The sequence below is a fragment of the Nocardioides sp. genome (assembly GCF_044226765.1).
GTDB lineage: Bacteria > Actinomycetota > Actinomycetes > Propionibacteriales > Nocardioidaceae > Nocardioides.
Genome location: NZ_JBGAGJ010000001.1, coordinates 1 through 454,923 on the forward strand (window position 1 = coordinate 1; position 454,923 = coordinate 454,923).

The 454,923-nt window shown below is 72.2% G+C and carries 420 protein-coding genes and 6 tRNA genes (1 of these 426 only partly in view); 205 read left to right on the plus strand and 221 right to left on the minus strand.

The genetic code is table 11. The features are described from left to right. Positions 1-104: 104 nt before the first annotated feature. Positions 105-641, plus strand: a complete 537-nt coding sequence (locus ACILRH_RS00005) for a GntR family transcriptional regulator (protein ID WP_395690076.1) — start codon at positions 105-107, stop codon at positions 639-641. 26 nt (positions 642-667) lie between these two features. Here the strand turns inward: ACILRH_RS00005 and ppsA are convergent, their stop codons facing one another. The 11 genes from ppsA to ACILRH_RS00060 all read right to left on the minus strand — a co-directional run bounded on the left by ppsA (position 668) and on the right by ACILRH_RS00060 (position 11,456). After that, on the minus strand, positions 668-3,133 hold the full coding sequence (gene ppsA, locus ACILRH_RS00010; protein WP_395690077.1) for a phosphoenolpyruvate synthase: 2,466 nt from the start codon (positions 3,131-3,133) through the stop codon (positions 668-670). 45 nt (positions 3,134-3,178) lie between these two features. After that, positions 3,179-3,778 (minus strand): lactate utilization protein C, encoded by a 600-nt coding sequence (locus ACILRH_RS00015; RefSeq protein ID WP_395690078.1) that lies wholly within the window; start codon positions 3,776-3,778, stop codon positions 3,179-3,181. Then, on the minus strand, positions 3,765-5,258 hold the full coding sequence (locus ACILRH_RS00020) for a lactate utilization protein B (RefSeq protein ID WP_395690079.1): 1,494 nt from the start codon (positions 5,256-5,258) through the stop codon (positions 3,765-3,767). The genes ACILRH_RS00015 and ACILRH_RS00020 overlap by 14 nt, the downstream gene beginning before the upstream one ends. Then, on the minus strand, positions 5,255-6,007 hold the full coding sequence (locus tag ACILRH_RS00025; RefSeq protein WP_395690080.1) for a (Fe-S)-binding protein: 753 nt from the start codon (positions 6,005-6,007) through the stop codon (positions 5,255-5,257). Before ACILRH_RS00025 ends, ACILRH_RS00020 begins: the two co-directional genes overlap by 4 nt. 35 nt (positions 6,008-6,042) lie before the next feature. Next, positions 6,043-6,336, minus strand: coding sequence for a YciI family protein (locus ACILRH_RS00030; protein WP_395690081.1), 294 nt, complete (start codon positions 6,334-6,336; stop codon positions 6,043-6,045). After that, the gene (locus ACILRH_RS00035; RefSeq protein WP_395690082.1) at positions 6,336-7,229 is read right to left on the minus strand and encodes an amidohydrolase family protein; all 894 of its coding nucleotides are present in this window, start codon (positions 7,227-7,229) and stop codon (positions 6,336-6,338) included. The genes ACILRH_RS00030 and ACILRH_RS00035 overlap by 1 nt, the downstream gene beginning before the upstream one ends. Next, positions 7,226-8,230 carry a Gfo/Idh/MocA family protein gene (locus tag ACILRH_RS00040; RefSeq protein ID WP_395690083.1) on the minus strand — a complete coding sequence of 335 codons (1,005 nt, stop codon included), beginning with the start codon at positions 8,228-8,230 and terminating at the stop codon, positions 7,226-7,228. Before ACILRH_RS00040 ends, ACILRH_RS00035 begins: the two co-directional genes overlap by 4 nt. Continuing rightward, entirely contained in the window at positions 8,227-9,108 is an 882-nt protein-coding gene (locus ACILRH_RS00045; RefSeq protein WP_395690084.1) for an NAD-binding protein, read from the minus strand. Before ACILRH_RS00045 ends, ACILRH_RS00040 begins: the two co-directional genes overlap by 4 nt. Continuing rightward, a complete protein-coding gene (locus ACILRH_RS00050; protein ID WP_395690085.1) occupies positions 9,101-10,273 on the minus strand; it encodes an LLM class flavin-dependent oxidoreductase in 1,173 nt (390 codons plus the stop codon). The genes ACILRH_RS00045 and ACILRH_RS00050 overlap by 8 nt, the downstream gene beginning before the upstream one ends. After that, on the minus strand, positions 10,266-10,829 hold the full coding sequence (locus tag ACILRH_RS00055; RefSeq protein WP_395691190.1) for an NADPH-dependent FMN reductase: 564 nt from the start codon (positions 10,827-10,829) through the stop codon (positions 10,266-10,268). The genes ACILRH_RS00050 and ACILRH_RS00055 overlap by 8 nt, the downstream gene beginning before the upstream one ends. 111 nt (positions 10,830-10,940) lie before the next feature. Next, positions 10,941-11,456: a flavin reductase family protein gene (locus tag ACILRH_RS00060; RefSeq protein WP_395690086.1), complete on the minus strand. Its 516-nt coding sequence runs from the start codon at positions 11,454-11,456 to the stop codon at positions 10,941-10,943. Positions 11,457-11,855: 399 nt separating this feature from the next. On the opposite strand from ACILRH_RS00060, the gene ACILRH_RS00065 reads away from it, so the two are divergent. Beyond that, positions 11,856-12,470 (plus strand): TetR/AcrR family transcriptional regulator, encoded by a 615-nt coding sequence (locus ACILRH_RS00065; RefSeq protein WP_395690087.1) that lies wholly within the window; start codon positions 11,856-11,858, stop codon positions 12,468-12,470. Between the two features lie 178 nt (positions 12,471-12,648). Here ACILRH_RS00065 and ACILRH_RS00070 read toward each other — a convergent pair whose 3' ends face one another. Further along, complete coding sequence (locus ACILRH_RS00070) at positions 12,649-13,368, minus strand: SDR family oxidoreductase (RefSeq protein ID WP_395691192.1); 720 nt, start codon at positions 13,366-13,368, stop codon at positions 12,649-12,651. A 140-nt stretch (positions 13,369-13,508) separates the two neighbouring features. Here ACILRH_RS00070 and ACILRH_RS00075 point away from each other — a divergent pair, with 140 nt between their 5' ends. The 6 genes from ACILRH_RS00075 (at position 13,509) to ACILRH_RS00100 (ending at position 20,768) form a co-directional block, all read left to right on the plus strand. Next, positions 13,509-14,459, plus strand: coding sequence for an AraC family transcriptional regulator (locus ACILRH_RS00075; protein ID WP_395690088.1), 951 nt, complete (start codon positions 13,509-13,511; stop codon positions 14,457-14,459). 86 nt (positions 14,460-14,545) lie between these two features. Then, positions 14,546-15,091: a nuclear transport factor 2 family protein gene (locus tag ACILRH_RS00080; protein ID WP_395690089.1), complete on the plus strand. Its 546-nt coding sequence runs from the start codon at positions 14,546-14,548 to the stop codon at positions 15,089-15,091. A gap of 944 nt (positions 15,092-16,035) precedes the next feature. Then, positions 16,036-17,265, plus strand: a complete 1,230-nt coding sequence (locus ACILRH_RS00085; RefSeq protein ID WP_395690090.1) for an IS256 family transposase — start codon at positions 16,036-16,038, stop codon at positions 17,263-17,265. 458 nt (positions 17,266-17,723) lie between these two features. Beyond that, positions 17,724-18,881: an ImmA/IrrE family metallo-endopeptidase gene (locus ACILRH_RS00090; RefSeq protein WP_395690091.1), complete on the plus strand. Its 1,158-nt coding sequence runs from the start codon at positions 17,724-17,726 to the stop codon at positions 18,879-18,881. Further along, on the plus strand, positions 18,878-19,372 hold the full coding sequence (locus tag ACILRH_RS00095; protein WP_395690092.1) for a DUF4411 family protein: 495 nt from the start codon (positions 18,878-18,880) through the stop codon (positions 19,370-19,372). Before ACILRH_RS00090 ends, ACILRH_RS00095 begins: the two co-directional genes overlap by 4 nt. Positions 19,373-19,514: 142 nt before the next feature. Beyond that, positions 19,515-20,768: an RNA-binding domain-containing protein gene (locus ACILRH_RS00100; protein WP_395690093.1), complete on the plus strand. Its 1,254-nt coding sequence runs from the start codon at positions 19,515-19,517 to the stop codon at positions 20,766-20,768. A 178-nt stretch (positions 20,769-20,946) separates the two neighbouring features. Here ACILRH_RS00100 and ACILRH_RS00105 read toward each other — a convergent pair whose 3' ends face one another. From ACILRH_RS00105 to ACILRH_RS00125, 5 genes are all read right to left on the minus strand, one after another. Next, positions 20,947-21,918 carry an FRG domain-containing protein gene (locus ACILRH_RS00105; RefSeq protein WP_395690094.1) on the minus strand — a complete coding sequence of 324 codons (972 nt, stop codon included), beginning with the start codon at positions 21,916-21,918 and terminating at the stop codon, positions 20,947-20,949. A 523-nt stretch (positions 21,919-22,441) separates the two neighbouring features. Beyond that, positions 22,442-22,795 (minus strand): helix-turn-helix domain-containing protein, encoded by a 354-nt coding sequence (locus ACILRH_RS00110; protein ID WP_395690095.1) that lies wholly within the window; start codon positions 22,793-22,795, stop codon positions 22,442-22,444. A gap of 453 nt (positions 22,796-23,248) precedes the next feature. Then, positions 23,249-24,406, minus strand: a complete 1,158-nt coding sequence (locus ACILRH_RS00115) for a tyrosine-type recombinase/integrase (protein ID WP_395690096.1) — start codon at positions 24,404-24,406, stop codon at positions 23,249-23,251. A gap of 141 nt (positions 24,407-24,547) precedes the next feature. Next, positions 24,548-24,937, minus strand: a complete 390-nt coding sequence (locus tag ACILRH_RS00120) for a hypothetical protein (protein WP_395690097.1) — start codon at positions 24,935-24,937, stop codon at positions 24,548-24,550. 856 nt (positions 24,938-25,793) lie between these two features. After that, positions 25,794-25,866, minus strand: a tRNA-Arg gene (locus tag ACILRH_RS00125). Positions 25,867-26,208: 342 nt separating this feature from the next. Here ACILRH_RS00125 and ACILRH_RS00130 point away from each other — a divergent pair. Together ACILRH_RS00130 and ACILRH_RS00135 are read left to right on the plus strand one after the other, a co-directional pair. Further along, positions 26,209-28,026: a phosphoenolpyruvate carboxykinase (GTP) gene (locus ACILRH_RS00130; protein ID WP_395690098.1), complete on the plus strand. Its 1,818-nt coding sequence runs from the start codon at positions 26,209-26,211 to the stop codon at positions 28,024-28,026. An 81-nt stretch (positions 28,027-28,107) separates the two neighbouring features. Further along, a complete protein-coding gene (locus ACILRH_RS00135; protein WP_395690099.1) occupies positions 28,108-29,142 on the plus strand; it encodes a LuxR family transcriptional regulator in 1,035 nt (344 codons plus the stop codon). 470 nt (positions 29,143-29,612) lie between these two features. On the opposite strand, the gene ACILRH_RS00140 is transcribed toward ACILRH_RS00135, so the two are convergent. After that, positions 29,613-29,705: transfer RNA gene (locus tag ACILRH_RS00140), tRNA-Ser, on the minus strand. Positions 29,706-29,788: 83 nt separating this feature from the next. Next, a complete protein-coding gene (locus ACILRH_RS00145; protein ID WP_395690100.1) occupies positions 29,789-30,259 on the minus strand; it encodes a hypothetical protein in 471 nt (156 codons plus the stop codon). A 111-nt stretch (positions 30,260-30,370) separates the two neighbouring features. Between ACILRH_RS00145 and ACILRH_RS00150 the strand changes: the two genes are divergently transcribed. Continuing rightward, positions 30,371-30,754, plus strand: a complete 384-nt coding sequence (locus ACILRH_RS00150) for a hypothetical protein (protein WP_395690101.1) — start codon at positions 30,371-30,373, stop codon at positions 30,752-30,754. Positions 30,755-30,812: 58 nt separating this feature from the next. Continuing rightward, positions 30,813-30,897, plus strand: a tRNA-Ser gene (locus tag ACILRH_RS00155). A gap of 154 nt (positions 30,898-31,051) precedes the next feature. On the opposite strand, the gene ACILRH_RS00160 is transcribed toward ACILRH_RS00155, so the two are convergent. Genes ACILRH_RS00160 through ACILRH_RS00170 form a run of 3 tightly spaced genes read right to left on the minus strand, consistent with a single transcriptional unit; the run spans position 31,052 to position 33,186 of the window. After that, on the minus strand, positions 31,052-31,282 hold the full coding sequence (locus ACILRH_RS00160; RefSeq protein WP_395690102.1) for a biotin/lipoyl-binding carrier protein: 231 nt from the start codon (positions 31,280-31,282) through the stop codon (positions 31,052-31,054). A gap of 57 nt (positions 31,283-31,339) precedes the next feature. Beyond that, positions 31,340-32,410 carry a hypothetical protein gene (locus ACILRH_RS00165; RefSeq protein ID WP_395690103.1) on the minus strand — a complete coding sequence of 357 codons (1,071 nt, stop codon included), beginning with the start codon at positions 32,408-32,410 and terminating at the stop codon, positions 31,340-31,342. Between the two features lie 11 nt (positions 32,411-32,421). Beyond that, positions 32,422-33,186, minus strand: a complete 765-nt coding sequence (locus tag ACILRH_RS00170; RefSeq protein ID WP_395690104.1) for a carbon-nitrogen hydrolase family protein — start codon at positions 33,184-33,186, stop codon at positions 32,422-32,424. Between the two features lie 18 nt (positions 33,187-33,204). Between ACILRH_RS00170 and ACILRH_RS00175 the strand changes: the two genes are divergently transcribed. From ACILRH_RS00175 to ACILRH_RS00190, 4 genes are all read left to right on the plus strand, one after another. After that, on the plus strand, positions 33,205-33,783 hold the full coding sequence (locus ACILRH_RS00175) for a molybdenum cofactor guanylyltransferase (RefSeq protein ID WP_395690105.1): 579 nt from the start codon (positions 33,205-33,207) through the stop codon (positions 33,781-33,783). A gap of 62 nt (positions 33,784-33,845) precedes the next feature. Beyond that, positions 33,846-34,172 carry a DUF6457 domain-containing protein gene (locus ACILRH_RS00180; protein ID WP_395690106.1) on the plus strand — a complete coding sequence of 109 codons (327 nt, stop codon included), beginning with the start codon at positions 33,846-33,848 and terminating at the stop codon, positions 34,170-34,172. A 30-nt stretch (positions 34,173-34,202) separates the two neighbouring features. Beyond that, complete coding sequence (locus ACILRH_RS00185; RefSeq protein ID WP_395690107.1) at positions 34,203-35,180, plus strand: NAD(P)H-quinone oxidoreductase; 978 nt, start codon at positions 34,203-34,205, stop codon at positions 35,178-35,180. A 26-nt stretch (positions 35,181-35,206) separates the two neighbouring features. Beyond that, entirely contained in the window at positions 35,207-35,812 is a 606-nt protein-coding gene (locus tag ACILRH_RS00190) for a bacterial proteasome activator family protein (RefSeq protein ID WP_395690108.1), read from the plus strand. A 307-nt stretch (positions 35,813-36,119) separates the two neighbouring features. Here the strand turns inward: ACILRH_RS00190 and ACILRH_RS00195 are convergent, their stop codons facing one another. From ACILRH_RS00195 to serS, 7 genes are all read right to left on the minus strand, one after another. Next, on the minus strand, positions 36,120-36,983 hold the full coding sequence (locus ACILRH_RS00195) for a transposase (protein ID WP_395690109.1): 864 nt from the start codon (positions 36,981-36,983) through the stop codon (positions 36,120-36,122). Next, positions 36,919-37,350: a transposase gene (locus tag ACILRH_RS00200; protein ID WP_395690110.1), complete on the minus strand. Its 432-nt coding sequence runs from the start codon at positions 37,348-37,350 to the stop codon at positions 36,919-36,921. The genes ACILRH_RS00195 and ACILRH_RS00200 overlap by 65 nt, the downstream gene beginning before the upstream one ends. A gap of 331 nt (positions 37,351-37,681) precedes the next feature. Then, the gene (locus ACILRH_RS00205; RefSeq protein WP_395690111.1) at positions 37,682-38,275 is read right to left on the minus strand and encodes a hypothetical protein; all 594 of its coding nucleotides are present in this window, start codon (positions 38,273-38,275) and stop codon (positions 37,682-37,684) included. A 21-nt stretch (positions 38,276-38,296) separates the two neighbouring features. Further along, the gene (locus ACILRH_RS00210) at positions 38,297-39,109 is read right to left on the minus strand and encodes a Cof-type HAD-IIB family hydrolase (protein ID WP_395690112.1); all 813 of its coding nucleotides are present in this window, start codon (positions 39,107-39,109) and stop codon (positions 38,297-38,299) included. 29 nt (positions 39,110-39,138) lie between these two features. Then, on the minus strand, positions 39,139-39,630 hold the full coding sequence (locus ACILRH_RS00215; protein WP_395690113.1) for a GNAT family N-acetyltransferase: 492 nt from the start codon (positions 39,628-39,630) through the stop codon (positions 39,139-39,141). After that, positions 39,627-40,469, minus strand: coding sequence for an HAD family hydrolase (locus ACILRH_RS00220; protein ID WP_395690114.1), 843 nt, complete (start codon positions 40,467-40,469; stop codon positions 39,627-39,629). Before ACILRH_RS00220 ends, ACILRH_RS00215 begins: the two co-directional genes overlap by 4 nt. Continuing rightward, positions 40,462-41,739, minus strand: coding sequence for a serine--tRNA ligase (gene serS / locus ACILRH_RS00225; RefSeq protein ID WP_395690115.1), 1,278 nt, complete (start codon positions 41,737-41,739; stop codon positions 40,462-40,464). The genes ACILRH_RS00220 and serS overlap by 8 nt, the downstream gene beginning before the upstream one ends. 103 nt (positions 41,740-41,842) lie before the next feature. On the opposite strand from serS, the gene ACILRH_RS00230 reads away from it, so the two are divergent. From ACILRH_RS00230 to ACILRH_RS00265, 8 genes are all read left to right on the plus strand, one after another. Continuing rightward, positions 41,843-43,417, plus strand: a complete 1,575-nt coding sequence (locus ACILRH_RS00230) for a diacylglycerol kinase family protein (RefSeq protein ID WP_395690116.1) — start codon at positions 41,843-41,845, stop codon at positions 43,415-43,417. A gap of 104 nt (positions 43,418-43,521) precedes the next feature. Continuing rightward, the gene (locus tag ACILRH_RS00235; protein ID WP_395690117.1) at positions 43,522-45,474 is read left to right on the plus strand and encodes an amino acid transporter; all 1,953 of its coding nucleotides are present in this window, start codon (positions 43,522-43,524) and stop codon (positions 45,472-45,474) included. A gap of 140 nt (positions 45,475-45,614) precedes the next feature. Continuing rightward, positions 45,615-45,761: a hypothetical protein gene (locus ACILRH_RS00240; protein ID WP_395690118.1), complete on the plus strand. Its 147-nt coding sequence runs from the start codon at positions 45,615-45,617 to the stop codon at positions 45,759-45,761. Then, positions 45,758-47,422 carry a potassium-transporting ATPase subunit KdpA gene (gene kdpA / locus ACILRH_RS00245; RefSeq protein ID WP_395690119.1) on the plus strand — a complete coding sequence of 555 codons (1,665 nt, stop codon included), beginning with the start codon at positions 45,758-45,760 and terminating at the stop codon, positions 47,420-47,422. Before ACILRH_RS00240 ends, kdpA begins: the two co-directional genes overlap by 4 nt. Beyond that, the gene (gene kdpB, locus ACILRH_RS00250; protein ID WP_395690120.1) at positions 47,419-49,461 is read left to right on the plus strand and encodes a potassium-transporting ATPase subunit KdpB; all 2,043 of its coding nucleotides are present in this window, start codon (positions 47,419-47,421) and stop codon (positions 49,459-49,461) included. The genes kdpA and kdpB overlap by 4 nt, the downstream gene beginning before the upstream one ends. Before the next feature lie 2 nt (positions 49,462-49,463). Continuing rightward, positions 49,464-50,081, plus strand: coding sequence for a potassium-transporting ATPase subunit KdpC (kdpC, locus tag ACILRH_RS00255; protein ID WP_395690121.1), 618 nt, complete (start codon positions 49,464-49,466; stop codon positions 50,079-50,081). Between the two features lie 16 nt (positions 50,082-50,097). Further along, a complete protein-coding gene (locus ACILRH_RS00260; protein ID WP_395690122.1) occupies positions 50,098-52,587 on the plus strand; it encodes a DUF4118 domain-containing protein in 2,490 nt (829 codons plus the stop codon). After that, entirely contained in the window at positions 52,584-53,279 is a 696-nt protein-coding gene (locus ACILRH_RS00265) for a response regulator (RefSeq protein WP_395690123.1), read from the plus strand. The genes ACILRH_RS00260 and ACILRH_RS00265 overlap by 4 nt, the downstream gene beginning before the upstream one ends. Positions 53,280-53,440: 161 nt before the next feature. On the opposite strand, the gene ACILRH_RS00270 is transcribed toward ACILRH_RS00265, so the two are convergent. From ACILRH_RS00270 to ACILRH_RS00290, 5 genes are all read right to left on the minus strand, one after another. Then, complete coding sequence (locus ACILRH_RS00270) at positions 53,441-53,908, minus strand: nitroreductase family deazaflavin-dependent oxidoreductase (protein WP_395690124.1); 468 nt, start codon at positions 53,906-53,908, stop codon at positions 53,441-53,443. A gap of 34 nt (positions 53,909-53,942) precedes the next feature. Then, on the minus strand, positions 53,943-54,557 hold the full coding sequence (locus ACILRH_RS00275; RefSeq protein WP_395690125.1) for an Hcp family type VI secretion system effector: 615 nt from the start codon (positions 54,555-54,557) through the stop codon (positions 53,943-53,945). Positions 54,558-54,685: 128 nt separating this feature from the next. After that, on the minus strand, positions 54,686-55,069 hold the full coding sequence (locus tag ACILRH_RS00280) for a DUF4446 family protein (protein WP_395690126.1): 384 nt from the start codon (positions 55,067-55,069) through the stop codon (positions 54,686-54,688). A 25-nt stretch (positions 55,070-55,094) separates the two neighbouring features. Continuing rightward, positions 55,095-55,724 (minus strand): HAD family hydrolase, encoded by a 630-nt coding sequence (locus ACILRH_RS00285; protein WP_395690127.1) that lies wholly within the window; start codon positions 55,722-55,724, stop codon positions 55,095-55,097. A gap of 53 nt (positions 55,725-55,777) precedes the next feature. After that, positions 55,778-56,404 (minus strand): Hcp family type VI secretion system effector, encoded by a 627-nt coding sequence (locus ACILRH_RS00290; protein WP_395690128.1) that lies wholly within the window; start codon positions 56,402-56,404, stop codon positions 55,778-55,780. 141 nt (positions 56,405-56,545) lie between these two features. Between ACILRH_RS00290 and ACILRH_RS00295 the strand changes: the two genes are divergently transcribed. From ACILRH_RS00295 to ACILRH_RS00320, 6 genes are all read left to right on the plus strand, one after another. Then, positions 56,546-57,391, plus strand: coding sequence for a prephenate dehydratase (locus ACILRH_RS00295; RefSeq protein WP_395690129.1), 846 nt, complete (start codon positions 56,546-56,548; stop codon positions 57,389-57,391). 191 nt (positions 57,392-57,582) lie between these two features. Further along, positions 57,583-58,269: a nickel pincer cofactor biosynthesis protein LarB gene (gene larB, locus ACILRH_RS00300; RefSeq protein ID WP_395690130.1), complete on the plus strand. Its 687-nt coding sequence runs from the start codon at positions 57,583-57,585 to the stop codon at positions 58,267-58,269. Next, positions 58,266-59,471, plus strand: coding sequence for a nickel pincer cofactor biosynthesis protein LarC (gene larC / locus ACILRH_RS00305; protein ID WP_395690131.1), 1,206 nt, complete (start codon positions 58,266-58,268; stop codon positions 59,469-59,471). The genes larB and larC overlap by 4 nt, the downstream gene beginning before the upstream one ends. Next, entirely contained in the window at positions 59,471-60,055 is a 585-nt protein-coding gene (locus tag ACILRH_RS00310; protein ID WP_395690132.1) for a TMEM165/GDT1 family protein, read from the plus strand. Before larC ends, ACILRH_RS00310 begins: the two co-directional genes overlap by 1 nt. A gap of 33 nt (positions 60,056-60,088) precedes the next feature. Then, positions 60,089-61,309, plus strand: coding sequence for an arginine deiminase (locus ACILRH_RS00315; protein ID WP_395690133.1), 1,221 nt, complete (start codon positions 60,089-60,091; stop codon positions 61,307-61,309). 100 nt (positions 61,310-61,409) lie between these two features. Beyond that, complete coding sequence (locus ACILRH_RS00320; protein WP_395690134.1) at positions 61,410-62,660, plus strand: IS30 family transposase; 1,251 nt, start codon at positions 61,410-61,412, stop codon at positions 62,658-62,660. Between the two features lie 63 nt (positions 62,661-62,723). Here ACILRH_RS00320 and ACILRH_RS00325 read toward each other — a convergent pair whose 3' ends face one another. Then, positions 62,724-64,145 (minus strand): DHA2 family efflux MFS transporter permease subunit, encoded by a 1,422-nt coding sequence (locus tag ACILRH_RS00325; RefSeq protein WP_395690135.1) that lies wholly within the window; start codon positions 64,143-64,145, stop codon positions 62,724-62,726. A 170-nt stretch (positions 64,146-64,315) separates the two neighbouring features. Here ACILRH_RS00325 and ACILRH_RS00330 point away from each other — a divergent pair, with 170 nt between their 5' ends. Genes ACILRH_RS00330 through ACILRH_RS00345 form a run of 4 tightly spaced genes read left to right on the plus strand, consistent with a single transcriptional unit; the run spans position 64,316 to position 66,534 of the window. Further along, entirely contained in the window at positions 64,316-64,651 is a 336-nt protein-coding gene (locus ACILRH_RS00330; protein WP_395690136.1) for a PadR family transcriptional regulator, read from the plus strand. After that, positions 64,648-65,013: a DUF1048 domain-containing protein gene (locus tag ACILRH_RS00335; RefSeq protein WP_395690137.1), complete on the plus strand. Its 366-nt coding sequence runs from the start codon at positions 64,648-64,650 to the stop codon at positions 65,011-65,013. Before ACILRH_RS00330 ends, ACILRH_RS00335 begins: the two co-directional genes overlap by 4 nt. A gap of 14 nt (positions 65,014-65,027) precedes the next feature. Next, positions 65,028-65,753 (plus strand): ABC transporter ATP-binding protein, encoded by a 726-nt coding sequence (locus ACILRH_RS00340; protein ID WP_395690138.1) that lies wholly within the window; start codon positions 65,028-65,030, stop codon positions 65,751-65,753. A gap of 19 nt (positions 65,754-65,772) precedes the next feature. Beyond that, the gene (locus ACILRH_RS00345; RefSeq protein WP_395690139.1) at positions 65,773-66,534 is read left to right on the plus strand and encodes an ABC transporter permease; all 762 of its coding nucleotides are present in this window, start codon (positions 65,773-65,775) and stop codon (positions 66,532-66,534) included. Positions 66,535-66,542: 8 nt separating this feature from the next. On the opposite strand, the gene paaN is transcribed toward ACILRH_RS00345, so the two are convergent. After that, positions 66,543-68,213 carry a phenylacetic acid degradation protein PaaN gene (paaN, locus tag ACILRH_RS00350; protein ID WP_395690140.1) on the minus strand — a complete coding sequence of 557 codons (1,671 nt, stop codon included), beginning with the start codon at positions 68,211-68,213 and terminating at the stop codon, positions 66,543-66,545. A gap of 126 nt (positions 68,214-68,339) precedes the next feature. On the opposite strand from paaN, the gene ACILRH_RS00355 reads away from it, so the two are divergent. Next, positions 68,340-68,984: a hypothetical protein gene (locus ACILRH_RS00355; RefSeq protein WP_395690141.1), complete on the plus strand. Its 645-nt coding sequence runs from the start codon at positions 68,340-68,342 to the stop codon at positions 68,982-68,984. A gap of 54 nt (positions 68,985-69,038) precedes the next feature. Further along, entirely contained in the window at positions 69,039-70,460 is a 1,422-nt protein-coding gene (locus ACILRH_RS00360; RefSeq protein ID WP_395690142.1) for a sugar porter family MFS transporter, read from the plus strand. A gap of 218 nt (positions 70,461-70,678) precedes the next feature. On the opposite strand, the gene ACILRH_RS00365 is transcribed toward ACILRH_RS00360, so the two are convergent. Then, entirely contained in the window at positions 70,679-72,151 is a 1,473-nt protein-coding gene (locus tag ACILRH_RS00365; protein WP_395691194.1) for a serine/threonine-protein kinase, read from the minus strand. Between the two features lie 136 nt (positions 72,152-72,287). On the opposite strand from ACILRH_RS00365, the gene ACILRH_RS00370 reads away from it, so the two are divergent. From ACILRH_RS00370 to ACILRH_RS00410, 9 genes are all read left to right on the plus strand, one after another. Further along, a complete protein-coding gene (locus ACILRH_RS00370; protein ID WP_395690143.1) occupies positions 72,288-73,232 on the plus strand; it encodes an ABC transporter ATP-binding protein in 945 nt (314 codons plus the stop codon). After that, a complete protein-coding gene (locus tag ACILRH_RS00375) occupies positions 73,229-74,041 on the plus strand; it encodes an ABC transporter permease (RefSeq protein ID WP_395690144.1) in 813 nt (270 codons plus the stop codon). Before ACILRH_RS00370 ends, ACILRH_RS00375 begins: the two co-directional genes overlap by 4 nt. A 64-nt stretch (positions 74,042-74,105) precedes the next feature. Then, positions 74,106-74,672 carry an RNA polymerase sigma factor gene (locus tag ACILRH_RS00380; RefSeq protein WP_395690145.1) on the plus strand — a complete coding sequence of 189 codons (567 nt, stop codon included), beginning with the start codon at positions 74,106-74,108 and terminating at the stop codon, positions 74,670-74,672. Then, complete coding sequence (locus tag ACILRH_RS00385; protein ID WP_395690146.1) at positions 74,669-76,087, plus strand: M1 family metallopeptidase; 1,419 nt, start codon at positions 74,669-74,671, stop codon at positions 76,085-76,087. Before ACILRH_RS00380 ends, ACILRH_RS00385 begins: the two co-directional genes overlap by 4 nt. A 10-nt stretch (positions 76,088-76,097) precedes the next feature. Continuing rightward, positions 76,098-77,162 (plus strand): hypothetical protein, encoded by a 1,065-nt coding sequence (locus tag ACILRH_RS00390; RefSeq protein WP_395690147.1) that lies wholly within the window; start codon positions 76,098-76,100, stop codon positions 77,160-77,162. A 171-nt stretch (positions 77,163-77,333) separates the two neighbouring features. After that, positions 77,334-78,629 (plus strand): ISL3 family transposase, encoded by a 1,296-nt coding sequence (locus ACILRH_RS00395; protein WP_395690148.1) that lies wholly within the window; start codon positions 77,334-77,336, stop codon positions 78,627-78,629. A 161-nt stretch (positions 78,630-78,790) separates the two neighbouring features. Then, complete coding sequence (locus ACILRH_RS00400) at positions 78,791-79,777, plus strand: NAD-dependent epimerase/dehydratase family protein (protein WP_395690149.1); 987 nt, start codon at positions 78,791-78,793, stop codon at positions 79,775-79,777. Continuing rightward, positions 79,774-81,246 carry a carboxyl transferase domain-containing protein gene (locus ACILRH_RS00405; RefSeq protein WP_395690150.1) on the plus strand — a complete coding sequence of 491 codons (1,473 nt, stop codon included), beginning with the start codon at positions 79,774-79,776 and terminating at the stop codon, positions 81,244-81,246. Before ACILRH_RS00400 ends, ACILRH_RS00405 begins: the two co-directional genes overlap by 4 nt. Positions 81,247-81,352: 106 nt before the next feature. After that, the gene (locus ACILRH_RS00410) at positions 81,353-82,165 is read left to right on the plus strand and encodes an SDR family oxidoreductase (protein WP_395690151.1); all 813 of its coding nucleotides are present in this window, start codon (positions 81,353-81,355) and stop codon (positions 82,163-82,165) included. Between the two features lie 219 nt (positions 82,166-82,384). On the opposite strand, the gene ACILRH_RS00415 is transcribed toward ACILRH_RS00410, so the two are convergent. Further along, on the minus strand, positions 82,385-83,539 hold the full coding sequence (locus ACILRH_RS00415; protein ID WP_395690152.1) for a serine/threonine-protein kinase: 1,155 nt from the start codon (positions 83,537-83,539) through the stop codon (positions 82,385-82,387). Positions 83,540-83,574: 35 nt separating this feature from the next. Here ACILRH_RS00415 and ACILRH_RS00420 point away from each other — a divergent pair, with 35 nt between their 5' ends. Beyond that, positions 83,575-84,459 (plus strand): patatin-like phospholipase family protein, encoded by an 885-nt coding sequence (locus tag ACILRH_RS00420; RefSeq protein WP_395690153.1) that lies wholly within the window; start codon positions 83,575-83,577, stop codon positions 84,457-84,459. 51 nt (positions 84,460-84,510) lie between these two features. Here ACILRH_RS00420 and ACILRH_RS00425 read toward each other — a convergent pair whose 3' ends face one another. From ACILRH_RS00425 to pdhA, 4 genes are all read right to left on the minus strand, one after another. Continuing rightward, positions 84,511-85,467, minus strand: a complete 957-nt coding sequence (locus ACILRH_RS00425; RefSeq protein WP_395690154.1) for a DUF2804 domain-containing protein — start codon at positions 85,465-85,467, stop codon at positions 84,511-84,513. Between the two features lie 115 nt (positions 85,468-85,582). Then, positions 85,583-86,974 carry a dihydrolipoamide acetyltransferase family protein gene (locus ACILRH_RS00430; RefSeq protein WP_395690155.1) on the minus strand — a complete coding sequence of 464 codons (1,392 nt, stop codon included), beginning with the start codon at positions 86,972-86,974 and terminating at the stop codon, positions 85,583-85,585. Positions 86,975-86,992: 18 nt separating this feature from the next. Then, on the minus strand, positions 86,993-87,976 hold the full coding sequence (locus ACILRH_RS00435) for an alpha-ketoacid dehydrogenase subunit beta (RefSeq protein WP_395690156.1): 984 nt from the start codon (positions 87,974-87,976) through the stop codon (positions 86,993-86,995). Continuing rightward, positions 87,976-89,166, minus strand: coding sequence for a pyruvate dehydrogenase (acetyl-transferring) E1 component subunit alpha (pdhA, locus tag ACILRH_RS00440; RefSeq protein WP_395690157.1), 1,191 nt, complete (start codon positions 89,164-89,166; stop codon positions 87,976-87,978). The genes ACILRH_RS00435 and pdhA overlap by 1 nt, the downstream gene beginning before the upstream one ends. A gap of 227 nt (positions 89,167-89,393) precedes the next feature. On the opposite strand from pdhA, the gene ACILRH_RS00445 reads away from it, so the two are divergent. Further along, positions 89,394-89,840 carry an SRPBCC family protein gene (locus tag ACILRH_RS00445; protein ID WP_395690158.1) on the plus strand — a complete coding sequence of 149 codons (447 nt, stop codon included), beginning with the start codon at positions 89,394-89,396 and terminating at the stop codon, positions 89,838-89,840. 5 nt (positions 89,841-89,845) lie between these two features. On the opposite strand, the gene ACILRH_RS00450 is transcribed toward ACILRH_RS00445, so the two are convergent. Together ACILRH_RS00450 and ACILRH_RS00455 are read right to left on the minus strand one after the other, a co-directional pair. Beyond that, positions 89,846-90,571: a hypothetical protein gene (locus ACILRH_RS00450; RefSeq protein ID WP_395690159.1), complete on the minus strand. Its 726-nt coding sequence runs from the start codon at positions 90,569-90,571 to the stop codon at positions 89,846-89,848. After that, positions 90,568-91,317: a hypothetical protein gene (locus ACILRH_RS00455; RefSeq protein ID WP_395690160.1), complete on the minus strand. Its 750-nt coding sequence runs from the start codon at positions 91,315-91,317 to the stop codon at positions 90,568-90,570. Before ACILRH_RS00455 ends, ACILRH_RS00450 begins: the two co-directional genes overlap by 4 nt. A gap of 119 nt (positions 91,318-91,436) precedes the next feature. Here ACILRH_RS00455 and ACILRH_RS00460 point away from each other — a divergent pair, with 119 nt between their 5' ends. Next, positions 91,437-91,718, plus strand: coding sequence for a DUF1905 domain-containing protein (locus ACILRH_RS00460; RefSeq protein ID WP_395691196.1), 282 nt, complete (start codon positions 91,437-91,439; stop codon positions 91,716-91,718). Positions 91,719-91,827: 109 nt separating this feature from the next. Here the strand turns inward: ACILRH_RS00460 and ACILRH_RS00465 are convergent, their stop codons facing one another. The 5 genes from ACILRH_RS00465 to ACILRH_RS00485 all read right to left on the minus strand — a co-directional run bounded on the left by ACILRH_RS00465 (position 91,828) and on the right by ACILRH_RS00485 (position 96,423). Next, the gene (locus tag ACILRH_RS00465) at positions 91,828-92,775 is read right to left on the minus strand and encodes a glutathione S-transferase family protein (RefSeq protein ID WP_395690161.1); all 948 of its coding nucleotides are present in this window, start codon (positions 92,773-92,775) and stop codon (positions 91,828-91,830) included. Between the two features lie 88 nt (positions 92,776-92,863). Beyond that, on the minus strand, positions 92,864-93,589 hold the full coding sequence (locus tag ACILRH_RS00470; RefSeq protein ID WP_395690162.1) for a hypothetical protein: 726 nt from the start codon (positions 93,587-93,589) through the stop codon (positions 92,864-92,866). A gap of 28 nt (positions 93,590-93,617) precedes the next feature. Then, positions 93,618-94,634, minus strand: coding sequence for a hypothetical protein (locus tag ACILRH_RS00475; protein WP_395690163.1), 1,017 nt, complete (start codon positions 94,632-94,634; stop codon positions 93,618-93,620). A 14-nt stretch (positions 94,635-94,648) separates the two neighbouring features. Then, positions 94,649-95,380 (minus strand): hypothetical protein, encoded by a 732-nt coding sequence (locus tag ACILRH_RS00480; RefSeq protein ID WP_395690164.1) that lies wholly within the window; start codon positions 95,378-95,380, stop codon positions 94,649-94,651. 23 nt (positions 95,381-95,403) lie between these two features. Next, positions 95,404-96,423, minus strand: a complete 1,020-nt coding sequence (locus ACILRH_RS00485; RefSeq protein ID WP_395690165.1) for a hypothetical protein — start codon at positions 96,421-96,423, stop codon at positions 95,404-95,406. A 172-nt stretch (positions 96,424-96,595) separates the two neighbouring features. Between ACILRH_RS00485 and ACILRH_RS00490 the strand changes: the two genes are divergently transcribed. After that, positions 96,596-97,168, plus strand: a complete 573-nt coding sequence (locus tag ACILRH_RS00490) for a helix-turn-helix domain-containing protein (protein ID WP_395690166.1) — start codon at positions 96,596-96,598, stop codon at positions 97,166-97,168. After that, the gene (locus ACILRH_RS00495) at positions 97,168-98,433 is read left to right on the plus strand and encodes an MFS transporter (RefSeq protein ID WP_395690167.1); all 1,266 of its coding nucleotides are present in this window, start codon (positions 97,168-97,170) and stop codon (positions 98,431-98,433) included. Before ACILRH_RS00490 ends, ACILRH_RS00495 begins: the two co-directional genes overlap by 1 nt. Here ACILRH_RS00495 and hisC read toward each other — a convergent pair. Both hisC and ACILRH_RS00505 read right to left on the minus strand, forming a co-directional pair. Beyond that, positions 98,423-99,493 (minus strand): histidinol-phosphate transaminase, encoded by a 1,071-nt coding sequence (gene hisC / locus ACILRH_RS00500; RefSeq protein WP_395690168.1) that lies wholly within the window; start codon positions 99,491-99,493, stop codon positions 98,423-98,425. The genes ACILRH_RS00495 and hisC overlap by 11 nt on opposite strands. 4 nt (positions 99,494-99,497) lie before the next feature. Next, positions 99,498-100,058 (minus strand): VanZ family protein, encoded by a 561-nt coding sequence (locus tag ACILRH_RS00505; protein ID WP_395690169.1) that lies wholly within the window; start codon positions 100,056-100,058, stop codon positions 99,498-99,500. A gap of 45 nt (positions 100,059-100,103) precedes the next feature. On the opposite strand from ACILRH_RS00505, the gene ACILRH_RS00510 reads away from it, so the two are divergent. Continuing rightward, positions 100,104-101,438 (plus strand): carotenoid oxygenase family protein, encoded by a 1,335-nt coding sequence (locus tag ACILRH_RS00510; protein ID WP_395690170.1) that lies wholly within the window; start codon positions 100,104-100,106, stop codon positions 101,436-101,438. Between the two features lie 21 nt (positions 101,439-101,459). Here ACILRH_RS00510 and ACILRH_RS00515 read toward each other — a convergent pair whose 3' ends face one another. After that, complete coding sequence (locus tag ACILRH_RS00515) at positions 101,460-102,368, minus strand: dimethylarginine dimethylaminohydrolase family protein (protein WP_395690171.1); 909 nt, start codon at positions 102,366-102,368, stop codon at positions 101,460-101,462. Positions 102,369-102,452: 84 nt separating this feature from the next. Here ACILRH_RS00515 and ACILRH_RS00520 point away from each other — a divergent pair, with 84 nt between their 5' ends. From ACILRH_RS00520 to ACILRH_RS00565, 10 genes are all read left to right on the plus strand, one after another. After that, entirely contained in the window at positions 102,453-103,133 is a 681-nt protein-coding gene (locus ACILRH_RS00520; protein ID WP_395690172.1) for a GntR family transcriptional regulator, read from the plus strand. Positions 103,134-103,169: 36 nt separating this feature from the next. After that, positions 103,170-103,568, plus strand: coding sequence for a phage holin family protein (locus ACILRH_RS00525; RefSeq protein ID WP_395690173.1), 399 nt, complete (start codon positions 103,170-103,172; stop codon positions 103,566-103,568). Further along, positions 103,565-104,110, plus strand: a complete 546-nt coding sequence (locus ACILRH_RS00530; protein ID WP_395690174.1) for a low molecular weight protein-tyrosine-phosphatase — start codon at positions 103,565-103,567, stop codon at positions 104,108-104,110. The genes ACILRH_RS00525 and ACILRH_RS00530 overlap by 4 nt, the downstream gene beginning before the upstream one ends. Beyond that, on the plus strand, positions 104,107-104,973 hold the full coding sequence (locus ACILRH_RS00535) for a fructosamine kinase family protein (RefSeq protein WP_395690175.1): 867 nt from the start codon (positions 104,107-104,109) through the stop codon (positions 104,971-104,973). Before ACILRH_RS00530 ends, ACILRH_RS00535 begins: the two co-directional genes overlap by 4 nt. 114 nt (positions 104,974-105,087) lie before the next feature. After that, on the plus strand, positions 105,088-105,792 hold the full coding sequence (locus ACILRH_RS00540) for a response regulator transcription factor (RefSeq protein ID WP_395690176.1): 705 nt from the start codon (positions 105,088-105,090) through the stop codon (positions 105,790-105,792). After that, positions 105,789-107,189 (plus strand): sensor histidine kinase, encoded by a 1,401-nt coding sequence (locus ACILRH_RS00545; protein ID WP_395690177.1) that lies wholly within the window; start codon positions 105,789-105,791, stop codon positions 107,187-107,189. The genes ACILRH_RS00540 and ACILRH_RS00545 overlap by 4 nt, the downstream gene beginning before the upstream one ends. After that, on the plus strand, positions 107,186-107,728 hold the full coding sequence (locus ACILRH_RS00550) for a DUF3558 family protein (RefSeq protein WP_395690178.1): 543 nt from the start codon (positions 107,186-107,188) through the stop codon (positions 107,726-107,728). Before ACILRH_RS00545 ends, ACILRH_RS00550 begins: the two co-directional genes overlap by 4 nt. A gap of 22 nt (positions 107,729-107,750) precedes the next feature. Continuing rightward, positions 107,751-108,596 carry an acyl-CoA thioesterase domain-containing protein gene (locus ACILRH_RS00555; RefSeq protein ID WP_395690179.1) on the plus strand — a complete coding sequence of 282 codons (846 nt, stop codon included), beginning with the start codon at positions 107,751-107,753 and terminating at the stop codon, positions 108,594-108,596. An 89-nt stretch (positions 108,597-108,685) separates the two neighbouring features. Further along, positions 108,686-109,099: a YciI family protein gene (locus ACILRH_RS00560; protein ID WP_395690180.1), complete on the plus strand. Its 414-nt coding sequence runs from the start codon at positions 108,686-108,688 to the stop codon at positions 109,097-109,099. A gap of 2 nt (positions 109,100-109,101) precedes the next feature. After that, a complete protein-coding gene (locus ACILRH_RS00565; RefSeq protein ID WP_395690181.1) occupies positions 109,102-110,265 on the plus strand; it encodes an RNA polymerase sigma factor in 1,164 nt (387 codons plus the stop codon). A 199-nt stretch (positions 110,266-110,464) separates the two neighbouring features. On the opposite strand, the gene zwf (ACILRH_RS00570) is transcribed toward ACILRH_RS00565, so the two are convergent. The 8 genes from zwf (ACILRH_RS00570) to ACILRH_RS00605 form a co-directional block, all read right to left on the minus strand. Then, complete coding sequence (zwf, locus tag ACILRH_RS00570; protein WP_395690182.1) at positions 110,465-111,910, minus strand: glucose-6-phosphate dehydrogenase; 1,446 nt, start codon at positions 111,908-111,910, stop codon at positions 110,465-110,467. A 46-nt stretch (positions 111,911-111,956) separates the two neighbouring features. Continuing rightward, complete coding sequence (locus ACILRH_RS00575; RefSeq protein ID WP_395690183.1) at positions 111,957-113,135, minus strand: low temperature requirement protein A; 1,179 nt, start codon at positions 113,133-113,135, stop codon at positions 111,957-111,959. Next, positions 113,132-114,436, minus strand: a complete 1,305-nt coding sequence (locus tag ACILRH_RS00580; RefSeq protein ID WP_395690184.1) for an anthranilate synthase component I family protein — start codon at positions 114,434-114,436, stop codon at positions 113,132-113,134. The genes ACILRH_RS00575 and ACILRH_RS00580 overlap by 4 nt, the downstream gene beginning before the upstream one ends. After that, positions 114,433-115,014 (minus strand): anthranilate synthase component II, encoded by a 582-nt coding sequence (locus tag ACILRH_RS00585; protein WP_395690185.1) that lies wholly within the window; start codon positions 115,012-115,014, stop codon positions 114,433-114,435. The genes ACILRH_RS00580 and ACILRH_RS00585 overlap by 4 nt, the downstream gene beginning before the upstream one ends. 117 nt (positions 115,015-115,131) lie before the next feature. Further along, positions 115,132-117,090 (minus strand): anthranilate synthase family protein, encoded by a 1,959-nt coding sequence (locus tag ACILRH_RS00590; protein ID WP_395690186.1) that lies wholly within the window; start codon positions 117,088-117,090, stop codon positions 115,132-115,134. A gap of 63 nt (positions 117,091-117,153) precedes the next feature. Continuing rightward, on the minus strand, positions 117,154-118,701 hold the full coding sequence (locus ACILRH_RS00595; protein ID WP_395690187.1) for a glycoside hydrolase family 5 protein: 1,548 nt from the start codon (positions 118,699-118,701) through the stop codon (positions 117,154-117,156). Positions 118,702-118,775: 74 nt separating this feature from the next. Further along, positions 118,776-120,953, minus strand: coding sequence for a HelD family protein (locus ACILRH_RS00600; protein WP_395690188.1), 2,178 nt, complete (start codon positions 120,951-120,953; stop codon positions 118,776-118,778). A 68-nt stretch (positions 120,954-121,021) separates the two neighbouring features. Continuing rightward, positions 121,022-121,777: an enoyl-CoA hydratase-related protein gene (locus tag ACILRH_RS00605; protein WP_395690189.1), complete on the minus strand. Its 756-nt coding sequence runs from the start codon at positions 121,775-121,777 to the stop codon at positions 121,022-121,024. A gap of 48 nt (positions 121,778-121,825) precedes the next feature. Between ACILRH_RS00605 and ACILRH_RS00610 the strand changes: the two genes are divergently transcribed. The 8 genes from ACILRH_RS00610 (at position 121,826) to ACILRH_RS00645 (ending at position 131,362) form a co-directional block, all read left to right on the plus strand. Continuing rightward, the gene (locus tag ACILRH_RS00610) at positions 121,826-123,346 is read left to right on the plus strand and encodes a molybdopterin-dependent oxidoreductase (protein ID WP_395690190.1); all 1,521 of its coding nucleotides are present in this window, start codon (positions 121,826-121,828) and stop codon (positions 123,344-123,346) included. A gap of 729 nt (positions 123,347-124,075) precedes the next feature. After that, positions 124,076-124,738: a fasciclin domain-containing protein gene (locus tag ACILRH_RS00615; RefSeq protein WP_395690191.1), complete on the plus strand. Its 663-nt coding sequence runs from the start codon at positions 124,076-124,078 to the stop codon at positions 124,736-124,738. A gap of 40 nt (positions 124,739-124,778) precedes the next feature. Then, positions 124,779-125,381 carry an ECF RNA polymerase sigma factor SigK gene (gene sigK / locus ACILRH_RS00620; RefSeq protein ID WP_395690192.1) on the plus strand — a complete coding sequence of 201 codons (603 nt, stop codon included), beginning with the start codon at positions 124,779-124,781 and terminating at the stop codon, positions 125,379-125,381. Continuing rightward, entirely contained in the window at positions 125,378-126,130 is a 753-nt protein-coding gene (locus tag ACILRH_RS00625) for an anti-sigma factor domain-containing protein (RefSeq protein ID WP_395690193.1), read from the plus strand. Before sigK ends, ACILRH_RS00625 begins: the two co-directional genes overlap by 4 nt. Further along, a complete protein-coding gene (locus ACILRH_RS00630) occupies positions 126,127-128,097 on the plus strand; it encodes an FAD-dependent oxidoreductase (protein ID WP_395690194.1) in 1,971 nt (656 codons plus the stop codon). The genes ACILRH_RS00625 and ACILRH_RS00630 overlap by 4 nt, the downstream gene beginning before the upstream one ends. Continuing rightward, positions 128,094-129,365, plus strand: a complete 1,272-nt coding sequence (locus tag ACILRH_RS00635) for a class I SAM-dependent methyltransferase (protein WP_395690195.1) — start codon at positions 128,094-128,096, stop codon at positions 129,363-129,365. The genes ACILRH_RS00630 and ACILRH_RS00635 overlap by 4 nt, the downstream gene beginning before the upstream one ends. Continuing rightward, the gene (locus tag ACILRH_RS00640) at positions 129,366-130,583 is read left to right on the plus strand and encodes a class I SAM-dependent methyltransferase (RefSeq protein ID WP_395690196.1); all 1,218 of its coding nucleotides are present in this window, start codon (positions 129,366-129,368) and stop codon (positions 130,581-130,583) included. Beyond that, complete coding sequence (locus tag ACILRH_RS00645; RefSeq protein WP_395690197.1) at positions 130,580-131,362, plus strand: DUF1295 domain-containing protein; 783 nt, start codon at positions 130,580-130,582, stop codon at positions 131,360-131,362. The genes ACILRH_RS00640 and ACILRH_RS00645 overlap by 4 nt, the downstream gene beginning before the upstream one ends. Here ACILRH_RS00645 and ACILRH_RS00650 read toward each other — a convergent pair. Beyond that, positions 131,302-131,982 carry a hypothetical protein gene (locus tag ACILRH_RS00650; RefSeq protein ID WP_395690198.1) on the minus strand — a complete coding sequence of 227 codons (681 nt, stop codon included), beginning with the start codon at positions 131,980-131,982 and terminating at the stop codon, positions 131,302-131,304. The genes ACILRH_RS00645 and ACILRH_RS00650 overlap by 61 nt on opposite strands. 57 nt (positions 131,983-132,039) lie before the next feature. On the opposite strand from ACILRH_RS00650, the gene ACILRH_RS00655 reads away from it, so the two are divergent. Both ACILRH_RS00655 and ACILRH_RS00660 read left to right on the plus strand, forming a co-directional pair. Continuing rightward, entirely contained in the window at positions 132,040-132,570 is a 531-nt protein-coding gene (locus ACILRH_RS00655) for a GNAT family N-acetyltransferase (protein WP_395690199.1), read from the plus strand. Positions 132,571-132,803: 233 nt separating this feature from the next. Then, positions 132,804-133,364: a protein-L-isoaspartate O-methyltransferase gene (locus tag ACILRH_RS00660; RefSeq protein WP_395690200.1), complete on the plus strand. Its 561-nt coding sequence runs from the start codon at positions 132,804-132,806 to the stop codon at positions 133,362-133,364. 108 nt (positions 133,365-133,472) lie between these two features. Here the strand turns inward: ACILRH_RS00660 and ACILRH_RS00665 are convergent, their stop codons facing one another. Further along, a complete protein-coding gene (locus tag ACILRH_RS00665) occupies positions 133,473-134,438 on the minus strand; it encodes a hypothetical protein (RefSeq protein ID WP_395690201.1) in 966 nt (321 codons plus the stop codon). Between the two features lie 135 nt (positions 134,439-134,573). On the opposite strand from ACILRH_RS00665, the gene ACILRH_RS00670 reads away from it, so the two are divergent. Together ACILRH_RS00670 and ACILRH_RS00675 are read left to right on the plus strand one after the other, a co-directional pair. Further along, positions 134,574-135,341: a tyrosine-protein phosphatase gene (locus ACILRH_RS00670; RefSeq protein ID WP_395690202.1), complete on the plus strand. Its 768-nt coding sequence runs from the start codon at positions 134,574-134,576 to the stop codon at positions 135,339-135,341. Then, positions 135,338-136,804, plus strand: coding sequence for a glycosyltransferase family 39 protein (locus tag ACILRH_RS00675; RefSeq protein ID WP_395690203.1), 1,467 nt, complete (start codon positions 135,338-135,340; stop codon positions 136,802-136,804). Before ACILRH_RS00670 ends, ACILRH_RS00675 begins: the two co-directional genes overlap by 4 nt. On the opposite strand, the gene ACILRH_RS00680 is transcribed toward ACILRH_RS00675, so the two are convergent. Genes ACILRH_RS00680 through ACILRH_RS00695 form a run of 4 tightly spaced genes read right to left on the minus strand, consistent with a single transcriptional unit; the run spans position 136,792 to position 142,269 of the window. Continuing rightward, the gene (locus ACILRH_RS00680) at positions 136,792-138,318 is read right to left on the minus strand and encodes a bifunctional 3-(3-hydroxy-phenyl)propionate/3-hydroxycinnamic acid hydroxylase (protein ID WP_395690204.1); all 1,527 of its coding nucleotides are present in this window, start codon (positions 138,316-138,318) and stop codon (positions 136,792-136,794) included. The two genes, ACILRH_RS00675 and ACILRH_RS00680, sit on opposite strands and share 13 nt — an antisense overlap. After that, positions 138,315-140,186 carry an acyl-CoA synthetase gene (locus tag ACILRH_RS00685; RefSeq protein ID WP_395690205.1) on the minus strand — a complete coding sequence of 624 codons (1,872 nt, stop codon included), beginning with the start codon at positions 140,184-140,186 and terminating at the stop codon, positions 138,315-138,317. Before ACILRH_RS00685 ends, ACILRH_RS00680 begins: the two co-directional genes overlap by 4 nt. Next, on the minus strand, positions 140,183-141,124 hold the full coding sequence (locus tag ACILRH_RS00690; protein WP_395690206.1) for a fumarylacetoacetate hydrolase family protein: 942 nt from the start codon (positions 141,122-141,124) through the stop codon (positions 140,183-140,185). Before ACILRH_RS00690 ends, ACILRH_RS00685 begins: the two co-directional genes overlap by 4 nt. Beyond that, on the minus strand, positions 141,121-142,269 hold the full coding sequence (locus ACILRH_RS00695) for a VOC family protein (protein WP_395690207.1): 1,149 nt from the start codon (positions 142,267-142,269) through the stop codon (positions 141,121-141,123). Before ACILRH_RS00695 ends, ACILRH_RS00690 begins: the two co-directional genes overlap by 4 nt. 89 nt (positions 142,270-142,358) lie before the next feature. On the opposite strand from ACILRH_RS00695, the gene ACILRH_RS00700 reads away from it, so the two are divergent. From ACILRH_RS00700 to ACILRH_RS00710, 3 genes are all read left to right on the plus strand, one after another. Continuing rightward, positions 142,359-143,024, plus strand: coding sequence for a TetR/AcrR family transcriptional regulator (locus ACILRH_RS00700; protein ID WP_395690208.1), 666 nt, complete (start codon positions 142,359-142,361; stop codon positions 143,022-143,024). A gap of 155 nt (positions 143,025-143,179) precedes the next feature. After that, positions 143,180-145,414: an MMPL family transporter gene (locus ACILRH_RS00705; protein WP_395690209.1), complete on the plus strand. Its 2,235-nt coding sequence runs from the start codon at positions 143,180-143,182 to the stop codon at positions 145,412-145,414. 7 nt (positions 145,415-145,421) lie between these two features. After that, positions 145,422-146,183, plus strand: a complete 762-nt coding sequence (locus ACILRH_RS00710) for a DUF4118 domain-containing protein (protein WP_395690210.1) — start codon at positions 145,422-145,424, stop codon at positions 146,181-146,183. 20 nt (positions 146,184-146,203) lie between these two features. Here the strand turns inward: ACILRH_RS00710 and ACILRH_RS00715 are convergent, their stop codons facing one another. The 6 genes from ACILRH_RS00715 to arsM form a co-directional block, all read right to left on the minus strand. After that, a complete protein-coding gene (locus ACILRH_RS00715) occupies positions 146,204-147,235 on the minus strand; it encodes a YihY/virulence factor BrkB family protein (protein WP_395690211.1) in 1,032 nt (343 codons plus the stop codon). Positions 147,236-147,244: 9 nt separating this feature from the next. After that, positions 147,245-148,492: a DNA polymerase IV gene (gene dinB / locus ACILRH_RS00720; RefSeq protein WP_395690212.1), complete on the minus strand. Its 1,248-nt coding sequence runs from the start codon at positions 148,490-148,492 to the stop codon at positions 147,245-147,247. Positions 148,493-148,564: 72 nt separating this feature from the next. Further along, positions 148,565-148,942 carry a hypothetical protein gene (locus tag ACILRH_RS00725; protein ID WP_395690213.1) on the minus strand — a complete coding sequence of 126 codons (378 nt, stop codon included), beginning with the start codon at positions 148,940-148,942 and terminating at the stop codon, positions 148,565-148,567. A 118-nt stretch (positions 148,943-149,060) separates the two neighbouring features. Further along, positions 149,061-149,516 (minus strand): low molecular weight phosphatase family protein, encoded by a 456-nt coding sequence (locus ACILRH_RS00730; RefSeq protein ID WP_395690214.1) that lies wholly within the window; start codon positions 149,514-149,516, stop codon positions 149,061-149,063. After that, complete coding sequence (arsB, locus tag ACILRH_RS00735; protein WP_395690215.1) at positions 149,513-150,628, minus strand: ACR3 family arsenite efflux transporter; 1,116 nt, start codon at positions 150,626-150,628, stop codon at positions 149,513-149,515. Before arsB ends, ACILRH_RS00730 begins: the two co-directional genes overlap by 4 nt. Further along, positions 150,625-151,407, minus strand: coding sequence for an arsenite methyltransferase (arsM, locus tag ACILRH_RS00740; RefSeq protein ID WP_395690216.1), 783 nt, complete (start codon positions 151,405-151,407; stop codon positions 150,625-150,627). Before arsM ends, arsB begins: the two co-directional genes overlap by 4 nt. A gap of 93 nt (positions 151,408-151,500) precedes the next feature. Between arsM and ACILRH_RS00745 the strand changes: the two genes are divergently transcribed. Further along, complete coding sequence (locus ACILRH_RS00745; RefSeq protein ID WP_395690217.1) at positions 151,501-151,857, plus strand: ArsR/SmtB family transcription factor; 357 nt, start codon at positions 151,501-151,503, stop codon at positions 151,855-151,857. A 40-nt stretch (positions 151,858-151,897) separates the two neighbouring features. Here the strand turns inward: ACILRH_RS00745 and ACILRH_RS00750 are convergent, their stop codons facing one another. The 9 genes from ACILRH_RS00750 to ACILRH_RS00790 all read right to left on the minus strand — a co-directional run bounded on the left by ACILRH_RS00750 (position 151,898) and on the right by ACILRH_RS00790 (position 162,141). Then, positions 151,898-153,061: an acyl-CoA dehydrogenase family protein gene (locus tag ACILRH_RS00750; protein ID WP_395690218.1), complete on the minus strand. Its 1,164-nt coding sequence runs from the start codon at positions 153,059-153,061 to the stop codon at positions 151,898-151,900. Then, on the minus strand, positions 153,058-155,013 hold the full coding sequence (locus tag ACILRH_RS00755) for an acetyl/propionyl/methylcrotonyl-CoA carboxylase subunit alpha (RefSeq protein ID WP_395690219.1): 1,956 nt from the start codon (positions 155,011-155,013) through the stop codon (positions 153,058-153,060). Before ACILRH_RS00755 ends, ACILRH_RS00750 begins: the two co-directional genes overlap by 4 nt. A gap of 8 nt (positions 155,014-155,021) precedes the next feature. Beyond that, positions 155,022-156,593, minus strand: a complete 1,572-nt coding sequence (locus ACILRH_RS00760) for an acyl-CoA carboxylase subunit beta (protein WP_395690220.1) — start codon at positions 156,591-156,593, stop codon at positions 155,022-155,024. Beyond that, the gene (locus tag ACILRH_RS00765) at positions 156,590-157,063 is read right to left on the minus strand and encodes an SRPBCC family protein (RefSeq protein ID WP_395690221.1); all 474 of its coding nucleotides are present in this window, start codon (positions 157,061-157,063) and stop codon (positions 156,590-156,592) included. The genes ACILRH_RS00760 and ACILRH_RS00765 overlap by 4 nt, the downstream gene beginning before the upstream one ends. Beyond that, a complete protein-coding gene (locus ACILRH_RS00770) occupies positions 157,060-158,178 on the minus strand; it encodes an acyl-CoA dehydrogenase family protein (RefSeq protein ID WP_395690222.1) in 1,119 nt (372 codons plus the stop codon). The genes ACILRH_RS00765 and ACILRH_RS00770 overlap by 4 nt, the downstream gene beginning before the upstream one ends. After that, positions 158,175-159,884 carry an acyclic terpene utilization AtuA family protein gene (locus ACILRH_RS00775; protein WP_395690223.1) on the minus strand — a complete coding sequence of 570 codons (1,710 nt, stop codon included), beginning with the start codon at positions 159,882-159,884 and terminating at the stop codon, positions 158,175-158,177. The genes ACILRH_RS00770 and ACILRH_RS00775 overlap by 4 nt, the downstream gene beginning before the upstream one ends. Further along, positions 159,877-160,692, minus strand: a complete 816-nt coding sequence (locus tag ACILRH_RS00780) for a TIGR03084 family metal-binding protein (protein WP_395690224.1) — start codon at positions 160,690-160,692, stop codon at positions 159,877-159,879. Before ACILRH_RS00780 ends, ACILRH_RS00775 begins: the two co-directional genes overlap by 8 nt. Continuing rightward, a complete protein-coding gene (locus ACILRH_RS00785; protein WP_395690225.1) occupies positions 160,689-161,297 on the minus strand; it encodes a TetR/AcrR family transcriptional regulator in 609 nt (202 codons plus the stop codon). Before ACILRH_RS00785 ends, ACILRH_RS00780 begins: the two co-directional genes overlap by 4 nt. A gap of 190 nt (positions 161,298-161,487) precedes the next feature. Continuing rightward, the gene (locus tag ACILRH_RS00790; RefSeq protein ID WP_395690226.1) at positions 161,488-162,141 is read right to left on the minus strand and encodes a histidine phosphatase family protein; all 654 of its coding nucleotides are present in this window, start codon (positions 162,139-162,141) and stop codon (positions 161,488-161,490) included. 100 nt (positions 162,142-162,241) lie between these two features. Between ACILRH_RS00790 and ACILRH_RS00795 the strand changes: the two genes are divergently transcribed. Further along, positions 162,242-162,835 carry a hypothetical protein gene (locus ACILRH_RS00795; RefSeq protein WP_395690227.1) on the plus strand — a complete coding sequence of 198 codons (594 nt, stop codon included), beginning with the start codon at positions 162,242-162,244 and terminating at the stop codon, positions 162,833-162,835. A gap of 117 nt (positions 162,836-162,952) precedes the next feature. On the opposite strand, the gene ACILRH_RS00800 is transcribed toward ACILRH_RS00795, so the two are convergent. Together ACILRH_RS00800 and ACILRH_RS00805 are read right to left on the minus strand one after the other, a co-directional pair. Further along, positions 162,953-165,178, minus strand: coding sequence for a 3-hydroxyacyl-CoA dehydrogenase NAD-binding domain-containing protein (locus ACILRH_RS00800; protein WP_395690228.1), 2,226 nt, complete (start codon positions 165,176-165,178; stop codon positions 162,953-162,955). 95 nt (positions 165,179-165,273) lie between these two features. Further along, a complete protein-coding gene (locus ACILRH_RS00805) occupies positions 165,274-166,485 on the minus strand; it encodes an acetyl-CoA C-acetyltransferase (protein WP_395690229.1) in 1,212 nt (403 codons plus the stop codon). A gap of 90 nt (positions 166,486-166,575) precedes the next feature. On the opposite strand from ACILRH_RS00805, the gene ACILRH_RS00810 reads away from it, so the two are divergent. Then, complete coding sequence (locus ACILRH_RS00810) at positions 166,576-167,298, plus strand: MerR family transcriptional regulator (protein ID WP_395690230.1); 723 nt, start codon at positions 166,576-166,578, stop codon at positions 167,296-167,298. Here ACILRH_RS00810 and ACILRH_RS00815 read toward each other — a convergent pair. Next, entirely contained in the window at positions 167,295-167,795 is a 501-nt protein-coding gene (locus tag ACILRH_RS00815; protein ID WP_395690231.1) for a pyridoxamine 5'-phosphate oxidase family protein, read from the minus strand. The genes ACILRH_RS00810 and ACILRH_RS00815 overlap by 4 nt on opposite strands. Positions 167,796-167,813: 18 nt before the next feature. Between ACILRH_RS00815 and ACILRH_RS00820 the strand changes: the two genes are divergently transcribed. Further along, positions 167,814-168,722 (plus strand): NAD(P)H-binding protein, encoded by a 909-nt coding sequence (locus ACILRH_RS00820; protein WP_395690232.1) that lies wholly within the window; start codon positions 167,814-167,816, stop codon positions 168,720-168,722. Between the two features lie 138 nt (positions 168,723-168,860). Here ACILRH_RS00820 and ACILRH_RS00825 read toward each other — a convergent pair whose 3' ends face one another. From ACILRH_RS00825 to ACILRH_RS00865, 9 genes are all read right to left on the minus strand, one after another. Then, on the minus strand, positions 168,861-169,553 hold the full coding sequence (locus ACILRH_RS00825) for a CPBP family intramembrane glutamic endopeptidase (RefSeq protein ID WP_395690233.1): 693 nt from the start codon (positions 169,551-169,553) through the stop codon (positions 168,861-168,863). Beyond that, complete coding sequence (locus ACILRH_RS00830; protein ID WP_395690234.1) at positions 169,550-170,908, minus strand: DEAD/DEAH box helicase; 1,359 nt, start codon at positions 170,906-170,908, stop codon at positions 169,550-169,552. The genes ACILRH_RS00825 and ACILRH_RS00830 overlap by 4 nt, the downstream gene beginning before the upstream one ends. A gap of 150 nt (positions 170,909-171,058) precedes the next feature. Next, positions 171,059-171,253, minus strand: coding sequence for a CsbD family protein (locus ACILRH_RS00835; protein ID WP_395690235.1), 195 nt, complete (start codon positions 171,251-171,253; stop codon positions 171,059-171,061). A gap of 47 nt (positions 171,254-171,300) precedes the next feature. After that, positions 171,301-172,752: a flavin-containing monooxygenase gene (locus ACILRH_RS00840; RefSeq protein WP_395690236.1), complete on the minus strand. Its 1,452-nt coding sequence runs from the start codon at positions 172,750-172,752 to the stop codon at positions 171,301-171,303. 45 nt (positions 172,753-172,797) lie between these two features. Continuing rightward, positions 172,798-173,532, minus strand: coding sequence for a glutamine amidotransferase (locus tag ACILRH_RS00845; RefSeq protein ID WP_395690237.1), 735 nt, complete (start codon positions 173,530-173,532; stop codon positions 172,798-172,800). 43 nt (positions 173,533-173,575) lie between these two features. Further along, on the minus strand, positions 173,576-174,730 hold the full coding sequence (locus ACILRH_RS00850; protein ID WP_395690238.1) for a CaiB/BaiF CoA transferase family protein: 1,155 nt from the start codon (positions 174,728-174,730) through the stop codon (positions 173,576-173,578). A 1,220-nt stretch (positions 174,731-175,950) separates the two neighbouring features. After that, the gene (locus tag ACILRH_RS00855; protein WP_395690239.1) at positions 175,951-176,685 is read right to left on the minus strand and encodes an amino acid ABC transporter ATP-binding protein; all 735 of its coding nucleotides are present in this window, start codon (positions 176,683-176,685) and stop codon (positions 175,951-175,953) included. Beyond that, positions 176,682-177,545 carry an amino acid ABC transporter permease gene (locus ACILRH_RS00860; RefSeq protein WP_395690240.1) on the minus strand — a complete coding sequence of 288 codons (864 nt, stop codon included), beginning with the start codon at positions 177,543-177,545 and terminating at the stop codon, positions 176,682-176,684. The genes ACILRH_RS00855 and ACILRH_RS00860 overlap by 4 nt, the downstream gene beginning before the upstream one ends. Positions 177,546-177,552: 7 nt before the next feature. Beyond that, a complete protein-coding gene (locus ACILRH_RS00865) occupies positions 177,553-178,437 on the minus strand; it encodes an ABC transporter substrate-binding protein (RefSeq protein ID WP_395690241.1) in 885 nt (294 codons plus the stop codon). A gap of 72 nt (positions 178,438-178,509) precedes the next feature. On the opposite strand from ACILRH_RS00865, the gene ACILRH_RS00870 reads away from it, so the two are divergent. Further along, positions 178,510-179,631: a MalY/PatB family protein gene (locus ACILRH_RS00870; RefSeq protein WP_395690242.1), complete on the plus strand. Its 1,122-nt coding sequence runs from the start codon at positions 178,510-178,512 to the stop codon at positions 179,629-179,631. 22 nt (positions 179,632-179,653) lie between these two features. Continuing rightward, positions 179,654-180,967 carry a UDP-glucose dehydrogenase family protein gene (locus ACILRH_RS00875; RefSeq protein ID WP_395690243.1) on the plus strand — a complete coding sequence of 438 codons (1,314 nt, stop codon included), beginning with the start codon at positions 179,654-179,656 and terminating at the stop codon, positions 180,965-180,967. A gap of 20 nt (positions 180,968-180,987) precedes the next feature. Here the strand turns inward: ACILRH_RS00875 and ACILRH_RS00880 are convergent, their stop codons facing one another. Next, the gene (locus ACILRH_RS00880; protein ID WP_395690244.1) at positions 180,988-182,328 is read right to left on the minus strand and encodes a GH1 family beta-glucosidase; all 1,341 of its coding nucleotides are present in this window, start codon (positions 182,326-182,328) and stop codon (positions 180,988-180,990) included. Between the two features lie 16 nt (positions 182,329-182,344). Here ACILRH_RS00880 and ACILRH_RS00885 point away from each other — a divergent pair, with 16 nt between their 5' ends. Then, positions 182,345-183,013 (plus strand): pirin family protein, encoded by a 669-nt coding sequence (locus tag ACILRH_RS00885; RefSeq protein WP_395690245.1) that lies wholly within the window; start codon positions 182,345-182,347, stop codon positions 183,011-183,013. Between the two features lie 113 nt (positions 183,014-183,126). Here the strand turns inward: ACILRH_RS00885 and ACILRH_RS00890 are convergent, their stop codons facing one another. Both ACILRH_RS00890 and ACILRH_RS00895 read right to left on the minus strand, forming a co-directional pair. Continuing rightward, a complete protein-coding gene (locus ACILRH_RS00890; protein ID WP_395690246.1) occupies positions 183,127-184,050 on the minus strand; it encodes a diacylglycerol/lipid kinase family protein in 924 nt (307 codons plus the stop codon). Next, positions 184,047-185,651 (minus strand): FAD-binding oxidoreductase, encoded by a 1,605-nt coding sequence (locus ACILRH_RS00895; RefSeq protein WP_395690247.1) that lies wholly within the window; start codon positions 185,649-185,651, stop codon positions 184,047-184,049. Before ACILRH_RS00895 ends, ACILRH_RS00890 begins: the two co-directional genes overlap by 4 nt. Before the next feature lie 17 nt (positions 185,652-185,668). Between ACILRH_RS00895 and ACILRH_RS00900 the strand changes: the two genes are divergently transcribed. The 5 genes from ACILRH_RS00900 to ACILRH_RS00920 all read left to right on the plus strand — a co-directional run bounded on the left by ACILRH_RS00900 (position 185,669) and on the right by ACILRH_RS00920 (position 190,642). Then, a complete protein-coding gene (locus tag ACILRH_RS00900) occupies positions 185,669-186,283 on the plus strand; it encodes a TetR/AcrR family transcriptional regulator (RefSeq protein WP_395690248.1) in 615 nt (204 codons plus the stop codon). Then, positions 186,280-187,869: a glycerol-3-phosphate dehydrogenase/oxidase gene (locus ACILRH_RS00905; protein ID WP_395690249.1), complete on the plus strand. Its 1,590-nt coding sequence runs from the start codon at positions 186,280-186,282 to the stop codon at positions 187,867-187,869. The genes ACILRH_RS00900 and ACILRH_RS00905 overlap by 4 nt, the downstream gene beginning before the upstream one ends. A gap of 72 nt (positions 187,870-187,941) precedes the next feature. Beyond that, on the plus strand, positions 187,942-188,931 hold the full coding sequence (locus ACILRH_RS00910; protein ID WP_395690250.1) for a sigma-70 family RNA polymerase sigma factor: 990 nt from the start codon (positions 187,942-187,944) through the stop codon (positions 188,929-188,931). Positions 188,932-188,938: 7 nt separating this feature from the next. Next, positions 188,939-189,514 (plus strand): TIGR03086 family metal-binding protein, encoded by a 576-nt coding sequence (locus ACILRH_RS00915; RefSeq protein WP_395690251.1) that lies wholly within the window; start codon positions 188,939-188,941, stop codon positions 189,512-189,514. Between the two features lie 117 nt (positions 189,515-189,631). Continuing rightward, positions 189,632-190,642 carry a LuxR C-terminal-related transcriptional regulator gene (locus ACILRH_RS00920; RefSeq protein ID WP_395690252.1) on the plus strand — a complete coding sequence of 337 codons (1,011 nt, stop codon included), beginning with the start codon at positions 189,632-189,634 and terminating at the stop codon, positions 190,640-190,642. Positions 190,643-190,649: 7 nt separating this feature from the next. Here ACILRH_RS00920 and ACILRH_RS00925 read toward each other — a convergent pair whose 3' ends face one another. After that, positions 190,650-191,630 carry a DUF2332 domain-containing protein gene (locus tag ACILRH_RS00925; RefSeq protein ID WP_395690253.1) on the minus strand — a complete coding sequence of 327 codons (981 nt, stop codon included), beginning with the start codon at positions 191,628-191,630 and terminating at the stop codon, positions 190,650-190,652. A 105-nt stretch (positions 191,631-191,735) separates the two neighbouring features. On the opposite strand from ACILRH_RS00925, the gene ACILRH_RS00930 reads away from it, so the two are divergent. Next, positions 191,736-192,695, plus strand: coding sequence for a hypothetical protein (locus tag ACILRH_RS00930; RefSeq protein ID WP_395690254.1), 960 nt, complete (start codon positions 191,736-191,738; stop codon positions 192,693-192,695). Between the two features lie 127 nt (positions 192,696-192,822). Here the strand turns inward: ACILRH_RS00930 and ACILRH_RS00935 are convergent, their stop codons facing one another. After that, complete coding sequence (locus ACILRH_RS00935; protein ID WP_395690255.1) at positions 192,823-194,280, minus strand: NAD-dependent succinate-semialdehyde dehydrogenase; 1,458 nt, start codon at positions 194,278-194,280, stop codon at positions 192,823-192,825. A gap of 377 nt (positions 194,281-194,657) precedes the next feature. Here ACILRH_RS00935 and ACILRH_RS00940 point away from each other — a divergent pair, with 377 nt between their 5' ends. Continuing rightward, entirely contained in the window at positions 194,658-196,757 is a 2,100-nt protein-coding gene (locus ACILRH_RS00940; RefSeq protein ID WP_395690256.1) for an elongation factor G-like protein EF-G2, read from the plus strand. 132 nt (positions 196,758-196,889) lie between these two features. On the opposite strand, the gene ACILRH_RS00945 is transcribed toward ACILRH_RS00940, so the two are convergent. The 4 genes from ACILRH_RS00945 to ACILRH_RS00960 form a co-directional block, all read right to left on the minus strand. After that, positions 196,890-198,776 (minus strand): penicillin-binding transpeptidase domain-containing protein, encoded by a 1,887-nt coding sequence (locus tag ACILRH_RS00945; RefSeq protein ID WP_395690257.1) that lies wholly within the window; start codon positions 198,774-198,776, stop codon positions 196,890-196,892. Positions 198,777-198,821: 45 nt separating this feature from the next. After that, the gene (locus ACILRH_RS00950; protein ID WP_395690258.1) at positions 198,822-200,537 is read right to left on the minus strand and encodes a DEAD/DEAH box helicase; all 1,716 of its coding nucleotides are present in this window, start codon (positions 200,535-200,537) and stop codon (positions 198,822-198,824) included. A gap of 63 nt (positions 200,538-200,600) precedes the next feature. Then, positions 200,601-202,430, minus strand: coding sequence for a glutamine--fructose-6-phosphate transaminase (isomerizing) (gene glmS, locus ACILRH_RS00955; protein WP_395690259.1), 1,830 nt, complete (start codon positions 202,428-202,430; stop codon positions 200,601-200,603). A 54-nt stretch (positions 202,431-202,484) separates the two neighbouring features. Further along, a complete protein-coding gene (locus tag ACILRH_RS00960; protein WP_395690260.1) occupies positions 202,485-202,754 on the minus strand; it encodes a hypothetical protein in 270 nt (89 codons plus the stop codon). 271 nt (positions 202,755-203,025) lie between these two features. Between ACILRH_RS00960 and ACILRH_RS00965 the strand changes: the two genes are divergently transcribed. From ACILRH_RS00965 to ACILRH_RS00975, 3 genes are all read left to right on the plus strand, one after another. Continuing rightward, on the plus strand, positions 203,026-203,160 hold the full coding sequence (locus ACILRH_RS00965; protein ID WP_395690261.1) for a hypothetical protein: 135 nt from the start codon (positions 203,026-203,028) through the stop codon (positions 203,158-203,160). Between the two features lie 154 nt (positions 203,161-203,314). Then, positions 203,315-203,899, plus strand: a complete 585-nt coding sequence (locus ACILRH_RS00970) for a YceI family protein (protein WP_395690262.1) — start codon at positions 203,315-203,317, stop codon at positions 203,897-203,899. Between the two features lie 88 nt (positions 203,900-203,987). Beyond that, a complete protein-coding gene (locus tag ACILRH_RS00975; RefSeq protein ID WP_395690263.1) occupies positions 203,988-204,890 on the plus strand; it encodes a GNAT family N-acetyltransferase in 903 nt (300 codons plus the stop codon). Between the two features lie 303 nt (positions 204,891-205,193). Here the strand turns inward: ACILRH_RS00975 and ACILRH_RS00980 are convergent, their stop codons facing one another. Next, positions 205,194-205,775 (minus strand): hypothetical protein, encoded by a 582-nt coding sequence (locus ACILRH_RS00980; RefSeq protein ID WP_395690264.1) that lies wholly within the window; start codon positions 205,773-205,775, stop codon positions 205,194-205,196. Positions 205,776-205,803: 28 nt separating this feature from the next. Between ACILRH_RS00980 and ACILRH_RS00985 the strand changes: the two genes are divergently transcribed. Then, positions 205,804-206,316 carry a hypothetical protein gene (locus ACILRH_RS00985; RefSeq protein ID WP_395690265.1) on the plus strand — a complete coding sequence of 171 codons (513 nt, stop codon included), beginning with the start codon at positions 205,804-205,806 and terminating at the stop codon, positions 206,314-206,316. A gap of 10 nt (positions 206,317-206,326) precedes the next feature. Here ACILRH_RS00985 and ACILRH_RS00990 read toward each other — a convergent pair whose 3' ends face one another. The 4 genes from ACILRH_RS00990 to ACILRH_RS01005 form a co-directional block, all read right to left on the minus strand. Further along, entirely contained in the window at positions 206,327-208,177 is a 1,851-nt protein-coding gene (locus ACILRH_RS00990; protein WP_395690266.1) for a YhgE/Pip family protein, read from the minus strand. Next, positions 208,174-208,788 carry an ATP-binding cassette domain-containing protein gene (locus tag ACILRH_RS00995; protein ID WP_395690267.1) on the minus strand — a complete coding sequence of 205 codons (615 nt, stop codon included), beginning with the start codon at positions 208,786-208,788 and terminating at the stop codon, positions 208,174-208,176. The genes ACILRH_RS00990 and ACILRH_RS00995 overlap by 4 nt, the downstream gene beginning before the upstream one ends. Before the next feature lie 37 nt (positions 208,789-208,825). Further along, positions 208,826-210,166 carry a hypothetical protein gene (locus ACILRH_RS01000; protein WP_395690268.1) on the minus strand — a complete coding sequence of 447 codons (1,341 nt, stop codon included), beginning with the start codon at positions 210,164-210,166 and terminating at the stop codon, positions 208,826-208,828. 70 nt (positions 210,167-210,236) lie between these two features. Beyond that, positions 210,237-211,448, minus strand: a complete 1,212-nt coding sequence (locus ACILRH_RS01005) for an acyl-CoA dehydrogenase family protein (RefSeq protein ID WP_395690269.1) — start codon at positions 211,446-211,448, stop codon at positions 210,237-210,239. A 57-nt stretch (positions 211,449-211,505) separates the two neighbouring features. On the opposite strand from ACILRH_RS01005, the gene ACILRH_RS01010 reads away from it, so the two are divergent. Then, entirely contained in the window at positions 211,506-212,852 is a 1,347-nt protein-coding gene (locus ACILRH_RS01010) for a cytochrome P450 (protein ID WP_395690270.1), read from the plus strand. Between the two features lie 15 nt (positions 212,853-212,867). Here the strand turns inward: ACILRH_RS01010 and mctP (ACILRH_RS01015) are convergent, their stop codons facing one another. From mctP (ACILRH_RS01015) to ACILRH_RS01030, 4 genes are all read right to left on the minus strand, one after another. Next, positions 212,868-214,511, minus strand: coding sequence for a monocarboxylate uptake permease MctP (gene mctP / locus ACILRH_RS01015; protein WP_395690271.1), 1,644 nt, complete (start codon positions 214,509-214,511; stop codon positions 212,868-212,870). Positions 214,512-214,514: 3 nt separating this feature from the next. Then, complete coding sequence (locus ACILRH_RS01020) at positions 214,515-214,766, minus strand: DUF3311 domain-containing protein (RefSeq protein ID WP_395690272.1); 252 nt, start codon at positions 214,764-214,766, stop codon at positions 214,515-214,517. A 132-nt stretch (positions 214,767-214,898) separates the two neighbouring features. Continuing rightward, a complete protein-coding gene (gene mctP / locus ACILRH_RS01025) occupies positions 214,899-216,542 on the minus strand; it encodes a monocarboxylate uptake permease MctP (protein WP_395690273.1) in 1,644 nt (547 codons plus the stop codon). A gap of 4 nt (positions 216,543-216,546) precedes the next feature. Beyond that, positions 216,547-216,813: a DUF3311 domain-containing protein gene (locus tag ACILRH_RS01030; protein WP_395690274.1), complete on the minus strand. Its 267-nt coding sequence runs from the start codon at positions 216,811-216,813 to the stop codon at positions 216,547-216,549. Between the two features lie 61 nt (positions 216,814-216,874). Between ACILRH_RS01030 and ACILRH_RS01035 the strand changes: the two genes are divergently transcribed. Beyond that, the gene (locus tag ACILRH_RS01035) at positions 216,875-217,651 is read left to right on the plus strand and encodes a hypothetical protein (protein WP_395690275.1); all 777 of its coding nucleotides are present in this window, start codon (positions 216,875-216,877) and stop codon (positions 217,649-217,651) included. Positions 217,652-217,704: 53 nt separating this feature from the next. Here ACILRH_RS01035 and ACILRH_RS01040 read toward each other — a convergent pair whose 3' ends face one another. The 6 genes from ACILRH_RS01040 to ACILRH_RS01065 all read right to left on the minus strand — a co-directional run bounded on the left by ACILRH_RS01040 (position 217,705) and on the right by ACILRH_RS01065 (position 223,817). Continuing rightward, entirely contained in the window at positions 217,705-218,757 is a 1,053-nt protein-coding gene (locus tag ACILRH_RS01040) for a hypothetical protein (protein ID WP_395690276.1), read from the minus strand. Positions 218,758-218,895: 138 nt separating this feature from the next. Beyond that, complete coding sequence (locus ACILRH_RS01045; protein WP_395690277.1) at positions 218,896-219,327, minus strand: DUF1707 domain-containing protein; 432 nt, start codon at positions 219,325-219,327, stop codon at positions 218,896-218,898. A gap of 10 nt (positions 219,328-219,337) precedes the next feature. Continuing rightward, the gene (locus ACILRH_RS01050) at positions 219,338-220,099 is read right to left on the minus strand and encodes a PadR family transcriptional regulator (protein WP_395690278.1); all 762 of its coding nucleotides are present in this window, start codon (positions 220,097-220,099) and stop codon (positions 219,338-219,340) included. Between the two features lie 225 nt (positions 220,100-220,324). After that, positions 220,325-222,244 (minus strand): M3 family metallopeptidase, encoded by a 1,920-nt coding sequence (locus ACILRH_RS01055; protein ID WP_395690279.1) that lies wholly within the window; start codon positions 222,242-222,244, stop codon positions 220,325-220,327. After that, positions 222,241-223,470, minus strand: a complete 1,230-nt coding sequence (locus ACILRH_RS01060; protein ID WP_395690280.1) for an RNA polymerase sigma factor — start codon at positions 223,468-223,470, stop codon at positions 222,241-222,243. The genes ACILRH_RS01055 and ACILRH_RS01060 overlap by 4 nt, the downstream gene beginning before the upstream one ends. Beyond that, complete coding sequence (locus tag ACILRH_RS01065) at positions 223,467-223,817, minus strand: YciI family protein (RefSeq protein WP_395690281.1); 351 nt, start codon at positions 223,815-223,817, stop codon at positions 223,467-223,469. The genes ACILRH_RS01060 and ACILRH_RS01065 overlap by 4 nt, the downstream gene beginning before the upstream one ends. Positions 223,818-223,936: 119 nt before the next feature. On the opposite strand from ACILRH_RS01065, the gene ACILRH_RS01070 reads away from it, so the two are divergent. From ACILRH_RS01070 to ACILRH_RS01080, 3 genes are all read left to right on the plus strand, one after another. Then, positions 223,937-224,569, plus strand: coding sequence for a maleylpyruvate isomerase N-terminal domain-containing protein (locus ACILRH_RS01070; RefSeq protein WP_395690282.1), 633 nt, complete (start codon positions 223,937-223,939; stop codon positions 224,567-224,569). Positions 224,570-224,830: 261 nt separating this feature from the next. Beyond that, the gene (locus tag ACILRH_RS01075; protein ID WP_395690283.1) at positions 224,831-225,682 is read left to right on the plus strand and encodes a glycoside hydrolase family 6 protein; all 852 of its coding nucleotides are present in this window, start codon (positions 224,831-224,833) and stop codon (positions 225,680-225,682) included. Positions 225,683-225,713: 31 nt separating this feature from the next. Further along, complete coding sequence (locus ACILRH_RS01080; protein ID WP_395690284.1) at positions 225,714-225,896, plus strand: hypothetical protein; 183 nt, start codon at positions 225,714-225,716, stop codon at positions 225,894-225,896. 13 nt (positions 225,897-225,909) lie between these two features. On the opposite strand, the gene ACILRH_RS01085 is transcribed toward ACILRH_RS01080, so the two are convergent. After that, on the minus strand, positions 225,910-226,401 hold the full coding sequence (locus ACILRH_RS01085; RefSeq protein ID WP_395690285.1) for a DUF427 domain-containing protein: 492 nt from the start codon (positions 226,399-226,401) through the stop codon (positions 225,910-225,912). Between the two features lie 55 nt (positions 226,402-226,456). Between ACILRH_RS01085 and ACILRH_RS01090 the strand changes: the two genes are divergently transcribed. Further along, on the plus strand, positions 226,457-227,761 hold the full coding sequence (locus ACILRH_RS01090) for an MFS transporter (protein ID WP_395690286.1): 1,305 nt from the start codon (positions 226,457-226,459) through the stop codon (positions 227,759-227,761). Positions 227,762-227,765: 4 nt separating this feature from the next. Here the strand turns inward: ACILRH_RS01090 and ACILRH_RS01095 are convergent, their stop codons facing one another. After that, positions 227,766-228,269 (minus strand): mycothiol transferase, encoded by a 504-nt coding sequence (locus ACILRH_RS01095; RefSeq protein WP_395690287.1) that lies wholly within the window; start codon positions 228,267-228,269, stop codon positions 227,766-227,768. 42 nt (positions 228,270-228,311) lie between these two features. Between ACILRH_RS01095 and ACILRH_RS01100 the strand changes: the two genes are divergently transcribed. Then, the gene (locus ACILRH_RS01100; RefSeq protein WP_395690288.1) at positions 228,312-229,304 is read left to right on the plus strand and encodes an LLM class F420-dependent oxidoreductase; all 993 of its coding nucleotides are present in this window, start codon (positions 228,312-228,314) and stop codon (positions 229,302-229,304) included. 37 nt (positions 229,305-229,341) lie between these two features. Here ACILRH_RS01100 and ACILRH_RS01105 read toward each other — a convergent pair whose 3' ends face one another. The 5 genes from ACILRH_RS01105 to ACILRH_RS01125 form a co-directional block, all read right to left on the minus strand. After that, positions 229,342-231,615, minus strand: a complete 2,274-nt coding sequence (locus ACILRH_RS01105) for a CocE/NonD family hydrolase (RefSeq protein WP_395690289.1) — start codon at positions 231,613-231,615, stop codon at positions 229,342-229,344. Positions 231,616-231,677: 62 nt separating this feature from the next. Beyond that, positions 231,678-233,339 (minus strand): DUF429 domain-containing protein, encoded by a 1,662-nt coding sequence (locus ACILRH_RS01110; RefSeq protein WP_395690290.1) that lies wholly within the window; start codon positions 233,337-233,339, stop codon positions 231,678-231,680. Between the two features lie 34 nt (positions 233,340-233,373). Continuing rightward, the gene (locus tag ACILRH_RS01115) at positions 233,374-234,555 is read right to left on the minus strand and encodes a cytochrome P450 (RefSeq protein ID WP_395690291.1); all 1,182 of its coding nucleotides are present in this window, start codon (positions 234,553-234,555) and stop codon (positions 233,374-233,376) included. A gap of 112 nt (positions 234,556-234,667) precedes the next feature. Then, positions 234,668-235,600: a pseudouridine-5'-phosphate glycosidase gene (locus ACILRH_RS01120; RefSeq protein ID WP_395690292.1), complete on the minus strand. Its 933-nt coding sequence runs from the start codon at positions 235,598-235,600 to the stop codon at positions 234,668-234,670. Next, entirely contained in the window at positions 235,597-236,685 is a 1,089-nt protein-coding gene (locus tag ACILRH_RS01125; RefSeq protein ID WP_395690293.1) for a PfkB family carbohydrate kinase, read from the minus strand. Before ACILRH_RS01125 ends, ACILRH_RS01120 begins: the two co-directional genes overlap by 4 nt. A gap of 83 nt (positions 236,686-236,768) precedes the next feature. On the opposite strand from ACILRH_RS01125, the gene ACILRH_RS01130 reads away from it, so the two are divergent. After that, positions 236,769-237,221 carry a hypothetical protein gene (locus ACILRH_RS01130; RefSeq protein ID WP_395690294.1) on the plus strand — a complete coding sequence of 151 codons (453 nt, stop codon included), beginning with the start codon at positions 236,769-236,771 and terminating at the stop codon, positions 237,219-237,221. Here ACILRH_RS01130 and ACILRH_RS01135 read toward each other — a convergent pair. Beyond that, complete coding sequence (locus ACILRH_RS01135; RefSeq protein ID WP_395690295.1) at positions 237,175-238,038, minus strand: GNAT family N-acetyltransferase; 864 nt, start codon at positions 238,036-238,038, stop codon at positions 237,175-237,177. The two genes, ACILRH_RS01130 and ACILRH_RS01135, sit on opposite strands and share 47 nt — an antisense overlap. A 60-nt stretch (positions 238,039-238,098) precedes the next feature. Between ACILRH_RS01135 and ACILRH_RS01140 the strand changes: the two genes are divergently transcribed. Beyond that, a complete protein-coding gene (locus ACILRH_RS01140) occupies positions 238,099-238,740 on the plus strand; it encodes a LysE family translocator (protein WP_395690296.1) in 642 nt (213 codons plus the stop codon). 102 nt (positions 238,741-238,842) lie between these two features. Here ACILRH_RS01140 and ACILRH_RS01145 read toward each other — a convergent pair whose 3' ends face one another. Continuing rightward, entirely contained in the window at positions 238,843-240,375 is a 1,533-nt protein-coding gene (locus tag ACILRH_RS01145) for a PucR family transcriptional regulator (RefSeq protein ID WP_395690297.1), read from the minus strand. Between the two features lie 82 nt (positions 240,376-240,457). Here ACILRH_RS01145 and ACILRH_RS01150 point away from each other — a divergent pair, with 82 nt between their 5' ends. From ACILRH_RS01150 to ACILRH_RS01180, 7 genes are all read left to right on the plus strand, one after another. Then, positions 240,458-241,963, plus strand: coding sequence for a CoA-acylating methylmalonate-semialdehyde dehydrogenase (locus tag ACILRH_RS01150; protein WP_395690298.1), 1,506 nt, complete (start codon positions 240,458-240,460; stop codon positions 241,961-241,963). 22 nt (positions 241,964-241,985) lie between these two features. Beyond that, a complete protein-coding gene (locus tag ACILRH_RS01155; RefSeq protein WP_395690299.1) occupies positions 241,986-243,293 on the plus strand; it encodes an aspartate aminotransferase family protein in 1,308 nt (435 codons plus the stop codon). After that, positions 243,280-244,683, plus strand: a complete 1,404-nt coding sequence (locus tag ACILRH_RS01160; protein ID WP_395690300.1) for an NAD(P)/FAD-dependent oxidoreductase — start codon at positions 243,280-243,282, stop codon at positions 244,681-244,683. Before ACILRH_RS01155 ends, ACILRH_RS01160 begins: the two co-directional genes overlap by 14 nt. Then, positions 244,680-244,988: a cupin domain-containing protein gene (locus tag ACILRH_RS01165; protein WP_395690301.1), complete on the plus strand. Its 309-nt coding sequence runs from the start codon at positions 244,680-244,682 to the stop codon at positions 244,986-244,988. The genes ACILRH_RS01160 and ACILRH_RS01165 overlap by 4 nt, the downstream gene beginning before the upstream one ends. Before the next feature lie 25 nt (positions 244,989-245,013). After that, positions 245,014-245,589 carry a GNAT family N-acetyltransferase gene (locus ACILRH_RS01170; RefSeq protein WP_395690302.1) on the plus strand — a complete coding sequence of 192 codons (576 nt, stop codon included), beginning with the start codon at positions 245,014-245,016 and terminating at the stop codon, positions 245,587-245,589. 63 nt (positions 245,590-245,652) lie between these two features. Next, the gene (locus ACILRH_RS01175; protein ID WP_395690303.1) at positions 245,653-246,402 is read left to right on the plus strand and encodes a DinB family protein; all 750 of its coding nucleotides are present in this window, start codon (positions 245,653-245,655) and stop codon (positions 246,400-246,402) included. A gap of 10 nt (positions 246,403-246,412) precedes the next feature. Further along, positions 246,413-246,808, plus strand: a complete 396-nt coding sequence (locus ACILRH_RS01180) for a hypothetical protein (RefSeq protein WP_395690304.1) — start codon at positions 246,413-246,415, stop codon at positions 246,806-246,808. Positions 246,809-246,884: 76 nt separating this feature from the next. Here the strand turns inward: ACILRH_RS01180 and ACILRH_RS01185 are convergent, their stop codons facing one another. The 3 genes from ACILRH_RS01185 to ACILRH_RS01195 all read right to left on the minus strand — a co-directional run bounded on the left by ACILRH_RS01185 (position 246,885) and on the right by ACILRH_RS01195 (position 249,533). Continuing rightward, positions 246,885-247,514 (minus strand): hypothetical protein, encoded by a 630-nt coding sequence (locus ACILRH_RS01185; RefSeq protein WP_395690305.1) that lies wholly within the window; start codon positions 247,512-247,514, stop codon positions 246,885-246,887. A gap of 63 nt (positions 247,515-247,577) precedes the next feature. Next, the gene (locus ACILRH_RS01190; protein ID WP_395690306.1) at positions 247,578-248,855 is read right to left on the minus strand and encodes a cation:proton antiporter; all 1,278 of its coding nucleotides are present in this window, start codon (positions 248,853-248,855) and stop codon (positions 247,578-247,580) included. Positions 248,856-248,864: 9 nt separating this feature from the next. Further along, the gene (locus tag ACILRH_RS01195; RefSeq protein WP_395690307.1) at positions 248,865-249,533 is read right to left on the minus strand and encodes a lysoplasmalogenase; all 669 of its coding nucleotides are present in this window, start codon (positions 249,531-249,533) and stop codon (positions 248,865-248,867) included. Between the two features lie 139 nt (positions 249,534-249,672). On the opposite strand from ACILRH_RS01195, the gene ACILRH_RS01200 reads away from it, so the two are divergent. After that, positions 249,673-250,329, plus strand: a complete 657-nt coding sequence (locus ACILRH_RS01200) for a hypothetical protein (RefSeq protein WP_395690308.1) — start codon at positions 249,673-249,675, stop codon at positions 250,327-250,329. Positions 250,330-251,006: 677 nt separating this feature from the next. On the opposite strand, the gene dnaB is transcribed toward ACILRH_RS01200, so the two are convergent. Beyond that, the gene (gene dnaB, locus ACILRH_RS01205; protein WP_395691197.1) at positions 251,007-253,352 is read right to left on the minus strand and encodes a replicative DNA helicase; all 2,346 of its coding nucleotides are present in this window, start codon (positions 253,350-253,352) and stop codon (positions 251,007-251,009) included. Positions 253,353-253,956: 604 nt separating this feature from the next. On the opposite strand from dnaB, the gene ACILRH_RS01210 reads away from it, so the two are divergent. Next, a complete protein-coding gene (locus ACILRH_RS01210) occupies positions 253,957-255,300 on the plus strand; it encodes an MATE family efflux transporter (RefSeq protein ID WP_395690309.1) in 1,344 nt (447 codons plus the stop codon). 172 nt (positions 255,301-255,472) lie between these two features. On the opposite strand, the gene rplI is transcribed toward ACILRH_RS01210, so the two are convergent. The 4 genes from rplI to rpsF form a co-directional block, all read right to left on the minus strand. Further along, on the minus strand, positions 255,473-255,919 hold the full coding sequence (gene rplI, locus ACILRH_RS01215) for a 50S ribosomal protein L9 (RefSeq protein WP_395690310.1): 447 nt from the start codon (positions 255,917-255,919) through the stop codon (positions 255,473-255,475). 14 nt (positions 255,920-255,933) lie between these two features. Beyond that, complete coding sequence (gene rpsR / locus ACILRH_RS01220) at positions 255,934-256,170, minus strand: 30S ribosomal protein S18 (protein WP_395690311.1); 237 nt, start codon at positions 256,168-256,170, stop codon at positions 255,934-255,936. A 101-nt stretch (positions 256,171-256,271) separates the two neighbouring features. After that, positions 256,272-256,844, minus strand: a complete 573-nt coding sequence (locus ACILRH_RS01225) for a single-stranded DNA-binding protein (RefSeq protein ID WP_395690312.1) — start codon at positions 256,842-256,844, stop codon at positions 256,272-256,274. 119 nt (positions 256,845-256,963) lie between these two features. Then, complete coding sequence (rpsF, locus tag ACILRH_RS01230; protein ID WP_395690313.1) at positions 256,964-257,254, minus strand: 30S ribosomal protein S6; 291 nt, start codon at positions 257,252-257,254, stop codon at positions 256,964-256,966. 342 nt (positions 257,255-257,596) lie between these two features. Here rpsF and ACILRH_RS01235 point away from each other — a divergent pair, with 342 nt between their 5' ends. The 3 genes from ACILRH_RS01235 to ACILRH_RS01245 all read left to right on the plus strand — a co-directional run bounded on the left by ACILRH_RS01235 (position 257,597) and on the right by ACILRH_RS01245 (position 261,974). Then, on the plus strand, positions 257,597-258,400 hold the full coding sequence (locus ACILRH_RS01235; protein WP_395690314.1) for a deoxyribonuclease IV: 804 nt from the start codon (positions 257,597-257,599) through the stop codon (positions 258,398-258,400). Positions 258,401-258,633: 233 nt separating this feature from the next. Beyond that, positions 258,634-260,745, plus strand: coding sequence for an ArnT family glycosyltransferase (locus ACILRH_RS01240; RefSeq protein ID WP_395690315.1), 2,112 nt, complete (start codon positions 258,634-258,636; stop codon positions 260,743-260,745). Beyond that, entirely contained in the window at positions 260,742-261,974 is a 1,233-nt protein-coding gene (locus tag ACILRH_RS01245; protein WP_395690316.1) for a glycosyltransferase, read from the plus strand. The genes ACILRH_RS01240 and ACILRH_RS01245 overlap by 4 nt, the downstream gene beginning before the upstream one ends. Here ACILRH_RS01245 and ACILRH_RS01250 read toward each other — a convergent pair. The 5 genes from ACILRH_RS01250 to ACILRH_RS01270 are packed head-to-tail and all read right to left on the minus strand — an operon-like array spanning position 261,936 to position 267,412. After that, entirely contained in the window at positions 261,936-262,232 is a 297-nt protein-coding gene (locus ACILRH_RS01250; RefSeq protein ID WP_395690317.1) for a hypothetical protein, read from the minus strand. The genes ACILRH_RS01245 and ACILRH_RS01250 overlap by 39 nt on opposite strands. A gap of 52 nt (positions 262,233-262,284) precedes the next feature. Continuing rightward, positions 262,285-264,729 (minus strand): CHAT domain-containing protein, encoded by a 2,445-nt coding sequence (locus ACILRH_RS01255; RefSeq protein WP_395690318.1) that lies wholly within the window; start codon positions 264,727-264,729, stop codon positions 262,285-262,287. 4 nt (positions 264,730-264,733) lie between these two features. After that, positions 264,734-266,317 (minus strand): S8 family peptidase, encoded by a 1,584-nt coding sequence (locus ACILRH_RS01260; RefSeq protein WP_395690319.1) that lies wholly within the window; start codon positions 266,315-266,317, stop codon positions 264,734-264,736. Between the two features lie 8 nt (positions 266,318-266,325). Beyond that, the gene (locus ACILRH_RS01265) at positions 266,326-266,787 is read right to left on the minus strand and encodes a hypothetical protein (RefSeq protein ID WP_395690320.1); all 462 of its coding nucleotides are present in this window, start codon (positions 266,785-266,787) and stop codon (positions 266,326-266,328) included. Between the two features lies 1 nt (position 266,788). Beyond that, the gene (locus ACILRH_RS01270) at positions 266,789-267,412 is read right to left on the minus strand and encodes an RNA polymerase sigma factor (RefSeq protein ID WP_395690321.1); all 624 of its coding nucleotides are present in this window, start codon (positions 267,410-267,412) and stop codon (positions 266,789-266,791) included. Between the two features lie 261 nt (positions 267,413-267,673). Between ACILRH_RS01270 and ACILRH_RS01275 the strand changes: the two genes are divergently transcribed. Both ACILRH_RS01275 and ACILRH_RS01280 read left to right on the plus strand, forming a co-directional pair. Beyond that, positions 267,674-268,813, plus strand: coding sequence for a lipid II:glycine glycyltransferase FemX (locus ACILRH_RS01275; protein WP_395690322.1), 1,140 nt, complete (start codon positions 267,674-267,676; stop codon positions 268,811-268,813). Beyond that, entirely contained in the window at positions 268,810-269,880 is a 1,071-nt protein-coding gene (locus tag ACILRH_RS01280) for an alanine racemase (RefSeq protein ID WP_395690323.1), read from the plus strand. The genes ACILRH_RS01275 and ACILRH_RS01280 overlap by 4 nt, the downstream gene beginning before the upstream one ends. On the opposite strand, the gene ACILRH_RS01285 is transcribed toward ACILRH_RS01280, so the two are convergent. Continuing rightward, positions 269,841-271,298: a glycosyltransferase family 87 protein gene (locus ACILRH_RS01285; protein WP_395690324.1), complete on the minus strand. Its 1,458-nt coding sequence runs from the start codon at positions 271,296-271,298 to the stop codon at positions 269,841-269,843. The two genes, ACILRH_RS01280 and ACILRH_RS01285, sit on opposite strands and share 40 nt — an antisense overlap. Next, positions 271,298-273,628: a transglycosylase domain-containing protein gene (locus ACILRH_RS01290; protein ID WP_395690325.1), complete on the minus strand. Its 2,331-nt coding sequence runs from the start codon at positions 273,626-273,628 to the stop codon at positions 271,298-271,300. The genes ACILRH_RS01285 and ACILRH_RS01290 overlap by 1 nt, the downstream gene beginning before the upstream one ends. 154 nt (positions 273,629-273,782) lie before the next feature. On the opposite strand from ACILRH_RS01290, the gene ACILRH_RS01295 reads away from it, so the two are divergent. Both ACILRH_RS01295 and ACILRH_RS01300 read left to right on the plus strand, forming a co-directional pair. After that, positions 273,783-274,415, plus strand: coding sequence for a PadR family transcriptional regulator (locus ACILRH_RS01295; protein ID WP_395690326.1), 633 nt, complete (start codon positions 273,783-273,785; stop codon positions 274,413-274,415). Positions 274,416-274,432: 17 nt separating this feature from the next. Beyond that, entirely contained in the window at positions 274,433-275,518 is a 1,086-nt protein-coding gene (locus ACILRH_RS01300) for an inositol-3-phosphate synthase (protein ID WP_395690327.1), read from the plus strand. A gap of 222 nt (positions 275,519-275,740) precedes the next feature. Here ACILRH_RS01300 and ACILRH_RS01305 read toward each other — a convergent pair whose 3' ends face one another. Beyond that, the gene (locus ACILRH_RS01305) at positions 275,741-276,664 is read right to left on the minus strand and encodes a hypothetical protein (protein WP_395690328.1); all 924 of its coding nucleotides are present in this window, start codon (positions 276,662-276,664) and stop codon (positions 275,741-275,743) included. 171 nt (positions 276,665-276,835) lie between these two features. Next, positions 276,836-278,257, minus strand: coding sequence for a CCA tRNA nucleotidyltransferase (locus ACILRH_RS01310; protein ID WP_395691198.1), 1,422 nt, complete (start codon positions 278,255-278,257; stop codon positions 276,836-276,838). A gap of 100 nt (positions 278,258-278,357) precedes the next feature. Between ACILRH_RS01310 and ACILRH_RS01315 the strand changes: the two genes are divergently transcribed. The 7 genes from ACILRH_RS01315 (at position 278,358) to trxA (ACILRH_RS01345) (ending at position 287,351) form a co-directional block, all read left to right on the plus strand. Next, entirely contained in the window at positions 278,358-280,499 is a 2,142-nt protein-coding gene (locus ACILRH_RS01315; protein WP_395690329.1) for a DUF6049 family protein, read from the plus strand. Beyond that, positions 280,496-282,202, plus strand: a complete 1,707-nt coding sequence (gene murJ / locus ACILRH_RS01320) for a murein biosynthesis integral membrane protein MurJ (protein ID WP_395690330.1) — start codon at positions 280,496-280,498, stop codon at positions 282,200-282,202. Before ACILRH_RS01315 ends, murJ begins: the two co-directional genes overlap by 4 nt. An 83-nt stretch (positions 282,203-282,285) precedes the next feature. Then, positions 282,286-284,226: a protein kinase family protein gene (locus ACILRH_RS01325; RefSeq protein ID WP_395690331.1), complete on the plus strand. Its 1,941-nt coding sequence runs from the start codon at positions 282,286-282,288 to the stop codon at positions 284,224-284,226. 67 nt (positions 284,227-284,293) lie between these two features. Further along, positions 284,294-284,983 (plus strand): RNA polymerase sigma factor SigM, encoded by a 690-nt coding sequence (gene sigM / locus ACILRH_RS01330; protein ID WP_395690332.1) that lies wholly within the window; start codon positions 284,294-284,296, stop codon positions 284,981-284,983. Between the two features lie 58 nt (positions 284,984-285,041). After that, the gene (locus tag ACILRH_RS01335; protein ID WP_395690333.1) at positions 285,042-285,683 is read left to right on the plus strand and encodes a hypothetical protein; all 642 of its coding nucleotides are present in this window, start codon (positions 285,042-285,044) and stop codon (positions 285,681-285,683) included. A gap of 120 nt (positions 285,684-285,803) precedes the next feature. After that, positions 285,804-286,829, plus strand: coding sequence for a thioredoxin-disulfide reductase (gene trxB, locus ACILRH_RS01340; protein WP_395690334.1), 1,026 nt, complete (start codon positions 285,804-285,806; stop codon positions 286,827-286,829). A gap of 198 nt (positions 286,830-287,027) precedes the next feature. Next, the gene (trxA, locus tag ACILRH_RS01345) at positions 287,028-287,351 is read left to right on the plus strand and encodes a thioredoxin (RefSeq protein WP_395690335.1); all 324 of its coding nucleotides are present in this window, start codon (positions 287,028-287,030) and stop codon (positions 287,349-287,351) included. Positions 287,352-287,361: 10 nt separating this feature from the next. Here trxA (ACILRH_RS01345) and ACILRH_RS01350 read toward each other — a convergent pair whose 3' ends face one another. Beyond that, on the minus strand, positions 287,362-288,006 hold the full coding sequence (locus ACILRH_RS01350) for a GNAT family N-acetyltransferase (RefSeq protein WP_395690336.1): 645 nt from the start codon (positions 288,004-288,006) through the stop codon (positions 287,362-287,364). A 60-nt stretch (positions 288,007-288,066) separates the two neighbouring features. Here ACILRH_RS01350 and ACILRH_RS01355 point away from each other — a divergent pair, with 60 nt between their 5' ends. Together ACILRH_RS01355 and ACILRH_RS01360 are read left to right on the plus strand one after the other, a co-directional pair. Continuing rightward, on the plus strand, positions 288,067-289,281 hold the full coding sequence (locus tag ACILRH_RS01355) for a pyridoxal phosphate-dependent aminotransferase (RefSeq protein WP_395690337.1): 1,215 nt from the start codon (positions 288,067-288,069) through the stop codon (positions 289,279-289,281). A gap of 4 nt (positions 289,282-289,285) precedes the next feature. Beyond that, complete coding sequence (locus tag ACILRH_RS01360) at positions 289,286-290,050, plus strand: lysophospholipid acyltransferase family protein (protein ID WP_395690338.1); 765 nt, start codon at positions 289,286-289,288, stop codon at positions 290,048-290,050. A 52-nt stretch (positions 290,051-290,102) separates the two neighbouring features. On the opposite strand, the gene ACILRH_RS01365 is transcribed toward ACILRH_RS01360, so the two are convergent. Genes ACILRH_RS01365 through rpmH form a run of 8 tightly spaced genes read right to left on the minus strand, consistent with a single transcriptional unit; the run spans position 290,103 to position 295,359 of the window. Continuing rightward, a complete protein-coding gene (locus ACILRH_RS01365; RefSeq protein ID WP_395690339.1) occupies positions 290,103-291,074 on the minus strand; it encodes a ParB/RepB/Spo0J family partition protein in 972 nt (323 codons plus the stop codon). 13 nt (positions 291,075-291,087) lie between these two features. Further along, positions 291,088-292,173 carry a ParA family protein gene (locus tag ACILRH_RS01370; RefSeq protein WP_395690340.1) on the minus strand — a complete coding sequence of 362 codons (1,086 nt, stop codon included), beginning with the start codon at positions 292,171-292,173 and terminating at the stop codon, positions 291,088-291,090. After that, the gene (gene rsmG / locus ACILRH_RS01375; protein WP_395690341.1) at positions 292,170-292,952 is read right to left on the minus strand and encodes a 16S rRNA (guanine(527)-N(7))-methyltransferase RsmG; all 783 of its coding nucleotides are present in this window, start codon (positions 292,950-292,952) and stop codon (positions 292,170-292,172) included. Before rsmG ends, ACILRH_RS01370 begins: the two co-directional genes overlap by 4 nt. 53 nt (positions 292,953-293,005) lie before the next feature. Next, complete coding sequence (locus tag ACILRH_RS01380; protein WP_395690342.1) at positions 293,006-293,536, minus strand: protein jag; 531 nt, start codon at positions 293,534-293,536, stop codon at positions 293,006-293,008. Continuing rightward, complete coding sequence (gene yidC, locus ACILRH_RS01385) at positions 293,533-294,504, minus strand: membrane protein insertase YidC (protein ID WP_395691199.1); 972 nt, start codon at positions 294,502-294,504, stop codon at positions 293,533-293,535. The genes ACILRH_RS01380 and yidC overlap by 4 nt, the downstream gene beginning before the upstream one ends. Before the next feature lie 36 nt (positions 294,505-294,540). Then, complete coding sequence (yidD, locus tag ACILRH_RS01390; protein ID WP_395690343.1) at positions 294,541-294,834, minus strand: membrane protein insertion efficiency factor YidD; 294 nt, start codon at positions 294,832-294,834, stop codon at positions 294,541-294,543. Next, the gene (rnpA, locus tag ACILRH_RS01395; RefSeq protein ID WP_395690344.1) at positions 294,831-295,190 is read right to left on the minus strand and encodes a ribonuclease P protein component; all 360 of its coding nucleotides are present in this window, start codon (positions 295,188-295,190) and stop codon (positions 294,831-294,833) included. Before rnpA ends, yidD begins: the two co-directional genes overlap by 4 nt. A gap of 31 nt (positions 295,191-295,221) precedes the next feature. Next, positions 295,222-295,359 (minus strand): 50S ribosomal protein L34, encoded by a 138-nt coding sequence (gene rpmH, locus ACILRH_RS01400; protein WP_056156542.1) that lies wholly within the window; start codon positions 295,357-295,359, stop codon positions 295,222-295,224. Positions 295,360-295,886: 527 nt separating this feature from the next. Here rpmH and dnaA point away from each other — a divergent pair. The 14 genes from dnaA (at position 295,887) to ACILRH_RS01470 (ending at position 313,151) form a co-directional block, all read left to right on the plus strand. Beyond that, the gene (gene dnaA, locus ACILRH_RS01405) at positions 295,887-297,341 is read left to right on the plus strand and encodes a chromosomal replication initiator protein DnaA (protein WP_395690345.1); all 1,455 of its coding nucleotides are present in this window, start codon (positions 295,887-295,889) and stop codon (positions 297,339-297,341) included. 394 nt (positions 297,342-297,735) lie between these two features. Continuing rightward, positions 297,736-298,869 carry a DNA polymerase III subunit beta gene (gene dnaN / locus ACILRH_RS01410; RefSeq protein WP_395690346.1) on the plus strand — a complete coding sequence of 378 codons (1,134 nt, stop codon included), beginning with the start codon at positions 297,736-297,738 and terminating at the stop codon, positions 298,867-298,869. Positions 298,870-299,118: 249 nt separating this feature from the next. Continuing rightward, positions 299,119-300,021 (plus strand): phosphogluconate dehydrogenase (NAD(+)-dependent, decarboxylating), encoded by a 903-nt coding sequence (gnd, locus tag ACILRH_RS01415; protein ID WP_395690347.1) that lies wholly within the window; start codon positions 299,119-299,121, stop codon positions 300,019-300,021. A gap of 27 nt (positions 300,022-300,048) precedes the next feature. After that, the gene (gene recF / locus ACILRH_RS01420; protein ID WP_395690348.1) at positions 300,049-301,203 is read left to right on the plus strand and encodes a DNA replication/repair protein RecF; all 1,155 of its coding nucleotides are present in this window, start codon (positions 300,049-300,051) and stop codon (positions 301,201-301,203) included. Next, positions 301,193-301,738 carry a DUF721 domain-containing protein gene (locus tag ACILRH_RS01425; RefSeq protein WP_395690349.1) on the plus strand — a complete coding sequence of 182 codons (546 nt, stop codon included), beginning with the start codon at positions 301,193-301,195 and terminating at the stop codon, positions 301,736-301,738. The genes recF and ACILRH_RS01425 overlap by 11 nt, the downstream gene beginning before the upstream one ends. A gap of 257 nt (positions 301,739-301,995) precedes the next feature. Next, on the plus strand, positions 301,996-304,104 hold the full coding sequence (gyrB, locus tag ACILRH_RS01430; protein WP_395690350.1) for a DNA topoisomerase (ATP-hydrolyzing) subunit B: 2,109 nt from the start codon (positions 301,996-301,998) through the stop codon (positions 304,102-304,104). Between the two features lie 138 nt (positions 304,105-304,242). Beyond that, the gene (gene gyrA, locus ACILRH_RS01435) at positions 304,243-306,864 is read left to right on the plus strand and encodes a DNA gyrase subunit A (RefSeq protein WP_395691200.1); all 2,622 of its coding nucleotides are present in this window, start codon (positions 304,243-304,245) and stop codon (positions 306,862-306,864) included. Beyond that, positions 306,864-307,382 (plus strand): DUF3566 domain-containing protein, encoded by a 519-nt coding sequence (locus ACILRH_RS01440; RefSeq protein ID WP_395690351.1) that lies wholly within the window; start codon positions 306,864-306,866, stop codon positions 307,380-307,382. Before gyrA ends, ACILRH_RS01440 begins: the two co-directional genes overlap by 1 nt. Positions 307,383-307,453: 71 nt before the next feature. Then, positions 307,454-307,527: transfer RNA gene (locus ACILRH_RS01445), tRNA-Ile, on the plus strand. Between the two features lie 58 nt (positions 307,528-307,585). After that, entirely contained in the window at positions 307,586-307,711 is a 126-nt protein-coding gene (locus ACILRH_RS01450) for a DLW-39 family protein (RefSeq protein ID WP_395690352.1), read from the plus strand. Positions 307,712-307,768: 57 nt separating this feature from the next. Next, positions 307,769-307,841, plus strand: a tRNA-Ala gene (locus tag ACILRH_RS01455). 140 nt (positions 307,842-307,981) lie between these two features. Next, positions 307,982-309,400 (plus strand): tyrosine-type recombinase/integrase, encoded by a 1,419-nt coding sequence (locus ACILRH_RS01460; protein ID WP_395690353.1) that lies wholly within the window; start codon positions 307,982-307,984, stop codon positions 309,398-309,400. A 369-nt stretch (positions 309,401-309,769) separates the two neighbouring features. Next, positions 309,770-311,134 (plus strand): tyrosine-type recombinase/integrase, encoded by a 1,365-nt coding sequence (locus ACILRH_RS01465; protein ID WP_395690354.1) that lies wholly within the window; start codon positions 309,770-309,772, stop codon positions 311,132-311,134. Positions 311,135-311,573: 439 nt separating this feature from the next. Beyond that, on the plus strand, positions 311,574-313,151 hold the full coding sequence (locus tag ACILRH_RS01470) for a hypothetical protein (protein ID WP_395690355.1): 1,578 nt from the start codon (positions 311,574-311,576) through the stop codon (positions 313,149-313,151). A 1,131-nt stretch (positions 313,152-314,282) separates the two neighbouring features. On the opposite strand, the gene ACILRH_RS01475 is transcribed toward ACILRH_RS01470, so the two are convergent. The 3 genes from ACILRH_RS01475 to ACILRH_RS01485 all read right to left on the minus strand — a co-directional run bounded on the left by ACILRH_RS01475 (position 314,283) and on the right by ACILRH_RS01485 (position 319,536). Next, positions 314,283-314,618 carry a hypothetical protein gene (locus ACILRH_RS01475; protein ID WP_395690356.1) on the minus strand — a complete coding sequence of 112 codons (336 nt, stop codon included), beginning with the start codon at positions 314,616-314,618 and terminating at the stop codon, positions 314,283-314,285. 436 nt (positions 314,619-315,054) lie between these two features. Further along, a complete protein-coding gene (locus tag ACILRH_RS01480; protein WP_395690357.1) occupies positions 315,055-315,291 on the minus strand; it encodes a helix-turn-helix domain-containing protein in 237 nt (78 codons plus the stop codon). A 1,152-nt stretch (positions 315,292-316,443) separates the two neighbouring features. Next, positions 316,444-319,536, minus strand: a complete 3,093-nt coding sequence (locus ACILRH_RS01485) for a DUF3427 domain-containing protein (protein WP_395690358.1) — start codon at positions 319,534-319,536, stop codon at positions 316,444-316,446. A gap of 207 nt (positions 319,537-319,743) precedes the next feature. Here ACILRH_RS01485 and ACILRH_RS01490 point away from each other — a divergent pair, with 207 nt between their 5' ends. From ACILRH_RS01490 to ACILRH_RS01505, 4 genes are all read left to right on the plus strand, one after another. Then, positions 319,744-320,187: a helix-turn-helix domain-containing protein gene (locus ACILRH_RS01490; protein ID WP_395690359.1), complete on the plus strand. Its 444-nt coding sequence runs from the start codon at positions 319,744-319,746 to the stop codon at positions 320,185-320,187. Beyond that, the gene (locus ACILRH_RS01495; RefSeq protein ID WP_395690360.1) at positions 320,184-320,537 is read left to right on the plus strand and encodes a DUF86 domain-containing protein; all 354 of its coding nucleotides are present in this window, start codon (positions 320,184-320,186) and stop codon (positions 320,535-320,537) included. Before ACILRH_RS01490 ends, ACILRH_RS01495 begins: the two co-directional genes overlap by 4 nt. 72 nt (positions 320,538-320,609) lie before the next feature. Then, positions 320,610-322,067 (plus strand): plasmid pRiA4b ORF-3 family protein, encoded by a 1,458-nt coding sequence (locus ACILRH_RS01500; RefSeq protein WP_395690361.1) that lies wholly within the window; start codon positions 320,610-320,612, stop codon positions 322,065-322,067. A gap of 249 nt (positions 322,068-322,316) precedes the next feature. Next, the gene (locus tag ACILRH_RS01505) at positions 322,317-322,529 is read left to right on the plus strand and encodes a hypothetical protein (RefSeq protein ID WP_395690362.1); all 213 of its coding nucleotides are present in this window, start codon (positions 322,317-322,319) and stop codon (positions 322,527-322,529) included. A gap of 3 nt (positions 322,530-322,532) precedes the next feature. On the opposite strand, the gene ACILRH_RS01510 is transcribed toward ACILRH_RS01505, so the two are convergent. The 3 genes from ACILRH_RS01510 to ACILRH_RS01520 are packed head-to-tail and all read right to left on the minus strand — an operon-like array spanning position 322,533 to position 324,771. Beyond that, positions 322,533-323,309 carry an MBL fold metallo-hydrolase gene (locus ACILRH_RS01510; RefSeq protein ID WP_395690363.1) on the minus strand — a complete coding sequence of 259 codons (777 nt, stop codon included), beginning with the start codon at positions 323,307-323,309 and terminating at the stop codon, positions 322,533-322,535. 17 nt (positions 323,310-323,326) lie between these two features. Further along, positions 323,327-324,040, minus strand: a complete 714-nt coding sequence (locus ACILRH_RS01515; RefSeq protein WP_395690364.1) for a sterol desaturase family protein — start codon at positions 324,038-324,040, stop codon at positions 323,327-323,329. Further along, complete coding sequence (locus ACILRH_RS01520; protein ID WP_395690365.1) at positions 324,037-324,771, minus strand: FadR/GntR family transcriptional regulator; 735 nt, start codon at positions 324,769-324,771, stop codon at positions 324,037-324,039. The genes ACILRH_RS01515 and ACILRH_RS01520 overlap by 4 nt, the downstream gene beginning before the upstream one ends. Positions 324,772-324,845: 74 nt before the next feature. Here ACILRH_RS01520 and ACILRH_RS01525 point away from each other — a divergent pair, with 74 nt between their 5' ends. From ACILRH_RS01525 to ACILRH_RS01540, 4 genes are read left to right on the plus strand one after another with little or no spacing between them, the layout of a single operon-like run. Then, positions 324,846-325,604 (plus strand): SURF1 family protein, encoded by a 759-nt coding sequence (locus ACILRH_RS01525; protein WP_395690366.1) that lies wholly within the window; start codon positions 324,846-324,848, stop codon positions 325,602-325,604. A 5-nt stretch (positions 325,605-325,609) separates the two neighbouring features. Further along, positions 325,610-325,954 carry a DUF3817 domain-containing protein gene (locus tag ACILRH_RS01530; protein WP_395690367.1) on the plus strand — a complete coding sequence of 115 codons (345 nt, stop codon included), beginning with the start codon at positions 325,610-325,612 and terminating at the stop codon, positions 325,952-325,954. A gap of 43 nt (positions 325,955-325,997) precedes the next feature. Next, on the plus strand, positions 325,998-326,825 hold the full coding sequence (locus ACILRH_RS01535) for a patatin-like phospholipase family protein (protein WP_395690368.1): 828 nt from the start codon (positions 325,998-326,000) through the stop codon (positions 326,823-326,825). Next, a complete protein-coding gene (locus ACILRH_RS01540) occupies positions 326,822-327,835 on the plus strand; it encodes a 1-acyl-sn-glycerol-3-phosphate acyltransferase (protein WP_395690369.1) in 1,014 nt (337 codons plus the stop codon). Before ACILRH_RS01535 ends, ACILRH_RS01540 begins: the two co-directional genes overlap by 4 nt. Before the next feature lie 13 nt (positions 327,836-327,848). Here ACILRH_RS01540 and ACILRH_RS01545 read toward each other — a convergent pair whose 3' ends face one another. After that, a complete protein-coding gene (locus ACILRH_RS01545) occupies positions 327,849-328,442 on the minus strand; it encodes a hypothetical protein (protein ID WP_395690370.1) in 594 nt (197 codons plus the stop codon). Positions 328,443-328,630: 188 nt separating this feature from the next. Between ACILRH_RS01545 and ACILRH_RS01550 the strand changes: the two genes are divergently transcribed. Both ACILRH_RS01550 and ACILRH_RS01555 read left to right on the plus strand, forming a co-directional pair. After that, positions 328,631-329,143 carry a peptidylprolyl isomerase gene (locus ACILRH_RS01550; RefSeq protein WP_395690371.1) on the plus strand — a complete coding sequence of 171 codons (513 nt, stop codon included), beginning with the start codon at positions 328,631-328,633 and terminating at the stop codon, positions 329,141-329,143. A 22-nt stretch (positions 329,144-329,165) separates the two neighbouring features. Continuing rightward, the gene (locus ACILRH_RS01555) at positions 329,166-330,095 is read left to right on the plus strand and encodes a rhomboid family intramembrane serine protease (RefSeq protein ID WP_395690372.1); all 930 of its coding nucleotides are present in this window, start codon (positions 329,166-329,168) and stop codon (positions 330,093-330,095) included. Positions 330,096-330,417: 322 nt separating this feature from the next. Here ACILRH_RS01555 and ACILRH_RS01560 read toward each other — a convergent pair whose 3' ends face one another. Further along, complete coding sequence (locus tag ACILRH_RS01560) at positions 330,418-330,858, minus strand: cell division protein CrgA (protein WP_395690373.1); 441 nt, start codon at positions 330,856-330,858, stop codon at positions 330,418-330,420. 51 nt (positions 330,859-330,909) lie between these two features. Here ACILRH_RS01560 and ACILRH_RS01565 point away from each other — a divergent pair, with 51 nt between their 5' ends. Then, positions 330,910-331,764 carry a DUF881 domain-containing protein gene (locus ACILRH_RS01565; RefSeq protein ID WP_395690374.1) on the plus strand — a complete coding sequence of 285 codons (855 nt, stop codon included), beginning with the start codon at positions 330,910-330,912 and terminating at the stop codon, positions 331,762-331,764. Here the strand turns inward: ACILRH_RS01565 and pknB are convergent. The 7 genes from pknB to ACILRH_RS01600 are packed head-to-tail and all read right to left on the minus strand — an operon-like array spanning position 331,724 to position 340,365. Beyond that, positions 331,724-333,517 (minus strand): Stk1 family PASTA domain-containing Ser/Thr kinase, encoded by a 1,794-nt coding sequence (pknB, locus tag ACILRH_RS01570; RefSeq protein ID WP_395690375.1) that lies wholly within the window; start codon positions 333,515-333,517, stop codon positions 331,724-331,726. The two genes, ACILRH_RS01565 and pknB, sit on opposite strands and share 41 nt — an antisense overlap. A gap of 6 nt (positions 333,518-333,523) precedes the next feature. Next, on the minus strand, positions 333,524-334,924 hold the full coding sequence (locus ACILRH_RS01575) for a serine/threonine-protein kinase (protein WP_395690376.1): 1,401 nt from the start codon (positions 334,922-334,924) through the stop codon (positions 333,524-333,526). Further along, positions 334,921-336,396 carry a peptidoglycan D,D-transpeptidase FtsI family protein gene (locus ACILRH_RS01580; protein ID WP_395690377.1) on the minus strand — a complete coding sequence of 492 codons (1,476 nt, stop codon included), beginning with the start codon at positions 336,394-336,396 and terminating at the stop codon, positions 334,921-334,923. The genes ACILRH_RS01575 and ACILRH_RS01580 overlap by 4 nt, the downstream gene beginning before the upstream one ends. A gap of 7 nt (positions 336,397-336,403) precedes the next feature. Beyond that, positions 336,404-337,810, minus strand: coding sequence for an FtsW/RodA/SpoVE family cell cycle protein (locus ACILRH_RS01585; RefSeq protein ID WP_395690378.1), 1,407 nt, complete (start codon positions 337,808-337,810; stop codon positions 336,404-336,406). Next, the gene (locus ACILRH_RS01590; RefSeq protein ID WP_395690379.1) at positions 337,810-339,162 is read right to left on the minus strand and encodes a protein phosphatase 2C domain-containing protein; all 1,353 of its coding nucleotides are present in this window, start codon (positions 339,160-339,162) and stop codon (positions 337,810-337,812) included. The genes ACILRH_RS01585 and ACILRH_RS01590 overlap by 1 nt, the downstream gene beginning before the upstream one ends. 7 nt (positions 339,163-339,169) lie before the next feature. After that, positions 339,170-339,652, minus strand: a complete 483-nt coding sequence (locus ACILRH_RS01595; protein ID WP_395690380.1) for an FHA domain-containing protein — start codon at positions 339,650-339,652, stop codon at positions 339,170-339,172. A gap of 2 nt (positions 339,653-339,654) precedes the next feature. After that, positions 339,655-340,365: an FhaA domain-containing protein gene (locus ACILRH_RS01600; RefSeq protein WP_395690381.1), complete on the minus strand. Its 711-nt coding sequence runs from the start codon at positions 340,363-340,365 to the stop codon at positions 339,655-339,657. A gap of 201 nt (positions 340,366-340,566) precedes the next feature. On the opposite strand from ACILRH_RS01600, the gene ACILRH_RS01605 reads away from it, so the two are divergent. Next, positions 340,567-340,650, plus strand: a tRNA-Leu gene (locus ACILRH_RS01605). 604 nt (positions 340,651-341,254) lie between these two features. Further along, the gene (locus ACILRH_RS01610; protein ID WP_395690382.1) at positions 341,255-342,364 is read left to right on the plus strand and encodes a hypothetical protein; all 1,110 of its coding nucleotides are present in this window, start codon (positions 341,255-341,257) and stop codon (positions 342,362-342,364) included. Between the two features lie 16 nt (positions 342,365-342,380). On the opposite strand, the gene ACILRH_RS01615 is transcribed toward ACILRH_RS01610, so the two are convergent. Further along, a complete protein-coding gene (locus ACILRH_RS01615; RefSeq protein ID WP_395690383.1) occupies positions 342,381-343,895 on the minus strand; it encodes a choice-of-anchor Q domain-containing protein in 1,515 nt (504 codons plus the stop codon). Positions 343,896-343,985: 90 nt separating this feature from the next. Next, the gene (locus tag ACILRH_RS01620; protein ID WP_395690384.1) at positions 343,986-344,468 is read right to left on the minus strand and encodes a hypothetical protein; all 483 of its coding nucleotides are present in this window, start codon (positions 344,466-344,468) and stop codon (positions 343,986-343,988) included. A gap of 146 nt (positions 344,469-344,614) precedes the next feature. Here ACILRH_RS01620 and zwf (ACILRH_RS01625) point away from each other — a divergent pair, with 146 nt between their 5' ends. Together zwf (ACILRH_RS01625) and ACILRH_RS01630 are read left to right on the plus strand one after the other, a co-directional pair. Further along, complete coding sequence (gene zwf / locus ACILRH_RS01625) at positions 344,615-346,024, plus strand: glucose-6-phosphate dehydrogenase (protein WP_395690385.1); 1,410 nt, start codon at positions 344,615-344,617, stop codon at positions 346,022-346,024. A gap of 10 nt (positions 346,025-346,034) precedes the next feature. Then, positions 346,035-347,897: a glycoside hydrolase family 15 protein gene (locus tag ACILRH_RS01630; RefSeq protein WP_395690386.1), complete on the plus strand. Its 1,863-nt coding sequence runs from the start codon at positions 346,035-346,037 to the stop codon at positions 347,895-347,897. A 240-nt stretch (positions 347,898-348,137) separates the two neighbouring features. On the opposite strand, the gene ACILRH_RS01635 is transcribed toward ACILRH_RS01630, so the two are convergent. Both ACILRH_RS01635 and ACILRH_RS01640 read right to left on the minus strand, forming a co-directional pair. After that, complete coding sequence (locus ACILRH_RS01635; RefSeq protein ID WP_395690387.1) at positions 348,138-348,587, minus strand: PTS sugar transporter subunit IIA; 450 nt, start codon at positions 348,585-348,587, stop codon at positions 348,138-348,140. A gap of 4 nt (positions 348,588-348,591) precedes the next feature. Next, positions 348,592-348,966 (minus strand): hypothetical protein, encoded by a 375-nt coding sequence (locus ACILRH_RS01640; RefSeq protein WP_395690388.1) that lies wholly within the window; start codon positions 348,964-348,966, stop codon positions 348,592-348,594. A 109-nt stretch (positions 348,967-349,075) separates the two neighbouring features. Here ACILRH_RS01640 and ACILRH_RS01645 point away from each other — a divergent pair, with 109 nt between their 5' ends. Continuing rightward, positions 349,076-349,987, plus strand: coding sequence for an SUMF1/EgtB/PvdO family nonheme iron enzyme (locus ACILRH_RS01645; protein ID WP_395690389.1), 912 nt, complete (start codon positions 349,076-349,078; stop codon positions 349,985-349,987). Here the strand turns inward: ACILRH_RS01645 and ACILRH_RS01650 are convergent. Then, the gene (locus ACILRH_RS01650; protein WP_395690390.1) at positions 349,942-350,514 is read right to left on the minus strand and encodes a potassium channel family protein; all 573 of its coding nucleotides are present in this window, start codon (positions 350,512-350,514) and stop codon (positions 349,942-349,944) included. The genes ACILRH_RS01645 and ACILRH_RS01650 overlap by 46 nt on opposite strands. Positions 350,515-350,625: 111 nt before the next feature. Between ACILRH_RS01650 and ACILRH_RS01655 the strand changes: the two genes are divergently transcribed. Further along, entirely contained in the window at positions 350,626-351,549 is a 924-nt protein-coding gene (locus tag ACILRH_RS01655; protein WP_395690391.1) for a YhjD/YihY/BrkB family envelope integrity protein, read from the plus strand. On the opposite strand, the gene ACILRH_RS01660 is transcribed toward ACILRH_RS01655, so the two are convergent. From ACILRH_RS01660 to ACILRH_RS01685, 6 genes are all read right to left on the minus strand, one after another. Then, positions 351,473-352,969 (minus strand): hypothetical protein, encoded by a 1,497-nt coding sequence (locus tag ACILRH_RS01660; RefSeq protein ID WP_395690392.1) that lies wholly within the window; start codon positions 352,967-352,969, stop codon positions 351,473-351,475. The two genes, ACILRH_RS01655 and ACILRH_RS01660, sit on opposite strands and share 77 nt — an antisense overlap. Positions 352,970-352,976: 7 nt before the next feature. Further along, positions 352,977-353,561, minus strand: a complete 585-nt coding sequence (locus tag ACILRH_RS01665) for an HdeD family acid-resistance protein (protein WP_395690393.1) — start codon at positions 353,559-353,561, stop codon at positions 352,977-352,979. A 318-nt stretch (positions 353,562-353,879) separates the two neighbouring features. Next, entirely contained in the window at positions 353,880-356,366 is a 2,487-nt protein-coding gene (locus ACILRH_RS01670) for a LuxR C-terminal-related transcriptional regulator (RefSeq protein WP_395690394.1), read from the minus strand. Positions 356,367-356,563: 197 nt separating this feature from the next. Beyond that, the gene (locus ACILRH_RS01675; protein ID WP_395690395.1) at positions 356,564-356,977 is read right to left on the minus strand and encodes a hypothetical protein; all 414 of its coding nucleotides are present in this window, start codon (positions 356,975-356,977) and stop codon (positions 356,564-356,566) included. 68 nt (positions 356,978-357,045) lie between these two features. Continuing rightward, positions 357,046-357,555: a DUF1269 domain-containing protein gene (locus ACILRH_RS01680; RefSeq protein WP_395690396.1), complete on the minus strand. Its 510-nt coding sequence runs from the start codon at positions 357,553-357,555 to the stop codon at positions 357,046-357,048. Between the two features lie 27 nt (positions 357,556-357,582). Further along, positions 357,583-358,071: a DUF1269 domain-containing protein gene (locus ACILRH_RS01685; protein ID WP_395690397.1), complete on the minus strand. Its 489-nt coding sequence runs from the start codon at positions 358,069-358,071 to the stop codon at positions 357,583-357,585. A gap of 166 nt (positions 358,072-358,237) precedes the next feature. Between ACILRH_RS01685 and ACILRH_RS01690 the strand changes: the two genes are divergently transcribed. Continuing rightward, positions 358,238-358,438: a hypothetical protein gene (locus tag ACILRH_RS01690; RefSeq protein ID WP_395690398.1), complete on the plus strand. Its 201-nt coding sequence runs from the start codon at positions 358,238-358,240 to the stop codon at positions 358,436-358,438. Here ACILRH_RS01690 and ACILRH_RS01695 read toward each other — a convergent pair. Next, positions 358,422-359,567: an AI-2E family transporter gene (locus ACILRH_RS01695; RefSeq protein ID WP_395690399.1), complete on the minus strand. Its 1,146-nt coding sequence runs from the start codon at positions 359,565-359,567 to the stop codon at positions 358,422-358,424. The genes ACILRH_RS01690 and ACILRH_RS01695 overlap by 17 nt on opposite strands. Positions 359,568-359,655: 88 nt before the next feature. On the opposite strand from ACILRH_RS01695, the gene cls reads away from it, so the two are divergent. After that, positions 359,656-361,146, plus strand: coding sequence for a cardiolipin synthase (cls, locus tag ACILRH_RS01700; protein ID WP_395690400.1), 1,491 nt, complete (start codon positions 359,656-359,658; stop codon positions 361,144-361,146). A gap of 49 nt (positions 361,147-361,195) precedes the next feature. Continuing rightward, on the plus strand, positions 361,196-361,843 hold the full coding sequence (locus ACILRH_RS01705) for a hypothetical protein (protein ID WP_395690401.1): 648 nt from the start codon (positions 361,196-361,198) through the stop codon (positions 361,841-361,843). On the opposite strand, the gene ACILRH_RS01710 is transcribed toward ACILRH_RS01705, so the two are convergent. Next, positions 361,833-361,994, minus strand: coding sequence for a hypothetical protein (locus ACILRH_RS01710; protein ID WP_395690402.1), 162 nt, complete (start codon positions 361,992-361,994; stop codon positions 361,833-361,835). The two genes, ACILRH_RS01705 and ACILRH_RS01710, sit on opposite strands and share 11 nt — an antisense overlap. A gap of 127 nt (positions 361,995-362,121) precedes the next feature. Here ACILRH_RS01710 and ACILRH_RS01715 point away from each other — a divergent pair, with 127 nt between their 5' ends. Next, positions 362,122-362,598 (plus strand): SRPBCC family protein, encoded by a 477-nt coding sequence (locus ACILRH_RS01715; RefSeq protein ID WP_395690403.1) that lies wholly within the window; start codon positions 362,122-362,124, stop codon positions 362,596-362,598. A 203-nt stretch (positions 362,599-362,801) separates the two neighbouring features. Here the strand turns inward: ACILRH_RS01715 and ACILRH_RS01720 are convergent, their stop codons facing one another. Both ACILRH_RS01720 and ACILRH_RS01725 read right to left on the minus strand, forming a co-directional pair. After that, the gene (locus ACILRH_RS01720) at positions 362,802-368,966 is read right to left on the minus strand and encodes an isopeptide-forming domain-containing fimbrial protein (RefSeq protein ID WP_395690404.1); all 6,165 of its coding nucleotides are present in this window, start codon (positions 368,964-368,966) and stop codon (positions 362,802-362,804) included. Between the two features lie 165 nt (positions 368,967-369,131). After that, positions 369,132-371,165 carry an MMPL family transporter gene (locus tag ACILRH_RS01725; protein WP_395690405.1) on the minus strand — a complete coding sequence of 678 codons (2,034 nt, stop codon included), beginning with the start codon at positions 371,163-371,165 and terminating at the stop codon, positions 369,132-369,134. A 64-nt stretch (positions 371,166-371,229) separates the two neighbouring features. On the opposite strand from ACILRH_RS01725, the gene ACILRH_RS01730 reads away from it, so the two are divergent. Continuing rightward, the gene (locus ACILRH_RS01730) at positions 371,230-371,724 is read left to right on the plus strand and encodes a MarR family winged helix-turn-helix transcriptional regulator (RefSeq protein ID WP_395690406.1); all 495 of its coding nucleotides are present in this window, start codon (positions 371,230-371,232) and stop codon (positions 371,722-371,724) included. Between the two features lie 196 nt (positions 371,725-371,920). On the opposite strand, the gene ppgK is transcribed toward ACILRH_RS01730, so the two are convergent. Further along, positions 371,921-372,685 (minus strand): polyphosphate--glucose phosphotransferase, encoded by a 765-nt coding sequence (gene ppgK, locus ACILRH_RS01735; protein ID WP_395690407.1) that lies wholly within the window; start codon positions 372,683-372,685, stop codon positions 371,921-371,923. Positions 372,686-372,707: 22 nt separating this feature from the next. Here ppgK and ACILRH_RS01740 point away from each other — a divergent pair, with 22 nt between their 5' ends. Further along, the gene (locus tag ACILRH_RS01740) at positions 372,708-373,331 is read left to right on the plus strand and encodes a PadR family transcriptional regulator (protein WP_395690408.1); all 624 of its coding nucleotides are present in this window, start codon (positions 372,708-372,710) and stop codon (positions 373,329-373,331) included. Positions 373,332-373,365: 34 nt separating this feature from the next. Here the strand turns inward: ACILRH_RS01740 and ACILRH_RS01745 are convergent, their stop codons facing one another. Next, on the minus strand, positions 373,366-374,160 hold the full coding sequence (locus ACILRH_RS01745) for an NYN domain-containing protein (RefSeq protein ID WP_395690409.1): 795 nt from the start codon (positions 374,158-374,160) through the stop codon (positions 373,366-373,368). 148 nt (positions 374,161-374,308) lie between these two features. On the opposite strand from ACILRH_RS01745, the gene ACILRH_RS01750 reads away from it, so the two are divergent. The 4 genes from ACILRH_RS01750 to ACILRH_RS01765 all read left to right on the plus strand — a co-directional run bounded on the left by ACILRH_RS01750 (position 374,309) and on the right by ACILRH_RS01765 (position 378,211). Then, on the plus strand, positions 374,309-375,316 hold the full coding sequence (locus ACILRH_RS01750) for an ATP-binding cassette domain-containing protein (protein WP_395690410.1): 1,008 nt from the start codon (positions 374,309-374,311) through the stop codon (positions 375,314-375,316). Then, positions 375,316-376,077, plus strand: a complete 762-nt coding sequence (locus ACILRH_RS01755; RefSeq protein ID WP_395690411.1) for an ABC transporter permease — start codon at positions 375,316-375,318, stop codon at positions 376,075-376,077. The genes ACILRH_RS01750 and ACILRH_RS01755 overlap by 1 nt, the downstream gene beginning before the upstream one ends. A gap of 124 nt (positions 376,078-376,201) precedes the next feature. Next, positions 376,202-377,632 carry a fatty acid desaturase gene (locus ACILRH_RS01760; protein WP_395690412.1) on the plus strand — a complete coding sequence of 477 codons (1,431 nt, stop codon included), beginning with the start codon at positions 376,202-376,204 and terminating at the stop codon, positions 377,630-377,632. Positions 377,633-377,650: 18 nt separating this feature from the next. After that, positions 377,651-378,211, plus strand: coding sequence for a TetR family transcriptional regulator (locus ACILRH_RS01765; RefSeq protein ID WP_395690413.1), 561 nt, complete (start codon positions 377,651-377,653; stop codon positions 378,209-378,211). A gap of 382 nt (positions 378,212-378,593) precedes the next feature. On the opposite strand, the gene ACILRH_RS01770 is transcribed toward ACILRH_RS01765, so the two are convergent. Next, positions 378,594-379,484 (minus strand): GTP-binding protein LepA, encoded by an 891-nt coding sequence (locus tag ACILRH_RS01770; RefSeq protein WP_395690414.1) that lies wholly within the window; start codon positions 379,482-379,484, stop codon positions 378,594-378,596. Positions 379,485-379,566: 82 nt separating this feature from the next. Here ACILRH_RS01770 and ACILRH_RS01775 point away from each other — a divergent pair, with 82 nt between their 5' ends. Beyond that, positions 379,567-380,988, plus strand: coding sequence for an MFS transporter (locus ACILRH_RS01775; RefSeq protein ID WP_395690415.1), 1,422 nt, complete (start codon positions 379,567-379,569; stop codon positions 380,986-380,988). Here the strand turns inward: ACILRH_RS01775 and ACILRH_RS01780 are convergent. Genes ACILRH_RS01780 through ACILRH_RS01790 form a run of 3 tightly spaced genes read right to left on the minus strand, consistent with a single transcriptional unit; the run spans position 380,957 to position 382,540 of the window. Continuing rightward, positions 380,957-381,601: a pyridoxamine 5'-phosphate oxidase family protein gene (locus ACILRH_RS01780; RefSeq protein WP_395690416.1), complete on the minus strand. Its 645-nt coding sequence runs from the start codon at positions 381,599-381,601 to the stop codon at positions 380,957-380,959. The two genes, ACILRH_RS01775 and ACILRH_RS01780, sit on opposite strands and share 32 nt — an antisense overlap. Further along, positions 381,598-382,077, minus strand: coding sequence for a GNAT family N-acetyltransferase (locus tag ACILRH_RS01785; protein WP_395690417.1), 480 nt, complete (start codon positions 382,075-382,077; stop codon positions 381,598-381,600). The genes ACILRH_RS01780 and ACILRH_RS01785 overlap by 4 nt, the downstream gene beginning before the upstream one ends. A gap of 10 nt (positions 382,078-382,087) precedes the next feature. Then, entirely contained in the window at positions 382,088-382,540 is a 453-nt protein-coding gene (locus ACILRH_RS01790; RefSeq protein ID WP_395690418.1) for a VOC family protein, read from the minus strand. Positions 382,541-382,860: 320 nt separating this feature from the next. Between ACILRH_RS01790 and ACILRH_RS01795 the strand changes: the two genes are divergently transcribed. Beyond that, complete coding sequence (locus ACILRH_RS01795; RefSeq protein WP_395690419.1) at positions 382,861-383,040, plus strand: hypothetical protein; 180 nt, start codon at positions 382,861-382,863, stop codon at positions 383,038-383,040. Between the two features lie 51 nt (positions 383,041-383,091). Here the strand turns inward: ACILRH_RS01795 and purU are convergent, their stop codons facing one another. After that, entirely contained in the window at positions 383,092-383,946 is an 855-nt protein-coding gene (gene purU / locus ACILRH_RS01800) for a formyltetrahydrofolate deformylase (protein WP_395690420.1), read from the minus strand. 74 nt (positions 383,947-384,020) lie between these two features. Between purU and ACILRH_RS01805 the strand changes: the two genes are divergently transcribed. Beyond that, complete coding sequence (locus ACILRH_RS01805) at positions 384,021-385,247, plus strand: M15 family metallopeptidase (protein ID WP_395690421.1); 1,227 nt, start codon at positions 384,021-384,023, stop codon at positions 385,245-385,247. Positions 385,248-385,271: 24 nt separating this feature from the next. After that, the gene (locus tag ACILRH_RS01810) at positions 385,272-386,237 is read left to right on the plus strand and encodes an NADPH:quinone oxidoreductase family protein (protein ID WP_395690422.1); all 966 of its coding nucleotides are present in this window, start codon (positions 385,272-385,274) and stop codon (positions 386,235-386,237) included. A 170-nt stretch (positions 386,238-386,407) separates the two neighbouring features. On the opposite strand, the gene ACILRH_RS01815 is transcribed toward ACILRH_RS01810, so the two are convergent. From ACILRH_RS01815 to ACILRH_RS01825, 3 genes are all read right to left on the minus strand, one after another. Continuing rightward, complete coding sequence (locus tag ACILRH_RS01815) at positions 386,408-387,565, minus strand: hypothetical protein (RefSeq protein WP_395690423.1); 1,158 nt, start codon at positions 387,563-387,565, stop codon at positions 386,408-386,410. A gap of 65 nt (positions 387,566-387,630) precedes the next feature. After that, positions 387,631-387,858, minus strand: coding sequence for a hypothetical protein (locus ACILRH_RS01820; protein WP_395690424.1), 228 nt, complete (start codon positions 387,856-387,858; stop codon positions 387,631-387,633). Between the two features lie 14 nt (positions 387,859-387,872). Further along, the gene (locus ACILRH_RS01825) at positions 387,873-388,193 is read right to left on the minus strand and encodes a putative quinol monooxygenase (protein WP_395690425.1); all 321 of its coding nucleotides are present in this window, start codon (positions 388,191-388,193) and stop codon (positions 387,873-387,875) included. A gap of 73 nt (positions 388,194-388,266) precedes the next feature. Between ACILRH_RS01825 and ACILRH_RS01830 the strand changes: the two genes are divergently transcribed. Further along, positions 388,267-390,228, plus strand: coding sequence for a M13 family metallopeptidase (locus ACILRH_RS01830; protein ID WP_395690426.1), 1,962 nt, complete (start codon positions 388,267-388,269; stop codon positions 390,226-390,228). Between the two features lie 124 nt (positions 390,229-390,352). Here ACILRH_RS01830 and ACILRH_RS01835 read toward each other — a convergent pair whose 3' ends face one another. Beyond that, positions 390,353-390,820: a hypothetical protein gene (locus tag ACILRH_RS01835; RefSeq protein ID WP_395690427.1), complete on the minus strand. Its 468-nt coding sequence runs from the start codon at positions 390,818-390,820 to the stop codon at positions 390,353-390,355. A gap of 191 nt (positions 390,821-391,011) precedes the next feature. Here ACILRH_RS01835 and ACILRH_RS01840 point away from each other — a divergent pair, with 191 nt between their 5' ends. Next, a complete protein-coding gene (locus tag ACILRH_RS01840; RefSeq protein WP_395690428.1) occupies positions 391,012-393,120 on the plus strand; it encodes a RecQ family ATP-dependent DNA helicase in 2,109 nt (702 codons plus the stop codon). Positions 393,121-393,142: 22 nt separating this feature from the next. Here the strand turns inward: ACILRH_RS01840 and ACILRH_RS01845 are convergent, their stop codons facing one another. Beyond that, positions 393,143-393,358 carry a hypothetical protein gene (locus ACILRH_RS01845; protein ID WP_395690429.1) on the minus strand — a complete coding sequence of 72 codons (216 nt, stop codon included), beginning with the start codon at positions 393,356-393,358 and terminating at the stop codon, positions 393,143-393,145. Positions 393,359-393,494: 136 nt separating this feature from the next. Between ACILRH_RS01845 and ACILRH_RS01850 the strand changes: the two genes are divergently transcribed. Beyond that, complete coding sequence (locus tag ACILRH_RS01850; protein ID WP_395690430.1) at positions 393,495-394,538, plus strand: hypothetical protein; 1,044 nt, start codon at positions 393,495-393,497, stop codon at positions 394,536-394,538. 37 nt (positions 394,539-394,575) lie between these two features. Here the strand turns inward: ACILRH_RS01850 and ACILRH_RS01855 are convergent, their stop codons facing one another. After that, positions 394,576-394,791 (minus strand): amphi-Trp domain-containing protein, encoded by a 216-nt coding sequence (locus ACILRH_RS01855; RefSeq protein WP_395690431.1) that lies wholly within the window; start codon positions 394,789-394,791, stop codon positions 394,576-394,578. Between the two features lie 87 nt (positions 394,792-394,878). After that, complete coding sequence (locus ACILRH_RS01860; protein ID WP_395690432.1) at positions 394,879-395,367, minus strand: glutathione peroxidase; 489 nt, start codon at positions 395,365-395,367, stop codon at positions 394,879-394,881. 94 nt (positions 395,368-395,461) lie between these two features. On the opposite strand from ACILRH_RS01860, the gene ACILRH_RS01865 reads away from it, so the two are divergent. Continuing rightward, a complete protein-coding gene (locus tag ACILRH_RS01865) occupies positions 395,462-398,110 on the plus strand; it encodes a DEAD/DEAH box helicase (RefSeq protein ID WP_395690433.1) in 2,649 nt (882 codons plus the stop codon). Next, positions 398,110-398,829: an SWIM zinc finger family protein gene (locus ACILRH_RS01870; protein WP_395690434.1), complete on the plus strand. Its 720-nt coding sequence runs from the start codon at positions 398,110-398,112 to the stop codon at positions 398,827-398,829. Before ACILRH_RS01865 ends, ACILRH_RS01870 begins: the two co-directional genes overlap by 1 nt. On the opposite strand, the gene ACILRH_RS01875 is transcribed toward ACILRH_RS01870, so the two are convergent. After that, on the minus strand, positions 398,768-399,352 hold the full coding sequence (locus ACILRH_RS01875; RefSeq protein WP_395690435.1) for a TetR/AcrR family transcriptional regulator: 585 nt from the start codon (positions 399,350-399,352) through the stop codon (positions 398,768-398,770). The genes ACILRH_RS01870 and ACILRH_RS01875 overlap by 62 nt on opposite strands. 215 nt (positions 399,353-399,567) lie before the next feature. On the opposite strand from ACILRH_RS01875, the gene ACILRH_RS01880 reads away from it, so the two are divergent. Continuing rightward, the gene (locus tag ACILRH_RS01880; RefSeq protein WP_395690436.1) at positions 399,568-401,073 is read left to right on the plus strand and encodes an HYR domain-containing protein; all 1,506 of its coding nucleotides are present in this window, start codon (positions 399,568-399,570) and stop codon (positions 401,071-401,073) included. Between the two features lie 72 nt (positions 401,074-401,145). Here the strand turns inward: ACILRH_RS01880 and ACILRH_RS01885 are convergent, their stop codons facing one another. From ACILRH_RS01885 to trxA (ACILRH_RS01895), 3 genes are read right to left on the minus strand one after another with little or no spacing between them, the layout of a single operon-like run. Beyond that, on the minus strand, positions 401,146-401,409 hold the full coding sequence (locus ACILRH_RS01885; protein ID WP_395690437.1) for a metal-sensitive transcriptional regulator: 264 nt from the start codon (positions 401,407-401,409) through the stop codon (positions 401,146-401,148). 2 nt (positions 401,410-401,411) lie between these two features. Next, a complete protein-coding gene (locus ACILRH_RS01890) occupies positions 401,412-401,810 on the minus strand; it encodes a DUF302 domain-containing protein (protein ID WP_395690438.1) in 399 nt (132 codons plus the stop codon). Continuing rightward, positions 401,810-402,196, minus strand: a complete 387-nt coding sequence (gene trxA / locus ACILRH_RS01895; RefSeq protein ID WP_395690439.1) for a thioredoxin — start codon at positions 402,194-402,196, stop codon at positions 401,810-401,812. Before trxA (ACILRH_RS01895) ends, ACILRH_RS01890 begins: the two co-directional genes overlap by 1 nt. Before the next feature lie 109 nt (positions 402,197-402,305). Between trxA (ACILRH_RS01895) and ACILRH_RS01900 the strand changes: the two genes are divergently transcribed. From ACILRH_RS01900 to ACILRH_RS01940, 9 genes are all read left to right on the plus strand, one after another. Beyond that, on the plus strand, positions 402,306-404,465 hold the full coding sequence (locus ACILRH_RS01900; RefSeq protein ID WP_395690440.1) for an MMPL family transporter: 2,160 nt from the start codon (positions 402,306-402,308) through the stop codon (positions 404,463-404,465). Between the two features lie 51 nt (positions 404,466-404,516). Then, complete coding sequence (locus tag ACILRH_RS01905; RefSeq protein WP_395690441.1) at positions 404,517-404,681, plus strand: hypothetical protein; 165 nt, start codon at positions 404,517-404,519, stop codon at positions 404,679-404,681. A gap of 10 nt (positions 404,682-404,691) precedes the next feature. Then, positions 404,692-404,895 carry a DUF2892 domain-containing protein gene (locus tag ACILRH_RS01910; RefSeq protein WP_395690442.1) on the plus strand — a complete coding sequence of 68 codons (204 nt, stop codon included), beginning with the start codon at positions 404,692-404,694 and terminating at the stop codon, positions 404,893-404,895. Between the two features lie 79 nt (positions 404,896-404,974). Next, the gene (locus tag ACILRH_RS01915) at positions 404,975-406,501 is read left to right on the plus strand and encodes a carboxyl transferase domain-containing protein (RefSeq protein ID WP_395691202.1); all 1,527 of its coding nucleotides are present in this window, start codon (positions 404,975-404,977) and stop codon (positions 406,499-406,501) included. Positions 406,502-406,628: 127 nt separating this feature from the next. Further along, on the plus strand, positions 406,629-408,494 hold the full coding sequence (locus tag ACILRH_RS01920; protein ID WP_395690443.1) for an acetyl/propionyl/methylcrotonyl-CoA carboxylase subunit alpha: 1,866 nt from the start codon (positions 406,629-406,631) through the stop codon (positions 408,492-408,494). After that, complete coding sequence (locus tag ACILRH_RS01925) at positions 408,487-409,422, plus strand: hydroxymethylglutaryl-CoA lyase (RefSeq protein WP_395690444.1); 936 nt, start codon at positions 408,487-408,489, stop codon at positions 409,420-409,422. The genes ACILRH_RS01920 and ACILRH_RS01925 overlap by 8 nt, the downstream gene beginning before the upstream one ends. Next, positions 409,419-410,513, plus strand: coding sequence for a hypothetical protein (locus tag ACILRH_RS01930; protein WP_395690445.1), 1,095 nt, complete (start codon positions 409,419-409,421; stop codon positions 410,511-410,513). The genes ACILRH_RS01925 and ACILRH_RS01930 overlap by 4 nt, the downstream gene beginning before the upstream one ends. Before the next feature lie 11 nt (positions 410,514-410,524). Further along, positions 410,525-411,625 carry a hypothetical protein gene (locus tag ACILRH_RS01935; RefSeq protein WP_395690446.1) on the plus strand — a complete coding sequence of 367 codons (1,101 nt, stop codon included), beginning with the start codon at positions 410,525-410,527 and terminating at the stop codon, positions 411,623-411,625. Continuing rightward, the gene (locus ACILRH_RS01940; protein ID WP_395690447.1) at positions 411,622-412,836 is read left to right on the plus strand and encodes a hypothetical protein; all 1,215 of its coding nucleotides are present in this window, start codon (positions 411,622-411,624) and stop codon (positions 412,834-412,836) included. The genes ACILRH_RS01935 and ACILRH_RS01940 overlap by 4 nt, the downstream gene beginning before the upstream one ends. Here the strand turns inward: ACILRH_RS01940 and ACILRH_RS01945 are convergent. Continuing rightward, a complete protein-coding gene (locus ACILRH_RS01945) occupies positions 412,797-413,489 on the minus strand; it encodes an EcsC family protein (protein WP_395690448.1) in 693 nt (230 codons plus the stop codon). The genes ACILRH_RS01940 and ACILRH_RS01945 overlap by 40 nt on opposite strands. Positions 413,490-413,522: 33 nt before the next feature. Between ACILRH_RS01945 and aat the strand changes: the two genes are divergently transcribed. Together aat and ACILRH_RS01955 are read left to right on the plus strand one after the other, a co-directional pair. Continuing rightward, entirely contained in the window at positions 413,523-414,224 is a 702-nt protein-coding gene (gene aat / locus ACILRH_RS01950; RefSeq protein WP_395690449.1) for a leucyl/phenylalanyl-tRNA--protein transferase, read from the plus strand. 14 nt (positions 414,225-414,238) lie between these two features. After that, a complete protein-coding gene (locus tag ACILRH_RS01955) occupies positions 414,239-414,679 on the plus strand; it encodes a hypothetical protein (RefSeq protein WP_395690450.1) in 441 nt (146 codons plus the stop codon). A gap of 37 nt (positions 414,680-414,716) precedes the next feature. On the opposite strand, the gene ACILRH_RS01960 is transcribed toward ACILRH_RS01955, so the two are convergent. Together ACILRH_RS01960 and ACILRH_RS01965 are read right to left on the minus strand one after the other, a co-directional pair. After that, the gene (locus tag ACILRH_RS01960; RefSeq protein WP_395690451.1) at positions 414,717-415,046 is read right to left on the minus strand and encodes a rhodanese-like domain-containing protein; all 330 of its coding nucleotides are present in this window, start codon (positions 415,044-415,046) and stop codon (positions 414,717-414,719) included. Beyond that, the gene (locus ACILRH_RS01965) at positions 415,043-415,909 is read right to left on the minus strand and encodes an Fpg/Nei family DNA glycosylase (protein ID WP_395690452.1); all 867 of its coding nucleotides are present in this window, start codon (positions 415,907-415,909) and stop codon (positions 415,043-415,045) included. The genes ACILRH_RS01960 and ACILRH_RS01965 overlap by 4 nt, the downstream gene beginning before the upstream one ends. A 190-nt stretch (positions 415,910-416,099) precedes the next feature. Between ACILRH_RS01965 and ACILRH_RS01970 the strand changes: the two genes are divergently transcribed. The 4 genes from ACILRH_RS01970 to ACILRH_RS01985 all read left to right on the plus strand — a co-directional run bounded on the left by ACILRH_RS01970 (position 416,100) and on the right by ACILRH_RS01985 (position 419,566). Next, positions 416,100-416,366 carry a hypothetical protein gene (locus ACILRH_RS01970; RefSeq protein ID WP_395690453.1) on the plus strand — a complete coding sequence of 89 codons (267 nt, stop codon included), beginning with the start codon at positions 416,100-416,102 and terminating at the stop codon, positions 416,364-416,366. Between the two features lie 198 nt (positions 416,367-416,564). Continuing rightward, positions 416,565-417,767 (plus strand): AAA family ATPase, encoded by a 1,203-nt coding sequence (locus tag ACILRH_RS01975; RefSeq protein ID WP_395690454.1) that lies wholly within the window; start codon positions 416,565-416,567, stop codon positions 417,765-417,767. Between the two features lie 29 nt (positions 417,768-417,796). Next, a complete protein-coding gene (locus ACILRH_RS01980) occupies positions 417,797-418,585 on the plus strand; it encodes a glycerophosphodiester phosphodiesterase (protein WP_395690455.1) in 789 nt (262 codons plus the stop codon). An 18-nt stretch (positions 418,586-418,603) separates the two neighbouring features. Beyond that, positions 418,604-419,566: a DUF5926 family protein gene (locus ACILRH_RS01985; protein WP_395690456.1), complete on the plus strand. Its 963-nt coding sequence runs from the start codon at positions 418,604-418,606 to the stop codon at positions 419,564-419,566. Between the two features lie 126 nt (positions 419,567-419,692). Here ACILRH_RS01985 and ACILRH_RS01990 read toward each other — a convergent pair whose 3' ends face one another. Further along, positions 419,693-420,067 carry a Crp/Fnr family transcriptional regulator gene (locus ACILRH_RS01990; protein ID WP_395690457.1) on the minus strand — a complete coding sequence of 125 codons (375 nt, stop codon included), beginning with the start codon at positions 420,065-420,067 and terminating at the stop codon, positions 419,693-419,695. A gap of 97 nt (positions 420,068-420,164) precedes the next feature. On the opposite strand from ACILRH_RS01990, the gene ACILRH_RS01995 reads away from it, so the two are divergent. Further along, complete coding sequence (locus tag ACILRH_RS01995; protein WP_395690458.1) at positions 420,165-421,679, plus strand: amidohydrolase; 1,515 nt, start codon at positions 420,165-420,167, stop codon at positions 421,677-421,679. Between the two features lie 10 nt (positions 421,680-421,689). Here ACILRH_RS01995 and ACILRH_RS02000 read toward each other — a convergent pair whose 3' ends face one another. Both ACILRH_RS02000 and ACILRH_RS02005 read right to left on the minus strand, forming a co-directional pair. Further along, a complete protein-coding gene (locus tag ACILRH_RS02000; RefSeq protein WP_395690459.1) occupies positions 421,690-422,556 on the minus strand; it encodes an SGNH/GDSL hydrolase family protein in 867 nt (288 codons plus the stop codon). 49 nt (positions 422,557-422,605) lie between these two features. After that, entirely contained in the window at positions 422,606-423,499 is an 894-nt protein-coding gene (locus ACILRH_RS02005) for an SGNH/GDSL hydrolase family protein (RefSeq protein WP_395690460.1), read from the minus strand. A 211-nt stretch (positions 423,500-423,710) separates the two neighbouring features. Between ACILRH_RS02005 and ACILRH_RS02010 the strand changes: the two genes are divergently transcribed. The 3 genes from ACILRH_RS02010 to ACILRH_RS02020 are packed head-to-tail and all read left to right on the plus strand — an operon-like array spanning position 423,711 to position 432,788. Beyond that, the gene (locus tag ACILRH_RS02010) at positions 423,711-425,126 is read left to right on the plus strand and encodes a hypothetical protein (protein WP_395690461.1); all 1,416 of its coding nucleotides are present in this window, start codon (positions 423,711-423,713) and stop codon (positions 425,124-425,126) included. A gap of 1 nt (position 425,127) precedes the next feature. Next, positions 425,128-431,805 carry a DUF5979 domain-containing protein gene (locus ACILRH_RS02015; RefSeq protein ID WP_395690462.1) on the plus strand — a complete coding sequence of 2,226 codons (6,678 nt, stop codon included), beginning with the start codon at positions 425,128-425,130 and terminating at the stop codon, positions 431,803-431,805. Positions 431,806-431,828: 23 nt separating this feature from the next. Continuing rightward, positions 431,829-432,788, plus strand: a complete 960-nt coding sequence (locus ACILRH_RS02020) for a cation diffusion facilitator family transporter (RefSeq protein ID WP_395690463.1) — start codon at positions 431,829-431,831, stop codon at positions 432,786-432,788. A gap of 147 nt (positions 432,789-432,935) precedes the next feature. Here the strand turns inward: ACILRH_RS02020 and ACILRH_RS02025 are convergent, their stop codons facing one another. The 3 genes from ACILRH_RS02025 to ACILRH_RS02035 form a co-directional block, all read right to left on the minus strand. After that, entirely contained in the window at positions 432,936-433,181 is a 246-nt protein-coding gene (locus tag ACILRH_RS02025; RefSeq protein ID WP_395690464.1) for a DUF3072 domain-containing protein, read from the minus strand. A 98-nt stretch (positions 433,182-433,279) separates the two neighbouring features. Next, positions 433,280-433,927 (minus strand): fasciclin domain-containing protein, encoded by a 648-nt coding sequence (locus tag ACILRH_RS02030; protein WP_395690465.1) that lies wholly within the window; start codon positions 433,925-433,927, stop codon positions 433,280-433,282. A 127-nt stretch (positions 433,928-434,054) separates the two neighbouring features. Then, positions 434,055-435,221, minus strand: coding sequence for a PucR family transcriptional regulator (locus ACILRH_RS02035; protein WP_395690466.1), 1,167 nt, complete (start codon positions 435,219-435,221; stop codon positions 434,055-434,057). Positions 435,222-435,304: 83 nt separating this feature from the next. Between ACILRH_RS02035 and ACILRH_RS02040 the strand changes: the two genes are divergently transcribed. After that, entirely contained in the window at positions 435,305-436,423 is a 1,119-nt protein-coding gene (locus ACILRH_RS02040) for a ferredoxin reductase (RefSeq protein WP_395690467.1), read from the plus strand. 15 nt (positions 436,424-436,438) lie between these two features. Then, positions 436,439-437,683 carry a fatty acid desaturase family protein gene (locus tag ACILRH_RS02045; RefSeq protein WP_395690468.1) on the plus strand — a complete coding sequence of 415 codons (1,245 nt, stop codon included), beginning with the start codon at positions 436,439-436,441 and terminating at the stop codon, positions 437,681-437,683. 132 nt (positions 437,684-437,815) lie between these two features. Here ACILRH_RS02045 and ACILRH_RS02050 read toward each other — a convergent pair whose 3' ends face one another. The 4 genes from ACILRH_RS02050 to ACILRH_RS02065 are packed head-to-tail and all read right to left on the minus strand — an operon-like array spanning position 437,816 to position 441,293. Continuing rightward, on the minus strand, positions 437,816-438,541 hold the full coding sequence (locus tag ACILRH_RS02050; RefSeq protein ID WP_395690469.1) for an ABC transporter permease: 726 nt from the start codon (positions 438,539-438,541) through the stop codon (positions 437,816-437,818). Beyond that, positions 438,538-439,452, minus strand: a complete 915-nt coding sequence (locus tag ACILRH_RS02055) for an ABC transporter ATP-binding protein (RefSeq protein ID WP_395690470.1) — start codon at positions 439,450-439,452, stop codon at positions 438,538-438,540. Before ACILRH_RS02055 ends, ACILRH_RS02050 begins: the two co-directional genes overlap by 4 nt. Before the next feature lie 10 nt (positions 439,453-439,462). After that, a complete protein-coding gene (locus ACILRH_RS02060; protein ID WP_395690471.1) occupies positions 439,463-440,377 on the minus strand; it encodes an ABC transporter permease in 915 nt (304 codons plus the stop codon). Then, entirely contained in the window at positions 440,361-441,293 is a 933-nt protein-coding gene (locus ACILRH_RS02065) for an ABC transporter ATP-binding protein (protein ID WP_395690472.1), read from the minus strand. Before ACILRH_RS02065 ends, ACILRH_RS02060 begins: the two co-directional genes overlap by 17 nt. Positions 441,294-441,334: 41 nt before the next feature. Between ACILRH_RS02065 and ACILRH_RS02070 the strand changes: the two genes are divergently transcribed. Continuing rightward, positions 441,335-441,730 (plus strand): hypothetical protein, encoded by a 396-nt coding sequence (locus ACILRH_RS02070; RefSeq protein WP_395690473.1) that lies wholly within the window; start codon positions 441,335-441,337, stop codon positions 441,728-441,730. A 111-nt stretch (positions 441,731-441,841) separates the two neighbouring features. Here ACILRH_RS02070 and pgm read toward each other — a convergent pair whose 3' ends face one another. Further along, positions 441,842-443,482 carry a phosphoglucomutase (alpha-D-glucose-1,6-bisphosphate-dependent) gene (gene pgm / locus ACILRH_RS02075; RefSeq protein WP_395690474.1) on the minus strand — a complete coding sequence of 547 codons (1,641 nt, stop codon included), beginning with the start codon at positions 443,480-443,482 and terminating at the stop codon, positions 441,842-441,844. 90 nt (positions 443,483-443,572) lie between these two features. Between pgm and ACILRH_RS02080 the strand changes: the two genes are divergently transcribed. After that, positions 443,573-444,280, plus strand: a complete 708-nt coding sequence (locus ACILRH_RS02080) for a VC0807 family protein (protein WP_395690475.1) — start codon at positions 443,573-443,575, stop codon at positions 444,278-444,280. Here the strand turns inward: ACILRH_RS02080 and ACILRH_RS02085 are convergent. Continuing rightward, on the minus strand, positions 444,230-445,054 hold the full coding sequence (locus tag ACILRH_RS02085; RefSeq protein WP_395690476.1) for an oxidoreductase: 825 nt from the start codon (positions 445,052-445,054) through the stop codon (positions 444,230-444,232). The genes ACILRH_RS02080 and ACILRH_RS02085 overlap by 51 nt on opposite strands. A 77-nt stretch (positions 445,055-445,131) precedes the next feature. Here ACILRH_RS02085 and ACILRH_RS02090 point away from each other — a divergent pair, with 77 nt between their 5' ends. Then, entirely contained in the window at positions 445,132-446,526 is a 1,395-nt protein-coding gene (locus ACILRH_RS02090) for a hypothetical protein (protein WP_395690477.1), read from the plus strand. Positions 446,527-446,534: 8 nt separating this feature from the next. Here ACILRH_RS02090 and ACILRH_RS02095 read toward each other — a convergent pair whose 3' ends face one another. The 3 genes from ACILRH_RS02095 to ACILRH_RS02105 all read right to left on the minus strand — a co-directional run bounded on the left by ACILRH_RS02095 (position 446,535) and on the right by ACILRH_RS02105 (position 448,988). Next, complete coding sequence (locus tag ACILRH_RS02095) at positions 446,535-447,479, minus strand: oxidoreductase (RefSeq protein ID WP_395690478.1); 945 nt, start codon at positions 447,477-447,479, stop codon at positions 446,535-446,537. Positions 447,480-447,486: 7 nt separating this feature from the next. Then, positions 447,487-448,302 (minus strand): maleylpyruvate isomerase family mycothiol-dependent enzyme, encoded by an 816-nt coding sequence (locus tag ACILRH_RS02100; RefSeq protein WP_395690479.1) that lies wholly within the window; start codon positions 448,300-448,302, stop codon positions 447,487-447,489. An 80-nt stretch (positions 448,303-448,382) separates the two neighbouring features. Continuing rightward, complete coding sequence (locus tag ACILRH_RS02105) at positions 448,383-448,988, minus strand: LysE/ArgO family amino acid transporter (RefSeq protein WP_395690480.1); 606 nt, start codon at positions 448,986-448,988, stop codon at positions 448,383-448,385. 70 nt (positions 448,989-449,058) lie between these two features. Between ACILRH_RS02105 and ACILRH_RS02110 the strand changes: the two genes are divergently transcribed. Continuing rightward, on the plus strand, positions 449,059-449,931 hold the full coding sequence (locus tag ACILRH_RS02110) for a LysR family transcriptional regulator ArgP (protein ID WP_395690481.1): 873 nt from the start codon (positions 449,059-449,061) through the stop codon (positions 449,929-449,931). A gap of 23 nt (positions 449,932-449,954) precedes the next feature. Here the strand turns inward: ACILRH_RS02110 and ACILRH_RS02115 are convergent, their stop codons facing one another. The 3 genes from ACILRH_RS02115 to ACILRH_RS02125 all read right to left on the minus strand — a co-directional run bounded on the left by ACILRH_RS02115 (position 449,955) and on the right by ACILRH_RS02125 (position 454,651). Continuing rightward, on the minus strand, positions 449,955-451,535 hold the full coding sequence (locus ACILRH_RS02115; RefSeq protein WP_395690482.1) for a CocE/NonD family hydrolase: 1,581 nt from the start codon (positions 451,533-451,535) through the stop codon (positions 449,955-449,957). A gap of 506 nt (positions 451,536-452,041) precedes the next feature. Next, the gene (locus ACILRH_RS02120) at positions 452,042-453,898 is read right to left on the minus strand and encodes an acyl-CoA dehydrogenase (protein ID WP_395690483.1); all 1,857 of its coding nucleotides are present in this window, start codon (positions 453,896-453,898) and stop codon (positions 452,042-452,044) included. A gap of 174 nt (positions 453,899-454,072) precedes the next feature. Then, positions 454,073-454,651 (minus strand): DUF2231 domain-containing protein, encoded by a 579-nt coding sequence (locus ACILRH_RS02125; protein ID WP_395690484.1) that lies wholly within the window; start codon positions 454,649-454,651, stop codon positions 454,073-454,075. Positions 454,652-454,814: 163 nt separating this feature from the next. On the opposite strand from ACILRH_RS02125, the gene ACILRH_RS02130 reads away from it, so the two are divergent. Further along, a protein-coding gene (locus tag ACILRH_RS02130; protein WP_395690485.1) for a sulfite exporter TauE/SafE family protein crosses the window boundary here: on the plus strand, positions 454,815-454,923 show its 5' portion. The gene runs 833 nt beyond the window's last position; only the first 109 of its 942 coding nucleotides appear in the window; the start codon lies at positions 454,815-454,817; the stop codon falls past the right edge of the window.

The window sequence follows — 454,923 nt, forward strand, 5'->3', positions numbered from 1 at the left end:
CTCGTCGCGCTCGTCCGTGCCGGAGCGACCTTCAACAAGGGCGTCCTGGTCGAACGAGACGACGACCAACCGAGCCAGGAATCAGGAGGCGATCAACAAGTCGCGTGACACGCCCATCCACAGGTCTTGACTATTGCTCATCTCGCATCGCCGGAACCAGCCCTGTCGACCTCGACGATCTGTACGGCTCTCGCATCATGGTGGAGTCCTTAGCGATCGCCGTGAGCACCCAGCGAGCCTCGGCTGAGGACTTGGTCAGGCTTCGCGAGCTGCTCGTCGAGATGGACAGGGTCGCGCTGACCCAGGACGTCGCGGCGTGGGAGGTCCCCCATGGTGAGTTCCACGATCTGTTGATCCGGCACGTCGGGGACCGGTTACGACGGACCGCGGCCGACCTTCGAGACCATGGCCGGCGATACCGAGCGCAGCTCCTCACCCTGCCGCTGGCATGGGAGCAGGGTGCGCGGGAGCATACGGACATCGTGGACGCAGTCGCGGCCAGAGACTCCACCCGGGCGGCGGAGCTTCTCGCCCTGCACTATGCGCGGACTGCCCTTACCCTCATCACTCGCCTGGCGCCTCAACATCAAGCGTCGTCGGTCACGACGGCCTTGCAATTTGTGCAGTGTCATCGGCCATGACCTCCGCACGCGAGGGCGGTGGCCGGTCATAGAGGACTCTTGACGTCGCCATCCGCAACGCCGGCCGATGCGAGGGCGAGCCACGTGTCGATGACAGTGTCAGGGTTCAGTGAGATCGAGTCGACCCGTTGCTCGACGAGCCAAGCAGCGAGCTCGGGGTGGTCAGAGGGACCTTGCCCGCAGATCCCGACATACTTGCCTCGTCCCCTACAGGCCCGGATCGCCATCTCGATCATGCGAAGGACCGCAGGATCCCGTTCGTCGAACGCCCGGGCGACGATCTCAGAGTCACGGTCCAGACCCAGGGTCAGCTGAGTCAAGTCATTCGACCCGATCGAGAAACCATCGAAACGATCGAGGAACTGATCAGCAAGCACCGCGTTCGCCGGAAGCTCACACATCATGATGATCTCGAGGCCCCCGTGCCCCCGTCGCAACCCGTGCTCCGCGAGCAATTCGATGACGCCGTCGGCCTCCGCGAGGGTCCGCACGAACGGCACCATGACCTTGACGTTGGTGAGACCCATCTCGTTGCGTACGTACCGGATTGCTTCACATTCCATGACGAAACAGTCGACGAAGTCAGCGGAGAGATAGCGAGAAGCGCCTCGGTAGCCGAGCATCGGATTTTCCTCATGCGGTTCGTACATCGGTCCCCCGACGAGTCGGGCATACTCATTTGTCTTGAAGTCGCTCATCCGGACCACCACTGGATCTGGAGCGAACGCGGCTGCGAGCGTGGCGACCCCCTCGACCACACGCTGCACGAAGAAGTCGCGCGGGGACGGGTAGGCAGCGGTCATCCGCTGAATCCGGGCTCGCAAGGATGCCTCGAGGACCTCTGGATTTGCTTCCATGTCGAGAAGCGCACGTGGGTGGATGCCGATTTGCCGGTTGATGATGAACTCCAGCCGAGCCAGTCCCACACCAGAGTTCGGCAGTCGAGCGAACGTGAACGCTTGGTCCGGATTCCCGACGTTCATCATGATCTGTACCGGAACATCCGGCATCTCATCGAGGGCGACGTGTTGCACATCGAAATCAACGGTGCCATCGAGAACGACACCCAGCTCGCCCTCAGCACAGGAGACAGTTACTTCGTCGCCGTCCTCGAGGTCGCGTGTGGCCGAACCGGTTCCGACCACGGCCGGGATCCCGAGCTCTCTGGCAATGATTGCCGCGTGGCATGTGCGACCACCCCGGTTCGTGACGATGGCCGCAGCTCGCTTCATGATCGGCTCCCAGTCCGGGTCGGTCATGTCGGCGACCAGCACCTCGCCAGCCCGGAAGTCGTGCATGTCTGCTGGCGAGTTGAGGACGCGGACCCGACCTGCACCGATCTTCTGCCCGACGGCACGGCCGACCGCCCGGACCGTCGCCCGTCGACGGTCCGGCTCTGACATTACGAAGCGCTCCAGGGTTGCTGGGCGCCGTGACTGCACTGTCTCAGGCCTGGCCTGCAGAATGTTGATCTCACCCGTCACGCCATCCTTTGCCCACTCAATGTCCATCGGGCGGCCGTAGTGCTGCTCGATCGTCAGTGCCTGCCGCGCCAGCTCGATTACTTCGTCATCGGTGATGCTGAACTGGATCCGGTCGCGAGGCGTGACTTCTGTGAACTCGGTCGTGTGACCGACGCTCGGTTGAATGGCATAGACCATCTTGGTCGCCTTGTCCCCTACCGTCCGCCTCAGGATCGCTGGCCGGCCGTTGTTCACCGCTGGCTTGTAGACATGAAATTCGTCGGGATTGACTGCTCCTTGGACTACGCCCTCCCCCAAGCCGTAGGCGGAGGTGATCAGCACGGTGTCGGTAAATCCCGACTCCGTGTCCACGGTGAACATGACGCCAGCTGAACCGATGTCGGACCGAACCATGTGCTGCACGCCTGCCGACATCGCGACTGATTCGTGCGGGAACTGGTGGTGAGTTCGGTAGGCGATAGCACGATCGTTGTATAGAGATGCAAAGACCTCACGGATCGCAATCAGCACGTCGTCGATCCCTTGGACATTGAGCATGGTCTCCTGTTGTCCAGCGAAGGAGGCGTCCGGAAGGTCTTCCGCTGTTGCAGAGGATCTGACGGCGAAGGTCGGCTCGTCGCTCGGGTGCGCGTCAGATGTGAGTGACTGAAATGCGACGCGGATGGCTGCCTCGACCTCCGATGGGAACGGGTGGTTGGCAATCAGTGAACGAATTTGGCTACCGACCGACGACAGCTGCGCTAGATCGTCGATGTCAAGGTCTCGCAGGAGCTGGGCGATCCGGCCAGCCAATCCGTCCTTCTGGCCCACTCCCATGAACAGATGAAATGCGTTGGTGGTTGTGGCGAAGCCGTCCGGCACCGTGATGCCCAGCCCCGCGAGGTTGGACAGCATCTCTCCGAGGGACGCATTCTTCCCACCGACAACTGGGATGTCCCCGGCGCCCAGGTCGACGAAGTTTCGGACGTACAGGGCTTCTTGCTCAGAGTTCTGATGGGCGTTCGACATGAACGGTCCTCTCGTCACGCGATGGGTGCTGCCGGGCGGGGAGGTTCACGTCTCGACGAGCAAGACATGGAGGGTGCGCGGGCCGTGAACGCCTTCGACACGGTCAAGTTCGATATCGCTGGTGGCGGAGGGTCCGCTGATCCACGTGAGCGGTCGAGCCGGGTCGAGGAGATTCATGGCGTCGAGGACGTCGGTGACGATCTGATCGTCTCGTACTACGCACACGTGGATATCTGGGATCAGTGAGATGGCGCGGCGGCCCTGGCCCGTGCCGTGGTCGAGGACGATGGTTCCGGTCTCGGCGATGCCGACGCGGGCCCCGGTCACGACGGCGTCGAAGCTGTCGAGCTCGACGGGGCTGATCCCGTCGTCCACGGTGGCGCCCGCCACGTCGATGCCGAGGCCGTACGGGAGAATCACCCGAGCCCCATCGGGTATGGCTTCCGCGACGCGGAGAGCGACGTCGGTTGCCGCGCATCGCTCGACGGTGGCGCGGTAGTCCGCCACTCGCTCCGCGAACCTGTCCACCAGGTCCTCGGGGGCGATGGGCGGAGCGCTTTGGGGCGCTGGTGGGATGTCGGCCCTGGGTCCAACCCCGACCAGCGCCCGTCGTACGCGGGCTAGCACCTCTTCACGCGCGGTCATGGCCGCCCGTCCTGGCCTCTGCCACCCGTTCAGTGCGCGTCCACCATGTCCGGAACGACTCATGAGGCGATGGAGGCAGGTCGCGTGAGGCGGTCCACCGGCTGATTCCAGGGAGTGCACCGGCACGCCGGACTACGCGCAGGGCGACGTCGGTGAATCGTGCGGCGAAGCGCAGTCGTCGCGCATCGGACAGAGCAAACACGGCACCCTTCATGGCGACGGTCTCGACGACGTGCCCACGCGCTGGGAGCGCGCCGCGGTGGGCATCCACCACATTGGCACGCTGATCGACCAGGATCGAGGGGATGTCAATACGGACGGGGCAGACCTCGAAGCATGCCCCACACAGCGTGGAGGCGTAGGGCAGAGAGTCGGTCAGCGGGTCTGCGCCGGCCCCTTTGAGCAGCGGATTGAGAACCGCGCCAATCGGCCCGGGATAGACCGACCCGTAGGCGTGCCCGCCGACGCGCTCGTAGACCGGGCACACGTTGAGGCAGGCCGAGCACCGGATGCACCGCAATGCTTGACGCCCAACCTCGTCCGCCAGTGCACGGCTGCGTCCATTGTCCAGCAGCACCACATGTACCTCTTGCGGCCCGTCACCGGGAGTCACGCCGGACCACATCGAGGTGTAAGGGTTCATCCGCTCCCCGGTCGAGGACCTCGGCAACAGCCGCAGCAACGGGTCGAGCCCCGTCCAGGTAGGCACCACCTTCTCGATGCCTACCACCGAGATCAGCACCTGCGGCAGGGTCAGACACATCCGCCCGTTGCCCTCGGACTCGACCACCACCAAGGTCCCCGTCTCGGCGATCGCGAAGTTCGCCCCCGAGATCGCGACCTTTGCGCGCAGGAACTTCTCACGCAGGTGCGCCCGTGCCGCGGCCGCCAGGACGGTCGGCTCATCGGTGAGGTCTGCAGGAGCCGGGCGACCGGCAGCGGCCATCTTCGCCAGGAAGATCTCACGGATCTCGGCGCGGTTGCGATGGATCGCTGGGACCAGGATGTGAGAGGGCAGGTCATCACCCAGCTGAACGATGAGCTCCGCCAGATCGGTCTCCCACGCAGCGATCCCCTCAGCGGCCAGCGCTTCGTTCAAACCGATCTCGGCGGTAGCCATCGACTTGACCTTCACGACCTCCTCAGCGCCGTGACGTTTGACGACCGACGCGACGATCGCATTTGCCTCGGCCGCATCGTTGGCCCAGTGCACCGTCGCGCCGTTTGCCGTCAGTGTCTCCTCCAGCCGCTCCAAGTGCGTTGCGAGATCGAGTAGCGCCGACTCCTTCACCCCCGCACCAGCCAGCCGCAGCGCCTCCCATTCCTCGACCTCGGCCACCACTCGCGCCCGCTTGGCGCGAATCGTGCCGGTGGCGTGCGCCAAGTTGTGCCGCAGCTGGGAATCCGCAAGCGCATCGCGAGCCGCAACAGGGAACGGGCCGCTGGGGAACTTCGGCATCCCGACGAACGTGCCGCTCATCGCTGGCTCCTCCACGGCACATCCTCGGTGGACGCCAGCACCTCAGCCAGATGCACCGTGCGCACCCCGGATCGCTGACGCGACAACAGGCCACCGACATGAGTCAGGCAGGAGCTGTCGCCCGCGACGAGGACCTCCGCACCTGTCGCGCGCACGTGACGGGCCTTGTCCGAGCCCATCGCTACCGACGTGTCGGGGTTCTTGACCGCGAACGTTCCCCCAAAGCCACAACACTGCTCGGCTTCGGGAAGCTCCCTCAACGTCAGTCCCCGCGCTGCCTGCAGCAGCCGCCGCGGCCGGTCCCCCACACCCAGCATGCGCAACGAGTGGCAGGTCGGGTGGTACGTCACCTCATGGGGGAAGTACGCCCCGACGTCAGTGACGCCGAGCACGTCGACCAGGAACTCCGACAGCTCGTAGACCTTGCAGGACGTGTCCGTCACCGCCGTCACCAGGTCCGCATCACCGGCCCGTCGTGCGACGAGCGCGTGCTGGTGCCGGGCACATCCCGCACACGAGCCCGACGGTGTGACGACGGCGTCATAGCCGGCGAACGCGCCAACGAAGTTCCGCACCAACGGCATCGCTTCGTCGAGGTATCCGGTGTTCACCATCGGCTGTCCACAGCACGTCTGCTGCTGCGGGAACTCGACGTCGACACCGAGCCGGCGCAACAGCACCACGACCGCGCGCCCCACATCTGGAAATAGGGCATCGTTGATGCAGGTGACCATGAGCGCGACCCGCATCTCCGAGCCAGACCTCGTCTTCCTGTGGTCAGCCACTATGGCGCGCTGGGGCCGAATCCGCCGAAAGGCTTCAGCGGGATGACCTGCACGACGCTCACCATGCCAGCCTGGATCATGGGGAGAGTTGCCAAGACCGCACGGGCTTGGTTCTCGTCCTCAGCCTCGAGGAGAAGGATTCCGCCGGGCACGTCGCCTCGGTGCCATACCTGGCGGAGGACGTTGTCGGCATAGATCTCTCGAACGCGGGCAACCTCATCGGGCACGCGCGCGGCGATCGCGTCTGCCTCGAAGGCGTCGACGTTTCGCTCGTTGATGGCAAGGAACTGCATCAGAACTCCTCGTTGATTCGGTAGGTCGAGTCGGCGGTGGTGCCCAAGATGGCGGCGCGCTCGTCGAGCGAGTAGCCGGCGATCGACTGCGTGAAGACGTCGATCAGCGTCGCGTAGTCGGTCCAGATCTTCTCGATCGGGAAGTTGCTCCCGAACATGCAGCGGGTTGGACCGAACTCCTCGATGGTCTGCTCGATGACGGGCTTCCAGTCGGGGACTGTGCAGCGTCGGACGAAGGTGCCTAGTCCCGACAGCTTGACGAGCAGATTGGGTCTGCGCGCAGCTTCATGGAGGGCGGACCGCCACGTCGTCCACCCGTCCTCGCTGCGATCCTCGAGCATGCCCGCGTGAAGCAAGACGAAGGTCAGGTCCGGTCGTTCGTCGATGATCCGCAGCATGTCCGGCATCTGCTGAGGGAAGACCTGAACTTCGAACAACAGGTCGCGTTTCGCCAGCTGACCTAGACCTCGGCGCCATCGGGGATCGAGCATCTGCGTTGGTGACGCGGCGAATCGGTAGGCAGGTGTGGGGTGCCAGTGAAGCTGTTGCCTGATTCCTCGGACGCCCCCCAGAGCCTGGATCTGGTCCAGTTCCGCATCCAGGGTCGGCGATCTGAGGTCAGCCTGGGCGACGACGGCTTGAATGAGGCCTTGGGTGCGGCCGGCCGCACGCACCGCCTCCACCTCCCAAGCTGCCTGCTCCGGCGGGAGATTGATCTGCACGTAGACGGATTTGGTGACGCCGTTCGGGGCGACGTCGGTGTTGTACTCGTCGATCGAATAGTCGCGGCGAATGCTTTGGTACTCACCGAAGATCTTCGGAGCCATCGGGCCGTTGAGCCAGGGGGTCATCTGTTTCCACCAGATGTGGTGGTGCGCGTCGGTGATGTTCACGGACTGACCTCCAGGTCGGGCGAGATCCGAATGGCGCCGCCGGTTTCGATCGACCGCACTGCTGCTTCGAGCGAGGCAGTGGTGTGAAGCATTGACGTGGTGGTGACCGGGAATGACGAGCCGGTCGCCAGGCCCTCCGCGAACCGCTGCAGGAGCTCGCCTGCGCGAAGGTCTCCGGGAAAGGTCGTCCACGACGTGGGGGAACCCGACTCGGAGACTCTCAGCACCCCGAAGCCCAGGACCTCAGCCCATCCTTTCGTTCCGTAGACGGCAATACGGAAGTAGTCAGGAACGCCTCGCACGCTTGAGAGCGAGCCCGTGACCCGGGAACTCAGTTGTAGGTCGATGCGAAGGGTGTCGACGACGCCAGGAAGATCGGGATGGGTTAGGAGCTGTGCGCGTACCGACTCTGGCGGACCGACCAGGCTCACGACGGCGTCGAGTACATGGAGTGCCGGTCCCGTGAGCGCTCCTCCGGGAGCCTCTCGCGGATCGTTTCTCCATGATCCGCTCAAGCCACCCGACATGTTGTCGTTCGAGTAGTTCGCCTCCACGTGCAGGACCCGCCCCAGAGTCCCATCGCGTACCAGGCGGGTCAGCGCCTCGACGGAGGGCAAGAATCGTTTATCGGTACCGATGCCCAGAGTCACTCCAGCGCGGTTGCACGCTTCTATGGCAGCCCGAGCGGCATTGACGGTGAGGGCAAGTGGCTTCTCCGTGTAGACGGCTACGCCACGCTCGGCGCAGGTCGTGACCTGTGAGGCATGCATCGAATGCGGCGTTGCCAGGACGACGGCTTCGACTTCACCCCGGTCGAGTAGGTCATCGAGGGTGGCGAAGTGTGAGAGACCGGCGATCGTTGCGACCTCTTTGTCCGCAGCTGAAGGTCCCGCTGCGGCGGTGAACTTGTAGGTGTCTGGATGATCCAGAGCTGACTTGAGGAGGACTTGCCCCCACCAACCCAGGCCAACGAGGCCGAGTTTGGTCGGACCAAAGGTCATGCCGGCCGCCCCTCCAGGCTGAGGAGCACGGCACTGCTGTCGTCGTCGGCAAAACCGTCGGCAACAGCATCTTCGAGGAGCGCCCCTACTGCCCGGGTGACTGGGAGAACCTGCCCTGCATTGTCAGCGAACGTCAGCATCGCCTGGACGTCCTTCAAGCTCTGGGCCAGACGAGATTCAGGACCGAAGTCTCGGGAGACGAACTTGGGTCCCTTGGAGATCGCTACGGAGGAGGCCGCCGTCGACGATGCCACCAGGGACAGGAAGGTGGCCGCGCGGATTCCCCCCAGCGATGCGAAGCGGAAGCCCTCCGCAAGAACGGCGCGGTTTCCTTCGACCACGAGGTTCAAGGCCAGCTTGGCAACAGAAGCAGGCTGAGAGCCGACGTTGAGCGATCGGCCAATCGCTTCTTCGATCACGGCGAGGTAGGGCTCTAAGGCCTCGCTCGACTCCACGTCATAGATGACCAGTGCATCGCCGGCCTGGATCTGACCACTGGTCCCGCTCACAGGGATGACGCCCAGGCGCAGACCCGCACGGCGCATGGCGTTAGCCTGCTGCTCCTCAGCCGGCGTCAGCGTGGTCATGAGTCCGAGGACCACGTGTGGGACGAACTGGCTTCGGCTGAGGTGGGCCAAGAGGTCCAGTGCTTGGGAGCCGGTCCGGACGCAAATGAGGACCAGGTCGCTCTCAGAGAGGAGATCGTCGATGTCGCCGGCCAGCGCAGTTCCGTCTTCAACCGCCAGCGATCGTCGCTCGTCTGAGTTCTCAAAGGTCGTGACGTCTATCCCCGCCTGAGCCGTCAGTCGGCTGGCAACTGCACGGCCGACTAGACCGTAGCCGACGATCCCTACGTTGATGACGGCGCGATCAGGCATCAGCCGGGGAGTAGGGCTGCCGAAGGTTCGCCTGCTCCAACATGGGAAGGACTATCCGGTTGAAGCGGTCCATGCCGTCCAAGTAGTCCACCCAGTGCAGAGCAACTCCGTCGATGCCCGCATCCGAGAGAGCCTGAAGCTTGGCGGCAATGTCGTCGGCTGTGCCGACCAGGCCTAATCCGCCGTAACCGGCCTTGAGGTGAACCTTGAAGGCGTTCCACGCATCCTCGCTCATGATCTCCGAGTTGACTCCTAGGAAGTGAGCAGCAGCATCACCAGCAACGTCGTTGCCGTATTCGACTGCGATCCGATTCAGATAGGCCTCAGCTTCTGCACGGGTGTCTCGCTGGATGACATAGGCATGGGTCCAGACCTGCACTTCGCGACCGTACGAGGCGGCACGGTCGCGATAGCTCTGGACGAGGGCGGCAGCCTTACCCATGTCGTTGTGATCGGAGAGGACGACGTAGCCGATATCGGCGTTCTGGGCAATGAAGTCCTGGCCCTTGCCCGACCCGCCTGCGTTGATAACGGCCGGGTGCGGCGTTTGGAGAGGCTTTGGTAGGGAGTACGCGCCCTGCACCCGGTGGTAGGAGCCCTCATAATCGAACTCCTCGTCCTCGGTCCAGGCCCTCTTGATGATGTCGAACCACTCCTGGGCATAGTCGTAGCGGTCGTCGTGAGCGAGGAACGGTGCGCCGTACATCTCGAGCTCGGGGTGGAACCACCCAGTGACGATGTTGAGGCAGTAGCGGCCGCCGCTGATGTGGTCGATCGTGGCCGCCTGCTTTGCAGCAAACAGCGGATGGGTGGTCTGAACATGCGAGGTCGTCGTCAGAGTGATCTGCTTGGTCACACTCGCAAGGCCCGCTGCCCAGGTGTAGGTCTCGAAGTTCCGGCCATTGAAGTCGGTGGCGCCGCCAAGCCCCTTCCAGCGCGCCACTGGCACGAGGATTTCGTAGCCAGCATTGTCGGCGGTCTGAGCAATCGCTTTGGTGGCATCCCACGTCAGGTGCAACCGCTCAGGCACGGTCGTCATAGCACAGCCGCTGTCGCAGTTGATGCCGAACAGGCCTAGCTTGAGCTTGTTGCTGCCGAACACGGCGTTTGTACGGCGGCGGTCTGCCTTCTCGTACGAGGCCGGCGAGCGATTGTCCTCAGTCATTGTTGTGCCTTTCTTTGCTAAGCCGCAGCGCCAGGCTGCCGCTTGGGGATGTCGTGAGCCGACGTGACAGCTGGGCGACGTACGCAGCGGTCGCGTCGTCCACATCGTCTTGGCGGATCGCGAGCGCCGGCAGGACTAACGCAGCCCCGAGTTCTCCGAGTGTGGTGTGAAGTGATCCGAGCACTACGTCGCGGTGGTGATCCGCTTGGTAGACCGCGAGCGGCAGCACCATTGCGTTCTCGAGAGCGCTACGGGGTAGTTCGTCGAGGAGGCACTTGAGGATGCCGGTGTAGGACCCCCGATAGGTCGGCGAGCCGATGACGACACAGTCGGAGACCGAAATGGTTTCGATGGCCCAGGTCATGGCCGGGTCGCTCGGGTCGAGCACGGCCTGACCCAGCACCGCGCAATCGACCATGCTCGTCGCGCACTGAATTCCTAGAGCCACGAGAGTCGGTTTCAACGCGGTGATGACAGCATCCACCGCACGCGAGGTCGTCGACCCGAGCCGCGGGCTGCCGCTGACGCCGCAGATGGCGACAGATCCGCCAGTCACTGGGCGCGCCAGGGAACGATTGTTGCGTCCCAGCGACGCTCGCAAGCACGGCGGCGCATCCCCGTGGCCATACTTATGAACCAGCGTCGCGTCGACTTCTGTCGACCTACCTCATTCACCGCCAGCGACCTGCCAACCACTGTGGGTTCCGAAGGTCTGCTGGTGGTAGATCAATGGGGGCGCCGGCCGGAGGTCGCCGTTGAGTACCCGACCTAACACGACGATGTGGTCACCGGCTTCGATCGTGTGCTCCACGCTGCAGGCGACCCAGGACATCGCGTCAGTCAGCCTGGGAAGGCCGCCGTCTTCACTCCACGCAACTCCCTCGAACTTGTTCAGACCTTTGCGCGCAAAGCTCAACGCAAGGTCGCTTTGTGCTTCCTGGAGCAGATTGACCCCAAACGCCTGAGTAGCGTTGACGATCTTGAGGAGGTCTGACGAGCGGTCCAGCATCACAGCGATCAAGGGGGGCTCCAGTGACACAGAGCAGAATGCGCTGACGGTGGTGCCGTGCGGGGTTCCGTCGTCGGTGGTTGCGGTGACCACCGTGACCGGCGCTGGAACAGCGCCCATCAGGGCCCGGAATTGACCCGGTGCGATGCCTTCGGGACGACTGATCACGGTCACGTCCTCACACCTTCCTTGAGCTGGACCCCGGTCAAGACGTAGTTACTGCTTCGACACCTCGCGCTGCCGGCTAACGAAGATCGCCTGGCAGCATCCGACGCATGTCGACCCGCAGACTGATGAGCCGCGGGACTGCGCGGTGCGCGGCAACCGGGTCGGGAGTCAACTTCGGACGCAGTCACCGTTGTGAGGAACATGCCGCTCGATACCCTTCTAGTAACGAGACTAGTGGTCTCGATTCGAACTGTATACAGTTCTGCGAAACGGCGTCAAGGCACTCGACCGTTCAGGCTGCACCCGGGAGCGGCTGGCCGCGCCGCAGGAGCCTGCGACACAAGCTGTACGCAGATCGGACACCGGACACGGCGCGAGGAGGCGTTGATCTCTATGATCAGCTCGATGTCACCCGGACAATCCGAGAAGTCAGCTGCAGGTCGCAAGCGCGACGCAGACGCCCACGATCGCCTCCTCAGTGCCGCATTTGACCTCACCAGTGCACGTTCGTCGACGAACGTGTCTGTCAACGAGATCGCACGTGAGGCCAGGGTAGGCAAACAGACGATCTATCGATGGTGGCCCTCCAAGTCAGAGCTCATCCTCGACGCTCTGCTTCAACGGACGCTGGAGCAGACGCCGTTTCCGCATACCTCGGATGCGAGGTCTGACTTTGCAAAGCACCTAGCCGAGATCATCGACATGTTCAACTCGCCGGCTGGGGCCGTCATCAAGGAACTCGTAGCCGGCGCCCAGAATGAACCGGGTCTGACCGAGCAGTTCGTTCGACGATTCTGGACGCCACGGCGCTCGCTCAGCCGCGAGCGGCTAGAGCAGGCCATCGCAGACCGGCAGGTGAGGTCGGACCTCGACCCGGAGACTGTGCTGGATGCCATGTACGGGGTTCTCTGGACTCGTCTCGTCCTTGGCCACCTTCCACTACGGCGCGAAGATGTGGACGACCTGGTCACCGTCGTGTGGAAGGGGATCGGGGGGCCGGAGCCGGATCCGGTCGGATAACTTCAGGACTCGGGGTCGGCGCATCGCAAATCCGCTCCGCTCTGACCCTGCAGTGAACGAGACGGGCCCCTTCAGAGCCGGACGACACCGAACTGAAGGGGCCTCGCCTTTAGCTCGTCGCAGATCGTCGACCGAGTCCCACCGACGCGAGCCGAGAGCTCGGGAAGATCGGCCGAGGTCAGCCAGCGAGCAATCGCTCGAGCGCGACGGGATCCGACAGGTACACCGCGCCTGCACCGGCCGAAGCGTCGTCAGGGAACACGAGGCTTTCTCCGTCGTTGAGCGCTGCGATGATGCGAGACGCGACCACTGCAGGCGCTGCCTTGTCGGCGTCGACTCCCGCCAGCATGTCCGTGTCGATACCGCCGGGATAGGCGCCTAGGACCTCGATTCCCCTAGTCGCGACTGCCGCCCGAAGCGCCTGAGTCATCGAGTGGGCAGCAGCCTTCGATGCGCAATAGCCGGCCATAGGAGCCACCGGCGCAAGGGCGATCAGGGTGAGAACGTTCGCAATTGCGCCGGGACCGTTCCGCTCGAGCAATGGAACGAACGCGCGGCACATGTTGAGCGTGCCGAAGTAGTTCGTAGCCATGTCGCGCTGAAAGCCCTCCACATCACCGGTCAGGACGTCTCCGAATGCAAGCACGCCGGCGTTGTTGACGAGGACTGTCACGTCGGGCGCCGCCTGCACGGCTGCCGCAACACTTTCCGGATCGACGACATCGAGGTCGAGCGCCACCACTCGAGAGTCCGCTCGGGCAACCTCGGCGAGGGTACGTGCGTCCCTGGCGGTGGCATACAACTTCAGAACCCCGGCGGCCAGCAACTCCTGGACTAGGTGCGCCCCCAGCCCCCGGTTCGCGCCAGTGACGAGGGCGGTCTGTCCTTGCAGTTTCATCACTTTCCAATCGAGCGAAGAATCGATGACGTCATGACGCTAGGCACCACGCTCCATCATTTCCATGCGCAAAATTGGCATTCCTTTGTCTCAGATAGTCGATGTAACCGCAGAACTGACGATTTCAGTACAGTCTGGGCATGGACCCTCTGACGGATGTTCTGACGATGGCATCGGTGAGAGGTTCGATCGCGGCCAGCCTTGCGGCCGGCGAACCGTGGGGCCTCGAGCTTCCACTCGTGCCGCGAGCCGCCTTCCACGCAGTCACGGCGGGAACGATGTGGCTGCGAGTGGCGGACGGGCCGACGATTCACCTGCAACCCGGAGACCTCGTCCTCTTGCCACGGGGCACCGCACATACGATCGCGAGCGGCGCCAGCTCTCCGACCGAGCTCTTCGACCACGCCTCCGCCGAGGAAGCGCTCAACGCGGGGTTGGAGTTGCGGGCCGGGGCGGGACCAACGACCACGCGCGTGCTGTGCGCCTCCTACCAACACGACGGTCCGCAGCGACTATCGCCATTCGCTCTACTTCCAGAGGTGCTTCACGTGCCGGGCGCGGTCGCCACCTCGAGCCTGTCCGCGACCGTCCGGATGCTCGGAGATGAGATGGCGATGCCGGCCGCCGGTAGACGTGTCGTCTTGGATAGGACGGTGGACATCCTGCTGATCCATCTGCTTCGAGCTCATCTGAGCAATGTCGACCCCGCGAAGGAGCCTCCTTCCTGGTTTCGAGGCCTTCGGGACGCCACGACCTCGGCAGCTCTAACCGAGCTCCATAGGGATCCGAGCCATGGGTGGACGACTGCTGAGCTGTCGCGTCGTGTCGGTGTGTCGTCGGCGACCCTTGCCCGGCGCTTCAAGTCCGAGGTCGGCCAGACGCCAGCGGGGTACTTGGCTGGATGGCGCATGACCGTGGCCGCGCAGCGACTTCGGTCGGAGAGATGTTCAGTGGGGGCGGTGGCGCGATCTGTCGGTTATACCTCGGAGTTCGCCTTCAACCGCGCCTTCTCGCGAGCCTATGGCGTTCCTCCCGGCCGCTATCGAACGGCGCAGACGACTGATTCCGATGGATCGATTCGGTCCGAATGAGCAAAGATCTGCACAAATCTGGCATTCCCGGCTTCAGAGCGGCCCTCTAGCGTCGTTTCGCCGACGTCACAGAAGAGGATCGCGCCGTGGACACTGAAGACCGATGCTCAGATCGCTTCGAGATCAGCGAGATGCTGCACAGGTACGCCGAGGCCGTTGACACGATCGGCTCGGCTCCGAGCGAGCCCCAAGCGAACGATCCGGCCGTTCAGCGTGCGACTGAGCTGTTCAACGAATGCATGACGCCGACAGCGCAGGTCACCCTGTACTTCGACGGCCCGGATAGCGAGGCGACGCATGCGCCTTCCGAGGGGCCCCTGGCATTTGCCCGGTGGGTTCGAGCGTACTTTCATCAGTACGGCTACGTCGGCACCTACCATCTCGTGGGCAATATCAGGCCGCGTTTCGTCGATCGTGACGCGGCCATCGTCACTAGTTACATCAACTCGACTCACTGGCTGGCGGACGGGCGCATGCTCCTCGCTCCGATCGAGTACACCGACTCAGCCCAGCGTTCCCGCGATGGCAATTGGAGGATCACGACTCGCAAGTTGATCGTGCTGCGTTGGTGGGTCACGGACGGATACTTCGCGGCACCTGGCGACCCCACACTGTCGCGGCCTGCGGGATGAGTTCGAGTACTTGGCATTGAGCCTTGCATCCTCCGCGGACGAGCAGCACAGCCCCAAGAGATGCCCGAAGATCGATTGCGTGTCGGGAGCAAGCGCGATCCTCTGCGGAGGCTGACTAGCCCCGGGGGGGTAGGTGGTACGGCCCGGACGTCGGGCGGACAACCTCCAGTCAAGCCGCAACCTCGCGGGACAGCGTCAGTGCCGAACGCCTACGCCGCACCTACGGCGAGTAACCACCCGTCACTAGGCCGGACGCTAGGAAGCCGTCGGGTAGGTCTGCCGGTGTGGCGTGCGTCGCTTACTCGCCGGTCACCGCGGAGGAAGCCTCTAGTGTTCGGGCGCTGCCGGTGGGCGTTCGACTCCACATCCTTCGCCCACCGGCAGAGCCAACCAGTCAGGCCGGTCTCGTTACCGGTCACTCGTCTGCCACCCACACGGGACATCAACCGAAGACGTGACGCATGGCCAGCCAGCCCGACCTCACGGGCGACGTCTCCGCCCCGCAGAGCGGTCCACGAGACCGTACGCGCGCTTCAAACTCCCACGGAAATGCGGAATTCGGGGAGCCGCCGCGCGGGCACCAGCGAGCGGCAACGTGCTGGCGCCGGCTCGCGACCGGCCGAACGCGGCAGTGGGCCGGTCGTCAAGCGTCGTGTGCCCGCACTCATCGATGTGACCGCATTTGCAGGCTGGCCCCACCCCGGCTCGAGACCGCGGCTGAAGAGTCGTTTGCGACAGCTTGGCAAGGACGGCATGCCCTTAGTGGGCGACTTTCAAGGCGTTCCCACCTTAACCCGTCGGGCGCATCGGCAGACAAGGTCGAAGGTGAGCGTCCCGTGGTGTGGTGGGGTTTGGGGTGGATCGGCGGGGCTCCGGGAGTAGAGGGGCCATCGGCGAGATCTTCGGTGTGAACGGCCAAGCACACATCGAAGAGGAGTCCACCGATGGCCCTACCCCAGTCTGCCCTGTCTGAGTTGCTCGAGGCGTTCCGTGCCGGTGATGGCGTGGATCTGATCCGTGACTCGGTCCGCGTCGCGTTGCAGGAGATGATCGAGCTCGAAGCCACCGAGCGGATCGGCGCCGCACCGTATGAGCGCACCCCGGAGCGTGCCGCCGAGCGCAACGGGCACCGTCCCCGGCTGCTCACGACGAAGGCCGGTGATGTCGAGCTGAGGATCCCCAAGCTCCGCAAGGGCTCGTTCTTCCCGGTCATCCTCGAACCCCGCCGCCGCATCGACCAGGCGCTGTACGCGGTGGTGATGGAGGCCTACGTCCACGGCGTCAGCACTCGCTCGGTCGATGATCTGGTCGAGGCGATGGGCGCCGATGCCGGGATCTCCAAGTCCGAGGTCTCCCGGATCTGCGCCGCGCTCGACGAGCAGGTTGGTGCGTTCCGCACCCGGACCCTGGAGCACACCGAGTTCCCCTACGTCTACCTCGACGCGACCTACCTCAACGTCCGCAACGCCACCGGCCAGGTGACCTCGATGGCCGTGGTCGTGGCGACCGGGATCGCCGCGGACGGCTCCCGGGAGGTCCTCGGCGTCGACGTCGGCGACAGCGAGGACGAGACGTTCTGGCGCGGCTTCCTCACCGCTCTGAAGCAGCGCGGCCTGCACGGGGTGCGACTGGTCATCAGCGATCAGCACGCCGGCCTCGTCAAGGCATTGAAGCGGTCCTTCCAGGGCGCCGGGCACCAGCGCTGCCGGGTGCACTTCGCCCGCAACCTCCTCGCCCACGTCCCCAAGTCGCACGGCGACATGGTCGCCGCGGTGTTCCGCACGATCTTCGCCCAACCCGACGCCGCCGCGGTCAGTGCGACCTGGGACGAGGTCCGCGACCAGCTCGCCAAGAGCTTCCCCAAGATCGGACCGCTGATGGACGACGCGAAGGCCGAGGTCACCGCCTTCACCGCGTTCCCGCGGGCGCACTGGCAGAAGATCTGGTCGACCAACCCCCTCGAGCGGGTCAACAAGGAGATCAAGCGCCGCTCACGGGTGGTCGGGATCTTCCCCAACCCCGCCGCCGTGATCCGGCTCGTCGGGGCTGTCCTGGCCGACATGCACGACGAGTGGCAAGCCGGCGATCGCCGCTATCTCTCCGAAGGATCCATGGCGCTGCTCTACCCCGACAGCGATACTGGACCCATCGCCGCGATCGACAGCGGCGAGTAGGCACCGAGGATCACCTCAAAGCCCACCACTCAGCGGGGCGCCGCCAGGTCGAAGGGTTTGTAGGTCCGAGGGAGTGGCTAGACCCTTCTGCGATCCATTCACAGCTGGCCAGACTTCTATCCCCGCGGGAGGTAGCAATCCGTTAGCAGCAGCGCGTAGGGGGCCGCCTGGCAAGCGCCAAGATCTCGCGTGACCTTCCGATTGCTACAAAGGCGGTCGACTGGCCGCACCACACCCCGGACCCATCCACCCCATGCCGCCCACTATGACGCTCATACAGGAGGCGCCAGACGAACGGGACCCGACTCGAGCGAGCACTCGCGTCCACTCCCGGCGTCCGCATTCGGTGTCTCGAGCGCGGTGTCGAGAAGGGTCGGGGGGTTGCGTTCAGCAACGCCCGAGCTTGGGGGATGGCGCAGCTAAGATCCTTTCGTCTGTTCACAGAGAGGGAGAGCGCGGTGGTTGCGACCGTCCATGTCCCCATCTCTCCCGCCGTGCTTGATTGGCTGGTTGACCGCTCCGGCAAGGACCCCGCCGAGTTCAGCAACAGGTACGCTCGGTGGGGCGCTTGGCTAAGCGGCGAGGCCGCACCAACGATGCGCCAAGCCCAGCAGCTTGCCCGAACCGCTGGTGTCCCATTTGGCTACTTGCTGCTCGAACGGCCTCCCGCGCTTGAACTGCCGGTGCCGGACTTCCGGGAGGGGCACGCAGGTGATCTTCAAGACCCGTCTTCTGACCTGTTAGCAGTTGTCCACCAGAGCATCCGGCGGCAGGACTGGTACCGCGACTACGCAAAGGACACCGGCCTTCGTGAGGTTGATGTGGTCGGCTCCGCCCGGGACCTCACGCCTGACCGGGCTGCCGCCGATATGCGGCAGCAACTCGAATTCGAAGTCAGTGACAGACGAGGAACCTGGAACGACGTTCGCAAGCACCTGCTGCGAGCCTTTGAGGGTCTCGGTGGTCTAACCGTCGCCACCAGCATGGTGGAGAACAACACCCATCGGCTGCTGGATCCCGACGAATTTCGCGGATTCTGCCTCGTCGACGAGGTCGCCCCGTTGGTGTTCGTCAACACTAATCAGACACTTAACGGACAGATTTTCACGCTCGGACACGAGTTCGCACACGTCTGGCTTGGGCGCAGCGGCATCAGCCTTGAGGACCCAAAGTGGGAGCCTCAAGGGGAGATCGAGCGCTGGTGCAATGCTGTCGCGTCCGAATTCCTCGTGCCCGGATCCGACATCGTCACGCAAGCGAGTCGGGTCGCAGACCGTCCGCTGCCGGAGCAGCTCGACGCGCTCGCTTCGCGCTACCGCTGCGGCACTCTCGTCGTGCTCCAAGCGCTGCGCCGTCATGACCTGCGGAGGTTCCGCGACTTCGACGTCACCTACGACCAGGAGGTGAAGCGGCTCCGCGAGTTGGCTGATGAACGCACAAGCGGAGGTGGTGACTTCTACGCCAACCAGCCGTTCCGCATCGGCGAGAGGTTTTCTCGGGCCATCGTTAGCGACGCCCTAAGTGGACGGACTCCGCTCAGCGACGCGATCCGTCTCACGTCCCTACGATCCCTGAGCAGCTTTGATGCCTACGCGACCCGGATGGGCATCGCATGACCTACCTCTTCGACAGCAACACCTTTATGGAGGCAGCCCGCCTTTACTACCACCCTGAGGTGGCGCCGGGCTTCTGGGCATGGCTGATTGGAGACCCCATGCGCGATCGCATCGCCTCGGTGCCGGCCGTTCAAGAGGAGATCGCCAACGGCGAAGGCGAACTCGTGGACTGGGCCAGGAACACGGTGCCCGACTGCTTCTGGCGACCAGTTACGCCAGACACCCTGCGTGCAGCCGCAGAACTGTCGACCTGGGCCACAGACCCGGCACGCGCGTACAAGCAGGCAGCCATCGATGAGTTTCTCGACAGCTGCGACTACTGGCTCATCGCCGAGGCTCACGCAGCCGGCCTCACCGTTGTGACACGTGAAGTCTCTGCACCAGAAAGCCGCAGCAGGATCAAGATCCCCGATGTGTGCCGAGCATTCGGCATCGACTGCGCCCAGCCCTTCCCCGTCTATCAGCGGCTCGGCCTCAGGCTTCAGCAGTAGAGCGTCTCGAAGGCAAGCGTCGAAACTGCGCCTCGGTCGGACTGACGTCGCTCTAAGCACGGTGTCTTGTCCTGCGCCGACCACGGCCTACCGGAATCGCCTGGGTCCAGTACCCAAGATCACACGCGGCTACGGTTCCTCCATGTACTTCACGGCCCTTCACCAGGCTCTGGGACGCGATCGCTCACACATCACCGACGAGTTGGTGGACGAGGCAGTAGATGCAGGGGTCGCCGAGTCGGACCATCTGGACTGGAAGTCAGCGCTCCCTCCCGAGAAGGAGTTGAAGAACAGCGACTTTCCGAAGGACGTCGCCGCAATGGCAAACTCGGGGGGCGGTGTCATCGTGTATGGCGTCGAGGAGCAGCAGCGGGTTGCGACTGAGCGTGTCGACGCCGGCGACTTCGGCGAGAACTATGAGCGGACGTTGCGAAAGGTCGCCTCGAGCAGCATCCAGCCGCCTGTCCTCGGGCTCGGAGTCCACCAAGTCGGAGACCCCATGTGTCGTGCGCTCGTTGTTGTCGTGCCGCTAAGCGTGGATGGACCGCACCTGATTTGGAAGAACGACGCGTTTCTAGCTCCCTACCGCAACCACGCCGACACCGAATGGATGGGCGAGCGACAACTGGAGGCGGCGTACCGCGCCCGATTCGACGAACGACGGACGGCCGAACACGCGCTTGTCAATCTGTACGACGAGATCTCCGCCGGGCCGGCGTCGTCGGACAGGGCTTGGATGTACGGCGTCGCACGACCGCGTTTGACGGCCACCTACGAACGGATGGGGCGCGGCGAAGCTCGAAAGATCCTGCAGAACGCGCGACAGCACGCCCCGGCGCATTGCGCCACCGGCGGCGTACACCCTCTTGAGAGTATGGACCTCCACAACCCCCGTCCGGGACTTCGGCGCTGGGTCGCACCGAGCGACGTTGCGCATGATTCCGCCGAGGTCTGGAAGTCGGCATGGGCGACCGTGCACGACGACGGCTCCATAAGTCTTGCTTCCGCGATGGGTGCGACGCGGGGCGTCAATTCAAGTGATCCAGCGTGGCAGGTGCTGTCGCGGAGGCTTGAGTACTCCATCGGCGACTTCATGGCCTTGTTGCGCCAGGCGAGCACTCACTTCGGAGGGGGCGACTACGACGTGCGTGTTGGGATCGAGTGGGCCGGTGCGCTTCTGCAACCCCTAGTGATCGCTGCGACTGACTCCTCCGGCTATCCCACGACGGATCGCTCGATTCCGCTGTACCGATACTCGCCGGTCGTGACGACGGTCCGCACTGATGTCGACTTTGACGGATTTCAAGAACAGGTCTGGACGCTTGCCCAGGATGTCGTGAATCAGGGTGGCGTCGAGGACCTGGTAGCGATTCACCCTCCAGCCACAAGCGAGTGAGGGACGGTCTTCGCTCGGTCACTGATACCCCTAACTCCCGCGAGGCGGTTGACCCAGTCGGCCGCGAAATCGCTGCAACGGCAGTCGGTAGTGGTGGGCGCCGACTTGCGCCGACTAGTGCCGAGCCCGAGACGCCACGACAACTCGGCCGACTACGGCGCAGCCGTGCAACGGGAAGCTAGTAGCCAGGTCCCATCGCCACAACCCGTCCCAACGTGGGTGAGATGTTGTACTCGGCGCTGGCGCGAAGCAACTTGCGATAGCCGACGTCGACCGTGGCTGGGGGGAACAGGCCGTAATCGCTGAGGAGGAGGCTATCGCCAAGCCATTCGAGTGCTTGGCGAAGCCGAATCTTGATTGGAACCACGGTCAGGTTTGACGCGTCGTCGTCGAACGGATGCACGAGCAAACCATGCTGTGCGTGCGGACGCAGGTAGAAGGATGGGACTGCGCGTCTCAGATCTACGACGGTGCCCGCGGCCGCGGACCGAAAGAGGCCGGGCTGAACTTCTGGCGCCGCGTCCATAAGCAGTACGACCAAGAGGTACGCGAAGCGGTCCTCTTCGGCCTCTGCTTCGGGCACCCTTCGCACAACATGCTGGAACGTCTCCTCGACTGTCACGAAGCGATGGCACGCGAACCAGAGGGCTACCCAGAGGTTGTCGACGACATCCAGCCAGCGCGTCCGGATTCCGTAGTGCTGAAGAAGCGGTTCAACGGCGTAACGAGGGGTTCCTGAGGCGATCAGCTGCACTTCGCTTCGTCGTGGTTGAGCCACCTTCTCCGGGCACATCGCTGCGCGATGATGCCTGTGATCGCAGGTCCAAGTTGCGGATCGTGCCACGAGCGATCCAATGATCCGGGCTCGGTTCTTGCGGTTCATATTCGGAGACCTGGGGTCCGGACGAAACAAGCTCGGGCTGAGCCTTGGGTACAACGACGTCTGCCCGCGTAGCAAAACGTTGCCAATCGAGTACTTGTACTTGAGATATCCGACGAGCTGAATGAGTGCTGGAAGAGATTCGACGACTGCATACCTGAGGTCATGCACAAGTCCGTCTAGATCCTGCCGCGCGACCTTCGGTGCGACGTCACGGTTCTCAACCAATGCGAACTCGTCGTCAGGCAATTGCTTCGGCACGTCCAGCACGACGCCATCTTATGAGCCATGCGGCGCACTCCGAATCTCCATACCACGGGACTCTGGCACGCGACCGAACCAACGCTTCATCGGAGATAGCCGCCTTCTTGGGAAGCCTTCGCCGGCCGTACCAGGCGCTCGACTCCACGAGCGAAACGGGTTCGACTCCCTAGCAACTGGCTCAGGGCCGAGGCGTCCCTTCGCCGCGACAGCGGCCAGTGTCCTGCCGCGCAATGGTCCGCGACCAAATCACTCTGCGCCCTCGCAACGCTGATCGAACAGACTCCACCCGCGGCGGGCGAGCCGGAAACACGCGCTGAAGGACTCAGCGATCTCCCACAGATCTCCGCCAGAGGTGTACTCAGCCATGCGGTTGGGATATCCGGCAACTCGTCCCGCGGGCCTGGCCCGCGTCGACGAGCGGGTGAACATAGGCCAAGGGAGCCCGTGAGCGTCACCGCTATGCGTCCGCCACATGCCTTTGATGGAATCCCGCTGGAGCGTGTCTTGGAAGACCACCTCGGCTGCTGTGTCAACGATGTCCGTCTCCGTTGGAGCCTGGGACGCCGTCAGATCCGACGAAGCTGACCAAAGTCGGCGGAAGCAGCCAACCCTTCTCGACCAGTTCGTCCAGGGCCGCGTCCACCGTGCGAACCGACTTCCCAATGTCCGCGGCCAGAGTTGCGCGCTTGGGAACGCCACTGTTTCGATGGCTGCCTCGCTTGGAGAGCGCGAGGTACATCACGACAGCGCGATCGGAGACTGCTGACGTGGGATCTCCCGTCACGCCGCTCTTCGGGCCGCCCAACCAGAGCGCATGGGGGATCTGCTCGAAATTCCTCCGTTCGACCTCGATGGAGTCCCCCGCGTCGTCAGATCCACTCACGGGTGCACTGGGCCAACCCCCGGGTGGATCAGGGACAGGTGCGAGATGTCCTCGCCGTCCTTGGCTCGTCATGACTGTTCTCCTTCCACCAGCGAGGCACCTCCCCACCGGCGCAGATCGGTATACCTCTCCAGGTACTTCAACGTCGCGGGCTGAACCGCTCCGGACCTCCGCGAGGCAGAAGAGCCACCGACGACGACGTCCGACACCGAAAACTGCTTTTCGGAGGCTCACCGTTTCAACCCCAGTCGCCCTCCACCCGAGCGCGCAGTCTGGGCGGACTCCGGGGCACGGGCGAGCACCCCGAAGGTCGAGAGCGACACGGAGACGGCCAGTCAGCGGGCAACCTGGCCACGCTGGCAACGCACACGCGCGCGAAAGGCGACCACAGAAAACACAGGATCGTCCGTCGGGTCGCCTCTGGCCTGCTTCGCTCGACCCGACCCTGGGTGTCTAGCCATGGCTGCCCATCGCTGACGCGAAGACATCGCCGAGACCGTTGGCTCGATCACGAAGGACCTTCGCGTAGACCTTCAAGGTGATCGTGGCGTCCGCGTGGCCGAGCCTGTCGGCGACCTCGTGGACCGGCACACCAGCTGAGAGCAGGATTGTGGCGTGGGTGTGGCGGAGGTCGTGAAATCTGATTCGGGGGACTGCGGCGGCCTCGCACCGCTCGCGCATCAACCTAGACGGGGTATCGGGGTGGATCGGTAAGCCGAGGACGGTGCGGAACACGTAGTCACCGTCCTCGCGCCAGGCGGGCCCTGCTCGCAGCCGATCCTCGGCCTGGCGGGCGCGGTGGTCCCGGAGGACAGCCACGGTTGCGGCGTCGATGCTGACGGTGCGAGACCGACCGCCCTTGGGAGTGCCTTCGACGATGTGGGCCCCCGCGGTGGTGCGCGATCCGTAGATGTGGATGCGCCCGCGTTCGAGGTCGATGTCCTCCCACCGGAGATGGAGTAGCTCGCCGCGCCGCGCACCGGTGTAGGCAGCTAGCCAGTACAGACCGCTCAGCCGGTGCCCGGCCGCGCTCGACAGGAACTGGCTCAATTGGCTGGGGGTGAGTACGCGCAGCTCCTCGTCGGTACGTTCCCGCCGCGTTGTAGCGCGCGGGCGAGGCGGAAGCTGGGCTCGTTCGGCTGGATTGGTGTAGATCAGCTGGAGCCGGGCGGCTGTCGCGAGGGCGCTGCTGAGCGTGCGATGCACGGCCTGAACCGATCCGAACCCGAGCTCGTTCCCGTCCCGGCCACCAGTCGCTCGGAGGTCGCTGTAGAAGCGGGTGAGCGTCACCGGACGCAGATCCTGGATCATCAGACCACCGATCCGCGGGACGATGTAGTGATCCACGTTGTAGGCGTAGCTCGCCTTGGTCTTGGGCTTGACGTCTAGCTGGTCCAACCAGTGGTGGAGGTAGTCGGTCAGCGTCTGACGGGCGCCGCCGACGGACTCGCCGCGGCGAGCAGCCACGCGCGCCTCATCGCGAGCGGTCGCCGCTTCGGCATGAGTCTTGAACCCGCCCTTCCACCGCTGCCGGGATCGTCCGGTGGACGGATCCAGCTCACGGACGACGTACGAATACGTCGATCCGCGCTTGATGATCCCGTTCCTCATCGCGCTATTGCCGGCCACAACTACCTCCCCTCGCGGTGCACTTCCACCGGGCATGAGGCAGTAGAAGGGGTGCAGCCTGAGAAGGGAAGGATTTTCGTCGCAGGCCTCGGCGTGAGTCCTGCGTGACCGCAACTCCGAACATCACAGAAGGTGCCCATGCGGTTCGTCCTGGCTGCAGACCAGCAGCTCGCCCGGAGAAGTACTTGGGAGCGACCGAATGGTGATCGCAGCATCGATCGGGCCGCTCCACCGGTAAGCGATCCCGCGGGCTTTCACCACCCCGCCCTCGACAGGTTGCATCAGCCAGTCCCGCCAGAAGCCGTGGCTCGAGTGGACTAGGCGCCCGCCGTTGCGCTCGAGGTAAGCCTGAGCGCCTGGCCAGAGAGCTTCCGGGGAGGCCGGGCGGTTCCTCAGGATCAACTTCAGGCCATAGTCGATCGTTGGTTGACCCTGGCCGGCGACAATTGCGAAAGCATCCTTGACGTGCACTTGGAAGCCCGCGCCACTCTTGACTGCCACCTCGCTGAGCACTCCGGTCCTCAGTCGAGTCCCGCGCCACCACACGTGACAGTGGGACCTGCCCGAATCACCTGGGTTGGGCTCGATGTGATAGGCCCACGCCCCGGAGTATCCGCGGCGAACGAGGCGGCGCCGGATGTCAGCCATGATTCGCCGCACCTCGCCGTCGTGTTCGGGGAGGCCCGTCACGGCGAGCGCTTGGGTCGGCTGCGCCATCGCGATCGCTTCACCAGTCTGGATAGCAACCGGGACCACGCAGGCATAGCAATTCACGCGGTCGCACCGCGCCGGCACCCGCAGGCCACTCCGCAACACGATCCAGCCAGAGTGCCTAAGACACCGGGGCCACCCAGGCTGGCGGTCGTGTCCAAATGACGAGTTGCCCGGTACAGAACAAGTGCTGACCGATTCGTCACCGGTTAGGGACGCACACGGCTGCGCGATCAATGACATGCCGGCAGGGTCTCGGCCCCCACTGACACCGCCCCCTCCCGATCGGCGCAGGAAGACCCGTCAAGGACCGATCGTCGTCAGACACCAAGGCTACGAGCGATGCCAATTAGCCCCTGACCTGCGCAAACAGACGTCCAAGGGAATTCGCAGTGATTTCCACGACCGATCGCTCCGGCAGGAGGTCCTGGCGGCCCGGGGCCCGCTCCGAAGGAGATCGGCGCCGCGTCCAGGGGACGGCACCAGCCGCTGGCTGTGGGGAAAAGCACCGCGCGGACCCCCGAGACCGTCCGGACGGTGTAGGTCGGGGCGCCGCGGACGGGCTCCGTTAGCAATTCGTTAGCAAGGCGTGCGTCGAGCGAAAGAGTTACGGGCCGGTGATCCTGCGTTCCTGCAGGTCACCGGCCCGGTTGTCTTGCGCGCCTGTAGGGATTCGAACCCCAAACCTTCTGATCCGTAGTCAGATGCTCTATCCGTTGAGCTACAGGCGCCCGTCGACCTCGCGGACGACTGCACGAGGATAGCCGACCTGTCGGGCCGTGCCGAATCCGGAGTCGGGCGGCGAGGTCCCGGTCGGCACGACGGCGTGGAGTTAGGACCCTGAAGGACCGAAGCAAGCACGCCGGAGGACGCCGAATCCCGCTCAACAGAGCGGATGTGACGCACCGCACCGACCGTTGATCGTTCCAATGTGTCACCCGGCGCTCGGCCGGTTACTGTCGCCGCACCCACGGGGTCGGGCCGGTCGTGCCGCTCCGCGGGGCACACCCAGAGTCGCCGCCGACGACGCCGAGCGATGCCACCGCGACCGCGCGCGAGAAGGAACCACGCCCATGAGCACCACTCAGGCCGTCACGGCTGCCCCCACCACCCACCGCGGCATCCTCGACTTCGTCGCCGAGGTCGCCGAGCTCACCCAGCCCGACCGCATCCACTGGTGCACCGGGTCCGACGAGGAGTGGGCCGAGCTGACCGACGCGCTCGTGGCGACCGGGACGTTCACCCGGCTGAACCCGGCGATCAAGCCGAACTCCTTCTACGCCGCGTCCGACCCGATCGACGTCGCTCGCGTCGAGGACCGCACCTACATCTGCTCCCTCGACGAGCGCGACGCGGGCCCCACCAACAACTGGATGGACCCCGAGCAGATGAAGGTCCTCATGCGTGACCTCTACCGGGGGTCGATGCGGGGCCGGACGATGTACGTGATCCCGTTCGTGATGGGACACCTGGACGCCGAGAAGCCGATGTTCGGGATCGAGCTGACAGACTCGGCGTACGTCACCGCGTCGATGCGGGTGATGGCGCGGATGGGCACCGCGGTGCTGGAGCGGATGACCGAGCTCGAGGCGGACTTCGTGCCGTGCATCCATTCGGTCGGGCACCCGCTCGAGCCGGGCCAGGCCGACGTGGCGTGGCCGTGCAACGACACCAAGTACATCGTGCAGTTCCCCGAGGAGCGGGCCATCTGGTCCTACGGCTCGGGCTACGGCGGCAACGCGCTCCTGGGCAAGAAGTGCTACGCCCTGCGCATCGCGTCGGTGATGGCCCGCGACGAGGGCTGGCTGGCCGAGCACATGCTGATCCTCAAGCTCACCTCGCCCGAGGGCACGGTCAAGTACGTCGCCGCGGCGTTCCCCAGCGCCTGCGGCAAGACCAACCTCGCGATGCTCCAGCCCACGATCCCGGGCTGGACGGTCGAGACCCTCGGTGACGACATCGCCTGGATGCGCATCGGCGAGGACGGCCGGCTCTGGGCGGTCAACCCGGAGTACGGCTTCTTCGGCGTGGCGCCCGGCACCAACGAGCACACCAACCCCAACGCGATGCGCACCATCAACAAGGGCAACTCGGTCTTCACCAACGTCGCGCTCACCGAGGACGGCGACATCTGGTGGGAGGGCCTGGAGAACCCGCCGGCCCGGGCGACCTCCTGGAAGGGCGAGGAGTGGACGCCGCAGAGCGACTTCCTCTCCAGCCACCCGAACTCGCGCTACTGCACCCCGATCAAGCAGTGCGACATCCTCGCGGCGGAGTACGACGACCCGCGCGGTGTCCCGATCGACGCGATCCTCTTCGGCGGCCGCCGCAAGACGACGGTCCCGCTGGTCTTCGAGGCCCGGGACTGGGCGCACGGGACCTTCCTGGGCGCGACGCTCTCCTCGGAGACGACCGCAGCCGCGGTCGGGGCGGTCGGCGTCGTGCGCCGCGACCCGATGGCGATGCTGCCGTTCATCGGCTACAACGCCGGCGACTACTTCAACCACTGGATCACCGTCGGCAAGGACAACGACGAGGCGAAGCTGCCCCGGATCTTCTACGTCAACTGGTTCCGCCGGGACGACCAGGGCGACTTCCTCTGGCCCGGCTTCGGCGAGAACAGCCGGGTGCTGAAGTGGGTCGTCGAGCGGATCGACGGCCAGGCCGCGGCCGTCGAGACGCCGATCGGGCACGTCCCGGCGCCGGGGGCCCTGGACACCGACGGCCTCGACCTGAGCGAGGAGGCGCTGGCCGCCGCCCTCGCCGTCGACGTCGACGAGTGGCGCGCGGAGCTGCCGCAGATCCAGGACTGGTTCGACAAGTTCGGTGACGACCTGCCGGCCGTGCTGTGGACCGAGCTCGACGGGCTGCGGGCCCGTCTCGGCGGCTGACCCCGAGCGACGCCGTACCTGTGGGATCATCGGCCCCACAGGTTCGGCTCTGACGGGGGGACAGTCGGAAGGGGAACGCGCGTGGAGGCCCTGGGTCCGCAGGATCGAGCCCTCTTCGAGTCCGCCAGCACCCAGCTCTACGAGGAGATCGTCGGGTCCGGGGGCCTCGCCGACGGTGACGCGCGCATCCTCCCCGGCGGTGAGCTCCACGCCGCCCTCGAGCAGCTGCGCGCGATGGGCCTGGTCCAGCACGACAACGACACCAACACCTGGGTGGCCGAGGACCCGCACACCGTCCAGGCACGGGTGATCTCGCCGCTGAGCACCGAGGGCAGCAAGCTGCTCGAGGAGTCGTCGCAGTGGGCCGAGGCGTTCGGCGTGCTCAACCACGCCTGGCGGCGGGCGCCGCAGCCTTCGTCGCACGGCCCGTTCACCTACCTCCACGAGCACGCGATCGCCCCGTTCATCGCCGGGCTCGTCTCCGAGTGCGAGGACGAGATGCTGACGGCCCAGCCGCAGTCGGGGCGCAACCCCCGGCTGCTCTCCGACGGGGTGCTGCGCGACACGGCCCTGCTCGAGCGGGGCGCCCGGATGCGCACCCTCTACCAGCACAGCGCCCGCCGGAACTCCACGACCCGCGAGTACGTCGCCGCGGTCACCGAGCGCGGCGCCGAGGTGCGCACGCTCGACGAGTTCTTCAACCGGATGATCGTCATCGACCGCCGCGTGGCGGTGATCCCGAGCCCCAACGACCTCAAGGTCGCCATCGCGGTGCGCGAGCCCTCGGTGGTCGCCTACCTCGTCGACGTCTTCGAGCGCTCCTGGGAGCGTGCCCGGCCGTTCACCAGCCGGGAGGCGGCCGTCATGAAGGACATCGCCGCCGAGCAGCGGCTGATGACCCTGCGGATGCTCATCGAGGGCCACTCCGACCCGGTGTCGGCCAAGCGCCTCGGCGTCAGCCCCCGCACGTACGCGGGCTACATTGCCGACCTCAAGGAGGAGTTCGAGGCGGAGACCCGGTTCCAGCTCGGCTACACCATCGGGCGGCTCGGCATCTCCGGGACCGAGCAGGTCGACCACGACGACGCCGGCGAGGCCGGCGCCGACGGGGCCTGACCGACCCCGGACACGCCACGAGGGCAGTGACTGGATGTCACTGCCCTCGTTGCGGTGGTCGAGCCAGGCCGGGGGGATGGCGCTGGGACCGAACAAGTGGGGGGTTGAGTTGGGTCCCCGGCTCGACCGAGCCTTGTGTGGTGGTCAGCGCGTCGAGCGCCACCCCCACGAGCTGTCTGCATGTGCTGGAGCCGAGATCCCCAGGAGTCCGACGCTCATCGTCGCGGTCACGAGTGCGATCGCGACCTTTCGTGCAACGTTCATCTCCCTCTCCAAATCCACTCATCGGGCCCCACGGAAGACCCGGTGACCCCAGTTTGAGCGAGCAGGACCGACTAGTACGAACGGATGGATGCCTCAGAAATGTGCATTGCACATTTCTGCAACCGCTGCATGTTCATGCAGATGGGGTCCTACGGCCGGGAGCGTGGCGCGGCCCCCTCGTCACGTTCGTCGAGGGGGCCGCGCGCTGGCGGAGGCGGCGGGATTTGAACCCGCGAGAGGGGTTTGCCCTCAACCCGCTTAGCAGGCGGGCGCCATAGACCGGACTAGGCGACGCCTCCCGACAGCCAGCACAGGCTACAAGGACCCCGTCGGCGACAGCCAATCAGGGCACGGCCCTGCGCGGAGGGCTCAGAGCCAGGGCTCAGAGCCGGCGCAGGCCGTGGCCGTGCTGCAGGTGGGCCTGGAGGTCCCGCACGAAGTCCTCCCGGTCGGCCGCCAGGGCCTGGACGGCGATCGTCGTGGTGCGCCCGTCGGCGAGCTTGAGCACCACCACCGGCGTGCCGGACGGCGCCGCGGTCACCGCTTCGCGGACGTCGGTCCACGAGGCCCGGTCGACCCCGACGCCGCGCAGCAGCCGGACCCGGTAGCCGTCGTCGCCGAGGTGGACGACCACGGTCCGGCGCAGCAGGTACGCCGACACCAGCACCACGAGCACGCCGAGCGCCGCCACGGCGACGAGCGCGCCGACCGGCAGGTCGAGCAGGGCGACCAGGACCGTGAGCACGGCGAGCAGGAGCGCCAGCAGCACCAGGCCGGCGCCGGCGAACCGGACGGCGAGGACCGGCGCGAGCCGATAGTCGGACACCGGCGGGCCGGGGACGGGCTGGGACATGGGTTGATTGAACAAGACACCGGATTGACGCCCGTCACCGGGTTGTGGCGGCGCTGGGGCGGGTTCACACTCGAGGTACCCCCCATCACTCCGGGCCCCCGGGAGGTCAGCATGACCATCGCCTCCGCAGGAACGAACGCCGCGATGCAGGGCCTCGCGCAGGTCCTCGAGACCTCCCGCCGGCTCGGAGTCCCTCCCGCCAGCTGGCGCTGGACGGCACGCCAGCGGCTCGCCGCCCTCCGCGACGCGCTGCTCGCCGAGGTCCACCCGGGCACCGAGGGCTGGTTCGCCGCCCGCGGCGGCAGCCTGCTGCGCGAGCGCACCCTGCTGCTCACCCGGCTCAGCGAGCTCGGGCCCCGGGTGCTCGAGCACCCCGACCTCGAGGCCGTCAGCGCCGAGCTGCACCGGCTGCTGGCCGACATCGGCCACCACGTGCAGCGCCTGCACGACCTGGCCTACGACGAGGTCGAGCTCGAGCTCGGCGGGTCGGAGTAGCCGCACCGGTCCCGCACCCGCCTCCTAGACTGCTCGCGTGTCCCGGCACGCCGGGCACGGAGGGGTGCCGGAGTGGCCGATCGGAACCGCCTTGAAAGCGGTCGTAGGGAGACCTACCGCGGGTTCGAATCCCGCCCCCTCTGCAGCTGCCGCCCGCGGTCCGAGGGTGGATGAATCCCCGGCTGACCGGGGATCCATCCGGGGTTGTCAGGGGATTCATGACGTTGTCAGGGGTTGCAACCCCTGACAACGTCAGGAAGTCCCTGACCGGCCCTGTCGGGAGCCGGCCGGGGCGAGTCAGCCCACGACCTCCACCAGCGGGTCGCCCTCCTGGACGACGTCGCCGGGGGCGACCTTGACCGCGCGGACGGTGCCGGGGACGTCCACCAGCACCGGGATCTCCATCTTCATCGACTCCAGCAGCACGACCGCGTCCCCGGCCGCGACGGTGTCACCGGGAGCGACCGCCACGGTCAGCACGTTGGCGACCATCTCCGCCACCACCACGGTCACCTGCTCACGAGCCATGCCGTCGAACCTAGCCGTTACCGGCAGGTACTCCAGATCGGTGCGGTCGGCACCGGCTCAGAGCAGCGGCCGGGTCCGCGGCGGCTCGGGCCGCAGCGCGGTCGCCTCCTCCGCCCGCCGGCCCCGGCTGCCCTTGCTGCCCGAGGGCGCGGTGAGGGCCAGGTCGAGGCGCACCACGACGAACCCGAGCACCAGGCCCACCACGACGCCGTACGCCGTGGCCAGGCCCGCCTCCTGCAGCGAGACCACCGGGTTGACCAGCGTCGTCGCGACGGGGGCGGTGGCGGCGACGCCGAAGGCACAGACCCACCAGCCCTGCCGGCGCCGCGCGCGCATGTGCGTGCCCCAGGCCAGCGCGGGGACGCCCAGGACCGTCTCCAACGGTCGCGGGAACGCACCGAAGTGGTCGCGGCTCCAGTCGACGCCGTCGAAGAGGTTGTCGACCAGCGTGGGGGTGCCGTAGCGGCGCAGCAGCTCGGCGTAGGCCAGCGTTCCGGCGAGCACGACGGTGCCGATCAGGACGGTCAGGACCCCGCGACGGCCCAGTCCGTGCAGCCCCGCACCGAGGCGGTAGACGACCGCGAACGCCCCGACCAGGCCGAGGCCGAGCACGGCGTACTCGAAGCGCGCCACCGTCGCGACCGGTTCGAACGCGACGACGGCCAGCGCACCGATGGCGGCGACGACCACGGCCACCAGCACCTCGCGGACGGCGTGCACGAAGCGCACGGCCGGCACCGTCGCCATCACCGCCAGCACCGCGGTGACAACGCCGGTGAGCACCGCGGCCCCCGTGCGCAGGGCCTCGTGGTCGAGCACCACCACGCCGACGCCGAGGACCAGCGCGAGCAGGCCCACGACGACCGGGCGGCCCCCGGTGCGGGCGGCGAGCCCCCACGAGTACGACGTCACGACCGCCACCGCGCCCGCGTCGCAGAGCCACGCCGGGCCGACGTCGGCCGTGCACGCGACGAGCGCGCCGAGGCCGGCGGCCACGGTCAGGACCCAGAGCACCACCGGTGCCCGGGAGCCTGCGAACCGCTCACCCCGGGCCCGCAGCCCGGCCGCCACCCGGGCTCGCCGCGACGGGGGCCGCTCGGCGCGACGGCGTGGAGCGGACCTGGACACGGCAGGCCAGGTTACAGACGCCGGTTGGCGAGCGACGGGTTGGTCCTGCGGGCCCCGTGCAGGCCGTCGTGGTCGATCTCGACGACCAGGACCTCGGGCTGCTCCCCGGCCTCGGCGAGCACGTCCCCGAGAGGGTCGACGACCATCGAGTGGCCGGTGTAGCGCGGCCCGGGCTGCGCGGCCGCGGCGACGTAGACGGTGTTCTCGATCGCCCGGGCACGCACCAGGGTCCGCCAGTGGTCGACCTTGCGCGGGCCGGCCACCCACGCCGCCGGCAGCACCACCAGCTCAGCACCCTCCGCGACCAGCATCCGCGCCAGCTCGGGGAAGCGCAGGTCGTAGCAGGTCATCAGGCCGATCCGGAACCCGCCGACGTCGACCAGGGCCGGCGCGACCGGCCCGGCGCGGAGCCGCTCGGACTCGCGGTAGCCGAAGGAGTCGTAGAGGTGGATCTTGCGGTACGACGCCTCCGCGGCGCCGCGCACGACCAGGGTGTTGAACGGTCGGTGCGGGTCGTCACCCGACTCGAACATCCCGGCCACGACGGTGGTCCCGCGCTCGCCCGCCACCCGGGCGACCTCCGTCGCGAACGGGCCGTCGACGGGCTCGGCGTACCGGCTGACGTCGGAGCCCGGCTCCCCGAAGTCGCGGGCGAACGCCTCGGGGAAGACGACCAGGTCGGTGCCCTCGGGTGTCAGCTCGCCGAGGAGCCGGCGGTTGTCGGCCGGGTCGAGCCCGGAGGCGTGCTGGACGAGGGCGAGGCGGAGTCGGGCCACGGTGCGAGACTGCCACACATGAGCGGCGCGGGCGGGCGGTCGGGCTTCGCGGTCGTCGTCCTCGCGGGTGGCCGGGGGGCCCGCCTCGGCGGCGCGGACAAGGCCGCCGTCGAGCACGCGGGACGCTCCCTGCTCGAGCACGCGATCGACGCGTGCTCGGACGCCGACGAGGTGGTGGTGGTCGGGGACCCGGTGCCGACGTCAAGGCCGGTGACCTTCTGCCGCGAGAGCCCCCGGTACGGCGGCCCCGCGGCCGCGCTCCTCACCGGCCGGGACGCCCTCGGCGGCCGGCCGGAGGCACTGGGCCTGCTCGCGGTGGACATGCCCCGGGTGACGCCGTGGACCTTCCGCCGGCTGCGTGCGGCCGCCGCCGGTCACGACGGCGCCTTCCTCACCGACGCCGGGGGCCGCCGCCAGCTCGCGGGGGTGCTGACCGCGGACCGCCTCGACGCGGTCCGCCCCGACGCCGACGCCCAGCACGCAATGGCGATCCACCGGCTGCTCGCGGCGCTCGACATCGCCGCCGTCGCCCCGGAGCCCGACGAGGGCCGGGACGTCGACACCTGGGCCGACCTGCGCGACCTGGGCGGACCCTGACCGACGGCGACCGGACCGGATCGGGGGTTGCGGAGCCCGCGCGGTTGAGCGAGATTCAGACCGTGAACCTCCACGACTGGATCGACGAGCTCAGCGATGTCCTCGACGTCGACACCGAGGTCGACGAGGGCCTGGTCCTCGACCTCGCACGGGTCGCGGCACACAACGTGGAGCGGCGGGCCGCACCGATCACGGCGTACCTGCTCGGCTTCGCCGTCGGGTCCCGGGGCGCCGACCCCGAGGAGATCGAGCGCCTGGCCGCGGGTGCCCAGCGGCTGGCCGACGCCTGGGAGCGTCCGCCCGGGGCGCCGGACCCGGACGACGTGCCGGACGAGGTGCCCGACGACAGCTCGGTGGACCACACCGGCGACGAGTACGTCGAGGCCTGACGTCCCGGCCGACGCCGTAGGTTGGCACCCATGCGTGCCGTGATCGCCGACGGGGCCGGCGGCCCCGAGGTCCTGTCCGTCGCCGAGCTGCCCGACCCGGAGCCCGGGCCCGGCGAGGTCGTCCTGCGGGTCGCCGCGGCGGCGCTGAACCGCGCCGACCTCCTGCAGCGGCAGGGCTTCTACCCGCCGCCGCCGGGCGCCTCGGACGTGATCGGCATGGAGTGCAGCGGCACCGTGGCCGCCGTCGGGCCCGGCGTCACGGGCTGGGCGGTCGGCGACGAGGCCTGCGCCCTGCTGGCCGGGGGCGGGTACGCCGAGCAGGTCGCCGTACCCGCGGGCCAGCTGATGCCGGTGCCCGACGGCGTCGACCTCGTCACCGCGGCGGCGCTGCCCGAGGTCGCGTGCACGGTGTGGTCCAACGTCTTCATGATCGCGGGCCTGAAGCCGCGCGAGGTGCTGCTGGTGCACGGCGGGGCCGGCGGGATCGGGTCGTTCGCCATCCAGCTCGCGCACCAGCTCGGCGCGACGGTGCTCACCACCGCCGGCACCGAGGAGAAGCGTGCGGCCTGCCTGGCCCTGGGGGCGGACGCGGCGATCGACTACCGCGAGCAGGACTTCGTCGCGGAGGTCCACGCGGTCACCGACGGTCGTGGCGCGGACGTCGTGCTCGACAACATGGGCGCGAAGTACCTGGACCGCAACCTCGACGCGCTCGCCACCGAGGGACGGCTGGTGATCATCGGGATGCAGGGCGGCACGCGCGCCGAGCTCGACATCAACAAGCTGCTGCGCAAGCGCGCCGCGGTCATCGGCACCACGCTGCGTGCCCGGCCGGTCGCGGAGAAGTCAGCGATCTGCGCGTCGGTCGTCGAGCACGTCTGGCCGCTGGTCGCCGAGGGGCTGGTCCGGCCCGTCGTCCACGGCACCGTCCCGCTGGACCGCGCCGCGGACGCGCACCGGTTGATGGAGTCGGGCGAGCACAGCGGCAAGATCCTCCTGGTCATGTGACACCACCTGGTGGATACGGTGGGGCCATGAGCGAGCAGCAGCCCGACGACCGCCCCGACGACCGCGCCGACGACCTCGAGCAGCAGGTCGTGGTGGTCGGCCCGGACGGCCGCCCCGTCGGCACCGTGCCCGCGTCGGCGCTGGCCGGCGCCGAGGACGCCGACCAGGACGACGACGAGCGCGCCATCACCGACCTGGTGGAGCAGCCGGCCAAGGTGATGCGGATCGGCAGCATGATCCGTCAGCTGCTCGAGGAGGTGAAGGCCGCGCCCCTCGACGAGGCCAGCCGCAACCGCCTCAAGGAGATCCACCAGGCCTCGATCAAGGAGCTCGAGGAGGGCCTGGCCCCCGAGCTCGTCGAGGAGCTCGAGCGGCTGACGCTGCCCTTCAGCGAGAACGCGACGCCGTCCGACGGGGAGCTGCGGATCGCGCAGGCCCAGCTGGTCGGCTGGCTCGAGGGGCTCTTCCACGGCATCCAGACTGCGATCTACGCCCAGCAGATGGCCGCCCGAGCGCAGTTCGAGCAGATCCGCCGGGCGCTGCCGCCGGGCGCCATGGGCCCCCAGGCCGACGCCGGCCCTCAGCCCCAGCAGCCCCAGGTCCCCGGCGACTCGGGCGGCATGTACCTCTAGCTGGCTGTAGGTCGCGTCAAGTCTCTGGTCGGGCGCGCTTCGTTAACTCCGCGCTGGGAGCTGGTGGCGGGCGTGTTGTCGGCGTGCCTGGCTGTGGGGTGCCGGGGCGCCCACGCTGACGTATTCGACCTCGCTGGGGAGCGGGTCGTCTGGCTTCGTTCGGGCTGCCGTGATGGCGAAGGACCCGGGCGCCAAGCTAGATGCGGCATGACGTCTTGCGGCGTCTGCCATAGCCCGGGCGGCGTCTGGTCCGGGTCCTTCGTACCCTCGAGCCTGGCACTACCGACCGTGGTTGTGAAGGGGTCGCTCAGTCCTCCTGGGTCCACCGGTCTGGGTCGTAGCTGGCTTGGTCGCGCACCAGTGCGAAGGCGATGCGGTTGGCGCGGTTCGCCATCGCACAGGCGATGACCAGGCCCTTCTTGCCGCGGGCACGTAGCTGGGCGCCGTAGACCTTGGCGGCGGGATCGTTGAGCCATAGCCCGACCCCAAGGTCGATCAGAGCGCGACGCAGCTCCACGCTGCCCTCACGACTGATTGCGCTGTCACGTCGCTTGCCGGCCGACTCGTATTGGATCGGGTTGAGCCCCGCGGTCCGGTAGATCTGACGGTGGTTGTCGAACCGGGCCGGGTCACCCAGAGCGCCGCCATAGTTCCCGGCCCGGACCACACCCCATCCCGGGACCGTTAACAGCGGCGCGAACGGGGTCCGCGGCAGCAGTCGCGCCAGCTGGTCGGTGGCCGTGTCGACCTGGGCATCGAGGTCCGCCAGGAGCGCAAGGTCAGCGGCCAGAACCGCCCGCGCGACGGCGGCATCGGCGGTGGGCAGTGCTTCACGAGCGGCTTGGACGAGCCGGTCTGCTACGGGCTTACGGATCTGCAGTCCGCGAGTCGCGCCGAACCGGATGAACCGGGCGGTGCCCAGGGCCGCAAGCCTGGCCGGATCGGGGAACTCGGCTGCGACCAGCCGGCCCACCCTGGTGGCCAGCACGTCCGGCAGCGCCAGGGTCAGACCGGGGAAGGTCCGATCCAGATGGCCAAGCAGCTGGTTCTTGGTGGCCGTGCGCACCACCACCCGGCTGGCCCGGTGCGCCGACCACGCCGTGAGCTCACCCAGCACCAGCGAGCGGTCCCGGACCGGCTGCCCGCGACCGGCCAGCAGCAACTCGGTCATGGCCTGCAAGTCGATCGCGCACGTCGGTCTTGACCGTGCGCTTGCCCAGCACCCGGCGCTGCTCGGTGACATGAGCGGGGTTGAGCTCGAGGACCTCCCAGCCGATCGGCCACGCCGCGTTCAGCAACGGCCGATGGTAGTGGCCGGCTGCTTCGATGCCGACCTTGACCACGGCATCGACCGGGAGCACCTCGACGATGTCGGCAACGACCTGCGCCAGAGACGACCCGGTCATCGGGCACCCGGTCCGGGGCCTGAGCAGGGACGTACGCGTCACATCAGTCGCAGAGAACGCGAATTCGATCTTGCCAACATCGACCGCGACAACGACCGTCGAGGACGTAACGCGAGCAGCTTGAACAACCACGGAACTCACCTCCGGGGGCGCCAGAAGACCACGGCGCAGCAACGCCAGACCTTCAGATGAACAGAACCTGTCGGTCCCTTCCAAGCACCTCCGGAGGTGTCCGTGAAGGACTAACCCGACCTATATCAGCCCGGGCGCTGCGGGTTCCGGCGGTCAACCGCCGAAACCCGCCAGCTCGACACGCGGGGCGCGGCAGGGCGGCCCGCCGACCCCGGTCAGGGAGTTCATGACGTTGTCAGGCGTTGCAACCCCCGACAACGTCATGAACTCCCTGACAACCCCGGATGAATCCCCGGCTGACCGGGGATTCATCCACCCCGGCGAGCCCGGCTCAGCCGTGGGTGCGCCGGCGCCGGCCGAGGCTGCCGACCAGCACCAGGCCGAGCAGGCCGACGAGCACGAGGGCGGCTCCGGGTGCGGCCAGCCGGGTGCGGCTGGCGGGCTCGCCCGCGACGGTCGTGAGGGTCGCGGTCTCGGGCTCCGGCGGGACCGGCGGGGTGCCCGGCCCGAGCAGCCGCTCGACGGTCGCGACCGCCGTGGTCGTCGCCCGGGTGGTGCCACCCCGGGACGAGATGACCAGGTCGCCGCCGTCGTCGGCGGCGTAGAACACGTAGCGGCCACCCTCGACGAGCCCCGGCAGGCCGCAGGCGCGGGGGTTGCGCTGGGTCATCACCGTCGCCTGCTCGCCGACGTCGCCCTTGTACACGCGCTCGACCTGGACGGTGTAGCGCACCGCCAGGCTCTGCCGGGTCGCCGTCGACACCGTGCCGGTGAAGAGCGCGTCGGCCGCCTCGACCTGCTGGGCGGGCGTCGCGGTCGACGCCGGGCACGCCGAGGCCGGCGCGCTCACCAGGACCACTCCCCCGCCCGCGAGCAGCACGAGCAGGAGGACGGCCAGGAGTCGGCGGATCAGTGCGGTCACCATGTCGACGTCCATCACAACAGATCAGTGGTCGAGCAGGCCAACCAGGACCCGGGCGACGCCGTCCTCGTCGTTGGTCTGCGCGACGTGGTCGGCCGCCTCGAGCACCGTCGGGTGGGCGTTGGCCATCGCGTACGACGTGCCCGCCCAGGCGAGCATGGGCAGGTCGTTGGGCATGTCGCCGAACGCCAGCACGTCGGCCGCGTCCACGCCGAGGTCCGCGCACACCAGTGCGAGCGTCGACGCCTTGGTCACCCCCGGTGCGCTGATCTCCAGCAGCGACGACGCGGACGACCAGGTGATGACCAGCCGGCCGCCGACGACCTGCTCGGCCAGGTCCCAGAACTCCTGCGGCGCCAGCTCCTCGTGGCGGGCGAGCAGCTTCAGCGCCGGCTGGTCGAAGATCTCGGCGAGCGTGCCGCGGCGCGCCTCGGCCGGCAGCGGGTGCCGCTCCAGGAACGCCGACTCGAGGCCGATGCCCGCCAGGGTCTCGACGGCGAAGAGCGTCCCGGGCAGGGCGGCGCGCAGCTCGTCACACACCTCCAGGCCGAGCGCGGGCTCGATCGGCCGCTCCAGCCGGGGCAGGTGCCGGGCGACGTCCCACACCAGCGCCCCGTTGGAGACGATCGCGAGCCCGTGCTCGCCGACGTGCTCGAAGACGTCCTCGGCCCACCGCAGCGGCCTACCGGTCACGAAGACCACCGGGATGCCTGCGGCCTCCACCCGGCCCAGCACGTCGGCGGTGTACGCCGACACCGTGCCGTCGCTGCGGACCAGGGTGCCGTCCAGGTCGGTGGCGACCAGGCCGGGGGGTTTCGAGGCTCGCGGCGCTCGCACCTCAACCACCGCCGACGTCCGATCGCACCTCAGCATCCGGCGGGCAGCGGACGGGCCATGACGAGCTCGCCGTCCTCGTTGCTGCCGCGCAGCTCGGTGAAGCCGCACTTGGCGAGCACCCGCAGGCTCGCCCGGTTCTCGGGCTCGACGCTCGCGCGGATCCGCACGCCCTCGCGGTCGGTCTCCTCCAGCAGGCCCCGCAGGGCCTCGGTCGCGAAGCCCCACCCGTGTGCCTCCGCGACCAGGCCGTAGCCGACCTCGGTCTCGGGCACGCCGTCAACCGCGTCCTCGGGTGGCCCGAAGAAGCCGATCGAGCCGAGCGCCGTGGTGCCCCGCACCACGTGACGCGGCCCCCACGGGTCGCCGGCGCGGTACATCGTCGCCGCGTCGCGGTCGTCCTGGCGGGGGTAGTCGCGGTGCCAGCCGTCGCGGTGGCCGCCGGCGAGGATCGTCGCGGCCTCCTCCGGGGTCCAGAGGGGGAGCCGCAGCCGCTCGGTGCTGACCACCTCCGGCAGCGTCATGCGGTCCGCCGGTCGGGGAACCACCGCGAGAGCTCGGTCGCGAGACCGTCCTCGTACACACTGTCGGTGACGTCGTCGGCCGCGTCGATGACCAGCTGGATCGCCTGGCCCATGGCCACCGAGCGGTGCGCCCAGGCGAACATCTCCAGGTCGTTGCGGCCGTCACCGACGGCGAGCGCGTCCCCGGCGGTGAGGCCCAGAGCCTGCGCGACGTGCTCCAGTCCCGACGCCTTGGAGACGCCCACCGGGGCGAGGTCGAGCCAGGCGGTCCACCCGACGACGTAGTTGGTCCCGTGCAGCCCGAGCTCGCGCGCGAGGGCGACGAACTCGTCGGCGGTCGAGTTCGGGTCACGGATGATGACACGACTGACCTCGGCGGACAGCAGGTCGTCGACGTCGGTCACGATCATGTCGCCCGAGAGCTCGCCCTCGGGGAAGTGGGAGTTCACCCGGTAGCCGACGCCGCGCTCCTCGACCGCCACCAGGGCCTCGGGGTGCCGCTCGAGGATCGCCTGCACCGCCGGCCGGGCGTCGAAGGTCTCCTCGTGCACGACCTCCAGCGGCGGGTAGCGGAACACGACCGCACCGTTCGACGCGACGACCCACAGCCGCTCCCGGTCCGGGCCGTGCAGGTCCAGCAGGTCGGCGATCGGTGCCATGCCGTGCGGCGACCGGCCGCTGGCCAGCACGACGTGCGCACCGGCGTCCAGCACCCGGCGCACGGCGTCCTTGACGGCCGGTGAGACCTCCTCGTGCGTCGTCCCCGAGCCCTCGACCCACTTCAGGATGGTGCCGTCGATGTCGAGGGCGACCAGCCGGGGCTGCCAGTCCTCAGCCACCGAGCGGCTCCAGCACGTCGCGGCCTCCGAGCCAGGGCTGCAACGCCTTCGGGACCCGCACGGAGCCGTCGCCCTGCTGGTGGGTCTCGAGGATCGCGACGATCGCGCGCGGGATCGCGCACAGCGTGCCGTTGAGCGTCGCGATCGCCCTGGTGCCGTCCGTGAACCGGCCGCGGGTGTCGAGCCGGCGGGTCTGGAACTCGGTGCAGTTCGAGGTCGACGTGAGCTCCCGGTACTTGCCCTGGGTGGGGATCCACGCCTCGCAGTCGAACTTGCGGATCGCCGAGAGCCCGAGGTCGCCGGCGGCCGTGTCGATGACGCGGTAGGCCAGCTCGAGCTTGTCGAGGAACTCCTTCTCCCACGCGAGCAGACGCTGGTGCTCGGCGTACGACTCCTCGGTGGTCGTGTAGACGAACATCTCGACCTTGTCGAACCAGTGCACCCGGATGATGCCCTTGGTGTCCTTGCCGTGCGAGCCGGCCTCCTTGCGGAAGCAGGGGCTGAACGACGCGTAGCGCAGCGGCAGGGCGGCGCCGTCGAGGATCTCGTCGGAGTGGTACGCCGCCATCGGGACCTCCGAGGTCCCGACGAGGTACATGTCCTGCCCCTCGATGCGGTAGACGTCGTCGGCGGCCTGGCCGAGGAAGCCGGTGCCGTCCATCGCGCGCGGCTTGACCATGGACGGCGCGACCACCGGGGTGAAGCCGGCCCCGCGGGCCTGCTCCATCGCGAGGTTGACCAGCGCGAGCTCGAGCTCGGCCCCGACCCCGGTGAGGAAGTAGAAGCGCGACCCCGACACCTTGGCGCCGCGGTCGAGGTCGATCGCGCCGAGCATCCGGCCGAGCTCGATGTGGTCGCGCGGCTCGAAGCCCTCGGCGGCGAAGTCGCGCGGGGTGCCGATCGTCTCGAGCACGACGAAGTCGTCCTCGCCCCCGGCCGGCGCCTCGTCGGCCGCGAGGTTGGGCAGGCTCATGATCGCGTCGTTCCACGCGGCCTCGGCCTCGGCCTGGGCGGCCTCGGCGGCCTTCACGTCGGCGGCGAGCGCCTTGGTGCGGGCGAGCAGCTCCTGCTTCTCCTCGCCCTGCGCCCGGGCGACCTGCTTGCCGAGCTGCTTCTGCTCGGCGCGCAGGCTCTCGTAGGTCGCGATCGCCACGCGGCGGGCCGCGTCCGCGGAGAGCGCCCGGTCCACGACCTCGTCGGACAGGCCGCGCTTGGCCTGCGAGGCTCGGACGCGGTCGGGGTCGTCACGGAGGATGCGGGGATCGATCACCCTGCCAGGCTATCCGGGCGGTTCCCGCCGACGCTCCCCAGATACACAGCCGGACACCCGGCCGGGTGCGCGTGCCCGAAGCCCCGACGGGCATACTGCGAGCATGCTCGACCGTCCCCGCGCCGTCGTGCTCGGCTGGGCTGGGCTCTGCTTCGGGCTGTTCGCGATCCTGGCCGTCGCGGTCCACCAGGACTGGGTGCCGGTGACCTCCGTCGACGGCCGCGGGGAGCCGGCGGAGAGCTGGGCGGTCGACGAGCGCTGGCTGCGGCACCCGCTGCGCTGGGTCGAGATCGGCTTCCAGAGCGTCCCGATCATCGTGGTCACGCTGGTCATGGTCGTCCTGCTGCTGGTCCGCGGCTACCGGCGGGCCGCGCTCTTCAGCGCCGGGGTCGTGGGCGTCGCGCTGCTGGCCTACCCGTTGCTCAAGGGCTTCTTCGGCCGCGACCGGCCGCCGTGGCAGAACCCGGCGCAGCTGGCCCACAGCCTGTCCTTCCCGTCCGGGCACGCGACCTCGGTCGCCGCGCTCGGCGGCGTGCTCATCGTGCTGGTCTCGATGTTCGTGCGCCGGCTGAACCTGCGGCGGGCGGCGTACGCCGGCATCGTGCTGGTCGTGCTGGTGGTCGGGGCCGACCGGGTGCTGCTGGGGCGCCACTACCCCTCCGACGTGCTCGGTGGCTACCTGCTCGGCACCGGGATCGTGCTGCTGGGCATCGCGCTCTACAACCCACGCCCGCGCAGCCACGCCGCCGCGGTCGAGCCGCTGACGGAGGTCCGCCCCTCCGACCGGAGGCTCGCGGTCGTGCTCAATCCGATCAAGGTCGAGGACGTCGGCCAGTTCGAGTCCCTCGTCACGGCGATGGCCCACGAGGCCGGCTGGTCCACGCCCACCTGGCACTACACGACCGTCGAGGACCCCGGCACCGGGATGGCCGAGGCCGCCGCGGTGGCCGGGGCCGACCTGGTGCTGGTCTGCGGAGGTGACGGCACCGTCCGCGAGGTGTGTGCGGAGCTCGCCGGCACCGGCATCCCGGTCGGCATCGTCCCCGCCGGCACGGGCAACCTGCTCGCGCGCAACCTCGGCATCCCGCTCTACATCCGCGCGGCGATCGACGTCGCGCTGACCGGTCAGGACCGGGCGATCGACCTCGTCGAGGTCTCCGGCGACGGCTTCGAGGACACCCACTTCATGGTGATGGCGGGCATGGGCTTCGATGCCGCGATCATGGAGGGCGTCAACGAGGACATCAAGAAGCGCGTGGGGTGGATCGCCTACGTCCTCTCGGCGCTGAAGTCGCTGATGTTCCCGGCGGTCCGGGTCGAGGTCTCCGTCGACGACGGCGAGTTCACCAAGCACCGCGCCCGCACGATCGTGGTCGGCAACGTCGGCTTCCTGCAGGCCGGGATGCCGCTGCTCCCCGACGCGGCGATCGACGACGGCGTGCTGGACGTCGTCCTGCTCCACCCGCGGAAGTTCCTGTCCTGGATCCCGCTGGCCTACCGGGTCCTCGCCCGCCGGCCGCGCACCGACGAGCTCGTCAACCGGATGACCGGCCACACGGTCGTCATCCGGGCCGCGACCGACACGCCGCGCCAGCTCGACGGCGACTCGATCGGCCCGGGCAAGGAGCTGCGGATGACCTGCGTCCACGGCCGCCTCCTGGTCCGCGTCCCCCGCTGAGCGCCACGGACGGGCGGGCCGCACCGGGGGCCCTTGACGGATCCTTGACGGTTACGCCTCGACTTCGGCACACGTCCTCTCCCGTTCCACGAGAGGCTGGTCGGGTGACGACGACCCCGACCGCCCCGCCGCGCTCCGCGCTCCGCGCGTGGCTCATGGAGGGCATGGTCGACCGGAGCGGCTCCCACCTCGGGCCGCACGGCGTGCCGGCGCAGGAGCACCCGCGCCACCGGTGGTGGCGCGTCATGTGCCTGACCGGCGTCGACTACTTCTCGACGCTGGGCTACCAGCCCGGCATCGCTGCGTTGGCGGCAGGCCTGCTGTCGCCGCTCGCCACGATCGTCCTGGTCCTGCTAACCCTGTGCGGCGCGCTCCCGGTCTACCGCCGGGTCGCGGAGGACTCCCCGCACGGCGAGGGGTCGATCGCGATGCTCGAGAAGCTGCTGTCCTTCTGGAAGGGCAAGCTGTTCGTCCTGGTGCTGCTCGGCTTCGCCGCCACCGACTTCATGATCACGATGACGCTCTCCGCGGCCGACGCCACCGCGCACGTCGTCGAGAACCCGCACGTGCCCTCGTTCCTCCACGACCAGCAGATGCTGATCACCCTCGGGCTGCTCGCCCTGCTCGGCGGAGTTTTCCTGCGCGGCTTCAACGAGGCGATCGGCATCGCCGTCGTCCTCGTCGCGGTCTACCTGGCCCTCAACGCCGTGGTGGTGGGCGTCGGCCTGTGGCACGTCGTCGAGCACCCGACCCTGGTGACCGACTGGAGGACGGCGCTGGTCCAGGAGCACGGCAACCCCTTCGTCATGGTCGGGATCGCCCTGCTGGTCTTCCCCAAGCTCGCCCTCGGGCTGTCCGGCTTCGAGACCGGCGTCGCGGTCATGCCCCAGATCCAGGGAGACGCGGGGGACACCGAGGAGCGACCCGCCGGGCGGATCCGCGGGGCGAAGCGGCTGCTGACGACGGCGGCGCTGATCATGAGTGTCTTCCTGATCACCAGCAGCATCGTCACGACGCTGCTGATCCCGGAGCAGGACTTCGAGCCCGGTGGGCCGGCGAACGGGCGGGCCCTGGCCTACCTGGCCCACGAGTACCTGGGCAACGTCTTCGGGACCGTCTACGACGTCTCGACGATCGCGATCCTGTGGTTCGCCGGCGCCTCGGCGATGGCCGGGTTGCTCAACCTGATCCCGCGCTACCTGCCGCGCTACGGCATGGCGCCGGACTGGTCGCGCGCCGTGCGGCCGCTCGTGCTCGTGCTCACCGCCACCGCGTTCTTCATCACCTGGTACTTCGACGCCTCGGTGGACGCCCAGGGCGGCGCGTACGCCACCGGCGTCCTGGTCCTGATGACCTCCGCCGCCGTCGCCGTGACGATCGCGGCGCGACGGAAGGGGCAGCGACGCCAGTACCTGGGCTTCGCGGTCATCGCGGCGGTCTTCGTCTACACCACGGCCGACAACATCGTCGAGCGCCCGGACGGCGTGAAGATCGGCGCCTGCTTCATCGCCGCGATCATCGGCGTCTCGCTGTGGTCGCGGGTCCGCCGCGCGTTCGAGCTGCGCGCCACGGCGGTCACGTTCGACCCGACCGCCGAGCGCTTCCTGCGCGACTGCGCGCGCCGGCAGATCCGGCTGATCGCCCACGACCCCGAGGTCAGCGACCGCGAGGCCTACATCGCCAAGGTGCGGCAGGTCGTCGCCGACAACGACCTGCCCGACGAGGGCGACATCATCTTCGTCGAGGTCGTGGTCACCGACCCCTCCGACTTCGAGACGACGCTCAGCGTGCGCGGCATCGTGCGCCACCAGTCGTACCGGGTCCTGACCCTGGAGTCCTCTGCGGTCCCGAACTCGGTCGCGGCCGTCCTGCTCGCCGTCCGCGACCGGACCGGGGTGAACCCGCACATCTACTTCGAGTGGACCGAGGGCAACCCGGTCGCGCAGTTCCTGCGGTTCCTCTTCTTCGGGGAGGGCGAGGTGGCCCCGGTGACCCGCGAGGTGCTGCGGCGTGCCGAGCCGAGGCGTCGGCGGCGCCCGCACGTGCACGTCGGCTGAGCAGGCCCCCCGGCCGCTGCAGGCGCCGTGTGGCGCAGGCCACGACTGGCGGTCGGAAGCCGTCAAGATCGGATCGGGGGGTGTCAAGGAAGCGTCAACGGTGCGGTTCGGACCCTCCGGCCGGGCCTAGAACGGAGGACGTGCCTGATCTCCTCTTCCTCCTGCTGACGCTCGTCGCGTTCGGCCTTCTCGCGGTGCTGGTCGGCGTGCTCGATCGCCGCCTCTCCGACGACGCACCCGACGTCGAGCCGGTCGCCGAGCCCGCCGTGGACCGGGACGCCGCATGAGCGCGGTCGGACCTGCCATCGCCCAGGTCGCCGCCCTCGTCCTCGCCCTGGCCGTCGCCGTGCCGCTGCTCGGCCGGCACCTGGCCCACCTCTACACCTCGCCCCGGCACCTCGCCGTGGAGCGGGCGTCCTACCGGGTCCTGCGCGTCGACCCCGACGCCGACCAGCACTGGCGCACCTACGCGATGTCGGTGCTCGGCTTCTCCCTGGTCGGCGTCCTGGTGCTCTACGCGATCGGTCGCCTCCAGCAGCACCTGCCCCTGAGCCTGGGGTTCTCGGCCCTGCCCGCGGACGGCGCCTGGAACACGGCGGTCTCGTTCGTCACCAACACCAACTGGCAGTGGTACTCCGGCGAGGTCTCGGTCGGCCACCTGATGCAGATGTCGGGGCTGACGGTGCAGAACTTCGTCTCCGCAGCCGTCGGCATGGCTGTCGCCGCGGCGTTCGCGCGTGGCCTGGCGCGCAACCTGGCCGGCGGCCGGGTGGGCAACTTCTGGGCCGACCTCGTCCGGACGACGCTGCGCGTCCTGCTGCCGATCGCGCTGGTCGCAGCCGTCGTGCTGGTCCTGCTCGGCGCGGTCCAGAACCTCCTGGAGCCGCAGGTCGTGCACACGCTCACCGGCGGCACCCAGTCGATCACCGGCGGCCCGGTGGCCAGCCAGGAGGCGATCAAGGAGCTCGGCACCAACGGCGGCGGCTTCTACAACGCCAACTCCGCCCACCCCTTCGAGAACCCCACGCCGTTCACCGACCTGTTCGAGATCTTCCTGCTGCTGGTCATCCCGTTCTCCATGGCCTGGGCCTTCGGGATCATCGTGGGCGACCGGCGCCAGGGCGGCGCGGTCATGGCCGTCATGGCGCTGCTCTGGGGCGGCGCGGTCGCCCTGCTCACCTGGGCCGAGATGGCCGGCCACGGCACCGCGCCCCAGCTGGCCGGCGGGGCCATGGAGGGCAAGGAGGTCCGCTTCGGCGAGGCCGCCTCGGCGCTCTTCGCCTCGTCCACGACCGGGACGTCGACAGGTGCGGTCAACGCCATGCACGACTCGCTCACCGCACCCGGTGGCGGCATCGCGATGTTCAACATGATGCTCGGCGAGATCGCTCCCGGCGGCGTCGGGTCGGGCCTCTACGGCATGCTCATGCTGGCGATCGTCACGGTCTTCCTGGCCGGGCTCATGGTCGGCCGCACGCCGGAGTACCTCGGCAAGAAGATCGGCCAGCGCGAGATCTGGCTGGTCGGCTCCTACATCCTGGCCACCCCCGTCCTGGTGCTGGTCGGCATCGCCGTCGCCATCACCGCCGCGGACGGCCTCGCCGGCCTGCAGGAGTCCGGCCCGCACGGCCTGTCCGAGGCCTTGTACGCCGTCACCTCGGCGTCCAACAACAACGGCAGCGCGTTCGCTGGACTCACCTCCGGGACGCCGTTCTGGAACACGCTGCTCGGGCTGTGCATGCTCGTCGGCCGGTTCCTGCCGATGGTGCTGGTCCTCGCGCTGGCCGGCCGGTTCGCGGCCGCGCACCACCTGCCCCCGAGCGCCGGCACGCTGCCCACCCACAAGCCCCTGTTCGTCGCCCTCCTCACGGGCGTGGCCCTGGTCGTGGTCGGTCTGACCTACGTCCCGGTCCTCGTCCTCGGTCCGATCGCGGAGTCCCTGTCGTGAACACTCACCACCCGGCGCCGGTCCGGCGCACCCTCGGCACCCAGCTCCGCGAGGCGCTCCCCGGTGCCGTCCGCAAGCTCGACCCCCGCGAGCTCGTGCACACCCCCGTCATGCTCGTCGTGGAGGCCGGGGCGGTCTTCACCACCGTCGCCTCGGTGCTCGACCCGAGCACCATGGGCGTCGGCGTGACCATCTGGCTGTGGCTGACGGTCCTGTTCGGCACGCTGGCCGAGTCCGTGGCCGAGGGCCGCGGCAAGGCCCAGGCCGCCAGCCTGCGGTCGCTCCAGAGCGAGACGACGGCGCGCCGCCGGCGCTCGGACGGCACCACCGAGGAGGTCGCGAGCACCGCGCTGCGGGCCGGCGACGTGGTGGTGGTCGACGCCGGCGAGCGGATCCCCGGGGACGGCGACGTCGTCGAGGGCGTCGCGTCGGTGGACGAGTCCGCCGTCACCGGCGAGTCCGCCCCCGTGATCCGGGAGTCCGGTGGCGACCGGTCGGCGGTCACCGGGGGCACGGTCGTGCTGTCCGACCAGATCGTCGTGCGGATCACCTCCGAGCCCGGTCACTCCTTCGTGGACCGGATGATCGCGCTGGTCGAGGGCTCCGAGCGCCAGCGCACGCCGAACGAGGTCGCGCTGAACATCCTGCTCGCGTTCCTCACGATCATCTTCGTCGTCGTCGTTGGCTCGCTCTACTACGTGGCTGACTACAGCGGCGCCCACCAGTCGTGGATCGTCCTGGTCGCGCTGCTGGTCTGCCTGATCCCCACGACGATCGGCGCCCTGCTGTCGGCCATCGGCATCGCCGGCATGGACCGCCTGGTGCGTCGCAACGTGCTGGCCATGTCCGGTCGCGCGGTCGAGGCCGCCGGTGACGTCGACGTGCTGCTGCTGGACAAGACCGGCACGATCACCTACGGCAACCGCCGGGCCACCGAGCTGCTGCCGGTCGAGGGCGTGACGCTGGCCGCGCTGCAGGACGCCGCCCTGCTCTCCTCCCTCGCGGACGAGACGCCGGAGGGCCGCAGCATCGTCACGCTGGTCGCCGGCGAGGAGCACCGCACCGTGCCCGACCACGCGACCCTCGTCGAGTTCTCCGCGACCACCCGGATGAGCGGGATCGACCTGCCCGACCGCGTGGTCCGCAAGGGCGCCGGGTCGGCGGTCACCCAGTGGGTGCAGAGCACGGGCGTCCCGGCCGGGCGGACCGCCGGTGGCCGCCTCCCCGAGCTGATCGACCAGATCAGCCGCTCGGGCGGCACGCCGCTGGTCGTGGCCGAGCAGGTCGGCAGCGACCCGGCCCGGGTCCTCGGCGTGATCCACCTCAAGGACGTCGTCAAGGAGGGCATCCGGGAGCGCTTCGACGAGATGCGCGCCATGGGGATCCGCACCGTGATGATCACCGGCGACAACGCGATCACCGCCCGGGCGATCGCCGACGAGGCCGGTGTCGACGACTTCCTCGCCGAGGCGACGCCCGAGGACAAGATGGCGCTGATCCGCAAGGAGCAGCACGGCGGGCGCCTGGTCGCGATGTGCGGCGACGGCACGAACGACGCTCCCGCACTCGCGCAGGCCGACGTCGGCGTCGCGATGAACACCGGCACCATGGCGGCCAAGGAGGCCGGCAACATGGTCGACCTCGACTCGGACCCGACCAAGCTCATCGACGTCGTCGAGATCGGCAAGCAGCTGCTCATCACCCGTGGCGCCCTGACGACCTTCTCGGTCGCTAACGACGTGGCGAAGTACTTCGCCATCCTGCCGGCGATGTTCGTGGTCGCGTTCCCGGACCTGGACGTGCTCAACGTGATGAAGCTGTCCTCACCGGAGTCGGCGATCCTGTCGGCCGTCGTGTTCAACGCGCTCATCATCGTGGCGCTCATCCCGCTGTCGCTGCGGGGCGTGAAGTACCGGCCGTCGTCCGCGGTCGACCTGCTCCGCCGCAACATCCTCGTCTACGGCGTCGGCGGCCTGATCGCCCCGTTCCTGGGTATCAAGCTGCTCGACCTCGTCATCTCGCAGATCCCGGGGGTCTGACCATGAAGGACATCTACAGCCTCTTCCGCTTCAGCCTCGCCGGGCTGCGCATGATGATCGCGATGACGCTCCTGCTGGGCGTCGCCTATCCGGTCGTCGTGCTGGGGATCGCCCAGGTCGTGGCGCCGTGGCAGGCCAACGGCTCGCTGATCACGCCGACCGGCGCCCACACCACCGATCCCGACCGGGCCGTCGGGTCCGCGATCATCGGCCAGGTCTCCGACGACGCCACCTTGTTCTACAACCGGCCCTCGGCCGCGGGCGACGGGTACGACCCGCTCAACACCTACGGCTCCAACTGGGGCCCGGAGGCACCCGACCTGATCAAGGCCATCAGGCAGCGCCAGGCGGAGATCGCGGAGCGCGAAGGCGTGCCGGTCAGCGAGATCCCCCCAGACGCGGTGACGGCGTCGGCCTCGGGCCTGGACCCCGACATCTCGGTGGCGTACGCGGAGCTGCAGGTCCCGCGCGTCGCGCGGGCCAACGACCTGACGCAGGAGCAGGTGCGCCGCCTGGTGGACGACCACACCTCCGGGCGGACCTGGGGCGTCCTCGGCGAGCCGCACGTGAACGTGCTGCAGCTCAACATCGCGGTCCAGCAGGCCGCCGACGCCTCCTGACTGGCAGGATCGATCCATGGCGGAGGACGTCAAGCGGGGCCGGCTGACGGTCTACCTCGGCGCCGCACCGGGCGTCGGCAAGACCTACGCCATGCTCAGCGAGGCCCAGCGGCGCCGCGACCGCGGGACCGACATCGTGGTCGGCTACGTCGAGACACACGGTCGCCGGCACACCGCCGAGATGGTGGACGGGCTCGAGGTGGTGCCGCGCAAGGCGGTCTCCTACCGCGGCACCACCTTCACCGAGATGGACGTCGACGCGGTGGTCGCCCGGCGGCCGTCGGTGGTGTGCGTCGACGAGCTCGCGCACACGAACGTGCCGGGCAGCGGCCACGAGAAGCGCGCCGAGGACGTCGAGCAGATCCGCCGGGCCGGGATCGACGTCATCACCACCGTCAACATCCAGCACCTGGAGTCCCTCAACGACGCCGTCGAGCGGATCACCGGCGCGCGCCAGCGCGAGACCGTCCCCGACGACGTCGTGCGCACGGCCGACCAGATCCAGCTCGTCGACATGTCGCCCGACGCGCTGCGGCGGCGGATGGCGCACGGCAACATCTACAAGGCCGAGCAGGTCGACGCCTCGCTGACGTCGTACTTCCGGGTCGGCAACCTGACCGCACTACGCGAGCTCGCGCTGCTGTGGCTGGCCGACCGGGTCGACGACGCGCTCGACGACTACCGGCGCGCGCACCGGATCGACCAGCCCTGGCCCGCCAAGGAGCGCATCGTGGTGGCGGTGACGGGAGGGGCCGAGAGCGAGACGCTGCTGCGCCGCGCCGCGCGCCTGGCCCAGCGCGCGGCCGGGTCCGAGCTGCTCGCCGTCCACGTGATCGCCGCCGACGGGCTCACCAACCCCGACGAGCGCCGGATCGCCCGCGCCCAGCAGCTGGTCGGGTCGCTGGGCGGCACCTTCCACTCCGTCGTCGGGGAGGACGTCTCCCAGGCCGTGGTGGACTTCGCCACCGGGGCCAACGCCACGATGATCATCGTCGGCACCTCCCGGCACGGCCGGCTGCGCCGGCTGTTCACCGGGACGACAGGCGAGCGGATCGCCCTGCTCGCCGGGTCCATCGACGTCCACCTCGTGACCCACGAGGAGGGGGTCGGCGTCGGGCGTCCCCGTCTCTACGCCTCGCCCCTGAGCAGGCAGCGGCAGGTCACCGGCTACGCGCTCGCCGTGCTGCTCCCGGTGGTCCTGACGCTCGCTCTCCACCTGCTCAGCGACCCCGACCAGCTCCCGCTCGACGTGCTCCTCTTCCTGGCCGCGACCGTCCTGGTCGCGCTGGTGGGTGGTCTGGTCCCCGCACTGGCCACGGCGCTGGTCGCCTTCTTGCTGATGAACTGGTTCTTCACCCCGCCCACCGGGCAGTTCACCATCTCGGAGCCGGCGAACGTGGTCGCCCTCACGGTGTTCGTGGCCGTCGCCCTCGGCGTCGCGACCGTCGTCGACCGCGCGTCCCGGCGGGCCTCGGACGCCGTCCGTGCCCGGACCGAGGCGGCCACGCTCGGGTCCCTCTCGCGCTCGGTGCTGACCGGTGCCGACACCGCCGACGCGATCGTGACCCGCCTGCAGGAGACCTTCGGCCAGCGCGCGGTCTCGCTGCTCGAGCGGGGACCGGCCGGGTGGACGGTCCTCGCGTCCTCGGGCGCCGAGCCGGCCTGCGCTCCGGACGAGGGCGACACCCGCGTCGAGGTCGACGACGACCACGTCATCGTGCTGTGCGGCGCACCGCTTCGTGCCACCGACCGCCGGGTGCTCGAGGGCTTCGCCGTGCAGACCGGCCTGGTGCTGGAGTACCGCCGGCTGCGCGAGCGCGACGAGCGGGCCGCGGCGCTCGAGCGCGCCGAGGCCACGAGCACGGCCGTCCTGCGGGCGGTGTCGCACGACCTGCGCACCCCCCTGGCGACGATGCGCACGGCCGTCGACGGGCTCGTCTCGGGCACGCTCGACCCCGCAGACCAGAAGGAGCTTGTCGCCGCCGTCGAGGACTCGACCGAGCAGCTGGAGCGACTGATCGACAACCTGCTCGACCTCTCCCGGATCCAGTCGGGTCTGCTGCACCCGGTGCTGCGCGACCGGAGCCTGGAGGAGGTCCTGCCGCTCGCGGTCGCCGGGCACCCTCCCGGCGACGTGGTGCTCGAGGTCGACGAGAGCACCCCGCTGGTGCGCACCGACGCGGGCCTGCTCGAGCGGGTGGTCGCCAACCTGGTCACCAACGCCGTGCGTGCCTCGCGAGGCGAGACGGTCCGGGTGCTGGCCCACGTGCTGCCGGAGACCGTCGAGGTCCTCGTCGTCGACCGCGGGCCCGGCGTGGCCCCGGCCCTGCGCGACCGGATGTTCGAGCCGTTCCAGCGGCTGGACGACACCACTCCCGGTGGCCTCGGGCTCGGCCTGGCCGTGGCCCGCGGGCTGACCGAGGCGATGGACGGCACCCTGTCGGCCGAGGACACCCCCGGCGGCGGCCTGACGATGGTCCTCTCCGTCCCCCGGGCGGGCTCGTGAGCAGCGCGCAGCCGGCGTACACGGTGCTGGTGGTCGACGACGAGCCGACCCTCGCGCGGGCACTGGCGATCAATCTGCGCGCGCACGGGTGGCGGGTGGTGACCGCCGCCGACGGGAGGTCGGCGCTCGACGCGGCGGCGACCGAGCACCCCGACGTGGTCGTGCTCGACCTCGGCCTGCCCGACATGGACGGCACGGAGGTGATCGCCGGCCTGCGCGGCTGGACGACCGTGCCGATCGTGGTGCTCTCCGCCCGTCAGCACGGCGAGGACAAGGTCGAGGCGCTGGACCTCGGCGCCGACGACTACGTCACCAAGCCGTTCGCGATGAACGAGCTGATGGCGCGGCTGCGCGCCGCCGTCCGGAGGTCGCAGGACTCGGCGCCGACGACGTCCGTGGTGACGGTCGGCGACCTGGTCGTCGACATGGCGCGGAAGAAGGTGCTGCGCGACGACGTCGAGATCCGGCTGACGCCGACCGAGTGGTCGTTCCTGGAGCTGCTGGCGCGCAACCTCGGGCGGCTGGTGCCGCGCGAGCAGATCCTGCGCGAGGTGTGGGGGCCGGCATACCTGCACGAGAGCCACTACCTGCGGGTCTACGCCGCCCAGCTGCGGCGCAAGCTCGAGGACGACCCCGCTCACCCGCGGCACCTGATGACCAGCCCGGGGCTGGGCTACACGCTGGAGCCTTGAGGTCGTTCGTTTCGCCGGTCGACCGGGGAAATGTGCAGGACACGCCGAGGGACACGGCGTGTCCTGCACATTTCCCCTGACGGCCCCCCCCCGCATTGACCCCCCTGGCGTCCCCCTGGCGACCTCGTCACGACCGCCGGACAAGGAGCGACCCGCGGAGGTCAGCGGGGAGTGAGGTGGAAGACCGGGAGCTCGCGGTCCGTGCGCTCGGCGTACTTCTCGTAGTTGGGCCAGGTCTGCAGGAGCACGGTCCAGATCCGGTCCCGCTCGGGCCCGGTGACCTCCCGGGCGTCGACCGCGATGGTCCGGCCCCGGTAGGTGATCGTCGGGTCGGCGGCCGCCCGCAGGTTGGCGACCCACTCGGGCGGCTTGGGGCCGCCCCAGTTGGACCCCACCACCAGCCACCCCCCGTCGTGGGGGACGGTGAGCAGCGGGGTGGTCCGCAGGATGCCGCTCTTGCGCCCGGGCACCTGCAGGACCAGCTCCTGCAGGCCCGTGGCGAGCATGATGGTCAGGCGGCCGCGGGTGAGCCGCTGCAGCGCCTTGTCACTGCCCACGATCATCGGCGCGAACCGCGGCAGCCACGACTGGCCCCCGAGCTTCTGCGCCGCCCACCTCATCGGGTTCATGGCCGGAGCATAGGGGCCCGGGGTGCCCGGGCGCTCAGGTCGGGCGGTTGGCCTTGAAGTCGAACCCGACCGTGACCGGGTGCACCGACCCGTCCCCGCTCTGGACGTACTCGGTGAGCGAGATCTTGGCGTAGGTGAGCCGCCCGACCTCGATCGGGTAGCCGTCCACCTCTCCCGGCGCGACCTGGTAGGAGTGCACCTGGACGTCGGTGAGGACGACCGTCTGCGTGGGCGTCTCGCCCTCGCCGAACGAGACGACCTCCAGCGTGGCCGACTTCAGGTGCCGGCCGGTGCACGCGGCCAGGTAGAGCTTCGGCGACGCCTTCGACATCGTGGAGACGAAGACGAAGTCGGCCGGGGTCGGCTTGCCCGCGCCGCCACCGCCGCCGCTCTGGCTCACGGTGTGGGTCACGCCGAAGGACCAGGTCAGCAGCTCGATGGCCTTCGGGTGGTTCTCGGCCGTCGACTCGCCGTCGACGCCACTCACGGTGAGGTAGAACCGCACCCTCGGGTCGTCCGGGATGGTCGGGCCCGCGGCGGCGGCCGATCCGGCGAGCGCCCCGGCGCCGCCCATCCCCAGCGCGCCTGCCAGGAGCATGCGCCGCGAGGCGGACAGGTCGAGGTCGCCGGCGGTCCGGGTGCGGGTCATGGGTACCTCCTCGAGAGCCCGCCGACCACCGGCGGGACAGGTGCCGTCAGCCTGTCACCGTCCGAGCGCTGCCGCATGGCCCGGACGGGCTCGCCCGATCGGGTGAGCGGACCCTCCCGACCCGCACCTCAGGGACGGGCGCGGTCGATGGCCTCGACCTCCTCGGGCGAGAGCTGCTGCTCCGACACCCAGCCGCTCACGCCCTTGGCGTAGGAGCGGGCCTCGCTGCGGCCGTGGATCGAGGTCAGCACCACGCCGTCGCCGCCGTCGTCGAGCAGCGCCACCGACCAGGACAGGTGGCCGCCCATGTCGCCGAACGCGTCGTAGCGCACGACGGCCAGGTGCCGCAGCGCGCCCCTCGCCTCCGCGCGCAGCGCGGCGACCTCCTGACGCAGCCCCTGCACGTCCTCGGGCACGGCGTCGAGACCGTCGACCGGGCGCCGGCGCCGCTGCCGGGTGCTGAGCGCCACGACGAGAGCGACAGCGGCCAGGGCGAGGGCGACGATCTCCACCACCCGAGGGTAGGTCGCGCGGACCTCAGAGGTACGCCGACACCTCGGTGAGCGTCGAGACCTGTCCGGTGCCCTCCGACCGGTCGATGCGCACGGTGGCGATGCCCAGCGCGGCAGCGCCGTCGCAGTAGGACTGCTGGTCATCGACCAGCACCGCCCGGTCGGCCGGCACGCCGAGGTCGTCCAGCGCCGCGCGGAAGATCGGCGCGTCCGGCTTGGTCGCCCCCACCTCGCAGGAGAGCACCAGCTCGTCGACGAGGTCGCTCAGGCCCAGGGAGTCGAGCAGGGGGCGGGTGTTCTCGGCGCAGTTGCTGACGAACGCCGTGCGGATCCCGCCGGCGCGCAGGCCCTCGAGGAACGGGACGGTGTCGTCGGGCACCACCGCGAGCTCGGTCAGCAGCTCGCGATCGGCCTCGACCAGCGCGGCGACGTCGGCTCCGTCCGTCGACCCACCGCACTCCTCGAGCACCGCGGCGACCGCGTCGGCCAGCGTCGACTCGCCGCGGTTGATCCGTGGCCCCCACGTGGCCGCCGCAGCGGCGAAGTCATCGGCGGCCACGCCGGCCCGTTCGGCCAGCAGCGTCGCGTGCCGCAGCTGGTCCACGCACAGCACGGTCTCGAACACGTCGAGCAGGACGGCGTCGTACCGGGGCACCACACCACCCTAGGCACCGCCCCCGGCGGCTCGAGCTGCCCCTCCGGCCCTCCTCAGAACGACTTGTTGGTGCTGAAGTCCCAGCCGATCGTGACCGGGACGGGCGTATCGCTGTCGTTGAGGTAGCGATAGGTGTAGCTGATCCGCGTGTACGCCAGCTCCACCTCGTCGCGCATTCCCTCGTCACCGGAGGCGAACGACACGTCGTAGGAGGTGATGACGCAGTTCTCCAGAGCGGCCGTGAAGAAGGCGACCGGCTCGCCGTCGCCGTTCGGCGTCCCGACCACCTCGAGCGTCGCCGTCTTCAGCTTCCGGCCCTGGGCGCAGAAGAGAAAGAGCTTCGGCGAGGCCTGGCTGGCAAGGCAGGAGAAGCGGACCGGTCGAGCGGTGCTCTTGCCGGTGTCGGCCGTGCCTCCCTTGCCGATGCTGAGCTGGACGTCGTCACCGAAGGTGAAGTCGTTGATCTCGATCGCCCCGGGGTGGTCCACGTCGTCCGAGTCGCCCTTGATTCCTGTGATGGTGAGGTACGTGGTGGTCGAGGTGTAGCGCGTCGATGCCATGCGCAGGGCGGTTGCGGCCGAGACCGGGGGGCCCGTGATCGCGGCCCCGGTGAGGCCGGCACCGACGGCTCCACCGAGCACCGCGCGGCGTGAGGACGGGGAGGAGAAGAGTCCGGTCATGGCGTGCTCCTTGCTCGTGCGGTCGACCCAAGACGGTGGACCGACCTTCGCAGGAGGTCCGCCCGCGCGGGAGACCTGTTCAGACCACCGCGCGGTGAGATCGGTGCGAGTTGCGACGGACCCCGTGGGAGCATGGCGGCCGTGAGTCGACGCATCGCCTACCAGGGGGAGCCGGGCGCCAACTCCCACCAGGTGTGCAAGGAGCACTACCCGGACTGGGAGGCGCTGCCCTGCGCGTCGTTCGAGGACGTCTTCGCGGCCGTGGAGCAGGGCGACGCGGACCTCGCGATGATCCCGATCGACAACTCGATCGCGGGCCGGGTGGCCGACATCCACCACTTCCTGCCCGGCTCCGGGCTGCACATCGTCGCCGAGCACTTCCTGCGGATCCGGTTCTGCCTGATGGGGGTGCCCGGCACGACGCTCGACACCATCCGCACCGTGCACAGCCACGTCCACGCTCTCGGTCAGTGCCGCAAGATCATCCGCGAGCACGGGTTCAAGCCCGTCATCTCGGGCGACACGGCGGGCGCGGCCCGAGAGGTGGCCGAGTTCGCCGATCCCACCCAGGCGGCGATCTCTCCGCCGCTGGCCGCCGAGATCTACGGTCTCGACATCCTCGCCGAGGACGTGGAGGACGAGGAGCACAACACCACCCGCTTCGTGGTGCTCTCCCGCGAGCTCGTGGAGGCGCCGGCCGGCAACGGCCCGGTCGTCACGAGCTTCATCTTCAACGTGCGCAACCTGCCCGCCGCGCTCTACAAGGCGCTCGGCGGCTTCGCCACGAACGGCGTCAACATGACCAAGCTGGAGAGCTACATGGTCGGCGGGGAGTTCACCGCGACCCAGTTCCTCGCCGAGGTCGACGGACACCCCGACGACCCCGGGCTCCGGCGCGCCCTGGAGGAGCTGGCGTTCTTCACCACCGACGTCAAGGTGCTCGGGGTCTACCCCGCCGACCCGTTCCGCGCCGAGGTGTCGCGCTAGCAGCCGGCCGCGCGGCCGGGGCTGCGGGTGGGGACCAGGGACGGAGCTGCGCGCGACGATCCGGCCCGGTCAGGCTCTTCATGACGTTGTCAGGCGTTGCAACCCCCGACAACGTCATGAAGAGCCTGACAACCCCGGATGAATCCCCGGTCGGCCGGGGATTCATCCACCCCCGGGTAGGTTCTCCTGCTGTGGAGCAGCAGGACCCCCGCGTGGCCGACCTCGGGTTCGCGCGCGTCGACGTCGACCGCGCGGCGCGCACGGGCGACCCCGAGGTCGTGTTCGGGGCCGGCAAGACACCTGACCAGGTCGTGGCGATCCTGCGCACGCTCCACGCCGAGCACCCCGAGCGCGCGGTGCTGGCCACCCGGCTCGCGTCGGAGGCGCTCGACGCCGTGGCCACCGAGCTGCCGGGGGCGACGGTCGACGTGGCCGCCCGCGCGGCCACCCTCGGCCCGCTCCCCGAGCCGCGCGGCCGGGTGGCGGTCGTCGCCGCCGGCACCTCCGACGGGCCGGTGGCGGCCGAGGTGGCCGTGACGGTCGCCGTCCACGGCTCGGCGGTCGACCGCATCGACGACGTCGGCGTGGCGGGCCTGCACCGGCTGATGAGCGTGCGCGACCGCCTCGAGGAGGCCGACTGCCTGGTGGTGGTGGCCGGGATGGAGGGTGCGCTGCCGTCCGTGGTCGGCGGGCTCACCGGCGTACCCCTGGTGGCCGTGCCGACCAGCATCGGCTACGGCGCCTCGCTCGGGGGCATCGCCGCGCTGCTGACGATGCTCAACTCGTGCGCGCCCGGGATCACCGTCGTCAACATCGACAACGGGTACGGCGCCGGCGTGCACGCCGCCCGCGTCGCCCGGCAGAGCGCTCCGCGATGAGCGCCGGCGCCGTCTGGGTCGACGCCACGGCGGGCGCCAGCGGCGACATGCTGCTCGGCGCCCTCGTCGGCGCCGGCGTGCCGATCGCGGTGCTCCAGGGCGCTATCGACGCCGTGGCGCCCGAGCCCGTGACCCTGCACGTCGAGGAGGTCCAGCGGGGCGGCCTGGCCGCGACCCGGGTGCACGTGGAGGTGGCCGAGTCGCACCACCACCGCACCTGGCGCGACGTCCGGGCGCTGCTCGCGGGGGCCGACCTCCCGCTGGCGGTCTTCGAGCGGCTGGCCGTCGCGGAGGCGGCCGTGCACGGGACGTCACCCGACGAGGTCCACTTCCACGAGGTCGGGGCGCTGGACGCGATCGCGGACGTGGTCGGGGTGTGCGCGGGGTTCGAGCACCTCGGTGCCGCGGCGGTGACGGTGTCGCCGGTCGCGGTGGGGTCCGGGACGGTCGAGACCGCGCACGGCACCCTGCCGGTCCCGCCGCCGGCGGTCGTCGAGCTGCTGCGCGGCGTCCCGACGCTTGCCGGGCCAGCGGTCACGGAGGCGTGCACGCCCACGGGTGCGGCGCTGCTGACGACGCTGGCGACGGCGTACGGCCCGCAGCCACCGATGGCGGTGACCGCCGTCGGCACCGGCGCCGGCGGTCGCGACCCCGCGGGCCACGCGAACGTGGTGCGGCTCCTCGCGGGGGTCTCGACAGGCTCGACCACCGGGGTCGGCTCGACCACCGGGGGCCCGCTGCTCCTCGAGACCAACGTCGACGACCTGGACCCGCGGGTGTGGCCCGCCGTCCTCGCGGCGCTGCTGGACGCCGGCGCCGCCGACGCCTGGCTGACCCCGATCCTGATGAAGAAGGGCCGGCCCGCGCACACCCTGCACGCGCTGGTCGACGGCGCGCTGGCGCCGCAGGTGCGCACCGCGATCTTCCGGCACACCACGACGATCGGCCTGCGCGAGCAGCCGGTGACCAAGCACGCCCTCCTGCGTGAGATGGTCGAGGTGCACGTCGACGGGCACCGGGTGGCGGTCAAGGTGGCGCGACACGAAGGCATCGCCGTCAACGCCCAGCCGGAGTACGACGACGTCGCACGTGCGGCCGCCGCGCTCGGCCGCCCGGTCAACGACGTGCTCACCGAGGCGCAGGCCCACTGCCGCGCGCTGCTCGATCTGGACCTCCACGGTCCTGGAGAGGCAACCCCCTGATGGACCCGGTCGTCATCGGCCTGACCTTCCTCGCGATCTTCGTCGTCGAGCTGCCCGACAAGACCTTCCTCGCGACGCTGGTGCTCGCCACCAAGTACCGGCCGTTCCTGGTGTGGATCGGCGTCGGGCTGGCGTTCGCGGTGCAGACGACCGTGGCGGTGCTGCTGGGGCACGCCGTCTCGTTCCTGCCCGAGGAGGTGGTCCAGGCGGCCGCCGGGGTGATCTTCCTGGTCGGCGCGGTCATCTTGATCCGGGAGGGCCGCAACCACCAGGCCGCCGACGAGGACGAGGTGGTGGCCAAGGACGTGGGTGGCCACAAGGCGGTGGTCGCGAGCTTCCTCGTGCTGTTCGCCGCGGAGTGGGGCGACCTGTCCCAGCTGCTGACGATCTCGCTGGTCGCCAAGTACGGCCAGCCGGCCGCCGTGTTCGTCGGGGCCCTGGCCGCCCTGCTCGTGGTGAGCGGTCTCGCGGTGGTGGCCGGCAAGCAGCTGCAGCGCTTCGTCAAGCTCCACGTGCTCCACTACGTCGGTGCGGCCGTGTGCCTGGTGCTGGCGGGCGTGACGGCGTACGAGCTGCTGACCTGACCCCCCGAGACCGGGGCCCTTAGGGTGGTGGCCATGGCAACGCACGGCGCTGACAGCGAGGTCGGCACCCTCCGGACCGTCCTGCTGCACCGCCCGGGCAACGAGCTCAAGCGGCTCACCCCGCGCAACAACGACAAGCTGCTGTTCGACGGCATCCCCTGGGTGGCGCGGGCCCAGGACGAGCACGACGAGTTCGCCGAGCGGCTGCGCGAGCGGGGCGTCGAGGTCCTCTACCTGACCGAGCTGCTCGCCGAGACCCTCCAGCAGGACGACGCCCGCAACCACGCGATCACCACGGCCCTGGCCGGGCTGCACCTGGGCGACACGCTGCGTGGCTACCTCGCCCGTTTCCTGCGCGACGCCTCGCCGGAGGAGCTGACCGGCTACCTCACGGCAGGCATCCGCAACGACGAGGTCCGCGGCGGGTTCGGCCTGGTGACCGCGCTGCTCAACCACGACGACTTCCTCATCGACCCGCTGCCGAACCTGCTGTTCACCCGCGACTCGAGCGTGTGGATCCGCGACCGGGTGGCCGTGACGTCGCTGGCGATGCCCGCCCGCGCGCGGGAGACGCAGCTCACCGAGCTGATCTACACCGAGCACCCGCGGTTCCGCGGCACCCGCAAGGTGCACGGCTGGCACCACGAGCACGTCGAGGGCGGGGACGTCCTGCTGATGGCCCCCGGGGTCATCGCCGTCGGCGTGGGCGAGCGCACCACGCCCGCCGGGGCGGAGCGGTTCGCCCGCCAGGTCTTCCACGCCGGGCTCGCGCACACGGTGCTCGCGGTGCCGATCGCGCAGGAGCGCGCCACCATGCACCTCGACACGGTCTGCACGATGGTCGACGTCGACAAGATCGTGATGTACCCCAACGTCGCCGACTCGCTCCAGGCGTACGCCGTCACGCTGGACTCCGACGCCGAGGACGATCGTGACCTGGCGCTGTCGGTGGCCGACGCCGAGCCCTTCCTGGTGGCCGCCGCGAAGGCGATGGAGATCGACACCCTCCACCAGATCGACACCGGCCTGGACCCGGTCACCGCCGAGCGCGAGCAGTGGGACGACGGCAACAATACCCTGGCCATCGCACCCCGCGTCGCGGTCGCCTACGAGCGCAACGACGAGACCAACACGCGCCTCGAGGAGGCCGGCATCGAGGTCGTCCGCATCGCCGGCTCCGAGCTCGGCTCCGGCCGCGGCGGTCCGCGCTGCATGAGCTGCCCGATCTCCCGGGCCCCGCTCCCCACCGACTGAGCGCTGGGATAGTCCCTGACGATCGAGTGGTCGGCACGCCGGCGGAGTCAAGTGGTCCTAGCAACACCGACTTTGTGGAGGTGTTGTGCCCAGAAGACGTGTGTCCGACGAGGTCCGTGAGCGGTTCTTCGACCGGGTTGCCGAGGGCTGGTCGCTCGCGGCTGCTGCTGGAGAGGCCGGCGTGGCGAAGCAGTCGGCGTGGGAGTGGTGGCGCGAGTCTGCTCCGGTGTCGTTGAAGCTCATGCCCGGCAAGCGCGGCGGGCTCGTGGACGTTGTGCTGTTGCTCGACCCGCCGCCGACCGCGGGGGCTGCGTCGGACCCGCCCACCCCGGACCGGCTCAGACGCCGGGTGCTGACCAGCGAGGACCGGGCGGTCATCGCCGCGTGCGTGCGGCGACGCGCGCAGGGCGACCCGATCACCCTGGAGGAGATCGGTGCGCTGATCGACCGGGACAAGTCGGTGGTCAGCCGTGAGATCAAACGCAACAGCGGCCCCGACGGCAGCTACCACGCCGGGCTGGCGCACCACAACGCTGTGCAGGCCCGCAAGCGGCCCAAGGAGTTCCGGTTGGTCGCCAACCCGGGGCTGTGTCGCCGGATCGAGGCGTGGATGGACGACGGCTGGTCACCGAAACTGATCGCCACGATCCTCAAGCGCGACTTCCCGCACATGATCATGGAGCGCGTGTCGCACGAGACGATCTACCAGGCGCTGTACGTCCAGACCCGTGGGGAGCTGCGCAAGGACCTGTACCGGCAGCTGTCGACCATCCGGCCCCGCCGCAAGCCCCAGGGCTCGCCGAAGCGTGCCAACAGCCCGTACAAGGAGGCGTTCAAGATCAGCCAGCGGCCCGCCGAGGCCAGGGACCGGGCCGTGCCCGGTCACTGGGAAGGCGACCTGGTCATGGGGGTCGCCGGCGGGGTCGCGGTCGGCACCCTGGTCGAGCGGTCCACCCGGTTCACGATCCTGCTGCACCTGCCCGGCCGCCACGACGCCGACAGCGTCGCCGCCGCGATGATCCGCGAGATGGCCGACCTGCCCGAGCACCTACGCCAGTCGCTGACCTGGGACCGCGGCACCGAGCTGGCCCGCTACGACAAGATCCAGCTCGACCTCGACATGCCGGTCTACTTCTGCGACCCCCACTCACCCTGGCAGCGCGGCACCAACGAGAACACCAACCGGCTCCTGCGGCACTGGCTGACCAAGGGCACCGACCTGTCCAGGTTCACCGCCGCCGACCTCCGCCGCATCGCCGCAACCCTCAACGCCCGACCACGCCCTACCCTGAACCTGCAGACCCCAGCCCAAGCGCTGGACGCACTGCTGACCAAACCGGCAGCAGCATGACCGTTGCTAGGACCACTTGACCTCGCCGCCGTCGTCACCACTCGAGCGTCAGGGACTATCCCGCTAGGCAACCTCGGGGGCGGCCTCGGGGAGCGGCTCGTCGGTCGGCATGACCATCGGCTTGGGGCGCAGGAGGAGGCCGCCGACGAGCGCGGCCAGGGCGGCGGAGACGGCGCCGACGGCGAAGGCGAGCTGGAAGCCGCCGTTGAGGGCCTCGAGCGCCGAGGACCCATCGGCGGCCAGCGACTCGGTCCGGGCGGTCGCCAGGCTGACGAGCACCGCGAGACCCAGCGCGCCACCCATCATGAACGAGGTGTTGACCACGCCCGAGGCGAGGCCGGACTCGTGCGGCTCGACGTCACCCATCGCGGCGAGCAGCACCGGGTTGAACGCGATGCCGGCGCCCGCGCCGAGGAGGAGCATCGAGGGCAGCACGTCGGTGACGAAGCTGCCGTCGACGGGCGCCCGCGAGAAGAGCAGCAGGCTGGTCGCGGCGAGCGCGAGACCGGCCACGAGCGGCGGCCGGATCCCGAAGCGCATCACCAGCCGGTCGGACACCCGCAGCGAGCAGAAGGCCATCACCGCGCTGGTCGGCACGAACGCGAGGCCGACCTCCAAGGCGCCGTACCCCAGCACCTGCTGGAGGTAGAGGGCGGACAGGAAGAACCAGGCGAACATCGCCGCCGCCCACAGCACACCGACCACCTGGGACACCACGACGTTGCGGAGCCGGAAGAGACGCAGCGGCACCAGGGGCTCGGCGGTGCGGGACTCCCAGCCCACGAACGACGCCAGCAGCACCGCGCTGCCGCCCAGCAGCACCCAGGTGCTGGTCACGATCCCGTAGACCGACAGCACCAGCGCACCGGTCACGAGCACGGCGCCGAGCACGTCGATGCGCGGCCGCTGCTCGCCCACCTCGTCGGCCGGCAGCACCCGGCGGGCGGCGAGCCACACCCCGACGCCGACGGGGACGTTGACCAGGAAGATCCAGTGCCACGAGAAGAGCCCGGTCAGCACGCCGCCGAGCAGCACGCCGACCGCGCCGCCGCCGGACATCACGAAGCCGAAGAAGCCCATCGCCTTGGCCCGCTCCGCCGGGTCGGAGAAGAGCCCCATGATCAGCGCCAGCGCGACCGCGGAGACCGCCGCGCCGCCGAGGCCCTGGACCGCGCGGCCGACGACGAGCAGCCCGGCCGACGGCGCGAGCCCGCACGCCACCGACGCGGTCGTGAAGGCCACGACCCCGGCCAGGAACACCCGCCTGTTGCCGAGCAGGTCGCCGAGGCGCCCGGACAGCAGCAGGAAGCCGCCGAAGGTGAGCAGGTAGGCGTTGACCACCCAGGCCAGGGCCGACTGGGAGAACCCGAGGTCGGCCTGGATGGACGGCAGCGCCACGTTCACGATGCTGGAGTCCAGCACGATCATCAGGTCGCCCAGGCACAGCACGTAGAGGGCGAGCCAGCGGCTCCTCAGGTCGGTCATCGTCGTCTCCTCGGTAGGTGCGGTCACCCGTACGACGAACGGGCGGACCCTCCTTCGACAGACCGGCCTCCACCGATGTACTCATCGGACCGGCCAGGAGGACTTGTCTGCGCGGTATTCAGCGTTACTATGTACTAGTAGTCATTGACACTGAGTAGCGGGAGCGATGGATGGCCAAGCTGGCGAGCGAGATGCTCAAGGGGGTGCTGGAGGGCATCGTCCTGGCGATCCTCGCGCACCGTCCGGCCTACGGCTACGAGATCACCGCCGACCTGCGCGACCGCGGGTTCAGCGACATCGCCGAGGGCACCGTCTACGCGGTCCTGGTCCGCGTCGAGCAGCGCGGTCTCGTCGACGTCGAGAAGGTTCCCTCTGAGAAGGGGCCGCCGCGCAAGGTCTACACGCTCAACGCCCGGGGACGGGCGCAGCTCGACGAGTTCTGGAGGACGTGGAGCTTCCTCGCAGGACGTATCGACCAGCTCCGCGAAGGAGGCCGTCCGTCATGACAGCCAAGTGGATCGAGTCGGTCACCGGATCGCTCGAGCAGAAGAAGCAGTACCGCCGGGACAACGCGCGTCTGAAGGCACTGCCGGAGCCGTACCGCACGGCCGCCCGCGGGGTGCACCGCTACCTGCTGGTCTGCGGTGGCGTGATCGACGGCGACACCGCCGTCTCGATGTTCAGCGACCTGGCGGACCTGTGGGAGCGGGCGGCGGCCGACGGCACCCCGGTGCGTGCGGTCGTCGGTGCGGACCCCGTCGAGTTCGTCGAGACCTTCGCCGAGGCCTACACGGGCAAGCGCTGGGTCGACAAGGAGCGGGCCCGGCTGACTGCGGCGATCGACGCCGCCGAGCGCGGCGAGCAGTGATCACGGTCCGCGGCGTGCACCGGTCGTACGGCGACCTGCGCGTCCTCGACGGCGTCGACCTGACCGTCGACCGCGGCAGCATCTACGCGCTGCTCGGCTCCAACGGAGCCGGCAAGACCACGCTCGTGCGGATCCTGTCGACGCTCCTGCGGCCCGATGCGGGCACGGCGAGCGTCGCCGGACTCGACGTCGTGACGCAGGGCGCCCGGGTCCGGGAGCTGATCAGCCTCACCGGTCAGTTCTCGGCGGTGGACGAGGTCCTCACCGGCCGCGAGAACCTGGTCCTGGTCGCCCGCCTGAGGCACCTGCCGGAGCCCCGCCGGGTCGCCGACGACCTGCTCGACCGCTTCGACCTCGCCGAGGCGGCCGACCGGCGTGTGTCGACCTACTCCGGCGGCATGCGGCGCCGGCTGGACATCGCGATGAGCCTGGCCGGCGACCCGCCGGTCGTCGTCCTCGACGAGCCGACCACCGGGCTGGACCCCCAGGGCCGCGCGGAGGTGTGGCGCTGCGTCCGCGAGCTCGCCGGGCGTGGCACGACGATCCTGCTCACCACCCAGTACCTCGACGAGGCCGAGCAGCTCGCCGACCGGATCGCGATCCTCCACCAGGGCCGCATCATCGCCGACGGCTCGCTCGCCGAGCTGAAGCGACTGCTGCCGCCTGCTCGGGTCGAGCTCGTCGAGAAGCAGCCGAGCCTCGAGGAGGTCTTCCTCGCGGTGGTCGGCACCGACCGCTGACAGCACGAAGGAGCCCGCCATGACCGCCCACGCCCTCGATGACACGGGCGCCCTGCTCGGGCGCTCGCTGCGACACGTCGTGCGCAGCCCGGACACGATCATCACCACGACGGTCATGCCGATCGGCTTCATGCTCCTGTTCGTCTACGTCTTCGGCGGCTCGATCGACACCGGCACCCGGCCGTACGTCGACTACCTGCTGCCCGGCATCCTGCTCATCACCGTCGCCTCCGGGGTCTCGTACACGTCCTACCGCCTCTTCCTCGACCTGCAGGGCGGCATCGTGGAGCGCCTCCGGTCACTGCCGATCGCCCGGTCCTCGGTGCTCTGGGCGCACGTGCTGACGTCGCTGGTCGCCAACGCCGTCTCCGTCACCGTGGTCCTCTCGGTCGCCCTGCTCCTGGGGTTCCGCTCCGGCGCGGGCGTGCTGGCGTGGCTCGCCGTGGCCGGCGTCCTGGCCCTCTTCACGCTCGCGCTGACCTGGGTCGCCGTCGTGGCCGGCCTGGCGGCACGCTCGGTCGACGGCGCTGCCGCCTTCTCCTACCCCATCATGTTCCTGCCGTTCGTCAGCTCGGCGTTCGTGCTGACCGACACCATGCCCGCACCGGTGCGTGCGTTCGCCGAGCACCAGCCGGTCACCTCGATCGTCGAGACGCTCCGACGTCTCCTGGAGGGTCAGCCGGTCGGGGACCAGCTCGCCACCGCGATCGCGTGGTGCCTGGGCGTCCTGGTCCTCGCGTACGCCGCCGCGACGGCCGTCTACCACCGCCGGTTCTGCTGACCGCGTCCTCAGACGTGCCGGCGGGACTGGACCACGCGGAACCGGGAGGCGACGTACGCGCCGTCCGTGTACGACGCGGTCGCCGCCGGGTTGGCACCGGTGCCGTGGAAGTCGGAGTACGCGGCCGACTGGTTGACGAACACCCCACCCAGCAGGTTCTCCGAGAGCGCGACGCCGGCGTCGAGCGCGGCGTCGCGCACCTGCTCGACGACGGCGTCGGAGGTGGAGTAGACCGAGGCGGTCATCGCCCCGTGCCGCTGGACGGTGTCGCGGAACAGCTCGATCGACTGGTCGGTGCCGTCGGTCTCGATCAGGTAGGCGACCGGACCGAAGCACTCGGTCTCGTAGACCTCCGCGTCGGCGGCCGTCAGCCGCAGCAGCGTGGGCGTGCGCACCGTCGCCGCGTCGTACGACGGGTGGCTCACCGCCCGCGACGGCACCAGGACGTCGCCGGCGCCTGCCGCGTCCAGCCGCTCCAGCACACCCTGGTTGACGATGCCGCCGAGCAGCTCGACGGCCCGGGCGTCGTCACCCAGCAGCCGGTCGAGCGCCGCACCGATCCCGGCGGCGACCTCGGCGGGCGACTTCATGCCGTCCTCGGTCGCGATGCCGGCGGCGGGCAGGTAGACGTTCTGCGGGGCCGTGCACATCTGCCCGGAGTAGAGCGAGAACGAGAACGCCAGGTTCTGGCACATCGCACGGAAGTCGGAGGTCGAGTCGACGACGACGGTGTTGACCCCGGCCTTCTCGGTGAAGACCACGGCCTGGCGGGCGTGCTCCTCCAGCCAGTCGCCGAAGGCGTTGCCGCCGGTGAAGTCGACCAGCCGCACCTCCGGCCGCACCGCGAGGGCCGCGGCGAGGCGGTCGTCGGGCTCCTCAGCGGCCAGCGTCACCAGGTTCGCGTCGAACCCGGCCTCGCTGAGCACCTCCTGGCACACCTGCACCGTGATGGCGAGGGGCAGGACGGCCGCGGGGTGCGGCTTGACCACGACCGGGTTGCCGGTGACCAGCGACGCGAACAGGCCCGGCCAGGAGTTCCAGGTCGGGAAGGTGTTGCAGCCGATGACGAGCGCCACGCCGCGCGGCACGACGGTGAAGGTCTTCTCCATCCGCAGCGGCTCACCGCGTCCGGGCTTCTCCCACAGCGCGGTCGCCGGGGTGCGGTGCATCTCGGTCCAGGCGTAGGCGATCGCCTCCAACGCGCGGTCGAGCGCGTGGGCGCCACCGGCCTGGAAGGCCATCACGAAGGCCTGCCCGCTCGTGTGCTGCACCGCGTTGGCGAGCTCGAAGACCCGCGCGTGCAGCCGGTGGAGCACCTCCAGGCACACCCCCGTCCGCGCGTCGGGACCGGCGTCGCGCCAGGCCTTCATGCCCGCCCGCGCCGCGGTCATCAGCGCGTCGACGTCCGTCACCCGCGGGTAGGACACCCCCAGCTCCGGCCCGTACGGCGACCGCTCGGTCGCCACCGTCCCGCTCGCGCCCGGCGTGCTGAGCGGGAACGCGCCACCGAGCCACGCCTCGAACGCCGCCTGGCCGGCGGCGGCCGCGCCCTCGCCGTACACGCGAGGTGACGGGGACTCGTCGAAGGCCGACCACCAGGTGCGCGTCGAGCACGCCGCCGCGGCGTCCTCGAGCCGCTGGCGGTGCGCGGCGAACAGCTCGGCGGGTGTGGTGGTCATCGGACGGCTCCCTCGCGACAGGTCCGGCGGGGGTCGGCCGGGTGGCCGACCCTGGGGTGCTGTGACAGGTCTCAGACACTCTCGCACAGAACTGTCACAGCAGCGCCGCCCGGCTACCCTCCTGCCGTGAGGGTGCGTTGGATCGGGCTGACGCTCGCGCTCGTGGCCGTCGGCGCGGCCGCCGGCTTCGGCCTCGGCACGCTCGACGACGACGGGCCGGCGACGTTCGCGACCGCCGCGCCCGTGCCCGCCAGCAACCCCTCGATCCCCGTCCTGCCGGCGCGGCCGTACACGCCCGACATCGACTACCCGCCGCTCGCCACCGACCTCGACTACCGCGTCCACGGCATGGGACGGCCCGGCTACCGCTGGCACTACGACGTGCCGGCCGGGTGGGTGCCGGAGGAGGTGTCGCCGCTCTACGAGACGCGCTGGCGGCCGGCGGACGAGCCGACGGTCGGCGGCTACAGCATGCGCGTGAAGCTGGTGAACGAGCACCGCAGCAACGAGGAGATGGTCGCGGAGAAGGAGGCCGCGGTCACCTCGATCTACGACGACGTGCACGTGCTCGCCCGCACCGACGACATGCTGTCGTTCCGCTACCGCGAGCCCACGACCAACCGCAAGCGCTACGACACCTTCGTCTGGTTCACCCCACCCGACGGCGCGTCCGCGGAGTTCGAGATGAGCGTGGTCGGCCGCGAGGTCGACCGGCCGGGGCTCGACAGCCTGCGGGACCACGTGGCCGCCAGCATCGAGAAGGTGGGCTAGACCTCCCCCGTCTCGGGTGAGGCCGGCCGCCCGCCACGGGTCGACGATCCCGGGATGCGCGACCACACCCCACCGCGCCCCAGCCGTTACGTCCTCGCCGTCGGGCTGGTGCTGCTCCTGTGCGGACTGCTCTTCGGCTACGACCAGGGCGTCATCTCCGGCGCGCTGGGCGGCATCGAGAAGGAGTTCGAGCCGTCGACCCTCGTCATCGAGATCATCACCAGCTGGGTGACCCTGGGGGCGATGGTCGGCGCCCTCGTCGCCGGCGTCCTCGCGGACCGGCTCGGCCGCCGCTTCACCCTGGTGCTGGCCTCGGTCATCTTCGTGGTCGGCGCGCTGCTCGAGGCCCTCGCGCCCAGCACGGCGGTGCTGACGGTCGGCCGACTGGTCCTCGGCGCCGGTGTCGGGATCGCGTCGGTCGCCGGGCCGCTCTACGGGGCGGAGAACGCCGCCGCGCGCGACCGCGGCCGGATGGTGTCGCTCTACCAGATGGCCGTGACCATCGGCATCTTCCTCGCCTACTGGGCCGACTACCTGCTCATCGAGGACGACCGCTGGCGGCTGATGCTGGGCATCTCGGCGGTGCCCGCCGTGCTGCTGGTGCTGGTCGTGCTGCCGCTGAAGGACTCGGCCACCTGGTACCTCAAGGTCGGCCGGCGCGCCGACGCCGAGGCCGTCGTACGCCGTGCGGAGCCGGACGTCGACGCGGCCGAGCGGGTCGCGACGATCGAGGCCGCCCTGGCGAGCGAGCAGCAGGCGAGCTGGGGCGAGGTGTTCTCCCGGACCTGGCGCCGGCCCCTGGTGGTTGCCGGCGGGCTGGCGGTGCTGCAGCAGCTGACCGGGATCAACGCGATCATCTACTACGCGAACACGATCTTCGCCGCCGCCGGCTTCGACTCACCCACCCAGCAGAGCCTGGCGACGCTGTGGGCCGTCGGCGGGGTCAACGTGCTCGCCACGCTCATCGCCGTGCTGTACGTCGACCGGTTCGGCCGCAAGCCGCTGCTGACGATCGGCTCGTGGGGGATGCTGCTGAGCCTGGTGCTCGTGGCCGGTGCGTTCTTCAGGCTCGACGAGGTGACCGCGTCGGAGCAGGCCTCGCACGGGCCGACGAACGCCGGCATCCTCGCGCTGGTCGGCACGGTCACCTTCATCGCGAGCTTCGCCTTCTCGCTCGGGCCGATCGTGTGGACGGTCATCAACGAGGTGTTCCCGAGCCACGTGCGCGGCAAGGGCGTCGCGGCCGCCACGGCGCTGAACTGGTTCGCCGCCTGGGCGGTCACCCAGACCTTCCTCTCGATCGTCGACCTGACGAGCACGTCGGGGGCGTTCTTGATCTTCGCGTTCTTCTGCGTCGTCACGCTGTGGTTCACCCGCCGCTACGTGCCCGAGACCAAGGGCCGCACGCTCGAGGAGGTCCAGCAGATGTGGGCCGACCCCGACGAGCTGTCCCGGGCCATCGCGGCGCGGGACTGAGGCTGTTGGGGGGCCGGGGCGGGTCCCGATGCGCCCCGCCTCACCCGACGCAGGTTCATCACGGGATGCAGGTGAACCCGCACCTCCCTCGGCGTGCCCACCATGGGAGGTGCCGGTTCACCACCAGACCGTGATGAAACGGCGACACCTGAGGCCGGCCTCGTGGGCGGCGGGGTCTCGAGACACCGGCTCGCGAGCACGCTCGGCCGGGGCGGTGCTCAGATCCCGCGCGTCTCGACGTCGTCCAGCACCGCGTTGGCGGTCGCGCTGTGGGCGCTGCGGATCTGCACCCACAGCAACCGGTTGGCCGCGAGCTGGACGACCCGCTCGACGGTGACCCCACCGGGGCAGCCGGTGTAGAGGACCGTGCGCGCGTCGTGGCCCTCGACGGTGCCGTCGACGGGCTCGTCGGCCTCGGCGCACTCGGGGTGACGCGGCATCCGGTCGGGCAGCTCGGTGCCGGGCAGGATCGCGACGAAGACCCCCTGGTCGGCAGACTGCACGTCGGTCCAGTCCGCGGAGGTGCCGACGGACAGGGCGGGGAAGCGCCCACCGTCGTCGGTCGGCGCCGTCCAGCCGGCCGGCGCCGCGGCCGCGGCCCAGTCGTGCGGCACCGTCACGAACAGGGTGCCGGAGTCGTCGGCGACCGTCGCGTCGTGCACCTGGCGCTGCTGCACGGCGTACCCGCCCCCGAGACCGACCGCGAGCGCGACGACGCCGGCCAGGACGCCGGCGACCAGCCGACCGCGGCGCCGTCGCGGTGGCACCGGGTCCGCGAGCGGCTCCACCGACGGCCGCGCCGTCGGCCGGGCGCCCGGCTGGGTCAGGTCGGGGTCGACCGGCAGCCACGCCGCGGGCGCGCCGGCGGACACGGCAGGCGCGAGCGCCGCGTCGAGCGCGGCGACGAAGGACGTGACGTCGGGCCACCGGTCCTCCCGGTCGGGGGCCAGCGCACGCCGCACCACGGCGTCCACCTCGGGGGGCAGCGGCCGCTCAGAGGTCGACACGGGCGGCGGGGGAGCCGGCGCGGCGGCCGCCGCCAACGACGCGTGGGCGTACGGCGGCCGCCCGGCGAGCATCAGGTAGGCGACCGCCGCCAGGGAGTACTGGTCCGCGCGCGGGTCGAGCGGCTCGCCCTGCGCCTGCTCCGGTGCGACGTACGACGGCGTCCCCGCGATCATGGTCAGCCGCGACGACACGTCGAGCGCCTTGCCGAGGCCGAGGTCGGCGACCATCGCCCGGACCGCGCCGGCCCCGCCCTCCTCGACGGTGCGGAACAGCACGTTCGCCGGCTTCACGTCGCGGTGCAACACCCCGCGCTCGTGCAGCGCCTGCAGCCCGGCGCCCGCCTGGCGCACCACCTCCAGCGCCTGGGCCGGCGTGAGGCCCTCCACCTCCAGCCGGTCCGCCAGGGTGCCCTGGTCGGCGTACGACATCACCAGGTAGGGGCGGCCGTCCTCGAGCTCGCCGGCGTCGTAGACGCTGACGACGTACGGCGACTCCACCTTGCGCAGGAACCGGCCCTCCTCGAGGAACCGCTGCCGCACGGTGGCGTCCTCGGTCCAGTTCTCGGCCAGCACCTTGACCGCCACCGGCGAGTCGAGCTGCTCGTCGTAGGCCAGCCACACGGTCGCGAAACCGCCCGACCCGATGCGCCGGCGCACCGCGTAGCGACCGAGACGGGCGGGCATGGACACGCCGCCATCATCACCCACCCCGGGGCCCGACCCCGAGCCGCCACCCTGAGACGGGCCAGGGTCGGTTCAGGGGCTGGTGGTCGTGCTTCCCCGATGCGGCGGCACCCCGGTGGACGCGAGGCTCGGTGCCATGATCACGGTCGACTCCCTCACCAAGGTGTACGGCGGCTTCACGGCCGTCGACCACGTCACGTTCACCGCCCGTCCCGGACGGGTCACCGGCTTCCTCGGCCCGAACGGCGCCGGCAAGTCCACCACGATGCGGATCATGGTCGGCCTGACGCCGGCCACGTCCGGCACCGCGGAGGTCGCCGGGCGCCGGTTCGCCGACCTGCCCAACCCGGGCCTGGAGGTGGGCGTCCTGCTGGACGCGTCCGCGCAGCACGCGGGCCGCACCGGCCGCGAGGTCCTCACGATCGCCCAGCGCACGATGGGCCTGCCGGCCCGCCGCGTGGACGAGATGCTCGAAATGGTCAGCCTCACCCCCGAGGAGGCCGGCCGGCGGGTCCGCAACTACTCCCTCGGCATGCGCCAGCGGCTCGGCATCGCGACCGCGCTGCTCGGCGACCCCGAGGTGCTGATCCTCGACGAGCCGGCCAACGGCCTGGACCCGGCGGGCATCCGCTGGATGCGCGACCTCCTGCGCGGGTACGCCGACCAGGGCGGCACCGTGCTGCTCAGCAGCCACCTGCTGCACGAGATCGAGGTCATCGCCGACGACCTCGTCGTGATCGGGCAGGGGCGGATCGTCGCCCAGGGCACCAAGGCGGAGCTGCTCGCCAGTGCCGGCACCCTGGTGCGCACCCGCGACGTCCCGACCCTCGCCCGCGCTCTGGTCGACGCCGACCTGGACTTCAGCCACCTCGACGACGCCCCCTCCAGCACCACGCTGCGGGTCGACGCCGACCCGGACGCGGTCGGCCAGGTCGCGCTCGCTGCCGGCGTCGCGCTCACCGAGCTGCGCCCGGCCGAGGGCGCGGGCCTGGAGGAGATGTTCCTCGAGCTCACCGCCGACACCCAGCGCGACCACACCCAGCACCACACCCAGCAGACCACCGAAGGAGCAGCAGCATGACCGCGACCACCCTCGACGCCGACCTCGTCACCGAGGTCGCCCGCACCCGGCCGGCGCCGGCGCCCATCCCGATGTCGCGGCTGGTCGCCGTCGAGCTGCGCAAGTCCTTCGACACCCGGTCCGGCTTCTGGCTGATGGCCAGCATCGCGATCCTCGCCGTCGTCGCCACCGGCGCGACCATCCTCTTCGCCCCCGACGACGCGCTGACCTACGACAGCTTCGCGGCCGCCATCGGCTTCCCGATGGCCGTCGTCCTGCCGGTGATCGCGATCCTCTCGGTGACCAGCGAGTGGAGCCAGCGCACCGGTCTCACCTCGTTCACCCTCGTCCCGCACCGGGGCCGGGTGGTCACGGCCAAGCTCCTGGTCACCCTGGCCGTCGGCGTGGTCTCCATGCTGCTGGCCGGCGCGATCGGTGCGGTCGGCAACGTCCTCGGCACGGCGATCACCGGCACGGACACCGTCTGGGACGTCACGGTCGCCGAGTTCGCCTACATCGTGCTCGCCAACGTGCTGGGCATGCTGCTCGGCTTCATGCTCGGGGTGCTGCTGCGCAACTCGGCGGCCGCCGTCGTCGGGTACTTCGTGATCAGCTTCGTGCTCGTCCCGCTGTCCGCGCTGCTCGCCCAGAGCCAGGCCTGGTTCGAGAAGGCCCAGCCGTGGGTCGACTTCAACTTCGCGCAGGGCTACCTCTTCAACGGGGACATGAGCGGCGAGCACTGGGCACAGCTCGGCGTCACCAGCCTCTTCTGGCTGGCGATCCCGCTGGCGGTCGGTCTGTGGACCGTGCTGCGCTCGGAGGTGAAGTAACGGTTGCATCACCCTTCCCCGTCGTCCGGCTACTGTCTCGGACCGACGGGGAAGGGTGGTGCGCGTGAGCACGGAGGCACTGACGCCGGACGAGGTCGACGACCTCGCCCGGCGCGCCCAGCAGGGCGACCGGGACGCGCTCGAGGCGCTGCTCGCCGCGGTCCGCCCGCGGGTGCTCAACGTGTGCCGCGGGGTGCTGCCGCACCTCCCCGACGCGGAGGACGCCTGCCAGGACGCCCTGATCAACATCGCGAGCAAGATCGGCAGCTGGGGTGGGCGCGGCCGGTTCACCACGTGGATGCACGTCGTCGCCGTCAACAGCGCCCGCACGACGTACCGCCGGATGAGGAACCAGGCCACCGCCGCGGACCCCCAGCAGGTCGGCCCGCTGGAGCGGCCCGACCCCCGCACCACGAGCGTCATCGCGGGCACCCGCCTCGACCTCCTCGAGGCGATGGAGGCCATCGAGCGCGACCACCCGCAGTACGTCGAGCCGCTGCTGCTGCGCGACGTCTACGGCATGTCGTACGAGGAGATCGCCCGCCAGGTGGGCGCCCCGCTCGGCACCGTCAAGGCGCAGATCCACCACGGCCGCCGGCTCGCGCGGCCGCTGCTGCGAGGAGACCGGTGAGGTACGCCGCCGCCCTGGTCGCCGGCGCGCTGCTGCTCGCCGGCTGCACGAGCGACCGGCCGGGCGCCGCGCCGTCCGCCGACCCCTCGGCGTCCGCCGACCGGGTCGCCGAGGGCTACAGCACGCCCGTCGAGGACGCGGTCTACCCGAAGGTCGGCGACCCCGGCGTCGACGCGCTGCACTACTGGCTCACCCTCGACTGGGACCCGGGGACACGGACCCTCCGCGGGGTCGAGCGGCTGCGGCTGCGGTCGACCGCCGATGCCGACGAGCTGCGGCTCGACCTCGCGCAGCCGCTGCGACCCACCGCGGTCACGCTGGACGGTGAGCGGGCGGCGTACCGCCACGAGGGCAAGGACCTCGTCGTCCAGCAGGCCGTGACGGAGGACAGCGAGCACACCCTGGTGCTGCGCTACTCCGGCCGGCCGCGGCAGGTGCCGGCCCCGGTGCAGCGCAGCGACTTCTCCCGCACCGGGTGGACGGTCACACCCAGCGGCGAGGTGTGGACGATGCAGGAGCCCTACGGCGCGTTCACGTGGTACGCCGTCAACGACCAGCCCTCCGACAAGGCGCTCTACGACGTGACGGTCTCGGCGCCCGCCCCGATGGTCGGGGTGTCCAACGGGCAGCTGCTCTCCCGTCGGGTCCGCGCGGGCGAGACGACCACCCACTGGCGGCTCGACGAGCCGGCGTCGTCGTACCTCGTCACCGTGGCGATCGGCGACTTCGCCATGGCCCGCGACCGGTCGCCGTCCGGCGTGCCGATCACCTACTGGACCCCGCGCGACCGGCCCGACCTCGCCCGCCGCCTGCACGCCGCCCCGGCGGGGATGGCGTGGCTGGAGGACCGGCTGGGACCCTTCCCCTTCGACCGGCTGGGCTTCCTGGTCGTCGACTCCCAGAGCGGCATGGAGACCCAGACCATGATCACCCTGGGCGACACCCGCTACGCGACGTCGCCCGAGGTGCTCGTCCACGAGATGGCGCACCACTGGTACGGCGACGAGGTCACGCCCGTCGACTGGCGCGACGTGTGGATGAACGAGGGGATGGCGACCTTCCTCCAGGGCACCTGGATGAGCGAGCACGGCGGCCCGCCGGCCGACCAGCTCTTCGGCGAGTGGGCCTCCTACGACGCCGGCCTGCGCGACCAGGCCGGCCCACCGGCGGCGTACCACCCGGACTCGTTCGGCTCCGGCAACGTCTACTACATCCCCGCGGTGATGTGGGAGGAGCTGCGCCAGAAGCTCGGCGACGAGACGTTCTGGCGGCTGGTGCGGGAGTGGCCGACGGTCCACGCCGACGGCAACGCCGACTACGAGGACATCACGTCGTGGTGGTCCGAGCAGAGCGGGCAGGACCTGCGGGGCTTCTTCGACACCTGGCTGAGGTCGGCCGACTCGCCGCCCGTGTGATCATGGTCCGGTGCGGACTCGGGGGCTGGTCGTCGGTGTCGTCGGTGCGGTCCTGACCCTGGCCGCGGGCCTCGCCGGCTGCGGCGACGTCACGAGCACCGGGTCGGGCGGCGAGCCCTTCACCCTCCCGGTGGGTCCGACCCGCTGGGACGCGAGCGCGCCCGCCTGGTACGCCGACGGCACGCTGCACGTCGGGGAGCGCAGCGTCGAGCTGGGCGACGGGGTGGACGAGTTCGTGCTGGGCGCCACCGGCGCCTACTGGGTGCGCCGCCAGACGCTGATGTTCACCAGCGCGGAGGGCCGCACGCGGGAGGTCGCCGACGTCGGCTGGGCGAACCTGGCCGTGTCGGCCGACCACTCCGTGGTCGCGACCGTGGACCAGTCCCGGGGCCCCACGGACGAGTTCGGCACCCACGTGATGCAGGTGGCGGTCTTCGACACCCGCACCGGGGCACAGCTCTACCGCACGCCGGACCGGGCGCCGGCCGACGGTGCCGACCTCGCCGACCTCTACGGCGAGCTGATGCCGATGCTGGGCGGGGTGAGCCGCGACCGGGTGTTCTTCGACGAGGCCACCATCAGCCTCGCCGACGGCTCGCGCGAGCCGGTCACCCAGGACGACGAGGGTGTCGACGTCTACCCCGGCTACGCCGAGACCCTCTTCACCGATGGCTATCACGTCGGGCTCCGCGGCGAGGGCCGGCACCGCGAGGTGGGCGGCTCCGAGGCCTTCGGGACCGGCCGGCTGTCGCCGGACCGCAGCACGGTCCTCGACGTCGGGCAGTGGCCGACGGACGCGGTGGCGTACGACGCGGAGACCGGCCGGCAGCGCGCGCTCGACGCCCCGTGGGACCACTTCAGCCTGGGTGGGTGGACCGACGACGACACGTTCTTCGGCGTCGCCGAGCGCATCGACGACCACCACCCGGTGGACGTGCTCCGCGCCCGGCAGGTGGTCACCTGCGAGCTGCGGAGCCTCGCCTGCACCCCCGTGGGGCGGGTCATCCGGACCCCGGACTCCGCGGACGCCGAACGGCCCGCCTTCCTGCTGGAGGGCCGGGTCGAGCTGCTGTGACTCACCGGCGCTGGTTTACCCGGTCGACCGGGTAAACCGTTGCTTGTCGGCCGAAACTTCGGCTCTCCTGCTGCATGTGTGGGTGAGCTGAGCGTGCCGTGACGTGCACACGCCGTTCCCTGTCTAGGTTTCGAGCTGTCTAGGACCGAAACCAGCTGGCAGGAGAACGGCGTGGCAGTCGTCAGCCTATTCCGTGGGCTCTTGGGGCTTGAACACACTGCGATCGAGAACGTCTGGTGGGACGGCGATGTGCTGGTGATCGACGTGCGGTTGATGGCTCGTCAGCGGGATCGGTGCGGACGATGTCGACGCCGTTGCGCCCGGTACGACGCGGGCCGGGGGCGTCGCCGCTGGCGCACGTTGGACCACGCCACCACGCTGACCTTCCTCGAGGCCGACGCGCCGCGGGTGCGCTGCCGCGACCACGGCGTGGTGGTCGCGCACGTGCCCTGGGCCGCACACGGTGCGGGTCACACCCACACCTTCGACGCGCAGGTCGCCTGGCTGGCGACCCGGACGTCGAAGTCCGCGGCCACGCAGCTGATGCGGATCGCGTGGCGCACCGTCGGGGCGATCATCGCCCGGGTCTGGGACGCCGCGGAAGCCGCATCGGCCACCGACGGGCTCGATGGGCTGACCCGGATCGGGATCGACGAGATCTCCTACCGCCGCAACCTGAAGTTCTTGACCGTGGTCGTCGATCACGACACCGGGGTTCTGGTGTGGGCCGGCGAGGGTCGCAGCCGAGCGGCACTGAGCCCGTTCTTCGACCTCCTTGGTACCGAGCGCTGCGCCCAGATCACGCATGTCTCGGCCGATGGAGCCGCCTACATCGAGGAAGAAGTCACCGACCGCTGCCCCAACGCCGTCCTCGGGGTCGACCCGTTCCACGTGGTCAAGTGGGCCAACACCGCCCTCGCCCGGGTCCGCATCGACGCCTGGCAGCAGGCCCGCAAACTGGCCAAGCACGACCCCAAGATGCTGACCGGCTGGGCACGCCGTCACCAGGTGCTCCCCGGGCGAGACCTGGCCCGCGGACTCAAAGGGGCCCGGTTCGCGCTGGCGAAGAATCCCGAGAACCTCACCGACCGGCAACACGCCAAGCTCGAGTGGATCGCGACCACCGACCCCCGCCTGTACCGGGCCTACCTGCTCAAGGAAGCCCTCCGGCTGGTCTTCCAGATGCCACCCGACCAGGCCGCCTTCGAGCTCGACAAGTGGCTGGCCTGGGCCCGCCGATGTCGGATCCCCGCCTTCGTCGACCTGGCCCGCACGATCCACAAGTTCCGCCCCCGCATCCTGGTCGCCATCGAGCATCAGCTATCCAACGGGCTCATCGAAGGCGTCAACACCAAGATCCGGCTCCTCACCCGGCTCGCGTTCGGCTTCCACACCTCACACGCACTGATCGCCCTGGCCATGCTCAGCCTCGGACGTCACCGACCCGCGCTCCCCGGCCGCACCTGACCCACACATCAAGCAGGAGAGTCGAAACTTCGGCCGACAAGTGCAGGGACAAGCCGACAAGTAGGGGTTGCGGCCCGGAGAGCGCTGACCTGGGGCCGGCCGCATTCCGCCCTCGGCGGAACCCCTTGCCCCCGCCCGGTGGTCCGGGCCAGGTTGGCGGCATGGAGATCCTGGTGCTCGGCGGTTCGGTGTTCCTGTCCCAGGCGGTCGCGGAGGAGGCCGTGCGTCGCGGCCACACCGTCACCTGCGCCAACCGCGGCACCAGCGGATCGGTGCCCGACGGCGCCCGTGCCGTGCACTGGGACCGGACCGAGGCCGTGCCGGACGAGCTCGCCACGACGGCGTACGACGCGGTGGTCGACGTGGCCCGGATGCCCTCGTGGGTGCGCACGGGCGTGGCGACCTGGCCGGACGCGCACTGGGTCTTCGTGTCGACGGTCAACGTGTACGCCGACGACGCCACGCCCGGAGGCGGCCCGGGCACGCTGCCGCTGCGCGACCCCCAGCCCGACGACGTCGACCTCGCCACCGACCCCGAGGCCTACGGCCCGATGAAGGTCGCGTGCGAGCAGCTGGTGCGGGACGGGGCAGCGTCGTGGACTGTCGTCCGGCCCGGACTGATCGTCGGCCCGGGAGACCCGACCGGCCGCTTCACCTACTGGCCGGCGCGTCTCGCGGAGGGCGGCGAGGCGCTCGCCGGCGGCCGGCCCGAGGACCCGATGCAGGTGATCGACGTGCGCGACCTCGCCGGGTGGCTCGTCGCCTGCGCGGAGTCCCGGACGGCCGGCGACTTCGACGGGGTCGGCGAGGTGCTGCCGCTCGGCAGCCTCCTGGCCCAGGTGGCCGCGGGCGTCGACAGCGAGGCGACGCTGACCTGGGTGCCGCAGGAGGTGCTGGCCGACCAGGGCGTCGAGCCCTGGATGGGTCCGGAGTCGCTGCCGCTGTGGCTGCCACGGCCCGAGTACGACGGGCTCGGCACCCACGATCCGGCGCCGTCCGTGGCGGCGGGACTGGCGCTGCGCCCGGTCGCGGAGACCGCCCGCGACACCCTCGCCTGGCTGCGCGCGACCCCGGGCGCCGCCGTGAGCGGGATGTCACGTGCGAAGGAGGCCGCCGTCCTCGCGGCCTGGCATAGCCTGCAGGAGTGACCCGCCTGTCCGCGGCCGAGCTCATCGACCTGGTCCTCGACGAGGGCTCCTGGGCGTCGTGGGACACACCGCCGTCGTACGGCGAGATCCCCGACGCGTACGCCGCCGAGCTCGCTGCCGCACGGGAGCGCAGCGGCGTCGACGAGTCGGTGCTCACCGGCGAGGGCCTGATGAGGGGCCGGCGGGTCGCGGTGCTGATGGGCGAGTTCGGGTTCCTCGCCGGCTCGATCGGCCGGGCGTCGGCGGACCGCCTGGTGGCCGCGATCGAGCGCGCGACGCGGGAGGGGCTGCCACTGCTGGCCGGTCCGGTCAGCGGCGGGACCCGGATGCAGGAGGGCACCCCGGCGTTCGTGCAGATGGTGCGGATCAGCGAGGCGGTGGCCGCCCACAAGGCGGCAGGCCTGCCCTACCTGGTCTACCTGCGCCACCCCACCACCGGCGGCGTGATGGCCTCGTGGGGGTCGCTGGGCCACGTCACCGTCGGCGAGACGGGCGCGCTGATCGGCTTCCTCGGGCCACGGGTCTACCAGGCGCTCTACGGCAGGCCGTTCCCCGACGGTGTCCAGACGGCCGAGAACCTCTATGCGCACGGCATCATCGACGCGGTCCTGCCGCCGGAGGAGATCGCCGGCATCCTCGACCGGGCGCTCGCGGTGCTCCTCGCCCCGCGCCAGGGGGTGCGGCCGGTGCCGGACCCCGAGGACCTGCCGGTGCCGGACGTCGAGACGTGGGAGGCGGTCACCCGGTCGCGGCGCCCCGACCGGCCCGGCGTACGCCGCCTGCTCAAGTACGCCGCCGCGGACGTCATCCCGCTCAACGGCACCGGCCAGGGCGAGCACGACCCCGGACTGCTGCTGGCGCTGGTGCGGTTCGGCGACGCACCGTGCGTCTTCCTCGGCCAGGACCGGCGCGGCCAGACGCTCGAGCACCCGATGGGTCCCGAGGCGCTGCGCGAGGCCCAGCGCGGGATGCGGCTCGCCTCCGAGCTCGGGCTGCCCCTGGTGACCGTGATCGACACGCAGGGCGCCGCCCTCTCCCCCGAGGCCGAGAACGGCGGCCTGGCGGGTGAGATCGCGCGCTGCCTGAGCGAGCTGGTGACCGTGCGCGCGCCCACGCTGTGCCTGATGCTCGGGGAGGGCAACGGCGGCGGGGCGCTGGCGTTCCTGCCCGCCGACCGGGTGGTCGCGGCACAGCACGCGTGGCTCTCGCCGCTGCCCCCGGAGGGCGCCAGCGCGATCGTGCACCGCGACCTGGACCACGCCCCGGAGATGGCGCGGGCCCAGCGGGTCCGGGCGCTGGACCTGCAGCGGCTGGGCATCGTGGACCGGGTGGTCGCCGAGCTCCCCGACGCCGCCGACGAGCCGGAGGCCTTCTGCCAGCGGGTCGGCGCGGTGCTGGAGCACGAGCTGGCCGCGCTGCTCACCGCCGGCCCGGGGACCCCGGCCGACCGGGCCCGCCGCTACCTGTAACGCGGGGTTATGGTCGCTCCAGCGGCCATATACGGCGTGCGGAGCGTCGATAACCCCGCGTTACAGTTCGCGCGGCTGGCACTAGAACGCGTTACAGTCCGGGCCCATGAAGACGTACGTCGTCAGCGGGGCCGCGTCGGGGATCGGGGCCGCCACCACGGCACTGCTGCGTGAACAGGGCGGCCGGGTGATCACGATCGACCGCCGGGCCGGCGACACCGGGGTCGACATCGAGGTCGACCTCGCGACCGCCGAGGGACGGGCGGCGGCCGTCGCCGGCGTGCGCGAGCGCACCGACGTCGTGCACGGCCTGGTCCCGGCAGCGGGCATCGCCGGGCGCACCGGCACCGACTCCGCACTGCTGGTGTCGGTCAACTTCTTCGGCGCCGTCGCCCTGGTGCGGGGCCTGCACGAGGAGCTGGCCCGGGCCGCCGGGGCGGGCGTCGTGCTGCTCGCCTCCAACTCGATCACCGGCATGCCGGGCTGGAACGCCCCCGTCGCCCAGGCCTGCCTGCGCGACGACGAGCCGCTGGCCCGCGCGGAGGCCGCGAAGGTGGACGCGGTGATGGTCTACCCGTCCAGCAAGGCCGCGCTCGCGTGGTGGGCGCGCCGCGAGGGCGTGAGGCCCGAGTGGGGCGGCCGCGGCATCCGCCTCAACTCCGTCGCCCCCGGCGCCACCGAGACCCCGATGGTCGAGGAGATGCGCGCCGACCCGCTGCTGGGGCCGGCCATCGACGCCTACCCCAACGCGATCGGCCGGCTCGGCCGACCCGAGGAGGTCGCCGCGGCGATCGGGTTCCTGCTCTCCGAGCCGGCCGCCAACATCGTCGGCGCCGTGCTGTTCGTCGACGGCGGCACCGACGCGATGCTGCACCCGATCTCGCCCCCGGGCTGGGAGGTCGGGCCGATCGAGCCCTGAGGGGCGCCGCGCGAGGTGCATCTGCGAGCAATTGCGCGCTCACGCACCGTCGGCACCGTCCACGACGTACATCCGCCAGCAATTGCGCGCTCACGCACCGTCGGCACCGTCTGCGACCGTACATCTGCCAACAATTGCGCGCTCACGCACCGTCGGCACCGTCTGCGACCGTACATCTGCCAGCAATTGCGCGGAGAGCGGCGCACCCCGAATGACCGGTCACCCCACGCACGAGCGGGCCGCCACCGTGAGCGACCGGCGCACCCGCGGCTGGTCGGCGAGGTCGGGGTCCAGGAACCGCCCGTCGGCGTCGAAGAGCCCCGCCTCCACCAGGGCGTCCAGGCCGAGATCGTCGACGACGTACGACGCCACGCAGTGCGCCTGCGTCGCTCCCATGACGCCGACCAGCGATGCCGCGAGCCCATCGGTCGCGCGCCGCTCGACCGCGGTGGGTGCCGGTGCCGGCGGGCCGGACGCCGGCCACAGCGCCCATCCGACACCGGCACCGAGCACGGCGGCCGCGACCGCAGCGAGCACCGGCCACCTCCGCCGGCGCGGCTCCCGGTCGGACCGCGCGGCGGCCGCCTCGAGCGCGTCGCGGACGGCGCGCGCCGACGGGTACCGGTCACCGGGCCGCTTCGCCATCGCGGTGCGCAGGACCCGGTTGACCGCGACCGTCCGGGGGTCCCGCCCCGGCAGCTGCGGCACCGGCCGCTCGCGGTGGGCCGTGGCGAGCTCGAAGTCCGAGCCGCCGGCGTACGGCGGCGCGCCGGTCAGCGCCGCCCAGAGCAGGCAGCCGAGGGAGTAGACGTCGGACGCGACGCCCGCGGCCCCTCCGGTGTGCAGCTCGGGCGCCAGGTAGGCCGGCGTGCCCACCGCGCCGGTGCGCGTCACCTCCGCCCCGAGTGGTCGGGCGATGCCGAAGTCGCCGAGGTAGGCCAGGATGCGCGGACCGCGCCGCAGCAGCACGTTCGCCGGTTTGATGTCGCGGTGCACGAGCCCGGCGGCGTGCGCGTCGTCGAGCCCATCCGCCACCTGGGCGACCAGGTCGAGCGCGACCGGTTGCGGCAGGGCGCCGTACCGGCGCAGCAGCGCGCCGAGGTCACCGTCGGGCAGTAGCTGGGTGGCGATCCAGAGCCGCCCGTCGTCCTCGCCGTGCGCGTGGACCCGCACGACGTGCTCGGAGTCCAGGGCCGCCTGGGCGCGGGCCTCGCGGGTGAACCGCTCGCGGAACGCCGGGTCGTCGGCGAGGTCCGCCGCGATCACCTTGAGCGCGACCGGCCGCTGCAGGCGGGTGTCCCAGGCCTCGTGGACGACGCCCATCCCGCCGCCCCCGAGGCGGCGCACGAGGTGGTACGGCCCGAGCACTTCCACGCGCGGGTCCTACCCGGGATCCCTAGGCTGCAGACATGCGTGTCGCACTCGCCCTCGGCTCCGGAGGTGCCCGGGGCTACGCCCACATCGGCGCCATCGAGGAGATCGAGGCGCGCGGTCACGAGGTCGTCGCCATCTCGGGCTCGTCGATGGGCGCGCTCGTCGGCGGGCTGGCCGCCGCCGGCCGCCTCGAGCCCTACACCGAGTGGGCACGGTCGCTCACCCAGCGCGACGTCCTGCGGCTGCTCGACCCGAAGTGGTCGGCGCCCGGGGCGATCCGGGCGCAGCGGATCTTCGGCCAGGTCGAGCAGATCCTGGGCGAGCAGCTGATCGAGGACCTGCCGGTCCCGTTCACCGCGGTCGCGACGGACCTGCACGCACGCCGCGAGGTGTGGTTCCAGCGCGGCCCGCTGGTGTCGGCGATCCGGGCGTCGATCGCGATCCCCGGCGTCATCACGCCGGTGGAGATGAACGGTCGCCTCCTGGCCGACGGAGGGCTGATGAACCCGGTCCCGATCGAGCCGACCGCGGCGGCCGCGGCCGACCTCACCGTCGCGATCTCGCTCTCCGGCACCCGGCTCCCGCAGGAGCAGTCCACGCCCGCTCGCGAGCCGGCCGAGCCCACCTGGCGCGAGGAGCTCGTCGGGCGGGTACGCCGGACCGTCGGCCGCCCCGCGCCGGAGACGGTCCCCTCCGCGCCCAGCCTGCTGGACGAGCTGCGCATCTCCGACGTCATCGGCATGTCCATGGACGCCATGCAGGGGCTCGTCGCGCGCTACCGGATGGCCGGGCTGCCGCCGGACGTGCTCGTGGTCGTGCCGGTCAGCGCCGCGCGCTCCCTGGAGTTCCACCGCGCCGCGGAGATGATCGACCTCGGCCGCCGGCTGACCGCCGAGGCGCTCGACCGCGCCGGCCACTGAGCAGCGCCGAGTCGGCGCGAATGTCGGACCGGCGCCGGCACCCGCGCCGGGTCACCAGCGGTTGCGCGCCTCCTCGGCCCAACCGACCAGTCCGCCGAGGTCGACCCGCTCGCCGTCGTCGGTGCTCGCCCAGCCGGTGAAGTGGCCGAAGCACTGGTGCGTCTCGTTCGCGACCACCCCGAGGTTCGTCTGGTCCGCCCGCTCGTGGAACGGCTCGAACCGCAGGTCGACACGCGGCCCGTGGATCCGCCACGGTCGCAGCCAGTCGGTGCGGTCGTACTCCCACGCCAGCTCGTCGGAGATCTTGTGCATCCGCCCGTCGACGAACAGCCCGTTCTCGGTGGTGCCGGTGCCGTCGGTCCACTTCCCGCCCAGCGTGATGCCAGGGCCGCCGCCCGAGCCGCCGGTGAAGCCGGCCGCCCAGTTCCAGGTGATCGCGTAGGGCCACTTGCCACGACCGTGGTCGAGCACGGCGCGGCCGCTGACGTCGTACGCCGTCTCGTCGAGCCGCAGCGTCCCGCGGACAGCGCGGCCGACGTCCTTGACGGTGTACTGGAAGCGGCGGCCGCTCCACGGCACCACGACGCCCAGGCACTCGCCGCCGGGCTCGACCGCGAGGTCGACCTCGATGCCCGGGGCGGACGCGCGCAGGGCCGACCCCGACAGCTCGAGGTGCAGGCCACCGGCCTCGACGCGGGCGACGCCGCCGTGGTCGGGCGGCAGGCTGACTCCGCGCGCCAGCGGCGGCACCGCGTCGTGCTGCCAGGTGCGACCGGTCTCCCGGTCGAGCACCCACACCGCGCAGACGCCGGCGTAGTCCAGGGACGACGCGGTCAGGCCCAGGCAGAACCGGTCGGTGACCACGCCCCAGTACTCCCAGCGCTTCGCCCGGCCCCAGCCGCGCAGGTTCGCGCGGTGCAGCGGCCGCCGGGTCCAGCCGACGGCGTCCGGGTTCAGCCGTCCGTCCGGCCGGCACAGGTCGACGGGCTCGGTGATCTCACGCTCCACGACACTCGTCTAGGGGAACTTGTCAGGGGAAACGTGCACGACACGCCGACGACTCCCGGCGTGTCGTGCACGCTTCCCCGGTCGACCGGGGAAACGAACGCCGGCCGCCGGCAGCTCAGTAGAGCAGCGCGGTGGCCGGGTCCTCCAGGATCCCGGCCACGTCGGCGAGGAAGCGGGAGCCCTTCTCGCCGTCGATGTGCCGGTGGTCGAAGGAGAGCGCGAGGGTGGTCAGGTCGCGCGCCACGATCTCGCCGGTCTCCTGGTCGACCCACGGCTGCTTGCGGATCGCGCCGAAGCAGAGGATCGCGGACTCACCGGGGTTGATGATCGGGGTGCCGGCATCCACGCCGAAGACGCCCACGTTGGTGATCGTGAACGTGCCCCCGCTCATCTGCGCCGGCTGCGTCTTCCCGTCGCGCGCGGTCGCGGTGAGCGCGGTCAGCTCCTGCGCCAGCTCGACCAGCGAGAGGCGGTCGGCGTCCTTGACGTTCGGCACGACCAGCCCGCGCGGCGTCGCCGCCGCGATGCCGAGGTTCACGTAGTGCTTGTAGACCACCTCCTGGGCGGCGTCGTCCCACCAGGAGTTGATCTCGGGGGTACGCCGCATCGCCAGGATGCACGCGCGGGCCAGCACCAGCAGCGGGCTGACCTTCACCTCGCGGAGCTCACGCCGCGCCCGCAGGCGCGAGACCAGCTCCATCGTCCGGGTCACGTCGACGGTGACCCACTCGGTCACGTGCGGGCTGGTGAAGGCGGACTGGCTCATCGCCTGCGCCATCATCTTGCGCACGCCCTTGATCGGCTCGCGGGTCTCGCGCTCGGTGGTTCCGAGGCTCGGCGCTGGCGCGCCTCGCACCTCACCCACCGTGCCGGCCTCGACCACCGTGCCGGCGGCCGACTCGACGTCCTCGCGGGACACCGTGCCGTCCGGGCCCGTCGGGGTCAGCGAGCGCAGGTCGACCCCGAGGTCCTTGGCGAGCTTGCGCACGGGGGGCTTGGCCAGCACCTGCACCGAGGCAGCCGGGGTCTCGACGGCCCGCGAGGGCACAGGTGTCTCGGGCACGTCGGCCTCGACCAGCGGCGCGGCGCCGGACTCGAACGCCGCCTGCGCCTGCATGTGCGCGGCCATCGCGCCGGAGGCGACCTTGCGGGGCCGGCGGACCGGGCCGCGGTCGGCCTTGTTGCGACCCACCAGCGACTCGCCCTCGCCGCCGCCGGAGGCGGCCGGGTTGGACAGGTCGATCTCGACCGGGGCCTCGGGAGCGGCGGAGGCCGGCTCGCCGATCGCGATGATCGGCGTGCCCACGGGCACGGTCTCGCCGACCTCGACGAGGATCGCCGACACCTCGCCGGCGTACGGCGAGGGCAGCTCCACGATCGACTTCGCGGTCTCGATCTCGACGACGACCTGGTTGATCTCGACGACGTCGCCGACCTGGACGTGCCAGGCGACGATCTCGGCCTCGGTGAGGCCCTCGCCCACGTCGGGCAGCTTGTACTCGGGCATCGGTGGCAGAACCCCTGGTCAGTAGGCGAGCGAGCGGTCGACGGCGTCCAGCACCCGGTCGAGGTCGGGGAGGTAGTCCTCCTCGATCCGGGACGGCGGGTAGGGCGTGTCGAACGCCCCGACCCGCAGCACCGGGGCCTCCAGCGAGTAGAAGCACTCCTCGGTGATCCGGGCCGCGACCTCCGCGCCCATCCCGAGGTTGACGTGCGCCTCGTGCGCGACGATCGCGCGACCGGTGCGGCGCACCGACGCGAAGACCGGCGCCATGTCCAGCGGCGAGAGCGTACGCAGGTCGATGACCTCCAGCGAGCGGCCCTCGGTCGCGGCGGCCTCGGCCGCCGCCATCGCCGTCTTCACCGTCGGGCCGTAGGCGAGCACGGTCGCGTCGGTGCCGGCGCGCACCACCCGCGAGCTGAAGAGCGGGTCCGGCGTCGTGGTGTCGTCGAGGTCGGCCTTGTCGGCGTGGTACTGCCGCTTGGGCTCGAGGAAGATCACCGGGTCGTCGCACGCGATGGCCTGCTGGATCATCCAGTAGCCGTCGACGGGGTTGGAGCAGGCGACCACCTTCAGTCCGGGCGTGTGCGCGAACTGCGCCTCCGGGCTCTCGCTGTGGTGCTCGACCGCGCCGATGCCGCCACCGAACGGGATCCGGATCACCATCGGCATCTTCAGCTTGCCCTGGCTGCGGAACTGGATCTTCGCGACCTGGCAGACGATCTGGTCGTACGCCGGGTAGACGAACCCGTCGAACTGGATCTCCACCACCGGCCGGTAGCCACGCAGCGCGAGACCGACGGCGGTGCCGACGATGCCGGACTCGGCGAGCGGGGAGTCGATGACGCGGTCCTCGCCGAAGTCCTTCTGCAGGCCGTCGGTGATCCGGAAGACGCCGCCGAGCTTGCCGACGTCCTCACCCATCAGCAGGACCTTGGGGTCGTCCTCCATCGCCTTGCGCAGCCCCATGTTGAGGCCCTTGGCGAGGGTGATCTTCTGCGTGCTCATCAGTGCGCCCCCTCGAACGAGGCGAGGTAGGCCTCGAAGCCGTCGCGCTGGGCCTCGAGCTCCCAGGTGTTCTCGCTGTAGACGTGGTCGAAGATGCCGAGCGGCTGCGGGTCGGGCAGCGCCTTGCAGCCCTCGCGCAGCCGGTGGCCGAGGTCGTCGGCCTCCTGCTGGAGGGTGGCGAAGAAGGAGTCGTCGGCGATGCCGTTGCGGCGCAGGTAGACCTCGACCCGCGCGATCGGGTCCTTGAGCTTCCAACGCTCGAGGTCGTCGGAGAGCCGGTAGCGGGTCGGGTCGTCGGTCGTGGTGTGCGCGCCCATCCGGTAGGTGTAGGCCTCGACGAACGTCGGCCCCTGGCCGTCGCGGGCGCGGTCGAGGGCGGCCTTCGTGACGGCGTACGTCGCCAGCACGTCGTTGCCGTCCACCCGGACGCCCGGGAAGCCGAAGCCCAGCGCCCGCTGGTAGAGCGGGATCCGGGTCTGCCGCTCGATCGGCTCGGAGATCGCCCACTGGTTGTTCTGGCAGAAGAAGACGACCGGCGCGTTGTAGGAGGCCGCGAAGATGAAGGACTCGTTGACGTCGCCCTGCGAGGAGGCGCCGTCACCGAAGTGGGCGATCACCGCGGCGTCGCGGTCGGGGTCGCCGGTGCCGACGACACCGTCACGCTGCATGCCCATCGCGTACCCGGTCGCGTGGAGGGTCTGGGCGCCGATGACGATCGTGTAGAGGCCGAAGTTGTTGTCCGCCGGGTCCCAGGAGCCCTGGTCGACACCGCGGAAGAGGCCGAGCAGGTCGAGCGGGTCGACGCCCTTGCACCAGGCGACGCCGTGCTCGCGGTAGGTCGGGAAGACGAAGTCCTGCGGCCGCAGGGCGCGACCGGCGCCGATCTGGGCGGCCTCCTGGCCCAGCAGCTGGGCCCAGATGCCGAGCTCGCCGTGGCGCTGCAGCGCGGTCGCCTCGACGTCGATGCGCCGGGTGAGGACCATGTCGCGGTAGAAGCCGAGGATGGCATCGTCGCCGAGGTCGAAGGAGAAGTCGGGGTGCTCGACGCGCTCGCCCTCGGGGGTCAGCAGCTGGACGAGCTCGGGGCCGCCGTCGAGCTGGGAGGGGCCGAAGACCTCGACGAGGTCGGGGCCGAACTGCGTCGACTCCGGGGGGGTCCCACCTGAGGGTTGCCCGCTGGACTGCGTCATCCTGCGCTCCTTCGATGTCGTCGGCCGTCCGGGGTCTCCGCGTGCCGATGGCGGTCGCTCCGGACGCGGGACGCGGGGGTGGTGCGCCCTGTGACCCGGAACACAATCGTGCACCGCCAACGTACCCGGCCGCTCGTCGTCGTCGCCAATCGCCCGGCCGGAGCATCGTGCCAGGGGATGAAGCCCCTCGTCTGCGCCACTGGTCCGCCGTTCCCTAGGTTGGAGCCATGGCCAGCCCCAGCAGATCCGCGACCGCGACGATCGCCGCCCCGCCCGCGACGGTGTTCGCCATCCTCAGCGACCCCCGCCAGCACCCGCGCATCGACGGTTCGGGCACGGTGCGCGGTGCGGTGGCCGGCCCCGAGCGCCTCGAGCTCGGCTCGGAGTTCGGCATGGACATGAAGATGGGCGCGCCGTACCGGATCACCAACCGGGTCGTGGAGTTCGACGAGGACCGGCTCATCGCCTGGCGGCACCAGGGCCGGCACCGCTGGCGCTACGAGCTGACGCCGACCGCGGACGGGGGCACCCGGGTGGTCGAGACCTGGGACCTGTCCCGCTACCCCGGTGTGGTGGCGCGGGCCTTCGACCTGGTGCTCGGCGGGAGGACGCAGCGGTCCATCGAGTCGACGCTCGCCAACCTCAAGGACGCCGCCGAGGCCGACTCCGCCTGACCGCCTCAGGAGGCCTTGAACGTGGCGGTGAACGTCGCCGCCGCCGACGCGTGCAGGGTGAGGTAGGGCGCAAGCTCGGACGCCACGGCCATCATGGCGACCTCGATCGAGTAGTCGCCCGGTCGTACCGGGTAGCTCACGGTGTAGCTGCCTCGGCGCAGCTGGCTGACGACGGCCACACCGGAGCCGAAGTCGCTGCCGCGCTGCATGCCGATGCCGCCGTACCCGCCGCCGGAGACCGACATGGTCAGCACGATCCTGCCGCGCTTGCGCACGTGCGCGACGACGGCCGCGAAGGTCGTGACGGCGCTGGCGGGCTTGCAGGCGGTGTCGGGGAGCGCCTGGGTGATCGTGGCCGTCCCGGACATCTTCGCCGTCATGCTCGAGAACGCGCCGCCGGAGCCGCGCACCGTGCCCGCCACCGTGCCGGTGCCGTTCAGCGTCACCGTGTCGCTCGCGTCGACGTTGCCGACCGCGGTGCCCGAGCTCGACGTCTTGGCCGTGAAGGACCGGGTGCCCGAGGTCGGGACGGTGGCTCCCGCCACCTTGGCGGCGCCGGTGCCGACGATCGAGCAGGCGTCGGTGTCGGCGCTGAGCTCGACCTGGCTCACGGCGCGGAGCTTGGCGGCCGGCGTGACGGCGTACGCCGGCACCCCGACGACGAGCCCGACGGCCGTGGCGGTCGCGACGGCGAGGGCGGCGGTGGTCCGCCGCAGGGCGAGGACCGTCATCGCGTCACCTTCCCGGTGCTCGAGGGCTGCACGGAGACCGACGCCGTGACGGCGCCGGCGGCCGAGCTCCGCGCGGGCGTGCTCGGGTCGACGTCGGCGGCCGCGATGGCCTGGATCTCCACGGTGTACTTGCCGGGTCTGACCCAGGCCTTGCCTGCGTAGGTCGACGGGTCGAACGCGACGATCTGGACGGGACGCACGACTCCGGTGACGGGCACGAGGCCGAGGACGAGGCTCGCCCTGCCGGTCGTGGAGGCGCGCAGCGTCATCCAGCCCGCCTTGGGCACGGTGAAGGTCGAGCTGGCGATGGCATCCGCCTCGACGCCGGGGACGCACACGGACGAGGCGCCCTTCACGGCGCTGATCTGGGCCCGCACCGACGCCGAGAAGGTGACCGTCGCCGTCGTGGCGGTGCGCTTCGCGGTGACCTTGCTCGACGTCGCTCCCGACCAGCTCGCGGTGTCCGTGCCGTCCAGGTCGCTGGTCGTCGTCCCGCCCGTCGCCGACGCACTCCGACGGGTCGCGCCGTTGGGGCTGTAGGTCAGCGAGTCCTCGGTCGAGGGCGAGACCGTGCAGTCCGAGTTTTCCGTCACGCCGCGGGCGACGGTGCTCAGCGTGCCGGAGACACCCGGAGTCACCGCCTGCGCGGCGCCCGGTGCCACCGCTGCAGCCGCCGTGGCGGCGACCACCGCCGCCGCCGTCGTCAGCGCGGTGCGCTGCAGCCATCGTCGGCCGAACGTGGGCATCCGGACCTCCTCGTCCTCGGTCCCGGGGAGCGTAGTGGCGCGGGTCGGTCGGCACCGATTCAAGCGGCTCCGGGACCGGCGCTGGTCTAGCAGACCCGCCTACCCTGGCGCTCGTGGAGATGGTGTTCAGCGGCGACGTGTGGGAGTGGCGCGGCCCGGCGCCGTACCACTTCGTCTGGGTGCCCGAGGACGAGGCCGAGGAGATCGCCGAGACGGCGGCGGCCGTGACCTACGGCTGGGGGATGATCCCGGCGACGGTCATCATCGGCGGCACCACGTGGACCACGTCGCTGTGGCCCAAGGACGGGCGCTACGTGGTCCCGCTCAAGGCCTGGGTCCGACGGGCGGAGGGCATCGAGCTCGGTCACGTCGTACGCGTGCGGCTCGCCATCGACGTCTGAGTGCCGGGCGCCGGACTTGTCGGCGTAAACCCTCGCTTGTCGGCCGAAGTTCTCGCCGACAAGCGAGGGTTTACCCGGTCGACCGGGTAAACCAGCAGCCCGGCGGCCCCTACAGGCGCTCGCGCCCGTGGGGAGTGAGCCACCCGGACAGGTCCGGCCCCTTCGGGACGACCTGGGAGGGGTTGATGTCCTTCTGCACGACGTAGTAGTGACGCTTGATCTGGTCGAAGTCGGTGTTGTCGCCGAAGCCGGGGGTCGAGAAGAGGTCGCGGGCGTAGCCCCACAGCGCCGGCATCTCGACCAGCTTGTTGCGGTTGCACTTGAAGTGGCCGTGGTAGACCGCGTCGAAGCGCGCCAGGGTGGTGAAGAGCCGGACGTCCGCCTCGGTGATCGCCTCGCCCATGAGGTAGCGCCGGTCGGTCAGCCGCTCCTCGAGCCAGTCCAGGGTCGCGAACAGCCGGTCGTAGGCGTCGTCGTACGCATCCTGCGAGCCCGCGAAGCCACAGCGGTAGACGCCGTTGTTGACCTCGGTGAACACCCGCTCCATGACCGCGTCCATCTCCTCGCGGAGGTCGTCGGGCCACAGGTCCGGGGCGTCCGGCCGGTGGTGGTCGCGCCACTCGAAGAACAGGTCGTGGGTGATCCACGGGAAGTCGTTCGTCACCACCGCGCCCGACGGCACGTCCACGACCGCCGGGACGGTGATCCCCTTGGGGTAGTCGGGGAAGCGGGCGAGGTACGCCTGCTGCAGCCGCTCGATCCCCAGGACCGGGTCCCGGCCGCCGGGGTCGAGGTCGAAGGTCCAGCTGCGCTCGTCGTGCGTCGGCCCGCACAGGCCGAGAGAGATCACGTCCTCCAGCCCGAGCAGCTGACGCACGATGATCGAGCGGGTCGCCCAGGGGCACGCCTTCGCGGCGACCAGCCGGTAGCGGCCCGGCTCGACCGGCCACAGCTCACCGCCGACCGGACCGTGCTCGGGCTCGCGGGCCCCCAGCGTGATCCGGTCGGCGATGTAGTCGGTGTCGCGGTCGTACTCGCCCGAGGTCAGGTAAGCCATGCCGCGACCCTACGGTCGTCCGCCTGGCGGCGCCGACGTGACCCGCGGTCAGGGTCGACGTGCGGTCACCCGCCGAGCGCGCGTGCGGTCAGGACGCCTTGTACGTCGCGCTGAACGTCGCCCGGCCCGAGCTCTCCAGGGAGTACAACGGAGGCTCGAAGGCCGTCGGTGTCTGGAGGATCCCGATGATCTGGTAGTCCCCCGGCTTCACCTTGAGGGCGACCGTGTGGGTGCCCTTGTGCAGGTAGCTCACCATGATCGAGCCGGGCCCGCTGGTGCCCTGGATGACCATCTCGCCGAGCCCGCTCGGCGGCACGGTGATCCGCATCGTGATCACACCGGCCTTCTTGACGTGGGCGAGTGCTGCCGCGGTGCCTCCGGTGACGATCTGCGGGTCGCAGTCGGAGCCGAAGCCCTTCGACATCGTGATCTTGGCCGACTGCGTCATCGTCGCCGACATCTTCGAGAAGGCCCCGCCTGCCCCCGTGACCGAGCCGGTGACGGTGTTCGTGGCCTTCATGGTCACCGAGTCCGTGGGGTCCCCGGTGCTGACCGCCGAGCCGGTCGCCGACGCGGACCGGCTGAACTTCTTGGTCCCGGTGGTCGGCACCGTGACGATCTGGGTGTTCGACGGGTCCGGGTGCACGAGCGTGCAGTCGCCGGTGTCGGCGTCGAACGTGGTCTGGGCCTGCGCCTGTCCCTTCACCGCAGGTGTCGCGGCGAGGGCCGGCGAACTCGGCCCCAGCGCCAGTGCGGCCGCGGTGGCGCCGACCGTGAGGGCGGTCGCCAGGCACCGTGCGGGTCGTGTGCTCATGATGCTCATCTCGTCGTTCCCTTCCGGCTCAGGAGCAGGCCAGGTAGCTGCGGGTGGCGGCGGCCGGCTTGCCCCTGTCGGGCTGGACCACCACCTTGACCGTGGTGTCGCTGCCGCTCGGTATCCGCGTGAGGAGGGCCGCGACGCCGGGCTGCGGGTTCTTGACCGTGACCTTCTTCCTGCCGTTGACGTAGAACGTCGCCGACGACGCCTTGCTCGCCTTGCCCGTGAAGGGGACCGCGATCGTCCCGTTCAGGCAGCCGACCGCCGAGGGCAGCGAGACGTAGGCACGGCCGGGCCCGGCCGCAGCACCCTTGGCCATGCCGGCGGGCACCACGGACGCGGTCGCCTTGACGGTGCCCGACATCGACGTGCGGTACGGCGAGGCCGGATCGACGTCCGCCTGTCCGAGGGCCTGCAGCATGATGGCGTAGGTGCCCGGCTCCACCCAGATCTTGCCCGTGTAGGACGACTGGTCGTACTGCTCGGTCTGCACCGGGGTCGAGAAGTCGGTCGCGGGCATCAGGCCGAAGCCGAACGCCGCGCTCGCCGGGATGCTGGCCTTGACGAGCAGCCAGCTCGGCCGGCTCACCTTGAGCAGGACCTCGGCCCCGGCGTCCGCCTCGGCCTCGGGGTCGCACGCCGAGGACGAGCCGAGGTCGGCGTCCACCGACGCCTTGAGGGAGGCGGTCATCGACAGCGTGCTCGTGGTGGCGGTCTGGCTCGACTTGAAGGTCGTCTTGGACGTCGCTGCCCACGTGGTGTTGTCGGTCATGTCACCGCTGTTGGTGATCGTGCCGTCGTCGGACGCCGTCGTGGTGCGGGACTGCCCGTTGCTGGAGAACGTCGTCTGGTCCTCCGTGCCTCCCGACGACGAGCAGGTGCCGCCGCTGTCGTTCGGGTCCACCGACGAGCCGCCGATCCCGGTCATCGCCGTGGCCGCATGGGCAGGTGTGGCCACCACGGCCCCGGCCGCGGCTGCGGCCAGGGCCGCGCCGACCGCCAGCACGCGCCGCACCATCGGGCTTCGCTTCGAGGTCCGCATCACGGTTCCCTTCCTCAGGACTTCTTGTAGGTGAGCTTGAACGTGGTCCGACCGGACTCCTCGAAGGAGAAGACCGGGTCGTCGAACATCGCCTCGGTGACCGTCTGCAGCTGCACGGCGTAGTCACCTGGCTTCACCGCACGGGTCGTGGTGTGGAACCCGCGACGCTGGTAACCCACATCGATCGACGACCCGTCGGCCCCCATGAAGGCGACCTGGGCCAGGAGGACCGACGCTGGTGTGGTGGCGTTGATGGTCACCTTCCCCGCCCTCTTGATGTGGACGACCGCCTGAACCACGCTCACCTCGGTGATCTCGGGGTCACAGTCGGTGCCCAGGCCCAGGGTGGGCGTGATCTTCGCATTCTGGGTCAGGGTCGCGGACAAGGCGGTGAAGGCGCCGCCCGCCGCGGACACCGACCCCACGACCGTGTTGGTCGCGGCGAAGCCCACCTTGTCGCCCGGATCCATGTTGTTGGTCGCCGTCGCGGTCGCCGAGGCGGTCCGGCTGAACTTCTTGGTGCCCGTCGTCTGGTTGGTGACGATCTGCGCGGCCGACGTCCCCGCTGACGACAGGGTGCAGGCCCCGCTGCCGATCGAGAACGTCGTCTGCACGGTGGCCTGGACCTTCGCTGCCGGGGTCGCGGCCGCGGCCGGCGAGGCGAGGCCGACACAGGCCGCAGCGGTGACCAGTCCTCCGGCCGCAGTCGCGGCGAGGGTGCGCCGGGCGCTCGTGCTGTGTCTCATCGGGTGTCCTTCCCAGGTCCAGGTCACGAGCAGGCCAAGTAGCTGCGGCTGACCGACACGGCCTTGCCGGTCCTCGGCTTGACCACCGCCCGCACGGTGGTCTCGCTCGTGGCGCCGACGCCGCGGAGAATCACGGCGGTGCCGGGACGGGGGCTGCTGACCGTGGCCCGCTTCTTGCCGTTCACGTAGAAGGTGGCCGAGGCCGCCTTGCCGGCCTTCCCGGTGAACGGGACGGCGACGGTCCCGTCGACGCACCCGACCCCGCCAGGCAGCGCCACGTAGGCGCGCCCGGGTCCGGCGGCAGCGCCCGTTGCCGCTCCGCCGGGCAACGCCTTGAGCGAGGCGGTGAGCGTGCCGTTCACGGCCGTCGAGCCGACCGTCGCCGGATCGGTGTCGGCCTCGACCTGGGCGACCACCTGCACGACGTACTGTCCGGAGTCGAACCACAGGCGGGAGTGGTAGACGGCGGCGCTGTACTGGACCGTCTGCACGGGCAGTGAGTCCGAGAGCGGGATCACCGCGGCCACGAACTGGGCGCCCCGGGGGACGGTCGCGTCGATCTGCACCCAGCCGGCGTGGGCCAGGCTGAGCACCCCGATCACCTGGGCGCCGGCCGAGGCACTCGGGTCGCAGCCGGTCATGCTGCCCTGGGCGCTGGTGACCCGCGCCTTGAGCGCCGCCGAGACCGACAGGGAGCTGGTGCTCGACGTCTGGCCGGCACGCAACGTCATCTTCGCCGAGGCCGACCAGGTCGTGACGTCACCGGCGTCGCCACTGTCGGTGATGGTCCCGCTGGACGCGACGCTGCGGGTGCGGACCGCCCCGTTGCTGCTGAACGCGGTGGTGCTCTGCGCGTCGTCCCCGCCGGCGTTGGAGCAGGTGCCGCCCGCGTTGTTGGTGCCCACGAAGGCACCCGCGGTGCCGCTCAGCGCCGTGGCCGCCTGGGCCGGCGCGGCCACGAGGGTCAGACCGACCCCGGCGGCGAGCGCGGCGGCCACGACGACCGCCTTCCGTCTCACCGAGCTCGTTTCGGACGTGCGCATCGGGGCTCCCTCCACCGCGTGCCTGCCCCGGTCCTACCGGAGCACGCCGCCTCAGGGCGACCCCCTGCTGCCACATCGGCCGAGCGGTCTAGACGGATGTCGTCGGCCACCGCACAAGCTCAGATCACAGAGATACCTTTGCAAATGTCTCTATGCAATCTATCTTTGTCGGATGGATGCCACCTCGATCACTCCGGGCCCCGAGGCTCTCAAGGCCCTCGCCCACCCGCTCCGCCTGCGGATGCTCGGCCTGCTCCGGATCGACGGACCGGCCACCGCGACGTCGTTGGCCACCCGGCTGGGCATCAACACCGGCGCGACGTCGTACCACCTGCGCCAGCTGGAGCGGCACGGGTTCATCGTCGAGGACACCGAGCGGGGCAACGCGCGCGACCGATGGTGGCGCGCCGCCCACCAGGCCACGACCACCGACACCCTCGCGCCGGCGGACCCGGGCGAGCGGGAGACGCTCGAGGCCTACCTGCAGTCGGTGGTCGTCGTGATGACGCAGACGCTGCAGCGCTCCGTCGAGGAGCTCGCCCTGCTCCCCCGCGAGTGGACCGATGCCGTCACCTACAGCGACTGGGTCACCCGGCTCAGCCCGGCCCGTGCGAAGGCCCTGATCGAGCGGGTCGCCGAGATGCTCGGCGACGAGCCGGAGGAGGAGGGCGAGGACGCCGTGCAGTACGTCGTGCAGCTCAACGGCTTCCCCTACCCCGGTCGGGTGGGCGGCGGGGAGGAGTGATGGCGCCGACGTTCTCGGGGCGTCGGACCCCTCTGCACGGCTGGCTCGCCGCCGACGCCGTCTCGCTGACCGGCACGAAGGTCTCGATGGTCGCGCTGCCGTGGTTCGTCCTGGTGACGACCGGGAGCCCGACCCGGACCGGGCTGGTGGCGCTGGCCGAGATGCTGCCGATGGTCGTGCTCAAGGTGCTCGGTGGTCCGCTCATCGACCGGCTGGGGGCCCGCCGGGTGACGGTCGGGTGCGACCTAGGGTCGACGGTCGTCGTCGGCACCATCCCGCTGCTGCACCACACCGGCCACCTGACCTTCGGCCTCTTCCTGGGCATCGTGGCGGTCGCGGGAGCCCTGCGCGGGCCGGGCGACGCAGCGAAGAACGCCTTGATCCCGGCGATCGCCGAGCACGCGCGGGTGCCGATGGAGCGGGTCACGGGGCTGGGCGGCGCCGTCGAGCGGACGTCCTCGATGCTCGGCGCCGCGGCCGCCGGGCTGCTCATCGCGGCGGTCGGCCCGGCGAACGCCCTGGTCGTCGATGCCGCCAGCTTCCTGGTCTCCGCCCTGCTCCTGCTCGGGTCGACGACCGGCCTGCCCCGCAGCAGGCGGGCGGAGGTTCCGGACGGCGAGCCGGAGCCGTACCTCCGGCAGCTCCACGAGGGCTGGCGGTTCCTGCGCGGGGACCGCGTGCTGTTCGGGATCGCGGTGATGGTCGCGCTGACCAACCTGCTGGACCTCGCGTGGGCATCGGTGCTGCTGCCGGTGTGGGCGCGCGACAACGGGGGTGGGGCTCCGGCGGTCGGGCTCGTCTTCGCCGTCTGGGCCGGGGCGTCCGCGGTCGGCGCGCTGTGCGCGGCGGCGTGGGCCGACCGGCTCTCGCGGTACCGCACCTACCTCGTCGCGTTCCTCCTGACCGGCCTGCCCCGCTTCGTCCTCTTCGCGCTGGGCGTGCCGCTGTGGGTGATCGTCGCCTTCAGCCTGGTCGGCGGCTTCGCCTCGGGCTTCCTCAACCCCGTGCTCGGCGCGGTGATCTTCGAGCGGATCCCGGAGCCGCTGGTCGGGCGCGTCAGCTCGCTGACGACCGCGATGTGCTTCGCCCTCATGCCCCTCGGCGGCCTGCTCGGAGGCGTGCTGGTCGCCGGCCTCGGGCTCTCCTGGGCGATGCTGGCGGTCGGCGTCGCCTACTTCCTCGTCACGATGCTGCCGGCGGTCGACCCGCGGTGGCGCGAGATGGACCGCCGTCCGGCACCGGCGCAGGAGCCGGTCAGCGCGTGAAGGACCCCGCCACCGCGACCAGCCGGTCGTTGGCCTCGGGCTCGCCGATCGACACGCGGCAGCCCTCCCCCGCGAACGGACGCACGACGATGCCGGCCTCGTCGGCTGCGGTCACGAAGTCGAGGGTGCGCTCGCCGAGCCCGAACCACACGAAGTTGCCCTGCGCCTCGGGCACGTCCCAGCCGACCGCGCGCAGGCCGCCGACGACACGGCTGCGCTCGGCGACCAGCGCCTCGACCCGCTCGTAGAGCTCGTCGCGGCGCTCGAGCGAGGCGATGGCCGCGGCCTGCGCGACCGTGGAGACCCCGAACGGCAGCGAGACCGCGCGCAGCGCGGCCGCGATCGGCGCCGGCGCGACGGCGTACCCGACGCGGAAGCCGGCGAGGCCGTAGGCCTTGGAGAAGGTGCGGGTGAGCACGACGTTGGCGCGCCCACGGTACGTCGCGAGGCCGTCGACGGGGTCGGCCATCCGCACGAACTCGACGTACGCCTCGTCCACGACGACCAGCACGTGCGAGGGGACGCGGTCGAGGAACGCGTCGAGCTCGGCCTGGGTGACCGCCGGGCCGGTCGGGTTGTTGGGGGTGCAGACGAGCACCACCTTGGTGCGCTCGGTGATGGCGGACGCCATCGCGTCGAGGTCATGGCGACCGTCCGCGGTGACCGGCACCTTGACGGCCGTCGCAGCCGCGGCGGTGACGGCGATCGGGTAGGCCTCGAAGGAGCGCCAGGCGAAGACGACCTCGTCGCCGGGATCGCAGAACGCCTGCACCAGCTGGTAGATCAGCCCGACCGACCCGGTGGCGACCGAGAGGTGGTCGACGGGGACCTCGAACGTCGACGAGAGCGCGTCGTAGAGCGCGGCGCTGCCCATGTCGGGGTAGCGGTTCATCGCGGCGACGCCGGCCTGGACGGCCTCGACGACGCCGGGGAGCGGCGGGTAGGGGTTCTCGTTCGACGACAGCTTGTAGGAGGTCATCCCGGGGCGCACCGTCGGCGGCTTCCCGGCGACGTACGGCGGGATCTCCGCCACGGTCGGCCGGGGCTGTGGCGTGGTCATGGCGTCACCTTAGGTCGCGACCGCGCCAGGGCCGCAGGACGAGCGCCAGCACGCCTCCCGCGGCCAGGCCGAGGACGGCGCCCGTGACGTTGTCGACGACGTCGGTGACGTCGCAGGCGCGGTCGATCCTGGCCAGCGCGAGCTGGGTGGCCTCGATCCCGACCGAGTACGCCGCCAGCAGCGCGAGCCCGACCGGCACCCCGACCCACAGCGACCGCGGCCACCGGGCGAGGGCGAGCACCAGCAGCGCACCGGCGGGGACGAAGACGACGGTGTTGAGCATCCGCTGGGTGCCGGAGAAGATCCAGAACCCGTCGGGAGCGGGCCCTCCGATGTCCCACGAGCAGGTCGTCAGCCGCCCCTCGGCGGGCACGATGCCGGGGGCGCCGTTGGCCGGGATGAGCGTGATGGCGCCGATGATCGCGAGCGACCAGACGAACCCGGCGATCGCGCCGGCCGTCACCCACCCCAGGCGCGGGCGCAGCGCGAGGGCGAGCAGCCAGCACACCGCCCCGGAGATCGCGATGAGGAGCAGCATCACCCCCACGCCGCCGACCGGGAACATCCGTCGACCGTAGCGGGCCGGTTCCAGCGGCCCTATCGTCGACAGATGAACCGCTACCTGCTCGACGGCTTCGCCCCCGTCCACGAGGAGCTCACGGCGTTCGACCTCGAGGTCACGGGGACGCTGCCCGACCACCTCGACGGCCGCTACCTGCGGATCGGTCCCAACCCCGCGACCGACCCGGGCGAGGACTACCACTGGTTCCTCGGCGAGGGCATGGTGCACGGTGTGCGGCTCCAGGACGGCCGGGCCCGCTGGTACCGCAACCGCTACGTGCGACCGCGGGGCGAGGACTTCGCCCCCAACACCAACGTGTTCGAGCACGCCGGCCGCACCCTGGCCGTCGTCGAGGCCGGCGGGACGCCGTACGCGCTGACGGCGGAGCTCGACACGGTCGGGCCCTGCGACCTCGGGACCGTGACCGGCGGCTACACCGCCCACCCGCACCAGGACCCCGACACCGGCGAGCTGCACGCGATCTCCTACAGCTGGACCCGCGGCAACCTCGTCGACTACTCGGTCGTCGGCACCGACGGGCGGGTGCGCCACCAGGTCGAGGTCGAGGTGACCGGCAGTCCGATGGTCCACGACTGCGCCCTCACCGAGCACTACGTCGTCGTCTACGACCTCCCCGTCACCTTCGACCTCGGCATGGTCGCCGGCGAGGCACCCCGGCCGCTGCAGGCCACCGACCGGCTGATCGACCAGACCCTGCGGACCGGGACGGCCAGCCGGCTCCCGTACTCCTGGGACGCCGACTACCCCGCGCGGATCGGCCTGCTCCCGCGCGACGGCGGCAACGTCGACGTGCGCTGGTTCGAGATCGACCAGTGCTACGTCTTCCACACGCTCAACGCCTACGAGGACGGCAGCGACGTGGTGATCGACGTGGTCCGGCACGATCGGATGTTCGCCACCGACTTCACCGGACCGAACGAGGGACCGGCGTACCTCACCCGGTTCACGATCGACACCGCGGCCGGCACGGTCCGCGAGCACCGGTTCGACGAGCACAGCCAGGAGTTCCCCCGCCACGACGAGCGGCTGACCGGTCGCCGGCACCGCTACGGGTACGCCGCCGGCGTGCTCGCGGCCGGCATCCGCACCGGTGACTCGGTGCTCAAGCACGACCTCGTCGCCGGCACCACCACCGAGCGCCGGCTCGGCGCCGGGCGCGAGGTCAGCGAGTTCTGCTTCGTGCCGTCGTCGGCGGACGCGGCCGAGGACGACGGCGTGCTGATGGGCTACGTGTTCGACCCGGCCACCGGCACGAGCGACCTGGTGCTGCTCGACGCCGGGACCCTCGAGGACGTCGCCGCCGTGCACCTGCCCGGCCGGGTGCCGGCCGGCTTCCACGGCAACTGGGCGCCGACCGCCTGAGCGCCCGCAGCGGTCGCGACCTCAGGCCCCCGGCAGCAGCACCTCGCCGCCAGGGACGGTGGGGAGGTCGCGACCGAGGGTGACGTCGACCGGGTTGGTCAGGCAGCGGATGGAGCCACCGCCCTTGTGGAACTCCGACACGTCGACCAGGACCACCGAGAAGCCCCACTCCTCCAGGCGGGCGCGCACCCGGTCGGGGCAGGAGGGCATCAGCACGAACCGGCCGATCACGATCGAGTTCGCGCAGAACGTCGTCAGCGCCTCCTCCTCGGTGATCACCAGCGGCTCGGGCACCAGGTCGAGGAGGGCGGCGGCCGAGGCCTCGTCGAACGCCGCCGGACAGACGATCGCCCGGCGCTCGTCCAGCGGGCAGAACGCCAGGTCGAGGTGGTACATGCCGGGGTGCGTGATCCGCAGGCCGCGGACCCGGACCCCGAGCTCGGTGGCCAGGTGCTTGAGGGCGAGCTCCTCGGTGCGCGGACCGTAGCCCACCACGAGCGCGTCACCGAACGCGAACGCGTCCCCGGCCTCCAGGTGGGCGCCGACGCCCTCGTGCCCGACGTACAGGGTGCGGAAGCCGCGCTCGGCGAACCACGGCTGCGCGGACGCGGTCTCCATCCGCCGCTGCGGGTAGCGCATGTGGGAGAGGACGACGTGCTCGCGGCCGTCCTCGGCCACCACGCCGAGCCCGAGGTTCATCGCGTAGACCATGTCGGGGGCGTCCGCACGCTGGGGCAGCACCTCGACGCGGCCGCCCAGGCTCTCGATGGTGCCGACCAGCTCGCGCCACTGCGCCATCGCCCGGTCGCGGTCGGGCTGGTCGGCGAGGTCCATGAACGGGTTGATCCGGTAGTCGACGCGGAAGTGGGTCGGCTCGACCATGACGTACCGGCGACCCCAGTGCAGGTGTCCGGGCAGCTGCTGGTCCATGGATCCCTCCTCGGGTGTGAGAGGCGTGATTTGCTTGATTGTCAGACAACCTGACAGACCGCGAGTGTAGAGCACAATGGGGCCATGGCCCAGCCGCCGTTCGACACCCTCCACCTCGAGCTCTCCTCGACCGTGGACCGGGTCGCCGAGGAGCTGCGCCGGGCCGTCTTCGACGGCGAGCTGGAGTCGGGGACGCCGCTGCGCGAGGTCGCCCTCGCCCACTCCCTCGGCGTCTCCCGGCCGACCGTGCGCGAGGCACTCGGGGTGCTGGTCGCCGAGGGGCTGGCCGTGCGCGAGCCCAACCGCGGGGTCTCGGTGTCGACCCCCGAGGCGGCCTCGGTCCGCGACATCTGCCGCGCCCGGTGGGTGCTCGAGGGGGCCGGGGTGCGGTCGTGGCCGGACGCCGGCGAGCCGCTGCGCGACGCGGTCCGGACGTCGCTGGTCAGCTACACCGGGGCGGTGCGCGCCGGCGGCTCCTACCAGGAGCTCAACGAGCGGCACCTGGCCTTCCACGTCTCGCTCGTCGGGCTCACGGGCTCGCCGCGGCTGGTGGCGATGGCCGAGAGCCTGATGGTCGAGCTCAGGCTGGCGCTCGCCCAGGTCGACCGGATCCGGCGCAACGCCCACGACCAGGCCGAGAGCCACACCCAGCTGGTGATGCTGCTCGAGCGCGGAGCCGTGGGCGACGCCTCGGCCTTCCTCGAGCGGCACCTCGCCGACGCCGAGACCTCGATCCTCGACGCCCTGGGCCTGGCCGGTCGGTGAGCGGGGTTCCTGGACCGGGGCCCTAGGCTTCAGGACGTGGGATTCCTCAGGTTCCTCGGCTGGCTGGCCACCAACGCCGTGGCGCTCGCCGCCGCGGTGCTCGTCTTCGACGGCATCGGGTTCGGTGACTCGACCGGCTGGGACCAGGTGGCCGACAACATCTGGCCGCTGCTGTTCGTCGCGCTGATCCTCGGGGTCGTCAACGGGTTCGTCAGCCCGGTGATCAAGTTCTTGTCGATCCCGTTCATCATCATCACCCTCGGGCTGTTCCTGCTGGTGATCAACGCACTGATGCTGCTGTTCACCGAGTGGCTGGTGAACCTGTTCGGCGTGGACTTCTACGTCGACGGCTTCTGGAACGCCCTCGGCGGCGCCATCGTGATCACCCTCGTCACCTGGGTCGTCGAGGTGCTCGTCGGCGACGCCCAGGAGTGAGCGCCCCCCTCCCGCCCGCGCGGCGGCCCGGCGGCTATCGCGTCGAGCTCGTGTGCCTGGGCAACATCTGCCGGTCACCGACGGCCCACGTGGTCCTCGAGGAGCGCCTGGCCGACGCCGGCCTGGGCGACCGGGTCTCGGTGACCAGCTCCGGCACCGGCGACTGGCACGTGGGCGACCCGATGGACCGGCGGGCCGCGGCCACGCTGACGGCAGCCGGGTACGACGCCTCGCGGCACCGCGCCCGGCAGTGGGCCGGCCCCGGCGGGCCGGACGGGGAGGCGCCGGACCTGCTCCTCGCCATGGACGCCCAGAACCTGGCCGACCTCGGTGGAGCGTCGACGCGGGTGCGGCTCTTCCGGGACTTCGACCCGCGAGAACCGGGCAGCGACGTGCCCGACCCGTACTACGGTGGAGACTCCGGTTTCGAGGAGGTCCTCGTGATGGTCGAGCGGACTGCCGACGCGCTGGTCGGCGCGCTGCGCACCGAGCGGCCGTGGGAGCCGGGGTCCGACGACTCGGGAGGCGGGAGCCGGCCGTGACCCGCCAGCCGCTGGTCGCCCGCCGGGCCGAGGAGCTCCTCGGCTCCGCGGTGGTGGCCACGGCGCCGGTGGCCGGCGGCGACATCTCGACCGCGACCCGACTGCGGCTCAGCGACGGCACCACGGCGCTGATGAAGACCCTGCCCCACGCCCCCGACGGCTTCTTCGCCGCCGAGGCCGCGGGCCTGCGCTGGCTCGCCGAGGCGACGCCGGACGGCGGCGCCGCCGTGCCGGAGGTGCTCGGCAGCGACGACGAGTGCGTGATCGTGCGCTGGGTGGAGCCGGGCAAGAGCTCGGTCGACGTGGCCGCCGCGCTGGGCCGCGAGCTCGCGGCGACCCACGCGGCCGGCGCACCGTCGTTCGGCCTGGACCGGGAGGGCTTCATCGGCCGCCTGCCGATGCCGAACCGGCCGACCGAGACCTGGTCGGAGTTCTACGCCGCCCGCCGGCTGCTGCCCTACCTGCGCCTGGCCCGGGACCGCGGCGCGGCAGACGCCGCCCAGGTGGCGGCCGTCGAGGCCGTCGTACCCCGCCTCGGCGACCTGGTGCCCGCCGAGCCGCCCGCCCGGCTGCACGGCGACCTCTGGAACGGCAACGTCATCTGGGGCCTGGACGGCCGCGCCTGGCTGGTCGACCCCGCGGCGTACGGCGGCCACCGGGAGCTGGACCTCGCGATGCTCGCCCTCTTCGGCCTGCCCCACCTCCCCCGGGTGCTCGACGCCTACGCCGAGGTCAGCCCGCTCGCCGAGGGCTGGGAGGACCGGGTCGCCCTGCACCAGCTCTTCCCGCTGCTCGTGCACGCCTGTCACTTCGGCGGTGGCTACGCCGCCCGCGCGGCCGAGGTCGCGCGCCGCTACACCTGATCCGAGCCGCGCCGGCGGATCTCACGTGCCGGGGGCCTCGACAAGCTCGACCTCCGGTTGCGTCGTCCGCGCGGTTCTCAGTACCGGTTCAGCGAGGGCTGGCACAGTTGCCCCGTGACCTCCTCCCCGGTGCCGAAGCCGCGCGTGCTCGTCGTCGACGACGACAAGGCCGTGCGTGAGTCCCTCCGCCGGTCCCTCGAGTTCAACGGGTACGACGTCGCGCTCGCCGCCGACGGCGCCGAGGCACTCGCGGGCATCGCCTCCAGCGCACCGGACGTGGTCGTGATGGACGTGATGATGCCGCGCCTCGACGGCCTCGAGACGACCAAGGCCCTGCGCACCGCCGGCAACGACGTGCCGATCCTGGTCCTCACGGCGCGCGACGCCGTCGGCGACCGGGTCGAGGGCCTGGACGCCGGCGCGGACGACTACCTGACCAAGCCGTTCGCCCTGCAGGAGCTCCTCGCCCGCCTCCGCGCGCTGCTGCGCCGGGTCGCACCCCGCGAGGAGGACGAGGACGAGCTGCTCAGCTTCTCCGACCTCTCCATGGACATCGCCACCCGCGAGGTCCGCCGGGGCAACCGTGCGATCGAGCTGACCCGCACCGAGTTCGCGCTCCTGGAGATGTTCCTGCGCCGGCCCCGGCGGGTGCTCGAGCGGTCGTTCATCCTCGAGGAGGTGTGGGGCTACGACTTCCCCACGACCGCGAACTCCCTGGAGGTCTACGTCGGCTACCTGCGGCGCAAGACCGAGGCGGAGGACGAGCCCCGGCTGATCCACACGGTGCGTGGCGTGGGCTACGTGCTGAAGGAAACGTGACCGCCGAGCACCACGACGCGGACGGCCGCTGGCACTACCGGCGCTCGCTCGCGAGCCGCGTCACCCTGCTCACCACGATCGCGGTCGGCGTGACCGTCGCCTTCGTCGCGCTCGGCGCCTACCTGACGGTGCGGATGCAGCTGGAGTCCACCCTCGACGACTCCCTGGTGGAGCGCGCGTCCGCGGCCTCCTCCGACCTGTGCTCCCTGCGCTCGGACATCCCCCCGGAGTACCTCGGCACCGCCGACACCTGGGTGGCCTGCTTCCGCGGGTCGGTCGGCATCGGCCGCGGCAAGCTCCCCTTCCAGATCGGCGACCCCGAGATCGGCGTGCTCCGCGGCGACCACAAGCAGTCCATCCGGACCGTCGTCGGGTCCGACGGCGACCGCTGGCGAGTGATCGCCCTCCACCGCGGTGGCGACGACGGCGAGACCTTCATCCTCGCCCAGTCCCTGAGCTCGACCGACGCGGTGCTCGGCAAGCTCGGCCTGGTGATGCTGCTCTTCGGGCTCGCGGGCATCATCGCGGCCGGCATGGCCGGCTGGGGCGTCGCCCGCAACGGCCTGCGTCCCGTGCGCCGGCTGACGGCCGCGGTCGAGGAGATCGCCCGCACCGAGGACCTGCGGCCCCTGCCGGTCGAGGGCGATGACGAGATCGCCCGGCTGGCCCGGGCGTTCAACCAGATGCTCGCGGCGCTCGCCGCCTCGCGCGATCGGCAGCGCCAGCTGGTCGCCGACGCCGGTCACGAGCTGCGCACGCCGCTGACCTCGCTGCGCACCAACCTCGACCTGCTCACCCAGGCCGACAGCGCGGGCGGCCTGCCGCCCGCGGCGAAGGAGGAGCTGCTGGCCGACGTACGGGCCCAGATCGAGGAGCTCACCACGCTGATCGGCGACCTCATGGAGCTCTCCCGCGACGAGCCGCTCACCCACGTCGTGCAGGAGATCGACCTCGCCGAGCTGGTCGAGCACACCGTCGCGCGGGTCCGCCGTCGAGCACCCACGGCGACCTTCGACGTCGTGACCGAGCCCTGGTACGTCGTCGGCGAGGAGGCCGGGGTCGAGCGCGCGGTCGCGAACCTGCTCGACAACGCCGCGAAGTGGAGCCCGCCCGGCGGCACCGTCACGGTCCGGCTCGCCGACGGCCGTCTCGTGGTCGACGACGAGGGCCCGGGCATCAAGCCCGACGACCGGCCGCACGTCTTCGACCGGTTCTACCGCTCCGAGGAGTCGCGCTCGATGCCGGGCTCGGGACTGGGCCTGTCGATCGTGCGCCAGGTCGCCGAGCGGCACTCGGGCACGGTCGACGCGGACGTCTCACCGGCGGGTGGGGCCCGCCTGGTGCTCTGGCTGCCCGGGTCGTCCTCGCCGGTCCCCGACTGGACGCCGGTGTCGTGAGGTCGCCTCTCGCCGTAGCCCTCGCGGTGGTCGCCGCGGCCGGCGCCCTGGCCGGCTGCTCCTCGGGCTCCTCCGGCGCCCCGGCCGCGGCCTCGTCCCTGGCCTCCCGGGCCGGCGACGTCACCTGGAACCCCTGTGACGGGCTCACCCCGGCCCAGGTCAGCCGGATCGCCGGCACCGCGATGACCGAGCAGACCGGCACCGCCGACCAGCCCCGCTGCACGTTCACACCGGTGCGCAAGGGTGGGCCGGCGTACGACGTGTCGTACCTGTTCTTCGACGGCGGCCTGGACGCGGCCCTGGCCTCGATGGGCGCCGCGGGCCGCCAGCTCCGGCCGGTGGAGGTGCCGGGCGCCGACGCGGCCCGGGTCGCGGTCAAGCCACGACCGTCGGGGATCCTGGTGACCGGGTTCGTCCAGACCGGCGGGGTGGTGCAGAGCGTGAACGCCGCCCAGCTCGCGCCGTACGACCAGGAGCAGCTGGTCTCCTCCACCACGGCCCTGCTCGCCGCCCTCGCGAAGGCCGCCCCGCAGGGATAGTCACCTCCGGGAGAATGCGACCGTGACCGACCAGATCTCCTTCTTCACCCGCGCCGGCGACCAGCTGGTCCCGGCCCCGCTGGCCTGCAGCATGTGGAGCGACGACCAGATGCACGGCGTCGCGCTGAGCGGGGCCCTGGCGTGGGCGGCCGAGCACCGGCTGGCCGCCGCCGGCCGCACCGACCTGCGGCCCGCCCGCTGGGCGGTCGACCTGTTCCGCCCGGCGCGGATGGTGCCGTGCACCCTCACCACCGAGGTCGAGCGCGAGGGGAGACGGATCTGCCTGGTCGACGTGATCCTCACCCAGGAGGGCGAGCGGGTCGCCCGGGGCACCGCCACCTTCCTGCGCCCGTCGGAGGACCCGGACGGTCAGGTGTGGACGCCCGACTCGCGCCCGCCGGTGCCGCCGCTGGACGTCGTGCCGCGCTCCGACGGCACGCCGCGGGCGCCGTACGTCTCGTCGTCGGCCGGCTGGTCGCAGGACTTCCTGGAGCACCAGAACGCCGACCGCAAGGCCTCGTGGAGCACCGCCGTGCCGGTGGTGCCGGACGAGCCGATGACCGGCTTCCAGGCCGCCGCGTCGACCGCGGACGGGGCGAGCATGGTCACCAACTGGGGCACCCGGGGGGTGCAGTTCATCAACACCGACATCACCATGACCCTGGCCCGCGAGCCCGACGGCACGGAGATCGGCCTGCTGGCGACCGACCGGGTCGAGCACGACGGCATCGCCGTGGGCACCGCCGCGCTCTTCGACCGCACCGGGCCGCTGGGCACCGTCGTGGTCGCGGCGCTGGCCAACGCACGTCGTACCGTCGACCTCGGCTCGGTCAGCTACACCGACGACGGGCGCCGGCAGCGGGGCTGACGGCGGGTCGATGTCGAGAACGGCGCGGCGGCTCCGTCCCAGGGGTGTGCCGACCGACGACGGCGGCACCCACACCGAGGAGGACCAGGATGGCGAAGTACCTGCTGCTCAAGCACTACCGCGGCGGCCCCCAGCGCACCGAGACCGCCTGCATCCCGATGGACCAGTGGACGCCCCAGGAGGTCTCCGACCACATCGCGTTCATGGACCACGTGGCGGACACCCTGCGCGAGCGCGGTGAGTTCGTCGACGGTCAGGCCCTGTCACCCGAGGGCGCCTTCGTGCGGTTCGACGGAGAGGGCCGCCCGCCGGTCACCGACGGGCCGTTCGCGGAGACCAAGGACCTGATCGCGGGCTGGATGACGATCGACGTCGACTCCGTCGAGCGCGCGCACGAGGTCGCGGCGTTCCTGTCCTCGGCTCCGGGCGCCGGCGGTGAGCCGCTGCACGAGTGGATCGAGGTCCGGCCCTTCCTGGAGGAGCGACCCGGCGAGCTCGACTGACCGTGTCGGACCTCGATCTGCTCGTCCGCGACCTGGCCCCCCGGACGCTCGGCGTCCTGGTCCGCCGGGGCGCCGACTTCGCGGCGGCCGAGGACGCCGTCCAGGAGGCGCTGGTCGAGGCGGTACGCCGATGGCCCGGCAACCCACCGGACGACCCGCAGGCGTGGCTGGTGACGGTGGCGTGGCGCAAGCTCCTGGACGCCGGGCGGTCCGAGACCGCCCGGCGGGCCCGGGAGGAGCGGGCCGCCGACGAGCCCGCGCCGGGCCCCGCCGAGCACGACGACGACACGCTGCTGCTGCTCTTCCTCTGCTGCCACCCGGCGCTGTCGCCGACCTCGGCGGTCGCCCTGACCCTGCGGGCCGTGGGCGGGCTCACGACGCGGCAGATCGCGGCGGCCTACCTCGTACCCGAGGCGACGATGGCACAGCGGATCAGCCGGGCCAAGCGCACGGTCGCCGCGGCCGGGATCGGCGCGCCCGGGGACCTGGCGCACGTGCTGACCGTGCTCTACCTGGTCTTCAACGAGGGCTACACCGGCGAGGTCGACCTGGCCGCCGAGGCGATCCGGCTGACCCGGATGCTGGCCGCCGCGACCGACGAGCCGGAGGTCGGCGGGCTGCTCGCGCTGATGCTGCTCCACCACGCCCGGCGCGCCGCCCGGTGGACCGCCGACGGGGCGCTGGTGCCGCTCGCCGAGCAGGACCGCAGCCTGTGGGACACCGGCTCGGTCGCGGAGGGCGTCGAGGTGCTGCAGGCCGCGCTCGACCGCGACCGGCTCGGGCCCTACCAGGCGCAGGCGGCCATCGCCGCCCTGCACTGCGACGCCCGGTCGGCGGAGGAGACCGACTGGCCACAGGTGCTCGAGTGGTACGACGAGCTGCTGGCTCTCACCGACTCGCCGGTGGTCGCGCTCAACCGGTCCGTCGCCGTCGGCGAGGTCGACGGGCCGCTCGCGGGTCTGGCCGCGCTGCGCACCGTGTCCGCCGACGTACCCCGCCACACCGCGGTCGAGGCGTGGCTCACCGAGCGGGCCGGCGACCTCGACCGCGCCCAGGCGCTCTACGTCGCAGCAGCGGCGCGAGCGGGCAGCACCGCCGAGCGCGACCACCTGACCCGGCAGGCGGCTCGGCTGCACGCCGCCGGTGCGGGCGGCTCGTCCGGTTAGCTCGCCGGCCGCCCCTCCCGTCGCAGGTTCACCACGGTATGCAGGCGAGACCGCGCTCCCCACGGCATGCCCACCATGGGAGGTGCAGGTTCACCCACAGACCATGGTGAACAGGTTCACCCACAGACCATGGTGAAACAGCAGCCACCGCCGGCCCGACGCCCGAACCCCGGCCGCCCGACACCGGGGCGGCGGGCGGTTACTCCGCGTAGGTGTTGTGCTCGCGCCAGGAGCGCTCGAAGGGCAGCCGCCAGGCGTGCGGGGCGACGAGCTGGTGGATCGCGTTCGGGCCCCAGCTGCCCACGGGGTAGGTGCGCACCGGCGGCGGGCTCATCAGCAGCGGGATCGACTTCTCCCACAGCGTCTCGATGCCGTCGGCGGTGGTGAACAGCGTGTGGTCGCCGCGCAGGGCGTCGTGGATCAGCCGCTCGTAGGCCTCGAGGACCGCCAGCGACGACGAGGTCTCGTGCGTCGCGAACTGCATCGACAGCTTCTCCAGCTTCATGCCGGGTCCCGGTCGCTTGCCGTAGAACGACAGCGACATGCGGGACTGGTCGGCGAGGTCGAAGGTGAGGTGGTCGGGCCCCTGGGTGCCGGCGTTGGAGCCGCGCGGAAACATCGACAGCGGCGGCTCCTTGAACGCGATCGAGATGATCCGCGCCCCCTCGGCGAGCTTCTTGCCGGTGCGCAGGTAGAACGGCACCCCGGCCCAGCGCCAGTTGTCGATCTCGACCTTGAGCGCCACGAACGTCTCGGTGTCGGAGTCGTCGGCGACCTCTTCGTGGTCGCGGTAGCCGGCGTACTGGCCGCGCACCACGTTGTGGGGCTCGATCGGCCGCATCGAGCGGAACACCTTGAGCTTCTCCTCGCCGATCGGGTCGGGCGCCAGCGACGTCGGCGGCTCCATCGCCATGAACGCCAGCACCTGCATCAGGTGCGTCACGACCATGTCGCGGTAGGCGCCGGTGCCCTCGTAGAAGCGGCTGCGCCCCTCGAGCCCCAGGGTCTCGGGGACGTCGATCTGCACGTGGTCGATGAAGTTGCGGTTCCAGATCGGCTCGAAGAGCCCGTTGGCGAAGCGGAAGGCCAGGATGTTCTGCGCGGCCTCCTTGCCGAGGAAGTGGTCGATGCGGAAGATCTGGCTCTCGTCGAAGACCTGGTGGAGCCGCTCGTTGAGCCGCCGGGCCGTCTCGAGGTCGGTCCCGAACGGCTTCTCCATGATGATCCGGGACTGCTTGACCAGGCCGGCCTCGTCGAGCTGGCGCACGACGTCGAGCGCGGCCTTCGGCGGCACGCTGAGGTAGTGGAGGAAGTCGACCGGCCGGCCACCGCGGGCCAGATCGGTCTCGGCGACCCGGACGGCCTCGGCCAGCGCGGGCGGGCCGGCGCTCTGCGGCACGTAGCTGAGCAGCGAGCTGAACTGCTGCCACTCCTCCTCCGAGACACCGCGCTTCTTGAACTCCACGCACGACTGGCGGGCGATGCTCACGAACTCCTCGGTGTCGATGTCCTCCAGCGAGGTGCCGACGATCCGGGAGTCGTCGATCAGCCCGGCCTGCCACAGGTGCAGGAGCCCGGGCAGCAGCTTGCGGCGCGACAGGTCGCCGGTCGCGCCGAAGAGCACGATGACGTGGGCGTTCTCCATGCCCTCCACGGTAACCAGGTCAGGTCACCGGTAGGCACCGTCGAGGTCACGCCCCGGCTGGCGCGGTAGCGCCGCGGGCTCGCGCGGAGAGCGTCACCAGCACCCCGGCGGCCAGCACCCACACCGTGCCCTCGGCGGCGAGCCCGGTGCCGAGCGCGACCACGCCCGCCGCCACCACCGCGGGGCCGGCGACCCACGCGGCCGGGCGCCGGTGGCCCGTGGCCGCGAGGACGCCGGCGCACAGGAGCGCATAGCCGGCGTACGACGCCAGCAGGATCGACCGCACCCGGTCGTCGACGGCGGCGCGGGGGTCGGCCACGAGCAGGCCGAGGACCGCGGCGACGGTCGCGAGGGCGAGGGTGGCGGCCAGGTGGGCCGGCCAGGCAAGCCGCGGCAGCAGGGCCCGGTCGGGCAGCAGGGCGACCCCGGCGTACCCGAACCGCACGGCCGCTGCCCACAGCCCGAACATCAGCACGAAGGCACCGGCGCCGGTGACGGCCAGCGGCCGGTCCCACTCCGCCTCGCTGGCGGCGTCGACGATCTGCACCAGGCCCTCACCGAGCACGATGAGCACGAAGAGGCCGAGTCGCTCCCCGAGGTGCGGCACGTCCGCGCCGACCACCTCGACCGTGTCCGGCACCTGCTCCCCGCGCCGGCCGGCGCCGCGGCGCGACCGGCGCACCCGGTCGAGCCGCTCCTGGGTGCTGGCGAGCAGCCGCTCGGTGCTGGCCGAGACCAGGAACCACAGGTCGATGGCGAGACCGAGCGCCCACAGGGCGTACTGCGTGGTGCCCTCGCACCAGAACGACACGATCCACGGGACGATGCCGCCTCCGGTCTGCACGATCGGCAGGTCGGTGAGGACGACGGCTCGCTGCCACGGCCGGGCGGCGAGGAACCGCCCGACGACGTACGCCACGGCGAACGCGGTCGCGTGCTCACCGTGGATCTCGGGCACCGCGGCGGTCATCACGCCCAGCACGAACATCGCCGCCAGGATCAGCACGACGTGCGCGCCCTGGCCGGCCACGTTGCTGTAGAGGGTGAAGCAGGCCCAGATCATCCAGATGGCGGTGTAGGCGATGATGTAGACCGCGATGCCGCCGCCGCTGGTGTCGTCGACGAGCAGACGCGCGAGCATGCCGATGCCCGCCACCGCCACCAGGTCGAAGAAGAGCTCCAACCAGCTGGCGTGCCGCTCCGCGTCGACGACCGGCTCGCTCATCGGACCTCCAGGGCTCTCAGCAGACGCTCGGCCTTCCAGCGCGACTCGTCGTGCTCGTCCTGCACCGACGAGCGCACGGTGACGCCGCCGCCGGTGCCGAGCAGGTAGCGGCCGTCGCCGGCCGTGGTGAGGCTGCGGATCACCACACCGAAGTCGGCGCGACCGTCGCCGGCGAGCCAGCCGAACGCACCCGCGTAGGCACCCCGCGGAGTCGCCTCGACCTGCTCGATCACCTGCATCGTGCGCAGCTTCGGGGCGCCCGTCATCGAGCCCGCGGGGAAGAGCGCGCGCAGGGCACCGACCGTCGTGACGTCGTCGCGCAGCCGACCGCGGACCGTGCTGACCAGCTGGTGCACGGTCTCGTAGCTCTCCACCGCCATCAGGGCCGGCACCGTCACCGTCCCCGGCGCGCAGACCATCGACAGGTCGTTGCGCAGCAGGTCGACGATCATCAGGTTCTCGGCGCGGAAGCGTGGGTCGGCGGCCAGGTGGTGCCGGTGCCGCTCGTCCTCCTCGGGGGTCGCGCCACGCGGGGTCGTGCCCTTGATCGGCTTGGTCTCGACCGTGCGGTCGGCCGTCACGAGCGCGTAGCGCTCCGGGCTGCTGCTCAGCAGCCACCCCCGGGCGCCCGGGAGGTCGTGCTGCACGAAGCCGGCGTACGGCGCCGGGTTGAGCTCGCGCAGCCGCAGGTACGCCGTCAGCGGGTCGACGGCGCTGTCGACCCCGAGCCGGTAGGTGAGGTTGACCTCGTAGGTGTTCCCCGCCCGCAGCTGCTCCTGCACCTGCTCGAACGCGGCGGCGTAGGCGGCGTCCGGGGTGGATGAATCCCCGGTCAGCCGGGGAAACCTGACGTTGTCAGGGGTTGCAACCCCCGACAACGTCATGAAGTCCCTGACAACCCCGGGCGCGTGCTCGAAGAAGTGCACCTCGCGTGGGCGCATCCAGACCGCGTCCGGCACGGTGCCGGCGGACGGTCCGGTCGCGACCGAGGCGGGCAGGTCGGGGCGGCAGGCGTAGCCCAGGTAGCCCACCCAGTGGTCGGTGGGCGAGCCGGCGGTCAGCTCCGCCTCGAGCACCGTGAAGACGTCGTCGCCGACCACCTCGGCCCGGCCGCCGGCGTGGCGGGTGACCTCGCCGGTGGCGGCCGAGTAGGTCAGCGACACGTCGTCGTCGTCGAGCCACCCGACCATCGAGCGCCGGCCCGACCACTCGCGCGCACCGCCGCCGTCGAGCCAGAAGCACCGCGGGTGGGCGGCCGCCACCGACCGCACCAGCTCCACCGGGTCGTCGAGCCGCGTCACGGGGCGGTCCCGACGCGTACGCCGAGGAAGTTGGCCACCAGCCGCGCGCCGTGCTCGGAGAGCACCGACTCGGGGTGGAACTGCACGCCCTCGAGCGGCAGCGTCCGGTGCCGGACCCCCATGACGACCCCGTCGGCGGTCGCGCTCACCTCGAGGCAGTCGGGCACGGCCAGCGCCGCGAGCGAGTGGTAGCGCACCGCGGTCAGCGGCGAGGGCACGCCCGCGAAGACCCCGCGGCCGTCGTGGGTCACCTGCGCGACGTCGCCGTGCGCCGGCGCGACCCGGCCGACGCTGCCGCCGTACGTCGTCACCAGGCCCTGCATGCCCAGGCACACCCCGAGCACGGGGCGGGTGCCGGCGGCCAGCACCGCCCGGCCGACCGCGAAGTCGGCGAGGTCGGCGGGATGGCCGGGGCCCGGCGAGAGCACGACGAACGCGTGGGCGAGCACGTCGGCGGCCGTGACCTCGTCGTGCTGGACGACCTCGGGGAGGACACCGGTGACGGAGGCGACGAGGTGGACCAGGTTCCAGGTGTAGGAGTCGTGGTGGTCGACGACGACCACGTCGGGCTCAGCCACGGCTCACCGCCTCCCCGCGAGAGCGCGGGCTCGCCAGGACGGACGGCCCGGTGGAGCTGGGGGGCAGTCTCCACCGGGCCCACGAGCGGTCGCCCGCCGATGCCACCACCGGGCAGCCTAGCCCGTCGGGGCGTCGCTGTGACCCCCATCGAGGAGAAGGTCGACGACCAGCCCGTGCAGGAGGTCGTAGCCGTGCTCGGTGAGGATCGACTCCGCGTGGAACTGGATGCCCCGATAGTGCGGGCCGGCGACGAGGTGGATGTCACCGGTCTCGTCGTCCGCCTCGACGCGGACGCCGTCGGGCACCCCGGCCTCCCCCACCCGCCCGACGAAGGTGTTGTAGAAGCCGACCCGCTCGGTGCGACCACCGATGCTCACCGGCGACTGCGTGCCCTGGAAGACGATGTCCTTGAAGGTCAGCGGCAGGCCCAGCAGGTGGCAGAGGGTCTGGTGCCCCAGGCACACCGCGAGGAACGGCGTCCCGCTGGCCAGCAGGTCGGCGACGGCGGCCCGCATCCGGGCGATCTTGGGATCGTCGCCGTCGCGCGGGTCGCCGGGCCCGGGTCCCACCACGACGAGGTCGAACCCGTCGAGGCAGCCCGGTCGGTAGTCCTCGTGCCGCACCACGGTGCTGGTCATGCCCAGCACCCCGAAGACGTGCCGCAGCATGTTGACGAAGTCGTCCTCGCCGTCGAGCACGACGACGCTGCGGCCGGCCAGCCGCGGGTCCGGCGGCGAGCCACCCTGGTCGGTGAGCCAGAAGGAGGACAGCCGGCGGTTGCGCGCGTTGAGGGCGAGCAGCACGTCCTCGTCGTTGACCAGCTCGGCCACGTTGACGGTCGGCGGCGGTGCGGGCTCGACCAGGCCGAAGGCGCTCAGGATCCCGCCGGCCTTGGCGTGGGTCTCCGCGACCTCGTACGCCGGGTCCGAGTCGCGCACCAGCGTCGCCCCGGCGGTGACGGTCAGCCGGCCGTCGGGCGTGACGTCGGCGGTCCGGATCACGATCGGGCTGTCGACCACCGGTCCGCCCTCGGGATCGCGGCCGAGGATGGCGAGGGCGGCTCCGTAGTAGCCGCGGCCCTCCCGCTCGTACTTGGTGATCAGCCGGCAGGCGTTCTCCACCGGCGACCCGGTGACCGTGGCGGCGAACATGGTGTCGCGCAGCACCTCGCGCGGGTCGCTGCCGGTGCGGCCGGCGAGGAGGTACTCGGTGTGGATGAGTCGGCTCATCGGCTTGAGGAACGGGCCGAGCACCTGGCCGCCCTCCTGGCAGATGTCGCACATCATCTTCAGCTCCTCGTCGACGACCATGAAGAGCTCGTAGATCTCCTTCTCGTCGTGGAGGAAGTCCAGCAGCCGCGCGCGCAGGTCGCCCGACCCCGCGCTCTGCTCGCCGGCGCGCGGCAGCCGGAACGTGCCGCTGATCGGGTTCATCCGCACGTCGCCGCCCAGGATGGTGACGTGCCGCTCCGGGCTGGCGCCGACCAGGTAGCGGTCCCCGGTGAAGAAGACGAAGGTCCAGTACGCGCCGCGCTCGCGCTCGAGCAGACGCCGGAAGACCGTGAGCGCGGTCTGCGGACCCCAGTCGGCGACCTGGGCGCGGTAGTGCCGCCCCACGACCAGGTTGGCGCCCTCGCCCTGGCCGATCTCGTCCTCGATGATCGAGCCGACCAGCCGGGCGTACTCGTCGTCGTCGGTGTCGAAGCCGCCGCGGTCGGCGAACTCGACCGGCACCTCGTCGATCGCGTCGACCACCTCGGCGACGGTGTACTCCAGCTCGGTCTCGACGTCGACCACCACGAGCGGCGCGCCGTCGTCGTGCGCCTCGAAGCCTCGCTCGCGGACCTGGCGGAACGGGACCGCGAGGAGCCGGTCGGCGATGTGCCCGTCCTCCGGGACCCCCTCGGCCAGGGGTACGTCGAGCAGCGACTCGACCACGCTGCGGCGACCGCCGACGACCCCGACCGTGTCCCGGTCACCGGCCCGCGTCGAGCGCCGGATGATCGCCCAGGCCTCGTGCCCCTGGACGGCCGCGATGGCTTCCCGGGCTGAGGGCTTCTGGGGCGACTCGGTCATGCCCGCGACTCTATTGGTCGCGGCGGCCCCGCACCCCGCCCGTCTCAGCCCGCCCGGTCGGCGTCAGCCCATCCGCAGGCGGAACGAGTCGGCCACGCAGCCGCTCAGCACCACGCCGCCGGGGGCGGAGCTGCGGCGCAGGTGGGTGATGCCGGTGACCCGGGGCTTGTGGCGGGCGAAGCGGGCCGGCGCCCAGACCTGCAGCGCGCACCGCTGCGACCCGGGCGTGAACCGGCCGGCCAGCTCGAAGGCGCCGGTCCGGCTGTTGGAGGTGAGGGTGGTGGTGCGGCCCGGGACCGCGCGCGGCACCGTCCGGCCGAGCACGTCGCCGAACGCGGGGTCGACGGGCTGCGCCACCTGGTCGGGGCAGGTGTAGCGGACCAGGCTCGGCGACACCGCCGCCGGCTGGCCGCCCGGTGCCGGGATCATGTGCGGGTCGCCGCAGGCCTGCTTCCAGTCCCACCACGCGCCGCCGTACCCCCACCGATCCTCGGCCGCCGCGTAGCGCCGCACCTTGTCGGCGTCGTCGGCCGGGTGCTCGGGCCAGAAGCCCCACTCGCCGCCCCACACCGTCACGCCGTACGACTTCGCCACCGTGGCGGCGTTCTTGAACCCGGTCGCGATCGGGATCCCCGCGAACGCCTCGGCGTAGATGTGCGGCGCGAACGCGATGTTCTGGTCCTGGGTGAACTCGACCGGCGGGACCGGCGAGGTCCCCTGGTTGGACCACCGCACGTTCGGCTCGAAGAACGCCACGTGGGAGAAGCCGCCGCCCTTGCGCTCCCCGGCCCGGATCGCCGCGATCGCGCGCCGGTAGAAGGCGCCGAGGTCGGTCGTGGCGTTGGCCTGGTCCAGCCCGATACCGGGCTCGTTGAGCAGGTCGTAGCCGGCGACCGTCGGGTTCGTGGCGACGTCGCGGGCCAGCCGGCCCCAGGTGCGCACGAGCTCGGTCTGGATCCCGTCGGTGTCGTCGTAGAAGTGCTGCCAGGCGTGCAGGACCGCGGGCGCCAGCTCGCGCGTCCCGAAGGGCCGGCAGGTGGACTGCCCGTCGGTGATCGTCGCCCAGGCCGGCGCGCCGTCCCAGCCGTTGTTGGGCGAGGTGTTCGGCGGGCAGGTCACGTCCTGCGGGGTTTCCACCGCGAGGCCCCAGGCGTCCTGGTGCATGTCGAGCACGACGTAGAGGCCGGCGAGCCGGGCCCAGCGCAGCGCCTGCTTGATCTTCGCGACGTACGCCGTGTCGTAGGCGCCGCGGGTCGGCTCCAGCCGCGACCAGCTCACGATCAGGCGCACCGAGTTGAACCCGAGGGCGGCGATGTCCTGGAAGTCGTCGCTGGTCAGCGGGACCGTGGAGGGGAGCTCCGGGTTGGCCTGGTAGTACTCACCCAGGCCGTTGACGTTGACGCCCCGCAGCAGCACACGGGCGCCCCGGGCGTCGACGATCGCCGCCTGGGGGCCGTGCGTCGCGTGCAGGCGCGGCGGCGCGGCCGGCCGCTCGACGCCGGCCCGGGCGCCGGCCACCGGCCCCGCCGGCTGGGCGGTCGCGGGTGCGGTCGTCAGCAGGCCGCCCACGAGGGCGGCGAGCACGGACAGGGCGGCGGGGACGCGGAGCACGGGCGGATCCTAGGCCGACCGCCCCGCGCGTGCGGGCCGAATCAGCCGATCCTCAGCAGCTTCGCGACCGGGCCTCAGGAGACCGTCGTGAGCAGCTGGGTGGCCCGGGTGAGCACGACGTAGAGGGTGGCCCGCCCGGTCGCCGACTCGTTCTCGATCTCCTGCGGTCGGACCACCACGATGCCGTCGAACTCCAGGCCCTTGGTGTCCAGACCGGTCAGCACGACGACCCGGTCCTCGCCGGAGGGGGTCACCGACGAGTCGATCGCCGCGCGCGCCCCCGGCGCGTCACCGGCGAGCTCGGGCCACGACGCGAGCCAGGCGTTGACCTCCGAGCGGCGGGCGACCGGCACGACGACGCCCACCGTGCCCTCGACCCGGCCGGCGATGCCGACGACCGCCTCGCGCGTCGCGGCCTCGAGGTCCGCGGCGTCCTCGACGACGACCGGCTCGACGCCGGTGGACCGCACGGCGGTCGGCAGGTCCGCGTCGAGGCCGACCCGCTCGGCGTACGCCGCTGCGAACGCGTAGATCTCGGCGGAGTTGCGGTAGTTGGTCGAGAGGTGGAACTCGTGGACCTCCTTGCCCTCCAGCGCAGCAGCGCGTGCCGCGGCGGCCTCGGCCGGCACCGGCCACGACGACTGGGCCGGGTCGCCCACGATCGTCCACGACGCCGTCCGCCCGCGGCGGCCGACCATCCGCCACTGCATCGGCGTGAGGTCCTGCGCCTCGTCGACGAGCACGTGGGCGTAGGCGTCGTCCTCGATCTTGTGCGACGGCGGCGCCCAGGCGCGGCCGGTCGGGGCGTACTCGCGGTCGGCGGCGGTGAACAGCTCCTGCATGTCGATGCCGCCCTCGAGCAGGCCGGTCTCGTCGAGGTCGCGCTCGTCGTCGGTGCGCTCGGGCACGTCCCCGATCGCGTAGCGCAGCTCGTCGAGCAGCGGGACGTCCTCGACCGAGAGGTCGGGCCCCGACCACGACTTCGCCAGCAGTCGCTGCTCCTCCGGCCCGATGACGCCGTCGCCGACCCGGGACAGGAACTCGGGCTCGCGGAGCCACGCGAAGACCTCGGTGGCGGACAGTGGGGGCCACCAGGCGGCGGCGAAGTCGAGGAAGCCCTGGTGCGACAGCATCTCGTCGTCGAACGCCTCGCGCCCGCGCTCGCGGCCCCGCTCGCCGCGGACCTGGCGCCACATGGCGTCCAGCAGCGCCCGGGGCACGCGCGGCAGCTGGCGGTTGCGCCGGCCCTGCGACATCAGCTGGCGACGGAGGTTCCCGAGGACCTGGCGGTCCAGCACGATCGTGTCGTCGCGCCAGAAGATGCGGAACTCGCGCGGCGCCCCCGGCGCCTGCTGGCGGGCGGTGCGCCGCATCAGCTCGGCCATCCGCGCCGAGCCCTTGACGTCGGCGACGGCCGGCTCGTCGTGCCGGGTCGCGCGGACCCCCTCGACGACCTCGCCGAGCGAGCGCAGCGCGACAGCGGTCTCACCGAGGCTGGGCAGCACCCGCTCGATGTAGCGCATGAACACCCCGCTGGGCCCCACGACGAGCACGCCGCCGCTCTCGTAACGCCGCCGGTCGGTGTAGAGCAGGTACGCCGCGCGGTGCAGCGCGACCACCGTCTTGCCCGTGCCGGGCCCGCCCGAGATCGACACCACGCCCTTCCCGGGCGCGCGGATCGCCTGGTCCTGCTCGGCCTGGATGGTGGCGACGATCGAGTGCATCGAGCGGTCGCGGGCCCGGGAGAGCTGCGCCATCAGCGCGCCCTCGCCGACGATCGGCAGGTCGGTCTCGACCTCGGCGTCGAGGAGCTCGTCCTCCACGCCGACGACCGCGCTGCCGGCGCACCGCAGCACGCGACGCCGGACGACGTCGTGCGGCTCGGCCGCGGTGGCCTGGTAGAACACCGCGGCCGCTGGGGCGCGCCAGTCGATCAGCAACGAGTCGCGGTTGGCGTCGCGCAGGCCGATGCGGCCGACGTACCGGGGCTCGGGGTCGACGTCCTCGCGCAGGTCGAGGCGCCCGAAGACCAGGCCCTCGTGCGCGGCGTCGAGCTGCGCGATCCGCCGCGCGGCCTGGTAGACCATCGCGTCGCGCTCGACCAGACCACCCTCGTGGCCCAGGCGCCCGCGGGAGTGACCCTCCTTGGCGATCGCCTCCGCCGCGCGGGCGGACTCGCCCAGCTGGACGTAGACCCGGTCGACGAACGCCTGCTCGGCAGCGATCTCTCGCTCCACCAGCTCTTCGGACAACGCCAGTCTTCCCCTCGACACCTGCGACCTCGCAAGCGATCTTGCGAGTCGTCAAGCGTACCCGGCGGCTACTTCTTCCGGGTCAGGAACGCCGTCATGGCCTCCTTGGCCTCGTCCGAGGCGAACAGCCGGGCCGAGGTCGCGGCCATCTCCTCACCCAGCGCGTCGATGCGCGCGACCAGGTCGCGGTTGAGGATCCGCTTGGACTCCCGGAGCCCCTGGGCGGCACCGGTCGCCAGCGACGCGCAGACCCGCGCGACCTCGGCGTCGAGCGCGTCCGCGGGCACGGCGGTGGTGACCAGGCCGTACGCCGCCGCCTCGGCGCCGCTGAAGACCTCGCCTCCCAGCGTGGTCAGCGCTGCCGCCCGCGGCGTCATCCGGGCGTGCACCGTGAGCGAGATGATCGCGGCCGCCAGGCCGAGCTTGACCTCGGTCAGCGCGAAGGTCGCCTCCTCGGCGGCGATCGCGATGTCGGACGCCGCGACGATGCCGATCCCGCCCGCCCGCACCGGCCCCGCGACCCGGACGACGACCGGCTTGTCGAGGGTCGCGACGAGCCGCTGGAGCTCGACGATCCGGCGCGCTCCCTCCTCCATCCCCTCGGTCGACGCCTCGGAGAGGTCGGCTCCGGAGCAGAAGACCCGGTCCGCGCTGGTGACCAGCAGGACCTTCACGTCGTCGTCCGCCGCGGCCCGCTCGATGCCGGCGAACAGCTCGGTCACCAGCTGGCGCGAGAGGGCGTTGCGGTTGTGCGGCGAGTCGAGGGTCAGGGTCGCGACCTGGTCTGCGACGGCGTAGTGGACGAGCTCGCTGGTGTCGGGCATGGCAGGCATCGTGCCATCCGGGAACCCCCTCCGCGCCGAAGTCCCACCATGCGCACCCGACTGCTCCCCGCCCTGACCGCAGCCGGGACCGGTGTCCTCGCCACGCTCGTCGGCGTCTCCGCCGGCCACCTGGTCGCCGCCGCGCTCGAGCCCGCGTCGTCGCCGGTGCTCGTCGTCGGGTCCACGGTCATCGACCTGACCCCGACCCCGCTGAAGGAGTGGGCGATCGCCCACTTCGGCACCCACGACAAGGACGTCCTGGTCGGGTCGGTCCTGGCAGGGGTCCTGGTGCTCGCGGCGGTCGCCGGCCTGCTCGCACGGCGCCGCTTCGCGTACGGCGCGGGGCTGCTCCTCGCGCTGACCGCGATCCCGGCCCTGGCAGCCCTGGACCGGCCCGAGGCCGCGGCGACCGACGTGCTGCCGAGCGTCGCGGCCGCGGTGGCGGGCCTCGGTGCCCTGGCCTGGCTGCACCGCGCCGCGACCGCGGCGGCCACGTCACCGGGCGCCGGCGGGCGGCGGGGCGTCCTGGTCGCGGGCGGCACCCTGGCCGTCGGTGCCGTGGTGATGGCGGGCGCGGGGCGGTGGCTGACGTCGTACCGGACGCGCTCGGTCGTGGTCGACCTGCCGGCGGCCGCCGACCCGGCCCCACCGCTCCCGGCCGGGCTGGACCGCAAGGTCGCGGGCATCACGCCGTTCCGGACCCCGGTCAGCGACTTCTACCGGGTCGACACCCGCCTGACGCTGCCGCTCGTCGACGTGGACGGCTGGACCCTGACCATCGACGGCGACGTCGACCGGGAGGTCACGCTCACCTTCGCGGACCTGCTCGCGATGCCGCTGATCGAGCGCGACATCACGCTGACCTGCGTGTCCAACGAGGTGGGCGGACGCTACATCGGCGCCACCCGCTGGCTCGGCGTCCGGCTCACCGACCTCCTCGACCTGGCCGGCATCGACAGCACCGGCGCCGACCAGATCCTCAGCACCGACGTCGACGGCATGACGATCAGCACGCCGCTCGACGTCGCGACCGACGGCCGCGACGCGATGATCGCCGTGGGGATGGACGGCCGCTCCCTCCCCCGCGAGCACGGCTTCCCGGCCCGGATGGTGGTGCCTGGGCTCTACGGGTTCGTCAGCGCGTGCAAGTGGATCACCCGGATGACGCTGACGACGTACGCCGAGCAGGACGCCTACTGGACCAAGAAGGACTGGGCCACCGACGCCCCGATCAAGATCTCCAGCCGCATCGACACCCCCCGCCCGCTCGCGACCATCGACCCGGGCCGCACCGTCATCGGCGGCATCGCCTGGGCCCAGCACCAGGGCGGGATCGCTCGGGTCGAGGTGCGCGTCGACGGCGGCCCGTGGGAGACCGCCCGGCTCGGCCCGTCCGGCGGCAACGACTACTGGCGCCAGTGGTACCTCCCCTGGACCGCCGAGAAGGGCCAGCACACCCTCTCCGTGCGCGCCAGCAACGGCGACGGCGACGTCCAGACCCCTGCCCGCACGACTCCCTTCCCCAGCGGCTCCACCGGCATCCAGCAGATCGTCGTCACCGTCGCCTGACACCGATCGGCGCCGACGCTGTGCGCGGTGCCCGGGGGTGCAGCTTCACCATGGTCTGTTGGTGAAACCGCACTCCCCACGGTGGGCTCGCCATGGGAAGTGCAGGTTCACCTGCATCCCGTGGTGAAACCGCCGCCGCGCCCCAGCCGAGACCGGCCTCGGGGTCCGTGCTGCGCAGCCGCGGGAGGTCACCGCTTCACCATGGTCTGTGGGTGAACCCGCACTGCCCACGGTGGGCTCGCCATGGGAAGTGCAGGTTCGCCTGCATCCCGTGGTGAAACCGCCGCCGCGCCCCAGCCGAGACCGGCCGCGGGGTCCGTGCTGCGCAGCCACGGGAGGTCACCGCTTCACCATGGTCTGTCGGTGAAACCACACTCCCCACGGTGGGCACGCCATGGGAAGTGCAGGCTCACCTGCATCCCGTGGTGAAACCGCACCCCCAGCGAACGAGCGGGAGACGAGCTGCGTGACGGGTCGTGGCGGCGGCGGATGCGAGGCCTTCCGAAGGAGCGTCAGACCGAGGCGTGGCGCCGCAGCGGCGCCCCACCACAGGAGACGCCACCGGCGACACGGCGAGGTAGCGACGCGGAAGGCCACGCGGTGGCCGACGACCGCCGCCGAGGGGCCGGGCCCCCACACCCATCCCCGGCGCGCCAGCGCCGGGACCAATCCGCCCGGCACCCCGCGCCGAAGCACATGCGTCCACACCCACTAGGGAAGGCAACACCGATGACCCGCTCCCTCCGCCGTACCAGCGGCCTCGCCGCGATCGCCCTCACCGCCACCCTCGGTCTCGCCGCCTGTGGCGGCGACTCCGACGACAGCAGTGCGAGCGACAGCTCCTCCTCGATGTCCTCGGACATGTCGCCCTCGGAGTCGTCGATGGGGTCGACGCCGTCCGACGACGCCATGGACGCGGGCGCCCAGACGTTCGGCGCCGGCTGCGCCGCGGTCCCGACCGATGGCGCCGGCTCCTTCAACGGCATGGCGACCGAGCCGGTGGCGACCGCCGCCAGCGCGAACCCGCTGCTGAAGACGCTCGTCGCGGCGGTCGGCAAGGCCGGCCTCGGAGACACGCTGAACTCCGCCGACGGGATCACCGTCTTCGCGCCGACCGACGACGCGTTCGCCGCGATCCCGAAGAAGACCCTCAACGCGGTCCTGGCCGACAAGCCCACGCTGACCAAGGTGCTGACCTACCACGTCGTGCCGGGCGAGCTCACCCCCGACCAGCTGGCCGGCACGCACAAGACCCTCGAGGGCGAGAAGCTCACGGTCAAGGGCTCCGGTGAGGACTTCACGGTCGGCACCAGTGGTGCCAAGGTGCTGTGCGGGAACATCCCGACCGCCAACGCCACGGTCTACGTCATCGACTCCGTCCTGATGCCCTGATCGGGTTTCGGTCGGACGAGCACGAGCAAGGATCACCGACGTGGACCACCTGAGGCCCGTGGAGCCGGCCGACCCGTCCCCCGTGGACGGGCCGGCCGGCCCCGACCTCGTCGACCTCCTGCGCCGCTGCGGCCGCGCGGACGAGGCCGCGTTCGCGCAGCTGTACGACGCCACGGCCGCGCGGATCCACGGGCTCGCCGTCCGGGTCGTCCGTGACCCGGCCCAGGCCGAGGAGGTCACCCAGGAGGCGTTCCTGGACATCTGGCGCACCGCCGGTCGCTACGACCCGGCCAAGGGCAGCCCGCTGGCCTGGCTGCTGACGATCACCCACCGCAAGGCCGTGGACCGGGTCCGCGCCGCCGAGGCGGCGACCCGCCGCGACCTGACGTACCACCACCAGAACCAACCGGTCGAGCACGACTCGACCGCCGAGGCCGCCCAGGCCTCTCTCGAGGCGCACCGCGTCCGCGGTGCGCTCGCCCACCTGACCGAGGTCCAGCGCGAGGCTGTCACGCTCGCCTACCTCGGCGGCTACACCCACACGGAGGTGGCGACCATGCTCGACCTACCGGTCGGCACCGCGAAGACCCGCATCCGCGACGGCCTGATCCGGCTGCGCGACGCCCTGGGGGTCGGCTCATGAGCGACTTCCACGCCCTGTCCGGCGCGTACGCCGTCGACGCCCTCGACGACCTCGAGCGCGCCGCGTTCGAGCGGCACCTCGCCGGCTGCGCGGAGTGCCGCGCCGAGGTCGCGAGCCTCCAGGAGGCCGCCGGCATGATCGCCGAGACGACCGCCGCCACCCCGCCCCCGGAGCTCCGCGACCGGGTGCTCGCCGGGATCGCCGGCGTGCGTCCGCTCCCGCCGGAGGTGACCCCGCAGATCCGGTCCGACCTGAGCGTCGCCGAGGAGCCGGTGCGCCGGCGCCACCGGGGTCGCTCGTGGCTCGTGGCCGCCGCCGCGGCCGCGGTGCTCGTCGCGGGCGGCGCGGTCGCCTGGGAGCAGCCGTGGTCCGACGACTCCAGCCGGACCCAGCTGTCGGCGGCCGACCGGGTCCTGCAGGCCGCGGACGCCAAGCGCACCTCGCTGGACTTCCCCGGCGGTGCCTCCGCGACCGTGGTCCACTCCGACACGCTGCACGAGGCGGTCATCGTCACCGAGGACATGCCTCCGGCGCCGAGCGGCAAGGTCTACCAGCTCTGGCTCGACCAGCCCGGCGAGGGCATGGTGTCGGCGGGGCTGATGCCGGTCGGCACCGACCAGACCGTGCTGCTGACCGGCGACGCGGCAACGGCGACGGCCGCCGGGATCACCGTCGAGCCGGCCGGCGGCTCGACCTCCCCGACGAGCGAGCCGATCGCGCTGTTCGACTTCGGCCGCGGTGAGGCGTGACGGCCCACGGCCGCCGCCGCGTCGCAGTGATCGGTTCCGGCGTCGCCGGGCTGACCGCTGCGCACGTCGCGGCGCGGTCCGCGCACGTCACGCTGCTGGAGGCCGATGACCGGCTGGGCGGCCATGCCGACACCCACCTGGTCGAGGACGCGAGCGGCGAGCTCGCGATCGACACCGGCTTCATCGTGCACAACGAGCGCACCTACCCGACGCTGCTGCGGCTCTTCTCGGAGCTCGGGGTCGCGACGCAGGAGTCCGAGATGTCGATGTCGGTGCGTGACGACGCGACCGGCCTGGAGTACGCCGGCGCGCTGGGGCCGCGCGGGCTCTTCCCCGGCGGCCGCAACCTGGGCGACCCGGCCTACCTGCGGATGCTGGCCGAGATGCCCCGGTTCCACCGACGTGCGCACGAGCTGCTGGAGCGCGACGGCGACGAGCTGACGTTGCGCGCGTTCCTCGCGACGCACGGGTTCACGGCGTACTTCCAGCGGCACTTCATGGAGCCGCTGGTGGCGGCGGTCTGGTCCTGCGACCCGGCGGTCGCGCTCGACTACCCCGCCCGCTACCTGTTCGCGTTCCTGCACCACCACGGCATGCTCTCGATCTCCGGGTCGCCCGTGTGGCGGACGGTGACGGGCGGCTCGCAGGCGTACGTCGCCCGGGTCGCCGCGACCCTCGACGAGGTCCGCGTCGGCACCAAGGTCACCTCGGTCCTCGAGACGCCCGAGGGTGTCGAGGTCACCGACGGCAACGGCCACGTGACGACGTACGACGCCGTCGTGGTCGCCACGCACAGCGGCCAGGCGCTGGCGATGCTGGCCGACCCGACGCCCGCGCAGCGCGAGGTGCTGGGGGCGATCGGCTACTCCCGCAACGTCGCGCTGCTGCACACCGACACCTCGCTGCTGCCCCGGGCGCAGCAGGCGCGCGCGTCGTGGAACTTCCGCCGTCCGGTCGAGGAGCGCGGGCACGTGACGGTCACCTACGACCTCACCCGGCTGCAGCGCCTGCCCACCGCGACCCGCTACCTGGTCACCCTCGGCGGCGAGGGTCTCGTCGACCCCACGGCCGTCATCGACCGGATGGAGTACGAGCACCCGCTCTACACCCCGGCCTCCGTCGCCGCCCGGGCCCGGCTGCCCGAGATCGACACCGACCGGATCGCGTTCGCCGGGGCGTACCACGGCTGGGGCTTCCACGAGGACGGTGCCCGCTCGGGGCTGGCCGCCGCCGAGCGGCTGGGGTTCACGTGGGAGTCCGGCGGGTCTCCCGCGACCGGCGTCTACGAGACCACGATCCGCCACACCCGGCGTACGCCGTTCCGCCGCTCGTTCACCCACCGCTCGCACACCTGGCTGGTGGACCTCGACGACCTGCCCGACCACGGCCGGCGCGGGTGGGTGCTCGGCCGGTTCGAGGCGCGCGACCACCTCGGCGACCCCGACCGGTCGATCAAGGACAACGTGGCGGCGTTCCTGCGCCGGCACGGGGTGGAGCTCGGCGCCGGCCGGGTCCAGATGGCCGCCCACCCCCGGGCGCTCGGCTTCTGCTTCAACCCGATCAGCGTGTTCTGGGTGTTCCCCGAGCGGCAGGATCCGTGCGTGGTGGTCGAGGTCCACAACACCTACGGCGACCGGCACGCCTACCTCGTGCACCCCGACGGGCACGGGCGGGCGAGCACCGGCAAGCAGATGTACGTCTCGCCGTTCCACGGCACCGACGGCCGCTACGACCTCGTGGTGCCGGTCCCCGACGAGCGCCTCCACGTCTCGGTCACCCTGACCACCGACGCCGGCGAGCGGTTCAGCGCCTCGCTGACCGGCCGCCGGACGTCCCACGGCGCCTGGCGAGCGGCTCCGGCGGCCCTCCGCGGAGCGGCACTGATCCGCGCGCACGGCATCACCCTGTGGCTGCGCCGGCTCCCGGTGCGGCCGCGACCCCACCACCACCAGGAGGGCGTCCGATGAGGACGACATCGGGGACCTCGGGGACATCGGGAACCTCGGGCTCCACCTCGACCACCACGGCCTGGCCCGGCCTCGACCGGGTCCCCGGTGGGGCCCGCACGGCGGTCTCCTCGGCCGTCGCCCGCCGGCTGTTCGTCGCCGCGATCGACCGCCTGCCGGTGACCGTCCACCTCGAGGGCGACGACGGCCGCACGGTCGGCCTGGGCGGTCCGGCGATGACGGTCCACCGTCCCGACGAGCTCTTCGCCCGGCTCGGCCGCGACGGGCTGATCGGCTTCGGCGAGGCGTACCTGACCCGGGCGTGGGAGACCGACGACCTCACGGCGTTCCTGACCGTGCTCGCCGCACACGTCGCCGACCTCGTCCCCGAGCCGCTGCAGCGGCTGCGCCGGCTCGTCCTGCGCGGGCGCCCGCGCCGGCACCGGACGACCCAGGACCGCACCCGCGACCTGATCGCGCACCACTACGACCTCTCCAACGACCTCTTCCGACTCTTCCTCGACGACACGCTGACCTACTCCTCGGCCTGGTTCGACGGCGACCGGGAGGGCGACCTCCACCAGGCGCAGGAGCGCAAGATCGAGCGCCTCCTCGACCAGGCACACGTCGGTCCCGGCACCCGCGTGCTCGAGATCGGCACCGGGTGGGGCGAGCTCGCGATCCGGGCGGCTGCCCGCGGCGCCACCGTCCGGACGATCACCCTGTCGGTCGAGCAGCAGGCGCTCGCCCGGCAGCGCATCGCCGACGCCGGCCACGGCGGCGCGGTGCGGGTCGACCTCTGCGACTACCGCGAGGTCGACGGCGAGTACGACGCCGTGCTCTCGGTGGAGATGATCGAGGCCGTCGGCCACGAGTACTGGGCGACGTACTTCCGCACCCTCGACCGCGTCCTCGCCCCCGGCGGCCGGGCCGCGATCCAGGCCATCCTCATGCCGCACGACCGGATGCTGGCGACCCGCGGCAGCTACACCTGGATCAACAAGTACATCTTCCCCGGCGGCTTCCTGCCGTCGGCGCAGGCGATCGACGAGGTGACCGCCCGGCACACCCGGCTGCGGGTCGTCGACCGGCTGGCTTTCGGTCCCGACTACGCCGAGACGCTGCGACGATGGGACGACGCGTTCTGGGACCGTCGCGACGAGGTGCTGGCGCTCGGCTTCGACGAGACGTTCCTGCGGATGTGGCACTTCTACCTCTGCTACTCGCGGGCCGGTTTCGCCGCCGGGTACCTCGACGTGCAGCAGCTGACCTTGAGCCGGGAGGACTGAATGGGCGTCGCCACCACCCTCGCCGAGGCGGTCGCGCCCTTCGTGGGCGGTGAGCTGCCGGTGCGCCTGGTCGCCTGGGACGGCTCGGAGGCCGGGCCCCCCGACGCCCCGGTCGTCGAGCTGCGCTCACCCGACGCCGTACGCCGGATGCTGTGGCGACCAGGGGAGCTCGGTGCGGCGCAGGCCTACGTCACCGGCGAGCTGGAGGTGCCCGGCGACCTGGACGAGGCGCTCACCCACGCCTTCACCGTCGCCCGGGAGCGCGGCCTCGCCGGCCGGCGACCCAACGTCGCCGCGATGGCCCGCGCCGCGCTCGCCGCGCTGGGCACCGGCGCGCTCGGCACGCCACCCCCGCCCCCCGCCACGCAGGCGCAGGTCCGCGGGCGCCTGCACTCCCTGGGGCGCGACCGCAGCGCGATCAGCCACCACTACGACCTCTCCAACGAGTTCTACGAGCTCGTGCTCGACCCGTCGATGGCCTACTCCTGCGCGTGGTTCGAGTCCGACGACACGACGCTGGAGCAGGCGCAGTCCGCCAAGCTGGACCTGGTGTGCACCAAGCTCGGGCTCGAACCGGGCATGCGGATGCTCGACGTCGGCTGCGGGTGGGGCTCCCTGTCGCTGCACGCGGCCGAGCACTTCGGCGCGCAGGTCGTCGGCGTCACCATCTCGGCGCAGCAGCAGGCGTTCATCGAGAAGCGGATCGCCGACCGGGGTCTCACCGGCCGGGTGGAGGTCCGCCTGCAGGACTACCGCGAGGTGCCCGACGACGGCTTCGACGCCGTGGGGTCGCTGGAGATGGGCGAGCACGTGGGCGAGCGCAACTACCCGACGTACGCCGCCGCCCTGCACCGCGCCGTGCGCCCGGGCGGTCGCGTGCTCGTCCAGCAGATGTCGCGGTCGGGCAGGCACCCCGGCGGCGGGCCGTTCATCGAGTCCTTCATCGCCCCCGACATGCACATGCGCCCGCTGGGCGACACCGTCGCCCTCCTCGAGCGCGGGGGCCTCGAGGTGCGCGGGGTGCAGGCGCTGCGGGAGCACTACGTGCGCACGGTGGCCGGGTGGATCGACAACTTCGAGTCGAACCTCGACCGGATCACCGAGCTCGTCGGCGAGGAGGTCGTCCGCGTGTGGCGGCTCTACCTCGTCGGGGGCTCGATGGCCTTCCGCGACGGTCGCATGGGGGTCGACCAGATCCTCATGGAGCGTCCTGAGTGACCGACGTGCTGCTGGTCGCAGGCCTGTCGCTCGCCGTCGCTGCCGGGGTGATGACCCTGACGGCGGTGGCCGCGGTGCGTGCCGGCCGGGTGTCGGTCGTGGACGTCGCCTGGGGTCTGGCGCTGGTCGGGGTCGCCGTCGCCTGTGCGGTGCTCGCCGGCGGGTGGCGCCCGTGGCTGCTGGTCGCCCTCGTCGGCGTCTGGGGCGGCCGCCTCTCGTCCCACATCTTCACCCGCTCGCGGGGTCACGGCGAGGACCCGAGGTACGAGGCGATCCTCGGTGGCTCGCTCGCCGAGGTCGGCACCGGGGTCGCCGTGCGCAAGGTCTTCGTCGTGCAGGGTGCGGCCGTCTGGCTGGTGTCGCTGCCGCTGCAGGCCGCGGCGCTCACCGACCCCGAGTGGGCCTGGGCGGTGTGGCCGGGCCTGGCCGTGTGGGTCGTCGGTGTCGTCTTCGAGACGGTCGGAGACGCCCAGCTGACGGCGTACAAGCGGGACCCCGACCGGGGGCCGGTCATGGACCGGGGGCTCTGGGCGTGGACCCGCCACCCCAACTACTTCGGCGACGCCTGCGTGTGGTGGGGGATCTGGCTCGTGGGCGGCCTCGGGTCCGGGTGGCTGCCCGGCCTCGTCACGCTCGCCGCGCCCGTCGCGATGACCGTGTTCCTCGTGTGGGTCACCGGCGCGGCGCTGCTGGAGCGCACGATGATGAGACGACCCGGCTACCCCGAGTACGCCGCCCGGACCTCGATGTTCGTGCCGCTCCCGCCGCGGCGCTCCTGACCGGCCTCGTGGTCAGGGGGCGGCACGAAGCCCGCCCACCAGTGGCTGCGGTCGTGCGGGGCGCCCTCCGTGAGCCGGACGCCGGTGACCCAGTAGGCGCTCTGCCAGTGCCCCTCGACGCAGACGTCCCGGGCCGTGCAGAAGTGGAACGACCCGTCGCGAGCGACGGGGATCGGCCCACCGGCGGCTGTGGAGAGGCCGTGGATGGCGCCGTGGCGGTAGCGGAACTCGACCGTCCCCGGGCCGAGGTAGAGCCCGGTCGCCGGCACGAGTACCTCGTCATGGACGCTCCAGCCGACCCACTCCCCGCCCGGGTGCCGCCAGGTCCCCTCGGCGTGGGTGGGGCTCAGCCAGTGGCCGCGGACGCAGATGTGGTGCTCGCAGGTCCGCTGCCACCGGCCGTCGACGACCTCGATCCGCCCGACGGCGCCGCCGCTGGTGCGGAAGTGGTGCACGACGCCGTGGCCGGCGGTGAACGTCACGTACAACCCGTGGGCGTCGACGCCCTCGTAGTAGCCGGGGTGCGGGGTCGTGCTGCGCTGGGTCGCGCCCGCGGGCCCGCTCCCGAGCAGCAGCGCCACGAGCGCGACGAACAGTGCCACCCGGCGATGCCTGACCACGGAAGAAGGCTGGCACATCCGCGACCCGGCCGCGGTGGGTCTGCCTAGATTGCCGGGATGGACCTCCACCGACTCGAGAGCGCCGACCTGGACGGCGGCACCCGGACCGCGCTGCGAGCGCTGTGGGACCGCGCCTTCGACGACTTCACCGACGACGACGCGGACCACGCGTACGGCGGCGTCCACGTGCTCGCGCGCGACGGTGGGCAGGTCGTGGCCCACGCGAGCGCGGTGCCGCGCCGGCTCCGCTTCGGCACCGGGCCCTGGCGCACCGTCGGCTACGTGGAGGCGGTCGCGACCGACCCGCCGCTGCAGGGACGCGGCGTGGGCCGCCGGGTGATGGTGGCGCTGCAGGAGGAGATCGCCGCGCGCTGGCCGGTCGCGATGCTGTCCACCGGCAGCGCGACCGGCTTCTACGAGCGGCTCGGCTGGGAGCGGTGGCGGGGCACCTCCTTCACCGCGACCACCGAGGGTGTCGTCCCCGACGGCGAGGAGGAGGGCCTGATGGTGCTGCGCCTCGACGCCTCGGTCGTCCCCGACCTCACCGTCGACGTCACCTGCGAGGACCGCCCCGGCGACGCCTGGTGAGCCCGCCGGCCCGGCGTCGGCGCGGGTTCGCCGTGGGAGGTGGATGAATCCCCGGTCAGCCGGGGATTCATCCACCGTTGTCAGGGATTGCCTGACGTTGTCGGGGATTGCAACACCTGACAACGTCAGGAAGAGCCTGACCGGCTCCCGGACGACCACCCGCTGACCGGAGCCGCAGCTCGGTCCACCCGGCGCCACCCCACCCGCCGCGGCGTGGTGGCAGACTCGCGGGCATGACCACCGACCGGGTGGACGCGGCGTTCGCGGCGGTGCCGCGCGAGGGGTTCCTGCCCCGGTCGCAGCGCCGGCGGGCGGCGTACGACGGGCCGATCCCCATCGGCCACGGGCAGACGAACTCCCAGCCGCGCACCGTCGAGGCGATGCTGCGGCTGCTCGACGTGCGGCCCGGAGACCGGGTGCTCGACGTCGGCTCCGGATCGGGGTGGACCACCGGCCTGCTGGCGCACCTCACCGGACCGACCGGGAGCGTGCTCGGGCTGGAGCTGGAGCCGGCACTGGTCGCGTTCGGCCGGGACAACCTCGGCCGGAGGTGGCCGTGGGCGCGGATCGACCAGGCCCGACGCGGGGTGCTGGGTGACCCGGATGGCGCGCCGTACGACCGGGTGCTGGTGTCGGCGGGCGCCGAGGAGCTGCCCGGTGAGCTGGTCGACCAGCTCACCCCGGACGGCCGGCTGGTGATCCCGGTCGCCGGCGTCATGCTGCTCGTCGAGGCCGGGGCCGAGGCGCCCCGGATCACCGAGCACGGGTACTACCGCTTCGTACCGCTGCGCTGACCCCTGCGCTGACCCCTGCGCTGACCCCTGCGCTGACCCCTGCGCTGACCCCTGCGCTGACCCCTGCGCTGACCCCTGCGCTGACCCCTGCGCTGACCCCGGACGCGGTCACCGCTCCGCGTGGACGCGGAAGTGGTGCAGGCGGTGGTGGGCGTCGTGCCAGGCGCCGGAGAACGTCGTCTCGCTGGTCCACGCCCCGGCCAGGCAGAGGTGGTGCTGGCAGGCCCGGAAGTGCCGCCCCTCGAGCGGGGCGCCGCCGAACTCGTGGTGCCCGGCCGACACGTCGCTGACGTGATGGGGGTGGACCCGGAACATCACGACGTGTCCACTGAAGTCGTGCCCGCCGTACCAGCCGTACTGCGGGTCCCACCCGTCCCCTGAGCTGCGTGCCACGCCCGCGCGGGCCGACCCGCGATCGGGGTCGGGCTCGAAGAACGCCTCCCAGTGCGTCACCGAGTCGTCGCCGGGGTGGGTCGTGCGCCCGACCACCCGGTTGGGTGCTCGCCACTGCCCGTGGACGCAGACGTCGCCGTGGCACACGTGGAACCGCATCAGCTGGTCGACCGACACGTGACCGAGGTGCTGGTGGTGCCAGGTGAGGCCGCGGACCTGCTCCCCGTCGAAGCGCAGGTGGACGGCGGCGCCGTGCGCCGCGGTGCCCTCGTAGCGCCCGTGACCCACCGGCCGGTCGGAGCCGAGCCGCGACAGCGAGAACTGGTGGACCCGACGGGATCCCTTGGTGGTCAGGTACGCGAGGAAGATGCGGTGCTCGGAGCTCCAGTGCCCCCACGTGCAGACGTGGCAGCTGTCGTCGTACCACCGGTCCCGGTCCCACAACATGATGTCCGGGCGGTCGTGCGTGCCGAGCCGCACGTGGGTGAGGCGGTCACCGGTGTAGGAGAAGAACGCGTGGGTGGAGAGGTCGCCGTGCCCCCAGTAGGCCCCCGGCTGCGGACCCGGGTCGGACCGGTCGGACCGGTCGGCACCGGCCGAGGCCGCCCCCACGGGGACGAGCACGAGCGCGGCGAGCACGACGGCCACGACGGCCGCTCGCGCGGCGCGGACGACGGACACCGGCTCCCCCTCCCCTGGCGACCGGACCACGCTAGGGCCCGGGTCGACCAGGCACCATGGCCGGACCGGGCCAGGCCTGGCCTGGGGTCGTCGATCCGCACCTGACCGTCGCCTGCTGCGCCTATCCTGCGGGGCGTGACCGATGCCCCGTCCGAGCTGCTCCGCCTCGCGTCCGCCGACAACTTCCGCGACGTCGCGGGCCCGGGCGAGGGCTACCCCACCACCGACGGCGGGCGGGTCCGGCGCGGGGTCTGCTACCGCTCCAACGAGCTGCAGCTCCACGACGACGACGTCGTCGCGCTCGCCGACCTGGGCCTGCGCGTCATCCACGACCTGCGCAGCACCCTGGAGATCGACGCCCACCCCGACGTGGCCGTCCCCGGGGCGCGCTGGCAGCACCTCGACGTCTCCGGCATCCCGATGGAGATGGTCGAGATCCTGCCCGACACCGCGGCCGCCGAGCGGGTGATGCTCGACGTCTACGAGGCGTTCGTCCGGTCCGAGCAGGCGCGGTCGTCGTACGCCGCGCTGCTGACCTCGATCGCGACCGAGGAGCTGCCCCAGGTCTTCCACTGCACCGCCGGCAAGGACCGCACCGGCTGGGCGGCGGCCCTGCTGCTCGAGGTCGCCGGGGTCGACCGGGCGACGATCGTGGCGGACTACCTGCTCTCCAACGACTTCTCGGCCGGCACGCGCGCGAAGTACCTGGCCCTCATCGAGGAGCACCTCGGCGCGGACAAGGTGGCGGTCTACGAGCCCACGCTCGTGGTCGAGGAGGCCTACCTGCAGACGGCGTACGACGCGGTCGCGGCCGACCACGGCTCGGTCGACGCCTACCTGCGCGACGGGCTCGGCCTCTCCGACGAGCTGGTCGGACGGCTGCGCGACCGCCTGCGCGCATGACCGCCCGCCCGGCGTACGCCGTCCGCGAGGTCGCCCTCGTCGTGGGCGTCCTCGCCGTGGCCATGCTGCTGCTGTCGCCCCACTACGGCCCGCACCGCGACGAGATGTACTTCGTCACCGCGGGCCACCACCTCGCCTGGGGCTACCCCGACCAGCCGTCGCTGACCCCGCTCGTGGCTCGCCTGGCCGACGAGGTGGCCCCGTCGAACCTGGTGGTGCTGCGGCTCCCCGCGATCGCCGCGATGGTCGGGGTGGTGATGCTGTCCGTGCAGGCCGCCCGGCTGGTCGGCGCCGGGCGCGCGGGCCAGGTGCTGACCGCGGTGAGCGTCGCCTTCTCGGCGGGCGTGCTCGGGCTCGGTCACCTGCTCGAGACCGCCACCCTCGACGTGTTCTTCTGGACCGCGATCCTCGTGGTCGTCGCGCAGTCCCTGGTCGACGACCGGCCCCGGCTCTGGCTGCTCGCCGGGCTGCTCGCGGGGGTCGGCCTGAACAACAAGCACACGGTCGTGTTCTGCCTGCTGGGCGTGCTCGTCGGCGTGGCGGTCGTGCGGGAGACCCGGCCGGTGCTCGGCACCCGGTGGCCGTGGCTGGGCGGGCTCCTCGCGCTCGCCCTGTGGCTGCCCAACCTGGTCTGGCAGGCCCAGCACGACTGGCCGGTCTTCGCCCTGTCGGCCGACATCGCCGACGAGTACGGCGGCGTGGGCGGTCGCGTCGACCTGGTCCTCGAGGCCCTCGCGATGTACAGCCCGGTCATCGCGGCGGTGTGGATCCTCGGCCTGGTGCAGCTGCTGCGCCGGCCGGACCGGGCCCGGGTGCGGCCGCTGGCGGTCGCGTTCCTCGTCGTCCTGCTGGTGTTCCTCGTGACCGGCGGCAAGGGCTACTACCTGGCCGGCCTGATCCCGCCGCTCATCGCCGCCGGCTGCGCCGAGCTCGCGGAGCGGTGGTCCACCCGGGCCCTGACGATCACCGGGGCCGTCCTGGTCGCCTCCGCCGCCGTCGCCTACCCCGCGATGGTGCCGGTGCTGCCGGCCGCCACGTTCGCGTCATCGGGATGGGCCGACCTCAACGACACCCAGCTCGACACCATCGGCTGGCCGGAGTACGCCGACCAGGTCCGCGCCGTCGTCGACGGCCTCCCGCCCGACCAGCGTGAGCACGCCGTGATCTTCACGGGCAACTACGGCGAGGCCGGTGCCATGCGGTGGTACGACGTCGGGCTGCCGGCGTACAGCGGCCACAACGGCCACCGCTTCTGGGGTCCGCCGCCGGACACCGCGACCCCCGTCGTCGTGGTCTTCCAGGTCTCCCCCGACCCGTGGTTCACCGGCTGCCGGCTGGAGACCCGCCTGCGCAACGACGCGGACGCCCCCAACGAGGAGGTCGGCGCCGGGGTCTGGGTCTGCGACGGCCCCAGGGGCTCGTGGTCACAGGCCTGGGCCGGCCTGGCGCACTACGACGCCTGAGCCCGCGCCGTCGCCGGGTCCGGCTCGACCCATGCCGCCGCCGTCGCCACCGCGGCCGGGCCGGCGCCGGCGACCACGCCGTCGGGTCGCACCACGAGACCGCGGCGTGCGTCCCGGCGCAGCCGGCGGGGCAGCCCCTCGAGCACGACGACCGGGAGACCGGCCGCCTCGGCGCCCTCCCGGGCGCCGGACGGTGCGTCCGGGGTGGTCACCACGCCGACCCGGTGGCGGAGCACCGCGTCCAGACGACGACCGTCACCGGCGACGAACCCGTTGGGCGCGAGCGTGCCGGCGCACCGGCCGGAGCCCAGGGCGACCCGGCCGCGCAGCCGCGGCGTCGTGGTGTCGATGACGGTCCCGGTGAAGCCCGGCACCCGACACAGCAGCGCGATCACCACCCGCCGCACGGCGGCCGCCCGGTCCTGCCCCCCGGTCATCGCCCAGCCGACGGTGACGGCCTTCTTCACCAGGGCCCTCGCGTGCGGGCGACGCTCCTCCTCGTAGCTGTCCAGCAGCTCCGGGCCGGCACCGCCGACGAGGACGGCCGCCAGCTTCCACGCGAGGTTGTGCGCGTCGCGCAACCCGGCACCCAGACCCTGTCCGATGAACGGGGGCGTGAGGTGCGCGGCGTCGCCCAGCAGGAACGCCCGGCCCTCGCGCCATCGGGACGCCAGCCGCGCCTTGAACGTGTAGGTCGCCTGCCGCACCACGTCGAGCCCCGCGAGGTCCGCACGGCCGGTCCACGGGCTCAGCAGCCCGGCGAGCCGGGCCGGCTCGACCAGGTCGTCGGCGGTCTCGTCCCCGACGAGCTGGAACTCGAACCGGTAGCGCCGACCGACCAGCTGCATGAAGGTCGCCGCACGGGCCGGGTCGCAGACCTGCTCGACCCCGTCCCAGACGTCGAGGTCGCGGTCGGCGACCACGTCGATGACCAGCCACTGCTCGGTGAACCCGAGATCCTCCATCTCGACGCCGAGCAGGCCGCGGACCGTGCTGTTGGCACCGTCGCACCCCAGGACGTACGACGCGGGCAGCTGCTCCTCGGCGCCGGTGTCCAGGTCGACGGCGGCCACGGTGCACGTCGGGCCGCCCCGGTCGACCAGGCCGGTGACGTCGCGCCGGGTCCGCAGCGACACCAGGGGGTGGGCCAGCAGCCGGGCCCGCAGCAGCTCCTCGAGCTCGGGCTGGTCGAACATGTTCGCCTCGGGATAGCCCTGGGGGCTCTCCTCGGCGCTGCGGGTGAACTCACCCATCACCCGGTGCTGGGCGTCGAGCAGCCGGAGGCCGGAGGCCGGACGGGACCGCGCGAGGAACCCGTCGACGACGCCGAGGTCGTCGACCACGCGGAGCACCTCGTCGTCGAGGTGGACCGCGCGCGGGAGCGGGTAGGGCTCGGCGTACCGGTCCAGGACGGTGACCGGCACGCCCCGGTCGGCGAGCAGCAGCGCGGCGGCGGAGCCGACCGGCCCGGCGCCGACGACGACCACGGGTGCGGGGAGGGGGACGCTGTTCATCGGCGGATCCTCACGACGACGGGAAGGGCGGACAGGGCGTGCGCGGCCGTCTCGAGGTCGCCGACGTCGGTGACGTCGACCCCCGCTCGGCCCTCGTGGAGCAGGGGTGCCACCGCAGCGTCGATGCCGGCGGTGCGGAGCAGGTCCCGGGCCACGCACGCGGCGGCGTCGGCGACCAGGGCGGGCTTGAAGGGCTTGCCGACCGCGGTGACGGGGATGGCGTCGACCGGGCGGACGTGCTGGGGCGCGGCGGCCGGCTCACCGACCTCGGCCCGGGCCCACGCGACCAGCTCGGCCGGATCGGCCCCGGCGCCGGGGGTGAGCACGACGTAGGCGACCGGGACCTCGCCGGACCGGAGGTCGGGCTGCCCGACCGCGGCGGCGGCCACGACCGACGGGTGCCGCAGCAGCGCCTCCTCGATCACCCGGGGATCGATGTTGTGCCCGCCCCGGATGATCAGGTCCTTGGCGCGGCCGTGCAGCAGCACCCGGCCGTCGACGTCGACCTCGCCGAGGTCACCGGTGTCGAGCCAGCCGTCGCGGACGTGGGCGCCTCGCTCGACGACCGGTCGGCCACCGTCGTGCCCGACCAGGTAGCCGGCGAACACGGCGGGACCGGAGATCGCCAGCGTCCCGGTCTCGCCGGGCGGCAGGTCGGTCCACCGGCCGTCGGCGTCGACGCGGACGGCCTTGAGGTGCTGGTAGGGCAGCCGGGTCCCGACCGACCCCGGCGATGCCGCGCCGGGGCGGGTGAAGCAGCTCGCGCAGGTCGCCTCGGTCAGCCCGTAGCCCTCGAGCAGCGGGACACCGGTGTGCGCGGCGAAGCCGTCCCGCACCGCGGCCGGCAGCGGCGCCGCCCCCACCACGGGAAGCCGCAGTGAGGAGATGTCGGCGTCGACGGGGACGTCGAGCAGGGTGCCGTAGACCGTCGGGACGGCCGACATCCCGACGACGCCGTACCTCTCGACGAGCCGCCAGAAGCCGCCGTAGAGCGCCGGGGCGCGGTAGCCCAGCGGGCCGGGCCAGAGCGCGTGCTGGCCGCGCACCATCGGCGCGAGGCCGGTGACGACCAGGGCGTTGACGTGGAAGAGCGGCAGTCCGGCCAGCATCGTCTCGCCGGGACCGATCCCCCCGGAGACCGCGACGCCCCAGGCGCAGACGACCTCGTTGGCGTGGGTGTGGACGGCGATCTTGGGAGCGCCGGTCGTCCCGCCGGTGTGGAAGTACGCCGCCAGGTCGTCCGGGCCGGGCTCGGCCGCGGTCAGCTCCGAGGCCGGCTCGACGGCCGCCAGGTCGTCGGCCCACGCGACGACCAGGCCGTCCCGGGTGGGCAGACGGGGAGCGGAGCCGGTGGCGTCGTCGGGCCGCAGCGCCAGCACCGCGACCGCCCCGGTCTCGGCGGCCACCGCCAGCGCCGTGTCCCACACGGTCGGGTCGACCTCGGGCCCGGCCGCGACCACCACGCGGGACCGGACCCGCCTAGCCAGCTCGACGACCCGCTCGCGGCCCAGCGCCGGGTTGACCGGCGCGGCGATCCCCGCGGCCTGGGCCGCCAGGGTGGCGACCCACAGGCCGCTCACGTTCGGCGAGCAGAGGGTCACCGCGTCGGTCCGGCCGACACCGAGGCGGACCAGCGCGTTCGCGAGCCGGGTCACCCGCTCGGCGGTCTCCGCGAAGGAGAGCGCCAGGGCCCGCTCGGGCGCGGCCGGGTCCGCCAGCCAGGTGCTCGCGGTCTCCTCCGGCCAGGTCGCCGCGGCACGCCGCACCAGGTCGTACGTCGAGCGAGGCAGGTCGCCCTCGGCCAGCGGGACCGCCTCGGCGTCGGCGAGTGCCACGATGCCCGGCGCCGTGGTCGGGGCGGCGGTCATGACGCGGCCGTCACCCGGTTGCGCTGGCTGCCGAGGTCGATGGCCCCGTCGGGCGACGCGATCCGCGCGGAGACGTGGTCGCCGTCGTGGAGGTAGCGCGGGTTCGACTCCTGCTTGTCGAAGAAGATCTTCCACTTCAGCCGGGGCGGCAGGAGCGCGCCGATCTTCTCCACCACCGCGGGCGGTGCCTTGAGGGCGGTGCCGCCGGGCGTCCCGGTGAGCAGCAGGTCGCCGGGAGCGAGCTGCTGGAACCGGGCGAGCAGGGTCAACGCTCGGGCGGGGCGCACGATCATGTCGGTGACGGTGCTGTCCTGGCGCACCTCGCCGTTGACCGAGAGCCGCAGCCGCAGCGTCGAGAGCCGGCGCAGCTCGTCGGCGTCGACCAGGGTGAGGTAGGGACCGACGGGGGTGAAGGTCGGGTAGGACTTCGACTCGTAGAACTGGGTGCGGGTCAGCTGGATCTCGCGGGCGCTGACGTCGTTGGTGACGACCAGGCCGGCGACGTAGGTGTGGAGCGTGTCGTCGGTGACCTCGGTGCCCAGCGGCAGCGGTGCACCCATGACCAGGCCCAGCTCGACCTCGTAGTCGAGGAACCGGACGCCCTCGGGCCGCACGATGTCGCCGGTCGGTCCGGTGACCGAGGTCGAGGCCTTGCGGAAGAAGGTCGGGGGGACGGCGTCCGGGTCGAAGCCGGAGTCGTGCGCGTGCGAGCGGTAGTTGACCATCTGGGCGACCACCCGGGCCGGCGTCGTGACCGGGCTGATCAGGTCGAGGTCGGCCACCGGGACGGCACCCTTCGCGGTGCCGGCAGCGGCGTCCACCGCGGTCCGGTCGGCCAACAGCTCGGCGGTCGTGGTGGCGGCGGTGTCCACGGGGGTGGCCACCTCGCCGGCGACGACCCACCACCCCGCGTCGGTGCGGGCGACGTTGGTGCTCATGCGCTCATCGCCTTCATGAGCGACCGCAGGGTGCGCGGGTCGATGTCGTTGTCCTCGAGCGCCAGGGCGCGCAGGACCGCGGCGACGAGCGCCGGGTTCGGCTTGGTGCCGAGGAAGTCGCGGCTCACGGGCGGTCCCCACTGGGCCAGGCCGCTGGTCGACATCGGCGACCACCCGGGCTCGATCGTGCAGTCGAACTTGTCGCCGTCGGCGAAGTGCTCGAACATCAGCCGGTCCGGGTCACGCCAGTAGTCGAAGATCTGGCTGCCCTGGATATGCCGGCCGATCCCCCACACCCGCTGGTAGCCCTGCTCGCGGAGGAACTCGCCCCCGGTCGCGACGGCGTCGAGGTCGGTGACCTGGTAGGCGGAGTGGGCGTAGCCGGTCCGCGGGCCGAGGAACATCGCCAGGGTGTGGTGGTCCGTGGGCGTGCCGCCCTGGTCGCACCGCATGAACGCCATCGTCGGTCCGTGGTCGCGCAGGTCGTCGAGGAAGAGAAGGTCGCTGACGATCAGGCCGAGCGTCTCCAGGTACCAGTCCAGTGCGGCGCTGAACCGGGTGGTCTCCAGGGCCACGTGGCCCAGCCGCTGCACCTGGGCCGCCACGCGCGGCGGGCGCTGCGGCTGGTTGGGTCGCGGGGTCGTCGTCCCGAAGTTGAGGGTGAGCGGAGCGCGCTCGGCCAGGGCCGGCAGCTCGGGCCCGCCGGCCACGACCCGGACCTCGTAGCCGCTGGGGTCGACCAGTCGGACGGCGTGCCCGCCGCGGTGGTCCTCGACACGGCTCCCGGTGCTCCGCGCGAGCCGGTCGAGGTCGGACCGGGAGGCGGCCAGCATCGCGTGGCCGGCGTACCGCGAGCGCGGGCCGCGCCGGATCACCAGGCAGGGCCCGCCCGACCAGGCCCCGCGCAGCCGGAGCTCGTCGGGGGTGCGGTCGGCGACCGTGAACCCGAAGTCGACCAGGAAGCGCTCCGCGCGCTCCAGGTCCGGCTTCTCGAACTCCAGCCAGGCCAGGTCGACGACCTTGACGACGGGGTTGGCCGCACGACCGGGGTGCTCCCCCCGGTAGCCGCCCTGCTCACTGTGCAGGCCGGCGTGCACGTCCTCGTAGGGCGTCCCGTCGGGGACGGCCACCTCGGTCCGCTTCATGTGCTCTCCCTCACTAATTGTGATCTCATCACAAGATTGTTATGGAGAATCAGACATGTGACGGCAGTTGTCAAGAGTAGGTTGGCCCCGTGACCGCAGCTGACCAGACCGCCCCGACCCGCCTCGACCGGCGCAAGCTGCGCACCCGGCGGGCGCTGGTGGACGCAGCGGTGCGGCTGATGGCCTCGGGCCGCGGTGAGCGGGCGACGGTGCAGGAGATCACCGAGGAGGCCGACATCGGGTTCGGCTCGTTCTACAACCACTTCGAGTCCAAGGAGCAGCTCTTCGAGACCGCGGGGCAGGAGGTGCTCGAGCGCTGGGGCCAGCTCAACGACGCCGCGACGGCCGGCCTCGAGGACCCGGCCGAGGTGTTCGCCACCTCGCTGCGGATCTCCGGTCGCCTCGGCTCCACCCACCCGGACCTCGCGCGGTTCCTGTCCCAGGCCGGGCTCGCGGTCCTGCGCAGCCCGGACGGGCTCGCGCCCCGGGCGCTGCGTGACATCCAGGTCGGTCAGGAGGCAGGCCGCTTCCTCCCGATCCCGCCCCAGGTGGCCCTCGCGGCGGTCGCCGGCGGGCTCATCGAGCTGCTCCGGGTGAGCATCGAGGACCCCGGCTCCCTGGGACCCGACGCGGTCGACGACCTGGCCCGGGGCGCGCTGCGGCTCCTCGGCCTCGACGCCGACGAGGCCGCGGCGGTCGTGGCCAGGCCGCTGCCGGCGTACGACGGCGACTCCCGGCTCAGCGCCGGCGGCTGAGCCCCGGCCTGCGGACCCGTCGGGACCGGCCCGGCCGGAGGTCCTCGCCCTCAGCCGACGAAGTGCTCTGCCGGCGCGGGCCCGGTCGGCGTTGACTCGTCCCGGGATCGTGCGGAGGACGGCGTGGACTCGTGAGTGACCTGGTGAGTGACCCGGTGAGAGAGAGGGACGGACGGCAGAACCTGGCTGCGACGATCGGTGGCTGGAGCGTGCGGCACCGGGTGTCGGCGGTCGTCGGCTGGCTGGTGTTCGTCGTGGTCGCGATGCTGCTGGGCTCGACGGCCGGACAGGTCGAGATGACCGAGGACGAGTACGCCGCCGGCGACTCGGCGCGGTTCGAGCAGGTGCTCGGTGAGACCCACCTGCGCACGCCGGCGAGCGAGATGTTCCTCGTGACCACCGACGCCCCGGTGACCAGCCCGAGCTCCCGCGAGGTCGTGACGGACCTGGTGCGGCGGCTGCACGCCACCGCCGCGGTCACCGACGTCGTCGACCCCTACGTCAACGGGCTGGTGTCGCAGGACGGTCACTCCGCCCTCGTGCGCGTGACCATGTCCGGCGACCCGATGACGGCCGGTGACCGCGCGCAGCCCCTGCTCGACGCGGCGGCCGCCACCCGTTCGGCGTACCCCGGCGCCCGGATCGACGAGTTCGGCGACGGCTCGGCGAACGCCTGGTTCGACGACACGATCCTCAAGGACTTCCGCCGGGCGGAGTGGACCGCCGTGCCACTGGCCATCGGCATCCTGCTGATCGCGTTCGGCGCGCTGCTCGCGGCGCTGCTGCCCGTCGGCCTCGCCCTGACCTCGTTCCTCGCCGCGAACGGCATCCTCGCCCTGGTCAGCCACCGGATGCACCTGGACACCTCGGCGAGCTCGGTGATGCTGCTGGTCGGCCTGGCCGTCGGCGTCGACTACTCGCTGTTCTACCTGCGCCGCGAGCGCGAGGAGCGGGTCCGGGGCCGCGACCCGGCGACCGCGCTGCAGGTCGCCGCCGCGACGTCGGGCCGCTCGGTGCTCGTCTCCGGGCTCACCGTGGTGGCGGCGATGTCGGGGATGTTCCTCTCCCGGATGCTGATCTTCGAGGGCTTCGCGACCGCCACCATCCTAGTCGTGCTCGTGGCCGTCGTCGGGTCCGTCACCGTCCTGCCGGCGATGCTCTCCCTCCTCGGCGACCGCGTCGACCTGGGCAGGGTCCCCGGGCTCGGGCGGATGCGGCGACCCGGCACCGAGAACCGCTTCTGGCACGCCGTCCTCACCCGCGTGCTGCACCGGCCGGGCGTGTCCGCGGTCCTCGCGACCGCGTTCCTGCTGGTGCTCGCGATCCCCGCCGCCGGGATGCACACCGAGCGGCTGGGCCTGGACAAGCTGCTGCCTGCCGACACCAGCATCATGCAGAGCTACCACCACATCACCGCGGCCTTCCCCGGCGGTCCGACGCCGGCCCGGGTGGTCGTCACGGCGCCCTCCGTGCAGAGCGCGGAGATGAACGCGGCCGTCGACGACTTCACCAGCCGGGCGCTGGCCACCGGGCTCGTGCGCGAACCGATCCTGGTCTCGGCCCACCCGGAGGTCGACGCCCTGGAGATCGAGGTGCCGCTGGCGGGCGACGGCACCGACGCGACGTCCGTGCGCGCGCTCGACGCGCTGCGCTCCGACCTCGTCCCGACGACGGTCGGCGAGGTCCCCGGGGCCCGGGCGTACGTCGGCGGCAACCTCGCCTTCTCGCAGGACTTCAACGCCCAGCTGGAGGACTCGATGCTGCGGGTGGTCGTGTTCGTCCTGGTGCTGGCGTTCGTGCTGATGCTCGTGGCCTTCCGCTCGGTCACGATCGCCCTGGTGTCGGTGGTGCTCAACGTGCTGTCGATGGCGGCCGCCTTCGGCGTCCTCGTCGCGGTCTTCCAGCACGGCTGGGGCGCATCGCTGGTCGGTGGCCGCGGGGTCGGCGCGATCGAGTCCTGGATCCCGCTGTTCGCGTTCGTCGTGCTCTTCGGGCTGTCGATGGACTACCACGTCTTCGTCGTCTCGCGGATCCGCGAGGCCCACGACCGCGGCCTGTCCACCCGGGACGCCGTGGCGCACGGCGTCGGCACCTCGGCCGGCGTGGTGACGAGCGCGGCCGCGATCATGGTCGCCGTCTTCGCGGTGTTCGCGACGCTGTCGATGACGACCTTCAAGCAGCTCGGCGTCGGCCTCGCGGTGGCGATCCTGCTCGATGCCACCGTCGTGCGCGCGGTGCTGCTGCCGTCCGTGCTGGCCTTCCTGGGCGACCGGACCTGGTGGCTGCCGGGCTGGCTCTCGTTCCTGCCCGACCGGACCTACCGGCCGCCGGTCGACGACCGTCAGGATTCCGTCAAGGAGGCTGCCGACCCCGGGCCGGCAGGCGGATGATCGAGCCATGGTGGAGCGGTCGGTCGCGGCGCCCTGGAGCCGTCGCTGGCGACCCTGGATCCGGGTCGGCGCGGTCGTCGCACCCGTCCTGACCGGCGCGGTCCTCGGCGCGCTCGGCGACGGCGTGACCTCCGCGGCGGCCGCCCTGATCCTCGTGCTGTGGGTGGTCGCCGCCGCGTCGACCGGTGACCGCGTCGCCGGCGTCCTCGCGGCGCTCGCCGGCGCCGCCTCCTTCGACTTCTTCCTGACCGAGCCGCGCCACCGGTTCACGATCTCCAGCACCGACGACGTCGAGACGACGGTGCTCCTGGTCGTGATCAGCCTCGCGGTCTCGGAGATCGCGCTGTGGGGCTACCGGCAGCAGCGAGCCGCCCAGCGCCGGGCGGGCTACCTCGACGGTGTCCTCGACGCGGCCCGGTCGGTGGCCGAGGGCCATCTGCCGACCGAGGCACTGGTCGACGTCGTCGCCCGTCAGGTGGCCGACGTCCTCGGCGCGGACGACTGCCGGTTCGTCGAGGGTCCGGTCCACGACGCCCGCGTCGCGGTCCTGGACCAGGACGGCGGGCTGACGCGGGGCGGCCGGCTGGTCGACGTCGCCCGGACCGGCCTGCCCACGGACGAGTACGTCGCCGTCCCGGTCCGCCGCGGCGACCGGGTGGTCGGGCACTTCCTGGTCACCGCGACCACCCGGGTCAGCTACCCCTCGGCCGAGCAGCTGCGGGTGGCGGTGCTCCTCGCCGACCAGGTCGCGCCCGCGCTGCCCGCCTGACGCTCGCGGCGGAGCTGGGCTCAGGCGGTGTGGTCGGCTCCGTCGTCCTCGGACTCCGGCTCGAGCATGCGGAGCTTCTGCGTGTCGGTGAAGGTCACCTCGACGGTCTCGAACCCCTTGTGGCGCTGGGCGCGGGCGTAGCCGACGTAGGCCCGGCGGTCCGCGTCGGTGAGCTCGACGTTGTCGGTGAACGGCGTCAGCAGCGCGCGCGGCCACAACCGGCGGGCGAGCACCACGTTGATCTCGATCCCGAAGACGCCCATCACGGCGGCGAAGTAGATCAGCCCCATCAGCCCGAGGACCAGGCCGAAGGTCTGGTTCACCGGACCGGCCTTGGCGAGCACCTGGGTGACGTAGAGCGTCCCGAAGTACTGCAGGGCCAGCCACATCACCGCGACCGAGAAGCCGCCTGGCGCTGCGTAGCGGATCCGGTGCTCACGGGCCGATCCCAGCCGGTAGAGGATGGTGAGCACGGTGCCGTTGAGGAGCACGGTCGCGACCTGGATGGCCCAGCGGATCGTGGTGTCGACGTTCTCGCCGAACACCTCGGTGCTGCTGCCGATGATGGACAGGGCCGAGACGACGAGCACGGCGACGCCCGCGGTCAGCAGCAGCACCAGGCTCTTGAGCCGGAGCAGGAACGGGTTCGGCCGGCTGTTGCGCGGCACCGACCACGCGATGTTGAGAGCGTTCTGCACCGACTGGCCCAGCCCCAGGCAGCCGTAGATCGCGACGAGCGAGCCGACCACGATCGCGGTCGTCGAGCCCTTCAGGCCCTCGGGCAGGTTCAGCTGGGTGCCGATGATCGGGAACTGCGCCAGCGCGGAGTCGATCAGCTGCTCCTGCAGCTCCTGGTTGTTCTGCAGGATGAAGCCGAGGATCGAGCTGGCCAGCAGCATGATCGGGAAGATCGCGATGAACGCGTAGTAGGTGATGATCGAGGCCAGGTAGTTGCCCTGGTCGTCGAAGAACTTGTAGATCACCGCGATCGGGTAGCCGAGCACGGTCCACCGGCGCTGCGCCTGGTCGGCGCCGTCGATGATCCTGCCCACGCGCACACGCTAGCGGCGTACCCCCGTCAGCAGGGGATCCGGGCGCCGCTGTGCTCGCTGCTGCTCTCCCGGGTCGGGCAGCGTCGGCATCTCCAGACCGGTGTGCCGCCCGACCAGGGCGGCCCGGGTGACGGCGCTCGAGCCGAAGCGGTCGCGGACCAGGTCGAGCGCCGCGTCGAGCCCGGCCTCGTGCGCCGCATCGGGGAACAGCGGCAGCTCCAGCTGCTGGGAGCGGCCGTCGACGAGACCGCTGACGGTGACGCCCAGCAGCGTGCACCCGCGCTCCTCGATCAGACCCCAGCTCTCCTGCAGCAGCCGGCGCCCGGTCTCCAGCCAGGTCGCGGTCGTGGCGGTCGAGTGCCGCAGGGTCGCCGACCGGGTGGCGCGGGTGAAGTCGTCGAAGCGCAGCCGCAGGGTGAAGGTCTGGCCGATCCGCTCACCGGCGCGCAGCCGCCGGGCCACCCGGTCGACCAGCCCGGCGAGCAGCGCCTCGAGCTCCTCGCGCGACTTCGGCCGACCGGGACGGCCGATCGCGCACTGGGAGCCGATGGAGCGCCGGCGGCGGCCGACCTCGACCGGGCGCGGGTCCATCAGGTTCGCCAGCGCCCACAGGTGCCGGCTCGCCGCCTTCCCCACCGCTGCGGCGAGCTCGACCTCCTCGCGACGGGCGAGCTCCCCGATCGTCCGGATGCCGTCGGCGTGCAGCTTGGCCGCGGTGATCGCGCCGACTCCCCAGAGGCGCTCGACCGGCAGCGGGTGCAGGAAGTCCGCCTCGTGGTCGGGTGGCACGCCGAGGAGTCCGTCCGGCTTGCTGACGGCGCTGGCGACCTTGGCGAGGTACTTGGTGCGTGCGATCCCGACCGAGATCGGCAGGCCGACCTCCTCCCGCACCCGGTGGCGCAGGGTCACCGCGACCGCCTCGGGCTCCCCGACCAGACGCCTCAGGCCGCCGACGTCGAGGAAGGCCTCGTCGATGGAGATGCCCTCGACCAGCGGTGTGGTGTCCTCGAAGATCGCGAACACCTGCCGGCTCGCCTCGACGTACGCCGCGAAGCGCGGCGGCACCACGACCGCCTCCGGGCACAGCCGGGCCGCCTCGCGGCCACCCATCGCGGACCGCACCCCCCTCGCCTTGGCCTCGTAGCTGGCCGCCAGCACCACGCCGGCACCCACGACGACGGGCCGGCCGCGCAGGCCGGGGTCGTCGCGCTGCTCGACCGAGGCGTAGAACGAGTCGAGGTCGGCGTGGAGGATCACTCGCCCATTGTCGAACACTTGTTCGACCATGGGCAAGGGTCGGTCGGCCAGCGACCCGAGCGCACCACGCGCTCAGGTGGCGATGGCGTGGACCTCGAAGTGGACGTCCCCACCGGTGTGCGGATTGTCCCATTGGCCGCTGACGCTGTAGGCCGTGATCCAGTGCCCGCGCGTGCACCAGCCGTGGTGGCAGGTGCGGTGCCACTGTGCTCCCGAGACGTGGGCACCACCGACCAGGTGGCCGTCGACGCGGAAGCCGTACATCCCGCGGTGCGGGGCGTAGGAGAAGGTGATGGTCCGGTGGTGGGCGTCCCTGCCCAGGTAGTGGCCCGCGTACGGGACCAGGGTCCGCGCACTGTGCGGGGCCGGGCGGGCCGCCTGCGCCGGGCAGACCGCGCCGAGACCGACCAGGCCGAGCACCAGGACCAGGGCGGTGACGAGCTTGCGCACGGGGTGACCTCTTCTCGGTACGACGCCGGGGCGCCCCGAGAACCGGCACCTGGATGGTAGGGAAGAGGGCACGGACTCCGCCAGCGCGCCGGGCGAGCCGGCCTGGATGGCCCGCGGCTCACTCCACGGACGTGACGCGCTCCGCCAGCTCCAGCTGCGGGACGAGCTCGTGCACCAGGTCGCGGACCCGGGTGTCGAGGTCGGCGACGATGCGACGGACGGTCGCATCGTCCTGCCCGCCGGGGTCGTCCACGGGCCAGTCGCGGTAGGTCACCCCGGGCACGTAGGGGCACTGCTCCCCGCAGCCGAGGGTGATCGCCAGGTCGCTCGAGGCGATCATCTCGGTGGTCAGCAGGGTGGGGTGCTCGCGGGAGGTGTCGAGTCCCAGGCCTTCGAGGGCCCGTGCGACCTCGGGGTGCACGTGCTCGCCCGGCCGGGTGCCGGCGGAGAGCGCCACCACGCGCCCGTGCGCGTAGTGCTCGGTCAGGACGCGGGCGATGACCGACCGGCCTCCGTTGCGCACGCACGCGAACACGACCGTCGGGATGCGGGTCGGTGTCGGGACGTCGCTCATGAGGAGGCTCCTCGCAGGGACGAGGTGGTGGGGGTGAAGAAGCGCCGGGCCCACAGGCTCACGTACACGAGCCCGACCAGCACCGGGACCTCGATCAGCGGACCGACGACGCCGGCCAGCGCCTGGCCGCTGGTGACGCCGAAGACGGCGATCGCGACCGCGATCGCCAGCTCGAAGTTGTTGCCGGCGGCGGTGAAGGCGACCGTGGTGGAGCGGGCGTAGCCCAGGCCGACGCGGTGCGCGACGAGCATCGACCCGCCCCACATGAGCGCGAAGTACGCCACCAACGGGAGGGCGATGCGGGCGACGTCGAGCGGCTCGTGCGTGATCGTGTCGCCCTGAAGCGCGAAGAGGACCACTATGGTGAACAGCAGCCCGTAGAGCGCCCACGGCCCGAGCCGGGGCAGGAGCCGCTGCTCGTACCACTCGCGTCCACGGCGGCGCTCCCCGACCCGGCGCGTGAGGTAGCCGGCCGCGAGCGGGATGCCGAGGAACACCAGGACGCTCCACGCGATCTGCCACGCCGAGACCTCGAGTCCCTCGGTCGACAGGCCGAGCCAGCCGGGCAGCACGGAGAGGTAGAACCAGCCCAGCGCGGCGAAGGCGACGACCTGGAACACCGAGTTGAGGGCGACGAGGACCGCCGCGGCCTCGCGGTCACCGCAGGCCAGGTCGTTCCAGACGATGACCATGGCGATGCAGCGCGCGAGGCCCACGATGATGAGCCCGGTGCGGTACTCGGGCAGGTCGGGCAGGAGCAGCCAGGCGAGGGCGAACATCAGCGCCGGCCCGATCACCCAGTTCAGCAGCAGGGACAGGGCGATCATCCGGGTGTCGCGGGCCACGTCGCCCACCTCGTCGTAGCGGACCTTGGCCAGGACGGGGTACATCATCACCAGCAGCCCGAGCGCGATCGGGAGCGAGATCGACCCGACCCGGATCGCGTCCAGGGCGTCCGCGACGCCGGGCACCCACCGGCCCAGCAGCAGGCCGGCGAGCATCGCGAGCCCGATCCACGCCGGCAGGTACCGGTCCAGGGTCGACAGGCGCTGCGCGACGGCAGGGGCCTCGGGCGCGGTGGGTGGCGGCGACGCGGACCGTCCCTGGCTCATGCGGCGGGCTTGGTGGCGCGGATGATCGCGCCGTGCATGCCGGGTGCGGCCTCGTGGGTGAACTCGACCTCGGCGTCGACGAAGCCGACGGCCGCGAGACCGTCGAGGTACTCGCTGCGGGACAGCGCCCCGGCGATGCAGCCGACGTACGAGCCGCGCTCGGCCCGGTCGGACGGCGTGAGCTGGTCCTCGGCGACCACGTCGGAGATGCCGATCCGACCGCCCGGCACCAGCACCCGGTACATCTCCGCGAGGACCGTCGGCTTGTCGACCGACAGGTTGATCACGCAGTTGGAGATGACCACGTCGACCGCGGCGTCGGGGAGCGGGACGTCCTCGATGGTCCCCTTGCGGAACTCGACGTTGGTGGCGCCGGCCCTCTCGGCGTTCGCACGGGCCAGGTCGAGCATCTCGTCGGTCATGTCGACCCCGTACGCGAACCCGGTGTCGCCCACCCGGCGGGCCGAGAGCAGCACGTCGATCCCGCCGCCGGAGCCCAGGTCGAGGACCCGCTCACCGGGCCGCAGCGCCGCGACCGCGATCGGGTTGCCGCACCCCAGGCTGGCGGCCAGTGCCTGGGCCGGGAGCTCCCCCTGCTGGTCGGCGTCGTAGAGGCTCGCCCCGAACGACGGCTCGACCACGGCGTCCTCGCCGCCGCAGCACGACGCGCCGCGGGAGGACTCCTCGAGGACCTGCGTCGCGGCGTCGGCGTACCGGGCGCGGACCTCCTCGAGGACCTGGTCAGGGGTGGGCTGGGACAGCTGGTCGGTGGTGGGCATGGGGCACCTCTCCTGGTCGTATCGACGCTTCTCGATACATCGATCATCGTCGATAGATCGACGAGTGTCAATGCATCTGGCAGACTGGGCGTCATGCCGTCGACCCTGCCGCTGTCCGAGGTGGACGCCTCCGGCGCCGGCGCGTGCTGCGCCCCCGTGGCCCGCGGTGTCCTCGCGGCCGAGGAGGCCGAGCAGCTCGCCCGGGTGTTCAAGGCGCTCGGCGACCCCACCCGGGTGCGGTTGCTGTCGCTCATCGCGGCGAACCCGGGCGGAGAGGCCTGTGTCTGCGACCTGGTCGACCCCGTCGGGCTGTCCCAGCCCACCGTCTCCCACCACATGAAGCAGCTCGTCGACGCAGGCCTGGTCACCCGCGAGCAGCGCGGCCGGTGGGCCTTCTACCGGCTGGTCGAGGCCCGGCTGGACAGCCTCAGCGACGCGCTCCGCCCCTGACGACCGGCCGACGCCGGTCCTCGACCCCTCGGGATCCCGGTCAGTAGGACTTCGGCAGCCCGAGTGAGTGCATCGCGACGAAGTTGAGGATCATCTCCCGGCTGACCGGGGCGATCCGGCCGGCCCGCGTGGCGACCAGGAGGCCGGCCATGCCGTACTCCTGGCTGATGCCGTTGCCGCCGTGGGTCTGCACGGCGCGGTCGACGGCGGCGCAGGCGGCCTCCGCGGCGGCGTACTTGGCCATGTTGGCGGCCTCGCCCGCACCCATGTCGTCACCGGCGTCGTAGAGGGCGGCGGCCTTCTGCGTCATCAGGCGCGCCATCTCGATCTCGATGTGGGACTGGGCGAGCGGGTGCGCGATCGCCTGGTGCCCACCGATCGGGCCCTTGAAGACGGTCCGCTCCTTGGCGTAGGCGACCGCCCGGTCGAGCGCGAAGCGCGCGAGCCCGGTCGAGAAGCTCGCGGCCATGATCCGCTCGGGGTTGAGGCCCGCGAACAGCTGCACCAGACCGCCGTCCTCCTCGCCGACGAGGGCGTTGAGCGGCAGGCGGACGTCGTCCATGAACACCTGGAACTGCCGCTCGGGACTGACGATCTCCATCGGGATCGGGTTGGCCTCGAAGCCGACGGCGTCGGTCGGGACGACCATCAGCACCGGCTTCACCTTGCCCGTCCTGGCCTCCTCGGTGCGCGCCACGACCAGCACGTGGTCGGCCTCATCGACGCCGGAGATCCAGATCTTGCGACCGTTGAGCACCCACTCGTCGCCGTCGCGGCGCGCAGTGGTGGTGATGTTGTGGGTGTTGGTGCCGGCGTCGGGCTCGGTGATGGCGAAGGCCATGGTGCCGGTGCCGTCGCAGATGCCGGGGAGCCAGCGCTGCTTCTGCTCCTCGGTGCCGTAGCGGCTGATGATCGTGCCGCAGATCGCGGGGCTCACGACCATGAGCAGCATCGGGCAGCCCTGGGCCGCCATCTCCTCGCAGACGGCCGCGATGTCGCCGATGCCGCCGCCACCGCCGCCGTGCTCCTCGGGCACGTTGATGCCGAGGTAGCCGTTCTTGCCGAGCTCGAGCCAGAGCTCGGTGGTCTTCTCACCGGCACGAGCCTTCTGGGTGAACCACTCACGGCCGTACTTGGCCGCCAGCTTGGCCACCGCCTTGCGGAGCTCCTGGCGCTCCTCGGACTCGCTGAAGTTGCTGCTCACTGCTGCTCCTCTTCCACTACTGCGAGAACCTCGCCGGCCGCGACCTGCGCACCGGGCTTCACGTCGATCTCCGTGACCGTGCCGGCGTACGGCGCGCTCACGGTGTGCTGCATCTTCATCGCCTCGAGCACGAGCACCGGCTGGCCGGCCTCGACCCGGGCGCCGGCCTCGACGGCCACGGCCACGACCGTGCCGGGCATCGGTGCCAGCAGGCTGCCGCTGGCCACCTGCTGGGCCGGGTCGACGAACCGCGGCACCAGGCCCAGCCGGACGTGGCCTCGAGGGCCGTCCACGTCCACGTCGGCGCCGTTGACGGCGATGCGGTACGTCGCCCGCACGCCCTCGGTCTCGAGCGTCACCGCGGTCGCGCTCGCCGCCACCACCTCGTGTCCCTCGACCTCGTAGCCGTCGCGTCCGCCCCACCACTCGGCGGTCACCTGCTCGCCGTCGGTGGTCTCGAAGACCGTGCGCTGCGGCTGGGACGGCACGTTGCGCCACGCGACCGGGATGCCCCGCTGGACCGTCCGCCGCTCCCGGGCGACCTCCGCCAGCGCGATCGCGGCGGCGACGACCGCGTCGGCGCTCGCCGAGGTCGACCGGTCGGTCTCGAAGCCGGCGAGGAAGTCGGTCGACACCTCACCGGCCTGGAAGGTCGGGTCGCGGAGGATCGACACCAGCAGGTCGCGGTTGGTGACCAGACCGTGGATGCGCGCCCGGCTGAGGACCGACGCGAGCTTGCGCGCGGCGGCGGTCCGGGTCCCGGCGTACGCGACGACCTTGGCGAGCATCGCGTCGTAGTGCGTCGACACCGCACTGCCGGACTCGAAGCCCGCGTCCACCCGGATGCCCTCGCTCTGCTCACCAGGGGGGAGGATCTCGAACGCCGTCAGCCGGCCGCTCTGCGGCTGGTAGTCGGCGGCCGGGTCCTCGGCGTAGAGCCGCACCTCGATCGCATGACCCATCGGCTCGCCCGCGACCGACCAGTCGAGCAGGTCGGACCCCTCGGCGACCGCCAGCTGCATCTCGACCAGGTCGACGCCGTGGACCAGCTCCGTGACGGGGTGCTCGACCTGCAGCCGGGTGTTCATCTCCAGGAAGAAGAACCGCTCCGACCCGGGGTCGTAGAGGAACTCGACCGTGCCGGCCCCGCGGTAGTCGATCGCCTCGCCGGCCTTGCGCGCCGCCTCGTGCAGCGCGTCAACCACCTCCTCGGCGAGGTTCGGCGCCGGCGACTCCTCGACGACCTTCTGGTGCCGGCGCTGGAGCGAGCAGTCGCGCTCCCCCAGGACCAGGACGCCACCCCGCCCGTCGCCCACGACCTGCACCTCGACGTGCCGGCCGTGCTCGACGTACGGCTCCACGAACACGGTGCCGTCGCCGAAGGCCGACAGCGCCTCGGCCTCGGCCTTCGCGACCTCCCCGGCGAGGTCCTCGAGGCGGCGCACGACGCGCATGCCGCGACCCCCACCGCCCGCGGACGCCTTCACCAGCAGCGGGGTCTCGATACGCTCGCTGGCGCTCGCTACTCGACCACCGATCTCGTCAGCGGTCCAGGTCGTCAGGACGGGCACCCCGGCGGCCTTCATGATGTCCTTGGCGCCGATCTTGGAGCCCATCGCGGCGATGGACCCCGGCGTCGGGCCGACCCAGGTCAGGCCGGCGTCCTCGACGGCACGGGCGAAGTCGGCGTTCTCCGAGAGGAAGCCGTAGCCGGGGTGGATCGCGTCCGCGCCGGACCGTCGGGCCGCCTCGAGCACCAGGTCGATCCGCAGGTAGGTCTCGGCCGGCGCGTTGCCGGGCAGTCGCACCGCGTGGTCCGCCTCGCGCACGTAGGGCAGGTCGGCGTCCGCGTCGGAGTGCACCGCGACGGTCTCGATGCCAAGCTTGCGGCAGGTGCGGAAGACGCGCGAGGCGATCTCGGCACGGTTGGCGACCAGGAGTCGCTTGATCATGGAGACCCCTACATTCTGAAGACGCCGAAGCGGTCGGTGCCGACCACCGGCTTGTTCTCGATGACGGACAGGCAGATGCCCAGGACGGTTCGGGTGTCGCGCGGGTCGATGACGCCGTCGTCGTAGAGCATCCCGGAGAGGAAGAACGGCAGTGACTGCTCCTCGATCTGGGCCTCGACGATCTCCTTGATCCCCTTGAAGCCCTCGGCGTCGAAGACCTCGCCCTTGGACTCGGCGGACTGCCGGGCGACGATCTCGAGGACCCCGGCGAGCTGCTGGGGCCCCATCACCGCGGACTTCGCCGACGGCCAGGTGAACAGGAACCGCGGGTCGTAGCCGCGGCCGTTCATGCCGTAGTTGCCGGCGCCGTAGGACGCGCCCATGATCACGCTGAGGTGCGGCACCGTGGAGTTGCTGACCGCGTTGATCATCATCGCGCCGTGCTTGATGATGCCGCCCTGCTCGTACTCCGCGCCGACCATGTAGCCGGTCGTGTTGTGCAGGAACAGCAGCGGCGTGTCGACCTGGTTGGCGAGCTGGATGAACTGCGTCGCCTTCTGCGCCTCCTCGGAGAACAGCACGCCCTGCGCGTTCGCGAGGATGCCCACCGGACGTCCGTGGATCTTCGCCCAGCCGGTCACCAGCGAGGCGCCGTAGAGCGGCTTGAACTCGTCGAAGACGACCCCGTTGGTCGGGGAGACCCCGTCGCAGATCCGGCGGATCACCTCGCGCGGGTCGAACGGCTCCTTCAGGTCGGCCGGGACCAGGTCGAGCAGCTCCTCGGGGTCCGCATCGGGCTCCGCCCACGAGGTCGGTGCGGCAGTCGCCTTGCGCCAGTTGAGGCGGGCGACCAGGCGACGCCCGATCCGGATGGCGTCGCGCTCGTCCTCGGCGAGGAAGTCGGCGAGGCCGGAGATGCGAGCATGCATCTCGGCACCGCCCAGCGACTCGTCGTCGGACTCCTCGCCGGTCGCCATCTTGACCAGCGGTGGTCCGCCGAGGAACACCTTGGCCTGCTCCTTGACCATCACCGTGTAGTCGGACATCCCCGGCACGTAGGCACCGCCGGCGGTGGAGTTGCCGAAGACCAGGGCGATGGTCGGCTCCTTGCGGGCGCTGGACCGCGTGATGTCACGGAACAGCTTGCCGCCGGGGATGAAGATCTCCTTCTGGGTCGGCAGGTCGGCGCCGCCGGACTCGACGAGGGACACCGACGGGAGCCCGTTCTCCTCGGCGATCTGCGAGGCCCGGAAGATCTTCTTGACCGTCCACGGGTTGCTCGCCCCGCCCTTCACGGTCGGGTCGTTGGCGGTGATCATGCACTCGACGCCCTCGACGACGCCGATGCCGGTGACCACGCTGGCGCCGACGGTGAAGTCCGAGCCCCAGCCGGCCAGCGGGGACAGCTCGAGGAAGGCCGAGCCCTCGTCGATGAGCAGCTCGATCCGCTCGCGCGGCAGCAGCTTGCCGCGACCGTGGTGACGCGACACCGACCGCTCACCGCCTCCGGCTACGGCCTTGGCGTTCTCGGTGTCCAGTGCGGCGAGCTTCTCCAGCATCGCCTCGCGGTTGTCGCTCATCCTTCGACCACCGCCTTCATCCGCTCGAGCGTGGTGCGCATGCCCTTCTCGTTGGTGCGGCCGCGCAGGAAGCCCATCACGAACCAGTAGGCGCGCAGGTAGAGGGCGGGCTCGAGCCGGAAGTACTCCGTGACCAGGGTGCCGCCGTTCTGCGCCTGCAGACGGTAGCCCCAGTTGTTGACCGTCATCGCGTCCGAGCCGACGGCGAACTCGAACACCTCGCCCGGCACGCAGGCCGTCACCTGGCACGGGGTCCAGTAGGTCGGCCCGACGCCGTTGCGCTTCACGTGGCCCTTGAACGACGCGCCCACCTCGGGGCCGGTCGAGCCGCGGGTCCACTGCGCCTCGAAGGTCTCCGGCGAGAACTCCCCGATGCGGGTGACGTCGCTGACCAGCGCCCAGACCTCCTCGGGGGAGGCGTCCATCCACAGCGACACCTCACCGCCCATCGGCCTGATCAGGCCGCTCACGTGTAGCCCAGCAGCTTGGCTGCGAGATCGGTCAGCACGTCGCTGGCCCCTCCTCCGATCGGCAGGATCCGGGCGTCGCGGTAGTGCCGCTCGACCTCGGTCCCGTGCATGTATCCCGTCCCGCCGTGCAGCTGGACGGCCTGGTCGCAGACGTACGTCGAGCAGTCGACCGCCGTCTGCTTCGCGAGACAGGCCTCGGCGATCACCTGCTCGCCTGCCGCGTGCCGGCGGGCGACCTCGCGCGTGTAGGTGCGGGCCACCTCGACCTGCCTGTGCATCTCGACGAGCTTGTGCCGCACGACCTGCCGGCTGATCAGCGGCTTGCCGAAGGTCTCCCGCTCGCGGCAGTACGCCGCGGTCAGCTCGAGCGACCGTGCCGCGATCCCGTAGGCGTGGACGGCGAGGGCGAGCCGCTCGACGACGAACTGCTCGGCGATCTGCAGGAATCCACTGTTCTCCTCGCCGACCAGGTTGGCCGCGGGCACCCGCACGTCGACGAACGACAGCTCGGCGGTGTCCGAGCAGTGCCATCCCATCTTGCGCAGCGACCGGTCGACGGTGAAGCCCGGCGTGCCCTTCTCCACGACGAGCAGGCTGACGCCGGCCGCACCCGGGCCGCCCGTGCGCACGGCCGCCGTGACGAAGTCGGCGCGGACCCCGCTGGTGATGAAGGTCTTCGCCCCGTTGACGACGTAGTGGTCGCCGTCGCGCACCGCGGTCGTGCGGATGCCGCCGACGTCGGAACCACCGCCGGGCTCGGTGATCCCGAGCGCGCCGATCCTCTCCCCTGCCAGCGTCGGCCGCACGAACCGGTCGACCAGGTCCGGGCTGCCGTGCGCGGCGATGTGCGGCAGTGCGATGCCCCCGGTGAACAGCGCGGCCATCAACCCGCTGGAGGCACCGGCCTCGAACATCCCCTCCTGGAGGTCGACGGTGTCCAGCACGTCACCGCCCTGGCCGCCGACCTCCTCGGGGAAGGAGACGCCCAGCAACCCCTGCTTCGCAGCGGTCAGGTGGAGCTCGCGGGGGATCTCACCGGCGTCCTCCCACTCCTGCAGGTGCGGCGCGACCTCACGGCGGACGAACTCCGCGCCCAGCTCCTTGATGGCGCTCACGCCAGGCCCTCCCGCATGTGCACCATCCGGGAGCGCACCCACTCGCCCAGGCCCTTGGCCTGCGGGTCGAAGCGGGTGGATGCCGCGACGCCCTCACCGAGCAGCCCGCGGACCAGCACGTTGACCGCCCCGAGGTTCGGCAGCAGGTAGACCTCGACCTCGAGGTCGGCGGCCTCCGGCACCAGCTCGCGGACCTTGCGCGGGGTGATCACCTTCTGCAGCCAGGTCACGCGGTCGTCGTACTTCTCCGAGCCGTCGTGGGCCACCCACAGCCCGAGGTTGGCGTCACCGCCCTTGTCGCCGGACCGCGCGTGCACGAACGTGCCGAGCGGCATCCGCCGGGTGACCGCGTCGGTCGGAGCGGGGTAGGGCGACGGGCGACGCCCGTGCTCGTGGTCGGCCTCGCCGAACGCGGGCGGGTCGGCGACCACCTCGCGGCGGCCGTCCGCGTGCACGACGGTGTGGGTCACGTCCGCGCGGTCGACGTACTCGGCCCGGTAGACGCCGTACGGCGAGCCCGCCGCGGGCGGCGAGGTCATCGTGAAGCCTGGGTACGACGCCAGCGCCAGCTCGACGGCCGGGCCGGTGAACGCGCGGCCGACCGGCTCGGGCCGGGGGTCCTTGACGGTGCACCGCAGCAGGCAGGACGCACCCTCCTCGGTGTCCGCGTCGGGCGGCGGCAGCGCGGTCAGGGTCCAGGACACCTCGGCAGCGGTGAGGGCGGGGCTGAGCTGCTCGCGCACCCAGTCGGCCTTGGCCTCGATGTCCAGGCCGGTGAGCACGAACTCCGCGGTGTTGCGGAACCCACCGAGCTCGTTGACGCCGACCTTGAGCCGCTCCGGCGGCGCCTCGCCGCGCACGCCGCTGACCTCGACCCGGTCCGGGCCCACCTCGCGCAGCGTGATCGTGTCGAGGTGGGTCGTGACGTCGGGGTTGAGGTAGCGGGTCGACTGGATCTCGTAGAGCAGCTGGGCGGTGACGGTGTCGACGGTGACCGCGCCGCCGGTGCCGGGGTGCTTGGTGATCACGCTGCTGCCGTCGCCGGCGACCTCCGCGAGCGGGAAGCCCAGCGGTCGGGTGTGGTCGGGCAGGCTGCGGAAGCCCGAGAAGTTGCCCCCGGTCGCCTGGGTGCCGCACTCGAGCACGTGGCCCGCGACGACGGCCCCGGCCAGCTCGTCGTACGACGTCTCGGACCAGCCGTGGTGGGCCACGGCCGGGCCGACGACCAGGCTGGCGTCGGTGACCCGGCCGGTTACGACGACGTCGGCGCCCTCACGGAGCGCGGCAGCGATGCCGAACCCGCCGAGGTAGGCGTTCGCCGTGAGCGCCCCCTCGAAGGAGAGCGCCCTCACGTCGTCGCCCTCGACGTGCGCGACGTTGGCGTCGAGGCCCAGCCCCTGGGCGATCTCGCGCACCCGGTCGGCCAGGCCTGCCGGGTTGAGGCCGCCGGCGTTGCTGACGATCCTCACCCCGCGCTCGAGCGCGAGGCCGAGGCAGTCCTCGAGCTGGCGCACGAAGGTCTTGGCGTAGCCGGTCGACGCGTCCTTCATCGTGTCGCGCCCGAGGATGAGCATCGTGAGCTCGGCGAGGTAGTCGCCGGTGAGGACGTCCAGCGGCCCGCCCTCGAGCATCTCGCGCATCGCGGAGAGCCGGTCCCCGTAGAAGCCGGAGCAGTTCCCGATCCGCATCGGTGCCACGTCAGCCACGTGCCTCTCTCCCCTCTCCGGCCGGGCCGGCGAACGCCTGCGCGATCGTCAGCCACTTCTCGGCGTCCGCGCCGGTCGCGACCAGGTCGGTGTCGTCGCGGTGGACCCGCTGGGTGACCAGCAGGCAGAAGTCCCAGGCGCTCCCCGTGACCGACTGCGCCGCGTCGGGCGGTCCCCAGGCCCACACCTCCCCCGACGGCGCGGTCAGCTCGACGCGGGGCTCCTCGGTGGGGGCGTCGAGCCCGTGCACGGAGTAGGCGAAGCCACGGGTGCGGACCCCGAGGTGGGCGACGTGCCGGATCCGGTCGGTGCGTTCGGGCGCGGTGCCGAGGGCGTCGTACACGTCGAGGGAGTGCGCCCAGGTCTCCATGAACCGGGCGGTCGCCATCGAGGTCGGTGACATCGGTGGCCCGAACCACGGCATCTTCTGGCCCTCGGGTACGCCGCGCAGCGCTCGTGGCAGCGCCTCGCGGGCCGCACCCCAGCGCGCCAACAGCGCGGTCGGTGCGAGCCGCGCGACCTCGAGCGCCTGCTGGTCGACGAATCCCATCGGGTCCTCCAGCGCCTGCAGCACCAGCGCGTCCCAGGCGTCCTTGCCCTCCGGCGTGATGGCCGCGGCCGCGAGCACCGCGACCTCGTCGGTCCACAGCAGGTGCGCGACCTGGGTGGCGACGGTCCAGCCGGGGGCCGGGGTCGGCGTCGCCCAGCCCGCCTCGTCCAGCCCGGAGACGGCCGCCCACAGGCGGTCGCCCTCGGCCCTGAGGTCGTCGAGGAGGTCGTCGAGCAGTGCCCGGGGCGGAGGGGTCATGCCAGCTCCTGGTCCAGCACGTCGGCCCACCGGTCGAGGATCCGGCGTCGGCGACGGGCGTCGTCGGTGATCGTGTTGGCGAGGCCGAGGCCGCGCACGAGGTCGAGGGTCGCCTGCACCAGCTCGCGGGTGCCCGGCACCGACTCGTCGGCGCCGAGCAGCTCGACGGTGAGCCGGTGGGTCTCCCGGCCGACCCGCAGCTCCAGCGGCGAGACCGCGGCCAGCAGGGTCTCGTCGGTGCGGGCGGCCACCCAGAGCTCCAGCGCGGCGCTGAAGACGGGACCGGTGAAGTGGTCGGCGAGCATCTCCAGGACGGCGCGGGTCCGGCGGCTCCCGCTGGGCAGCTTCTGCGCCGCGGCGGCCAGCTCGGCGCCGCGCTTCTCGGTCAGGTGCTCGACCGCGGCCACGACCAGGTCGTTCTTGGTCGGGAAGTGGTGGAGCTGAGCACCGCGACTGACCCCGGCCCGCTCGGACACCAGCGTCGTGGACGTCCCCGCGAAGCCGCGCTCGACCAGGCAGTCGACCGTCGCCTCCAGCAGCCGCGCCCGCATCAGCCGGGTGCGCTCCTCCTGGGGCACCCGCGTCGCCCCCGCCGCCGTCGTCACCCGGAGAGCATGGCGGAGCCAGTAACAAACAGTCAAGACTGACTTTTAGTCGCACCGGCGGCGGGCTGGGCTCGACTCGGTGGATGAATCCCCGGTCAGCCGGGGATTCATCCGGGGTTGTCAGGGACTTCATGACGTTGTCAGGGGGTGGAACCCCGGACAAACACAGTTTGTTCCGGAACGCCTGGCCTCAGCGGTACGTGACGAGGTCACCCTCGAGGTGCGGATGCTCGTTGAAGGTCAGCAGCCGTGGACCGGTGGAGCCGACGACCACCCGGGTGAACGACGAGTTCACCACCGTGGTGTTGAACCGGCTCCACAGCCGGCCGAAGGTGGCGTCGTCGGCCTCGCGGTCGACCAGCGCCGCGCACGCCGCGGCGATCGGGCCGCCCGAGGTGACCACGACCACGGTGCCGCCGGGCCCGGCCTGCGCACAGGCGTCGTCGAGCGACCGGGTGACGCGAGCGCGGAACGCCGGCCACGACTCGTCGTACTCGTCGTCGTGCCCGCCCGCGGTCCACCGACCGGTGGCGAGCTCGAAGACCCGCTGGAAGGCCCGGTTGTCCAGTCCGGCCTCCGGGTGGTCGGGGAAGCGGGCCACGACACCGAGGTGGTCGAACTCGTCCCACCCCGCGTCGACGACCGCGCCGGCCCAGCCGGCCGCCTCGGCGGTCTCCCGGTGGCGACGCATCCCGCCCTGTACGACGGCCGTCGGCTCGACGCCCCGAGCCGCGAGCCAGGCCCCCAGCAACCGGCCCTGCTCCCACCCGGTCTGCGACAGCACGTCGTAGTCGTCCGCGCCGAACGACGCCTGACCGTGCCGGACCAGGTACACGACTCCCATGCCGCGGACGCTATCGGGCGAGCCCGATCGGGCCATTCCGGACCCCGGGTCGGCGCCTCTAGCGTCGAAGGTCGGCCACACCCCGGGGAAGGAGACCCCCGTGTTCATCCAGATCATCGAAGGCAGGTGCACCCGGCGGCAGGAGCTGCGCGCGGTGCTGGACCGCTGGCCGGTGGAGCTGGCACCCGGCGCGGACGGCTGGCTCGGCGGCACCTACGGCTTCACCGACGACGACCTGTTCGTGGCGGTCGTCCGCTTCGAGGACCGCGACGCGGCGACCCGCAACTCCCAGCGGCCCGAGCAGGGGGCGTGGGCCGAGGCGATGGTGGCGGCGTTCGACGGACCGGTCGAGTTCCACGACTCCGACGACGTCACGCTCCTCTTCGACGGAGGCTCGGACGACGCCGGGTTCGTGCAGGTGATCCGCGGGCACGTCGACGACCCCGGCCGCCTGCGCACCCTGATCGCCTCGGACCCCGCCGAGCTGCACCGGATGCGCCCGGAGATCATCGGCGCCAGCCTGGCGATCGAGCCCGACGGGAGCTTCACCGAGACGGTCGCGTTCACCGACGAGGCCAGTTCCCGCCGCGGCGAGCAGGCCGAGCTGCCCGAGGACGTCCGCGCCGAGCTCGCCTGGGCCCTGCAGGGCGCGACGTTCCACGACCTGCATGAGCCCTGGTTCAGCTCGCCGTGACCTCATCCGTCACTCCTTTCACCGGCTGACCGGGGAAAGGTGCACGACACGCCGTACGCACCGGCGTGTCCTGCACGTTTCGCCGGGCGACCGGGGAAACGTGCAGGACCACCCAGGTCACGCCGGGAACGAGCCCCCCGAGGCGGCCAGGTCACGCAGCCACGCGGTGGCGCGGAAGCGGTCGCCGTAGGTCTCGGCGAGCTCGTCGGCGCGGGCGACGAACGCCGCCAGCCCGATCGACCCGTCGCTCTGCGCACCAGGAGGGGCTTCGTAGCCCTGCATGAACTGCGCGGCACCACCGGTCAGCGCCGGGAAGCCGATGCCCATGATCGAGCCGATGTTGGCGGCGGCCGCGGACTCGATCACGCCCTCCTCGAAGCACTTCGCGGTCTCGAGCGCCTCGACGAACAGCAGCCGGTCCTTGACGTCCTGGAACGGCGGCTGCTCCTCGGCCGGCGGGAACGCCTCGGCGAGCCCGGACCAGAGGCCGCTGCGGGACCCCGACTCGTCGTAGGCGTAGAAGCCGGCGCCCTTCAGGCGCGACGGGCGGCCGAGCTCGAGCATCTTCTCCACCACGGCCGTGCCCGGATGCGGCACGTAGTCGATGCCGTCGCGCGCAGCGGCGTCGGCGGTCGCCTTGCCGATCTTGGCCATCAGCTCCATGTTGAGCTCGTCGCTGAGCTGCAGTGGCCCGACGGGGTAGCCGTCCTGGGTCGCGGCGCGCTCGATGCTCATCGGGTGCACCCCCTCGGCGAGCATCGCGAGGCCCTCGTTGACCATCGTGCCGATGACCCGCGAGGTGTAGAAGCCGCGGCTGTCGTTGACGACGATCGGCGTCTTGCGGATCTGCTGCACGACGTCGTACGCCTTGGCGAGCGCGACGTCGGAGGTCTCCTTGCCGCGGATGATCTCCACCAGCGGCATCTTGTCGACGGGCGAGAAGAAGTGCAGCCCGATGAAGTTCTGAATTCTTGGCGAGCCGGGCCGGTCGACGCCGGTCGCGAGCTCGGTGATCGGCAGCGTCGAGGTGTTCGAGCACAGCAGCGCGTCCGCGTTCACGTACGGCGCGATCTCGGCGAAGACCTGGTGCTTGAGCGACGGGTCCTCGAACACCGCCTCGATCACCAGGTCGCACCCGGTGAGGTCGGCGGGGTCGGCCGTGGGGTGGATCCGGTCGAGGAGCTCCTGGGACTTCTCCTCGGTCAGCTTGCCGCGCGAGACCGCCTTGGCGTTCAGCTTCTCGGAGTAGCCCTTGCCCTTCGCTGCGGCCTCCGCGGAGACGTCCTTGAGGACGACCTGCATGCCGGCCCGGGCGCACGAGTAGGCGATGCCGGCGCCCATCATGCCGGCGCCGAGGACCCCGACCTTGGTGGCCTTGAAGGGCTCGATGCCCTGCGGCCGCAGCTTGCCCGCGTTGATCGCCTGCAGGTCGAAGAAGAACGCCTGGATCATGTTCTTCGAGCCCTGGTTGACGATCAGGTTCGTCAGGTAGCGCGACTCGATGCGCGACGCGGTGTCGAAGTCCACCGACGCGCCCTCGACCGCCGCGGCCAGGATCGCGCGGGGCGCCGGGTAGACCGCACCCTTGGTCTGCTTGCGCAGCAGCGCCGGGAACGCCGGCAGGAAGCCGGCCAGCGCCGGCGAGCTCGGCGACCCGCCGGGCATCTTGTAGCCCGGCTTGTCCCACGGGTTCTGGGTCGACTCGGGGTTGGCCTTGATCCACGCCTTCGCCGCCGGCACCAGCTCCTCGCGGGTGGCGACCAGCTCGTCCACCAGGCCCTTCTCCTTGGCCACGCTCGGCTTGAACTGGGTGCCGGGGAGCAGCACGTCCATCAGGCCGGACTGCAGCCCGAGGAGGCGTACGACGCGGGTCACGCCGCCCCCGCCGGGCAGCAGGCCCAGCGTGGACTCGGGCAGCCCGATCTTGACGCTGTCGTCGTCGACCGAGATGCGGTGGTTGCAGGCGAGGGTGATCTCGTACCCGCCGCCGAGCGCGGCGCCGTTGATGGCCGCGACCACCGGGCGCGGGTAGAGCTCGAGCTTGCGCAGGCCGGCCTTGACGGCCTCGCCCATCGCGAACACCGCGAGCGCGTCGTCCTTGGTCGCGCGCACCATGTTGTTGAGGTTGCCGCCGGCGAAGAAGGTCTTCTTCGCGCTGGCGATCACGACGCCCGTGACGCTGTCCACCTCGTCGTAGAGCCGCTGCACGGCGGCGGCCATCGACTCCTGGTAGAGCTCGTTCATCGTGTTGGCGCTCGCGGTGGGGTCGTCGAGCGTGAGGGTGACGATGCCGTCGGCGTCCTTGTCGTAGTGGACGGCGGACTGCTGCTGCGTGGTGCTCATCTGTTTCCTGTCTCTGGGATCACGGTGGTCGAGGTGCGAGGCGGGCCGGCGCGAGCCTCGAGACCACCAGAAGCGGGTCCGGTGTCCGGGAGGGCTCAGACGACCTCGACGATCGTCGCGATGCCCATCCCGCCGCCGACGCAGAGCGTGGCGAGGCCGCGGCGCAGGTCGCGGCGCTGCAGCTCGTCGATGAGCGTGCCGAGGATCATCGCGCCGGTCGCGCCGAGTGGGTGGCCCATGGCGATCGCGCCGCCGTTGACGTTGGTGATCTCGTGGCTGATGCCCAGGTCGCGCATGAACCGCATGGCCACGGCCGCGAACGCCTCGTTGATCTCGAAGAGGTCGATGTCGCCGACCTCGAGACCCGCCTTCGCCAGCGCCTTGCGGGCGGCCGGCGCCGGGCCCGTGAGCATGATCGTGGGGTCTGCACCGGAGACGGCGGTGGCCACGATCCGGGCGCGCGGGGTCAGGCCGAGGTCGGTGCCGACCTGCTCGCTGCCGATGGCCATCAGCGCGGCGCCGTCGACGATGCCCGAGGAGTTGCCGGCATGGTGGACGTGGTTGATCCGCTCGACCCAGTGGTACTTCTCGAGCGCCACGTCGTCGAAGCCCGCCTGGGCGCCGATGTCGGCGAAGCTCGGCTTCAGCCCGGCGAGGCCCTCCACCGTCGTGTCGGGGCGGATCAGCTCGTCGTGGTCGAGGACGGTCAACCCGTTGAGGTCGGTGACCGGGACGACCGAGCCGGAGAAGTAGCCGTTGGCCCAGGCCTTCGCGGCGCGGTGGTTGGACTCGGCGGCGTACGCGTCGACGTCCTCGCGCGTCCAGCCCTCGAGGGTCGCGATGAGGTCGGCACCGATGCCCTGCGGCACGAAGCCGGTCTGGAGCGCGGTCGCCGGGTCGGAGGCCCAGGCACCGCCGTCGGAGCCCATCGGCACCCGGCTCATCGACTCGACGCCACCGGCGAGGATCAGGTCCTCGAACCCGCCGCGGACCCGCGACGCCGCCTGGTTGACGGCCTCCAGGCCGGACGCGCAGAAGCGGTTGAGCTGCACGCCCGCGACCGTCTCGGGGTAGCCGGCCTTGAGGGCGGCGGTCTTCGCGATGTCACCACCCTGCTCGCTCACGGGCGACACGACGCCGAGCACGACGTCGTCGACGCGGTGGGGGTCGAACGACGGGTTGCGCACCTGCACCTCGTCGAGCAGGCCGACCACGAGGTCGACCGGCTTGACCTCGTGGAGCGAGCCGACCTTCTTGCCCTTGCCGCGCGGGGTCCGGATGTGGTCGTACACGAATGCCTCTGCCATGCAGCGATTGTGACACTATTACTGTCACCGTCAAGAAGCGGTCCCGTGGCGCAGGTCACGTCGGGCCGGCTCGGGATCAGGAGGACGACCATGGCCGAGGACGTCGAGCGGCGCGAGCTGCTGACCCTCGACGAGCTCACCACGCGCGTCGGCATGAGCGTGCGCAACATCCGCTTCTACACCACCAAGGGCCTGGTGCCACCGCCGATCCGGCGGGGTCGGTCGGGCTACTACAACGCCGACCACGTCGCCCGGCTCGAGCTGGTGCAGGAGCTGCAGGCCCACGGATTCACGCTCTCGGCGATCGAGAGGTACGTCGCCCGGATCCCCGCCGACGCCACGCCCGAGGACCTCGCGCTGCACCGCACGATGCTCGCGCCGTGGCAGGCCGACCTCCCGGTGGAGATGTCGCGCGCCGAGCTCGACAAGCGCACCGGCCGCACCCTCACCGACGACGACCTGACGACCCTCACCGCCCTGGGCATCGTGGCCCGCACCCGGCGCGGGCGCTACGAGGTCGCCGTGTCGCAGCTCTCGGTCGGCCTGGGCCTGCTCGACCTCGGCTTCCCGACCGAGGCGGCGCTCGCCGCCGCCGACGTGTACGCCGACCACGGTCGCCAGATCGCCAAGGAGCTGAACGAGCTGTTCCGGACCATGGTCTGGCCGGTCTACAAGGAGGCCGGCGCGTCGACCGAGACCCTGCGCAAGGTCGTCGAGAGCCTCAAGCCGCTCTCGGTGGCCAGCCTGGTGGCGGCGTACGAGGCCGCGATGGACGAGACCCGCCGCGAGGACATCGAGCGGCGCACCCGTTAGTGGTGCGGGTCCTCGGGACGCAGGTGCAGCCAGGGCCGCCGGAGGTGGAACCGGCGCCCGGTCACCTCCCCGGGCACGAGCTCCACGACGTCGTACCGCCCGTCACCCAGCCACGGCCTCAGCGGCAGGTTCTCGGCCCGGTGCGCCTCGTCGCCCTGCAGGTGGCGCAGGTAGCCGCGCACCACGACGCTGGTCGCCTCCTCGCCGGTGACCTCGTCGATCTCGAACGCCACCTCGTCGCCGAGCTCGGCGGCCAGGAGCTTGGTCGTCGTGGCGGCGGTGCGGAACAGCAGCGACCGGCGCCCGTGCCGGTTGACGTCGACGGCATAGTTGATCGGCGTGAGGTGTTGCTCGGTGCCGATGCGGTACGCCAGCCGGCCCAGCTCCTGGGCGGCCAGCAGCTCCCAGCACCGGTCCTCGCCCACGACCGGGTCGGGGCCCGGGTCGGCCGCCGGGTCGGCCGGTGGTCCAGACCCGGCATCGGGACCTGTCGCCATGGGTAGAGCCTAGTGGTGATGCCATCCACCGAGCAGACCGTCCTCGTGACCGGAGCGACCGGGTTCATCGGCAGCCGCCTGGTGCCCGAGCTCGTCGACCGGGGCTTCCGGGTCAAGGCGATGACCCGCCACCCCGACACGTACGACGGGCCGGGCGAGCCGGTCGGCGGCGACGTCTCGGACCCCGGCACCCTGGCCGAGCCGCTGGAGGGCGTGGACGTCGCCGTCTACCTCGTGCACTCCCTGGACGACGACGACTTCGAGCGCAAGGACGCCGAGGCCGCGAAGGCCTTCGGGCTGGCCGCCGCCGCGAGCGGCACCCGGCAGATCGTCTACCTCGGCGGGCTCGGCAAGGACGACGACCACCTGTCGGCGCACCTGCGCTCGCGTCGCGAGGTCGAGCGGCTGCTCGGCGAGTCCGGGGTCCCGGTGACCGTGCTGCGGGCGGCGATCGTGGTCGGCGCCGGCGGCATCTCCTGGGAGATGACCGGGCAGCTGGTCAAGAACCTGCCGGCGATGGTCGTCCCGAAGTGGGCGGCCACGCGCACCCAGCCGATCGCCCTGGACGACGTGATCCGCTACCTCGCCGGCGTCGTCGGCGTCGAGGACGCGTTCGGCCGGGCCTTCGAGATCGGCGGCCCCGAAGTGCTCAGCTACGTCGAGATGCTCCAGCAGGCCGCGGAGGTCATCGACGGACGCCGGGTCCCGATCGTCACCGTGCCGGTGCTGACGCCCAAGCTGTCGTCGTACTGGATCTCCTTCGTCACCAACGTCGACACGACCACCGGCCGCAACCTGATCGACTCGATGGGCACCGAGGTCATCGTCACCGACCACTCCATCCGCGACGTGGTGCCGGGTGAGCCGATCACCTACGCCGAGGCCGTGCGCCGCGCGGTCGAGGAGGACCCCTCGTTGGTCGAGTAGCGAGCGCCAGCGAGCGTATCGAGACCCCTCACCGACCGGGGTCTCGATACGCGCCGTCGCGGCCTCGTTCCTCGGCCGCGGGCACTACTCGACCTGGCACCGGGATCCGGGCCCGAGCAAGCTCGGCCCCGGCGGTGCTCAGAACAGCGCGGGGAGGGCGAAGAGCATGATCACCGACCACGTGCAATGGGTGAGGATCGGTGCCAGCACCCCGCCGGACGCGCGCCGCTCCAGGCCGACGACGACGCCCAGCAGGACCGCGGCGAAGACCAGCATCACGTTGCCGGTGGCGAGGGTGGCGATCGTGTAGGCCAGGGTGGTCCAGGCGACCGGGTGGCGCGGGATGGCGGCGTATGCCGCGCCGCGGAAGAACAGCTCCTCGGCGACCCCGTTCACGACCGTGATGAGCACCAGCAGCGGCCACGAGCCGCTGTCGGCGTGGTCGAGCACGTCCTGCACCTGGGTCTGCAGGAAGTCCACCTGGCGCACGACCAGTGCGCCGACGACGAAGAGCGCCGCCAGCGCCAACCCGATCGCGGTGGGCATCACCACCGGCCGCCGCAGGGCCACACCGGTGTCGATGCGGCCCAGGTGCAGCGGACCGGAGGCGAACGCGCCCACGACCCACACCCCGGCCAGGACCAGGGTCGCGGGGTAGAACCACGGGCTGCCCGGCTCGATGCGCAGCGACAGCCCGAGCACCACGCCACCGATGGCGACGAACACCGCCGTCACCAGCTGGCGCCGCCGCAGGTCGGCGGCGCTCTGCCGGTGGTCGCGCGGGACCGGGTCCCACAGCGCCCGCCGCAGCCAGGTCAGCACACGATTCACCCCCTCGGGCTGGAGTTCTCCCCACGTCGGCGGTTGGCCACACCACCGCGCCGGCGGCGCGACCGCGAGCGGCCGTTGCCCTGCGGGCGAGCGCCACCGGACTTCGGCCGCGCGGGGCCACCCTGCGGACGACCGGCGGGGGCCGTGGCCTCCGCTGCCAGACCGCCCGCGACGAGCACCCGCTCGCCGGGCGCGAGCTGCGCCAGCAGCGGGTGGTCGGCCCCGGCGATGCGGGTGGTGGTCGGCTTGATGCCGGCCGCCCGGGTCAGCTGTCGGACGTCGCGGACCTGGTCGTCGGTCATCAGCGTGACCACGGTGCCCCGGGCCCCGGCCCGGGCGGTCCGGCCGGACCGGTGCAGGTAGGCCTTGTGCTCGACCGGCGGGTCGGCGTGCACCACGAGCGCGACGTCGTCGACGTGGATGCCCCGCGCCGCGATGTCGGTCGCGACCAGGGTCGTCGCCCGGCCGCTGTGGAAGGCCTCCATGTTGCGCGTGCGGGCGCCCTGGCTCAGGTTGCCGTGCAGCTCGACGGTCGGCACGCCACGGCTGTTCAGCTGGCGGGTGAGCGCCTTGGCGCCGTGCTTGGTGCGGGTGAACACGACCGTACGGCCGGGGGCGCTGGTCAGGTCGACCAGCACCGGGACCCGGTGCTCGCGGGCCACGTGGAGGACGTGGTGGTCCATCGTGGCGACCGGGGACTGGGCCGAGTCGGCCTGGTGGGTCACCGGCTCGCGCAGGAACCGCTTGACCAGCACGTCGATCGCGTTGTCCAGCGTGGCCGAGAAGAGCAGCCGCTGGCCGGTGCGCGGGGTCTGCTCGAGCAGGCGGCGCACGGCCGGCAGGAACCCGAGGTCGGCCATGTGGTCGGCCTCGTCGAGCACGGTGACCTCGACGGCCCCGAGGTCGCAGTGCCCCTGGCCGATCAGGTCCTCGAGCCGGCCCGGGCAGGCCAGGACGATGTCGACGCCGCGGCGCAGGCCCTGGACCTGCGGGTTCTGCCCGACGCCACCGAAGACGGTGCGGGTGGTCAGGCCGGCGGCGTCGGCGAGGGGGCGCAGGGCCTCCTCGATCTGGCCGACCAGCTCGCGGGTCGGCGCGAGCACCAGCGCGCGGGGACGACGGGGCTGCGCCCGGCGACCGTCGGCGAGGCGGGCCACGAGGGGCAGGAGGAAGGCGTAGGTCTTGCCGGAGCCGGTGCGGCCCCGGCCGAGCACGTCGCGGCCGGCGAGGGAGTCGGGCAGCGTCGCGGCCTGGATGGGGGTCGGGTGGGTGATGCCGCGGTCCGCGAGGACGACGGCGAGGTCTGCGGGGACACCGAGGTCGGTGAACGGCGCAGGAAGAACTGCAGAAGACACGAAGAGTCACTCACTGTTGGCGTGTCTCGCCAGATGGTTCCCGAGAGGAAGGGCGTCTCGCAGGACGCACGAGCCCGAGGCAAGACTGGACGGGCTGGCACCCACTCTACGGGGCGCCGGCCCGCCCGCCTCAATCGTCGCGCGCTGCGGTCAGCCGGTGAGGCCGTCCTTGACGTCCTTGGCGGCGTCCTTGAGGTGCTCGCCGGCGTTCTTCACCTTGCCGGAGGCCTGGTCGCCCCGGCCCTCGGCCTCGAGCTCGCGGTCACCCGTGGCGGCGCCGGCCGTCTCCTTGCCGTGGCCCTTGAGCTCCTCGGCCTTGTTCTCTGCCTTGTCCTTGAGTCCCATGAGGGGTCAGTGACCGGTCGGAAGCCCGGTGAAACCTCCGCGTGGGGTCAGCGGAAGCTCAGCACGCCGTCGTCGATCCGGTCGTGGTTGATCGACCGCAGGTCCGTGAGGTAGTTCTGCCGCAGCTTCCACGGCTCGCGGTCCCCCTGGCGCGGCAGCGCGTCGAGGCCGCGCAGGATGTAGCCGGAGCTGAAGTCGATCAGCCGCTCCTCGCCGACCGACGGGTCCCGGGGCGCCACCACGCGGCGTACGCCGTGCTCGTCCAGGTAGGTCAGCAGCCGGCACACGAAGTCCGCGACCAGGTCGGCCTTGAGGGTCCAGGAGGCGTTGGTGTAGCCGATGGTGAACACGAAGTTCGGGACGTCGCTGAGCATCAGGGCCTTGTAGGTCATGGTGTCGTGCATCTTGACCTCGGCGCCGTCAACGGAGAGCGTCAGCCCACCCATCGCCTTGAGGGTCAGGCCGGTGGCGGTGACGACGACGTCGGCCTCGAGCTCCTGCCCCGAGCGCAGCAGGATGCCCTTCTCGGTGAACCGCTCGACGTGGTCGGTGACCACCGAGGCGGCCCCGCGCCGCATCGCCTTGAAGAGGTCGCCGTCGGGGACGAAGCACACGCGCTGGTCCCACGGGTTGTACTCCGGCTTGAAGTGCCGGTCGACGTCGACGTCCTTCGGCAGCTGCTTGAGCGCCGCCTTGCGGATGAAGTCCTTGACCATCTGCGGGCGCCGCCGGGAGAGCTGGAAGAACGCGATCGACGACAGGATCGCCTTCCAGCGCACGATCGGGTAGCGGACCTTCGCCGGCAGCCAGTGCAGCCGCTTGGAGACGGGGTCGGTGCCGGGCAGGGAGAGGATGTAGGTCGGCGAGCGCTGCAGCATCGTGACGTGGCCGGCCCCGCTGTCGGCCATCGCGGGCACGAGCGTCACTGCCGTCGCACCCGAGCCGATGATGACGACCTTCTTGCCCGTGTAGTCGAGGTCCTCGGGCCAGTGCTGCGGGTGCACGATCGTGCCGGCGAAGTCCTCCTGCCCGGGGAAGTCGGGCGAGAAGCCCTGGTCGTAGTCGTAGTAGCCACCGCAGGCCCACAGCAGGTCGGTGGTGAACGTGAGCCGCTCGCCGTCCCGGTCGACCTCGACCGTCCACCGGTCCTCGTCGGAGCTCCAGCTCGCGCCGACGACCCGGTGCCGGTAGCGGATCAGCCGGTCCACGCCGTACTCGCGAGCCACGGTGCGCAGGTACTCCAGGATCGACGGCCCGTCCGCGAGGGCGACGTCGCCGTCCCAGTGCCGCCACTTGTAGCCGAACGTGAACATGTCCGAGTCCGACCGGATGCCGGGGTAGCGGAACAGGTCCCAGGTCCCGCCGCTGACGTCGCGCCCCTCCAGGACCGCGACGCTGCGCTCGGGGTGGTCGGTGCGCAGGCGGCAGGCCGCGCCGATGCCGGACAGCCCGGCACCCACGATCAGGACGTCCACGTGCTCCGGGGTGTGCTCGGTCATGCGGCGCACCCTACTGGCCTTGTTGACAGATGTTCAATACCGACGTCAGGCGCGACGGTACCGCTCGGCGAACGCCGCGAGCAGCAGACCGGGGTGCTCGACGTGGCTGGCGCGCGCCATCGCCTGGAGCCCATCGGCCTCGCTCGGGTCGAAGTAGCCGTGGTCGCGGTAGGTGTCGATGCGCAGGCAGATGCCCTCGATGTCGAGCTCGGGGTGGAACTGGGTGGCGTAGACGTGCTCCCCGATCCGGAACGCCTGGACCGGGCAGGCGGCACTGCTCGCGAGGCGGACCGCACCGGCCGGCAGCCGGGTGACCGCCTCCTTGTGGCCGAGGAAGGCGTCGAACTCCCGTGGCAGGACGCCCGTCAGCGGGTCGGCGACGCCCGCGTCGGTCAGGGTGATCCGGGTCGCCGAGATCGGCTCGCCGTGGGTCCGGTCGACCAGGCCGCCGCGCAGGCTGCCGAGCACCCCGACGCCGTAGCAGGCGCCCAGGAAGGGGAAGTCGGCGTCGAGGACCCGTTGGGCCAGCCGGCGGAGCTCGGCCTCGGCACGCCGCTGCACGCCCGACTTGTCCGCCTCAGGGTCGCTGACGTTGAACGGCCCGCCGCCCAGGATGATCCCGGACCACGCGTCCAGGTCGACCGGACCGAGCTCGGCCGCCTCGAGCCGGTGGCGTCGTACGTCGCGCTCGTCGAGACCGGAGCAGGCGAGCACGGCGGCGTACTCGCTGTCGGCGGCGGCGTCCTCGGCGCGGGTGCCGAGGAAGAGGAACGGCTTCATGGCTGGGTCAGGTCCGGGATCAGGTCCGGGGTCAGGTCGGGGGTCAGGTCTGGGTGGCGGCGCCGCTCTCGATGAGGGCGTCGACGTCGGCGATCCCCCAGGCGGTCAGCGCTTCGCGGGTGCTGCCGCCGACCGTGTCCGCGACAGGCGGGATGGTCGCGGGGGTCCGGGAGAAGCGCGGGGCGGGCGCCGGCTGGAGCATCCCGTCGTGGTGGACGAGGGTGCCGCGGGCCTTCATGTGGGGGTGCTCGGCCGCCTCCGTGAGCGGGATGATGCCCGCGACGCACGCGTCGGTCCCCTCGAAGACCTCGACCCACTCCGCCTGGGTGCGCTCCTTGAACCGCTCGGTGATGATCCGGCGCAGCTCGCCGGCCTGCGCGGCGTCGTACCGGTCCGGGGCGTCCTCGATCTCCAGCAGCCGCACCAGCTCGGCGTAGAACTGCGGCTCGAGCGCCCCGACCGACATGTGCTTGCCGTCGGCGGTCTCGTAGATGTCGTAGTAGGGCACGCCGCCGTCGAGCAGGTTGACCGCCCGCTCCTCGCGGTAGCCGCCGGAGGCGAGGAACGCGGCCGTCATCGCGTTGAGGTGGGCGGTGCCGTCGACGATCGCCGCGTCCACCACCTGGCCGCGGCCGCTGGCCTTGGACTCCAGCAGGGCGGCGAGGATCCCGATGACCAGGTAGGTCGAGCCCCCACCGAAGTCGCCGACCAGGTTGGTCGGGAAGTGCGGCCGGGCGGGGTCCTGGCCGAGGCCGAAGAGGGCCCCGGTGATCGCGATGTAGTTCATGTCGTGTCCGGCCACGTGGGCGAAGGGGCCGTCCTGGCCCCAGCCGGTCATCCGGCCGTAGACCAACCGCGGGTTGCGGGCGAGGCACTCGTCGGGCCCGATCCCGAGGCGCTCGGTCACTCCGGGCCGCATCCCCTCGACCAGCACGTCGGCCCGCTCGACCAGCTCGAGCACCGTCTCGACCGCCCGCGGGTCCTTGAGGTCGAGCGCGACACTGGGTCGGCCGCGGTTGAGCAGCATCTTCGCGCCGCTGCCCGCGAACGCCTGGCCGCTGGGCCGGTCGATGCGGATCACGTCGGCGCCGAGGTCGGCGAGGATCATGCACGCGTGCGGCCCCGGGCCGATGCCCGCGATCTCCACGACCTTCACGCCGCGCAGCGGCCCCTCGCCCCGACCGAGCTCGACAGTCATGGGCCGATCATGACAGAAGTGCTGTCACGGTCGTGTCGCCGGTGACCGGCGGGCGGTGAGCTAGCCACCTTCCAGATCGCCTGACCGGTGGCTGACGCACCGGCGGGCGCGGCCGTCCCCGGGCGTCGTCCACAGGCGTCGTCCACAGGCGACCGATCGCCAGTGGCGCTTGCCCCGTCCTTCGCCTGGACTCGGTCCGTGCAACCTCTCCCCGACGACCTGCGCGGGCGACCGTTCAGCCGTGCCGAGGCCCGGGCGGTCGGTCTGACGTCCCGGCAGCTCGATGGCCGCCGCTTCGTCCGCGTCTTCCCCCGCGTCTACCGGCCGGCCGACCACGAGATGACCGACCGGGACTGGGTGCTGGCCGCCCGGCTGACGTTGCCACCGACGGCTCACCTGACCGGGATCTCGCGGCTGCAGCAGCTGGGGCTCGACTTCGGTCCGCGCCGTCCGATCCACTTCGTCGTCCAGACCGACCTGCACCTGGCGACCAACGGGATCTTCCTGCACCGGACCAAGCAGCTGCCGCCGGTCGACGCCGGCGGGGTGTGCATCGCCGCAGCGTTCATCGCCTACTGCGCCCGGGCCCGGGCGATCGATGCGATCAAGGTGGGCGACTGGTTGGTGCACCACCGGCACCTGTCTGCCGAGGACGTGCGCACCCTCGCCCTGTCGGCGCTCTGGCGCGACGGCGCTCACGAAGCCGTCTGGGTCCTCGACCACCTCGACGGCAGGTCACGGTCCCTGATGGAGAGCGAGACCCGAGCCGTGCTGCGCTTCTCCGGCCTACCCACCCCCGAGGTGAACGTCCCCGTCGACGTCGGGGAGGACATCGAGGTGATCGCCGACCTGCTCTACCGGATCTGGAGGCTGGTCGTGGAGTACGAAGGGGTCCAGCACCAGGAGGACCGGGCGCAGTACAACGCCGACCTCGACCGCTACGCACTGCTACGTGGGGCGGGGATCCCCTACGTGCAGGTGACCAAGGAGAAGCTGCAGCACTCGCGAACCCTCGTGGGCGAGGTCTACCGCGCGCTGCTCGCGCTCGGCTACGACGGACCCGCCCCCTCCTTCGGCGAGCACTGGCGCCAGCTGTTCCTTCCGCTCTCCCTCGCCGTCGGTCCTCGCCGCGCCCGGATCGCCGGGCGAGCGGTGAGCCAGCCACCGATCCGCCCCCTCGACAGGTGGCACACTCACCGCCCGCCCGCAACGTCCACCGACTACAGCACGCGCCTCAGGAACTGGCGGGTGCGCTCCTCGCGGGGTGCGCTGAAGATCTCCGCGGGCGGGCCCTGCTCGCAGATCCGGCCCTCGTCGAGGAAGCAGACGGTCGTGGCGACGTCGCGGGCGAAGTCCATCTCGTGGGTGGCCAGGATCATCGTCGTACCGGCCTCGGCCTCCGACCGCACGATCTCGAGCACCTCGCCCACCAGCTCGGGGTCGAGTGCCGCGGTGATCTCGTCGAGCAGCAGCAGGGTCGGCGAGGTGCACATCGCCCGCACCAGCGCGGCGCGCTGCTGCTGGCCGCCGGACATCCGGTCCGGGTGCTTGTCGACCTGGTCGGCCAGCCCGAACCGACCCAGCAGGTCACGGGCCCGCGACTCGGCCTCCGCCTTGGACACCCCGTGCACCCGCCGGGGGGCCAGCGTGCAGTTGTCCAGCACGGTGAGGTGTGGGAAGAGGTTGTAGGACTGGAACACCATGCCGATCCGGCTCCGCACGGCGCGCTTGTCGACCCGCGGATCGGAGATCTCGCGGCCCTCGAAGGTGATGACCCCGTCGTCGATGTCCTCCAGCAGGTTGAGGCAGCGCAGCAGCGTCGACTTGCCGGAGCCCGACGCACCGATCAGGCAGATGACGTCGTGCTGCGCGACGGTGAGGTCGATGTCGCGCAGGACCACCTTGTCGCCGTACGACTTGCGCACGGCGCTGACCTCCATCAGCACCTCGCTCATCGGGCGCCCTGCCTCTCCCGCTCCATCGCCCGGCGCTGCAGGTGGTCGGTGAACCGGGCGAGCGGCACGGTCAGCACGATGAAGTAGCAGGCGACCACGGTGAAGGCGGTGAAGTTGAAGTTGTAGTTGCTGTAGTCCTGCGCGGCGAACATCGCGTCGAAGACCCCGACGACGCCGACGAGGGCCGTGTCCTTCTGCAGGCTGATGAAGTCGTTGAGCAGGGGCGGTACGACCCGCCGGATGCCCTGCGGCACCACCACGTGGCGCATCGCCTGGAGCCGGCTGAGACCGAGCGCGTCGGCACTGGCGATCTGCGAGGGGTGGATCGACTCGATGCCCGCCCGGATCACCTCGGCCACGTACGCGCCGTAGGACAGCACCAGGGCGACCAGGCCCCAGAAGAACAGGGACGTGGGCACCCCCTGGAGCTGCAGCGCCGGCATGCCGAGGGCCAGGATGAACACCAGGAGGATCGTGGGGATCCCGCGGAAGAGATCGGTGTAGACGACGGCGACGATCCGGAGCGGAAGCATCAGCGGCGAGCGTGACTGCCGGACCAGCGCGACCACCAGGGCCAGGGCCAGGATCAGCACCTCACCCAGGAGGAACAGCTTGACGTTGTAGGTCCAGAAGGCGTGCCAGATGGACGGGAAGGCCGCGCGGGCGTCACTGGGGTTGAAGAAGTACTCCTTGACGGCCGGCCAGCCCGGCGAGGTGATCGTGCCCAGCACGACCAGCCCGAAGAAGACCACCGTGGCGGTCGTCGACACCAGGATCCCGCGCCGGCGCAGGCTACGACGTACGTCGCGCCGCTCCTGCTCGCGGGCGCTCGGCTGCCACGCCCCGGCGGACTCGCTCACCGGCAGGTCACTGGAGGACGGGGACGTTCACGGTCTGGCTGAGCCACTTCTGCTCGAGCTGGTCCAGGGTGCCGTCGGACTTCAGAGTCGCCAGCGCCTGGTTGACGCAGTCGACCAGGGGGTTGCCCTTCTGGAAGAGCATGCCGAACTCCTCCGGGGTGCCGCTCTGCTGCTGGAACTGACCGACGATCGTGCCCTTCGGGATCTCGACCGCGGTGATGTAGAAGGCGGTCGGCAGGTCGGCGACGATCGCGTCGACCTGCCCGTTGAGCAGGGCCTGCTTGGCGACGTTGGTGTTCTGGAAGACCAGCGGCTGCTGGGTCGGCTGGATGTCCTCGCGGATCGCGGTCAGCGACGTGGTCCCGGTCTGGGCGCCGAGCTTGTAGTCCTTGAGGTCGCTGAGGCTCGTCGCGTCGGCGACCGGGCTGTCCTTGAGCGCGATGAGCGCCTGGGACGCGGTGTAGTAGCCGTCGGAGAAGGTCACCTTCTGGGCCCGCTCGGGCGTGATCGAGATCTGGTTGATGTCGAAGTCGAAGTCCTTGGGCCCCGGCGCATAGGAGTTGTTGAACGGCTCCTTGACCCACGTCACCTGGTCGGCGGTGAAGCCCAGCTGCTTCGCGACGGCGTAGGCGACCGCGGACTCGTAGCCCTTGCCGTTGCTCGGGTCGTTGTCCTGGAACCACGGGTCGTACGCCGGCGAGTCGGTCGCGACCGTGAGCTGGCCCGGGGTCTTCAGGGCGAGGTTGTCGACCGCGCACTGGTCGCCGGTGGGCGAGGAGCTGCCGGAGGAGGCAGAGTCGGTCGCCGCCGGGCTGTCGGACGCCGGGGCGCACGCCGCAGCGGCGAAGAGGAGGGGGACGGCAGCAACGAGCAGGGATCCACGCAGACGCATGCCGAAATCGTAGGGCTCCTGGCGCTCCCGCGACGCGTTCCGTCGATTTCTGGACTGCTGTTGGATGGACCCGTGCTCCGGGACCTCACCGACGACCAGGCTCGCGCCGCCCTCCCGCTCAAGTGGGGGGAGGTCGCGCCGGGGGTGCTCCCGGCCTGGGTGGCCGAGATGGACCTGCGCCTGGCCGAGCCGATCGAGGAGGCGCTGGTCGAGGCGGTGCGCCGCGGCGCGGGCTACGCCGCGTTCGGCGACGGCGGCCTCGGCGCCGCCTTCGCCGGCTTCGCCCGGCGGCACTGGTCGTGGGAGCTTCCCGACGACGCGTGCGTGCCGACCGGGTCCGTCATGGGCGGCATCCGGCTCGCGCTCGAGGCGCTGTGCCCGGCCGGGCCCGTCGTCGTGCCGCAGCCGTGCTACCCACCGTTCCGCGACGTCGTCGCCGTCGCCGGGCGCGAGCTCGTCACCCTCGACCTCGACCCGGACGCGACGCAGGCGTCGCTCGACCTGCCGGCCGTCGAGCGCGCCTTCGCCGCCGGCGCCCGCACCTACCTGCTGTGCAACCCCCACAACCCGCTGGGCCGCGCGTGGTCCCGGGACGAGCTCGCCGCGCTCGCCGATCTCGCCGGGCGGTACGGCGTCCGCGTGGTCGCCGACGAGATCCACGCCCCGCTGACCCTGCCGGGGGCGAGGTTCACGCCGTACCTCACCGTCGACCCGCGGGCGGTCGTGGTGACCAGCGCGTCGAAGTCGTTCAACATGCCCGCGGTCCACGGCGCCCAGCTGGTCCTGCTCAACGAGGCCGAGCGCGAGCGGGTCCGCGCGCTGCCGGTGCCTGCCCAGCACACCTGGTCGTCACTGGGGATCGCTGCCGGCGTCGTGGCCTGGCGCGACTGCGACGCCTGGCTCGACGCGCTCCTCGAGCGGCTCGACGGCAACCGGCGAGTGCTCGCCGACAGCCTCCCCGCGGCGCTCCCCGGCGCCCGGATGCGCCCGCTCGAGGCGACGTACCTCGCCTGGGTCGACCTGCGGGCCTACGGCGTCGCCGACCCGGCCGAGGCAGCGCTCGCCCACGGGCTGCGGGTCAGCCCCGGCCGCGACTACCAGCCCGGGCTCGCGGGTCACGTCCGGCTCAACCTCGCCACGAGCGCCGACCGGGTCCGCGAGGCGACGCGCCGACTCAGTTCCGCATTAATTTAATTGATCTACTAGACTTTGCCGGGTGAACGTCACCGTCATCGGATGTGGCTACCTCGGCGCCACCCACGCAGCCAGCATGGCCGAGCTCGGGTACGACGTGCTCGGCGTCGAGATCGACCCCGCCAAGCGCGAGGCCCTCGCCTCGGGCAAGGTCCCGTTCTACGAGCCGGGCCTGGCGGACCTGCTGGCCACCCATGTCGCCTCGGGCCGGCTCCGCTTCACCGACTCCCTCGCCGAGGCCGGCGCCTTCGGCGACATCCACTTCGTCTGCGTCGGCACCCCGCAGCGCCACGACGGGCTGGCCGCCGACGTCCGGCACGTCGAGGCCGCGGTCGAGGGCCTCGCCCCGCACCTGACCGACGGCGCCCTGGTGGTGGGCAAGTCGACCGTCCCGGTCGGGACCGCCGCCCGGATGGCGGCCCGCCTGGCCGAGCTGGCACCGGACGTGGACGCCGAGCTGGCGTGGAACCCGGAGTTCCTGCGCGAGGGCTTCGCGGTCGAGGACACGCTGCGCCCCGACCGGCTGGTCTTCGGCGTCGCGTCCGAGCGGGCGGAGGCCGCGCTCCGGAAGTTCTACGCGCCGGTGACCGCGACCGGGACCCCGGTCGTCGTCACCGGCCTCGCCACGGCCGAGCTCGTGAAGGTGTCGGCGAACGCGTTCCTCGCCACCAAGATCTCCTTCATCAACGCGGTCGCCGAGGTGTGCGAGGCCGCGGGCGCGGACGTGGTCGACCTGGCCGACGCCATCGGGCACGACGAGCGGATCGGACGGAAGTTCCTCAACGCGGGGGTCGGGTTCGGGGGTGGCTGCCTGCCCAAGGACGTGCGGGCGTTCCTCAGCCGGGCCGGCGAGCTCGGGGTGGAGGACACGATGTCCTTCCTGCGCCAGGTCGATGACATCAACCTGCGTCAGCGCACCCGGGTCGTGCAGATCGCGACGACGATGCTGGGCGGCAACGTGGCCCGCTCGCGCATCGCGATCTGGGGGGCGGCGTTCAAGCCGGACAGCGACGACGTGCGCGACTCCCCCGCGCTCTCGATCGCCGGCCAGCTGCAGCTGCGCGGGGCGATCGTCTCGGTCTTCGACCCCCAGGCCAACGAGACCGCCCGGGCGTTGTTCCCGACCCTGGACTACGCGCCGACGGCGCTGTCGGCGGCGCGCGACGCCGACCTGCTGCTGCACCTGACGGAGTGGCCGGAGTTTCGCGAGGTCGACCTCGGCGTGCTCGGCGACGCGGTGCGCAGCCGACAGGTCATCGACGGCCGCAACAAGCTGGACGCCGAGGCCTGGCGGGCCGCGGGCTGGACGGTGCGCGGCCTGGGTCGCGCCGCCTGAGCCTCACCGACGCCGGGCGGTCAGCCGATCGAGCGGGTCTGGGCGGCGATCACGTCGGCGTACCACTGGAAGGAGCGCTTCGGCGTGCGCTGCTGGGTCTCGTAGTCGATGTGCACCAGGCCGAACCGCTGGGTGGTGCCCTCGGCCCACTCGAAGTTGTCCATGAGCGACCACGTGTAGTAGCCACGGACGTCGACGCCGCGCTGCACCGCGGTCGCGACGGCGCGCAGGTGGGCGTCGAGGTAGTCGATGCGCGGCTGGTCGTCGACGACGCCGTGCTCGTCGGGGCCCATGCCGTAGGAGCAGCCGCCCTCGGTGATGTAGATCGGCGGCAGCGCCGCGCGGTAGCGCGCCCGCATCAGGATCAGCATCTCCCGCAGTGCGTCGGGCACGACCGGCCAGCCGAAGTCGGTCGTCGGGTAGCCGACCAGCTCACGGAACTCGAACGGCATCTCCGAGCCCTCGTCGGCGGCGCCGATCTTGTGGGGGTTGTAGTAGTTGACGCCGTAGAAGTCGAGCGGCTGGCGGATGGTGGCCAGGTCGCCGTCGCGCAGCACGCCCTCGAAGAGCGGCTCGAGGTCCGCGGGGTAGCGGCCCAGCAGCATCGGCTCGGTGAACATCCCGTTCCACAGCGCGTCGAAGAGCTTCGACGCGCCGACGTCGGCCGCGTCCTCCGAGGCGGGCCAGATCGGGGCGTGGTTGTTCGCGCACCCCACCGACGTGGCGCCGGCGGCGCGCAGCGCGACGGTGGCCCGGCCGTGGGCCAGCAGCAGGTGGTGGGCGACCGGCATCGAGTCGAACATCAGCGCCTTGCCGGGTGCGTGGACGCCGATGCCGTAGCCCATCATCATCACGACGTTGGGCTCGTTGACCGGGATCCAGTGCTCGACCCGGTCGGCGAACCGCTCGCCCAGGATCGCGGCGTAGTCGGCGAACCGCTCGGTGGTGTCCCGGTTCAGCCAGCCGCCGTCGTCCTCGAGGGCCTGCGGGAGATCCCAGTGGTAGAGCGTGAGCATCGGCTGGACGCCGTTGGCCAGCAGCTCGTCGACCAGCCGGTCGTAGAACGCGAGCCCGGCCGCGTTCACGGGGCCGGAGCCGGTCGGCTGGATGCGCGGCCACGACACGCTGAACCGGTAGCCCCCCGCACCGAGCCGCTTCATCAGCGCCACGTCCTCGGCGTACCGGTGGTAGTGGTCGCACGCGACCGCGCCGGTGGTGCCGTCGACGATCCGGCCGGGCTCGGCGGTGAAGGTGTCCCAGATGCTCGGACCCTTGCCGTCCTCGGTCGCGGCACCTTCGATCTGGTACGCCGCCGTGCTGGTGCCGAAGCGGAAGCCGGGCGGGAGCTGCGGGAGAGGCACGGGCACAATACTGCCGGTGAGCGTCGAGATCCGCCGGGGAACCGACCGTTACCTCGACCGGGGCGACGGGTTCTTCACCCGCCACTCCTTCTCGTTCGGCGGCCACTACGACCCGGAGAACGTCTCCTTCGGTCCGCTGGTCTGCCACGACGACCACCGGCTCAAGGCCGGCCGGGGCTTCCCCGACCACGAGCACCGCGACGTCGAGATCGTCACCTGGGTGCTGTCGGGGTCGCTCGCGCACGCCGACTCCGAGGGACGGTCCACCGTCGTGCGACCGGGCCAGGTGCAGGTGCTCTCGGCCGGGTCGGGGGTGACGCATTCGGAGATCGCGGGCCCCGAGGGTCAGGTGCGCTTCGTGCAGGCGTGGCTGACGCCGGACGAGCCGGGTACGCCGCCGGCGTACTCGCTCACCGATGCCGACCTCGACCCCGGTCGGCTCTCACCGGTCGTCACCGTCGGCAGCCGCGCGGCCCTGCTGGTGGCCCGGCTCGGCGCCGGTGACACCGTCACGCTCCCGGACGCGCCGCTGCTCCACGTCTTCGTGGCCGGGGGTGCGCTGACCCGCTCGTCGCTGGCCGAGCCGCTCGCCGACGGCGACGCCTTCCGGATCACCGACGAGCAGGGGCTCACGGTCACCGCGGCCGTCCCCACCGAGCTGATGGTCTGGGCGCTGCACCGTTGAGTTGAGGGTTCGGACCACGTGAGTTGAGGGTTGTGACCACGCTCGTGGTCCGAACCCTCAACTCAACGGGTCACAACCCCCAACTCAACGGGTCACAACCCCCAACTCAACGGTCAGCCGAGGACCCGCAGGGCGGCGGGGAGGACCTCGACGACCGCGGGGGCGGCGGTGAGGCCGGGGAGCGGGCCCAGGCCCTCGCCGTCGGCGCCGACGGGGATCGGCGAGCGGGCGGTCCCGCACACCTCCACCCGCGACCCGGTGAGGACGGTGACCTCGGGCAGGTGGACGTGCTCGCCGTCGTAGACCTTGGGCAGGGAGCGCATCAGCGCGATCCGGGAGGCGGCCTCGATGACGACCACGTCGAGCACGCCGTCGGTGACCGACGCGGACGGCGCGATCTGCATGCCCGAGCCGTAGTACGCCGAGTTGGCGACGACCACGGTCGCGGCGGCGTACTCGTGCTCGGTGCCGTCGACGCTCACCCGGTAGTGCCCGGGCTGGTAGGTGGCGAGCGACCGCAGCGCCGCGTAGGGGTACTGCAGCGAGCGCGGCAACCAGTGGGCCCGGTCCACGATCTCCGCGGCGCGGGCGTCCACGCCGGCGTACACCGACCCGGCGACCGTCCGCCGCTGCGTCCCGAGGCCGGTGACCGCGAGCAGGTCGATCAGGCGCTCCTCCCCGCCGAGCAGCACCCGGGCCTGCTCCTCCGGCTCGTCCGGGAGACCCAGCATCCGGGCGAAGTCGTTGCCACGCCCGGCGGGGACGATCCCGAGCGTCCCGCCGTGGGTGGCGACCAGCCCGGCCAACGACGACAGCATCCCGTCGCCACCGACCGACACGACGACGTCGCCGCGGCCGACCGCCTCCTCGACCAGCGTCGCCATCGCGTGCGGCCCCGGCGAGTAGGTCACGTCGACGCTCGCCCCCACTTCGCGCAGCTGCCGGGCGACCGGCACCACGGCGCCGGGTGCGGCGCCGCCGCCGGACGTGGGGTTGACCAGGAAGGTGAAGGACCGGCGGTCCTCGGCGGCGGTCACGGGACCAGCACCCCCGGGTTGAGGATGCCCTCGGGGTCCAGCGCGTGCTTGACCGCACGCATGACCGACACCCCGACCGGCCCGATCTCCTGGGCGTACCAGGGCTTGTGGTCCCACCCGACCGCGTGGTGGTGGGTGATGGTCGCCCCGGCCGCGATCATCGCGTCGCAGGCGGCCGACTTGGCCTCCTGCCAGCGGCGCAGCGGCTCGTCGCCCTCGGTGGCCGCCACCGTGAAGTAGAGCGAGCAGCCGGTCTCGTAGACGTGGGAGATGTGGCACAGCACCAGCGCCGGCTCGCCGAGGTGGGCGGTGAGCGCGGCCTTGACGTCGGTGTAGAGCCGGTCGAGGTTCGACCAGAACGTCGCCGTCTCGAGCGTCTCGACCAGCACGCCGGCGTCGAGCAGCGAGTCGCGCAGGTACGGCGCGTCGAAGCGTCCCGCGGCCCACTTCTCCCCCGGCGCGGTGCCGGCGGGGGTGCCGCCGAGGCCGGTGAGCACCGCCGTCACGGCCGCCTGCTTGGCCTCGACCGCCGCGGGCTCGCCCTCGTAGCCGGTGATCATCAGGCACCCCGCGTCGGCCGCGCCCCCGATCGCACCGGGGTCGGCGAGGTTGATCGCCGTCTCCGCCTCGTCGGAGAGCCGCACCACGGTCGGCAGCAGGCCGGCCTGCGCGAGGGTTCGGATCGCGGTCGCACCGTCGGCGAACGACGGCCACCGCCAGCCCTCGTAGACCTTGACCGCCGGCAGCCGGCGCACCCGCACGGTGACGGCGGTGAGCACGCCGAGCGTCCCCTCCGAGCCGAGGAAGAGCTGGCGCAGGTCGGGTCCCGCCGCGCTGGCCGGCGCCGTGCCGAGGTCGATGCGGCCGACCGGGGTGGCGACGGTGAGGCCGACCACGAGCGCGTCGAAGCGGCCGTAGCCCGCGCTGGACTGGCCGCTGGACCGGGTGGCCGCGAAGCCGCCGATCGTCGCGTACTCGAAGGACTGCGGGTAGTGCCCGAGCGTCAGGCCCTCCGCCGCCAGCAGCGCCTCCGCCTCGGGCCCGCGCAGGCCCGGCTCGAGGACCGCGGTCATCGACACGTGGTCGACCGCGAGCAGCCGCTTCATCCGCACCAGGTCGAGGCTCACCACCCCACCGAAGCCCTCCCGGCGGGCGACCAGGCCTCCGGTGACCGCCGTGCCTCCGCCGAAGGGCACCACCGCGAGGTGCCGGGCGGCGGCCACCGCCAGCACGGCCGCGACCTCGTCGTGGTCGCCGGGTCGGACGACGACGTCCGGCGCGTCGGTCAGGTCGCCGGCCCGCGCCCGCAGGAGGTCCGGCGTCGACTTCCCGCGCGTGCGCAACCGCCGGGTCGCGTCGTCAGTACGGACGTGCGCGTCGCCGACCGCCGCCCGCAGGTCGGCCAGGGCGGCCGCGTCGACGGTCGGTGGGGCGAGCGGCGCCTCGTCGACGGCGGGTCGGTCGTCGACGCCGAAGACCATCTCCACCAGGCCCCGGGCCTCGTCGGGGAGCGGCCGCGCGCGGGCGGGGTCGCCCCAGCGGGTCGGGTGCATCTCGGTCTGCTCCGGCAGGTCCTGGCGGCTCACGTTCTGCTGGCTCACGCGTTACACTGTGACACATGACGTCACTTCGTCACAACGCCGACCCTCCGCCCGAGCGGGAGAGCGACCGCGAGAGCGCCTACCTGGACGCGGCGCGGGCCTGCATCCTCGATGTCGGCTGGCGGCGCACCACCCTGACCGAGGTCGCCCGCCGGGCCGGGGTCTCGCGGATGACGATCTACCGCAGCTGGGCGGACATGCCGCAGCTGCTCGCCGACCTGATGACCCGCGAGTGGGGGGAGGTCGTCGCCCTCGCCGTCGCCGCCGAGGACCCGGCCGCCCCCACGGTCGACCGGCTGGTGGGCGACATCGTGGGGACCGTCCAGCGCCTGCGCGAGAACGAGCTGTTCGTGCGCATCGTCGAGCTCGACCCCGAGCTCCTCCTGCCCTACCTGCTCTCGCGGCGCGGCCGGTCGCAGGACGCGATCCTCGACCTGGTGGCGCGCTCGGTGGCCGCCGGCCAGCGCGAGGGCGTCGTCCGGTCCGGCGACCCGGTCGCCATTGCCCGCGGGCTGCTGCTGGCCGCCCACGGCTTCGTGCTGTCGGCGCACACGATGGTCGACGACCGGGTCAGCGAGGAGCAGCTCGACGCCGAGCTCACCCACCTGCTCACGAGGAGCCTGCAGCCATGACCGGCACCAGCACCACGCACACCAGCAGCACCCACACCAGCACCCGGGCGACCAGGATCACGGCCGGCCTCACCGGAGCGCCGGGCGAGGTCGACCTGGTCGTCATCGGTCTCGGCATCACCGGCGCCGGCGTCGCCCTGGACGCGGTGTCCCGCGGCCTCTCGGTGCTCGCCGTCGACGCCCACGACCTGGCCTTCGGCACCTCCCGGTGGTCCTCGAAGATGGTGCACGGCGGCCTGCGCTACCTCGCCAAGGGCCAGGTCGGCGTCGCCCACGAGAGCGCGGTCGAGCGGGGCATCCTGATGGAGGTCACGGCTCCGCACCTGGTCCACCCGATGCCGATGCTCGTCCCGCTGGCCTCGAACGTGAGCCGGCTGCAGACCGCGGTCACCCGGGGTGGCCTGTGGGCCGGCGACCTGCTGCGCCGCGGCGCCCGCACCGACGCCGAGACCCTGCCCAAGCCGCGGCACCTGTCGGTGACCGAGTCGCTGCAGCTCGTCCCCGCCCTGCGGCCCGGCGGCCTGCGCGGCGCGATGCTGGCCTGGGACGGCCAGCTCGAGGACGACGCCCGCCTGGTCGTCACCGTCGCCCGCACCGCCGCCGCGCTCGGCGCCCACGTCCACACGCACGCCCGGGTGCTCGAGGCGACCGGCACCGGCGTCGAGCTGCGCGACGAACTGACCGGAGCGACCCAGCGGGTGACCGCTCGGGCCGTCGTCAACGCCACCGGCGTCTGGGCCGCCGAGCTGGTCGACGGGATCACCCTGCGCCCCAGTCGCGGCACCCACCTGGTGCTGCGCCAGGAGTCGCTGCCGGGCCTCACGATGTCGGTCTTCTGCCCGGTGCCCGGCGAGACCAACCGCTTCGTGATGGTGCTGCCCCAGCCGGACGGGACCGTGTACGCCGGCCTCACCGACGAGCCGGCCGACGGCGAGGTCCCCGACGTGCCCGAGCCGTCCGAGCCCGAGGTCGGCTTCCTGCTCGACGTCGTCTCGGCCGCGTTCTCCCGTCAGCTGCACCGCAGCGACGTGGTCGGCGCGTTCGCGGGGCTGCGGCCGCTGCTGGACCTCGGCCACGAGGGCGGCGACGGCGCGACCGCGGACCTGTCCCGGCGCCACGCGGTGCTCACCAGCCCCACCGGCGTCGTGACCATCGTGGGCGGGAAGCTGACGACGTACCGCCAGATGGCCGAGGATGCCGTCGACGCGGCGGTCGCCCAGGGCGGGCTGGCCGCCGGCGCGTGCCGCACCCGCTCCCTGCCCCTGCTCGGGGCGGCGTCGCGAGCGGAGCTGGCCGCCTCCGAGCTCCCGGCGCGGCTGGTCCGTCGCTACGGCACGGACGCGGCCCTCGTCCTGGAGTCGGCGCGCGAGGTCAGCGGGCTCACCGACGACGAGCTGCTCGCCCCGGTCGCACCCACCGTGCCGGTCACGCTCGCCGAGCTGCTCTTCGGGGTCACCCACGAGGGTGCCGCCGACGTCGGCGACCTGCTCGACCGGCGGACCCGCGTGGGCCTAGTGCCCGCCGACCGCGAGCTCGCCGAGCCCGCCGCTCGCCGGGCCCTGGAGGTCGCGCTCGCGCACCGGTGACGCAGGTCCGCTGCAGGACCGATGAGTTCCGTGGTCGACGCCGGTCTCCCCTGGAGGCAGACTGGAGGAGCCATGACACTCGACCACACTCTCGGGACCGAGCTCGACGACTTCCCGACCCTCACCCAACGCTACGAGCGCGAGCTGCTCGCGCACTGCTACCGGATGTCCGGGTCCGTGCACGAGGCCGAGGACCTGGTGCAGGAGACCTTCCTGCGCGCCTGGAAGGCGGCCGACAGCTTCGAGGGCCGCTCCTCGGTGCGCACCTGGCTCTACCGGATCGCCACCAACGTGTGCCTGACCAACCTCGAGGGCCGGCCGCGGCGCCCGCTGCCCGCCGGGCTGGGCACCCCTGATGCCATGGCCGGTGATGCGCTGGAGGAGAACCACGAGATCGCCTGGCTGGAGCCGGTGCCCGACGCCTCGGTGGTCGTCGCCGAGCGGGACTCGATCCGGCTCGCGTTCGTCGCCGCCCTGCAGCACCTGCCGGCGCGGCAGCGGGCGGTGCTGATCCTGCGCGACGTGCTGCGGTGGTCGGCCGCCGAGGTCGCGGAGGCGCTCGACACGACGACGGCGGCGGTCAACTCCGCGCTCCAGCGCGCGCACGCCCAGCTCGCGGACCGCGGTCTCACCGAGGACACGGTCGAGGCCGACCTCACCCCGGACCAGCAGCGGCTCCTGGAGAGGTACGTCGACGCGTTCTGGCGCAAGGACGTCGACTCGATCGTCAGCCTGCTCACGGCCGAGGCGACCTGGGACATGCCGCCGTTCACGAGCTGGTTCCGCGGCCGCGAGGCCATCGGCTGGCTGATCGGCAACGAGTGCCCCGGCGGCACGCACGACATGCCGATGCTGCCGACCCAGGCGAACGGCCAGCCGGCGTACGGGCTCTACATGCGCACACCGTCGGGCGACTTCGTGCCCTTCCAGCTGCAGGTGCTCGAGCTGGAGGGTGACCGGGTGCGTCACGTGACCGCGTTCTTCGACGCGAGTCTCTTCACCACCTTCGGCCTCCCCGACCGCCTGCCCGCCGACCACGCGCCCGCCACGGCTCCTCGGTGACCCAGCGGTGACCGCGACGCTCGGCGGGTCCGTCGAGCTGCTCGACCGGGCGCTCGGCTACACCCGCGGCCGGCTGTCGACCGTGCACGACGGTCTGCTCGGCCGGCCGACCCCGTGCGAGGCCTGGACGCTCGCCGACCTGCTGGCCCACATGGAGGACGCGCTCGACGCGTTCGCCGAGGCGGCCGGCGGCGCGGTCGAGGTCCGCGGCGGGGCGACGGCCGCGGGTCGGGTCGCGGTGCTGCAGGAGAAGGCGTGCGCGCTCCTCGGCGCCTGGAGCGGACCGGCGCCGGGCGACGTGGTCCTGGCCGTCCGGCCACCGGCCCGCGACCGGGTCGACCTCGGCAGCGGCCTGCTGGTCGCGACCGCGGCGCTCGAGGTGACCGTGCACGGGTGGGACGTCGGGCAGGCGACCGGGTCGCCAGCACCGGTCCCTGAGGCCCTCGCACGGGCGCTGCTGCCCGTCGCGCACGCCGTGGTCGGCCCGGCCGACCGCGGCGTCCGGTTCGCCCGGGCGCGCGCGGTGGACCCCGGTGCGCCCTCCGCGCAGCGGCTGCTCGCCCATCTCGGACGGCGTTGCTGAAGCGCGCGCCCTGAGGAAGTTCCCTCCACGGCGACCCATCTGGACCGCTCTGGACCGCTGGGCCCGTTCCGGCCGTTCCGGGCACCCGGCCGGGCGGTAGTTCCTAGGATTTCACCCATGCTGACGCCGCAGGCGGGCTCCGCCCTGGCATCGGCTCGGGACGGGATCCAGACACCGCAGACCCACGTCGCCCTGGGTGGTACGCACGCACGGGCCGGCGAGGTCGGCCTCGCGCTCGCGCACCTGGAGGCCGCCCGGGAGGACTGGGACGGGCTGGGCGACCTGGACCGCTCCGCCCTCCTCACGGCGGCGGTCGACTGCCGGCTGGCCCGCGGCGAGCTCGGGCCCGCCATGGACGACGCGGAGGCTCTCGGCCCGCTGCTCGACCGGCCCGGCCTGACCGGGGCGTGCGCCCACTTCGGCCGCGGCTCGCTGGCCGCCGCGCTCGGCGACGCAGAGCTGGCCGCCGACCACCACCTGCGCGCCGGCGTGCTCGTGGGGAACGACGACGACCCCGCCCTGCTGCCGTGGCGCACGGAGGCCGCGCTCGCCGCGGTGCGCCTGGGGCGGACGTCCCAGGCCGTCGACCTGGCGCAGGAGCAGCTCGTCCTGGGGCGGGCCGCCGGCTCGCCGTACGCCGTCGCGCTCGGGCACCGTGCGCTGGCCACCGTCGACATGCGCGCCGACAAGGAGCGCACCCTGCGCGAGGCGCGGGCCGTGCTCGCCACGACCCCCGCCGCGCGGCTGGCCGCACAGCTCGACACCGACCTCGCGGGCGTGCTCATCCTCTCCGGCGGGCCGGAGGGGGCGGCGGAGGCGCTGACCCTGCTGCGCCCGGCCGAGGAGTACGCCGGCCGCGAGCAGCTCTACCCCTTGCAGGGCCGGATCCGCCGGCTGCTGGACCGGATCGGCGAGCCGGCCCGGCCGGTGCTCGCCGAGGCCCTCGCCGCCCTGACCGCCGCCGAGGCGCGGGTGGCCACGCTGGCCGCCGGTGGCCTCACCAACCGGGAGATCGCGGGCCAGCTGACGGTCACGGTCAAGGCCGTGGAGTGGCACCTCTCCCGGGTCTACCGCAAGCTCGGGATCCGCTCGCGCACCGGGCTCGCGACCAGCCTCGGCATGGCCTGAGGGCCCCTCACCACCACCGCAGCCACGCGCCGTGCCCGTGGGCGAGGGCGACCGGACGGCCGTCGACCGCGAGGACGAACCCGTGGTGCGGCACCGCGGGGACCGGACGCGCGGCCGTGACCCGGGGCAGGACCTGCGGCGCCTCGTTGCTCACCCAGTGACACCGACCGTCGGCGACCAGTCCGCTCATCAGGTCGTGGAGGCGCTCGCGGTCGTGGGCGCCGAGGTAGGCGGCGACGGCGCTGTGGAAGACGATCGGCCGCGCGTGCCGCCCGGCCTCGTCCACCAGCGCCGGGAGCTCCTCGAGCAGGTCGCCGCGCACCAGCGCGGGCGGGTCGGCGCGCGCGATCTCGATCGCCTGCTCGAGCCGGGCGCGACGAGCACCCTCCTCGGGCCACACCAGCGTCGAGAGCCACCGCATCCGGTCCTCGTCGGCCACGTCGCCGGGGTCGAGGTCGACGCCGCCGCGCCAGGCCACCCGCGGCACCCGGTCCGGCAGGGGCGCGGGCCCGCTGACGTCCGCGGCGAGCACGGGGCCGGCGCCGGCCCGCCGTACGCCGTCCGGCGTCGTCCACGCGTAGGACCACCGGTCGGGGAAGAGCGTGAGACCGGCGCTGGCCCCGGCCTCCAGCAGCGCCACCGGCTCACCTCGGGCCACCTCGGCGAACGCCGGGACGAGGGTCGCCAGACGGCCGACCTCGTTGGTCTGGGTCGACCGCGACCGGATGGTCGCGACGATCGCGCCGTCGTCGCCGAGCAGCGCGTCGCGCAGACCGGCGTACGGCCCCGGCGCGGGCACGCCGTGCCAGCGGGCGGCCGCGAAGACCAGGTTCGGCTGCCGCTTGACCACCGGCAGCCGGTCGAGCCACGCCAGCACCTCCGGGTCGTCGGCGACCCGCGTCGCCCACTCGACGAAGCACGGCGAGCTGCCGCGGGCGTGCGCGGCGAAGTCGAGGTACTGGTCGGTCGCAGCGGCGGTGGGCTCCACCACCCCATGGTGCCCGGGACGCCGCGCCTCAAGTCATCCTCAGCATTCGTGGTCGGCGGCCCCAATCCACCGCGCGCGGAGGCCCCATGCGTCACCATGCTGGGCATGAGGACCTTCGGGGGGCGAAGGGCGTCGGCGTGCGCGCCCGTCCTGGTGACGGCGCTGCTGTCCGCCGCCCTCCTCGGCGGCTGCTCCGGTGCGATCGACCAGGCCCACAGCCTGCAGACCAGGCTGAACCGGATCGACGACGTCGGCAGCGTCAGCGTCACCACGCCCACCCCGTCGAACGGCGCGGCCATCGAGGTCGTCTACAACGGCGACCCGACCGCGCGGGAGCTGACCCGGCTGATCCGGCAGGTCGACGTCCTGGCCGTGGCCGAGAACTACCCGTCGTACCGCCTCGACCTGGTGCCGGCCCGCAACGACGGCGACCGGCTGACCGTGGACGACACGTTCGCCGCGAGCCCGGCGGAGGAGACGGTCCTGCAGAACTGGCTCGACACCACGTCGATCCTGCTCGGCGACCTGCACTACGTCTTCGAGCCGGGGTCGGAGCGGATCTCCGTCGACGCCGGGGCCGGCATCCTGCACGACGTCGGGGAGGCCAGCCGGATCGGCTACGGGACCGCCACCACCGTGTGGACGTTCGCGGACGGCGACGACACCTTCACGGTGACCGGACGGGTGACGTCGGCCGACGTCGTGCTCTTCCAGGACGTGCAGAGCGGCGTCTCCTCCGACGTGCTGCCCGCACCGGCCGAGTCCTGGATGCTGCTGCGGGGGGCGCGGCAGGTCCTGCTCGACCTGGTCGTCGGCTTCCCCGACGGGCCCGTCCCGCCCGAGCAGGTGACGGTCCCGCGGTACGGCGACGCGGTCGGACGCCTCGCCACAGCCGCGACCACGGCCGTCGACACCGCGACCGTGCCGGTGACCATCCGGCTGATCAACCCCACCGCCGACGGCCAGGACGTGTTCGCCGTGTGGCACTCCGACCAGGCGCCGGTGCGCGGCCGCGACCCGCTGTTCCGCGGGTGGGACCTGTGGTTCCGTCAGCTCGCCAGCTGAGGGTCGCCGGGTGGATGAATCCCCGGCTGACCGGGGATTCATCCGGGGTTGTCAGGGACTTCCTGACGTTGTCGGGGGTTGCAACCCCTGACAACGTCAGGGAGAGCCTGACCGGGTCGGCCGGTCGTCAGCCGGCCGGGAGGGCGACGTACGTCGTCTCGAGGTACTCCTCGATGCCCTCGAACCCGCCCTCGCGGCCGAAGCCGCTGGACTTGACGCCGCCGAACGGCGCGGCCGGGTTGGAGATCAGCCCGGAGTTGATGCCGACCATCCCGAACTCCAGCGCCTCGGCGACCCGGATGGTGCGGGCCAGGTCGCGCGTGTAGACGTAGGACGCCAGGCCGTACTCGGTGTCGTTGGCGCGCCGGATCGCCTCGTCCTCGGTCTCGAAGGTGGTGATCGGCGCGACCGGGCCGAAGATCTCCTGCACCGTGATCTCGGCGTCGGCCGGCACGTCGAGCAGCACCGTCGGCGAGTAGAAGTAGCCGGGCCCGTCGGGTGCGGAGCCACCGGTGACGACGCGGGCGCCGCCGTGGATCGCGTCGGTCACCAGCTGCGAGACGCTCTCGACCGCCTTCTCGTCGATGAGGGGTCCGACGTCGACGCCGTCGGCCTGGCCGCGGCCGACCGAGAGCGCGCCCATCCGGCGGCCCAGCTTGTCGGCGAACTCCTCGGCCACAGAGCTGTGGACGAGGAACCGGTTGGCGGCCGTGCAGGCCTCGCCCATGTTGCGCATCTTGGCGATCATCGCGCCGTCGACGGCCGCGTCGACGTCGGCGTCCTCGAACACGATGAACGGCGCGTTGCCGCCGAGCTCCATGCTCAGCCGCTGCAGCTGGTCGGCCGACTGGCGCACCAGCACCTTGCCGACGCCGGTCGACCCGGTGAAGCTGACCTTGCGGAGCCGGTCGTCGCCCTGCAGCGCCTCGCTGAACTCCCGCGTGTGGGTGGTCGTCACGACGTTGAGCACGCCGTCCGGGAGCCCCGCCTCGGTCAGCGTCGCCGCGAGCGCGAGCATGGTCAGCGGCGTCTGGTGGGCGGGCTTGACCACCATCGTGCACCCGGCCGCCACGGCCGGCCCGATCTTGCGGGTGCCCATCGCCAGCGGGAAGTTCCACGGGGTGATGAACAGGCAGGGGCCGACCGGCTTCTTGATCGTCAGCAGGCGGCTGCCGCCACCGGGCGCCTGCATCCAGCGGCCGTGGATGCGGACCGCCTCCTCGGCGTACCAACGGAAGAACTCGGCGCCGTAGGTGACCTCGCCCTTGGCCTCGGCGACGGTCTTGCCCATCTCCAGGCTCATCAGGTGGGCGAACTGGTCGGCGCGCGCGGTGATCAGCTCGAAGGCCCGGCGCAGGATCTCACCACGCTCGCGCGGGGCGGTGGCCGCCCAGGCGGCCTGGGCGTCGACCGCTGCGTCGAGGGCCTCGAGGGCGTCGGCGATCGACCCGTCGGCGACCTCGGTGAGGACCGACCCGTCGGCGGGGTCCAGGACGTCCAGGCGCTTGCCGCCCTCGGCCTCGCGCCACACGCCGCCGATGAAGAGCCCCCGCTGCTCGGGGGTGAGGAGATCGAGTCCGTTCATGGGGCCATCTTGCACCCATCGTTCGACCAATCCTCTGACAGGTGACCAGCCGTCGTGACACCCTGGACGGCGTCGACTTCGAAAGGGAGCACCTTGTCGTCGGCAAGAACCCCTTGCTGACCCCATGCAGCGAGGGGTTCGCCACTGCGGGGCCGGTCCCGGAGCACCCCTCGTTCTCCGGGACGTGTCGCCGCCGCAGGCCGGAGGCCCCGGGGACGCCCGGGGCCTCCGCGCCACTCCTCGGCAGGGTCGCCGGACGGGTGCGCTCGGTCCCGTCCGGGCGGGACCAACAGCCCCTTGCGCGCCTCGCGGATCCGGAGTTGTCTCGGGGGCGAGGCCGCAACGGCGCGGCTGTCTCTCGAGAGGTGTGAGGCACGATGGCGGACAAGGGTGGGAACCGGAGAGCGGCCGGCCAAGATCTCGGGGCGAGCAGCCCGGACCGGATCCGGAACGTGGTGTTGGTGGGACCCGCGGGGTCCGGGAAGACCACGCTGACCGAGACCCTGCTCGCCGCCTCGGGCGCGATCCCTCGCGCCGGCTCCGTGCGCGACGGCACCACCGTCACCGACTTCGAGGAGTCCGAGCACACCCACGGCCGCACCGTCTCCCTCGCGGTCGCCCCCCTCGTGCACGCGGGCACCAAGGTCAACCTGATCGACACCCCCGGGTACGCCGACTTCGTCGGTGAGCTGCGCGCCGGTCTGCGCGCCGCCGACTGCGCGCTCTTCGTCGTCGCCGCCAACGAGGGGGTCGACGACGGGACCCGCGCGCTGTGGCGCGAGTGCGCCGCCGTCGGGATGCCCCGCGTCGTGGTGATCACCAAGCTCGACCAGGCCCGGGCCGACTACGACGGCGTGCTGCGCCAGGCGCAGGCGTCCTTCGGCGACAAGGTGCTGCCGCTCTACGTGCCCGTCCGCTCCGGCGCCGAGGTCACCGGCCTCACCGGCCTGCTCGCGCCCGGCCCGGAGGCCGAGGAGACCGGGCTGCGCGGCGAGCTGATCGAGGCGGTCATCGAGGAGTCGGAGGACGAGACCCTGATGGACCGCTACCTCGGTGGCGAGGAGATCGACGAGGAGGTGCTGGTCGCCGACCTCGAGCGAGCCGTCGCGCGGGCGAGCTTCCACCCCGTCGTACCCGTCTGCTCGATGACCGGCGTCGGCTGCGTCGAGCTGCTCGACCTCGCCGTCCGGGGCTTCCCGTCCCCGGCCGAGCACCCCTCGCCGGAGGTGTTCCTGCCGTCCGGGGCTGCCGCCGACCCGATCGCCTGCGACCCCGGCGGGCCGCTGGTCGCCGAGGTCGTGAAGACGACCAGCGACCCGTACGTCGGGCGGCTCAGCCTGGTGCGGGTCTTCTCGGGCACCCTGGTCGCCGACCAGCCGGTGCACGTCTCCGGGCACTTCTCGTCGTTCTTCGGTGAGGGCGCGGGGCACGCCGACCACGACGAGGACGAGAAGGTCGGCGCGCTGGCCCATCCGTTCGGTCGGCTGCTCAGCCCGGCCGAGCAGGTGGTCGCGGGCGACCTCTGCGCCATCGGCCGACTCAGCCGCGCCGAGACCGGGGACACCCTGTCGAGCGTCGGCGACCCGCGCGTGCTGCGCCCGTGGTCGATGCCCGAGCCGCTGCTCCCGGTGGCGATCGTCGCCCGCAGCAAGGCCGACGAGGACAAGCTGTCCCAGGCCCTGGGGCGGCTCGCCGCGGAGGACCCGTCGCTGCGGGTCGAGAACAACCCCGAGACCCACCAGCTCGTCCTGTGGACGATGGGCGAGTCGCACGCAGAGGTCACCCTCGAGCGGCTCGCCGACCGCTACGCCGTGCACGTCGACCAGGAGCCGTTCGTGGTGTCGCTGCGCGAGACCTTCGCCGGCAAGGCGTCGGCGCAGGGGCGCCACGTCAAGCAGTCCGGCGGCCACGGGCAGTACGCCGTGTGCCAGATCGAGGTCGAGCCGCTGCCCGAGGGCGCGGGCTTCGAGTTCGTCGACAAGGTCGTGGGCGGCGCCGTGCCGCGGCAGTTCATCCCGAGCGTCGAGAAGGGCGTGCGCGCCCAGATGGAGAAGGGCTGCCGGCTCGGCCACCCGATGGTCGACCTGCGGGTCACGCTGCTCGACGGCAAGGCGCACGCGGTCGACTCCTCGGACATGGCGTTCCAGACCGCAGGGGCGCTCGCGCTGCGCGAGGCCGCCGCCGCCGCGTCCGTGACGATGCTCGAGCCCTACGACAACGTCAGCGTCGTGGTGCCCGACGAGATGGTCGGCCCGGTGATGAGCGACCTGTCGGCGCGCCGCGCACGGCTGCTCGGCACCGACAAGGTCGGCGAGGACCGCACGCAGGTGCTGGCCGAGGTGCCGCAGACCGAGCTGGTCCGCTACGCCGTCGACCTGCGCTCCTCCACCCACGGGGCGGGCACCTTCACCCGCACCTTCGCGCACTTCGAGCCGATGCCCGAGGAGGTCGCCCGCACGGTGCCGCCGCGGGACTGAGGCCCGGCGTCGTTCCGGCGGTCGGCCGCCGGGACCCGCGGGCAGGGGTCGTCAGGGGAAGCGTGCAGGACACGCCGGTGTCTCCCGGCGTGTCGTGCGCGTTTCCCCGGTCGACCGGGGAAACGAACGCCGTCAGCGCGCCCCGCGCAGGAAGCCCGCGAGGATCGGGCCGGCGGTGCCGGAGCCGGAGCTGCCGACGTCGACGAGCACGGCGACGGCGAGGTCGCCCTGGGCGGCGATCATCCAGGCGTGGGTGAGCACCTTCCCGCCCCGGTCGAACTCGGCCGTGCCGGTCTTCGCGATCACCGGCGGGCCGGGCACGTCGAGCAGTCCGCTGCCGCTCCCGCTGGTGACCACGGCGCGCAGCATGTCGCGCAGCTGGGCGACCTCCTGGCGGCTCAGCGGCTCGGCCTGCTCGGGCACCGAGACGCCGACCGAGTCGACCAGCCGGGGCACCACGGTGTGCCCGGCCTGCACCGACGCGATGACGGTCGCCATCGCCATCGGCGAGGCGAGGACCGTGCCCTGGCCGATCAGGTCGGCCGCCGCCTCGGTCTGCGACGCCGGCGGGTCGACGCTGCCGAAGTAGGACGGGAAGCCGAGGTCGTGGTCGATGCCGAACCCCAGCGACGCCGCGGCGCCCGCCAGGTCGTCGCCGTGCAGCCGGCCGCGCTGGGAGATGACCGCGGTGTTGCACGAGTTCGCGATGGCGGTGCGCAGCGGCACCCGCCCCAGGGCGCTGCTGGGGTAGTCGTCGTAGTTCTCGAACCGCTTGCCGTCGACCACGATCGACGTCGTGCACGGCACGGTCGACGACGGGGTCAGCCCCGAGCGCAGCAGCGCCAGGCTGCTCACGCTCTTGAACGTCGACCCGGGCGCGACCTGGCCGTACGTGGCGATGTTGTAGCCGTCGTTGCCGGGGCCGTTGGCCGCCGCGAGGATCGCACCGGTCGACGGCCGGATCGCGACGAGGGCGCTGGCCGGCCCGACGTCGGCGAGCTGCCGCTCGGCGAGGCTCTGCAACCGCTGGTCGAGGGTGAGCCGCAACGGCTCCCCGGTGACCGGCTCGACCCGGAAGAGCTCGCGCTCGCGGTCGCGCGGGGCGTCCGCGGTCACCGTCACGCCGTCGGTGCCCTGCAGCTGGTCGTCGTAGCGGGCCTGCAGCCCGGACAGCCCCGCCTGGTCACCGACGTGGTACTTCTCCGGGTCGTCCTTGACCATCTCCGCGGTGACGTCCCCGACCGACCCGAGGATCGGGGCGGCGAACTCCTTGGTCGGGCCGAGCGGGACCTCGTCGGGGATCGCACGCGCCCCGTCGATCGCCCGGTAGCCGGCCTCGGCCGCCTGGGGGACGTCCTCGCGGCGATAGACGATCGCCTCGACGAACGCCTCGTCCCCGGCCGCCTGCACGGCCTTCGCGTACGCCGCCGGGTCGATGCCGAGCAGCTGCGCGAGCCGCCGCGCGGAGTCGGCCGCGCGCGCCGCCGGCACCAGCGTCTTGTCGATGCCGAACCGCAGGACCGGCCGGTCCACGACGAGACCCTGCCCGTGGGCGCCGAGGATGTCGCCGCGGCGCGCGTCGATCGTGGTCGCGTCGAGCACCTCGGTGGCCCGCAGGCTCGGCTCGACCAGGGACCGCTCCCAGGTGACCTCCCAGGCGTCCTCGCCCTCGGTGAGCGGGGCCTGCACCGTGTAGGACCACGGCTTCGGCGCCAGCGGCCAGGTCCAGGTCAGCTCCGCGGTCGTCCCGCCGTCCGCCTCGCTGGTGCTGGCCGACACCGACGGCTCGACGTCTCCCATCCCGTCGACGACGGCGGCGTACTCCTTCGCGGCCTGCTCCGGCGTGGTCGAGCCCGTGAACGGGACCCCGGTGAAGTCGCCGCTCGTCAGGGCCTCGGCGAGAGCGGCGGTGGCGGCGTCGGGGTCGGGGCCGCTCGGCGCGTCGGAGCCTCCCGGGTCGCAGGCCCCCAGCAGCACCGTGCCGACGAGGAGGGCGACCGCGGCCGAGAGTCTGCGCATGCCCTCGGTTCTACCAGTCGGGGCCGACCGCCCGGCCCCGCCGGGTCAGCGGTCCTTCTTGTGCCGCGGCTTCCGGTGCGGCGGCGCACCCGCGTCGGGCTGCAGCTCGATGAGCTTGCCGGAGATGCGGGTGCCGCGCAGCTTGTCCCACGCGCCGGCCGGCAGGTCCACCGGCAGCTCGACCAGGGAGTGGTCGGCGCGGATGTCGATGTGCCCGAAATCCTGACGCGACAGGCCGCCCTCGTTGGCGATCGCACCGACGATCTGGCGCGGCTCGACCTTGTGCCGCTTGCCGACGGCGATCCGGTACGTCGCCATCGGCACGTCACTGCGACCGCGCGGCCGGCGCTCCCGCGGCTCCCGGCGGGGACCGCGGTCGGGCCGCTCGTCCCGCGGCGGGCGGACCTCGTCGGCCGGGTCGAGCAGCAGCGGGGTCTCCCCCTGTGCGACGACGGCGAGCGCGGCGGCCACGTCGACCTCCGGCACGTCGTGCTCGCGGACGTAGTGGCCGATGATGTCGCGGAACCGCTCGATCCGGCGAGTCGCCTGCAGCGCCTCGGTGATGGCGTCGTCGAAGCGCGACAACCGGGTGGCGTTGACGTCCTCGGCGGTGGGCAGCTGCATCTGGGTGAGCGGCTGGCGGGTCGCCTTCTCGATGTGCTTGAGCAGGTAGCGCTCGCGCGGAGTCACGAACGAGATCGCGTCGCCGCTGCGTCCGGCGCGCCCGGTGCGGCCGATGCGGTGCACGTAGGACTCGGTGTCGGTGGGGATGTCGTAGTTGACGACGTGGCTGATCCGCTCGACGTCCAGCCCGCGGGCCGCCACGTCCGTGGCGACCAGGATGTCGAGCTTGCCGGACCTGAGCTGGTTGACCGTGCGCTCGCGCTGGGCCTGCGCGACGTCGCCGTTGATCGCCATCGCGGAGAAGCCGCGCGCCCGCAGCTTCTCGGCGAGCGTCTCGGTCTCGTTCTTCGTGCGGACGAAGACGATCATGCCCTCGAAGTTCTCGACCTCGAGGATGCGCGTGAGGGCGTCGACCTTCTGGGGGTAGGAGACCATCAGGTAGCGCTGGGTGATGTTGGGCGCGGTCGCCGTCTTGTTCTTGACGGTGATCTCGTCGGGATCGGTGAGGTACTGCTTCGAGATCCGCCGGATCTGGGCCGGCATGGTCGCCGAGAACAGCGCGACGTTCTTGTCCGCAGGGGTGTCGGCCAGGATCGTCTCGACGTCGTCGGCGAAGCCCATGTTGAGCATCTCGTCGGCCTCGTCGAGCACGAGGAAGCGCAGCTGGGTGAGGTCGAGGGTGCCCTTCTCGAGGTGGTCCATGATCCGGCCCGGGGTGCCGACCACGACATGCACGCCGCGGCGCAGGGCGCTGAGCTGCACGCCGTACGCCTGGCCGCCGTAGACGGGCAGCACGTGCACGCCCTTGATCCGCGCGGCGTAGCGCTCGAACGCCTCGCAGACCTGGAGCGCGAGCTCGCGGGTCGGGGCGAGGACCAGCGCCTGGGGCGCCTTCTGGGACAGGTCGAGCCGGGAGAGGATGGGCAGGGCGAACGCGGCGGTCTTGCCGGTGCCGGTCTGCGCCAGGCCGACCACGTCGCGTCCGGCGAGCAGCGGCGGGATGGTCGCGGCCTGGATGGCCGACGGCGTCTCGTAGCCGACGTCGGCCAGGCCCTTGAGCACGGGCTCGCTGAGACCGAGGTCGGCGAACGTCACCTCGGGCGTGGTGGGGTCGTCCTGGTGGTCCTCGTTGCTCACCCGCCAACGGTAGTGGCTGCGCGCACCCGCGCCACCTTCGTCGTCGCGGTGGGCTGGCTCACGTCACTCGACGGTGACCGACTTGGCCAGGTTGCGCGGCTTGTCGATGTCGTGCCCGAGCGCGAGCGCGGCGTGGTAGGCGAGCAGCTGCAGCGGCACGACGAGCAGGATCGGGTCGAGCTCCCGCTCGTTGCGGGGTACGACGACCCGCTCGGCCGCCCCGTCCGGCAGTCCGCCCAGGTCGACGCCCTCGTGGGTCAGCACGACCAGCGGCCCGCGACGGGCGGCGATCTCGTGCAGCGCTGCCACGTTGCGCTCGGCGAGCTCGTCGTCGGGGACGATCGCGACCGTCGGCACCTCCGGCGAGATCAGGGCGAGCGGGCCGTGCTTGAGCTCGGAGGTCTGGTAGGCCTCGGCGTGCCGGTAGGAGATCTCCTTGAACTTCTGGGCGCCCTCACGGGCGACCGGGAAGCCGCGGACCCGGCCGACGAAGAACAGGCTCTCCGCACCGGCCAGCCGGCCGGCGAGCTCGGCGAGCTGGTCCTCCTGGGCCAGCACCTGCTCGATCTGCTCGGGGAGCCTCTGGAGCCCGGCGATCAGCCGGCGGCCGTCGGCGATCGACAGGTCGCGGACGCGGCCGAGCTGGAGCGCGAGGAGCGCGAACCCGAGGAACATGTTCGTCAACGCCTTGGTCGAGGCGACCGCGACCTCGGGCCCGGCGTGCAGGTAGATGCCGCCGTCGCACTCGCGGGCGATCGCGCTGCCGACCACGTTCACCAGGCCGATCACGCGGCCGCCCTTGCGGCGCACCTCCTGGACGGCGAGGAGGGTGTCGATCGTCTCGCCCGACTGCGACACCGCGACGTAGAGCGTGTCGGGCTCGATGATCGGGTTGCGGTAGCGGAACTCGCTGGCCGCCTCGGCGTCGGCCGGGATGCGGGCCAGCTCCTCCAGCAGGGCCGCACCCATCTGCCCGACGTAGTAGGCCGAGCCACAGCCGAGGATCTTGACCCGCCGGATCGCCCGCGTCTCGCGGGCGTCCATGTTGAGCCCGCCGAGGTGCGCGGTGCCGAACCGTTCGTCCAGCCGGCCCCGCAGCACCCGCTCCGCGGCGTGCGGCTGCTCGTGCATCTCCTTGCGCATGAACGACTCGTGCTCGCCGGCGTCGTACTCCGCCGGGTCGATGTCGAGGGTCGTGGCGTCGCGGGCGGTGCGGGTCAGGTCCAGGCGGTACGTCGTGAAGCCGCTCGCGGTCACGGTCGCGATCTCGCCGTCGTCGAGGTGGGCGACGGTCGTGGTGTGGCGCACGATCGCGGCGAGGTCGGACGCGACGTACATCTCGCGCTCCCCCACCCCGACGATCAGCGGGCTGCCGTTGCGCGCGACGACCAGCCGGTCGGGGAAGTCCACGTGCAGCACCGCGAGGCCGTAGGTGCCCTCGACCGCCGACAGCGCGTCGCTCACCTTGCCCTCGAGGGTGTCGGCCTCCGACCGGGCGACCAGGTGGGCGACCACCTCGCTGTCGGTGTCGCTGGCGAGCTCGACGCCCTCGTCGCTCAGGCGCTGCCGCAGCGCGGCGGCGTTGTCGATGATCCCGTTGTGGACCACGGCCACCAGGCCCTTGGCGTCGGTGTGCGGGTGGGCGTTGACGTCGTTCGCCGGCCCGTGCGTGGCCCAGCGGGTGTGGCCCACCCCGACCTTGCCCGCGAACCGCTTCGGCAGCGCCTCGCTCAGGTCACGCACCCGGCCGGCGCGCTTGGCGACCTTCAGGCCGGTCGTGCCGAGCACGGCCAGGCCCGCCGAGTCGTAGCCACGGTGCTCGAGGCGGGTGAGCCCCTCCGTGAGCAGCGGTACCGCCTGCTGGCTCCCGATGTACCCGACGATTCCGCACATCCGATGATTCCTCTCGAGCTTACGTGGGTGAGCAGGTCCGCTCCGCGGTCCTGCTCACCCGTAGACGATGCGCCGCAGCTGGCGCTCGGTGAGCAGCGGCGCGGCCACGACGCGGCCGGCCAGCTCCTCGGCGATCCGGGGGAAGATCTCGTCGTTCCTCGCCCCGAAGGTCTTCAGGTGTGCGTGCCGGCGGCGGACGTAGTCCTCCACCGGCTCGGCGTGGAACGCCACCACGTCCTCGACCACCCGCGCCGCCTCGGCGGGCGACAGGCTGGTGCTCGCCACGATCCGCGCGACCAGCGCGGGGTCGGGAGGCGTGGGCACCCGACGATCGTGCGTCGAGCGGCGCGTTCTCGCAAGTTCCTGCCCGGAATCGGGCAGAAATGCCCTGTTGTCACGGCCAGTGGTCCCGTCGAGGCGGAGCCGAGGGGCCCGCGCCGAGATCGGCATCCGGGCGAGTGGGGGGGACCGGCGACGACGCGCCGATCAGACCGGCCCGGAGTGGGGGCCGAGACCGGAATCCGCGGTCCGCTGGCCATCGAAGTGGGTATGGGCTATTCTGGGTGAACAGAAGGTGAACAGGAGGTGACCACCGATGATCCAGAAGGACAACAACCTGGTCCAGGGCTGGGTGACGGTCACGGACTCCACCGGCCGGACCACACTCGAGTCCCGCTGGTTCGAGGTGTCCCACGCCGCCGCGCCGACGCACGTCGTCCACGCCGCCTGACCAGCTCCGCTTCGTCGACCCGCCCGTGTGCACGGGCGGGTCGACGCATGTCTAGACCAGGTTTCGGATACCGGGAATGAACCGGACCGCGGTCCGGTTCGGGTAGTCAAAGCTTCAATGACACCACCCCCGCCCCGACACCGAGGAGACACCGATGACCACGTCCCGCCACGCCGACCAGTTCGACGCCCCCACCGCCGCCGTCGAGGACATCTCCGGCGACTACACGCTCGACCCCACCCACACCCGGATCGGCTTCAGCACCCGGCACGCGATGGTCACCACGGTCCGCGGCCAGTTCACCGAGTTCTCCGGCACCGCGCACGTCGACGCCGCGAACCCGGGCGCCTCGAAGGTCGCGCTGAGCATCCAGACCGCCAGCATCGACACCGGCGTGGCCGACCGCGACGCGCACCTGCGCTCGGCGGACTTCTTCAACGCCGACGAGAACAAGGAGATCACCTTCGTCTCCACCCACGTCGAGCGCAACGGCGACGACTGGGTGATCACCGGTGACCTGACGATCAACCAGATCACCAAGCCGGTCACCGTCCCCTTCGAGCTCACCGGCTCCGCCCAGGACCCGTTCGGCAACCTGCGCATCGGCTTCGAGGGCGGCACGGCCATCAGCCGCAAGGAGTGGGGCGTGACCTGGAACGCCGCGCTCGAGACCGGCGGCGTGCTGGTCTCGGACAAGATCAAGCTCGAGTTCGACGTCTCGGCCATCCGCAACGCCTGAGCGCGCGCAGCCTGAGCAGCGTGCTCGACCCGTCGAGGGCCCGGTATTCCAGTGGGATGCCGGGCCCTCGCACGTGCACAATCGGCCGGTGATCCCCGACCTGCCTCCCGGACTCGTCGCCCGTCCGCTCGAGCTGACCGACGCCCACGCCGTCTTCGAGGTGATGGCCGCGCAGGAGCTCGCCGACCTCGGCGTCGTCTCGATCGAGGCGGCCGACATCGTCGCCGACTGGCAGCGCCCGTCGTTCGACGTGTCGTCGAGCACCTGCGGGGTCTTCGACGGCGAGCGGCTCGTCGCGTACGCCGAGGTGATGGACGGCTCGCGCGCGGACGCGGCCGTCGACCCGGCGTACCGCGGTCGCGGCGTCGGCACGGCCCTGGTCGGCTGGGTCCGGCAGCGGGCCCGGGACCGCGGCATGGCGCGGGTCCGGCTGCCCGCCGCTCTCGGGTCGCCGGCCGACCGGCTGCTGGAGTCGCTCGGGTTCGCCGTGTGGTGGGAGCTGTGGGAGCTGTTCCTGCCCGAGGGCGCGGAGATCCCGGCGCGTCCGCTCCCGGCCGGCCACGTGCTGCGCGAGGCGACCCCCGAGGACTACCCGGCGGTCTGGACGGTCCTCGAGGACGCGTTCCTCGAGTGGACCGACCGCGAGCGCACGCCGTACGACGACTTCCTGGCCTCGGTCGTCCGACGCCCCGGCTTCGAGCCGTGGCACCTGCGCGTGGTGACCGACCCCGACGGCGGCGTCGTGGGCGCGATCAACGTCGTGATGTTCGGCGGCGACGAGGCCTACGTCAACAAGGTCGCCACCCGCGCGGACCGCCGCGGCGAGGGCATCGCCCAGGCGCTGCTCGCCGACGCGTTCGCCGTCGCCCGGGCCCACGGCGCGAACCGCTCCGGCCTCTCGACGGACTCCCGGACCGGGGCCCTGGGGCTCTACGAGAAGGTCGGCATGCGGGTCACCTCGACCTGGGTGATGCGCGGCGTGGAGCTGTAGGGCGGTCGGCGGATGCGGCCCCTCACCTTGTCGCAGCTTCATCACGGTATGCAGGCGAACCTGCACTCCCCACGGCATGCCCACCATGGGAAGTGCAGGTCCACCGACAGACCATGATGAAACTGCGCCCGAGAAGCCCGGGCTGGACGGCGGGAGGACCGCGCCACCACCTGTCGCAGGTTCACCAAGGGATGCAGGCGAACCTGCACTCCCCACGGCATGCCCACCATGGGAAGTGCAGGTCCACCAACAGACCATGATGAAACTGCGCCCAGTGGGACCGGGCACCACCGGCCAGCGCGCTCATGGCCGGACCGTGGTCACCACCGTGGTCACCGAGGGCCGTCGCGGGGTCGAGGAGAAGCCGAACCGCGGAGCCGGGTCGACCGGTGCGAGTGATCCCAGGTCGACGCCGTCGAAGGACCCGCGCACCGCGATGACCGCCCGGTGGTCGGTCGCGCCGTAGTACTCGCGGCGACCCCCTCCCGCCGAGCCCCGGGTGCGGACGCCGCGGAGCACGACCCGGGCGACGGGGTCGGTCAGGGTGCACCAGGCCGGAGCCTCGGCGAGCCGGGCCGGCACCAGGCGCAGCAGCCGACCGAGGGCGGTGCGGCCACCGGCGGTGACGTCGAGCGTCAGCGACGGCGACGCGAACCACCACCCGTCGACCGTCACCGGCTCGACGCGCACCTCGTCGAAGACGTAGGTGCCGGCCACGAAGTCGGCGACCTCCTGCGTCGGTGCGACCAGCACCCGGTGGCCCGACGGCGTCTCGACCATCGCGTCCGCGAAGGCGCCGTACGGCGACGCGTCCCACCGCCCGACGACCACCCGGACGCCGCTGGTGGTGCCGACACCGGCGATCGCGCCGCGGAACGTGCTCACGCCGGCCAGCATGCCGCACACTTCCCCGGTGACGACGTTCTCGGCAGCCGCGCAGCTCGACCGTCCCCCGCCCTCCGCCTGGGCCCTGGCCTGGATGTGCCTGGCCGGCCAGGTGCTCGCGCTGGCCGCGCGCGGCCCGAGCCGCTCCGACCCCGTCTGGGTGCTCCTGTCGATGGTGCTGAGCGCGGCCGTCGTGGCGTGGGTGTCGGCCGGCGTGCTCCGCGCGCGCACCGGCCGGCTGGTGCTGGTCTGGATCGTCTTCGGGATCCAGCTCCTCCTGGTCGTCGCAGGCCTCGCGACCGGCGAGTCCGGTCTGGCCGCCGCCCTCGAGGTCGTGCCCGCCGTCGGTCAGGCCGTCGCCCTCTGGTGCTTCTGCCGCACCGACTGGTTCCGTCAGGAGCGCGAGCGCGGCGGCGACGAGGCCGGCCGGCCGTCGGTCGCCGGCCTCGTGCTCGTCGCCGTCGTCGTGGGCGCCCTCGGCGGCTTCACCGCCCCGGCCACCGGCGACAACCCACCCCAGCAGCTGCGGGTCGGCCTCTGAGCGCGGCTGCTCAGATCGAGAGCTCGGGCTTGATCCGGGACGTGGTCCAGTAGCGGCGCCGGTGTGCCGCCAGTGACGTCAGCGCGAGCGCCCCGACCAGCCAGGCGATCAGCACTACGACGTCGTGCCAGGCCAGGCCGGAGAGGCCGCCGTACATCAGCTGGCGCAGCCCGTCGACGGCGTAGGACATCGGCAGCGCGTGGTGCAGCCCGTGCAGCGGGGTCGGGATCGTCTGCCACGGGAACGTGCCACCGGCGGTCACCAGCTGCAGCACCATGAGCGCGAGGCCCAGGAACTGGCCGGCCGGACCCAGCCACGCGTTGAGCGCGTGCACGACCGCGATGAACGTGGCCGACACCAGCATCATGAACAGCAGCGTCGGGACCACGTGCGCCGGGCGGATCCCGACGGCGGCCACCACGACCAGCAGGGCGAGGGACATCTGCACCAGCCCGACCAGCACGGGCGGGTACCAGCCGCCGAGGGCCACCCGCAGCGGCGACTGGTTCGCCGCGATCGCTCGGTTGGACAGCGGGCGGACCAGCAGGAACAGCACGTACCCGCCGATCCAGGCGCTCAGCGCCAGGAAGAACGGCGCCAGCCCGGCGCCGTAGGAGCCCGCCTTGGCCTGCGCGTCGTCGGTGACCGTCACCGGCACCGCCAGCGTGCTCGCCGTCTGGTCGATCGTCTCGTCGTCGAGCTCGGGGATCCGCTTCACGCCGTCCTCGAGGCCGGCCGCGAGCTCGTTCGCGCCCCGGTCGAGGCGGGCGATGCCCCGGCGCAGATCATCGGCCCCGCTCGCGAGGTCACCCGCGCCGGCGTGGGCCTTGGCGATGCCGTCGGTGAGCGCGGGTGTGGCGTCGGCCAGCTGGTCGGCGCCCGCCGCCACCTCGTCGGCGCCCGCCGCGAGCCGGTCGAGCTTGCCCGAGGCCGCGTGGATCCGGCCGGAGACGTCCTTGACCGGCTGGCCGAGGTCGTCGTAGACCGCCAGGATCGCCTGCTTCTGATCGGCGTCGAGCCCCTGGTCGGCCATCAGCCGCACCAGGTCGCCGCGACCCTGGTGGTAGGCGTCGACGACGTCCGTGGCGCCCCGGGCCGCCTCGCGCCCGTACCGCGCGACCTCGGCGTCCCCCGCGGCCACCCGAGCCGCGCCGTCGGCCAGCTCCCGGGTCTGCTGGGGCAGCGGGGCCGTCTTCTCCTGCAGGGTCCCGAGGCCGTCGTCGAGCTGCTGCGACCCGTTGCGCAGCTCGCGGGCGCCGGCGCGCGCCTCGCCGAGGCCGTCGGCCAGCCTCGTCGCACCGTCGGCCGCGTCGACGAGCTGGGCGCGGATCGTGCCCAGGCTCTGCAGGAACGACGTCGCCGCCTTCTCGGTGACCTCGCTGGCCACCGCGGCCCGGATCTTCGTCGTCACGGTGTCGGCGATCGTGGTGGCGAGGTAGGAGTTGGCGTCGTTGGTCGTCATCACCAGCCGCGCCTGCTTCGCGTCGAACGAGGCCGGACTGGTGAGTGCCTCGGAGAAGCCGGCAGGGATGGTGAGGGCGAAGTCGTAGGTCCCGTCCTCGACGCCGGCGACGGCGGTCGCGCGGTCGACCTCCTCCCAGTCGAAGGCGTCGGCGTCGAGCAGCCGGTCGGCGACGTCACGGCCGAAGTCGACGTCCTTGCCGTCGAAGGTCGAGCCGGTGTCCTCGACGACGAGCGCGGCGGGGACCCGCTCCAGGCCGCCGTAGGGATCGTGGTTGGCGTAGAGGTAGAGCCCGGCGTACAGGGTGGGGATCAGCACCAGCGCGAGCACGGCCAGACGGGGCAGCCGGCCGGCGGTGATCCGGCGCAGCTCACCGAGGGCGATGCGGAACGATGTCATGCCGCACCCCCGATCTCACCGACCGCCACCCCGACCAGGTGGCGCGAGGTCTCCCCGACGGTGACGAGGACGGCGAGGCCCTCGGCGGCCAGCTCCGCGGCGACCGGCTGCCACTGCGCCGGGGTGACGCCCCAGCGGTCGGGGAGGGTCAGCACCAGCACCCGGACCCCGGGCCGCAGCGCGGCCGACCGCAGGAGCAGCTCGGTACGACGCTCGACCGGCGTGTCCTCCGTGCGCACCTCGAGCGCGAGATCGGGCGCCCACTCCCGCACCGCCGCGCGCCGCGACGGGCGCCCGGCCATCGCCAGCTCCTCGCCGAGGACGGTGCCGAACGGCACTTTCTCGTCGGGCTCACTCACGCCGGGGACGTCGACCAGCGCGACGGCGACCCGGCGGTCACGGTCGGCCGTCGAGCCGTCGAGCCTGACCTCGCCGGCGTCGGGCCGGAAGCGCCCGGCCAGCACGAGCGCGAGCGTGGTGTGCGCCGGGCCGGGCTCGCCCACGAGCACCCGCACCTCACCGGCGTCGAGCTCGAGGTCCGTCGGGGGCAGGAGCGGCCGAGGGTGGCCGCCGACGTGGATGCCGGCGGCCACGAGGAGCGAGCGTGTCATGACCGCACGGTAGAGCCCCACCAGTCGAGTGCGCGGCTCACCGCCAGTCGAAGTACTCCCGGTAGATCCGGCCCGCAGGCACGCCGGCGGCCCGGAAGTCGGCGTCGAGGGCGCGGAGCAGCGGGTCCGGACCGCACATGTAGACCGAGGCCGCGGCCGGGTCGGCGCCCGAGGTCTCCAGCACGTAGGCGGCGCTGATGCGCCGACCCTGGCTCGAGGCCACGAGGTCGAACTCCACCTCGGGGTGGTCGGCGACCAGGGTCGCGATCTCCTCCGCGTACGGCGCCTCGTCGCGGACCGCGTGGAAGAGGTCGACCCGGCCGGCCGGGGGATGGGTGTCGAGCGAGCGCAACCAGCTGAGGAACGGGGTGATGCCCACCCCGCCGGCGATCCACAGCTGGTGCCCCGTCCCATGGGCGTGCGTGAACCGGCCGTGCGGTCCGCTCAGGACGGCCGGCATGCCGACCTTCACCGTCTGCTGCAGCGATGTCGTGTAGTCGCCGAGCGCCTTCACGGTGACGCGGACCTCGTCCTCGTTCGGACTGCTGGCGAGCGTGAAGGGGTGCCGGTGCCACCCGTCCTTGGCCTCCAGGTGGAGCATCGCGAACTGCCCGGGCTCGTACTCCAGCGGACGGCCGAGCGGCCTCAGCACGATCTCCACCATGCCGTCGCCCATCTCACGGACGTCGCTGACCTGGTAGTCACGCAGGCCGTGCCCGCGGCGGGCGAGGAGCTCCCGGTAGAGGTAGAAGCCGATCCCGACGAGGCTGATGCCGACGTACGACCAGCGCAGCACGGCCGAGTCGCCGAACATGGTCGCGTCGACGAGCCCGTGGGCAGCAGCGACCGCGAGGAACACCCCGGTGAGCCGGTGCACCTGCCGCCAGATCTCGTAGTCGGAGAGGAGCCGCGAGACCAGGCGGGCCGGGGCGGTCTCGTGCAGCGCCGTGATCAGCCGGCGACCCGGGGCCGGCACGATCGAGCGCCACCGCGGCAGGATCGCCCAGACCGCGAGGGTCACCAGGCCCACGGTGCCGACGATCCCCGCCGTCCCGGCCCAGGACGGTCCCCCGTCGCCGTGCGACATCAGGATGTGGGGCACCAGGAGCAGCAGCCCGGTGATCGCCACCCGCCGGTGCCAGATCGCGGCCTTGTCGATGCCGTCGAAGTAGGTGTCGACCCAGGGCAGCGTGGTGATCAGCACCATGCCGAGGGACATCAGCAGGACGGCGTCCGCGCCCGCCAGCTGACCCACGTACGACCCGGTGGCCTCGCCGGCCGGCCGGGCGACCACCCACAGCGCGGTGTAGGCGACGACGAGGACGACGAGGGCGACCGGGCCGGTCCGGCCGACCCACCTCCGAGACCGCAGCGACATGCTCCGAGGCTAGGACGCCGCTGCGCGCCGCCGCTGGAGAACCGGCCGAGTGCGAGGAGGGCCTAGGACCTCAGCGGATCGGTGCGCCCGAGATGGACCGGGCGATCACCAGCCGCTGGATCTCCGAGGTGCCCTCGAAGACGGTGTAGATCTTGGCGTCGCGCGCCATCCGCTCGACGGGGTACTCGCGGGTGAAGCCGTTGCCGCCGAGGATCTGCATGGCCTGCCCGGTCACCTTGACCGCCGTCTCGCCGGCGAACAGCTTCGACATCGAGCCCTCGGCGTTGTCGAACGCCTTGCCCTGCCGGCCCATCCACGACGCGTGCCACACGAGCAGCCGCGCGGCCTCGATCGAGGTCGCCATGTCGGCGAGCTGGAAGGCGATGCCCTGGTTCTCGATGATCGCCTTGCCGAACTGCTCGCGGGTCTTCGCGTAGTCGAGCGCGACCTCGTACGCCGCCCGCGCGATGCCGACGGCCTGGGCGCCGACCGTGGGCCGCGTGCGCTCGAAGGTCGCCATCGAGGCGTTGCCCCGGGCCGTGCCGCCCTCGCGGGCGCGGGCCAGCCGGGCGTCGAGCTTCTCCTTGCCGCCGAGCAGGCAGCGGCCCGGTACCCGGACCTGGTCGAGCACGACCTCGGCCGTGTGCGAGGCGCGGATGCCGTGCTTGTGGAACTTCTGCCCCTGGCTGAGCCCCTTGGTGCCGGGCGGCACCACGAACGACGCCTGGCCGCGCGTGCGCAGCTCGGGGTCGACCACCGCGGTCACGACGTGCACGTCGGCCAGGCCGCCGTTGGTGGCCCAGGTCTTGGTCCCGTTGAGGACCCACTCGTCGGTGGCCTCGTCGTACACCGCGCGGGTGCGCATCGAGCCGACGTCGGAGCCGGCGTCGGGCTCGGAGGAGCAGAACGCGCCGAGCCTGAGGTCGCCCGGCGTGCCGTACATGGCGGGCACCCACTCCGCGACCTGCTCGTCGGTGCCGTTGGCGCGCACACCGGCGGCGGCCAGCGAGCTGCCCATGATCGCCAGGCCGATCCCCGCGTCACCCCAGAAGAGCTCCTCCATCGTGATCGGGAACCCGAGCCCGGTCTCGTCCAGCGCCTGGGCCACGAGGAAGTCCACGGAGTAGAGCCCGATCTTGGCGGCCTCCTCCACCACCGGCCACGGGAACTCCTCGCGCTCGTCCCACTCGGCGGCCGCCGGACGCACGACCTCGGCGGCGAACTGGTGGATCCAGTCGCGCAGCTCGAGGTGGTCCTGGCTGAGCTCGAACGACGTCGTCATGGCTGTGAGGCTACCGGGAGGCTACCGGCGGGTGGGAACACGTTCTACTCTGCGGGGGTGGCCACGACCACCCCCGTCCGCGAGCTGCCCCGGGCGCCGCGAGGACTGCCCCTGATCGGGCGCAGCCTGGAGTACGCCCGCGACCCGATGGCCCTGTTCCGCAAGCAGTGGGACACCTACGGACCGGTGTCCCCGGTGGGCATGGTGGGCAAGGACCCCTGGGTCATGCTGCTGGGCCCGGACGCCTGCGAGGAGGCTCTGCGCAACGCGGACAAGGCCTTCGCCAACGGCCCCGCCTGGACCTACCTGGTCGGACCGTTCTTCGGGCGGGGGCTGATGTTCCTCGACTTCGAGGAGCATCACCTGCACCGCCGGATCATGCAGCAGGCGTTCACCCGTGACCGGCTGGAGAGCTACACCGCCGCGATGCACCCGGCGATCACGTCGGGCCTCGCGGGCTGGGACCCGAAGCCGGGGTTCGAGGCCTACTGGGCGCTCAAGCAGCTCACCCTCGACATCGCGACCAACACCTTCATGGGCGGCGCCGAGCACACCTCGCCGGCCGAGATGGAGCAGGTGAACCGCTCCTTCATCGCCTGCGTGCAGGCGGCCGCGGCGATCGTGCGCCACGACGTCCCGTTCACGCGGTGGCACCGCGGCATGGTCGGGCGCCGGCACCTCGAGGAGTTCCTGCGCGGATACCTGCCCTCGCGCCGCGCGGAGGAGCGCGACGACCTCTTCTCGGTGCTCTGCCACATCGAGTCCGAGGACGGCGATCGCTTCAGCGACGACGACGTCGTCAACCACATGGTGTTCTTGATGATGGCCGCCCACGACACCTCGACGATCACGCTGTCGTCGATGATGCAGTTCCTGGGTCAGCACCCCGCGTGGCAGCAGCGCTGCCGCGCCGAGGTCGAGGCCCTCGCCGCCGGCCTCGACCGCGACCCCGACCTCGCCGAGCTCGAGTCCCTCACCTCGATCGACCTGGTGATGAAGGAGTCGCTGCGGCTGCGGGCGCCCGTCCCGGTCGTGCTGCGCAAGACGGTCAAGGACACCGTCGTGCTCGGCACCCGCATCCCGGCCGGCACCTATGCGACCGTCGGCCTGCAGTTCAGTCACCTGATGCCCGAGCTGTGGACCGACCCGGAGACGTTCGACCCGGAGCGGTTCGCACCGGAGCGCCGGGAGGACCGTGGGCACCGCTACGCGTGGGCGCCGTTCGGCGGCGGCGTGCACAAGTGCCTCGGGATGTACTTCGCCGGCGCCGAGGTCACCGCGCTGATGTACCACCTGCTCCTCGACTTCGAGTGGACGGTCGACCCGGCGTACGTCGCGCCCATGAACAACCACTCGCTGCCGTTCCCCAAGGACGGCCAGCCGGTGCAGCTGCGCCGCCGCTAGCGTCCGGGACGTCGCTCAGGCGTGGGCCGGGACCTCCGGATCCAGCCGACCCTCGACGCCGGGGTCGCCGAGGTCGGCGTGGTAGTCCTGCGGATGCGTCTGGTCGACGCCCTCGTCGACCTTCAGCGCCCGCAGCACCACCGTCGCGACGACGGCGACGACCAGGTTGAGCCCGAAGGCGAGTAGCGCGATGTAGACCTTGGTCTGCGTTCCCGGGAAGAACACCAGGGGGCCCCCGAAGTGCTTCTGGGTGGGCGACGCGACGCCGTACGCCAGCCAGGTGCCCCACGCCATGCCGGCCGCCCAGCCGGCCAGCAGCGCCCAGCGGTGCAGCCACCGGGTGTAGAGGCCCACGACGATGGCGGGCAGGGTCTGCAGGATCCACACACCGCCGAGCAGCTGCAGGTTGATCGCAAGGTTCTTCGACAGCGCGAGCACGAAGACCAGCGCGCCGAGCTTCACCAGCAGCGAGACCAGCTTGCTCTGCTGGGCCTCCTGCGCGTGCGTGGCGTCTCGGTTGATGAACGCCTTGTACACGTTGCGGGTCCACAGGTTCGCCGCGGCGATCGACATGATCGCCGCGGGCACCAGCGCGCCGATCACGATCGCAGCGAAGGCGACGCCGGCGAACCAGGGGCTGAACTGGTCCTCGAAGAGCTGAGGGAGCGACTGCTGCGGGTTCTCGACCTTCACCCCCGCCGCGATCGCGACGAAGCCGAGCAGGGCGAGCAGGCCCAGCAGGACGGAGTACGCCGGCAGCAGCGCGGCGTTGCGCCGGATCACCGAACGGCTGCGGGTGGACAGGACGCCGGTGACGCTGTGCGGGTACATGAACAGCGCCAGGGCCGAGCCCAGCGCGAGCGAGGCGTAGGCCCACTGCGCGGCGGGCGGTGGGATGGTGCCCTTGGGGGCTGCCGCACCGGCCGCGATCGCGTCGGCGTTGTCGGCGTTGAACGACGAGAACGAGTCGTCGACGACCGAGAAGACGTGGCTCCAGCCTCCCACCTGGTGGGGGATGTAGAAGATCGCAACCAGGATGACGACGTAGATCAGCGTGTCCTTGACGAACGCGATCAGGGCGGGCGCCCGCATGCCGCTGGAGTAGGTGTAGGCCGCGAGGACGCCGAACGCGATGAAGAGCGGGATGTCGTTGACGAACCAGTTGTCGCTCGACGTCCCGATGCCCATCACCTGCAGCACCACCTGCATGCCGACCAGCTGCAGCGCGATGTAGGGCATCGTGGCGAGGATGCCGGTCAGCGCCACCGCCAGCGCGAGCGGCCTGCTGTCGTAGCGGCCCTGCACGAAGTCGGCGGGGGTCACGTAGCCGTGGCGGTGCGACACCGACCAGAGCCGGGGCAGGAACACGAAGACGAGCGGGTAGGCGACGATCGAGTAGGGGATCGCGAAGAACCCGATCACGCTGCCGGCGTACAGGGCCGCGGGCACCGCGATGAACGTGTACGCCGTGTAGAGGTCGCCGCCGATGAGGAACCAGGCGATGAAGGTGCCGAAGCCGCGGCCGCCCAGGCCCCACTCGTCGAGGTTGTCCAGGCTGGCCGCCCGCCGCCAGCGCGCCGCGGCGAAGCCCAGCACGGTCACCAGCAGGAACAGGAAGACGAAGACGCCCAGCGCGACGCCGTCCACGTGGTCGAGCACGGCTCAGTCCTCCTCGCCCGGCCGGGGCGGGAGTCCGTGGCGGACCCGGTCGTCACGCTCGGCGCGCTGGGACAGCAGGTACGCCGGCACGGTCAGGCCGACCGCGACGAAGATCAGGAGCAGCTGGAACCAGTAGAAGAACGGCAGCCCCGCGAGGGTCGGGTCCTCCCGGTCGAACAGCGACACCCACAGCGGCAGCACGACCGCCGGCGCCAGCAGGGCGCCGACCAGCACCCAGCGGCCGCGCGAGCTCATGACCGACCACCCGAGACGAGTGACCCACCTGTCATGACCCCGTTGTCTACAACATCGAGGTGCCGACCGTCCGGACTTTCGCCACGCCGGTGGTTGAGGTGCGAGCAGCGCAGCGACGAGCCTCGAGACCCCTCACGCGTGCGCGGTGACCTCGGGGCTGAGCTCCTCCTCGACACCCGGGTCGCCGCTGTCGGCGTGGTAGTCCTGCGGTCGGGTCTGGTCGACGCCCTCCGCGACCCCGGTCGCCCGCAGCGCCAGCGTCGCGACGACAGCCACGACCAGGTTGAGCCCGAAGGCCAGCAGCGCGATGTAGACCTTGGTCTCGGTGCCCGGGAACGCGACGAGCGGCCCGCCGAAGTGCTGCTGCGTCGGCGACGCGACGCCGTACGCCAGCCAGGTGCCCCACGCCATCCCGGCGGCCCAGCCGGCCAGCAGCGCCCAGCGGTGCAGCCACCGGGTGTAGAGCCCGACGACGATGGCCGGCATCGTCTGCAGGATCCACACGCCGCCGAGCAGCTGCAGGTTGATCGCGAAGTCCTTCGACAGCGCCAGCACGAAGACCAGCGCCCCGAACTTCACCAGCAGCGACACCAGCTTGCTCTGGGTCGCCTCCTGGGCGTGGGTGGCGTCGCGGTTGATGAACGCCTTGTAGACGTTGCGGGTCCACAGGTTGGCAGCCGCGATCGACATGATCGCCGCCGGCACCAGCGCCCCGATCACGATCGCCGCGAAGGCGACGCCGGCGAACCACGGGCTGAACTGGTCCTCGAAGAGCTGCGGCACCGACTGCTGCGGGTTCTCGACCTTCACCCCCGCCGCGATCGCGACGAACCCGAGCAGTGCGAGGAGACCGAGGAGGAACGAGTACGCCGGCAGCAGCGCCGCATTGCGCCGGATCACCGAGCGACTGCGGGTCGACAGCACGCCGGTGATGCTGTGGGGGTACATGAACAGCGCCAGGGCCGAGCCGAGGGCGAGCGAGCCGTACGCCCACTGCGCTGCCGGGGGTGGCATGGTGCCCTTCGGCTGCGCCGCCCCGCTGGCGATCGCGTCGGCGTTGTCGGCGTTGAAGGAGTCGAACGAGTCGCCGACCGTGGAGAAGATGTGCCCCCACCCTCCGATCTGGTGGGGGATGTAGAAGACGGCCACCAGGATGACGACGTAGATCAGCGCGTCCTTGACGAACGCGATCAGGGCGGGCGCCCGCAGGCCGCTGGAGTAGGTGTAGGCGGCGAGCACCGCGAAGGCGATGAACAGCGGCAGGTCCTGGACGAACCAGCTGCCGGTGGACGTGCCGATGCCCATCACCTGCAGCACCACCTGCATGCCGACCAGCTGCAGCGCGATGTAGGGCATCGTGGCGAGGATGCCGGTGAGGGCGATCGCGAGCGCGAGCGGCCTGCTGTCGTAGCGGCCCTGCACGAAGTCGGCGGGGGTCACGTAGCCGTGCCGGTGCGACACCGACCAGAGCCGGGGCAGGAACACGAAGATCAACGGGTAGACGACGATCGTGTAGGGCACGGCGAAGAACCCGACGACGCTGCCGGCGTACAGGGTCGCCGGCACCGCGATGAAGGTGTACGCCGTGTAGATGTCGCCGCCGATGAGGAACCAGGCGATGAAGGTGCCGAAGCCGCGGCCACCCAGGCCCCACTCGTCGAGGTTGTCCAGGCTCGCGGCCCGGCGCCACCGGGCGGCGGCGAAGCCGAGCACGGTCACTAGCAGGAACAGGAAGACGAAGACGCCGAGGACGACGCCGTTCACGTGGTCGAGCACCGGGTCACCGCCGTTCCTGGTCGCGCGGACCGCCGGGCTCCGCGGGGAGCCCGTGGCGGACCCGGTCCAGGCGCTCGGCCCGCTGGGAGAGCAGGAAGGCGGGCCAGGTCAGCGCGACCGAGACGACGATCAGCAGGAACTGGAACCAGTAGAAGAACGGGAACCCGAGCAGGGTCGGGTCCTCCCGGTTGTAGTAGGACACCCAGAGCGGCAGCAGCACCGCGGGCGCGAGCAGGACCCCGACCAGGGTCCAGAGCCGTCGTGCGGACATGACGAGACCTCCCGAGAAGCGATCTGCGCGCTCGTACCCACTGGGGCGCACAATGACGCGCATGACCGCCGATCTCTCCCGGTACGACGACTGGCTCGCGCTGCTGCGCCAGGTGGCCGCCGACGATCCCGACCTGCTGGTGGTCTGGGTCGGCGGCTCGGCCGCGACCGGGGGGTGGGACGAGTGGTCCGACCTCGACGTCGAGTTGCTCTGCACCCCGGGCACGACGTCGCAGGTGCACGACCGCGTCGTCGGCGCGGCGCGCGAGCGGCTCGACGTCGACCACGTGTGGCAGCTGCCCCTGGCCACCTGGCCCGACGGCCGGCAGAGCTTCGTCAACCACCAGCGCCGTCCGGGCGCCCTGGCCGAGCCGACCCGGGCGGTCGACCTGCACTTCGCCGACCTCTCCGACGCGCACCGGGTGGTCGACGTCCGCCGCCACGGCAGGCCGGTCGTGCTGCACGACCCCGACGGCCAGGTCGCCCTGCGGCCCGACGACCAGGCCACGATCGACGCCGCGTGCGCGCAGGCCGTCGACCAGGCGCGCCAGCGGCGCGCGACGGCCGAGTGGCTGGTGAACCGGGCCGTCGCCCGCGGTCAGCTCCCGGAGGCGACCGATCTCTACCTGCGCTTCGGTCTGGGCACCGTGGTGCGGCTGCTGCGGGTGCGCCACTGCCCGTGGCGCCACGACTTCGGCCTGCGCTACCTGCACACCGACCTGCCGCCTGCCGAGGCCGCGCGGGTCGACACCCTGCTCCCCGGTGCCGCACCGCTCGGGGAGCTGTCCCCCGCCTGCTTCGCCTGGATGGACGAGCTGCTGGCGTCGTACGACGACTGAGCCCGCCCCACGTCGTGGGGCGGGCTCAGGTCAGACGGAGCGCGGGGCGGAGGTCAGGGCCGGACCTGCTTGCCGGTGACGCTGCGGATGCACAGCGCGCCGTGCCAGACGCGGTTGTCACCGGGGCCGTTCCACCAGTAGCGGAAGGCGCGCTGCTTGGGCCGCGGGTCCTGGCCGAGGTACCAGGCGTGGTACGGGTCCTGGATCCAGAACGCACCGACCATCGCCTTGTAGTCCTGGTACCTGTTGCCGTTCGGGTTGTCGTCGCAGTTGAGGCGACGCTCCTGCATGCCGCTGCCGCTGAGGTACTGGTCGTCGCCGTTGAACCCCGGCCGGAACGCCCACAGCAGGTTGTGGGCGTGCGGACCACTGCCGTTGGCGGAGGTCTTCACCTGCAGGCAGCGCAGGTAGAGATCCACGTCGACGTTGTCGTCGTCGACCAGGAAGGCCCACTGCCAGCCGCGGTAGTTGTTCGTGGTCCAGCTGCGGTAGAGGTGCACCACGTGGTCGTCGTCGGGGGCGCCGGCGTTGCTGAACCGGAAGCCCGGGGCGACGGCCAGCGTGCCCGAGGGGCAGGTGAAGCTGTGGAAGACGCCCGCGTGGTCACCGGCGAGCCAGCCCGTGTTGGTGCTGTCGTCGTGCCGGGCGGAGATCACCGTGTTGTGGACATGTCCGTTGGTCTGCTTGACGGTGCCGTCGATGCAGGTGACGAAGAGCTTGATCTGGGCGTCACCGTCGGCGTGGTTCTGGGCCCGGAAGTGCCACTCGGTGCGGTCGCTGTCGTCGCCGTACGACGCGGTGAAGACCACGTCCCGCTCGTCACCGACCGTGTCCGGTGGGTTCGCCTGGTCGACGTGGTCGACGCGCCACATGCCGTCGAGGGCGATGTCACCCGGTTGGCAGTAGACGTGCTCGTGCAGGTAGTTGTCGGGGAACTCACCCGACAGGTCGACGTGCTTCTCGACCTTGTACATGTACACGTTGTGCGGCTTGCCGGGCGCGGCAGAGGCCGGACTGGCCAGTGCCGCGACGATCGCGAGCGGTGCCGCCAGGGCGAGGGCCGCAGCGGCGACGAGGAAGGACCGGGAACGACTTCGAGCCGCCATGACGACGATCTCCTTGGGTGGCAGGTGCAGGGTGGAGCACGCGTCGTCCCGAGATCGCTCCGGTCCGGCCCCCCCAGCCCGGTGTCTCGTCAGGTTAGGTGCGTCACACCCCCCGCGCACCTGGTCCGTACCAGTGGACTAGGCCCCTGGTCCGTACCAGTGCCTGGCGCCGTGCCACCCACGCGGCCGGCCGGCCCACCGGCGCCGCCGGGCGGCGACGAGCAGCACCACGAGGAGGCCCGCCAGCACCAGCGGGACGTGCGTCAGCACGGTGGCCACCCCCAGGAGGACGAGCAGTGCCAGCACCGGCACCCGGAGGCCGGCCGCCACCGGCGGGGTCCACGGCGGACCGCGCCGGACCGGGGGCCGCGCGGCACCGGCCGGGCCGCGGGGGCCGGGCAGGTCGGCGAAGACCGGTGCCAGCTCCCCGCGGGTCCGGGCGGCCCAGACGCGGTCCAGCCGCTCCGCGTGCTCGTCGGTCGTGAGCCGGCCGCGCACGTAGTGCTCGGCGAGCTCGGCCGCGGCCTCCTCGCGCTCCACGTCGCCGATCCGGAGCTGGTCGTCCCTCACCGTCCGGGCCTCACTCGTCGCCGGCCTGCTGGTCGCCGGGACCCTGGTCACCGGGCTCCTGGTCACCGGGCTCCTGGTCGGCCGGCTCGTCCTCGGGCTCCTCGTCGCCGTCGGCGAGGACGCCGTAGAGCCTGCGCCGGGTCTCGACGAGGATCTCGATGGCCGCCTGGCGCTGCCGGTCGCTGCCGGTCGTGACGATCTGCCACACCGCGCCCATGACCTGGCCGATCTCCGGGCGCAGGTCCGCGACCCCGCCCTCCTCGTCGCGGGCCGGCTCCTCGAACGGGGCCCACACGCCGGCGAGCTCGTCGGCGTGGGCGGCGACGTACTCCTCACCGGCGGCGGTCAGGCCCAGGCTCCGGCGTCCCCCGGTCTCGGTGGTCGCGACGAGTCCCTCGTCCTCCAGCTGGGAGACGGTGGGGTAGACCGACCCGGGGCTGGGCCGCCACGCGCCGTTGCTGCGCTCGGTGATCTGCTGGATCACCTGGTAGCCGTTGACCTCCGCACCGCTCTCCTGAGCGCCGCGGAGCACGTCCAGGATCGCGGAGCGGACGTCGCCACGGCGTACCCGCGGCCCCCGCTGCCGGTCCCCCTGGGCCAGGCCGAACAGGCCGGCCACCCACGGCGGCGGGCCCGGGTTGCCCGGACGCCCGAACCCCTGCGAGCCGAACCCGCCCCAGGGCGGGCCACCCCACCCGCCGCGCCGGCCGTGCTGGTGCATCTGCTGGTCGGGGTGGGAGGCCCACTGCCGACCGAATCCTCGGTGTCCCATGACGAGACTCCTCTCATGTCGCATGTCGACGTCGGTGTCATCGCGACCATCAGACTGTCGTCGAGGTTTCGCGATATATCGTGAGCGTACGCCGACAGGTCGGTCGACACAAGGGAGCGGGTGGATGAATCCCCGGTCAGCCGGGGAAACTGGACGTTGTCGGGGGTTGCAACGCCTGACAACGTCAGGAATCCCCGGTCAGCCGGGGATTCATCCACCCCGCGGCTACCGCGCCAGCCAGGCGGCGTAGGCGTCGAAGGTGTAGGGGCGGCCGAGGAAGTCGGCGACCAGGTCGGCGGCGTCGCGGGAGCCGCCGGGGGCGAGGACGCGGTCACGGTAGCGGCCGGCGACGGCGGGCTCGAACAGGTCGTCGGGGTCGAAGGCGGAGAAGAGGTCCTTCGCGATGACCAGCGACCACATGTAGGTGTAGTACGCCGAGGAGTAGCCCGCCAGGTGCCCGAAGCTGGCGAACATGTGGGTGCCCTCGATGTAGGGGAACGGCGAGTAGCGCGCCTGCAGCGTCCGCATCGCGTCGGTGAGGTCGGCCGGCCGGTCGGTGTGGAACCAGTAGGACATCGCCGCGTAGAACATCTGGGTGCGGGCGTGGTAGCCCTTGCCGAAGTCGTCCGCGGCCCGCATCCGCTCGACCAGGTCCGCCGGGATCGGCGTGCCGTCTGCGGACACGGCGAAGGTCTGCAGCACCTCGGCGTCCCAGGCCCACTCCTCGAGCATCTGGCTGGGCGCCTCGACGAAGTCCCACTCGGTCGCCACCCCGCTGAACCGGGTCCACTCGCCGCCGCCCGCGAGCACGTGGTGCACGAGGTGCCCGAACTCGTGGAAGAGCGTGACGACGTGGTCGTGCTCCATCAGCCCGCGGGAGAAGTTGCAGACCAGCACGCCCTCGGCGAGCTGGCGCCCGGCCAGGCCGTCGGCGAGCGTGAACTGCGCGGCGTGCTTGTACTTGCCCTCGCGGGGGTGCAGGTCGAGGTAGATGCGCCCGATCCGCGCACCGTCACGGACCACGTCGTACGCCGTCACGTCCTCGTGCCAGACCGCGGCATCCGGCACCGGCTCGTAGCTCAGCCCGAACAGCCGGCCGGTCACGTCGAGCAGCCCCTGACGGACGCGCTCGAAGTCGAAGTACGCACGCACCTGCTGGGCGTCCACGTCGTGCCGCTCCTGGCGCACCAGCTCCTCGTAGTAGAGGGAGTCGGCGGTGTCGATCGCGGCAGCGTCCGGGACGTCGCGGCGGTAGCGCTCCAGGAGGAGCTCGAGGTCACGCGCCATCGGGGCCGCGGCGGCCTCGGCGATCCGGTCGATGAACGCCGGGATCGCCGGCCCGTCGCCGATCATCTTCACGTCGGCGTCGTACGACGCCCAGTCGGGGTAGCCCACCAGGGTCGCGAGCTCGGCGCGCAGCTCGAAGAGCTCGTGGAGGAGGGCGTCGTTCGCCGGCCACCCCCGCTCGAGGAACGCGACCGTGACCCGGCGGCGGACGTCGGCGTCGTGCGCGAACATCCGGGCCGGCACCGCGTCCGGGTAGTCGGTCGTGACCGTCACCAGTCCGTCGTCGTCGGCCGCGCGTGCGTCGAGCCAGTCCTGCGGCATGCCGGCGAGCCGCTCGGGGGGCACCCGCACCGTCCGGACGTCGTCACGGATGGTGCGCCCGATCTCCTGGCCGACCGCGGTGAGCCGCTCGTTGATCGCGGCGAGGCGGGCCCGGGTCTGGTCGTCGCGGTCGACCCCGGCGCGCCGGAAGTCCTCGAGGGTCTTGTCCAGCAGGCGCGCGGCGACGGGGTCCAGGCCCACGGGGTCCGCGCCGGCGAACACCTCGTAGAGCCGGCGGTCCTGCCGCAGCTCGGTCACGAAGCGGTCGACCTGCTGCTCGGCCGCCTCGCACGCGGTCCGCACCGGCTCCAGCGGGTGCACGTTGGCCAGCAGCGAGGCGACCGCGGCCACGTTGCTCAGCTGGCGGGCGACCTCGTCCCAGGCGCGCAGCAGGTCGAGCGTGGCGGCCGGCGGCTCCTCCCGGAGCACCGCGACGACCGCCGCCGCGGCCGCGAGGCCGTCGCGTGCGCGGGCCTCGACCCAGTCCTGGGCGACCTCGGCGTCGGGGAGGGCCAGCGGCGTCGGCTCGTCGGTCATGGCGCCAGCGTGCCACGCCTGCGGCGCAGGTAGGCCTGCTCGGCCGGGTTGGCGGTCGCGGCGATCGCGGCGTCGTACGCCGCCCGAGCCTCGGCGCTGCGCCCGAGGCGGCGCAGCAGGTCGGCACGCGTCGCGTGCCAGGCGTGGTACGACGCCATGCTCGGTGCCGTCTCGACCAGCCGGTCGACCTCGGCCAGCGCGACCCCGGGCCCGTCGAGCTCGGCGACGGCCACCGCGCGGTTGAGCGCCACGACCGGGGACCCGGTGATGGCGTGGAGCTGCCCGTAGAGCGCCGCGACCTGCCCCCAGTCGGTGGCGTCGGCGTCGGGTGCGTCGGTGTGCACGGCGTTGACCGCGGCGAGCAGCTGGTACTGGCCCGGCCGGTTGCGGGCCAGACACTCGCGCACCAGCTCGTGCCCCTCCGCGACCAGCTCCCGGTCCCACCCGCCGCGGTCCTGGTCGCGCAGCGGCACGAGCTCGCCGCCGGCCACCCGACTGGGCCGGCGCGCCTCGGTGAGCAGCATCAGCGCCAGCAGGCCGGTCACCTCGGGCTCGTCGGGCAGCAGCTGGTGCAGGATCCGGCCCAGCCGGATCGCCTCGCCGGTCAGGTCCTCGCGGACCGAGTGCCCACCGGAGCTGGCGAGGTAGCCCTCGTTGAAGACGAGGTAGACCACGGCCAGCACCGCGTCCAGCCGCGCGGTCAGGTCGGCGGCGGCGGGCACCCGGAACGGGATGTGCGCGCCCTTGATCTTGCGCTTGGCCCGGGTGATCCGCTGGGCCATCGTGGTCTCCGGGACGAGGAACGCCGCCGCGATCTCGCCGACGGTCAGCCCCCCGAGCAGGCGCAGCGTCAGGGCGACCCGCGCCTCGGGGGCGAGCGCGGGGTGGCAGCAGGTGAAGATCAGCCGCAGCCGGTCGTCCTCGACCAGGCCGGTCGGCTCGTGCGGGGTGTCGTCGATGATCATCAGGGCCGCCTGGTGCTTGGCGTCGCGGTGGGACTCGCGGCGGATCCGGTCGATCGCGCGGTTGCCGGCCGTGGTGGTCAGCCAGCCGCCCGGGTTGGGTGGCACGCCGTCGACGGGCCACTTCTCGAGCGCGACGAGCAGGGCCTCGGCGGCGGCGTCCTCGGCGATGTCGAGGTCGCCGAAGCGGCGCGCCAGCGAGGCCACCACCCGGCCGTACTCCTCGCGGTAGATCCGCTCGACCGCCGCAGCGGCGTCGGTCACGCCTCGCCCTGGAAGGGCCGCACCTCGACGGTCTCGCCGCACGCCGCGGACGCCTTCGCCGCCCACTCCAGCGCTTCGTCGAGGTCGGGGATCTCGAAGACCCAGAAGCCGCCGATCCACTCCTTGGTCTCCAGGTAGGGGCCGTCGGTGACGACCGGCGCGCCGCCGGTGCCGTCCACGGTGGTCGCCGTGTCGGGCCGCTCGAGCCCCCCGGCGAACACCCAGATCCCCGCCTCGCGGGCGGTCTCGTTGAAGCGAGCGGTGGCGTCGAACCGCGGCTGCATCTCCTCGATCGGCACCTCGTAGGTCGCGGCGCTGCCGTGGACGCTGAACAGGTACAGGGTCATGGTGTCTCCTCCGCTGGGTCGGGTCGCTCCACTGCGTCCCCGGACACTGTGTCCACGAACGGCCGGCCGCCGGCACGACAACCCTTCCCCAAACTCGTCGATCTGCCTACGGTGCCTGCATGCCACCACCCGCCGCCGACACCCCGACCGAGCCCGGCACCGACTGGGGTGCGCTCTACCGCGACCACGTCGCGGCCGTGTCGGCCCTGGTCTCCGAGCTGCCCGACGACCGGCTCGGTGCCACGGTGCCCGCGACGCCCGCCTGGACGGTGCACGACGTCGTCGCCCACCTCGCGGGCGTCTCGTCCGACGCGGTGACGGGGCGGATGGAGGGGGCACCCGGGCCGGAGTGGACCGCCCGCCACGTCGCCGAGCGCCGTGGCCACCTCGTGCCCGCGCTGCTCGCGGAGCTGGGCTCGCACCAGGACGTGATCGCGGAGCAGGTCGCCGGCAACCCGCGACCCGCCATCGTCTGGGACATCTCGGTGCACCACGCCGACCTGCACGAGGCCCTCGGCCGCGGGATGCTGCCGGAGCGGATGTGGCTGCCGGTGCTCGCCGCGGTCGCGCCGTCGCGGTTCGGTGCCGCCGGGGTGCCGGAGGACGTGGACTCCTACGAGCTGTTCCGCGCGGTCTTCTCCCGCCGGTCGCGCACCCAGATGCAGGCCTGGGGGCTGCCGCTGTCGGCCGACCAGCTCGACGAGCTGTGCATCTTCGGTCCTCGCGACGACGACCAGCCGGTGCCCGCCTGAGGGGGCACCGCCGCAGGGGCACCGCCTGAGGGGCACCTCAACGTTTCCTCAGCAGACCCACAAGCCTCACCCGGGGAGGTCCCGCGGCGAGGGTCGGGCGCCTAGGCTGGACGGGTGGCCCCCACGTCCCCCCGCCGCCTCCGCGCGCTCGCACCCCTCCTGGTGGTGCTCGCGCTGCTGGTCGGCGGCTGGGCCGCTCCCGCGGAGGCGGCTGCGCGGCCCGACCCACGGCGGACCCAGGGCCTCTACGTCGATCACCGGATGAAGGCGTGGGTCGCGGGCGGGGACTACCGCAGATACCTCGGCAACTTCCCGCAGGCCCTCTGGCTGGGTCCCGAGTACTACCCGACCCGAAGCCCTGATGACCCGAGCAAGGCCGTCCGCACCGTGGTCGCCACGTACGCCGGAGCGGCGGCCCGGTCGCAGAAGACCCCGGTGCTCGCCGTCTACGGCATCCCCGACCGCGACTGCGGTCTCTACTCAGCCGGTGGCCTACCCGGTGCGAGACAGTACGAAGCCTGGGTCCGAGAGATCGCCAGGGGTCTGCGTGGCACGAACGCACTGGTCATCCTTGAGCCCGACGCAATCCCGTTCTACGGCGATCCGCGATGCAAGAACGCCGGAGACCGACTCGCGCTCTTGCGATTCGCATCGAAGGTGCTCAGTGCAACGGGCGCCTGGGTCTACCTCGACGCCGGGCACTCCGACTGGAGGCCCTATGACACGCGAGCGGCACTGCTGAGGAAGGCGGGCGTCCAGTACGACCGCGGCATCTCGACGAACGTCTCGAACTTCCGGCCAACGGCCGACGAGAAAAAGTACGCGATGTACTTGCTCTCGGGACTGCGCAAGCTCGGCGTGACCGGCAAGCGCTACGTCATCGACACCTCGCGCAACGGATATGCGACCCCGGTCAACGGTGACGTCTCTGATCCGACCTGGGCGCTCGTCGGGGCACGGCCCGCCATGGTCTTCCAAGGTGCCTTCGACGGGAACCTCTGGATCAAGCACCCGGGCGAGTCAGACGGCCGCTACGCCGCATCCGGGCAGTGGTGCCCCATGCTGGCCGACCGGCTGCTGGGTCGGAATCCCACCTCGAGCTACTGCCCCTGACGAACCGTCACCACCACGAGGAGGAGGCGACATGTCCGACGACGTCGAGCCCGACGCCCGGGAGGTCCGCAAACGGGAGAGGGCCGAGGCGAAGGCGGCCAGGAAGGCCGAGAAGCGTGCTCAGCGCGAGGCGGCCGAGGCCGAGGCGCGGATCGCGGAGGCCGAGCTGGACGCGGCCGTCGAGGAGGAGTCCGAGGAGGGCTCGCTGCCGTAGCGGCGGCCCCGCCTCACCAGCCGCGCGTGCCCGGTCCGCCCTTGAACGGCCCGGTGACGCGGCCGGTGATCCAGCCGCCGTAGAAGCCACCCGGCTGCGGCACCACGACCTCGCCGTCGACCGTGCACCGGTCGACCAGCCCGGGCATCACCGCGACCGCGCCGGCGATGGCCTCGAAGCCCGCGGTCGGCGCCGGGTAGGTCCAGGCCGCCCGGAGGGCGACCCGCTCGCCGGCCACGAGGTCGAAGTAGGACGCCTGTCCCTTCCACTCGCACCAGGTGTGCCCGTCGGCCGGGCGCAGCGCGCCGTCGACGAACGCGTCGCGCGGCAGGTAGTAGGTGGGTGGGTGGCTGGTCTCCAGCACCCGCCAGGCGCGGTCGGTGGCCGCGACGACGACCCCGCCGAGCTCGACCTCCACGTGCTCGGTGGTCTCCTCGACCCGCGGCGGGCGCGGGTAGTCCCACACCGACTCGACCGGCGGCTCGGTGGGCAGGGGCTGCGGCACACCTCGACGGTACCGGCCCGGGGAACACGCAGCCGCCGGGCTAGGTTCGGGCATCGTGCGCAAGCTCGGAGAGGTCGTCGGCGGCCTGGTGGCCGACACCCGGCCGCTGCGCAACGAGTACTTCCGGCGCCTGTGGCTGGCCAACATCGTCACCGTCGTCGGCGCCCAGCTGACGGTCGTCGCGGTGCCGGCGCAGATCTACCAGGTCACCGGCTCCTCGGCGTACGTCGGCCTCACCGGGCTGTTCGGCCTCGTGCCGCTCGTCGTGTTCGGCCTGTGGGGCGGGGCGCTGGCCGACGTCTTCGACCGGCGCTCCATCCTGCTGGTGACCACGACCGGCCTGATCGCCACCAGCGGGCTCTTCTGGCTCCAGGCCGCGGCGGGCAACACCGACGTGTGGCTGCTGCTCGGGCTGTTCTCGGTGCAGCAGGCGTTCTTCGCCGTCAACCAGCCCACCCGCAGCGCGGTCCTGCCGCGGCTGCTCGAGCCCGAGCTCCTCCCGGCAGCCAACTCGCTCAGCATGACGGTCGCGCAGGCGGGCGCCATCGGTGGGCCGCTCGTCGCCGGCGTCCTCATCCCGGTGCTCGGGTTCTCGTGGCTCTACCTCATCGACGCGGTCGCCCTGCTCGCCACGCTCGGCGCCGTCCTCCACCTGCCGCGACTGCCGGTCGAGGGCGTGACCGGCGCACCCGGGCTGCGCTCGGTGATCGAGGGCTTCTCCTACCTGCGTGGCCACCCGGTGCTGCTGATGTCCTTCGTCGTCGACCTGATCGCGATGGTCTTCGGGATGCCGCGGGCCCTCTTCCCGGAGATCGCACACCTGTCCTTCGGCGGCCCGGACAGCGGCGGACTGGTGTTCGCGCTGCTGTTCGCGGCGATCCCGCTCGGCGCGGTCGTCGGCGGCGTCTTCTCCGGCTGGGTCTCCCGGGTCGAGCGGCAGGGGTACGCCGTCATCGTGTGCATCCTCGTGTGGGGCCTGGCGATGACCGGGTTCGGCGTCGCCGTCGGCCTCGCCGACCGCGGGACCGGCTCCTGGGAGCGGACGATGCTCCTCGTCGCGCTGCTCATGCTGGTCATCGGCGGTGCGGCCGACATGGCCTCGGCGGCCTTCCGCACCAGCATGCTGCAGAGCGCCGCGGAGGACTCGGTGCGCGGTCGCCTGCAGGGCGTCTTCATCGTCGTGGTGGCCGGCGGGCCCCGGGTGGCCGACGTCGTGCACGGCGCGGCCGCCGCCGCGGTCGGCACCGCGGCGGCCGCGGCCGGCGGCGGCGTGCTCGTCGTGGTCGGCACGGTCGTGGCCGCACTCGCCGTGCCGTCCTTCGTGCGCTACCGGGTCACCCGGCCCGCGCGGGCGGCGTGAGCCGTCAGCGACCGAGGAGCCCGCGCAGGTAGGCGGCCTGGCCGACGTGCTGGGCGTCGTCGTCGGCGATGCTGACCAGCCGCACGCCGAGGCTGACCGGCGGGTCCCACCGGTCGTCGACGATGCGGTCGAGGTCGTCCTCGCCGAGCGTGCGCAGGAACGCGACCGTGGCCTCGTGGGCGGCGCGCAGGTAGTCGGCCAGCAGGTCGCTGCTCGCGCGCACCTTGCCGACCTGCTCGCTGGTGTGGCCGTAGCCGTGGTCCTGCGGGTCGAGGTCGAGCGCGAACCGGTCGACCCAGCCCTGGGTGAACCAGACCTGCTCGGTGCCGGCCACGTCGGCGACCTGGGCGTCCTGGACGCGCGCCGCGTGCCAGACCAGCCAGGCGATGGAGTTGGCGTCCGGCGCGGGGCGGTGGGCGAGCTCGTCGTCGTCCAGACCGCCGACCACGGCGACGCCGTTCTCCAGCACCCGCTCGAAGAAGTCGACGTACACGTCTGCTGGTGTCATGGGCCCGACGTTACGCCGCAGGCGAGTGGGTACTCCGCTGCCATGACGAACTTCGGCTACACCCTGATGACCGAGCAGAGCGGTCCCCGCGACCTGGTCCGGTACGCCGTCGCGGCCGAGGAGGTCGGCTTCGACTTCGAGGTCTCCAGCGACCACTACTCCCCGTGGCTGACCGAGCAGGGGCACGCGCCGTACGCCTGGACCGTGCTCGGCGCGGTCGCGCAGGCGACGTCGCGGGTGGGCCTGATGACCTACGTGACCTGCCCGACGATGCGCTACCACCCTGCCGTCGTCGCGCAGAAGTCCGCGACGCTGCAGATCCTCGCGGAGGGCCGGTTCACCCTCGGGCTGGGCAGCGGGGAGAACCTCAACGAGCACGTCGTCGGCGAGGGCTGGCCGGCGATCCAGGACCGGCAGGACATGCTGCGCGAGGCGGTCGACATCATCCGGTCGCTGCACACCGGCGAGCTGGTCGACTACCGCGGTGAGTACTTCCAGGTCGACTCGGCCCGGATCTGGGACGTCCCTGAGCAGGGCGTCGGGCTCGGGCTGGCCGTCGCCGGCGAGCGCGCCATCGAGGCGCTCGCACCGCTGGGCGACCACCTGATCGGCGTCGAGCCGGAGTCGTCGCTGGTCGAGGGGTGGAACGCCGTCGACGGCGCGACCCGGATCGGCGACGGCGCCCGGGCGATCGGGCAGATCCCGATCTGCTGGGACCCCGACGAGGACACCGCGGTGAAGAAGGCCCACGAGCAGTTCCGCTGGTTCGCCGGCGGCTGGCAGGTCAACGCCGACCTGCCGACCCCCGCCGGCTTCTCGGGCGCGACCCAGTTCGTCCGGCCCGAGGACGTCGCCGACTCGATCCCGTGCGGGCCCGACCTGGACCGGATCGTCGAGGCGGTGTCGGCCTACTGGCAGGCCGGCTTCACCGATGTCGCCCTGGTGCAGGTCGGCGACGACGGCCAGGACCGCTTCCTCGCCGAGGCCGCCGGACCCCTGCTGGAGAAGCTGCGCGCAGCCGCCCCGGCGGGATAGTCCCTGATCAGGGGTACTGGTCTCAGGGGTACTGGTCCTAGGGGTACTGGCGGCAGGGCTGGCTGCGCAGCGACGCGCAGGCGGGGGCCTTCGTCGGCACGCTGACCCCCGGGACGACCGGCAGCACGATCCGCGAGCGGTGCTTGCTGTCCGCGGCGATCGCCACCTTCTCGCCGTGGGCGATCGTGGTGTCGAAGGCCCACAGCGGCCGGGCGCCGCCCGGCGCGTCGATGGTCAGCCGCAGCCGCGATCCGGCCCGGAACGCCTGGGCGAACGGGAACAGCTCCAGCCGCACCTGCGTGTAGCGGCCGGCCGGGAGCGGCGCCGCGTCCTTCTCCAGGTCGGTGTGCACCGGCGAGATCGGCGTGGACCGCGTCGTGTCGAGCTTGCGGTGGCTGGTGCGCAGCCAGCCGGACTGCACGTAGACCTCCGTGCCGTCGGGCCGCACCTCGGTCAGCGTGGCCTCCAGGTCGGTGTCACGGGCCGGGGTGCGCACCCACACGTCGACCGAGCCGGTGCCGATGGCGACCACGTTCCGCGTCAGCGGAGCACTGATCCAGCCCAGGCCCTTGCCCTGCGGGATCTGCTGCCAGTCGTAGGTCGGGTGCGCCTTCCAGATGTCGTTGCCCGGACCGGTGTAGTCCGTGGCCGGCAGCGCGTCGGGGTCCGCCGAGTACGTGCGGGCCGGCGCCTCCCAGGGACGCTGGGCCGGGGGCGCGGCGCGCAGGCCGCCGCGCGGCGTGAAGTACCACGCGGTCGGCTTGGCCTGCTTGATCGGCCAGGAGTCGAAGGTGCGCACGAACCGCGGGATCGGCGACCCCGACGGCTCCCCTGCCGCAGCGCCCTCCTCGAAGAGGATCCGGACGTGCTTCTGGGCGCGGTACTTGGCCAGCGCCTGCTGGTAGTTCAGCCCGGTGTAGTCGATGCCCGGCGGGAGCTTGAGTCCCTCGATGCCGGTGATCGACTTGGCGAGGACCGGCGCCACGAGGTTCTTCGGGGCCAGCGCCGCCATGCTCGGCACCCGGTGGGCGACGTAGAGGTCGAGGAAGTCGGCGTACCGGCTGAAGACGCCGAGCCCGAGGCTCTCGGTGTGCGATCCGTTGGCCATCGAGACGTAGACGTCCGGCGACCCCTTGAAGAGGTTCAGCAGCGCCGGGAAGTGCCCGCCGGTCTGCTCGTCCTGCCAGGCCCCGGCGATGAAGACCGGGACGTTGATGTCGTGCACCCACTTGCTCGGGTTGATGGGGTCCCCGACCTCGCGGGAGTAGAAGGGGTTGGCGTTGATCATGGCGCCGAGGTCGACGTTCTGACCGCGCACCCGCTGGTTGTCCGCGCAGGTCGTGACGTCGTGCTCCGCCTCCGCGTCGACCTGGCCCTGCTCCCAGCCCTCGCCGTACGCCGCTGCGTCCTCCGCCCGCTGCTGGGCCCAGGAGACCGCGAAGCCCGTGTTGAGGATGCCGCCGGGGTAGAGCGTGCCCCGGTAGGTGTCGTCGATGACCGACAGCGGAGTGATCGCAGCGAGGTGCGGTGGCCGGGTCCGCGCCACGTAGAGCTGCTCGATGCCGGGGTAGGAGATACCGACCATCCCGACCTTGTGGTACTTCGCCCACGGCTGGGCGGCGATGGTCTCGATGGCGTCGTAGCCGTCGATGCTCTGGACGGGCTCGAAGGTCATGAACGCCCCGCCCGAGCAGCCGGTGCCGCGGACGTTCACGCCGACGTAGGCGTAGCCCAGCGTGTTGAACAGCGTGGCCATCGTCGTGTTGGCCGGGTTGCTGGGGTCGTAGCCGGAGTACTCCACCACGGTGGGGAAGGGACCGTCGCCCTGTCCGGAGGGGAAGGAGACGTTGGCCGACAGCGTCGTGCCGTCGCGGGTGGTGATGTACTGGAAGCCCTCCGTCAGCGTCTGGTCGTCGTAGAACGACTGCTGCGGCGGCGGGCCGTCGAACGCGGTGACGGTCACCTCGCCGGAGCGGGTCCAGTCCTCGCCGACGACCTGCACGGTGTAGACGCCCGGCGCGAGCTGGCGCCAGACCAGGCTGCCCTGCGCGTCGACGGTGCCGGTCGCCACGACCGTGTCGGTGTCGTCGCGGAGCTCGAGGTCGTCACCGGGCGTGCCGTCCAGCACGTAGAGCTGCTCGACGCTGGGCCGGAGCTCGAACGGGGTGCACCCGGTCTTCGCGGCGGTCCGGCACCTGGCCTCCCCCGGGCGGTCGGGCGCCGCAGCGCCCGCCCCGCTCGTCGTCCCCAGCACCGTCGCAACCAGCGCCACCGTCGTCGCGGCGCCGAGCGCCACCCTCCGTGCTCCCATGGGCGGGATCGTGTCACGACCGGCCCCCGAGCGCTGCTGATCCGTGAGGTCGACGCGCGGACCTATCCGGACATCTTCTCCATCCTGGCGCGGAGCAGGCCGCGGCGGTGGGCGTTGCCGGGCAGGTCGACGTAGCGCTCCCCGAAGGCGCTGAGCAGCGCGTCGTCGAGCCGGCGCACCGCGCCGGGTGGGTAGCGGTAGTCCATCCGCGCGACGATCGCCGCGAGGTCCACGCCCGCGAGCACCTCACCGAGGTCGGCGAGCGTGGTCAGCCCGAGCTCGCCCAGCAGCCCCGCGATCCAGGCGTAGTGGTCGGGCCGCGACCAGGCCGCGTCGGCGTACTGCCCCGCGAGGTACGCCGCCAGCTCGCGGGGGCTGACGCCGTCGGCCCCGCTCGGCGGCTCCTCGACCGAGCCGCCGCGCAGCCGCTCGCGGATGGTGGTGAACTCCTGGTCGGCCAGCTCGAGCAGTCCCGCGGCGAGGGTGAACCGCCGGTCGAAGTCGCGGGCGTGCTCGGCCGGGACCGTGCCCTTGTAGCGGATGTCGTGCTCGAACTGCGCCCAGGCGTGCTGGAGCACGGTGCGCACCTGGACCTGGGCGACCCCGCCGTCGTCGCGGGCGAGGAGCAGGTGCCGGCTGGCGTAGCCGAAGCGGCCCTCGCTCGCCGTCTCCTGCCCCAGGTCACGGTCGTCGAGCACCCGCACCTGCGCGCCGAGGACCTCCGCGACCGCGGCGACGTCACTGCGCACGTAGGTGATCACCCGGACCCCGACCTGGTCGGTGATCTCGCGCAGCGGGTCGGTGTAGAGCGGCGCGCCGTCCTGGGTGCGGGCGGCCTTCGCGGCGAAGGACGCCACACTCTTGGCCCGGCCGGCGACGCTGAGGTAGTTGATGCCGGCCTCGTCGAGCATCGCCGTGACCAGCGCGACCTGCTGCTCGGCGACGGTGACCAGCTCGGGCCACCGCGTGGCGTACTCCGCGACCGCCCGCTGGGTCACCACCTGCGCGTCGAGGAGGGTGGGCGTGACGATGTAGCCGCGCTCGAGGTCGCCGTACGTCGTCACCCGGTCGGGCCAGCGGTCGGCGAACAGGGCCACATAGGCGCAGACGACCGCGTCGACCTGGTCCTCGGCGCGGCCCAGCTCGCTCTTGCGGGTCGCCTGCTCGACCGCGGTCCGCAGCGCGGCCCAGGTGGCGTCGGTCGTCACGACCTGCTCGAGGTGGCCCATGAGGACCAGCAGCTCGCCGCGCATCGAGTCCAGCGTCCGGCCGGGCTTGTTCTTGTACTTCAGCGTGCGGCTCAGGCCGAACAGCACGACGGTCGCCGGGTGGGGGTAGACCTCGATCGCGCGGCGGCGCCGTCCCGACCGCGGGTCGACGTCGAGGCGCAGCAGCCGGCACAGCCGGGCGCCGCGCCCGCCGTCGGCGAACTCGGGCTTGCTCGTGTTCGACGGGTGCGCCCCGGCCTCGAAGACCCGGAAGTCGCGGTTGAGCTCCTTCTCGGCGTCGCGGGAGCCGGTGGGGTTGGTGACCACGAGCGGGGCGTCGAAGCCGACCAGGCAGGCCCCCTTCACGTACGGCGCCAGCGCCGTCCGGATCTCCTCGTCGGTGTGCACGCTCGACAGGTGGAGGAGCCGGGCGTCGGCGTCCAGCACGGCGAGCCCGGTGCGCTGCCGCTCGCCCCAGGCGAGGTCGACACCGACGTAGTGGATGGCTGCGGGCACGGGCCCAGCCTGCCCTACCGACCCGGGCGGCCGCTCACGCCGCGGGCCGGAAGGGCACGGTGCTGGGGCGGCGTACGTAGGGGCCCGGCGCCCACCGCACCCCAGCGAGGTCGACGGTGAAGTCGGGGCAACGGGCGAGCAGCTCCTCCAGCGCGACCCGCGCCTGCAACCGTGCGGCCGCGGCGCCCAGGCAGTGGTGGCTGCCCTGGCTGAAGGTGAGGATCTGGGTCGGCCGGCGCCGGACGTCGAGCTCGTCGGCGTCCGGGCCGTAGCGGCGCGGGTCGCGGTTGGCGGCGCCGTACAGCAGCAGCACCCGGCGGCCCGCTGGGACGGTGCGGCCGTGCAGCACCACGTCGCGGGTCGTGGTCCGCGCGAGACCCTGGACCGGCGAGGTCAGCCGCAGCAGCTCCTCGACCGCGTCCGGCACCAGCGCCGGGTCCTGCAGCAGCAGCCGGCGCTGGTCGCGGTCGGTCTCGAGGAGCTGCACGGAGCCGCCCAGCATGCCGGTCGTCGTGTCGTTGCCACCGGTCACGACGGTGAAGACGTAGGCCAGGATCGACAGCAGTCCCGCGTCGTCGTCACCCACGCCCGCCGCGACCAGGTGCGAGACTGTGTCGTCGCCCGGCTCGGTGCGGCGTCGGTCGATCAGCTCGGCGAAGTACGCCGTCATCTCGGTCAGCGCCGCCGCCGCGTCGGTCACGGCGCCGGCCGATCCGGCCGAGACGATCGCGTCGGTCCAGCCGTCGAACCTGTCGCGGCCGTCGTCGGGGACGCCCAGGTAGTGGGCGACGACCAGGCTCGGCAGCGGCTTGAACAGCGCCTCCACGATGTCCCCGCCACCCTCGGCGCGCAGCCGCTCGATCCGCTCGACGACGAACGCGCGCACCACCGGCTCCAGGGTCGCCACCTGCCGGGGCGTGAACCCGCGCGCGACCAGGCGCCGGAAGGCGGTGTGGTCCGGCGGGTCGAGCATGACCAGCGGCCTGTTGTCGGCCAGCCCGATGGTGGCGAGGTCGTCGTACTCGACGGTCAGGCCCTGGGCGGAGGAGTACGTCGACGTGTCCACCGCTGCGGCGAGCACGTCGGCGTGCCGGGACAGCACCCAGTAGTCGCGCCCGTCCGGCTGGTCCACGTGGTGCACCGGGTCGTGGTCGCGCAGGTCGGCGTACATCGCCCAGGGACTGGCCCAGGTCTCGGCCGTGCCGGGTCGGTACACCCGGGCAGCCTCGGACAGATCGCCGGGACTGTCCAGCGCCGGGGCCCGTGGGCGGGGGTCGTCAGGGGAAATGTGCAGACACGCCGGTGTGCTCCGGCGTGTCCTGCACGTTTCACCGGTCGACCGGTGAAGCGAGCGCCGCGAGCTCACCCGCCACGGCCGCACCGAACCGGGCGTTGTGGCGCACCAGGGCGATGTTGGCGGTGAGCGAGGCGCCGCCGGTGATCTCGACGATGCGCCCGAGGAGGTAGGGCGTCGCGTCCTTGCCGTGGATGCCGAGCCGGTCGAGGTCGGCGAGGGCCTGCTCGATGATCGCCCCGATCTCGTCGGCGGGGATCTCGTCCTCCTCGGGGATCGGGTTGGCCACGACGACGCCGCTGGCCAGGCCCAGGTCGCGGCCGGCGCGAACGACGGCGGCGACCTCGGCGGCGCTGTCGACCCGGTTCGGGGCGGCGTGCCCGCTGCTGCGCGAGTAGAACGACGGGAACTCGTCGCTGCCGGCGACCAGCACCGGCACCCCGAGGGTCTCCAGGGCCTCCAGGGTGAGGCCGATGTCGAGGATCGACTTCACACCCGCGGAGACGACCGCGACCGGCGTCCGGCTGAGCTCGGTCAGGTCGGCCGAGACGTCGAAGGTCTGCTGCGCCCCGCGGTGCACCCCGCCGAGGCCACCGGTCACGAAGACCGAGATGCCGGCCATGGCCGCCAGCCGCATGGTCGCGGCCACCGTGGTGGCGCCGTGGGTCCCGCGGGCCACCACCAGCGGGAGGTCGCGCACGCTGACCTTGGCGACGTCGCCGTGGCTGGCGAGCAGCTCCAGGTCGTCGGTGGAGAGCCCGACGCGTGGGTGCCCGTCGAGCACCGCGATGGTCGCCGGCACCGCACCGTGCTCGCGCACGATCGCCTCGACCTCGGTGGCCATCGCGACGTTCTGCGGGTAGGGCATGCCGTGGCTGATGATCGTGCTCTCCAGCGCCACCACCGGCCGGCGGTCGCGCAGCGCGTCGGCGACCTCGTCGGTCACGGTGAGCAGGGGGTGGGTCACAGCAGGCTCCTGACGAGTCGGTCGGTGAGGTCGGGCCGGACGGTGTGGTGGCTGGCGACGGTGAGGGCGGCGGCGGCGTGGCCGTACGCCGCGGCGGCCGCGGGGTCGGCCCCGCCGAGCACGGCGTGGCAGAACGCGGCGAGCATGGCGTCGCCGGCGCCGGTGACGTCGACGACCTCGGCGGGTACGGCGGGCAGCTCGGTCGCCCCGTCGGCGGTGCTCAGCAGGGAGCCGGCGGCTCCGAGCCGCACCCACACCAGTGCCACCCCGCGCGCGTGCAGCGCCGCGGCGGCCCGGGCCACCTGGCGCGGGGTGCGGGCGGGCAGCCCTGACAGCGCCGCGAGCTCGTCGCGGTTGGGGGTCACGCACCACAGCGGCGCGGCCACCAGCGGGGCGACCAGCTCGGCCTTCGGCACGCTCACCGGGTCGAGCAGCACCCGGGTGCCTGCGGTCGCCGCGAGGTCGAGGGCGAAGCGGACCGTGGGGGCGGCGAGGTTGCCGTCGAGCACGACCAGCGCGGCCGACGCCACCAGGTCGCGGGCGGCGTCGACCTGCTCGGGGACGAGCTCGTCGGTGGCCGCCATGTCGGCGACCGCGACGACGAGCTCGCCGTCGGCGTCGAGGACGGCGGTGTAGGTCCCCGTCGACCGGGCGCTGCGGCGTACGTGCTCGACGTGGACGCCGGCCGCCGAGGTGGCCGCGAGCACCTGGTCGCCGAGCCCGTCGCTGCCGATCGCGGCGACCAGGTGGGTCCGGGTGCCCAGCCGGGCCAGGTTCTCGGCGATGTTGCGACCCACCCCGCCGACCGACATGGTGCCGGTGCCGGGGTTGCTGGTGGCCGGGACGGCGGCGCGGCTGCTGCGCGCCTTGACGTCGATGTTCGCGCCGCCGACGACCACGACGGCCGGGTCCTCGCTGAGGACGTAGCCGCGACCGCGGATGACGCCCTTCTTGCCGAGGTTGGACAGGTGCACGTTGACCGCGGCGCGCGTGGTGCCCAGCGCCTCGGCGATCGCGGCGGAGCCGATGAGGGGGTCGCGGCGCAGCAGCGCCACGACGGCGCGCTCACGCTCGGTCAGGTCCACCTTGGCAGCATAAGGCCTCGTTAGCGTGATAAACGTCCAGACCGTCTGGCGCTCCCCGTCGCACCCGCCTAGCGTCGGTCGCCATGAGACGCCTCGCCGTCACGGCCTCCTCGCTCGCGCTCGTCGGTGCGCTCGCGGCCGCGCCCGCACCGACCACCGCCGCGGTCCCCGCGCACCGCCTGGACGTGATGATCAAGCTCCCCGGGGCCCATCCCTGGACCGGGAAGGGCGGGTACGGCCGGCCGGCCCGCCAGCAGGTCACCGGGGTCCTCCGGACGACCCCGGGCCGGATCGTCGCGGTGGTGCGGATCGTCAACACCGGGTCGCGCACGACCGCCCTGGACATCAGCGCGAGCAGCATCCGGGTCGCCTTCTACGGCGGCGCGGACTGGCCGGAGCCGGAGAGCCTGGCGCCGGGTGAGTCGGTGACCTTCCGCTACACCGCCCACCGCGGTTCCGCCGAGGACGGTGACTCCATGCCGGTCGACATCACGGTCCCGGGGGACGGGGTGCGCTTCCTGCTCGTGGCGCGGTAGGACCGGTCCATCGGCCGCGCAGGCCATGGCGCTCGAAGCCGAGCGCCGTGTAGAGCCCGGCGGCCGGGTTGTCCACGTTCACCATCAGCCAGGCCCCGCCGTCCAGCGCGAGGAGCGCCCGGCAGACCAGGTGGGCGCCGAGGCCGCGGCCCCGCCAGGCGGGCACCACGCCGACCTGGTCGATCCAGCTCCCGAGGACGTTCACGAACCCGACCGGGCCGCCGTGCTCGTCGAGCGCGACCGCGGAGACGTCACGCCGCCACTCGTCGTCCTCCTCGAGGTCGGCCAGCCAGGCGGCCGGGGTCGGGTCCGGGAACCCGGGCCGGTCGCGGAAGGACCCGACGTACGCAGCGAACAGGTCCTCGGGTCGTGCCACGGCGGCCGGGACGAGCGTGACGCCGTCGGGCACCGGCACCTGGGGCACCGAGCCTCCCGGGCGATGCATCACGTGCTCGGCGAACGACCGCTCCAGGCCGAACCGGGCGTAGAGCCGCTCGGCCGCCGGGTGCACGTTCTCGCAGGACGCCGTGAGCGGCAGTCCGCCGGCGCGCTCCGCCGCCCAGGCGAGCAGCGACCGCCCGTGACCGCGGCCGCGGTGCGCGGGGTGCACGAGCCCCGAGGTCGTCGCCCCGTCCGCCGCGACCGCGACCGTCGCGGCGGCGACCAAGGTGTCGTCCGCCGCCCGGACCTCCCGGGTCTCGCCGGTCCGCAGCCGCGCCCGCAGGAGGCCGTCGTCGTCGGCCAGGAGGGGCAGGCCGCCGTCGACCTCCAGGCAGGCCCGGGCCAGGGCGCGCAGCTCCGCGAGGTCCTCGGTCACCCGCCCGACCCCACCAGGAACCCGGAGGCGGGTCAACCAGGTTTCCGGCAGGATGGGCCCGTGCCGACCACCAGCCAGTGGCTCGCGTTCCTGGTCGCGAGCGCCCTCTTCATCCAGGTGCCCGGCCCGAGCCTGCTCTTCACCATCGGCCGGGCCCTGACCGTCGGGCGCCGCGACGCGCTGCTGTCGGTCGCCGGCAACGCGCTCGGCGTCACCGCGCAGGTGCTGCTGGTCGCCGCCGGCCTCGGGGCGATCGTGGCCACGAGCACCCAGGCCTACCTGGCGCTGAAGATCTGCGGGGCGGCGTACGTCGTGTGGCTGGGCGTGCAGGCGATCCGGCACCGTGCCGACGCCCGCGCCGCACTGGCGGCCGTCGACCACCTCACGGTGCGCCGCACGTCGGCGCTGCGGTCGCTGCGGATCGGCTTCACGGTGGGGCTGACCAACCCCAAGACGATCGTGTTCTTCGTGGCGTTCCTGCCGCAGTTCGTCAACGAGCCGGCCGGCCACACGGGGCTCCAGCTGGCGCTGCTCGGGGTGGTGTTCGGTGCGATGGCGGTCGTCTCCGACGGGTGCTGGGCGCTGGCCGCGAGCCGCGCCCGCGACTGGTTCGCCCGTCGCCCACAGCGCCTGGACACCCTCGGCGCTGCCGGCGGGGTGATGATGATCGGCCTCGGGGCCGTGCTGGTGGCGTCTGACTGAGCCCGCCGGCGGCCGGGGCGCGCGGCGCCGCTCCGCCTGTAACGCGGGGTTATGGACGCTGCACGTGCCGCACACGCCGTGTGCAGCGACCATAACCCCGCGTTACAGCTGGCGCGCCTGGTCGTGGGCGAGCAGCGCGACGCCGAGGGAGAGGCGGGACGCGGGGTCGTCGAGCGGGTGGCCGACCAGCTCCTCGAGCCGCCGCAGGGCGGGGTAGAGCGAGGTGCGGTTGCGGTGGGCGACGCGGGCGAGCTCGGTCTTGTTGCCCCCGACCGCGAGGAACTGGCGCAGCAGGTCCACGAGCCCGCCGCCGTGCCGGGCCTCGTGCTCGAGCAGCCCCCCGAGCTCGGCCTCGGCGAACTCCTGCAGCCGGGCGTCGGCGCGCAGCGACATCAGCAGGCCGGGCAGCCGGATGTCGGCCTGCCGCACGCAGCCGTCGACGGCCGGGAGGGTGACCGCCACGTCGGCGACGAGGCGGGCCGAGCGCAGCGACGCCGCGACCGGGAGCACACCGGTGACCGGGTGCCCGGCGGCCAGCACCGCTTCGGGCTCGACCGCGGTCAGCGCACGCGCGACCGCGTCGAGGTCGACGTCGACCGGCACGAGCAGCCCCACGTGGCCGGCATCCAGCGCACCGACCAGGCCGGGGACCTCGCCGAGGGCGGACACCAGCCGCTCGACCGGCACCTCCGACCGCGACCGGGCGACCACGCCGACGTACGCCGGCGACTCGGGCACCCCGAGACCCCGCAGCCGTGCCGCCGCGACCGCCTCGGAGCCGACCCGGTCGTCGAGCAGCTCGAGCAGGAAGCCCCCGTGCACCCGCAGCTGCACCGCCGTGTCGTCCCGGTCGATCATCCGGCCCAGCTCCAGTGCCTGGGCGGCGCGCTCGGCGACCAGCCGGGCCCGCGACGGGTCGCGCACGCCGGTCACGACCAGCCGACCCCAGGCCCCGCCCTGGATGCCGACCGGCGTGGTCAGCCAGCCCTCGGGTCCGCCCACCCCCGTCGCCCGCAGGTACGGCGTCAGCCGCGAGCGCCGCTCCCAGTCGGTGAGCAGCCGGTCGACCGGCTCACCGCGTGCTGCGGGCACGAGCACACGGCGGCTGAGGTCCTCCAGCACCACGGAGCATCCGGCGAGGTCGGCCGCGGCCTCGACCAGCCGGGCCATCGGCGCCCGGGCCAGGCCGAGCTCGGTGAAGGTCTGGTGCACGTCGCCGGCGAACCGCACCTCCTCCAGCTGCTCGGCGACGATCGCGCGGTGCACGGCCTCGGTCACGTCGACGAACCGGACCCGCCGGTTGAGCACCACCACCGGGAAGCCCGCCTGGCGCGCGCGGCGCAGCGCCTGCTCCGGGACCGAGGGGTACGCCGTGCTCAGCTCCACCACGAGTGCGGCCGCCCCGACCTCGACGAGCTGGCGGACCAGGTCGTCGGCCGCCCCGGCCGAGGCCGCCATGCCGATGCCGGTCGTCAGCACCAGCTCGTCGCCCGACAGCAGCCGGCCCACCTCGCGGACCTCGACCACGTGCGCCCAGCGCAGCTCGGCGTCGAGCCCCGCGTCCCCGCTGAGCACGACCGGGTCGCCCGCGGCGAGCGCCGGCAGCGCGATGGCCTCGCGCACCGTGAGCGTCATGCGACGTACTGTCGCATGGATGCCACGACGAACGACAGTCCGTCCCTCGCCACCCCGGGGGCAGCGCGCGACGATGGGCCGCATGGAGACCACTGTGCAGACCATCGGGCACTGGATCGACGGCCAGGCCCACCCCGGCAGCAGCGGCCGGGGCGGCGACGTGACCAACCCCGCCACCGGCCGGGTCACCGGCCAGGTGGCCTTCGCCGGCCCCGAGGAGATCGAGGCCGCGGTCGCGTCGGCCAAGAAGGCGTCCCTGGACTGGGCGGCGACCTCGGTGAGCGCCCGCACCCAGGTCGTCTTCCGGTTCCGTGAGCTGCTCAACGAGCGCCGCGAGGAGCTGGCCCGGATCATCACCAGCGAGCACGGCAAGGTGCACTCCGACGCGCTCGGCGAGGTCTCGCGCGGCCAGGAGGTCGTCGAGTTCGCCTGCGGCATCCCCCACCTGCTCAAGGGCGGCAACTCACCGCAGGTCTCCACCGGCGTCGACGTCAAGAGCATCCGCCAGCCGCTCGGCGTGGTCGGCATCATCAGCCCGTTCAACTTCCCGGCCATGGTGCCGATGTGGTTCTTCCCCATCGCGATCGCCGCGGGCAACGCGGTCGTCCTCAAGCCCAGCGAGAAGGACCCGTCGGCCTCGATCTGGATGGCCGAGCTGTGGAAGGAGGCCGGTCTGCCCGACGGCGTGTTCACCGTGCTGCAGGGTGACAAGGTCGCCGTCGACGGCCTGCTCGACCACCCGGACGTCGCGTCGATCAGCTTCGTCGGCTCCACGCCGATCGCCGAGTACGTCTACGAGCGCGCCAGCCGCGCCGGCAAGCGGGTCCAGGCCCTGGGCGGTGCCAAGAACCACATGGTGGTCCTGCCGGACGCCGACCTCGACCTCGCCGCGGACGCCGCGGTGAGCGCCGGCTACGGGTCGGCCGGCGAGCGGTGCATGGCGATCAGCGTGGTCGTCGCCGTCGGCGACACCGGCGACGTCCTGGTCGAGAAGATCAAGGAGCGCACCGCCACCCTGAGGATCGGCGACGGGGAGCGGGGCACGGACATGGGTCCGCTGGTCACCGAGGTGCACCGCGACAAGGTGGCGTCGTACGTCGACGCCGGCGAGCGCGAGGGCGCGACCCTGGTCGTGGACGGCCGCACCGTCGAGGCCGACGGCGACGCCGACGGCTTCTGGCTCGGCCCCACGCTCTTCGACCACGTGACGCCCGAGATGAGCGTCTACACCGACGAGATCTTCGGCCCGGTGCTGTCGGTGGTCCGTGCGCACACCTACCAGGAGGCGCTGGACCTGGTGAACGCCAACAAGTACGGCAACGGCACCGCGATCTTCACCGGCAACGGCGGCGCGGCGCGGGCGTTCGAGCAGGACGTCCAGGTCGGCATGATCGGCGTCAACGTGCCGATCCCGGTGCCGATGGCCTACTACTCCTTCGGCGGCTGGAAGGCCTCGCTGTTCGGCGACACCCACGCCCACGGCGTCGAGGGTGTGCACTTCTTCACGCGGGGCAAGGTGGTCACGACGCGCTGGCCCGACCCGGCCACCGCCGGCGGCCTCGAGCTCGCCTTCCCCAAGAACCACTGACCGGCCCAGGAGGACCACCGCCATGAGCACCGCCTACGAGCTGGACCGCAAGCACGTCTTCCACTCCTGGTCCGCCCAGGCCGAGATCACCCCGATGGTGATCACCGCGGCCCGCGGGTCCTACGTGTGGGACGACGAGGACCGCCGCTACCTGGACTTCTCCAGCCAGCTGGTCTTCACCAACATCGGCCACCAGCACCCGCGCGTGGTCGCCGCGATCAAGGAGCAGGCCGACCGGCTCTGCACCGTCGCCCCGCAGTTCGCCAACGACCAGCGCTCCGAGGCCGCGCGGCTGATCAGCGAGATCGCGCCCGACGGCTTCGAGAAGGTGTTCTTCACCAACGGCGGCGCGGACGCCAACGAGCACGCCGTCCGGATGGCGCGCCTGCACACCGGCCGCTTCAAGGTGCTGTCGACCTACCGCAGCTACCACGGCGGCACCCAGACCGCGATCAACATGACCGGTGACCCGCGACGCTGGGCCAACGACACCGCGACCGCCGGGACCGTCCACTTCTTCGGGCCGTTCCTCTACCGCTCGGAGTTCCACGCGACGACCGAGGCCGAGGAGAGCGAGCGCGCGCTGGCGCACCTGCGCCGCACGATCGAGGCCGAGGGCCCCGACTCCATCGCCGCGATCATCCTCGAGACGATCCCCGGCACCGCCGGCATCTTCGCGCCGCCGCCGGGTTACCTCGCGGGCGTCCGCGCGCTGTGCGACCAGCACGGCATCGTGATGATCCTCGACGAGGTGATGGCCGGCTTCGGCCGCGCCGGGTCCTGGCTCGCACTCGACCGGTACGACGTCGTCCCCGACCTGGTCACCTTCGCCAAGGGCGTGAACTCCGGCTACGTGCCGCTCGGCGGCGTGATCATCAGCGACCCGATCGTCGAGACCTTCGCCCACCGGCCCTACCCCGGCGGCCTCACCTACTCGGGCCACCCGCTGGCCACCGCCGCGGCCGTCGCGACCATCACCACGATGCGCGACGAGGGCATCGTCGAGAACGCCGACCGCCTCGGCCGCGAGGTGTTCGGCCCCGGCCTCGCCGAGATCGCCGAGCGGCACGCGTGCGTCGGCGAGTTCCGTGGCGTCGGTGCCTTCTGGGCACTCGACCTCGTGACCGACCCTGACACCAAGGCGATGCTGTCGCCGGCCGGGCTGAACGAGGTCGTCGCCGCCTGCAAGTCGGCGGGCCTGCTGCCGTTCGCCAACACGAACCGGATCCACCTGGTGCCGCCGTGCACGATGAGCGACGAGGAGGCCCGCGAGGGCCTGGCGATCCTCGACGAGGCGCTCAAGGCCGGCGACCAGCATGTCGGCGCATAGCACCGTCTACGAGCGCCTCGCGCCGCCGGCCGCCCTGGTCGACGCGGCGCTGGCGCCGAGCCGGCACGCGATCCACTGGCTGGAGGACGCCCCCGGGTCGTCGTACCCCCCGCTGACGCGGGACGCCGCCGCCGACCTCACCGTGGTCGGCGGCGGCTACTGCGGGCTCTGGACGGCGGTGCTCGCCAAGCGCCGCAACCCCGGCGCCCGAGTGGTCCTCCTCGAGGCGAACACCGTCGGCTGGGCGGCGTCGGGTCGCAACGGCGGCTTCTGCGAGGCGAGCCTGACCCACGGCGAGGAGAACGGCCGCAGCCGCTGGCCCGACGAGTACGACGAGCTCACCCGGCTCGGTCGCGCCAACCTCGACGCGCTCGAGAAGGACGTCCACGAGCTCGGCATCGACGCGCAGCTCGAGCGCACCGGGATGCTCTCGGTCGCCGTCGAGGAGCACCAGGTCGACTGGCTGCGCGGGTCGCCGGGGTTCCTGGGCGAGGAGGCGGTCCGCGCCGAGATCGCCAGCCCGGTCCTCCTCGCCGGCGACTGGGAGCGCCACGACTGCGCCCTGGTCCACCCCGCCCGGCTCGCCCGCGGCCTGGCGGCCGCCGCCGCCGAGCTCGGCGTCGAGGTCCACGAGCACACCCGGGTGACCGGCCTCGACACCCCGACCCGCGGGCCGGTCGTCGTGCGGACGACCGGAGGGTCGGTCACCAGCGACCGGGTCGCGCTCGGCACCAACGTCTTCCCGGCGCTGCTGCGGCGGGCCCGACCCCTGACGATCCCCGTCTACGACTACGTCCTGATGACCGAGCCGCTCACCGACGCCCAGCTCGCGTCGATCGGCTGGCGCCACCGGCAGGGGCTCGGCGACCTCGCCAACCAGTTCCACTACTCCCGGCTCACCGCCGACAACCGGATCCTGTGGGGTGGCTACGACGCCATCCCGAAGCGCTCGGTCCGGGGGGCGCACGAGGAGCGGCCGGCGTCGTTCCGACGGCTCGCCGCACACTTCCTCACCGTCTTCCCGCAGCTCGAGGAGGTCCGGTTCAGCCACCGCTGGGCCGGCGCCATCGACACCTCGACCCGGTTCGCGGCGTTCCACGGGCTCGCCTCGCGCGGCCGCATCGCGTACGCGGCCGGGTTCACCGGGCTCGGGGTCGGTGCCACCCGGTTCGCCGCCGAGGTGATGCTCGACCGGCTCTCGGGGCTCGACACCGAGCGGACCCGGCTGGAGATGGTCGAGAGGATGCCGCTGCCGTTCCCGCCGACACCGGTGGCCGACGTCGGCATCGCGCTGACCCGCTGGTCGATCGACCGCGCCGACCACCGCCGGGGCCGGCGCAATGCCTTCCTGCGCGCGCTCGACGCGGTCGGGCTGGGGTTCGACTCGTGAGCGGCCCCGCGGATGACCGCGTGCTGTCGTCCGACGCGCTGGCCGCGACCCTCGGCCCCGACCGGACCCTTCCCCTCGCCGAGGTCGGCGCCGTGGAGATCGGCGTGTGGGAGATGGCCCCGGGCACCGAGGACGACACCGAGGTCGACGAGGTGTTCGTGGTGCTCGGTGGGCGCGGGACGGTCACGTTCGCCGACGGCGAGGTGGTGACGCTGGCGCCGGGCGTCGTCGTGCGCCTGCACGCCGGCGAGCGCACCACCTGGACCGTCACCGAGACGCTGCGCAAGATCTACGTCGCGCGCTGAGGTGCGCGGGCGGCAGGATGGGCCGGTGACCCAGGACCTCAGCGCCGTCCCCTGGCCGCTGCGCACCGCGCGCCTGACCATCCGGCCGGCCACCTCCGACGACGTCGACGCCACCTGGGCGTTCCGGCGGCTGCCCGAGGTCGCCGAGTGGGTGACCCGCCGGTTCGACGAGCGGGACGAGTACGCCGAGGTGTTCCTCGACCCCGACCGGCTGGCGAGCACGCTCGTCGTCGAGCGCGACGGCGAGGTCGTCGGCGACCTGATGCTCCGCGTGGAGGACGCCTGGGCGCAGGCGGAGGTGGCCGAGCAGGCGCAGGGCTCCCAGGCCGAGCTCGGCTGGACCCTCGACCCGGCCCACGCCGGCCAGGGGCTGGCGACCGAGGCGGTGGCGGAGCTGGTGCGGGTCTGCTTCGAGGACCTCGGCCTGCGCCGGGTCGTCGCCCTCTGCTTCGCCGACAACACGGCGTCGTGGCGGCTGATGGAGCGGGTCGGGATGCGCCGGGAGACCCACACCGTGAAGGAGTCGCTGCACCGCTCGGGTCGGTGGCTCGACGGCCTGGGCTACGCCCTACTCGCCGAGGAGTGGCGCGCCGGCCGGTGACCCAAGGCCGTTGACCCAGGCCGCTGACCCCGCGCTGTCGGTCCTCCGTGGCAGGGTGCACCCATGGCTGAAGACCACTACCGCGCAGACCTGAGCGGCTCCCGGTTCGAGGAGGTCGACTTCTCGGGCTCGTGGTTCCGCAACGTCTACTTCACGGACGTCGTGATGCGCGGCGCCTGGCTCGAGAACCTCGACGTCGACGGCGAGCTGCGCAACGTGACGATCAACGGCGTCGACGTGGGGCCGCTGGTCGAGGCGGAGCTCGACCGGCGCGACCCCGACCGGGTGCTGGTCCGCGCGCAGACTGCCGACGACTTCCGGGCCGGTTGGGCGATGGTCGAGCGTCGCTGGGCGGCGACCGTCGAACAGGCCCGAGCGCTGCCGGAGGAGCTCCTCCAGGAGCGCGTGCGCGACGAGTGGTCGTTCCTCGAGACGCTGCGCCACCTGGTGTTCGCCACCGACGCCTGGGTGCTGCGGGTGGTCCTCGGCGAACCCAAGCCCTACTACCGCTTCGGCGTGCTCCACACCGAGCACGAGGGGGAGGTGCCCGGCGTCGTGCGCGACCCCGACCCCGAGCCGACTCTCGACGAGGTGCTCGCCGAGCGCGAGTCCCGCTTTGCCGTGGTCCGCGAGGTGATGGCGGGGCTCACCGACGAGCGCCTCGACGAGATGACCGAGCCCGTCACCGAGCCCGGCTACCCCGAGTCGGAGAGCTTCCTGGTGCGCCGGGCGCTGGGAGCGATCCTCAACGAGGAGTGGTCGCACCGGGTCTACGCCGAGCGCGACCTCGCCGTGCTGGCGTCCCGGACGTAGCCTCGGCCCTGTGACCGCGTCGGCGTCGAGGCCTCGGGTGCTCGTGGTCGGCCTGGACCCCGAACGGGTCCCCGGGCCGTGGGACCCGCAGCCGGTCCTCGACGCGATCGCTCAGGGCATGGCCGGGCTGGCGGCCCACGGTTACGACGCCGCCTCGTGCCTGGTCGGGGTCGACGGATCGGAGGACGTCGAGGCGACGGTCACGACGGCCTTGCGCTCAGCGACCTGGGACTGCGTCCTGGTCGGCGGCGGGCTCCGCGGCGACCCCGACCTGGTCGAGCTGCTGGAGGCGGTCGTCGACCTGGTGCGCCGCTACGCCGGGGACGCCCCGCTCGCCTTCAACAGCACCCCGTCGGACCTCGCGACGCCCGTCGCCCGGGCGCTCGCCCGCCGCGCCAGGGCCTGAGCTCACCGCGGCGACGGCAGGTCGCGCCGGGTCACCGGAACGGCGAGCCGCCGCTCCCGCGGGCCGCCCGGGTCGGTCAGCCGACCCGGGTCAGCGGCAGGTCGCGGGTGAACGGCGTGCCGTCCCAGGCCAGGTCGTCGCCGCGCCGGGTCTCGAGCAGGACGACGGACTTCAGGTACCCGTGGCCGGCGGTGCCGGCGAAGCAGGAGAACGGCACCGTCTGGACCAGGGTCCCCTGGGCGCGGCGCACGTCGACCGTGGCCGCCGCGCAGCGGCGCGCGAAGCTCTCGCCGGTGGGCGTCGTGCCCAGCACCCGCACCACCGACGGCGCCGAGGAGGTGGTGAGGAAGACCGCCGACGCCGCGGAATCGAGCGCGCGGCGGTCGGTCGCCGCGATCGAGGCGAACACCTGCCGGTACCTGCTGCCGCTCGGCAGCACCCGCGGGACGCGGTAGCCGATCGTGATGACCTGGTGCGTGCGGTCGATGCGGTAGCCGATGCGTCGCAGGTCGACCGAGCGGGTGACCGCCTTCGGTGCGTGCCGCCCGTCGCGGTCGAGCCGCTGGTCACCGGCCCGGTCGCGCTCGGCCACCACGATGGTCGCGCGGGCCTCGTCGTCGGGGTCAACGACGGCGGATGCCGGGCCGGCGAGGGAGAGCACCGCAGCGGCGGCGACGGCGGCGGACAGGAGCGAGCGGTGGTTCATGGGACTCCCCGAGATGTGGCGCCGGAGCGCGAGTGAGGCTGCAGCGTAGACGAGCCCGGCCGCTCAGCCGGCGTCGCCCGGTCCGGGACGGCCGCGGGTGCGCGTGAGCGGCGTGGGTGCGGCCTCGGCGACGGGCGACTCGGTCGCGGGCTGGGCGGCGTACCACCGGTGGTAGACCGCGACCAGCGGCGTGGCGGTGAGGCCGTGCAGGAAGACGCTGAGGCCGACGGTCACCACGACCGTCGTGAGCAGGGTGTCGGCGTCGGGCACGCCCTCCTCGAGGGCGAGCAGGCCGAAGACGACCGAGGCGAGCCCGCGCGGGCCGAACCAGCCCATGAAGGCGACCGTCGGCCACCGCGCCCCCGAGCCCAGCAGGGCGACCGCGACCGGCAGCATCCGGATGACCGTGAGGCTGAGCAGCGCGTAGACCACCACCCGCCAGGTGATGTCGGACCACACCGCACTCAGCGCGAGGGCGCCGAAGCCGAGCCAGGTGACCGCCGCGAGGACCGAGCCCACCTCCTCGGCCAGGTAGGTCGTGCGCAGGCCGCGCTGCCGCGAGGCGGCGCCGAAGGCCAGCCCGCCGACGAAGGCCCCGATGAACCCGCTGCCGCCGAGCACCACGGCGGCGGCGTACGCCGCGGCGGCGAGCGCCAGCACGCAGAGCTGGCGCCACTGCGGGGTCAGCCACCCGCGCCCGTCGGCCAGCCGGAGCAGCGCTCCACCGACCGCGCCGACGCCCACGCCGGCGGCGACCCCCCAGCCGATCTGGTCGGCCACGTTGTGCAGGACGGCACCGCCCACGCCGCCGTGCAGCGTCGCCAGCGCGAGGTCGACCGCCACGAGGAAGAACGGGACCGCGAGGCCGTCGTTGAGGCCGCTCTCCACGTCGAGCGCCTGCCGCACTCGGGCCGGGACCGCCTCGTCCTCGACCACCCGCTGGCCCAGCGCCGCGTCGGTCGAGCAGAGCATGGTGGCCAGGACGAACGCGCTCGCGAGCGGCAGCTGCGGGAAGACGAGCAGGGCGGCGAGCAGGCCGAGCACCATCGTCAGCGGCAGGCCGACCAGGAGCAGACGACTCGGCCAGGCCAGGCTGCGCCGCAGCGACCGCAGGTCGATCCGGGCGGCGTCGGTGAAGAGCAGGAACGCCAGCGCCAGCTCGGTGACGCGCTCGGCCGCGGCACCGTCGACCGGCTCGGTCAGCCAGTCCAGACCTGCCGTCCCGACGACCGCACCCACCGCCACGAACGCCATCGCGGAGGTGACACCGCGGCGATCCAGCGGCCCCGAGAGCGCGGCGTACGCCGCGAGCACCACCGCGACGGTGAGCACCCCCTCCACGACAGCGCCTCAGGCGGTCGGGCCGGAGCCGAGGCCGGCGGCGATGCACCACTGGCCGGAGGTGTAGGTCGCCATGACGACGGACTCCAGGACGGGAGCGCGATCGGCCAGCAGGAACTTCCGCGCGCCCAGCAGCGAGTCGGAGAGCAGGAACAGCACGGCGCCGGCGAGGGTCAGGTCGCGCCCGCGGTCGTCGTCCATCGCGGCCGCCGCGGTGACCATGGTGGCGAGCGTGAGGGCGTACGCCGCGACCGGTGCCCCCAGCACCCGGTCCTCCCGGGCGGCCGCGGCCCCCATGCCGACGGCGCCGAGGCTGCCGGCGGCGAGCCAGCGCCGGCGCCCGGGGGTGCCGAGCAGCGGTGCCGACGAGCGGGCGCGGAACGCCGAGACGTAGGCGAGGTGCGCGCCGAGGAAGGAGCCCACGCCGGTCAGGAACCGGCCCCGGCCCTCCCCGAGCAGCGCGACGTCGCCACCCCAGGAGAACGCCTCGCCGGCCAGCACGCGGCGCACACCGGGGCCCTCCGGGTCCGCCGCGACCACGGTGGCGGCGAGCGCCGGCATCAGCAGCGGCTTGGTGATCCGGCGCACCCCCTGCGCGCCGGGACGGCCGGCCAGGGCGGTGTCGGTCAGGGCGAGGACGCCGTACGCGGCGCCGGCGAGGAGGCGGGCTGGTCGCACGGCCCCAGCCTGCCGCACGTAATGGGTGCCGCGACGAGGAACGGCCCGACCGCCCGCTGCCGGTGCGGCCGGCGACAGGTGTCGCTCTCGTCTGATAGGACGGACCCCTACGCCACACCACACCATCTCGGGAGTCATCGTGCGCCGTGTCGCTCTTGCCCTTGCCGCCCTCACCCTCGCGGCCACGCCGGTGCTGACCACCGGCGCCGTGGGGTCCGCCGCCGGCGCCGCCTCCCGGGGAGGCGAGCCCACGACCCGCCTCCGTGGCTCGGACTTCGCCGCCGACTCCGTGGAGGTGCCCGTCGACCGTGGCCACGGCCGCAAGGCCACCCATGCCGAGATCACCCGGGCCAAGCGGGTGGACATGCTCGGGTGGTCGATCACCGTCTTCCGTGACGCCCGGCTCCCCCGGGTCGTCTTCAAGGTGAGCGCGGACGACGTGTCCTTCCGCCGCGGCCGCATCCAGCAGTCCTTCGGCCTGGACCTGGCCGACACTACGACCCAGGTCACCGCCCGGCTGGGCCGGCGCCACGCGGGTCGGATCGGCGTCTTCCTCCACCCCGACGACCGCCACCCGGTCGCCTGCCAGCGCGCCGTGCTGCACGTCTACCCGCACCGCGACCTGGTGGTCGGTGCCGTGCCGCTGGCCTGCCTGAACCGCAACGGCGTGCGCTCCGCGCGGATCACCCCGTTCAGCCTCGCCACCATCGGCACCAAGCCCCGCAAGCCGGTATACCGGGTCGTCGACTACGCCCCCCGGATGACCGACCGGGTCTCGCTGCGGCCGCTGCGCTGACGGCGAACGGCGGGACGGCGCCGGCCGTACACAGCTGAGGCACCACGGGTGCGGCCCTGACCCGGGAGCGCGGTTGATCCGACGCACCAGGTGCTTCGGATCAACCACACTTCTGCCGGTCGGATGTGCCTGCCGGGGACCAGCAAGTCTGCGACGCGATCAATCGGACGGCTGGGAGCGTCTCACCTTCACCGCTATCGCGCGGCCTGCGTTCGCCGACAAGAAACCGCACACTGCAAGGCCTGCCCACTCCAGCGCTGCGGGTGACATCACCTTTGCCAGGACCAGGCTGAGGCCCACAAGTCCGAAGACGGTGAACTGCGGCGGAGCGTTGCCACGCCGTCTTGAGGTTCGAGATCTCGGGCGCGCGCTCACGACCCTTTCGAAGACCACACCGATACCTGCACCGATGAGGACTACGAGGAGGAGTTCCCAGACTGTGGTCTCAGGGCTTGGGAGCACCCACCGGAACATGAGGAAGAGGCCAGCTACGCACACCAATACTGCGATGGCCGCCAGCGTCGGACGAGCAAATACTTCGCCATCGGCCGGTGTCTTTGCATGACGAGCCATCACAGGAGATCCATCCTCATATGACATTTCCGGGGGCTGCCTATCCGCCTCGAGCGGACGGATGGGCGGGGCTGGCGGCCCAGGCCGCCACGGGGTGCCGCCCGTCAGTGCGCCATGTCGACGAACCGTGAGTAGTGGCCCTGGAAGGCGACCGTGATGTCGCGGGTCGGGCCGTTGCGGTGCTTGGCCACGATCAGGTCGGCCTCGCCGGGGCGGGTCGACTCCTTCTCGTAGACGTCGTCGCGATGCAGCAGGATCACCATGTCGGCGTCCTGCTCCAAACTGCCGCTTTCGCGCAGGTCGGCCATCATCGGGCGCTTGTCGCCGCGCTGCTCGGGACCACGGTTGAGCTGGGAGAGCGCGATGATCGGGACCTCGAGCTCCTTGGCGAGCAGCTTGATCTGCCGGGAGAACTCCGAGACCTCCAGCTGGCGCGACTCGACCTTCTTGCCCGACGTCATCAGCTGCATGTAGTCGATGACGATCAGCTTGAGGTCGTGGCGCTGCTTGAGCCGCCGCGCCTTGGAACGGATCTCCATCATCGTCATGTTCGGCGAGTCGTCGATGAACATCGGCGCCGACGACACCTCGCCCATCTTGCGGGCCAGCTTGGCCCAGTCGTCGTCGTTCATGTTGCCGTTGCGGATGTGGTTGAGCGGCACCTTGGCCTCCGCCGACAGCAGCCGCATGGTGATCTCCGACCGCGTCATCTCCAGGCTGAAGAACACGCTGGTCAGGTTGTTGTGGATCGAGGCCGCGCGGCACAGGTCGAGGGCCAACGTCGAGTTGTGGGTGGGGATCATCGACGGCCCCGCCAGGTAGAGGTGGTCATCGTTGTCCACCTGCACGCACCGCACCGGGACGCTGTCGACACGTCGCACTGCAGTGATGTACCGACGCCCGATCCGAGCGGTGGATGCTGGGCGCTCCTCCTTGTGGAGGACGGCCTTGCGGTGAAGTCGGAAGACGTCATCGGTCGTCGAGAAGTTGAGGATGTAGCACGTCGACGTCTCCTCTGACCGCCCCTTGACCCGCTTCGTCGTCCGGCCGCACTTGTAACCGAGGCTCACCACGAGCTCGAAGACATCATCTGCGAGTCGTTTGCTGGTCACGGCGAACTGGCAGGACCCCACTCCCTTGACGACCGTGCCGTCGGTGTCCATCAGGCCGGCCAGCAGGTCCCGCCGCTGTCTCTCGGACGCTCGGAGGTAAGTGACCGGGATGTGCTTGTCGTTGAGGACACCGAGCTGACGGAGCTGAGCCTGGACGGACCCACCAGGGGCTCCCTGAGGCAGCTTCAGGCTGTAGAGCATCCCGCCCCGGTGCTCGACGAGAAGCCCGCACGCCTCGAGGAACATCGGGATCTCCTGCGTCTCGCAGGTGATGCGCGCGGAAGCGCTGTGACCGTCTCCGAGCCAGGCGCCGAGAACGTAGGGCGCAATGGGAAGCTCTCGGTCGTCCGCCAGCAACGGCGCGGAGTTGACCACTGCGTGGTTTGCACGCTGGTCGGCCGCTACGCGAACCGATGCCGCGATCTCCTCCGTCGTCACCACCGATGCGACGATGTTCTGGTTGCGCGACCGGTTGTAGTGCCGGTCCGCCGCCCACTTCGACTTGCGTGCCGCTCGGGTCTCCGTGAGCCACTGGTGCTCGGCGTCGGCCACGATCCGCGTGCCGTCGGAGAAGGCGACCTCGTAGCAGGGGCGGTCGGTCAGCACGTCGGTCGCGGCGACGACGGTGGTCGGTCGGCCCTGGGCGTCGTACAGCTGGTCACCCACCTGCACCTCGCCCATCGTCGTCCAGCCCTCGGGCGTCGGCAGCGGGGTGTCCAGCGCGAGCGCCTTGCCCATGGCGGGCCGGGCCGCGACGATGATCATCTGGCCGGCGTGCAGGCCGTTGGTGAGGTCGTCGAGGTCGGCGAAGCCGGTGGGCACGCCGTAGAGGCCGGCCTCCCGGTTGGAGATCGCCTCGATCTCGTCCAGGACGCCGTCCATGATGTCGCTGAGCGGCGAGTAGTCCTCGGTCGAGCGCTTGTCGGTGATCTTGTAGACCTCGGCCTGCGCCTCGTCGACGATGTCGTCGACCTGGCCCTCGCCCGCGTAGCCGATCTGGACGATCCGGGTGCCGGCGCCCACGAGGCGGCGCAGGATCGCCTTCTCGCGCACGATCTCGGCGTAGTAGCCGGCGTTGGCCGCGATCGGCACGTTCGCCGAGAGGGTGTGCAGGTACGGCGCTCCGCCGATGCGCAGCAGCTCGCCACGGCGCTGCAGCTCGGCGGCGACGGTGACCATGTCGACCGGCTCACCGCGGCCGTAGAGGTCGAGGACGGCGTCGAAGATCGTCTCGTGCGCGGGCCGGTAGAAGTCGACGCCGCGCAGCGACTCGGTGACGTCGGCGATGGCGTCCTTGGAGATGAGCATCGAGCCCAGCACGGACTGCTCCGCGGCCATGTCCTGCGGCGGCGTCCGGTCGCCCGGGGAGGTCGGCCGCTCGCCCGGCGCGTACGGCGCCGGGCCGTCGCCCCAGTCGTCGTACGGCGGCTCGGGGACCCCTCGCGCATCCTGGTCGGTGACGCTCACCTCGCGGACCTCCTGCTCGCACCCATCGACCCCACCTACCCGGTGCCGCCGAGGCTAGGGACACCCACCGACAGACCCTGCCGGCGACCCGGCAACCCCCGGACCGTACGCGGCCGGCCGGGCCCGGCGACAGCCCCGTATCCACACCCCCCGGGCCAGCCTGGGGAAAACGCCGAGGTGTCCCGTGGACGACACGCAGACAACTGTGCACAGCCTCTGGACCACGCTGTGGACAACCCGGGCTCCGGAGCCGCGATATCGCCCCTGACCTGCGCAGATGCTTTCCCACAGGTGTGGACCCGAGAATCCACGCCAGCATTTCGCGTTCAGGTGGTGGTCATCTGGCCGTCATCTGGCGGTTTGTCGACATCGCGCGCGGACAGCACGTTTCCACCCCGTTGTCCACAAGTGTTGATAACTAGTTCTGTACGAGACAGCCCGGCCGGGTGCCACTTACCGGGACTAGGCTCGGGTCATGGCCGCCCCGAGGGACCGCGAGATCGTCCGGCTCGCCGTCCCGGCGTTCCTCGCGCTGGTCGCCGAACCGCTCTTCCTGCTCGCCGACGCCGCCATCGTCGGCCACCTCGGCGTGGCCCAGCTGGCCGGGCTCGGCATCGCCGCCACCGTCCTGCAGACCGCCATCGGGCTCTGCGTGTTCCTCGCCTACGGGACCACCGCGGCCGTCGCCCGGAGCCTGGGCGCCGGCGACCTGCGCGCGGCGCTCGCCCACGGGATCGACGGGATCTGGCTCGCCGTGGCCGTCGGGGGCGTGGTCACGGTCGCGGGCGTGCTCCTCGCCGGCCGGCTCACCGCGCTCTTCGGGGCGGACCCCGAGGTCACCGACCCCGCGACGACGTACCTGCGGATCGCCTTCCTCGGCACCGTGCCGCTCCTGGTCGTCCTCGCGGCCACCGGCGCCCTGCGCGGGCTCCAGGACACCCGCACCCCCCTGGTCGTAGCGGTGGGCGCCAACGTGCTCAACGTCGTGCTCAACCTGGTGCTGGTCTACCCCGCGGGGCTCGGCATCGCCGGCTCGGCGCTGGGCTCGGTGCTCGCCCAGCTCGCCGGCGCCGCGGTGTTCGTCCTCGTCGTCGCCCGCGCCGCGCGCCGGCACGGCGCACCCCTGCGGCCCGATCTGCCCGGCGTCCGGGCGGCCGGCCGCTCGGGCGCGCCCCTCGTCCTCCGCACGCTCACCCTGCGGGCCGCGCTGATCGCGACGACGTACGCCGTCGTGCTCGGCGCTCACGGACCGCGGCAGCAGGCCGTCGACCTGGCGACCCACCAGCTCGCGGCGACCCTGTGGGCGTTCACCGCGTTCGTGCTCGACGCGATCGCGATCGCCGCGCAGGCCCTGACCGGCCGCGCCCTCGGGGCGGGCGAGGTGGCCGAGACCCGCGCACTGACGACGCGGATGATCCGGTGGGGCGTGGTGAGCGGCGTGGTGACCGGCGCCCTGCTCGCCGCGATCAGCCCGGCGGTCGGGCGCCTCTTCACCGGCGACGCCGCCGTGCAGGAGCTCCTGGTGCCGGTGCTGCTGGTCGCGGCGCTCGGCCAGCCGGTCGCGGGCGTGGTGTTCGTGCTCGACGGGGTCCTCATCGGCGCCGGGGACGGCCGCTACCTGGCCCGCGCCGGCGTCCTGACCCTGGTGGCCTACCTGCCCGTCGTGCTGCTCTGCGGCTGGCTCTCGGCGGGGCTGGTCGCGATCTGGGCGTCGTTCTGCGCCGTCTTCATGGGCGCCCGGCTGGTGGTGCTCCGGCACCGTGCGCGCGGCGACGCCTGGCTGGTCACCGGGGCGGCGCCGCGGCCCCAGCCCGCCTGACCGTCAACCCTCGTGACAGCACGACGGCCCGCCGGATCGCTCCGGCGGGCCGTCGTGCTGTGCTGGACTTGGTGGTGGCCTCAATGGGTCTCGACACGCGGGTCGCGACTTCGCAAGCTCAGTCGCGCCGCTCGCTCGACCACCACCATCGCATCCGCTGTCGCGGCTGCGATCAGGCCGGGATGACGTTGAGGGCCACGGTGGCCGACACGTCGTCGTGCAGCTTGACCGACACCTGGTGGGCGCCCAGCGACTTGATCGGGTTGTCGACCACGATCGTGCGCTTGTCGACCTGCTCGCCCGAGACGTCGGCGAGCGCGCCGGCGATCTCGGAGACGGTGACGGCGCCGAAGAGGCGGCCACCGGACCCGGCGCGCACCTTGACGGCCACCGGCTGGGCCTCGAGCTTGGTCTTGATCTGCTCGGCGTGGTCGAGGTCGCGGACCGCGCGGGAGGCGCGGGCGGCCTTGATCGAGTCGACGGTCTTCTCCGCGCCCCGGGTCCACTTCAGCGCGAGACCGCGCGGGACCAGGTAGTTGCGGCCGTAGCCGTCCTTCACCTCGACGACGTCGCCGGGGGCACCGAGGCCCGTGACCTCCTGGGTCAGGATGAGCTTCATGTCAGTGCCTCCTCTCAGCGGCCGGCGGACGTGTAGGGCAGCAGCGCGACCTCGCGGGCGTTCTTGACCGCCGTCGCCACGTCGCGCTGGTGCTGGACGCAGTTGCCGGTCACGCGACGCGCACGGATCTTGCCGCGGTCGGAGATGAACTTGCGGAGCAGGGCGGTGTCCTTGTAGTCGACACCGGTCGCCTTCTCCTTGCAGAACTGGCAAACCTTCTTCTTCGGCTTGCGAATCACTGCCTTGGCCATTGTGGTGCTTCCTTCCTAGAAGCCCGGCCCCACGAGTGGGTTGAGTGCCGGAATGGTTGAGGGTGTTCGGATAACTGGGTGGTGCTGGGACCAGAACGTGGTCAGAAGGGCGGCTCGTCGGAGCCGGCGCCGGGCGCGCCCCAGGGGTCGTTCGCCGGAGCGGACTGGCCGCCGCCGTACGAACCGCCCTGCTGGCCACCCTGGCCGCCGCCCTGCTGACCGCCCTGCGGGGCCGGGGTCGCCCACGGGTCGTCCCCGCCGCCGCCCTGCTGGCCGCCGCCGCCGGAGTAGCCGCCCCCACCGCCCTGACGGGTGGTGCGGGTGACCTTGGCCGTCGCGTACTTCAGCGCCGGGCCGACCTCCTCGACCTCGAGCTCGATGACGGTGCGCTTCTCGCCCTCGCGGGTCTCGTACGAGCGCTGCTTGAGGCGCCCCTGCACGATCACGCGCATGCCGCGCTGGAGGGACTCGGCGACGTTCTCCGCGGCCTGGCGCCAGACCGAGCAGGAGAGGAACAGCGCGTCGCCGTCCTTCCACTCGTTGGTCTGGCGGTCGAAGGTGCGCGGCGTCGACGCGATCCGGAAGTTCGCCACAGCCGCACCCGAGGGGGTGAAGCGCAGCTCCGGGTCGTCGACGAGGTTGCCGACCACCGTGATGACGGTCTCGCCTGCCATGGGGGCTCCTAGCCTTCAGTTCTGGCCGTGGTTCTGGTCAGAGTCGGTCCGTGGTCGTCCGACCACGCCCGCCCATCGTGGCGTCTCGCACCGACAGGCGGTAGTGGTCGTCCACAGGATCAGTGCACGTCGGGCCGGATGACCTTGGTGCGCAGGATCGACTCGTTGAGGGTGAGCTGGCGGTCGAGCTCCTTGACCGTGGCCGGCTCGGCGTTCAGCGTGATGACGGCGTAGATGCCCTCGGCGTTCTTCTTGACCTCGTAGGCCAGGCGACGCCGGCCCCACACGTCGACGGACTCGACGGTGCCGCCGTCGTTGCGGACGACGTTGAGGTACTTGTCGAGGGACCCTTCGACGGTCCGCTCCTCGATGCTGGGGTCGAGGATGACCATCACTTCATAAGCACGCACAGCGGTCTCCACCTCCTCTGGACTCAGGGCGGCCACGGACTCTCCGTGGCAGGAGGGCGATGCGTTCGCCACCCGGCGGGCCGGGCGGGCTCCCGGCGGGCACCCGTGGTGGGCACTGGACGCAGGGAACGGCTCAGGCTAGCAGCGGCGCCGGGCACCCACCGAATCCGTCGCGCCGGCCTGCACCGGCCTGGCACCGGTCCCGCCGTCGACCGTGGCCGACTTGTCGGCTTGTCCCATCGCTTGTCGGCCGAAGTTCTCGCCGACAAGCAAGGGTTTACCCGGTCGACCGGGTAAACCGGCACCGGCCGGCCCGTCCCCGGCACCACCTAGGCTGGCGGCATGAGCAGCACCAGCATCGCCGTCGGCGCCCACGTCGAGCAGACCGACCCGATCGCGGAGGCGCAGGCGCGCGGGATGACGCACGTGCAGCTCTTCCTGGGCGACCCGCAGGGGTACCAGGGGCCCGAGGTCCGGTACGCCGGCGGCGCCGACGCCCTGCGGGCCGATGCCGAGGCGGCGGGCGTCGGGCTCTACGTGCACGCCCCCTACATCGTCAACGTCGCCACCACGAACAACCGGATCCGGATCCCCAGCCGCAAGCTGCTCCAGCAGCACGCCGACGCCGCGGCGGCGATCGGCGCCCGCGGCCTGATCGTGCACGGCGGCCACGTCAACAAGGCCGACGACCCGGAGAAGGGCTTCGACAACTGGCGCAAGGCGGTCGAGGCGGTCGACCTCAAGCTGCCCCTGCTGATCGAGAACACCGCCGGCGGCGACAACGCGATGGCCCGCTACCTCGACCGCATCGGCCGGGTGTGGGACGCGATCTCGACCACCGAGCAGTTCGACCTGGTCGGCTTCTGCCTCGACACCTGCCACGCCCACGCCGGCGGCAACAGCCTGGAGACCGTGGTCGACGACGTGCTGGCGATCACCGGGCGCATCGACCTCGTGCACTGCAACGACAGTCGCGACGAGTTCGACTCCGGCGCCGACCGGCACGCCAACCTCGGCGCCGGCAAGGTCGACCCCGGCCTGCTGGCCGCGGTGGTCCGCGACGCCGGCGCCCCCGTGGTGCTCGAGACCCCGGGCGGGGCGGCCGAGCACACCGCCGACGCCGCCTGGCTCCGCGAGCGATTGTGACGCGGCGGAGCCGCTGACCGCCGAGTCGGCGCCACTGCAGGTCTGAGAACGGCCGAGTCGGCGCCACTGCAGGTCCGTCCCCCAGCATTCGCGCCGACTCAGGGCCCTGGGGAGCAGCACTCGCGCCGACTCGGCGTCCCCGGCGTCTGCAGTCGCGCCGACTCGGCACCGCTCACAGGGGCCCCACAGACAGGACACACCGCGGCGACGGGTGAGCCCACGAGCGTGGGGGCATGACCACCGCGACCCTCACCGAGCGCCCAGCCCCCGCGCCCCTGGCCCCTCCCCCGACCGCCCCCGACCGTTGGTACCCCCCGGCGCTCGCGGGCCTCCTGGCCGGCACGGCGGTCCTCTACCTGTGGGGGCTGGGTGAGTCCGGCTGGGCCAACAGCTTCTACAGCGCCGCGGTGCAGGCCGGGTCGGAGTCGTGGAAGGCGTTCTTCTTCGGCTCCTCCGACGCCGCCAACAGCATCACCGTCGACAAGACCCCGCTCGCGCTGTGGCCGATGGCGCTCAGCGTCCGGGTCTTCGGGCTGTCGTCCTGGTCGATCCTGGTGCCGCAGGCGATCGAGGGCGTGCTGGCGGTCTGGCTGCTCGTCGCGACGGTACGACGCACCACCCGCTCCTCGGCCGCGGGCCTGCTCGCCGGGGCCTGCCTGGCGCTGACCCCGGTCGCCGTGCTGATGTTCCGGTTCAACAACCCCGACGCGATGCTCGTGCTGCTGCTGGTCGCCTCCGTCTATGCGACCCTCCGCGCGATCGAGTCCGGGGTCCGGCACCCCGTCCGCTGGCTGGCGCTGGCCGGAGCCCTGGTCGGGCTGGCGTTCCTCACCAAGATGATGCAGGCCTTCCTGGTGTTGCCCGCCCTGGCGCTGGTCTACCTGGTCGCCGGCCAGCCGCGGGTGCTCCGGCGGCTCGGGCACCTGCTGGTCGCCTTCGGGGCGATGGTCGCCGCCGCCGGCTGGTGGGTCGCGATCGTCTCGCTCTGGCCGGCCGACAGCCGCCCCTACATCGGCGGCTCGCAGGACAACTCGATCCTGGAGCTGACCCTCGGCTACAACGGCTTCGGCAGGCTCACCGGCGACGAGACCGGCTCGGTGGGCGGCGGCGGTGCCGGTGGACCGGGTGGCGGCGGTCCGGGCGGCTCGATGTGGGGTCAGACCGGCATCACCCGGCTCCTCGACGGCGAGGTCGGCGGGCAGATCGCCTGGCTGCTTCCCTCGGCGCTGGTCCTGCTGGTGGCCGGCCTCTGGCTGACCCGGCGCGCACCGCGCACCGACCGGGCCCGGGCCGGTCTCGTCGTGTGGGGCGGCTGGCTGCTGGTGACCGGCCTGACCTTCAGCTTCATGGCCGGGATCTTCCACGCCTACTACACCGTCGCCCTGGCGCCGGCGATCGCCGCGCTCGTCGGCATCGGGGCGGCCCTGGTCTGGCAGCACCGTCGCTCGCCGGTCGCCGCGGCGGCCGCTGCCCTGGCCGTCGCCGCGGCCGCGGTCACCGGGTTCGTCCTGCTCGGCCGCAGCGCGGACTTCGTGCCCTGGCTGCGATGGCTGGTGCTCGTGCTCGGCCTGGGGTCGGCGACCGTGCTGGCGGTGCTGCGCTGGCTGCCCCGGCGGGCCGCGCTCGCCGCCGCCGCGGTGGCGGTGGTGGCGTCGCTGGCCGGCCCGACGGCGTACGCCGTGCAGACCGCGTCGACCGCGCACACCGGCTCGATCGTCACGGCCGGTCCGGCGGTGAGCTCCGGCGGACCGGGCGGCATGGGTGGGCCCGGTGGTCGGCCCGGCGGCGGCTTCGGCGGACCGCCCGGGATGCAGCAGGGCCAGCAGGGCCTGCCCGGGGGCACCCAGGGCGGCCTGCCGCAGGGGATGCCCCAGGGCATGCCGCAAGGGATGCCGCAGGGCGCCCAGCAGGGGTCGCCACAGGGCGGCCAGCAGGGGATGCCGGGCGGCGCGGGCGGGCCCGGCGGCCTGCTCCAGGGCAGCGAGCCGAGCGCCGAGCTGACCGCCCTGCTGGAGCAGGACGCGGACTCCTACACCTGGGTCGCGGCGGCGGTGGGGTCCAACGCGGCCTCCGGCTACCAGCTCGCCACGCAGGAGCCGGTGATGGCCATCGGCGGGTTCAACGGGTCGGACCCGAGCCCGACGCTGGCCCAGTTCCAGCAGTACGTCGCGGACGGCGAGGTGCACTGGTTCATCGGCGGCGGCGGCTTCGGCCCGTCGATGGGCGGGAGCGGCGCCGGCAGCGCCATCGCCTCCTGGGTCGAGCAGAACTTCGAGGCCACCACCGTCGACGGGGTCACCGTCTACGACCTGTCGTCGGGGACGACCACGGCGGTGTCGTCGTGACCGCCGAGACCAGCCCCGAGTCGATGACCGGGACGGTGACCCTCGACGTGGTGATCCCGGTCTACAACGAGGAGCGCGACCTGGCCGCCTCGGTCGACCGGGTGCTCGAGCACCTGCGGACGCTGCCGTGGTCCTACCGGGTCACCATCGCCGACAACGCGAGCACGGACGGCACGGCGATCATCGCCCGCCGCCTGGCCCACACCCACGAGCACGTGGAGGTGGTCCACCTGGCCGAGAAGGGGCGGGGCCGCGCGCTCAAGCGGGTGTGGAGCGGGTCGGACGCCGCGGTCCTGGTCTACATGGACGTCGACCTCTCGACCGACCTCAACGCGCTCCTGCCGCTGGTGGCCCCGCTGCTCAGCGGCCACTCCGACCTCGCGATCGGCACCCGCCTCGGCCGCGGGTCGCGGGTGGACCGCGGCCCGAAGCGCGAGGTGATCTCGCGGTGCTACAACCTGCTGCTGCGCGGCACGCTGCGCGCCCGGTTCAGCGACGCGCAGTGCGGGTTCAAGGCGATCCGCGCCGACGTCGCCCGCGAGGTGCTGCCGATGGTCGAGGACGACCACTGGTTCTTCGACACCGAGCTGCTCGTCCTGGCCGAGCGCGCGGGGCTGCGGATCCACGAGGTCCCGGTGGACTGGGTCGACGACCCGGACAGCCGGGTCGACATCGTGCGGACCGCGGTTGACGACCTGCGCGGGATCGCCCGGCTCGGCCGGGCCCTGGTCACCGGCCGGCTGCCGGTCAAGGACGTCGCCGAGCGACTCGGCCGGGCCTCGGCCGACGCCGGGGAGGGCCGGATCGGCCTGCAGGTGGCGATGTTCGCGATCGTCGGCGTCGCCTCCACGGTCGCGTACGCCGTCCTCTACCTGCTGCTCGCCGGGCCGTTCGGTGCCTTCACGGCCAACCTGCTCGCGCTGCTGCTCACCGCGGTCGGCAACACGGCGGCCAACCGGCGGCTGACCTTCGGCGTGCGGGGCCGGGCGGGTGTCGTCCGTCACCAGCTGCGGGGGCTGCTGGTCTTCGCGGTCGGCCTCGGGGTCACCACCGGGTCGTTGTGGCTGCTGCAGGCGACCGGCTCGACCGGGCGCACCCTGGAGGTGCTGGTGCTGACGGTGGCCAACCTCGCCGTCACCGTGATGCGGTTCGTGGCGATGCGCAGCTGGGTCTTCGTGCGGCGGCGGCGGTCAGCCGACCTGCACGAGCAGGTCGCGGACCTCGCCTGACCCCGGGCGGTCGACGCGGCTGCGCACCAGCCGCAGCGGCTGCGGTCCCGTGGCGGCGCCGTGGAAGGCGAGGAAGTGGAAGCCGTAGTCGCCGACCTCGAGCGGCACCAGGTGGGCGGGCAGCTCCTCCACCTGCCAGCGGCTCAGCCCCAGGCCCCGACGACGGAAGCGGACCTCGAGCCGGCCGCCGGCCGGGATCCGGACGACCTCGCCCGGCTTCGGGTCGCGCAGGATGTGGTGCGGTGTCCTCTGGCTCATGCCACCCAGGAGCGCCTGGCCGGCCCCCTGATACACCGGCCGGGCTGAAGCCTCAGCCGTAGCAGGTCAGCGGCACCGGGGCGGTGCCGGCGGAGACGGCCGGCACCGCCGCGGCCAGCGCGACCGCGGGCTCCTCCCCGGAGGCGAGCCGTTCGTGGACGGCTACGAGGACGTCGTACGCCGCCGCGTCGTTGACGGCCGCCGGTGACGCGACCACGCAGCGGGCGCCCGCGTGCAGCCAGGCGGTGGTCATGCCGAGCAGCTCGTCACCCCAGCGGACCGTCGACCGGCCGACCTCGCAGGCCGACAGCAGCACGACGTCGGGCACCTGCCGGAGCCGGTCGACGTCGTAGCCGAACCACGGCCCGTCGGCGAGCTGGAGGCCGGAGAAGAGCGGGTTCTCCGCCGAGTGGCGGCCGTGGGCGGCGACGTGCAGGACGTCCACCGAGCCCGCGAGGCCCGAGACCCCGGCCGCGGTCGCATCGGACCCGGTCAGGACCCGCGCGCCGTCCCACTCCTTCGCGGCGGCCGTGACCTCGTCCTCGGCGCGGGCCACCCGGGGGCCGGCGACGAACCCCGCGGTCGCGGTGCGCAGGGGGGTGGCGCGCCGGGCGAGCCAGCTCGTCGCCGACTGCGCGACCGTGACCGGCCGGCCGGTGAACCCCGGCAGCAGCGTCCACGGCACCCCGGCGAGCACCCCGGACGGCGTCAGCACCACGGCCCGGTCGCCGACCGTGCCGAGCACCGGGCCCACGAGCAGGTCGGCGATCGCCGCCAGCCGCGCGGCCAGCTCGGCGCGCACGAAGCCCGCCATCGGCTCGGGCAGGTCCGAGCCCGCCACGTCCAGGTCGGGCAGCAGCCCACCGAGCAGCGCGTCGAGCGGACCCCGGTCGCCGAGGTCGACCCACGTCACGTCGGCCGCGGTCACGACCAGCGCGACCAGCCGGCCGTCTGCGACGACGTACGCCGTCAGGGCGGTGCCGTCGCCGAGGCCCGATCGCAGCCCGTCGAGCGTGACCGGGTCGGCGACCTCCCCCGAGCCCCGGTGCTGCCAGGCGCGCTCCCGCACCCGCTGCCGTAGCGCGGCCTCCCGACCGGCGTCGCGCGGCCCGCCCTCGGCGGCGATCGCGCGCAGCTCGGCGAGGTCGGCCACGATCTGCTCGTCCTCCGGCGCCTGCACGGGCTGCACCCGGCTGGCCAGCATCCGCGCCCGCTCCGACCACTCCAGCAGGACCTCGGGCCGCCCCGACCCGACCGCGAGCGCCAGCCCGCGCGCGGCGAGGCGGACGCCGCGCCCGGCCACGCCGGTCTGCAGGTCCAGCGACCCGAAGGAGCTCTGCCAGGCGTGCAGGTCGTCGAGCCCCGCACGCAGGTGCTGCAGCGCGCTCGCCCGCCGGCCGCTCGCGGCCGCGAGCTCGGCTCGCACGTCGCGGTCGAGCAGACGGACCACGAGCGGCGCGCCCGGCCCCGGACGGGGCGGTGCTCCGGGCGCAGGTGCGCGCCCGGACAGCTGACGGCGCGTGGCCGCTGCCGTCGCGTGCAGCCGCAGCATGGTCGCCGACCACCGCATGTCCTGCTCGTCGAGCTCGGCCGCGAGCAGCTCGGCTCTGCCCAGCGCACCCGGCCCGAGCCGACCGAGCTCGAGCTCGGCGGCGAGTGCGATCGCCCGGGCCCGGGTCGCCATGGCGTGCGTCCCTGCGGCCTGGAAGTGCCGGGCCGCCGCCCGCGCGGTGGTGCGAGCCAGCTCGGGCGCCAGGTCGAGACGCGCCCGTGCCAGGGCGAGCTCCGCCTCGGCCTGCCGCCTCCGCAACCGGCGGGAGCCGTACGCCCGGGCGCTCGCGGCGAGCTCCGTCGTGCCCTCGTCCACCAGCCCAGCCGCGAGGAGCACCTCGGCCCGGTCCTGGTCGCAGGTCGCCTCGCTCACCGCGCTGAGCGGCGCCAGCACGGGCCGAGCCCGGTCCATCGCAGCCAGGGCGCCGACCAGGTCCCCCGCAAGCATCAGGCTGTATCCCAGGTTGTGGTCGGCCATCGCCGCCTCGACGTCCGCACCTGCGGCCACGAGTGGCTCACGCGCGGCTTGGAAGTCCCTGCTCGCGGCGGCGATGTCGTTCTGCTGGAGGTAGACGCCTCCACGGTTCAGGTAGCCCCGACCGATCACCTCGGACGCGGCGTCGCGGGTGATCGATGCGGACAGGTCGGCGATCGCCTCAGCGTTCCGGCCCGCGAGCATGTGGAGCAGGCCCCGCTGTCCGTGCACGGCCGCCCGCGTCGGCGGCGCCAGCCCGGGGCGGGCCAGCGCCGCATCGCACCAGCCCAGCGCGGTGTCACGATCTCCGGTCTCGGACTCGACGTACGCCAGGCTCGTCTCGATCCTCGCCGACAGGTCAGGGTCGTCGGTGGCGGAGCGAGCCTGCTCCAGGAGCTGCCGGGCGCGGGCCAGCCGGCCGGCGTTGATCGCCGCGACCCCGTCGTCGTGGAGCCTGGTCGCCGAGCGCATCGGCTTAGTGTGAACGCAGACCGGTCAGCTCCTCCACCACGGACCAGGTGCGCGCTATCCGCGTGGCCGGGTCGGTCGACTCCTCGAGCTCGCAGCCGAGTCGGGCCGCCACCTGGCCGGCCAGGAGCGGCGCAGCGAATGAGGTCCCGCTCCAGAGCCCGAATCCGCCGCGGTAGTCGTCGGGGTCGATCGACTCGCGCACCCGGCCGAAGGCCGTCGTCCGGGCCACTGGTTGGAGGCCGCCCTGGAACCGCGGCATCGTGCTCAGGAGCGCCGCGCCGGGCACGTAGGCACTCACCCAAGGCCCGGTGTTCGTGAACAGGGCGTCCGAGCGACCGTTGGGGTTGAGGGCCCCCACCGAGACGACGGGCAGGTGGTCGGGCGTCGCGGCGAACGGGCCAGCCCCGTCGGCCCAGGGTGCGAAGGCTGCGGGGAAGCTCGGACGACTCGTCGCGTCGTTGCCAGCGGAGACCACGACCAGGGTCCCGTTCCTCGAGAGCGCCTCGAGGATCGTTGAGAGCGTCGGGTCGAAGAGCTCGTCCTCCGGAGTCTCGTGGTAGTAGCCCATCGACAGGCTGAGGACGTCGATGACGCGACCGCCCGGCTCGCCGGCCTGACCACGGCGCGCGAGCTCGGCGATCTGTGCCAGCGTGGCAACCAGGTCGGACTCCACGATCGGGCCCGCCGAGGGCACGACGCGCCAGCACAGGATGTCCGCGTCCGGGCACGCCTGGTGCACGAGCCCGGCGATGAACGTCCCGTGTCCGGACAGCGGGTCGATCATCCCGTCGAGCTGGCCGAGCAGGTCGCCGTGCAGCTCAGGGTCCGACACCGGGTCGTCGTAGCCGATGCTGAGCCCACCCAGCCCGACGCCCTTGATGACGGCCGCGTCCAGCCACGGGTGGCTCGCGCAGCCGGTGTCCAGGACGGCTACCACCGGGCGGCGCCCGGGGACCTGCTGGCGTCGCACAGGTGCAGGTCCCACGTAGGCGACCGGTTGACGCCCTCCTGAGCCGGCGACGGCATAGGTCGCGACCGGCATCGAGGCCTCCCCCACGGCCGGGTTGCTGGCGTGGAACGGGTTGCTGGCGTGGAACGGGTTGCTCGCATGGAATGGGTTGCTCGCATGGAACGGGTCGGACTCCAGGTCTGCGGCGAAGACGACGTGGTCGAGGCCGACGCCGCGCACCGCGTCCACACCGAACTGTGCCCGCGTCTGCTGCAGCAGCGTCCAGCCGTCCGGGGCGATGGCGGCGCGGTCGGATGCGACCTCGATCGTCACGGTGCGCACCCCGAACTCGAGCCTGGCCGTCCGCCGATCCTCCGGCTGCAGCGTGACGGACCAGCCCAGACGCGCGGCGACGTAGGACAGCACCTCGAGCGCCCCGTCGACGTCGACCGACTTCGAGATCGTCAGGCGGGGACCGACGTACACCGTGGGGCGAGGGGTCACTCCCTTGACCACGAGCGCCGTGGCCGGGTCCAGCACCCGCCCCTGCACCGTGGCGATGCTGTCCCTGGGCGGCGGGCCCGGGTCCCGGTCGAGCGGCTTGCGGGGGGTCGGCTTCTGGTCCGGCTGCTGCTCCATCGGGCTCCCTAGATCTCGAAGGTCGGGGTGGCGAACGCCGGGCGGTCGGTGTCGTGCGGCTCCAGGCGCAGGCGCAGCAGCCCGAGCGGCAGGCCGGTCAGCTCGAAGCGCCCGCCCTCGCTGACGACCGCGGCGTGCGGCGTCGGGCGGTCGCCGGGCAGGGCGCGCACCGTCATCGGCTCCGGCGGCACGATCCAGCCGTCCACGCGGGAGCTGTCGCCGTCGACGGCCACCCGCAGCAGCAGGTCGGTGTCGCCGTGCACGAAGCGCAGCGTGTACGACGACGAACCCCTCGCCCCGACCAGCTCGGTCGCCCGGTCGACCAGCTCCATCAGCTCGACGTCGATGTCGGAGGCGGCCAGCGCCGCGGCGGCCTGCATCGCCGCGACCAGGTGGTCGGGCACGGGGTCCTGGCGCTCCCACACGTCGCGCACGATGCCCAGGAGGGCGTCCCTGCTCAGCTCGCTCATCTCAGAACTCCCCCGTCTGCATCAGGGCCACGCGGAGCTTCGCCAGGCACCGCCCCCGGGTGGGGCCGATGCTGCCGACCGGCATCCCGAGGTCGGTCGCCAGCTCACGGTAGTCCGGCCGGTTCTCGAAGGCGACGATCCGCAGCAGCCGGCGGCACCGCTCCGGCAGCCCGTCGACGGCCGCCCACAGCCGGTCGTCCGCGTCGTGCTCGACCGCGGTCTCCTCCGCCGAGCGCTGGGCGGGCACCTGCGGCTCGAGGTCCTCGTCGGCGACCGGCAGCGCCCGCCCGTCGCCCTGCGCGACCCGCCACGCCTCGCGGCGGGCGGTGGTCGTCAGCCAGCCGCCGATCGCCACCGGGTCGACGATCGAGGCGCGGCGGCGCACCAGCGCCAGCCAGGTCGTCTGGACGACGTCCTCGGCGGCGGCCTCGGAGAGCCGGTAGGAGCGCACCACGTGCCAGAGCACCGGCGTCATCACCGCCACCAGGTCGTCGAGGCCGGCCGGGTCGCCGTCGGCCCACCGGTTGAAGCCGTCGGTCGCCGCCGCCCAGACCTCGCCGGCGCGCGCCGCGACGCCGGCGGGGGACCCGTGTCCCGCCGGTCGTCCTGAGCCGTGCCCACTCACTGGTCGTGTCGCTCCCCGGTGTCTGGCGTGCCGCTCGATCAGGATCACGCCACTAGGAGTCCTCAGGGTCCCACCCAGATACGTGCTGTGGGGAGGTCTTTTCGGGGGGTTCTGGGTGGCCTGGGTGTCGTCCGGCCACCACCGCCGACGCCGCTTCGCGCCTTCGGTCTCGACACGACGGTCGCGACCTCGTTCCTCGGTCGCGCGTCTCGCTCGACCACCATCATCGAAGCCGCTTCGCGCCTTCGATAACCTCGACAGGTGCCCAGGTCCGAGCTCTCCGTGCGTGCGATCAGCGCCGACGACCACCTGGGGTTCATCCGCAGCCGCCGGTCCGTCAGCTTCCTCCAGACCCCCGCGTGGGGGCGGGTGAAGGCGGAGTGGCGGCCCGAGTCGATCGGGTTCTTCGACGGCGCGGAGCTCGTCGGGGCCGGGTTGGTGCTCTACCGCCAGCTGCCCCGGGTCAAGCGCTACCTGGCCTACCTCCCCGAGGGACCGGACCTCGACTGGGCCGACGAGGACCTGGCCGCCTGGCTGAACCCGATGGCGCGACACCTCAAGGCCCAGGGCGCGTTCGGGATCCGGATGGGTCCGCCCGTCGTCACCCGCCGCTGGGACGCAGCGGCCGTCAAGGCCGGCATCGCCGACGACGGCGTTCGCCGCCTCGGCGACCTGCCGCCCACCGAGCGCAGCCATGTCGGGGCCCGGGTCGTGTCCCAGCTGACCGAGCTCGGCTGGCGGCCGCAGGCGGTCGAGGGCGGCTTCGCCGCCGGCCAGCCCCAGCACGTCTTCTGGATCCCGCTCGCCGGCCGCACCGAGGACGAGGTGCTCGCCGGCATGAACCAGCTCTGGCGCCGCAACATCAAGAAGGCCGCCAAGGAGGGCGTCGAGACGACGTCGTACGCCGGCGCCGACATCGCGCCGCAGCTCTCGGCCTTCCACGATCTCTACGTGCACACCGCCGAGCGCGACCACTTCACCCCGCGGCCGCGCTCCTACTTCGCCACCATGGTCGAGGCGCTCTCGGCCGAGGACCCCGACCGGATCCGCCTCCACACCGCCACCCACGAGGGCACCCTGGTGGCCGCGACGATCGCGATCCGGGTCGGCGCCCACTCCTGGTACTCCTACGGCGCCTCCTCCACCGAGAAGCGCGAGGTGCGCGGCTCCAACGCCGTGCAGTGGGCGATGATCCGCGAGGCGATCGCCGCCGGCGCCGACGTCTACGACCTGCGCGGCATCACCGACACCCTCGCCTCCGACGACCCGCACCTCGGGCTGATCCAGTTCAAGGTCGGCACCGGCGGCGAGGCCGTGGAGTACGTCGGCGAGTGGGACCTGCCGCTCAGCAAGCCGCTCTACCGGGCCTTCGACGTCTACATGAAGCGACGCGCGTCATGAGCCTCACCCTCACCGTCGACGGCGAGCGCTGGCGCCGCCACCTGCGCGAGGTCGCCGAGGCCACCCCAGGACTGGTCCCGGTCGCCAAGGGCAACGGCTACGGCTTCACGCTCGGGCGGCTGGCCCGCAGGACCCAGTGGCTGGCCGACCAGGGGCTGGGCTGCGACACCCTCGCCGTCGGCACCTACGACGAGCTGCCCCACGTCGCCACCCGGTACGACGGCAGCCTGCTGGTGCTGACGCCCTGGCGCCCCTTCGGAGCCGCCCTCGAGCTCGACCCGGCGCTCGACCGGCGGGTGATCCACACGGTCAGCCGCACCGAGGACGTCGCCGACCTGCTGGACCGCCGGCCCGGCGCCCGGTTCGTGCTCGAGCGCGCCACCAGCATGCTGCGCCACGGGATGACCGCCCGGGGCCTGTGGGCAGCCGCCCGCGAGGTGGCCGCCCGCCCCGGGGCGAGGGTCGAGGGGGTCGCGCTGCACCTGCCCCTGGCCCACGGTGCGCACCTCACCGAGGTGCGCCGGCTGGTCAACGACGTGGTCGCCGCCGAGCTCGACCTGCGCACGATCTGGGTGAGCCACCTCAGCGCCGGCGAGCTCGCCGAGCTGCGGGCGTCGTACCCCGACCTGACCTTCCGCCCCCGGATCGGCACCGACCTGTGGCTCGGCGACCGGGGCGCCCTGCGGGTCACCGCGACGGTGCTCGACGTCCACGAGGTCGAGCGCGGCGACTCCTACGGCTACCGGCACCGCACCGCCCCCAAGGCGGGCCACATCCTGGTCGTCAGCGGCGGCACCGCTCACGGCATCGGCCTGGAGGCACCCACCGGCGACGCGTCGATCCGCGCCCGCGCGGCCACGGTCGCCCGCGGTGGCCTGGACGCCGCCGGGTTCGTGCGCTCGCCGTTCTCGATCGACGGCAAGCAGCGACTGTTCGCCGAGCCGCCGCACATGCAGGCCTCGATGCTCTTCCTCCCCCACGGCGCCCGGGTGCCGGAGGTCGGCGAGCAGGTCGACGTGCGGGTCCGCTACACCGCGACCGCGTTCGACCGCGTCGTCGTGAGCTGACGCTCCGCCTCGCGCTCGGGAGCGCTCGCCCAGACCGGGTCGTGCCGGGGGAACAGCACGTCCCGCACCACCACCGCCACCAGCCACAGCTCGGCGGCGACCCGCAGCAGGACGGCGAGCCAGTAGAAGGCGGAGTCACCGCCGCCGGCCGGCGCGAGGAACCCGCCGAGGTACCACCACACCGCCGCGAAGTAGAGCACCTCGCCGGCCTGCCAGATGATCAGGTCGCGCCACCGCGGCCTGGCGACCACCGCGAGCGGCAGCAGCCACAGGACGTACTGCGGCGAGTAGACCTTGTTGACCAGCAGGAAGCCCGCGACAACGAGGAACCCAAGCTGGGCCAGCCGCGGGGTGGTCGGCGCGGTCAGCCCGAGCACCAGGACGCCGATGCACCAGGCGCCGAAGAAGATCCACGAGCCCTCGTTGATGGTGTGCGGGTCGAAGCTGAACGCCTTGCCGCTCTGCTCGACCGCCTGCTGCACCACCAGCCAGACCGAGCCCAGGTCGGCGCCGCGCTCGGAGTTGAACGTCCAGAAGACCTTCCACTCCGAGGGTCCCTGCAGGTACGCCGGCAGGTTCGCCACCAGCCACGCCCCGGCCGCCCCCAGCACGGCGAGCCCGAGGTCGCGCAGCCGGCGCCGCCGCAGGCAGATCACCAGGATCCCGCCCAGCAGGAACAGCGGATAGAGCTTCGCCGCGGTCCCCAACCCGATCATCACGCCGGTGAGCAGGGGGCGGCCCCGGGCCCACGACCACAGCGCTCCCGCGACGAAGACCACGGCGACCAGGTCCCAGTTCACCAGTCCGGTCAGCAGCAGCGCCGGTGACAGCGCGAACGCGGCGGCGTCCCACGGCCGGCGTGGGTTGACGCCGGCGAGGAACCAGGCCGACAGCAGCGCCAGGACCGCGAACCCGATCGCGTTGACGATGACGAAGATCCGCATCTCCCGGTGCACGTCCGAGGTCGCCGACAGGTCGTCGACCGACTGCTCGTAGCGCGGGGACAGGTCCGGGGAGCCGTTCAGCCAGTGGGTGACCCGCGCGGCGCCGTACGCCCAGTAGGCGATGCCGACCGGGTACTCCATCACCTCGTAGCGGGCCCGGGTCTGGGCGTCGTCGCTGTAGGGCCAGGCGAGCTCGGCGAACCCCCGCCCCGTGTAGAGGTAGGGCAGGTCGGAGTAGCACATGTGGGTGTAACGGGCGGTGCCGTCCTGCCAGGTCCCGTCGTAGCAGGTGGTCTTCTGCCACATCCCGAGCGCCATGCACACCGCGGTGAGCGCGAGCACCACGCGCACCGGCGTCCACCAGCGGTGCCGGCCGGTGCGGCTGCCGGCGGGGCCGCCGACCCTCTCGCTGAGCGCGGTGACGACCGGGTCGTCGGTCGTGGGATCGACCCAGTCACCCCGCACCGCGGGCATCAGGCGGCCCGGCGGCGACGCCCCCGCGACCGGCCCTGGCCCCCGCCACCACCGGGGCCACCACCGGCGCCGCCGGACTGGCTGGCCGGCGGCGTGGACGGGGTCCCGGACTGGCTCGGCGAGCCGGACGGCGAGCACCCGAGGATCCCGCACGTGTCGGACGGCGACGGGGTGGGCGTCGGGGTCGGCGTGGGCGTCGGGGTCGGGGTGGGGGTCTGGCTGGGGGTCTTGGTCGGGGACGAGGACTCGGTCGGCGACGGCGAGGGCGTCTTGGTCTTCGTCGGCTTCGGCGGGGCCGGCTCGTGACCACTCTCGGGGGCCTCGCCGTCCAGGTTCGCCGGCGGCGGGAACTCCTCCACCGGCTTGCCGTCGAGGGCCTCCTGCATGACCGCCGTCCACGTGCGGGTGGGGTACTCGGCGCCGAAGTAGGACGGGAGCCAGTCGTTGAGGGCGTTGTCGCCGTCGCCGCGGACGTACATCACCGCCGTCGCGAGCTGCGGCGTGTAGCCCACGAACCACGAGGAGGAGACGTCCCCGTCGTCGTTGGTCGCGGTGCCGGTCTTGCCGGCGGCCGGCCGGCCCAGGGCCAGCGCGTTCTTGCCGGTGCCGTTCTGCACCACCTGCTGCATCGCGTACGACGTGTCGGCGGCGATGTCCTCGTTGCGCTGGTCGTCCTCGGGGTCGAAGGCCGGCGTCGTGTGCTGCTTGTACTGGTAGTCCACGGTGCCGTCGTCGAGCTCGACCTTGTCGATCACGTGCACGTCGGCGCGCTCCCCGCCGTTGGCGACGGTGGCGTAGGCGTTGGCCATGTTGACCGCGCTGATCCGCGCCTTGCCCAGGGTGACCAGGGCGTCGGCCTCGAGGTCGCGGCTCGTGGACGGGATGCCCGGGTACTTGTCGTTGGCCTTGGTCGGCGGGATCCCGGCCCGGTTCGCGGTCGCGACGATCTTCTCCGGGCCGTCGGGCATCGAGTTCGACAGGTCGACGAACGCGGTGTTGATCGACTGCTCGGTGGCGTAGGTCAGGTTGACCGCGGCGCCGTAGGACATGCCGTCACCGGGGCCCTCGTTCTGGACCTTGAGGCCGTCGGGGAAGTAGTAGGGCGAGTTGCCGTCGAAGGTGTCCTTGAGCGAGTAGCCCTGCTCCAGCGCGGTCGCCACGGTGAGCGGCTTGATCGTCGAGCCGACCATGCCGCCCGCGACCGCCCAGTTGATCTGGGACTTCAAGAAGTCCTGGCCGCCGTAGAAGCCGCGCAGCGCGCCGGTGCCCGGCTCGACGCTCGCCACGCCGATGTGCAGCTCCTTGTCCTTGAAGCCCTCGGGTCGCTCGGCCAGCACGCCGTCCTCCGCGGCCTTCATGGCCTGCGGGGTGAAGGTGGTGGTGACCCGCAGGCCGCCGCCGTCGATCTGCTCGTCGTCGTAGCCGAGCTGGTGCAGCTCGTTGCGCACGAGGGTGAGCATGTGGCCGCGCTGGCCGCCGTACCGGCTTTCGGCCTTGATCTTCGGGAACTTCGGCAGCCGCTTCTTCGCCTGGTCGGCCTGCTCGGCGGTGATGGTGCCCGCCGACGCCATCCCGTCCAGGACGTAGTCGTAGCGCTCCTCCAGGTCCTGGCGCGACGACGCCCCGTTGGCCGGGTCGAAGTGGGTGGGGTTGTTCAGGACGCTGGCGAGCACCGCGGACTCGCGCAGGGTCAGGTCCTGGGCGTCCTTGTCGAAGTACGCCTTCGCGGCCGCCTGCACGCCGTACGCGCCGCGCCCGAAGTAGATGGTGTTGAGGTAGCCCTCGAGGATCTGCTTCTTGCTCTGCTCGCGCTGGATCTTCAGCGAGAGGATGGCCTCCTTCAGCTTGCGCTTGTAGGAGCGCTCCTGGCTGAGGTAGAGGATCTTCACGTACTGCTGGGTGATCGTCGAGGCGCCCTGGGTGGCGTTGCCCTTGGCGTTGCTGAACGCCGCGCGGATGATGCCCTTGGGGTCGATGCCCTTGTCGGTCCAGAAGGTGCGGTTCTCCGCGGCGACCACCGCGTTCTGCAGGTCCTCGGGCATCTCGCTGAGCGGGATCGACTCGCGGTTCTGGGTGGCGAAGCTGCCGATCTCGGTCTTGCCGTCCGCGTAGTAGACGAACGAGGTCTGGGTCTGGAAGTCCTTGTTCGGGTCCGGGATCGCGGTCGTCTTGTAGAGGTAGACGAACCCGCCGGTCGCGACCAGGGCGAGCACCAGGCACGCGACGCCCATCCAGAGCAGGACCCGCAGCACCTTCTGCTTGCGGGTCCGGGGCTTCTTGGGGGCGCTCTTCGTGCCGCTCGAGCCGGCGGCGCGGCGCTTTCCAGTCACGTAGGGGCTTTCGCGGGGTCGGGGGCCGAGATCCACGTCAGGGTACGGGTCGGGGCCTGACCCGCCCAAGGCGACGCCCGGGTGCGGTGCGCCACGTCGCGGCCCGACGGGTCCGGGATTCGCAACACGCGGATATATCGCTACGATAGGTCTCATGGCACGTCGTGCGGAGACCATCGAGCTGGCAGTCCTCGGGCTGCTGCACGAGGCACCCATGCACGGCTACGAGCTGCGCAAGCGGCTCAACCTGATGCTCGGCTGGGGTCGGGTGCTCTCCTACGGGTCGCTCTACCCCACGCTGAAGAAGATGCTGCGCGCCTCCTTGATCGAGGAGACCCTGTCGACCAAGACCCCGGGCACCCCGGTGTCGAAGCGGCCGCGCATCACCTACCAGGTGACCGAGGCCGGCACGCGGGAGTTCCAGCGGCTGATGTCCGAGGTCGGTCCCACCGCCTGGGAGGACGACAACTTCGACATCCGGTTCGCCTTCTTCTCCTCCACCGACATGGAGATCCGGCTGCGCGTGCTCGAGGGCCGTCGTACCCGTCTCCAGGAACGTCTCGACCGCGTCCAGAGCCAGCTCTCGCTGACCCAGGCCGAGGTCGACCGGTACGCCGCGGAGCTCCAGCGCCACGGTGTCGAGCAGGTCGAGCGCGAGGTCCGGTGGCTCTCGGACCTCATCAACGCCGAGCGCAACGGCGAGCAGCACCACGACCGGGCCGGGGCGTCGACCGACGTCCCCGGCACCACCAGCAGCAACGGCCAGCAGGCCACGCCCCAGAAGTGATCAAGGAAGGACGCCTGATGGGTTCGGTTCGAGTAGCAATCGTGGGAGTGGGCAACTGCGCCTCCTCCCTCGTCCAGGGAGTGCACTTCTACCGGGACGCCGACCCCACGGGAACGGTGCCCGGACTGATGCACGTGACGTTCGGTGACTACCACGTCTCCGACGTCGAGTTCGTCGCGGCGTTCGACGTCGACGACAAGAAGGTCGGCAAGGACCTGTCCGAGGCCATCAACGCCTCGGAGAACAACACCATCAAGATCTGCGACGTCCCCACCATGGGCCTCGACGTCCAGCGCGGCCACACCCTCGACGGCCTGGGCAAGTACTACCGCCAGACCATCGAGGAGTCCGCGGCCGAGCCGGTCGACGTCGTCGCGGCGCTGAAGGAGGCGCGTGCCGACGTCCTCGTGTCCTACCTGCCGGTGGGCTCGGAGGAGGCGGACAAGTTCTACGCGCAGTGCGCGATCGACGCGGGCGTGGCCTTCGTCAACGCGCTGCCGGTCTTCATCGCCTCCGACCCCGAGTGGGCCAAGAAGTTCGAGGACGCGGGCGTCCCGATCGTCGGCGACGACATCAAGTCGCAGGTCGGCGCGACCATCACCCACCGGGTGATCGCGAAGCTGTTCGAGGACCGCGGTGTCCGGCTGGACCGCACGTACCAGCTCAACGTCGGCGGCAACATGGACTTCAAGAACATGCTCGAGCGCGAGCGCCTGGAGTCCAAGAAGGTCTCCAAGACCCAGGCCGTGACCTCGAACCTGACCGGTCCGCTGGCCGGCCTCAAGGACGACCGCAACGTCCACATCGGCCCGTCGGACTACGTCGCGTGGCTCGACGACCGCAAGTGGGCCTACGTCCGCCTCGAGGGCACGACGTTCGGCGAGGTCCCGCTGAACCTGGAGTACAAGCTCGAGGTCTGGGACTCCCCGAACTCCGCCGGCATCATCATCGACGCGATCCGCGCGGCCAAGATCGCCAAGGACCGTGGCATCGGCGGCCCGATCATCTCCGCGTCGTCGTACCTGATGAAGTCCCCGCCGGTGCAGCTCCCCGACGACGAGGGCCGCCGCCGCGTGGAGGCCTTCATCAAGGGCGAGGAGTGACCCACTCCCCCCGCTGAGTCGGGGCTCGGCTGACGCCGAGACCGTCGAGACACCACGAGTGGCCCCCAGGACCTGGTCCTGGGGGCCACTTCTGGTGTCTCGACCCCTCCGGGCGGGCCGCGTCCCGACCTCGGGGCGGTCCTCAGCGTTCAATTGTTGGGCAATGACCCGCCTGCCGGGTGTGTGCGGTGTCTGAGCGTTCAATTGCGCGGGACGTGTCGCTCAGGACGCCCGCCGGCGACCCGGGAAGTGGCGCATCCATTCCGGGTCGTACGACCTCGGCACGCGCATCCCTCGCGAACGAAGGGCGCGAGCAACCCGGTCGAGCGTCTTCAACGGGTCGACGTACACGCCGCTCGCGGTAACCGACACCACCCGCCATCGTGCGTCGTCCACGACGTCCTGACGCTCGAGATCGCGTTCCCAGCTGGCGATGACCTCGACGTGGTGTCGCCCGTGGAACTCCACAGCGACCCGAACAGCCTCGTACGCCAGGTCGAACTGAAGGACGACGTCACCGTTCTCGTCGCGGATCTCGAAGTTGACCGTCGGTTCGGGGAATCCGGCGAGGACGAGGAGCATCCGGGTCCGGGTCTCCATCGGCGAGTCGACGCGATCACGCACGAACTGCGCGGCGTATCGGGCGGCTGCCGACCAGTAGTCACGGGTCTTCTCCAGCTCGCTGCGGAGCCACGCGGCCTTGATGCCCAGGACCCGACACATGCTGTCGCCGGCGACCACCAGGTCGACCAGGGGCAGCACGGCGGCCAGCTCGACGAACATTCGCACGATGCCGGAGACCCGGATCCCCTGACAGACCACCACCTCGGTGCCGACGGGGGCGACATGCGGCTTCAGGCCTGGTGACCAGCGACGGTCCTTGGCGTCCACCACGCTGACGTGGACGTCGGGATCGTCCGGCACCGCGACACCGCGGAGCGCGGCCGCGCTCGTATGGCTGATCCACGCGCCGGAGGGGTGTGCCAGCAGCCCGGCGGCGAACCGGTGCTCCCGATCGAGCCTGACGCCGGCCGAGATGTGCACCTTGTGGAAGATGCGGACGTACTGCCTTCCTGCCAGAGCCCCCGCCGAGATCCCGGACGCCAGTGCGTCAGACCTCAGGAAGGGCTTGTTCGGATCGACCATGTGCCCGAAGGTCGCACAGGTCGTCCTCGCGCTGCGGGCGTCATCCACAGCCCTCCCGGAACCGGACCCCCCGGGGCTGCGGATTCCGCGCAATTGCTGGCAGATTCCGTGCGCGGGAGCCCGACACCGGCGCCTACGCGGACAATTGAACGCTCAGAACGCTCAGAACGCTCAGGAACGCTCCGCCCACCACGCGAGCAGGGCGTCGCGGGCGGCGTCCTCGCCCAGCGGGCCGCGGTCCATCCGCAGGTCGAGGAGGAACCGGTAGGCCGCGCCGACCTCCCGCCCGGGGCCGATCCCGAGGATCGCCATGATCTGGTTGCCGTCCAGGTCGGGGCGGATCGAGTCGAGCTCCTCCTGCTCCGACAGCCGGGCGATGCGCTCCTCGAGCTGGTCGTAGGTGCGCTGCAGCCGCTCGGCCTTGCGGCGGTTGCGGGTGGTCGAGTCCGCGCGGGTCAGCACGTGGAGGCGCTCGAGCTGGTCGCCGGCGTCGCGCACGTAGCGGCGCACGGCGGAGTCGGTCCACTCTCCCGTGCCGTAGCCGTGGAAGCGCAGGTGCAGCTCGACCAGCAGGCTGACGGCGTCGATCTCGTCGTTGGAGAACCGCAGCGCCTTCATCCGCTTGCGCGTCAGCTTCGCGCCGACCACGTCGTGGTGGTGGAAGGTGACCGTCCCGTCCTCGACGAACCGCCGGGTCCGGGGCTTGCCCACGTCGTGCATGAGGGCGGCGAACCGCGCCACGAAGTCCGGCCCGCCGCCGGGCAGCCGTGGCTCGAGGTCGATGGCCTGCTCGAGCACGGTGAGGGTGTGCTCGTAGACGTCCTTGTGCCGGTGGTGCTCGTCGCGCTCGAGCCGCAGCGCCGGGAGCTCGGGCAGCACCCGGTCGGCCAGGCCGGTGTCGACCAGGAGCGTCAGGCCGACGCGGGGGTACGGCGCACTCACCAGCTTCACCAGCTCGTCGCGGACCCGCTCCGCGGACACGATGTCGATCCGCTCGGCCATCGCGGTCATCGCCTCGACCACCTCGGGCGCGACGGTGAAGCCGAGCTGGGCGGCGAACCGGGCCGCCCGCATCATCCGCAACGGGTCGTCGGAGAAGGAGTCCTCGGGCCGGCCGGGCGTGCGGAGCAGCCGGTGCGCCAGGTCGACGACGCCGCCGTACGGGTCCTCCAGCTCGCGGCCGGGCAGCCGCACCGCCATCGCGTTGACCGTGAAGTCGCGGCGGCCCAGGTCGCCGGGGAGCGAGTCGCCGAAGTCGACCGCCGGCTTGCGGGAGTCGGGGTCGTAGGCCTCCGAGCGGTAGGTCGTGATCTCGACCTGCCAGGGTCCCCGCCGGCACCCGATCGTGCCGAAGGCCCGGCCCATGTCCCAGGTCGCGTCGGCCCACCCGGCCAGCAGCCGCTCGGTCTCCTCCGGGCGGGCCGAGGTGGTCAGGTCGAGGTCGTTGTGCTGGCGGCCGAGCATCGCGTCGCGCACCGGTCCGCCCACCAGCGCCAGCTCGTGGCCGGCCTCGGTGAAGCGTCGTCCGAGCTCGTCGATGACCGCTCCGATCCGGTCCAGCTCGGCCGCGACGGCGCGCTGGGCGTCGACCATCGACAGCGGCGGGGGCAGGGCGTCGGGCACGGCGGACCACTGTAGTGGCCCGGGGGCGGCCGGCCGATTCCGCACAGGTTCGGTGAGTAGAGTCGCGGGCGTGCAACGTCTGGTGTCGCTGCTGCCTGCCCTCGCGGTGGTGGTGGCCCTCGTCGGGGTCGGGAGCGCCCCGGCGACCGCCACGACGCACAAGGCGGCGGCCGACCAGACCCCCCTGGCGGTCACCATCGACACGCTCACCCCGTCGGTCGTGCCCCTCTCCGCCAAGGGCGAGGTGCGGGTGACCGGCGAGGTCACCAACCGCGACACGCAGACCTGGCGCGACGTCAAGGTCTACGCCTTCGCCTCCGCGACGCCGATGACGACGACGACCGAGCTGGTCGACGCCGCGGCGACGCCCGAGACCCAGTACGTCGGCGACCGGATCCTCACCGAGGGGACCTACGCCAGCGTGGACGAGCTGGCACCCGGGGAGACCGCGCAGTACTCCATCTCGGTCCCCCGTGACGAGCTCCCTACCGAGCCCGGGGTGTACTGGTTCGGGGTGCACGCCCTGGGCTACGACGACGCCGGGGGCGACAACCTGGCCGACGGCCGGGCCCGGACGTTCCTGCCCCTGGTGCCCCGGACACGGCGCACGGTCGACACCGCCCTGGTCCTCCCCGTGCGGCACGGGGTCTCCCACGCCGCGGACGGTTCGCTGCAGGGGGTCTCGCGCTGGCGCGGGGACCTCGCGCCCGGCGGGGCGCTGCACGCCCTGGTCGGCCTCGGCGCGGCCGCCGGTCCGCGGCCGGTCACCTGGCTGCTCGACCCCGCGGTCGTCGACGCCGCGCGACGGCTGGCGGCCGGCAACCCTCCGCGCTCGATCGGGCCCACCGCGCTGCGCGGAGGCGACGCGGACGCCGACGGCGCCGGTGACCCGGCGGGGTCCGGGAGCAGCGACGCGGCGTCCCCGAGCGCGTCACCGTCGGGTGACGCGGACCCGGACGACGTACCGACCGCGGAGGAGAAGGTGGCCGCGACGGTCGCCGCGACCTGGCTCCGGCAGCTGCGGGCGGGCCTCACCGGCCACGAGGTGCTGGCCCTGCCGTACGGCGACGTCGACCTCGCCGGCGCGGCGCAGCACGAGGCCTCGGCCTACCGCGACGCCCGCAAGCGCTCCGACGACGTGCAGCTGTGGGGTCTCCCGACCCGCCCCGCGGTCGCGTCACCCACCGGCTACCTCGACGGCCGCGCGGTCGCCCTGGCCTCGTCGGACACGACGGTGCTGCTCACCGACAAGATGTTCGACGGCCCGGCGCCCGCGGTGGTCAGCACCGCCGGTCGCACGGTCGGCGTCACCTCCTCGGCGGCGGTCAGCGGCGGGCCCGGCCCGGGTGACCCGATGGACCCGCTCGCCGAACGTCAGCGGATCCTCAGCGAGGCGGCGGTCCGGCTGCTCGCACCCGGGGACGAGCCGCTGATCGCGGTGCTGCCCTCGAGCTGGACGCCGGACAGCTCGCCGGGGTTCTGGTCGGGGCTCGACCAGCCGTGGCTGCACCTGACCACCGTCGACGACGCGATGCAGCGCCTGGCCGTGCCGGTGCCCTTCGACCGGCTCGACTATCCCGGGTCGCAACGCGCGCTCGAGCTCGACGCGTCGTCCTTCGGCGCCGCCGCGGCCCTCGCGGACTCCGGCGAGACCCTGCAGAACCTGCTCACCCAGAACGACACCGTCGCCACCGAGGTCCGCGACGAGTCGTTCACCGACGTCTCCTACGCCACCCGGCTGCGACCGGAGCTGGCGCGTGCGTCGGCGGACCGCTCGCGCGGGTTCATCGAGGACCAGCTCCAGTCGGTGCACGTGGACGCGCCCAAGGCCGTCATCCTCTCCAGCGGGAGCGGCCGGTTCTCCGCCACGGTGACCAACGACCTCGAGGAGCCGGTCAGCGTGCGGCTGCGCGCGCTCACCGACCCGCCGCTGCGGGTCTCGGTCCCCGGCGAGACGATCGACCTCGGTCCGGGCAGCCGCACCACCGTGCTCCTGCGCGCGTCCTCCTCCGCGGTCGGCATCCGCACGCTCACCCTCCAGCTGACCGACGTCGAGGGCGTCCCGCTGGGGTCGACCGACGAGGTCCCGATCCGCTCCAACCGGGTGAGCAACGTGATCTGGCTGATCCTCGGCACCGGCGTCGCGCTGCTCGTCGGCGCGATCGTCGTGCGGCTCGTCCGGCGGATCCGGGCCGCGAGGCGGTCCGCATGACCGACGACCCGCGGCCCCCCACCCGGCAGGCCCCCGCGGCCGACCGGCCGGTGGGCGACGAGCAGGAGCGCGTCCTCGCGAACAGCGCGGTGATGGCGGTCGGCACCGTCATCTCGCGGATGAGCGGGTTCGTGCGGTCCGCGCTGCTCGCCGCGGCGCTCGGCGCGCAGCTGCACGCGGACCTGTTCAACATCTCGAACACGATCCCGAACATGCTCTACATCCTGCTGGCCGGCGGGGTAGTCAACGCGGTCCTGGTCCCCCAGCTGGTGCGGTCGATGGGCCACGACCCGGACGGCGGTGACGCCTACACCAACCGGATCATCACCCTGGCGGCGCTGTTCCTCGGCGTCGTCACCATCCTGCTCGTGGCCGCCGCACCCTGGGTGATGGACGTCTTCCTCTCGGCCAAGTACGACACCCCGTCGATGGTGGAGGAGAAGGACTCCGTCATCGCTTTCGCCCGGTTCTGCCTGCCCCAGGTCTTCTTCTACGGCATGTACGTGCTGGTCGGGCAGATCCTCAACGCGCGCGGCCGGTTCGGGCCGATGATGTGGGCGCCGATCGCCAACAACGTCATCTCCGTCGCCGTCCTGATCATCTACCTGGTCGTCTTCGGTCCCGCCCACGGCGCCGAGGTGACGGGTCCCTACACCCCGGGCGAGGAGCTCCTCCTCGGCGTCGGCTCGACGCTCGGGATCGTCGCGCAGTTCGTGATCCTGGTGCCCTACCTGCGGGCCACGGGCTTCTTCTACCGCCCTCGCTTCGACTTCCTCCACACCGGGCTCGGGCACACCTTCCGACTCGCGGTCTGGACGGTGCTGTTCGTCGTCGTCAACCAGGTGGCCTACACGGTCGTGGTCAAGCTGGCGTCCTCGGGCACGGCCGACGCCGTCGACGGCACCGGCTACTCGGTCTACTCCTCGACCTTCCTCATCATGATGGTCCCGCACTCGGTGGTGACGGTCTCCCTGGCGACCGCCATCCTGCCCCGGCTCTCCCGCCGGGCCGCCGAGGACGACCGCGCCGGGGTGGCGCGGTCGCTGAACGAGACGCTGCGCAGCGCGCTGGCCGTCGTGCTGCCGTTCGCGCTGCTCCTACCGGTCATCGCGAGCGACCTGGCGCGGCTGATCTGGGGGTACGGCGCGGCCGCGGACGTGACCGAGAACTACGTGCCCTCGCTCGCCCTCTTCGGCGCCGGTCTGGTGTTCTTCACCGTCCACTACCTGATGCTGCGCGGGTTCTACGCCTTCGAGCGCACCCGCACGGTGTTCTGGATCCAGTGCGCGGTCGCCGCCACCAACATCGTCGCCGCCCTGCTGCTGGTCCGCGCCGCCACCGCCGCGGAGACCTCCCCGGCGCTGGTGCTGGCCTACACGGCGTCGTACGTCGTCGGCTCGGCCGTCTCCTACGGCGTGCTGCGCCGCTTCCTCGGTGGCCTGCGCACCCCGACGCTGGTGCGCTTCCTGGTCCGCCTCGCGATCGCCGCCGTCGTCGCGACCGCGGTGGCCGCCGCCACGGCGTACGTCCTGCACCGCGTCTCCGCCGAGCCGCCGTGGTGGCTCGCCGGCACGTGGGTCCTGGTGATCGGCGCCGTGGACGTCCTCGTCCTCGTCGGCATGGCCCGGGCGCTGCGCCTGCGCGAGGTGACGGCGGTCGTCGAGGCGTTCACCCGCCGCCTCCCGGTGCTGCGCCGCCCCTGAGCCCACCGCCGGGCGGGTCGGCCGGGACGGTGCCACCCGACGCCTACGATGGGCCCTGTCCGGGACCCGACGAGGGGAGCTGCGTGCCGAGCTCGATCCGGCCCGGCGACGTGCTCGCCGGCCGGTACCGCCTGGTCGACCTGCTGACCGAGAGCAGCGCCGGCCGGTTCTGGCGCGCCCTGGACAAGGTCCTGGAGCGGTACGTCGCGCTGCACGTCATCCCCGCCGACGACCCGCGCGCCGAGGAGCTGCTCGAGGCGGCCCGGCGCTCGGCGACGGTGCTGGACCGCCGGCTGCTGCGCGTCCTCGACGCCGACCGCACCGACGAGGACGTCTTCGTCGTCAACGAGTGGGGCTCGGGCGACTCCCTGGACATCATGCTCGCGGCCGAGGGGCCGCTCTCGCCCCGACGGGCCGCCTGGATCGTCTCCGAGGTGGCCGCGGCCATCGCCGCCGGCCACCAGGCCGGGGTCGCGCACGGGCGCCTGGTACCCGAGAACGTCCTGGTGGACCACGCCGGAGCGGTCCGGGTCATCGGGTTCGCCGTCGACGCGGCGCTGTTCGGCCTCGGACCGGGGCGCGCCTCCCAGGACGTCGCCGACCTCGGCGGGGTGCTCTACGCGGCGCTCACCGGCAGGTGGCCGGGCCCGTCGCCCTCCCAGGTGCCCGGGGCGCCGGTCGTGTCCGGGCGGGTGCTGCGACCGCGCCAGGTGCGGGCCGGGATCCCCCGTCCGCTCGACCTGCTGTGCGACGAGGTCGTCAACCCGTACGCCGGCCACGGCGCGCGGCAACGGGAGGTCCACGACCTCGCGACCGCCCAGGGCGTCGCCGACTACCTCGGCGAGTTCGTCGGTGACCCGACCGGGCTGGCCGAGGCCGAGGCGGCCTCCGGACGGCGCGACACCCTCGAGACCATCGCGCTTCCCGCCCTGGCCGACCCGCCGCCGCGCGAGGCCGCACCGGCGCCCGCGGACCCGCCCGTCCCAGACCCCGACCCAGACCCCGACCCCGCGCCCGACCCCGCGCCCGCGCCCGCACCCGCGCCCGCACCCGCGCCGGACCCCGCCCCCGACCCGACTCCGGACCCGGCCCCCGAGGAGCCGTCCCCGGAGCCGGAGCGCGCCTCCACCGAGCTGCCAACCGAGGCCGGGCTGCCGATCTTCGACGACGAGAACGACGACGTCTCCTGGGTGGCGGCCCGGGCCGACCCGCCACCTCCGCCGCCGGCGTTCGAGGACCCGCCCGAGCGTCCGCTGTTCGCCCCGGAGCCCACCGACGGGCCGGCCCGGCGTCCTCGGAACCCCGCTGCGGCGGGCACCGGCGCCGGGGAGTACTGGCCGTGGGACACCAGCACCGGCACCGGGACCCACCAGGTCGGCGACGGCGAGGAGGACGCCGAGGTGCCCGGCCGGCGGTGGCTGCGCCTGGCCGCCGCGATCGCGGGGTGCCTGCTGCTCCTGCTGGCGATCGTCGTCGCCTACAACCTCGGCCGGGGCCGCACGCCGCTGGCGCTGCCGGGGCGCGACGCGGGCACGCCCACCAGCCCGACGACGGCCACGACCGGCCCGGCGTCGCCCCAGCCGATCGCCGGGATCACCGCCAGCGACCTGGACCCCCAGGGTTCACCGCCCTACGACGAGCACCCCGAGCTCACGCCGCTGGCCGTCGACGGGAAGCCCGGCACCGCCTGGACCACGATGACCTACGACCAGGACTTCGGTCCCGGTGGCCTCAAGACCGGGGTCGGCCTCGTGCTCGACCTGGGTCGGGACCACGACGTGAGCGCCGTGGACCTCACGTTCGTGGGCGCGCCGACCAGCTACTCCCTCTACGTCACCGACAGCGCCCCGACCGCGGTCAAGGGCCTCACGCCCGTGGCGACCGGCACGGCCGACGGCACGCGCAGCGAGGCCCGGCTCGACGAGCCGGCGCGCGGCCGCTTCGTCACCGTCTGGCTGACCTCGATCCCGGCCGTCTCCGACGGTTTCCGTGGCGGGGTCGCCGAGGTGACGGTGCTGGGATGACCCGAGCTGGGACGACCCGAGCTGGGACGACCGGACGGCCCGCGGGTCGGGGGCCGCGAGTGCGCCGATGACACCCGAGGCGCAGGACGACGCCTCCGACGCCGAGCTGCTCGCGGCCCACGTCGGCGGCGACCCCGATGCGTTCGCCGTCCTCTTCCGTCGGCACCGCGATCGGCTCTGGGCGGTCGCGCTGCGCACCACCGGCAACCGGGAGGACGCGGCCGACGGCCTGCAGGACGGGCTGGTGGCGGCGTACCGCCGCGCCGGCTCCTTCCGGGGCGACAGCGCCGTGACGACCTGGCTGCACCGGGTGGTGGTCAACGCCTGCCTGGACCGGCTGCGGGCCGCCCGGGTGCGGCGCGCCGAGCCGCTGCCCGACGACCTCGAGGAGTACCGCGACCGCGGCTCGCTGTCGACCGCCGACACCGGCGGCACCGTCGACCCGGCCGACCGGTCGGTGGCCGCGGAGCGCCGCGACCAGGTGCTCGCGGCGCTGCGCCAGCTGCCCGAGGAGCAGCGCGCCGCCCTGGTGCTGGTCGACATGGAGGGCTACGCCGTGGCCGAGGCCGCCGCGATCCTCGACTGCGCGGTCGGCACGGTGAAGTCGCGGTGCTCGCGGGGGCGATCCCGGCTGGCCGTGCTGCTCGCCCCGCTGCTCGAGACCGACCCGGGTGACCCGGGCCACCTCCCGCCGGGGAACCCGGGTCCGGCCGGCACCGTCGAAACCGGTGACGCGCCGCGCGGGCCACCCACCTGACCCACCTGACCCGCGCGACCCACCCGACCCGACCAGCACCGCGAGGAGGTGACCCCCGATGACCGACGACGAGCAGGTGTGCCGGCTCCTGGCCGAGGCCCGGCACGAGGACCCGATCCCGCCCGACGTGGCCGCGCGCCTGGACGGAGTGCTCGCCGACCTGCGCTCCGACCGGCCGGTCCCCTCCTCCGTGGCCGACCTCGCGGCCGCGCGGCGGCGGCGCCGGGCCGGCGTGCTGCTGGCGGCCGCCGCCGCGGTCGTCGTGGCCGGCGTCGGCGTCGGCTGGCTGCGCGGCCTGGGCGCCCAGGGCGGGGACAGCGGTGGCAGCACCGCCGACTCCGCGGTGGTCGGGTCCGCCCCGGAGGCCGCGGACGGCGGTGGCTCCTCGACCTCGGGACGCACGCCCGACCTGAGCCGGGCCGTCCCCATCGACCCCGCCCGGTTCGCCCGGGACGTCGCCCGGCTGCAGGGTGTCTCGGACGCGGCGCTCCAGGACCAGGGCGCCCGCAGCGACCTCGCCACCGTCCCCCTGCCGGACGGGTGCGTGGTGCCCGGCCCCGGCCGCCTGGTCGCCGTCCGGTACGCCGGCAGCCTCGGCGCCCTGGTCTACCGGCCGGTGCGCGGGGACACCCAGGTCGTCGATCTCTACCTGTGCGGCCACGAGTCCCCGGCCCGCTCGGTCACGCTGCCCGCCCCCTAGCGGTCCGGGCCGGGCGCTGCGGTGACCCGGCGCCCCGCGGGAAGGTTCCTCGCCTACGATCGGTTCTACTGCCTGTAGGCCCCTGTGGCAGCCCCACTCCTGCGAGGAGAGTTCACGTCCATGTCCGACGTCCAGCCCGACACCCGGAACGTCCGGGACGTCATCGTCATCGGCTCCGGCCCCTCCGGCTACACCGCCGCGCTCTACACGGCGCGCGCGAACCTGCGGCCGCTGGTGTTCGAGGGCTCCGTCACCGCCGGTGGCGCGCTGATGAACACCACGGAGGTGGAGAACTTCCCGGGCTTCCGCGACGGGATCATGGGCCCCGCCCTGATGGATGAGATGCGGGCCCAGGCCGAGCGGTTCGGCGCGGAGCTGGTGGCCGACGACGTCGTCGAGGTCGACCTCACCGGTGACGTCAAGGTCGTGAGGACCGCCACCGACACCTTCCACGCGCGCGCGGTGATCCTCGCGATGGGCTCGGGCTACCGCAAGCTCGGGCTGCCCCGCGAGGAGGAGCTGTCCGGCCGCGGCGTCTCCTGGTGCGCCACCTGCGACGGGTTCTTCTTCCGCGACCAGCACATCGCCGTCGTCGGTGGCGGCGACTCCGCGATCGAGGAGGCGACGTTCCTCACCCGCTTCGGCTCGAAGGTGTCGCTGATCGTGCGCCGCGACGAGCTGCGCGCCTCCAAGATCATGCAGGAGCGCGCGTTCGCCGACCCGAAGCTGGAGATCCTCTGGAACTCCCGCGTCCAGGAGATCAACGGCGAGGACCGCCTGGAGTCCCTCACGCTCGAGGACACCGTGACCGGGGAGACCCGCAACCTCCCGGCCACCGGCCTGTTCATCGCGATCGGGCACGACCCACGCTCGGAGCTGCTCCCCGGCCAGGTCGACCTCGACCCGAACGGCTACGTCATCGCCAGCCACCCCTCCACCGGCACCAACCTCCCCGGCGTGTTCGCGGCGGGCGACCTGGTCGACCACCACTACCGCCAGGCGATCACCGCCGCCGGCACCGGCTGCGCGGCCGCGCTCGACGCCGAGCGCTACCTCGCCGAGCTCGACCACGCCGCCACGGACGGACGCGACGCCCAGGACCGTTCCGACGCGGAGATGCGCGCGGTCGAGACCGCCGACGTCTAGTCGGGACGCGCCAGCGGACCGACCGAGGGTGGTCGAGCGAGCCGCGCGGCTGAGGGACGAAGCCGCGACCGGCGTGTCGAGACCCAGTCGCTGGTCTGGTGAACCCCCTCCCGCCGCAGCGCGGCGGGGAACATCCGCGGTGCCGCTGCGGTTGACTGTGATCAGACCTCTGTGTTCATCCGAAGAAGGGATCCCCCTGTGGGCAACATCAACGCCGTGACCGACGCCGAGTTCGACGCGCAGGTCCTCAAGTCCGACAAGCCGGTCCTCGTGGACTTCTGGGCGGAGTGGTGCGGCCCGTGCCGCCAGGTCGCCCCGATCCTCGACGAGATCGCCACCACGCACGGCGACAAGATCACGTTCTTGAAGATGAACGTCGACGAGAACCCGGTCACCCCCTCGAACTACCGGGTGACCGGCATCCCGACCATCAACGTCTACCAGGGCGGCGAGGTCGTGAAGAGCATCGTGGGCGCCCGCCCCAAGGCCGCGATCCTCAACGAGCTCGCGGACCTGCTCTGACGGGTCGCTCCTAACGAGCCTCGCGCGAGGCCCGGGTCGCCTTCGGCGCCGGGCCTCGTGCCGTCTTCGGGCGCACCACGCCGACCAGGCGCTCGAGGGCGGCCTCGACCTCGTCGCGCCAGCTGACGGTCGTGCGCAGGTCCATCCGCATCCGGGGGCTGGTCGGGTGGGCCCGGTGGGTCTTGAACCCGACGCTGCCCAGGAAGTCGACCGGCACCACGCAGCGCCCGGTCCGACCACGCGGGTCGCCGTACGCCTCCACCGCCGCGATGCCGCCACGCCGGGTCAGGTCGCGGGCCATCCCCTGCACGAGCATCCGGCCGAGCCCGCCCCCGCGGTGGGCGGGCTCGACGTACGCCATCGTCAGCAGGACCGCGTCCGGGGAGATGGGGGAGGTCGGGAACCCGGCGGCTCCGGGGACGAACGCCTCCGGCGCGTAGACGAGGTAGCCGACCGGCCGGTCGTCGACCAGGGCCACCCGGCCGCAGGAGCCCCACTCGCGCAGCACCTGCGACATCCAGGCGTCCTTCTCGGCGACCGGGTCGTCCACCCGCTGCCGGCGGACCGGGTCCAGCTCCCAGAAGAGGCAGGTGCGGCACGGCGCACGGAAGGTGTCGAGGTGGTCCAGGGTGAGCCGGACGATCTTGCGCGACATCACACCTCCGTCGGTGGAACCCGTGCAGCCATCGTAGGCCCGGCCTGCCAGGATGTCCGGGTGCGCAAGATCCGGCAGAGCCGCAAGCTCCAGAACGTGCGCTACGACGTGCGCGGGCCGATCCTCGTCGAGGCCCAGCGCCTGGAGGCCGAGGGTCACCACGTCCTGAAGCTCAACATCGGCAACACCGCGCCGTTCGGCTTCGAGGCGCCCGAGGCGATCGTGGCCGACATGATCCACCACCTGCCGCAGTCCCAGGGCTACAGCGACAGCCAGGGGATCTACTCCGCGCGCACAGCGGTCGCGCAGTACTACCAGAGCCACGGGCTGCGCGACGTCCTCGTCGACGACGTCTTCATCGGCAACGGCGTGTCCGAGCTGATCACGATGGTGCTGCAGGCCTTCCTCGACGACGGCAACGAGATCCTGGTCCCCGCGCCCGACTACCCGCTGTGGACCGGCGCCATCACCCTGTCCGGCGGCACGGCCGTGCACTACGAGTGCGACGAGACCAACGGCTGGAACCCGGACCTGGCCGAGGTCGAGGCCAAGATCACCGAGCACACCCACGGCCTGGTCATCATCAACCCCAACAACCCCACCGGCGCGGTCTACAGCGAGGACACCGTCAAGGGGCTGGTCGACATCGCCCGGCGCCACGACCTCGTGGTCTTCGCCGACGAGATCTACGAGAAGGTCATCTTCGACGACGCCGTGCACCACCACGCGGCGACGTACGCCGGCAGCGACGTGCTGTGCCTGACCTTCAGCGGACTCTCCAAGGCCTACCGCGTCTGCGGCTACCGCGCCGGCTGGGTGATGGTCTCGGGGCCCAAGGAGACCGCCCTGGACTTCCTCGAGGGCCTCACGCTGATCGCCAACATGCGGATGTGCGCCAACGTGCCCGCCCAGCACGCGATCCAGACCGCGCTGGGCGGCTACCAGTCCGTCGAGGAGCTGATCCGCCCGGGTGGGCGCTTCTACGAGCAGAGCAAACTGGCCAGCAGGCTGCTCAACCAGATCCCCGGCGTGAGCAGCGTCGAGCCGCGGGGCGCGCTCTACTGCTTCCCGCGGCTGGACCCCGAGGTCTACCCGATCGACGACGACGAGACCTTCGTCATCGACCTGCTGCGGGCCAAGAAGATCCTGGTCACCCACGGCACCGGCTTCAACTGGCCGCGGCCCGACCACTTCCGGCTGGTGACCCTGCCCGACGCCCAGGTCCTCGAGGAGGCGATCGGTCGGATCGCGGAGTTCCTCGAGACCCGGCGGTGAGCGCGTGCGCGACCTGACCTACCCCCCGATCATCGTCACCGCGAAGGTGGCGTTCCGCGCGCTGGGCCAGCGCTTCCAGCTGACCGGCACCGAGCAGGTCCCCCGGACGGGCGGCGTGCTGCTCGCCTACAACCACATCGGCTACGTCGACTTCATCTACGGCGGGCTCGCCGCGAACCCGTCGGGTCGCCTGGTGCGGTTCATGGCCAAGCACGACCTCTTCGCCCATCGCTACGTCGGGCCGCTGATGCGATCGCTCCACCACATCGAGGTGGACCGGGGCGCCGGCGAGGCGTCGGCGCGCACGGCGGTGGAGTACCTGCGGGCCGGGGAGGCCGTCGGCATCTTCCCCGAGGCCACGATCTCGCGGGCCATGGAGCTCAAGGAGTTCAAGACCGGTGCGGTCCGCATCGCCGCGGAGGCGGGCGTCCCGCTGGTCCCGGTGATCCTCTGGGGCACCCAGCGGATGATGACCAAGGACCACCCGCGCGACTTCTCGCGCGGCAAGACCATCGCGATCCGGGTCGGCGAGCCGCTGCACCCGACCGGGGCCGACCCGGTCGCCGAGACCGCCGAGCTGCACCGGGTGATGTCGCGCCTGCTCGACGAGACGATCCGGGCCTACCCCGCCGACGAGCAGCCGCCGGGCAGCTGGTGGCTGCCGGCGTCGTACGGCGGCGGCGCGCCCACCCTGGAGGAGGCGGCTCGCCTCGACGCCGAGGAGCAGCGCGCCCGCGCCGCCCGCCGGGCCGCCCGCGACGACAGCTGAATCGTCAAGTCGACAAATCGCTTTATCGCTGTAGCGACAAGTCTGTGAGTTGCTAGATCGGCCGGTCCGTCCGGTTGCGGGGATCCATGATGTCGACGATGCGCTGCAGGTCGTCGAGCGAGGCGAACTCGACGGTGATCCGGCCCTTGCTGCGGCCGAGGTCCACCTTGACGCGGGTCTCGAACCGGTCGGACAGCCGGTCGGCGAGGTCCACCAGACCGGGCGCGACCGGCCGAGGCCGGGCGACGCGGGGGGAGGGACCGTCCACGTCGCGCACCGCGACGATCTCCTCGAGCCCCCGCACGCTGATGCCCTCGGCCACCACCCGCTGGGCGAGCCGGTCCTGCACCTCGGGATCGTCGATCGCCAGGAGCGCCCGGGCGTGCCCGGCGGACAGGACGCCGGCCGCGACCCGGCGTTGGACGGCGGGAGACAGCTTGAGCAGCCGCAGCGTGTTGCTGATCTGGGGGCGCGAGCGGCCGATCCGGGTGGCGAGCTCCTCGTGGGTGCAGCCGAAGTCGTCGAGCAGCTGCTGGTAGGCGGCCGCCTCCTCCAGCGGGTTGAGCTGCGAGCGGTGCAGGTTCTCCAGCAGCGCGTCGCGCAGCATGTCGTCGTCGTCGGTCTCGCGGACGATCGCGGGGACCCGCTCCAGGCCCGCCTGCTGGGCGGCGCGCCAGCGCCGCTCGCCCATGACCAGCTCGTAGTCCTCGGGCCCGCGCCGTCGCACCACGACGGGCTGCAGCACCCCGATCTCTCGGATCGAGTGGACCAGCTCGGCCATCGCGTCCTCGTCGAAGACCTGCCGGGGCTGAGCGGCGTTCGGCCGGACCTGCCCGACCGGGATCTCGGCGAAGTGCGCCCCGGCGACCGGAGCCAGCCCCGGGTCGGTCGGCCCCGGTGTCGTCGACGGCTCGTCCCCGCCGGACGACGCCTCGGCCGGGTCCCCGGCGGGGGCGCTGGTCGGGATCAGCGAGCCCAGGCCCCGGCCCAGGCCCCGGCGCTGCGGCGGGCGGTTGGCGTTCACGAGGCGGTGCCCATCAGGCGGAGGCTCCCTTGGTGGCGATCTCGCGCGCGGCCTCGAGGTAGGACAGCGCGCCCGGCGATCCGGGATCGTAGGTCATCACGGTCTGGCCGTAGGACGGCGCCTCGGAGACCCGCACCGAACGCGGGATGGTGGTCCGCAGCACCTGCTCGCCGAAGTGCTCGCGCACCTCCTCGGCCACCCCGGCGGCGAGCCGCGTGCGGGCGTCGTACATCGTGACGAGGATCGTCGAGACCACCAGGGCCGGGTTCAGGTGCGCCTTGACCATCTCGACCGTCTCGAGGAGCTGACCGAGGCCCTCGAGCGCGTAGTACTCGGCCTGGATCGGGATCATCATCTCGTTGCCAGCCACCAGCGCGTTGAGCGTCAGCAGGCCGAGTGACGGCGGGCAGTCGATCAGCACGTAGTCCAGGCGGTCCTCCCCCGCCTCGGCTGCGGTCCCGACGCGGGGATGGCCGGCGATCGCCTTGTGCAACCGGCTCTCTCGGGCCACGACGGAGACCAGCTCGATCTCGGCGCCGGCCAGGTCGATCGTCGCGGGCACGACCAGCAGGTCCTCGACCTCCGGGCTGGGTGCCGCGACCTCCTCGAGCGGTACGCCGTCGACCAGGGCGTCGTAGGTGGAGGGCACCCCGCGGTGGTGCTCGACGCCGAGCGCCGTCGAGGCGTTGCCCTGCGGGTCGAGGTCGATGACGAGCACGCGCTGGCCGAGCTGGGCCAGCGCCGCGGCGATGTTCACCGTCGAGGTGGTCTTGCCGACGCCGCCCTTCTGGTTCGCGACGACGACCACCCGGGTGGCCGCGGGCCGGCCGAGTGGGGGCCGCAGTCGCGCACCGTGACGCGCGAGCACGACGTGCTCGGCCGCGCGCGCGAGCGGGGTGGCGTGGTCGTGGTCGAAGTCCGGCGCCTCGTCCGCCAGCTCGGCCGCGGTGCGGACGGCGAAACCGCCGATCGGGGCGGCGGATGTTTCACGTGGAACATCGGTGGGTGCCGGCGTCGGCGGCTCCTGTGGAGAGCCCCCGACATCCTGTGGATAACCACGCTCAGCACGCGAGCCACCACCGGTGGAAAACTCGGTCACGCCCGACGCCTCCGGTTCGCCTTGGGGCGCCGGCGACCGGCGCGCTCCACGTCTCGACCGCCGCTCGGCGGTGCTGCGATCGGCCACGGTACCCCGCTGGGATCGGCCCAGGCCACTCGGACCGCCAGCGTGGTGGACAGCGTGGTGGACCCGGTGGTGGACCCGGTGGTGGACCCGGTGGTGGACCCGGTGGTGGACGGGTCCGGACCGTGCGTCAGATCCAGCCCGAGGGTCAGCACCTCCGGCTCGGCACAGCCGAGCTCACGCAGCGTCGGTCCGGCCGCGGCGACCTCGTCCCGCACGCCCGACCCCTTCATCGCGACCAGCGCTCCGGTCGGTTCCACGAGCGGCATCGACCAGCGCAGCAACCGGTCCAACGGGGCCACGGCGCGCGAGGTCACCACCGCGAACCGCCGGACGCCGTGCAGCGCCTCGGCCCGACCCCGGACCACCTCGACCGACGTCAGGTCCAGCGCCGCGACCGCCTCCTCCAGGAAGGTCGTGCGCCGCAGCAGCGGCTCGACCAGGGTGACCGAGAGGTCGGGCCGGGCGATCGCCAGCACCAGTCCGGGCAGGCCCGCCCCGGACCCGACGTCGCAGACGGTCACCCCGTTCGGCACCACCTGGGCCAGCAGCCCGCAGTTGAGCAGGTGCCGATCCCACAGTCGCGGAACCTCCCGCGGCCCGATCAGGCCGCGCACCACCCCGTCGGTCGCCAGCAGCTCCGCGTAGCGCTGCAGGGCGTCGAGGCGGCCGGACGAGAACACCCTCCGGGCCACGTCCGGCGCGGAGGGTGTTTCACGTGAAACGTCGTCGGTGTCGCTCACCGCGGTCAGCCGGGCAGGACCACCACGTACCGCCGCGGCTCCACGCCCTCGGACTCCGAGGAGAGCCCGGCCGCGGCCACCGCGTCGTGCACCACCTTGCGCTCGAACGGCGACATCGGGTCCAGGGACGCCGCCTCGCCGGTCTCCTTGACCCGAGCGACCGTCGCCTCGGCCAGCGCGACCAGCTCGGCGCGCTTCTGCGCGCGGTAGCCGGAGATGTCCAGCATCAGCCGCGACCGCTCACCGGTCTCCCGGTAGACGGCCAGCCGGGTCAGCTCCTGGAGGGCGTCGAGCACCTCCCCCTTGGCCCCGACCAGCTGGGACAGCTCGGCACCGACGATGGACACCGCGGCCCGGTCGCCCTCGACGTCCATGTCCAGGTCGCCGTCGAGGTCGGCGATGTCGAGCAGCTCCTCGAGGTAGTCAGCGGCGATGTCGCCCTCCTGCTCGAGACGCTCCAGACGGGTCCGCTCCGCGTCGGTGGCCTCCGCCACCGCCGCGTCCGGGACCTGCTCGACCGACACGTCCTCACTCACTGGGTGCCTCCCTCGGGCTTGCTGGCGGGCCGGGGCCCGCTGGACTTCTTGCGCTGCTGGCGCGACTGCTTCTTGGGCTGTTGCCGCTGCTGCGGCCGCTTGTCGACCGGCTCCTCCACCTCGGGCGCGGCGATCGCGGTGGCCTGCTGAGGCTTGCCGTGCTTCTCGGCCTTGAGCCGGTCCCGCTCCGCCTTGGCCTTCGCCGCCTCGGTGCCCGGCGCCGGGTTGTTGCGGATCACGTAGAACTGCTGGCCCATCGTCCACAGGTTGGAGGTCGTCCAGTACACCAGGACGCCGATCGGGAACGCGATGCCGCCGACCGCGAAGACGACGGGCAGCACGTAGAGCAGCAGCTTCTGCTGCTGGGCGTAGGGACCCGACAGCGCGTCGGCCGGCATGTTCTTGCTCATCAGCTGGCGCTGGGTGGTGAACGTGGTGGCCGTCATCGCGATGACCAGCAGGGCCGCCACGACCTGGACCGCGACCGAGCCCCCGTTGTTGAGGAAGGTCGCCTTGAGCGGGACCACCCCGAACAGCTCGGCGTCACCGAAGCTCTGCGCGAGCTCGTCGCTGAGGAACGCGATCCCCGACCCGTTGGCCGCGTGGTGGTCGAGCAGCCGGAACAGGGCCAGGAAGATCGGCATCTGGATCAGGATCGGCAGGCACGAGGCGAACGGGTTGGTCCCGCTCTCCTTGTACAGCTTCATCGTCTCCTGGGCCAGGCGCTCCCGGTCGTGGCCGTACTTCTTCTGCAGCTCCTTGACCTTGGGCTGGATCAGCTGCATGTTCCGGCTGGAGTTGATCTGCTTGACGAACAGCGGGATCAGCGCGGCCCGCACGGTGACCGTGAGGCCGATGATCGACAGGACCCAGGTCGCGCCTCCGTCCGGGTTCATCTGCAGGACGTTGGTGAAGAGCCAGTGCCACGCGACCAGGACGGCGGAGATGGCGTAGTACAGCGGCGTCATGATGAGGTGGCCGATGTCGCCGAGGAATCCCACGGATCAGGCTCCTTGCTGGGGTGAGGGAGATGAGCCCGCGCTCAGGCGGGAGGAGGCGTCGGGGCGTCCGCGGGGCGGCACCGGGTCGTACCCGCCGGCGGCCCAAGGATGGCACCGCAGCAGGCGGCGCCCGGCGAGCCAGGTGCCGCGCACGCTGCCGTGCACCGTCACCGCCTCCAGCGCGTACGCCGAGCAGGACGGGTGGTAGCGGCAGACCTGCCCGTAGAGCGGGCTGACGACCAGCCGGTAGACGCGCAGGAAGCCGATGAGCAGCCAGCGCAGCGGGTCGTACCTCATGCGCTGACCTCCGGACCGACGGGGGCACCCGTCCGACGAAGGCAACGTGCGAGGTCCGCCCCGAGTTCCGCGGAGGAGGCACCCGCCGCGGCCGGGAGCGCGCGGACCACGAGCACGGCGGAGTCCGGGAGCGACGAGAGGTGCTCCCGGACCAGGTGTCGGAGTCGGCGCTTCACGCGGTTGCGGGTGACGGCATCGCCCACGGCCCGGCTGACCACGAAGCCCGCCCGCGGACGGGCGTCGCCGGCACCGGCCGCCAGGTGCACCACCAGGGTGCGCGACCCCGAGCGGCGGCCGCTGCGGACCGCGTCGCGAAAGGAGGCACCGTCGGTGAGGCGGTGGGCCGCCGGCAGCACGCGGCTGGCCTGGGTCGGAGCCGCTGGACCGTCAGACGGCGAGGCTCTTGCGGCCCTTGCGGCGGCGAGAGGACAGGATCGAGCGACCGGCGCGGGTGCGCATGCGCAGGCGGAACCCGTGCACCTTGTGGCGGCGGCGGTTGTTCGGCTGGTACGTACGCTTGCTCACGAGCTTCTCTCCATGGGTTGTCAGGGCCGTCACGCCGGGCCGGGCAGCAGCGCAGCCGGTCGTCGCGAGGACCGTTCGGCTGGCACCGCGCACCCACGCGCAGCAGCCCTGTCGTGACTGTGTTGTCGTGACACTGCTGTCGTAGGCATGCGGCACCGGTCGACACCGGGTGACCGAGCAACGGTACGCGCAGCCCATCCACAGGGTCAAACCGACGCTGGACCGGCTGCCGCCAACCTGTGGATGACGGGTTGCCGCGGCCCCGACCGCCTTGTTACGTTCGCCGACGACGAGGTTCCCCGCCACCACGGGTCACCCCGATCGCGACCGGTCCGTGACCGCCGTCACACCGAGGTCGACCAGGCCTCTGACCTGCGATAACAGCGATCCGGAGTGGTTCTCGAGTGGTCTCGCACCGAGCCTCCCGCCCGCCGGGAGACCGGGTTCACAACCTGTGGACAAAGTTGTGGACGCAGCGGCGTCCAGGACGCCGGGCCGACGACAGCCGATCAAGAAAGCGGGAAGCGGTGGAGCACAGCACCCCGGACCTCAGCCCGGACCTGCAGGAGGCGTGGCGCGGCGTCGTCGACGACCTGCAGCCCAACCAGCGGGCCTGGCTGTCCGCGAGCGAGCCGGTCACCCTCCACGAGAGCACCGCAATCGTCGCGGTGCCCAACGACTTCACCCGCAACCAGCTCGAGGGTCGGCTGCGCGCCCAGCTCGAGGACGCCCTCACCGTCCGCTTCGGCCGCGAGATCCGGATCGCGGTGACGGTCAACCCGGCGCTCGAGGAGCGCGTCGTCGGCCCGCCGCCCGCGAACGTCGATCAGTCGCCAAGTCGTCAAACCGACATGTCGACAATGGCGCCGGACGTCCCGCCCTCTCCGGCACCCGTCCCACCCGTCGAGCCACCCGCGGAGACGACCCTGCGGCCGACCTCGCTCGAGACCCGCCTGAATCCCAAGTACACCTTCGAGACCTTCGTCATCGGATCGTCGAACCGGTTCCCGCACGCGGCCGCGGTCGCGGTCGCGGAGGCGCCCGGCAAGGCCTACAACCCGCTGCTGGTCTACGGCGACTCCGGGCTGGGCAAGACCCACCTGCTGCACGCGATCGGCCACTACGTCCGCTCGCTCTACACCGGCGCCAAGGTGCGCTACGTGTCGAGCGAGGAGTTCACCAACGAGTTCATCAACGCGATCCGCGACGACCGGCAGGACCGGTTCAAGCGGCGCTACCGCGACGTGGACGTGCTCCTCATCGACGACATCCAGTTCCTGGAGGGCAAGACCCAGACGCAGGAGGAGTTCTTCCACACCTTCAACACCCTCCACAACGCCAACAAGCAGATCGTGCTCACCTCCGACCGCGCGCCCAAGCGGCTCGAGGCCCTCGAGGACCGGCTGCGCAACCGGTTCGAGTGGGGCCTGATCACCGACGTGCAGCCGCCCGACCTCGAGACGCGGATCGCGATCCTGCGCAAGAAGGCGGCGATGGACCGGCTGACCGCCCCGCCGGACGTCCTGGAGTTCATCGCCAGCAAGATCCAGACGAACATCCGCGAGCTCGAGGGCGCCCTGATCCGGGTGACGGCCTTCGCCAACCTCAACCGCCAGGAGGTCGACATGACCCTGGCCGAGATCGTGCTCAAGGACCTGATCCCCGAGGGCGGCGAGCCGGAGATCACCGCGGCGCTCATCATCGCCCAGACCGCGGCGTACTTCGGGCTCTCCATCGAGGAGCTCACCGGCCCCAGCCGCGGCCGGCACCTGGTGATGGCCCGGCAGATCGCGATGTACCTGTGCCGCGAGCTCACCGACCTCTCGCTGCCCAAGATCGGCGCCCAGTTCGGCAACCGCGACCACACCACGGTCATGTACGCCGACCGCAAGATCAACCAGCTGCTCGCCGAGCGCCGGGCCGTGTTCAACCAGGTCTCCGAGCTCACCAACCGGATCAAGATGCAGGCGCGTCAGGGCTGAACGCCCCGGCACCCGCCCAAGATCGTGTGGTCCTCGCCTGTGGAGCCGGGTGTGCAGCACGCGGGAGGAGCGCGGGACAACCTGTGGACGGAGAACGACACGAAGCGACGCCGGCCCGCGCGGTCCACACCACCGACCGAGCCGTCCGCTGTCCGTCCACACCCCCTGTGGACGGCCAACGCCCGTGCTGACCTGGGACGACGGTGGTTCTCCACAGTGTCCACCGTTGCTATGACTACTCCGGACCTCCAGACTGATCGATCGCCCGTGAACATCCACCCGGCCCGCTTCCTGGGGACAACGCCCGGCGGTCGGCCCTGCATGGCAGGATGCGCATCCCACGACTTGTCCGCTTCCCGCCGGACCTGACCCGAACCGAACCGAAGGAACCATCGTGAAGTTCCGCGTCGAGCGCGACGTGCTGGCCGATGCCGTCGCCTGGGCTGCCCGCAGCCTCCCGGTCCGTCCCAGCGTCCCGGTCCTGGCCGGGCTGCTCATCGAGGCCACCGACGACGGCCTGGTCCTCTCCACCTTCGACTACGAGACCTCGGCGCGGGCCACGCTCAGCGCCCAGGTCAGCGACGAGGGCCGCGCGCTGGTCAGTGGCCGGCTGCTCGCCGACATCTGCCGCAGCCTGCCGGCCAAGCCGGTCGACATGGTGCTCGACGGTGCCCGGGTCTCCCTGACCTGCGGCTCGGCCCGGTTCAGCCTGCAGACGATGCCGGTCGAGGACTACCCGTCGCTCCCCGACATGCCGTCGGCCACCGGCACCGTCGACGCGGCCTCCTTCGCGCACGCCGTCGCCCAGGCGGTCACGGCCGCCGGCCGCGACGACATGCTGCCGGTGCTCACCGGGGTCCGCATCGAGATCGAGGGCGACACCATCTCGCTGCTGGCCACCGACCGGTTCCGGCTCTCCCACCGCGAGCTGGCCTGGAACCCGCGGACCCCCGACGAGTCCGCGGCGGCGCTCGTGCCGGCGCGGGTGCTCGGTGACACCGCGAAGTCGCTCACCGGCGGCGAGGTGACGATCGCGCTGGCGACCACCGGCACCGGCGAGGGCATCATCGGCTTCGAGGGCGAGGCGCCCGGCGGCGTACGCCGCACGACCACGCGGCTCCTGGACGGCGAGTTCCCCAAGGTGCGCAGCCTGTTCCCCAGCGAGCACCAGATGACGGCGCTGGTCGACAAGGCCGCGCTGGTCGAGTCGGTCAAGCGCGTGGCGCTGGTCGCCGAGCGCAACACCGCGGTGCAGCTGGCCTTCAGCGACGGCGTGCTCACGCTCGACGCCGGCTCCGGCGACGAGGCGCAGGCGTCGGAGTCGATCGAGGCCACCATCGACGGCGAGGACATCACCACCGGCTTCAACCCGCAGTTCCTGCTCGACGGCCTGACCGCGATCGACCAGCCGACCGTCGAGCTGGCGTTCACCCAGGCGTCCAAGCCGGTGGTGATCAGCGGCCGCGCCGACGGCGAGGACGCCCCGTCGTTCCGCTACCTGCTGATGCCGCGCCGCCTGCTCGGCTGACGTCGGCGGTCGTCCTCCGGGGTCTCGACGGGCGCTCAGGCGCAGAGCGCCTTCGCTGCTCGACCACCGGAGCCGGGCGGTCGACCGTCGGGCCGGTGGTCGAGCTTGTCGAGACCCCCGCACCCGACCGGTGACCGGTCCCCGCGGGTTTCGACGCGCGGTGGCGACCTCGCAGGCTCGGTCGCCCGCTTGCTCAACCTCCCGACACACGCGGGCCACGACTTCGTCGTTGCCCGCTAGTGTCGTGACATGGACATCGGACTGGTAGGTCTCGGCAAGATGGGCGGCAACATGCGGACCCGGCTGCGCAACGCCGGGCACACGGTGGTGGGCTTCGACCGCGACCCCGACCTCGCCGACGTCGACAGCCTGGCCGCCATGGTCGAGCGGCTGCCGACGCCCAAGGTCGTGTGGGTGATGGTGCCGGCCGGTGACCCCACCCGCGAGACCATCCGGCAGCTCGGTGACCTGCTGGGCGAGGGCGACCTCGTCGTGGACGGCGGCAACTCCAAGTGGACCGACGACCAGCAGAACGCCGCGATGCTCGCCGAGAAGGGCATCGGCTTCGTCGACTGCGGCGTGTCCGGCGGCGTCTGGGGCCTGCAGAACGGCTACGCGCTGATGTGCGGTGGCGCCGACGAGCAGGTGGCCAAGGTCCAGCCCGCCTTCGATGCCCTCAAGCCCGAGGAGGGCGGCTTCGTCCACGCCGGCCAGGCCGCCGGGGCCGGTCACTTCGCCAAGATGGTCCACAACGGCATCGAGTACGCGGTGATGCAGGCCTACGCCGAGGGCTGGGAGCTGCTGGAGAAGGTCGACCTGGTCGACAACGTGACCGACGTCTTCGACTCCTGGCGCTCGGGCACCGTGATCCGCTCCTGGCTGCTCGACCTCCTGGTCGCGGCCATCCAGGAGGACACCCACCTGGACAAGATCGCCGGCTACGCCGACGACTCCGGTGAGGGCCGCTGGACGGTCGAGGCGGCGATCGACAACGCCGTGCCGATGAACGTGATCGCGGCCTCGCTGTTCGCGCGGTTCGCCTCGCGGCAGGACGACAGCCCGGCGATGAAGGCGATCGCGGCGATGCGCAACCAGTTCGGCGGGCACGCCGTCCACACCGAGCCGCCGAAGGGCGGCGACGTCGCGCCCTAGCCGCGCCGCTCCCACACCCCGCCTGCCGTGTACGTCTCGCACCTGACCCTCCACGACTTCCGGTCGTACGCGTCGGTCGACGTCGCGCTCGAGCCGGGGGTCACCGCGTTCGTCGGTCGCAACGGGCAGGGCAAGACCAACCTGGTCGAGGCGGTCGACTACCTGTCCCGGCTCACCTCCCACCGGGTCGCCGGCGACGCGCCGCTGGTGCGGGCGGGTGCCGACCGGGCGGTGGTGCGCGCCGCGGTGGTGCGCGACGGGCGGACGGCGGTCCTGGAGGTGGAGCTCAACCCCGGCAAGTCCAACCGGGCGCGGGTCAACCGGTCACCGCTGCCCCGGGCCCGGGAGCTGGTCGGCCTGGTCCGCACCGTCGTCTTCTCCCCGGAGGACCTCACCCTGGTCAAGGGCGACCCGAGCGACCGGCGCAAGCTGCTCGACGACCTGCTCGTCCTGCGCGCCCCACGACTGGCCGGGGTCCGCGCCGACTACGACCGGGTGCTGCGCCAGCGCAACTCCCTACTCAAGACCGCGGGCGCGGCCCGCCGCGGCAGCTCCTCGCAGGAGTCCGCCCTGTCGACGCTCGGGGTCTGGGACGCGCACCTGGCCCGCACCGGTGCCGAGCTGCTCGCGGAGCGGCTCGCGCTCGTCGACGCGCTGCGGCCCTACGTCGGCAAGGCGTACGAGACCGTCGCGCGCGGCGCGACCCGCGACGACGCCGACATCGAGTACCGCCCGTCCTTCGACCTCGGCGGGCGCACCGGACGCGAGGACCTCACCGAGGCGCTGCTCACCGAGGTGGAACGGCGCCGCGGCGACGAGCTCGACCGGGGCGTCTCACTGGTCGGCCCGCACCGCGACGAGCTGCTCCTCACGCTCGGCCACGGACCGCAGGACCACCGGCTGCCGGTGAAGGGCTACGCCTCACACGGGGAGTCGTGGTCGTTCGCGCTGGCATTGCGGCTGGCGTCGTACGACCTGCTGCGCGCCGACGGCGACGACCCGATCCTGATCCTCGACGACGTGTTCGCCGAGCTCGACACCGAGCGCCGGGCCCAGCTGGCCGACCTGGTGGCGGGTGCCGAGCAGGTGCTCGTCACCGCGGCCGTGGCCGCCGACGTCCCGGAGGCGCTCGCCGGGGTGAGGTACGCCGTCGCTGACGGTGAGGTCGTCCGTGAGCAGTGACGAGCCGGAGGTCCCGGCCACGGAGCAGGCCGAGGAGGCCGAGCACCGCGACGACGGATTGGACCTCGCGCGCGCACTGAGCCGGGCGACGGCGCGGTCGTCGCCGGCGGCCCGACGCAAGCAGCGCCGCCGGGACACGCCCACCCGGGGTCGGGTCACCGGCTCGCACCCCGACGACCGCGACCCCCAGCTGCTCGACGTCACCCTCGGCCGGCTCGTCGACGACCACGGCTGGGAGCTGGACCTGAGGGTGCACGGCGTCTTCGGACGATGGGAGGAGCTGGTCGGTGCCGAGGTCGCCCGGCACTGCACGCCCGAGTCGTTCGCGGAGGGCAGGCTCGTGGTGCGGACCGACTCGACGGCCTGGGCGACCCAGCTGCGGCTGCTCGCGCCCACGGTCGTGCGGCGGCTGAACGAGGAGCTCGGGCACGGGACGGTCACGGTCATCGACGTGCAGGGCCCGCGCGGACCGAGCTGGACCAAGGGGCCGCGGTCGGTCCGCGACGGGCGGGGCCCCCGCGACACCTACGGCTGACCGCCGGGTCGCCGGCGGCTGGGACCGCCAGGGACCATCTGGGACGTCCGCCGACGTACAGGGACCTGTCCGACCCCCTGCGCGGGCCCTCGATCGGCGCTCACGGGGCGCTCAGGGCCACTTTTCGTCCCCAGGTGCCCCCCTGGCGGTGGGTGACGCGTGGATAACGGCCCTCCACGGGCTATCATGGAGGTCGGCCGCTGTGCCCCCGGGCGAGCGGCCGTCTCCATGCAAGGACAGCCGAAGAAGAGGTGCGCGTGAGCGACGTCAACCCCGTCGAGCCCGACCAGGCCCCCAGCGCCCCGCCGGCTCGCACCGACCGGGTCGAGGCCGACTACGACGCCTCCGCCATCCAGGTCCTCGAGGGGCTCGAGGCGGTCCGCAAGCGCCCCGGCATGTACATCGGCTCGACCGGTGAGCGCGGCCTGCACCACCTGGTGTGGGAGATCGTCGACAACGCGGTCGACGAGGCGCTGGCCGGCTACTGCGACCGGGTCGTCGTGACCCTCCTGGCCGACGGCGGGATCCGGGTCGAGGACAACGGTCGCGGCATCCCGACCGACACGGCGCCGGGCCAGGAGCTGCCCGCCCTGACGCTCGCGCTGACCGTGCTGCACGCCGGTGGCAAGTTCGGCGGCGGTGGCTACAAGGTCTCCGGTGGTCTGCACGGCGTCGGCGTCTCGGTGGTCAACGCCCTGTCCACGCGCGTGGTCGCCGAGGTCAAGAACCGCGGTCACCTGTGGCGCCAGTCCTTCACCCTCGGCGTGCCCGACGGCGACCTCGAGGAGGTCCGCGCGATGGAGCCGGGCGAGCGCACCGGCACCACCATCACGTTCTGGGCCTCCCCCGACATCTTCGAGACCACGACGTACACCCTGGAGACGATCACCTCGCGCATCCGCGAGTACGCCTTCTTGAACAAGGGCCTCGAGATCGTCGTGCGCGACGAGCGGCCGCAGGCCGACGAGCTCGCCGACGCCGTCGAGGACGACACGGTGCCCGCCGAGGTCGACGCCAACCGGCCCGACAGCATCAAGCGTGGGGAGACCGGCGGCATCGAGCAGGTCTTCCGCTACGACCGCGGCCTGGTCGACTACGTCGAGCACATCAACCGCAAGAAGCAGGCGGCGAACCCGACCATCATCTCCTTCGAGGCCGAGACGGCCCCCGGTGCCGACCGCGAGATGAGCCTCGAGGTCGCGATGCAGTGGAACACCTCGTTCACCGAGTCGGTCCACACCTTCGCCAACACCATCAACACCCACGAGGGCGGCACCCACGAGGAGGGCTTCCGCGCCGCGCTGACCTCCCTGGTCAACAACTGGGGCTCGGAGTGGGGCCTGATGAAGAAGCAGGAGGACCGGGTGTCGGGCGACGACATCCGCGAGGGCCTCACGGCGATCATCTCGATCAAGCTCGGCGAGCCGCAGTTCGAGGGCCAGACCAAGACCAAGCTCGGCAACACCGAGGCCAAGGGCTTCGTGCAGCGCGTGGTCAACGACCAGCTCGGCGCGTGGCTGGAGCAGAACCCGGCCGAGGGTCGCGAGATCATCCGCAAGGCCCAGGCCGCTGCGCAGGCGCGGATGGCCGCGCGCAAGGCGCGCGACCTGGCCCGCTCGCGCAAGGGCCTGCTCGGGGGCGGCGGCCTGCCCGGCAAGCTCTCGGACTGCCAGTCGACCAACCCGAACGAGTGCGAGGTCTTCATCGTCGAGGGCGACTCCGCGGGCGGCTCGGCCCGCCAGGGCCGGGACCCGCGGATCCAGGCGATCCTGCCGATCCGCGGCAAGATCCTCAACGTCGAGAAGGCGCGCATCGACAAGGTCCTGGGCAACCAGGAGGTCCAGTCGATCATCTCCGCCCTGGGCACCGGGATCCAGGAGGAGTTCGACCTGGACAAGCTGCGCTACCACAAGGTCGTGCTGATGGCCGACGCCGACGTCGACGGCCACCACATCAACACCCTCCTGCTCACGCTGCTGTTCCGCTTCATGAAGCCGCTGATCGAGGGCGGGTACGTCTACATGGCCCAGCCCCCGCTCTACCGGCTGCGCTGGAACAAGCCGCACGAGCACGAGTTCGTCTACTCCGACTCCGAGCGCGACGCGCTGCTGCGCGCCGGCCAGGAGGCCGGCAAGAAGCTGCCCAAGGAGAACCCGGTCCAGCGCTACAAGGGCCTCGGCGAGATGAACGCCAAGGAGCTGTGGGAGACCACGATGGACCCCGACCAGCGGCTGATGCTGCAGGTCACCCTCGACGACGCGGCCCACGCGGACGAGATCTTCTCGATCCTGATGGGTGAGGACGTCGAGCAGCGGCGCTCGTTCATCCAGCGCAACGCCAAGGACGTCCGATTCCTCGATATCTAGGTCTCTAGCACGATTCCTAGACACCTGTAGAAGCGATCAGAGAGAGCACCAGTGACCGAGACCCCGACCGACGGCGGCACTCCTCCCCCGACCGACGGCCCCGGCGGCCGGATCGAGCCGGTCGAGCTGCAGACCTCGATGCAGCGCGCCTACATCGACTACGCGATGGCCGTCATCGTCGGCCGCGCGCTGCCCGACGTCCGCGACGGGCTCAAGCCGGTCCACCGCCGGGTGCTCTACGCGATGTACGACGGCGGCTACCGTCCCGACCGCGGCTTCTCCAAGTGCTCGCGCGTCGTCGGTGACGTGATGGGTCAGTACCACCCCCACGGCGACACCGCGATCTACGACACCCTGGTGCGCCTCGCGCAGCCGTGGGTGATGCGCGCCCCGCTCGTGCAGGGCCAGGGCAACTTCGGCTCGCCGGGCAACGACTCGGCCGCCGCCATGCGGTACACCGAGTGCCGGATGGCGCCGCTGGCCATGGAGATGGTCCGCGACATCGACGAGGAGACCGTCGACTTCCAGCCGAACTACGACGGTCGCTCCGAGGAGCCGGTCGTGCTGCCGTCGCGGTTCCCGAACCTGCTGGTCAACGGCTCGGCCGGCATCGCGGTCGGCATGGCGACCAACATCCCGCCGCACAACCTCGGCGAGGTCGCCGACGGCGCCCGGTGGGCGCTCGAGCACCCCGACGCCACCCGCGAGGAGCTGCAGGACGCGCTCATCGAGCGGATCAAGGGCCCGGACTTCCCCAACGGTGCGCTCATCGTCGGGCACCAGGGCATCGAGCAGGCCTACCGCACCGGTCGCGGCTCGATCACCCAGCGCGCGGTGATCGAGGTCGACGAGGACGCCCGCGGCCGGACCTGCCTGGTGATCACCGAGCTGCCCTACATGGTCAACCCGGACAACCTCGCGCTGAAGATCGCCGAGCTCGCCGACTCCGGCAAGGTCCAGGGCATCGCCGACGTCCGCGACGACACCTCCGACCGCACCGGGCAGCGGCTGGTCGTCGTCCTCAAGCGCGACGCGGTCGCTCGCGTCGTCCTGAACAACCTGCTCAAGCACACCGAGCTGCAGACCAACTTCAGCGCGAACATGCTCGCCCTCGTCGACGGCGTCCCGCGCACCCTGTCGATCGACCAGTTCATCAGCAGCTGGGTCAGCCACCAGATCGACGTCATCCGCCGGCGTACGGAGTTCCGGCTGCGCAAGGCCGAGGAGCGCGCCCACATCCTGCGCGGCCTGGTCAAGGCGCTCGACATGCTCGACGAGGTCATCGCGCTGATCCGCCGCTCGCCGGACGTCGCCGAGGCGCGCGAGGGCCTGATCGCGCTGCTGGAGATCGACGAGCTCCAGGCCACCGCGATCCTCGACATGCAGCTGCGTCAGCTCGCCGCCCTGCAGCGTCAGAAGATCATCGACGACCTGGCCGAGATCGAGCTGCGGATCGCCGACCTCCAAGACATCCTGGCCAACGTCGCCCGGCAGCGCCAGATCGTCTCCGACGAGCTCGGCGAGATCGTCGACAAGTACGGCAACGAGCGGCGCAGCCAGATCATCGCGGCCGACGGTGACCTGTCGATGGAGGACCTGATCCCCGACGAGGACCTCGTCGTCTCCATCACCCGGGGCGGCTACGCCAAGCGCACCCGCGCCGACCAGTACCGCACGCAGAAGCGCGGCGGGAAGGGTGTGCGCGGTGCGACCCTGCGCGGCGACGACGTGGTGGAGCACTTCATCGCCACCACCAACCACCACTGGCTGCTCTTCTTCACCACCGCCGGACGGGTCTACCGCACCAAGGCCTACAACCTGCCGGAGGCGTCGCGCGACGCCAAGGGCGGCCACGTCGCGGGCCTGTTGTCCTTCCAGCCCGACGAGAACATCGCCCAGGTGCTGGCGATCCGCGACTACGAGCAGGCTCCGTACCTCGTGCTCGCCACCCGCAACGGTCTGGTGAAGAAGACCCGACTGGGCGACTACAACAGCCCGCGCCAGGCCGGCGTGATCGCCATCAACTTCCGCGAGGACGACGACGAGCTGATCGGCGCCGAGCTGGTCAACGCCGACGACGACATCCTGCTGGTCTCCCGCAAGGGGCAGGCGATCCGGTTCCGCGCCGACGACACCCAGCTGCGGCCGATGGGCCGGGCGACGTCGGGCGTCTCGGGCATGAAGTTCCGTGCCGGCGACTCCCTGCTGTCGATGTCGGTCATCCGTGCGGCGCAGGTCGCCGCGGAGGAGGCGGCCGAGGCCCGCGCCGCGGCCGCCGGCGACTCGACCGCGGCCGGTGACCTGCCGGACGTCAAGGAGCAGTACGTCTTCACCGTCACCGACGGTGGCTTCGCCAAGCGCACCCGGATCTCGGAGTACCGGCTGCAGTCGCGCGGCGGCATCGGCATCAAGGCGATGTCGCTGCAGAACGAGGAGCGCGGCCACCTCGTCGGCGCGTTCATCGTCGAGGAGGGCGACGAGATCCTCTCGATCACCCAGGCCGGCCAGGTCGTGCGCAGCCCGATCAATGCCGACTTCCGGCCCACCGGCCGCTCCACGATGGGCGTGAAGTTCGTGACCCCGAAGTCCGGGGACGCCGTCGCCGTGGTCGCCCGGTCGGTGGAGGCCCGCGTCGAGGAGGAGGTCGCTCCCGAATCCGGCGCCGAGGCAACCGAACCGGTCGTGGAATCGTCTGACGAGGGTACGGATGCAACAATCGAGGTGACCGCACCCGATCCCGACGACGAAAGTGACGGCTGATGACCGACCGCCAGGACACCGCCGTACGTGCGCCCCTGGGCGAGCGGATCTCCGCCAAGCTCTCGCGGGCGGCCGACGAGCACCGGGCGAACGCCCAGCCGAAGCCGGCCAAGGCGACCGCCAAGACCACCGGCGGCAAGCGTCCCCCGCGGCGCGCCCGGCTCCGCCTGACCCGCATCGACCCCTGGTCGGTGATGAAGACGGCGTTCCTGCTCGCGGTCGCCTTCGCGGTCGTGACCGTCGTGTCGGTGTTCATCATCTGGTCGGTACTCGCCGCCGCCGGCGTCTGGGACTCGATCAACCAGACCGTGCAGGACGTGGTGGGCGGCCAGGACGCGCAGGGCTGGGACGTCGAGTCCTACGTCGGCATGTCGCGCGTGATGGGCTTCACCATCCTGGTCTCGGTCGTCGACGTCGTGCTGATCACGGCGGTCGCGACCCTCAGCGCGTTCCTCTACAACATGGCAGCGGCGCTGCTCGGCGGCATCGAGCTGACGCTGTCGGAGGACGAGCGCTGAGCCTGCCGCCTCGGCAGGCCACCCGTTTTGTCCGCCTCTCCGGGGGTGGGGTAGTGTCCCCTCCGGTTCACGGGCCTATAGCTCAGACGGTTAGAGCGCTTCCCTGATAAGGAAGAGGTCACAGGTTCAAGTCCTGTTAGGCCCACTCACCCGGGGGCGGAACGCCCCCTCGGCCGCCCGGCCCCGACCCACGGGAGTGCACCATGAAGAAGATCCTGTTCCTCGCCCTCCTCGTCGGCGCCGCCGTCGTCGTGAAGCGCAAGCTCGACGAGGGCAAGAAGGAGCAGGCGCTCTGGGCCGAGGCCACCGACCCGGTCGCCCGCGGCTGACCCACCTCCCGCGCCGGCCGGTGCCGGCGTACCTCCCGCTGCTCCCCGCAGCGCCCGGGGGCCTTGGCGCAATTGGTAGCGCACCTGCTTTGCAAGCAGGGGGTTAGGGGTTCGAGTCCCCTAGGCTCCACGCAAGCAAAACCGCTGGTCAACGAGGGTATTCACTACCCGCCGCGACGGGTCAAACGGCGGCACACGTTGGGCGTCGTGCCCATACGTGCCCAATGCACGCCTGAAACATGGCGTGCCGACCCGTCAGGAGCACCCGCGATGAGTGCACGCACAAAGCAGCGCAAGAGCACCCGAGCGTCGTTCGGCAGCGTTCGCCGCCTGCCCTCCGGCCGCTATCAGGCCCGCTATACCGATCGGCAGTTGAACCGCCACACCGCCCCCCAGACCTTCGCCACCAAGACACAGGCCGAGGACTGGCTAGCGACCGTCCGCGCCGACGTTGTGCGCGGGACCTGGCGAGCGCCAGAACTCGGAGCCGTCACGCTGGCGGACTACGCACGCGACCACCTGTCCACCCGCGCTGACCTTGCTCCCCGGACGCGTCGCCTGTACGCCGACGTGCTGGCCGGATGGATCGCCACCCCGCTCGCACTCCCCACGAGCCCCGGACGCACGCGGGGCCGTGTGATCGACCTCGGAGCGGCCGAACTCCGCTCGATCTCCGTTGCAAGCGTCCGGGAGTGGCACGCGGCCGCGAGCCATACGGCCACACTCAACGCCGCGGCACGGGCCGAGGATGGTCGTCGACGCGCGGCTGCGCAGCAACGTCACGCGGCTCGGCTCTGGGCGTCGGCGCACGGGATCGCAGTCAAAGACACCGGCCGTCTCCCCCAGCGGGTACACGACGCGTGGCGCGCGGCCGGATCGCCGGGGGTGCCCACGACCTCGGACGGGCAGCCGGGCACGGCTCCGCGCGGCGCTGGCCGGGCGCAGGTCGCACAGGCATACCGCTTGCTCCGGATGCTCCTCGCCCAAGCCGTCCGGGATGGCCGACTCGACTCCAACCCGTGCCAACTTCCCCGCGCCGGTCAGGTGCGAGCTACGGAGCGCACGCCCGCAACCCCGGCGCAGATCGCCGCGCTGGCCGATGCAATGCCGGAGCGCTACGCCGCAGCGGTGCATCTGGCGGCATGGTCAGGACTGAGGGCCGGTGAACTGTTCGGGCTGGCCCGTCGTCACATCGACCTTGCCGCAGGAACCGTCCGCGTCGAGCGAGCGGTCACCTACATGCCCGGCGCAGCCCCAACGCTTGGCGACACCAAGAACGAGAGCAGCAAGCGGACCGTGCACCTGCCCCCGCACGTGATCGAGTTGCTGCGCGACCACCTCACTCGCTTCACGGGCCAGGCGCCGGACGCGCTGATCTTCACTGACCCGGCAGGCGGCATCGTCCCGCGTGACGTGCGTAAGGCCCCGTTCTGGCGCGCCCGAGTGGCAATCGGTCGCCCCGACCTCCGGTGGCACGACCTCCGGCACACGGGGGCCACCCTGGCGGCGCAGGCTGGGGCCACGCTGGCGGAGCTGCAACACCGACTCGGACACTCCACCGCCGCCGCCGCGATGATCTACCAACACCACAGCGCCGAGCGGGACCGGGCCATCGCTGCGCGGTTGAGTGACCTGGCCGACCCGAACACCAACGTCGTGCCGCTCCGAGCCGTCGGGGGTGCACGATGAACGACGACGGCTCCCTCTGGCAGTGGCAACTCTTGCCCGAGACCGACGACCCCGACACCGGAGACGTTGCTACGTCGCTGCCATGCCCCGCATGGTGCTCCCTGCCCGAGGGGCACGGATTCGAGGCCCGTCCGGGCGGGTTGCTCCGTGTCCACCGGCAACGCATGGGTGAGCGACCGACACACGTTGCCCTAGAGACCTACGAGCGTGCCGCCACCGCGGCCGGTCCGACCGATCTCGGGGCCGACGCGTCCGCAACCCTCGTGCGGGTCCAGTTCCCGCACGCCTCCGGATACCTGTCTCCGCGGGGCGCTCGTGCCCTCGCAGCGATGCTCACCGCTGCCGTCGATATCGCCGAGGGGTGACGCGGTGCCCGAGCAGGCCGTACCACCGACCACCGACAGCACACCCCGCCTCGTCTTGGTTGAGGGCGATCCGGACCGCTATCGCGACGCGCTTGGACGTGAGCGTCGTCGACGGCGCACCCGCGTGGGCCACTCCCGGCCCGGACTCCCGGCCGACCCCAGCAACCCATGGCACCTGTCGGTCAACGTGTGGGCCGAGCACCTACGTGCCCAGGCCAACACCACCGGCCGCTACCAGCGCGGCCTCGTCTCGGAGACCGAGCGCGCCAACTACCTAAAGCGGGTTGGTTGGCTTGCCGGTGACCACGTGGACCGCTCGCCGTGGTCCCTGACGGCCGACGATCTCGCGCGGTGGATCGAGCGGCAGGCTTGGTCACTGAACACCCGCCGTCATGTGGTCGTCGCCGTGAGAGCGTTCTACGCGTGGGCCGTGCGGGCCGGGCTCTGTGCACAATCACCGCTCGCCGGGGTGTCAGTCACAGCCCCGCAGGCACCTGGCCCCGACCGCGACGTGCTCCCGCCCGCCTGGCGGCAGCCAATGACCGACTGGCAGACCTGGCTCCGAGGAGCGGCACGAACGGAGGCCACCATCCGCACTCGACGCGAGCACCTGTCCAACCTCGCGAGCCTGCACAGCGATCCATGGACGGTCACCGAGGGCGACCTGTCGCGTTGGCTCTCGCGGTCAGATTGGTCCCCCGCCACGAAGCGAACCAAACGGGCGTCGGCCCGGTCGTTCTACTCATGGGCGGTTCGCGCCGGTCACCTTGGAAGTGACCCTGCAGCAGACCTCGACCCGATCCGGCAGCGACGCGCCCTGCCCCGCCCGACACCCACCGACGTACTCCGGACAGCCGTCGATGGGGCCGACGACCGCGTGCGGCTCGCGCTGTACCTGGCGCTGTACGCCGGACTACGACGCGCCGAGGTTGCGGGCCTGCACACCCGCGACATTGGCGAGAGAGCACTCACGGTTCGCGGCAAGGGTGGGCACGAGCGACTGGTGCCGCTGCACCCGATCCTCGCGGCCGAGCTGCACGCCGAGATCGACCGTCGTCGCGCCGGGACCGACCTCGGTAACGGCTGGGGATTGAGCGTGCCCGACCCTGACGGCTGGCTCTTCCCGGCCGGTGATGGCGACCGACACCTGACCCCGAAGTGGCTTGGGGTGTTGATCGGCAGATCGTTGGGCCCGGGCTGGACGGCGCACACGATCCGACACCGATTCGCCACCCAGGCATACCAGACGCAGCGGGACCTGCGAGCGGTGCAGGAGTTGCTCGGGCACAGCAAGCCGGAGACAACCGCCCGCTACGCGGCGGTACCGGACGGGGCGTTGGCAGCGGCCGTCCAGGGCGTGGAGTTGTGACGGCCGAACCTTCTGATAGGTATCTCGACCACTCAAGAGTAGATTCGCGGGAAGCGCGCGTGTCGTCTGCGCCCGCCGCACGATGATTGAGCCTCAGGAGCGAGATCAGATCCTCGTGTCTCGTTACGGTGCGGCCGCGGGCGCGTCGAGTCTCGTGGGTATCGACGGGCCGTGTCGGCGAGTTGGTGGCCCGGGTTCGAAGATGAGGTGGCCCTTTACCCCGCACCTCAAATGGTTGCTCTGATCGTTCAGGCAATCCGGATCGGTCCACCCCGATGCCAGAGTGAGGAAACGAGGCGGGCCGCGGTCAAGACGAGCCAGCGACGGCGCCCGAAATGGGAATTGGGGAGCGGCTCACCTTTCGGCGAACGGCTCCCCGTCCCAAGCGTTGTGTTCCAGACGATAGCACCATCGTACGGCGAAACGTATTCTCCTCGGCGTGTCTGACGTCGGATTGCCGGAGCGCATGCTGGAACAGGCTGCGCCGTGGACGCCGTGGAGCCGCCGTGCATGGGAACCGAGCAGCATCCTGCGTCTGCGCGAACTTTCAGAGGCGACTCGATGGGCACGGGAAGGGGTGCTCTCGACCAGTGCCGTGGCTTGGTACAGGCAGAGCCTTAGACCGCTAATTGGCCAAGACGCGGGGCTCGCGAGTGGCGCAATTCGGAGCCAACTCGACAGCCTCTTGAAGTCTGACTTCCCGTTCGACTCGCAGAGCCGTAGGCGACTCGACGTCCTCATCGAGCACGCAGACGAGCACTACCTCGAGAACTGGCACGCATCCCTGACCGCTGGTGCACCTGTGGAGGTGGAACGAGCATCTAGGTTCATCGTCGGTCACGTCATCGACTCCGGGTTCCATCCAAACTCCGTCCGGCGCACTGTCAAGAAGGCGATCAGTGAGGAGTTGGACACCGATCAGATCGTTGAGCGGCTTGCCAGGCTCTGTGACCAGCCCGTGCAGACCTTCGAAGGGATCGTGCCGCTGCTGGACGTCCCACAGCCGGGCATCATGGCAGCCCATGAGCGTTGGCGGGATCCACGCGCCACGAACGACATTCTGCGCGCCCACGAGTGGAAGGCCCGTCGCGAGCAGAGCGGTTCGCTCCACTTCGCCGTGTCGGCGCGTGATCCGTTCACCGCTGCGTTGCAGGTTCACGACGAGTTGCAGCGACTCGTTAGCCGAACCACGCTCCTTAGATCGGACGGTCAGCTCGGATACCAGGCTCACTGGTTCTGCACAACGACGAAGCACATCATGGAGCTCGGGCGACGCACCGACAACATCAGTGTCATGTCACCGGTCCGGACTGGACACCTCTACTCAGGCTCTTCGTCAAAGGCGATTGACGACGCCCTGACGCTCGCATCTAGCCTTAAGACCGGACCGGACTCGATCGCAGCGACGTCGTCTTGGGCGGCAATTGAAGCGCTCCTGTCCGCGGGCAGCGACTGGAACGAAGGGACCGGCAAGACCGTATCGGCGGACCGGGCCGCTTGGATTCTCACCGCAGCATGGCCGCGTGCGGAGCTGACTGCCTTGAGCTATCAGGTCGCCCGAGACAGCGGCGTTAGTTCAGCCGTTCGGCATCGACTGAAGACCGCGGGGGAGGATAACGCCAGGCGCTGCGCGATCGTTCTCCGAGCGCTAGAAGGCGGTGCCCTGGGTCCTCTGAGCAAGGCGGAGGAGGAGGCTGGTCGGCAGCGAATGCTCGGGCTGGTCGAGTCGCCCCGGCGGACTCTCCGACGTGTCGAGGGATACATCCAAGGCGCATTCCGCCGCCTCTACCGGCAGCGCAACATCGTTCTTCATGGTGGATCGACTCAGACCGTAGCGTTGCCTGCTGCCATTCGCACCGCTGGGCCGTTGGTGGGTGGTGTGCTTGATCGGCTTTGTCATGGCATCGAGGTCAGCGGGCGCGAGCCGCTGGACCTTGCAGCACAGGCCCGAACCGCCTTGGACGCAGCGGGAGACCCGGGGGGCTGGTCGTTGCACGAGCTGCTAGGCACCGAGTAGCGGGAGCAGGTCGGCCAACCTTGGGGAGAGAGAGGGAGGCAGTGATGCCTGCGCGCCGCCTTCGGACGCGGGAAAAAGTGCGCCTTCCAGATCGGCGAGCGCGGCCCGGCCTCGGTCGTCGAGCCAGATGAGCGAGGCGCGGCCTCCGGTCCGGCGCCGTCCGAGAAGTGACGGTGCTCCGGCTGCAAGGCAGTTCCGGATACGCAGCCCGGGACCCGATGTGTCCGACGCTCCAGGGCTCGGTGACCTCGTCGCCTGCGCGCCGACGTCGGCGGCGGGAACGGGGCCTGCTCCCGGAGGGCGAGCGCACCCCGACCGTGGGCCCTGATCGCCTCCTTCAGGCTCGCCCCCGGGCCGGTCCCGTCCGAACGGCGGCGATGCCCGGGTCGCCAGTTGGTTGCTCACGACTCAGGTCAGCTCCAGGTGCGCGGCCCGGGCGCGCAAACCTCGGCGATTTGCAAAGGCGCGCTTCCTGCCGACATCTGGCTTCCAGCAGGGTGGGCGTCGGTCAGCCCGGAGTGGTATCGAGTTGACCCGCAGCCGGAAGGTATCCGTCACACCGTTCCGCCCTGCCCTTAGCTGCGCTTCTCAACTAGCAGTGCAGACCGTTCGACCGCAGCGTGCGGTCACAGTCGCCTCCCTAGGTGGCACAGATACAGGAACCACGGACTCGGGTTAGCCCTGGAGTACGGGTTACGGAGCGGTGTCACTCAGTGGTGACGCGGACGGTGACACGTTCGGTGACACGTTCGGTGACACGTTCGGGAGTTATCCACAGGCGAACGTGTCACGGCAGGGTGAGCAGTGCGTGTCACTCGGCGATGACACGTTTGCCCGTTGCGCCACGGTGGTGGGGCGCCAGGCGGGTGACGACGTACTCCTGGTGCCTCCCACCACGGTGCACGTTTTGGTGCTGAGGGATGAGCAGTCCCCGTCGACAGAGTTCGGAGAGTGCGTTTCGGACGGTTCCTGGCGCGAGACGTGTGCGACGAACGAGGCTCTCGACGTCGCTGTAGGACGCCAGCCGTGAGGTTTCGCGTGCATCCTCGGAAACCGCGACGAGAACCATCAACTCACCTGGTGTCAGGTCGTCAGGCGCGTTGTCGAGCGCAAGGCCGACCAGTCTGCCGCTCACCCCGCGTCCTCGCCGCCCTCATCCAAGCGGGGGAACGTCGAGCACGAGACGCAAGTCTCCGTCAAACACGGCTGGCCGGTCGTCCCTGCCGTGGCTTGAAGACCATCACGTCGAAGTACTGCGGCGACACGTCGCCGCAGGCACGTCGTGCCGCCGAGCACTGCGACGTAGCTAGCTCGCGAGACTATGACGCGAATCCGCGCAAGCGTGCCTGCAGAGACGTGGGTGCCCTGCTGCGTGGGCGTCGACAGAAGCAGGACCCCGCGAGTTCCAGTTGGCCACCGGGCGTCGTCGTCGCTGTACTCGACGGCGTCGTTCTCCGTGATCTTCACAGCGCATCATCGGCGTCGCCGTACTCATCCTGGAGGTCTCGATCGAGCATGACGAGACCGGACTCCCATGTGATCGAAGGCCGATACAGCTGCGGCTGATCACCACGAACGACGAAGGGGGGACCGCCCGAGTCCGACCCGGACCACTGCCGACCGCGCGTGCCTCTCGCTAGCGTCGACTCCCCGTCGAGTTCAGCGACGAGGACCGCGCGAACAGCGGGCCGAGCGCCGCCAACAATGTGCACGGACGCCGCTGTGTCGGTCGCACCACGAACGAGTTCGACCAGGGTTGCAGTAACGGCTGGGATCTCGGTCAAGTCGATTGTGCAGTGAGACCCAGGCGGAGCGGAACGACATTCTCCGCGCACGACCGGGTGCCACGTGGTCTCGCCGTGGAGTCGTCGCCAGCGGGGCCAGATCCAGAGGGTCGTCGAATTCACCGAAGACTCCGGAGGCTCTGCGGTCTCGAAGCGGAATCGAGATAGGCGTCGAGGTCCTCCGGCCGCACTCGAACTTGCCGACCGATGTAGGTGCCGCGGAGGTGACCTGCGGCAATCAGTCTGCGGACGGTCTTGGCTGAGACTTCCAGCTGCTTGCCGGCATCCTCCAAAGTAAGGGTTCGCTTGTAGGACAAAGGAAACGCTTTCCAGTCCCTTGGCCCGGGCGCAGTCAACGGAGAACTCGCGTCGCAGCAGAGCAGCGAGTCGGTTGACCTGTGATTGGCACGGTCGACGAACTCAGGAGACGCGGCCGAAGGACCGCGCCCGGGCGCTTACGGGACTTCCTACTCGTGGCGTTCCGGCCGGACTGGGGGTCAAATGCCAGCCCCGGCGAACACGCGGTGGTGCTGCGAGAGAAAGGTGCGGCGTCAGCCCTGAGCGCCGTGCCAAGCAACGTTGGGCGCGTTGGGTGCGATAAGGAGGGTTTGGGCAGCCCACCTAGGTGGGGAGTTATTGCGTGACGTTGCCCAAGACGCCTGCGGCGTCGCTGGAGGGCGACCGGCGACCACAGGCCGCAGGGCAAGAAGCACCCTCATGAGCGCGCCCGCGGCGGCGAGCAGTTGGCCAGCGATCGCTCGCGCCTCGTCGGAACGATCGCCGGTGCGGGTACCTGCGGACGCAAGCAGGCTGTGGGCTGCAGCTCGAAGAGCCCCGACGTTACGTGATCCCGAAGCCAGGAGGCCCCGTCCTCGGGAGACACCGGCGGCAGTAGTGCGCTCTCGGGTCGCTGCGACTAACGACGCAGACGTGTGCGCTGCGGCGATCGTCGGCTCAACCGCCTTCAACAGACGCTCGGCCCGCGCGGTTTCGCGCTCCACTCTGGCGATGAGGCCGAGTGTCGGCTGCATGGCTTCGAGCATGCGGGCGGTATCGCGCTGGACCTTCAGCGCGTGTTCGATGGCGGAACTACCAAGACCCACCTCTGGAAGGTACGGCGGACCATCGACCGTCTGGATGGGACACGCCGGACCCGCACGGTCCCGCGCTGGCCCGTCGGCGGAGGGACTTGACCGCGGAACCGTCCGCGCGTGCCCTTTCGTGCCCAACCGGTGGGCACGATCTGTCCTCGACTGTCCAGTGGGGGCCGTTGCTGGTGGTAGCGTCCTTGCTGGTCAGATCGCGAATTTCGGTCTGACCAGGCACTACGCTCAATCAGTGTCGTCAGTTTTGCAAGCAGGGGGTTAGGGGTTCGAGTCCCCTAGGCTCCACCACGTGAAACCGCAGGTCAGCCTGCGGTGATCCTTCATTTCCGGCCTATCCCCCTACTCGCGTCCGCTGTGGGGGACTGGGGGAAAGCAACCCGAGGAGTGTGAGCCTCGGTCAAATCAGCTGGCGACGACCTTGGCGGCGGTGAAGAAGTCGATCGGCATCGGGGCCTCCAACTTCCAGGTGATGGCGATCGGCCGTTCGCCCTCGTGCTTGACGTAGGTGACCGGTCCGAGGAACAGGTACGGGGCGCCGGTGCCGTACTCGTCGACGGACGTCTCGCGAACGAACAGCAGGACGGTGCTGGTGCCGTTGAGGTACCGCTGGCCGGTTGGTGAGGTGACGGCCGTGCGACTCTGGGACTCCCAGTGGAACAGCGTCGGGCTGATCGGGTAGTCCCGATACATGGTGGTCGGTGAGAAGGCTGCCTCGGACTTCTTCAGCTGGATGAAGAACGCGTCGGTGTTGAGGTCGGGCACCCAGAGCACACCTTCGCGGAAGTTGATCGGGGGCTTCGCCAGGCTCGCGTCGCCGAGCGCGGCGAGCACCTCCTCTCGTCGGTAACGGCCGTGCACCTGCAGCGGGACGCCAGCAAGGTCGCCGGAGAGCTCGACAGTCGTGCGTCGCGCGTTCTCGAACCCGATGTCGACGAGGGTCGACAGCTCATGTGCGGCGACCTCGTTTGACCGGAGGGCCTCGATTCCGTCCTCGATGCTGGCGAACCCGCCACCATTGGGCCAGAGCGAGAAGAAGAGCATCTCGGCCAGGCGGCGTTCGGCCGGTGTCCAGGCCGTTGGCGCGATATCCGAGTTGAGGAACGACTGGTAGCTCCGCGCCCGCGGGCGGTCGTCGACGTGGATCAGTGACCGTCCGCGCTTGACGAGCTCGTCCTCCCGGGGACCTACCGGCCGGGTCTCGAAGCCAGCCTCCCGACGGAGCCGGGTCCAGGAGCGTCCGGACCTCAAGAGATCGGGGAGGGCGGCGCCGGATTCGTCGAGATACTCGCGCAGGTCGACGTTGCCGATGCCGCGCAGCTCGGTGAGCAGATCGCTCCAGCGGCTACCGATCTGGGTCTTGAGGTTCGCCAGGACGGCAGCCTGCGTCTCCTTGTCCATCACGATCTGGCAGCCGCTGGGCAGGAAGGGGAACTCTTCATCGATCGCGGTGCCGAGCCTGCTGCGCGACAGGCCGGTGAGGGCGGTGAGCTTGAGGTCCCAGCGGAATCGCTTGTGCTGGAGCCCGACGAAGTCGAGCACGGTGAGCACCGACTTCTCCGGGGTACGCCGAAGGCCGCGGCCGAGCTGCTGGAGGAAGACGGTGGCGCTCTCGGTCGGCCGCAGGAAGAGGATCGTGTCGACGTTGGGGATGTCGAGGCCCTCGTTGAACAGATCGACGGTGAAGAGCGCGTTCACGCTGCCGTCGCGGAGAGCCATGAGGGCCGAGGCGCGTTCGTGTGGTTTGTCGCTGCCGACGACGGCGCGGGCGGAGATGCCGGCCTCGTTGAACGCCGCTGCCATGTACTTCGCGTGCTCGATCGTCACGCAGAAGCCGAGCGCCCGCATCGATCCTGTGTCGAGGACCTTGTCGTGCACCTGCTTGAGGATGATCCGAGTGCGAGCGTCGTTGCCGGTGAAGAGGTTGGACAGCTCGCCGTCGTCGTACGTGCCGCGCTTCCAGCTGAGCCGGCTGAGGTCGGTATTGTCCGCGACGCCGAAGTAGTGGAACGGGCACAGCAGCTCGGCACCGAGTGCGTCCCAGAGCCGGAGCTCGGTGGCGACCCGGCCCCCAAAGAATGCATCGCGCACGTTGATGCCGTCGGCACGCTCTGGGGTCGCGGTCAGGCCAAGCAGTTCCCTCGGTGCGAGATGGTTGAGCAGCGTCCGGTACGTCTTGGCGGCTGCGTGGTGGAACTCGTCGATCACGACGATGTCGAAGGCATCAGCCGGCAGGTTCTCGACGCCGTATGAGCTCAGCGACTGGACGCTCGCGAAGACGTGCTTCCAGTCGCTCGGGAAGGCTCCGTCCACGTAGAGCTCGCCGAAGTTCGCGTCGGCCAACACCTCGCGATAGGTGCGCAATGACTGCGTGAGGATCTCCTTACGGTGCGCGACGAAGAGCAGCGAGGGCCGTCGGGCCGGGTCTGATGCGAGTCCTCGGTAGTCGAGGGCGGCGACGACGGTCTTGCCGGTTCCGGTTGCAGCGACGACGAGGTTGCGGTGGCGATCGTGCACGCTGCGCTCTGCCGTGATCTCGTCGAGCATCTCCTGTTGGTAGGAGTACGGGGTGACCGCGAGTCCAGACAGGGAGAGTGTGACGCGATCGGTCTGGCTGCGTCCGCCCGCCTCGGCGAGAGCGTTGTCGAGCCGGTCTGCGTCCCGTCCGGGCTGATAGGTCTCGAATGCTGCGTCGTTCCAATAGGTGTCGAACGTGGCGTTGAACTTCTCCAACAGCGCTGGCGTGCCGACCCGGGAGAGCCGGACGTTCCACTCGACGCCTTCGAGCATGGCGGTGTGGGTGAGGTTCGAGGAGCCGACGTACGCGGTGTCGAATCCGGTGTTGCGGTGGAACATCCAGGCTTTGGCATGGAGGCGGGTCCGTTGAGCGTCGTACTGCACCCTGACCTCGGCGTCATACTCACGCACCAGGTGGTCGAGGGCCCGTCGCTCCGTGGACCCTGTGTAGGTCGTGGTGATCACCCGAAGTCGGCCGCCTCGCTCGCGTAGCCGGCGCAGTTCGAGATCGAGGAGGCGCAACCCTGCCCAGCGGACGAAGGCGCAGAGGAGATCGACGCGGTCCGCGGTGTCGATCTCGGTGCGCAGCTCCGGCCCGAGACTCGGCTCGGACTTCGCATTCGTCATCAGCGTGGCCTCGGTCAGCGGCGTGCGCGGGCGGACGTCCGGATAGGTGACGAGGCCGGGGCCGGGCGATGGTGCGATCCGGAGCAGCTGTGAAGCCGGTGTCGTGACCTCGGCGCCGACTTCTTGCATTGCGTCGATCAGCTGGTTAGCGAGAACCACAGCGTCCTCAGCATTGAGGCTGGCGAATGCTTGGTGTGCCGAGGCATAGACGTGTCGGGCAAGGATGTGAGGGAGATCGACCGGGTCGACTTCCCCGGTGGCGACCTCGAGACCCGTCACCGTGGCTAGACGCTTCTGCAGGTCGGTGGTCACGAGCGATTCGTGTAGTCCAGATGCGATCGGCTCGAGCGTCATGGGTGCAGCTTTGCCCATCCGACCGACACGACAGCGCAGACCGGCCGGGTCTCAGTCCCATGAACCATCCAGAGCGCGAAACGCAGAACGCCGGATTCCAGTACCGATTCGTCACCGGTTGTCATGGACCGTCTCGGTGTCCGGACTGCGTGGCCCGCCTGTCAGCGCTCCATATCGCCCGCGATAACACCTGGCTATCCTGATCGCGTGGACATCCGTGCGGAACGCGTGGCGGCGGGCCTGAGCCAGTCGCAGCTGGCGCGTGCCGCGGGAGTGCCGCAGCCGAACCTGTCGGCATACGAGAACGGGCGGCGTGCCCCGTCGGCCGACGTACTCGGCCGCATCCGGCGTGCCGTGACCGGACCGCCGTCGCTGCGCCTCGAACAGCATCGGGACGAGATCCGCGCCGTGGTCGCTGCACACCATGCGCTCGAACCACGCGTCTTCGGCTCGATCGCGCGGGGCGAGGACACCGCCGGTTCCGATGTCGACCTTCTCGTCGAGTTCACCGACGAGGCGTCGCTTCTCGATGAGGTCGGGTTGCGCCTGGCGCTCTCCGACCTCCTCCAGGTCGAGGTCGACGTCGTGAGCGTCGACGCCCTGCGCGGCTCCCTCCGCGAACAAGTCCTACGCGAAGCGGTGCCGGTGTGACCGATCCGCAGGCCAAGGCCCGCGATGCCGCGGAGCGCACCGTGGCCATGTGCGACGTGCTCGCGGAGCTGACGCGGATGGACGTCGAGGAGTTCGTGGGCGACATCCGGACCCAGTGGGCAGTTGAGATGGGTTTGATCCGCATCGGTGAGGCGGTCAACCGGATCCCGGTGGGCGTCCTCACCCGGTTCCCTGACCAGCCGTGGCGTCAGATCGTCGCGATGCGCAACGTCGCCGCCCACCAGTACGACGACCTCGAGCCGCACCGGGTCTGGCGCACCGTGACCCGCGACGTGCCAGCACTGCGCGCATATCTCGCCGAGGTCGTCCTGCCCGAGATCCAGGCATGAGCGACGCCCACCAGCCCTCAGGCAGGTGGATGCCGGCATCCGCCGCGTTCGAGCAGTGATTGACTCAGCGCCGTGCCTGATCCGAAGGATGTCGAACGCCTGGCGAGGCGACTGGTCGCGGACGCCGATCCGCAGGAGGTCCGTGCTCTGCTCGAGGCGCTGATGGGTGCGCAGTTCACCAGCATCGACGAGATGCTGGGACGCGACGAGGCGCCGACGCTGCTGCCGGTGCCCGCCGAGGTGCGCGGCTTCCGGGCGCGGCTCGACCTGCACGGCGCGAAGCCGCCGGTGTGGCGTCGCCTCGAGCTGCCTGGCGATCTGACCCTGCCGCGGCTGCACGACGTGATCCAGGCCTCGATGGGCTGGTACGACAGCCACCTGCACCGGTTCCGCACCGGTCGTGATCCCTACTCGCCCTACTTCGTCACGCGCGGCGACATCGAGGAGGGAGAGGACGGGACGCTCGAGGACGACGTGCGGCTCGACCAGCTCGTCGCCGCGAAGGGCGACGAGCTCTGGTACGAGTACGACTTCGGCGACGGCTGGGATCACCGCCTGGTCGTCGAGGAGGTGCTCGCGGAGGCGCCGGGGACGGTGCGCTGCACGGGTGGCCGGATGGCCTGCCCACCCGAGGACTGCGGCGGCCTCGGTGGCTACGAGGAGCTCGCCGGATGGGTTCGCAGCGGGTACGACGCCACGCAGCTGCCCGGGGTGTTCGAGGACGCCGAGGACGCCCATGCGTGGCTCCCCGTCGACTGGGACCCGGACCACTTCGAGATCGAGGAGGCGAACGCTGCCCTGGCGATCGTCGTCGCCGAACCGATCGCTGTGACGGGCGAGTTGGCCGCGCTGGCCGAGGAGCTGGAACGTCGCGGCGACTGGTCGCTGCGCGAGGTGCTCGCCCATCCACTCTCCCACGGCCCGACCGAGGTCAGCGACGATGAGGCCGCGAGGCTGACCGAGCCGTTCCGGATCCTCCTCGACCTCGTCGGCAGCGGCGTCACGCTGACCAGCGCGGGTTACCTCCCACCAGCAGTGGTGGAGCAGATCGCCGAGCGCAGCGGCATCACGGCGTGGTGGATCGGCAAGGCGAACCGGGAGGACCTGACGCCACCGGTCGCCCAGGTGCGCGACCTGGCTCGTGCTCTCGGTCTGGTCAGCGTCCGCAAGGGCCGGCTGAGCCCGACCGCGGCAGCGGTCCGCTGCCAGGACGCGCAGGCGCTCTGGCGGCACATCGTCAGTCGTCTCCCGCTCGGCACCAGGGACGCCGAGCGTCAGGCCGGCTGGTCGGCGCTCGCCGTGGTCGGCAGTGGCGCGCCGGCGGAGCAGTGGCGCACCCAGATCAGCGAGCTGATGTTCGCGCTCGGCTGGCGATGCGGGGACGACCGGTACGCGCCGCCGTCGGCGAGCAGCCCGACGCTCGACGCTCTGCACCTGCTGGCCGGCGCAACCCGGTCCCGCTGGGGCGAGACCCGCGGGGTCGATCTCGCGGTCGCGGCCACGGCTCGCTCTGCGGTCCACCGACGCTGAGGGCCTACCCGCTGGCCAGCCGGGCTGTCAGCGACGCGGGGGCGCCGCGCGGTCCCACCACCCGCCGGGCCGTCCCTCCGAGATGATGCGCACCACGATCTCGAGTTCCCGAGTTGGTCCACCGCTGCGCATCGCGGCGGCGCGAGTCGCAGGACGCGATCCACGGACGCGGGGGCGCCCTCGGCCCTACGCTGGCGGCGAGCGAGCGGCGCCGATCCCGGGCGGGCCACGAGGATCGGAGGGGTCTGCATGTACGTGCTCATGAGCAGTGCCGGGTGGTTCACCGTGGGGATCATCGGCGTGATCATCTGGATCGCCATCGCGTTCTGGCCGGCGCGGGTGGCGAGCCGGAAGGGCCACAGCTTCTTCGGCTACTTCATCCTGAGCCTGTTCTTCTTCCCGCTCGCGCTGATCATGGCGTACGTCGTGAAGGACCGCGCCGGCAACTACGTGCGCAGCTGAGGTTCACGAGCCGGCGAGGGCGGCGTACTCGCTCGGGTCGTGGGCGCTGAAGATCGTCACCTCGTCGGCGTGCCCGCGCTGCAGTTCGCGCAGGCGCTCCTGGTTGGCGACGCGCTGCTTGTTGTCCACGGCCATCGCCACCTGGAAGGTCCGCAGGGTCACCGGCGGGGTGGGTGGGGTCTGCTTCTCACCGGCGTGGAAGTAGGAGTCGCCGGCGTGCAGCAGCCAGCCCCCCTCCGGACGGCGTACGGCGACGCCGCAGTGCCCGCGGGTGTGGCCCTGGAGCGGGACGAGCAGCACGTCATCGCCGAGGGCGGTCACCGTCTCGAAGCCGAACCAGGCGTCGCCGGGCACGTCGTGGCGCACCCACTGCGGCCCGTGCGCGCGCTGCACCTCGAGGTAGCGGGCCTTCTCGCGGGCGGTCGGGTGCAGCGCCGCCTCGAGCTCGTCGGTGAAGACGTGCACCCGCGCGTGCGGGAAGTCCGCCAGCCCGCCGACGTGGTCGAGGTCGAGGTGGGTGAGCGCGATGTCGGTGACGTCGGCCGGCTCGTGGCCGAGCGCCCGCACTTGCGCGACGGCGGTCTCCGCGGGGTCGAGCACCGGCCGCACCACCGACCGGAACGGCCGCCCGAGCCGCTTCGGGTCGGCGCAGTCCGCCGCACCGAAGCCGGTGTCCACCAGCAGCAGCCCCTCGGGCCGCTCCACCAGGAGGCAGTGCGCGACCATCGGCGCGGTCGCGAGCGGGCGCATGGTGGCGCAGTTGAGGTGCCGGATCGTCATGCGCCGATCCTGCCGGGTCAGCGCCCCTCGTGGGCGTGCAACGCCCGGACCGTGGGCGAGGTCGCGACCGTCGCGGGGTCCGGGTAGGTGCCGAGCAGCCGGTCGGCGGTCCCGGCGGTCGTCACGGTGAACCAGTAGTGCTCGTTCTTGTAGTGGTGCAGCCGATGGTTGCGCCACACGTGGCGGTACCACCGCGACCGCGGCCGGTAGTCGCTGTGCACCAGGTAGTGGGTCCACTCGTAGCCGAGCTTGATGCCGTAGACCGACACCAGCAGCGTGAACATGCTCGAGCTCGACGGCGTGACCAGCCACGCGACCACGACGTACGACGGCAGCAGCCAGACCAGCGCCGGCCACGGGATGAACACCAGCGGGATGTCGCGCGGGTCGGCGTGGTGGGCCCGGTGCTTGCGGGCGAGCAGCGAGTCGATCGCGACCGGCCCGAGCCGGCGGGGCCGCCAGTGCAGGATGACGACGTGGATGACCCACTCGATGAGCGGGAAGAGCGCCACCAGCCCGACGGGGATCGCGAGCTCCCACCACGAGCCCGGCCCGGCCAGCACGCGTGCGGTGACCGCGGCGACCAGGAAGGCCGAGATCATCCAGGGGCTGGGGGCGCGCCAGAAGGACCGCCAGGCGGCACCGAGCGAGACGTTGGTGCGCCGGGAGCCGGTGATGCGCTGCTCGTCGGCAGCAAGCCGCCGGGCGGCGAGCTCGTCGATGTCGGTCATGACTCCTCCGAGGCGGGGGTGGTGAGGGCGTCCAGGGCGGACAGGATGCTGGTCGTGGCCGGCCGGAGCACGCGGTCGGCAGCGGCCCGCGCGGTGTCGGGGTCGCCGGCCCCGATCGCCGCGGTGAGCACCCGGTAGGCGCCGACCTGCCCGACCTCCTCGGCCATCACGGGGGCGAGCGCCTCGAGCGCGGGCTCGTAGGCCGCGCGCAGGCTGTTGAACATCAGCCGGAAGACCAGCGAGTCGGCCGCGTCCACCACGACATCCCAGAAGGCGAGCGCCTGCACCTGCTGCTCCACGCCGTCGGGGGCCGCCGCGAGCGCGTCGACGGTGGTGGTGAGCGCCGCCTCGATGGCCGGTCCGCCGCGCTCCGCGGCCAGGGCCGCCACCGCCGGGCCGACGGCCAGCCGCGCCTCGAGCACGCTGCGGGCGACCGCCGGGTCCAGCTCGCCGCGGCGCACGAGCAGGCGCGGCAGCAGGTCGAGGCCGGCGTACCGCCGGAAGTCGCGCACCGTCGTCGTGCCGCCGTGGCGGACCTCGAGCAGCCGGGTCTGGGCCATCCGCTGCAGCGCCTCGCGCACCGCCGGCCGGGACACGCCGAGCACCTCGGCGAGCCGGCGCTCACTCGGCAGCGGCTCCCCGGCGCCGATGCCGCCGTCGACCACCTCGCCCAGGACCTGGTCGAAGACCTCGTCGGGGACGGAGCGGCGGGTGACGGGCTGCAACGGCATGCCGGGACGGTAGGCAGGTCCGCCACCGGTGGTCAAGTGGTCAGACCAGATGCTGGCGCCGTACGCTGGCGGGCGTGCCCCGCAAGCTCGCCCCGCGCTACTGGGGCGGGCACCTGCTGGCGCTGCTGGCGGTCGGCGCCGCCGTCGCCCTGGGGCTCTGGCAGCTCGGCGCCTGGCAGGCGCACCGCGAGGCGCAGGCGGCCAACATCACCGACCGCACGCCGGTCCCGCTGGCGAGCGTGATCGGGCCCGACGACCCGTTCCCGGGGAGCCGGGTCGGGCAGCCCGTCGTGGTGTCGGGCACCTGGGTGCCCGGCGGGACGGTCTACGTCTCCGGTCGCGAGCGCGACGGGGTGGACGGCTACTGGGTGGTGACGCCGGTGGCGGTCGGCGGCGCCGGGTCCTCGGCGCTGCCGGTGGTCCGCGGCTGGGTCGCGGACCCCGCGGACGCGCCGGCCCCACCGACCGGCCCGGTCGAGCTCAACGCGTGGCTGCAGCCTCCCGAGGGGACCGGCGACCCGGACCCCGACCCCACCGACGACGTCCTCCCGCGGCTGCGGATCGCGGACCTGGTCCAGCACGTCGACCAGGACCTGTACGGCGGCTACGGGGTCGCGCAGCAGCCCGGGCCCGGCCTGCGGGCCGCGACCCTGGCCCAGCTCCCGCAGGTCGGCGCGCTGACCAGCATCCGCAACCTGCTCTACGCGATCGAGTGGTGGTTCTTCGGGGCGTTCGCCGCGTTCATCTGGTGGCGCTGGGTGACCGAGCCGACACCGGAGGAGCAGGCGGAGCAGGGGGCCGACGACCCCGCGGAGGACACGTCCGTAGGCTGAGCACCGTGAGGCTGTTCTGGACCTACCGGGTGCTCGCCATCGTCGTCGGCGTGCTCCTCGCGTTCTGCTCCTTCGTCGCCCTGCCGCTGCGCTACCTCCCGGCCCAGGGCACCGACCTCCAGCGGCTCGGCGAGACCCTGAGCATCATGTGGGTGGCCCACGGCTGGGTGTTCATGGCCTACGTCGTCGTCACCTTCCTGCTCGCCCGCCGGCTGCGCTGGTCGATCGGCTACACCGTGCTCAACCTCGCCGCCGGGCTCATCCCGCTGCTGATCTTCTGGATGGAGCACCAGGTCAACCTCAAGGTGCGTGCCGAGCACCCCGAGCTCGTGGGACCCTCCACAGTGTGAACTGCGGTGTCGCCTGCGGCCTGACCGCCTCCGTGAGCCCGGGATGAGCACCGCCTTCGTCCTCGGTGGCGGCGGTGCGCTGGGCGCGGTCGAGGTCGGCATGCTCCGCGCGCTCCTCGAGCGTGACGTGCGGCCCGACCTGGTGCTCGGCACGAGCGTCGGCGCGCTCAACGGCGCGATCGTCGCCCGCGAGCCGGGACCGGGCGCGCTCGCGAAGCTGACCGCGCTCTGGCAGCGCGCCGCCGAGCCGCAGGGCCCGCAGGTGTACGGCGACAGCGCGCTGCGCACCGTGCGCCGCGCCGTGTCGACCAAGACCCACCTGTGGTCCGCCGACCCGCTGCGCGCCGCCCTCGACGAGGAGCTCGGCGACGTCACGTTCGAGGAGCTGCCGGTGCGGTTCCAGGTCTGCGCCGCGAGCATCGAGCGCGCCGCCGAGCACTGGTTCACCACCGGGCGGGTCGTCGACGCGGTCGTCGCCAGCGCCGCCGTACCCGGGCTGCTGCCGCCGGCGCAGGTCGGCGACGAGCACTACCTCGACGGCGGCATCGTCAACTCGATCCCGCTCGGCCGGGCGGTCCAGCTCGGCGCCACGCGCGTCTTCGTGCTGCAGGTCGGGCGCATCGACCGGCCGCTGGCGGTCCCGCGGCGGCCCTGGGAGGTGGCGAAGGTGTCCTTCGAGATCGCTCGGCGGCACCGCTTCAACCGCGAGCTCGCCGAGCTGCCCGACGGCGTGGTCGCCCACGTGCTGCCCGCGCGCGGCACCTCCGCGCGCGACGACACCCTGCTCGGCAGCCGGGACTTCTCCACGATCCAGCAGCGCATCGACGAGACGTACGCCGCGGCGGCCGCCTACCTCGACGAGCACCTGTGAGCCAGCCGGCCGGCACCTGGGCGCTGCGGCGGCTCGTGCTCGCGCCGGGGACCGTGGCGGTCGTGGTGCTGCTCTGGGTCACGCTGCCCGTCTGGCTGCTGGCGGCCGCGGCCCTCTCGCCGCTGGTGCCGGGCCACCTGCGCGCGCTGCGCATCCTCTGGGTCGCGATCGTCTACCTGACCTGCGAGGCGATCCTGCTCGTGGTCATGTTCGGGCTGTGGATCTCGTCGGGCTTCGGATGGCGGCTGCGGACGCCGTACTTCCAGGGCATCCACTACGACCTGGTCCAGGGCACGATGTGGGTCTTCTTCCACGAGGCGCGGCGGGTGCTGCGGCTGCGGATCGGGACCGAGGGACCGGCGCCGGACGCACACCCGGGCCGGCCGATCCTGGTCTGCTGCCGGCACGCCGGCCCGGGCGACTCGTTCGTGCTGATCCACACGCTGATGGCGTGGTACGACCGCGAGCCGCGGGTCGTGCTCAAGGACACCCTGGCGTGGGACCCGGCGATCGGCGTCCTGCTGCACCGGATCCCGGCGCGGTTCATCACCCCGAACCCGGGAGCCGGTGGAGAGGCGCTCGAGCAGCAGATCGCGTCCCTGGCCACCGGGCTGGACGAGAACGACGCGTTCGTGATCTTCCCCGAGGGCGGCAACTTCACCCCGGAGCGCCGCCGGCGCGCCATCGACCGGCTGCGCCGGCTCGGGATGGAGCGGATGGCCGCGCGGGCGGAGGAGATGATGCACGTGCTCGCACCCCGCCCCGGCGGGTTCCTCGCCGCGCTCGACGCAGCTCCGGAGGCCGACGTGGTGCTGGTCGCGCACACCGGGCTCGACCACCTGGTCACGGTCGCCGACGTGTGGCGCGAGCTGCCGATGGACAAGCAGATCGTGATGCGGTGGTGGCAGGTGCCGCGCGCCGAGATCCCGGCGGGTCGCGAGGCGCGGATCGACTGGCTCTTCGCGTGGTGGGAGCGGATCGACGACTGGATCGACGCCAACCGCCCCTGAGGCCGGGCCGGACCTACTTCTTCGGCTCGTCGGTGACGTCGACGACCTCGGCCGGGTCCTCGGGGGTGGTCGCGGGCCGCGGGGTCTCGGCCTGGTCGGCGAGCGCCTCGTCGGGGGACGCGCCGCCCGCCTCGTCCGGGACAGCGGTGGGGCGCGGGGCCGGCGTCGGGGTGTAGGACGACTGCCAGTTCTCGCTCTCCCCGCCGCTGCGCAGCCGCTTGAGCACGATCGCCGCGACAGCGGCGACGCCGGTGATGACCAGGAGCGTCTTCAGCTTCGAGCGCTTCTTCTTCTCCGGCGTGGTGACCTCTTCGACCTTCTCGGCCGCGGTCTGGGCGGCCTCCGCCGCGAGCTCGGCGGCGATGGCGGCGCCGGCCGCGATCTTCTCGGCCGCCAGCTGGGCGCCCGAGGCCACCGCCGGAGCGGCCTTGGCCCGCGCGTCGGCGATCACCGGGGCCGCCTTGGCCTTCGCGTCCGCCAGGGCCGGGGCCGCCTTGTCCCTCGCCGTCGCGACGGCGGCCTCCACCTGCGGGACCACCTGGTCGACGTACTGGCTGACCGTGTCGCTCGCCTGGTCGAGGAAAGACTTGTTCTTGCGCGAACCCATTGTCCTGGCACTCCCTCTCGTCGTGTCCTGCTTCATTCGATCATGTCACCCGGCCACGGACCAGGGTGGTCCGGTCCGTCCGCTCCGGGGCGGGCCGACGGGCCTGCTTGGCTCTCGTGCGAGGATCTGAGCGCACAGACAGCGCGGTACGCCCGAGAAGGGGTACCCACCGGACGCGAGAGGCAGTCATGGCTGACCTGCAGGCCACCTTGAAGACCAACCGGGGCGACATCACCGTCAACCTCTTCCCGGACCACGCCCCCGAGACGGTCGCCAACTTCACCGGGCTGGCCGAGGACACCAAGCCGTACGACGCCGGCAACGGCCGCACCGGCCCGTTCTACGACGGCCTGACCTTCCACCGGGTGATCCCGGGGTTCATGATCCAGGGCGGCTGCCCGCTGGGCACCGGCACCGGCGGCCCCGGCTACACCTTCAAGGACGAGCCGCACCCCGAGCTGGTCTTCGACAAGCCCTACCTGCTGGCGATGGCCAACGCCGGCCCGGGCACGAACGGATCGCAGTTCTTCATCACCGTCGGCGCGACGACCTGGCTGAACTTCAAGCACACGATCTTCGGAGAGGTCGCCGACCAGGCCTCCCGCGACGTGGTCGACGCGATCGCCGCCACCCCGACCGGGCCGGGCGACCGTCCCGTCGACCCGGTGGTCATCGAGTCGGTCCAGGTCACCCGCGGCTGACCCTGCTCCGTCCCGTTCGCCCGTGACCCAACCGCCGACCCCCGACACCGGGGTGCCCGTCTGCTACCGGCACCCCGGCCGGGAGTCGCACATCCGCTGCCAGCGCTGCGGCCGGCCGATCTGCCCGGACTGCATGCGCGACGCGGCCGTCGGCTTCCAGTGCCCCGACTGCATCGCCGAGGGCAGGCGGGAGACCCGCAGCGGGCGCACGACGTACGGCGGGCTGCGGCCCACGAACGCGGCCACCACGTCGCTGGTCCTGATCGCGCTGAACGTCGGCGTCTGGCTGAGCATCGTCCTCACCGGCGGCAACGGGAGCCGGCTCCTGGACTACCTGGAGCTGCGCGCGAACGCGTTCTGCAACCTCGGCAACGGCTTCATCAACGTGCAGACCGACGCCGCGACCTGCACGGCCCACGGCGCCACCTGGATGCCCGGCGTCGCCGACGGTGCGTGGTGGCAGCTGATGACCAGCGCCTTCACCCACGTGCAGCCGCTGCACATCGCGTTCAACATGTTCGCGCTCTACGTCCTCGGGCCGCAGCTGGAGATGGTGCTCGGGCGGGCCCGGTTCCTCGCGGTCTACCTGCTCTCCGCGCTGGCCGGGTCGGTGCTGGTCTACTGGGCCGGGCCGGAGTACTCGCCCACCGTCGGCGCCTCCGGGGCGATCTTCGGCGTGATGGGCGCGCTGCTGGTCGTGGCGCTGAAGATGCGCGCGAACCCCCAGGGGATCCTGATCTGGATCGGCATCAACTTCCTGGTCACCTTCACCGCCAGCGGCATCTCCTGGCAGGGCCACCTCGGCGGCTTCCTCGGCGGGGTGGCGGTCGCGGGCGTGCTCGTCTACGCGCCCCGCGGCCCGCGGCGCACCGCAGTGCAGGTCGCCGGCCTCACCGCGATCGCCGTCGCCCTCGTCGTGGCGACCGTGCTGCGCACCGCCGCCCTCACCTGACCGAGCCCCTGGGCTGCCCGGGGCGGCGAGACGTCATACGAGGTGGCTGCCGGGGCGACCGGTTCGGATGACGTCCGGGCGCTGGCCGGCGGGAGGTCATCCGGGCTGGCTGCCCGGGCGACCAGCTCGGATGACGTCCGGGCGCCGGCCTGGATGCACAGGTGTGGACACACCTGTGGAGAACTACAGCGGTGTAGTTCTCCACAGGTTGCTCCCCAGCTGGGGACGAACGAGCGACGCCGGCCGGTCCCGAGGGGACCGACCGGCGTGATGCGGGGATGGTGCTGTCCTGGTCCGAGCGAGCTCGGCCCAGGGCGGCTCGTCACTCCCAGCGGGTGGCGAAGGTGAAGCCGACCGCCATGAAGCCGATGCCGACGAACAGGTTCTTCTGGCCGAGGTCGTCGAACACCGGGATGCTGGAGAGGTCGTTGCTGAACACGTAGTAGGTGCAGATCCACAGCAGCCCGATCAGGAAGCAGGCCAGCATCCCGACCACGACGCCGCGGCCGCGGCCCAGCGGGGTGGACGGGTGGGCCGAGGCGATGAGCCCGGCGAAGACGAGGCCGAAGCCGATCAGGTAGTTCCAGTTGCCGAGGTCGGCCATGAAGGCGGGGCTGCCGGGGTCAGGGTCGGGGCGCGCGGCGACGTAGTACCAGGCGATCCACGCGACGCCCGCCACCATCAAGACGAGCGCGACGATGAAGCGCGGCGTGAAGATCGGACCCCGAACGGGGGCGAGCGGGTCGTTCTTGGCCTTGGCCACGGGTGCTCCTCGATCGGGATGGTGCTGGGGTTCCGCGTTACCTTAGTGGGCGTGACCGGAGGATCCCACGCGCGGCCCCCGGAGTCGGGCCGTCGGGGGGACGGTGACGGCTCCGAGCAGCGCCGTCGGCTGCGGGCCCCGGGCCTGCGCGGCCCGGCGCAGTCGCGCCGGGGACGGGGACTGTGGCGGGTCGGGACGCCGGCCGTCGTGCTGCTGTGCGGCGGGCTGTTCGTGGTGAGCGCCGCCAACAGCGACGGCACCGACCTGCGTCCGGGGCGCTACACCGACCTCGCGTCGCTGGTGCAGGACGAGGCCGACCAGTACGACGGGCTGCGGCAGCGGGTCGCCGACCTCGACAGCCAGGTGCAGGCGCTCACCGCGTCGACCAGCGGCAAGGAGGCGCGCCGCTACCACCGCAAGGTCGCCGAGCTGAAGGATCCCGCCGGGCTCGTCCCGCGGACCGGGCCCGGGATCACGATCACGCTGTCGGACGCACCCGAGGACGTCATCAACTCCACGACCGGCAACGTCAACCTGCTCCTGGTCCACCAGCAGGACATCCAGGCCGTGGTCAACGCGCTCTGGAACGGTGGCGCCGAGGCGGTCACCGTCGAGGGTCAGCGGATCGTGTCGACGACCGGCATCAAGTGCGAGGGCAACGCCGTGCAGCTGCAGGGCGTGCCCTACCCGCAGCCCTACGTGATCCAGGCCGTAGGCGACCAGGGCGCGCTGCTGACGGCCATCGAGTCCGACCCCTACCTCCAGGCCTACCGCGAGCAGGCCGCCGACCCGAGCATCTCCGTGGGCTGGGACCTCGAGCTCGAGCCGACGGTCGTCGCGCCGGCGTACGACGGCCTGCTGGACTTCAGCTACGCGACCCCGCTGGTCGACCAGGCGGACGGCTGACGGCCGTCCGCGGCACCACCGTGGGCGACTCGCTCGGGGTCGCCGACGGGCTCGTGGACTCCGTCGGTGACGAGCTCGGTGGCGGGGGCGGCTCGACGTAGGTCGAGACCAGGATCGTCACCGTCGAGCCCTGGTTGGCGGTCTGACCGGCGTCGGGGCTCTGGTCGGTGACGGTGCCCTTGGGCTCGGTCGAGGCGCTGTCGGGGAGCACCCGGGGCTCGAACCCGGCGTCCTTGATCAGCTTCTCGGCCTCCTTCTGCTGCAGCCCCTTGACGTCGGGGACCTGCTCGGGCCCGCGGGAGTAGAAGACCGTGATCTTGCTGCCGGGGTCCACCGCGGTGTTGGCGGCCGGGTCGGTGCGCAGCACCTGGTCGGCCGGCTCGTCGGACTTCTCCTCCTTCAGCGTGACCTGGAAGCGGTAGGGGTCGCTCTCGAGCTGTCGCTGCGCGTCGGCCTTGCTCAGGCCGACCACCGACGGCACGGAGACCTGGGCCTGGCCGAGCGACATGACCAGGTCGACGCTGGAGTCGGGATCGACGTACGTGTCGGGCTGCGGGTCCTGGCTGATCACCTTGCCGGCCGGCACCGTGTCGTCGTTCTGGCGGTCGATGGTGCCCACCGCCAGCCCGGCGTCGCCGATCAGGGCCCGGGCCTGGTTCTCGGTCTTGCCGATCACGTTCGGTGCGGCGACCTGCTCGGGCGCGGACTCGAAGAGCCGCGGCATCAGGTAGGCCGCCCCGGCGATCAGCACGATGAGCAGCAGCCCGAGGGCCACCAGCAGGCCGGTGCGGCTGCGCGGCTCCTCCTCCTCGACCGGCGGCGGGGCGACGGCGGTGACGGCGGTCGGGTAGGCCGGCGCGGCCACGGGCACCGGGGGCGGCAGCGGCGCCTGCACCGGGCGGCCGGCGAGGTAGCGCTCGATGTCGGCGCGCATCGCCGCGGCCGACTGGTAGCGGTCCTCGACCCGCTTGGCGAGCGCCTTCATCACGATGGCGTCGACCTCGGGCGGCAGCTCGGTGTCGTGGTCCGAGGGGGGTACGGCGGGCTCGCGGACGTGCTGGTAGGCGACCGCGACCGGGCTGTCGCCGACGAACGGCGGCCGCCCGGTGAGCAGCTCGTAGAGCAGGCAGCCCGCCGAGTAGACGTCCGACCTCGAGTCCACGGTCTCGCCGCGCGCCTGCTCGGGGGAGAGGTACTGGGCGGTCCCGACCACGGCGGCGGTCTGGGTCATCGCCGAGGAGGCGTCGCTGATCGCGCGGGCGATGCCGAAGTCCATCACCTTGACGTCGCCGCTGGGGGTGAGCATCACGTTGCCGGGCTTGATGTCGCGGTGGATGATCCCCGCGCGGTGGCTGTAGTCCAGGGCCGACAGCACGCCGCTGGTGATCTCCAGCGCCCGCTCGGGCAGGATCTTGCGCCCCTCGCGGAGGATGTCGCGCAGCGTCCGGCCGGCGACGAACTCCATCACGATGTAGGGCTGGGAGACGCCCGAGCCGTCGGCGGCCGGCTCCTCGCCGGTGTCGTAGACCGCGACGATCGCGGGGTGGTTGAGGGACGCGGCCGACTGGGCCTCGCGGCGGAACCGGGCCTGGAAGGTGGCGTCGCTCGCGAGGTCGGTGCGCAGCCGCTTGACCGCCACGACCCGGCCCAGCCGGGTGTCGGTGCCCTTGCGGACCTCGGCCATGCCGCCGCGGCCCAGCAGCTCACCGAGCTCGTATCTCCCGCCGACCAGCGTCGGCTGTTGGTTGGTCATCGAGGATCAGCCTGCCTGACTGCTCGGGGTGCTGGCGGGGGTCTGCGACTCCTGGGCGGGTGCCGGACGGGTGGCGGCGGCCGTCGGGGTGTCGGTCGGGGTCGGCGTCGGCGTGGGGGTGGGCGTCGGCGTCGGGGTGTCGGTCGGGGTGGGCGTCGGCGTCGGGGTGGGCGTCGGCGTCGGGGTCGGGGTCGGGGTGTCGGTGGGCGTCGGTGTCGGGCTGGCCGGCTGGGAGGTCGGCTCCGACGTCGGCGAGGAGGGGGTGCTCGAGGTCTCGCTGGACGGGGTGCGGCTGGGCTCGTCGGTCGGCCCGTTGTCGTCCCTGGCCTGGGCGACGAGGAAGCCCACGATGACGGCGAGCAGCACCACGGCCAGGACGGCGAGCACCGGCCACAGCGCGTTGCGCCGCGTGACCCGCTCGTCGTCCTCGGGCTGGTGGCCGGCCGTCGGCCCGGCGTGCAGCGTCGGCTCGGTCGTCACCACCGGCGGCATGACCTGGGTCTGGGTGACCGGCGGCACGGCGGCCACCTGCGTCGCCGCGGTCGCGGGGTCGCGCAGGGCGGCGGCGAGAGCGGCGCCGTCGGCGTACCGGTCCTGGGGCAGCTTGGCCATCGCCCGGCGGACCACCGCGGCCAGGTCGGTCGGGACCTCCACCGGCAGGTCCGGCACCGGCTCGCGCAGGTGCGCGAGCGCGGTGGCCACGGCGGTGTCGGCCGCGAAGGGCCGGTGCCCCGCGAGGCATTCGAAGGCCACCACGCCGAGGGAGTAGACGTCGGAGGCGGGCGTCGCGGTCTGGCCCTGCGCCTGCTCCGGGGAGAGGTACTGCGGGGTGCCCATCACCTCGCCGGTCTGGGTCAGCCCCATCCCCTCGGCGGCCCGGGCGATGCCGAAGTCGGTGACCTTGACCTGCCGGTCCGGCGTGATCAGCAGGTTGGCCGGCTTCACGTCGCGGTGCACGATGCCCGCGGCGTGCGCGGCGGCGAGGCCGTCGGCCGCCTGGGCCAGCAGGCCCCGCACGGCGTCGGGGTCGAGCGGGGTGCCGGGTCGCAGCAGCGCCGACAGCGGCTGCCCGTCGACGAGCTCCATCACCAGGAACGGCCGGTGCGCGCCGGAGCCGTCGGTCAGCGTGCTGTCACCGAAGTCGTAGACCGCGGCGATGTTGGCGTGGTGCAGGGAGGCGGCGTGCCGGGCCTCGGTCTCGAACCGGGCCCGGAACGACGGGTCGTCGGCGTACTCGTCCTTGAGCAGCTTGACCGCGACCGGGCGGCCCAGCGTCGTGTCGGTCGCCCGCCACACCTCGCCCATGCCGCCGGTGGCGATCCTGGACTCCAGTCGGTAGCGCCGGCCCTCGTCGGCGAACGCCTCGTCCGGCGCAGGCCCGCCCGGGGTGCCCTCGTGGTCGCTCACTTGATCACCGCCTCCATGACCGCCTTCGCGATCGGTCCGCCGTAGACGCCGCCGGCGATCTCACCGCGCGGGATGTCGGCCTTCTGGATCATCACCGCGACCGCGACCTCCGGGTCCTCGGCGGGTGCGAACGAGATGTACCAGGCGTACGGCGGCACGTCGTCGATGCCGCTCTGCGCGGTGCCCGTCTTGCCGGCCACCTTGATGCCGGGGATCGCCCCCGGGGACGCGGTGCCGTCGTCGACGGTCGCGACCATCAGCTTGGTGACCTCGGCGGCCGTCGCGGACGACACCGCCTTCGAGAGCTCCTGCGGCTCGGCCTTGTCGAGCACGTCGAGGTCGGCGGACTGCTCCTCGTCGACGATGTAGGGCTTCATCACCGTGCCGCCGTTGGCGATGCCGGCCGCGACCATCGCCATCTGCAGCGGCGTCGCGGCCACCTCGAACTGCCCGAACCCGGTCTGGCCGAGCTGGGCGTCGTCCAGCTTCTCGGGGAACACCGACTCGGCCATCGGCTGCAGCTGGTCGAAGTAGGTGGAGTTGAAGCCGAAGCCGTTGGCCGTCTCGGCCATGTCCTTGGGGCCGACCTGCTCGGCGATCTGGGCGAAGGAGGTGTTGCAGGACTGCTCCATCGCCTGGGTGAAGGGGATCTTCGAGCCGTTGGCCCCGCAGGAGCGCCCCTCGTTGTCGATCTGGCCGGTCGGCCCGCTGGTCAGCGGCAGCTGGTAGGTCACGCCGCCGGGCACCAGGCTGTCGGCCTGGTAGAGCCCCTTCTCGATGGCGGCGGCCGCGGTGACGACCTTGAAGGTCGACCCGGGAGGCAGGCGGGTCTGCACGGCCCGGTTGAGCAGCGGCTCGGCCGGGTCCTCGTTGAGGGTCTTGAAGTCCTGGGTGACCTGGCCCAGGTCGTGGGACGCCAGCTGGTTGGGGTCGTAGGTCGGCAGCGACGCCATCGCCAGGATCTTGCCGGTGCTGGGCTCGAGGGCCACGACCGCGCCCTGGGTGTTGGGGCCGAGCGCCTTGAGGCCGTCGTACGCCGCCTCCTGCGCCTTGGGGTTCACGGTCAGCAGCACGTTGCCGCCCTGCGGCGGGTCGTTGCTGATCAGGTCGACGAGCTTGGTGACGAACAGCCGCGAGTCGTCGCCGGACAGCACGTCGTTCTGGGTCTGCTCGATCCCCGTGGAGCTGTAGTAGGAGAACCAGCCGGTGATCGGGGCGAACTGCATCGGCACCGGGTAGGTGCGCTGGTACTGGTACTCGTCCTTGGACTTCACGCTCTTGGCCACCGGCTCGTTGCGGCCGACCAGGATCGCCCCGCGCTCGCGCGAGTACGACGCCACCAGCACCCGCCGGTTGCGCGGGTCGTCGCCCAGCTTGCCGGCCTTCCAGTACTGCAGGTAGGTCGCGTTGATCATCAGCGCCAGGAAGAGCAGCAGGCAGAAGATCGAGATCGTGCGGATCGGCTTGTTCATAGGGCACTCATCCCAGCTTCACCACCTGAGTGGCGTCTGAGTCGATCGCCGCGGTGTCGTCGGACAGCTGCGGGACCGGGCGGCGCGCCTGGTCGGAGATCCGCAGCAGCAGCGCCACGATCACCCAGTTCGCGATGAGCGAGGACCCTCCGTAGGAGAGGAACGGCGTCGTCAGGCCGGTCAGGGGGATCAGGCCGGTCACGCCGCCGACGACGACGAAGACCTGCAGCGCGAGGGCCGTCCCGAGACCGGTGGCGAGCAGCTTGCCGAACCCGTCGCGGCAGATCAGCGCGGTGCGCAGGGCCCGCTCGACGATCAGGCCGTACATCATGATCACGGCGATCACCGCGGTCAGGCCGAGCTCCTCGCCGATGGCGGCGAGGATGAAGTCGGAGTTGGCGTAGGGCACGCGGAACGGGTCGCCGTCGCCGAAGCCGCGGCCGATCAGGCCGCCCCAGCCCATCCCGAACATCGCCTCGACCGGCTGGAACGCGCGGTCGCTGGTGCCGGGACCGTAGTAGTGGAAGGGGTGCAGCCAGATGTCGAAGCGGATCCGCACGTGGGGGATGAGGAGGTAGGCCGCCGCTGCCCCGGCGGTGAAGAGCAGCCCGCCCACGACCAGCCAGCCCGGTCGCTCGGTGGCGACGTAGAGCATGATCAGGAAGAGCCCGAAGAACAGCAGGCTCGAGCCGAGGTCCTGCTGGAAGACCAGGATGCCGAGGCTGACCAGCCACATCGCGAGGATCGGGCCGAGGTCGCGGCCGCGGGGCAGGTCGACGAAGAGCACCCGCCGGCCGGCCAGGGCGAGCGCGTCACGGTGCAGCACCAGGTAGCCCGCGAACGCGATGACCAGGAGCACCTTGGCGATCTCGCCGGGCTGCAGGCTGAACGGGCCGAGGTGGATCCAGATCCGCGCGCCGTTGATGGTGCGCCCGATGCCGGGGAGCATCGGCAGCAGCAGCAGCACGATCGCGGCCAGGCCGCAGGTGTAGGTGAAGCGCTGGAGCACCCGGTGGTCGCGCAGCAGCACCAGGGTGGCGACGAAGAGCAGCACGCCGAGCGTCATCCAGATCAGCTGCTGCTGGGCGAAGTCGTGCGGCTTGCCCAACGCCTCGGCGGCCAGGTCGAGGCGGTGGATGACCGCGAGCCCGAGACCGTTGAGGGCGCCGACGAGGGGGAGCAGGACCGGGTCGGCGTACGGCGCGACGACGCGGATCACGATGTGCGCGCCGATGAGCAGCGCGGCCAGCCAGCCGCCGTACGCGAACAGGTTGGCGGGGACCTCCTGGTCGACGCCGAGCCCCACCGCGACGTAGGCGCCGATCCCGACCGCGAGGGCCAGGACGAGCAGGAAGAGCTCCGCGCCCCTGCGGCGCCGGTGCACGAAGCCCATCAGGGTGCTCTGCTGCGCCATCAGCCGGTCGTCCCCGTGGTCGTGCCCGTGGTCGTCTCGAGGGGTGCCTGCCGCGCCGCCAGGTCCTGCACCTTGGCCTCGGCGTCCGCGAGGTTGTCGTAGGCGATGCCCTCGCGGACCCGGTCCGCCTCGATCTCGCTGAGCCGGTCCAGCGAGACGTCGCTGGTCTCGTAGGCGCTGGAGAGCGACAGCCCGCCCACCTCGGAGTTGATGCCGCGGAAGATGGTGACGCTGCCGTCCTGCTCGCCGACGTAGTACTGGTCCTGGGTCCACGACCACGCCCAGGCGACCCCGATCCAGACGAGGCCGACCACGACGAGCGTGGCCAGGATGCGCTTGAGCCAGACGAACCGGCGCGGCGGCCGGGGGGCGTAGCGCGCCTCCTCGGGGTCGATCGGGTCGGCGGCGATGGGGTAGCCCGGCAGGTCGTCGGGGATGTCGTCGAGCACCGGCTCGAGCTCACCGGTGTCACCGGAGCGGTGGCCGCGGAACAGCCCGCCCATGCCGGGCCGGCGCTGCTGGCGACGCTCCGCGGCGGCGCCGACCACGAGGGGCTCGAGGGACTCGCCCGGGCCGGGCGGGGTGTCGGCCGTGACGGCGTCGGCGACCAGGCAGGTGACGTTGTCCGAGCTGCCGGCCTCCAGGCTCGCGCGGACCAGCTCGACGGCGGCGTACTCGGGGCTGCCGCTGCGCAGGACGTCGGCCAGTCGCCCGTCGGAGAGCACGCCGCTGGCGCCGTCGCTGCACAGCAGCAGCCGGTCGCCGGGGACCAGCTCGATCACGAAGAGGTCGGGCTCGGCCTCGTGCACCCCGTCGAGCGCCTTGAGGATCAGGTTGCGGTGGGGGTGGACGCGCGCGTCCTCGGCGGTGATCCGACCCTCGTCGATGAGCGTCTGCACGAAGGTGTGGTCGGCGGTGAGCTGGGTGATCTCGCCGTGCCGGAAGAGGTAGGCGCGGCTGTCGCCGACGTGGCCCAAGCCGACCCGGGAGCCGTCGAACAGCGCGATCGTGGCGGTGGTGCTGGTGCCGCTGAGCGCCGGGTCCTCGTCGACCAGCTCGCCGATCCGGTCGTGGGCGCGGTGCAGGGCGGCCGCGACCCGGTCGAGCAGCTCGACGTCGGGCTCCTCCGACGGCGGCACGTCCAGCGAGCGCAGCTGGGAGATCGCGGTCGCCGAGGCGATGTCACCGCGGGCGGCACCACCGACGCCGTCGCAGACCGCGAGCAGCCACGGGCCGACGTAGCCGGAGTCCTGGTTGTCCTTGCGCACCCGGCCGACGTCGGAGACGGCGGCGAACCTCAGGCGCAGCGTCGCGGCCGAGGACGCGGTGGTCCCGTCAGTCGTTTCGGTCATCGGCCGGTTACTTCCGCAGCTCCAGGACGGTCTTCCCGATGCGGACCTGCGTGCCGAGCGTGATGGTGGTGGGCTGGGTGATCCGGGCCGCGCCGACGTACGTCCCGTTGGTCGAGCCGAGGTCCTCGACGAACCACTGGTCGCCCGACGAGGCGATCCGCGCGTGCCGGGTCGAGACGTAGTCGTCGTCGAGCCGGATCGCGGCGTCAGCGCCGCGGCCGATGAGGATCGGTGCCTGCGCGAGGTCGGCTCGAGCGCCGGCGTTCGACCCCGCCGTGACCTCGACGTGGGTGGGCGCCCCGCGCCGCTTGCTGGGCGGCTTCGGCGCCTTGGGTGCCTTGGCGCCGCGCCCGCCCCGCTCGGCGCGGGCGGCCTCGGGGACCCGGGCGCCGAACATGTCGGAGCGGATCACCGAGATCGCCGAGAGCACGAAGATCCACAGGATCGCCAGGTAGGCGATGCGGATCAGGAACAGCGTGAGCTCGGACAACCTCAGCCCCCCTCGAGGACCCGGACGGTCATCGTCGTGTTGCCGATCTTGACCTGCGACCCGTCGTGGAGCTGGGTCGCGGTGATCCGGTGGCCGTCGACCAGCATGCCGTTGGTGGAGCCGAGGTCGGAGACCGAGATGGTCAGCGCCCCGCCGCCCGGCGATCCGGCGACGGTGAACTCGGCGTGCCGGCGGCTCACCCCGGGGTCGTTGATGCGCACGTCGGCGTCGGTGCCGCGGCCGACCACCAGGCCCGGGGGCTGCAGCGGGTGCCGGGTGCCGTTGACCTCGAGCACCGCGCGGGCCCGCCCGACCTGGGTGTGGGTCGCCTGGCTGGTCACCTTCGCCTGGGCGCGGCTGCGGATGCGGAACCGGCCGGTGGTCAGGTCCTCGGCGGCCTCGAACGCGATGGTCACCGGGCCCGGGAAGGAGTAGGCCTGCTGGTCGGCGTACGTCGTCAGCTGGGTGCGCATCTCCTCCGCGAGCGCCGAGTCGTAGGGCGAGAGCCGGTCCAGGTCGGTCTGGGAGAGCTCGACGTGGAAGTCGTTGGGGACCAGGCGCCGGTCGCGGGAGAGGATCTGGGCGTTGTTGTCGCACTCCCGCTGCAGGGCGGCCGAGATCTCGACCGGCTGGACGGCCGACCGGAACGCCTTGGCGAAGGCGCCGGAGATCATCTGCTCGAGCCGGTGCTCGAGTCGCTGGAGCCCGCTCATGGCGCCTCCCTTCCTGATGTCGTCTGGTCCGGCTTCGTCCTGCCCGCTGCCGCGCCGCCCCAACCGCGGGGCCGGTGTCGAACTCGTCACGGCAGGTCGACAGCCCCGGCGTCGCCGGGCTGCCTCGATCGTAACGGGGTCGGCCCGAGGACCTCGGTTTGGGCGCAGCCGACGCGCTGGGATAGCCTGAGCCCGCTTCACGCGCGAGTGGCGGAATAGGCAGACGCGCACGGTTCAGGTCCGTGTGTCCGAAAGGACGTGGGGGTTCAACTCCCCCCTCGCGCACGTGTGAGTGGGTACTACCCACCGAGCTGGTCGAGGGGTCGGGACCGCAGGGTCCCGGCCCCTCGTCGCGTCCTCGGGGGCCAGCGCGTGCTGGTTTACCCGGTCGACCGGGTAAACCAGCACTTGTCGTGCAGAACTTCGGCCGACAAGCGATGGCTTTGGCCGACAAGTCCCGCGCGACCAGGCCTCGTCCGAGCGCCGGATCTCGGAGAGGTCAGCCGCCGTGCCGGCGGTCCCAGGCACTGCCGAGTCCTGCCAGCGCGCCTCCAGCGAGGACGATCACGACGACCACCAGCACGTGCACGGCAACTCCCAGTCTCGGCTCGGTCCCAGCCTCCCAGGTTCCTCGGCCCACCGGGGAGAGCCGAGCGGTCCCGAGAGCCGGGACCTCTGTCCGTGACCGACGGACCGAGCGGGCCCGGGACGAACGCCGTCAACCGGTTCGGGGCTTGTCCGCCCTTGTTATCGTCAGTGACGAGGGGAGTACCTCCCAGGCGGTGCATCGTCAGCACGGCGGTCCCATGACCCCCCGGTGCACCCGGTCTCCGACCGAGGAAGACCTCGCCACCAGGCCCCTGCGCCTGGCTGACGAGAGGTGTCTCCCATGGACGGTCAGCTCACCCACCGCACGCCCGCATCCGGCGCCGACGAGGCACGCGACCGCCGCCGCCGCACCGTCCCACCGACGGTCGGGGGCGTGCTGGTGCTGCAGAGCATGCGCAGCTACCCCAGCGTCTCGATCCTCGCCAACACCACACCCGGCGAGACGGTCGGAGCCACCACCCTGGCCCGGCTCCGGCGGCACTGCGAGCAGGCGGAGCGCCGGCTGCGCGACGAGGGGGTCGCGAACGCGGAGATCACCTCGTCGCTGGCCGCGCTCGTCGAGCGCGCCGGGGACCTCGAGGCCGACCGCAGCATCGCGCTGTTCGCCAGCGGCTCCCACAGCGACCTGATGACCCTGCCGGTGGAGGTCGTCGAGCGCGTGGTCGTCGACCCGACGTTCGCGACCCGCGACCTGGTCCGGGCCCTGCACCGCACCCCGCGGCACCTGGTGTTGCTGCTGTCGGCCAAGCAGGCACGGCTGTTCATCGGCCAGGGCCGGCGGATGTCCCCCGCCCACGGCTCGAAGTTCCCGCTCGTCGACTCCTCGGAGAAGCCGGGCGGCGCCGATCGATTCCTGCGCCGGGTCGACGCTGCCCTCGGGGCGTACCTGCGGGTGACCACCGGCCCGCTGGTCGTCGTGGCGGCCGAGCCCACGGCGTCGTCCTTCACCGCGGCCTCCCGCAACGTCGGCCGGCTCGCCGGCGTCGTTCCCGGCCACCACCTGCGCGCGTCGCTCGACCAGATAGCCGACCTCGCGCGACCGGTGGTCGAGAGCTACCTGCGCTCACGGCAGGAGGAGGCGCTCGCGTTGCTCGACACCCGCCTCGGGCAGGGTCGGGCCGCCCTCGGCATCGATGCCGCCTGGCTCGCGGCCCGGTGGGAGCCGGTCGAGATGCTCGCCGTCGACCACACCTACTTCTACCCCGCCCGGCTGAGCGAGGACGGAGATCACCTCGAACCGGCCACCGACATCGAGCATCCCGACGTGATCGACGACGCCGTCGACGAGGTCGTCGAACAGGTGCTGCTGCGGCGGGGATGGGTGGCGCTGGTCGAGCCCGGGTCGCTGCCCGGCGGCGAGCGGATCGCCGTGACGCTGTCGCGACGCTAGCCCTGCAGACCCCGCCTCACCGGGGCAGGACGGTGATGGTCACCTTGACCGCCACCTTCGAGCCGACCCGGTTGGCCGAGGTGCCCTTGACCAGGACCGTGGCCTTCTTCTTGAGCAGCTTGGCCCCGGCCTTGTTCAACGTGATGGTCAGGTTGCCCGACTTCTTGCCCGCGACCACGCCCTTGACGCTGCCGAGCAGGACCTGCTTCTTCGCGGTGGTGACCAGGTTCGCCTTCACCGAGCAGCGGTCGGTGACCACGTTGCGGCACTGCACCGGCAGGACGCCCTTGGTCGCGCTGGAGAGGCGGACGGTCCGCTTCGGGAACGCGACGACCGCCTTGCCCGGGAACTGGTACTCGTAGGCGCCGATGTCGCACCGCGAGCCCGAGGGGCGGGGGAGGCCGCGCTCGTCGGTGCTGCTGCAGCTGGGGTTGTCGCCGCGGTTCACCGCGGGACTCGTCGAGGCCAGGACGAAGACCGGGAGCCCGTTGCCGCCGGCAGGCTTGAGGCTGACGATCTTCGGGTCCTTGTTGCGCAGGTCGCCCTCACCGGTGAACGCGCAGGTGTGGCCGCGCTCCAGGTTGTGGCCCTCGGAGGTGAGCACCGGGGTGCTGCTGCCGGCGCAGTCGGCCGCCGCGGAGTCGGCGATGATCGTGTTGCGCACGCGGACGGCCGTGGACGCGCCGGCGTTGTAGAGGCCGTTGGCGTTGTCGGCGCCGTTGCCGGCCAGGGTGGACTCGTCGAAGCGGACGCTCGCACCCGCCTTCACCCAGACACCACCGCCGGCGCCGTTGGCGGTGTTCTGGCCGATGGTCACCTTGCGGGCGGTGACCGTGCCCTCGACGTACAGGCCGCCGCCGTTCCCGGTGGCCGTGTTGCCGAAGAGCGTCACGTTCGTCATCGTCAGCCGGCCCGTCTGACCCATGCTCGGGTCGACGTGGATGCCGGCCCCGTCGTCGGCGGAGTTGCCGCTGACGACGACGTTGGTGAGCACGGCCGTCGCGTTGGAGTCGACGTCGATGCCGCCGCCGCTGGACGAGCCGGCGGTGTTGCCAGCCACCACGCTGTCGACCAGGGTCAGGGCACCCCCGGAACGGACCTCGAACCCGGCCCCGCAGGAGCAGCCCGCGAGAGGGGCCTTGCCGCCGGTCACCGTCACGCCGCGGACCGTGATCTGGCCGTAGAACGCGAAGGTCCGGCTCAGCTGGTTGCCGTCGATGATGGTCTTGCCGGCGCCGGCGCCCTTGATGGTGAACTCCCCGTCGGGGGAGAAGACGCCGTTGGCGCCGAGCATCGTGCCCGTGTAGTGCCCCGCCGGCACCACGACGGTGCCCCCGTCGGCCTCGGCGGCGGTGATCGCGTCGCGGAACGTGCACAGCGACGGTGTGCAGCCGCCGTTGTTGCCGTCGGCCGTCGTCGTGACGACGTGGTTCGCGACCGCTTCGGCGGTGGCGGGCGAGCCCAGCTGAGCCGTGAGCGGGAGGCTCAGCAGGGCGACGGCGAGTGCTGTGGTCAGGGCGAAGCGCTTCATGCCAGGTCCTAGGTCGAGGGAGCGTCCAGCGCGCAACCTACTCAGCCGGCCGCCCTCGACCAGCCTGGCTAGACAGGGTCCGGACCCGGGTCAGACCCGCTTCTTCAGCTCCCCGCCGTGGACCATGATCGCCCAGATGATCGTGACGTCGATGGCGATCGCGATCGCGCCCCAGACCGGGTTGGCCTGCAGGAACGCGATGTTCGCCAGGGCGCTGACGAAGGCGATGAGGACGCCGAAGACCCTGGCCCAACCCTGGCCGGCGAGCAGGCAGACCCCGATGAGGATCGCGAACGCGCCCCAGATCACGTGGCCCCAGCCCCAGGTCGTGTAGCTCGCCCCGATGGCCAGCTTGTCGGTGTCCACGTTCAGGCTCGCCTTGCGGAAGAGCGCGCTCAGGCCCTGGATCAGGTGGATGGACCCGGACAGGATGATCATCACGCCCGCGAACTGCACCCACACCACCCAGGCGGACTCGTGCACGTACGCCGACGGCGGACCGCCCGCGACGTTGTAGTTGCTGACGCTCTGGGCCTCCGACATGGATCGCGGGTCCAGCTGGTTGCTGCTCATGGTCGACCTCCGTCCGGGCCCCAGCGGCCCTCGCAGCGAGGGTCCCAAGGTCGTCGCGGCAGCGACTCACCCCGTACGGGTGAATCGTGGGGACGCCGGAGGCATGATGGTGGACCGGCCGATCACCCACGACCCGGAGGCAACTCATGGCATCCACGGCGGGCCCCGCCGAAGGCACCCCGGCCGACGTCCTCGTCGTGTTCGGCATCACCGGGGACCTCGCCCGGGTGATGACGTTCCGCTCGCTCTACCGCCTCGAGCGGCGCGGGTTGCTGACCTGCCCGGTCGTCGGGGTCGCGGTCGACGACTGGAGCGTCGAGCAGCTGGTCGACCGGGCCCGCGAGTCGATCGTCGCGACCGGTGAACCCCTCGACGAGGCCGTGTTCGCGCGGCTCGCGGACCGGTTCTCCTACGTCAGCGGCGACTTCAACGACGCGGCGACCTACACCCGGGTCGGCGAGGCCATCCGGGGCGCGAGCCTCCCGGTCTTCTACCTCGAGGTCCCGCCGTTCCTCTTCGCCACCGTCGTGGGGCACCTGGCCGAGGCCGGGCTGGCCGGCAACGCGCGCTTCGTCATCGAGAAGCCGTTCGGGCACGACGGCGAGTCGGCGAGCGCGCTGGCCGACCAGCTGCACGAGCACGTCGACGAGGCGCAGCTGTTCCGCATCGACCACTACCTGGGGAAGATGGGCCTGGAGGAGATCCTCCACCTGCGCTTCGCCAACCAGATGCTGTGGCCGCTGTGGAACCGCGACCACGTCGAGCAGGTCCAGATCACGATGGCCGAGAGCTTCGGCGTCGAGGACCGCGGCCACTTCTACGACCCCGTGGGGGCGCTGCGAGACGTGGTCCAGAACCACCTGATGCAGGTGGTGGCCGTGACCGCGATGGAGCCGCCGTCGCGCGGCGACGTGCGGTCGCTGAAGGAGGCCAGCGTCGCGCTGTTCCACGCGGTCGTCGAGGCCGACCCGGCGCACTACGTGCGCGGGCAGTACGACGGCTACCGGTCGATCGACGGCGTGGCTCCCGACTCGACGACCGAGACGTTCGCCGCGCTGCGGCTGGAGATCCAGAACTGGCGCTGGGAGGGCGTGCCCTTCCTGCTGCGGACGGGCAAGAAGCTCGCCACGACGCAGACCGAGGTGCGCCTGGTGTTCAAGCAGGTGCCCTACCTCGGGATGCTGCCGCCGGACCGGCGCCCCGACCGCAACGAGCTCGTGGTGCGGTTCGACCCGAGCACCGGCGTGCGCATGGTCGTCGACGCCCGGCGCGCGGACGCGACGGGTCCCGCGCCGATCGAGCTCGACATGAAGTTCGCCGACGAGGGCGGCGAGGGGCCGACGCCGTACGAGGTGCTGCTGAGCGCGGCCATGCGCGGCGACAGCACCCGGTTCACCCGGCAGGACGGGATCGAGGAGACCTGGCGGGTCATGCAGCCGCTGCTGGACGCCCCGCCGCCCGTGCTGCCCTACGCCCCGGGCAGCTGGGGGCCCGCCGCGGCGGAGGCGATGGCGGCCGTCGTCGGCGGCTGGCGCTCGCCGTGGATCCCGGAGTGACGACGGACCCATGGGGCTGACGGACTCGCCGTTCCCTCCGATCGCGGACTACGCGTTCCTGTCGGACTGCCACACCGGCGCGCTGGTCGCCCCCGACGGGTCGGTCGACTGGCTGTGCACGCCGTCGTTCGACTCCCCGAGCGTGTTCGGCAACCTCCTGGATCGCGGCGCCGGGTCCTTCCGATTCGGGCCGTTCGGCATCACCACGCCGACCGCCCGCTACTACGTGCCGGGCACCAACGTGCTGTCGACGACCTGGCACACGCCGAGCGGGTGGGTCGTGGTGCACGACGCCCTGACGATGGGACCCCGCACGAGCGCGGACACGGTCACCCCCCACACGCGGCCGCCGGCCGACGACGACGCGGACCACATGCTGGTCCGGCTCGTCGAGTGCGTGGACGGGGCGGTGGAGGTCGAGCTGGTCTGCGAGCCGGCCTTCGAGTACGGCAGCGAGCCCGCGGAGTGGACGCTGCAGGGCGAGCACGGTGGCGTCGCGGACGCGGCCGGGCCGGTGCACACGCTGCGGCTGGGCACCAGCCTGCTGCTCGGCGTCGAGGGCAGCGCCGTACGGGGCCGGCACGTGCTCTCGTCAGGCGAGCGCGCCTGGTGCGCCCTGTCGTGGGCCGAGGGCCTGGCGCTGCCCGACGGCCTCGACGACGCGGCCGCGCGGATCGAGCGGACCGTGCAGTTCTGGCGCGGCTGGCTGGGCCGGGCCCGCATCCCCGACCACCCGCTGCGTCACCCGATCGAGCGGTCGGCGCTGACGATCAAGGGCCTGACCTACATGCCCACCGGTGCCACCGTCGCGGCGCTGACCACCTCGCTGCCGGAGACGACGGGCGGTGAGCGCAACTGGGACTACCGCTACACCTGGATGCGCGACAGCACGTTCACCCTCCAGGCGCTGCACTCGCTCAACCTGGACTGGGAGGCCGACGAGTTCATGCAGTTCGTCGCCGACCTGGAGCCCAACGAGGACGGCGGCCTGCAGATCATGTACGGCATCGACGGCCGTCGCGACCTGACCGAGCGGACCCTCGACGACCTGACCGGCTACGAGGGCGCCCGGCCGGTCCGCATCGGCAACGGCGCCTTCGACCAGCGGCAGAACGACGTGTACGGCGCCGTCCTCGACTCGATCCTGCTCCACACGAGCCGCAGCAAGCACCTGCCCCGCCGGCTCTGGCCGCTCGTGCAGCACCAGGCGGCGCGCGCGCTCGCCGTCTGGCGGGAGCCGGACCAGGGCATCTGGGAGGCGCGGGGGGAGCCGCAGCACTACGTGTCGTCCAAGCTGATGTGCTGGGTGGCCCTGGACCGGGCCGCCCGGCTGGCCGAGATCCGCGACGACGAGCAGCTGCAGGAGGAGTGGGGCCGCGCCGCGGACGAGGTCCGGGCCGACATCCTCGCCCACGGTGTCAGCGAGGCCGGCGTGCTGCGCCAGCACTACGGCACCGACTCCCTGGACGCCTCCACGCTGCTCGCCGCGCTGTTCGGCTTCCTGCCCGGCGACGACCCGGTGATGCGCGCGACCGTCGACGCCATCGAGTCCGAGCTCACCGAGCACGGCTTCGTGCTGCGCTACCGCACCGAGGAGACCGACGACGGCCTGTCCGGCAAGGAGGGCACCTTCCTCATCTGCTCGTTCTGGCTGGTCTCGGCGCTCGCTCACGTCGGGGAGGTGCGGCGCGCACGCAACCTGATGGACCGGCTGGTGCGGATCCAGTCACCGCTCGGCCTCTACGCCGAGGAGTACGACACCGAGCGCGCTCGCCACCTCGGCAACTTCCCCCAGGCCTTCTCCCACCTCGCCCTCATCCAGGCGGCCGGCCGCCTGGTGCTGCAGGAGCGGCTCGCCGAGCTCTCACTCTGACCCGGCGCCGCTGGCCGCGTCCTGCCGGGGACGTCATCCGGGGTGGTGGCGGGGGCGACCGGGTCGTATGACGTCCGCGGGGCGGCGGGGGTCGGCGGGGGACGTCATGCGCGGTGGTGGTGGGGGCGACCGGGTCGTATGACGGCCCGGGGGTCGGCGGGGGTCGGCGGGGGACGTCATCCGGGGTGGTGGTGGGGGCGACCGGGTCGTATGACGTCTCGGGGCGGCGGACGGCAGGGGCTAGGCGAGAGCGTTCGAGACCAGGGAGGCGAGCTGCTCGGGGGTCTCGGCGGCGCGGCAGTCCTCCCGGAAGCCCGCCTTGACCACCGCGGTGGTCACGGTGCGCAGCAGCCGGAGGTAGTCGTCCGGGCGGTCGCCGGGGACCGCGAGCAGGAAGACCAGGTCGAACGCCTGACCGTTGGTGGCGGTGACCTCGGCGGGCAGGCTGGCCACGGCCACGGTCGGCGCCACCACGGCGGCGCTGCGGGCGTGCGGCAGCGCGACCCCGCCGGGCAGGGCGGTGGCGCCCTGGGCCTCGCGCGCGAGCACGTCGGCGACGAAGGCGTCGACGTCGGACACCCGGCCGGTGGCCGCGAGACGGGTGGCGAGGGAGCGCACGCACTCCTCGAGCGTGGCCCCGAGGTCCCGCCGGACCGAGACGGTCGGGAGCTGGACGAGGTCGTCTGCCATGCGGTCAGTGTTCCACGCGCCGGCCGGCACCCGACCCGGTGCGCGCGACCACCCACGCGGGCGCGAACGGGGTCGTGGCGCACGACGCCCCCTCGGCGAACCGGATGGCGAGCAGCGCGACGGAGTCGGCGTCGGGCGTCGCGGGTGGCTCGACGCGGACCTCGGCGACGGTGCCGTGCCGCCACTCGCCCCGCTGCACGACGTACGCCCAGACGAACACCACGTCGCCGGGCCGCACGTCGGCCGCGTGGCACCGGATCGCGGCCCGGCGCTCGCCGAGCCGCCGCCAGTGCCGCACGCGCACGACGCTCCACGCGACCATCAGCGCCACCAGGGCGCAGCCGGTCGCGACCACGACCGCGTCGGCATGCACGGCCATCGTTCCGTCACCCCCGTGGGCAGCCCCCCGACCCACCCGTGGCGTCACCGTACGTCCACCGGGCGCGCGTGGGGAAGGGCTCGGGCCCCGATCCTGGTAGGACTGGTGCATGAGCGAGGACATGGTCCTGGTCCCCGGCGGCACCGCGACGGTCGGGAGCACCGGGTGGTACGCCGAGGAGCAGCCGGTCCGCGAGGTGCCGGTGGACGACCTGTGGTTCGACGTCCACCCGGTCACGAACGCCGAGTTCGCCAGGTTCGTCGCCGACACCGGGCACGTGACCGTGGCCGAGGTCGCCCCCGACCCGGCCGACTTCCCCGGCGCCGACCCGGCGCTGCTGGTGGCCGGGTCGCAGGTCTTCGTGGGCACCGCCGGGCCGGTCCCGCTCGGCGACTGGACCCAGTGGTGGGCCTGGCAGCCGGGCGCCTCCTGGCGCACCCCGCTCGGGCCCGGCACCCACTGGGAGGAGGTGGCCGACCACCCGGTGGTGCACGTGGCCTGGGCCGACGCCGCGGCGTACGCGCGCTGGGCGGGCAAGGAGCTGCCCACCGAGGCCGAGTGGGAGCACGCGGCCCGCGGTGGGCTGGTCGGCCGGAGCTTCGGCTGGACCGTCGAGTACGCCGACGAGCTCTGGCCCGACGGCGCGGTCCTCGCCAACACCTGGCACGGACCGTTCCCGTGGCGCAGCGAGGACCCCGACGGGCACGACCGCACGTCACCGGTGGGCAGCTACCCGGCGAACGGCTTCGGCCTGCACGACATGATCGGCAACGTGTGGGAGTGGACCCGCACCCGGTGGACGCCGTCCCATGCCGGTGCCAGCGAGGACGTGTCGCCCTGCTGCGGCGGCTCGATGCGGCTGGGCGAGTCCGACCGGATGGTCAGCAAGGGCGGCTCGCACCTGTGCTCACCGGAGTACTGCCAGCGCTACCGCCCGGGCGCCCGGCAGGGCAACGGCGCCAACGACAGCACGTCTCACCTGGGGTTCCGGTGCGTCCGCCGGGAGCGGACCGGACGGTGAGCGGGCGCTGAACCGGACTCCTCGCGCTGGAGGGCGCGCGCCTCGAGCCGCTCCTGCGCTCGCCGCCGGACGGCGTTGCTCATCGTGGTGACGGCCGTCGCGATCACCACCACGTTGAAGATCATCGCGACCAGCACGAGCCCTCGCGCGGTCTGGCCCTGGGCGTGCACGTCGCCGAAGCCGACGGTCAGCAGGGTCGACACCGCGAAGTAGAGCGAGTCCAGCCGGGTGTGCAGCTCGGCGAACTGGCTCGGGTCCGAGCGCTCCACGCGGTAGTACGCCATCGCGAAGGCGAGCACCCCGATGACCACGAACAAGGCGAGCCCGTCGACGCGGAGGTCCGGGTTCTCGATGTGCCGCACGACCTGCCAGATGGTGCCGGCGGCGAGCGCGGCCAGCATCACCGCGCTCAGCACGAGCCGCGCCGCCGCGTTGTCGTCGGCCGTGTCGATCGGCATCACGAAGTAGATCGCCACCGCGAGCACCAGACCGATGCCGAGGCGGAGTCCTCGCCGCCAGCCGCTCACGCTCGACCACCTCCTGGGGTTTCACCCGCTACGGGTGAGCGGCGGACCGCCCTCCCCACCGACCCTGGTGCCATCCTGCCGGATCCGACGACGACAAGGGGCCAGGCACGCATGGACGTCCGCGCGCGGCGCGAGCGGCTCGTGGGCACGTACCGGACCCGGCGCGACCAGGTGGTGGACCTGGTCGAGCGGATCCCGGTCCTCGGCCGGCTCGTGAGCGAGTTCGTGCGCATCGAGTTCATCGACCGGTGCATGCTCATCGCCGCGCAGGGGCTGCTGGCGCTGATCCCGACGTTCGTGGTCCTGGTCGCGTTCTTCCCCCACCTGATGGGCAGCGGGGTCCACCAGTTCGCCGACGCCACCGGGCTCGGGTCGACCGGGGACGAGACCATCGCGGGGGACGTCTCGATCGACCAGGTCCGGACCCAGACCGGCGTCATCGGCATCGTGATCACCCTGCTGTCGGCGACCAGCTTCGCCCGGGCCATCCAGCGGATGTACGAGCGGGTCTGGGAGGTGCCGCACGTCGGCGGGGTCTCCGGTGCCCGCCGGTGCTTCCTGTGGCTGCTCGGGTGGCTGGCCAGCGTGCAGACGGTCTCCGGCGTGCTGCGGCTGGTCAGCGGCCCGGACGGCCTGGTGCCGGTGCTGGCCCGGCTGGGGCTGCAGGTGCTCCTCGTCGCGGCCGTCTGGCTGGTCACCTCACGCGTCCTGCTCTTCGGCCGGGTCCCGTGGAGCCACCTGGTGCTCGGCGCCCTCGTGACCTCCGTCCTGCAGGTGCTGTACGCCCGCAGCTCCGGCCTGGTGATGCAGCCGTACGTCGAGCAGAACGCCGAGCAGTTCGGCACCCTCGGCGTCATCCTGGCCATCTCGACGTGGATGATCGGCTTCGGCGCGATCCTGGTCGGCAGCTCGCTGGTGGGCCGGGTCGTCTCGGAGGACCCGACGGTGGGCCACATCCTCAGGTCGTCGGAGGCGACAGCTCGGTCGGGCTGGGCTCTGGCGCGGCGGGCGGTCGGGAGAGGAGCTCCACGATGAGCAGGACGACCGCGGCGATGATGAGCACCACGAAGGTGAACTGGCCGGTCGGGTGGTCCGCCATCACGTAGGCCAGCAGCGCGAGGCCGAGGACGGCGCCGCGGATGACCGCCTTGTTGACGTGCAGGAACACCCCGAACTGCCCGGTGTCCAGCCCCACCCGTTCGCCCCCCTCGCGCACCGAGCCGATCGCGCGCGAGGTGCCTCGGCGCACCCGGACGGCGGCGCCGCCCGGACCGCTCACCCAGGCGATGAACGCCACCGCGAGGGTCAGCACCAAGATGGCGCGCAGGTTGAGCCGGATGAAGTAGACGAGGGTGTCGTAGATCGCGCCGGCGGCGGCGTGGTCGACGTCGCTCGGCAACGCGTCCAGGTAGACCATCCGGAAGGTGTTGAGCGCGACGCCGAGCAGCAGCATCGAGGCGGCCACGGCGATCATCGTGGCGATCAGGGTCCTGCGCCGGTGCCGGGCGATCGCGAGGGCGACCGCCAGGAGGACGAGGAGCAGGATCGGCAGCCAGGTGTTCACGGCGCTCAGGATCCGGAAGGCGTTCTGCGCCTTGGTGATGTCGGCGGACTGGAAGATGGTGAACTGGGCGTTCACCTCCGGCAGCTTGTCGACCAGGGTGAACCCGCGGTCGGAGAGCTGCTGCTTGACCGCGTCGATGATCGTGGCCAGGTTGACGCTCACCGTGTCGCCGTTGACCTGGACGGCGCCGGTGTCCTTGCCGGTCAGGACGGCGACCAGCTGGGCGTGCGCCTCCCGGTTGGCGTCCTCCCAGGCGGTCTGGAAGGCGTCCGAGGCGACGAACTTGGCGACGGCGTCGTGGATGAAGCCCTCGATCGCGTTGGCCAGCGGGGTCCCGAGTGCCTGGAGGCTGCTGGCGGCGACCGGCGGCAGCCCGCGGTCGGCGAGGGCCTGGACCGCCTGGTCGGTGACCGCCTGCACCTGCAACCGGCTGACGATCTCGTCGGTGATCCGGTTGGTCATGGCGGCCTGCACAGCCGGGTCGCTGGCCAGCGGGGCGACGGACTGCACGTAGCGGTCGGTGTCGGCCACCTCGTTGTGCGCCCAGCGGGCGACGACGCCGAGGGGGGTCAGCACGGCGATCACGATGACCAGCAGCGTCACCAGGACCGAGCGCCACCAGCCGGTGCGCTCGGGGGCGGCCGGAGCGTCGGCGGGCATCTCGGCGCGCAAGCGGGCGACCTCGGCCTTGAGCGCCTCGACCTCGGCGAGTTCGGTCGTCACCTCGGCGCCCTCCGGTGCCGTGGCCTCGGTGTCGAGGGGCGCGGTGTCGAGGGGCGCGGTGTCCTCGGTGTCCGCAGCGGTGTCGGCCGGCTGCTCCTCGGCCGGGACCTCCGGGGCGTCCTGCTGCTCGTCCTGCTCGTTCGGGGGGTTACCCGCGGTGTCGCTCATGGCGTCCTCACCAGGCCTCGGTCCGCGCGTTGCGGAGACGGAAGGCGGCGATGGTGGCGACCACGCCCACCACGACCAGCCAGATGCCCACCAGGACGACGAGCACCTTGAGGGAGATGTGGGTGTCGACGATGAGGAACCCACCGAACAGGATGCTCAGCACCCCGGTGAGGACGTCCCACCCACGGCCGGGCCGGTCGCTCCCGACGAAGGCCGAGAGGATGTCGATCACCCCCGCGATCACCCAGAACGCGCCCAGGATCATCGTCAGCACGACGACGGACTGGAGCGGGTCACGCAGGATGAGCAGCCCGACGATGAGCGCGAGGCCGCCGAGCAGGCCGACCAGGGCGCGCACGGCGCCGTCGGCCTGGTCGGTGGAGACCGCCCGGACGATCCGCACGATGCCGACCACGATCAGCTGGATCGCGAGCAGCACCGCGAACACCGTCAGCGAGGCCTGCGGCCACACGAGCAGCGCGATCCCGAGCCCGAGCGTGATCAACCCGTAGGTGAGGACCAGCCCCCAGTGGTCGGCCAGCGCCCGGACGGCTGACGGGACGGGGGTGCTCGACTGGGCAGGGGAGCTCATGCGGTCATGGTGTCGGCGCGCACGGGGCCCCGGGCTCGCCCGATTCGGGTGGACTGCCGGACTGGCCCGATCGACCCGGTCAGCCGCCCCAACCAGCCACAGGTTCATCACGGTCCGGTGCTGGACCCGCACCTCCCACGGCGAGCCCGCCGTGGGAGGTGCGGGTTCACCTGCAGACCATGATGAGACTGCGGTGAGCCCCGCGAGCCCGAGCGACGGAGTCTCGACACGCGCCGTCGCGACCTCCTACGTCGGTCGCGGGCGCTGCTCGACCGGGCACCGGGCTCCCGCCCCGAGCAAGCTCGAGGCGGGCGGTGCTCAGAGCAGGTGCATGCTGCGGGCGGCGGCGAGGGCGGCGCTGCGCCGGTTGACCGAGAGCTTGCCGTAGAGGCTCGAGACGTGGGTCTTGACGGTGTTCTCGGAGACGAACAGGTTGGCGGCGATGTCGGCGTACGTCGACCCGCGGGCCAGCTCGTAGAGCACGTCGCGCTCCCGCGGGCTGAGCACCGGGACGACGGCACCCTCGGGGAGGGTCACCCGCTCGCCCGGGGCGGCGGTGGTCGGGCCGAACCGCACCGCGAGGCCGGGGAGGTGCTCGGTCGCGTCGACCAGCTCCTCGACCCACGGGGTCGGCCGGGCGCGCCGCTGACGGTCCAGCAGCTCGTGCACCCCGGTGCCGTGCCGCGTCCAGCCGACGAACGGTGCCGCGGCGCGGCGCACCTCGGTCGCGAGGAGGGCGCGGTGCACCCGGTCGCGGGCCGCGTCCCGGTCGCCCAGCTCGTCGCGCAGCTGGCCGCTGGCCACCAGCGCGATCGACGCCACCGGCGGCTGGGCCAGCCGGGACTGCTCGGCGGCCCGCTCGAACCGCGCGGCCGCGGCCCGGCGGTCACCCCGCAGGTCGGCGTCGAGCCCCGCGATGAGGGCGGCCTCGCCGGCGTACCCGAGCCGGTCGAGGCGGTCACGCACCTCGACGAGCCGGGCATGGTCACCGGCCAGGGTGGCGTGCAGGCCGTGCTCGACCTCGAGCGTGGCGCGCAGGTGGTCGGGCGGGTCGGGCGTCTCGATGGGCCGGGCGAGCACCCGCTCGGCACCGGAGAGGGACCCGGCGGCGAGCTCCAGGCGGGAGCGCCGCAGCCGACCCCAGAACCTGGTCGTCGGGTCGGCCGCGTGCTCGGGGGCGTCGGCCCCGGTCTCCGGGGGCAGCTCGCGGCCCAGCGCGGGCAGGTCGCTCATCGCGGCCAGGTCGCGCACCACGACCGCCCGACCCCGGGCGTGCAGCGACGGCCAGGTCGACCCGTCGGCCCCCGCGAGCACCTCGGCGGCGAGCTCGGCGGCCGCGGCCTCCTCGCCCAGCGTGAACCGGGTGAGGGCGAGGTGTGACAGCACGGCGGCCACCAGTGCCGGCAGGTCCAGGGCACGTCCCAGGGCGGCGGCGGTCTCGAGCAGCTGCGCGGCCTCGGCATGGGCTCCCAGCCAGCCCAGCGTGACGGCCTGCTCGTAGGTCAGGAGCGGGACCAGCGGATCGGGGACCTCCTGCCCGTGGTCGGCGAGGACGGCGGCGCCGTTCGCGACCGCTTCGTCCAGCGGCTCCAGCTGCAGCCGGGAGCGCATCAGTCGCGCGCACGCGACCTGCAGCCGGCTGGACGGCTGGTCGGGCAACGGGTCGGCCACGATCCGGTCGAGCCAGTGCCGGGCGGCTCCGAGGGCGTCGGACTCCCAGCGCTCGAGAGCCAGGGCGAACCAGGACGCGGGCGCGACGTCCACCGCCGACGGGTGGCTCACGGCCCAGCCGTGGATGCCGGCGCCGTGCCCCCGCAGCACCAGCCTGGGACCCGAGGTCCCGAGCAGGTCGGCGGCACCCGTGTGGTCACCGATGGCCACCAGGCGTCGGAAGGCGTCGGTGGTCTCCCCGCGCGCGACGTCGAGCCGGACCGCCCGCTGCACCGTGGCGGCCGCGCGGAGCACGTCGACTCCTCCAGCTGCCGTACGACGGCGGACGACCTCGGCGAGCAGCGGGTGGATGGCGTACTGCGCTCCAGCGACGTCGGGGAGCCGGGTGACCAGCAGGCCCATGGCCTCGAGCTCGGCGAGCGCCTCGCCGGCGCGCTGGTCGTGGGTGAGGTGGACGGCGAGGTCGGGAGTGACGACGGGCTCCGACGCCACGCAGAGCAGCAGGTGCCGCTGCCGGGGCTGGAGGGTGGCGAAGACCTCGCTGGCGACCCGGTCGGCGACGGTGGCGCCCTCCTCGGTGTAGCGGCGGGCCACGGTCACGGGGTCTGTCGACGCCGCGACGGCGCGGGCCGTCATCACCACCGCGGCGCACCAGCCCTGGGTGCGTCCGGCGATGACCCGGGACACCTCCGCGGCGTGCGACGGGACGTGGGCGGCCACCAGGGCGGCCGACTCCTCCTCGTCGAGACGCAGCAGCTCACCGCGCAGCACGGAGTACTGGCCCAGGAGCTCGGCCGAGAGCCGGGTGAAGGGCAGGTCCCAGCGGGAGAGCAGCAGGACCTTGAGGGAGTCGGGGTCGCGCTCGAGGTGCTCGTCGAGCGAGCGCACCGTCGCGATCGGCAGGTCGTGGGCGTCGTCGAGGACCAGCAGCCGGTCAGGATCCAGCTGAGCGGCGAGGCGGGCGGGGGTGAGCGAGGCGTCGGCGCGCACCCAGGTGGAGCTCTCGGCGCGGCCGGTCTCCCGCAGCCACCCGGCGACACCGAGGGTCTTGCCCGACCCGCCCGGGCCGACCAGCAGCGTCGCGGCCCCCTCGGTCGCGCCGTCGAGCCGCTCCCACAGCCGATGGCGTGGCACGTAGGCGCGCGGAAGCCGTGGCAGGTGCCCTGCCACCGCTTGCCCGTGGGGTCGCGCGGGCATCGCGCCTCCTCCCCCGGGGCCCGGCCCCCTCGTGACCGCCCCCTCGTGACCGGCCCCTTCTCGACCGCATCCAGGGCAGGCTCTCACGGAACCTGCCCGCGGCGCGCGGATATGGGAGGAGTGTGCTGCTCTGCTCAGTCGTTGACGATGAGGGTGGAGAGCGCCCAGATCACCACCACGTCGACCGCGATGATCAGCAGGGCCCAGAACGGGTAGTAGGGGATGAAGGCGAAGTTGGTGACCGCGGAGAGCACGGCGAGGAGCACCCCGACCGCGCGCGCCCAGGTCTGGCCGTAGAGCACGCAGATGCCGACGAGCACGGCCAGGACGCCGACGACGAGGTGGACCCAGCCCCAGCCGGTGAGGCTGATCGAGTAGAGGTAGTCGTGGGTGGCGACGTACACGTCGTCCTTGAGCACGGCCGAGAGGCCCTCGAGCGCCTGGAAGAGGCCGACCGTCACGAGGACGACGCCGGCGAACGCACCGAGGCCCCAGGCCCACAGACCCTTCGTGGAGGTCTCGAACTCCTCGCGGGGGGTGTTCGTCATGGCCGCACGCTAGGCACCGGCCCCGGCCGGCGGGTCACCCGAATCCGATGAACCCCGGTCCGGCCGGGTCAGGAGGGCGGGGAGTCGGCGTCGGTGCTGCCGAGCAGGTCCTGGAGCCGGGCGGCGGTCGTGTCGTCCACCTCGGCGTGCACCAGGGTCGCGCCGCTGGCGGTGATCTCCGGGCCGACGACGTCGGGGTCCGCGCCGCTCGCGACCAGCACGAGCGCCGAGGTCCCCGGCACGAGCGCGGTGGAGAGAGCGTGGATCGTCTGCTCGTCGACCCCGCCGCGGCGCAGCTGCTCGACCAGCGCCCCCGCCGTCGCGCCGACGGCGGCCCCGGCGACCGGGGCCAGCACCAGCGTCCCGAGCACGGTGCCCCACAGGGCGCCCTGGCCGGCCTTGCGGGACCGGCGGTGCCGCAGGTGGCGGACGACGGGCTTGTCGGCCCGGGGCATCCAGATGACCGCCACGGCGTCGTGGACGGTGAGCGCCCCCTGCTGCTCCAGGCGCTTGAGCCGCAGCTCGCCGGCGTCGACACCGAGCGGTGTCGGGAACCGCCAGATCGTGAGGTTCGGCATCGCGTCTCGTCCCTCGGGTCGGAGGAGCTAGTCGGAGAAGATCTCGCGGAGCGCTGCTTCCTGCTCCGCGGTGAGGTCGGTGTGGATCAGCTCGCCCCGGGGGCCGCCCACGAACGCCTCCGCGATGCGCTCGACGTCGGCGTCGCTGGTGAGCAGGAAGAGGGCGGACGTGCCGGGGGTGACCTGGTCGCGGACCTGGTTGATGAAGCGGTCGTCGATCCCGACGTCGGTGAGGGAGCCGGTGATCGCGCCGGTCGCGGCGCCGATCGCCGCGCCGAGCAGTGGCACGAAGAAGATGAGGCCGAACAGCAGGCCCCAGAAGCCTCCGCCGAGCGCTCCCGCCACCGCGGTGTTGGTCAGCTGGCGGGTCCGGGGCTTGCGCTTGCCGACCTCCCACTCGACGGTGGCGGCGTCCTGGATCACGACGATGTGGCCACGCTCGAGGTCGGCGAGGATGTCTGATGCCTCGCCGGCACCGTCGGTCGAGTCGAACCTCCACACCGTCAACGTGGCCACCCGGCCAGGGTGCCTCGGCGGGCTCGCCGTGGGGTCACCCGTTCCGCGTGATCCCCGGCGCCCGGCGACGTCGGGCCGTCTCGCCCGTTTCCGGTGAGGCGGCTCGCGGAGGCGGCGGCCTACCGTCGGGGCCTGCGGCGGCGGCGACGCGAGAGGACCAGGGGCGATGACCAGGATGATGATCCGTGTGGACGCGGAGCTCTCCGACGAGCTGTCCGGCGCCTTCCCGCACCTGGTGACCCGCACCCAGCGCGCGACCACCACGCTGACCGGCGAGATGACCGATCAGCAGGAGCTGCAGGGCGTCCTCAACCTGCTCAACACACTGGGCATCGAGGTCGTCGAGGTCGTCACGATCCCGGACTGACGGCTGGTCCCGCCGGAGGTTCCGCCGGCGGCGACGGAGCGGGATCCGGAGCGGGATCCGGAGCGGCGGGCTCGGTGTCGTCGTGCGTGTTGGAGATCAACGGTCCCAGCCAGGCGATGCTCGAGTCGGAGTCGACCAGCAGCGCCTTGGCGAAGAGGGTGAGGGGGATCGCGAGGATGGCTCCCAGGGGGCCCACCACCCACGTCCAGAAGATCAGCGAGAAGAAGCTAAGCGTCGTCGAGAGCCCGACGGCGTCACCGACCACCTTGGGCTGGATGACGGACTGGATGACGACGTTCAGCACGCAGTAGACCGCGATCACGGCCAGCATCAGGCCGGGCCCGCCCTCGAGCAGCGCGATGATCGCCGGAGGGATCAGGCCGATCACGAAGCCGATGTTCGGGATGTAGTTGGTGATGAACGCCAGCAGGCCCCAGGTGAAGGCGAGGGGCACGCCGAGCAGCAGCAGCGCTCCCGTGTCGAGGACCGCGACGATCAGGCCGAAGACGGTGGCCACCCCGAGGTAGCGCCGGGTGCCGTGCGCGAAGTCCTCCAGGGAGTCGATGATGGCCGGCTTCACCGCGCGTGCCCGCTCGAGGTTCTTCGGGAACGTCGTCGCGTCGACGGTCATGAACAGGATCAGCGCGAAGATGAAGAACAGGTTCGAGACGATGCCGGCGAGCTGGCTCAGCAGCGAGGTGAAGAAGCCCCCGAGCGACGACAGGTTGAACGACGACTCGGCCTTCTTGATGTCGGACTCGGAGACGCCCACCTTGTGCAGCCACGACATGAAGCTGTCGAGCTGCTGCTGGAACTGGTCGGCGTAGCTCGGCAGCACCGAGCCGAACTTCGCGATCGAGACGAGCATGGCCACCGCCAGGCCGACCAGCAGCAGGTAGACCGCGGCGATGCAGATCGCCGACGCGACCCAGCTCGGCATCCCACGGTCCAGCCACCGGCGCAGCGGGTGCGCGAGGACGGTCAGGATGAGGGCGAGGAACAGCGGCGCGAAGATGCTGCCGGCCGCCTTGAGCCCGGCCACGACGACCACGGCGGCGGCGAGCCCGACGAGCACGAGCACGCCGCGGGGCAGGCCGCCGGTGCGCGCCGGCTCCGTCGCGGTCGACATGGGTCCCATCGTCCGGGTGGGCCGCGCCCGACGGGCTCACCCGAGTCGGGTGACCTCGGCGCCTGCGGCGGTCCCTAGCCTGGTCGCCATGTCTGACTGGGCGACCTCGCTGGGCGCCCTGGTCGCCCTGTTCCTCGGGCTCGGCACGATCGTCATCTTCGTCATCGCGCTCGGCGTGTTGCCCGGCAACCGGCGGCCGCAGACCGCGATGGCGTGGCTGCTGCTGATCTACATCATCCCGTGGCTGGGGTTCCTGCTCTTCCTCCTCCTCGGCCGCACCTCGGTGGGGCGCAAGCGCCGCGACGAGCAGGCGGAGGTCAACGCCACCATCATGGCCGCAGCCCAGCTCGACCGCATCGGCGACGACATCGCGCGCGCCGAGCTGCCCCCGCTGGTGCAGAGCTTCGCCCACCTCAACCAGGAGCTCGGCACCCTGCCGCTGTCCTTCGGCAACAGCGTGGAGCTGCTGCCCGACTACGAGGCGTCGATCGAGGCGATGCGGCTGGAGGTCGCGGCCGCCGAGCACTACGTCCACGTCCAGTTCTACATCTCGGCCTGGGACCACGTGACCGGCCCGTTCTTCGACGAGCTGGTCCGCGCGACCGAGCGCGGCGTCGACGTACGGTTCCTCTTCGACCACCTCGGGTCGCGAGGCATCCCCGGCTACAAGGACTTCGTGAAGAAGCTCCGGGGCACCAAGATCCAGTGGGCGCCGATGCTGCCGATCATGCCCCTGAAGGGCGAGTGGCGACGACCCGACCTGCGCAACCACCGCAAGATCCTGGTCGTCGACGGACGGGTCGCGTTCAGCGGGTCCCAGAACCTGACCGAGGCCTGCTACAACAAGCCGAAGAACCAGAAGCTCGGCCGCGCCTGGGTGGAGCTGATGGCGCGGGTCGAGGGCCCGGTCGTGCAGGAGCTCAACGTCGTCTTCGCGACCGACTGGCTCGCTGAGACCGGCGAGCGGCTCCAGGACGTCGTCGCCGTGCTCCCGCCCCGGCCCAGCGACCGGCCCGGCGCCCTGACCGACGTCGGCATCCAGGTGGTGCCCAGCGGGCCGGGATTCGTGAGCGAGAACAACCTGCGGCTGTTCAACAGCATGCTCTACTCCGCCGAGCGTCGGCTCTCGCTGACCAGTCCCTACTTCGTGCCGGACGACTCGCTGCTCTACGCCGTGACCACCGCGGCCCAGCGCGGCGTGGAGGTCGAGCTGTTCGTCGGCGCGACCGCCGACCAGTTCATGGTCGCCCACGCGCAGCGGTCGTACTACGAGGGCCTGCTGCGCGCCGGCGTCCGGATCTGGCAGTACCCCGAGCCGTTCGTCCTGCACGCCAAGCACTTCACGGTCGACGACCGGGTGGCCGTGATCGGCTCCAGCAACATGGACATGCGGTCCTTCGCCCTCAACTACGAGGTCGTCATGATGATGACCGGCGCGGACGTGGTCGCGAGGATGGCGAAGGTCCAGGACACCTACCGCGCCCTGTCGACCGAGCTGACCCTCGAGGAGTGGCTGGGGCGCAGCCGCGGCCAGCGCTACCTGGACAACCTGATGCGGCTCACCGCGACCATGCAGTGACCTCGGCGCCGGCGACGGTCGCGATACTGGGACCCATGGGAGGCCCTCGGTGACCCGCAGCCGTGGTGGGGCGGCCCTCGCGCTGCTGCTCCTCGCGGTGCTCGTCAACCTCCCGCTCGCGCACAGCGCCTGGGTCGAGCGCCGGGTGCAGACCTCGGGGACCGACGTCACCGCCGCCGTCGTGGGCCACGAGGTCGTCGGCGGCGACGAGCACTGGCTGTCCTTCACCTTCCCCGAGGAGGTCGACCCCGATCGGAGGACGTGGACCGCGGAGGTCGACCCGGGGACGTACGACGCCGCCATGGCCAGCGGCGAGGTGTCGGTGCGGGTGCTCACGGACCGTCCCTCGGAGTACACCGTCGACGGCGCGGTGACCAGCCGGGTGCCGCTCGTGCTGACCCTCGTCGCCGACCTGCTGCTGGTGCTCGCGGCCGTCTTCGTGGTGCGTCGCGGTGGGCGTGGCCGGCCGCCGCTCCAGGCTCTGGCGCTCGAGGACGTCCGACGCGGTCCGCCGGGTGTCGCCCTGGACCGGATCGTCGCCGAGGACTACCTGGTGCGCGGGGAGGTGCTCGAGCGCGACGACGGCGAGGTCGTGCTGGACCTGGGGAACCGGACGGTTCGGGTGCTGCTCGACGGGCACGCGAACCCGGTGGGTCACCAGCAGCAGGCGGAGGTGCGCGCGCGCCTCATCGGCTGACGCCGACCGGTGCCACCGGGAGGTCGCGAGTCTCGGCGGCGGCTCGCGCCGTCTGGCGGGTCATCCCCGCGACGAGCACGGTCACCATGCCGGCCGGAGCGAGCAGCACGAAGGCGAAGAGCGCGACCTGGATCAGCGCAGCCGGTGACATCGGTTCCTCCTGATGTGGGGTTCTCGGTGTAGGTCCCCGACCGTCTAGACGCCAAACCCGCTCCCGGGGTTGCGCCCGCCACATCACGAATGCGCATCGGTCGGTGTCTGATCGGGTAGGGACGGGCATGACCCGCTTCTCTGCCGAGACCCGCGCCGAGGCGGTGGTCGCCGCGCCGCGCTCCGCCATCTGGGAGGTGCTGACCGATCCGGGGCTGGTGGCCGAGCTGACGCCGTTCGTGCGCCGCATCACCGAGCACGGCGAGCACTGGCGCTGGGAGATGTCGGGGCTCAAGGTCCTCGGCGTCGGGATCGCCCCGGCGTTCACCGAGCAGATGAGCTACGACGAGCCGAACCGGATCGACTTCCGCCACGACCCCCCGGCGGGCGCCAGCGAGCGGTCGGCCGTGCAGGGCTGGTACGCCCTCGCGGAGGCCTCCGGCGGCACCCGGCTGTCGACCTCGCTCGAGATCACCCTGGACCTGCCGCTCCCACGCGTCTCCGGACCGGCCGTCCGCGCCACCATGGGCAGCGTGATCGACCAGATGGGCGACCGCTTCTCGCGCAACCTGCTCGACCACCTGGGCGCCGAGCAGGTCGCCTGACGCCGGCCGGGCACCCGGCTGCTCGGATCGGGCCCTCCTCAGTCCCATCGGTCCCACGAGCACCAGCGGATGGGCATCTCCTGACGTTGTCGGGGGTTGCAACCCCTGACAACGTCAGGTTTCCCCGGCTGACCGGGGATTCATCCACCCGGGCACCACGCACCCGCCGGCCGGGGCGCCCGAGCGCCGTCCGGCCGAGGGGCTCAGGAGCGGATGCGGACGCGCAGGCCGTGCAGCCGGTGGTGGCGCAGCGCGGTGCGGTACTTCTCCTTGATCCGGAACCGGACGGTCTCGCGGTGCCCGGCCGTGAGCCGGTACGTCGCCGTACCGATCACGACCCGCTGTGCCGCCGGGGTCGTCGCGGTGAGCTCCAGGCTGCCGCGGCACACCCGGGAGCCGCTGCCGCACCGCACGGCGACCGACGCCGCCGCCCCGCTCGGGCTCACCGCGAGGGTGGCCGGGAGCGGGACGACCTGGTCGCCGGTGCCCGCGCTGATCGTCGCGTGCACCGAGGCGGAGTCGGCGTTGTTGCCCGGGTCCGGGTCGTAGGTCGACGACAGCACCGACGCGGCGTTGGTGATCGTGAAGTCCTCGTCCAGCGCCGGACCGGTCCGCACACCGACGCACTCGAGGTCGAGGGTCACGTCGACGTTCCCGGCGTTGGTGTTGAGCAGCCGGAAGTCACGGTTGATCGGCTGCGGCTCGTTGCCGAGCGGGTAGACGCCCGGGGGCAGGTCGTAGGTGGCCACGACGCCCTTGGAGCCGTCGGGGCAGGTGACCCGCTGGACGCTCTCGCCCGGCGGCAGCGACACGGTGCGCACCACGTGCTGGAACGACAGCGCGTGCTTGTGCTGCGAGGGCGCGGCCGGCAGCGTGTTGTCGCCGAGCTCCCGCAGGCTCAGCGTGGCCCGTGAGGCCGCGGCCGCGTCGACGGTGAAGCTCCAGCCGCCCGAGACGGGCTCGGAGGCGACGAGTCGCACCGAGCCGGCGGTGGTCTCGAAGCCCGGGTCGATCGCGTGGTGGCCGGGGCTGACCGGCACGACGAACGTGTGCCGGCCGGCGGTCATCACGCCGGTGTCCTGGGTCGTCAGGCCGCTCACGTCCAGGCCGTGGCTGTGGCCCGAGGTCACCTCGGTGTCGTGCGGCAGGCAGGTGCCGAAGAGCTTGACCTGCGCCTGGCCGGTGGTGCCGTTCTGCACCACGAACCGGTAGGCGTTCGGCGTCAGCGAGCTGGCCCGCAGGACGTGGACGTCGGCCGCCGTGCCGGTGCCCTGGTCGACGTGCATCACCTCGACCGAGCCGTCGGCCAGGTAGCCGTTGCCCGGGCAGGCCAGGTCGTACGTCGTCGTCTGACCGGCGGTCATCGACAGCGGCTGCTCGACCTTGGAGATCGTCAGCTGGTGGGTGTGCTCGGGGACCGTGGTGTTCGCCGGCGGCAGGCCCATCACCTGGGTCTTGACGATGATCGTGCGGGTCGCACCCGACGGGATCGACGCGTAGGAGCAGGTGAGCGTCGAGGTCACCACCGCGCAGGTCGGGCCGGCCGGCGTCGTGGACACCAGGACCGAGTGGCCGGGGAGCGTGTCGGTGACGACCGCGTTCTGCGCCGGCGACAGCCCGTTGTTGGTGACGGTGATCGTCCACGTGATCACGTCACCGCCGTTGGCCTCGGTCCGGTCGGCGGTCTTGGTGAGCGACAGGTCGGCGTACTTGATGACCGTCAGGATCACCGAGTCGTTCGGACCGTGGTAGTCGCGCCAGGTGGTGCCCGGCGCGGCGTCGCGCTCGGCCTTCGGTGCGCCGAAGTAGTCCGGGATCGCCGCGGTGTTGGTGATCTGCGCGTCCGGCTGCACCACGCCCGCGGCCTTGACCTGGGCGGTGTAGGTGAACGTCACCGAGTCGCCCGGGGCGAGCGGGCCGGGGACGACCCACTTCAGGTCGGGGTCGCCGGCGGTCCAGCCGTCGACGAGGTACGACGCGCCGCCGGCCTGCACGACGTTGGTCAGCTCGCTGTCGGGCTGGTCGGTGACGACCGTGTCGTACGCCGGCCAGTTGCCGGTGTTCGTGACGACGACCGTGTAGGTGACCGACTCACCGGGCTTGACGATCGGGCCCTTGTTGGCGGACTTGTCGATGGTCAGGTTCGGCTCGCGGACGTGGGTGGCCGCCGTGGCCGGGCCGACCGTGTCGTCGTACGACGCCGGCACGGTGCCGGGGTTGGTCGTGACCTTGTCGGTCCGGTTGGTCTTGATGCTCGCCGAGTTCGTCAGGGTGGTGCCGCCCACGACGGGCGCACCACCCGAGCGGTAGGTGTCGGCGACGTGGCCCGTCAGCACCAGGTCGTAGACCCGGTTGGCGTTCGCGGGCTCGAGGTCGCCGAGGTACCAGGCGGCGACGAGCTTGCCGCTCGCGCCGTTCGCGACCGGGATCGTCGCGACCGCGGGGTCGGTGCCGGGGCAGCCGCTGGTGCAGGTGATCGCGCCGTAGCCGTCGACGACCAGGCCGTCCGGCACGGTGTCCACGACGGTGGTGTCGTAGTAGCGCACCAGCTTGGGCACGGTCACCGCGACGTGCCAGGTGACGGCGGTCCCGATCGTGGTCGGGTCGGGGGTGACCGTCTTGCTGAGAGACGGCAGCTTGACGGTCACGGTGTCGGTCGCGTGCGCCTTGTAGTCACCGGCGGTCGAGGCGGTCGACGTCGGGGTCCGGACGCCGGGGGTCGCGCCGCCGAGGCTCGACGTGGTCGCGTCCGCTGCGTTCGGGTACGACGTGCCGCCGACCGGGTCGTGCTGCACCTTGACCTGGTAGGTGAGGTTCACCGAGCCGCCGGGGTTGATGCTCGCGAGCGACGGTGCCCCGGCCTTGGTCCAGGTGATGGTCCGGGCCGTGGCGTCCCAGAGGCCGCCGTTGCCCGGCACGGTGCCGCCGTCGGCGACCGGGTTGCCGACGCCGTCGACGGGGTCGGTGCCGGCCGGCAGCGTGTCGACCACGACCACGTCGTGGGCGGGCGAGTAGTTGGTGCCCGAGGCCGCGGAGACGGCGAGCGTGTAGGTCAGGATCTGGTCACCGGCGACGGCGCCGCCCGGCGTGTGGGACTTGCCGAGCCCGATCTTGGGCTCGACCACCGTGGTGCTGATGGTGCTCGACGGGGTCTTGGTGTGGCCGGCCTGGTCGGTGTAGGTGAGCGTCGCCTTGTTGGAGATCGTCGCGCCGCGGGTGTTGGCGTTGACGTCCAGCACGGTCGTGCTGAAGTGCAGGACCAGCACGGCGTCGTGGCCCGCCGGAGCGGTCCACGAGGTCGGGAACGTGGCCGTGACGGTGCCGGTGGGCGACTCGGTCACCGAGATGTCTCCCGGCAGCGGGTTGCCGTCCAGGGTGCACGCCGGGGAGCAGATGCTGCCCGGCACCAGCTGCTGCTGGGCGTTGATCGGGTCGACGACGGTCGGGCTCCCGTAGATGGTGGTGCCCTTCGGGATCGTCGTCGTGACGGTGTAGTCGATCCGCTCGCCGATGGTGGCCTGGTTCGACGCGGCGTTGCCGGTCTCGGTGACCGAGGTGGTGCGGGTCTTGGCGACCGCCGCCGCGTCGGTGTAGATGTCCGAGACGTCCTGGGCCGCCACGGTGTTCGGGGTCAGCAACGGGTCCTTGACCGTCGAGTTGCCCGGCACCAGCGAGACGTGCTGGCCGTGGTTGCCGACGTACTCGTACTCGACGACGCCGGCGGTGTTGACGAAGCTCTGGGCCGGGCTGACGCCGGTCGGCACCGTCACCTGGTAGGTCAGCGTGGTGGCGGCCGCGACACCGATGTCGATGCCGCTCCACTCGATGCGGTTGGCGCCGGCGTTGCAGGTGCCGCCGTCGGAGATGCTGCCGACGACGAGGTCGCTGCACGCGATGCCGCTGGGGAGGACGTCCCAGACCCGGGCGTCCTCGGCCGGGGCCAGGCCGGTGTTGGAGACGTCGACGCGGTAGGTGACCAGCGAGCCGCCCTGGACCTCCTTGTGGTCGGAGTTCGGGCCGAAGACCGTGCCGCCGTCGACCTGCTTGACGCCCTTGACCAGCGCGAGCTGGGGCATCTTGAGCTGGAAGTCGGTGCGGTCGCGCAGCGTGAACGCCGTGCCCGGGGTGTTCTCGTAGGAGAACTTCTGCAGGTTGCCCTCGACGTCGCCGGAGTGGTGACCGGTCGGCGGGCCGACGGTGGTCTTGATGGTGACCTCGAAGGTGCGCCCACCGGCGTCGACGTCGGAGCCGCCGCCACCGATCGGCCAGCTCAGGCGGCCGGCCGTGCTCGTGTCGATCGCGCCGACCGGGACGTCGTTCGCCGCGGTCGTCTGCCAGGTGCCCGGCACGTAGTCGACCCCGCTGGGCAGGATGTCGAAGACGTCCTGGCTGGTGGTGTCGAGGTTGTCGGGGAAGTCCAGGCGCAGCTTCCAGCAGACGAAGTCGCCGGGGCCGTAGAGCGGCACGGTCTTGCCGTAGGTCGCGTCGTTGCAGTCGCCGGAGCCGGGGTAGACGTCGGCGACGGTCTTGAGGATCGTCGGGCCGGTCGCGGCCTTGCCGGAGCCGGAGACGTCGTAGTCGGTGGTGCCGTCGGCCTCGTCGGCGTCGATCTTGGTGCCGGAGCCGGGCTGGCAGTCGGGCGAGTTCGGCGCGGTGCAGCGGATCCAGTCCTCGCCGTGGGTGTCGATGTCGTTGTGCACCGCGTCGCGGGAGAGCACCGGCGTCGTGTTCTGGAAGCCGCCCTGGTAGTTCGTCCGCGTGCGCGTCCAGAAGGTCAGCTGCCGGGTGTCGCTGGGCTGGATCTTGGCCAAGGACGGGAACGTCGACTTGTCCCACGTCATGTCGAAGGTGCCGTTGCCCTGCTCCTCGACGGTCGTGTACGGCGAGCTCGGGTCCTTGCCGGCCACCGGGTCGCACTCGGCGTCCTGGGCGGTCGGGTCGTGCGTGAGGTTGGTGGCGCCCAGCGGGCACAGCCCGTTCGGCGAGACGTCGTGGATGACCAGGTCGGTGACGTAGCGGTACTCCGAGACCTGCACGTCGACGGTCCACTTGGTCAGGTCACCCTGGTTGAGCGTCGCCAGGTTGTTGGACTTCTGGATCGCGATGTCCTCGGCGGTGCGCAGCAGCGTGCCCTCGTCGGAGACGGTGAAGGGGGCCTTCACCTTCGACTGGTAGGTGCCCTGCGCGACGGCGCCGTTGAGCAGCGGCTGCTCGTCGTAGGTCTCGGGGCCGGAGTTGTTGTCCAGGTTCGACGCCTGCGCGCCGGTGGTGCCCGGCGTGGCACCGCTCCACGTCATCGTGTTCTCGCGGATCGGGATGCCGGTGGCGTAGCTGATCCGGCGGACCTGGCTCGCCGCGAAGTCGCCGACGTTCGTCCACCGCACGTGCGTGTACACCCCGCTGGGGAGGGGGCCGGAGCCGTCGGGGTCGGTGTCCACGGTCTCGACGACGTCGGGGACCACGCAGTCCTCGGCGAGGGTCGGGTGGGTGACGACGATCGGGCCGGAGCCGGGGTACTCCTGCGCCGAGCCCGGGTTGGTCGGGGCGTCGGTGGTGTGGTCGGTGGTGCCGGCGCAGCCGAGGAACTCCAGGCCCGCCGGGATGTAGTCGTCGACCTGCACGCCGTTGGTGGGGTTCACGTCGTTGTTGGTGACGGTCAGCGTGTAGATCGCGTGGTGGTCGTGGACGCCCCGCGGGATCTCGCCCTCGGGGTGCGGCTCGCTCTTGCGGATCTGGATCGCGGTCAGGCTCGTGGACGTGGAGAGGGTGTCGGAGCCGGTGTAGGAGTCCGGACCGGGCTGCGCCTGGCCGAGGGAGTCGAAGTCGGTCTCGTCGCGGGGGTCGGTCGAGATGTAGGCGCCGGAGTCGATCGCGATCGTGTCGCCCACGTCGTACTTCGAGCCGGGGGTGGCGGTCGACCTCGTGTAGTCGACCTGGAAGCTCAGGGTGTGCGACGAGCTGGCGACCAGGTCGTCGACGTTCGGCCAGACCAGGGTGGTCTTCCCGCTGCTGGGGGCGTTGGTGTAGACGGTCGGCTCACCGTCGTTGCCGGCCGATCCGCCGACGTACGACACACCCGCGGGCAGCACGACGCGGTAGGCCAGGTTGTAGCCCTTGGGGGCGCCGGCGGGCAGCGCGGCGACCAGGTCGACCGGGACGGTCTTGCCGTAGAGGACCGAGGTCGCCGGACCTCCACTGAGGTCGAGGTCCGGTGTGCCCGCGGCCTGGGCGGGCGCGGCGACGAGCGCCACGCCGACGAGTCCGAGCATCCCCGCGACCAGGGCCAGCACGACCGTGGGCACCAGCCCCGGCGCGGCCGTCAGCCTGGTGATCCCGCGACGGTGTCGCGCGCGCGTCGTACTGAGCATGATCGCCCCCCAGCGGTCGTGTGCCATCGACTGATGGCGGTGAGGACACCGGTACGGCCGCTCCCCCGAGCGCAGAGACCCCCAGCGCCTGATCTTGTCAAGGAAGCGCGCCGGGTACCACCCGAAACCGCAGGGTGGAGCCCCCTGGTCCAGACCGGGTGGGCGTCACGCCCCCCGGGGGACCCGGGGCCACCAGAACCGGTCGCCGAGCTGCAGGGCCAGGGCCGGCACCAGGAGGGTCCGCACGACGAGGGTGTCGAGCAGGACCCCGATGCAGATCACCGTGCCCAGCTGGGCGAGCACGACCAGCGGCAGCACGCCGAGCACCGCGAAGACGGCCGCGAGCAGGACGCCGGCGCTGGTGATCACGCCGCCGGTCGCCGAGAGGGCACGCAGCATGCCGCGGCGCGACCCGGCCGCCGGGGTCTCCTCGCGGGCCCGGGTCACCAGGAAGATGTTGTAGTCGACGCCGAGCGCGACCAGGAAGAGGAAGGCCAGCAGCGGCACGCCGCTGTCCATCGCGTCGAACCCCAGCACCGTGGTGAACAGGAACCAGGACGCCCCCATCGCCGCCACATAGGTCGCCACGACGGTGAGGACGAGCAGGATCGGGGCGACGACCGAGCGCAGCAGCAGCAGGAGCGCACCCAGCACCAGCACCAGGATGAGGGGCACGATCACCGTCAGGTCCCGGTCCTGGGCCGCCTGCTCGTCGATGGACTGGGCCGTCGAGCCGGTGACGTGGGTGTCGTCGTACGACGCCAGCTCGGTGCGCAGCCTGTCGATGGTCGCCTCGTCGGTGCCCGAGCCGCTGAGGACGACGTCGATGACCGAGACGCCGTTGCCGGACTGGCCCACCTCCGCCGACTCGACGCCGTCGGTCCCCTGGATCGTGCCGACCACCTGGTCGGCGTCGGCGGTCGTGACGACCTGGGCCGGATCGGCGATCCCGGCCGGGAAGGACTCGCCCAGGCGGGTCGCGGCGGAGATCGCCTCCGGGGTGTCGAGGAACTGGTCGGACTCGTCGAGCCCCAGGTTGATCCACCCGACGCCGGAGGCGAGGACGGCCAGCAGCAGCAGCGTGGCGGTGATGACCCGGCCGGGGTGACGGGCGACCCGCTCACCGACGCGGTGGAACACCGTGTCGGACTCGCTGGTGACGGGTTCACCGACGTGGGGCACGCGCGGCCAGAAGACCCAGCGCCCGAAGAGGACGAGCGTCGCGGGGAGCACCACGAGCGCGAAGGTCGCCGCGACGACGATGCCGACGGCGCAGGCGAACCCGAGGCCGCGGGTGGTGGGGAAGGCGGAGAGCAGGAGGGTGAGCAGCCCGAGCACCACCGTGGTGGCGCTCGCCAGCACCGCCTCGGCGGTGCGCCGCAGGGCCGAGGCCATGGCGACGTACCGGGACTCCTCCTGCCGGAGCTCGTCGCGGTAGCGGGAGATGAGCAGCAGGGCGTAGTCGGTGCCGGCGCCGAAGACCAGGACCGAGAGGATGCCGGTCGTCGACTCGTCCCACGCCATGTCGAGGCCGGCCATCAGCTGGGTGGCGGCGACGGCCGCGAACCGGTCCGCGATGCCGACCACCACCAGGGGGATGACCCAGAGGACCGGGCTGCGGTAGGTGATGACCAGCAGCACCGCGACCACGAGCGCGGTCGCGAGCAGCAGCCGGACGTTGGCGCCGTCGAAGACGGCGGCCAGGTCGGCCTCGACGGCCGCGGGACCGGTCACCTGCGCCGTGACCCCTGCCGGGGCGAGCTCGTCGGCGCTGGCCCGCAGGTCCTGCACGGTCGCGCTCACCTGGGTCGCGCTGCCCTCGTCGACCGGCACGACGGCCAGCGCGGCCGTCCCGTCCTCCGACGGCAGCACCCGGCCGCCCGCGGCGTCGAGCTGGCGGGCCGCCTGCTGGACCGCCCGCAGCTGGTCGGGCGCCAGCTCTCCCTGGTCGGCGGTGAAGAGCACGACCGCCGTGGTCGTCGTCTCCTCGGGCAGCTGGTCCAGCAGCGCCGTGCCGGCGGTGCTGTCGTAGCCGACGGGCAGCGAGTCGGTGGTCTGCTGCTCGCGCTCGCCCTCGCCGAGACCGATGATGAGCACGGCCAGCAGGAGCGGGACGAGGGCGACGGCCCAGGCGGTGCGCCGTCCGGTGACGACGCCCACGACCTTCTCCCGCAGGGAACGGCTCGTGGTGGCAGACATGCAGCTCTCCTGTCGGCGGGGTACGATTGCTAATCAGATTAGAGACTAAGTGGGTGAACCAAAAATGGCCGAGCGTCCGGGGGCCGCGGGGCCGGCGAGCGAGTTCGCCGACGCCTGGGAGCAGACCGGCAGCCTGCTCGCCCTGCGCGAGGTCGTGATCGCCGCCAACCGGCTGCGCCACGTGATCGCGCGGCGGGCGGGTCTCAGCGAGACGGACCTCCTGGCGATGGAGCACCTGCTCGAGCAGCCCGTCGGGCCGGGCGAGCTCGCCCGGCACCTCGACGTCACCACCGCCGCGGCGACCGGGCTGGTGGACCGCCTGGTCGGCCGCGGGCACGTGGAGCGGCACCCGCACGAGCAGGACCGTCGGCGGACGACGGTCGAGGTCACCGCATCGGGGCGCGAGGAGGTGCTCGCCCACCTGCTGCCGATGTTCCTCGCGCTCGACCGGCTCGACCGGGACTTCACCCCCGAGGAGCGGGCCGTCGTCGAGCGCTACCTGCGCGGCGCCATCGCCGCCTTCGGCGAGGTCGAGGCCGCCCCGCCGCCGGCCTCCTGACCGTGGTGGCGGTCGGTCGTGGGAAGTGGATGAATCCCCGGTCAGCCGGGGATTCATCCGGGGTTGTCAGGGATTGCCTGACGTTGTCAGGGGTTGCAACGCCTGACAACGACACGTTGAGCCTGACAACCCCGCAGGGCCCGGCCGGCTGCGAGCTGCGCCCCGCCCGAGGTCGGCGACCTGCGGGACGCCCTGCTCAGCGCAGCGCGCCGCCGCCCTCCGAGGCGTAGAGCGCGGCGCCGACGACGCCGGCCTTGTTGAGCAGCGTGGCGGGGACGATCTCGGTGTCGATGTCGACCAGGGGCAGGAAGTGCTCGCTGTCCTTGCTGACCCCGCCGCCCACGACGAACAGCTCGGGGGAGAACAGCCGCTCGAGGGTCCGGTAGTACGCCGTCAGTCGCCGCGCCCAGTGGTGCCAGGACAGGCCGTCGCGCTCGCGGGCGCTGTTGGCCGCCCGGGACTCCGCGTCGTGGCCGTCGATCTCGAGGTGGCCGAGCTCGGAGTTCGGCACGAGCACGCCGTCGTGGACCATCGCGGAGCCGATGCCCGTCCCGAGCGTCGTGACGATCACGAGCCCGGAGCGACCGCGGGCGGCGCCGTACCGGACCTCGGCGAGGCCGGCGGCGTCGGCGTCGTTCACGACGTGGACCTCGCGGCCGGTCGCGTCGGTGAAGATCTGGTCGGCGTCCGCGCCGATCCACGACTTGTCGATGTTCGCCGCCGAGTGCACGACGCCGTGGCGTACGACGCCCGGCACGGTCACCCCGACGGCGCCGTGGCAGTCGGGGAACTGGTCCAGCAGCTCGACGAAGACCTCCGCGACGTTCGTCGGGGTGGACTTCTCCGGCGTGCGGATCCGCACGCGCTCGGCCGCGAACTCGCCGGCGTCCAGGTCGACCGGCGCGCCCTTGATGCCCGTGCCGCCGAAGTCGATCCCGAACGGCTGCTCCGTGGTGCTCATCCCCCGACCCTAGGCTGTGAGCATGGCTGGTGAGGAGACCCGCATGCTGCTCCTCGGCGCCGTCGCCCTCTTCGAGCCGGTCAACGGCTACCAGATCCGGCGCGAGCTCCTCTCCTGGCAGGTGGACCGGTGGGCGCACACCAACCCGGGCTCGATCTATCACGGCCTGGGCGCCCTCGCCGCCGGGGGCCACCTGCGGCGCCACGACCTGGCCGACGGAGGCCGGACGGTGGCGGTCTACGAGATGACCGAGACCGGCCGGGTGGAGCTCGACCGGCTGATGACCGCCGCGCTGGAGACCGTCGACCCCTACGAGCGCACCGCGTTCCACGTCGCGTTCTCGATGCTGCCGCTGCTCGACGACGAGCGTGCCCACCGCGCGCTGACCACCCGGCTCGCGGGGCTGGAGGCGTCGGTGGCCGAGCTGGCGGTCGACGACCCCGTCGGCGTCCCGCCGCACGCACGCCGCAGCGTCGTGCTGTGGCACGACCTGGCCGCGGCCGAGCTGGCCTGGCTGCGCGAGACCGTGCGCCTGGTCGAGCGGGGTGAGCTGGGCGGTGCGACCGGCTGGACGCCGCCCCCGGACGACCCCGGCTGGCAGATGGAGGCCGACCGCTCGCGCTACCGGGCGCTGCTCGGGCGCTGACCGCCGCCCACCGGGCGGCGGACACCGCGGAGGCTCAGGTCGCGGCGGCCTTCTGCGCACCGGCCTTCTTCGCAGGGGCCTTCGCCGGGGCCCGCTTGCGCGCCGCGCGCTGCGGGCGCAGCCGCACCCGCGGCTGCCCGCCCTCGGGATGGTCGAGGTCGAGGTAGGACTGGGCGCCGGCCAGCACGCTGAGGCGCGGGAACCCGTAGTGGCGCGGGTCGAAGGACGCGTGGGTCTTGCCCAGGTAGGTGCCGACCGAGCCCAGCGCCGCCCAGCCGTCGTCCTGGGCGGTGCTGCGGACCGCGGCCTCCATGATCGTGCGCAGGTCGGGCAGCGAGTCACCCTCGTCGTCGGGCTCCCCGCCCGACCCCGGGTCGTCCGGTCCCTCCTCGCGCAGCACCTCCAGGAAGATGAACTTGTCGCAGGCGGCCTGCAGCGACGCCGGGGTCTTGCGCTGCCCCAGGCCGTAGACCGTCTTGCCCGACTCCCGCAGCCGGGTCGCCAGGCGGGTGAAGTCGCTGTCGCTGGAGACGATCGCGAACGCGTCGAGGCTGCCCGACCACAGCAGGTCCATCGCGTCGATGATCAGCGCCGAGTCCGTGGAGTTCTTGCCGACGGTGTTGGCGAACTGCTGGATCGGCTGGATCGCGTGCCGCGCCAGCTCGCCCTTCCAGCCCGCCAGCTGCTGGGTCGTCCAGTCGCCGTACGCGCGCTTGACCGTCGGGACGCCGTACCGGGCGAGCTCGGCAAGCAGCGCCGCGGCGTGGGAGGAGGAGACGTTGTCGGCGTCGATGAGGACGGCGAGGCGGACGGTCGCGGGCTCGGTCACCGTGCCGTCCTACCACGTTGGGCCGAGCCGCTGCCGCAGCGATGAGTCCGGACGCCCGTGCCGGTCCACCCTCGGCGGGTTGACGGCGACGACTGGTCGGCGCAGACTCGATGTTCAAACTTGAACACAACGACGCGAGGGAGCTCGGATGATCGAGGCACGAGGGCTCGTGCAGACGTTCCGCACGGGGCGGGGCAAGAACAGCGTGGAGGTCCGCGCCGTCGACGGCGTCGACCTCCACGTCGGTGCCGGTGAGGTGGTCGGCTTCCTCGGCCCCAACGGGGCCGGCAAGACGACGACGCTGCGGATGCTCACGACGCTGCTGCGCCCCACGGCCGGCTCCGCGACGGTGGCGGGCTTCGACGTGGTGGCCGAGCCGGTGCAGGTGCGGCGCAGCATCGGCTACGTCTCGCAGGTCGGGTCGACGTTCTCCGGGGCGTACGCCGGCGACGAGGTCGTCGACCACGGGATGCTCTACGGGATGAGTCGCGCCGACGCCGTCCGGCGTGGGCAGGAGCTGTTCGAGCGGCTCCAGCTCGACGGGCTGTGGAAGCGGATGCCGAAGAACATGTCGGGCGGGCAGAAGCGTCGCCTCGACGTCGCGATGGGCCTGATCCACGACCCGACCCTGGTCTTCCTGGACGAGCCGACGACGGGGCTCGACCCGCAGGCCCGGGCCAACCTGTGGGAGCACATCGAGGGACTGCGCCGCGACCACGGCGCCACGGTGTTCCTGACGACCCACTACCTCGACGAGGCCGATGCCCTGGCCGACCGGATCATGATCATCGACCAGGGCCGGATCGTCGCCTCCGACACCGCGGACGACCTCAAGGCCCAGGTCGCGGGGGACCTGGTGGACCTGGAGGTCGCCGACGACGCGCACGTGGGCGTCGCCGCGGAGCGACTGGGAGCCGTCGCCGACGGCGTGGAGGTCGACGGCCACCGCGTTCGCGGCCGGGTGCCCCGGGCCGGGCGCGTGGTCCCGGTCCTGCTCCGCGACCTCGATGCGGCCGGCGTCGTGCTCGAGTCGATCGAGGTGGCGCGCCCGACCCTCGACGACGTGTTCCTCACCCTCACCGGACGCTCCCTGCGCGACGCGGACTCCGCGGACGCGCCCGAGGGCCGAGCCGACGACCAGCAGGAGGTGGCCTGATGGCCTTCGCGCGCGAGAGCTCGATCGTCTTCCGGCGCCAGATCCGGATGAACCTGCGCAATCCGGCCTGGGTCCTGATCGGCATCATGCAGCCGGTCCTCTACCTGCTCCTCTTCGGGCCGCTGCTCGAGCCGCTGGTCGGCTCGTTCGACTCCAGCACCGACAACGCCTACACCTTCCTGGTGCCGGGGCTGCTGGTCCAGCTGGGCATGTTCGGCGCGTTCTTCGCAGGCTTCGGGCTGATCGGCGAGTGGCGCGAGGGCGTGATCGAGGCCGAGCGGGTGACGCCGGCCAACCGGTCCGCCCTCCTGACCGGACGGCTGATGCGCGACGTGCTGCAGCTGTTCGTCCAGGCCCTGATCCTCGTCGCGCTCGGCTACGTGATGGGGATGCGGGGGTCGGCGGCGGGCGTCGTGCTCGGGATCGCGATCACCCTGGTCATCGGCGGCGCGTGCGCCGCCGCCTCCAACGCGCTCGCCCTCACCACCAAGAGCGAGGACGTGATGGCGCCGGTGATCAACATCGTGATGATGCCGGTGCTGCTGCTCAGCGGGATCCTGCTGCCGATGACGATCGGGCCGCAGTGGCTGCAGGACCTCAGCGACCTGATGCCCTTCAAGTACGTCGTCACCGGCGTCCGCGACGCGTTCGCCGGCAGCTTCGGCACGGGGGCGGTGCTGTGGGGCAGCGTGTGGGCCCTCCTGCTGGCGGTGCTGGCGACGTGGTGGGGGACGGCGACGTTCCGCAAGGAGAACGCCTGACCACTTGACATGGCTGAGCCTCTTGTCAAGTGACTTGACATTACCTAAGGTTCTGTCAATCACACCCACGTGACCGGCGTCACGCCTGCGACGCCGGCCCGCACCCGACGGAGGTCATGGGGACATGTCGGAGGTCACCAACAGCACGGTCCCGGTCGGATCCACGACGGACTGGACGGACAAGAAGCGCTACCTGTGGCTGATCGGCCTGGTGGTGCCGCTCCTGGCGTTCATCGGCTACGGCATGTGGTCGCTGACCGGGTGGGGGGTCTGGTTCTGGATCGGCCCCATCGTCATCCTCGGCGTCGTCCCGGCCATCGACCTCGTCGCCGGGCTGGACCGCTCGAACCCGCCCGACGACGTCATCGAGGCGCTGGAGCGGGACCGCTACTACCGGTGGATCACCTACCTGTTCCTGCCGATCCAGTACGTCGGCTTCGTGGGCAGCATGTGGCTGATCGCCGGCGGCGCGGACCTGACGACCGTCGACAAGGTGGGCCTCGCGATCTCGATCGGCTGCATCGGTGGCATCGGCATCAACACCGCCCACGAGCTGGGCCACAAGCGTGAGGAGAACGAACGCTGGCTGTCGAAGGTGGCGCTGGCGCAGAGCTTCTACGGCCACTTCTACATCGAGCACAACCGCGGCCACCACGTGCGGGTGGCGACGCCGGAGGACCCGGCCTCCTCGCGGCTGGGCGAGAGCTTCTACCAGTTCTGGCCGCGCACGGTCTCCGGCTCCCTGCGCTCGGCGTGGAACCTGGAGAAGCGACGCTACGCCCGCCGTGGCCAGCACCCCTTCCGGCTCGGCAACGACGTCCTCAACGCCTGGCTGATGTCCGCGGTGCTCTGGGGCGCGCTGATCGCCTGGCTGGGCATCGGCATCGCGCCGTACCTGCTGATCCAGGCCGTCGTCGGCTTCTCGCTGCTCGAGGTCGTCAACTACATGGAGCACTACGGGATGCTCCGCCAGAAGGTGGGCGTCGGGGAGCGGCAGCGCTACGAGCGGGTCGACCCGACGCACTCGTGGAACTCCAACAACATCGCCACCAACGTGCTGCTCTACCACCTGCAGCGGCACAGCGACCACCACGCCAACCCGACCCGCCGCTACCAGTCCCTGCGCGACTTCGAGGAGTCGCCGGTGCTGCCGACCGGGTACGCCGGCATGATCGTGCTCGCGATCGTCCCGGCCGTGTGGCGGCGGGTGATGGACCCGCGCGCCCTCGCGCACTACGACGGCGACGTGTCCCGGGCGAACATCAGCCCGCGCAAGCGCGCGAAGATCCTGGCGCGGTACCCCCTCGCCGTGGCCGAGCCGACGGCGCGGTCCGCTGGGGTCGCACCGGGCTCGACGACCGCCGTCGTCGCCGACGAGGTGCTCGCCGCTCGATGCCCCGGGTGCGGCTACACCTACCGCGTCGAGGAGGGCAACGAGCTCGAGGGGTTCGCAGCCGGCACTGCCTGGGCCGACGTACCGGACGACTGGTGCTGCCCGGACTGCGGCGTGCGGGAGAAGGTCGACTTCGTGCCGGTGACCGAGGTCGCGGCCTGACCTTCCTAGACTGACGCCATGGCCACGACGACGCGCGACCGGATCGTCGAGGCCGCGGTGTCGATGACCGCCGAGACCGGCTGGTCCGGCGTCACGATGGGTGCGCTCGCGCGCCGGGTCGGCGTGAGCCGGCAGACGGTCCACAACGAGGTGGGCACCAAGCACGGCCTCGCCGAGGCGATGATCGCCCACGAGCTGGACCGCTTCCTCGGCGTGGTCTCCGGCGCGTTCGACACCCACCCCGATGACCTGGTCGCCGCGATCCGCGGGGCCTCCCGCGGCGTGCTCGAGCTCGCTCCGGACAACCCGCTGCTGCACGCGGTCGTCTCGGCCACCCACGGCGCCGACACCGAGCTGCTGCCGCTGCTGACCACCCACGCCGAGTCGCTGCTGGCGGTGGCCAAGGAGGTCGTGCGCGACCGGGTGGCGCCGTACCGGATCGACCTGGACGCCGAGCACCTCGACGCCGCCATCGACATGGTCGTCCGGCTCGTGCTCAGCCACGTCATGCAGCCCAGCGCCGCCCCCGCACGCACCGCCGACGACATCGCCTGGATCGCCGCCCGCGTGCTGCGCTGACCAGCTGCGCTGGGCGGTCCGTTGGCTGGGCCGTGAGCGTTCAATTGCGCGCTGAGGCGCCGACTACTCGCAGGCAGCGGTGCCTGGGCGTTCAATTGCGCGCTGAGGCCCCCACTACTCGCGGGCTGGGCCGTGAGCGTTCAACTGCGCGCTGAGGAACCGACTACTCGCAGGCAGCGGTGCCTGGGCGTTCAATTGCGCGCTGAGGCACCCACTACTCGCGGGCTGGGCCGTGAGCGTTCAATTGCGCGCTGAGGAACCGACTACTCGCGGGTAGCGGTGCCTGGGCGTTCAATTGAACGAGAACGACCGACCCCGGACGGACGTCAGGCAGCCCGGATCGCCGCCCGCGTGCTGCGCTGACCGCTGCGGGGCGAGCCGCTCAGGCGGCGCGGGCGGCCGCCAGGTCGGCGGCGTCGCGGAAGGCACGGGCGACGTACGGCGGGACGCGCAGGCCGCGCCGGTGCTCCCAGAGCAGGTCGCGCTCCATCCGGCTGACCTGCTCGGCGAACGCCTCGGGGTCGCCGACCCGGAGGCGCTCCATGACCTCGCCGAAGTCGCCCTTCTCCTCCCGGCTGCCGGCGCCGACCGGGGTGAACGACGCGGTGCGCAGCCGCCGCACCAGCCACCGCTGCCAGGCCCCGAGCTCGTCCCACAGGCCGCGGGCCGACATCTGGTAGAAGGCGTAGTGGCCGGGCTCCTGGCGCCGGATCGGCGCCACCACGGTCTCGGCGATGGCCGTCTCGCCGAGCTCGGTCAGGCCGTCGTGGAGCCGGGTGTAGGCGAGGACCGCCGACCGCTCGGTGGTCATCCCGGTCAGGTAGTAGAGCATCCGGCAGACGTCCTGGAACGACGGCAGGTGGGCGAGGGCGCCGAGCACGCGCAGCTTGATCCCGACGCCGCCGAGGTCGGGGTTCGCCCGCTCGCGGCCGAGCCGGGCCTGCAGCTCGTCGAGCACCAGGCCGTGCCGCACCTCCTGGGGCTGCCAGACCTCCGCGTAGAAGCGGCGGTCGATCTCCGGCGGGTCCGGCAGCAGCGTGGTGAGCTCGAGGACGTTGCGGTCGACCTCCAGCTCGACCCGCGCCATGTAGTCCAGGACGTGGCCGAACCGGCGCTCGAGGCCGGCCGGGTCGCGCACGGTGTAGTCGACCGAGGCGAGGTCGATCGGCGGGTGCTCGTGACCGAGGCGGTCGACGTGGTCCGCCAGCCGGGCGGCAGTGGTGGCGGCAGTGGTGCCGGCTGTCGTGGCGGCTGTCGTGGCGGTGGGCGTCATGTCGATGGATCCTCACGTGTCGGACGGCGACGCACATCGGGGAGCGCCTCGGGGATGACCCCGGTTCCGTAGGCTCTTCGGAGTGAGCACCCCGTCCGGATCGGTCGGTGTCCACCTCGGGACCGCGACCGGGCGGGCCGTGGTGCTGGCCGCCGTGCTCGGGTCCGGGATGACGATGCTGGACGGCACGGTCGTCAACGTCGCGCTGCGGACCGTCGGTGAGGACCTCGACGCGTCCCTGGCCCAGCTGCAGTGGATCACCAACGGCTACCTGCTCTCGCTGGCGAGCTTCATCCTGCTCGGCGGGTCCCTGGGGGACCGGTTCGGCCGGCGCCGGGTCTTCGTGGTCGGCACCGTCTGGTTCGCGGCGGCCTCGCTGCTGTGTGGGATCGCCCCGACGGCCGAGGTCCTCATCGCGGCGCGGGTCCTCCAGGGCGTCGGCGCGGCGCTGCTGGTGCCCGGCAGCCTCGCGATGATCCAGGGCGCCTTCGTGCGCGAGGACCGGGCGCAGGCGATCGGCTCGTGGTCCGGCCTCGGCAGCATCGCGGCGGCGATCGGTCCGTTCCTCGGCGGCGCGCTCGTCGAGTACGCGAGCTGGCGCTGGATCTTCCTGATCAACCTCCCGCTGGCGGTCGTCACGGTCCTGGTGGCGCAGCGGGCGGTGCCCGAGACGCTCGACCCGCACGCTCCCCGGCGGTTCGACGTGGTCGGCGCCGTGCTCGTCGCGCTCGCCCTGGGCGGGCTCACCTACGCGCTCATCGAGTGGGGCGGGCCGCTGGCACCCTGGGCGGTCCTGGTCACGGTGCTCGCGTCCGCGGGGTACGTCGTCGACGAGCGCCGCAGCGACCACCCCATGCTGCCGCTCGGGATCTTCGCGGACCGGACGTTCAGCGCGGCCAACGCGATGACCCTGGTCGTCTACGCGGCGCTGGGGGCCCTGCTGTTCTTCCTGGTCCTGCAGCTGCAGACCGTGAGCGGGTACGGGCCGCTGCGCGCCGGGGTCGCGACGCTGCCGATCACGCTCTGCATGCTGCTGCTCGCCCCGCGCGGCGGTGCGCTCGCCACCCGGATCGGGCCCCGCATCCCGATGACGTTCGGCCCCGTGGTGATGGCGGTGGGCACCCTGCTGCTGCTGCGCGTCGGCCCGGACACCGACTACTGGACCGACGTCCTGCCCGGGCTCCTCGTCTTCGGGGTCGGCCTGGCGCTGATGGTCGCGCCGCTGACCGCGACGGTGCTCGCCGCCGCCTCGGACGAGCACGCCGGCATCGCCAGCGGCGTCAACAACGCGGTGGCGCGTGCGGGGTCCCTGCTCGCCGTCGCGGCGCTGCCGCTCGCGGTCGGGCTCGGCGGTGACCAGTACGCCGACCCGGTCGCCTTCGACGCCGCCTACCGGTCGGCGACCCTGGTGTGCGCCGTGATGCTGGCCGTCGGGGGCCTGCTGTCGTGGGTCCTGATCCGCGACCCGGGGATCAGCGCCGCGGAGGCTGTCGACGCAGGTTGACGACCGACGCCGGCACCGGGAGGTGCTCCGCGCCCGGGGCGGGGACCGGGGTCCCGAGCACCGTGCGGACCGGGACCACGCCGCTCCACACGTCCGGCTCGGCGCCTGCCTCCTCCGGGGTGGCCGGACCGTCGGCGACCACCTTGAGCAGCCAGCCCCCGGGCTCGATCGGCAGCGCCATCGCCAGGGTGGCGGCCAGCTCCTTGCGCGTCGACGCCCGCACCTCCGCCGTACGCCCCGGGAGCAGCACCTCGCTGAACCGGTCCAGTGCCGCGGCCCGGTCCTCGGCCGACAGCTCCACGAGCCGGCCGCGCACGGTGGCGGAGCGGTACTGCACCGAGGACTCGAACGTCGTCGGCGCCACCACGAGCCCGTCGAGGGCGAACACCGTCAGCACGGCGGGGGCACCGGCCGCGACCCGGCGCAGGGCGCCGGCACCGGTGGAGCCGTGCAGGAGCACCCGGTCGCCGTCGCGGGCGTGGAGCATGGGGACGGCGAGCGGCTCGCCGTCGGCGACCGTCGACAGCACCCCGGCCCACTGCGAGTCCAGCAGCGCGTCCAGGGCTGCGCGGTCGTCGACGCCCAGCTCGGGGAGGCGGTGCAGCGAGGTCATGCCACCACCTCCCGGGTCCAGAAGGAGCTCCACGGGCTCTCGGCGTACTCCCCGAACGGCCCGCACTCCACGAAGCCGTGCCGGGCGTAGAACGCGCGGGCCGGGGCGAACGCGGCGGGGCTGCCGGTCTCCAGGCTGAGCCGGTCCAGGCCCCGGGCGCGGGCCACCTCGACGAGGTGCTCGAGCACCGCGGTCGCGACGCCGCGGCCGCGGGCGGCGGCCGCGGTGTGCATCGACTTCAGCTCGCCGTGCCCGCCGCCGAGGTCCTTCAGCGCGCCGACACCGAGGAGGTCGCCCCCGGCCCGGTAGGTCACGAAGGTGACCGAGGGACCGGCGAGCGCCGCCACGTCGAGGGCGTGCACCTCCTCGGGCGGGCTCAGGCTCGCCATCAGGGCGAGGTGCTGCCCCAGCAGTGCGCGCACGTCCTCGGTGCGCGGGTCCTCGGCCGCGACGACGCCCTCGAGCAGGTCAGCCACGGCCGCGAGGCTATCCGGCCACGAAGATGCAGAACGGGTGACCGGCCGGGTCGGCGAAGACGTGGAGTGGCTCCTCCTCGTCGTCGGACCGGTCGTGGAGCTCGGTGCCGCCCAGGTCCAGGACGCGCCGGCGCTGGTGCTCGAGGCTCTCGACGTCGCGGACGGTCATGTCCAGGTGGAGCATCTGCTGCTGCGCGCCGGGCCGATCCGGTCCCGGCGTCCACACCGGGGGGACGTACTCGGCGTTGGCCTGGAACGCGAGGCCCCGCCCGGAGTCCCGCGCGTCCGGCTCCGGCCGCAGCACCAGCCAGTCGCCACCACGCTCGTCGGCCCGGCCGGCCGGCGGTGGCTCGTCCCCGGGCCGGTAGGAGTAGCCGAGCAGCTGCCGGTAGAACTCCGCGAGGACCCGCGGGTGCGGGCAGTCGAGCACGGTCTGGGAGACGAAGGGGTGGGCGTCGCTCACCTCTCGACCGTACGGCGGCACCGCTGGTCCGGACCAGCACCTGGTCACCCACCTAAAGTCTATTGAGTCGATAGACTAAGGTTCGTGGAGAGGTCTGGACCGGGGCGCACGGCAGGTGTCGTGCTCGCGGCATCGGGAACGGTCGTCGTGGGAGCCCTGGCGCTGACCGAGTGCTTCCACCAGCTGCCGGCGGCCCTCGCCGCCTACCTGGCGGCCTGGTGGGCATTGGGGCTGGAGGCACGAGGGCGAGCAGCCGGGGGCGGGCTTGCAGCAGGGACGCACCCAGCCCGACCGACCACGACGAGTCCGGAGGAGGAGCGATGACGGTCATGGAGGAGGTGCGGCGCACCGCCGACGCGGAGTCGCAGGAGGACGCAGCACGCCGCCGACCGGTCGGGCGCACCCAGCAGGTGGCCGACCTGATGGTGCGCCGGCCGGACCTCTACGGGGTGTCCAAGCTCGCCGACGTCACCACCGACGCGGTCCTCTGGTCGGTGTAGCCGGTCACGACCCGCGTGTCGGGACCTGGCTGCCCGACGGCGGATCCGCGCCTACCGGAACACCACCGTCCGGGAGCCGTTCAGCAGCACCCGCGACTCCGCGTGCCAGCGCACCGCGCGGGCGAGGACCTGCGCCTCGACGTCGCGGCCCGCCGCGACCAGGCGCCGCTCGTCGAGGGAGTGATCGACCCGGATCACGTCCTGCTCGATGATCGGGCCCTCGTCGAGGTCGGCGGTGACGTAGTGCGCGGTGGCCCCGATCAGCTTGACGCCCCGGTCGAACGCCTGGTGGTAGGGCTTCGCGCCCTTGAATCCGGGCAGGAACGAGTGGTGGATGTTGATCGCCCGCCCGGCGAGCTCGCGGCACAGGTCGTCGGAGAGCACCTGCATGTAGCGGGCCAGCACGACCAGCCGCACGTCGAGGTCGCGGACCAGCCCGAGCAGCCGGGCCTCGGCCTCCGGCTTGGTGTCGGGGGTGACCGGGACGTGGACGAACGGCACGTCGTACGTCTCGGCGGTCGCGGCGGCGTCGAGGTGGTTGGAGACCACGGCGGCCACCTCGATCGGCAGCGCGCCGGTGCTGGTGCGGAAGAGCAGGTCGTGCAGGCAGTGCAGGTGCTGGGAGACCAGGACCAGCGTCCGGTACGGCGCCCGCGCGTCCCGCAGCTCGAAGCGCATCTCGAAGTCCGCAGCCACGTCGGCGAACGCCATGCGCAGGTCGTCCACCCGGGTGGTCGGGGGCACCTCGACCTCGATGCGCATGAAGAACCGGCCGCTGCGGCGGTCGCCGAACTGCTGGCTTTCGACGATGTTGCCGCCGTGCGCGACCAGGAAGCCGGACACCGCGTGCACGATGCCGGGACGGTCGGGGCAGGACAGGACGAGGACGACGCCCGGGGAGGTCACGGCACCAGCCTGGCACGGCGCCGGCCGGCAGGAGTCGACGTACCCTGGCTCGGAGGGGGCACGGGAGGGCATCGATGCGACTGGGGCGCACGTTCGTGGCGGCGGGGCTGACCGCCGCCCTCGCCCTGTCCGCGGCCGGGTGCGACGGCGGGGACGGCAGCGCGCACGCCGGGGACCCCACCGCCCCTGCGTCCAGCCCCTCGGGCGGGTTCCCGGGAAGTGCGACGCCGGTGGGGCTCGACCCCGCGCACGTCACCGACCCCCCGGGCCGGCGTACCGGTGCCATCGCCCCGGCCGACATCGTCGCGACCGGCGCCGAGACCATCCCCGACGCGACGGTCGAGGCGATCCGGCGGCTGCGCGGCGTCGCGGGGGTCGAGCAGATCTCGATGGCGCAGATCCCGGTCGAGAACCGTGCCCTCAGCGTGGCCGCGGTCGACCCGGGCACCTATCGGAACTGGGTGGTCGACCCCTACGCGGCCCAGTCCGACGACGTGTGGGACCGGGTGGCCGGCGGCGAGCTCGCCCTGCGCCCGTCGCTGCGGACCCGGGCGCCGATCGGGAAGGACGGGTTCCTCGCACTCGGCAGCACCGAGGGCGCCTCCCGCGTGCACGTGGGCGCGTATGCGAAGCAGTCGTGGCTGGTCGACGCCGTGGTCAACCGGACCTGGATCGACACCTTGGACATGACACCCGGCAACGCGCTGCTGATCCGCACCGGCGGCACGTCGCCGGAGCGCCTGCGCGCCCCGATCCAGCGGCTGCTGCGCGGCACCGAGGCGTCGGTGCAGATGACCGACGTCGTCGCCCGCGAGGGGCTGGACCCCGGGGCCGTGCAGACGGCCGTCGTCGTCGGCACCGTCGCCGACGCGGTCGGCACCTTCCGCTACACGGTGCTGTCTGGCGGCCACATCGCGCCCGACCCCGCGTGGGTCGACGCCCACATCGCGACCGAGACCGTGCCGATCCTCGGTGACGTCACGTGCAACAAGCTGATCTTCCCGCAGCTGCGCGCGGCGCTGGCGGACGTGATCGCCCAGGGTCTCGCCGACAGGATCCACCCGGGGGAGTACGCCGGGTGCTACTACCCGCGCTTCATCGCCGGCACCACCACGCTGTCCAACCACGCCTTCGGCCTGGCCCTCGACATCAACGCCATCGAGAACCAGCGCGGCACCGCCGGGGAGATCGACCGCAGCGTGGTGGCGATCTTCAAGCACTGGGGCTTCACCTGGGGCGGCGACTGGGCCTACACCGACCCGATGCACTTCGAGATGAACCACCTGGTCCGCCCCGGCTAGGCCGGGGACCGCTAGCGTCCCCCCATGCGCGCAGCACAGGTCCTCGCCACCACCGGTCCCGCCGACGTCGCCGTCCGCGACGTCCCGGAGCCCACGCCGGGTCCCGACGACGTGCTGGTCGAGGTGCACAGCGTCGGCGTCTCCTTCCCCGACCTGCTGCTGAGCAAGGGGGAGTACCAGCTGCGCCCCGACCCGCCGTTCACCCTCGGCGTCGACTTCGCCGGCACCGTGGTCTCGGGGCCGGAGGGGTTCGAGCCCGGCCAGCGGGTCGCGGGCGTCGGCGGGTGGGGCGGTGCCGCGGAGCTGGTCGCGAACCCCGCCTCCTCGACGTTCCTCCTGCCCGACCACGTGTCGTACGACGAGGGCGCGGCGCTGCCGATGAACTACCTGACCGCGCAGTTCGCGCTCGCCGAGCGGGCCCAGCTGCGCGAGGGCGAGACCGTGCTCGTGCACGGCGCCGCCGGCGGCGTCGGCACCGCGACCATCCAGGTCGCCAAGGGCTACGGCGCCCGCACCATCGCGGTCGTGAGCACCGAGGAGAAGGGTGAGGTCGCCCGCTCCGCCGGAGCCGACGAGGTCGTCCTGCTGGACGGCTTCCGCGCCGCCGTGCAGGAGCTGACCGACAACCGTGGTGTCGACGTCGTCCTCGACGTGGTGGGCGGCGACGTCTTCACCGACTCGCTCCGGGTGCTGGCCACCCAGGGCCGGTTGCTGGTCGTCGGCTTCGCCGCGGGCCAGGGGATCCCCGAGGTCAAGGTGAACCGGCTGCTGCTCAACAACGTCGACGTCCGTGGCGTCGGCTGGGGCGCCTTCGCCATGTTCCGCCCCGACTACATGCAGCAGCAGTGGGCCGAGCTGCTGCCGATGCTGGAGTCGGGGGTCGTCAAGCCGCCGATCGGCGCGACGTACGACCTCGACGGCTTCGCCCAGGCGCTGGTCGACATGGACGACCGCAAGGCGCTGGGGAAGTCGGTCGTCCGCGTCCGCTGAGCACCTGCCCGCGGGTGGATGAATCCCCGGTCAGCCGGGGATTCATCCGGGGTTGTCAGGGGATTCCTGATGTTGTCGGGGGTTGCAACGGCCGACAACGTCATGAAGAGCCTGACCGGGCACGCGGTCCTGCCGCGGCGCCGGACGTCTCGAGGCGAGGGCGGGTCGGGCTACGGCAGCCGCACCTGCTGGTGGAACAGCGCGCTGCCGTTGTTGACCACCACGTCCGCCGACCGGTCGGTGCCGGCCACGTTCACGCCGTAGAGGCCCGCCGCGTTCGGCTGGCGCAGGGTACGGACGCCGCCGAAGGTGAGGCCGGTCGCCGAGGTCGGCACCACCTTCACCCGGTCGTACGTCGTCCAGGCGACCCACATCCGGCCGTGCGGTGCGGCCGAGAGCGAGATGTCGCGTGCCCCGGCCGAGCCGGGCACCGCCCTGGCCTGCGCGGTGCCGACCCGCCACAGGCCCACCTTCGAGCACGTGGGGTAGCCGATGCAGTAGGCGAGGTGGAGGCCGCCGCCGGGCCGGGCGACGAACGCGGTCGACTGCAGCGGTGAGAGGGTGCTCGTCCCCTGGCTGGACTGCGGCACCTTCGTGGTCGGCCCGACCGTGGGCAGCAGCCGCTTGACGAACAGCCCGGTGGTGCCCGCGGTGTTGCCGAGGGCCGCGAACGAGATCCAGACCTGGCTGCCGCTGCGGACCAGCGTGGACCCGTAGAGCGCCTGCGAGAAGGTGAAGGTGTGGTCGACGCCGTCGTTCCAGGTCATCGTCGCGTTGAGCGGGAACGAGACCACCGGCTGGTGGTTGGCCAGGGTCGTCGCACCGGTGCCGTAGCTGTCGATCGCGTAGGCACTGTCGGTGAACGCTCCCTCGAGGAACCAGCTGGTGCCGGCGGCCACCGCGGAGGACGCGAACATCTGGCCGGTGTGGTACGGGTCGAGCGGGTCGCCGGTGCGGATGCCGGCGAACATCACCCGCATCCCGGAGCCGGTCGTGATCGGCTTCGGGTCGGTGCTCAGCGCCGACCACCCCGCGACCACGGAGCCGGTCGCGCCGGTGCGGCCGTTCGCCCCGATGTTGGTGAACGCGATGTCGTCCACCGCGCCGCGCTCACGGCGGTAGAAGACGTGGAGGATGCCGTTCGAGGTGCGGTAGAGGCCGGGCTCCACGACGTTGCCGACGCTGCCGCTGGAGATCCGCGTCCAGGTGCCGGGTGCGCCGCGGTCGGCACCACCACCGGGGTCGGCGGAGGACGGTGCCGCGAGGAGCGCGGGCAGGGCGACCGCGAGGGCAGCCGCAGCGGTGAGCAGGACCCGGGGCGTACGCATGCGGGGAATCTGGCACCGCCACCGGTGGCGGCGCCATGGACCTCGGTCCTGGTCCAGACGGGGTCCTAGTGCCTCTTGCGGCGGGTGCGGCGACCCTGGGCCCGGCGGCGCTTGCGCTCCCGGCGCTCGAGGCTGCCGTGCCGCGTCTGCGACGCGTGCTGGGTCCCGGTGTTGCGGCGTGGCTGCGGGGTCCGCACCCGGGTCCGGGCGTGGTGCCGGCGGTTGTAGATGACCGCTACCACGAGCAGGACGGCGACGACGAAGAAGATGCCGAGGCCGACGTACCAGGTCATCGGGGGGCCTCGGCTCAGACCGCGCGCAGCGGGTGCAGCGCGATGTCGCCGGCGACCAGCGGCCCGAGGACGGTGAACGCCTCGGCCAGGTGCGGCGTCGCCATGTGAGCGTCCATGTCGGCCTGCGACCGCCATGCCTCGACGGTGACGAAGGTGCCCGGCGCCGAGGTCGACTCGTAGACGTCGTAGGCGAAGCAGCCCTCCTCCTCGCGCGACGCCGCGGCCAGCGCGGCGAGGGCGGCGCCGGCGTCCGCTGCGCGCGCGGGGTCGGTGGGGATCGTGGCGACGACGCGCAGTGCCTCCGGGGGCACCGCGTCGGCGGGAAGGTCCGTCATGGGCCGCAACCTAGCGGCTGGTCCGGCCGAGCGTGGTGTCTTCTGCTGGGAGCGATGTCCTAGGGTCACCTAGGTGACCACGCTCGACGACGCCCACCCGGGCATGAACCCCGACATCCGGCCGCAGGACGACCTGTTCGGCCACGTGAACGGCCGCTGGCTCGACGAGACGGAGATCCCGTCCGACCGGTCGAGCTGGGGGCCCTTCGTCCAGCTCGCCGACGTCGCGGAGGAGCAGGTGCACGCGATCATCGAGGAGCTCGCCGCCCGGGCGGAGGCCGGCGGGGACCTCGACGAGGAGGAGCGCAAGATCGGCGACCTCTTCGCCTCCTTCATGGACGAGGCAGCCATCGACGCGAAGGGCATCCGTCCCATCCGGCCGCTGCTCGCGGCGGTCGAGGGGCTGCGCGACGTGCGCGACCTCGCCGCCTTCCTCGGGGAGTTCGAGCGGGTCGGTGGGCACGGGCTGTTCGGCTCCTACGTCGACACCGACTCCAAGAACTCCGACCGCTACCTGTTCAACCTCCTGCAGGGCGGCCTCGGGCTCCCGGACGAGTCCTACTACCGCGACGACAAGTTCGCCGAGGTGCGCGAGGCGTACGTCGCCTACCTGACCACCCTCTTCTCGCTCGCCGACCACGCCGACCCCGAGGGCGCGGCGCGCACGGTGCTCGACATCGACACCCGGCTGGCCGCCGGCCACTGGGAGCGCGCGGAGACCCGTGACGTCCAGAAGACCTACAACCTGTTGTCGAAGGCCGAGCTCGTCGAGCTGTGCCCGGCCTTCGACTGGGACGCCTACGTCACGAACCTCGGCGGCGCCGACCCCGAGAGCGACCGGGTCCTCGCCGAGGTGTGCGTGCGGCAGCCGTCCTACTTCTCCCACCTGTCCGGCGTGCTCGGCGAGGTGGGCCTCGAGGAGTGGCGGCAGTGGCTGCTCGCGCACGTGCTGCGCGCGACCGCGGCGTACCTGCCCGACGCGTTCGTCCAGGCCAACTTCGACTTCTACGGCCGCACCCTCAACGGCACGCCGGAGCTGCGGGCGCGCTGGAAGCGCGGGGTCGCGCTGGTCGAGGGCGCGATGGGCGAGGCGGTCGGCAAGGAGTACGTCTCCCGGCACTTCCCGCCGCACTCGAAGGCGATGATGGACGAGCTGGTCGCCAATCTGCTCGCTGCCTACCGGCAGTCGATCTCGCGGCTGGACTGGATGACCGAGGAGACCAAGCAGCGGGCGTTCGAGAAGCTCGACACGTTCCGGCCCAAGATCGGCTACCCCGAGAAGTTCCGCGACTACTCCCGACTCCAGGTCACCCGCGACGACCTGCTCGGCAACGTCGCCGCCGCCTCCGCGTTCGAGACCGACCGGCAGCTGGCCAAGATCGGCTCGCCGGTCGACCGCGACGAGTGGTTCATGCTCCCGCAGACCGTCAACGCCTACTACAACCCGGGCACCAACGAGATCTGCTTCCCCGCCGGGATCCTGCAGAGGCCGTTCTTCTCCCCGGACGCCGCGGAGGCGGAGAACTACGGCGGCATCGGCGCCGTCATCGGGCACGAGATCGGCCACGGCTTCGATGACCAGGGCGCGCAGTACGACGGTGCCGGCAACCTGCACGACTGGTGGACGCCGGCCGACAAGGAGGCGTTCCAGGTCAAGGCGCAGGCGCTGATCGAGCAGTACGACGGCTTCGAGCCCCGCGCGCTGCCCGGCGAGCACGTCAACGGCGCCCTCACCGTGGGCGAGAACATCGGCGACCTCGGTGGGCTCACGATCGGCCACACGGCGTACCTGATCGCCCGCGGCGGCGAGGCCACCGAGGAGGAGCGCCGCGCGCTGTTCCTCAACTGGGCCTACTGCTGGCGCACCAAGCGGCGTCGCGAGCAGGAGCTGCAGTACCTCACCATCGACCCGCACAGCCCGCCGGAGTTCCGCGCCAACATCGTGCGCAACCTCGACGAGTTCCACGAGGTCTTCGGCACCGTCGAAGGCGACGGTCTCTGGCTCGACCCCGCGGAGCGCGTCCGGATCTGGTGATCTCTGCGATGCAGGGACCGAGCGTGCGAGGTCCCTGGTCCCATCGCGAGGTCGAGCAGCGTCGACTTCCCGAGCGCAGCGAGGGGGGTGACGCGTGTCGAGACCCAGTCGCGGGCGCTGACGATCAATGACCCGCGAGCGCCGCGCCCGTCCACTCCTCGTCCAGGGTGACCTCGCGGACCACGTCGAGGCCGGCAGGTACGGCGACGACCGGCTCGTCGCCGCCGTCGACCTCGGCGAGCAGGGTGCCGTCCGGGAGCTCGTCGACCGCGACGTGCACCCCGTCGAGGCGGACGTGGTGCCGGCGCTTGCGCAGCACCCGGGCGGGCAGGGTCGAGAGCAGTGCCCACTCGGCGTCGTCGAGGTAGACCGAGGTGCAGGCGACCCGCTGTGGACCGTCGGTGAGCCGCACCTTGTGCCCCAGCTTGCGCACGACGCTGCCGTCGGGCTCGGTGGCCTCGCGCAGCCGCAGCCGGGTCCCCTCGAGGTAGCGGTCCACGATCTCGGACGTCCGCTCGACCGGCCCCGGCAGCGACCGGACGAGGAAGCGGCGCTCGGACTCGACCACGGCGTACTTCATCGGGTGCGGCACCGGCCCAGTATCCGTCCGGGTCGAGCGGAGGTCGCGGGTCGGTTCCGTTCAATTGCTGGGAGATGCACCCGTGGGAGCGCTTCCGCGTGGTCATCTCCCGACAATTGAACGCTCAGACCCGCCGTCGCCCGCTCCGGTGGGCCTGTGGACGGGCCGCCCGGGCTGTCGGGGTGCGCTGGTAGACAGGGCGGGTGACCCGCGAGCGAGCCGAAGCCCACCTCCGCGCGCTCGTCGGCGACCCGGCGGCGGTGCTGCGCGAGGACCAGTGGACGGCGATCGAGGCGCTGGCCGTGGAGCGGCGCCGGGCGCTGGTGGTGCAGCGCACCGGCTGGGGCAAGTCGGCGGTCTACTTCGTGGCGACCCTGCTGCTGCGCGAGCAGGGCGCCGGCCCGACCGTCATCGTCTCGCCGCTGCTGGCGCTGATGCGCAACCAGGTCGCCGCCGCCGAGCGTGCCGGGATCCGGGCGGTGACGATCAACTCGACCAACGCCGAGGAGTGGGAGCCGATCCACGAGGCGATCCGCGCCGGTGAGGTCGACGTGCTGCTGGTCAGCCCCGAGCGGCTGAACAACCCCGGGTTCCGCGACGAGGTGCTGCCGCGCCTCGCCGCGACGTGTGGGCTGCTGGTGGTCGACGAGGCGCACTGCATCTCCGACTGGGGCCACGACTTCCGCCCGGACTACCGGCGGATCCGCACGCTGCTCTCCGACCTGCCCCCGGGCATCCCGGTGCTCGCCACCACGGCGACCGCCAACGCGCGGGTCACCGCCGACGTGGCCGAGCAGCTGGGGGTCTCGGCGGGAGCGACCCTCGGCGAGTCCGGCGGCGTCCTGGTGCTGCGCGGCTCGCTGGACCGGGAGTCGCTGCGGCTCGGGGTCGTGCGGCTGCGGACCGCCGAGCAGCGGCTGGCCTGGCTGGCCGACCACCTGGCCGAGCAGCCCGGCTCCGGCATCGTCTACTGCCTGACGGTCGCCGCCACCCAGGAGATCGCCGACTACCTGCGCTCGCGCGGGCACGACGTGGCGGCCTACTCCGGACAGACCGAGGCCACCGAGCGGCAGGCCCTCGAGCAGGACCTCGCCGCCGGCCGCGTCAAGGCGCTGGTCGCGACCAGCGCGCTGGGCATGGGGTTCGACGCGGCGCTGGGGTTCGTGGTCAACATGGGGGCGCCGGCGTCCCCGGTCGCCTACTACCAGCAGGTCGGCCGGGCCGGCCGCGGCACCACGCTGCCCCCCGAGGGTGCGCCGGTCGTGCTGCTGCCGGCGACCGAGGACCGCGACATCTGGGCCTACTTCGCCTCGCTGGCGTTCCCGCGCGAGGACCAGGTCCGGCGCACGCTCGAGGTGCTCGCCGAGCAGGGCCGACCGGTGGGCACCGCGACCCTGGAGACCTACGTCGACCTCAGCCGCAGCCGGCTGGAGACGATGCTCAAGGTGCTCGACGTGGACGGCGCCGTACGCCGGGTCCGCGGCGGCTGGGAGGCCACCGGACAGCCGTGGGACTACGACGAGGAGCGCTACCGCCGGGTCCGCGAGGCCCGGGAGCGTGAGCAGGAGGCGATGCTCGCCTACCTGGCGACCGACGGCTGCCGGATGCGGTTCCTGCGCGAGCAGCTCGACGATGCCGGGGCCGAGGACTGCGGACGGTGCGACAACTGCGGCGGCCTCGAGCTCCCGTCCGAGGTGTCGGCGGCGGCGCTCGAGGAGGCGGGCGCGCGGCTGGCCCGTCCGGGCGTCGTGGTCGAGCCGCGCCGGATGTGGCCCACCGCGCTGGGCAACCTCGGCATCGACCTGCGAGGCCGGATCGCCGAGCCGGCCGAGGAGGGGCGCGCCGTCGCCCGGCTGACCGATCTCGGCTACGGCAACGCCCTGCGTGAGCTCTTCGCCGCCGACACCCCCGACGGGCCGGTGCCGGTGCCGCTGGTCCGCGCCGTCCTGGACGTGCTCGCCGACTGGCGACCGCCGGTCGACGGCGTCGTCGTGGTCGAGTCGCTCTCGCATCCCATGCTGGTCGCCGACCTCGGCGACGGGCTGTCGCGCCACCTGGGGGTGCCGGTCGTGGGCCGCTTCGCGGTGGTCGACCCCGACGTCGGGCCGGGGGAGGGCGCGGCCAACTCGGCGCGCCGCGTCGCCGCGGTGGGCCGGCGGTCCACCCTGCAGGCCGACGACGTCTCCGGGCGGCGCGTGCTGCTGGTCGACGACCTGGTCGTCACCGGCTGGACCCTCACCCTCGCCGCCCGGGCGCTGCGCCTGGCCGGGGCGGCCGAGGTGCGGCCGCTGGTGCTGGCCACCCAGTCCTAGGTGCGGGAGCCGGGCACCGGCCTCACGGCAGGGGGAAGAACGGCACCGCGGCGAGCTCCTCCACCACCCCGTCGGCGAACTGCACCCACAGCTCCGGCTCGTCGTAGAGGTGGTCGGCCTCCTCGTGCAGGTGCACGAGCGCGTCGACGAGGGTGTCGTGCTCGTCGAGCTCGTGCCCGGCCAGGGAGCAGCTCCACGTCCCGTCGACGCCCTCGGTGATCTGCATCCGCAACCTCATGCCTCGACGCTCTCCCGGCACGGCGGTCGGGCACAGGGACCAAGGTCCTGCCGTCCCGGGCACCATCGCACCGCGCGTCGTCGTCCGTCCCGCGGCGGTGGCGACGACCGTAGAACACGTTCTAGTGTGCGGGTCCATGGACCGACCCCTCCGCGTCATCCAGTGGACCACCGGCAACATCGGCCGACGCTCCCTGCACGCCATCCTCACCCGCCCGGACCTCGAGCTCGCGGGCGTCTACGCCCATGGCGCCGACAAGGTCGGTGTGGACGCCGCCGAGCTGTGCGGCTGGCCCGAGCCGACCGGTGTGCTCGCCACGAACGACGTCGCGGCGCTGCTGTCGCTGGGCGCGGACGCGTGCTGCTACAACCCGCTGTGGCCGAGCATCGACGAGCTCTGCGCGCTGCTGGAGGCCGGTGTGAACGTCTGCGCGAGCGCTGCGTGGATCACCGGCGGCAAGCAGAGCCCTGCGGATCTGGACCGGGTCCGGGCGGCCTGCGAGCGCGGGGGAGCGTCGATCTTCGGCAGCGGCGCCCACCCGGGGATGACGAACCTGGTCGGCATGGTGCTCAGCGGCTCGTGCGAGCGGGTGGACGAGATCCGGATCACCGAGTCGGTCGACTGCTCGACGTACGAGTCCGCGGAGACCCAGCGCGCGATGGGCTTCTCGCAGGCGCCCGACACCCCGGGGCTGGCCGAGAGCGTGCGGCGCGAGAGCGAGGTGTTCGCCGAGTCCGCCGCGATGATGGCCGACGCGATCGGCGCCCCGCTGGACCGGATGACCTTCGACGTGGAGTTCACCGCCGCCACCGGTGACAGCGACCTGGGGTTCATGACGATCCCGGCCGGCACCGTCGGCGGCGTGATGGGCTACCACCGCGGCTGGGTCGGCGACCGCAACGTGGTCAGCGTCGGGTTCAACTGGGTGATGGGCGAGCACACGGTCCCACCGAAGCCGCTCGCGCACGGACACGTCGTCCAGGTCTTCGGGATGCCGAACATGCGCACCGTGCTGCACTGCCTGCCGCCCGCCGACTGGACGGAGCCCGGATTCATGGGGCTGGGGATGATCTACACGGCGATGCCGGTCACCAACGCGGTGCCCTACGTCGTGGCCGCCCCGCCCGGGATCGTCACGCTCGCCGACCTGCCGCCGGTGACGGGCCGCTTCGCCGGCTGACTCGCCGGCGCACTCACCGGCGCACTCACCAGCACACTCACCAGGTGAGCTCGACCTCGAGCTCGTTCTCGTCGCCGAGCTCGACCTCGATCTTGAGGTCGACCGTGTCCGGCACCCGCACGGTGACCCGCCGGCCGTCGCGCACGAACTCGACCGAGTTGTTGCGCGCCAGGGCGTCGGCCAGGTCGCGCAACCGAGCGGCGGCGTCCTCCCGGCTCATCCGCCGGCTGTCGTCGATCTCGAACAGGTCCATCTCACCCTCCCCGGTCCCGCCCTCCGCGAGTCCCGCCCTCGAATCTACGCACCCCGTGCGCCGTCCGGGCCCGGTTCGGCAGACCGGTCAGCCGACCAGCGCCTCCACGGCGTCGACCAGGCGCGGGTCGTCGGGCTCGACCGTGGGCCGCAGGCGGGCCACGACCGTGCCGTCGGCGGCGATCAGGAACTTCTCGAAGTTCCAGGCCACGTCGCCGGCCTCGCCGTTCTCGTCGGGCGTCTGCACCAGGGTGCGGTAGACCTCGTGTCGGCCGTCGCCGTTGACCTCGACCTTCTCGGTCATCGGGAAGGTGACGCCGTAGGTCGCCGAGCAGAACTCGGCGATCTCGTCGGCCGTTCCCGGCTCCTGGCCGTAGAACTGGTTGCACGGCACGCCCACGACGGTGAAGCCACGGTCGGCGTACCGCTCGTGGAGGGCCTCGAGCCCGGTGTACTGCGGGGTGAGCCCGCACTTGCTCGCCACGTTCACCAGCAGCGCCGGACGACCACCCGTGATCTCGCCCAGGGTGGACGGGGTGCCGTCGAGCAGCGCGATCTTCGCCTCGAGGATGCTCATGGGGTGCAGGCTACGTCCTGGTCCGAAGCGCGCTGTCCCACCGTCCGGCTACCGTCACTGCGGTGACCACGTCGCAGGGCCGCGGAGACCGGGGATGAGCTTCGTCCCCGTCACCGGACCCGCGGTCTTCCGGCCGGCCGAGCCGCCACGGGAGGGCGTCGTGGAGTTCACCGACGAACGGCGCACGGTCGCGCTGCCGATCCGGGCCGCGCTCCCGGTGCTGGCCAAGGCCCGCAGCCGCGCGGACCTGCACCCGTCGGTGGGTCTGCTCTCGGGCGCGGCCCTGCTCGCGATGCGGCTGGTGGCGGCGGGCAAGTTCGCCCCCGCCGACGGCCACTGGCGGGCGGCGGGCCTGGACCGCGACGACGAGGACCGGATCTCGATGCTGGCGACCGGCCGGGCCGAGGACGAGCGGCTGGTGCGCGACCTGATCGACGCGGTCACCGACGCGATGCCGCGCGGGGCGCCGACGACCACCCAGGCGCCGGCCGTACGCCCGCCGGGCCGGCCCTCCTTCGAGGAGCGGCTGCAGGCCCGGCTCGCCCGCCACCAGCGGGTGGACGCGCGCGACCTGCCCCAGCTGGTCTCGGTGTCCGTGCGCGTCGAGGCCGACGAGGAGGAGCTGGTCGCAGGCGCCGTCCGTCTGGTGCCGCAGGCGCACGACGAGCAGAACCCGCTGCACGTGTGCGACCTGGTCGACCTGTGGACCGGGAGCCCTGCCGAGCACGGCTTCGGGGAGCGTGCCCGCACCCACGCGACGATCGCCCTGCGGGCGGCGGCCGACGCCTGGCCCGTGCTCGACCGGCTGCTCGAGCTGCGGGTGCCCGACCAGCTGACCCTGGAGACCGACGAGCTGGTGAGCCTGCTCGAGGAGGGCGTGGGTGCGCTGCGCGCGGCCGGGGTCGACGTCCTGTGGCCCAAGAGCCTGGGCCGCGACCTCACCGTGACGACCGTGCTGGACCGGGCGCCGGCCGGACCGCGCGAGGAGCCGCTGGACGCCCCGACCCTCGGCACCGACGCGCTGTTCGCCTTCAACTGGCAGGTCGCGCTGCACGGCGAGCCGCTCACCGCCGAGGAGATGGACCGGCTCGCCCGGTCGGCGTCCCCCTTGCTGCGCCTGCGTGGTGGCTGGACCGTCGTCGACCCGTCGATCGCACGGAAGGCGAGGAAGCGGCTGGTCCGCACCGCCAGACCGGCCGAGGCCGTCGCCGCCGCGCTCACCGGGACGGTGCAGGTCGCGGAGGTCGAGGAGCAGGTCGTCGTCGGGGCGAGCCTGCTCGCGCTCCGGGAGCGGGTGGTGACCGCCGCGACCCGGGAGCCGGTCGGGCCGCCGGTCGGGCTCGCCGCCGATTTGCGCGACTACCAGCGCCATGGGCTGACCTGGCTGGTCGAGCTCACCGACCTCGGGCTCGGCGCCTGCCTGGCCGACGACATGGGGCTGGGCAAGACCGTCACGCTGATCGCCCTCCACCTGCACCGTCGCGAGACCGGTCGCCCCGGGCCGACCCTGGTCGTGTGCCCGGCCAGCCTGCTCGGCAACTGGGAGGCGGAGGTCCGCCGGTTCGCGCCCGGCACGCCGGTGGTCCGGTTCCACGGCAGCACCCGTGACCTGACCCGGGCGGGTGACGGGTTCGTGCTGACGACCTACGGCACCATGCGCAGGGACGCGGCGACCCTCGCGGAGGTCGGGTGGGACCTCGTGGTCGCCGACGAGGCGCAGCACGTGAAGAACGCCCGGACGTCGACCGCGCGGTCGTTGCGGACCATCCCGAGCGCGGCCCGCGTCGCGCTGACCGGCACCCCCGTCGAGAACGACCTCACCGAGCTGTGGTCCATCCTCGACTGGGCCACGCCGGGACTGCTCGGCAGCCGCAACGCCTTCCGCAAGGTCTGGGCCGGGCCGATCGAGTCGGGCCGGGAGCCGACCAAGGCCCGGCAGTTCGCGGACCTGGTCGGCCCGTTCCTGCTGCGCCGCCGCAAGTCCGACCCGGGTGTCGCGCCCGAGCTGCCCCCCAAGACCGAGACCGACCACCTGCTGCGGCTGACCCGCGAGCAGGTCGTGCTCTACGAGTCGTTCGTCCGCGACACGATGGCCCGCATCGAGCGTGCCGACGAGGACAGCCGGCGCGGCCTGGTGCTGATGCTGCTGACCGGCCTGAAGCAGATCTGCAACCACCCGGACCACTTCCTCAAACGGTCCGGTGCGCGGCTCTCGGGTCGGTCGGAGAAGGTCGACCTGCTCGACGAGCTGGTCGGCACCGTGCTCGCCGAGGACGGCGCGGTGCTCGTGTTCAGCCAGTACGTCGCCATGGCGAGGCTGCTCGAGGGCCACCTGGCCCGTGCCGGCATCCCCCACCAGCTGCTGCACGGCGGCACCCCGGTCCGCGAGCGCGAGCAGATGGTCGAGCGCTTCCAGGCCGGCGAGGTGCCGGTCTTCCTGCTGTCGCTGAAGGCCGGCGGCACCGGTCTCAACCTGACCCGCGCCGACCACGTCGTGCACGTCGACCGGTGGTGGAACCCCGCGGTCGAGGAGCAGGCGACCGACCGTGCCTACCGGATCGGTCAGACCAAGCCGGTCCAGGTGCACCGGATGGTCACCCGCGGGACCGTCGAGGAGAAGGTCGCCGAGCTCCTGGACCGCAAGCGCGCTCTCGCCGACGCCGTGCTGGGCCGGGGCGAGGCGGCGCTCACCGAGCTCAGCGACGCGGAGCTGCGCGACCTCGTCACCCTCCGGCCGGGCTGATGGCCGCGGCGGTCCTGCATCCCCGGGTCGCGCCGCGGCGCTCGAGCGTGCGGGCCACCAGCTGGTGGGGCAAGGCGTGGGTGCGCGCGGTCGAGGAGGCGGCGTACGACGAGGCCGACCTGGTCGCCTCGCGGCGGCTGGCGCGCGCCGGCCACGTCGGCCGGATCTCGACCGAGCCCGGCCGGTTCGTCGCCTCGGTCGAGGACCGGCGCGGTCTGTGGACCGTCGAGGGCAGCCTCCCGGTGCTCGACCGCGCGGACGGCGACGCGCTGGTCGAGGCCGTCGCCGCCGAGTCCGGGCGGGTCGCCGCGCTGCTGGCCGGCGACCTTCCGCACGGGCTCGTCGAGCACGCCGAGGAGTCCGGCGTCGAGCTGTTGCCGTACGGCGGCGAGCTCGGGTCGTCGTGCACGTGCGATGCCTGGGCGGACCCCTGCGTCCACGCGCTCGCCGTCCTGCAGCAGCTCACCTGGCTGGTCGAGGCGGACCCGTTCGTGCTCCTGCAGCTGCGCGGGCTGCCGCGCGAGGAGCTGCTGGCGCGGCTGTACGCGCGCACCGAGCCCGACGCCGGCCCGGACGGGGCCGACGGTGACGAGGAGGACGCGGACCTCGACGCCGCGCTCGAGGCCGCGCTCTACGCGGCCCGGCTGCTGCGAGAGGTCACCGCCGACCCCGGTGCCTCGGCGGCCGAGCCGTCAGCGCCCCCAGCGCCATCCGGGTGAGCAGCTCCTGCATCCGGGCGTCGGGCAGCAGCCCGCTGTGCGGCGTGGAGTTGATCAGGCCGAACGCCGCGTGGGCCATCGCCCGCGCGGTGGGCAGGTCCAGCCGGCGGTCGACCCGGCGCAGCTGCGCGGCCCAGAGGTCGACGTACTCACGCTGGAGCGTGCGGACCCGCTCTCGCGCGTCATCGGGCAGCGACTCCCAGTCGCGGTCCTGCACGACGATCAGCGGCCGGTGCCGCAGCGCGAAGTCCACGTGCCAGTCCACCAGGGCGGCGACGGCCGCCTCCGGGCCGGCCGCCTCGGCGACCCGCTCGCCGCCCACGCGCAGGAGCTCCTCGCTGATCGAGACGAGCATCTCGGCCAGCACGGCCTGCTTGGACGAGAAGTGCTTGTAGAGGGCCGGTCCGGAGATCCCGCACGCCGCGCCGAGGTCGGCCACCGAGACGCCGTGGAACCCGCGGGTCGCGAAGAGCTCCGCCGCGGTGGCGAGGATCTGGCTGCGTCGGTCCACCGGCGGGCTCACCCGACCAGGTTAGCGGTCGCTAACCGGGTGGGGGCCCGATCGGGCTGCCCCGGACGGGGCACCCGAGCTGGCCCGGACGGGTCAGGCCCCGGGCGGCCGGGCTCACTACCGTCACGAGCGGTGGCAACGACGCCACCGATCTCGGAGGGAAGCACATGATCTCGACATCTCGGGCGATCGCGCATCGTCTCGTCCCTGCGGCGGTCGGAACCGCCGTGCTGACCGTCGTCACCGCCACCGTGGCGGCGGCCACCCCGGGCGTCAGCCCGGCCCACTACGCCGACGCGCTGGACCCCGGTGCCTCGGTGACGATCACCAAGACGGTGGAGACCCCACCGATCCCGCCGAAGCCCGACATCGTCCTGATGGCCGACACCACCGGGAGCATGGGCTCGAGCATCACCAACGTGCGCACCAACGCCGGCGACATCCTCGCCCAGGTCCAGGCGGCCCAGCCGGACGCGCAGTTCGCCATCGCCGAGTACAAGGACGACGAGTCGTCGTCGCCGTTCGCCTACCGGGTCGACCAGCAGCTGACGGCCAGCGCGTCCGACGCGGTCGCGGGCATCGGCGCCTGGTCGGCCGGGGGCGGCGGCGACGAGCCCGAGGCGTGGATCGGTGCGCTCGGCAAGGTGCCCTCGACCATCGCCTTCCGCCCCGACAGCACCCGGGTGCTGGTGATGTTCGGCGACGCCCCGAGCCACGACCCGTCGCTCGGTTTCACCGAGGCCGGCGCGACGAGTGGTCTGGTCGCCTCCGGCGTCCAGGTGATCGCCATCAACGTCAACGGCATCAACGGCGCCCACCTCGACAGCCTCGGGCAGGCCACCCGCGTCACCGGGGCCACCGGCGGCTCCCTCGCGGCCGCCGACCCGTCCCAGGTCGCCGGCACGATCCTCAGCGAGCTGCGCAACCTGCCGGCGGTCGTCACCCCCGACACGACCTGTGACCCGGGTGTCTCGGCGTCGTTCAGCCCGGCCGCGCGCACGGTCACCTCGGGTGACACGACGACGTTCGACGAGACGTTCACGCTGACCGCCGACGCCCCGCAGGGCGGCACGGTCACCTGCACGACGCGCTTCCTGGTCAACGGCGAGCTGCCCGGCCCTGCGTTCGTGCAGACCGCCGAGATCACCGTCAACGACGTCACCCCGCCGGTCGTGACGGTGGAGAGCAGGACGGTCGAGGCCACCTCGCCCAGCGGCGCCACCGTGTCGTACGACGCCACGGCGGTCGACAACGTCGACGGACCGCTCACCCCGACCTGCGCACCGCCGTCCGGCAGTCTCTTCGGGCTCGGGGCCACGACGGTGACCTGCCAGGCGACCGATGCCGCCGGCAACACCGGCACGGGCACCGGCACCATCACGGTCGTCGACACCACGCCGCCGACCGTGGGCTGCCCGGAGGGTCCGAACCCGGCCGGCCACGTCCCGTCGTCGCACAACCCCGACGGGTTCTTCCGGCTGACGGCCACCGACGTCGTGGACACCAGCCCGGAGGTCTACCTGCGCGACACCGGGAGCGGCACGGTGTGGGGACCGTTCGCGAGCGGCCAGTTGATCAAGTACACCGAGAACGGTGCCCGGCCGTCGATGAAGACCATGCCCGGCGGCATCCTCAAGATCACCGGCACCGGTGACGCCGAGGTCTACGCCACCGACTTCAGCGGCAACACCTCGGCACCGACGGCGTGCCTGGTGCCGCCGCCGCCGAAGTAGACGCGCGGGAGCACGGCGCAGCGCGCGGGGCGGGGGCCGGGGAGGTCCTCGCCCCGCCCGCTGCGGCCGGTGTCAGGCCAGCGAGAGGAAGAGCTTCTCCATCTTCTTCACGTCCATGGTGGTGGCGCCGTCGTCGGACATCAGACACTGCTGGAGGCCGGTGGCCACGATCGCGAAGCCGGCGCGGTCCAGCGCCTTGGACACCGCCGCCAGCTGGGTGACGACGTCCTCGCACTCGCGGCCCTCCTCGAGCATCCGGAGGACGCCGTCGAGCTGGCCGCGGGCCCGCTTGATCCGGTTGATGACCGGGCTCATCTCCTGCGGGTCGAGCTCCATGCCTAGTCCTCCTCGTCCAGGGCGGCGAGCGCCGCGGTCAGTCGGGCCCGGGCCTCGTGGGCCACGGGAGCGAGGTCGTCGCCGGCGAGGGCGGTCATCACCTCGGGGTCGAACGCCTGCACCTGCGTGGTCGTCTCGTCGACCGCGCGCACCACCACGTTGCACGGCAGCACGGCAGCGACCGTCGGCTCGATCTGCAGGGCCGCGTGCGCGAGCTGGGGGCGGCAGGCGCCAAGGATGACCTGGGGCGGCACGTCGACGCCGAGCTTCGCGGCCAGGGTCGCCCGCAGGTCGATCTCGGTCAGCACCCCGAAGCCCTGGTCGGCCAGCGCCGCGCGGACCTCGCCGACGGCCTGGTCGTAGGGGCGGTCGAGGGTGGTCGACAGGGTGTAGCCGCCCATCAGGGCTGCTCCCCCGGGTGCCCGTCCTGCTGCTGCGCGGCGAGCTGGGCCCGGACGTCGTCCATGTCCAGCTCGCGGACCGCCGAGATCACCTGCTCCAGCGCCGGGGCCGGGAGCGCGCCGGGCTGGGCGAAGACGAGGATGCCCTCGCGGAACGCCATCAGCGTGGGGATCGAGGTGATCTGCGCGGCCGCGGCGAGCTCGCGCTCGGCCTCGGTGTCGACCTTGCCGAAGACCACGTCGGGGTGCGTCTCGGACGCCTTCTCGAAGATCGGGCCGAACTGGCGGCACGGGCCGCACCAGGAGGCCCAGAAGTCGACCAGCACGATGTCGTCGCTGGTGACCGTGGTCTCGAAGTTGTCCTTGGTCAGGGTGGTGGTGGTCATGCGTCCTCCTGGGTCTCTCCCGGGTTTGACGATACCCCCCGGGGTGTTAGTGTTCGCAACGTTCGATACCCCCCGGGGTATTCCGTCACCCGTCGGAGGACGCTCTCGCATGACCACCACCCACGCCGCACGCTCGCACCCGGCCCTCGCGCCCGCGGTGCGCCCGGGGCCGCTGGGCCGACTCGGGCTCGCCGTCGTCAACCATGCCCGCACCACCACCGTGCTGTGGCTGGTCGTCATCATCGGGCTCGGCATCTTCGCGCCGAAGGTCGAGGCCGAGCTCTCCGGCGCCGGCTGGCAGGCCCAGGGGTCGGAGTCCGTGGCCGCGCGCGAGCTCGCCCAGGAGCACTTCGGCGGCAACGCCAGCTCCGCGATCCAGGTGGTCGTGCACGATCCCGACGGCCAGGTCACCCAGGGCGACGGGGCAGCGGTCATCGCGAAGGCGACCGCGCTGCTGCAGGCCGACGACCGCATCGGACAGGTCGTCGCGCCCCAGCCGGGCGCGACGCTGAGCCAGGACGGCCACACCGCCGTCGTCCTCGCGGGGGCGAACGCCTCGACCGACGACATGGTCAAGGCGGCCAAGGACCTGAGCGACCCGCTGCAGCAGCTCGGCACCGGCTCGGTGACGGTCAACCCGACCGGCGCCTCCCAGCTGTGGGCCGACTTCAACGCCGCCAACCTCGAGGCGATGATGAAGTCCGAGATGCTCTCCTGGCCGGTGACCCTGGCCATCCTGGTCCTCGCCTTCGGCGCCCTGGTCGCGGCCGGGCTCCCGCTGATCCTCACCCTCGCGGGGCTCGTCGCGTCGGCCGGGTCGCTCGTCCTGCTCAACCAGCTCTTCCCGGTCTCGATCTGGGCGATGAACTTCGCGATGATGTTCGCCCTCGCGCTCGGCATCGACTACGCGCTGTTCCTGGTCGTCCGCTACCGGGGCGCGCGGATGGGGCACGACCGTCCGGTGCCAGACGCCATCGCCGAGACGATGGACACCGCCGGCAAGGCGGTCCTCCTGTCCGGCCTGACCGTGCTGGTGTCGCTCTCGGCCGTGATGCTGGTGCCGTCCCCGGCGTTCCGCTCGATGGCCGGCGGGATCATGCTGGCGGTCGTCTTCGTGCTCGCGGCGACCTTGACCCTGCTGCCGGTGGTCCTCGCCAAGCTCGACCTGCGGATCAACAAGTTCGCCCTGAAGTGGGTGCACACCGGCGAGCACCGCTCCGCCCGGTTCGCCGCCTGGGGCGAGCGCCTGTGGCGCAACCCGTGGCTGTACGGCGCCGGCGCGCTCCTCGTGCTCCTCGCGCTCGCCGCCCCCGTGCTCGGCCTGCGCACCGCGATGCCCTCGATCAAGGTGCTCCCCGAGGACGCCAGCGCCCGCGTCGGCTACGACCTGGTGCAGCAGTCCTTCGGCGACGGCGCACCCGGTGCGCTCCAGGTCGTGGTCGACGAGGGCCAGGCCGACCAGGCCGCCGCCGTCCTCGCCGACGACCCGGGGATCGCCGGAGCCATGCCCGCGCAGCCCGCCACCGACGACAGCGGCCTGGCCCTGATCTCCGCGGTCCCGACCGTCGACCCGTCCGACCCGGCTCTCTCCGACACCGTCGACCGGTTGCGCGCCGACCTGCCGTCCACGGCGCTCGTCGGCGGAGCGGCCGTGGAGAACCTCGACCTGAAGGCGCAGCTGGACGAGTCCACGCCGCTGGTGATCGGGGTCGTCCTGCTGCTCGGGTTCCTGCTGCTGCTCATCGCGCTGCAGGCACCGCTCATCGCCCTGCTCGGCACGCTGGCCAGCCTGCTCTCGACGGCGGCGGCGTTCGGCGTCGCCCGGCTGGTGTTCCAGGAGGGGTGGGGGACGTCGTTCCTCGGCTTCGAGCACCAGGGCTTCCTCGACGCCTGGGCTCCGGTGTTCTTCTTCGCGATGATCTTCGCGATCGCGATGGACTACACCGTCTTCCTGCTGGCGTCGGCCAAGGAGCACTACGAGGGCTCCGGCAACCCGCGAGAGGCGATGGTCGGAGCGCTGGCCCACTCGGGCCGGGTGATCTTCGCGGCCGCCGCCGTGATGGTCGCGGTGTTCTTCACCTTCGCCCTCGCCGGCCCGCTGCCGCCCAAGGAGATGGGCATCGTCCTCGGCGTGGCCGTGCTGCTCGACGCCTTCCTCGTGCGGCTCGTGCTGCTCCCGGTCGTGCTCCGGCTCACGGGTCGGGCGGCCTGGTGGTCGCCCGCCTGGCTGCGCCGGATCCTGCCCGACGTCCACTTCTCCCACGGCTGAGCCGACCGGCTCACCGTCCCGCCCGACCCCCGATCGAGAGGAAGAACCTGCATGTGCCGACGAGTGACCTGCCGCAAGTGCGGCAAGGCGGACTGGAAGGGGTGCGGCCGGCATGTCGACCAGGTGTTGGCCGGCGTGCCGCGCTCCCAGCGGTGCCAGGGCCACCAGGGTGAGCCGTCGACGGGCTTCTTCGCCCGCGTCTTCGGCCGGGCGTGAGGGGGCCGCGATGAACATGGACCGCGCGGTGTTCGCCCTGGCCGGCACGATGGTCGTGGTCAGCGTCCTGCTGACCGCCCTCTTCTCGCCGTGGTGGCTGCTCCTGGCCGCGTTCGTGGGGCTCAACCTCCTGCAGTCGGGCTTCACCGGCTTCTGCCCGGCGGCGGTCGTCTTCCGCCGCCTGGGGATCCCGGCCGGCTGCGCCTTCAGCTGACCGCCTGTCGACCAGGACCTGCTCCGCCGCGGCGGTGGCGCGCCAGGTTAACGATCGCTAACCTGGTGCGGTGAGTGAGATGCGAGAGCTGGTCGGGGAGCTGCGCGAGCGGCTGGCGACCGTCCGGCAGGGCGGCAGCGAGTCCGCCCGCCGCAAGCACACCGACCGCGGCAAGCTGCTGGTGCGCGACCGGGTGGACCGGCTGCTCGACCCCGGCAGCCCCTTCCTCGAGCTGAGTCCGCTGGCGGCGTACGGGATGTACGGCGACCCGGGGACCACCCCGGTCCCGAGCGCCGGCGTGGTCACCGGCATCGGCCGGGTGAGCGGCCGCGAGGTGGTCGTGGTCGCCAACGACGCCACCGTCAAGGGCGGCACCTACTACCCGATGACGGTCAAGAAGCACCTGCGCGCGCAGACCGTCGCCAGCGACAACCACCTGCCCTGCATCTACCTGGTCGACTCCGGCGGCGCGTTCCTGCCGATGCAGGACGAGGTGTTCCCCGACCGGGAGCACTTCGGCCGGATCTTCTTCAACCAGGCCAACCTGTCCGCGCGCGGCATCCCGCAGGTCGCCAGCGTGATGGGCAGCTGCACCGCCGGTGGCGCCTACGTCCCGGCGATGTCCGACGAGACCGTGATCGTGCGCAACCAGGGCACGATCTTCCTCGGCGGCCCGCCGCTGGTGAAGGCCGCGACCGGCGAGGTCGTGACCGCCGAGGAGCTCGGCGGCGGCGACGTCCACGCCCGCACCTCGGGGGTCGTCGACCACCTCGCGGAGGACGACGCACACGCACTCGCCATCGTGCGCAGCATCGTCGGCACCCTCGAGCGGCGCCCCCCGGGTGCGCCGTACGAGCTGGCACCGGTCGAGGAGCCGCACGAGGACCCGGCCACGCTCTACGACGTCGTGCCCGCCGACACCCGCACGCCGTACGACGTGCGCGAGGTCATCCGCCGCATCGTCGACGGCAGCCGGTTCCACGAGTTCAAGAAGCTCTACGGCGAGACCCTGGTGACCGGGTTCGCGCACGTGTGGGGCCACCCCGTCGGCATCGTCGCCAACAACGGCATCCTCTTCAGCGAGTCGGCCCTCAAGGGCGCCCACTTCATCGAGCTGTGCAACCAGCGCGGCATCCCGCTGGTGTTCCTGCAGAACATCACCGGCTTCATGGTCGGCCGCGAGTACGAGAACGGCGGCATCGCCAAGGACGGCGCCAAGCTCGTGACCGCGGTCGCCTGCTCGGTCGTCCCGAAGTTCACCGTCGTGATCGGCGGCTCCTTCGGCGCCGGCAACTACGGCATGTGCGGCCGCGCCTACGACCCGCGGTTCCTGTGGATGTGGCCCAACGCCCGCATCTCCGTCATGGGGGGCGAGCAGGCCGCCAGCGTCCTCGCGACGGTCGCCGGCAGGCCCGACGACGAGGACTTCAAGGCCCCGATCCGCGAGCAGTACGAGACCCAGGGCTCGCCCTACTACGCCTCCGCCCGGCTGTGGGACGACGGGATCATCGACCCCGCCGACACCCGCCGCGTCCTCGGCATGGGCCTCGCGGCCGCCGCCAACGCCCCGACCCCGGATCCCTCCTACGGGATCTTCAGGATGTGAGGCTCGCAGTGAGGCGCGAGGGACGAGCGCGGCGCGTGGGCGAGACCAGGCAGAGCTTGCCCCGCGACCGAGGGACGAGGTCGCGACGGGCGCGTCGAAATCCAGTAACCCTGACCAAGGCGGTTTGATGCACACCCTCCTCATCGCGAACCGTGGCGAGATCGCCCTGCGCGTCATGCGCACCGCCCGCCGGATGGGCATCCGCACCGTCGCGATCTTCACCGACGCCGACGTGACCGCCCCGCACGTGCGGGCCGCTGACGAGGCGCGGCGGGTCGAGAGCTACCTCGACGTCGAGGCGGTCGTGGCGGCCGCGCAGGCGGCCGGCGCCGACGCGGTCCACCCCGGCTACGGGTTCCTCTCCGAGCGCTCCGCGTTCGCACGTGCCGTGGAGGCCGCCGGCATCACCCTGGTCGGCCCGACCGCCGAGGTGATGGACGCCATGGGCCGCAAGGACGCCGCCCGCGAGATCGCCGTCGCCGCCGGCGTGCCCGTGGTGCCGACCGGGGACGACGCCTCCTTCCCCGTCCTGGTGAAGGCGGCCGCCGGCGGCGGCGGCAAGGGCATGCGCATCGTCCGCGACGAGTCCGAGCTCGAGGAGGCGCGCGCCGCGGCCGCTCGCGAGGCCCGCAGCGCCTTCGGCGACGACACCATCCTGGTCGAGAAGTACGTCGAGCGCGGCCGCCACATCGAGGTGCAGGTCATGGCCGACGCCCACGGCAACGTCGTGCACCTCTTCGAGCGCGACTGCTCCACCCAGCGTCGGCACCAGAAGGTGCTGGAGGAGGCTCCGGCGCCCACGATCACGCCGGAGGTCCGCGAGCTCGTCACCTCCAGCGCGGTCGCGCTCGCGGCGCACGTCGGCTACCGCAACGCCGGCACGGTGGAGTTCCTTCTCGACCCTGATGCCAATGGGGGAACGGGTGAGGCCTACTTCCTGGAGATGAACACCCGCCTCCAGGTCGAGCACCCCGTGACCGAGGCGATCACGGGATACGACCTCGTCGAGCTCCAGCTGCGCGTCGCCGACGGGGAGCCGCTGCCGATCACCCAGGACGACGTGACCGTCACCGGCCACGCGATCGAGGCCCGCGTCTACGCCGAGGACTCCTTCGGCGGCTTCCTGCCCCAGGCCGGCCGCACCAGCATCGTGCGGTGGCCCGACGGCGTGCGGGTCGACCACGCGCTCGAGCCCGAGCAGGTCGTGAGCACGTCGTACGACCCCATGCTCGGCAAGGTGATCGTCCACGGCGCCACCCGCGAGGACGCCCGGCGCGCTCTGGTCGACGCGCTGGACCGGACCGCGATCCTCGGGCTGACGACCAACACCGGCTTCCTGCGGGCCCTGGTGGCCGGGGACGAGTTCCGCGACGCGACCATCGACACCGCCTGGCTCGACCGCCACGAGGTGGCTCCGCCCGACGCCGGCCTGCCGCGGGTCCTCGTCGCGTGGGTGAGCGCCATGCTCGCGGCGGCCGGCGACGCACACCACCCCTTCCAGTCCGACGGGTGGCGCTCGGGGGCCGACCCCGCGCCGACGATCGTCGAGCTGGACCGACCCGTCGTCGTCGACCGGTACGCCGGTCGGGTCGACGACCTCGCGGTCCGGCAGGTGTCCGCCGCGAACCACGTGCTCACCCTCGAGGTCGCGGGCGAGCTGGTCTCCGCCGTCGTCAACGTCCAGCCCCACGTCGCCGAGGTCGCCCACCACGGCCAGCGGTTCGTCTTCGAACGACCCGACGTCTTCGGCGACCACGCCGTCGACGTCAGCGACGGCGCGATCGTCGCGCCGATGCCGGGCACCGTCCTCGACGTCCGGGTCGCCGACGGCGACCGGGTCGAGGCCGGCCAGGTGCTCGTCGTGGTCGAGGCGATGAAGATGGAGCTGGCGCTCAAGGCGCCGTTCGACGGCACCGTCGCCCGCGTCGCCGCCACCACCGGCGCCCAGGTGGCGCTCGGCCACCCGCTGCTGGAGGTGCAGCCCCATGACTGACCTGCCGATGACCGTCCGGGCCGACGGACTGCCCGACCGCGTCACGATCTACGAGGTCGGGCCGCGCGACGGCCTGCAGAACGAGGCCGCGATCGTGCCGGTCGAGGTCAAGGCCGAGTTCGTGCGCAGGCTGCTCGCCGCGGGCCTCCCGACCGTCGAGGCGACCAGCTTCGTGCACCCGAGGTGGGTGCCCCAGCTCGCGGACGCCGCAGAGCTGATGGGGCTGCTCGGGTCGGCCGGGCGCGACTGCCCGGTGCTGGTGCCCAACGAGCGGGGCCTGGACCGCGCGCTCGAGCTGGGCGTGCGGCACGTCGCGATCTTCGGCTCCGCGACCGAGACGTTCGCGCAGCGCAACCTCAACCGCGGCCTGGACGAGCAGTTCGCGATGTTCGAGCCGACGGTGCGCCGGGCACGCGACGCCGGGCTCGACGTCCGGGCCTACGTCAGCATGTGCTTCGGCGACCCCTGGGAGGGGCGGGTGCCGGTGGAGCAGGTGGTCGGCGTCGGCAAGCGGCTCTTCGACCTCGGGGCCAGCCAGCTCAGCATCGGCGACACCATCGGCGTGGGCACGGCCGGCCACGTGACCGCGCTGGTCGAGGCGTTCACCGCCGCCGGCATGGACGTCGACCAGCTCGCGATGCACTTCCACGACACCTACGGGCAGGCGCTGGCGAACACCCTGGCGGCGCTGCACGCCGGCGTCACGACGTACGACGCCAGTGCCGGCGGCCTGGGCGGCTGCCCCTACGCGAAGAGCGCGACCGGCAACCTCGCCACCGAGGACCTGGTCTGGATGCTCACCGGTCTCGGCATCGAGCACGGCGTGGACCTCGACGCCGTCGTCGCGGCCAGCACCTGGATGGCGCGGCAGCTGGGGCGGCCCAGCCCCTCGGCCGTCGTCCGCGCCCTGGCACAATCCGGAGAATGAGCCGGAGGGTCTACCTGCACGTCGGTGCGCCCAAGACCGGCACGACCTACGTGCAGGACCGGCTGGCGGTGAACGCCAAGGAGCTGGCCGGCCACGGCGTGCACCTGCCGACGACGTCCAGCCTCGTCGACCCGCCGCTCGCGCACTTCCGCGCGGCCCTGGACCTGCTCGGCCAGGACTGGGGCGGCACCCCGGGCCACGCGGACGGCGCCTGGGACGCCCTGGTGCGGCGCATCCAGCGCCGCTCCGGCACCGTCGTCGTCAGCCATGAGATCCTCGCACCGGCGACCCCCGCCCAGGTCGCCAAGGTGATGCGTGACCTCGCCGGCAGCGAGATCCACGTGGTCTACACGGTGCGCGACCTCGCCCGGCAGGTGCCCGCGGCCTGGCAGGAGAGCGTCAAGCAGGGCCGCCGGTGGAGCTACCGGCGGTTCCTCGACCGCTTCGTGAAGGGCCGCACCTGGTTCTACCGCGCGTTCGACGTGCCGCGGGTGCTCGGCACGTGGGGCGCCGGCCTGCCGCCGGACCACGTGCACGTGGTCACCGTCCCCCCGTCGGCCGACGACTCCACCGGTGACGTGCTGTGGGAGCGGATGTGCGCGGCGCTGCGGATCGACCCCGCCTGGGCGCCGGTGGACAGCGACCGGTCCAACCGCTCGCTGGGCATCGCCGAGACGCAGGTGATCCGCCAGCTCAACCGCCGGATGGACCGCCGGGCGATGCGCGAGTCCTACTACGACGAGCTGATCCGCGAGATGCTCGCCCAGGGCGAGCTCGTGCGCCGGAGGTCGGCAGCGGTGACGCTGCCGCCGGACCGCTACCCCTGGGCCCAGGAGCGGGCCGAGCGCTGGATCGAGTGGATCGAGGGCAGCGGCGTGCACGTGGTCGGGGACGTCGACGACCTGCGGCCGGTGGCGCCGGACCCCGAGGAGACGTGGCACGACCCGGACAAGGTGGGGACCAAGCGTCAGCTGAGCACGGCGCTCGACGCGCTCGCCGCGATGACCCGGGAGGCGGCCCGCCGGCCCGACCCCGAGCGTCAGCTCACCCAGCGGGTGCGGGCGCAGGTGCAGCGCGTCCGCGACCGATGAGCCCGGAACCGATGGCGCAGGACGCGGCCGCCGGCGTCCGGCGGGCGTGGGGCTGGGTGGCCCACCTGCGCGCCGGCGGCACGACGCCGTGGTCGGCGTGGGCGGAGCACGGGGACCGGGGTGGCCGGGTGCTCCCCGGTGCCCAGCAGCTGGAGCTGCTGCGGCGCCTCAACCAGGCCGGTCGACCGGGTCCGGTGCTGGTCGAGCGGGTGCTCGCGGCGAGCGCGCCGGGCCGGGGCCGCCCCGACCTGGAGCTCCTCGGCGCGGTGGACGCCCTGGCGTTCGGACCGCCACCGGTCGATCCCGCGGACCTGCCCGACGACGAGCTGGTCCGGGTGGCGACGAGCCTGCTCGCCGAGGACGTCGTCGCCGCCGGCGTCCCCGACGGCGGCACCCCCCGACGGACCCGCTGGCGACGCCGGCGCTACCGGGTCGTGGGCGACGGGGCGCTGGCCGACCCGGTGCGGGCCGCATTGGTCGCCTCGGGCCGCCCGCCGGGTGGGCGCGGCGCGGTCGTGCTCGTGCTCGGCACCGACGTCGCGTCGATGACCGTCGACGCGTGGACGACGCGGAGCCTGGGGGAGGGCGCCCCCCGGTGGACCGACTGGCTGGCGGGGCACGCGCGGCGAGCGGTGCTGCCACCGGCCGCCGACCCGCTGCGGGTGGCGCGCACCTGGGCCGGCCGGGTCGGCCAGGACCGGGTCCGGGTCGTCCTGGACCCGGCCGCGCTGCCGCAGCTGGTCGGGGTGCGCGGTCCGCTGCCGGGGCCGGTCGCGCTCGGCGCCGACCCGACCGAGCTCGCCCGGCGGCTGACCCAGGTCCTCGACCTGCTCGCGGTGCCCGAGCGCCGTCGCGCGCTCGTGCACGGCACGCTGCTGCCGCGACTGGCCGCGCTCGGCGGGACGCCGCTGCGCGTCCCCGAGGAGCACGCCGACTGGCTGCACGCGGCCGCCGTCCGGGTGCGCGACGGGCTGCTCCGCGATGGTTACGCTGTGGTCGGCGACCCCGACCGGCTGCTGCCGGTCGACCGACCCGGTGTCGCCGAGCCCTCGGACGCCGGAGTCCTGGCGCTCGCGCTGCGCCTGCTGCTGGAGAACGAGGAGGACCTGTGAGTGCGCGTGTCCTGCTCCACGTGGGCACCCCGAAGACGGGCACGTCGTACCTGCAGGACGTGCTGTTCCGCAACCGCCGGGTGCTGGCGGACGCCGGGATCCTCTACCCGGCCGACCGCTTCGACGCCCACTTCCTCGCCGCGCTGGACCTGATGCGGCTGCCGTGGGGCGGCCTGGAGGCCGAGGCGGTCGGCGCGTGGGACCGGTTGGCCGCCCAGGTGCGCGCGCACCGCGGCACCGCGATCATCAGCCACGAGATCCTCGCCACCGCGTCGCGCGCCCAGGCCGGCCGGGCTCTCGCCTCGCTGGGCCACGGCGAGGGCACCGAGGTGCACGTCGTGCTGTCGGTGCGCGACCTGGTCCGCCAGATCCCGGCGGAGTGGCAGGAGAACGTCAAGCACCGGGCCTCGCTCAGCTACGGCGCGTTCCTCCGGCAGATCCAGGACCCGGCGCGCGAGAGCCGGATCGCCACCTGGTTCTGGGGCGTCCAGGAGCTGCCCGACATCCTCAACCGCTGGGGCCACGAGCTGCCACCCGAGCAGGTCCACCTGGTCACCGTGCCGCCGCCGGGGGGACCGCCGCAGCTGCTCTGGAAGCAGTTCAGCGTGGCGTTCGGGCTCGACGGGCTCGACCTCGACCTCGAGGGCGAGCGCCAGAATCCGTCCCTCGGCGCACCCGAGACGGCGCTCGTGCGGCGCATCAACCGGGCCGCGAACCAGCACGTCACCCCCGCCGACTACCGGCCGCTGGTCCGGGAGCTGCTGGCCCACCAGACCTTGTCCCGGCGGACCCGGTCGCCGCGGCTCGCCCTGCCGCCGGACGCGCACCCGTGGGCGACCGAGGTGATGCGCAGCTGGGTGGCGGAGGTCGAGCGGCGCGGCTACGACGTCGTCGGCGACCTCCACGACCTCGCGGGCGCTCCGCCCGTGCAGCGGTACGCCGACCCCGACCACCCGTCCGAGAAGCAGGTGTCCGCGGCGGCCGTCGACGCCATCACCGCCCTGCTGCAGGAGGGTGCCCGGCTGCGCCACCGTGAGGCGGAGCTGAGCCGCGAGCTCGACGAGACGAGGGCCGCGCTCGAGCGGGCCTACCTGCGGCCGACGTACCGCTGGCGGGAGAAGGTCGTGCGTCGCCTGCGGGCCAGCGCGACCGGGCGCCGAATGCTGGCCGCCTACCGGCGGGCGCGCGGGCGCAGCTCACCCGCGGCGTAGCGACCGACCCGCCAGGTCGCCCACCCGTCGGCCCCCATGCCGAACGCGCCGCCGACGATCGGGGTGCGCCGGGCGATGGTGATCGCCAGCCGCTTGCCGCCCACGCGCTGGATCAGGTCGGAGGCCACCTCGGCGGTGATCACCCGGTCCAGGGCGGGGTCGTGGACCGGCGCCGTGGCGATCGCCATCGGCGGACCGGGCAGGGCACGCTCACGGATCCGTTGGTCGACCTGCTGGCGCCCGAGCATGCAGGCGAGGACCGCGTTGCGGACCCGGGGGTCGTCGAGGTCGTAGCCGTGCAGGTGCGCGATGCCGGCCACCATCCGCGCCTGCACCAGGGCGAGGCCGGCCAGGTTCGCCGGGATCGTGACGGTCGCGGTGATGACGCCACCGAGCCCGGTGACCAGCCCCTGCGCGCCCGCGTACCGGACGTGGTTGTCGATGACCTCCCCGACCGCCTTGCCGACGTGACCGTGCTGCTCGGCGAGCTGGGCGTCCGCGGCGTGCGCGGCCGACGGCAGCGGGCCGACCCCGTGGATCGCGCGGTGCAGCGCCTCGCGGACGAAGGAGTGGGTGAGGTCCGGTGCCAGCCGCGGCACGTGCGGCGCCACCCGCTGCCCGACCAGCTTGCCGGCGCTCGACGCGACACCCATGCGCTCGATCGTACGGGGACTACGGTCGGGGGCATGCCCGTCGAGCCCGCGCCCTCGCGCTGGGCGTTCGGTGACCCGAGCCGCTACGACGCGAACGACGACCTGGTCGCGATCGGGGCCGACCTCGAGCCGGGCACCCTGCTGGACGCCTACCGGCACGGGCTCTTCCCGATGCCGTCGGGAGCCCCGGGTGACCCGCTCTACTGGTTCTGCCCGGTCCGGCGGGGAGTCCTCCCGCTCGACGGACTCCGGGTCTCCCGCTCGCTGCGCCGCGCGGCCAGGGACGTCGAGGTCCGCGTGGACACCGCGTTCGAGGAGGTGCTCGACGGCTGCGCCGACCCGCGGCGACCGTCCGGCTGGATCGACCAGGAGGTGGCGGCGGCCTACGTGCGGCTGCACCGGCTCGGCTGGGCGCACTCGGTGGAGACCTGGCGCGACGGGCGGCTCGTGGGTGGTCTGTACGGCGTCGCGGTCGGTGGCCTCTTCGCCGGGGAGTCGATGTTCCACCGCGAGCGCGACGCGTCGAAGGTGGCGCTGGTCGCACTGGTCGACCTGCTGCGCGACGAGCACGCCGACCGCCGCCTGCTGGACGTGCAGTGGTCGACCCCCCACCTGGCCTCGCTCGGCGCGGTCGAGGTGCCGCGCGCGGCGTACCTGCGCCGGCTCGCGGTCGCCCTGGAGGCGCCCCTTCCGTCGTTCACCGGGGTGGACCCTGACGGACCGCCGCCGGGATAGGGCAGGGTGGGGGCATGAGGACTGCTCAGAGGACCGCACTGACCGTCGCCGGCGTCGCGCTCGCGCTCGGGACCCTGGCCGGCTGCGGTGGCAGCGACGGTGGCAGCGACGGGGGTGGTGGCGGCATGCCGACCAGCGCGTCGAAGGAGGACTTCTGCGGCAACTTCGAGCAGCTGGCCAAGGACCTCGGCGGGCTCGGCACGGGCGACGCGTCGAAGGCGGTCAGCACGCTGCAGTCCGCCGCGGACGACATGGCGGCCACCGGCACCCCGGAGGGGATCCCGGACGACGCCCGGCACGGCCTCGAGGTCACCCTCGACGCGATCTCCGGCCTGCCGGACGACGCGACCGTCGACGACATCTCCAACCTGGAGAAGTCGCTCAGCGAGGAGGACCAGAAGGACGCCGACGCCTTCGACGCCTACCTGAGCAAGGAGTGCGGCGAGATCGGCTGACGCCGCCCGCCTGCTGCACGAGCTGCTAGACGACCTGCTAGACGACCTGGGGCGGTGCGCCGGTCTCGCTGACCATCGGCCGGCCGGCCGCCGCCCAGTCGAGCATCCCGCCGGCCAGGTTGACCGCGTCATGGCCCTGCTGCTGCAGCCACATCACCGCCTGCGCCGAGCGGGCGCCCACCTTGCACACGACCAGGGTCTGGGCGGCGGGCAGCTCGGCGACCCGCAGCGGCAGCAGGGACAGCGGCACGTGCACGGCGCCCTCGATGTGGCCGTGCTGCCACTCGACCGGCTCCCGCACGTCGAGCACGACCAGGCCGTCGGGCAGCGGGTCGGGCACGCCGGCGACGTCGACGGTGGGGATCACTTCAGCAGCCTGCTCATCCGCCGGTCGGCCAGCGGCTTGCCGCCGGTCTGGCAGGTGGGGCAGTACTGCAGGCTCGAGTCGGCGAAGGACACCTCGCGCACCGTGTCCCCGCAGACCGGGCAGGGCTGGCCGGTGCGTCCGTGCACGGCGAGGTTCGACTTCTTCTCGCCCTTCAGCTCGCTGGCCGCGAGTCCCCGGGACCGGTCGACCGCGTCGCCGAGGGTGACCCGCAGGGCGTCGTACAGGACGTGGAGCTCGTCGTCGGTGAGCTTGCCGGCCGCCTTGTAGGGCGACATCCGCGCCGCGTGCAGGATCTCGTCGGAGTAGGCGTTGCCGATGCCGGCGATCGTGCCCTGGTGGCGCAGCACGCCCTTGAGCTGCTTGCCGCCCTCCCGCTCGAGGATCTCCCGGAACCGCTCGACGGTGAAGTCGTCGGTGAGCGGGTCCGGGCCGAGGGTGGCGATGCCGGGCACGTCCTGCGGGTCGCGCACGACGTACGCCGCCAGGCTCTTGCGGGTGCCGGCCTCGGTGACGTCGAGGCCGGACTGGTCGTCGAGCACCACCCGCAGCGCGAGCGTCGACTTCGGGCTCGGCTTCGGCGGGATGGTCGGCACCTCGTCGCGCCAGCGGACCCAGCCCGCCCGGGCCAGGTGCAGCACCAGGTGGAGCCCGGACGCCTCGATGTCGAGGAACTTGCCGTGGCGGCCCACCCCGTCGACGAGCGTGCCCTCCAGCGCCGCGAGCGGCGGGTCGAACGTCTTCAGCGCGCTGAACTGCGCGACGTGGATCCTGGCGATCGCGTGGCCGTCGAGCCGGCCCGCGAGGTCGAGGGCCAGCGCTTCCACCTCGGGCAGCTCGGGCACGCCTGCGAGTGTAGGCGGGGTGCTGGGTGGCGGCGGTGCGGGTTTACCCGGTCGACCGGGTAGACCTGCGCTTGTCGGCCGAAACTTCGGCCGACAAGCGCAGGAATAAGCCGACAAGCTCGGGGAGCGGGCGTCGGGTCCGGCCCCGCGACCCGGTGACACGGAGCGCCTTGCGGGCGCATGATGGGCCATGGCCGCCGTCCGCCCGCTCCCGCAGCAGGGGTCGATCTTCCTCGACGCCCGCGGTGGCGACCGCGCCATGCGGGTGTCGTGGCACGAGGAGTCCGGGCTGGTCGTGCTGTCGCTGTGGCGCGACAACGTCTGCACCGGCTCGTTCCGGCTGGCCGTCGACGAGGTGCCGGCGCTCATCGAGCTGCTCCGCGCCGGGCTGGTGCGCTCGTACGACGACGCGCGGGCCCGACTCGCCGCGGTCGACCCCGGCTCGGCCACCGCCTGACCGCCCCACCCCTGTCGGGACGGGCCCGGCAGGGTTCGCCCGGTCAGGCTGTTCCTGACGTTGTCGGCCGTTGCAACCCCTGACAACGTCATGGAGAGCCTGACAACCCCGGATGAATCCCCGGCTGACCGGGGATTCATCCACCCCACGCGGGCGGAAATCTACGGAATCCGCTAGACACGCGGATACGGTGCGGACATGGACCCGATCCGCAACCCGTACGCCCCGGGAGCGGGCCAGCGACCGCCCGAGCTGGCGGGGCGCGACCGCGAGCTGGAGCAGTTCGAGGTGACCCTCGAGCGGGTGGCGGCGGGCCGGCCCGAGCGCAGCATGGTGCTCAGCGGCCTGCGGGGCGTCGGCAAGACCGTGCTGCTCAACGCCCTGCGCGGCCAGGCGGTCAAGCGGGCGTGGGGGACCGGCAAGATCGAGGCCCGGCCCGACCAGGGCCTGCGGGTCCCGGTCGCGCAGGCGGTGCACGCCGCGGTCCGCGAGGTCGCCCACCGGCACCGCGACCCCGACCGGGTCGACGAGGTGGCCGGGGTGCTCAAGAGCTTCGCGCTCCAGGCCTCGCTCGACGACCGCCGCGCGGCGTCGCGGGCCGGCGCGCGGTGGACCCCGCCGGTCGATGTCCCGGCCGCCCGCGGCCGCGCCGACTCCGGCGACCTCGAGCTCGACCTGGTGGAGCTCTTCAGCGACGTCGCCGGTCTCGCCGGCGACCTCGGCGTCGGCGTCGCGGTGTTCGTCGACGAGATGCAGGACGTCGCGCCGGCCGAGCTGGCCGCCCTGTGCGGCGCCTGCCACGAGATCAGCCAGCAGGGCGCCCCGCTGGTGGTGGTCGGTGCCGGCCTGCCGCACCTCCCGGTCGCGCTCGCCGGCGCCAAGTCGTACGCCGAGCGGCTGTTCCGCTACGTGTCGGTCGACCGGCTCCCCCGGGAGATGGCCGACCGCGCCTGGCGGCGCCCGGCCGCCGAGGAGGGGGTGGCCTTCGAGCAGGACGCGCTGGACGAGCTGTACCGGCTCACCGACGGCTACCCCTACTTCGTGCAGGCCTACGGCAAGGTCACCTGGGACGCAGCACTCGGCTCACCCATCACCATCGCCGACGTGCGCGAGGCCGCACCGGACGCGGAGGCCGAGCTCGCCGTGGGGTTCTTCGGCGCCCGCTTCGACCGGGCCACCCCGGCGGAGCGCGACTACATGACGGCCATGGCCGACCTCGGGGCCGAGCACGGGGACGGTGCCATCGCGACCGCCGACGTGGCGCGGCACCTGGGGCGCAAGCCGCAGTCGCTGTCACCGGCCCGCGACGGCCTGATCAAGAAGGGCCTGGTGTTCTCCGGCGAGCGGGGGAGCGTCGCGTTCACCGTCCCGCACTTCGGGCAGTTCCTCCGCTCGCGCTGACCACGCCGACTCTGCCCCACAATGGCCCCGTGAGACCGTCGGTCGTCGCCCACCGCGGCGCCAGCCACGAGAACGCCGAGCACACCCTCGGTGCGTACGTCGCCGCGCTCGACGACGGCGCGGACGGCGTGGAGTGCGACGTGCGGCTGACCGCGGACGGCCACCTGGTCTGCGTCCACGACCGCGACCTGCGCCGCACCGCCGGGAGCCCCGGCGTCGTCTCGACGATGGAGCTCGCCGAGCTCGACGAGCTCGACTTCGCGTCCTGGAAGAACCCGTGGGCCGACCTGGACGACGACGCTCCGGAGAGGGACGAGCGGCTCGACCGCGTGCTGACGCTGCGCACCCTCCTCGAGACCGTCGCGGACTACGACCGCCGGGTCGAGGTCGCCGTCGAGACCAAGCACCCGACGCGGTATGGCGGGCTCGTCGAGCGCCGCCTGGTCGACCTGCTGCGGCAGTTCGGCTGGGACCGGCCCGGGTCGCCGGCCCGGGTGATGAGCTTCAGCTGGACCGCCCTGCAGCGCGTCGAGCGGCTGGCCCCCGACGTCCAGCTCGTGCAGCTCGTCGAGAAGGCCCACCACTGGCCGATGCTGCGCCAGGTGATCGGGCCGGACTGGCTGGTCGGTCCGGGCATCGGGGAGCTCACCGACCACCGCAAGCTCGGCAGGCGGATCCGGAGGTCGGGCCACGACATGCACGTCTGGACGGTCAACACCCCGGCCCAGCTCGACCTGTGCCTCGAGCTGGGGGTGCAGGCCGTGATCACCGACCGGCCGGCCTACCTGCTCGACCTGCTCGACCAGCGCGGCCTGTAGGAGCCTAGGCTCGCCGCCATGGCGAAGAAGTCCCGCACCAAGGCCCGCTCCCAGGTCGACCAGCAGCAGGCACCCGGCGAGATCGGGCCGCGGCAGCCGTGCCCGTGCGGTTCCGGCAAGCGCTACAAGGCCTGCCACGGGGCCGCGGGCGGTGCGCCGGCGCCGTTCGTCAGCCGGCCGTTCGCGGGCCTGCCGTCTGAGTGTGACGTCGTCGCGATGCGCGAGCTGGTGCCGGCCGCGACCGCCCCCCTGACCCTCTCCGGCCAGCACGTGGGCGAGCACGCCGGGCGCAGCGTGCAGCTGTGCACGCTGCTGCCGATGGCGGCGCCGGCGATGGTGCGCGACAGCGGCGAGATCTGGCTGGGCCTGCAGGTCCAGCACCACTTCGGCGACCCGGCGCGCGACCTCGGGGCGGTGCTGCTCAGGGCGCTGGACGCCGAGGCGGGCATCGTCGGGCTGACCGACCCGCCCGGCGAGGGCCCGCGGCTGCAGGACCTGGTGGCCGGCGACCGGCTCGACGTCACGGTGCACGAGGGCTTCGACTTCTGGATCGCCGACGTGCCCGAGTCCGACCGCGCGGCGCTGGCCGCCGGCCTCGAGCAGGCCAACGCCGCGGCGTCGCCCACCGCGCGGCTCACGACCGTCGAGGCGGCGTACTGGACGAACGTCGGCCCCAAGGAGCACCTGCGCTGGGTGCTGCCGGAGGAGGAGGGGCCGCTGCTCGACGCGCTGGCCCGCCTGCACGCGGCCGGGCGGGACACGCTGGTCGACGGCTCCCGGCTGGTGGGGATGTTCCGCGCCCACGGGCTGCTCGCCCCGGTGTGGGACCTCGCGGTCGGCACCGGTCCGGAGGCGCTCGAGGAGCCGGTGGAGCGGTTCGCCGCCGAGCTCGCCGAGGCGCTGGCCGACACCTCCGACCTCACCACGGAGCAGCGGTCCGCCCGCTCCGGGCTCGCCAACCGCCAGGTCACCCTGCGCTGAGCAGGGCCTCGCTGCGCCACGTGGCCGCGGGGAGTTGTGCCAGGTGCTCTGGGGACGTAGATTCGCAGACGCTCGGTCGTTGTCGTGTCCCCCGTCGGCAACGGCCGAGCTCCATGTCCGGTGTCGCTAACGGCCGGCGAACCGCTCCACGGCGACCGCTTCGAGGGCAGCACGGAACGTCGGCATCTCCTCGCTCAGGGCCCGCACCGTCGTGTCAGTGAAGTGGATGAGCTCCAGCGGCGTCAGCGCGACGATCGACGCCGTCCGCAGCGAGTGGTTGACGATCGCGGCCTCGCCCACGATGTCGCCGGCACCGAGCCGGGCGATCTCGGTGCCGTGCTGGCGCACGGACACGGTGCCGTCGAGGATGATGTACGCCTTGTCCGCGGGCGTGCTCTCCCAGATCGGCGACCAGCCCTCCGGCACGTGCACGCGCGTGCCGGCCGCGCTGATCCGGGCGATCTCCTCGGGTGTGAACGCGTCGTAGAACGAGTCGGCCACGGGTCCGCCTTCCTGCCTCGTCCTCCCCGTGCCGATCCTTCCCGGCCACCGCGCGGCCTGAAACCCGCGGCTGGTGCCGGCCAGTAGCCTGCGGGAGGTGTCCAGCCTGCTGATCCGTGACGCCCGGCTCGTGCCGCTCGGCGCGGTCGAGCGGGCCCCTGACGCCCCGGTCGACGTGGCGGTCGTCGGCGGGATGGTGACCGAGGTGGGGCCGCGGCTCGAGCGGCCGCCGGGGGCCGAGGAGGTCGACGCCGGCGGCCGGTGGCTGGTCCCGGGTCTGTGGGACCAGCACACCCACCTCGCCCAGTGGACGCTCACCTCGCAGCGCCTGGACCTGGCGGCCGCCCGGTCGCCCGAGGACGTCACCCGGGCCGTCGCCGAGCGCGTGGCCGCCCAGCCCGGGCTGCCGGTCGTCGGGTGGGGGCACCGCTCGGGCGGCTGGGACCGCGACGTCACCGTCAGCGAGCTCGACGCCGTCTCGGGCGACACCCCCGTGGTGCTGATCAGCGGCGACGGCCACCACGCCTGGCTGAACACGACCGCCCTGCTGCACCTGGCGATGCCGGTGCGGGACTCGGTGGTGCGCGAGACCGAGTGGTTCGCGGCGTACCCACGCCTGGTCACCCTGGTCGGTCCGGACGGCACCTCGCCGGCCGCCTACCGCCGGATGCTCGAGACCGCGGCGGCGCAGGGCGTCACCGGCCTGGTCGACCTCGAGTTCGGCGCCAGCCGGCAGGAGTGGGCCGAGCGGTGGGGGCGCGGGTGCGACCTGCTGCGGATCCGCTGGGCGACGTACGCCGACACCCTCGACGACGTGGTCGCCGCCGGCCTGCGCACCGGCGACCCGCTGGCCGGCGACCCCCGCCTGACCATGGGTCCGCTGAAGATCATCAGCGACGGGTCGCTGAACACCCGGACCGCCTGGTGCTGCGAGCCGTACGGCGACGCGCACCGCCTCGAGCACCCCGCGGGCCAGCCGAACCTCTCCGGTGCCGAGCTGCGCGACCTCCTCGCCCGCGCCCACGGCGCCGGGCTGGAGGTGGCGACGCACGCCATCGGCGACGCGGCGGTGGCCGAGGCGCTCGCGGCGTACGCCGACACCGGCGCGCGTGGGTCGCTGGAGCACGCCCAGCTGGCCCGGCGCGCGGACGTGCGCCGGATGGCGGCGCTCGGCGTGCGGGCCAGCGTGCAGCCGGCGCACCTGCTCGACGACCGCGACCTGACCGAGCGGGTGTGGGGCGAGCGCGCCGGGCGGTGCTTCGCGTTCCGGTGGATGCTCGAGGACGGCGTCGAGCTGGCCCTCGGCTCGGACGCGCCGGTCTCCCCGCTCGACCCGTGGCTGGCGATGGCCGCGGCGGTGCACCGCAGCGCCGACGACCGCGACCCGTGGCACGCCGAGCAGGCGCTCACCGTGCGCGAGGTCCTGGCCGCGTCGGTCGACGGGCAGCCGACCGTGGGCCGGGGCTCCCGCGGCGACCTGGTGCTGCTGGACCGCGACCCGCTGCTGCGCGACCTGGACCAGCAGGACACCGCGGCGCTGGGGGCGGCGCTGCGGGGGATGGCGGCGGCGCTCACCGTCGTGGCCGGGGTGCCCGTCCACGACGCCCGGTGAGCCGGCGGCCTCAGCCGACCTGGTCCAGGACGAGCTCGGCGACGGCCTGCTGCTCCACGGCCAGGGGGTGGAAGGCGATCGCCGTGTCAGGGTTCTCGGTGGCGCCGTTCACCCAGGGTTCGTCGGCGCAGATGTCGTGCCCCTCGCTGGCCTTCCACACGTCGACGTAGTCGGCGTCGGCCTGCTCGGCGGCCGTCCGCAGCGCCTCGGAGAGCCGCTGGGTGACGTCCCGGACGAACGGGTAGTCGGCGGCGGCCAGGGGCAGCTCCGCGCAGGTGCCCGACGCCGGCACGAGCTGGGGGTAGCCGACCACCACCACGCGGGCGTGCGGGGACCGCTGACGGATCCCGTCCAGCACCCCGGCCAGGTTGAAGGTGATGCCGCTGAGGAGGTCGTCGATGCCCGGCGTGCGGGCCGCCCAGAAGTTCTGGCACGGCGAGCCGACGGGGTCGGAGGCCGCGAGCTGCACGCAGCCGTTGACGACGCCGCCGAAGAGGCCGCCGTCGTTCGCCCCCAGCCCGACCGTGACCAGGTCCGTGTCGGCGGTGAGGGCGTCGAACTGCGCAGGCACCGAGGCGGTGCCCACGACCTCGGGCGCGGTCATGCTGCCGGTGCCGGCCCCGCTGCAGCTGACGTCGGTCACCGCGGCGCGAGGCAGCGCCGCGGCGAGCAGGGCCGGGTAGTTGCGGCCCGAGCGCTGGCAGAAGGAGCTCGTCGCGTCGGTCGGCGGCACCCCCGGCGCCGCGGTGTAGGAGTCGCCGAGGGCGACGTAGGAGTCGTACTCGGTGGCCTGGTCCGACCCCGACCCCGAGCTCGAGCAGCCGGAGGCGACGACGAGCACCGCCACGGCCGCGGCGAGGTGCAGGAGGCGGGCCACGGCGCCGACGGTACGGCGCCGGCCCCGGCGCCCGGCGGGCGGGTCGGGGTCAGGTGAGGTGGGCGAGCACCAGCCGCGCGACCTCGCGCTGCTCCACGGCGAACGGGTGGTAGGCCAGGGCCGTCCCGATACGGGTGACCCGGCCGTTGACCCACGGCTCGGCGGCGCAGATGTCGTGGCCGGCGCTGGCGGCCCAGACGTCGACGTACTCCGCGTGCGCCCGCCGGGCGCCCGCGCGCACCGCCTCGGTCAGGCCTACGTTGACCCGGCGGGCGAACGGGTAGTCGCCGGCCGCGATCGGCAGCAGGTCGCAGGTGCCCGCGGCAGGGACGATCTGCGGGTAGCCGACCACCAGCACCCGCGCCTGCGGGGCGCGCGCCCGGACGCCGCGGACCACGCCGGCGACGTTGCCGGCGATGTCGGCGAGGGTGGCGGGCAGGCGGCCGGCGTACGCGCGCCGGCAGGGCGCACCGGCGGGGTCGGTGGTCGCGAGCCGGATGCAGCCACCCAGCACGCCACCGAAGAGCCCCTCGTCGTTGCCGCCCAGGCCGATCGTGACCAGGTCGGTGGTGGGGGTCAGCGCGTCGAACTGCGGCGGCACCGCTCCGCCGCGCCCGGCCTGCGGGTGGACGGTGTCGCCGGTGTCGGCGCCACCGCAGCTCACGTCGGTCAGGGTGGTGCCGGGCATCGCCTCGGCGACCAGCGCCGGGTAGTTGACCTGCGAGCGCAGGCAGGTCGTGCTGGTGTCCGTCGGGGCGACCAGGGGTGCCGCGGTGTAGGAGTCGCCCAGCGCGACGTACTCCTCGTACGCCGTCGGCGCTCCCACGGGCGAACCGGTCGTGCGCGCGGGCCCCGCCTCGGGGCGGTCCGAGCCCGCGCCGGCGCACCCCGCGAGGCCCACGAGCAGGGCCGCGGCGGCGGTCAGGGGGACGGTGGAGCGCACACCCTCGACGGTACGTCGGCGGTCTAGATCACGCGGTCCGGATCACCAGGAACGGGGGAGGCCCACCACGGCGCGTCGCCGTTAGCCTCCAACTGGTTGAAGTTCTCGGGTCGGACTGCCCTGGGTGCACCGACCCGTGAGGGCGGTGTCCACGGGGGATGCGTGCTCGGGTGTGGCTCGAGGGAAGGCGCACCGTCCTGGAGGTCCGTCCGTGCGCCCTCGCGCTGCCGCCCGTACTGCTGCCCGCACTGCTGCCCGCCTGGTGACCGCCGTCGCCCTGGTGCTCGTCTCGCTCCTGCTGCCCGCCTCCGGCGCGCACGCTGCCGTGGACGCCACCTTGCAGATCACCAAGGCCGCCTCGGCCCCCGGACCGTTCACCCCGGGCCAGGTCTTCTCCTACACGATCAGCGCGGTCTGCTCGAGCCCGACGGCGCCGGGCTGCATCAACGCCCAGATGACCGACACGCTGCCCGCACCGCTGGTCCTCGACCCGGGGCACGCCGAGCCCGTCACCGCCACGGTCGCGGGGGGTGGGCCGACCTCGGTCTCGACCACCGCCGATGGCTTCACCGTCGACTTCACCAAGGACCTCGGCGGCGGCCAGACCGGTCTGCAGCAGGCGAAGACCGCCCTGGTCACCGTGTGGGTGAAGGTGCCTGACGACGCCTCCGCCGACCACACAGGCGTGGTCACCAACACCGCGAAGATCACCGCTGACAACGCGGCGACCAAGACGGCCTCGGCCGACGTCACCCTCGCCATCGACAGCACGCTGGCCTTCGAGGCCACCAAGGACCGGACCTCGGCCGCGACCGTGCCGGCCGTCCCCGGCACGGCGGTCGACTGGACGATCGGCGGCACCAACGACTCCAACAAGAGCGTCGACACGCTGGTCCTGCAGGACCCCGCGGACGACAGCTCCCCCACGACCGGCCCGTTCCAGTACCTCGAGCCCACCGGGTTCGACCCCTCCGCGCCCCCGCCGGGGGCGGACGGGCTCACCTTCGAGTGGCAGGACGCGCTCGGCGGCTGGCACACGTCGTACTCCGCCGGCCTCCCGGTGCCCGGCGGCGTGAGCTCGGTCCTCCCGGCCGACCCGAGCCAGGTCTACGGCATCCGGTTCACCTTCAGCTCCAGCACCGGGTCGATCCCCGTGGGCGCCACCGCCGAGGTCGGCCTGCAGACCCAGACCCGGCCGAACGTCACCACGATCCCGGACGGCACCACGGTGACGGTGCAGAACACGGTGACCGGCCACGTGTCGTCCGGAGGCACCGACAGCGCCCCCGACGACGCCAACGCCTCGGTCGCCATCGCCAACGTCGCGCCGACCGTGACCACGACCAAGTCCTTCGACAAGGACTACCTCCTCGGCGGCGAGACCGCGACGGCGACGATCCGGTCCGACAACGGCGACCTGCCGGTGCACGAGATGACCATCGCCGACCCCGGCCCGGGCGGCGACGACCTCGAGGCCCAGGGGCTGCAGTTCCAGGGCTTCGACGCGGCCGCCGTCGAGTGGCCGGTCGCCGCGGACCAGGCGTCGATCACCTACGCCTACGCCGACGGCAGCAGCGAGACCCTGAGCACCACCACCGTCGACACGCTCCCGGCCGCCGACGGGTGACGTGGTCGGGTTCTCGGTCACCTTCACCGCGCCGGGCAACGGGATCGAGCCGTCGGCGTACGCCGTCCTGCCGTACACCGTCGCCGCCGACCCCGTCTCGGGGACGGTCCCGGTCACCGCGACGAACACCACCTCGACCGAGGTCACCGACGTGCTCGGCCGCACCGGTGATGACTCCGCGCAGGCGACGATCGACCGGCTCCCGGTGCAGATCGACACCGCGGTCAGCAAGTCCTTCACGCCCGCCGAGCTCTACGCCGCGCCGGGGGCGACGACCCTGGTCAGCCTGGCCGGCGCCGTGTCGCCGCGACCGGACTCCACGATCGGCTCGGACTCCCTGACGATCACCGACCCGGCGGACCCGTCCGGGACGCCGTCGGACTTCTGGAGCTGCTTCACGGTCCGCAACATCACCAACACCGACGTGCCCGCCGGCACGACGCTGACGGTGGAGTACTGGGACGGCTCGTCCTGGCACACCCTCGCCTCGCAGACCGGCCCGACGTCCAACTGGAGCTATGTCGTCCCGAGCGGGACCCGCGACGTGCTGCAAGGTCTGCGGTTCCGCTTCGAGCCGACCACGCCGGGGGCCGTGCTGCCGCCCGGCTTCAACGTCGCGCCCAACTTCAACGCCACCGTGCGGGCCGGCGCCGACTGCACGGCCATCGCCTCCGACGAGACCGTCACCAACGACGTGCGCTCCGACGTGGTCAACGCCGCGAACGCGGTCGACGCGACCGCCGTCGACGACGCCGACCTGCTCCTGCACTCCACCAGCGGCGGCGGCGGGTCGGGTCCCGACCTCGTCGACAAGACCTGGGTCGACCCCGACGACCCGTCGACCGACATCGACCCGGTGACCGTCGGCGCCCTGAGTGGCGAGGTGCGCACCGCCAAGCTGCGGTGGAGCACCGGAGGCCTGGCCTTCGACAGCGTCGCGATCACCGACCCCGCCACGACCGGCGAGCTCACCGACGTCACGACGTCGATCTACGACGCGTTCGACCTCGACAAGATCCTGCCGATCACCGCCGCCCAGGACCCGCACATGGTCGACGACCGGGTCAGCAAGGTCGAGCTGTACTCGACCTCCACGAGCGCCTGGGTGGACGTGACGGCCGCGGCCTGCGCCGCCGGGTGCACGGGACAGTTCGGCGGCTACGACGTGCCGGCCGGCACCGGCGTCGGCCAGGAGGACGACGTGGTGGGTGTCCGGCTGACCTTCGTCAGCCGCACCTCGGGCGAGCCCGTGTCGATCTCGTCGGCCCACGACCGGCTGGTGCGCCTCGACCTGCGCGTCCGCGACCGCAAGCGGGTGCCGACCGGGACGCCGGACGAGGACTGGGTCCTGGGGCAGCACCACGACGGCATGACCTACAACACCGGCACTCCGGGCCTGGTGGAGAACACCGTCCGGGTGGCCGGCACCGGCGCCTACGACTGGGCGAGCACCGACAGCGCCGACGCGGTCATCATCGACAAGCCCCTGAACGTCGAGCTCACCAAGTCGTTCGAGTACTCGCCCCTGGGCCTCCCGCCGGACGGCACGCCGCAGGCCGACTACCCCCTCGTCGACGCGGTGCTCCAGGCGACGAACAAGACGGCGTCGCGGGTCTCGCAGCTCAAGATCACCGACCCGTCGCCCGGCACGGCCGAGGCCGACTCGGTCTTCGACACCCTCGACCTCTTCGGCTTCGTCGCGATCGACCTGCCGCCCGGCGTCCCGCAGTCCGGGGTGAGCGTCGTCCTCACCCACGCCGGCGGCGGGACCACCACCCACACCTACGCCCAGGCGCTGGCCCTGACCCCGGCCGACCTGGTCGACGTCGTCGGGGTCGAGGTCACCGCCGACGGCGTGATCCAGAGCGCGGAGCGGCTGGGCCTGCGCCTGGTGTTCCAGCTGCGCTCGACCCAGCGCGACTCGGGCGACCCGATGACCGTCACCACCAGCGGTGTGGTCCGGCCGGTGCACCTCAACGTCGCCCAGGCCGACGTCTACGGCCCGGGCGGGATCAGCTGCGCCCTCTACGGCCCGCCCTGCGACAACGTGCAGGACACCGCCGACGACCAGTTCCAGATCGATCCGGTGACCTACGACGTCGTGGCGACCAAGGTGGTCAACCCGGCCTCCCGGTACGAGGACGAGCCGCGCACCGGCTACGTCGCCAGCCTGACCGGCCAGCCGACGGGGTCGGCCCGCACCAGCGTGCTCACGCTGACCGACGACGAGCCGACGTTCTGGAACGCCTTCGACTTCTCCGCCATCGAGCCGTTCACGCCGGTCGGCCCGGTCAACCAGCTGAGGCTCAGCGTGCTCACCGGCGTCGAGTACTCACTGTCCGGCTCCGACCTGGTCGCCACCTGCAACAACCTGACCGACCTGACCGGCTGCTGGACCACCGGCGCCTGGACCGACCCGGTGGGCGGCACGATCAGTCTCGCCCTCCCCGCCGGCGTCGACCCCGCGACGGTGCGCGGGATCCGCGTCGAGGCCCGCAGCATCCGCGACGGCGCCCCGGTCGGCTGGGAGCGCCCCAACAACCAGAAGGTGACCCTCAGGCTCGACGTCACCCGCAGGGTCAACCTGTGGTGGTCGCCGGCTGGGTCGGACACGACCCCGGTGCCGTCGACGCTGCCGGGGATGACACCCGCGCCGGGCGAGCCGACCCAGGGCACGATCCACGACACCCTCGACGTGCACGGCGTCGCGTCCTGGTCGCCCGGCGGGACCACGCTCCAGGCCACCGACTCCGCCAGTGCGACCACGCAGCTGCGGCACCGGGTCAACAAGATCCGGGTCGAGAAGAAGCCGGGCAACGGGTCCGGGCCGGCACCGCTCTACGGCAACGGCGAGACGGTGCCGTTCCAGATGGTGGTCACCAACACCGGCGCCTACACGATGACGGCGCCGTCCTTCACGGTGACCGACCAGATCCAGACCGTCGGTGGCCAGTCGCCGGTGACCGCACCCGCTGGCGACGCGTCGTTCGGCTTCGCCCTGGTCAACGGCAGCGGCACGGGGCAGAGCGTCGCCGGCATCACCGGTCACCTCGACGAGACGACCGGCCTGGTGACGGTCTCCTTCCCGGCCGGGTTCACCTTCCCGCCCGGCTGGAAGCTCACCGTCTCGGCCGACCTGAAGGTCCGCGCCGACGTCCCGGCCGGCACCGAGATCGACAACAGCGTGACCGCGAGCGCGGACCGCGACTTCGAGGAGTGCAAGTACACCGTCGACGACGGACCGCTGCAGACCAGCGGCTCCGCGGCCGTGCCGGTGCCCGACTGCACGGCGTCGACCACGGTGGAGGTGCGCGCCGAGGCGCCGCTGCAGACGACCAAGTCGGTGAAGGGCGTGGCCGCCGGGGTCCCGGGGGCCTCTCCGGGCGACCCCAACTACGACGACCTCGGCGTGCTCGCCGCCGACCAGCCCGACGCGTCGGCCTGCAGCACCGCCGCACGTGACGCCCAGGACTTCTACACCTACCCGTGCGTGCCGATCACCCGGCCCGGCGGCACCGAGCGCTGGCGCATCGACCTGGAGAACGACGGCAACGTCAACGCGACGGTCGTGGCCGGGATCGACGTCCTGCCCCACCTGAACGACCAGGGCGTCGTGGTCCCCACGCCGCGCGGCTCGGAGTGGGCACCCACGCTCGTCGGCAACTTCGCCAGCAACGCGGCCTCGCTCGCCGACGGGTCCTTCGCCCAGTTCGCGCTCTACTACCTGACGACCGTGCCCGACACCGACTGCAACGACGCCGACATCCGCAGCGCGACCCAGCCCGGTGGCCTCGCGCCGGCGGACCCCTGCGCGGCGGACGTCGCGGCTCGCGACTGGCGGCCGACGGCCGGGGCGACCCCTGCCGAGCTCGCCCAGGCGAAGGCACTCAAGCTCGTGCTCACCTTCAGCGACCCCGGCAACCCGGCCGCGTCGCCGGGCCTGCGGCCGGGCGAGGTCCTCGCGCTCTCCTTCGACACCACCACCGCGGCCTACCCGGGCGTGGCGACGGCGCGCGACGACGACCTCTCGATCGCGTGGAACTCGGTCGCCGGCGGGTCGCGGATCGCCGCGGCCGGCAACCAGGCCGCCCACGCGTCGCTGGTCACCGAGCCGCGCCAGGTCGGGGTGGCGATGCCGACCGGGCGGTTCGACATCACCAAGGTGGTCGACGCCCCCGGCTGGCCGTCCGGGGCGACCCTGCCCGACTCCTACGACTTCACCGTGACCTGCGACTCCGCCGGCGTCACCGACATCCCGCTGGTCGACGTGGCGGGCGACGACGCGAGCTCGGTGACGGTCCCGGCCGACGACACCGTGCACTACAACGGCGGCGCGAGCCCGGCGACCGCGTGGTCGCACGTCTCGGTCCCGTGGAACGCGCACTGCCGGGTGCAGGAGACGACGGTGCCGCAGGGCGCCCAGGTCTCCTACGACCCGCCCGGCGGGACCGTCACCGCGGACACCGACCTGACCGGCGTCCCCAACATCGACCACCCGTTCCCGCCGAGCGGCACCGGGGTCGCCGAGGTCACCGCGACCAACACCTACACCAGCGGTGGCTTCACCGTGACCAAGGCGGTCGACGACGGTGGTGCGGTCGACCAGGACGGCGACCCGATCACCTACGGCCCGTTCGACTTCACGGCCACCTGCACGTTCCACGGCCAGGAGGTGCTCGACCCCGCCGACCAGGACTTCAGCCTCGATGCCGGCGACTCCCACGAGGTGTCCGACCTGCCCAGCGGCTCGACCTGCACGGTCACCGAGGTCGGCACGGACGGCGCGGCATCGACCAGCATCTCGGCCGTGCAGGGCGGCACCACGATCCCGGGCACCGGCTCGTCGGTCGACTTCGACGTGGTCGAGGGCGACGTCACCGCCACCGCGGTGACCGCGACCAACACCTACACGACCGGCTCGCTCCTGGTCACCAAGACCGTCAACGGTCCCGGCGCGGACCTGTGGGGCAACGAGTCCTTCACTCTCCACCTGCAGTGCACCCTCGACGGCGACACCGTGTACGACGGTGACAGCCCGGCCGTGGACAAGACCCACCCGACGTGGACCGTCGACCACCTCCCCTCCGGTGCCGACTGCGTCGTCAGCGAGGTGCGCACCGGCGGCGCGAACGACACGACCCTGGACCCGGCCGACGGCCGCGTGACGATCGGCGACGCCACCACCGTCGAGGTCGGCGTGGAGAACACCTTCACGCTCGGGTCCCTGACCGTGACCAAGGACCTGACCGGGCCCGCGGCCGGGGTGCCGGGTGCGGTCAACGGCCGGTACACGGTCGAGCTGACCTGCACCCGCGACGTCGACGGCGCCGACGTGCCCGTCGACATCCCTGGTGGCGCGCAGCAGGTCATCATCGGCGAGGGCAGCGTGACCTACGACGACCTGCCCACCGGCGCCCGCTGCTCGGTCGCCGAGGTCGACAGCGTCCCGTCGACCCCGGACGTGGTGGTGTCACCGTCGAGCGTGGTCGTCGGCGACGACCCCTCGGACCCGGTCGAGGTGCTGGTGACCAACGACTTCCACGACGGGGCGCTCCAGGTGAGCAAGCAGGTCGACGGCGACGCCGCCGCGGCCGCCCCGGACACCTTCGACGTGACGGTCGCGTGCGAGTTCCCCGCCGGCGTACCCGTGCCGCTGCCGGACGACGGCGCGGTGACCCTGGACCGCGACGGCACGCCGGTCACGCTGGCCGGCATCCCGACCGGCGCGGTGTGCACGGTCACCGAGGCCGACGCCGGGCAGACCGAGGTCTCGTTCGCGCCGTCGGACACCGTCACGGTCGGTGACGGCACCACGACCGAGGTGGTCGTGACCAACACCTACCGCAGTGGGGCGCTGGTGGTCCGCAAGCACCTCGAGGGCGTCGGCGCCGGCGTCGCGCAGGGACCGTTCGTCTTCGGCGTCAGCTGCACGTTCCTGGGCAACCAGGTGACCGACACCTCCGTCACCCTCACCTCCGGGCCCGGCTCGGACGACCTGGTCTCCGACCCCGTGACCGACATCCCGGTCGGGTCGACCTGCACGGTCACCGAGACCGACGCCGGCAACGCGGTCCGGCCCTCACCGCCGGTGGACGTCATCATCGTCGACGGCTCGGTCACCGTCCCGGTCGAGGCCGAGCAGACCAACCGCTTCGGCGCCGGCGTGCTGCACGTCGGCAAGACCGTCGACGGTCCCTACGCGGACGACCCCGACCTGCGCGGCGCCACCTTCCCGGTCCGGGTGACCTGCGAGTACGGCGACGGCCAGGACGTCGAGCAGGTGCTCGACCAGGTGGTCGACGTGCCGCGCGACCGGACCGTCACCGTGAGCGGCGACGACGGCGAGCCGGTGCTCCTGCCGGTCGGTGCCCGCTGCTGGGGCGACGAGGAGGACCTCGGCGACCTCGCACCGGACGAGGTGACGGTCGACCACGGCAGCCGGGCCGACGCGGTCGAGGTCGTCGCGGACGGCGCCGGGGCCCCGGTGCGGATCGGGATCTCGGTCGTCAACACCTACACCCACCCGGTGGGTGTGGAGCCGTCCGATGCCACGACGGGTGGCGGACCCGGTGAGCTGCCCGACACCGGCTCGCCGGTGACGCCCGGCCTGGTGCTCCTCGGGGGCCTCCTGGTGCTGGTGGGCGGTGCCCTGGTGTGGAGGTCGCGCGTTCACCGCTGACCCGGTCCGGGTAGTGACGGGGCATGGGCTCCGACGACGACGCCACGGACGAGAGCGGCTCGCAGTCCCTGCTGACCGTCCTGGTGGCCCTGGTCGCCAACGGGCTGCTCGCCGTCGCGAAGTCGGTGGCGGCCCTGGTCACCGGGTCCGCCTCGATGGTCGCCGAGGCGGCGCACTCGTGGGCCGACACCGGCAACGAGGTGTTCCTCGTCGTCGCCGAGCGCCGGGGCAGCAGGCCACGGGACGCCGACCATCCGCGCGGCTACGGCCGCGAGACCTACATCTGGTCGCTGGTGGCGGCCTTCGGACTGTTCTCCGCCGGGGCGATCGTGTCGATCTGGCACGGGGTGACCGAGCTGCTGGCCGAGCCCACCGAGGAGGCGAGCTTCCTGGTCAACTACGTGGTGCTCGGCATCGCCCTGGTGCTCGAGGGCACGTCGTTCATCCAGGCCAGCCGTCAGGTCCACGGCGCCGCGCGCCGCTTCGGCCTCCACCCGTTGCGGTTCGTGGCGCGCACCTCCAACCCGACGCTGCGTGCCGTCTTCTTCGAGGACTTCTCAGCCCTGCTGGGCATCCTGCTGGCCGCCGGCGGCATCGCGCTGCACCAGCTCACCGGCAACGTGGTCTGGGACGCGGTCGGGTCGATCGCCATCGGGGTGCTGCTGGCGTTCGTCGCGGTGTTCCTCATGCGCCGCAACATGCAGTACCTGCTGGGTGAGGGCCTCAGCCCGCAGCTGCAGTCCCAGGTCGTCGCCCGGCTGCTGGAGCACCCGGCCATCGACCGGATCACCTACCTGCACGTCGAGTACGTCGGCCCGCAGCGGCTCTTCGTGGTCGCCGCCGTCGACCTCACCGGCGACGACCCCGAGCCGGACCTCGCCGTCCGGCTGCGTCACGTCGAGGCCGACATCGAGCGCGACGACCTGATCGTCGACGCCGTGCTCACCCTCGCTCTCCCCGACGAGCCGGCTCTGGTGCCGTAGCCCGCCCGGTGGTCACCGCCGCCGCAGTTTCATCATGGTCTGTTGTCGAACCTGCACTTCCCATGGCGTGCCCACCGTGGGAAGTGCAGGTTCACCTGCATACCGTGATGAACCTGTGGCGGGTGAGGCTGGGCCGGGGGCGACCGGTCAGCTGCCCCGGCCGGTGCGGGCCTGGAGCCGCTCGATGTGCTCGGAGGCCTCGGCCTTGGTGAGGTCGGCGCTGAGCTGCTCGCCGGCCTCGCGGGCCAGGGTGTCGAGGTAGCTGCGCTGGGCGCCGGTCATCGGCTCGTCGCCGGTCACCCACTCCTCGGGGTCCTTCGCCGTGCCGGCCTGGTCGGTGCGCTCGGGCACGGGGGCGCCCAGCAGGTCGTCGTTCGAATGGGTGTTCGACATGTCCGCTCCGTACCCGACCCGTCCCGGGACATGCGTGGGCGCCGCCAGCCTCCGGCTGACGGCGCCCCGCTGCTCGCCTCGGACAGGTCGACCGACCGTCAGAGGTCGATCGGCAGCAGCACCCGGTTGATCACGTGCGCGATCTGCGGGTTGCCCTTGTTGACGTCGGTCGCGATCACCTTCGGGTTCTTCACGCTGCGAGCGGCGTCACCGAGGTGCACGCCGTCCTTGCGGACGTTGACCTTGACGGTGCCGCCCTGGGCGGTCGTCAGCCGCATGCCGTCGGCCTTCACGACCTTCGCGGCGTTCAGGGTCTTGCCCGGCACGACGTGGTAGAGCAGCACCTGCTCGATCGTGTCGACACCGGCCGCTCCGGCCAGCTTCGTGAAGACCTTGCGCTCGGTCTTCGGCTTGGACCCGGTGAGCACGCCGACGAGCTTGCGGAACGCCCGGTCGGTCGGCAGGAAGGCGGTCAGCTTCGTGCGTGGCTGGGCCAGGACGCCCACGGCGCTGTTCGGTTTCTCCTTCAGGACCGTCATCACGGCCTTGTCGAGGATGTCGAAGTCGCCCCAGTTGTGGTCGAAGTGGTGGCCGTCGGCCGCCAGGACCTGCGCCAGGCTGGTCGGCTTCGCGGCCCGCTCCGAGGTTGCTGCCTGGGCTCCAGGCGCAGCGACCATGCTGCCTCCGAGGGCGACGGCGGTGGTGACGGCAGCGGCGGCGAGGCCGCGGGTGGTGCGGTTGGACATCGGGTTCCCTCCCGGTAGAGATCCCTGCGCCCGGGTTGCGACCGCAGGGGCTCGGTGTGACGTCGGACATGGGAGGTTCGGGGCCCTCGAGGAGTCGGATTGGTGACATTTCGAGGATCTTTCGGGACTACCCCAGCGCCGCGGTGAGGGCGAGCACGGTGTCGGGGTCGTCGAGGCGGTCGCCGTACCGCTCGCGCAGCTGACCCATCCGGTAGCGCACGGTCTGCGGGTGCACGAACAGCGCGGCGGCCACGTCGTCGCGGCGACCCTGGTGCAGCAGCCAGCAGCGCAGCGTGTCGGTGAGCTTCTCCGCGGTGGCGGGCCGCAGGCCCTCGAGCGGGGCCAGCACCTGGGCCCGGAGGTCGGCCCGGGCGTCGGCGTCGGCGCCCAGGACGAGCTCGACCAGGTGCGCCTCCGTGTCCAGCAGCAGGCCCGCGCGGTGTGCGCGGAGGGCGCGGTCGTACGACGCGCGCGCCTCCGTCCACGGCCGGGCCGGACCGGCGAGGCAGCCCCGGTCGGCCAGCGCGCGCAGCAGCGCCGGTCGACGGTGGTCGTGGGCGTCGGGCACCAGCAGGAGCACGCCCTCGTCGAGCCCGGGTGCCTCGGCCGCCTGGATCGTGGCCGGCGAGATGACAGCGAGCAGCGGGCGCGCCTGGGCGCCGGGGGCGAGCACCGCCGTCAGGGTGGTCGGCAGCGGCCACCCGGCACGGTCCGCTGCGGCTGCGACCTCCTCGGCAGGCGCCCCGTCCAGGAGCAGCGCCGCCACCCGCTCGAGCAGCCGCTGCCGCACCCGGCCGGTGGTCTCGGTCTCGTCGGTGTGCCCGGCGACGGCGGCCGCCGACTGCTCGTCGATGTAGGCGAAGACCAGCTCGGCGAAGTCCACCAGGACCTCGGCGCCGAGCCCGTGGCGGACCGCGGTCGTCGACAGCTCACGCCAGGCGACCCGGGCCCCGATCCGGTACGCCGCCAGCAGCGCGTCGGTCGTGCGACCGCTGCGTGCCTCGCCCCGGCCGAGCTGGTAGGAGCCCTCGACCGCGGGCGCGCTGCGCAGGTCGTCGGTGCGGCCGCGGCTGGCCAGGGTGAGGAACCCGCCGAGCGCCAGCTGGACAGCGCTGCTGATCGTCTGCCCCATCGGGCCCGAGAAGGCGTCGCGGTAGCTCGGCACCTCCTCGACGATCGCCGCCACGACGTCGTCCGCGAGGGTGGAGAGCTGCTCCCGCATCTCCGCCACCGCCGCCGGGGGGAGGGCCAGGCTGTGCCCGGAGGTGGTGCTGGTGCGAGGGCTGCCACGCATTTTGTCTCCTACGAACAAATGTGACGTGCTCGTTCACGTGCTGCGGTCATGATCTTACGCCCAAGGCGCAGCACACTGGTTCCATGAGCATCGCCGTCCCGTCCCACCACGCACGCTCCGGTCCTGGCGCGAGCCTGCGCCAGAGCCTGCGCCGCGTGGCCGAGGCCGCGGTGACCCCGCTCCAGCTCGACGACGTGCTCGACGTGTTCCACCCGCTGCGCCGCGGCGCGGACCTGCGGGGCCGGATCGTCGAGGTCCGCCCGGAGACCGCCGAGGCCGCGACCTTGGTGATCAAGCCCGGCCGCGACTGGGGCGGCCACGTGCCCGGGCAGTACGTCCGGATGGGCGTCGACGTCGACGGGGTCCGCCTGTGGCGCACCTACTCCCTGACCCACGGCCCGCGCCGCGACCGGTGCATCAGCGTCACCGTCAAGGCGATCCCCGACGGCGTCGTCTCGCACCACCTGGTCCACCGGGCCCGCGCCGGGCAGATGCTGCAGCTGGCCCCCGCGCAGGGCGAGTTCGTGCTGCCGCAGCCGATCCCGGCCAAGCTGCTGCTGGTCACCGCCGGCTCTGGCATCACGCCCGTGATCGGCATGCTGCGCAACCTGTTCTCGCGTGCCACGCCGTACGCCGGCGACATCGTGCTGCTGCACTCCGCGCTCACCCGGGACAGCGTGATCTTCGGTCCCGAGCTGCGCTCCTACGCCGCGCGCGGCCTGCTGCAGCTGGTCGAGCTGCACACCGACGTCGACGGGATGCTCGACGTCGCCGAGCTCGACCGGATCGTCCCCGACCTGGCGGAGCGCACGGCGTACGCCTGCGGCCCCGCGGGGCTGCTCGACGCGCTTCAGGAGCACTACGACGAGCGCGGGCTGACGCTGACCACCGAGCGGTTCCGGCCGGCCGCGACCGTCGTCGCGGGCGACGGTGGCACGGTCGCGTTCGCGAACGGCACCGTCGTCGAGGCGGACGGCGCCACCCCGATCCTCGACGCCGCCGAGAGTGCCGGCGTGCTGATGCCCAGCGGCTGCCGGATGGGCATCTGCATGAGCTGCGTGCTGCCGCTGAAGGAGGGTGCCGTGCGCGACCTGCGCAACGGCGCCGTCACCGTCGCGGTGGCCGGCGAGACCGGCCCGGGCGGCGTCCCCATCCAGACCTGCATCAACGCGGCCGCCGGGCCGTGCCACCTCGACCACTGATCGCGAGGAGACACCATGACCGCCATCACGAAGAAGCCCGTGAACCCCACCGCCCACCTGACCCCCGAGGACATCGAGCAGATCGGCATCGAGCTCGACGCGATCCGCCAGGACGTGCTCGACGAGCGCGGGGAGAGCGACGCGGCGTACATCCGCAACCTGGTCTCCGTGCAGCGCCGGCTCGAGCTGGCCTCGCGGGCGGTGCTGCTCGGCTCCGCGCTGCCGCCCCTGTGGGTGCTCGGCACCGTCGGGCTGTCGGTGGCCAAGATCCTGGAGAACATGGAGATCGGCCACAACGTCATGCATGGCCAGTGGGACTGGATGCGTGACCCCAAGATCCACTCCACCACCTGGGAGTGGGACAACGCGTCGACCGCCGAGGGCTGGAAGCACGCCCACAACGAGGTGCACCACACCTACACGAACATCGTCGGCAAGGACAACGACCTCGGCTACGGCATCATGCGCGTCGACGAGGACCAGCGCTGGGTGCCGGCGTACCTCCTCCAGCCGCTGTGGAACTTCGTCAACGCCTGCTTCTTCGAGTACGGCATCGCCGCCTACGACCTCGAGCTCGGCCGCAACCTGCGGATCCCGAAGGAGAAGCGCTCCGAGCAGTTCAAGACGTCGCTGGGCAAGACGCTGCGCAAGATCCGCAAGCAGGCGACCAAGGACTACGTCGTCAACCCGGCGCTCGCCATCCCGTTCGGCGGCTTCCTGCCGACGCTGGCCGCGAACTTCACCGCGAACCTCGTGCGCAACGTGTGGTCGCACTCGGTGATCATGTGCGGCCACTTCCCCGAGGGCGTCGAGACCTTCGAGAAGAGGGCGATCCCGGAGAAGGAGACGCGCGGCGAGTGGTACCTGCGCCAGATGCTCGGCTCGGCCAACATCTCCGGCTCCCCGGCGATGCACCTGATGACCGGCAACCTGTCGCACCAGATCGAGCACCACCTCTTCCCCGACCTGCCGAGCAACCGGTACGCCGAGGTGGCGCCCCGCGTGCAGGCGCTGTTCGAGAAGTACGAGCTCAACTACCACTCCGCGCCGCTGCCCCAGCAGGTCTACTCGGCCTGGCACCGGGTCTTCCGGCTGTCGCTGCCCAACGGCTGGCTCGCGACCACCGACCGCTCGAACCTCCCCGAGCAGCTCAAGCTGCTCTGGGCGATGTCGACCAAGGGACCCAAGGTCCGCCGCGCCGCCCAGGCCCGGCTGACCCAGCAGGCCCGCCGCCAGGCGGCGGCCGCCGCCGCTGCCTGACCGGGTGGATGAATCCCCGGTCAGCCGGGGAAACCTGACGTTGTCAGGGGTTGCAACACCTGACAACGTCATGAAGAGCCTGACAACCCCGGATGAATCCCCGGTCAGCCGGGGATTCATCCACGGCTCGGCTCACTCGTCCCCGGTCAGGTTGAACGACCGCAGCCGGTGGCCGGTGAGCCAGGTGCCGCCGACGATCACCACGAGCGCCGCGACCAGGGCGTAGACCAGGGACAGGTCGACCAGCGAGGTGCCCGCGACCCGGTCGACGACCGCGGCCGACCACCGCGTCACGCTGAGCCACCGCACGCCGTCGAGCAGACCGCCCAGCAGGCCCTCCCACACCAGCAGGTAGACCAGCCCCACCACGACCGCGTGGCGGGTGACCACCGAGAGCAGCGCGAAGAGTGCGCAGTACGCCGTGCCGCCCAGCACCGACCCGAGGGCGAAGCCGACCGCGACCGACGGGTCGCCGGTGCGCAGCACCAGACCCGCGACCAGCAGCGGCAGGGTGCCGAAGGCCAGCACGCACCCGACCGCGACGACCAGCTTGCTGACCACGATCGTGGAGCGCGGCACCGGCTTGGCGAGCAGGTAGGAGATCGAGCCGTCGTCGATCTCCGGGGCCAGCAGCCCGGACGTCGCGAGCAGCGCGACCAGCGGCACGACGACGACCAGCCCCAGGCCGTAGAGCGTGTGGCGCGCCCCCTCGTCGGTCTGTCCCACCAGCGCCCGCGCGAGCACGGCCAGCCCGATCAGCACCAGCGGCAGCACGAACAGCAGCACGCCGCGCCACCGCCCGAAGATGCTGCGCACCCCGAGCCGCACGACGGTGCGGTGCACCACGGCGGTGCTCACGGCGCCACCAGGTAGGCGAAGACGCTCTCGAGCGACTCGTCGGTGGGGGTGACCTCGTGCAGTCGTACGCCGTGCTCACGGGCCAGTCGCGGCAGCACCTCGCTGAACCGGCCGAAGTCGGCGGCCTCGACCTCGATGCCGCCCTCGCTGCGCAGCCGGGCCCCACGCACCGACGCGTCGGCCAGCAGCACCGAGGCCAGCAGGCGGTCGTCGGCGGTGCGCAGCACGAACCGGTTCGGCCGGTCGGTCATCAGCCGCCGGATCGCCCCGAAGTCGCCCGACGCCGCGTGCCGGCCGGCCACCACGACCTCGATCTGTCGGGCGACCTGCTCGACCTCCTCGAGGATGTGGGAGCTGAAGAGCACCGTGCGCCCCTCGGCGCCCATGGTGCGGATCAGCTCCATCAGGTGGATCCGCTGCCGCGGGTCCATGCCGTTGAACGGCTCGTCGAGGAGCAGCACCGGCGGGTCGTGGACCAGCGCGGACGCCATCTTGATCCGCTGCCGCATGCCCTTGGAGTAGGTCGAGATCTCGCGGTCCTGGGCGTCGGTCATCTCGATGAGCCCGATCGCCCGCGCGGCGGCGGCACCGGGATCGGGCAGGCCCTGCAGCTCGGCGTTGGCGACCACGAACTCCCGCCCGGTCAGGTAGTCGAACAGCGCCTCGCGCTCGGGCACCAGACCCACCCGGCGGTAGACCTGCTCGTTGCGCCACAGCGGCTCGCCGTCGAGGGTGACCGAGCCCGCGGACGGCGCCAGGAACCCCGACATCAGCGCGATCAGCGTCGACTTGCCGGCGCCGTTGGGGCCGAGCAGCCCGGTGACGCCGGGGCCGATCGTCATCGTCACGTCGTTGACGGCCACGACGTTGCGGAACCAGCGGGAGACGTGGTCGATGCGGATCTCGCTCATGATCGGGACCTCATGGGCTCACCCGCCGGTAGCGCGCCATCAGCGCCGCGGCGGAGCCGAGCACCACCAGCACCGTCGCGACGACGTACAGGACACCCATGGCCGCGCCCTGCGGCGGTGTGGCCATCGCGCCAGGGGAGTCGAAGAGCACGACCTGGACGCCGTTGACGAGCGTGTACGGCGAGAAGACGCCCGCGACCTCGCCGACCCGGGGGTGCCCGGAGTCCAGCGAGATCCCCTGGATCGCGACCACCACGGTGTAGCTGACCAGGAGCACCACGATCACCGCGGTGACCGCCAACCCCCGCCGGACCGTGAGCGCCGAGACCAGCGCCGCCAGTCCGGCCAGGCACGCCGCGAGGAGCAGCGCCCCGACGAGGGCGGCCAGGAACCGGCCGCTCTCGCGCCCGACGGGCAGCTCGGCGAGCAGCCCGCCGGCGTAGAGCAGCACCAGAGGCGCGGCGATCAGCGCGAAGGTGGCGACCGTGAGCGACGCGAGGCGGACCAGGACGTACACCGACCGCCGCATCGGCCGCGCGAGGTAGAGCGTGATCGAGCGGAAGCGCAGGTCTCGCGAGATCAGCGCCGGTGCCTGCGCGGCCACGAAGACCGAGATCAGCAGCTGGGTCGTGAGCGGGTAGGTCGAGTACGCGACGATCTGCTCGTCGAGGCCGAGCAGGTTCTTGGCCTGGACCAGCACGCCGACGAGGATCAGCGCCGGCAGCAGCATCAGCCCGAGGAGCACCATGGGGAGCACCTTCGAGCGTGCCGAGCGACCCAGGCCGTAGGTGTTGCGCAGGCCGGTGGTGAAGAACGACCAGGCGACCGCGCGCTCGCCGAGCCGCGGGCCGGCGTACGGCCGGTAGCCGAGGTCGTGGATGACGCCGGTGGGTGCCGGTGCGGAGGGGTCAGACGGGCTGGACACCACCGGCCACCCCCTCCCGGAAGACGTCCTCGATGCGGTGGTGGCGCTCCTGCATCCGCACCAGGCCGAGCCCGAGGTCGACGGTCAGGTCGCGTACGACGTCGGGGGTGGTGTCGTCGCGCACCTCGACCTCGATCAGGGCGCCGCCGGCCGGCCGCGCCGTGAGCCCGGCGTCCACGAGCGCCTGGCCGAGCAGCCGGTCGGCGTCGGGGCGGCCCTGCACCTCGACCAGCAGGCTGCCGGTGCGGTGCAGGAAGTCCGTGGTCGCCGACGAGCGCAGCAGCCGTCCCGCGTCGAGGACGACGACGTGGTCGCTGACCCGCTCCAGCTCCCCGAGCAGGTGCGAGGTGACCAGCACCGCGATGCCGAACTCCTCGCCGATGCGCCGCACCAGCCCGAGCATGTCGTCGCGGGCCGAGGGGTCCAGGCCGTTCGTGGGCTCGTCGAGCAGCACCAGCCGCGGGTCGTGGACCAGCGCCTGGGCGAGCTTCACCCGCTGCTTCATGCCGGTGGAGTAGCCGCCGATCGGGCGGTAGCGCTCCTCGGCCAGGCCGACGTGGCGCAGCACGTCGGAGGTGCGCTCCCGCGCGGCGGCGTACGGCAGCCCGGACATCTGCCCCAGGTGCACGACCAGGTCGCTGGCGGACACGTCGGCGGGCAGGCAGTCGTGCTCGGGCATGTAGCCGACCAGGGCCCGGATCCGGGCACCCTCGGTCGCGACGTCGTGGCCGAGCACGCGGGCGGTGCCGCTGGTGGCCGGCACCAGGCCGAGCAGGATCTTGATCAGCGTCGACTTGCCGGCGCCGTTCGCGCCGACCAGGCCGGTGACGCCCTCACCGACCGCGACGTCGAGGTGGTCCAGCGCCGTGACGCGCGGGTAGGCCTTCGTCAGCCCCGCGGTCTCGATGACGGCCACGCCCCCAACCTAGGTCATCGGCGGTGCGGCAGGCTGGTGCCATGCGATTCACCGAGCACGAGCTGACCGCCGCCCTCACCGGGGTGGCCAAGAACGTCCTCGGCGCCCAGGACAAGGACGTACGCAAGGGCCGGCGCACGGTGGACGAGGTGTGGGAGGGCCTCTCGAAGTTCGAGCGCTTCCAGCTGCTCGACGGCCTGGGCGACCAGCTGCTGCCGGCGCTGGTCGCGCTGCCGGACGTCGAGGTGCCGGCCGGCGGTCGGCCGACCTACACCGACGCCGAGATCACCGCCGCCGTCGAGGAGCGGCTCGCCGGCGAGCGGGGCCTGCGCCGCAAGGCGCTGCTGGCCGCCCGCGTCGCCCTGGTCAAGCTCGCCCTCGAGTGCCTCCCGCCCCGCCAGGACCCCGACGCCCTCATCGTCCCCGACCACCTCTGACGTCGACTTGGGGGTTGTGACCGGTTGAGTTGGACGTGGTGACCGGTTGAGCTGAGGTGTGCGACCACCGCGTGGTCACAACCCTCAACTGGAGTGGTCACAACCCTCAACTCAACCGAGGGCGGCGCCGACGACGGCCTTCGCCTCGTCCTGCACCTGGGCCAGGTGGTCGGCGCCGCGGAAGGACTCGGCGTAGATCTTGTAGACGTCCTCGGTGCCCGACGGGCGGGCCGCGAACCAGGCCGACTCGGTGACGACCTTCAACCCGCCGATCCTCGCGCCGTTGCCGGGTGCCTCGGTGAGCTTGGCCGTGATCGGCTCGCCGGCCAGCTCGGTGGCGGTGACGTCGTCGGGCGAGAGCGCCGCCAGCTTGGCCTTCTGCTCCCGGTCGGCGGGCGCGTCGATGCGGGCGTACGCCGGCGCGCCGTGCTCGGCCACCAGGTCGGCGTACCGCTGCGAGGGCGACTCCCCGGTGGTCGCGAGGATCTCCGAGGCCAGCAGCGCCAGGATGATCCCGTCCTTGTCGGTCGTCCACGCCGCCCCGTCGCGGCGCAGGAACGACGCCCCGGCGGACTCCTCGCCGCCGAACCCGAAGGACCCGTCGATCAGGCCGGGCACGAACCACTTGAACCCGACCGGCACCTCGACCATCTCCCGTCCGATCGAGGCGGCGACCCGGTCGATCATCGACGACGACACCAGCGTCTTGCCGATCCGGGCGGTGCCCGGCCAGCCCGGTCGCGCGCCGCCGAAGAGGTAGCCGATGGCCACCGCCAGGTAGTGGTTGGGGTTCATCAGGCCGGCGTCCGGGGTGACGATCCCGTGCCGGTCGGAGTCCGCGTCGTTGCCGGTCGCGATGTCGAAGCGGTCCTTCTGGGCGATCAAGGAGGCCATCGCCGACGGTGAGGAGCAGTCCATCCGGATCTTGCCGTCCCAGTCCAGCGTCATGAACCGCCAGGTCGGGTCGACCAGCGGGTTCACGACCGTGAGGTCGAGCCCGTGCCGGTCGGCGATCTCGCCCCAGTAGGCCACCGACGCCCCGCCGAGCGGGTCCGCCCCGATCCGTACGCCGGCGGCGCGGATCGCCTCGACGTCCACGACGTTCGGCAGGTCGTCGACATAGGTCCCGAGGAAGTCATACGCCCCGGCGTGCGCCCGGGCCCGCGAGAACGGCACCCGGCGCACCTCGGCGAGACCGCCGCGGATGAGCTCGTTGGCCCGGGCGGCGATCACCGAGGTCGCGTCGGTGTCGGCGGGGCCGCCGTGCGGCGGGTTGTACTTGAACCCGCCGTCGCTCGGCGGGTTGTGGGACGGGGTCACGACGATGCCGTCGGCCAGACCCGCGCCCGTCGTGCGGCCGCCGTTGGCGCGCAGGATCGCGTGGGAGACCCCGGGCGTCGGCGTGTAGCCGTCGCGGTCGTCGACCAGCACGGTCACGTCGTTGGCCGCCAGCACCTCCAGCGCGCTGGCCCACGCCGGCTCGGAGAGCCCGTGGGTGTCGCGGCCGAGGAAGAGCGGGCCGTCGTACCCCTGCTCGCGGCGGTGGTCCACGATCGCCTGGGTGGTCGCGAGGATGTGGGTCTCGTTGAAGGCCGTGCGCAGCGACGAGCCGCGGTGCCCGCTGGTCCCGAACGCGACCTGCTGGTCCACGTCGTCCGGGTCGGGGACCCCGGTGTAGTACGCCGTCACCAGGTGGGCGACGTCGACGAGGTCGGAGGGCTCCGCGGGCTGGCCGGCACGAGGGTGGCTCATGGTGGCCATCATGCCCCGGCCCAAGGTCTCCTCCACCAGGGTCGGACGGCACAGGCCCCGCACAGGTCCGACCCGTACGGTCGAGGTCACATGTCTGCCACCGCCGTCGCCCCGTCCACCTCGCCGCCAGCCGCTCCGCCCGCCTGCCCGCACCCGTCGCTGGGCGCGGTGGTCCGCCGGGTCTCGCTGAGCCTGCTGGTCGCCTGCGCGGTCCCGGCGACGCTCTTCTACACGTGCTTCCGCCTGGACGGCGTGTGGACGGCGATCGTCGTCGCGCTCGGCTGGTCCTACGGGGCGATCGCCTGGCGGGCCATCACCGGCCGCCGGCCGTCCGGCCTGCTCCTGCTGACCGCGCTGCTGCTCACCGCGAGGACGGTGATCGCGCTGGCCGCGGGCAGCACCTTCCTCTACTTCCTCCAGCCGATCATCAGCGACGCGGTGGTCGCGACCGCGTTCCTGGCGTCGCTGGCGACGGCTCGGCCGATGGTGGCCCGGCTCGCCGGCGACTTCTACCCGATGGACGACGAGCTGCACCTGCGTCCGCGGATCCGGCGCCTCTTCAGCACCCTCACCGTGCTGTGGGCCGCGCTGTGCCTGACCAAGGCGGCGCTGACGCTGTGGCTGCTGGAGTCGACCTCCCTGCAGACCTTCGTGCTGGTCAAGAGCATCTCCGCGCTGAGCATCAACATGCTGGCGGCCGGTGCCACGATCGGGCTCGCGGTCCTGGTCGCCCGCAAGGAGGGGCTGCTACCGACCGATCGCGTCGAGCTCGGCCAGGTCGGCCTCGTCGAGGCGTAGCCGGCCGGCCGCCAGGTTCTCCTCCAGGTGCGCCACCGACGCCGTGCCGGGGATGAGCAGGATGTTCGGCGACCGCTGCAGGAGCCAGGCCAGCGCGACCTGCATGTGGGTCGCGCCGTGCCTGGCCGCGACCTCGTCCACGGTGCCGAGCTGCAGCGGGCTGAACCCGCCCAGCGGGAAGAACGGGACGTACCAGATCCCCTGGTCCTCCAGCTCCTCGATGAGGTCGTCGTCCTCGCGGTGCGCGACGTTGTAGGCGTTCTGCACCATCGACACCGGCGCGATGCCCTGTGCGGCCCGCACCTGCTCCGCCGTGCAGCTGCTCAGCCCGAGCTCCACCACGAGACCCTGCGAGCGCAGGTCCGCCAGCACCGTCCACTGCTCCTCGAAGGATCCCTCGAAGCCGTCCATGAGCCGCAGGTTGACCCCACCGAGGCGCTCGACGCCGAGCCGGCCGAGGTTGTCGTGCACCGCCTCCTTGATCTCGTCGGGCGAGAACGCCGGGAGCCAGGCGCCGGCCTCGTCGCGGCGCGCGCCGACCTTGGTGACGAGCACCAGCTCCGGCGGGTAGGGGTGCAGGGCCTCGCGGATCAGGTCGTTGACGACGTACGGCCCGTAGTAGTCGCTGGTGTCGATGTGGTCGACACCGAGCTCGACGGCCCGCTGCAGCACGCGCACGGCCTCGTCGGGGTCCGCCGGCGGACCCATGATGCCGGGCCCGGTGAGCCGCATGGCGCCGTACCCGATGCGCTGGACGTCCGAGAGTCGCTTCATGCGATCCCACTGTGCCTCACCGGTGGTCGTCGTGCCTCGCCGGCGACGGGCGCGGTCGCGACTAGCCTGCTGCCACGATGAGGTTCGCGCGCACGGCCGCCCTGCTGGGCGTGGCCCTCCTGTGGTGGGCGGTCGGGCCGCTCGCCCTGGTCCTGGCCGCCGCCGCGCTGTGCTCGCGCCGGGTCCGGGAGTGGCTGCGGCCGACCCGGCGGGTGCTGGGCTGGTGGGTCGTGGGCGTCCTCGCCGTCGCGGGGGTGCTCTACGTCCTGCCCGACGGCTGGGTGCGGCTGCCCCCGGGTCCCGGGGCGCTGGTGACGCCGGCGTACGTCGGGCGGCCCTCGATCCTCCCGGCCGGCGAGGTCGCGGCGCCGCTGGGCGACTCGCCCCAGGTGACGACGCGCTCGTACGGCGCCCCCGACTGCCGCGACGTCGGCTTCGACCCGCGGGGCCGGCTGGTCACCACCTGCGGTGACGTGCTGCGGCTGGTCGACCCCGACAGCCTGCGCCAGCTCGCGGCCAAGGACCTGCCCGGTGGCTGCCCGCCGGTCTTCACCGTGGCGGGCGGACGGGTGCTCGTCGTCGCGGGCGGGCGCGTGCTGACGGTGGCGACCGCCGACGCGGAGGGCGCACCCGACCTCACGACCTCCGCGGCGGTCGACCTGCCCGAGGGCGGCTGCGCGACCGGGGTGGGCGTCGACCGGCGCAACCGCACGTGGGTGAGCACCGAGGACGGCCGGGTCGCCCTGGTCGCGGGCGACCGCGTGCGCCTGCTCGACCTCCACGACCGGGTGCGGCGGCCGCTCACCATCGCCCCGGACGCGGTCTACGTCGCGGGCGAGCACGCGCTGCACAAGGTGATCGCCACGGGCGACCGGCCGGTGGCGGCGTGGGCCGCGAGGTCCGACGGCGTCGAGCGCGGCAGCGCACCCGTCGTGCTGCCGAGCGGGCTGGTCGCCGTCGCCGACGACCGCGACCCCCGGCTCCAGGTCGTCGTGCACCGGGGCGACACCGGGGCGGTGGCGTGCCGGCTCGAGCTGTTCGACGACGACGAGAGCTCCACCGACGGCGGCCTGGTCGCCGCGGACGACGGGCTGCTCGTGCTCAACCAGCACGGGTACGACGGCCCGCTGTCGACCGCGCTGGGCCGCACGACGACCGGCGGCGTGGCCCGGGTCGACGTCCCGCGGTGCCGGGTCTCCTGGCAGTCCGACCTGGACGCCCCCAGCGGTGCCCCGGCCGTCTCGCCGGAGGCGGGCCTGGCCTACCTCTACACCAAGCGGCACAGCTGGCTGGGCGCCGACGCGTGGTACCTCACCGCGGTCGACCTCCGCTCCGGCCGCACGACCTGGGCGCAGCGCACGGGCCTGGGCGTCCTGGCCGACAACCACCACGGGAGCGTCGCCCTGGGCCCGGACGGTGCGGCGTACGTGCCCGTGCTCGGGGGGTTCGTGCGGGTCGCGGACCGCTCCTGAGCCCCGCGTCACGGGTAGCGGATGCCCGTGACCTCCTCGCTGCGCTGCCACAGCCGCCGCTGGGCGGTCTCGTCGTGGGAGAGCCGGCTGCTCGTCGTCACCCGCGGCGCACCGCCCCACTCGAAGAGACCGTCGGGGCCGACGTACGTCGCGCCGGGCAGGTCGGCGGTCGCCGCCATCAGCGTGGGCCACGCGCCCTTCGCCGGCGTGCTGGGTGAGACCGCCTTGATCGCGGCGTCGAGGATCGAGGCCGCGCCACCGGTCGTCCGGCCGTACTGCCCGTTGGCGGCCAGGTGGGTCGAGGCGAACCCGGGATGCGCGGCGAGCGCCTTGACCGGCAGCCCGGCGCGCCGCAGCCGGCGGTCGAGCTCGTAGGTGAACAGCAGGTTCGCGAGCTTGGTCTGGCCGTAGACCGTCCACCGCTCGTAGCGGCCCTCCTGGACCCGGGGGTCGCCGAGCGGGGCGCGGCGGGCGGTGTAGCGGTGCATCTGCGAGGAGACCGCCACGACCCGGCCGGCCCCGCTGGCGACCAGCTGCGGCAGCAGCAGCCCGGTGAGCAGGAACGGGCCGAAGTGGTTCGTGGCCATCTGCAGCTCCAGCCCGTCGCCGGTGCGGCGGTACGGCGTGCCCATCACCCCGGCGTTGTTGACCAGCACGTCCAGCGGCCCGGTGGCGGCGAGGTCGGCCGCCGCGCGCCGCACGGAGGCGAGGTCGGCCAGGTCGACCACGACCTGCTCGAGCTCCGCGTCGGGCACCTCGGCGCGGATCGCCGACGCGCTGTCCGCGAGGCGCTCGGGTCGCCGCCCGGCGAGCACCACCCGGGCCCGGCGCCGCGCCAGCTCCAGCGCCGTGAAGTGGCCCAGACCGCCCGCGCTCGGCCCGGTCACGACGACGGTGCGTCCGGCGAGGTCGGGCAGGTCGGCCGGCGTCCAGCGGTCGGCGGCCGGCCTCACGGCGCGGTCACGGGGTGGTGGCCAGGGCGTCCATCAGCCGCCGGCCGAGGTCCTGGTCGCCGTCGACGTGCACGGTGCCGGGCTCGGGGTCGCAGCGGCCGCCGGCCAGGCGGATGAACGCCTCGCGGTCCATCCGCAGCAGCACCGTCGGGTCGGCCGGGGCGTCGGCCAGCCGCTCGCCGCGACCGGCGTCGTTGACCGTGAAGGCGAACGGTGCGCTGCCCTCCATCTCCAGGACCACGGAGGTGCCCGGGTCCGCGCCGAGCCGCTTGGCGAGGACGTAGCCGGTGCTCTCGGCGAGGTACTCCGCGGTGTGCCGGGCCGCGGGGGAGTCCATGCCGCCGGGACGGTCGACGGCCCGCCGGACGTCCTGCTCGTGCATCCAGACGTCCAGAGGACGGTTGCGCAGCAGCGTGCGCCAGTCCCAGGGGACGCCGCCGAAGACCGGCTCCGGCTTGGCGCTGCCGTCGGTCGGCGGGTCGTCGAGCAGCCGGGTGTGCCGGGCGGTCGCCGCGGCGCGGATCTCGTTGATGATGGCGTCGGGGTCGGCGTCACGGCGGGTGACCACGCCGATCTCGGTGTAGATGCCCATCGGCGAGGCGATGTGGTCGGGCTGACCGACGTCGGCGGACTCCTCCGGGTTGCCGGCGAGGATGGACTCCAGGTGCGCCACGTGCGACGCGACCGCCTTCACGTCCCAGCCGGGCAGGTCGGTCGGCCGCGCCCAGTCCGCGGGGTCCAGCTCCTCCAGGAGGTCGGTGAAGTCGTTGACGGCCTGCCACCACACGTCGACGTAGCCGCTGAGCTCCTGCTGATCGGTCATGACCAGCACCCTAGAGGGGTCGCCGGGCACCGGGGTCGGCCGTGCGGGTTTCGGCGGGCTGACCGCCAGGACCGGCGGTCTCAGCCCAGCGCCAGGCTGGCGGCGATCGCGAGCATGACGAGCCCGATGACGACGTCCAGCACCTGCCACGCCCGCGGGCTGGCCAGCAGTGGGGCGGCGAGCCGGGCGCCGTACCCCAGCGAGCCGAACCACACGATGCTGCCCAGGCAGGCGCCGACCGCGAACCACCAGCGACCGGGGGAGCCGTGGTGGTTGGCGATCGAGCCGAGCAGCAGCACGGTGTCGAGGTAGACGTGCGGGTTGAGCCAGGTGAGGGCGAGCATGCGTACGGCGACGGTCCGTCGCCGGGTCGCCGCACCGGCCGCCGACGTCTGCAGCGACTCGGCGCGGCGCGCGCGCAGCAGCGAGCTGACGCCGTACCAGGTCAGGAACGCGACGCCGAGCCAGCGCACGAGGTCCAGCGCCCACCCGGCGTGCTCGACCACCGCCCCGATCCCGGCCACACCGGCGACGATGAGGACGACGTCGGAGACCGCGCAGATCGCCACCACCAGGCCGACGTGCTCGCGCGCCAGGCCCTGGCGCAGCACGAACGCGTTCTGCGCACCGATCGCCACGATCAGCGACAGGCCGGTCAGCAGGCCGGCGGTCAGGGAGTCGAGCACCCGGCCACGCTAGGCGCCGGCACCACCTGAAGACCAACGAAACAATCTGCACAACCATTAGCGTTGCTTCATGGACCTCGTGCCGTCCCAGCTGGCCGCCCTCCTCGCGATCGCCGACCACGGCACCTTCGACGCCGCCGCCCGGCACCTGCACGTCACGCCGTCGGCGGTGAGCCAGCGGATCCGCGCGCTGGAGTCCCAGGTCGGGCGGGTGGTCGTGCAACGCACGACGCCCTGCCGCCCGACGGCCGAGGGGGAGGTGCTCCTCCGGCTGGCCCGCCAGGTGCAGCTGCTCCAGGACGAGGTGGGTGGCGAGCTCGGCGCGACCGAGCCCGGCGGCCGGTCCGTGGTGGACCTGCCGGTGGCGGTGAACGCCGACTCGCTGGCCACCTGGTTCCGCGGTGTCGTCGCGGACGTCGCCACCTGGGACGCGGTCGCGCTGCGGCTGCACGTGGAGGACCAGGCCTTCTCCGCCGGGCTGCTGCGCAGCGGCGACGTGCTGGCCGCCGTGACCAGCGAGCCCACCGCTGTCCAGGGCTGCTCGGTGGAGCGCCTGGGCACGCTGCGCTACGTGCCGGCCGCCACCGCCGGGCTCGCGCAGCGCTGGCGACGGGGCCGGCGTCCGGACTGGTCGGCCATGCCGGTGGTCGTGTTCAACGAGAAGGACGACCTCCAGCACGAGGTGCTGCGCGGTCGTGGCGTCGCGGCGCCGCCGGTCGCGCACCGGGTGCCGACGTCCGCCGACTTCGCCGAGGCGGTCCGGCTCGGCCTGGGCTGGGGGATGATCCCCGAGCCCCAGCTCGACGCCTCGCTGGTCCCGCTCGTGCGGGGTCTGCACGTCGACGTCGCCCTGCACTGGCAGCGGTGGCGCCTGGACTCGCCGGTGCTCGACCGGCTCACCGACGTCGTACGGCGGTCCGCCGCTCGCACGCTGCGCCGCTGATCCCGGTGCCGTCCCCTGGGAGGTCAGTCCGCCGCGACCACCGGCAGGTCCAGGCCGGCCCGGAGCCCGGGCCCCCAGCGGAGCGTGCAGGACGTGCGCGGTCCGGGCGGGTACCAGCCCGGGAACTGGCCGGTGAGTGGGTTGCGTGGCCACAGCCAGCGACCCGCGACGACCAGGCGCAGCTGGTCGCCGCGGCGGAAGCGGGTCGCGGTCGGTCCCATCTCGACCTCGACCTGGTGCGCCCCCGCCGGCACCGCATGCCAGCCGGTCGTGACCCGGTCACGGCCGAACCCGTAGGACCCCTCGAAGGGCACGTACCTCCCGTCGACCCACTTCTCCAGGCCGGCGACCAGCGTCAGCTCGGCGCCCGCCTCGACGTGCAGCCGCAGCGTCGGAGCGCCCACCACCTCGAGGTCCTCGGGCACCGTCCACCCGAACCGGACGCCGCGCGAGCGGGTGCGGAACCCGATCGACCCGGCCGCGTCCGGCGCCGGCCCGAGGCCCGCCGCGGAGAGGTGCAGGGTCCGGGTGCGGGCGGCCGGTGGCGGCCACGCGTCCTCCGAGCGCACCGTGCTCGCCTCGCGGGTCTCGTGCACCTCGAGCCGGACCCGGGGGAGCGGCGGCGCGTCCTCGTCGTCGAGGTGCCGGGCGAGGAACGCGCGCTGGTCGCGCCGGGCGGCCGCGCCGTAGAACGTCGCCCACTTGCCACCGCGGTGGGTCCACAGATGCTTCTCCGCCGACCCCAGGGCGAGGAAGCCGCGCAGCGACCCGCGGGAGTGCAGGTTGTTGTCCGAGAAGCTGCCGCAGACCAGGGCCGGCACCTCGATCCGCTCGACCGCCGGGACCAGCGCCTGCCAGAACCCGTCGTGCTCGGGGTGCCGCCGGATCTCCTCGGGGAGGTCGTAGGCCAGCCGGTTGCCGCGCAGTCCGGCGGCCCAGAACCGGACGAAGCCGTTCTCGCGCACGCCACCGGGCTTGAGCAGGTCGCGGTAGGCGTCGGTGAAGCCCTCCCACACGACGATCGCGCGCAGCCCGCGCGGCCGCAGCGCCGCGGACTTCCACTGCGAGATCGCCAGGTAGGAGACGCCCATCATCGCGACCCGGCCGTTGCTCCACGGCTGCTGCGCCGCCCACTCCACCAGGTCGGCGACGTCCTCGCCCTCCTGGTCCGACAGCAGGGCGCCGCGCCCGTCGGACGTCCCGGAGCCGCGCAGGTCGGCGTTCACCGTCACCCAGCCCTGCTGCGCGCACCACACCGGGTCGGGCGCCTCCCAGCCGGTCAGTCGCGAGAACGCGACGGGGACAGGTTGGCGCAGCATGCGGTACGGCCGCGGGAGCCCGCGCTCCGGCAGCCGGTCCTTGCCGTAGGGATGGGCGCACAGGACCACCGGCCGCGGCTCCCCGCCCGGCGGCCGGTGCACGTTCACCCGCAGCACCGTGCCGTCCCGCGTCGTGACCGGGACGTCGTGGTCGGTGACGAGCAGGCCGTCGGGCACCTCGGTCACGGTCACCGGCGGACGGAGGATCCCCCGCACCCGCGACCACGCGTACGCCGCCGCGCCCGGCCGTCGCCACGGCCGGTCGAGCGCGGGCGCGTCGTCCATCTGCGCACCGTAGGGCAGGGCGGGCTCGGCTGGGAATGGGTCGCAGGTTCATCACGGTATGCGGGTGAACCTGCACTTCCCGTGGTGGGCAGGCCGTGGGAGGTGCCGGTTCGCCGACAGACCATGGTGAAGCTGCGGCAGGTGGGGCAGGGGTGGTGTGCTCCGGGTTCGGTCACAGGTTCATCAGGGGATGCGGGTGAACCTGCACTTCCCGTGGTGGGCAGGCCGTGGGAGGGGCTGGTTCGCCGACAGACCATGGTGAACCTGCGGCAGGTGGGCAGGGGTGGTGTGGTCCGGGGTTAGGTCACAGGTTCATCAGGGGATGCAGGTGAACCTGCACTTCCCGTGGTGGGCAGGCCGTGGGAGGTGCTGGTTCACCGACAGACCATGGTGAACCTGCGGTAGGTGGGCACGGGTGGCAGCCGCCCGACACCGGCCCGGAGACACACGACGGCCCGCCCGGGGTCCCGGGCGGGCCGTCGTGCTGGTCCGGCGTCGAGCGTCGGTCAGAAGGCGCTCTCGTCGAGCTCCATCAGGTCGAGGTCGACGGCCTCGGCGATCGCCCGCTCCGCGGTGATCTTCGGCAGCACGGTGCGCGCGAAGAACTGCGCCCCGGCGACCTTGCCCTCGTAGAACGCCTTGTCCTTGCCCGGGTCGCCGCCGAGCTTGTCCAGGGCGACCTCGGCCTGCCGCAGCAGCAGCCAGGCGCAGACCACGTCGCCGAGCACCATCAGCAGGCGGCTGGTGTTCAGGCCGACCTTGTAGATGTTGCGGACGTCGTCCTGGGCGCTCATCAGCTCGTTGATCATGTGGCCGACGATCGCCTGGGTGTCGTCCAGCGCCCGGGCGAGGAGCTCGCGCTCGTTCTTGAGGCGGCCGTTGCCGGCACCGCTCTCGATGAACGCCGAGATCTCGCCGGCCAGGTGGCCGAGCGCGGCGCCCTGGTCCTTGACGACCTTGCGGAAGAACAGGTCCTGACCCTGGATCGCCGTGGTGCCCTCGTAGAGGGTGTCGATCTTGGCGTCGCGGACGTACTGCTCGATCGGGTACTCCTGCAGGAACCCGGAGCCGCCGAAGGTCTGCAGCGACTCGGTGCCCAGCAGCACCCACGACCGCTCGGAGCCGTAGCCCTTCACGATCGGCAGGAGCAGGTCGTTGACCTTCTCGGCCAGCTCGTCGCGCTCACCCGCGTGCTCGGCGAGCATCACCTTGTCCTGCCACGACGCCGTGTAGAGCACCAGGGCGCGCATCGCCTCGGCGAACGACTTCTGGGTCATCAGCGACCGGCGCACGTCCGGGTGGTGGGTGATGGTGACCCGCGGGGCCGTCTTGTCCGCGGACTGCGTCAGGTCGGCGCCCTGCACCCGCTCCTTGGCGAAGTCGAGCGCGTTGAGGTAGCCGGTCGACAGCGTGGCGATCGCCTTGGTGCCGACCATCATCCGGGCGTTCTCGATGACCTGGAACATCTGCGCGATGCCCTGGTGCACCTCGCCGAGCAGGTAGCCGACGGCGGGCTCGCCGCCGCCCACCGACGGGTCGCCGAAGGTGACCTCGCAGGTGTTGGAGACCTTGATGCCCATCTTGTGCTCGACGTTGGTGACGTAGGCGCCGTTGCGCTCCCCGAGCTCGCCGGTCTCGAGGTCGAAGTGGTACTTCGGCACGATGAACAGCGACAGGCCCTTGGTGCCCGGGCCGCCGATGCCCTCGACGCCCTGCGGCCGCGCGAGCACCAGGTGGATGATGTTGTCGGACAGGTCGCTCTCGGCCGAGGTGATGAACCGCTTGACGCCCTCGATGTTCCAGGTGCCGTCCTCGTTGAGCGTGGCCTTGGACCGGCCGGCGCCGACGTCCGAGCCGGCGTCGGGCTCGGTCAGCACCATCGTCGCGATCCAGCCCTTGTCGATCATCAGCTGCGCGATCTTCTTGTCGCGCTCGGTGCCGTTGCGGTGGAGCACGCCGGCGAACATCGGGCCGGAGCCGTACATCCAGATGGTCGGGTTGGAGCCGAGCACCAGCTCGCCCATCGCCCAGCAGACGCTGGGCGGCGCCGGGGTGCCGCCCAGCTCGGCGAAGGTGCTCAGCCGCCAGAACTCGGCGTCCATCCAGGCCTTGTAGCTCTTCTTGTACGCCTCGCTCAGCGGGGCGGTGTTGGTCTGCGGGTCGAAGACCGGCGGGTTGCGGTCGGCCTCGACGAAGGACGCGGCGAGGTCCTCGCGCGCCAGCCGGTCGACCTCGGCGAGCACCTCGCGGGCGGTCTCGGCGTCGACCTCGCTGAACGGTCCCGTGCCCAGGACCTGGTCGCGCCCGAGCACCTCGAAGAGGTTGAACTCGATGTCGCGGATGTTGCTCTTGTAGTGGCTCACTGCCCCAACCTTCGCTGTGCGTGGACGGTACGCCTGACGGTACTCGTCAGTAACTTACATGGTACGTACCCGTCAGTAACCCCGCAACGGGAACGGGCCAAACCTGTCGCCGACGTGGTGTCGGCGACAGTGGTGACCGGTCTGGACCGGAGGAGGCCCTGGCGGGCGCGCGGGTCAGCGGACGATCGCCGCGGACGCGTCGGACCAGGCGGCCTTGGCGCCGCTGTGACCGATCCGCGCGACCTGGACCCCGGTGCCGATGGCGGCCAGCACCGCAAGGACGCCGACGACGGCGGTCAGGGTGCGGAACCGGTCGGGCGTGACCGCGGCGTGGGCGGCGGGTGCCGGGGCCGTGAGTGTCGCAGTCCCTCCGGTGGTCGCCGGGGTCGCGGGGGCGTCGGCGATGGCCGCCGTCTCGGGCACGCGGTGCCGGGCGCGGTCGAGCCACCAGAAGCCGGCCGAGAAGACGAACAACGCGATGGTGAGGGGCAGCAGCTGGTCGCCGAGCTCGGCGTGCCGCTCGACCAGGGCGCTCTCGCCGACCTGCTCCTCGAGGTTCTCGCCGCTGGCGGTCGACAGCGGGGTCAGCACGAGCGCGACCAGGCTCATCGCCATCGGCAGGGGACCCGCCCAGGCGCGGAAGCGCGGCCAGCACACCGCCAGGATCACCAGCAGCGCGGCCAGCGGCACGAGGACGGCCGTCGCGTGCACGATCAGGGGGTGCAGGGGAAGCCCGTAGATGGTGTCGGGCATGACGTCTCCTCTCGGGACTCAGGCGGCTCGCGGCTCCCACGGGCCGCCTCCCAGCCCACCCCGCCCCGGGTCGGGGCGCCAGGTGCGGAGGTCCCGGTCCGGCCGGGATTCCGGCCCGGTCGGCGGGTCGTGCCCTTGACAGCAGGGCCGTGTGTTAAAGACGATGAGATCGATTGACTTACTTCTCCAGAACTGGACCGTGATGCCCAAGCTCGTCCTCCTCGCCCTGGTCGGCTTCGCCGCCCAGCTGGTCGACGGCTCCCTGGGCATGG

Coding starts and splice junctions, on each gene's coding strand:
- ACILRH_RS01640 (WP_395690388.1), bottom strand. CDS start 348,966: ATGGCCGTGCATGCCGACGCGGTCGTGGTCGCGACCGGCTGCGCCCTG.
- ACILRH_RS00920 (WP_395690252.1), top strand. CDS start 189,632: ATGCTGACGCCGCAGGCGGGCTCCGCCCTGGCATCGGCTCGGGACGGG.
- ACILRH_RS00310 (WP_395690132.1), top strand. CDS start 59,471: ATGGACCCGGTCGTCATCGGCCTGACCTTCCTCGCGATCTTCGTCGTC.
- ACILRH_RS01580 (WP_395690377.1), bottom strand. CDS start 336,396: ATGAACAAGCCGATCCGCACGATCTCGATCTTCTGCCTGCTGCTCTTC.
- pgm (WP_395690474.1), bottom strand. CDS start 443,482: ATGAGCCACCCTCGTGCCGGCCAGCCCGCGGAGCCCTCCGACCTCGTC.
- ACILRH_RS00345 (WP_395690139.1), top strand. CDS start 65,773: ATGACCGCCCACGCCCTCGATGACACGGGCGCCCTGCTCGGGCGCTCG.
- ACILRH_RS00695 (WP_395690207.1), bottom strand. CDS start 142,269: ATGAAGCGGACCGAGGTGGCCGTCCCCGACGGGACGCCCTACGAGGAC.
- ACILRH_RS00575 (WP_395690183.1), bottom strand. CDS start 113,135: ATGAGCGAGCCGGTCGTCGACGCGGAGCGGCACGCCAGCTGGTTGGAG.
- ACILRH_RS01600 (WP_395690381.1), bottom strand. CDS start 340,365: ATGAGCGGGCTCCAGCGACTCGAGCACCGGCTCGAGCAGATGATCTCC.
- ACILRH_RS00940 (WP_395690256.1), top strand. CDS start 194,658: ATGGCGGACAAGGGTGGGAACCGGAGAGCGGCCGGCCAAGATCTCGGG.
- ACILRH_RS00590 (WP_395690186.1), bottom strand. CDS start 117,090: ATGACCGAGTCGCCCCAGAAGCCCTCAGCCCGGGAAGCCATCGCGGCC.
- ACILRH_RS00515 (WP_395690171.1), bottom strand. CDS start 102,368: ATGGACCAGCAGCTGCCCGGACACCTGCACTGGGGTCGCCGGTACGTC.
- ACILRH_RS01655 (WP_395690391.1), top strand. CDS start 350,626: ATGGACGTCCGCGCGCGGCGCGAGCGGCTCGTGGGCACGTACCGGACC.
- ACILRH_RS01265 (WP_395690320.1), bottom strand. CDS start 266,787: ATGAGCGAGCTGAGCAGGGACGCCCTCCTGGGCATCGTGCGCGACGTG.
- larC (WP_395690131.1), top strand. CDS start 58,266: ATGAGCGCCGGCGCCGTCTGGGTCGACGCCACGGCGGGCGCCAGCGGC.
- ACILRH_RS00410 (WP_395690151.1), top strand. CDS start 81,353: ATGAAGACGTACGTCGTCAGCGGGGCCGCGTCGGGGATCGGGGCCGCC.
- ACILRH_RS01870 (WP_395690434.1), top strand. CDS start 398,110: ATGGCCGCGGCGGTCCTGCATCCCCGGGTCGCGCCGCGGCGCTCGAGC.
- ppsA (WP_395690077.1), bottom strand. CDS start 3,133: ATGTCGAACGCCCATCAGAACTCTGAGCAAGAAGCCCTGTACGTCCGA.
- ACILRH_RS00130 (WP_395690098.1), top strand. CDS start 26,209: ATGAGCACCACTCAGGCCGTCACGGCTGCCCCCACCACCCACCGCGGC.
- ACILRH_RS00100 (WP_395690093.1), top strand. CDS start 19,515: ATGTACTTCACGGCCCTTCACCAGGCTCTGGGACGCGATCGCTCACAC.
- ACILRH_RS01075 (WP_395690283.1), top strand. CDS start 224,831: ATGAAGGCGTGGGTCGCGGGCGGGGACTACCGCAGATACCTCGGCAAC.
- ACILRH_RS01925 (WP_395690444.1), top strand. CDS start 408,487: ATGACTGACCTGCCGATGACCGTCCGGGCCGACGGACTGCCCGACCGC.
- ACILRH_RS00835 (WP_395690235.1), bottom strand. CDS start 171,253: ATGGGACTCAAGGACAAGGCAGAGAACAAGGCCGAGGAGCTCAAGGGC.
- ACILRH_RS01350 (WP_395690336.1), bottom strand. CDS start 288,006: ATGTCGCGCAAGATCGTCCGGCTCACCCTGGACCACCTCGACACCTTC.
- ACILRH_RS00905 (WP_395690249.1), top strand. CDS start 186,280: ATGACCGGCACCAGCACCACGCACACCAGCAGCACCCACACCAGCACC.
- ACILRH_RS01935 (WP_395690446.1), top strand. CDS start 410,525: ATGGCGCAGGACGCGGCCGCCGGCGTCCGGCGGGCGTGGGGCTGGGTG.
- ACILRH_RS01155 (WP_395690299.1), top strand. CDS start 241,986: ATGAGCACCGCCTACGAGCTGGACCGCAAGCACGTCTTCCACTCCTGG.
- ACILRH_RS02020 (WP_395690463.1), top strand. CDS start 431,829: ATGGGCTCCGACGACGACGCCACGGACGAGAGCGGCTCGCAGTCCCTG.
- ACILRH_RS00605 (WP_395690189.1), bottom strand. CDS start 121,777: ATGCCCGACACCAGCGAGCTCGTCCACTACGCCGTCGCAGACCAGGTC.
- ACILRH_RS00965 (WP_395690261.1), top strand. CDS start 203,026: ATGATCCAGAAGGACAACAACCTGGTCCAGGGCTGGGTGACGGTCACG.
- ACILRH_RS00510 (WP_395690170.1), top strand. CDS start 100,104: ATGAACCGCTACCTGCTCGACGGCTTCGCCCCCGTCCACGAGGAGCTC.
- ACILRH_RS01820 (WP_395690424.1), bottom strand. CDS start 387,858: ATGACCTGGTACGTCGGCCTCGGCATCTTCTTCGTCGTCGCCGTCCTG.
- ACILRH_RS01305 (WP_395690328.1), bottom strand. CDS start 276,664: ATGGTCGATCCGAACAAGCCCTTCCTGAGGTCTGACGCACTGGCGTCC.
- ACILRH_RS01860 (WP_395690432.1), bottom strand. CDS start 395,367: ATGAGCATCCTCGAGGCGAAGATCGCGCTGCTCGACGGCACCCCGTCC.
- ACILRH_RS00445 (WP_395690158.1), top strand. CDS start 89,394: ATGGCCAGCCCCAGCAGATCCGCGACCGCGACGATCGCCGCCCCGCCC.
- ACILRH_RS01295 (WP_395690326.1), top strand. CDS start 273,783: ATGGCACGTCGTGCGGAGACCATCGAGCTGGCAGTCCTCGGGCTGCTG.
- ACILRH_RS00800 (WP_395690228.1), bottom strand. CDS start 165,178: ATGAGCACCACGCAGCAGCAGTCCGCCGTCCACTACGACAAGGACGCC.
- ACILRH_RS01710 (WP_395690402.1), bottom strand. CDS start 361,994: ATGTCACCGGCTGCGCTGATCCAGGTCGCGCTCTTCGCCTTCGTGCTG.
- ACILRH_RS01615 (WP_395690383.1), bottom strand. CDS start 343,895: ATGAAGCGCTTCGCCCTGACCACAGCACTCGCCGTCGCCCTGCTGAGC.
- ACILRH_RS00490 (WP_395690166.1), top strand. CDS start 96,596: ATGGATGCCACCTCGATCACTCCGGGCCCCGAGGCTCTCAAGGCCCTC.
- ACILRH_RS00360 (WP_395690142.1), top strand. CDS start 69,039: ATGCGCGACCACACCCCACCGCGCCCCAGCCGTTACGTCCTCGCCGTC.
- ACILRH_RS00685 (WP_395690205.1), bottom strand. CDS start 140,186: ATGACCGCCGCCCCGACCACGGCGCCGGGCATCGTGGCACTCGCCGAC.
- ACILRH_RS01945 (WP_395690448.1), bottom strand. CDS start 413,489: ATGGGTGTCGCGTCGAGCGCCGGCAAGCTGGTCGGGCAGCGGGTGGCG.
- ACILRH_RS01680 (WP_395690396.1), bottom strand. CDS start 357,555: ATGCCGAACCTCACGATCTGGCGGTTCCCGACACCGCTCGGTGTCGAC.
- ACILRH_RS00640 (WP_395690196.1), top strand. CDS start 129,366: ATGGGCGTCGCCACCACCCTCGCCGAGGCGGTCGCGCCCTTCGTGGGC.
- ACILRH_RS00855 (WP_395690239.1), bottom strand. CDS start 176,685: ATGAGCGAGGTGCTGATGGAGGTCAGCGCCGTGCGCAAGTCGTACGGC.
- ACILRH_RS00375 (WP_395690144.1), top strand. CDS start 73,229: ATGACCGCGACCACCCTCGACGCCGACCTCGTCACCGAGGTCGCCCGC.
- ACILRH_RS01550 (WP_395690371.1), top strand. CDS start 328,631: ATGGCTGACCTGCAGGCCACCTTGAAGACCAACCGGGGCGACATCACC.
- ACILRH_RS01900 (WP_395690440.1), top strand. CDS start 402,306: ATGACCACCACCCACGCCGCACGCTCGCACCCGGCCCTCGCGCCCGCG.
- ACILRH_RS00480 (WP_395690164.1), bottom strand. CDS start 95,380: ATGAGACACAGCACGAGCGCCCGGCGCACCCTCGCCGCGACTGCGGCC.
- ACILRH_RS00455 (WP_395690160.1), bottom strand. CDS start 91,317: ATGCCCACGTTCGGCCGACGATGGCTGCAGCGCACCGCGCTGACGACG.
- ACILRH_RS00175 (WP_395690105.1), top strand. CDS start 33,205: ATGAGCGGCGCGGGCGGGCGGTCGGGCTTCGCGGTCGTCGTCCTCGCG.
- ACILRH_RS01545 (WP_395690370.1), bottom strand. CDS start 328,442: ATGGGTTCGCGCAAGAACAAGTCTTTCCTCGACCAGGCGAGCGACACG.
- ACILRH_RS01730 (WP_395690406.1), top strand. CDS start 371,230: ATGGCCGAGCGTCCGGGGGCCGCGGGGCCGGCGAGCGAGTTCGCCGAC.
- ACILRH_RS00690 (WP_395690206.1), bottom strand. CDS start 141,124: ATGAGCACCAACGTCGCCCGCACCGACGCGGGGTGGTGGGTCGTCGCC.
- ACILRH_RS00945 (WP_395690257.1), bottom strand. CDS start 198,776: ATGCGCAGACTCTCGGCCGCGGTCGCCCTCCTCGTCGGCACGGTGCTG.
- ACILRH_RS01985 (WP_395690456.1), top strand. CDS start 418,604: ATGGCGAAGAAGTCCCGCACCAAGGCCCGCTCCCAGGTCGACCAGCAG.
- sigM (WP_395690332.1), top strand. CDS start 284,294: ATGACACCCGAGGCGCAGGACGACGCCTCCGACGCCGAGCTGCTCGCG.
- ACILRH_RS01815 (WP_395690423.1), bottom strand. CDS start 387,565: ATGCGTACGCCCCGGGTCCTGCTCACCGCTGCGGCTGCCCTCGCGGTC.
- ACILRH_RS00075 (WP_395690088.1), top strand. CDS start 13,509: ATGGACCCTCTGACGGATGTTCTGACGATGGCATCGGTGAGAGGTTCG.
- ACILRH_RS01310 (WP_395691198.1), bottom strand. CDS start 278,257: ATGGTCGACGCCCAGCGCGCCGTCGCGGCCGAGCTGGACCGGATCGGA.
- ACILRH_RS00045 (WP_395690084.1), bottom strand. CDS start 9,108: ATGCCTGATCGCGCCGTCATCAACGTAGGGATCGTCGGCTACGGTCTA.
- ACILRH_RS01440 (WP_395690351.1), top strand. CDS start 306,864: ATGACCGACCGCCAGGACACCGCCGTACGTGCGCCCCTGGGCGAGCGG.
- ACILRH_RS00930 (WP_395690254.1), top strand. CDS start 191,736: ATGAGGACCTTCGGGGGGCGAAGGGCGTCGGCGTGCGCGCCCGTCCTG.
- ACILRH_RS00970 (WP_395690262.1), top strand. CDS start 203,315: ATGACCACGTCCCGCCACGCCGACCAGTTCGACGCCCCCACCGCCGCC.
- ACILRH_RS00815 (WP_395690231.1), bottom strand. CDS start 167,795: ATGGCGACAGGTCCCGATGCCGGGTCTGGACCACCGGCCGACCCGGCG.
- ACILRH_RS00625 (WP_395690193.1), top strand. CDS start 125,378: ATGAGCGACTTCCACGCCCTGTCCGGCGCGTACGCCGTCGACGCCCTC.
- hisC (WP_395690168.1), bottom strand. CDS start 99,493: ATGACCACGCCACAGCCCCGGCCGACCGTGGCGGAGATCCCGCCGTAC.
- ACILRH_RS00850 (WP_395690238.1), bottom strand. CDS start 174,730: ATGACTGTCGAGCTCGGTCGGGGCGAGGGGCCGCTGCGCGGCGTGAAG.
- ACILRH_RS00990 (WP_395690266.1), bottom strand. CDS start 208,177: ATGACATCGTTCCGCATCGCCCTCGGTGAGCTGCGCCGGATCACCGCC.
- ACILRH_RS00910 (WP_395690250.1), top strand. CDS start 187,942: ATGACACTCGACCACACTCTCGGGACCGAGCTCGACGACTTCCCGACC.
- ACILRH_RS00780 (WP_395690224.1), bottom strand. CDS start 160,692: ATGACCCCTCCGCCCCGGGCACTGCTCGACGACCTCCTCGACGACCTC.
- ACILRH_RS01780 (WP_395690416.1), bottom strand. CDS start 381,601: ATGACCTCGCTGCACCGCCTCCCCGAGCTGGGCGTCGACGACCGCGCA.
- ACILRH_RS01130 (WP_395690294.1), top strand. CDS start 236,769: ATGAGACGCCTCGCCGTCACGGCCTCCTCGCTCGCGCTCGTCGGTGCG.
- ACILRH_RS00680 (WP_395690204.1), bottom strand. CDS start 138,318: ATGAACAGCGTCCCCCTCCCCGCACCCGTGGTCGTCGTCGGCGCCGGG.
- ACILRH_RS01300 (WP_395690327.1), top strand. CDS start 274,433: ATGGGTTCGGTTCGAGTAGCAATCGTGGGAGTGGGCAACTGCGCCTCC.
- ACILRH_RS00745 (WP_395690217.1), top strand. CDS start 151,501: ATGCCGTCGACCCTGCCGCTGTCCGAGGTGGACGCCTCCGGCGCCGGC.
- ACILRH_RS01740 (WP_395690408.1), top strand. CDS start 372,708: ATGGCTGGTGAGGAGACCCGCATGCTGCTCCTCGGCGCCGTCGCCCTC.
- ACILRH_RS01620 (WP_395690384.1), bottom strand. CDS start 344,468: ATGAGCAGCAACCAGCTGGACCCGCGATCCATGTCGGAGGCCCAGAGC.
- ACILRH_RS00330 (WP_395690136.1), top strand. CDS start 64,316: ATGGCCAAGCTGGCGAGCGAGATGCTCAAGGGGGTGCTGGAGGGCATC.
- ppgK (WP_395690407.1), bottom strand. CDS start 372,685: ATGAGCACCACGGAGCAGCCGTTCGGGATCGACTTCGGCGGCACGGGC.
- ACILRH_RS00040 (WP_395690083.1), bottom strand. CDS start 8,230: ATGACCTTTGGTCCGACCAAACTCGGCCTCGTTGGCCTGGGTTGGTGG.
- ACILRH_RS01750 (WP_395690410.1), top strand. CDS start 374,309: ATGATCGAGGCACGAGGGCTCGTGCAGACGTTCCGCACGGGGCGGGGC.
- trxA (WP_395690439.1), bottom strand. CDS start 402,196: ATGACCACCACCACCCTGACCAAGGACAACTTCGAGACCACGGTCACC.
- ACILRH_RS00420 (WP_395690153.1), top strand. CDS start 83,575: ATGCGTGTCGCACTCGCCCTCGGCTCCGGAGGTGCCCGGGGCTACGCC.
- ACILRH_RS01695 (WP_395690399.1), bottom strand. CDS start 359,567: ATGTCGACCGCGACGGAGCCGGCGCGCACCGGCGGCCTGCCCCGCGGC.
- ACILRH_RS01865 (WP_395690433.1), top strand. CDS start 395,462: ATGAGCTTCGTCCCCGTCACCGGACCCGCGGTCTTCCGGCCGGCCGAG.
- ACILRH_RS01920 (WP_395690443.1), top strand. CDS start 406,629: ATGCACACCCTCCTCATCGCGAACCGTGGCGAGATCGCCCTGCGCGTC.
- kdpA (WP_395690119.1), top strand. CDS start 45,758: ATGAGCGCGGTCGGACCTGCCATCGCCCAGGTCGCCGCCCTCGTCCTC.
- ACILRH_RS01930 (WP_395690445.1), top strand. CDS start 409,419: ATGAGCCGGAGGGTCTACCTGCACGTCGGTGCGCCCAAGACCGGCACG.
- ACILRH_RS01485 (WP_395690358.1), bottom strand. CDS start 319,536: ATGACGCTCGAGCCGATCGCATCTGGACTACACGAATCGCTCGTGACC.
- rpsR (WP_395690311.1), bottom strand. CDS start 256,170: ATGGCCAAGGCAGTGATTCGCAAGCCGAAGAAGAAGGTTTGCCAGTTC.
- ACILRH_RS01285 (WP_395690324.1), bottom strand. CDS start 271,298: ATGCCCGCGGTGCGGGGTGACTGGGTCGATCCCACGACCGACGACCCG.
- ACILRH_RS00660 (WP_395690200.1), top strand. CDS start 132,804: ATGACCACCGACCGGGTGGACGCGGCGTTCGCGGCGGTGCCGCGCGAG.
- ACILRH_RS00315 (WP_395690133.1), top strand. CDS start 60,089: ATGGCAACGCACGGCGCTGACAGCGAGGTCGGCACCCTCCGGACCGTC.
- kdpC (WP_395690121.1), top strand. CDS start 49,464: ATGAAGGACATCTACAGCCTCTTCCGCTTCAGCCTCGCCGGGCTGCGC.
- ACILRH_RS01510 (WP_395690363.1), bottom strand. CDS start 323,309: ATGACGATCCGGCACCTCAACTGCGCCACCATGCGCCCGCTCGCGACC.
- pdhA (WP_395690157.1), bottom strand. CDS start 89,166: ATGACGCAGTCCAGCGGGCAACCCTCAGGTGGGACCCCCCCGGAGTCG.
- ACILRH_RS02090 (WP_395690477.1), top strand. CDS start 445,132: ATGAGGTTCGCGCGCACGGCCGCCCTGCTGGGCGTGGCCCTCCTGTGG.
- arsM (WP_395690216.1), bottom strand. CDS start 151,407: ATGCCCACCACCGACCAGCTGTCCCAGCCCACCCCTGACCAGGTCCTC.
- ACILRH_RS00790 (WP_395690226.1), bottom strand. CDS start 162,141: ATGGGAGTCGTGTACCTGGTCCGGCACGGTCAGGCGTCGTTCGGCGCG.
- ACILRH_RS00435 (WP_395690156.1), bottom strand. CDS start 87,976: ATGAGCACGCAGAAGATCACCCTCGCCAAGGGCCTCAACATGGGGCTG.
- ACILRH_RS01905 (WP_395690441.1), top strand. CDS start 404,517: ATGTGCCGACGAGTGACCTGCCGCAAGTGCGGCAAGGCGGACTGGAAG.
- ACILRH_RS00145 (WP_395690100.1), bottom strand. CDS start 30,259: ATGTCCCAGCCCGTCCCCGGCCCGCCGGTGTCCGACTATCGGCTCGCG.
- ACILRH_RS01630 (WP_395690386.1), top strand. CDS start 346,035: ATGGGGCTGACGGACTCGCCGTTCCCTCCGATCGCGGACTACGCGTTC.
- ACILRH_RS01515 (WP_395690364.1), bottom strand. CDS start 324,040: ATGACCGACATCGACGAGCTCGCCGCCCGGCGGCTTGCTGCCGACGAG.
- ACILRH_RS01005 (WP_395690269.1), bottom strand. CDS start 211,448: ATGACGACGTCGTTCGAGCTCAGCCAGGACCACCTCGAGCTGCGCGAC.
- ACILRH_RS02125 (WP_395690484.1), bottom strand. CDS start 454,651: ATGCCCGACACCATCTACGGGCTTCCCCTGCACCCCCTGATCGTGCAC.
- ACILRH_RS01765 (WP_395690413.1), top strand. CDS start 377,651: ATGGCCACGACGACGCGCGACCGGATCGTCGAGGCCGCGGTGTCGATG.
- ACILRH_RS00755 (WP_395690219.1), bottom strand. CDS start 155,013: ATGATCAAGCGACTCCTGGTCGCCAACCGTGCCGAGATCGCCTCGCGC.
- ACILRH_RS01020 (WP_395690272.1), bottom strand. CDS start 214,766: ATGAGCTCGCGCGGCCGCTGGGTGCTGGTCGGCGCCCTGCTGGCGCCG.
- ACILRH_RS01250 (WP_395690317.1), bottom strand. CDS start 262,232: ATGAGCCAGAGGACACCGCACCACATCCTGCGCGACCCGAAGCCGGGC.
- trxB (WP_395690334.1), top strand. CDS start 285,804: ATGTCCGACGTCCAGCCCGACACCCGGAACGTCCGGGACGTCATCGTC.
- ACILRH_RS00505 (WP_395690169.1), bottom strand. CDS start 100,058: ATGTTCCCGGTCGGCGGCGTGGGGGTGATGCTGCTCCTCATCGCGATC.
- rplI (WP_395690310.1), bottom strand. CDS start 255,919: ATGAAGCTCATCCTGACCCAGGAGGTCACGGGCCTCGGTGCCCCCGGC.
- ACILRH_RS01095 (WP_395690287.1), bottom strand. CDS start 228,269: ATGACACCAGCAGACGTGTACGTCGACTTCTTCGAGCGGGTGCTGGAG.
- ACILRH_RS00195 (WP_395690109.1), bottom strand. CDS start 36,983: ATGACCGAGTTGCTGCTGGCCGGTCGCGGGCAGCCGGTCCGGGACCGC.
- ACILRH_RS01145 (WP_395690297.1), bottom strand. CDS start 240,375: ATGACGCTCACGGTGCGCGAGGCCATCGCGCTGCCGGCGCTCGCCGCG.
- ACILRH_RS02100 (WP_395690479.1), bottom strand. CDS start 448,302: ATGACCGATCAGCAGGAGCTCAGCGGCTACGTCGACGTGTGGTGGCAG.
- ACILRH_RS01255 (WP_395690318.1), bottom strand. CDS start 264,729: ATGCGCTCGGCGACCAGGCTCCACGACGACGGGGTCGCGGCGATCAAC.
- ACILRH_RS02115 (WP_395690482.1), bottom strand. CDS start 451,535: ATGGACGACGCGCCCGCGCTCGACCGGCCGTGGCGACGGCCGGGCGCG.
- murJ (WP_395690330.1), top strand. CDS start 280,496: ATGACCGACGACCCGCGGCCCCCCACCCGGCAGGCCCCCGCGGCCGAC.
- arsB (WP_395690215.1), bottom strand. CDS start 150,628: ATGAGCCAGGGACGGTCCGCGTCGCCGCCACCCACCGCGCCCGAGGCC.
- ACILRH_RS00230 (WP_395690116.1), top strand. CDS start 41,843: ATGCTCGACCGTCCCCGCGCCGTCGTGCTCGGCTGGGCTGGGCTCTGC.
- ACILRH_RS01610 (WP_395690382.1), top strand. CDS start 341,255: ATGGACGGTCAGCTCACCCACCGCACGCCCGCATCCGGCGCCGACGAG.
- ACILRH_RS00995 (WP_395690267.1), bottom strand. CDS start 208,788: ATGACACGCTCGCTCCTCGTGGCCGCCGGCATCCACGTCGGCGGCCAC.
- ACILRH_RS00015 (WP_395690078.1), bottom strand. CDS start 3,778: ATGACCGCGCGTGAAGAGGTGCTAGCCCGCGTACGACGGGCGCTGGTC.
- ACILRH_RS01585 (WP_395690378.1), bottom strand. CDS start 337,810: ATGGCGCAGCAGAGCACCCTGATGGGCTTCGTGCACCGGCGCCGCAGG.
- ACILRH_RS00065 (WP_395690087.1), top strand. CDS start 11,856: ATGTCACCCGGACAATCCGAGAAGTCAGCTGCAGGTCGCAAGCGCGAC.
- ACILRH_RS02110 (WP_395690481.1), top strand. CDS start 449,059: ATGGACCTCGTGCCGTCCCAGCTGGCCGCCCTCCTCGCGATCGCCGAC.
- ACILRH_RS00900 (WP_395690248.1), top strand. CDS start 185,669: ATGACGTCACTTCGTCACAACGCCGACCCTCCGCCCGAGCGGGAGAGC.
- ACILRH_RS00205 (WP_395690111.1), bottom strand. CDS start 38,275: ATGGTGACCGCACTGATCCGCCGACTCCTGGCCGTCCTCCTGCTCGTG.
- ACILRH_RS01725 (WP_395690405.1), bottom strand. CDS start 371,165: ATGTCTGCCACCACGAGCCGTTCCCTGCGGGAGAAGGTCGTGGGCGTC.
- glmS (WP_395690259.1), bottom strand. CDS start 202,430: ATGTGCGGAATCGTCGGGTACATCGGGAGCCAGCAGGCGGTACCGCTG.
- ACILRH_RS01450 (WP_395690352.1), top strand. CDS start 307,586: ATGAAGAAGATCCTGTTCCTCGCCCTCCTCGTCGGCGCCGCCGTCGTC.
- ACILRH_RS02040 (WP_395690467.1), top strand. CDS start 435,305: ATGAGCATCGCCGTCCCGTCCCACCACGCACGCTCCGGTCCTGGCGCG.
- ACILRH_RS01065 (WP_395690281.1), bottom strand. CDS start 223,817: ATGACCCTGTACCTGTTCAGCGTCCACGGCAGCGCCGCGACCTACGAG.
- ACILRH_RS00400 (WP_395690149.1), top strand. CDS start 78,791: ATGGAGATCCTGGTGCTCGGCGGTTCGGTGTTCCTGTCCCAGGCGGTC.
- ACILRH_RS00460 (WP_395691196.1), top strand. CDS start 91,437: ATGGTGTTCAGCGGCGACGTGTGGGAGTGGCGCGGCCCGGCGCCGTAC.
- dnaB (WP_395691197.1), bottom strand. CDS start 253,352: ATGGCCGCGGAGCAGTCCGTGCTGGGCTCGATGCTCATCTCCAAGGAC.
- ACILRH_RS01040 (WP_395690276.1), bottom strand. CDS start 218,757: ATGGCGGCTCGAAGTCGTTCCCGGTCCTTCCTCGTCGCCGCTGCGGCC.
- ACILRH_RS00495 (WP_395690167.1), top strand. CDS start 97,168: ATGGCGCCGACGTTCTCGGGGCGTCGGACCCCTCTGCACGGCTGGCTC.
- ACILRH_RS01675 (WP_395690395.1), bottom strand. CDS start 356,977: ATGACGAACACCCCCCGCGAGGAGTTCGAGACCTCCACGAAGGGTCTG.
- ACILRH_RS00710 (WP_395690210.1), top strand. CDS start 145,422: ATGGTGGAGCGGTCGGTCGCGGCGCCCTGGAGCCGTCGCTGGCGACCC.
- ACILRH_RS02045 (WP_395690468.1), top strand. CDS start 436,439: ATGACCGCCATCACGAAGAAGCCCGTGAACCCCACCGCCCACCTGACC.
- ACILRH_RS00290 (WP_395690128.1), bottom strand. CDS start 56,404: ATGACCGGACTCTTCTCCTCCCCGTCCTCACGCCGCGCGGTGCTCGGT.
- ACILRH_RS01050 (WP_395690278.1), bottom strand. CDS start 220,099: ATGGGACACCGAGGATTCGGTCGGCAGTGGGCCTCCCACCCCGACCAG.
- ACILRH_RS01150 (WP_395690298.1), top strand. CDS start 240,458: ATGGAGACCACTGTGCAGACCATCGGGCACTGGATCGACGGCCAGGCC.
- ACILRH_RS01505 (WP_395690362.1), top strand. CDS start 322,317: ATGTACGTGCTCATGAGCAGTGCCGGGTGGTTCACCGTGGGGATCATC.
- ACILRH_RS00465 (WP_395690161.1), bottom strand. CDS start 92,775: ATGGCTTACCTGACCTCGGGCGAGTACGACCGCGACACCGACTACATC.
- ACILRH_RS00275 (WP_395690125.1), bottom strand. CDS start 54,557: ATGACCCGCACCCGGACCGCCGGCGACCTCGACCTGTCCGCCTCGCGG.
- ACILRH_RS00635 (WP_395690195.1), top strand. CDS start 128,094: ATGAGGACGACATCGGGGACCTCGGGGACATCGGGAACCTCGGGCTCC.
- ACILRH_RS00730 (WP_395690214.1), bottom strand. CDS start 149,516: ATGAGCGACGTCCCGACACCGACCCGCATCCCGACGGTCGTGTTCGCG.
- ACILRH_RS00370 (WP_395690143.1), top strand. CDS start 72,288: ATGATCACGGTCGACTCCCTCACCAAGGTGTACGGCGGCTTCACGGCC.
- ACILRH_RS00760 (WP_395690220.1), bottom strand. CDS start 156,593: ATGAGCGACAACCGCGAGGCGATGCTGGAGAAGCTCGCCGCACTGGAC.
- zwf (WP_395690385.1), top strand. CDS start 344,615: ATGGCATCCACGGCGGGCCCCGCCGAAGGCACCCCGGCCGACGTCCTC.
- ACILRH_RS00820 (WP_395690232.1), top strand. CDS start 167,814: ATGCCATCCACCGAGCAGACCGTCCTCGTGACCGGAGCGACCGGGTTC.
- ACILRH_RS00020 (WP_395690079.1), bottom strand. CDS start 5,258: ATGAGCGGCACGTTCGTCGGGATGCCGAAGTTCCCCAGCGGCCCGTTC.
- ACILRH_RS00050 (WP_395690085.1), bottom strand. CDS start 10,273: ATGACTGAGGACAATCGCTCGCCGGCCTCGTACGAGAAGGCAGACCGC.
- ACILRH_RS01715 (WP_395690403.1), top strand. CDS start 362,122: ATGACCCGCTTCTCTGCCGAGACCCGCGCCGAGGCGGTGGTCGCCGCG.
- ACILRH_RS00150 (WP_395690101.1), top strand. CDS start 30,371: ATGACCATCGCCTCCGCAGGAACGAACGCCGCGATGCAGGGCCTCGCG.
- ACILRH_RS01080 (WP_395690284.1), top strand. CDS start 225,714: ATGTCCGACGACGTCGAGCCCGACGCCCGGGAGGTCCGCAAACGGGAG.
- ACILRH_RS01720 (WP_395690404.1), bottom strand. CDS start 368,966: ATGCTCAGTACGACGCGCGCGCGACACCGTCGCGGGATCACCAGGCTG.
- ACILRH_RS01910 (WP_395690442.1), top strand. CDS start 404,692: ATGAACATGGACCGCGCGGTGTTCGCCCTGGCCGGCACGATGGTCGTG.
- ACILRH_RS01210 (WP_395690309.1), top strand. CDS start 253,957: ATGGCCGCCCCGAGGGACCGCGAGATCGTCCGGCTCGCCGTCCCGGCG.
- ACILRH_RS01810 (WP_395690422.1), top strand. CDS start 385,272: ATGCGCGCAGCACAGGTCCTCGCCACCACCGGTCCCGCCGACGTCGCC.
- ACILRH_RS02030 (WP_395690465.1), bottom strand. CDS start 433,927: ATGTCCAACCGCACCACCCGCGGCCTCGCCGCCGCTGCCGTCACCACC.
- ACILRH_RS01885 (WP_395690437.1), bottom strand. CDS start 401,409: ATGGAGCTCGACCCGCAGGAGATGAGCCCGGTCATCAACCGGATCAAG.
- yidD (WP_395690343.1), bottom strand. CDS start 294,834: ATGAGGTACGACCCGCTGCGCTGGCTGCTCATCGGCTTCCTGCGCGTC.
- ACILRH_RS00450 (WP_395690159.1), bottom strand. CDS start 90,571: ATGACGGTCCTCGCCCTGCGGCGGACCACCGCCGCCCTCGCCGTCGCG.
- ACILRH_RS01225 (WP_395690312.1), bottom strand. CDS start 256,844: ATGGCAGGCGAGACCGTCATCACGGTGGTCGGCAACCTCGTCGACGAC.
- paaN (WP_395690140.1), bottom strand. CDS start 68,213: ATGACCACCACACCCGCCGAGCTGTTCGCCGCGCACCGCCAGCGGCTC.
- ACILRH_RS00115 (WP_395690096.1), bottom strand. CDS start 24,406: ATGAGGAACGGGATCATCAAGCGCGGATCGACGTATTCGTACGTCGTC.
- ACILRH_RS00085 (WP_395690090.1), top strand. CDS start 16,036: ATGGCCCTACCCCAGTCTGCCCTGTCTGAGTTGCTCGAGGCGTTCCGT.
- zwf (WP_395690182.1), bottom strand. CDS start 111,910: ATGGAGAACGCCCACGTCATCGTGCTCTTCGGCGCGACCGGCGACCTG.
- ACILRH_RS01690 (WP_395690398.1), top strand. CDS start 358,238: ATGACCAGGATGATGATCCGTGTGGACGCGGAGCTCTCCGACGAGCTG.
- ACILRH_RS01845 (WP_395690429.1), bottom strand. CDS start 393,358: ATGAGGTTGCGGATGCAGATCACCGAGGGCGTCGACGGGACGTGGAGC.
- ACILRH_RS01335 (WP_395690333.1), top strand. CDS start 285,042: ATGACCGACGACGAGCAGGTGTGCCGGCTCCTGGCCGAGGCCCGGCAC.
- ACILRH_RS00270 (WP_395690124.1), bottom strand. CDS start 53,908: ATGAACCCGATGAGGTGGGCGGCGCAGAAGCTCGGGGGCCAGTCGTGG.
- ACILRH_RS01520 (WP_395690365.1), bottom strand. CDS start 324,771: ATGCCGTTGCAGCCCGTCACCCGCCGCTCCGTCCCCGACGAGGTCTTC.
- yidC (WP_395691199.1), bottom strand. CDS start 294,504: ATGACGCCGCTGTACTACGCCATCTCCGCCGTCCTGGTCGCGTGGCAC.
- ACILRH_RS01805 (WP_395690421.1), top strand. CDS start 384,021: ATGCGACTGGGGCGCACGTTCGTGGCGGCGGGGCTGACCGCCGCCCTC.
- ACILRH_RS00095 (WP_395690092.1), top strand. CDS start 18,878: ATGACCTACCTCTTCGACAGCAACACCTTTATGGAGGCAGCCCGCCTT.
- ACILRH_RS00325 (WP_395690135.1), bottom strand. CDS start 64,145: ATGACCGACCTGAGGAGCCGCTGGCTCGCCCTCTACGTGCTGTGCCTG.
- ACILRH_RS01825 (WP_395690425.1), bottom strand. CDS start 388,193: ATGACGGACCTTCCCGCCGACGCGGTGCCCCCGGAGGCACTGCGCGTC.
- ACILRH_RS00030 (WP_395690081.1), bottom strand. CDS start 6,336: ATGCAGTTCCTTGCCATCAACGAGCGAAACGTCGACGCCTTCGAGGCA.
- ACILRH_RS01030 (WP_395690274.1), bottom strand. CDS start 216,813: ATGTCCGCACGACGGCTCTGGACCCTGGTCGGGGTCCTGCTCGCGCCC.
- ACILRH_RS00070 (WP_395691192.1), bottom strand. CDS start 13,368: ATGAAACTGCAAGGACAGACCGCCCTCGTCACTGGCGCGAACCGGGGG.
- ACILRH_RS01100 (WP_395690288.1), top strand. CDS start 228,312: ATGACGAACTTCGGCTACACCCTGATGACCGAGCAGAGCGGTCCCCGC.
- ACILRH_RS00430 (WP_395690155.1), bottom strand. CDS start 86,974: ATGCCCGAGTACAAGCTGCCCGACGTGGGCGAGGGCCTCACCGAGGCC.
- ACILRH_RS01770 (WP_395690414.1), bottom strand. CDS start 379,484: ATGACGCCCACCGCCACGACAGCCGCCACGACAGCCGGCACCACTGCC.
- ACILRH_RS01855 (WP_395690431.1), bottom strand. CDS start 394,791: ATGGACCTGTTCGAGATCGACGACAGCCGGCGGATGAGCCGGGAGGAC.
- ACILRH_RS01760 (WP_395690412.1), top strand. CDS start 376,202: ATGTCGGAGGTCACCAACAGCACGGTCCCGGTCGGATCCACGACGGAC.
- ACILRH_RS01160 (WP_395690300.1), top strand. CDS start 243,280: ATGTCGGCGCATAGCACCGTCTACGAGCGCCTCGCGCCGCCGGCCGCC.
- ACILRH_RS00610 (WP_395690190.1), top strand. CDS start 121,826: ATGCGCACCCGACTGCTCCCCGCCCTGACCGCAGCCGGGACCGGTGTC.
- ACILRH_RS01975 (WP_395690454.1), top strand. CDS start 416,565: ATGGACCCGATCCGCAACCCGTACGCCCCGGGAGCGGGCCAGCGACCG.
- ACILRH_RS02055 (WP_395690470.1), bottom strand. CDS start 439,452: ATGAGCGAGATCCGCATCGACCACGTCTCCCGCTGGTTCCGCAACGTC.
- ACILRH_RS00865 (WP_395690241.1), bottom strand. CDS start 178,437: ATGCGTCTGCGTGGATCCCTGCTCGTTGCTGCCGTCCCCCTCCTCTTC.
- ACILRH_RS00185 (WP_395690107.1), top strand. CDS start 34,203: ATGCGTGCCGTGATCGCCGACGGGGCCGGCGGCCCCGAGGTCCTGTCC.
- ACILRH_RS01660 (WP_395690392.1), bottom strand. CDS start 352,969: ATGAGCGACACCGCGGGTAACCCCCCGAACGAGCAGGACGAGCAGCAG.
- ACILRH_RS01240 (WP_395690315.1), top strand. CDS start 258,634: ATGACCACCGCGACCCTCACCGAGCGCCCAGCCCCCGCGCCCCTGGCC.
- ACILRH_RS01890 (WP_395690438.1), bottom strand. CDS start 401,810: ATGGGCGGCTACACCCTGTCGACCACCCTCGACCGCCCCTACGACCAG.
- cls (WP_395690400.1), top strand. CDS start 359,656: ATGTCTGACTGGGCGACCTCGCTGGGCGCCCTGGTCGCCCTGTTCCTC.
- ACILRH_RS01035 (WP_395690275.1), top strand. CDS start 216,875: ATGACCGCCGATCTCTCCCGGTACGACGACTGGCTCGCGCTGCTGCGC.
- ACILRH_RS01590 (WP_395690379.1), bottom strand. CDS start 339,162: ATGACCGAAACGACTGACGGGACCACCGCGTCCTCGGCCGCGACGCTG.
- ACILRH_RS00190 (WP_395690108.1), top strand. CDS start 35,207: ATGAGCGAGCAGCAGCCCGACGACCGCCCCGACGACCGCGCCGACGAC.
- ACILRH_RS02080 (WP_395690475.1), top strand. CDS start 443,573: ATGTCTGCCACCGCCGTCGCCCCGTCCACCTCGCCGCCAGCCGCTCCG.
- ACILRH_RS01915 (WP_395691202.1), top strand. CDS start 404,975: ATGCGAGAGCTGGTCGGGGAGCTGCGCGAGCGGCTGGCGACCGTCCGG.
- ACILRH_RS00335 (WP_395690137.1), top strand. CDS start 64,648: ATGACAGCCAAGTGGATCGAGTCGGTCACCGGATCGCTCGAGCAGAAG.
- ACILRH_RS00475 (WP_395690163.1), bottom strand. CDS start 94,634: ATGCGGACCTCGAAGCGAAGCCCGATGGTGCGGCGCGTGCTGGCGGTC.
- ACILRH_RS01955 (WP_395690450.1), top strand. CDS start 414,239: ATGAGGACTGCTCAGAGGACCGCACTGACCGTCGCCGGCGTCGCGCTC.
- ACILRH_RS00520 (WP_395690172.1), top strand. CDS start 102,453: ATGGCCCAGCCGCCGTTCGACACCCTCCACCTCGAGCTCTCCTCGACC.
- ACILRH_RS01185 (WP_395690305.1), bottom strand. CDS start 247,514: ATGAACCACCGCTCGCTCCTGTCCGCCGCCGTCGCCGCCGCTGCGGTG.
- ACILRH_RS00935 (WP_395690255.1), bottom strand. CDS start 194,280: ATGAACGGACTCGATCTCCTCACCCCCGAGCAGCGGGGGCTCTTCATC.
- ACILRH_RS00805 (WP_395690229.1), bottom strand. CDS start 166,485: ATGGCAGAGGCATTCGTGTACGACCACATCCGGACCCCGCGCGGCAAG.
- ACILRH_RS01055 (WP_395690279.1), bottom strand. CDS start 222,244: ATGACCGACGAGCCGACGCCGCTGGCCCTCCCCGACGCCGAGGTCGCC.
- ACILRH_RS01260 (WP_395690319.1), bottom strand. CDS start 266,317: ATGGAGCAGCAGCCGGACCAGAAGCCGACCCCCCGCAAGCCGCTCGAC.
- ACILRH_RS01665 (WP_395690393.1), bottom strand. CDS start 353,561: ATGAGCTCCCCTGCCCAGTCGAGCACCCCCGTCCCGTCAGCCGTCCGG.
- ACILRH_RS00470 (WP_395690162.1), bottom strand. CDS start 93,589: ATGAGCACACGACCCGCACGGTGCCTGGCGACCGCCCTCACGGTCGGC.
- ACILRH_RS01105 (WP_395690289.1), bottom strand. CDS start 231,615: ATGGGAGCACGGAGGGTGGCGCTCGGCGCCGCGACGACGGTGGCGCTG.
- ACILRH_RS02035 (WP_395690466.1), bottom strand. CDS start 435,221: ATGCGTGGCAGCCCTCGCACCAGCACCACCTCCGGGCACAGCCTGGCC.
- ACILRH_RS01460 (WP_395690353.1), top strand. CDS start 307,982: ATGAGTGCACGCACAAAGCAGCGCAAGAGCACCCGAGCGTCGTTCGGC.
- gyrA (WP_395691200.1), top strand. CDS start 304,243: ATGCAGCGCGCCTACATCGACTACGCGATGGCCGTCATCGTCGGCCGC.
- ACILRH_RS01535 (WP_395690368.1), top strand. CDS start 325,998: ATGAGCACCGCCTTCGTCCTCGGTGGCGGCGGTGCGCTGGGCGCGGTC.
- pknB (WP_395690375.1), bottom strand. CDS start 333,517: ATGACCAACCAACAGCCGACGCTGGTCGGCGGGAGATACGAGCTCGGT.
- gnd (WP_395690347.1), top strand. CDS start 299,119: ATGGACATCGGACTGGTAGGTCTCGGCAAGATGGGCGGCAACATGCGG.
- ACILRH_RS01645 (WP_395690389.1), top strand. CDS start 349,076: ATGAGCGAGGACATGGTCCTGGTCCCCGGCGGCACCGCGACGGTCGGG.
- ACILRH_RS00025 (WP_395690080.1), bottom strand. CDS start 6,007: ATGCGGGTCGCGCTCATGGTCACCTGCATCAACGATGCCCTATTTCCA.
- ACILRH_RS01000 (WP_395690268.1), bottom strand. CDS start 210,166: ATGTCGCTGCGGTCTCGGAGGTGGGTCGGCCGGACCGGCCCGGTCGCC.
- ACILRH_RS01070 (WP_395690282.1), top strand. CDS start 223,937: ATGCCACCACCCGCCGCCGACACCCCGACCGAGCCCGGCACCGACTGG.
- ACILRH_RS00675 (WP_395690203.1), top strand. CDS start 135,338: ATGACCGCCCGCCCGGCGTACGCCGTCCGCGAGGTCGCCCTCGTCGTG.
- ACILRH_RS00840 (WP_395690236.1), bottom strand. CDS start 172,752: ATGACCGAGCACACCCCGGAGCACGTGGACGTCCTGATCGTGGGTGCC.
- ACILRH_RS00615 (WP_395690191.1), top strand. CDS start 124,076: ATGACCCGCTCCCTCCGCCGTACCAGCGGCCTCGCCGCGATCGCCCTC.
- ACILRH_RS02070 (WP_395690473.1), top strand. CDS start 441,335: ATGCGATTCACCGAGCACGAGCTGACCGCCGCCCTCACCGGGGTGGCC.
- ACILRH_RS01850 (WP_395690430.1), top strand. CDS start 393,495: ATGGACCGACCCCTCCGCGTCATCCAGTGGACCACCGGCAACATCGGC.
- ACILRH_RS01235 (WP_395690314.1), top strand. CDS start 257,597: ATGAGCAGCACCAGCATCGCCGTCGGCGCCCACGTCGAGCAGACCGAC.
- ACILRH_RS00845 (WP_395690237.1), bottom strand. CDS start 173,532: ATGAAGCCGTTCCTCTTCCTCGGCACCCGCGCCGAGGACGCCGCCGCC.
- ACILRH_RS02025 (WP_395690464.1), bottom strand. CDS start 433,181: ATGTCGAACACCCATTCGAACGACGACCTGCTGGGCGCCCCCGTGCCC.
- ACILRH_RS00810 (WP_395690230.1), top strand. CDS start 166,576: ATGGCCGAGGACGTCGAGCGGCGCGAGCTGCTGACCCTCGACGAGCTC.
- ACILRH_RS01175 (WP_395690303.1), top strand. CDS start 245,653: ATGGCTGAAGACCACTACCGCGCAGACCTGAGCGGCTCCCGGTTCGAG.
- ACILRH_RS01755 (WP_395690411.1), top strand. CDS start 375,316: ATGGCCTTCGCGCGCGAGAGCTCGATCGTCTTCCGGCGCCAGATCCGG.
- ACILRH_RS00485 (WP_395690165.1), bottom strand. CDS start 96,423: ATGCGCACGTCCGAAACGAGCTCGGTGAGACGGAAGGCGGTCGTCGTG.
- ACILRH_RS01970 (WP_395690453.1), top strand. CDS start 416,100: ATGGCCGCCGTCCGCCCGCTCCCGCAGCAGGGGTCGATCTTCCTCGAC.
- ACILRH_RS02085 (WP_395690476.1), bottom strand. CDS start 445,054: ATGAAGCGACTCTCGGACGTCCAGCGCATCGGGTACGGCGCCATGCGG.
- ACILRH_RS01280 (WP_395690323.1), top strand. CDS start 268,810: ATGAGCCTCACCCTCACCGTCGACGGCGAGCGCTGGCGCCGCCACCTG.
- ACILRH_RS01635 (WP_395690387.1), bottom strand. CDS start 348,587: ATGGCAGACGACCTCGTCCAGCTCCCGACCGTCTCGGTCCGGCGGGAC.
- ACILRH_RS00260 (WP_395690122.1), top strand. CDS start 50,098: ATGGCGGAGGACGTCAAGCGGGGCCGGCTGACGGTCTACCTCGGCGCC.
- ACILRH_RS01795 (WP_395690419.1), top strand. CDS start 382,861: ATGACGGTCATGGAGGAGGTGCGGCGCACCGCCGACGCGGAGTCGCAG.
- ACILRH_RS00560 (WP_395690180.1), top strand. CDS start 108,686: ATGGCGAAGTACCTGCTGCTCAAGCACTACCGCGGCGGCCCCCAGCGC.
- ACILRH_RS00160 (WP_395690102.1), bottom strand. CDS start 31,282: ATGGCTCGTGAGCAGGTGACCGTGGTGGTGGCGGAGATGGTCGCCAAC.
- ACILRH_RS00655 (WP_395690199.1), top strand. CDS start 132,040: ATGGACCTCCACCGACTCGAGAGCGCCGACCTGGACGGCGGCACCCGG.
- ACILRH_RS00215 (WP_395690113.1), bottom strand. CDS start 39,630: ATGACGCTGCCGGAGGTGGTCAGCACCGAGCGGCTGCGGCTCCCCCTC.
- ACILRH_RS00365 (WP_395691194.1), bottom strand. CDS start 72,151: ATGCCCGCCCGTCTCGGTCGCTACGCGGTGCGCCGGCGCATCGGGTCG.
- aat (WP_395690449.1), top strand. CDS start 413,523: ATGCCCGTCGAGCCCGCGCCCTCGCGCTGGGCGTTCGGTGACCCGAGC.